The sequence below is a fragment of the Candidatus Pelagibacter sp. HIMB1709 genome, from assembly GCF_052047635.1.
Classification (GTDB): Bacteria; Pseudomonadota; Alphaproteobacteria; order Pelagibacterales; family Pelagibacteraceae; genus Pelagibacter.
Genome location: NZ_JBNAJW010000001.1, coordinates 399,109 through 860,481, shown reverse-complemented (window position 1 = coordinate 860,481; position 461,373 = coordinate 399,109). Strand labels below are relative to the sequence as shown.

Annotated in this window: 477 protein-coding genes, 4 tRNA genes, 1 other RNA gene and 2 riboswitches (2 of these 484 cut by a window edge); of the genes, 275 read left to right on the top strand and 207 right to left on the bottom strand. The window is 29.2% G+C overall.

Annotation, left to right across the window (positions count from 1 at the left end):
* Together sdhA and ACTTAR_RS04655 are read left to right on the top strand one after the other, a co-directional pair.
* Window positions 1–1,744, top strand: partial view of a succinate dehydrogenase flavoprotein subunit gene (gene sdhA, locus ACTTAR_RS04660; protein ID WP_440697844.1) — the 3' portion only. The gene continues 32 nt to the left of window position 1, outside the view; 1,744 of the gene's 1,776 nt are visible here — the last part of the coding sequence; its start codon lies beyond the left edge, outside the window; the stop codon is at window positions 1,742–1,744.
* Window positions 1,744–2,523 (top strand): succinate dehydrogenase iron-sulfur subunit, encoded by a 780-nt coding sequence (locus tag ACTTAR_RS04655; RefSeq protein ID WP_440697843.1) that lies wholly within the window; start codon window positions 1,744–1,746, stop codon window positions 2,521–2,523. The genes sdhA and ACTTAR_RS04655 overlap by 1 nt, the downstream gene beginning before the upstream one ends.
* On the opposite strand, the gene ACTTAR_RS04650 is transcribed toward ACTTAR_RS04655, so the two are convergent.
* Together ACTTAR_RS04650 and ACTTAR_RS04645 are read right to left on the bottom strand one after the other, a co-directional pair.
* Window positions 2,513–3,274, bottom strand: coding sequence for an IclR family transcriptional regulator (locus tag ACTTAR_RS04650; RefSeq protein ID WP_440697842.1), 762 nt, complete (start codon window positions 3,272–3,274; stop codon window positions 2,513–2,515). The two genes, ACTTAR_RS04655 and ACTTAR_RS04650, sit on opposite strands and share 11 nt — an antisense overlap.
* A gap of 24 nt (window positions 3,275–3,298) precedes the next feature.
* Window positions 3,299–4,792, bottom strand: coding sequence for a CoA-acylating methylmalonate-semialdehyde dehydrogenase (locus ACTTAR_RS04645; protein WP_440697841.1), 1,494 nt, complete (start codon window positions 4,790–4,792; stop codon window positions 3,299–3,301).
* A 183-nt stretch (window positions 4,793–4,975) separates the two neighbouring features.
* Here ACTTAR_RS04645 and ACTTAR_RS04640 point away from each other — a divergent pair, with 183 nt between their 5' ends.
* From ACTTAR_RS04640 to atpC, 17 genes are all read left to right on the top strand, one after another.
* Window positions 4,976–6,121 carry an iron-containing alcohol dehydrogenase gene (locus ACTTAR_RS04640; protein WP_440698024.1) on the top strand — a complete coding sequence of 382 codons (1,146 nt, stop codon included), beginning with the start codon at window positions 4,976–4,978 and terminating at the stop codon, window positions 6,119–6,121.
* Window positions 6,122–6,177: 56 nt separating this feature from the next.
* Window positions 6,178–7,242 carry a TRAP transporter substrate-binding protein gene (locus tag ACTTAR_RS04635; protein ID WP_440697840.1) on the top strand — a complete coding sequence of 355 codons (1,065 nt, stop codon included), beginning with the start codon at window positions 6,178–6,180 and terminating at the stop codon, window positions 7,240–7,242.
* Between the two features lie 81 nt (window positions 7,243–7,323).
* Window positions 7,324–7,893 (top strand): TRAP transporter small permease subunit, encoded by a 570-nt coding sequence (locus ACTTAR_RS04630; protein WP_440697839.1) that lies wholly within the window; start codon window positions 7,324–7,326, stop codon window positions 7,891–7,893.
* Window positions 7,890–9,254 (top strand): TRAP transporter large permease, encoded by a 1,365-nt coding sequence (locus ACTTAR_RS04625; protein WP_440697838.1) that lies wholly within the window; start codon window positions 7,890–7,892, stop codon window positions 9,252–9,254. The genes ACTTAR_RS04630 and ACTTAR_RS04625 overlap by 4 nt, the downstream gene beginning before the upstream one ends.
* Window positions 9,244–9,717 (top strand): hypothetical protein, encoded by a 474-nt coding sequence (locus tag ACTTAR_RS04620; RefSeq protein ID WP_440697837.1) that lies wholly within the window; start codon window positions 9,244–9,246, stop codon window positions 9,715–9,717. Before ACTTAR_RS04625 ends, ACTTAR_RS04620 begins: the two co-directional genes overlap by 11 nt.
* A gap of 57 nt (window positions 9,718–9,774) precedes the next feature.
* Window positions 9,775–10,740 carry a malate dehydrogenase gene (gene mdh / locus ACTTAR_RS04615; RefSeq protein WP_440697836.1) on the top strand — a complete coding sequence of 322 codons (966 nt, stop codon included), beginning with the start codon at window positions 9,775–9,777 and terminating at the stop codon, window positions 10,738–10,740.
* A 2-nt stretch (window positions 10,741–10,742) separates the two neighbouring features.
* Window positions 10,743–11,903 (top strand): ADP-forming succinate--CoA ligase subunit beta, encoded by a 1,161-nt coding sequence (gene sucC / locus ACTTAR_RS04610; RefSeq protein ID WP_440697835.1) that lies wholly within the window; start codon window positions 10,743–10,745, stop codon window positions 11,901–11,903.
* Window positions 11,904–12,779: a succinate--CoA ligase subunit alpha gene (gene sucD / locus ACTTAR_RS04605; protein ID WP_440697834.1), complete on the top strand. Its 876-nt coding sequence runs from the start codon at window positions 11,904–11,906 to the stop codon at window positions 12,777–12,779.
* A 38-nt stretch (window positions 12,780–12,817) separates the two neighbouring features.
* Window positions 12,818–15,736, top strand: coding sequence for a 2-oxoglutarate dehydrogenase E1 component (locus tag ACTTAR_RS04600; protein WP_440697833.1), 2,919 nt, complete (start codon window positions 12,818–12,820; stop codon window positions 15,734–15,736).
* A gap of 6 nt (window positions 15,737–15,742) precedes the next feature.
* Window positions 15,743–17,041 carry a 2-oxoglutarate dehydrogenase complex dihydrolipoyllysine-residue succinyltransferase gene (gene odhB, locus ACTTAR_RS04595; protein ID WP_440697832.1) on the top strand — a complete coding sequence of 433 codons (1,299 nt, stop codon included), beginning with the start codon at window positions 15,743–15,745 and terminating at the stop codon, window positions 17,039–17,041.
* Window positions 17,042–18,442, top strand: a complete 1,401-nt coding sequence (lpdA, locus tag ACTTAR_RS04590; RefSeq protein ID WP_440697831.1) for a dihydrolipoyl dehydrogenase — start codon at window positions 17,042–17,044, stop codon at window positions 18,440–18,442.
* 22 nt (window positions 18,443–18,464) lie between these two features.
* Complete coding sequence (gene priA / locus ACTTAR_RS04585) at window positions 18,465–20,420, top strand: replication restart helicase PriA (RefSeq protein ID WP_440697830.1); 1,956 nt, start codon at window positions 18,465–18,467, stop codon at window positions 20,418–20,420.
* A 109-nt stretch (window positions 20,421–20,529) separates the two neighbouring features.
* Window positions 20,530–21,087, top strand: coding sequence for an ATP synthase F1 subunit delta (gene atpH, locus ACTTAR_RS04580; RefSeq protein WP_440697829.1), 558 nt, complete (start codon window positions 20,530–20,532; stop codon window positions 21,085–21,087).
* The gene (gene atpA, locus ACTTAR_RS04575; protein WP_440697828.1) at window positions 21,088–22,623 is read left to right on the top strand and encodes a F0F1 ATP synthase subunit alpha; all 1,536 of its coding nucleotides are present in this window, start codon (window positions 21,088–21,090) and stop codon (window positions 22,621–22,623) included. It begins immediately after the preceding gene.
* Window positions 22,624–22,629: 6 nt separating this feature from the next.
* Window positions 22,630–23,502 (top strand): F0F1 ATP synthase subunit gamma, encoded by an 873-nt coding sequence (locus tag ACTTAR_RS04570; RefSeq protein ID WP_440697827.1) that lies wholly within the window; start codon window positions 22,630–22,632, stop codon window positions 23,500–23,502.
* A gap of 2 nt (window positions 23,503–23,504) precedes the next feature.
* Entirely contained in the window at window positions 23,505–24,923 is a 1,419-nt protein-coding gene (atpD, locus tag ACTTAR_RS04565) for a F0F1 ATP synthase subunit beta (RefSeq protein WP_440681533.1), read from the top strand.
* A complete protein-coding gene (atpC, locus tag ACTTAR_RS04560) occupies window positions 24,923–25,315 on the top strand; it encodes an ATP synthase F1 subunit epsilon (protein ID WP_440681534.1) in 393 nt (130 codons plus the stop codon). Before atpD ends, atpC begins: the two co-directional genes overlap by 1 nt.
* Here atpC and ACTTAR_RS04555 read toward each other — a convergent pair.
* The 12 genes from ACTTAR_RS04555 to metX form a co-directional block, all read right to left on the bottom strand.
* Complete coding sequence (locus ACTTAR_RS04555; protein ID WP_440697826.1) at window positions 25,308–25,784, bottom strand: RNA pyrophosphohydrolase; 477 nt, start codon at window positions 25,782–25,784, stop codon at window positions 25,308–25,310. The two genes, atpC and ACTTAR_RS04555, sit on opposite strands and share 8 nt — an antisense overlap.
* Before the next feature lies 1 nt (window position 25,785).
* Window positions 25,786–26,922, bottom strand: a complete 1,137-nt coding sequence (locus ACTTAR_RS04550; RefSeq protein WP_440697825.1) for a S41 family peptidase — start codon at window positions 26,920–26,922, stop codon at window positions 25,786–25,788.
* Window positions 26,919–27,269 (bottom strand): ribosome silencing factor, encoded by a 351-nt coding sequence (rsfS, locus tag ACTTAR_RS04545; protein ID WP_075506496.1) that lies wholly within the window; start codon window positions 27,267–27,269, stop codon window positions 26,919–26,921. Before rsfS ends, ACTTAR_RS04550 begins: the two co-directional genes overlap by 4 nt.
* Before the next feature lie 17 nt (window positions 27,270–27,286).
* A complete protein-coding gene (gene nadD, locus ACTTAR_RS04540; protein ID WP_440648382.1) occupies window positions 27,287–27,814 on the bottom strand; it encodes a nicotinate (nicotinamide) nucleotide adenylyltransferase in 528 nt (175 codons plus the stop codon).
* Window positions 27,810–29,060 (bottom strand): glutamate-5-semialdehyde dehydrogenase, encoded by a 1,251-nt coding sequence (locus ACTTAR_RS04535; RefSeq protein WP_440697824.1) that lies wholly within the window; start codon window positions 29,058–29,060, stop codon window positions 27,810–27,812. Before ACTTAR_RS04535 ends, nadD begins: the two co-directional genes overlap by 5 nt.
* On the bottom strand, window positions 29,061–30,167 hold the full coding sequence (gene proB / locus ACTTAR_RS04530) for a glutamate 5-kinase (protein WP_440613704.1): 1,107 nt from the start codon (window positions 30,165–30,167) through the stop codon (window positions 29,061–29,063).
* Window positions 30,157–31,140, bottom strand: coding sequence for an Obg family GTPase CgtA (cgtA, locus tag ACTTAR_RS04525; RefSeq protein ID WP_440681542.1), 984 nt, complete (start codon window positions 31,138–31,140; stop codon window positions 30,157–30,159). The genes proB and cgtA overlap by 11 nt, the downstream gene beginning before the upstream one ends.
* A 26-nt stretch (window positions 31,141–31,166) precedes the next feature.
* Window positions 31,167–31,421 carry a 50S ribosomal protein L27 gene (gene rpmA, locus ACTTAR_RS04520; protein ID WP_075506491.1) on the bottom strand — a complete coding sequence of 85 codons (255 nt, stop codon included), beginning with the start codon at window positions 31,419–31,421 and terminating at the stop codon, window positions 31,167–31,169.
* A gap of 14 nt (window positions 31,422–31,435) precedes the next feature.
* Window positions 31,436–31,834 (bottom strand): 50S ribosomal protein L21, encoded by a 399-nt coding sequence (gene rplU, locus ACTTAR_RS04515; RefSeq protein WP_075506490.1) that lies wholly within the window; start codon window positions 31,832–31,834, stop codon window positions 31,436–31,438.
* 66 nt (window positions 31,835–31,900) lie between these two features.
* Window positions 31,901–32,620, bottom strand: a complete 720-nt coding sequence (gloB, locus tag ACTTAR_RS04510) for a hydroxyacylglutathione hydrolase (protein ID WP_440672573.1) — start codon at window positions 32,618–32,620, stop codon at window positions 31,901–31,903.
* On the bottom strand, window positions 32,621–33,217 hold the full coding sequence (gene metW / locus ACTTAR_RS04505) for a methionine biosynthesis protein MetW (protein ID WP_262589873.1): 597 nt from the start codon (window positions 33,215–33,217) through the stop codon (window positions 32,621–32,623).
* The gene (metX, locus tag ACTTAR_RS04500) at window positions 33,207–34,337 is read right to left on the bottom strand and encodes a homoserine O-acetyltransferase MetX (RefSeq protein WP_440697823.1); all 1,131 of its coding nucleotides are present in this window, start codon (window positions 34,335–34,337) and stop codon (window positions 33,207–33,209) included. The genes metW and metX overlap by 11 nt, the downstream gene beginning before the upstream one ends.
* Window positions 34,338–34,529: 192 nt before the next feature.
* Between metX and hisC the strand changes: the two genes are divergently transcribed.
* Complete coding sequence (hisC, locus tag ACTTAR_RS04495; protein WP_440681544.1) at window positions 34,530–35,612, top strand: histidinol-phosphate transaminase; 1,083 nt, start codon at window positions 34,530–34,532, stop codon at window positions 35,610–35,612.
* Window positions 35,613–36,509 carry a prephenate dehydrogenase gene (locus ACTTAR_RS04490; protein WP_440697822.1) on the top strand — a complete coding sequence of 299 codons (897 nt, stop codon included), beginning with the start codon at window positions 35,613–35,615 and terminating at the stop codon, window positions 36,507–36,509.
* Here ACTTAR_RS04490 and ACTTAR_RS04485 read toward each other — a convergent pair.
* Genes ACTTAR_RS04485 through ACTTAR_RS04475 form a run of 3 tightly spaced genes read right to left on the bottom strand, consistent with a single transcriptional unit; the run spans window position 36,506 to window position 40,057 of the window.
* Complete coding sequence (locus tag ACTTAR_RS04485; protein WP_440681546.1) at window positions 36,506–37,249, bottom strand: C40 family peptidase; 744 nt, start codon at window positions 37,247–37,249, stop codon at window positions 36,506–36,508. The genes ACTTAR_RS04490 and ACTTAR_RS04485 overlap by 4 nt on opposite strands.
* Window positions 37,239–38,615: an AmpG family muropeptide MFS transporter gene (locus ACTTAR_RS04480; RefSeq protein ID WP_440681547.1), complete on the bottom strand. Its 1,377-nt coding sequence runs from the start codon at window positions 38,613–38,615 to the stop codon at window positions 37,239–37,241. The genes ACTTAR_RS04485 and ACTTAR_RS04480 overlap by 11 nt, the downstream gene beginning before the upstream one ends.
* 2 nt (window positions 38,616–38,617) lie before the next feature.
* Window positions 38,618–40,057 (bottom strand): TrkH family potassium uptake protein, encoded by a 1,440-nt coding sequence (locus tag ACTTAR_RS04475; protein ID WP_440697821.1) that lies wholly within the window; start codon window positions 40,055–40,057, stop codon window positions 38,618–38,620.
* Window positions 40,058–40,144: 87 nt separating this feature from the next.
* On the opposite strand from ACTTAR_RS04475, the gene ACTTAR_RS04470 reads away from it, so the two are divergent.
* From ACTTAR_RS04470 to ACTTAR_RS04455, 4 genes are read left to right on the top strand one after another with little or no spacing between them, the layout of a single operon-like run.
* On the top strand, window positions 40,145–41,707 hold the full coding sequence (locus tag ACTTAR_RS04470) for a lysine--tRNA ligase (protein ID WP_440697820.1): 1,563 nt from the start codon (window positions 40,145–40,147) through the stop codon (window positions 41,705–41,707).
* Window positions 41,707–42,759: a quinone-dependent dihydroorotate dehydrogenase gene (locus ACTTAR_RS04465; protein WP_440697819.1), complete on the top strand. Its 1,053-nt coding sequence runs from the start codon at window positions 41,707–41,709 to the stop codon at window positions 42,757–42,759. Before ACTTAR_RS04470 ends, ACTTAR_RS04465 begins: the two co-directional genes overlap by 1 nt.
* A gap of 52 nt (window positions 42,760–42,811) precedes the next feature.
* Entirely contained in the window at window positions 42,812–43,123 is a 312-nt protein-coding gene (rpmB, locus tag ACTTAR_RS04460) for a 50S ribosomal protein L28 (RefSeq protein ID WP_075506505.1), read from the top strand.
* Window positions 43,123–43,677, top strand: coding sequence for a queuosine precursor transporter (locus ACTTAR_RS04455; RefSeq protein ID WP_262589863.1), 555 nt, complete (start codon window positions 43,123–43,125; stop codon window positions 43,675–43,677). Before rpmB ends, ACTTAR_RS04455 begins: the two co-directional genes overlap by 1 nt.
* On the opposite strand, the gene speB is transcribed toward ACTTAR_RS04455, so the two are convergent.
* The 3 genes from speB to ACTTAR_RS04440 are packed head-to-tail and all read right to left on the bottom strand — an operon-like array spanning window position 43,674 to window position 46,779.
* Entirely contained in the window at window positions 43,674–44,549 is an 876-nt protein-coding gene (gene speB / locus ACTTAR_RS04450; protein WP_440697818.1) for an agmatinase, read from the bottom strand. The genes ACTTAR_RS04455 and speB overlap by 4 nt on opposite strands.
* 2 nt (window positions 44,550–44,551) lie before the next feature.
* Entirely contained in the window at window positions 44,552–45,595 is a 1,044-nt protein-coding gene (locus ACTTAR_RS04445; protein ID WP_440697817.1) for a 1,9-bis(guanidino)-5-aza-nonane synthase, read from the bottom strand.
* The gene (locus ACTTAR_RS04440; RefSeq protein WP_440634792.1) at window positions 45,595–46,779 is read right to left on the bottom strand and encodes a type III PLP-dependent enzyme; all 1,185 of its coding nucleotides are present in this window, start codon (window positions 46,777–46,779) and stop codon (window positions 45,595–45,597) included. Before ACTTAR_RS04440 ends, ACTTAR_RS04445 begins: the two co-directional genes overlap by 1 nt.
* A 165-nt stretch (window positions 46,780–46,944) precedes the next feature.
* Between ACTTAR_RS04440 and ACTTAR_RS04435 the strand changes: the two genes are divergently transcribed.
* Window positions 46,945–47,508 (top strand): ActR/PrrA/RegA family redox response regulator transcription factor, encoded by a 564-nt coding sequence (locus ACTTAR_RS04435; RefSeq protein ID WP_075506503.1) that lies wholly within the window; start codon window positions 46,945–46,947, stop codon window positions 47,506–47,508.
* On the opposite strand, the gene ACTTAR_RS04430 is transcribed toward ACTTAR_RS04435, so the two are convergent.
* Window positions 47,501–48,052, bottom strand: a complete 552-nt coding sequence (locus ACTTAR_RS04430; protein WP_440697816.1) for a biotin transporter BioY — start codon at window positions 48,050–48,052, stop codon at window positions 47,501–47,503. The genes ACTTAR_RS04435 and ACTTAR_RS04430 overlap by 8 nt on opposite strands.
* 111 nt (window positions 48,053–48,163) lie before the next feature.
* Here ACTTAR_RS04430 and polA point away from each other — a divergent pair, with 111 nt between their 5' ends.
* From polA to ACTTAR_RS04395, 7 genes are read left to right on the top strand one after another with little or no spacing between them, the layout of a single operon-like run.
* Entirely contained in the window at window positions 48,164–50,938 is a 2,775-nt protein-coding gene (gene polA, locus ACTTAR_RS04425; RefSeq protein WP_440697815.1) for a DNA polymerase I, read from the top strand.
* Window positions 50,939–50,993: 55 nt separating this feature from the next.
* Window positions 50,994–51,701 (top strand): response regulator transcription factor, encoded by a 708-nt coding sequence (locus ACTTAR_RS04420; protein WP_440681559.1) that lies wholly within the window; start codon window positions 50,994–50,996, stop codon window positions 51,699–51,701.
* On the top strand, window positions 51,701–53,242 hold the full coding sequence (locus tag ACTTAR_RS04415) for an ATP-binding protein (RefSeq protein WP_440697814.1): 1,542 nt from the start codon (window positions 51,701–51,703) through the stop codon (window positions 53,240–53,242). The genes ACTTAR_RS04420 and ACTTAR_RS04415 overlap by 1 nt, the downstream gene beginning before the upstream one ends.
* Before the next feature lie 42 nt (window positions 53,243–53,284).
* Window positions 53,285–54,571 (top strand): adenosylhomocysteinase, encoded by a 1,287-nt coding sequence (ahcY, locus tag ACTTAR_RS04410; RefSeq protein WP_440697813.1) that lies wholly within the window; start codon window positions 53,285–53,287, stop codon window positions 54,569–54,571.
* Window positions 54,555–55,007 (top strand): tRNA (adenosine(37)-N6)-threonylcarbamoyltransferase complex ATPase subunit type 1 TsaE, encoded by a 453-nt coding sequence (gene tsaE, locus ACTTAR_RS04405; protein WP_440697812.1) that lies wholly within the window; start codon window positions 54,555–54,557, stop codon window positions 55,005–55,007. Before ahcY ends, tsaE begins: the two co-directional genes overlap by 17 nt.
* A 10-nt stretch (window positions 55,008–55,017) precedes the next feature.
* Window positions 55,018–55,959 carry a phosphotransferase gene (locus tag ACTTAR_RS04400; RefSeq protein WP_440697811.1) on the top strand — a complete coding sequence of 314 codons (942 nt, stop codon included), beginning with the start codon at window positions 55,018–55,020 and terminating at the stop codon, window positions 55,957–55,959.
* 3 nt (window positions 55,960–55,962) lie between these two features.
* Window positions 55,963–56,652, top strand: a complete 690-nt coding sequence (locus tag ACTTAR_RS04395; RefSeq protein ID WP_440697810.1) for a sugar phosphate nucleotidyltransferase — start codon at window positions 55,963–55,965, stop codon at window positions 56,650–56,652.
* Here ACTTAR_RS04395 and ACTTAR_RS04390 read toward each other — a convergent pair.
* Complete coding sequence (locus ACTTAR_RS04390) at window positions 56,630–57,340, bottom strand: 2,3-bisphosphoglycerate-dependent phosphoglycerate mutase (protein ID WP_440697809.1); 711 nt, start codon at window positions 57,338–57,340, stop codon at window positions 56,630–56,632. The two genes, ACTTAR_RS04395 and ACTTAR_RS04390, sit on opposite strands and share 23 nt — an antisense overlap.
* A gap of 45 nt (window positions 57,341–57,385) precedes the next feature.
* Here ACTTAR_RS04390 and ACTTAR_RS04385 point away from each other — a divergent pair, with 45 nt between their 5' ends.
* Window positions 57,386–57,766 (top strand): hypothetical protein, encoded by a 381-nt coding sequence (locus ACTTAR_RS04385; protein WP_440697808.1) that lies wholly within the window; start codon window positions 57,386–57,388, stop codon window positions 57,764–57,766.
* Window positions 57,766–58,362: a transglycosylase SLT domain-containing protein gene (locus ACTTAR_RS04380; protein ID WP_440697807.1), complete on the top strand. Its 597-nt coding sequence runs from the start codon at window positions 57,766–57,768 to the stop codon at window positions 58,360–58,362. The genes ACTTAR_RS04385 and ACTTAR_RS04380 overlap by 1 nt, the downstream gene beginning before the upstream one ends.
* Here ACTTAR_RS04380 and ACTTAR_RS04375 read toward each other — a convergent pair.
* From ACTTAR_RS04375 to msrA, 4 genes are read right to left on the bottom strand one after another with little or no spacing between them, the layout of a single operon-like run.
* Window positions 58,359–61,481 carry an efflux RND transporter permease subunit gene (locus ACTTAR_RS04375; protein WP_440697806.1) on the bottom strand — a complete coding sequence of 1,041 codons (3,123 nt, stop codon included), beginning with the start codon at window positions 61,479–61,481 and terminating at the stop codon, window positions 58,359–58,361. The two genes, ACTTAR_RS04380 and ACTTAR_RS04375, sit on opposite strands and share 4 nt — an antisense overlap.
* Window positions 61,482–61,485: 4 nt before the next feature.
* Window positions 61,486–62,481 (bottom strand): efflux RND transporter periplasmic adaptor subunit, encoded by a 996-nt coding sequence (locus ACTTAR_RS04370; RefSeq protein WP_440697805.1) that lies wholly within the window; start codon window positions 62,479–62,481, stop codon window positions 61,486–61,488.
* 3 nt (window positions 62,482–62,484) lie between these two features.
* Entirely contained in the window at window positions 62,485–63,297 is an 813-nt protein-coding gene (locus ACTTAR_RS04365; protein WP_440697804.1) for a rhodanese-like domain-containing protein, read from the bottom strand.
* 1 nt (window position 63,298) lies between these two features.
* Window positions 63,299–63,742 carry a peptide-methionine (S)-S-oxide reductase MsrA gene (gene msrA / locus ACTTAR_RS04360; RefSeq protein WP_440681572.1) on the bottom strand — a complete coding sequence of 148 codons (444 nt, stop codon included), beginning with the start codon at window positions 63,740–63,742 and terminating at the stop codon, window positions 63,299–63,301.
* Between the two features lie 34 nt (window positions 63,743–63,776).
* On the opposite strand from msrA, the gene ACTTAR_RS04355 reads away from it, so the two are divergent.
* Complete coding sequence (locus ACTTAR_RS04355; protein ID WP_440681573.1) at window positions 63,777–64,658, top strand: DMT family transporter; 882 nt, start codon at window positions 63,777–63,779, stop codon at window positions 64,656–64,658.
* Window positions 64,651–65,286, top strand: coding sequence for a DNA-3-methyladenine glycosylase family protein (locus ACTTAR_RS04350; RefSeq protein WP_440697803.1), 636 nt, complete (start codon window positions 64,651–64,653; stop codon window positions 65,284–65,286). Before ACTTAR_RS04355 ends, ACTTAR_RS04350 begins: the two co-directional genes overlap by 8 nt.
* Here the strand turns inward: ACTTAR_RS04350 and ACTTAR_RS04345 are convergent.
* Entirely contained in the window at window positions 65,273–65,569 is a 297-nt protein-coding gene (locus ACTTAR_RS04345) for a DUF1330 domain-containing protein (RefSeq protein ID WP_440698023.1), read from the bottom strand. The two genes, ACTTAR_RS04350 and ACTTAR_RS04345, sit on opposite strands and share 14 nt — an antisense overlap.
* A gap of 43 nt (window positions 65,570–65,612) precedes the next feature.
* Here ACTTAR_RS04345 and ACTTAR_RS04340 point away from each other — a divergent pair, with 43 nt between their 5' ends.
* Complete coding sequence (locus ACTTAR_RS04340) at window positions 65,613–66,131, top strand: phosphoribosyltransferase (protein ID WP_440681575.1); 519 nt, start codon at window positions 65,613–65,615, stop codon at window positions 66,129–66,131.
* A gap of 38 nt (window positions 66,132–66,169) precedes the next feature.
* Here ACTTAR_RS04340 and ACTTAR_RS04335 read toward each other — a convergent pair whose 3' ends face one another.
* Window positions 66,170–67,480, bottom strand: coding sequence for an NCS2 family permease (locus ACTTAR_RS04335; protein WP_440697802.1), 1,311 nt, complete (start codon window positions 67,478–67,480; stop codon window positions 66,170–66,172).
* A gap of 126 nt (window positions 67,481–67,606) precedes the next feature.
* On the opposite strand from ACTTAR_RS04335, the gene ACTTAR_RS04330 reads away from it, so the two are divergent.
* Window positions 67,607–67,912 carry a hypothetical protein gene (locus ACTTAR_RS04330; RefSeq protein ID WP_440697801.1) on the top strand — a complete coding sequence of 102 codons (306 nt, stop codon included), beginning with the start codon at window positions 67,607–67,609 and terminating at the stop codon, window positions 67,910–67,912.
* A 41-nt stretch (window positions 67,913–67,953) separates the two neighbouring features.
* Here the strand turns inward: ACTTAR_RS04330 and ACTTAR_RS04325 are convergent, their stop codons facing one another.
* The gene (locus tag ACTTAR_RS04325; RefSeq protein WP_440653084.1) at window positions 67,954–68,400 is read right to left on the bottom strand and encodes an Hsp20 family protein; all 447 of its coding nucleotides are present in this window, start codon (window positions 68,398–68,400) and stop codon (window positions 67,954–67,956) included.
* A 101-nt stretch (window positions 68,401–68,501) separates the two neighbouring features.
* On the bottom strand, window positions 68,502–70,577 hold the full coding sequence (locus ACTTAR_RS04320) for a S9 family peptidase (RefSeq protein WP_440681578.1): 2,076 nt from the start codon (window positions 70,575–70,577) through the stop codon (window positions 68,502–68,504).
* A 16-nt stretch (window positions 70,578–70,593) separates the two neighbouring features.
* On the opposite strand from ACTTAR_RS04320, the gene ACTTAR_RS04315 reads away from it, so the two are divergent.
* From ACTTAR_RS04315 to ACTTAR_RS04295, 5 genes are read left to right on the top strand one after another with little or no spacing between them, the layout of a single operon-like run.
* On the top strand, window positions 70,594–71,094 hold the full coding sequence (locus ACTTAR_RS04315) for a J domain-containing protein (protein WP_440681579.1): 501 nt from the start codon (window positions 70,594–70,596) through the stop codon (window positions 71,092–71,094).
* A gap of 45 nt (window positions 71,095–71,139) precedes the next feature.
* Window positions 71,140–72,024 carry a dihydrodipicolinate synthase family protein gene (locus ACTTAR_RS04310; RefSeq protein ID WP_440697800.1) on the top strand — a complete coding sequence of 295 codons (885 nt, stop codon included), beginning with the start codon at window positions 71,140–71,142 and terminating at the stop codon, window positions 72,022–72,024.
* Between the two features lies 1 nt (window position 72,025).
* Entirely contained in the window at window positions 72,026–73,216 is a 1,191-nt protein-coding gene (locus ACTTAR_RS04305; RefSeq protein ID WP_440697799.1) for a class I SAM-dependent methyltransferase, read from the top strand.
* A 28-nt stretch (window positions 73,217–73,244) separates the two neighbouring features.
* On the top strand, window positions 73,245–74,441 hold the full coding sequence (locus ACTTAR_RS04300) for a hypothetical protein (RefSeq protein ID WP_440697798.1): 1,197 nt from the start codon (window positions 73,245–73,247) through the stop codon (window positions 74,439–74,441).
* Between the two features lie 30 nt (window positions 74,442–74,471).
* Window positions 74,472–74,765, top strand: a complete 294-nt coding sequence (locus ACTTAR_RS04295) for a hypothetical protein (protein ID WP_440697797.1) — start codon at window positions 74,472–74,474, stop codon at window positions 74,763–74,765.
* Here the strand turns inward: ACTTAR_RS04295 and ACTTAR_RS04290 are convergent.
* Window positions 74,762–75,109 (bottom strand): DCC1-like thiol-disulfide oxidoreductase family protein, encoded by a 348-nt coding sequence (locus ACTTAR_RS04290; RefSeq protein WP_440697796.1) that lies wholly within the window; start codon window positions 75,107–75,109, stop codon window positions 74,762–74,764. The two genes, ACTTAR_RS04295 and ACTTAR_RS04290, sit on opposite strands and share 4 nt — an antisense overlap.
* A gap of 85 nt (window positions 75,110–75,194) precedes the next feature.
* Here ACTTAR_RS04290 and tldD point away from each other — a divergent pair, with 85 nt between their 5' ends.
* The 3 genes from tldD to ACTTAR_RS04275 are packed head-to-tail and all read left to right on the top strand — an operon-like array spanning window position 75,195 to window position 78,895.
* On the top strand, window positions 75,195–76,607 hold the full coding sequence (tldD, locus tag ACTTAR_RS04285; protein WP_440681584.1) for a metalloprotease TldD: 1,413 nt from the start codon (window positions 75,195–75,197) through the stop codon (window positions 76,605–76,607).
* A gap of 3 nt (window positions 76,608–76,610) precedes the next feature.
* A complete protein-coding gene (locus ACTTAR_RS04280) occupies window positions 76,611–77,927 on the top strand; it encodes a TldD/PmbA family protein (protein ID WP_075506449.1) in 1,317 nt (438 codons plus the stop codon).
* Window positions 77,924–78,895, top strand: a complete 972-nt coding sequence (locus tag ACTTAR_RS04275; protein ID WP_440681585.1) for an NAD(P)-binding protein — start codon at window positions 77,924–77,926, stop codon at window positions 78,893–78,895. Before ACTTAR_RS04280 ends, ACTTAR_RS04275 begins: the two co-directional genes overlap by 4 nt.
* Window positions 78,896–78,897: 2 nt before the next feature.
* Here the strand turns inward: ACTTAR_RS04275 and ACTTAR_RS04270 are convergent, their stop codons facing one another.
* The gene (locus ACTTAR_RS04270; RefSeq protein ID WP_440697795.1) at window positions 78,898–79,578 is read right to left on the bottom strand and encodes a DUF6134 family protein; all 681 of its coding nucleotides are present in this window, start codon (window positions 79,576–79,578) and stop codon (window positions 78,898–78,900) included.
* A 44-nt stretch (window positions 79,579–79,622) separates the two neighbouring features.
* Here ACTTAR_RS04270 and yczE point away from each other — a divergent pair, with 44 nt between their 5' ends.
* Window positions 79,623–80,270 (top strand): membrane protein YczE, encoded by a 648-nt coding sequence (gene yczE, locus ACTTAR_RS04265; protein ID WP_440681587.1) that lies wholly within the window; start codon window positions 79,623–79,625, stop codon window positions 80,268–80,270.
* Here the strand turns inward: yczE and typA are convergent.
* Entirely contained in the window at window positions 80,267–82,093 is a 1,827-nt protein-coding gene (gene typA / locus ACTTAR_RS04260) for a translational GTPase TypA (RefSeq protein WP_440697794.1), read from the bottom strand. The genes yczE and typA overlap by 4 nt on opposite strands.
* Before the next feature lie 413 nt (window positions 82,094–82,506).
* Between typA and ACTTAR_RS04255 the strand changes: the two genes are divergently transcribed.
* The gene (locus tag ACTTAR_RS04255) at window positions 82,507–83,277 is read left to right on the top strand and encodes an FkbM family methyltransferase (RefSeq protein WP_440681589.1); all 771 of its coding nucleotides are present in this window, start codon (window positions 82,507–82,509) and stop codon (window positions 83,275–83,277) included.
* A gap of 166 nt (window positions 83,278–83,443) precedes the next feature.
* Here ACTTAR_RS04255 and groL read toward each other — a convergent pair whose 3' ends face one another.
* Window positions 83,444–85,108, bottom strand: coding sequence for a chaperonin GroEL (gene groL, locus ACTTAR_RS04250; protein ID WP_075506444.1), 1,665 nt, complete (start codon window positions 85,106–85,108; stop codon window positions 83,444–83,446).
* 23 nt (window positions 85,109–85,131) lie between these two features.
* Entirely contained in the window at window positions 85,132–85,422 is a 291-nt protein-coding gene (gene groES / locus ACTTAR_RS04245) for a co-chaperone GroES (protein WP_440681615.1), read from the bottom strand.
* 130 nt (window positions 85,423–85,552) lie between these two features.
* On the opposite strand from groES, the gene ACTTAR_RS04240 reads away from it, so the two are divergent.
* Genes ACTTAR_RS04240 through ACTTAR_RS04215 form a run of 6 tightly spaced genes read left to right on the top strand, consistent with a single transcriptional unit; the run spans window position 85,553 to window position 92,000 of the window.
* Entirely contained in the window at window positions 85,553–86,371 is an 819-nt protein-coding gene (locus ACTTAR_RS04240) for a TIGR01459 family HAD-type hydrolase (protein WP_440681617.1), read from the top strand.
* The gene (locus ACTTAR_RS04235; RefSeq protein WP_440697793.1) at window positions 86,365–87,285 is read left to right on the top strand and encodes a bifunctional riboflavin kinase/FAD synthetase; all 921 of its coding nucleotides are present in this window, start codon (window positions 86,365–86,367) and stop codon (window positions 87,283–87,285) included. The genes ACTTAR_RS04240 and ACTTAR_RS04235 overlap by 7 nt, the downstream gene beginning before the upstream one ends.
* Window positions 87,285–90,014, top strand: coding sequence for an isoleucine--tRNA ligase (ileS, locus tag ACTTAR_RS04230; protein ID WP_440697792.1), 2,730 nt, complete (start codon window positions 87,285–87,287; stop codon window positions 90,012–90,014). Before ACTTAR_RS04235 ends, ileS begins: the two co-directional genes overlap by 1 nt.
* A complete protein-coding gene (lspA, locus tag ACTTAR_RS04225; protein WP_440681620.1) occupies window positions 90,014–90,505 on the top strand; it encodes a signal peptidase II in 492 nt (163 codons plus the stop codon). Before ileS ends, lspA begins: the two co-directional genes overlap by 1 nt.
* A complete protein-coding gene (locus ACTTAR_RS04220) occupies window positions 90,505–90,834 on the top strand; it encodes a DUF3035 domain-containing protein (protein ID WP_440697791.1) in 330 nt (109 codons plus the stop codon). The genes lspA and ACTTAR_RS04220 overlap by 1 nt, the downstream gene beginning before the upstream one ends.
* On the top strand, window positions 90,834–92,000 hold the full coding sequence (locus ACTTAR_RS04215; RefSeq protein ID WP_440681622.1) for a glucose-6-phosphate isomerase: 1,167 nt from the start codon (window positions 90,834–90,836) through the stop codon (window positions 91,998–92,000). Before ACTTAR_RS04220 ends, ACTTAR_RS04215 begins: the two co-directional genes overlap by 1 nt.
* On the opposite strand, the gene rsmD is transcribed toward ACTTAR_RS04215, so the two are convergent.
* Together rsmD and purD are read right to left on the bottom strand one after the other, a co-directional pair.
* Window positions 91,997–92,560: a 16S rRNA (guanine(966)-N(2))-methyltransferase RsmD gene (gene rsmD / locus ACTTAR_RS04210; RefSeq protein ID WP_440697790.1), complete on the bottom strand. Its 564-nt coding sequence runs from the start codon at window positions 92,558–92,560 to the stop codon at window positions 91,997–91,999. The two genes, ACTTAR_RS04215 and rsmD, sit on opposite strands and share 4 nt — an antisense overlap.
* Window positions 92,557–93,822 (bottom strand): phosphoribosylamine--glycine ligase, encoded by a 1,266-nt coding sequence (purD, locus tag ACTTAR_RS04205; protein WP_440697789.1) that lies wholly within the window; start codon window positions 93,820–93,822, stop codon window positions 92,557–92,559. The genes rsmD and purD overlap by 4 nt, the downstream gene beginning before the upstream one ends.
* A 23-nt stretch (window positions 93,823–93,845) precedes the next feature.
* On the opposite strand from purD, the gene ACTTAR_RS04200 reads away from it, so the two are divergent.
* Window positions 93,846–94,043 (top strand): DUF2093 domain-containing protein, encoded by a 198-nt coding sequence (locus tag ACTTAR_RS04200; RefSeq protein ID WP_440681625.1) that lies wholly within the window; start codon window positions 93,846–93,848, stop codon window positions 94,041–94,043.
* Between the two features lie 3 nt (window positions 94,044–94,046).
* On the opposite strand, the gene ACTTAR_RS04195 is transcribed toward ACTTAR_RS04200, so the two are convergent.
* Genes ACTTAR_RS04195 through ubiA form a run of 5 tightly spaced genes read right to left on the bottom strand, consistent with a single transcriptional unit; the run spans window position 94,047 to window position 99,665 of the window.
* On the bottom strand, window positions 94,047–94,901 hold the full coding sequence (locus ACTTAR_RS04195; protein ID WP_440681626.1) for a lysophospholipid acyltransferase family protein: 855 nt from the start codon (window positions 94,899–94,901) through the stop codon (window positions 94,047–94,049).
* Complete coding sequence (lpxK, locus tag ACTTAR_RS04190) at window positions 94,888–95,820, bottom strand: tetraacyldisaccharide 4'-kinase (RefSeq protein ID WP_440697788.1); 933 nt, start codon at window positions 95,818–95,820, stop codon at window positions 94,888–94,890. The genes ACTTAR_RS04195 and lpxK overlap by 14 nt, the downstream gene beginning before the upstream one ends.
* On the bottom strand, window positions 95,817–97,055 hold the full coding sequence (locus ACTTAR_RS04185; RefSeq protein ID WP_440681628.1) for a 3-deoxy-D-manno-octulosonic acid transferase: 1,239 nt from the start codon (window positions 97,053–97,055) through the stop codon (window positions 95,817–95,819). Before ACTTAR_RS04185 ends, lpxK begins: the two co-directional genes overlap by 4 nt.
* A gap of 2 nt (window positions 97,056–97,057) precedes the next feature.
* Window positions 97,058–98,797, bottom strand: a complete 1,740-nt coding sequence (locus tag ACTTAR_RS04180) for an ABC transporter ATP-binding protein (protein ID WP_440697787.1) — start codon at window positions 98,795–98,797, stop codon at window positions 97,058–97,060.
* 1 nt (window position 98,798) lies between these two features.
* Complete coding sequence (gene ubiA / locus ACTTAR_RS04175; RefSeq protein ID WP_440681631.1) at window positions 98,799–99,665, bottom strand: 4-hydroxybenzoate octaprenyltransferase; 867 nt, start codon at window positions 99,663–99,665, stop codon at window positions 98,799–98,801.
* A gap of 49 nt (window positions 99,666–99,714) precedes the next feature.
* On the opposite strand from ubiA, the gene ACTTAR_RS04170 reads away from it, so the two are divergent.
* Window positions 99,715–100,119, top strand: coding sequence for a DUF2721 domain-containing protein (locus ACTTAR_RS04170; protein WP_440697786.1), 405 nt, complete (start codon window positions 99,715–99,717; stop codon window positions 100,117–100,119).
* Here ACTTAR_RS04170 and ACTTAR_RS04165 read toward each other — a convergent pair.
* The 5 genes from ACTTAR_RS04165 to ACTTAR_RS04145 form a co-directional block, all read right to left on the bottom strand.
* Window positions 100,116–101,087, bottom strand: coding sequence for a quinone oxidoreductase family protein (locus ACTTAR_RS04165; RefSeq protein WP_440697785.1), 972 nt, complete (start codon window positions 101,085–101,087; stop codon window positions 100,116–100,118). The two genes, ACTTAR_RS04170 and ACTTAR_RS04165, sit on opposite strands and share 4 nt — an antisense overlap.
* A gap of 3 nt (window positions 101,088–101,090) precedes the next feature.
* On the bottom strand, window positions 101,091–101,927 hold the full coding sequence (locus ACTTAR_RS04160; protein WP_440681633.1) for a pirin family protein: 837 nt from the start codon (window positions 101,925–101,927) through the stop codon (window positions 101,091–101,093).
* A gap of 9 nt (window positions 101,928–101,936) precedes the next feature.
* Entirely contained in the window at window positions 101,937–103,475 is a 1,539-nt protein-coding gene (locus tag ACTTAR_RS04155) for a glutamate synthase-related protein (protein WP_440697784.1), read from the bottom strand.
* A 97-nt stretch (window positions 103,476–103,572) separates the two neighbouring features.
* Window positions 103,573–103,983 (bottom strand): DoxX family protein, encoded by a 411-nt coding sequence (locus tag ACTTAR_RS04150; RefSeq protein ID WP_440681635.1) that lies wholly within the window; start codon window positions 103,981–103,983, stop codon window positions 103,573–103,575.
* Window positions 103,983–104,219, bottom strand: coding sequence for a CDGSH iron-sulfur domain-containing protein (locus ACTTAR_RS04145; RefSeq protein ID WP_440681636.1), 237 nt, complete (start codon window positions 104,217–104,219; stop codon window positions 103,983–103,985). Before ACTTAR_RS04145 ends, ACTTAR_RS04150 begins: the two co-directional genes overlap by 1 nt.
* Window positions 104,220–104,348: 129 nt before the next feature.
* On the opposite strand from ACTTAR_RS04145, the gene ACTTAR_RS04140 reads away from it, so the two are divergent.
* A complete protein-coding gene (locus tag ACTTAR_RS04140) occupies window positions 104,349–104,708 on the top strand; it encodes a winged helix-turn-helix transcriptional regulator (protein WP_440681637.1) in 360 nt (119 codons plus the stop codon).
* Here ACTTAR_RS04140 and ACTTAR_RS04135 read toward each other — a convergent pair.
* A complete protein-coding gene (locus ACTTAR_RS04135) occupies window positions 104,701–105,363 on the bottom strand; it encodes a haloacid dehalogenase type II (protein WP_440697783.1) in 663 nt (220 codons plus the stop codon). The genes ACTTAR_RS04140 and ACTTAR_RS04135 overlap by 8 nt on opposite strands.
* A gap of 16 nt (window positions 105,364–105,379) precedes the next feature.
* Between ACTTAR_RS04135 and ACTTAR_RS04130 the strand changes: the two genes are divergently transcribed.
* The 9 genes from ACTTAR_RS04130 to ACTTAR_RS04090 all read left to right on the top strand — a co-directional run bounded on the left by ACTTAR_RS04130 (window position 105,380) and on the right by ACTTAR_RS04090 (window position 113,516).
* Complete coding sequence (locus tag ACTTAR_RS04130; protein ID WP_440697782.1) at window positions 105,380–106,081, top strand: RsmE family RNA methyltransferase; 702 nt, start codon at window positions 105,380–105,382, stop codon at window positions 106,079–106,081.
* 60 nt (window positions 106,082–106,141) lie between these two features.
* Window positions 106,142–106,957 carry a cytochrome c oxidase subunit II gene (gene coxB, locus ACTTAR_RS04125; RefSeq protein ID WP_440681641.1) on the top strand — a complete coding sequence of 272 codons (816 nt, stop codon included), beginning with the start codon at window positions 106,142–106,144 and terminating at the stop codon, window positions 106,955–106,957.
* A 1-nt stretch (window position 106,958) separates the two neighbouring features.
* Complete coding sequence (ctaD, locus tag ACTTAR_RS04120; RefSeq protein ID WP_075506423.1) at window positions 106,959–108,593, top strand: cytochrome c oxidase subunit I; 1,635 nt, start codon at window positions 106,959–106,961, stop codon at window positions 108,591–108,593.
* A gap of 31 nt (window positions 108,594–108,624) precedes the next feature.
* The gene (gene cyoE, locus ACTTAR_RS04115) at window positions 108,625–109,536 is read left to right on the top strand and encodes a heme o synthase (RefSeq protein WP_440697781.1); all 912 of its coding nucleotides are present in this window, start codon (window positions 108,625–108,627) and stop codon (window positions 109,534–109,536) included.
* 118 nt (window positions 109,537–109,654) lie between these two features.
* On the top strand, window positions 109,655–110,188 hold the full coding sequence (locus ACTTAR_RS04110; RefSeq protein ID WP_256998103.1) for a cytochrome c oxidase assembly protein: 534 nt from the start codon (window positions 109,655–109,657) through the stop codon (window positions 110,186–110,188).
* Between the two features lie 10 nt (window positions 110,189–110,198).
* Window positions 110,199–110,987 carry a cytochrome c oxidase subunit 3 gene (locus ACTTAR_RS04105; protein WP_075506420.1) on the top strand — a complete coding sequence of 263 codons (789 nt, stop codon included), beginning with the start codon at window positions 110,199–110,201 and terminating at the stop codon, window positions 110,985–110,987.
* 10 nt (window positions 110,988–110,997) lie between these two features.
* Complete coding sequence (locus ACTTAR_RS04100) at window positions 110,998–111,651, top strand: SURF1 family protein (RefSeq protein ID WP_440697780.1); 654 nt, start codon at window positions 110,998–111,000, stop codon at window positions 111,649–111,651.
* Window positions 111,652–113,034, top strand: a complete 1,383-nt coding sequence (gene thrC / locus ACTTAR_RS04095) for a threonine synthase (protein ID WP_440681643.1) — start codon at window positions 111,652–111,654, stop codon at window positions 113,032–113,034.
* The gene (locus ACTTAR_RS04090; RefSeq protein WP_440681644.1) at window positions 113,031–113,516 is read left to right on the top strand and encodes a peroxiredoxin; all 486 of its coding nucleotides are present in this window, start codon (window positions 113,031–113,033) and stop codon (window positions 113,514–113,516) included. Before thrC ends, ACTTAR_RS04090 begins: the two co-directional genes overlap by 4 nt.
* Here ACTTAR_RS04090 and rnhA read toward each other — a convergent pair.
* The 15 genes from rnhA to ACTTAR_RS04015 are packed head-to-tail and all read right to left on the bottom strand — an operon-like array spanning window position 113,508 to window position 126,177.
* Window positions 113,508–113,933, bottom strand: coding sequence for a ribonuclease HI (gene rnhA / locus ACTTAR_RS04085; protein WP_440697779.1), 426 nt, complete (start codon window positions 113,931–113,933; stop codon window positions 113,508–113,510). The two genes, ACTTAR_RS04090 and rnhA, sit on opposite strands and share 9 nt — an antisense overlap.
* Entirely contained in the window at window positions 113,933–114,898 is a 966-nt protein-coding gene (locus tag ACTTAR_RS04080) for a homoserine kinase (protein WP_440681647.1), read from the bottom strand. Before ACTTAR_RS04080 ends, rnhA begins: the two co-directional genes overlap by 1 nt.
* The gene (gene ispH, locus ACTTAR_RS04075; RefSeq protein WP_440681648.1) at window positions 114,899–115,843 is read right to left on the bottom strand and encodes a 4-hydroxy-3-methylbut-2-enyl diphosphate reductase; all 945 of its coding nucleotides are present in this window, start codon (window positions 115,841–115,843) and stop codon (window positions 114,899–114,901) included. It lies immediately after the preceding gene.
* A complete protein-coding gene (locus ACTTAR_RS04070; RefSeq protein WP_440681650.1) occupies window positions 115,824–116,771 on the bottom strand; it encodes a Brp/Blh family beta-carotene 15,15'-dioxygenase in 948 nt (315 codons plus the stop codon). The genes ispH and ACTTAR_RS04070 overlap by 20 nt, the downstream gene beginning before the upstream one ends.
* Entirely contained in the window at window positions 116,772–117,836 is a 1,065-nt protein-coding gene (locus ACTTAR_RS04065; RefSeq protein WP_440697778.1) for a lycopene cyclase family protein, read from the bottom strand.
* Window positions 117,823–118,674, bottom strand: a complete 852-nt coding sequence (locus ACTTAR_RS04060; protein WP_440681653.1) for a phytoene/squalene synthase family protein — start codon at window positions 118,672–118,674, stop codon at window positions 117,823–117,825. Before ACTTAR_RS04060 ends, ACTTAR_RS04065 begins: the two co-directional genes overlap by 14 nt.
* A 1-nt stretch (window position 118,675) precedes the next feature.
* Window positions 118,676–120,136, bottom strand: coding sequence for a phytoene desaturase family protein (gene crtI, locus ACTTAR_RS04055; RefSeq protein WP_440681654.1), 1,461 nt, complete (start codon window positions 120,134–120,136; stop codon window positions 118,676–118,678).
* Between the two features lie 39 nt (window positions 120,137–120,175).
* Window positions 120,176–120,688 (bottom strand): F0F1 ATP synthase subunit B family protein, encoded by a 513-nt coding sequence (locus ACTTAR_RS04050; RefSeq protein ID WP_440681655.1) that lies wholly within the window; start codon window positions 120,686–120,688, stop codon window positions 120,176–120,178.
* Entirely contained in the window at window positions 120,663–121,253 is a 591-nt protein-coding gene (locus ACTTAR_RS04045) for a F0F1 ATP synthase subunit B family protein (RefSeq protein WP_440681656.1), read from the bottom strand. Before ACTTAR_RS04045 ends, ACTTAR_RS04050 begins: the two co-directional genes overlap by 26 nt.
* Window positions 121,254–121,257: 4 nt before the next feature.
* Entirely contained in the window at window positions 121,258–121,485 is a 228-nt protein-coding gene (locus ACTTAR_RS04040; protein WP_006997791.1) for a F0F1 ATP synthase subunit C, read from the bottom strand.
* A 17-nt stretch (window positions 121,486–121,502) separates the two neighbouring features.
* Window positions 121,503–122,237 (bottom strand): F0F1 ATP synthase subunit A, encoded by a 735-nt coding sequence (locus tag ACTTAR_RS04035; RefSeq protein WP_075506408.1) that lies wholly within the window; start codon window positions 122,235–122,237, stop codon window positions 121,503–121,505.
* 9 nt (window positions 122,238–122,246) lie between these two features.
* Window positions 122,247–122,522 carry an AtpZ/AtpI family protein gene (locus ACTTAR_RS04030; protein WP_075506407.1) on the bottom strand — a complete coding sequence of 92 codons (276 nt, stop codon included), beginning with the start codon at window positions 122,520–122,522 and terminating at the stop codon, window positions 122,247–122,249.
* 9 nt (window positions 122,523–122,531) lie between these two features.
* A complete protein-coding gene (locus ACTTAR_RS04025) occupies window positions 122,532–125,105 on the bottom strand; it encodes a chromosome segregation SMC family protein (protein ID WP_440681657.1) in 2,574 nt (857 codons plus the stop codon).
* 8 nt (window positions 125,106–125,113) lie between these two features.
* Entirely contained in the window at window positions 125,114–125,692 is a 579-nt protein-coding gene (locus tag ACTTAR_RS04020) for a thioredoxin domain-containing protein (protein ID WP_428080944.1), read from the bottom strand.
* Window positions 125,689–126,177 carry a DUF721 domain-containing protein gene (locus tag ACTTAR_RS04015; protein WP_440681659.1) on the bottom strand — a complete coding sequence of 163 codons (489 nt, stop codon included), beginning with the start codon at window positions 126,175–126,177 and terminating at the stop codon, window positions 125,689–125,691. Before ACTTAR_RS04015 ends, ACTTAR_RS04020 begins: the two co-directional genes overlap by 4 nt.
* On the opposite strand from ACTTAR_RS04015, the gene ACTTAR_RS04010 reads away from it, so the two are divergent.
* A complete protein-coding gene (locus ACTTAR_RS04010) occupies window positions 126,178–127,164 on the top strand; it encodes an A/G-specific adenine glycosylase (protein WP_440697777.1) in 987 nt (328 codons plus the stop codon).
* Window positions 127,161–128,306, top strand: a complete 1,146-nt coding sequence (locus ACTTAR_RS04005; RefSeq protein ID WP_440697776.1) for a salicylate 1-monooxygenase — start codon at window positions 127,161–127,163, stop codon at window positions 128,304–128,306. The genes ACTTAR_RS04010 and ACTTAR_RS04005 overlap by 4 nt, the downstream gene beginning before the upstream one ends.
* On the opposite strand, the gene ACTTAR_RS04000 is transcribed toward ACTTAR_RS04005, so the two are convergent.
* The 3 genes from ACTTAR_RS04000 to ACTTAR_RS03990 all read right to left on the bottom strand — a co-directional run bounded on the left by ACTTAR_RS04000 (window position 128,303) and on the right by ACTTAR_RS03990 (window position 130,754).
* Window positions 128,303–129,373, bottom strand: a complete 1,071-nt coding sequence (locus ACTTAR_RS04000) for a site-specific DNA-methyltransferase (RefSeq protein ID WP_428080937.1) — start codon at window positions 129,371–129,373, stop codon at window positions 128,303–128,305. The genes ACTTAR_RS04005 and ACTTAR_RS04000 overlap by 4 nt on opposite strands.
* Before the next feature lie 104 nt (window positions 129,374–129,477).
* Window positions 129,478–130,038 (bottom strand): ribonuclease HII, encoded by a 561-nt coding sequence (locus tag ACTTAR_RS03995; RefSeq protein ID WP_428080935.1) that lies wholly within the window; start codon window positions 130,036–130,038, stop codon window positions 129,478–129,480.
* Window positions 130,038–130,754 carry a uracil-DNA glycosylase gene (locus tag ACTTAR_RS03990; RefSeq protein WP_440697775.1) on the bottom strand — a complete coding sequence of 239 codons (717 nt, stop codon included), beginning with the start codon at window positions 130,752–130,754 and terminating at the stop codon, window positions 130,038–130,040. Before ACTTAR_RS03990 ends, ACTTAR_RS03995 begins: the two co-directional genes overlap by 1 nt.
* A 14-nt stretch (window positions 130,755–130,768) precedes the next feature.
* Between ACTTAR_RS03990 and ACTTAR_RS03985 the strand changes: the two genes are divergently transcribed.
* The 4 genes from ACTTAR_RS03985 to ACTTAR_RS03970 all read left to right on the top strand — a co-directional run bounded on the left by ACTTAR_RS03985 (window position 130,769) and on the right by ACTTAR_RS03970 (window position 134,684).
* The gene (locus ACTTAR_RS03985) at window positions 130,769–132,457 is read left to right on the top strand and encodes a tetratricopeptide repeat protein (protein ID WP_440681663.1); all 1,689 of its coding nucleotides are present in this window, start codon (window positions 130,769–130,771) and stop codon (window positions 132,455–132,457) included.
* The gene (locus ACTTAR_RS03980; protein WP_440697774.1) at window positions 132,454–133,296 is read left to right on the top strand and encodes a 4-(cytidine 5'-diphospho)-2-C-methyl-D-erythritol kinase; all 843 of its coding nucleotides are present in this window, start codon (window positions 132,454–132,456) and stop codon (window positions 133,294–133,296) included. Before ACTTAR_RS03985 ends, ACTTAR_RS03980 begins: the two co-directional genes overlap by 4 nt.
* A gap of 34 nt (window positions 133,297–133,330) precedes the next feature.
* Window positions 133,331–133,404, top strand: a tRNA-Gln gene (locus tag ACTTAR_RS03975).
* A 5-nt stretch (window positions 133,405–133,409) separates the two neighbouring features.
* Window positions 133,410–134,684, top strand: coding sequence for a CCA tRNA nucleotidyltransferase (locus ACTTAR_RS03970; RefSeq protein WP_440681665.1), 1,275 nt, complete (start codon window positions 133,410–133,412; stop codon window positions 134,682–134,684).
* Here ACTTAR_RS03970 and greA read toward each other — a convergent pair.
* Genes greA through ACTTAR_RS03955 form a run of 3 tightly spaced genes read right to left on the bottom strand, consistent with a single transcriptional unit; the run spans window position 134,681 to window position 136,449 of the window.
* Window positions 134,681–135,157 (bottom strand): transcription elongation factor GreA, encoded by a 477-nt coding sequence (gene greA / locus ACTTAR_RS03965; RefSeq protein WP_075506396.1) that lies wholly within the window; start codon window positions 135,155–135,157, stop codon window positions 134,681–134,683. The genes ACTTAR_RS03970 and greA overlap by 4 nt on opposite strands.
* A 4-nt stretch (window positions 135,158–135,161) precedes the next feature.
* A complete protein-coding gene (gene hemF / locus ACTTAR_RS03960) occupies window positions 135,162–135,989 on the bottom strand; it encodes an oxygen-dependent coproporphyrinogen oxidase (protein WP_440681666.1) in 828 nt (275 codons plus the stop codon).
* Window position 135,990: 1 nt separating this feature from the next.
* Window positions 135,991–136,449: a tRNA (cytidine(34)-2'-O)-methyltransferase gene (locus tag ACTTAR_RS03955; RefSeq protein ID WP_440697773.1), complete on the bottom strand. Its 459-nt coding sequence runs from the start codon at window positions 136,447–136,449 to the stop codon at window positions 135,991–135,993.
* 91 nt (window positions 136,450–136,540) lie between these two features.
* Here ACTTAR_RS03955 and petA point away from each other — a divergent pair, with 91 nt between their 5' ends.
* The 3 genes from petA to ACTTAR_RS03940 are packed head-to-tail and all read left to right on the top strand — an operon-like array spanning window position 136,541 to window position 139,107.
* Entirely contained in the window at window positions 136,541–137,053 is a 513-nt protein-coding gene (gene petA, locus ACTTAR_RS03950; RefSeq protein WP_440681667.1) for a ubiquinol-cytochrome c reductase iron-sulfur subunit, read from the top strand.
* 10 nt (window positions 137,054–137,063) lie between these two features.
* Window positions 137,064–138,326 (top strand): cytochrome b, encoded by a 1,263-nt coding sequence (locus ACTTAR_RS03945; RefSeq protein WP_440681668.1) that lies wholly within the window; start codon window positions 137,064–137,066, stop codon window positions 138,324–138,326.
* Window positions 138,327–138,348: 22 nt separating this feature from the next.
* A complete protein-coding gene (locus ACTTAR_RS03940; RefSeq protein WP_440681724.1) occupies window positions 138,349–139,107 on the top strand; it encodes a cytochrome c1 in 759 nt (252 codons plus the stop codon).
* On the opposite strand, the gene ychF is transcribed toward ACTTAR_RS03940, so the two are convergent.
* The 7 genes from ychF to lgt are packed head-to-tail and all read right to left on the bottom strand — an operon-like array spanning window position 139,084 to window position 145,001.
* A complete protein-coding gene (gene ychF / locus ACTTAR_RS03935) occupies window positions 139,084–140,157 on the bottom strand; it encodes a redox-regulated ATPase YchF (RefSeq protein WP_440681669.1) in 1,074 nt (357 codons plus the stop codon). The genes ACTTAR_RS03940 and ychF overlap by 24 nt on opposite strands.
* Window positions 140,157–140,717, bottom strand: a complete 561-nt coding sequence (gene pth / locus ACTTAR_RS03930; RefSeq protein ID WP_440681670.1) for an aminoacyl-tRNA hydrolase — start codon at window positions 140,715–140,717, stop codon at window positions 140,157–140,159. The genes ychF and pth overlap by 1 nt, the downstream gene beginning before the upstream one ends.
* Window positions 140,718–140,757: 40 nt before the next feature.
* Window positions 140,758–141,450, bottom strand: a complete 693-nt coding sequence (locus ACTTAR_RS03925; RefSeq protein ID WP_440681671.1) for a 50S ribosomal protein L25/general stress protein Ctc — start codon at window positions 141,448–141,450, stop codon at window positions 140,758–140,760.
* Between the two features lie 45 nt (window positions 141,451–141,495).
* The gene (locus ACTTAR_RS03920; RefSeq protein ID WP_440618924.1) at window positions 141,496–142,428 is read right to left on the bottom strand and encodes a ribose-phosphate pyrophosphokinase; all 933 of its coding nucleotides are present in this window, start codon (window positions 142,426–142,428) and stop codon (window positions 141,496–141,498) included.
* A 9-nt stretch (window positions 142,429–142,437) separates the two neighbouring features.
* Window positions 142,438–143,196: a peptidoglycan editing factor PgeF gene (gene pgeF, locus ACTTAR_RS03915; RefSeq protein ID WP_440697771.1), complete on the bottom strand. Its 759-nt coding sequence runs from the start codon at window positions 143,194–143,196 to the stop codon at window positions 142,438–142,440.
* Entirely contained in the window at window positions 143,189–144,238 is a 1,050-nt protein-coding gene (locus tag ACTTAR_RS03910; RefSeq protein WP_440681673.1) for an SAM-dependent methyltransferase, read from the bottom strand. The genes pgeF and ACTTAR_RS03910 overlap by 8 nt, the downstream gene beginning before the upstream one ends.
* Entirely contained in the window at window positions 144,222–145,001 is a 780-nt protein-coding gene (lgt, locus tag ACTTAR_RS03905) for a prolipoprotein diacylglyceryl transferase (RefSeq protein WP_440681674.1), read from the bottom strand. Before lgt ends, ACTTAR_RS03910 begins: the two co-directional genes overlap by 17 nt.
* Window positions 145,002–145,033: 32 nt before the next feature.
* On the opposite strand from lgt, the gene ACTTAR_RS03900 reads away from it, so the two are divergent.
* A complete protein-coding gene (locus ACTTAR_RS03900) occupies window positions 145,034–145,285 on the top strand; it encodes a hypothetical protein (RefSeq protein ID WP_075506383.1) in 252 nt (83 codons plus the stop codon).
* Here the strand turns inward: ACTTAR_RS03900 and ACTTAR_RS03895 are convergent.
* Genes ACTTAR_RS03895 through ACTTAR_RS03885 form a run of 3 tightly spaced genes read right to left on the bottom strand, consistent with a single transcriptional unit; the run spans window position 145,263 to window position 147,670 of the window.
* On the bottom strand, window positions 145,263–146,582 hold the full coding sequence (locus tag ACTTAR_RS03895; protein ID WP_440681675.1) for an ATP-binding protein: 1,320 nt from the start codon (window positions 146,580–146,582) through the stop codon (window positions 145,263–145,265). The genes ACTTAR_RS03900 and ACTTAR_RS03895 overlap by 23 nt on opposite strands.
* Window positions 146,563–147,240, bottom strand: a complete 678-nt coding sequence (locus ACTTAR_RS03890; protein WP_440681676.1) for a response regulator — start codon at window positions 147,238–147,240, stop codon at window positions 146,563–146,565. Before ACTTAR_RS03890 ends, ACTTAR_RS03895 begins: the two co-directional genes overlap by 20 nt.
* Complete coding sequence (locus ACTTAR_RS03885; protein ID WP_428080895.1) at window positions 147,233–147,670, bottom strand: MarR family winged helix-turn-helix transcriptional regulator; 438 nt, start codon at window positions 147,668–147,670, stop codon at window positions 147,233–147,235. Before ACTTAR_RS03885 ends, ACTTAR_RS03890 begins: the two co-directional genes overlap by 8 nt.
* A 72-nt stretch (window positions 147,671–147,742) precedes the next feature.
* On the opposite strand from ACTTAR_RS03885, the gene ACTTAR_RS03880 reads away from it, so the two are divergent.
* Entirely contained in the window at window positions 147,743–148,624 is an 882-nt protein-coding gene (locus ACTTAR_RS03880; protein ID WP_440681677.1) for a branched-chain amino acid aminotransferase, read from the top strand.
* Here the strand turns inward: ACTTAR_RS03880 and pgsA are convergent.
* From pgsA to uvrB, 5 genes are read right to left on the bottom strand one after another with little or no spacing between them, the layout of a single operon-like run.
* Entirely contained in the window at window positions 148,621–149,205 is a 585-nt protein-coding gene (gene pgsA / locus ACTTAR_RS03875) for a CDP-diacylglycerol--glycerol-3-phosphate 3-phosphatidyltransferase (protein WP_440613807.1), read from the bottom strand. The genes ACTTAR_RS03880 and pgsA overlap by 4 nt on opposite strands.
* Window positions 149,206–149,207: 2 nt before the next feature.
* Window positions 149,208–151,043, bottom strand: coding sequence for an excinuclease ABC subunit UvrC (uvrC, locus tag ACTTAR_RS03870; protein ID WP_440697769.1), 1,836 nt, complete (start codon window positions 151,041–151,043; stop codon window positions 149,208–149,210).
* The gene (locus ACTTAR_RS03865; RefSeq protein WP_440681680.1) at window positions 151,030–151,455 is read right to left on the bottom strand and encodes a dihydroneopterin aldolase; all 426 of its coding nucleotides are present in this window, start codon (window positions 151,453–151,455) and stop codon (window positions 151,030–151,032) included. The genes uvrC and ACTTAR_RS03865 overlap by 14 nt, the downstream gene beginning before the upstream one ends.
* Window positions 151,452–152,204, bottom strand: a complete 753-nt coding sequence (locus ACTTAR_RS03860) for an SDR family oxidoreductase (protein ID WP_440681681.1) — start codon at window positions 152,202–152,204, stop codon at window positions 151,452–151,454. The genes ACTTAR_RS03865 and ACTTAR_RS03860 overlap by 4 nt, the downstream gene beginning before the upstream one ends.
* Entirely contained in the window at window positions 152,186–154,360 is a 2,175-nt protein-coding gene (gene uvrB, locus ACTTAR_RS03855) for an excinuclease ABC subunit UvrB (protein ID WP_440681682.1), read from the bottom strand. The genes ACTTAR_RS03860 and uvrB overlap by 19 nt, the downstream gene beginning before the upstream one ends.
* Window positions 154,361–154,396: 36 nt before the next feature.
* Here uvrB and ACTTAR_RS03850 point away from each other — a divergent pair, with 36 nt between their 5' ends.
* Both ACTTAR_RS03850 and ACTTAR_RS03845 read left to right on the top strand, forming a co-directional pair.
* Window positions 154,397–155,584, top strand: a complete 1,188-nt coding sequence (locus ACTTAR_RS03850) for a pyridoxal phosphate-dependent aminotransferase (protein WP_440681683.1) — start codon at window positions 154,397–154,399, stop codon at window positions 155,582–155,584.
* Window positions 155,585–155,587: 3 nt separating this feature from the next.
* The gene (locus ACTTAR_RS03845; RefSeq protein ID WP_440681684.1) at window positions 155,588–156,241 is read left to right on the top strand and encodes an NmrA family NAD(P)-binding protein; all 654 of its coding nucleotides are present in this window, start codon (window positions 155,588–155,590) and stop codon (window positions 156,239–156,241) included.
* Window positions 156,242–156,244: 3 nt separating this feature from the next.
* On the opposite strand, the gene ACTTAR_RS03840 is transcribed toward ACTTAR_RS03845, so the two are convergent.
* Both ACTTAR_RS03840 and trxB read right to left on the bottom strand, forming a co-directional pair.
* Complete coding sequence (locus tag ACTTAR_RS03840; RefSeq protein ID WP_440697768.1) at window positions 156,245–157,267, bottom strand: NAD-dependent epimerase/dehydratase family protein; 1,023 nt, start codon at window positions 157,265–157,267, stop codon at window positions 156,245–156,247.
* A 41-nt stretch (window positions 157,268–157,308) separates the two neighbouring features.
* A complete protein-coding gene (trxB, locus tag ACTTAR_RS03835) occupies window positions 157,309–158,253 on the bottom strand; it encodes a thioredoxin-disulfide reductase (RefSeq protein WP_075506369.1) in 945 nt (314 codons plus the stop codon).
* Between the two features lie 21 nt (window positions 158,254–158,274).
* On the opposite strand from trxB, the gene ACTTAR_RS03830 reads away from it, so the two are divergent.
* Together ACTTAR_RS03830 and ACTTAR_RS03825 are read left to right on the top strand one after the other, a co-directional pair.
* Window positions 158,275–159,219, top strand: coding sequence for a mitochondrial fission ELM1 family protein (locus tag ACTTAR_RS03830; protein ID WP_440697767.1), 945 nt, complete (start codon window positions 158,275–158,277; stop codon window positions 159,217–159,219).
* Window positions 159,219–159,884 (top strand): hypothetical protein, encoded by a 666-nt coding sequence (locus ACTTAR_RS03825; protein WP_440697766.1) that lies wholly within the window; start codon window positions 159,219–159,221, stop codon window positions 159,882–159,884. The genes ACTTAR_RS03830 and ACTTAR_RS03825 overlap by 1 nt, the downstream gene beginning before the upstream one ends.
* Here the strand turns inward: ACTTAR_RS03825 and carB are convergent.
* Both carB and carA read right to left on the bottom strand, forming a co-directional pair.
* A complete protein-coding gene (carB, locus tag ACTTAR_RS03820) occupies window positions 159,881–163,105 on the bottom strand; it encodes a carbamoyl-phosphate synthase large subunit (RefSeq protein ID WP_440697765.1) in 3,225 nt (1,074 codons plus the stop codon). The two genes, ACTTAR_RS03825 and carB, sit on opposite strands and share 4 nt — an antisense overlap.
* Complete coding sequence (gene carA, locus ACTTAR_RS03815; RefSeq protein WP_440697764.1) at window positions 163,083–164,279, bottom strand: glutamine-hydrolyzing carbamoyl-phosphate synthase small subunit; 1,197 nt, start codon at window positions 164,277–164,279, stop codon at window positions 163,083–163,085. Before carA ends, carB begins: the two co-directional genes overlap by 23 nt.
* A 126-nt stretch (window positions 164,280–164,405) precedes the next feature.
* Between carA and ACTTAR_RS03810 the strand changes: the two genes are divergently transcribed.
* From ACTTAR_RS03810 to ACTTAR_RS03790, 5 genes are all read left to right on the top strand, one after another.
* A complete protein-coding gene (locus ACTTAR_RS03810; protein WP_440697763.1) occupies window positions 164,406–164,867 on the top strand; it encodes a GatB/YqeY domain-containing protein in 462 nt (153 codons plus the stop codon).
* The gene (gene dnaG, locus ACTTAR_RS03805) at window positions 164,867–166,642 is read left to right on the top strand and encodes a DNA primase (RefSeq protein WP_440697762.1); all 1,776 of its coding nucleotides are present in this window, start codon (window positions 164,867–164,869) and stop codon (window positions 166,640–166,642) included. Before ACTTAR_RS03810 ends, dnaG begins: the two co-directional genes overlap by 1 nt.
* A 67-nt stretch (window positions 166,643–166,709) precedes the next feature.
* Complete coding sequence (rpoD, locus tag ACTTAR_RS03800; protein ID WP_440681692.1) at window positions 166,710–168,533, top strand: RNA polymerase sigma factor RpoD; 1,824 nt, start codon at window positions 166,710–166,712, stop codon at window positions 168,531–168,533.
* A gap of 4 nt (window positions 168,534–168,537) precedes the next feature.
* A tRNA-Val gene (locus ACTTAR_RS03795) sits at window positions 168,538–168,612 on the top strand.
* Between the two features lie 59 nt (window positions 168,613–168,671).
* Window positions 168,672–168,748, top strand: a tRNA-Ile gene (locus ACTTAR_RS03790).
* 5 nt (window positions 168,749–168,753) lie between these two features.
* Here the strand turns inward: ACTTAR_RS03790 and ACTTAR_RS03785 are convergent.
* Together ACTTAR_RS03785 and ACTTAR_RS03780 are read right to left on the bottom strand one after the other, a co-directional pair.
* Window positions 168,754–169,338: an MlaC/ttg2D family ABC transporter substrate-binding protein gene (locus ACTTAR_RS03785; protein ID WP_440681693.1), complete on the bottom strand. Its 585-nt coding sequence runs from the start codon at window positions 169,336–169,338 to the stop codon at window positions 168,754–168,756.
* A gap of 8 nt (window positions 169,339–169,346) precedes the next feature.
* Window positions 169,347–170,147, bottom strand: coding sequence for an MlaA family lipoprotein (locus ACTTAR_RS03780; RefSeq protein ID WP_440681694.1), 801 nt, complete (start codon window positions 170,145–170,147; stop codon window positions 169,347–169,349).
* 106 nt (window positions 170,148–170,253) lie between these two features.
* Here ACTTAR_RS03780 and ACTTAR_RS03775 point away from each other — a divergent pair, with 106 nt between their 5' ends.
* The 20 genes from ACTTAR_RS03775 to ligA all read left to right on the top strand — a co-directional run bounded on the left by ACTTAR_RS03775 (window position 170,254) and on the right by ligA (window position 192,450).
* Window positions 170,254–170,979, top strand: coding sequence for an N-acetylmuramoyl-L-alanine amidase (locus ACTTAR_RS03775; RefSeq protein WP_440697761.1), 726 nt, complete (start codon window positions 170,254–170,256; stop codon window positions 170,977–170,979).
* A gap of 46 nt (window positions 170,980–171,025) precedes the next feature.
* An RNA gene (gene rnpB / locus ACTTAR_RS03770) (RNase P RNA component class A) lies at window positions 171,026–171,382 on the top strand.
* 257 nt (window positions 171,383–171,639) lie between these two features.
* The gene (gene mraZ, locus ACTTAR_RS03765) at window positions 171,640–172,107 is read left to right on the top strand and encodes a division/cell wall cluster transcriptional repressor MraZ (protein WP_440681697.1); all 468 of its coding nucleotides are present in this window, start codon (window positions 171,640–171,642) and stop codon (window positions 172,105–172,107) included.
* A 1-nt stretch (window position 172,108) separates the two neighbouring features.
* Window positions 172,109–173,584 carry a cell division protein FtsZ gene (gene ftsZ, locus ACTTAR_RS03760; RefSeq protein WP_440697759.1) on the top strand — a complete coding sequence of 492 codons (1,476 nt, stop codon included), beginning with the start codon at window positions 172,109–172,111 and terminating at the stop codon, window positions 173,582–173,584.
* A gap of 18 nt (window positions 173,585–173,602) precedes the next feature.
* Complete coding sequence (rsmH, locus tag ACTTAR_RS03755) at window positions 173,603–174,613, top strand: 16S rRNA (cytosine(1402)-N(4))-methyltransferase RsmH (protein WP_440697758.1); 1,011 nt, start codon at window positions 173,603–173,605, stop codon at window positions 174,611–174,613.
* Window positions 174,610–174,921, top strand: coding sequence for a cell division protein FtsL (locus tag ACTTAR_RS03750; protein WP_440697757.1), 312 nt, complete (start codon window positions 174,610–174,612; stop codon window positions 174,919–174,921). The genes rsmH and ACTTAR_RS03750 overlap by 4 nt, the downstream gene beginning before the upstream one ends.
* A complete protein-coding gene (locus tag ACTTAR_RS03745; protein ID WP_440697756.1) occupies window positions 174,914–176,602 on the top strand; it encodes a peptidoglycan D,D-transpeptidase FtsI family protein in 1,689 nt (562 codons plus the stop codon). Before ACTTAR_RS03750 ends, ACTTAR_RS03745 begins: the two co-directional genes overlap by 8 nt.
* 2 nt (window positions 176,603–176,604) lie before the next feature.
* Window positions 176,605–179,448, top strand: a complete 2,844-nt coding sequence (locus ACTTAR_RS03740) for a UDP-N-acetylmuramoyl-L-alanyl-D-glutamate--2,6-diaminopimelate ligase (RefSeq protein WP_440697755.1) — start codon at window positions 176,605–176,607, stop codon at window positions 179,446–179,448.
* The gene (mraY, locus tag ACTTAR_RS03735; RefSeq protein WP_440697754.1) at window positions 179,449–180,534 is read left to right on the top strand and encodes a phospho-N-acetylmuramoyl-pentapeptide-transferase; all 1,086 of its coding nucleotides are present in this window, start codon (window positions 179,449–179,451) and stop codon (window positions 180,532–180,534) included.
* Window positions 180,534–181,817, top strand: coding sequence for a UDP-N-acetylmuramoyl-L-alanine--D-glutamate ligase (murD, locus tag ACTTAR_RS03730; protein WP_440697753.1), 1,284 nt, complete (start codon window positions 180,534–180,536; stop codon window positions 181,815–181,817). Before mraY ends, murD begins: the two co-directional genes overlap by 1 nt.
* Window positions 181,807–182,928, top strand: a complete 1,122-nt coding sequence (locus tag ACTTAR_RS03725) for an FtsW/RodA/SpoVE family cell cycle protein (protein WP_440697752.1) — start codon at window positions 181,807–181,809, stop codon at window positions 182,926–182,928. Before murD ends, ACTTAR_RS03725 begins: the two co-directional genes overlap by 11 nt.
* Window positions 182,929–182,931: 3 nt before the next feature.
* Window positions 182,932–183,999 (top strand): UDP-N-acetylglucosamine--N-acetylmuramyl-(pentapeptide) pyrophosphoryl-undecaprenol N-acetylglucosamine transferase, encoded by a 1,068-nt coding sequence (locus ACTTAR_RS03720; RefSeq protein ID WP_440681711.1) that lies wholly within the window; start codon window positions 182,932–182,934, stop codon window positions 183,997–183,999.
* Window positions 183,989–185,383, top strand: coding sequence for a UDP-N-acetylmuramate--L-alanine ligase (gene murC / locus ACTTAR_RS03715; protein WP_440697751.1), 1,395 nt, complete (start codon window positions 183,989–183,991; stop codon window positions 185,381–185,383). Before ACTTAR_RS03720 ends, murC begins: the two co-directional genes overlap by 11 nt.
* Window positions 185,383–186,288 (top strand): UDP-N-acetylmuramate dehydrogenase, encoded by a 906-nt coding sequence (gene murB / locus ACTTAR_RS03710; protein WP_440681715.1) that lies wholly within the window; start codon window positions 185,383–185,385, stop codon window positions 186,286–186,288. Before murC ends, murB begins: the two co-directional genes overlap by 1 nt.
* 1 nt (window position 186,289) lies before the next feature.
* Window positions 186,290–187,204 carry a D-alanine--D-alanine ligase gene (locus ACTTAR_RS03705; RefSeq protein ID WP_440681716.1) on the top strand — a complete coding sequence of 305 codons (915 nt, stop codon included), beginning with the start codon at window positions 186,290–186,292 and terminating at the stop codon, window positions 187,202–187,204.
* Between the two features lie 130 nt (window positions 187,205–187,334).
* Window positions 187,335–187,853 (top strand): cell division protein FtsQ/DivIB, encoded by a 519-nt coding sequence (locus ACTTAR_RS03700; protein WP_440697750.1) that lies wholly within the window; start codon window positions 187,335–187,337, stop codon window positions 187,851–187,853.
* Window positions 187,850–188,554: a hypothetical protein gene (locus ACTTAR_RS03695; protein WP_440697749.1), complete on the top strand. Its 705-nt coding sequence runs from the start codon at window positions 187,850–187,852 to the stop codon at window positions 188,552–188,554. The genes ACTTAR_RS03700 and ACTTAR_RS03695 overlap by 4 nt, the downstream gene beginning before the upstream one ends.
* A 64-nt stretch (window positions 188,555–188,618) precedes the next feature.
* Window positions 188,619–189,539, top strand: coding sequence for a UDP-3-O-acyl-N-acetylglucosamine deacetylase (gene lpxC / locus ACTTAR_RS03690; RefSeq protein WP_440681850.1), 921 nt, complete (start codon window positions 188,619–188,621; stop codon window positions 189,537–189,539).
* A 54-nt stretch (window positions 189,540–189,593) separates the two neighbouring features.
* Window positions 189,594–190,418 (top strand): outer membrane protein assembly factor BamD, encoded by an 825-nt coding sequence (locus tag ACTTAR_RS03685; RefSeq protein WP_440681849.1) that lies wholly within the window; start codon window positions 189,594–189,596, stop codon window positions 190,416–190,418.
* 1 nt (window position 190,419) lies between these two features.
* Complete coding sequence (gene ligA / locus ACTTAR_RS03680; RefSeq protein ID WP_440681848.1) at window positions 190,420–192,450, top strand: NAD-dependent DNA ligase LigA; 2,031 nt, start codon at window positions 190,420–190,422, stop codon at window positions 192,448–192,450.
* On the opposite strand, the gene ACTTAR_RS03675 is transcribed toward ligA, so the two are convergent.
* Together ACTTAR_RS03675 and ACTTAR_RS03670 are read right to left on the bottom strand one after the other, a co-directional pair.
* Window positions 192,433–194,127 (bottom strand): M24 family metallopeptidase, encoded by a 1,695-nt coding sequence (locus ACTTAR_RS03675; RefSeq protein ID WP_440697748.1) that lies wholly within the window; start codon window positions 194,125–194,127, stop codon window positions 192,433–192,435. The two genes, ligA and ACTTAR_RS03675, sit on opposite strands and share 18 nt — an antisense overlap.
* The gene (locus ACTTAR_RS03670) at window positions 194,124–196,160 is read right to left on the bottom strand and encodes an ATP-dependent helicase (protein ID WP_440697747.1); all 2,037 of its coding nucleotides are present in this window, start codon (window positions 196,158–196,160) and stop codon (window positions 194,124–194,126) included. Before ACTTAR_RS03670 ends, ACTTAR_RS03675 begins: the two co-directional genes overlap by 4 nt.
* 33 nt (window positions 196,161–196,193) lie before the next feature.
* Here ACTTAR_RS03670 and ACTTAR_RS03665 point away from each other — a divergent pair, with 33 nt between their 5' ends.
* Window positions 196,194–197,684 carry a hypothetical protein gene (locus ACTTAR_RS03665; RefSeq protein ID WP_440697746.1) on the top strand — a complete coding sequence of 497 codons (1,491 nt, stop codon included), beginning with the start codon at window positions 196,194–196,196 and terminating at the stop codon, window positions 197,682–197,684.
* Here the strand turns inward: ACTTAR_RS03665 and fumC are convergent.
* On the bottom strand, window positions 197,672–199,060 hold the full coding sequence (fumC, locus tag ACTTAR_RS03660) for a class II fumarate hydratase (protein ID WP_440681844.1): 1,389 nt from the start codon (window positions 199,058–199,060) through the stop codon (window positions 197,672–197,674). The two genes, ACTTAR_RS03665 and fumC, sit on opposite strands and share 13 nt — an antisense overlap.
* Window positions 199,061–199,127: 67 nt before the next feature.
* On the opposite strand from fumC, the gene ACTTAR_RS03655 reads away from it, so the two are divergent.
* Window positions 199,128–199,499, top strand: a complete 372-nt coding sequence (locus ACTTAR_RS03655) for a phosphoribosyl-ATP diphosphatase (RefSeq protein WP_440681843.1) — start codon at window positions 199,128–199,130, stop codon at window positions 199,497–199,499.
* Here the strand turns inward: ACTTAR_RS03655 and nadC are convergent.
* On the bottom strand, window positions 199,496–200,329 hold the full coding sequence (gene nadC, locus ACTTAR_RS03650; RefSeq protein ID WP_440681842.1) for a carboxylating nicotinate-nucleotide diphosphorylase: 834 nt from the start codon (window positions 200,327–200,329) through the stop codon (window positions 199,496–199,498). The genes ACTTAR_RS03655 and nadC overlap by 4 nt on opposite strands.
* 4 nt (window positions 200,330–200,333) lie before the next feature.
* On the bottom strand, window positions 200,334–201,323 hold the full coding sequence (gene nadA, locus ACTTAR_RS03645; RefSeq protein WP_440681841.1) for a quinolinate synthase NadA: 990 nt from the start codon (window positions 201,321–201,323) through the stop codon (window positions 200,334–200,336).
* 56 nt (window positions 201,324–201,379) lie between these two features.
* Here nadA and ACTTAR_RS03640 point away from each other — a divergent pair.
* A tRNA-Leu gene (locus ACTTAR_RS03640) sits at window positions 201,380–201,465 on the top strand.
* Window positions 201,466–201,477: 12 nt separating this feature from the next.
* Here ACTTAR_RS03640 and ygfZ read toward each other — a convergent pair.
* A complete protein-coding gene (ygfZ, locus tag ACTTAR_RS03635) occupies window positions 201,478–202,365 on the bottom strand; it encodes a CAF17-like 4Fe-4S cluster assembly/insertion protein YgfZ (RefSeq protein ID WP_440697745.1) in 888 nt (295 codons plus the stop codon).
* 43 nt (window positions 202,366–202,408) lie between these two features.
* Here ygfZ and ACTTAR_RS03630 point away from each other — a divergent pair, with 43 nt between their 5' ends.
* On the top strand, window positions 202,409–203,716 hold the full coding sequence (locus ACTTAR_RS03630) for a dihydroorotase (RefSeq protein WP_440697744.1): 1,308 nt from the start codon (window positions 202,409–202,411) through the stop codon (window positions 203,714–203,716).
* On the opposite strand, the gene ACTTAR_RS03625 is transcribed toward ACTTAR_RS03630, so the two are convergent.
* Entirely contained in the window at window positions 203,709–204,044 is a 336-nt protein-coding gene (locus tag ACTTAR_RS03625) for a DMT family transporter (RefSeq protein ID WP_440697743.1), read from the bottom strand. The genes ACTTAR_RS03630 and ACTTAR_RS03625 overlap by 8 nt on opposite strands.
* A complete protein-coding gene (locus ACTTAR_RS03620; protein ID WP_440697742.1) occupies window positions 204,044–205,939 on the bottom strand; it encodes a propionyl-CoA synthetase in 1,896 nt (631 codons plus the stop codon). Before ACTTAR_RS03620 ends, ACTTAR_RS03625 begins: the two co-directional genes overlap by 1 nt.
* Window positions 205,940–206,152: 213 nt before the next feature.
* Between ACTTAR_RS03620 and ACTTAR_RS03615 the strand changes: the two genes are divergently transcribed.
* The 5 genes from ACTTAR_RS03615 to ACTTAR_RS03595 all read left to right on the top strand — a co-directional run bounded on the left by ACTTAR_RS03615 (window position 206,153) and on the right by ACTTAR_RS03595 (window position 210,046).
* Entirely contained in the window at window positions 206,153–206,920 is a 768-nt protein-coding gene (locus ACTTAR_RS03615) for a bacteriorhodopsin-like (protein WP_440613895.1), read from the top strand.
* A 103-nt stretch (window positions 206,921–207,023) separates the two neighbouring features.
* Window positions 207,024–208,025, top strand: coding sequence for a fatty acid desaturase (locus ACTTAR_RS03610; protein WP_440697741.1), 1,002 nt, complete (start codon window positions 207,024–207,026; stop codon window positions 208,023–208,025).
* Between the two features lie 60 nt (window positions 208,026–208,085).
* Window positions 208,086–208,406 carry a 2Fe-2S iron-sulfur cluster-binding protein gene (locus tag ACTTAR_RS03605; protein WP_440697740.1) on the top strand — a complete coding sequence of 107 codons (321 nt, stop codon included), beginning with the start codon at window positions 208,086–208,088 and terminating at the stop codon, window positions 208,404–208,406.
* The gene (locus ACTTAR_RS03600) at window positions 208,407–209,423 is read left to right on the top strand and encodes an NAD(P)/FAD-dependent oxidoreductase (protein ID WP_440697739.1); all 1,017 of its coding nucleotides are present in this window, start codon (window positions 208,407–208,409) and stop codon (window positions 209,421–209,423) included.
* Window positions 209,420–210,046, top strand: a complete 627-nt coding sequence (locus tag ACTTAR_RS03595; protein ID WP_440697738.1) for a glutathione S-transferase family protein — start codon at window positions 209,420–209,422, stop codon at window positions 210,044–210,046. The genes ACTTAR_RS03600 and ACTTAR_RS03595 overlap by 4 nt, the downstream gene beginning before the upstream one ends.
* Here the strand turns inward: ACTTAR_RS03595 and ACTTAR_RS03590 are convergent, their stop codons facing one another.
* Complete coding sequence (locus ACTTAR_RS03590) at window positions 210,047–210,562, bottom strand: TraR/DksA family transcriptional regulator (RefSeq protein ID WP_440697737.1); 516 nt, start codon at window positions 210,560–210,562, stop codon at window positions 210,047–210,049.
* Window positions 210,563–210,641: 79 nt separating this feature from the next.
* On the opposite strand from ACTTAR_RS03590, the gene ACTTAR_RS03585 reads away from it, so the two are divergent.
* From ACTTAR_RS03585 to ACTTAR_RS03545, 9 genes are all read left to right on the top strand, one after another.
* Entirely contained in the window at window positions 210,642–211,961 is a 1,320-nt protein-coding gene (locus ACTTAR_RS03585) for a glycosyltransferase family 39 protein (protein WP_440697736.1), read from the top strand.
* A 3-nt stretch (window positions 211,962–211,964) separates the two neighbouring features.
* A complete protein-coding gene (locus ACTTAR_RS03580; RefSeq protein ID WP_440697735.1) occupies window positions 211,965–212,834 on the top strand; it encodes a glycosyltransferase in 870 nt (289 codons plus the stop codon).
* A gap of 94 nt (window positions 212,835–212,928) precedes the next feature.
* Window positions 212,929–214,374, top strand: coding sequence for a DUF1800 family protein (locus ACTTAR_RS03575; RefSeq protein WP_440697734.1), 1,446 nt, complete (start codon window positions 212,929–212,931; stop codon window positions 214,372–214,374).
* A complete protein-coding gene (locus tag ACTTAR_RS03570) occupies window positions 214,371–215,543 on the top strand; it encodes a DUF1501 domain-containing protein (protein ID WP_440697733.1) in 1,173 nt (390 codons plus the stop codon). The genes ACTTAR_RS03575 and ACTTAR_RS03570 overlap by 4 nt, the downstream gene beginning before the upstream one ends.
* Complete coding sequence (locus ACTTAR_RS03565) at window positions 215,543–216,976, top strand: DUF1800 family protein (RefSeq protein WP_440697732.1); 1,434 nt, start codon at window positions 215,543–215,545, stop codon at window positions 216,974–216,976. The genes ACTTAR_RS03570 and ACTTAR_RS03565 overlap by 1 nt, the downstream gene beginning before the upstream one ends.
* Window positions 216,973–218,121: a DUF1501 domain-containing protein gene (locus tag ACTTAR_RS03560; protein WP_440697731.1), complete on the top strand. Its 1,149-nt coding sequence runs from the start codon at window positions 216,973–216,975 to the stop codon at window positions 218,119–218,121. Before ACTTAR_RS03565 ends, ACTTAR_RS03560 begins: the two co-directional genes overlap by 4 nt.
* 127 nt (window positions 218,122–218,248) lie before the next feature.
* Window positions 218,249–219,433, top strand: coding sequence for an alginate lyase family protein (locus ACTTAR_RS03555; protein WP_440697730.1), 1,185 nt, complete (start codon window positions 218,249–218,251; stop codon window positions 219,431–219,433).
* Window positions 219,434–219,449: 16 nt separating this feature from the next.
* Window positions 219,450–220,319: a phytanoyl-CoA dioxygenase family protein gene (locus ACTTAR_RS03550; RefSeq protein WP_440697729.1), complete on the top strand. Its 870-nt coding sequence runs from the start codon at window positions 219,450–219,452 to the stop codon at window positions 220,317–220,319.
* A complete protein-coding gene (locus ACTTAR_RS03545) occupies window positions 220,316–221,326 on the top strand; it encodes a hypothetical protein (RefSeq protein ID WP_440697728.1) in 1,011 nt (336 codons plus the stop codon). Before ACTTAR_RS03550 ends, ACTTAR_RS03545 begins: the two co-directional genes overlap by 4 nt.
* On the opposite strand, the gene ACTTAR_RS03540 is transcribed toward ACTTAR_RS03545, so the two are convergent.
* Window positions 221,323–222,600 carry a Y-family DNA polymerase gene (locus ACTTAR_RS03540; protein ID WP_440697727.1) on the bottom strand — a complete coding sequence of 426 codons (1,278 nt, stop codon included), beginning with the start codon at window positions 222,598–222,600 and terminating at the stop codon, window positions 221,323–221,325. The genes ACTTAR_RS03545 and ACTTAR_RS03540 overlap by 4 nt on opposite strands.
* Window positions 222,578–222,973: a LexA family protein gene (locus ACTTAR_RS03535; RefSeq protein ID WP_075506508.1), complete on the bottom strand. Its 396-nt coding sequence runs from the start codon at window positions 222,971–222,973 to the stop codon at window positions 222,578–222,580. The genes ACTTAR_RS03540 and ACTTAR_RS03535 overlap by 23 nt, the downstream gene beginning before the upstream one ends.
* A 159-nt stretch (window positions 222,974–223,132) precedes the next feature.
* Here ACTTAR_RS03535 and ACTTAR_RS03530 point away from each other — a divergent pair, with 159 nt between their 5' ends.
* From ACTTAR_RS03530 to alaS, 6 genes are all read left to right on the top strand, one after another.
* Window positions 223,133–223,516, top strand: a complete 384-nt coding sequence (locus tag ACTTAR_RS03530; protein ID WP_440697726.1) for a VOC family protein — start codon at window positions 223,133–223,135, stop codon at window positions 223,514–223,516.
* Window positions 223,517–223,529: 13 nt separating this feature from the next.
* Window positions 223,530–223,895 carry a GFA family protein gene (locus tag ACTTAR_RS03525; protein WP_440697725.1) on the top strand — a complete coding sequence of 122 codons (366 nt, stop codon included), beginning with the start codon at window positions 223,530–223,532 and terminating at the stop codon, window positions 223,893–223,895.
* The gene (locus ACTTAR_RS03520; protein ID WP_440697724.1) at window positions 223,861–224,829 is read left to right on the top strand and encodes a uridine kinase; all 969 of its coding nucleotides are present in this window, start codon (window positions 223,861–223,863) and stop codon (window positions 224,827–224,829) included. Before ACTTAR_RS03525 ends, ACTTAR_RS03520 begins: the two co-directional genes overlap by 35 nt.
* Window positions 224,826–226,124, top strand: a complete 1,299-nt coding sequence (locus ACTTAR_RS03515; protein ID WP_440697723.1) for a TolC family protein — start codon at window positions 224,826–224,828, stop codon at window positions 226,122–226,124. Before ACTTAR_RS03520 ends, ACTTAR_RS03515 begins: the two co-directional genes overlap by 4 nt.
* 106 nt (window positions 226,125–226,230) lie before the next feature.
* Window positions 226,231–227,385 carry a recombinase RecA gene (gene recA, locus ACTTAR_RS03510; RefSeq protein WP_440697722.1) on the top strand — a complete coding sequence of 385 codons (1,155 nt, stop codon included), beginning with the start codon at window positions 226,231–226,233 and terminating at the stop codon, window positions 227,383–227,385.
* Between the two features lie 94 nt (window positions 227,386–227,479).
* Window positions 227,480–230,146, top strand: a complete 2,667-nt coding sequence (gene alaS / locus ACTTAR_RS03505; RefSeq protein WP_440697721.1) for an alanine--tRNA ligase — start codon at window positions 227,480–227,482, stop codon at window positions 230,144–230,146.
* Here alaS and ACTTAR_RS03500 read toward each other — a convergent pair.
* Window positions 230,138–231,352: an NADP-dependent isocitrate dehydrogenase gene (locus tag ACTTAR_RS03500; RefSeq protein ID WP_440697720.1), complete on the bottom strand. Its 1,215-nt coding sequence runs from the start codon at window positions 231,350–231,352 to the stop codon at window positions 230,138–230,140. The genes alaS and ACTTAR_RS03500 overlap by 9 nt on opposite strands.
* A 75-nt stretch (window positions 231,353–231,427) precedes the next feature.
* Here ACTTAR_RS03500 and ACTTAR_RS03495 point away from each other — a divergent pair, with 75 nt between their 5' ends.
* The 9 genes from ACTTAR_RS03495 to panB are packed head-to-tail and all read left to right on the top strand — an operon-like array spanning window position 231,428 to window position 238,719.
* Window positions 231,428–232,075 (top strand): phosphatidylserine decarboxylase, encoded by a 648-nt coding sequence (locus ACTTAR_RS03495; protein ID WP_440697719.1) that lies wholly within the window; start codon window positions 231,428–231,430, stop codon window positions 232,073–232,075.
* 2 nt (window positions 232,076–232,077) lie between these two features.
* Window positions 232,078–232,884 carry a CDP-diacylglycerol--serine O-phosphatidyltransferase gene (pssA, locus tag ACTTAR_RS03490; protein WP_440697718.1) on the top strand — a complete coding sequence of 269 codons (807 nt, stop codon included), beginning with the start codon at window positions 232,078–232,080 and terminating at the stop codon, window positions 232,882–232,884.
* On the top strand, window positions 232,884–233,786 hold the full coding sequence (locus ACTTAR_RS03485) for a glycosyltransferase (RefSeq protein ID WP_440697717.1): 903 nt from the start codon (window positions 232,884–232,886) through the stop codon (window positions 233,784–233,786). The genes pssA and ACTTAR_RS03485 overlap by 1 nt, the downstream gene beginning before the upstream one ends.
* On the top strand, window positions 233,783–234,394 hold the full coding sequence (locus ACTTAR_RS03480; RefSeq protein WP_440697716.1) for an RlmE family RNA methyltransferase: 612 nt from the start codon (window positions 233,783–233,785) through the stop codon (window positions 234,392–234,394). Before ACTTAR_RS03485 ends, ACTTAR_RS03480 begins: the two co-directional genes overlap by 4 nt.
* Before the next feature lie 37 nt (window positions 234,395–234,431).
* Complete coding sequence (gene guaB / locus ACTTAR_RS03475) at window positions 234,432–235,508, top strand: IMP dehydrogenase (protein ID WP_440697715.1); 1,077 nt, start codon at window positions 234,432–234,434, stop codon at window positions 235,506–235,508.
* Window positions 235,508–235,945 carry a tetratricopeptide repeat protein gene (locus ACTTAR_RS03470; RefSeq protein WP_440697714.1) on the top strand — a complete coding sequence of 146 codons (438 nt, stop codon included), beginning with the start codon at window positions 235,508–235,510 and terminating at the stop codon, window positions 235,943–235,945. Before guaB ends, ACTTAR_RS03470 begins: the two co-directional genes overlap by 1 nt.
* Complete coding sequence (guaA, locus tag ACTTAR_RS03465; RefSeq protein WP_440697713.1) at window positions 235,935–237,497, top strand: glutamine-hydrolyzing GMP synthase; 1,563 nt, start codon at window positions 235,935–235,937, stop codon at window positions 237,495–237,497. Before ACTTAR_RS03470 ends, guaA begins: the two co-directional genes overlap by 11 nt.
* Before the next feature lie 21 nt (window positions 237,498–237,518).
* Complete coding sequence (locus tag ACTTAR_RS03460; RefSeq protein ID WP_428080744.1) at window positions 237,519–237,938, top strand: VOC family protein; 420 nt, start codon at window positions 237,519–237,521, stop codon at window positions 237,936–237,938.
* 4 nt (window positions 237,939–237,942) lie between these two features.
* Entirely contained in the window at window positions 237,943–238,719 is a 777-nt protein-coding gene (panB, locus tag ACTTAR_RS03455) for a 3-methyl-2-oxobutanoate hydroxymethyltransferase (RefSeq protein WP_440697712.1), read from the top strand.
* Here the strand turns inward: panB and ACTTAR_RS03450 are convergent.
* The gene (locus tag ACTTAR_RS03450; RefSeq protein WP_440697711.1) at window positions 238,716–239,327 is read right to left on the bottom strand and encodes a TerC family protein; all 612 of its coding nucleotides are present in this window, start codon (window positions 239,325–239,327) and stop codon (window positions 238,716–238,718) included. The two genes, panB and ACTTAR_RS03450, sit on opposite strands and share 4 nt — an antisense overlap.
* A gap of 100 nt (window positions 239,328–239,427) precedes the next feature.
* A complete protein-coding gene (locus tag ACTTAR_RS03445; RefSeq protein ID WP_440697710.1) occupies window positions 239,428–240,684 on the bottom strand; it encodes an ABC transporter substrate-binding protein in 1,257 nt (418 codons plus the stop codon).
* A 146-nt stretch (window positions 240,685–240,830) separates the two neighbouring features.
* Between ACTTAR_RS03445 and ACTTAR_RS03440 the strand changes: the two genes are divergently transcribed.
* From ACTTAR_RS03440 to ACTTAR_RS03425, 4 genes are read left to right on the top strand one after another with little or no spacing between them, the layout of a single operon-like run.
* Complete coding sequence (locus ACTTAR_RS03440; RefSeq protein WP_440697709.1) at window positions 240,831–241,697, top strand: branched-chain amino acid ABC transporter permease; 867 nt, start codon at window positions 240,831–240,833, stop codon at window positions 241,695–241,697.
* Window positions 241,697–242,710 carry a branched-chain amino acid ABC transporter permease gene (locus tag ACTTAR_RS03435; RefSeq protein ID WP_440697708.1) on the top strand — a complete coding sequence of 338 codons (1,014 nt, stop codon included), beginning with the start codon at window positions 241,697–241,699 and terminating at the stop codon, window positions 242,708–242,710. Before ACTTAR_RS03440 ends, ACTTAR_RS03435 begins: the two co-directional genes overlap by 1 nt.
* Window positions 242,707–243,429, top strand: a complete 723-nt coding sequence (locus ACTTAR_RS03430; RefSeq protein WP_440697707.1) for an ABC transporter ATP-binding protein — start codon at window positions 242,707–242,709, stop codon at window positions 243,427–243,429. Before ACTTAR_RS03435 ends, ACTTAR_RS03430 begins: the two co-directional genes overlap by 4 nt.
* The gene (locus ACTTAR_RS03425; RefSeq protein WP_440697706.1) at window positions 243,419–244,126 is read left to right on the top strand and encodes an ABC transporter ATP-binding protein; all 708 of its coding nucleotides are present in this window, start codon (window positions 243,419–243,421) and stop codon (window positions 244,124–244,126) included. Before ACTTAR_RS03430 ends, ACTTAR_RS03425 begins: the two co-directional genes overlap by 11 nt.
* Here the strand turns inward: ACTTAR_RS03425 and ACTTAR_RS03420 are convergent, their stop codons facing one another.
* Genes ACTTAR_RS03420 through ACTTAR_RS03410 form a run of 3 tightly spaced genes read right to left on the bottom strand, consistent with a single transcriptional unit; the run spans window position 244,127 to window position 246,178 of the window.
* A complete protein-coding gene (locus ACTTAR_RS03420) occupies window positions 244,127–244,912 on the bottom strand; it encodes a putative hydro-lyase (protein WP_440697705.1) in 786 nt (261 codons plus the stop codon).
* Between the two features lie 4 nt (window positions 244,913–244,916).
* The gene (locus ACTTAR_RS03415; RefSeq protein WP_440697704.1) at window positions 244,917–245,405 is read right to left on the bottom strand and encodes a tetratricopeptide repeat protein; all 489 of its coding nucleotides are present in this window, start codon (window positions 245,403–245,405) and stop codon (window positions 244,917–244,919) included.
* Entirely contained in the window at window positions 245,402–246,178 is a 777-nt protein-coding gene (locus ACTTAR_RS03410; protein ID WP_440697703.1) for a 5-oxoprolinase subunit PxpA, read from the bottom strand. Before ACTTAR_RS03410 ends, ACTTAR_RS03415 begins: the two co-directional genes overlap by 4 nt.
* Before the next feature lie 28 nt (window positions 246,179–246,206).
* Here ACTTAR_RS03410 and ACTTAR_RS03405 point away from each other — a divergent pair, with 28 nt between their 5' ends.
* From ACTTAR_RS03405 to ACTTAR_RS03360, 10 genes are all read left to right on the top strand, one after another.
* Complete coding sequence (locus tag ACTTAR_RS03405) at window positions 246,207–246,884, top strand: allophanate hydrolase subunit 1 (protein ID WP_440697702.1); 678 nt, start codon at window positions 246,207–246,209, stop codon at window positions 246,882–246,884.
* On the top strand, window positions 246,874–247,815 hold the full coding sequence (locus ACTTAR_RS03400) for a biotin-dependent carboxyltransferase family protein (RefSeq protein WP_440697701.1): 942 nt from the start codon (window positions 246,874–246,876) through the stop codon (window positions 247,813–247,815). Before ACTTAR_RS03405 ends, ACTTAR_RS03400 begins: the two co-directional genes overlap by 11 nt.
* Window positions 247,815–248,687 carry a DMT family transporter gene (locus ACTTAR_RS03395; RefSeq protein WP_440697700.1) on the top strand — a complete coding sequence of 291 codons (873 nt, stop codon included), beginning with the start codon at window positions 247,815–247,817 and terminating at the stop codon, window positions 248,685–248,687. Before ACTTAR_RS03400 ends, ACTTAR_RS03395 begins: the two co-directional genes overlap by 1 nt.
* Window positions 248,688–248,718: 31 nt before the next feature.
* Window positions 248,719–248,808, top strand: a riboswitch (glycine riboswitch).
* Between the two features lie 78 nt (window positions 248,809–248,886).
* Complete coding sequence (gcvT, locus tag ACTTAR_RS03390; RefSeq protein WP_440697699.1) at window positions 248,887–249,987, top strand: glycine cleavage system aminomethyltransferase GcvT; 1,101 nt, start codon at window positions 248,887–248,889, stop codon at window positions 249,985–249,987.
* Window positions 249,987–250,367, top strand: coding sequence for a glycine cleavage system protein GcvH (gcvH, locus tag ACTTAR_RS03385; RefSeq protein ID WP_440681797.1), 381 nt, complete (start codon window positions 249,987–249,989; stop codon window positions 250,365–250,367). Before gcvT ends, gcvH begins: the two co-directional genes overlap by 1 nt.
* The gene (gene gcvP, locus ACTTAR_RS03380; protein WP_440697698.1) at window positions 250,367–253,237 is read left to right on the top strand and encodes an aminomethyl-transferring glycine dehydrogenase; all 2,871 of its coding nucleotides are present in this window, start codon (window positions 250,367–250,369) and stop codon (window positions 253,235–253,237) included. The genes gcvH and gcvP overlap by 1 nt, the downstream gene beginning before the upstream one ends.
* Window positions 253,238–253,243: 6 nt before the next feature.
* The gene (locus ACTTAR_RS03375; RefSeq protein ID WP_440697697.1) at window positions 253,244–254,482 is read left to right on the top strand and encodes an NAD(P)/FAD-dependent oxidoreductase; all 1,239 of its coding nucleotides are present in this window, start codon (window positions 253,244–253,246) and stop codon (window positions 254,480–254,482) included.
* Window positions 254,475–255,239: a DUF1365 domain-containing protein gene (locus ACTTAR_RS03370; RefSeq protein WP_440697696.1), complete on the top strand. Its 765-nt coding sequence runs from the start codon at window positions 254,475–254,477 to the stop codon at window positions 255,237–255,239. The genes ACTTAR_RS03375 and ACTTAR_RS03370 overlap by 8 nt, the downstream gene beginning before the upstream one ends.
* Entirely contained in the window at window positions 255,239–256,417 is a 1,179-nt protein-coding gene (locus tag ACTTAR_RS03365; RefSeq protein ID WP_440697694.1) for a class I SAM-dependent methyltransferase, read from the top strand. The genes ACTTAR_RS03370 and ACTTAR_RS03365 overlap by 1 nt, the downstream gene beginning before the upstream one ends.
* 10 nt (window positions 256,418–256,427) lie before the next feature.
* Window positions 256,428–256,967: a DUF3833 domain-containing protein gene (locus ACTTAR_RS03360; RefSeq protein WP_440613940.1), complete on the top strand. Its 540-nt coding sequence runs from the start codon at window positions 256,428–256,430 to the stop codon at window positions 256,965–256,967.
* Here ACTTAR_RS03360 and ACTTAR_RS03355 read toward each other — a convergent pair whose 3' ends face one another.
* On the bottom strand, window positions 256,968–257,726 hold the full coding sequence (locus tag ACTTAR_RS03355) for an SDR family NAD(P)-dependent oxidoreductase (protein WP_440681792.1): 759 nt from the start codon (window positions 257,724–257,726) through the stop codon (window positions 256,968–256,970).
* A 21-nt stretch (window positions 257,727–257,747) separates the two neighbouring features.
* Between ACTTAR_RS03355 and ACTTAR_RS03350 the strand changes: the two genes are divergently transcribed.
* Together ACTTAR_RS03350 and ACTTAR_RS03345 are read left to right on the top strand one after the other, a co-directional pair.
* Window positions 257,748–258,215 carry a TspO/MBR family protein gene (locus ACTTAR_RS03350; RefSeq protein WP_440697693.1) on the top strand — a complete coding sequence of 156 codons (468 nt, stop codon included), beginning with the start codon at window positions 257,748–257,750 and terminating at the stop codon, window positions 258,213–258,215.
* Between the two features lie 2 nt (window positions 258,216–258,217).
* Window positions 258,218–259,321: an NAD(P)/FAD-dependent oxidoreductase gene (locus ACTTAR_RS03345; protein WP_440697692.1), complete on the top strand. Its 1,104-nt coding sequence runs from the start codon at window positions 258,218–258,220 to the stop codon at window positions 259,319–259,321.
* A 1-nt stretch (window position 259,322) separates the two neighbouring features.
* Here the strand turns inward: ACTTAR_RS03345 and ACTTAR_RS03340 are convergent, their stop codons facing one another.
* From ACTTAR_RS03340 to ACTTAR_RS03315, 6 genes are read right to left on the bottom strand one after another with little or no spacing between them, the layout of a single operon-like run.
* Window positions 259,323–260,768, bottom strand: a complete 1,446-nt coding sequence (locus tag ACTTAR_RS03340; protein WP_440697691.1) for a protein adenylyltransferase SelO — start codon at window positions 260,766–260,768, stop codon at window positions 259,323–259,325.
* Window positions 260,769–260,773: 5 nt separating this feature from the next.
* The gene (gene fdhF, locus ACTTAR_RS03335) at window positions 260,774–263,542 is read right to left on the bottom strand and encodes a formate dehydrogenase subunit alpha (protein WP_262589595.1); all 2,769 of its coding nucleotides are present in this window, start codon (window positions 263,540–263,542) and stop codon (window positions 260,774–260,776) included.
* Window positions 263,542–265,197 (bottom strand): NADH-ubiquinone oxidoreductase-F iron-sulfur binding region domain-containing protein, encoded by a 1,656-nt coding sequence (locus ACTTAR_RS03330; protein ID WP_440697689.1) that lies wholly within the window; start codon window positions 265,195–265,197, stop codon window positions 263,542–263,544. The genes fdhF and ACTTAR_RS03330 overlap by 1 nt, the downstream gene beginning before the upstream one ends.
* A 16-nt stretch (window positions 265,198–265,213) precedes the next feature.
* On the bottom strand, window positions 265,214–266,053 hold the full coding sequence (fdhD, locus tag ACTTAR_RS03325; RefSeq protein WP_440697688.1) for a formate dehydrogenase accessory sulfurtransferase FdhD: 840 nt from the start codon (window positions 266,051–266,053) through the stop codon (window positions 265,214–265,216).
* A 3-nt stretch (window positions 266,054–266,056) separates the two neighbouring features.
* Window positions 266,057–266,533: an HPP family protein gene (locus ACTTAR_RS03320; protein ID WP_440681783.1), complete on the bottom strand. Its 477-nt coding sequence runs from the start codon at window positions 266,531–266,533 to the stop codon at window positions 266,057–266,059.
* Window positions 266,534–266,932 carry an iron-sulfur cluster assembly scaffold protein gene (locus ACTTAR_RS03315; protein ID WP_440681782.1) on the bottom strand — a complete coding sequence of 133 codons (399 nt, stop codon included), beginning with the start codon at window positions 266,930–266,932 and terminating at the stop codon, window positions 266,534–266,536.
* A 42-nt stretch (window positions 266,933–266,974) separates the two neighbouring features.
* Here ACTTAR_RS03315 and mobA point away from each other — a divergent pair, with 42 nt between their 5' ends.
* The 7 genes from mobA to ACTTAR_RS03280 are packed head-to-tail and all read left to right on the top strand — an operon-like array spanning window position 266,975 to window position 274,610.
* On the top strand, window positions 266,975–267,583 hold the full coding sequence (gene mobA, locus ACTTAR_RS03310) for a molybdenum cofactor guanylyltransferase (protein ID WP_440697687.1): 609 nt from the start codon (window positions 266,975–266,977) through the stop codon (window positions 267,581–267,583).
* Complete coding sequence (locus ACTTAR_RS03305; protein WP_440697686.1) at window positions 267,576–268,829, top strand: molybdopterin molybdotransferase MoeA; 1,254 nt, start codon at window positions 267,576–267,578, stop codon at window positions 268,827–268,829. Before mobA ends, ACTTAR_RS03305 begins: the two co-directional genes overlap by 8 nt.
* A gap of 49 nt (window positions 268,830–268,878) precedes the next feature.
* Window positions 268,879–269,793, top strand: a complete 915-nt coding sequence (locus tag ACTTAR_RS03300; RefSeq protein ID WP_440681778.1) for a DMT family transporter — start codon at window positions 268,879–268,881, stop codon at window positions 269,791–269,793.
* 3 nt (window positions 269,794–269,796) lie between these two features.
* Window positions 269,797–271,014 carry an aminopeptidase P family protein gene (locus tag ACTTAR_RS03295; protein ID WP_440681777.1) on the top strand — a complete coding sequence of 406 codons (1,218 nt, stop codon included), beginning with the start codon at window positions 269,797–269,799 and terminating at the stop codon, window positions 271,012–271,014.
* A gap of 5 nt (window positions 271,015–271,019) precedes the next feature.
* Complete coding sequence (locus tag ACTTAR_RS03290; RefSeq protein WP_440681776.1) at window positions 271,020–272,135, top strand: serine/threonine protein kinase; 1,116 nt, start codon at window positions 271,020–271,022, stop codon at window positions 272,133–272,135.
* A 2-nt stretch (window positions 272,136–272,137) separates the two neighbouring features.
* Window positions 272,138–273,190, top strand: a complete 1,053-nt coding sequence (locus ACTTAR_RS03285) for a threonine aldolase family protein (protein ID WP_440697685.1) — start codon at window positions 272,138–272,140, stop codon at window positions 273,188–273,190.
* A gap of 49 nt (window positions 273,191–273,239) precedes the next feature.
* Window positions 273,240–274,610 (top strand): aminotransferase, encoded by a 1,371-nt coding sequence (locus tag ACTTAR_RS03280; protein ID WP_440697684.1) that lies wholly within the window; start codon window positions 273,240–273,242, stop codon window positions 274,608–274,610.
* Here ACTTAR_RS03280 and ACTTAR_RS03275 read toward each other — a convergent pair.
* The 5 genes from ACTTAR_RS03275 to ACTTAR_RS03255 are packed head-to-tail and all read right to left on the bottom strand — an operon-like array spanning window position 274,607 to window position 279,689.
* The gene (locus ACTTAR_RS03275) at window positions 274,607–275,602 is read right to left on the bottom strand and encodes a cyclodeaminase (protein WP_440697683.1); all 996 of its coding nucleotides are present in this window, start codon (window positions 275,600–275,602) and stop codon (window positions 274,607–274,609) included. The genes ACTTAR_RS03280 and ACTTAR_RS03275 overlap by 4 nt on opposite strands.
* Window positions 275,592–276,593, bottom strand: a complete 1,002-nt coding sequence (locus ACTTAR_RS03270) for a pyridoxal-phosphate dependent enzyme (protein ID WP_440697682.1) — start codon at window positions 276,591–276,593, stop codon at window positions 275,592–275,594. The genes ACTTAR_RS03275 and ACTTAR_RS03270 overlap by 11 nt, the downstream gene beginning before the upstream one ends.
* 45 nt (window positions 276,594–276,638) lie before the next feature.
* A complete protein-coding gene (locus ACTTAR_RS03265; protein WP_440697681.1) occupies window positions 276,639–276,866 on the bottom strand; it encodes a hypothetical protein in 228 nt (75 codons plus the stop codon).
* A gap of 56 nt (window positions 276,867–276,922) precedes the next feature.
* The gene (locus ACTTAR_RS03260; protein ID WP_440697680.1) at window positions 276,923–279,307 is read right to left on the bottom strand and encodes a DUF3427 domain-containing protein; all 2,385 of its coding nucleotides are present in this window, start codon (window positions 279,305–279,307) and stop codon (window positions 276,923–276,925) included.
* Window positions 279,297–279,689 (bottom strand): (deoxy)nucleoside triphosphate pyrophosphohydrolase, encoded by a 393-nt coding sequence (locus tag ACTTAR_RS03255; protein WP_440697679.1) that lies wholly within the window; start codon window positions 279,687–279,689, stop codon window positions 279,297–279,299. The genes ACTTAR_RS03260 and ACTTAR_RS03255 overlap by 11 nt, the downstream gene beginning before the upstream one ends.
* Window positions 279,690–279,972: 283 nt before the next feature.
* Here ACTTAR_RS03255 and ACTTAR_RS03250 point away from each other — a divergent pair, with 283 nt between their 5' ends.
* Window positions 279,973–280,443 carry a GFA family protein gene (locus ACTTAR_RS03250; protein WP_440697678.1) on the top strand — a complete coding sequence of 157 codons (471 nt, stop codon included), beginning with the start codon at window positions 279,973–279,975 and terminating at the stop codon, window positions 280,441–280,443.
* On the opposite strand, the gene ACTTAR_RS03245 is transcribed toward ACTTAR_RS03250, so the two are convergent.
* The 5 genes from ACTTAR_RS03245 to ACTTAR_RS03225 are packed head-to-tail and all read right to left on the bottom strand — an operon-like array spanning window position 280,436 to window position 284,883.
* On the bottom strand, window positions 280,436–281,263 hold the full coding sequence (locus ACTTAR_RS03245) for a phytanoyl-CoA dioxygenase family protein (protein WP_440697677.1): 828 nt from the start codon (window positions 281,261–281,263) through the stop codon (window positions 280,436–280,438). The two genes, ACTTAR_RS03250 and ACTTAR_RS03245, sit on opposite strands and share 8 nt — an antisense overlap.
* Window positions 281,260–282,339, bottom strand: coding sequence for a Gfo/Idh/MocA family protein (locus ACTTAR_RS03240; protein ID WP_440697676.1), 1,080 nt, complete (start codon window positions 282,337–282,339; stop codon window positions 281,260–281,262). Before ACTTAR_RS03240 ends, ACTTAR_RS03245 begins: the two co-directional genes overlap by 4 nt.
* Complete coding sequence (locus ACTTAR_RS03235) at window positions 282,336–283,346, bottom strand: Gfo/Idh/MocA family protein (protein ID WP_440697675.1); 1,011 nt, start codon at window positions 283,344–283,346, stop codon at window positions 282,336–282,338. Before ACTTAR_RS03235 ends, ACTTAR_RS03240 begins: the two co-directional genes overlap by 4 nt.
* Window positions 283,347–283,373: 27 nt before the next feature.
* Window positions 283,374–284,054, bottom strand: a complete 681-nt coding sequence (locus tag ACTTAR_RS03230; RefSeq protein ID WP_440697674.1) for a formylglycine-generating enzyme family protein — start codon at window positions 284,052–284,054, stop codon at window positions 283,374–283,376.
* A 4-nt stretch (window positions 284,055–284,058) separates the two neighbouring features.
* Window positions 284,059–284,883: a phytanoyl-CoA dioxygenase family protein gene (locus ACTTAR_RS03225; RefSeq protein WP_440681762.1), complete on the bottom strand. Its 825-nt coding sequence runs from the start codon at window positions 284,881–284,883 to the stop codon at window positions 284,059–284,061.
* 11 nt (window positions 284,884–284,894) lie between these two features.
* On the opposite strand from ACTTAR_RS03225, the gene ACTTAR_RS03220 reads away from it, so the two are divergent.
* Window positions 284,895–285,668, top strand: coding sequence for an MOSC domain-containing protein (locus tag ACTTAR_RS03220; protein ID WP_440681761.1), 774 nt, complete (start codon window positions 284,895–284,897; stop codon window positions 285,666–285,668).
* Here the strand turns inward: ACTTAR_RS03220 and ACTTAR_RS03215 are convergent.
* The 12 genes from ACTTAR_RS03215 to rpsF all read right to left on the bottom strand — a co-directional run bounded on the left by ACTTAR_RS03215 (window position 285,665) and on the right by rpsF (window position 297,663).
* The gene (locus ACTTAR_RS03215; RefSeq protein WP_440681760.1) at window positions 285,665–286,993 is read right to left on the bottom strand and encodes an MFS transporter; all 1,329 of its coding nucleotides are present in this window, start codon (window positions 286,991–286,993) and stop codon (window positions 285,665–285,667) included. The genes ACTTAR_RS03220 and ACTTAR_RS03215 overlap by 4 nt on opposite strands.
* 31 nt (window positions 286,994–287,024) lie before the next feature.
* Window positions 287,025–287,900 (bottom strand): DMT family transporter, encoded by an 876-nt coding sequence (locus tag ACTTAR_RS03210; RefSeq protein ID WP_440697673.1) that lies wholly within the window; start codon window positions 287,898–287,900, stop codon window positions 287,025–287,027.
* A complete protein-coding gene (gene gshB, locus ACTTAR_RS03205) occupies window positions 287,897–288,820 on the bottom strand; it encodes a glutathione synthase (protein WP_440697672.1) in 924 nt (307 codons plus the stop codon). Before gshB ends, ACTTAR_RS03210 begins: the two co-directional genes overlap by 4 nt.
* Window positions 288,810–290,105, bottom strand: a complete 1,296-nt coding sequence (locus ACTTAR_RS03200) for a glutamate--cysteine ligase (RefSeq protein WP_440681755.1) — start codon at window positions 290,103–290,105, stop codon at window positions 288,810–288,812. Before ACTTAR_RS03200 ends, gshB begins: the two co-directional genes overlap by 11 nt.
* 29 nt (window positions 290,106–290,134) lie before the next feature.
* Window positions 290,135–290,692, bottom strand: a complete 558-nt coding sequence (locus ACTTAR_RS03195) for an HD domain-containing protein (protein ID WP_440681753.1) — start codon at window positions 290,690–290,692, stop codon at window positions 290,135–290,137.
* A gap of 3 nt (window positions 290,693–290,695) precedes the next feature.
* On the bottom strand, window positions 290,696–292,177 hold the full coding sequence (gene purF, locus ACTTAR_RS03190) for an amidophosphoribosyltransferase (protein ID WP_440681751.1): 1,482 nt from the start codon (window positions 292,175–292,177) through the stop codon (window positions 290,696–290,698).
* Window positions 292,131–292,676: a CvpA family protein gene (locus ACTTAR_RS03185; RefSeq protein ID WP_440697671.1), complete on the bottom strand. Its 546-nt coding sequence runs from the start codon at window positions 292,674–292,676 to the stop codon at window positions 292,131–292,133. Before ACTTAR_RS03185 ends, purF begins: the two co-directional genes overlap by 47 nt.
* Window positions 292,676–295,066 carry an efflux RND transporter permease subunit gene (locus ACTTAR_RS03180; RefSeq protein WP_440697670.1) on the bottom strand — a complete coding sequence of 797 codons (2,391 nt, stop codon included), beginning with the start codon at window positions 295,064–295,066 and terminating at the stop codon, window positions 292,676–292,678. The genes ACTTAR_RS03185 and ACTTAR_RS03180 overlap by 1 nt, the downstream gene beginning before the upstream one ends.
* 24 nt (window positions 295,067–295,090) lie before the next feature.
* On the bottom strand, window positions 295,091–296,509 hold the full coding sequence (locus ACTTAR_RS03175) for a replicative DNA helicase (RefSeq protein WP_440681745.1): 1,419 nt from the start codon (window positions 296,507–296,509) through the stop codon (window positions 295,091–295,093).
* Window positions 296,510–296,577: 68 nt separating this feature from the next.
* The gene (rplI, locus tag ACTTAR_RS03170) at window positions 296,578–297,036 is read right to left on the bottom strand and encodes a 50S ribosomal protein L9 (RefSeq protein ID WP_440681743.1); all 459 of its coding nucleotides are present in this window, start codon (window positions 297,034–297,036) and stop codon (window positions 296,578–296,580) included.
* A 1-nt stretch (window position 297,037) separates the two neighbouring features.
* Window positions 297,038–297,310 carry a 30S ribosomal protein S18 gene (rpsR, locus tag ACTTAR_RS03165; RefSeq protein ID WP_440681741.1) on the bottom strand — a complete coding sequence of 91 codons (273 nt, stop codon included), beginning with the start codon at window positions 297,308–297,310 and terminating at the stop codon, window positions 297,038–297,040.
* On the bottom strand, window positions 297,310–297,663 hold the full coding sequence (gene rpsF / locus ACTTAR_RS03160; protein ID WP_440697669.1) for a 30S ribosomal protein S6: 354 nt from the start codon (window positions 297,661–297,663) through the stop codon (window positions 297,310–297,312). Before rpsF ends, rpsR begins: the two co-directional genes overlap by 1 nt.
* Window positions 297,664–297,750: 87 nt before the next feature.
* Between rpsF and fabD the strand changes: the two genes are divergently transcribed.
* From fabD to gmk, 4 genes are read left to right on the top strand one after another with little or no spacing between them, the layout of a single operon-like run.
* A complete protein-coding gene (gene fabD / locus ACTTAR_RS03155) occupies window positions 297,751–298,677 on the top strand; it encodes an ACP S-malonyltransferase (RefSeq protein ID WP_440681738.1) in 927 nt (308 codons plus the stop codon).
* The gene (fabG, locus tag ACTTAR_RS03150) at window positions 298,674–299,411 is read left to right on the top strand and encodes a 3-oxoacyl-ACP reductase FabG (RefSeq protein WP_440697667.1); all 738 of its coding nucleotides are present in this window, start codon (window positions 298,674–298,676) and stop codon (window positions 299,409–299,411) included. The genes fabD and fabG overlap by 4 nt, the downstream gene beginning before the upstream one ends.
* Before the next feature lie 48 nt (window positions 299,412–299,459).
* Window positions 299,460–299,699 (top strand): acyl carrier protein, encoded by a 240-nt coding sequence (locus tag ACTTAR_RS03145; RefSeq protein ID WP_008544320.1) that lies wholly within the window; start codon window positions 299,460–299,462, stop codon window positions 299,697–299,699.
* A gap of 7 nt (window positions 299,700–299,706) precedes the next feature.
* Window positions 299,707–300,339, top strand: coding sequence for a guanylate kinase (gene gmk, locus ACTTAR_RS03140; RefSeq protein ID WP_440681735.1), 633 nt, complete (start codon window positions 299,707–299,709; stop codon window positions 300,337–300,339).
* Here gmk and rsmA read toward each other — a convergent pair.
* From rsmA to ACTTAR_RS03110, 6 genes are read right to left on the bottom strand one after another with little or no spacing between them, the layout of a single operon-like run.
* Complete coding sequence (rsmA, locus tag ACTTAR_RS03135) at window positions 300,328–301,113, bottom strand: 16S rRNA (adenine(1518)-N(6)/adenine(1519)-N(6))-dimethyltransferase RsmA (protein WP_440697666.1); 786 nt, start codon at window positions 301,111–301,113, stop codon at window positions 300,328–300,330. The genes gmk and rsmA overlap by 12 nt on opposite strands.
* Window positions 301,113–302,075 (bottom strand): 4-hydroxythreonine-4-phosphate dehydrogenase PdxA, encoded by a 963-nt coding sequence (locus ACTTAR_RS03130; RefSeq protein ID WP_440697665.1) that lies wholly within the window; start codon window positions 302,073–302,075, stop codon window positions 301,113–301,115. Before ACTTAR_RS03130 ends, rsmA begins: the two co-directional genes overlap by 1 nt.
* A complete protein-coding gene (locus ACTTAR_RS03125) occupies window positions 302,065–303,003 on the bottom strand; it encodes a peptidylprolyl isomerase (RefSeq protein WP_440681729.1) in 939 nt (312 codons plus the stop codon). Before ACTTAR_RS03125 ends, ACTTAR_RS03130 begins: the two co-directional genes overlap by 11 nt.
* Window positions 302,993–306,157 (bottom strand): LPS-assembly protein LptD, encoded by a 3,165-nt coding sequence (locus tag ACTTAR_RS03120; protein ID WP_440697664.1) that lies wholly within the window; start codon window positions 306,155–306,157, stop codon window positions 302,993–302,995. Before ACTTAR_RS03120 ends, ACTTAR_RS03125 begins: the two co-directional genes overlap by 11 nt.
* On the bottom strand, window positions 306,147–307,223 hold the full coding sequence (locus ACTTAR_RS03115) for an LptF/LptG family permease (RefSeq protein WP_440697663.1): 1,077 nt from the start codon (window positions 307,221–307,223) through the stop codon (window positions 306,147–306,149). Before ACTTAR_RS03115 ends, ACTTAR_RS03120 begins: the two co-directional genes overlap by 11 nt.
* 2 nt (window positions 307,224–307,225) lie before the next feature.
* On the bottom strand, window positions 307,226–308,347 hold the full coding sequence (locus ACTTAR_RS03110) for an LptF/LptG family permease (protein WP_440697662.1): 1,122 nt from the start codon (window positions 308,345–308,347) through the stop codon (window positions 307,226–307,228).
* A 60-nt stretch (window positions 308,348–308,407) separates the two neighbouring features.
* On the opposite strand from ACTTAR_RS03110, the gene ACTTAR_RS03105 reads away from it, so the two are divergent.
* Together ACTTAR_RS03105 and ndk are read left to right on the top strand one after the other, a co-directional pair.
* Window positions 308,408–309,862 carry a leucyl aminopeptidase gene (locus ACTTAR_RS03105; protein WP_440697661.1) on the top strand — a complete coding sequence of 485 codons (1,455 nt, stop codon included), beginning with the start codon at window positions 308,408–308,410 and terminating at the stop codon, window positions 309,860–309,862.
* Window positions 309,855–310,265 (top strand): nucleoside-diphosphate kinase, encoded by a 411-nt coding sequence (gene ndk / locus ACTTAR_RS03100; protein WP_440680618.1) that lies wholly within the window; start codon window positions 309,855–309,857, stop codon window positions 310,263–310,265. Before ACTTAR_RS03105 ends, ndk begins: the two co-directional genes overlap by 8 nt.
* Here the strand turns inward: ndk and purN are convergent.
* The gene (gene purN / locus ACTTAR_RS03095; RefSeq protein WP_440680617.1) at window positions 310,255–310,836 is read right to left on the bottom strand and encodes a phosphoribosylglycinamide formyltransferase; all 582 of its coding nucleotides are present in this window, start codon (window positions 310,834–310,836) and stop codon (window positions 310,255–310,257) included. The genes ndk and purN overlap by 11 nt on opposite strands.
* On the bottom strand, window positions 310,814–311,842 hold the full coding sequence (purM, locus tag ACTTAR_RS03090) for a phosphoribosylformylglycinamidine cyclo-ligase (RefSeq protein ID WP_440680616.1): 1,029 nt from the start codon (window positions 311,840–311,842) through the stop codon (window positions 310,814–310,816). The genes purN and purM overlap by 23 nt, the downstream gene beginning before the upstream one ends.
* A gap of 11 nt (window positions 311,843–311,853) precedes the next feature.
* Between purM and ACTTAR_RS03085 the strand changes: the two genes are divergently transcribed.
* The 3 genes from ACTTAR_RS03085 to aspS are packed head-to-tail and all read left to right on the top strand — an operon-like array spanning window position 311,854 to window position 315,377.
* On the top strand, window positions 311,854–312,933 hold the full coding sequence (locus ACTTAR_RS03085) for a hypothetical protein (RefSeq protein WP_440697660.1): 1,080 nt from the start codon (window positions 311,854–311,856) through the stop codon (window positions 312,931–312,933).
* Complete coding sequence (locus tag ACTTAR_RS03080) at window positions 312,930–313,592, top strand: DNA replication protein (protein ID WP_440680614.1); 663 nt, start codon at window positions 312,930–312,932, stop codon at window positions 313,590–313,592. Before ACTTAR_RS03085 ends, ACTTAR_RS03080 begins: the two co-directional genes overlap by 4 nt.
* Entirely contained in the window at window positions 313,593–315,377 is a 1,785-nt protein-coding gene (aspS, locus tag ACTTAR_RS03075) for an aspartate--tRNA ligase (protein ID WP_440697659.1), read from the top strand. It begins immediately after the preceding gene.
* Window positions 315,378–315,380: 3 nt separating this feature from the next.
* Here the strand turns inward: aspS and ACTTAR_RS03070 are convergent, their stop codons facing one another.
* Window positions 315,381–316,205, bottom strand: a complete 825-nt coding sequence (locus ACTTAR_RS03070; protein WP_440680612.1) for a TSCPD domain-containing protein — start codon at window positions 316,203–316,205, stop codon at window positions 315,381–315,383.
* Between the two features lie 113 nt (window positions 316,206–316,318).
* On the opposite strand from ACTTAR_RS03070, the gene ACTTAR_RS03065 reads away from it, so the two are divergent.
* On the top strand, window positions 316,319–316,678 hold the full coding sequence (locus tag ACTTAR_RS03065) for an NADH-ubiquinone oxidoreductase subunit NDUFA12 family protein (protein WP_440680611.1): 360 nt from the start codon (window positions 316,319–316,321) through the stop codon (window positions 316,676–316,678).
* Complete coding sequence (locus ACTTAR_RS03060) at window positions 316,641–317,048, top strand: DUF2155 domain-containing protein (protein ID WP_440680610.1); 408 nt, start codon at window positions 316,641–316,643, stop codon at window positions 317,046–317,048. The genes ACTTAR_RS03065 and ACTTAR_RS03060 overlap by 38 nt, the downstream gene beginning before the upstream one ends.
* Here ACTTAR_RS03060 and accC read toward each other — a convergent pair.
* From accC to aroQ, 3 genes are read right to left on the bottom strand one after another with little or no spacing between them, the layout of a single operon-like run.
* The gene (gene accC, locus ACTTAR_RS03055; protein WP_440697658.1) at window positions 317,045–318,382 is read right to left on the bottom strand and encodes an acetyl-CoA carboxylase biotin carboxylase subunit; all 1,338 of its coding nucleotides are present in this window, start codon (window positions 318,380–318,382) and stop codon (window positions 317,045–317,047) included. The two genes, ACTTAR_RS03060 and accC, sit on opposite strands and share 4 nt — an antisense overlap.
* A gap of 3 nt (window positions 318,383–318,385) precedes the next feature.
* A complete protein-coding gene (locus ACTTAR_RS03050; protein ID WP_440697657.1) occupies window positions 318,386–318,823 on the bottom strand; it encodes an acetyl-CoA carboxylase biotin carboxyl carrier protein in 438 nt (145 codons plus the stop codon).
* Window positions 318,810–319,259: a type II 3-dehydroquinate dehydratase gene (aroQ, locus tag ACTTAR_RS03045; protein ID WP_440697656.1), complete on the bottom strand. Its 450-nt coding sequence runs from the start codon at window positions 319,257–319,259 to the stop codon at window positions 318,810–318,812. Before aroQ ends, ACTTAR_RS03050 begins: the two co-directional genes overlap by 14 nt.
* A 16-nt stretch (window positions 319,260–319,275) precedes the next feature.
* On the opposite strand from aroQ, the gene thiS reads away from it, so the two are divergent.
* Window positions 319,276–319,494 (top strand): sulfur carrier protein ThiS, encoded by a 219-nt coding sequence (thiS, locus tag ACTTAR_RS03040; RefSeq protein ID WP_440697655.1) that lies wholly within the window; start codon window positions 319,276–319,278, stop codon window positions 319,492–319,494.
* On the top strand, window positions 319,495–320,268 hold the full coding sequence (locus ACTTAR_RS03035) for a thiazole synthase (protein ID WP_440697654.1): 774 nt from the start codon (window positions 319,495–319,497) through the stop codon (window positions 320,266–320,268).
* Here the strand turns inward: ACTTAR_RS03035 and ACTTAR_RS03030 are convergent.
* Window positions 320,265–322,073: an Rne/Rng family ribonuclease gene (locus ACTTAR_RS03030; protein WP_440697653.1), complete on the bottom strand. Its 1,809-nt coding sequence runs from the start codon at window positions 322,071–322,073 to the stop codon at window positions 320,265–320,267. The genes ACTTAR_RS03035 and ACTTAR_RS03030 overlap by 4 nt on opposite strands.
* 102 nt (window positions 322,074–322,175) lie before the next feature.
* On the opposite strand from ACTTAR_RS03030, the gene ACTTAR_RS03025 reads away from it, so the two are divergent.
* The 3 genes from ACTTAR_RS03025 (at window position 322,176) to ACTTAR_RS03015 (ending at window position 328,243) form a co-directional block, all read left to right on the top strand.
* Window positions 322,176–324,512 carry a penicillin-binding protein 1A gene (locus ACTTAR_RS03025; RefSeq protein WP_440680603.1) on the top strand — a complete coding sequence of 779 codons (2,337 nt, stop codon included), beginning with the start codon at window positions 322,176–322,178 and terminating at the stop codon, window positions 324,510–324,512.
* 63 nt (window positions 324,513–324,575) lie between these two features.
* Window positions 324,576–325,607, top strand: a complete 1,032-nt coding sequence (gene prfB, locus ACTTAR_RS03020; RefSeq protein ID WP_440698022.1) for a peptide chain release factor 2 — start codon at window positions 324,576–324,578, stop codon at window positions 325,605–325,607.
* A complete protein-coding gene (locus ACTTAR_RS03015; RefSeq protein ID WP_440680602.1) occupies window positions 325,604–328,243 on the top strand; it encodes a hypothetical protein in 2,640 nt (879 codons plus the stop codon). Before prfB ends, ACTTAR_RS03015 begins: the two co-directional genes overlap by 4 nt.
* On the opposite strand, the gene tyrS is transcribed toward ACTTAR_RS03015, so the two are convergent.
* A complete protein-coding gene (gene tyrS, locus ACTTAR_RS03010) occupies window positions 328,240–329,469 on the bottom strand; it encodes a tyrosine--tRNA ligase (protein ID WP_440680601.1) in 1,230 nt (409 codons plus the stop codon). The genes ACTTAR_RS03015 and tyrS overlap by 4 nt on opposite strands.
* Before the next feature lie 45 nt (window positions 329,470–329,514).
* On the opposite strand from tyrS, the gene ACTTAR_RS03005 reads away from it, so the two are divergent.
* Window positions 329,515–330,660: an anhydro-N-acetylmuramic acid kinase gene (locus tag ACTTAR_RS03005; protein ID WP_440680600.1), complete on the top strand. Its 1,146-nt coding sequence runs from the start codon at window positions 329,515–329,517 to the stop codon at window positions 330,658–330,660.
* Here the strand turns inward: ACTTAR_RS03005 and ACTTAR_RS03000 are convergent.
* A complete protein-coding gene (locus ACTTAR_RS03000; protein ID WP_440680624.1) occupies window positions 330,657–331,301 on the bottom strand; it encodes an alpha/beta hydrolase in 645 nt (214 codons plus the stop codon). The genes ACTTAR_RS03005 and ACTTAR_RS03000 overlap by 4 nt on opposite strands.
* Window positions 331,302–331,449: 148 nt before the next feature.
* Here ACTTAR_RS03000 and ACTTAR_RS02995 point away from each other — a divergent pair, with 148 nt between their 5' ends.
* The 9 genes from ACTTAR_RS02995 to ACTTAR_RS02955 all read left to right on the top strand — a co-directional run bounded on the left by ACTTAR_RS02995 (window position 331,450) and on the right by ACTTAR_RS02955 (window position 337,847).
* On the top strand, window positions 331,450–331,875 hold the full coding sequence (locus ACTTAR_RS02995; protein WP_440680599.1) for an Rrf2 family transcriptional regulator: 426 nt from the start codon (window positions 331,450–331,452) through the stop codon (window positions 331,873–331,875).
* Between the two features lies 1 nt (window position 331,876).
* Complete coding sequence (sufB, locus tag ACTTAR_RS02990; protein ID WP_440680598.1) at window positions 331,877–333,319, top strand: Fe-S cluster assembly protein SufB; 1,443 nt, start codon at window positions 331,877–331,879, stop codon at window positions 333,317–333,319.
* Complete coding sequence (gene sufC / locus ACTTAR_RS02985) at window positions 333,320–334,054, top strand: Fe-S cluster assembly ATPase SufC (protein ID WP_440618646.1); 735 nt, start codon at window positions 333,320–333,322, stop codon at window positions 334,052–334,054. It begins immediately after the preceding gene.
* Entirely contained in the window at window positions 334,054–335,292 is a 1,239-nt protein-coding gene (sufD, locus tag ACTTAR_RS02980; protein ID WP_440680597.1) for a Fe-S cluster assembly protein SufD, read from the top strand. Before sufC ends, sufD begins: the two co-directional genes overlap by 1 nt.
* On the top strand, window positions 335,289–336,509 hold the full coding sequence (locus tag ACTTAR_RS02975; RefSeq protein ID WP_440680596.1) for an aminotransferase class V-fold PLP-dependent enzyme: 1,221 nt from the start codon (window positions 335,289–335,291) through the stop codon (window positions 336,507–336,509). The genes sufD and ACTTAR_RS02975 overlap by 4 nt, the downstream gene beginning before the upstream one ends.
* A complete protein-coding gene (gene sufU / locus ACTTAR_RS02970; protein WP_440647787.1) occupies window positions 336,506–336,970 on the top strand; it encodes a Fe-S cluster assembly sulfur transfer protein SufU in 465 nt (154 codons plus the stop codon). The genes ACTTAR_RS02975 and sufU overlap by 4 nt, the downstream gene beginning before the upstream one ends.
* Before the next feature lie 2 nt (window positions 336,971–336,972).
* Complete coding sequence (locus ACTTAR_RS02965) at window positions 336,973–337,272, top strand: SUF system Fe-S cluster assembly protein (protein WP_075506523.1); 300 nt, start codon at window positions 336,973–336,975, stop codon at window positions 337,270–337,272.
* Window positions 337,272–337,604 (top strand): HesB/IscA family protein, encoded by a 333-nt coding sequence (locus tag ACTTAR_RS02960; RefSeq protein WP_075506524.1) that lies wholly within the window; start codon window positions 337,272–337,274, stop codon window positions 337,602–337,604. Before ACTTAR_RS02965 ends, ACTTAR_RS02960 begins: the two co-directional genes overlap by 1 nt.
* Before the next feature lie 72 nt (window positions 337,605–337,676).
* On the top strand, window positions 337,677–337,847 hold the full coding sequence (locus tag ACTTAR_RS02955; RefSeq protein WP_428080472.1) for a hypothetical protein: 171 nt from the start codon (window positions 337,677–337,679) through the stop codon (window positions 337,845–337,847).
* A 7-nt stretch (window positions 337,848–337,854) separates the two neighbouring features.
* Here the strand turns inward: ACTTAR_RS02955 and glnA are convergent, their stop codons facing one another.
* Window positions 337,855–339,261: a type I glutamate--ammonia ligase gene (gene glnA / locus ACTTAR_RS02950; protein ID WP_440680595.1), complete on the bottom strand. Its 1,407-nt coding sequence runs from the start codon at window positions 339,259–339,261 to the stop codon at window positions 337,855–337,857.
* A gap of 140 nt (window positions 339,262–339,401) precedes the next feature.
* On the opposite strand from glnA, the gene ACTTAR_RS02945 reads away from it, so the two are divergent.
* Complete coding sequence (locus ACTTAR_RS02945; RefSeq protein WP_440680594.1) at window positions 339,402–339,884, top strand: YbaK/EbsC family protein; 483 nt, start codon at window positions 339,402–339,404, stop codon at window positions 339,882–339,884.
* On the top strand, window positions 339,881–340,762 hold the full coding sequence (locus ACTTAR_RS02940; protein WP_440680593.1) for a DMT family transporter: 882 nt from the start codon (window positions 339,881–339,883) through the stop codon (window positions 340,760–340,762). Before ACTTAR_RS02945 ends, ACTTAR_RS02940 begins: the two co-directional genes overlap by 4 nt.
* Here ACTTAR_RS02940 and ACTTAR_RS02935 read toward each other — a convergent pair.
* From ACTTAR_RS02935 to ACTTAR_RS02925, 3 genes are all read right to left on the bottom strand, one after another.
* A complete protein-coding gene (locus ACTTAR_RS02935; protein ID WP_440697652.1) occupies window positions 340,755–341,660 on the bottom strand; it encodes a homocysteine S-methyltransferase family protein in 906 nt (301 codons plus the stop codon). The two genes, ACTTAR_RS02940 and ACTTAR_RS02935, sit on opposite strands and share 8 nt — an antisense overlap.
* Before the next feature lie 7 nt (window positions 341,661–341,667).
* Window positions 341,668–341,730, bottom strand: a riboswitch (SAM riboswitch).
* 91 nt (window positions 341,731–341,821) lie between these two features.
* Window positions 341,822–342,412, bottom strand: coding sequence for a putative 2OG-Fe(II) oxygenase (locus ACTTAR_RS02930; protein ID WP_440680591.1), 591 nt, complete (start codon window positions 342,410–342,412; stop codon window positions 341,822–341,824).
* A 36-nt stretch (window positions 342,413–342,448) separates the two neighbouring features.
* Entirely contained in the window at window positions 342,449–343,195 is a 747-nt protein-coding gene (locus ACTTAR_RS02925) for a sulfite exporter TauE/SafE family protein (RefSeq protein ID WP_440680590.1), read from the bottom strand.
* A 15-nt stretch (window positions 343,196–343,210) separates the two neighbouring features.
* On the opposite strand from ACTTAR_RS02925, the gene ACTTAR_RS02920 reads away from it, so the two are divergent.
* Window positions 343,211–343,711: a molybdenum cofactor synthesis domain-containing protein gene (locus tag ACTTAR_RS02920; RefSeq protein ID WP_440697651.1), complete on the top strand. Its 501-nt coding sequence runs from the start codon at window positions 343,211–343,213 to the stop codon at window positions 343,709–343,711.
* Here ACTTAR_RS02920 and ACTTAR_RS02915 read toward each other — a convergent pair.
* The 8 genes from ACTTAR_RS02915 to moaA are packed head-to-tail and all read right to left on the bottom strand — an operon-like array spanning window position 343,692 to window position 348,110.
* Window positions 343,692–344,108, bottom strand: a complete 417-nt coding sequence (locus ACTTAR_RS02915) for a YqaA family protein (protein WP_440618637.1) — start codon at window positions 344,106–344,108, stop codon at window positions 343,692–343,694. The genes ACTTAR_RS02920 and ACTTAR_RS02915 overlap by 20 nt on opposite strands.
* A 21-nt stretch (window positions 344,109–344,129) precedes the next feature.
* A complete protein-coding gene (locus ACTTAR_RS02910; protein ID WP_440680588.1) occupies window positions 344,130–344,375 on the bottom strand; it encodes a DUF1244 domain-containing protein in 246 nt (81 codons plus the stop codon).
* A complete protein-coding gene (locus tag ACTTAR_RS02905) occupies window positions 344,368–344,952 on the bottom strand; it encodes a sulfite oxidase heme-binding subunit YedZ (protein ID WP_440680587.1) in 585 nt (194 codons plus the stop codon). Before ACTTAR_RS02905 ends, ACTTAR_RS02910 begins: the two co-directional genes overlap by 8 nt.
* A complete protein-coding gene (msrP, locus tag ACTTAR_RS02900) occupies window positions 344,952–345,857 on the bottom strand; it encodes a protein-methionine-sulfoxide reductase catalytic subunit MsrP (protein ID WP_440680586.1) in 906 nt (301 codons plus the stop codon). The genes ACTTAR_RS02905 and msrP overlap by 1 nt, the downstream gene beginning before the upstream one ends.
* Complete coding sequence (locus ACTTAR_RS02895; RefSeq protein ID WP_440618633.1) at window positions 345,844–346,296, bottom strand: molybdopterin synthase catalytic subunit; 453 nt, start codon at window positions 346,294–346,296, stop codon at window positions 345,844–345,846. The genes msrP and ACTTAR_RS02895 overlap by 14 nt, the downstream gene beginning before the upstream one ends.
* Window positions 346,296–346,565, bottom strand: a complete 270-nt coding sequence (locus tag ACTTAR_RS02890) for a molybdopterin biosynthesis protein MoeD (protein ID WP_440654510.1) — start codon at window positions 346,563–346,565, stop codon at window positions 346,296–346,298. Before ACTTAR_RS02890 ends, ACTTAR_RS02895 begins: the two co-directional genes overlap by 1 nt.
* A 5-nt stretch (window positions 346,566–346,570) precedes the next feature.
* Complete coding sequence (gene moaC / locus ACTTAR_RS02885; protein ID WP_440680585.1) at window positions 346,571–347,116, bottom strand: cyclic pyranopterin monophosphate synthase MoaC; 546 nt, start codon at window positions 347,114–347,116, stop codon at window positions 346,571–346,573.
* 1 nt (window position 347,117) lies between these two features.
* On the bottom strand, window positions 347,118–348,110 hold the full coding sequence (moaA, locus tag ACTTAR_RS02880; RefSeq protein ID WP_440680584.1) for a GTP 3',8-cyclase MoaA: 993 nt from the start codon (window positions 348,108–348,110) through the stop codon (window positions 347,118–347,120).
* A gap of 33 nt (window positions 348,111–348,143) precedes the next feature.
* Between moaA and ACTTAR_RS02875 the strand changes: the two genes are divergently transcribed.
* Window positions 348,144–348,983 carry a phytanoyl-CoA dioxygenase family protein gene (locus tag ACTTAR_RS02875; protein ID WP_440680583.1) on the top strand — a complete coding sequence of 280 codons (840 nt, stop codon included), beginning with the start codon at window positions 348,144–348,146 and terminating at the stop codon, window positions 348,981–348,983.
* Window positions 348,984–349,018: 35 nt separating this feature from the next.
* On the opposite strand, the gene ACTTAR_RS02870 is transcribed toward ACTTAR_RS02875, so the two are convergent.
* The 4 genes from ACTTAR_RS02870 to ACTTAR_RS02855 form a co-directional block, all read right to left on the bottom strand.
* Window positions 349,019–349,981, bottom strand: coding sequence for an aldo/keto reductase (locus ACTTAR_RS02870; RefSeq protein ID WP_440697650.1), 963 nt, complete (start codon window positions 349,979–349,981; stop codon window positions 349,019–349,021).
* Window positions 349,982–349,984: 3 nt separating this feature from the next.
* Window positions 349,985–350,827 carry an amidohydrolase family protein gene (locus ACTTAR_RS02865; protein WP_440680581.1) on the bottom strand — a complete coding sequence of 281 codons (843 nt, stop codon included), beginning with the start codon at window positions 350,825–350,827 and terminating at the stop codon, window positions 349,985–349,987.
* 19 nt (window positions 350,828–350,846) lie between these two features.
* Window positions 350,847–351,701, bottom strand: coding sequence for an SDR family oxidoreductase (locus tag ACTTAR_RS02860; protein ID WP_440672262.1), 855 nt, complete (start codon window positions 351,699–351,701; stop codon window positions 350,847–350,849).
* Window positions 351,702–351,775: 74 nt separating this feature from the next.
* Complete coding sequence (locus ACTTAR_RS02855; RefSeq protein WP_440672261.1) at window positions 351,776–352,780, bottom strand: substrate-binding domain-containing protein; 1,005 nt, start codon at window positions 352,778–352,780, stop codon at window positions 351,776–351,778.
* A gap of 142 nt (window positions 352,781–352,922) precedes the next feature.
* On the opposite strand from ACTTAR_RS02855, the gene ACTTAR_RS02850 reads away from it, so the two are divergent.
* Entirely contained in the window at window positions 352,923–353,942 is a 1,020-nt protein-coding gene (locus tag ACTTAR_RS02850) for a LacI family DNA-binding transcriptional regulator (protein ID WP_440680580.1), read from the top strand.
* On the opposite strand, the gene ACTTAR_RS02845 is transcribed toward ACTTAR_RS02850, so the two are convergent.
* The 3 genes from ACTTAR_RS02845 to iolG are packed head-to-tail and all read right to left on the bottom strand — an operon-like array spanning window position 353,943 to window position 356,720.
* A complete protein-coding gene (locus tag ACTTAR_RS02845; protein WP_440680579.1) occupies window positions 353,943–354,980 on the bottom strand; it encodes an ABC transporter permease in 1,038 nt (345 codons plus the stop codon). It abuts the gene before it with no gap.
* Complete coding sequence (locus ACTTAR_RS02840) at window positions 354,977–355,717, bottom strand: ATP-binding cassette domain-containing protein (RefSeq protein WP_440680578.1); 741 nt, start codon at window positions 355,715–355,717, stop codon at window positions 354,977–354,979. Before ACTTAR_RS02840 ends, ACTTAR_RS02845 begins: the two co-directional genes overlap by 4 nt.
* A 1-nt stretch (window position 355,718) precedes the next feature.
* Window positions 355,719–356,720 carry an inositol 2-dehydrogenase gene (iolG, locus tag ACTTAR_RS02835; RefSeq protein WP_440680577.1) on the bottom strand — a complete coding sequence of 334 codons (1,002 nt, stop codon included), beginning with the start codon at window positions 356,718–356,720 and terminating at the stop codon, window positions 355,719–355,721.
* A 137-nt stretch (window positions 356,721–356,857) separates the two neighbouring features.
* Here iolG and iolE point away from each other — a divergent pair, with 137 nt between their 5' ends.
* Entirely contained in the window at window positions 356,858–357,760 is a 903-nt protein-coding gene (gene iolE, locus ACTTAR_RS02830) for a myo-inosose-2 dehydratase (protein WP_440680576.1), read from the top strand.
* A gap of 44 nt (window positions 357,761–357,804) precedes the next feature.
* Here iolE and ACTTAR_RS02825 read toward each other — a convergent pair whose 3' ends face one another.
* On the bottom strand, window positions 357,805–358,770 hold the full coding sequence (locus ACTTAR_RS02825; protein ID WP_440680575.1) for a hydroxyacid dehydrogenase: 966 nt from the start codon (window positions 358,768–358,770) through the stop codon (window positions 357,805–357,807).
* Window positions 358,771–358,883: 113 nt separating this feature from the next.
* Here ACTTAR_RS02825 and ACTTAR_RS02820 point away from each other — a divergent pair, with 113 nt between their 5' ends.
* From ACTTAR_RS02820 to ACTTAR_RS02810, 3 genes are all read left to right on the top strand, one after another.
* Window positions 358,884–359,480 (top strand): TRAP transporter small permease, encoded by a 597-nt coding sequence (locus ACTTAR_RS02820; RefSeq protein WP_440680574.1) that lies wholly within the window; start codon window positions 358,884–358,886, stop codon window positions 359,478–359,480.
* On the top strand, window positions 359,480–360,769 hold the full coding sequence (locus ACTTAR_RS02815) for a TRAP transporter large permease (RefSeq protein ID WP_440618623.1): 1,290 nt from the start codon (window positions 359,480–359,482) through the stop codon (window positions 360,767–360,769). The genes ACTTAR_RS02820 and ACTTAR_RS02815 overlap by 1 nt, the downstream gene beginning before the upstream one ends.
* A gap of 86 nt (window positions 360,770–360,855) precedes the next feature.
* The gene (locus ACTTAR_RS02810; protein WP_440680573.1) at window positions 360,856–361,908 is read left to right on the top strand and encodes a TRAP transporter substrate-binding protein; all 1,053 of its coding nucleotides are present in this window, start codon (window positions 360,856–360,858) and stop codon (window positions 361,906–361,908) included.
* 40 nt (window positions 361,909–361,948) lie between these two features.
* On the opposite strand, the gene ACTTAR_RS02805 is transcribed toward ACTTAR_RS02810, so the two are convergent.
* Window positions 361,949–362,419, bottom strand: coding sequence for a tetratricopeptide repeat protein (locus ACTTAR_RS02805; protein ID WP_440680572.1), 471 nt, complete (start codon window positions 362,417–362,419; stop codon window positions 361,949–361,951).
* A 105-nt stretch (window positions 362,420–362,524) separates the two neighbouring features.
* Between ACTTAR_RS02805 and ACTTAR_RS02800 the strand changes: the two genes are divergently transcribed.
* Both ACTTAR_RS02800 and ACTTAR_RS02795 read left to right on the top strand, forming a co-directional pair.
* Window positions 362,525–363,757, top strand: coding sequence for a cytochrome-c peroxidase (locus ACTTAR_RS02800; RefSeq protein ID WP_440680571.1), 1,233 nt, complete (start codon window positions 362,525–362,527; stop codon window positions 363,755–363,757).
* Window positions 363,758–363,788: 31 nt separating this feature from the next.
* Entirely contained in the window at window positions 363,789–364,871 is a 1,083-nt protein-coding gene (locus ACTTAR_RS02795) for a Gfo/Idh/MocA family protein (protein WP_440680570.1), read from the top strand.
* Here ACTTAR_RS02795 and ACTTAR_RS02790 read toward each other — a convergent pair.
* The 5 genes from ACTTAR_RS02790 to ACTTAR_RS02770 are packed head-to-tail and all read right to left on the bottom strand — an operon-like array spanning window position 364,864 to window position 369,585.
* Window positions 364,864–365,787, bottom strand: a complete 924-nt coding sequence (locus ACTTAR_RS02790; RefSeq protein WP_440680569.1) for a hydroxyacid dehydrogenase — start codon at window positions 365,785–365,787, stop codon at window positions 364,864–364,866. The genes ACTTAR_RS02795 and ACTTAR_RS02790 overlap by 8 nt on opposite strands.
* A gap of 37 nt (window positions 365,788–365,824) precedes the next feature.
* Window positions 365,825–366,745, bottom strand: coding sequence for a DMT family transporter (locus ACTTAR_RS02785; RefSeq protein WP_440680568.1), 921 nt, complete (start codon window positions 366,743–366,745; stop codon window positions 365,825–365,827).
* Window positions 366,746–366,756: 11 nt separating this feature from the next.
* Complete coding sequence (locus ACTTAR_RS02780; RefSeq protein WP_440680567.1) at window positions 366,757–367,740, bottom strand: phytanoyl-CoA dioxygenase family protein; 984 nt, start codon at window positions 367,738–367,740, stop codon at window positions 366,757–366,759.
* A gap of 31 nt (window positions 367,741–367,771) precedes the next feature.
* Window positions 367,772–368,641 carry a 2OG-Fe(II) oxygenase gene (locus ACTTAR_RS02775; protein ID WP_440680566.1) on the bottom strand — a complete coding sequence of 290 codons (870 nt, stop codon included), beginning with the start codon at window positions 368,639–368,641 and terminating at the stop codon, window positions 367,772–367,774.
* A complete protein-coding gene (locus tag ACTTAR_RS02770) occupies window positions 368,641–369,585 on the bottom strand; it encodes a ketopantoate reductase family protein (protein ID WP_440680565.1) in 945 nt (314 codons plus the stop codon). Before ACTTAR_RS02770 ends, ACTTAR_RS02775 begins: the two co-directional genes overlap by 1 nt.
* A gap of 87 nt (window positions 369,586–369,672) precedes the next feature.
* On the opposite strand from ACTTAR_RS02770, the gene ACTTAR_RS02765 reads away from it, so the two are divergent.
* The 3 genes from ACTTAR_RS02765 to ACTTAR_RS02755 are packed head-to-tail and all read left to right on the top strand — an operon-like array spanning window position 369,673 to window position 371,910.
* The gene (locus tag ACTTAR_RS02765; protein ID WP_440680564.1) at window positions 369,673–370,650 is read left to right on the top strand and encodes a DUF1907 domain-containing protein; all 978 of its coding nucleotides are present in this window, start codon (window positions 369,673–369,675) and stop codon (window positions 370,648–370,650) included.
* A 28-nt stretch (window positions 370,651–370,678) separates the two neighbouring features.
* Window positions 370,679–371,095 carry a hypothetical protein gene (locus ACTTAR_RS02760; RefSeq protein WP_440656441.1) on the top strand — a complete coding sequence of 139 codons (417 nt, stop codon included), beginning with the start codon at window positions 370,679–370,681 and terminating at the stop codon, window positions 371,093–371,095.
* Window positions 371,095–371,910, top strand: coding sequence for a 3-methyl-2-oxobutanoate hydroxymethyltransferase (locus ACTTAR_RS02755; RefSeq protein WP_440697649.1), 816 nt, complete (start codon window positions 371,095–371,097; stop codon window positions 371,908–371,910). Before ACTTAR_RS02760 ends, ACTTAR_RS02755 begins: the two co-directional genes overlap by 1 nt.
* Here the strand turns inward: ACTTAR_RS02755 and ACTTAR_RS02750 are convergent.
* Together ACTTAR_RS02750 and ACTTAR_RS02745 are read right to left on the bottom strand one after the other, a co-directional pair.
* Entirely contained in the window at window positions 371,907–372,701 is a 795-nt protein-coding gene (locus ACTTAR_RS02750) for an HpcH/HpaI aldolase family protein (protein ID WP_440697648.1), read from the bottom strand. The two genes, ACTTAR_RS02755 and ACTTAR_RS02750, sit on opposite strands and share 4 nt — an antisense overlap.
* A gap of 2 nt (window positions 372,702–372,703) precedes the next feature.
* A complete protein-coding gene (locus tag ACTTAR_RS02745) occupies window positions 372,704–374,146 on the bottom strand; it encodes an NAD-dependent succinate-semialdehyde dehydrogenase (protein ID WP_440697647.1) in 1,443 nt (480 codons plus the stop codon).
* A 93-nt stretch (window positions 374,147–374,239) separates the two neighbouring features.
* Here ACTTAR_RS02745 and iolD point away from each other — a divergent pair, with 93 nt between their 5' ends.
* Genes iolD through ACTTAR_RS02730 form a run of 3 tightly spaced genes read left to right on the top strand, consistent with a single transcriptional unit; the run spans window position 374,240 to window position 378,026 of the window.
* Entirely contained in the window at window positions 374,240–376,084 is a 1,845-nt protein-coding gene (gene iolD, locus ACTTAR_RS02740; RefSeq protein ID WP_440697646.1) for a 3D-(3,5/4)-trihydroxycyclohexane-1,2-dione acylhydrolase (decyclizing), read from the top strand.
* Between the two features lie 6 nt (window positions 376,085–376,090).
* Entirely contained in the window at window positions 376,091–377,248 is a 1,158-nt protein-coding gene (locus ACTTAR_RS02735; protein ID WP_440680559.1) for a Gfo/Idh/MocA family protein, read from the top strand.
* Between the two features lie 16 nt (window positions 377,249–377,264).
* The gene (locus tag ACTTAR_RS02730) at window positions 377,265–378,026 is read left to right on the top strand and encodes an SDR family NAD(P)-dependent oxidoreductase (protein ID WP_440680558.1); all 762 of its coding nucleotides are present in this window, start codon (window positions 377,265–377,267) and stop codon (window positions 378,024–378,026) included.
* 3 nt (window positions 378,027–378,029) lie between these two features.
* Here the strand turns inward: ACTTAR_RS02730 and ACTTAR_RS02725 are convergent, their stop codons facing one another.
* Window positions 378,030–379,031 carry a 4-hydroxythreonine-4-phosphate dehydrogenase PdxA gene (locus tag ACTTAR_RS02725; protein WP_440680557.1) on the bottom strand — a complete coding sequence of 334 codons (1,002 nt, stop codon included), beginning with the start codon at window positions 379,029–379,031 and terminating at the stop codon, window positions 378,030–378,032.
* Window positions 379,032–379,120: 89 nt separating this feature from the next.
* On the opposite strand from ACTTAR_RS02725, the gene ACTTAR_RS02720 reads away from it, so the two are divergent.
* The 11 genes from ACTTAR_RS02720 (at window position 379,121) to ACTTAR_RS02670 (ending at window position 390,093) form a co-directional block, all read left to right on the top strand.
* Window positions 379,121–380,095, top strand: coding sequence for a Bug family tripartite tricarboxylate transporter substrate binding protein (locus ACTTAR_RS02720; RefSeq protein ID WP_440647715.1), 975 nt, complete (start codon window positions 379,121–379,123; stop codon window positions 380,093–380,095).
* 23 nt (window positions 380,096–380,118) lie between these two features.
* Complete coding sequence (locus ACTTAR_RS02715) at window positions 380,119–380,625, top strand: tripartite tricarboxylate transporter TctB family protein (RefSeq protein ID WP_440697645.1); 507 nt, start codon at window positions 380,119–380,121, stop codon at window positions 380,623–380,625.
* Window positions 380,626–382,098, top strand: coding sequence for a tripartite tricarboxylate transporter permease (locus ACTTAR_RS02710; protein WP_440651199.1), 1,473 nt, complete (start codon window positions 380,626–380,628; stop codon window positions 382,096–382,098).
* A gap of 3 nt (window positions 382,099–382,101) precedes the next feature.
* Window positions 382,102–382,851, top strand: a complete 750-nt coding sequence (locus ACTTAR_RS02705) for an SDR family NAD(P)-dependent oxidoreductase (RefSeq protein ID WP_440697644.1) — start codon at window positions 382,102–382,104, stop codon at window positions 382,849–382,851.
* Window positions 382,829–383,758: an ROK family protein gene (locus tag ACTTAR_RS02700; RefSeq protein WP_440697643.1), complete on the top strand. Its 930-nt coding sequence runs from the start codon at window positions 382,829–382,831 to the stop codon at window positions 383,756–383,758. The genes ACTTAR_RS02705 and ACTTAR_RS02700 overlap by 23 nt, the downstream gene beginning before the upstream one ends.
* A 190-nt stretch (window positions 383,759–383,948) precedes the next feature.
* Window positions 383,949–384,854, top strand: a complete 906-nt coding sequence (locus tag ACTTAR_RS02695; protein ID WP_440680554.1) for a sugar ABC transporter substrate-binding protein — start codon at window positions 383,949–383,951, stop codon at window positions 384,852–384,854.
* A gap of 72 nt (window positions 384,855–384,926) precedes the next feature.
* A complete protein-coding gene (locus tag ACTTAR_RS02690; RefSeq protein WP_440697642.1) occupies window positions 384,927–386,522 on the top strand; it encodes an ABC transporter permease in 1,596 nt (531 codons plus the stop codon).
* Window positions 386,522–387,301: an ATP-binding cassette domain-containing protein gene (locus tag ACTTAR_RS02685; protein WP_440697641.1), complete on the top strand. Its 780-nt coding sequence runs from the start codon at window positions 386,522–386,524 to the stop codon at window positions 387,299–387,301. Before ACTTAR_RS02690 ends, ACTTAR_RS02685 begins: the two co-directional genes overlap by 1 nt.
* Complete coding sequence (locus ACTTAR_RS02680; RefSeq protein WP_428080391.1) at window positions 387,301–388,062, top strand: SDR family NAD(P)-dependent oxidoreductase; 762 nt, start codon at window positions 387,301–387,303, stop codon at window positions 388,060–388,062. The genes ACTTAR_RS02685 and ACTTAR_RS02680 overlap by 1 nt, the downstream gene beginning before the upstream one ends.
* An 8-nt stretch (window positions 388,063–388,070) precedes the next feature.
* A complete protein-coding gene (locus ACTTAR_RS02675) occupies window positions 388,071–389,054 on the top strand; it encodes an aldose epimerase family protein (protein ID WP_440697639.1) in 984 nt (327 codons plus the stop codon).
* Window position 389,055: 1 nt separating this feature from the next.
* Complete coding sequence (locus ACTTAR_RS02670) at window positions 389,056–390,093, top strand: Gfo/Idh/MocA family protein (protein ID WP_440697638.1); 1,038 nt, start codon at window positions 389,056–389,058, stop codon at window positions 390,091–390,093.
* Here the strand turns inward: ACTTAR_RS02670 and ACTTAR_RS02665 are convergent.
* Window positions 390,090–391,154 carry a tartrate dehydrogenase gene (locus ACTTAR_RS02665; protein ID WP_440697637.1) on the bottom strand — a complete coding sequence of 355 codons (1,065 nt, stop codon included), beginning with the start codon at window positions 391,152–391,154 and terminating at the stop codon, window positions 390,090–390,092. The two genes, ACTTAR_RS02670 and ACTTAR_RS02665, sit on opposite strands and share 4 nt — an antisense overlap.
* A gap of 105 nt (window positions 391,155–391,259) precedes the next feature.
* Between ACTTAR_RS02665 and ACTTAR_RS02660 the strand changes: the two genes are divergently transcribed.
* Together ACTTAR_RS02660 and ACTTAR_RS02655 are read left to right on the top strand one after the other, a co-directional pair.
* A complete protein-coding gene (locus ACTTAR_RS02660; protein WP_440697636.1) occupies window positions 391,260–391,769 on the top strand; it encodes a pentapeptide repeat-containing protein in 510 nt (169 codons plus the stop codon).
* Window positions 391,770–391,772: 3 nt separating this feature from the next.
* Entirely contained in the window at window positions 391,773–392,066 is a 294-nt protein-coding gene (locus ACTTAR_RS02655) for a hypothetical protein (RefSeq protein WP_440697635.1), read from the top strand.
* An 85-nt stretch (window positions 392,067–392,151) separates the two neighbouring features.
* Here the strand turns inward: ACTTAR_RS02655 and mgrA are convergent, their stop codons facing one another.
* Window positions 392,152–393,180, bottom strand: a complete 1,029-nt coding sequence (mgrA, locus tag ACTTAR_RS02650) for an L-glyceraldehyde 3-phosphate reductase (RefSeq protein WP_440697634.1) — start codon at window positions 393,178–393,180, stop codon at window positions 392,152–392,154.
* Window positions 393,181–393,307: 127 nt separating this feature from the next.
* On the opposite strand from mgrA, the gene ACTTAR_RS02645 reads away from it, so the two are divergent.
* Window positions 393,308–394,747, top strand: coding sequence for a sodium:solute symporter family transporter (locus ACTTAR_RS02645; protein WP_440697633.1), 1,440 nt, complete (start codon window positions 393,308–393,310; stop codon window positions 394,745–394,747).
* A gap of 1 nt (window position 394,748) precedes the next feature.
* Here ACTTAR_RS02645 and ACTTAR_RS02640 read toward each other — a convergent pair whose 3' ends face one another.
* Window positions 394,749–395,117 carry a thioredoxin family protein gene (locus ACTTAR_RS02640; RefSeq protein ID WP_440680542.1) on the bottom strand — a complete coding sequence of 123 codons (369 nt, stop codon included), beginning with the start codon at window positions 395,115–395,117 and terminating at the stop codon, window positions 394,749–394,751.
* A gap of 69 nt (window positions 395,118–395,186) precedes the next feature.
* Here ACTTAR_RS02640 and ACTTAR_RS02635 point away from each other — a divergent pair, with 69 nt between their 5' ends.
* Both ACTTAR_RS02635 and ACTTAR_RS02630 read left to right on the top strand, forming a co-directional pair.
* Window positions 395,187–396,119: an ABC transporter ATP-binding protein gene (locus ACTTAR_RS02635; RefSeq protein WP_440680541.1), complete on the top strand. Its 933-nt coding sequence runs from the start codon at window positions 395,187–395,189 to the stop codon at window positions 396,117–396,119.
* Window positions 396,109–396,876, top strand: coding sequence for an ABC transporter permease (locus ACTTAR_RS02630; RefSeq protein ID WP_440680540.1), 768 nt, complete (start codon window positions 396,109–396,111; stop codon window positions 396,874–396,876). The genes ACTTAR_RS02635 and ACTTAR_RS02630 overlap by 11 nt, the downstream gene beginning before the upstream one ends.
* Here ACTTAR_RS02630 and ACTTAR_RS02625 read toward each other — a convergent pair.
* The 3 genes from ACTTAR_RS02625 to ACTTAR_RS02615 all read right to left on the bottom strand — a co-directional run bounded on the left by ACTTAR_RS02625 (window position 396,873) and on the right by ACTTAR_RS02615 (window position 399,582).
* Window positions 396,873–398,012 carry a glycine cleavage T C-terminal barrel domain-containing protein gene (locus ACTTAR_RS02625; RefSeq protein WP_440697632.1) on the bottom strand — a complete coding sequence of 380 codons (1,140 nt, stop codon included), beginning with the start codon at window positions 398,010–398,012 and terminating at the stop codon, window positions 396,873–396,875. The genes ACTTAR_RS02630 and ACTTAR_RS02625 overlap by 4 nt on opposite strands.
* A 92-nt stretch (window positions 398,013–398,104) precedes the next feature.
* On the bottom strand, window positions 398,105–399,379 hold the full coding sequence (gene aceA / locus ACTTAR_RS02620; RefSeq protein WP_440680538.1) for an isocitrate lyase: 1,275 nt from the start codon (window positions 399,377–399,379) through the stop codon (window positions 398,105–398,107).
* A gap of 41 nt (window positions 399,380–399,420) precedes the next feature.
* A complete protein-coding gene (locus ACTTAR_RS02615; protein ID WP_440614544.1) occupies window positions 399,421–399,582 on the bottom strand; it encodes a hypothetical protein in 162 nt (53 codons plus the stop codon).
* Window positions 399,583–399,693: 111 nt separating this feature from the next.
* Between ACTTAR_RS02615 and ACTTAR_RS02610 the strand changes: the two genes are divergently transcribed.
* Genes ACTTAR_RS02610 through ACTTAR_RS02580 form a run of 7 tightly spaced genes read left to right on the top strand, consistent with a single transcriptional unit; the run spans window position 399,694 to window position 403,841 of the window.
* Complete coding sequence (locus ACTTAR_RS02610; protein WP_440680537.1) at window positions 399,694–401,127, top strand: helix-turn-helix domain-containing protein; 1,434 nt, start codon at window positions 399,694–399,696, stop codon at window positions 401,125–401,127.
* Window positions 401,128–401,130: 3 nt separating this feature from the next.
* The gene (locus ACTTAR_RS02605; RefSeq protein WP_440697631.1) at window positions 401,131–401,295 is read left to right on the top strand and encodes a hypothetical protein; all 165 of its coding nucleotides are present in this window, start codon (window positions 401,131–401,133) and stop codon (window positions 401,293–401,295) included.
* A gap of 5 nt (window positions 401,296–401,300) precedes the next feature.
* Window positions 401,301–401,570, top strand: coding sequence for a GNAT family N-acetyltransferase (locus ACTTAR_RS02600; protein ID WP_440680536.1), 270 nt, complete (start codon window positions 401,301–401,303; stop codon window positions 401,568–401,570).
* Window positions 401,561–402,307: a sulfite exporter TauE/SafE family protein gene (locus tag ACTTAR_RS02595; protein ID WP_440697630.1), complete on the top strand. Its 747-nt coding sequence runs from the start codon at window positions 401,561–401,563 to the stop codon at window positions 402,305–402,307. The genes ACTTAR_RS02600 and ACTTAR_RS02595 overlap by 10 nt, the downstream gene beginning before the upstream one ends.
* Window positions 402,304–402,858, top strand: a complete 555-nt coding sequence (locus tag ACTTAR_RS02590; protein WP_440680534.1) for a hypothetical protein — start codon at window positions 402,304–402,306, stop codon at window positions 402,856–402,858. Before ACTTAR_RS02595 ends, ACTTAR_RS02590 begins: the two co-directional genes overlap by 4 nt.
* Window positions 402,859–402,861: 3 nt before the next feature.
* Entirely contained in the window at window positions 402,862–403,431 is a 570-nt protein-coding gene (locus ACTTAR_RS02585) for an SOUL family heme-binding protein (protein WP_440680533.1), read from the top strand.
* A complete protein-coding gene (locus ACTTAR_RS02580) occupies window positions 403,428–403,841 on the top strand; it encodes a carbonic anhydrase (protein ID WP_440680532.1) in 414 nt (137 codons plus the stop codon). The genes ACTTAR_RS02585 and ACTTAR_RS02580 overlap by 4 nt, the downstream gene beginning before the upstream one ends.
* On the opposite strand, the gene ACTTAR_RS02575 is transcribed toward ACTTAR_RS02580, so the two are convergent.
* A complete protein-coding gene (locus ACTTAR_RS02575; protein ID WP_440697629.1) occupies window positions 403,842–406,376 on the bottom strand; it encodes an ABC transporter permease in 2,535 nt (844 codons plus the stop codon). It abuts the gene before it with no gap.
* Entirely contained in the window at window positions 406,360–407,025 is a 666-nt protein-coding gene (locus ACTTAR_RS02570) for an ABC transporter ATP-binding protein (RefSeq protein WP_440680530.1), read from the bottom strand. The genes ACTTAR_RS02575 and ACTTAR_RS02570 overlap by 17 nt, the downstream gene beginning before the upstream one ends.
* Between ACTTAR_RS02570 and ACTTAR_RS02565 the strand changes: the two genes are divergently transcribed.
* The 7 genes from ACTTAR_RS02565 to ACTTAR_RS02535 are packed head-to-tail and all read left to right on the top strand — an operon-like array spanning window position 407,024 to window position 414,629.
* On the top strand, window positions 407,024–407,635 hold the full coding sequence (locus tag ACTTAR_RS02565) for an arylesterase (protein ID WP_440680529.1): 612 nt from the start codon (window positions 407,024–407,026) through the stop codon (window positions 407,633–407,635). The two genes, ACTTAR_RS02570 and ACTTAR_RS02565, sit on opposite strands and share 2 nt — an antisense overlap.
* Window positions 407,636–408,325: an ion transporter gene (locus ACTTAR_RS02560; RefSeq protein WP_440680528.1), complete on the top strand. Its 690-nt coding sequence runs from the start codon at window positions 407,636–407,638 to the stop codon at window positions 408,323–408,325.
* 10 nt (window positions 408,326–408,335) lie between these two features.
* Window positions 408,336–408,794, top strand: a complete 459-nt coding sequence (locus ACTTAR_RS02555) for a hypothetical protein (protein ID WP_440697628.1) — start codon at window positions 408,336–408,338, stop codon at window positions 408,792–408,794.
* 57 nt (window positions 408,795–408,851) lie between these two features.
* Complete coding sequence (locus ACTTAR_RS02550) at window positions 408,852–411,284, top strand: GcvT family protein (RefSeq protein WP_440697627.1); 2,433 nt, start codon at window positions 408,852–408,854, stop codon at window positions 411,282–411,284.
* Window positions 411,284–412,033 carry an electron transfer flavoprotein subunit beta/FixA family protein gene (locus ACTTAR_RS02545; protein ID WP_440680525.1) on the top strand — a complete coding sequence of 250 codons (750 nt, stop codon included), beginning with the start codon at window positions 411,284–411,286 and terminating at the stop codon, window positions 412,031–412,033. The genes ACTTAR_RS02550 and ACTTAR_RS02545 overlap by 1 nt, the downstream gene beginning before the upstream one ends.
* On the top strand, window positions 412,033–412,986 hold the full coding sequence (locus ACTTAR_RS02540) for an electron transfer flavoprotein subunit alpha/FixB family protein (protein WP_440680524.1): 954 nt from the start codon (window positions 412,033–412,035) through the stop codon (window positions 412,984–412,986). The genes ACTTAR_RS02545 and ACTTAR_RS02540 overlap by 1 nt, the downstream gene beginning before the upstream one ends.
* A gap of 23 nt (window positions 412,987–413,009) precedes the next feature.
* Window positions 413,010–414,629: an electron transfer flavoprotein-ubiquinone oxidoreductase gene (locus tag ACTTAR_RS02535; RefSeq protein WP_440680523.1), complete on the top strand. Its 1,620-nt coding sequence runs from the start codon at window positions 413,010–413,012 to the stop codon at window positions 414,627–414,629.
* A gap of 1 nt (window position 414,630) precedes the next feature.
* Here the strand turns inward: ACTTAR_RS02535 and ACTTAR_RS02530 are convergent, their stop codons facing one another.
* The gene (locus ACTTAR_RS02530; protein ID WP_440680522.1) at window positions 414,631–415,005 is read right to left on the bottom strand and encodes a DUF2237 family protein; all 375 of its coding nucleotides are present in this window, start codon (window positions 415,003–415,005) and stop codon (window positions 414,631–414,633) included.
* On the bottom strand, window positions 415,006–415,473 hold the full coding sequence (gene hisI / locus ACTTAR_RS02525; RefSeq protein WP_075506137.1) for a phosphoribosyl-AMP cyclohydrolase: 468 nt from the start codon (window positions 415,471–415,473) through the stop codon (window positions 415,006–415,008).
* 77 nt (window positions 415,474–415,550) lie between these two features.
* Between hisI and folE the strand changes: the two genes are divergently transcribed.
* The 12 genes from folE (at window position 415,551) to ACTTAR_RS02465 (ending at window position 425,421) form a co-directional block, all read left to right on the top strand.
* Entirely contained in the window at window positions 415,551–416,171 is a 621-nt protein-coding gene (gene folE, locus ACTTAR_RS02520; RefSeq protein WP_440680521.1) for a GTP cyclohydrolase I FolE, read from the top strand.
* Window position 416,172: 1 nt separating this feature from the next.
* The gene (locus ACTTAR_RS02515) at window positions 416,173–417,174 is read left to right on the top strand and encodes an MDR family oxidoreductase (RefSeq protein ID WP_440697626.1); all 1,002 of its coding nucleotides are present in this window, start codon (window positions 416,173–416,175) and stop codon (window positions 417,172–417,174) included.
* Window positions 417,174–418,061 (top strand): LysR family transcriptional regulator, encoded by an 888-nt coding sequence (locus ACTTAR_RS02510; RefSeq protein WP_075506134.1) that lies wholly within the window; start codon window positions 417,174–417,176, stop codon window positions 418,059–418,061. Before ACTTAR_RS02515 ends, ACTTAR_RS02510 begins: the two co-directional genes overlap by 1 nt.
* Before the next feature lie 126 nt (window positions 418,062–418,187).
* Window positions 418,188–419,207, top strand: a complete 1,020-nt coding sequence (locus ACTTAR_RS02505) for an extracellular solute-binding protein (protein ID WP_440697625.1) — start codon at window positions 418,188–418,190, stop codon at window positions 419,205–419,207.
* 71 nt (window positions 419,208–419,278) lie between these two features.
* Window positions 419,279–420,889, top strand: coding sequence for an ABC transporter permease (locus ACTTAR_RS02500; RefSeq protein WP_440697624.1), 1,611 nt, complete (start codon window positions 419,279–419,281; stop codon window positions 420,887–420,889).
* Between the two features lies 1 nt (window position 420,890).
* The gene (locus ACTTAR_RS02495; RefSeq protein WP_440618220.1) at window positions 420,891–421,949 is read left to right on the top strand and encodes an ABC transporter ATP-binding protein; all 1,059 of its coding nucleotides are present in this window, start codon (window positions 420,891–420,893) and stop codon (window positions 421,947–421,949) included.
* A 14-nt stretch (window positions 421,950–421,963) separates the two neighbouring features.
* Entirely contained in the window at window positions 421,964–422,650 is a 687-nt protein-coding gene (locus ACTTAR_RS02490; protein ID WP_440697623.1) for an AzlC family ABC transporter permease, read from the top strand.
* 1 nt (window position 422,651) lies between these two features.
* The gene (locus ACTTAR_RS02485; protein ID WP_440697622.1) at window positions 422,652–422,960 is read left to right on the top strand and encodes an AzlD domain-containing protein; all 309 of its coding nucleotides are present in this window, start codon (window positions 422,652–422,654) and stop codon (window positions 422,958–422,960) included.
* A 1-nt stretch (window position 422,961) separates the two neighbouring features.
* Window positions 422,962–423,978, top strand: coding sequence for an MBL fold metallo-hydrolase (locus ACTTAR_RS02480; protein ID WP_440697621.1), 1,017 nt, complete (start codon window positions 422,962–422,964; stop codon window positions 423,976–423,978).
* Window positions 423,959–424,423, top strand: coding sequence for a c-type cytochrome (locus ACTTAR_RS02475; protein WP_440697620.1), 465 nt, complete (start codon window positions 423,959–423,961; stop codon window positions 424,421–424,423). The genes ACTTAR_RS02480 and ACTTAR_RS02475 overlap by 20 nt, the downstream gene beginning before the upstream one ends.
* 38 nt (window positions 424,424–424,461) lie before the next feature.
* Window positions 424,462–424,971 carry a cupredoxin domain-containing protein gene (locus ACTTAR_RS02470; RefSeq protein ID WP_440680512.1) on the top strand — a complete coding sequence of 170 codons (510 nt, stop codon included), beginning with the start codon at window positions 424,462–424,464 and terminating at the stop codon, window positions 424,969–424,971.
* Window positions 424,972–424,992: 21 nt separating this feature from the next.
* The gene (locus tag ACTTAR_RS02465) at window positions 424,993–425,421 is read left to right on the top strand and encodes a DUF4396 domain-containing protein (protein ID WP_440680623.1); all 429 of its coding nucleotides are present in this window, start codon (window positions 424,993–424,995) and stop codon (window positions 425,419–425,421) included.
* Here the strand turns inward: ACTTAR_RS02465 and ACTTAR_RS02460 are convergent.
* Entirely contained in the window at window positions 425,408–426,724 is a 1,317-nt protein-coding gene (locus ACTTAR_RS02460; protein ID WP_440680511.1) for an MATE family efflux transporter, read from the bottom strand. The two genes, ACTTAR_RS02465 and ACTTAR_RS02460, sit on opposite strands and share 14 nt — an antisense overlap.
* 16 nt (window positions 426,725–426,740) lie before the next feature.
* Window positions 426,741–427,268, bottom strand: a complete 528-nt coding sequence (locus tag ACTTAR_RS02455) for a cytochrome b (protein ID WP_440680510.1) — start codon at window positions 427,266–427,268, stop codon at window positions 426,741–426,743.
* Between ACTTAR_RS02455 and ACTTAR_RS02450 the strand changes: the two genes are divergently transcribed.
* Window positions 427,263–427,730, top strand: coding sequence for a cytochrome c (locus ACTTAR_RS02450; RefSeq protein WP_440680509.1), 468 nt, complete (start codon window positions 427,263–427,265; stop codon window positions 427,728–427,730). The two genes, ACTTAR_RS02455 and ACTTAR_RS02450, sit on opposite strands and share 6 nt — an antisense overlap.
* 22 nt (window positions 427,731–427,752) lie before the next feature.
* Entirely contained in the window at window positions 427,753–428,274 is a 522-nt protein-coding gene (locus tag ACTTAR_RS02445; protein WP_440680508.1) for a hypothetical protein, read from the top strand.
* A 286-nt stretch (window positions 428,275–428,560) separates the two neighbouring features.
* Here the strand turns inward: ACTTAR_RS02445 and ACTTAR_RS02440 are convergent, their stop codons facing one another.
* The 3 genes from ACTTAR_RS02440 to ACTTAR_RS02430 are packed head-to-tail and all read right to left on the bottom strand — an operon-like array spanning window position 428,561 to window position 431,814.
* Window positions 428,561–429,418 (bottom strand): NAD(P)-dependent oxidoreductase, encoded by an 858-nt coding sequence (locus ACTTAR_RS02440; protein ID WP_440680507.1) that lies wholly within the window; start codon window positions 429,416–429,418, stop codon window positions 428,561–428,563.
* Window positions 429,419–429,431: 13 nt separating this feature from the next.
* Window positions 429,432–430,295, bottom strand: coding sequence for a DMT family transporter (locus ACTTAR_RS02435; RefSeq protein ID WP_440680506.1), 864 nt, complete (start codon window positions 430,293–430,295; stop codon window positions 429,432–429,434).
* A gap of 13 nt (window positions 430,296–430,308) precedes the next feature.
* Window positions 430,309–431,814, bottom strand: a complete 1,506-nt coding sequence (locus ACTTAR_RS02430) for a UxaA family hydrolase (RefSeq protein WP_440680505.1) — start codon at window positions 431,812–431,814, stop codon at window positions 430,309–430,311.
* A gap of 46 nt (window positions 431,815–431,860) precedes the next feature.
* On the opposite strand from ACTTAR_RS02430, the gene ACTTAR_RS02425 reads away from it, so the two are divergent.
* The 13 genes from ACTTAR_RS02425 to ACTTAR_RS02365 all read left to right on the top strand — a co-directional run bounded on the left by ACTTAR_RS02425 (window position 431,861) and on the right by ACTTAR_RS02365 (window position 446,231).
* Entirely contained in the window at window positions 431,861–433,645 is a 1,785-nt protein-coding gene (locus ACTTAR_RS02425; RefSeq protein WP_440680504.1) for an IlvD/Edd family dehydratase, read from the top strand.
* Window positions 433,645–434,613, top strand: coding sequence for a 2-hydroxyacid dehydrogenase (locus ACTTAR_RS02420; protein ID WP_440680503.1), 969 nt, complete (start codon window positions 433,645–433,647; stop codon window positions 434,611–434,613). Before ACTTAR_RS02425 ends, ACTTAR_RS02420 begins: the two co-directional genes overlap by 1 nt.
* 125 nt (window positions 434,614–434,738) lie before the next feature.
* Window positions 434,739–435,755 carry a TRAP transporter substrate-binding protein DctP gene (gene dctP, locus ACTTAR_RS02415; protein WP_440680502.1) on the top strand — a complete coding sequence of 339 codons (1,017 nt, stop codon included), beginning with the start codon at window positions 434,739–434,741 and terminating at the stop codon, window positions 435,753–435,755.
* Window positions 435,756–435,815: 60 nt separating this feature from the next.
* Window positions 435,816–436,385 carry a TRAP transporter small permease subunit gene (locus ACTTAR_RS02410; RefSeq protein ID WP_428079829.1) on the top strand — a complete coding sequence of 190 codons (570 nt, stop codon included), beginning with the start codon at window positions 435,816–435,818 and terminating at the stop codon, window positions 436,383–436,385.
* A 1-nt stretch (window position 436,386) separates the two neighbouring features.
* Window positions 436,387–437,709, top strand: coding sequence for a TRAP transporter large permease (locus ACTTAR_RS02405; RefSeq protein ID WP_428079830.1), 1,323 nt, complete (start codon window positions 436,387–436,389; stop codon window positions 437,707–437,709).
* Entirely contained in the window at window positions 437,706–438,575 is an 870-nt protein-coding gene (locus ACTTAR_RS02400; protein ID WP_440697619.1) for an NAD(P)-dependent oxidoreductase, read from the top strand. Before ACTTAR_RS02405 ends, ACTTAR_RS02400 begins: the two co-directional genes overlap by 4 nt.
* Window positions 438,572–439,315 (top strand): SDR family oxidoreductase, encoded by a 744-nt coding sequence (locus ACTTAR_RS02395; RefSeq protein WP_440697618.1) that lies wholly within the window; start codon window positions 438,572–438,574, stop codon window positions 439,313–439,315. The genes ACTTAR_RS02400 and ACTTAR_RS02395 overlap by 4 nt, the downstream gene beginning before the upstream one ends.
* Window positions 439,316–439,336: 21 nt before the next feature.
* Window positions 439,337–440,179 (top strand): fumarylacetoacetate hydrolase family protein, encoded by an 843-nt coding sequence (locus tag ACTTAR_RS02390; protein WP_440614171.1) that lies wholly within the window; start codon window positions 439,337–439,339, stop codon window positions 440,177–440,179.
* Window positions 440,180–440,185: 6 nt separating this feature from the next.
* Window positions 440,186–441,358 (top strand): mandelate racemase/muconate lactonizing enzyme family protein, encoded by a 1,173-nt coding sequence (locus ACTTAR_RS02385; protein ID WP_440697617.1) that lies wholly within the window; start codon window positions 440,186–440,188, stop codon window positions 441,356–441,358.
* Window positions 441,351–442,262, top strand: a complete 912-nt coding sequence (locus ACTTAR_RS02380; RefSeq protein ID WP_440697616.1) for an SMP-30/gluconolactonase/LRE family protein — start codon at window positions 441,351–441,353, stop codon at window positions 442,260–442,262. The genes ACTTAR_RS02385 and ACTTAR_RS02380 overlap by 8 nt, the downstream gene beginning before the upstream one ends.
* Window positions 442,237–444,927: a phosphoenolpyruvate carboxylase gene (gene ppc, locus ACTTAR_RS02375; RefSeq protein WP_440697615.1), complete on the top strand. Its 2,691-nt coding sequence runs from the start codon at window positions 442,237–442,239 to the stop codon at window positions 444,925–444,927. Before ACTTAR_RS02380 ends, ppc begins: the two co-directional genes overlap by 26 nt.
* Complete coding sequence (locus ACTTAR_RS02370) at window positions 444,928–445,635, top strand: cytochrome c biogenesis CcdA family protein (RefSeq protein WP_440618235.1); 708 nt, start codon at window positions 444,928–444,930, stop codon at window positions 445,633–445,635.
* Between the two features lie 8 nt (window positions 445,636–445,643).
* Window positions 445,644–446,231 carry an FMN-dependent NADH-azoreductase gene (locus ACTTAR_RS02365; protein WP_440697614.1) on the top strand — a complete coding sequence of 196 codons (588 nt, stop codon included), beginning with the start codon at window positions 445,644–445,646 and terminating at the stop codon, window positions 446,229–446,231.
* On the opposite strand, the gene ACTTAR_RS02360 is transcribed toward ACTTAR_RS02365, so the two are convergent.
* Window positions 446,221–447,324 carry a TauD/TfdA family dioxygenase gene (locus ACTTAR_RS02360; RefSeq protein ID WP_440697613.1) on the bottom strand — a complete coding sequence of 368 codons (1,104 nt, stop codon included), beginning with the start codon at window positions 447,322–447,324 and terminating at the stop codon, window positions 446,221–446,223. The genes ACTTAR_RS02365 and ACTTAR_RS02360 overlap by 11 nt on opposite strands.
* A 67-nt stretch (window positions 447,325–447,391) precedes the next feature.
* Here ACTTAR_RS02360 and ACTTAR_RS02355 point away from each other — a divergent pair, with 67 nt between their 5' ends.
* The 3 genes from ACTTAR_RS02355 to ACTTAR_RS02345 are packed head-to-tail and all read left to right on the top strand — an operon-like array spanning window position 447,392 to window position 449,131.
* Window positions 447,392–448,198 (top strand): inositol monophosphatase family protein, encoded by an 807-nt coding sequence (locus ACTTAR_RS02355; RefSeq protein ID WP_440697612.1) that lies wholly within the window; start codon window positions 447,392–447,394, stop codon window positions 448,196–448,198.
* Complete coding sequence (locus ACTTAR_RS02350) at window positions 448,195–448,758, top strand: DUF924 family protein (RefSeq protein ID WP_440697611.1); 564 nt, start codon at window positions 448,195–448,197, stop codon at window positions 448,756–448,758. The genes ACTTAR_RS02355 and ACTTAR_RS02350 overlap by 4 nt, the downstream gene beginning before the upstream one ends.
* A gap of 1 nt (window position 448,759) precedes the next feature.
* Window positions 448,760–449,131, top strand: coding sequence for a DUF952 domain-containing protein (locus tag ACTTAR_RS02345; RefSeq protein WP_428079842.1), 372 nt, complete (start codon window positions 448,760–448,762; stop codon window positions 449,129–449,131).
* Here ACTTAR_RS02345 and ACTTAR_RS02340 read toward each other — a convergent pair.
* From ACTTAR_RS02340 to ACTTAR_RS02315, 6 genes are read right to left on the bottom strand one after another with little or no spacing between them, the layout of a single operon-like run.
* Window positions 449,110–449,445 (bottom strand): DMT family transporter, encoded by a 336-nt coding sequence (locus ACTTAR_RS02340; protein ID WP_440697610.1) that lies wholly within the window; start codon window positions 449,443–449,445, stop codon window positions 449,110–449,112. The two genes, ACTTAR_RS02345 and ACTTAR_RS02340, sit on opposite strands and share 22 nt — an antisense overlap.
* A 1-nt stretch (window position 449,446) precedes the next feature.
* Window positions 449,447–449,779, bottom strand: coding sequence for a DMT family transporter (locus ACTTAR_RS02335; protein ID WP_440697609.1), 333 nt, complete (start codon window positions 449,777–449,779; stop codon window positions 449,447–449,449).
* Between the two features lie 38 nt (window positions 449,780–449,817).
* Entirely contained in the window at window positions 449,818–450,138 is a 321-nt protein-coding gene (locus tag ACTTAR_RS02330; RefSeq protein ID WP_440697607.1) for a nuclear transport factor 2 family protein, read from the bottom strand.
* A 13-nt stretch (window positions 450,139–450,151) separates the two neighbouring features.
* Complete coding sequence (locus ACTTAR_RS02325; RefSeq protein WP_075505873.1) at window positions 450,152–450,475, bottom strand: GYD domain-containing protein; 324 nt, start codon at window positions 450,473–450,475, stop codon at window positions 450,152–450,154.
* Between the two features lie 15 nt (window positions 450,476–450,490).
* On the bottom strand, window positions 450,491–450,865 hold the full coding sequence (locus ACTTAR_RS02320) for a hypothetical protein (RefSeq protein ID WP_440697606.1): 375 nt from the start codon (window positions 450,863–450,865) through the stop codon (window positions 450,491–450,493).
* Between the two features lie 13 nt (window positions 450,866–450,878).
* Window positions 450,879–451,307, bottom strand: a complete 429-nt coding sequence (locus ACTTAR_RS02315) for a hypothetical protein (RefSeq protein ID WP_440697605.1) — start codon at window positions 451,305–451,307, stop codon at window positions 450,879–450,881.
* Between the two features lie 164 nt (window positions 451,308–451,471).
* Between ACTTAR_RS02315 and ACTTAR_RS02310 the strand changes: the two genes are divergently transcribed.
* Window positions 451,472–451,888: a hypothetical protein gene (locus ACTTAR_RS02310; RefSeq protein ID WP_023854072.1), complete on the top strand. Its 417-nt coding sequence runs from the start codon at window positions 451,472–451,474 to the stop codon at window positions 451,886–451,888.
* On the opposite strand, the gene ACTTAR_RS02305 is transcribed toward ACTTAR_RS02310, so the two are convergent.
* Entirely contained in the window at window positions 451,885–452,886 is a 1,002-nt protein-coding gene (locus tag ACTTAR_RS02305; protein WP_440697604.1) for a cysteine synthase A, read from the bottom strand. The two genes, ACTTAR_RS02310 and ACTTAR_RS02305, sit on opposite strands and share 4 nt — an antisense overlap.
* On the bottom strand, window positions 452,879–453,463 hold the full coding sequence (epsC, locus tag ACTTAR_RS02300; protein WP_440697603.1) for a serine O-acetyltransferase EpsC: 585 nt from the start codon (window positions 453,461–453,463) through the stop codon (window positions 452,879–452,881). The genes ACTTAR_RS02305 and epsC overlap by 8 nt, the downstream gene beginning before the upstream one ends.
* Before the next feature lie 78 nt (window positions 453,464–453,541).
* Between epsC and ACTTAR_RS02295 the strand changes: the two genes are divergently transcribed.
* The 6 genes from ACTTAR_RS02295 to ACTTAR_RS02270 all read left to right on the top strand — a co-directional run bounded on the left by ACTTAR_RS02295 (window position 453,542) and on the right by ACTTAR_RS02270 (window position 459,020).
* Window positions 453,542–453,952, top strand: a complete 411-nt coding sequence (locus ACTTAR_RS02295; protein WP_440680487.1) for a VOC family protein — start codon at window positions 453,542–453,544, stop codon at window positions 453,950–453,952.
* Between the two features lie 101 nt (window positions 453,953–454,053).
* Window positions 454,054–455,016 carry a glycine betaine ABC transporter substrate-binding protein gene (locus ACTTAR_RS02290; protein ID WP_428079851.1) on the top strand — a complete coding sequence of 321 codons (963 nt, stop codon included), beginning with the start codon at window positions 454,054–454,056 and terminating at the stop codon, window positions 455,014–455,016.
* 68 nt (window positions 455,017–455,084) lie between these two features.
* A complete protein-coding gene (locus ACTTAR_RS02285; RefSeq protein ID WP_440697602.1) occupies window positions 455,085–456,146 on the top strand; it encodes a quaternary amine ABC transporter ATP-binding protein in 1,062 nt (353 codons plus the stop codon).
* Complete coding sequence (locus ACTTAR_RS02280) at window positions 456,136–457,641, top strand: ABC transporter permease (protein WP_440680485.1); 1,506 nt, start codon at window positions 456,136–456,138, stop codon at window positions 457,639–457,641. Before ACTTAR_RS02285 ends, ACTTAR_RS02280 begins: the two co-directional genes overlap by 11 nt.
* A gap of 9 nt (window positions 457,642–457,650) precedes the next feature.
* Window positions 457,651–458,268, top strand: coding sequence for a LysE/ArgO family amino acid transporter (locus ACTTAR_RS02275; RefSeq protein WP_440680484.1), 618 nt, complete (start codon window positions 457,651–457,653; stop codon window positions 458,266–458,268).
* Window positions 458,265–459,020, top strand: a complete 756-nt coding sequence (locus tag ACTTAR_RS02270; RefSeq protein WP_440697601.1) for an alpha/beta fold hydrolase — start codon at window positions 458,265–458,267, stop codon at window positions 459,018–459,020. The genes ACTTAR_RS02275 and ACTTAR_RS02270 overlap by 4 nt, the downstream gene beginning before the upstream one ends.
* Here ACTTAR_RS02270 and ACTTAR_RS02265 read toward each other — a convergent pair.
* The 3 genes in view from ACTTAR_RS02265 to ACTTAR_RS02255 are tightly spaced (at most 2 nt apart) and all read right to left on the bottom strand, a layout consistent with a single transcriptional unit that may run on beyond the window.
* Complete coding sequence (locus tag ACTTAR_RS02265; protein ID WP_440697600.1) at window positions 459,007–459,672, bottom strand: HAD-IA family hydrolase; 666 nt, start codon at window positions 459,670–459,672, stop codon at window positions 459,007–459,009. The genes ACTTAR_RS02270 and ACTTAR_RS02265 overlap by 14 nt on opposite strands.
* Entirely contained in the window at window positions 459,669–460,550 is an 882-nt protein-coding gene (locus ACTTAR_RS02260) for a carbohydrate ABC transporter permease (protein ID WP_440680481.1), read from the bottom strand. Before ACTTAR_RS02260 ends, ACTTAR_RS02265 begins: the two co-directional genes overlap by 4 nt.
* 2 nt (window positions 460,551–460,552) lie before the next feature.
* Window positions 460,553–461,373 carry the 3' portion of a carbohydrate ABC transporter permease gene (locus tag ACTTAR_RS02255; protein WP_440697599.1) on the bottom strand. The gene runs 208 nt beyond the window's last position, so the window shows 821 of its 1,029 coding nt (coding positions 209–1,029); its start codon lies off the right edge, out of view — the gene reads right to left on this strand; its stop codon occupies window positions 460,553–460,555.

Here is a 461,373-nt window from a genome sequence, read left to right as displayed (position 1 = left end):
TGATGTAGTTGTCTTAGGAGCTGGTGGATCTGGCTTGAGAGCTGCTGTTGGATTAAGTGAAGCTGGATTGAAAACAGCCTGTATTTCAAAAGTATTTCCAACTAGAAGTCACACATCTGCTGCACAAGGAGGTATCTCAGCTGCACTTGGAAACATGGGAGAAGATGACTGGAGATGGCATATGTATGATACGGTCAAAGGCGCTGACTGGTTGGGAGATCAAGACTGTATTGAGTATTTATGTAAAGAAGCTCCAAAAGCAGTTTTAGAATTAGAAAAATATGGAGTTCCATTTAGTAGAACTGAAGAGGGAAAAATTTATCAAAGACCTTTTGGAGGAATGACAAAAAATTATGGAAATGGAATTGTACAAAGAACATGTGCTGCTGCAGATAGAACTGGTCATGCAATTCTTCATACGCTTTATGGACAGGCTCTAAAACATAACACTGAGTTTTTTATAGAATATTTTGCACTAGATCTTTTAATGAAAGATGGAGCATGCAAAGGGTTAATTGCATGGAATTTAAATGATGGAACAATCCATAGATTTAGAGCACACAGTGTAATTATAGCCACAGGTGGATATGGGAAAGTTTATTATTCAGCTACATCTGCGCACACTTGTACTGGAGATGGAAATGCAATGGTATTAAGAGCTGGATTGCCTCTTCAGGACATGGAGTTTGTTCAATTTCATCCAACAGGAATTTATGGTCATGGTACATTGATAACAGAAGGTGCTCGAGGAGAGGGTGGTTATCTAACCAATTCTAAAGGTGAAAGATTTATGGAAAGATATGCTCCAAATGCAAAAGATTTAGCATCTAGAGATGTTGTTAGTAGATCAATGTCTATTGAAATAAATGAAGGAAGAGGTGTTGGAAAAGATCAAGATCATGTTCATTTAAACTTAAGTCATTTAGATAAAGATATTATTGAAAGTAGACTTCCAGGAATTACTGATGCTGCAAGATTATTTGCAAATGTAGATGTAACTAAAGAGCCTATACCTGTTGTACCAACAGTTCATTATAATATGGGAGGAATTCCAACAAATTACAAAGCAGAAGTTTTAACTGTTAATGGTTCAGAAAAAACTGTTCCAGGTCTGATGGCTATAGGAGAAGCAGCATGCGTTTCTGTTCATGGCGCAAATAGACTTGGTTCTAATTCACTAATTGATTTAGTAGTATTTGGAAGAGCAGCAGCAAAGAGAGCTGCAGAATTAGTTAAACCTGGAACTCCTCATGAAGAGATACCTGAGTCTGAGACGCAAAAATGTTTAGATAGATTTGATAAGTTAAGAAATGCAGATGGAAATAATAGTACTGCAGAACTTAGACTTTCAATGCAAAAAACTATGCAATCTAAATGTGCAGTATTTAGAACAGAAAAGAATCTAAAAGAAGGAGTTGATGATATTAGAAAAGCTTATGATGGAATGGACTCAATTTCTGTCAAAGATAGATCTTTGGTTTTTAACACTGATTTAGTAGAAACTTTAGAATTTGATAATTTAATTAGACAGGCAGTAACAACAGTTGAATCTGCATATCACAGAAAAGAAAGCAGAGGAGCGCATGCAAGAGATGATTATCCAAAAAGAAATGACGAAAAATTTATGCAACACACTCTTGCTTGGTGTGATGGAAAAAATACAAAAATTAGTTACAGACCAGTTCATAAGTCAACTTTGACCAATGATGTTCAATATTTCCCACCACAAGAACGGGTATATTAATGGTGCAATTGAATTTACCAAAAAATTCTGAAGTCAAAAAAGGTAAATATTTTAAAGACAAAACAGGTTCTAAAAATCTTAGAAAAGTAAATGTTTATAGATGGGACCCTTCTACTGAAGAAAATCCAAGAATTGATACTTATGAAGTTGATATGGATAACTGTCCTTCAAAAGTTTTGGATATTTTAAATAAAATTAAAAACGAAATTGACCCAACATTAGCTTATAGAAGATCTTGTGCTCATGGTGTTTGTGGTTCTTGTGCTATGAACATGGGTGGCAAAAATGGTTTAGCGTGCACAACTCCACATTCGGAAATTGATGGAGATATAGACATATATCCACTACCGCACTTGAAAGTTAAAAGAGATTTAATTGGTGATTTAGATGGTTTGTATAAACAGTATGAATCTATCGAACCTTGGCTAAAAAATAATTCAAAAAAAGAAACAACAGAAATTTATCAATCTCAAGAAGATAGAGCAAAACTTGATGGTGCTTACGAATGCATTATGTGTGCATGTTGTTCAACATCTTGCCCAAGTTATTGGTGGAATGGAGATAAATATTTAGGTCCAGCAGTGCTTCTACAAGCTTACAGATGGATCGTTGATAGTAGAGATGAAGAAAGAAAAGCAAGATTAAAAAAAGTTGCTGATGAATTGAAACTCTACAGATGTCATACTATTTTAAATTGTACAAATGCTTGTCCCAAAGGCCTAAATCCAGCAAAAGCAATTGCAGAAATTAAAAAAATGTTAGCTACTGCTAATCTTTAAATAAAATTTTACTAAGATTATTGGCAGCACTTTTCATAATAGGGATTATTTTTACTAAATCATTAATATCTTTACGACTTTTAGCTGTATGAGTGGATAGACAAAAACATAGTTGTTTATCTGAGTTAAATATAGGCACTGACATACCGACCATTCCATTGAACCATTCTTCATTGTCAAATGCATATCCTTGTTCATATATTTTTTTTAATTCTTTTTTAAATAAGGAAATATCAGTAATAGTATTTTTTGCAGTTTTAGGAGTTTTAATATTTTTAAAAATTTCAATTGCTTTTCCTTCTTGAATTGTAGAAAGATACAATTTTCCTGATGCAGAAGCATGTAAGGGAAGATGATCTCCAGCTTCAAGATTTAATTGCATTGGCCAATGAAATTCAATTCTATCAAAATATACAAGTTTTGTTCCAAAAGGTACGGATAAACTAACTGTTTCTTCAATATCGTTTGTCAATTTTCTTAAATATGATCTTCTCAAGGTAAAATTAGGTTCAAAAGGTAATGTTTTTAAAATTATATTTCTAATTTTTGGTCCAGGAAGATAATCTTTCTGACCTTGACTAATTAGATATTTTTCATCGCATAAGATTTCTATGTGTCGATAAATTGTTGCTAGAGGAATTTGAAGTTTATGAGAAATTTTTTTTGCAGTAAAGTTGTTAGGATCAACTAAAATTTCTTCTAATATGTTTAGAATTCTTCTAGGAGCAGTTCTGCTATTTATTTCACCCATTATTGAATTAAAATTTAAATTAACCTAGGATAAAACAGGAATTGTAAACTCAGGGCCAATATTGTCTTCACTCCATGTAACTGTTGCAGTTTTCAATTTTGTATAAAATCTAACACCCTCTGGTCCATGCATTGAATGATCTCCAAAAAGAGATCTTTTCCATCCCCCAAAGCTATGATACGCAACAGGTACAGGAATAGGAACATTTACCCCAATCATTCCTATTTTGGCATTTTCTGTAAAATGTTTTGCAATATTTCCACTTTTTGTAAAAACTGCAGCTCCGTTTCCTAATTCATGATCATTTACTAAATTTAAAGCTTCCTCATAAGTTTCAGCAGTCATCATACTTAACACTGGTCCAAAGATTTCTTCTTTGTAGATTTTCATTTCAGGTTTCACATCATCAAAAATAGTTGGTCCAACAAAATATCCATTTTCATATCCTTGTTTTTTAAAATTCCTTCCATCAGTTAATAATTTAGCACCTTCTTTTTCTCCACTATCAATATATCCTATTACTTTTTCAAAGTGTGCTTTATTATTTAGTGGTCCAAAATCACTTTTTTCATCAGTATAAGGACCAACATTGAGTTTTGCAGTTTCCTCTAATAATTTTGTTTTAATTTTTTCTTTTGTTTGCTTTCCAACACATACTGCAACAGAAATCGCCATACATCTTTCTCCAGCAGATCCAAAAGCAGATCCTATTATTGCGTCTGTTGTTTTATTAACATCAGCATCTGGCATGATCACCATATGATTCTTTGCTCCACCCAAAGCTTGTACTCTTTTATTATTTTTTGTACCTGTATGATAAACATATTCAGCAATTGGAGTGGAACCAACAAAACTTATTGCTTGAACTTTTTTGTTTTCCAATAATGTGTCCACTGCTTCTTTGTCACCATTTACAACATTCAAAACTCCTTCAGGTAATCCTGCTTCAATAGCTAACTCAGCTAATCTTATTGGACAACTTGGATCTTTTTCTGATGGCTTTAAAACAAATGTATTTCCACAAGCTATTGCAACTGGATACATCCACATAGGAACCATCGCAGGGAAATTAAATGGAGTTATACCGGCACAAACACCGAGAGGCTGTCTTAATGTATGCGAATCAACATTTGTTCCAACACTAGATGAGTGATCACCTTTTAATGAATTTGTAATTCCAGTTGCAAATTCAACAACCTCTATACCTCTTTGAATAGAACCTTTAGCATCTGCAATTGTTTTTCCGTGTTCCATTGAAACCATTACAGACAATTCTTCCATATTATTTATAAGCAAGTCCTTATATTTGGATAAAATTCTAGCTCTATTAATAGGAGTGGTTTTTGACCATTTTAAAAATGCTTTCGCAGAACTATCAATTGCTTTTTCAACAGTTGTTTTATTTGCTAATTCAACTTCAGCTATTTGTTCTCCAATAGCAGGATTGAATATAGGACCTATTCTTGATTTTTCATCACTATAAGCTTTTCCGTCAATAAAATGACTAATTTTTTTCATGATTTTTTAAATACAACATAAATTTTTTCATTACAAGTACTATTTCTTAAATGAGAAAAATATTATCATTTAAGAATTGACTCTTAATTTCAATTAAGCTTAAAATGAAATCAAAAAAATGAAAATTGAAGAAAGCAAATTTTGATTAAAAGAGATAATGTACGAGTATGCGTGCCAAGGTATATGCAAATTGGCAAAGGCAGCTTAAATGAATTACCAGAAATTTTAAGAATCATTGGTCCAATAAAATCAGTATTAATTGTAACAGATAAACAAATGGTTGAGTTTGGATATGTAAAAAAACTTCAAGGAATACTTTCAAATTCAGGATTAAAATCAAATATTTTTGATGAAACAATCCCCGACCCTACAGACACTGTGGTTTTAAATGGAATAGATTTTTTAGAGAAAAACAAAAATGATGCTGTTATAGGATTTGGTGGAGGAAGCCCAATAGATACAGCTAAAGCAATAGCCGTACTTTCTCAGCATAGTAAAAAAATTCAAGACTACAAACCTCCGTCAACTTTCGATAAAAAAGGTTTACCAATAATTGCAATACCTACAACCGCAGGAACTGGATCTGAAGTAACTCATCATTCAGTAATAATTGACACAAAAAGTAATAATAATGAAAAAATTTCTTGTAGAGGGGAAGGTTTTGTTCCTGTTGTTTCAATTATTGATTTTGAGCTAACATTATCTAAACCAAGAAGATTAACAATTGATAGTGCTATTGACACATTAACTCATGGAATAGAAGCATATGTAAGTAAAAAGGCCACTTTATTTTCTGACAGGATGGCACTGGACACTATTAGACTGGTTCAACAAAATATTTATGAAGTTGATGAAAATCCAAAAAATGTAAAAGCAAGAGAAGGTTTGATGTTAGCAGCAACATTGGGTGGTTTAGCTTTTTCTAATGCTTCTATTTGTTTGGTACATGGAATGAGTAGACCTTTAGGGAGCAATTTCAAAGTTCCTCATGGATTGAGTAATGCAATGTTGTTACCAACTATTACAGAATTCTCAATAGATCATGCAAAAAATAGATATGCTGATTGTAGTAGAGCCGGAAATTTTGCAAATATAGAGGATAATGATGATGTTGCATGTCAAAAATTAATTAAAGGACTTTATAAAATTAATAAAGATTTTGATGTTCCGTCTATGCAGGAATTTGGAATTAATGAAAAAAAATTTGAGGAAGAGTTAGAAAATATGGCGACAGATGCAAAGATTTCAGGTGCGCCAAACCTCAATCCAAAAGTGCCTACTATAAATGAAATGATTGATCTTTATAGAAAGGCCTGGAGGGCATTTTAAATGAGTTGGGAATGTTCTTCAAACTTAAACTCAACTCTTAAACAACGAGGGGTAAAATGAAAAAAATAATAAAGACATCTTTAGGTTTTTTTACTGTATTTACTTTACTTGTAACTTTTTCATTACAGCAAGTAATTGCAGCCGAAAAAATTAGATGGAAAGTACAATCTACTTTTAACACTGGTTGGCCTGCATTGGGAGATCCTGTTGCACGTTTATCGGATACATTGGATAGAGCTACTGATGGTAGAATTAAATTAAAAGTTTATGAGCCTGGAAAAATACTTCCACCATTAGAAATCTCACCTTCAATAAGTAAAGGAGATTTGCCAGCAGCTTATAACTATATGGCATATGATCAAGGTAGAATTCCAGCTGCAGTTTTATTTGCTGCTGTTCCATTTGGAATGGAACCTTGGGAATACGCAGCATGGTGGTTTGAAGGTGAAGGTGCCAAGTTAGCAAATGAAATATACAATAAACAAAATATTCAAGTATTATTGTGTAGTACAATTGGACCTGAAACTGCAGGTTGGTATAGGAATCCAATCACAAGTTTGGATGACTTAAAAGGCCTAAAAATTCGTTTTTCTGGTTTAGGTGGAATGGTCTTAAATGAAATTGGAGCTTCTGCAACGTTAATGGCTGGTGGAGAAATATTTGCAGCTCTAGAAAAAGGAACTTTAGATGCAACTGAATATTCTATGCCTGCTATTGATGAAGTTTTAGGATTTCATAAAATTACTAAGTATAACTTGTTTCCAGGTTGGCACCAAGTATCAACCTCAACTCATTTCATGATAAATCTAGATTTATGGAAGAAAATGGGGGCAGCTGACCAAGCATTATTTGAGATGGCTTGTACAGCAGCGGCAATGAGAGCAATTACTACTGGTGAATTTTTACAAGGAAAACAAATAGGAACTTTTCCTTCTAAAGGGGTGACCGCTGCTAGATTGCCTGATAGCGTTTTGAGAGAACTACAAAAAGTTAGTGCTAAGGTTATGGATGAACAATCTGCCAAAGATGCTGATTTTAAAAAAGTGTGGGAATCTCAACAAGCATTTATGAAAGAGTACGATGTTTGGCAAAAGTGGGGATATTTACCTCGAAACTTTTAGTATTTTAAACTTAAAAAGTTTAATATAATAAAAAAAGCGATCGGTTGAGTAAACCGATCGCTTTTGCTTTTAAAAAAAAATATGTCTAAAAATTTTTCCAAAGTAGAAAGTGTGCTTGATAAAAAACTTCAACTTAGACATTTACCTATAACTAAAGCAGTAGATAAATTTGTATTAAATATAGGGGAAGTTTTTAATTGGCTTTGGGTAATTTTAGTTGCCGTAATTATTCTCAATGTGGTTTTGAGATATGTATTTAAAAATGGCATGATTGAATTGGAAGAACTGCAATGGCATTTATACTGTATTGGTTGGTTAATTGGTTTATCCTCAACATATATAGTTGACTCTCATGTTAGAGTAGATGTTTTAAGCGAAAGATTGAACTATAGAAAAAAATTATGGTTTGAATTATTTGGTATTTTAATTTTGTTTTTACCTTTTGTAATTTTAGTACTTTATTATGCAGTTCCTTTTTTTGAATTATCATGGAATACAAACGAAAGATCAACATCAGCTAATGGTTTACCAGCTAGATGGTTTGTAAAAGGATTTTTAGTAATCAGTTTTTTTCTATTATTAATTTCTGGTCTTTCTAGAATTACAAGAGTAATCGCTACATTAAGATATGGACTGGAAACTAAAAAATGATTGAACTTGTAACAGAATATTTTTTAGCAATAGCTCTTTTTTTTAGTTTTATAACTTTAATTTTTTATGGATTTCCTGTTGCATGGACAATGGGTGGATTAGGTGTAATTTTCATAATCATCTCAATGCTATCAGATAGTCTATTTGACACTTTTTATGGTGTTGATTGGGGCTTTGCCTCAATGGTTGTTTATAGGCTATATGGAGTAATGGCTAATTGGGTTTTGGTTGCACTTCCTATGTTTATTTTCATGGGCATTATGATGGACAAATCTGGAATAGCAGAAGATCTTATGACAGATTTATCAAAATTATTTGGAAAAACGAGAGGTGGTCTTGCAATTTCAATTGTATTTATTGGAGTTTTGTTAGCTGCTTCTACAGGCATTATTGGTGCAGCGGTAGTATTACTAACAATATTAGGCATACCTTTGATGCTTAAAAATAATTATAATCCAGACTTAGCCTGCGGTGTTGTTTGTGCAACAGGTACTTTGGGAATTCTTATCCCCCCAAGCATCATGTTAGTAATAATGGGAGATCAAGTAAGAATTTCAGTGGGAGATTTATTCATGGGAGCAGTATTTCCCGGTCTTTTATTGGGATTATTATATACTATTTATATTTTTGTTTATGCTTACTTAAAACCGAAGGCAGCCCCACTACCAAAAGATGCAGAACCAGTAAACATGATTATAATTTTTAGAGTATTGAAGTCTATCATTCCACCAGCATTATTAATTTTTGCTGTATTAGGAAGTATATTTATGGGTATTGCAACTCCAACAGAAGCATCAGGAGTTGGAGCTTTAGGAGCATCATTACTAGCGATTATAAGAGGAAGATTGTCGTTTTCTGATTTAAAGCATGTAATAAGAAAAACAACACATACCACAGCCTATATTTTTGCTCTATTTGTTGGAGCAACAATGTTTGCTTTAGTTTTGAGAGGCTTAGGTGGAGATGAATTAATTGAAGGGGCTTTAAATGCGCTACCATTTGGAACAAATGGGGTTGTGATTTTTGTTTTGATAGTTGCATTTATATTAGGATTTTTTTTAGATTGGATTGAAATTACATTAATTATTTTGCCTTTTTTAGCACCTGTAATGATGAATTTAGGAGTCGATATGGTTTGGTTTATAGTTATGTTTGCGGTAGTTTTGCAAACATCATTTATTACACCACCAGTTGGTTTTGCTCTTTTTTACATGAAAGGTGTTGCGCCCCAAGGTATTACTATAACAAATATATACAGAGGCATAATTCCATTTGTTATTCTTCAGGTTATTGCTGTCATAATAGTTTTTAATTTTCCAGAGATAGTTACTTGGTTACCAAAAGCAGCTTATGGTCCATAAAATTAAAATATTAAACTTAATAAAAAAAATAAAATATTTAATTTTAATTTCTAATATATTTTTTTTTACTAATTTTGTTAAAGCTGAAACAGATTTATCTTTGCAAAAATATTTAGATAAGAATGATATTGAAAATGGAGAAACTCAAATTTATTTATTAAATAGATGCAGTGCAGTATATGCATATGCATCAGGGATTATTTTAAAAACAGATGCAGTGAGTTCTAAGAAATTTATTGAAATTTCAAATAATCTTTTATTTAAATCTGTTGAACTTATGGTGATTGAAAAAGAACAAAAGTTAGAAGACGCTCAAAAAAAAGCAGAAGAAATTAGAGAAAATTTGTTCAATAATTACACAACAGATGGCAAAAAAAATTGGAAAGAAAATAAATCATATTTTAAAGGGTCATATATTGCGAGTGACATGACGATCTGTTCCAAACTTACACAAGAAAAGTAGATTGGTTTAAATAGCTGTTGAATAATTGTTAATTATCAATAAAAGATAAATTCATTCATGAAAAAAAAAATTTCTTTGATTGGTGCAGGTCAAATTGGTGGAACACTAGCACATTTAATTGGAATAAAGGAGCTTGTTGATGAAGTTGTTTTATTTGATGTTGCAAGTGGAATAGCTAAAGGAAAGGCTTTAGATATAGCTCAATCATCATCAGTTGATGGATTTAATGTAAAATTATCAGGTACAGACGATTATAAAGATATTAAAGATTCTGATGTTATTATAATTACTGCAGGAGTTCCTAGAAAGCCAGGAATGAGTAGAGATGATCTTCTCGGCATAAATTTAAAAATTATTAAACAAGTAGCTCAAGGAGTAAAAGAAAACGCTCCGAATGCCTTTGTAATTTGTATCACTAACCCTTTAGACGTAATGGTTATGGCGTTTCAAAAGTTTTCAGGTTTGCCTGCAAATAAAGTTGTTGGCATGGCAGGAATTTTAGATAGCTCAAGATTTAAACTATTTTTATCCTTAGAGTTTGGTGTGCCTGTGAGAGAGATTGAAGCAATGGTTATGGGTGGTCATGGAGATACCATGGTTCCAATGCCAAGATTTACAAAAGTATCTGGCAAACCTTTATTGGATCTTGTGAAAGAGGGAAAAATTTCTCAAGAGAGAGTTGAAGAAATTAATCAAAGAACTAGAGACGGTGGAGCAGAAATCGTTAAGTATTTAGAAAAAGGTTCTGCTTTTTATGCACCTGCAGCATCAGGAGTTCAAATGGCTGAATCATATTTAAAAGATGAAAAAAAATTACTACCCTGTGCAGTACAATTAAATGGAGAGTATGGAGTAGAAAATGTTTATGCAGGAGTACCAGTTGTAATTGGCAAAGATGGAGTTGAGAAAATTGAAATAGTGGATTTAGATGAAAAAGAAAATAAAGAGTTCATGCACTCTATTGATGCTGTTAAAGCTCTTTGGGAAGCTGCTTCTAAAATAGATCCAGATCTTTCAAAATAATAATGAACATTCACGAGCATCAAGCAAAAGAAATTTTGAAGAAATATGGAGCAATAGTTCCAGCAGGAGTTTTTTCAACAAATGTTGATGACTTGATTGAAAAAGCAAAAAATTTAAAAACTGAAAAATATGTTTTAAAGGCTCAAATTCACGCTGGTGGCAGAGGTAAAGCCGGAGGAGTTAAAATTCTAAATACCCTTGAGGAATTAAAAAATTCGGCGAATGAGTTGCTTGGAAAAAAACTGATAACTCATCAAACTGGACCAGAAGGAAGAGAAGTTAAGCGATTATATGTGGAAGAATCTTCAAATATAGAAAAAGAATTTTATTTATCATGTTTGGTTGATAGAGCGAGTTCAAAGATTGCATTTATTTCGAGTGATCAAGGTGGAATGGATATTGAAGAAGTAGCAAGCTCAAATCCAGAAAAGATTATTACAACTAAAGTTGATATAGCTGAAGAAATATCAGATGCAGATTGTGAGGCAGTAATTAAAATTTTTGATTTAAACAGTGATGCAAAAGAGCAAGCGATTTCATTAATAAAATCAATTTATAAAATGTTTATTAGTACAGATGCAAATATGGTTGAGGTAAATCCTTTAATTTTAACAAAAGAGGGAAAGATTGTTTGTTTAGATGCAAAAGTTAATTTCGACTCTAACGCATTATTTAGACACCCTGAGATTCTAGAATTAAGAGATCTAAATGAAGAAGATCCTACTGAGATTGAAGCGAGCAAACATGATCTAGCTTATATCAAACTTGATGGAAGTATTGGATGTATGGTTAATGGTGCTGGATTAGCAATGGCAACTATGGATATCATTAAACTATATGGCAAAGAGCCAGCTAATTTCTTAGATGTTGGAGGTGGAGCTTCAAAAGAAAAAGTTTCTGCAGCATTTAAAATTATTCTTTCAGACAAAAATGTTAAGGGAATTTTAATAAATATTTTCGGTGGAATAATGAGGTGTGATGTACTTGCACAAGGAGTAGTGGATGCTGCAAAAGAAATTAATATTAGTGTACCTTTAGTGGTTCGTCTTGCAGGGACAAATTTTAAAGAGGGAAAAGAAATTTTAGATAATTCAGGTTTAAAATTAATTTCAGCAGAGAACTTAGATGATGCTGCTAAAAAAATTGTTGAGGCTATTCAATAAATGTCAGTTTTAGTTAATAAAGAAACTAAAGTAATTTGTCAGGGTTTTACAGGTGCACATGGAACTTTCCATTCTGAGCAAGCAATAAAATATGGAACAAATTTAGTAGGAGGTGTCACTCCTAAAAAGGGAGGTCAAAAGCATTTAGATAGACCCGTATTTAATTCTGTAGCCGAAGCCAAAGATGCAGTTGGGGCAGATGCCACTATGATTTATGTGCCTGCAAAATTTGCTGCAGCAGCAATTATAGAAGCTATTGATGCTTCAGTTGAATTAATTGTTTGCATTACTGAAGGTATTCCAATTCAAGATATGCTTAAGGTTAGAAAAAAATTACATGGCTCTAATAGCAGACTTATAGGTCCAAATTGTCCAGGAATTATAACTCCTAATGAATGTAAAATTGGAATTATGCCTGGTAATATTCATAAAAGAGGTTCAGTTGGAATAGTATCTAGATCTGGAACTTTAACTTACGAAGCAGTTGCTCAAACAACTGAAAATGGATTAGGACAATCAACGTGCATCGGAATTGGAGGAGATCCAATAAATGGCACAAATTTCATTGATTGTTTAGATTTATTTTTAAATGATGATGAAACACAATCAATTTTAATGATTGGAGAAATCGGTGGTTCTGCAGAAGAAGAAGCGGCAGAATTTCTGAAAAACCATAAGATTAAAAAACCAACAGTTGGATTTATAGCAGGAATAACTGCGCCACCAGGGAGAAGAATGGGCCATGCAGGTGCAATTATTTCTGGAGGTAAAGGTGGTGCTGAAGATAAAATAAAAAAAATGGAAGAATGTGGAATTACTGTTGCAAAATCTCCATCAATAATTGGCAAAACTTTATTTGATAAACTGTCTAATTGAAAAAATATTTTTAGAGAGATATATTAAATAAATAAAAGATGTCATCATCAAAAAATCTCGACTTCGAAAAAAGCTCGTTTTTGCATAAATCAAATAGTGCATTCATTGAACAAATGTACTTAAAATTTATCAATAAAGATAAAGATCTTCCAGAAAGTTGGTTAAATTATTTCGAGGGAATTGGCGATGAGTTAAAAGTGATTGCCAATGAAATAAATGGACCATCATGGAGTCCAGAGAAAACTAAAGTAAATATTGATGAGCTGCAAAAAAAAATAGAAGAAGATGAAAATAACAGCCTAAATAATGAAAAAATAGACACCTCTGAAAAGTTTAATTTTCAATTACTTTCAGACTCAAACAAAGATTCAATAAGCGCTGTTGCTTTAATTAGAGCATATAGGTTAAGAGGGCACTTATTAGCTGATCTTGATCCTTTAGGAATGAGAGAGTCTGAATATTTAGATGAGCTTCACCCGGAGTTTTATGGTTTTAAAAAAGAACAATACGATAAAAAAATTTTTCTAAATGGAGTAATAAATAAAAAGTATGCAAGTATTAGAGAAATTTTAAAGTTTATGAAAAAAACCTATTGTGGAAAAATAGGTTATGAGTTTATGCATATTTCAAATCCAGAAGAGAGAATGTGGTTTAGAGATAGGATTGAACAAGACGAAAATGCACTTCAATTTACAAAAAATGGAAAAGAAGCGATATTAAATAAATTAGTGCAAGCAGAGGGTTTTGAGAAATTTTTAGCAAAAAAATATGTTGGGACTAAAAGATTTGGTTTAGATGGTGGAGAAAGTTTAATACCTGCACTTGAACAAATAATTAAAATTGGTGGTCAAAAACAAATTAAAGAAGTTAAAATTGGAATGTCTCATAGAGGCCGATTAAATGTTTTAGCTAATGTATTACAAAAATCTTATAAAAGAATATTTAATGAATTTGCTGGAGAATTTAGTGATGAATCTGAAGATAGTGCTGGAGATGTAAAATATCATCTCGGAGCATCTTCTGACAGGCAATTTGATGGTAATTCTGTTCATGTTAGTCTTACGGATAATCCTTCTCACCTTGAAGCAGTAAACCCTGTGGTTCTTGGTCAAACTAGAGCAAAACAATTTTTTCATAAAGACAAAGAGAGAAATAAAGTTATCCCAATATTAATACACGGGGATGCAGCATTCGCTGGTCAAGGAGTAGTTGCAGAATGTTTTGCTATGTCGGGTCTTCCAGGACATAATACTGGTGGAACCATTCATATAATTGTTAATAATCAAATTGGTTTTACAACAAGTCCTAGGTTTGCAAGATCATCACCTTATCCATCTGATGTTGCTAAAATGGTTGAGGCACCAATTTTGCATGTCAATGGAGATGACCCAGAAGCAGTTGTTTATGCGACTAGAATCGCAACAGAGTTCAGATTAAAGTTTAATAGAGATGTTGTTGTAGATTTAATTTGCTACAGAAGATTTGGTCATAATGAGGGAGATGAGCCATCATTCACTCAGCCATTGATGTATCAGAAGATAAAAGCTCACCCAAGTGTTTATAAGATTTATGGAAGTAAACTAGTTAGTGAAAATACAATTACTAAGGAATTATTAGATCAAAATGTTAAATCATTTAAGGATTTATTGGATGATCAGTATAAAAGTGCAAAAGATTATAATCCTAAAATAGAATGGTTTGAGGGAACATGGTCTAGATACAAACCTGAGAAAGGTAAAGATAAAAGAGGAGTTTCAGGTTTCGATGAAGATAATTTAAAATTAATTTCAGAAAAAATTAATTCAGTACCAGTTGAAAAAAATATTCATAAAACTATTTCTAAAATTCTTAATGTTAGAAAAGAGTCAGTTGAAAAAGGGACTGGAATTGATTGGTCATCAGCTGAAGCACTTGCTTTTGGTTCGTTGTTGGTTGAAGGATATCCAGTAAGATTGGTTGGACAAGACTCTGGTAGAGGAACTTTTAGCCAAAGACATTCGGTTTTAAGAAATCAAGTTGATAACTCTAGATATATTCCTTTAAATAATATTTCAAAAGATCAAAAACAATTCGAAGTTGTTGATAGTTTTTTATCTGAGCTCGCAGTTTTAGGATTTGAATATGGATATAGTTTAGTTGAACCAAACACTCTTACAATTTGGGAAGCACAGTTTGGAGACTTTGCTAACGGAGCACAAGTAGTAATTGACCAGTTTATAGCATCTGGTGAGAGAAAGTGGAATAGAGCTTCAGGGATTGTAATGTTGTTACCTCATGGATACGAAGGACAAGGTCCCGAACACTCGTCAGCTAGATTAGAGAGATTTTTACAGTTATGTTCAAATGATAATATGCAAGTCATGAATTGCACGACTCCAGCAAATTATTATCATGCTTTAAGACGTCAAATGCACAGAGATTTTAGAAAACCATTGATAATAATGACGCCAAAATCTTTACTTAGAAACAAATATTGTGTTTCTAATTTAGAAGATTTTAATAAAGAAAATACATTTCATAGAGTTTTATGGGATCATGCGATTGATCCAAAATCAAAAGGATTTATTAAACTTAAACAAAGCTCAGAGATTAAAAAAGTTATTTTGTGTTCAGGAAAAGTTTATTTTGACTTGCTAGATGCAAGAGAAAAATTAAAAAGAGATGATGTTATTATGTTTAGGATAGAACAACTTTATCCTTTTCCAGCAAAAGCTTTAGTAAATGAACTTAAACCTTATGCAGAAAATGCAGAATTTTATTGGTGTCAAGAAGAACCTAAAAATATGGGTGCTTGGTTTTCAGTTAGAGATTATATTCAATGGACATTAGATACTTTAAAGGCTAAATATAATAAAATTTCTTATATAGGAAGAAGCCCTGATGCAACTCCAGCAACTGGATATGCAAAAAGGCATAATTCTCAGCAACAAGAAATAATAAATAAGGTATTCGAATAAATTAAAATGAGCGAAAAAATTGTAGTCCCAGTTCTTGGTGAAAGTATAACAGAAGCAACCGTAGCAAAATGGTTAAAAAAGGCTGGTGATAGGGTAGAAGCTGATGAGCCAGTTGTTGAACTTGAAACTGATAAAGTAAATTTAGAAGTGCCATCACCCACATCTGGTGTTTTAACAGAAATTAATTCAGCAGATGGATCAGTTGTTGAAGTTGGTGCGTTACTAGGCTCTGTATCAGAAAATGGAAATAAAGTTGTTCCTCCAAAAAAGAAAGATGAGCCAAAAAAGTTAGCTGAAGAAACTAGAGAAACAAATGTAATTAAATTAGATACCAACAAAAAAGAACCCAAAGTATTTGAAGAACCAAAAACAGAACAGAAGAAACTTGAGCCATTAATACTAACTGAAGAAGTGGTAGAAAATAAGCCTGTTGTTGAGGAGATAAGAAATGAAACTTTATCACCAGCTGTTAGAAAAATTGTAGCTGAAAACAATATAGATATTGCTTCAGTTCAAGGTTCAGGAAAAGATGGAAGAGTATTAAAAGGTGATCTCATTAGTTTAATGGGAGCAAATCCAAAACCTTCAGAGAGAAAAATTCAATATGGTCAAGAAGAAAGAATTAAAATGACCAGATTGAGACAAACTATTGCCAAAAGACTTAAACAAGCGCAAGAAAATGCTGCTCTATTAACTACTTTTAATGAAGTTGATATGTCTACTATCATGGAGATGAGAAAAGAAAATCAACAAGATTTTCAATCAAGATATGGAATTAAATTAGGTTTTATGTCTTTTTTCGTTAAAGCTTGTGTGGTTGCATTAAAACATTTCCCTGCAGTTAATGCTGAGATTGATGGTGATGAAATAATATATAAAAATTATTACAACATAAGTTTTGCAGTTGGTACAGATAAAGGATTGGTAGTTCCAGTTTTGAGAAATGCAGACGAACTTTCGTTTGCAGATATTGAAAAAAATATCAAAGATATTTCTGAAAAAGCTAGAGATGGAAAATTAACAATAGAAGATCTGCAAGGTGGAACATTTACTATTAGTAATGGTGGAGTATATGGTTCAATGTTATCGACTCCAATTTTAAATTTACCACAATCAGGTGTTCTAGGTATGCATAATATTGTTGAAAGACCTGTGGTAGTAGATGGTGAAATAAAAATAAGACCTATTATGTATTTAGCTCTTTCATATGATCACAGAATTATTGATGGCAAAGAATCTGTTTCTTTTTTAAAAATGATTAAAGAAAATCTAGAAGATCCTAGAAGATTGTTTTTGGATATATAAATGTCAGAAAAATTTCAAGCTGTAGTTATTGGAGGAGGTCCTGGTGGTTATGTTTGTGCAATTAGACTTGCACAATTAGGTTTAAAAACAGCATGTATAGAATCGAGAGGTTCGTTAGGTGGAACTTGCTTAAATGTTGGCTGTATACCCTCAAAAAGTTTATTAAATCTTTCTGAAGAATTTCACAAAGTAAAAAATTTATCAAATAAGGGCATCGAGATAGGCGAGGTGAAACTTAACCTTGAAAAGATGATGAAAAGTAAAGATAAAGCAGTAACAATATTGACCAAAGGTGTTGAATTTCTTTTAAAAAAAAACAAAGTTACTTATTTCAAAGGTCATGGAAGCTTTAAATCAAAAAATCAGATCTCAATTAAAGATGACAAGAATAATGAGACAATTATCGAGACAGAAAAAACAGTTATAGCAACTGGATCTGTGCCAGTTTCATTACCTGGAATTGATATTGATGAAAAAGTAATTGTTTCCTCTACAGGGGCTTTAAAATTAGAAAAAGTACCAAATAAAATGGTTGTAGTTGGAGGTGGCTACATTGGTTTAGAGATGGGTTCAGTTTGGTCAAGATTAGGTTCAGAAGTTCAGGTCGTAGAATTTTTAGATCATATTACACCTGGAATGGATAAAGAAATTTCATCTGAGTTTATGAAAATTTTAAAAAAACAAGGCATTAAATTTAATATGCAAAACAAAGTTGAAACAATTAAGAAAAATAAAAACGGAGCAGTTGTTTCAACAGTAGATAAAGATGGCAATAAAAACAATTTTGAATGTGATGTGGTGTTAATTTCTGTTGGAAGAAAGCCAAATACTGATGGATTAAATTTAGATGCAGTAGGAATTGATTTAGATGAAAGAAAAAGAATAAAAACTGATAAAACTTTTAAAACAAATGTCGAAAATATTTTTGCTATTGGCGATGTAATAGTAGGACCAATGCTTGCTCATAAAGCTGAAGATGAAGGAATTGCAGTTGCCGAAAATATTGCAGGACAATCAGGACATGTGAATTATGATACAATTCCTGGTGTTGTGTACACTACTCCAGAAGTTGCATCTATAGGAAAAACAGAAGAACAATTAAAAGAACTTAATCAAAAGTATAAAGTTGGTAAATTTTCATTTATGGCAAATTCTAGAGCTAAAGCAATTGATGATGCAGAGGGATTTGTAAAGCTATTAGCAGATGAGCAAACAGACAAAGTATTAGGAGCTCATATTATAGGTCCTCATGCAGGAGAGTTAATCGCTGAAATAGGTGTGGCTATGGAATTTGGTGCAAGTTCAGAGGATATAGCAAGAACATGTCATGCACACCCAACTTTTTCAGAAGCAGTTAAAGAAGCTGCATTATCAGTAGATAAAAGAGCAATACACTCTTAATTTTTTTTCATATTATAAAAATATGAAATTTCCGATTCTTTTACCTAATATTTTTGATCATCCATTTACTTATGAAAGTAGTATTGATCTTAAATTAGGTGACTACGTAGAAGTTCCTTTTGGTAAATCAAAAATTACTGGTGTTGTATGGGATGAATTTGAAAAAAATAGCAATAAAACATTTAAAATAAAAAAAGTTTTGAGGAAGTTAGATGTGACTCCTCTAAAAAAAAATACGATTAAATTTTTAAATTGGTTTTCAGAGTACAATATTATTCCAAAAGGAATGGCTCTAAAGCTTATTTTGTTAAGTAGTCATGCGATAGAAAATAAAGAGTTAAGTTCTTATAATAATTTTAAAAGTGAAATCAAAAATACGTCTCTAAAATTAACTAAAGATCAAATAAAAGCTCATGAAGAAATGGTAAGCAGTAACCAAAATTTTAGAGTGCACGTGTTACAAGGAACAACAGGATCAGGTAAAACTCTTGTATATTTTGAAGCTTTAAAAAACCTTATAAAACAGGGTTATCAGGGCTTAATTTTGTTACCTGAGATAGGTTTGACGGGTCAATTTGAAAAAAAATTTTTTGAATATTTTGGTTTTAACGCAGCAGTGTGGCACTCAGGAGTTTCAAAAAAAAAAAAAGAATTAATTTGGAGTGGAATATCAAATGGAGAGGTTAAAGTAATTATAGGGGCAAGATCATCATTATTTTTACCATTTAGAAATCTAGGTATGATAATTGTAGATGAAGAGCATGATCAATCTTTTAAACAAGATGAAGGTGTAACTTATAATGCACGAGATATGGCAATCTCTAGAGCCTCATTTGAAAATATACCAGTTAATTTAGTTACAGCTGTTCCATCAATTGAAACTTTTGAAAATATTCAAAAAGGTAAATATTCTTTATCAAGACTTACTGAGAGATATAAAAATGCTTCATTACCAAATTATGAAATTATAGACCTTAACAAAACCAAACTTGAAAAAAAATCGTGGTTATCAGATAAAATAGTTGAAAAAGTAAATTTTCACCTTGAGAGAAAAGATCAGGTTTTATTTTTTTTAAATAGAAGAGGTTTTTCACCTCATGCCTTGTGTAAAAATTGTTTAACAAGTTATTCTTGTCCAAATTGTACTATCAATCTTGTTTACCATAAGAATAAAAATAATTTATTATGTCATTATTGTGGTTTTAAAACTGATTTAAAAAGAGATTGTTCAAAAGAGGGTGAATGTAATTTTGTATTTAGTGGACCTGGTGTAGAGAGAATATCTGAGGAAGTTAAAAAAAAATTTCCTAATAAGGAAGTTGAAATTTTTTCGAGTGATACAATGAATAAAAAAGACTCATCAAATAAATTAGAAAGAATTATAAACAATCAAACTGAGATATTAGTTGGTACACAATTAATTTCTAAAGGTTTCCATTTTCCAAGTTTAAATTGTATTGTTGTTGTTGATATTGATTTATCAGCGAACGGGAATGATTTAAGAGGTGCAGAAAAAAATTTGCAACTATATCATCAGTTATCAGGACGAGCTGGAAGAACAGGAAAACCTGCAACAGTATATTTTCAAACTTATAACAATAATAAGAATATGATCTTAGAAATTACAAATAAAAATCCTGATATATTTTTAAAAAGAGAATTAGAAATTAGAAAAAAAAATAAACTTCCACCTTATCAAAGATTTATTTCCTTGATCATGACTGGAGAAAATCAAAAAAAATTAGAAAAAGAGGCTTATGATTTTAAAAATTATTTAGAAAATAAAATTGAGGGAAAAATATTGGGTCCAGTAGATGCTCCTATATTTAGATTGAAGAGAAAATTTAGGGTCAGATTTTTAATCAGAGGCTCAAAATCCATGAAACTACAAACTGCTATTGCAAAATCAGTTCCAAAATACAAATTTTCTAAAGGAATAAAACTTTTAGTTGATGTTGATCCAATTAACTTCAATTAGGCCTAAAAAAAGAGGACTTTTTCGTCAATCAGTCACTTGAAGAGGTAAAGGTCATATGTTAATTAGAGCGTGATTTTTAAATAATCTTCAACATTTTAGAGGTATCAAGTTGAGCAAAGACACAGGATTTTCAATTACTTCAGCAGAAAGGTATTCACTTGCGCTTTATGAATTATCTACTGAAAGCAATGTTACATCTCAAATAGAAGATCAGTCACTCTCAGTTCTAAAATTGCTAGAACAAAGCCAAGATTTCTCAAATTTAATAAAAGATCCAACTACCAGCCAAGATGATTTATTAAAAGTAGTTAATACAATCTCAGAAAATTATAAATTTGATCAATTGTTAAAAACTTTCTTAAGTTTTTTAATTGAAAAGAGAAGATTCTTTTTTGTAGAAAGAATTCTTAAAAGTTTTATCGAGATCTGTTCAGAAAAAAGAGGAGAGCTAAAAGCTGAATTAAGATCTGCTAAACAATTATCTGATGAAGAAATTTCAAAAATTACACAAGAATTAACTAAAAACTTTAGTTCAAAAATAAAATTAAACTACAAACATGACGAAAGTTTAATAGGAGGTTTAGTAGTGCAGGTAGGGAGTACTATGGTTGACACCTCAATTAAAAGCAAATTACAACAAATCGAAAATAGAATGATAGAGGCATAAATGGAAATAAATCCTTCAGAAGTTACAAAGATATTAAAAGAACAAATAAAAAATTTTGGAGATAAAGCAGAGGTTACTGAAGTAGGTCAAGTTTTATCAGTTGGTGATGGTATCGCTAGAATTTACGGTCTTGACAATGTTCAGGCAGGAGAGATGGTTGAATTTTCTGATGGCTCTAAAGGTATGGCCCTAAACTTAGAGAGCGAAAATGTTGGTGTTGTAATTTTTGGTGATGACAGAAATGTTAAAGAAGGTGATGTTGTAAAAAGAACTGGAAAAATTGTTGATACGCCAGTTGGAAAAGAATTACTAGGTAGAGTAGTTGATGGTTTGGGAAATCCAATTGACGGTAAAGGTGCATTAGATAAAAATGTACAAAAGAGCAGAGTAGAGGTTAAGGCTCCTGGAATTATTCCTAGACAATCAGTTAATGAACCAATGCAAACAGGTTTAAAATCAATTGATAGTTTGGTTCCAATCGGAAGAGGACAAAGGGAACTGATCATTGGTGATAGACAAACAGGAAAAACTGCTGTTGCAGTTGATGCGATCATAAACCAAAAAAAGATCAATGAATCAGGTGACGAAAAACAAAAATTATATTGTATTTATGTTGCTGTAGGTCAGAAAAGATCAACTGTTAGACAAATTCAAAAAACTTTAGAAGAAGCTGGCGCAATGGAATATACAACAATTGTTGCAGCAACAGCATCAGACTCAGCACCACTTCAGTTTTTAGCTCCATATACTGGTTGTGCTATGGGTGAATATTTCAGAGATAATGGAATGCACGCGTTGATTATTTACGATGATTTATCAAAACAAGCAGTTGCTTACAGACAAATGTCACTTTTACTTAGAAGACCTCCAGGACGTGAGGCTTATCCAGGAGATGTGTTCTATTTACATAGTAGATTATTAGAAAGAGCTGCGAAATTGAGTGATGAACATGGTGGAGGATCTTTAACAGCACTTCCAATTATTGAAACTCAAGGTGGAGATGTATCTGCATTTATTCCAACAAACGTGATTTCAATTACGGATGGTCAGATCTTCTTAGAAACTGAATTATTTAACCAAGGAATAAGACCTGCAATTAACGTTGGTTTGTCCGTTTCAAGGGTAGGTTCATCTGCACAAACTAAAGCGATGAAAAAAGTTTCAGGATCTATGAAACTTGAACTTGCCCAATATAGAGAAATGGCAGCATTTGCTCAATTTGGTTCAGATTTAGATGCTTCTACTCAACAGTTATTGAATAGAGGCTCAAAATTAACTGAGCTTCTAAAACAAAAGCAATATTCTCCAATGACAGTTGCTGAACAAGTAATTTCGGTTTTCTGTGGTGTTAAAGGATATCTTGATGATATCGATTTAAAAGATGTTGCAGGTTTTGAAAGTAAAATCATTGAGAAATGTAAATCAGAAAAACCTGAGATTATTGAGTCAATACAAAGTTCAGGAAAACTTGAAGAGGATAAAGAAAAGTTATTGGTTGAATTGATTACTCAATTAAAAGAAACCCTTAAATCTTAATTTGATATGGCAAGTTTAGACGACCTAAAAAAGAGAATAGCGAGTGTAAAATCTACACAAAAGATCACTAAGGCTATGAAAATGGTTGCAGCTGCAAAATTAAGAAAAGCACAAGAAAGTGCTGAAAAGGGAAGGCCTTATTCAGAAAAAATGAACAATGTAATCTTAAACTTATCTAGTGGAATTTCAGATAAGGAAAATGCACCTAAGTTATTAGCTGGTACTGGAGAGGATAAAGTTCATCTATGCGTCGTGATGACATCTGACAGAGGTCTGTGTGGTGGTTTTAATTCTAATATTATCAAAAAAGCTAAGAACTATTTTTCTAAAATTTTAGATGAAAATAAAGAACTTAAAATAATCACAGTCGGTTCCAAAGGTAATGATCAATTAAAGAGAACATACGGTGATAAAATAATTGAAAACATTTCCTTTAAAGAATCAAAAAATGCTAATTATTTTGATGCAGATAAAGTTGGAAAAATCATTATTGAAAAATTTGAAGCTGGTGAGTTTGATGTGTGTACAATATTTTATAATAAATTTAAAAACGTTATTACTCAAATCCCTCAAGCTCAACAAATAATACCTTTGAACAATGAAGAAAGTGAAAATAGTTCAGAGGAGAGTTATGAATTTGAACCAGACGAAGATGAAATTTTAAGCAATTTGTTGCCAAAAAATATTTCAACCCAAATATTCAAGGCAATGTTAGAGAATTCAGCTAGCGAGCAAGGATCCAGAATGAGCGCAATGGATAATGCAACCCGAAACGCAGGTGAAATGGTTGACAAACTTACTATCGAGTATAATAGAAGTCGTCAGGCAGCAATTACTAAAGAACTAATAGAAATCATATCAGGAGCGGAAAGTTTATAATTATGAGTAAAGGAATAATCACACAAGTTATTGGAGCAGTAGTAGACGTAAAATTTGAGGGAGAATTACCAGAAATTTTAACAGCATTAGAGTGTAAAAATGGAGACAATAGATTAGTTTTAGAGGTTGCTCAGCATTTAGGAGAATCTACTGTTAGAACAATCGCAATGGATGCTACTGAAGGATTAAAAAGAGGAGACGAAGTTGTTAATACAAATGCTCCTATCCAAGTTCCTGTTGGACCTGAAACTCTTGGCAGAATTATAAATGTTATTGGTGAACCAATTGATGAAAGAGGTGAGGTTAAAACAAAAGAAAGTTGGCCCATCCATAGAGCTGCACCAGAATTTAATGATCAATCAACTGAAACAGAAATTCTAGTTACAGGAATAAAAGTAATTGATCTATTAGCACCGTATGCAAAAGGAGGAAAAATTGGTCTTTTTGGTGGTGCAGGAGTTGGTAAAACAGTTTTAATTATGGAATTAATCAATAACGTTGCAAAAGCTCATGGCGGATTTTCGGTTTTTGCAGGTGTTGGAGAAAGAACTAGAGAAGGAAACGATCTTTATCATGAAATGATGGACTCTGGTGTTATAAAAAAAGATGGTCCTGGTTCTAAAGCAGCGTTAGTTTATGGACAAATGAACGAACCTCCAGGAGCAAGAGCTAGGGTTGCTCTTACTGGATTAACAGTTGCTGAGTATTTTAGAGATCAAGAAGGACAGGACGTTTTATTCTTTGTTGATAACATATTTAGATTTACACAAGCAGGTTCAGAGGTATCAGCTCTTTTAGGAAGAATTCCATCAGCTGTAGGTTATCAACCTACTTTGGCAACCGATATGGGTAACCTTCAAGAAAGAATTACAACCACAAACAAAGGATCAATTACTTCTGTTCAAGCAATTTATGTTCCAGCTGATGACTTAACAGATCCTGCCCCAGCAACATCATTTGCTCACTTGGATGCAACCACTGTACTTTCAAGACAGATAGCTGAGATTGGTATTTATCCTGCGGTAGACCCATTAGATTCTACATCAAGAATTTTAGATCCAAGAGTTGTAGGTGATGAACATTATAGAGTAGCAAGAGATGTTCAAAGAATTTTACAATCTTATAAATCTCTTCAAGATATTATTGCTATTCTTGGTATGGATGAATTATCTGAGGAAGATAAATTAGTTGTAGCAAGAGCGAGAAAAATTCAAAGATTTTTATCTCAACCATTCTTTGTCGCAGAAGTATTTACAGGTTCACCTGGAAAATTAGTTGATCTTGAATCTACAATCAAAGGATTTGATGCAATCTGTAAAGGTGAATATGATCACCTGCCAGAAGCAGCTTTCTACATGGTTGGTACAATTGAAGAGGCTATTGAAAAAGCTCAAAAAATGGAAAAAGAAGCTGCAGCTTAATGAGCGAAGAATTTAAAATTGAGATAGTAAATCCTGAAAAATCTTTTTTGGTTAAAGAAGATGTATCAGAAGTAGTAGTACCTGCTTTTGAAGGAGAAATGGGGATATTAAAGGATCACATTTCAATTATCTCATTTTTAAAACCAGGCATCATCAAAGTAAGCTCAAAATCTGGTGATGAAAATTATTATGTTGAGGATGGTATCGTAGAGTTTAAAAATAATAATTTATCTATTCTAACTAGCTCAATTTATAATTTGTCTGATATGGATAAATCTGTTCAACAGGATTTACTGAAAAAAGCTGAAGAAGAGTCAGGAAAGTCAGATATTAATGATCAAGCTAAATATTTAGTTGATCAAAAAATTGAAGTTTTAAAAACTCTTAATTAAGAATCTTTTTTACTTTATCTTTAACTTCTTGGTACACGTGTAGTTTAAAATCAACTACTAAGTCCGTAATTTCATCTAGTTCCACCCATTTCCATTCTAAAAATTCAGGGTGTTTAGTTTTGATATTTATTTCCTTGTCTTCTCCAAGAAATCTCATCAAAAACCATTTTTGTTTTTGACCTCTATACTTTCCCTTCCAAATTAAACCAAGCAATCTATCTGGAAGTTCATAAGTTATAGTTCCATCTAGTTCTTTAACTAATTCGACATTTTTAATACTAGTTTCCTCTTCAAGCTCTCTAAAGGCTGCCTTTAGAAAATCTTCACCTTCATCTACTCCACCTTGGGGCATCTGCCAAAAATTTTTTGGGTTATCAATTCTTTTGGCAACAAAAACTTTATTATCTTTATTTAGCACAACAATTCCTACTCCACTTCTTAGTGGAAGATTATGTAAATCTATTTTCATTTTAGCCGTTGAGTAACTTAATTGCGTAATTTAGTTGATTATCAGTGTCAGTTCTTATTTTAAAATTATCACCTTCTTCATTCACTTCAATGTCTGGACGTACACCAACCTCTGATATAGATTTTCCAGATGGAAGATAATATTTTGCAACAGTTAAACGTATTGCGCCTCTATTTTTAAGAGGAATAATAGATTGAACTGAACCTTTACCATAACTGTTTTCACCTACAATAATTGCTCTTTTGTGGTCTTTTAAAGCTCCTGCAACAATTTCTGATGCTGAAGCTGATCCATAATTTATCAGTACTAATAATGTTTTTCCGTCAGTTATGTCTCCTTTTTTTGCAAACCATTTTCTATTATCAGATTTTTTTCTACTTTTAGTGGAGACAATTTCACCATTTTCTAAAAAGAAATCAGATATTCTTATTGCTTGGTTTAGTAATCCACCTGGATTATTTCTTAAATCCAAAATAAATGAATTAAGATTTTTATTTTTTTTTAATTTGTTTATTTGTTTTTCTATTTGATCACTACTGTTTTCATTAAATGAAGTTAATCTAATATAGCCAATATTTTCTTCTAATAATTCTGACTTAACTGATTGAATTTCAATTATCTCTCTAGTGATATTAAATGTTAGTGCTTTTTTTTCTCCTCTTCGTCTAACTGTTAATTCTATACTTGAACCTACTGGGCCTCGCATTAAATCAACAGCTTCACTTAGAGATTTCCCTTGAACTTGGGTATCATTAATTTTCACAATGTAATCACCAGCTTTTAATCCAGCTTTTGACGCTGGTGTGTCATCAATAGGTGAAATAACTTTAACAACTCCTGCTTCCATACTTACCTCAATTCCAAGGCCGCCAAATTCACCGCTAGTTTCAGTTTGCATTTCCTCTAGAATTTCAGGAGACATATAAGAGGAATAAGGGTCTAAAGATTGAAGTAAGCCATTGATAGCAGAGTCCATGCTTTCAGATTGATTGATCTCATCAATATATTCTCTATTTATTTTTTCTAAAACCTCGCCAAATAAATCTATCTTTTTGTAAATATCTACTTCAGAAGAGTTTGCTGAACTTAAATAAAAAAATGATAAAAAAATAATTGAGTAATATTTAATTATCTTCATATCATTACTTTTTCTTTAGGAATAAATTCTGACCAGATTTTTTCTAATTCATAAAATTTTCTTTTCTCTGGATGAAAAATATGAACGATTAGATCTATACCGTCTACCAATTTCCATTCACCACTTTCTTTACCCTCAATTTTAGAGTCTTTAATTCCATTATCTTTAAGCTTTTCTAACACTTGTTCAGATAAAGATTGTATATGTCTAGATGATGTACCGCTTGCTATTATCATATAATCTGCCATTGAACTTTTATCTTTAAGATCAATAGTTACTATGTCCTCAGCTTTGTTAAGATCTAATGTGGTAATTACAATTTCTTTGAGATCTGAAATTTTATCCATTAATTAAATTTAGACTATCAAATTTTTCTTAATTGAGAAGATGAAATGTTGACTTTATTAAACTCTATAAATTTGAGGGTGGTATTACTGAGAGCCTTAAATGTCTTTGATTTTAATGAGTTTTTTTTATAGCCATGTCTATCGAAAACTAAAATATTACACTTTTGTGAAATAGATTTTGATTTATACCATTTGTGAAAATTTATTAAGTTATCTGCTCCCATTAAAAAATAGATTTCAATATTTTTATTTTTTTTCAAATGATTAATTAAATCGATTGTTTTATTTGAATTAATTTTATTTTCGTAAAATCTCACTTTTATAAATGAATTTTTACCAATAATTTTTTTACAGAATTTTATTCTTTCAGTAACTGAGGTTTTGCTCTGGTTTTTAAATGGATTTTTTTTTGTGATTGCCCAAATAATGTTTTTAAGCTCAAATCTTTTTTTTGCTTCTTTTGAAATTGCTAGATGACCTTTATGAGCAGGATCAAATGATCCTCCTAAAATTCCTATTTTTGTCTTATTTGATTTCAAATTAATTTCTTATTTTACCGTTACTTGTAATTTGATATTTGTATGAAATAAGTTGATTAAGTCCTACAGGTCCTCTTGGTGGTAGTACATTGGTAGAAATTCCAACTTCTCCTCCGAACCCAAATTCACCTCCATCTGCAAATTGAGTTGAAGTGTTATGCATAGCAATAGAGCTTTTGACTTCTTTTAGAAATTGATTAGCTGTTTTTTTGTTTTTTGTAATTATTGAGTCTGTATGCATTGTTCCATACTTATTAATATGACTTATAGCTTCATTGAGGTTGTTTACTATTTTAACAGAAACTGCTGAGCTTAAATATTCTGTAGACCAATCTTTTTCAGTAGCTTTAAAAATTTTACCTTTATAAAATTTAGCCAAAGTCTTTTCTCCATAAATTTTACAACCATTTTTTTCTAAATTACCCAGGATTGTATTGCTAAATTTTTTAACAATATTTTTATGTAGAATAATAGTTTCGGTCGCCCCACATATGCTGGTGTTTCTTAATTTTGCGTTAGTAACAACTCTATTTGCCATCTTTAATTCAGCGTCTTTGTCGACATATGTATGACAAATACCCTCAAGATGACCAATTATAGGAACCTTAGAAAGTTCTTGAACTTTTCTTACAAGATTTTTTCCACCACGTGGGATTATAACATCAATATATTCTTTCATTTTGGAAAGCATTACATCAACCATCTTTCTGTTTTTAGAGTCTATAAATTGTATAAAGTTTTCATCTACTTTATTTTTTTTGAGCGCTTTTCTAAAAAGTTTTGACAAAATTCTATTTGAATTGATTGCCTCAGAACCTCCTCTTAAGATTACTGCATTACCTGATTTGAAACATAAACCCGCAACATCTGATGTAACATTTGGCCTACTTTCATAAATTACACCAATAACTCCTATTGGAATTGATACTCTACTAATATTTAATCCATTAGGTCTTTTCCACTTTTCTAGAACATGATTAATGGGATCTTTAAATTTAATAATACTAATAATAGAATTTCTGATGTCGTTTATTTTTTTTTCATTTAAATGAAGTCTATTAATTAAATTTTCTTTTAATCCTATTTTTTTTGCGTAATTAATATCTTTAGTATTTTCTTTAATTATTAAACCTTTGTTTTCGTTAAGCATTTTGGCATAGGAGGCTAAAACACTATTTTTAACGTTTGTGTCTATTTTATATTTACTTGCTTTTCTTGCTCTTTTACCGATTAAATTCATATAATTATTCATTTATACTTCTACCATATCATCTTTATGAATAACTTCAGATTTTGCAACATACCCAAGTAATTTTTGAATTTCATTCGAATGGTGTCCCATAATTTTTTTTACTTCATCAGAAGAAAAAGAACTTAAACCCCTAGCACATTCATTATTTTTTTTATCTAAAACTTTTATATGATCACCTTTGTTAAATCTTCCTGATACATTTTTAATACCTGCAGCTAGTAAACTTTTTCCAAGCTTTAACGCTTTTTTGGCTCCATCATCAATTACAATATTTCCTTTAGGTGCAATTGAGCTAATTATCCATTTTTTTCTAGCATGAAGTTTAGAGACCTTTGGGCTGAACCATGTACAATTATTTTTTTCAATAATTTTTGAAATAGGATTTGAATACAGTCCGTTTGCAATAATCATACTGCTGCCAGCTAATTGACAAATTTTAGCAGCTTCAATTTTTGTTTGCATTCCTCCACTTCCATATTCATTAATTCCTTTGATATTAATTTCTTTTAAGTCTTTGTTTATATCATTTACTATTTTTATTAGTTTAGCGTCTTTATTTACTTTTGGATTTTTTGTAAAAAGGCCATCTACATCTGAAAGTAAAATTAACGTATCAGCGTTTGTAATTTGAGCTACTCTAGATGCCAATCTATCATTATCTCCATATTTTATTTCAGTTGTTGCAATTGTATCATTCTCATTAACAACTGGGATAAATCCAAGTTCGAATAAATTTTCGAATGTTCTTTTGGCATTTAAGGACCTTCTTCGTTCCTCCGTATCTTCTAGAGTTAACAAAATTTGTGAAATATTTAATTTGAATTTTGAGAAGGTCTGAGAGAATAAATTCATTAGTTCAATTTGGCCAATAGAGGCAATTGCTTGACTTTTATCTAACTTAATATTTTTTTTGTTAAAATTCATTTTTTTACATCCAAGAGCGATGGCACCTGAACTAACAATGACTATTTTTTGATTTTTATCTTTTAGTTTTTTGATGTCCCTCGCAAAGCTTGAAAGCCATTTTTTTCTAATTTTTTTATTTTCATCAACTAATAAAGATGAACCAATTTTAATAACAATAATTTTCGAGTTTTTAAGATACATAGGATAATAATTTTGCCTTAATTTTTGAAACCGACTCTTTATTTAAAGTTGTCATAGTCATTATCTCACAATTTTTATCTTTAGAGAAATCATCAATTACATCTTTGGCTGTGTCTTCATCAATTAAATCTATTTTGTTAAACACAATTAACTCTCTCTTTTCAAGCATTTTAGAACTGTAATTTTTAAGTTCATTTTTAACCTGATCATAAGATTCCTTAAGATCAAGATTAGTAATATCAATTAAATGTAATAAAGATTTGCATCTTTCTATATGTTTTAAAAACTGTATCCCAAGTCCAACACCTTCATGGGCACCTTCTACTAATCCTGGTATATCGGCTATTGTGATTTCTTTATCATCATAGCTAGCAACACCTAAGTTAGGATTAAGTGTTGTAAATTTATAATTAGCAATTTTAGGATTTGCGTTTGTAAGTGCTGCCAACAAACTTGATTTTCCTGCGTTAGGTAATCCGATAATTCCGATATCAGCTATTGTTTTAAGTTGTAACCAAATTGTAAACTCTTCTCCCAAAGTTCCTTTCGTAAATTTTCTTGGAGCTCTGTTTGTAGAACTTTTAAATCTAGTATTTCCCAAACCACCTTTGCCACCATTAGCAGCAATGTACTCTTCTCCTTTTTTATTAAAATCAAATAATAGAGTTTTGTTATCTTCTTCAAATACCTGGGTTCCAAGAGGAACTTTTAAAACCAAATCATCACCACTTTTACCTGTTCGATTTTGACCAGAACCATTCTCTCCACGCTGAGCTTTATGATGTTGTTGATATCTGTAATCAATTAAAGTGTTTAAGTTTTCTTCTGATTTTAAAATGACAGAGCCACCCCTGCCTCCATCGCCTCCATCAGGTCCTCCAAACTCAACATACTTTTCTCTTCTAAAACTTGGTGAACCATCACCGCCGTTTCCAGCCTTAATATAAATTTTAACTTGATCGAGAAATTTCATAATACAACATTTTCTTGGTTGTACTATTAATTGGGTTTTACTGAAACGTAAGTTCTATCTAATTTAGATTTTTTGAATACAACTTTACCTTTGATAACAGAAAAAATTGAATGATCTTTTCCCATTCCAACATTTTCGCCAGGAAAAATTTTTGTTCCTCTTTGTCTAACAATTATATTTCCAGGTATTACAGTTTCTCCACCGTATTTTTTAACACCAAGTCTTCGACCAGCACTATCTCGTCCGTTTCTCGATGATCCACCTGCTTTTTTTGTTGCCATAATTTACCTAATAACTATTTACTTGCAGCTTCCTTAACTTCTTCTTTTTTGGGAGCTGGTTTAATTTTTTCAGCTTCAGATAATACTTTACCATCTTTTGAAAAAATTTTGTTAATTCTTATCAAAGAAAATTGTTGTCTGTGTCCATTTTTTCTTCTTGAATTTTGTCTTCTTCTTTTTTTGAAAATTAGAATTGTTCTATTTTTACTATTTTTAATTAAGTCTGCCTCTACCTTGGCACCTTCAATATTAGGAGTTCCAACCTCAATATTTTTATCATCCCCATATGCTAGGATTTCATTAAATTCTATCTTAGTTTCAGGCTTTGAATCTGGTAATTTTTCAATTTTTAATATTTCACCAGATTTAACTTTGTACTGTTTTCCACCTGTTTTTATTACTGCGTATGACATAGTATGAATATTAATTTTAAGTAACCGCAATATAGTTACCGGAAGCCTATAGTCAAGCTGAATTAGTTAGAAATTATCCTTTAAATCCCTTAATTTTGAAAAGGATTTTAGGTCATTAGCTCTTAAAAAAATATTACAATCAATTTCATCTTGTAAGGTTGATGGAATAGTAGGCAAATTATTATTTCTTTGTTGTTTTATAAATTCTATTTTCTTTAACAAAGAAGAGTTTTCAGAATCATGTTCCAAGCAGAATTTTGAATTATTTAAAGTATATTCATGGCCACAATAGATTTTTGTTTCTTTAGGTAAAGATTTTAATTTATTTAAAGAGTTATACATTTGCTCATATGTACCCTCAAAAATTCTACCACATCCAAGTGAGAAGAGAGTATCTCCAGTGAATAGTAAGTTTTCTTCAAAAAAATAAAAACAAATATGTCCTGTTGTGTGTCCAGGGATATGAATAATTTTAGCTTTAAAATTTCCGCTATTCCAAATTTCATTATCTTTTAACAAGATATCAATCTCTGGTATCCTTTTTGCATCTCCATTAAATCCTAAAACAACAGATCCAAATTTTTTTTTTAATTCAGTATTACCCCCAACATGATCATAATGATGATGAGTATTTAAGATATATTTTAATTTAATATTTTTATCGTTTAAGTAATTGATTATTGGTTTAGCTTCACTTGGATCAACAACACATGCTTCCTGTTTGTCATTATCAATAATTAAATAACTATAATTATCTTGTAGGCAGGGTATAATTTCAACTTTCATTTATTTTTCTATTAAAAATATTCCAAGATCAGCAAATAAATTTTTAGTTCCTAAATTACTATTTGTTATATTTGAAGTGTTGTTACTATTTAAAGCTAAAGTTTTTATCATTTTAATTTCTTTAAATTTTATAAAATTTACAAAATCTTTAATTGTGCACATATGTAAATTAGGTGTACTGTGCCATTGTTCTGGCAAAGATTTTGTTATTGGCATTGTACCTTTAAATAATAGATGCAATCTAACTTGCCAATTACCAAAATTTGGTATCGTTACAATTGCTTTTTTTCCAACTCTTAAAAGTTCATCTAAAACAATTTCAGGGCTTAAAAATGCTTGGAGTGTTTGACTCAATACTACATAGTCAAACGATTTATCAGGAAATTGTTTTAAGTCTTTCTCTGCGTTACCTTCTATTACAGTTAATCCTTTTGCAATACATTCTTGTACTTTTTCCTTAGAAATCTCTAGTCCTCTTACATTTATATTTTTATGTTCTTTTAAAAATTGCATCAAAGTTCCATCTGCACAACCTACATCTAGAACTTTTTTATTATCTTCAATTAAATCTGATATTACTTTAAATTCATTTTTCATTGTTTAACTCTGCATAAGATTTGTCTAAGAAATTCTTCAGTGCGTTTAAAAAATCAGGAACATCTAATAAAAAAGAGTCGTGACCTTTATCAGATACAATTTCTACGAAACCAACATCTGTTCCAATAGAATTTAAAGCTATAACAATATCTTTATTTTCTTGGGTTGGATAAAGCCAATCAGAAGTAAAAGAAATAACAAAAAATTTAGCTTTTGTATTTTTAAATGCATCAGACAAATTTCCATTAAATTGTTTAACTAAATCAAAATAATCCATAGCCCTAGTTATGTAGAGGTAACTGTTTGCATCAAATCTATCTACAAACACAGATCCTTGGTATCTCAAATAACTCTCAATTTGAAAATCTGCATCAAAACCAAATTTCAAATCTTCTCTTTCTTGCAATTTTCTCCCAAACTTTTCCTGCAAACCTTTTTTTGAGAGATAAGTTATATGAGCTGCCATTCTTGCAACAGCAAGCCCTTTACCTGGGTTGGTGTTATTAGCTTCATAATTTCCATCTTTCCAATCGCTGTCAGCAGTGATTGCTTGTCTTCCTAGTTCATTAAAAGCAATATTTTGTGCTGAATGACTTGAGGTTGTAGCAATGGGTATAACAGTTTTAGCTTTATCAGGAAAGTTGGTGATAAATTGAAGAACCTGCATGCCTCCCATGGAACCTCCGGTAATTGCAAATAGTTGATCAATTCCAAAGTGTTCAAGTAAATTATATTGTGCATTCACCATGTCATTAATTGTAATAACTGGAAAATCAGTTCCAAAAGTTTTCTGTGTTTCAGGATCTTTATGGCTTGGTCCATAAGATCCCATACATCCACCAATTACATTTGAACAAATAACAAAATATTTATTGGTATCTATTGCTTTGTTTGGACCTACAGCAAAACTCCACCAACCATCTTTTTTAGTAACAGGATTTAAACCAGTTACAAATTGATCTCCAGTTAGTGCATGAAATACTAATATAGCGTTGTCTTTATTCTCATTTAAAGACCCATAAGTTTCGAATGCAATTGGAAAATTGTTTATAGTTTTACCGCAATCTAATTTAAGAGGTTTTTTTATAATTAATGTCTTAATATTTTTTTCTGTATTCATTTTAAAGCCTTTAGATGAATTGTGAGAAAAAAAACTATTTTAGCGGTTTTTTTTAAGCGCTCGCAATTCAGTTAAATCAGCGCGTAAATTTTGTACAAGAACTTGTAATTTATGTCAATTTTTTAAAATAAGATCATATTCTCTATAAATATTTGTTTTTTTATCTATAAAGAGCTCATAAAAATAAAAAAAATGAGCACACCTAAATTTAAAAAATTTAACATAGAAGCTTATAAGCCTGGCAAATCTAAAATTAACAAAGTTAAAAAGGTCATTAAATTATCAGCTAACGAGTCTGCTCTAGGGATGAGCCCATTAGCAAAAAAAGCAATATCTCAAAAAAATTTAGTATTAGATAAATATCCAGATGGAAAATCTACTAATCTTAAAATGGCAATATCCAAAGCGTACAAATGTAATTTTGATAAGATCATATGTGGAGCAGGCTCTGACGAGGTAATTCAAATGTTATGTCAATTATATCTACATTCAAAGGATGAAGTGATTGTTCCTCAATATAGTTTTTTAATGTACAGGATTTATGCAAAAATTGTTGGTGCAAAAGTTGTATTTGCAAAAGAAAATAATTTTAAAGTTTCAATTGAAGAAATATTGAAAAAAGTATCTAAGAAAACCAAAATAGTCTTTATTGCAAATCCAAACAATCCAACAGGAACATATTTAACTAAAAAAGAGATATTAGAACTTAGAAGAAAGTTGAATAAAAATATTTTATTAGTAATTGATGACGCGTACTCAGAATATATGAAAAATGATGATTACAGCTCTGGTTTAGAATTATTTAAAAATAAAGACAACGTGTTTATATTACGAACATTTTCTAAAATGTTTGGTTTGGCCTCATTAAGAATTGGCTGGGGATATGGATCGAAAAAGATAATTAGAGCGTTAAATGTTATTAAACCACCTTTTAATGTAAATGGTTTGGCTCAAGTTGCGGCCGCAGAGTCTTTGAAGGATAAGCAATTCATTCAAAAGTCAATTAGACATAATTTAAATTATGCAACTAGACTAAAAAAATTTCTCGAAAAATATAATATTTTTTCAAATGCTGTATCAGCAAATTTTTTACTATTAAATTTTGATGACTGTAAATATTCAGCAAATTTTCTTTACCAAAAATTAAAAAATAAAGGAATTATATTAAGATCTACTGAAGATGGTTATCATATTAAAAACAAATTGAGATTAACTATTGGCTCATCTAGAGAAAATTTAATATTCATGAATGCAGTAAGAAAGATTTTTAATTAAATGAAAAATATTTTAATCATAGGTTGTGGTTTACTTGGATCTTCAGTTTTAAGATCTATACATAAAAATAAATTAGCAGATAAGATATACATTTATGAAAAGTCAAAAAAGAATGTATCAAAAATCAAAAATCTTAAACTACCTGGAAAGGTAGTAAGCTCATTAAAAGAAGCTGTAACAAAATCTAATTTTATTATTTTTTGTACACCCATGAGTGAATACAAAAATATAATTATGAAAATAAATAATTATATTTTACCCAACACATTAATTACTGATGTTGGTTCTTCAAAAATCGAATCATCAAAAATAATAAAAAAATTTTTAAAAAAAGGAATTGCATGGACTTCCAGTCATCCAATTGCTGGTTCTGAGGTAAGTGGACCACAGCACGGAAAGAGCAATATGTTTGAGGATAGATGGTGTATTTTAATTAAAGAAAAAAATACAATTAAAAAAAATTTAAATTTTCTAAAAAAATTTTGGGAGAAAATTGGATCAAAAGTAACAATTATGTCACCTGAAAAACATGATAAAATTTTTTCAATAACTAGTCATTTGCCTCACTTAATTGCATATAATTTAGTTAAGTCAGCTCAGGATTTTGAGAAAAAACAAAGCTATGATTTAATTAAATACAGCGCAGGAGGACTAAGAGATTTTTCAAGAATAGCAGCTTCTAATGAAATTATGTGGCGAGATATTTTTTTTAACAACAATAAAAATATTTCAAATGCTATTGATTTGTTTATTAAAAATTTGAAATCATTTAAATCTGATATTAATTCAAAAAATAATAAATCGATTATTAACAAGCTTATTCAAACTAAAAAAGTCAGATCAAAAATTATTAAACTTAAACAAGATATTAATAAGCCAGATTTTGGAAGAAGCTAAATTTTAATTTTAGCTATTTTTTTAACTTTAAGTTTTGCAGTTTTTTCAATTCTTTTAATTGTTTTAAGTATAGGCATAATCAATACTTTTTTTTCAGGTCCATATGCATGTATTAATTGCTTGGGATTTAAACACATTGCTACATGTCCTTTCCAAAAAATGATATCTCCTTTTTGATAATTTCTTTTTATTTTTCCTTTTAAATATTTAATTTGATCCTTCGTATCTCGAGGAAAAAACTTGTTATTATAATAGTAAAATATTTGTAATAAGGCAGAGCAATCTATTCCTCTATAACTTTTTCCACCCCAGATATATTTTATATTCAAAAATTTTTTAAAAATTTTAATGAAGCTTTTTTCTTTATAATTTATATTTTTTATATCTCTTTTTTTGATCCACTTATTTTTATCAATTCTGGCATAATTTTTATTAGTTTCTTTAACCGACAACTTTGATCCAAGAGACAGGAAAATATTTGTTTTTAAATTTGGTTTTTTATAGATATTTGCTTTTAAGCTACTTACTTTATAATTAGCTTTAAATTCTTTTGAATAATCTTTATTTTGAATATAACCAGTATAATTGTCAAAATTAGATTTTATTTTTATCCAATTTTTATTTTTAGATAAAATTTTAAATTTTTCTCCATACAATATTTGTGAAGTTACTTCTGAAAATTTAGAAGGTTTTTTATAAATATTAGAAAAACTACCTATAAAACAAAATTTATTTTGCACCAATTTTAATTTTATTTTTTATCATCCATAAACATATTAATGAAGGAATTACCATAATAGTTGTTAAGACAAAAAATGTTCCCCAATCTCCGTTTAACCAATCTACCAAAGCTCCTGATGATGATGCTAAAGTTGTCCTTCCAGCAGTTCCTATAGAAGCGAGTAATGCGTATTGTGTTGCTGTATATGTTCGATCAACCAGTAAAGATATAAAGGCTACAAATGCAACAGTGGCAAAAGCTGCAGTAATATCGTCAGCAATAACTGCTATTGCAAATAATAGTTCAGATTTACCAGTCCATGCTAATACAGCAAATAACAGATTTGTGATCGCCATTAATCCTCCAGCAAAGAACATAGTTTTTATAGTTCCAGCCCTCATGGCCATTACCCCACCAATTAAAGTAAATACGACAGTTGTGATCCAACCCAGGCCTTTCGAATAGATTGCTATTTGTCCTTTTGAGAAGCCTATTTCTTTATAAAATACAATCGACATTCTACCCATGAACGCTTCTCCAATTTTAAATAAAAAGACAAATCCTAAAATTCCTGCAGCTATGGCAAAACCATTTTTTTTAAAAAAGCTAATAATGGGCCCACCAATTGTTCCAGTTATATAGGCAACAAAAGTTGTAATGATATTGCTAGATCCTAGTTTACCTTTAATTAGATTGTCAGTTTCTTTTTGTTTTGATTGTCTGTCAGTTTCTATTGGTTCATGAACAAACATTAGAGCGATATTCATTAAAATAATTAGAACACCTAAAATTAAAAAAGTTGCTTGCCAGTAATCTTGGATACCAATATTTTCAAAGAACTCTGCAGTAAATAAAGCAACTACACCACCTAATTTGTAACCTGTCCACCAACCAACTACAGCCATAGCAGCACCAGCTGCCATTGATTTTCCCTCATTTTCGTTAATTTGTTCAATTCTTAATGCATCTACCGTTATGTCTTGAGTTGCTGATGCTATAGCAATGATTAATCCAACTGTAATTATCAATGCTAAATTTTCTGTAGGATTTATAATACTCCAAACTAGTAAACTTAATAGAATTACTAATTGCATTAAAACAATCCATCCTCTTCGGTGACCTAATTTTTTAGTTAGGAAAGGAATTTGAATTCTATCTATAATTGGTGCCCAAAGATAATTAAAAGCATAAACTCCAAAAATAAGTCCTGCCCATCCGATAGTAGATCTACTTAATCCTTCTTCTTTTAACCAAAGACTTAAACTACTAGCAATCAATACCCATGGAAATCCACTGATTGCACCAAGTAATAAAATTCTTAGCATTCGGATATCTTTGTAAACTGAGATGGATTCTAACCAAGATGTTTTTTTTATTTCAGACATAATTAATTTTTCCAAAATGATGGTAAAAACAATACTAATATCGCAAACAGCTCAAGTCTACCTAAAATCATACCAACTGTTAAAATCCACTTAGAAAGATCTGGTAATGAAGAAAAATCTCCATTTGGACCAATTATTGGACCAAGACCAGGTCCAACATTTGAAATAGATGTAGCGGCACCTGAGATAGCAGTAATAAAATCTAAACCAGTTAAGGATAATAATGTAGTAAGAATAAAAAATATTACGATATAAAAATAAATAAATGAAATAATTGAAGCTATAAACTTTTCATCAACTGAACTTTGATCATACTTAATTACAAATACTCCTTTAGGATATATTATTTTTTTTAATTGGTTTAGAATAAATAGATAAAGAATTTGAATTCTAAATATTTTTACACCACAAGCTGTAGATCCTGCACATCCACCTATAAACATTAGCGCAAGAAATAAAGTTATAGGAAAACTACCCCATCTATCAAATTCTGCGTTTACATAACCAGTACCACTCATGATTGATATAGTATTAAAAAATATTGATCTTAAATTAAAGTTTTCGTGGTTAGAAAATAATAGATAAATAGATAAAATAATAACAGTGAATATTATTATTTTTAAAAAAGTTTTGATTTGAATATCATTTAAAAAAATTTTTTTGTTTCCACTTATAAATTTAATGTAAGCAATAAAAGGAATACTTCCTAATATAATAAAAAACATTGACGAAATTTCAATTGGTAAACTATTAAAGTATCCAATGGACTCGTTGTAGTTAGAAAAGCCCCCAGTAGCAATTGTAGTCATTGAGTGGGTTAAGCTGTCAAATTTACCCATACCAAATATCCAATAAGTGATTGCACAAACTCCTGTTAATCCTGAGTAAATATAAATAAGTCTAAGTGCTATTTCTTTTGACTTAGGGAGTATTTTTTCTGAAGAGTCATTACTTGAAATTTTAAATAATTGCATACCTCCAACATTCATTATTGGCATTAAAGTAATCGCCATTACAATTATTCCAATTCCACCTAGCCATTGTAAAATAGCTCTCCATAAAAGAAGACTTTTTGGGGCATTCTCTAAATCTGAGATTATAGTAGATCCAGTTGTAGTAATTCCTGACATACTTTCAAAAAAAGAGTCTGTAATTGAAAGTTCAATACTAGAGAATACAAACGGTAAAGACCCAAATATTGCAATACTAATCCAAGATAAGGCGGTTAATAAAAAAGCTTGTTGTAGATTAAGTTTTTTATCATGATCTAAATTTGATAAAAAAAATAAAGTTCCAAAGATTATGGTTACGATAGATGAGCCAAAGAAAGATGAGTCTATCTCAGAGTAAAAGAATTGTACTATAATTGGGATGAACATTGATACACCCAATATTATTTGCAGAATTCCAAGCGTAAAAAAAACAGTTTTGTAATTAGACATTTTGAAAGAACAATATTTTATGGTAAATAAATTTCAACTCTATAAGAATTAATATAATCACTAGTTTAAGGTTAAAAAGAGCAATTCATGATTAAAAAAGATGTCCTAGAAAAGACAAGTGCTTGGCCTTTTGTTGAAGCTAAAAAAATGCTTCGTGAAAGAAAAGCTTTTATTGAAAAAAAAGGTAAGATTACTCTCCAAACTGGATATGGTCCAAGTGGATTACCTCACATAGGAACTTTTGGAGAAGTTGCACGAACTTCAATGATGGTAAATGCACTTAATCAACTCACAGATTTACCAACAGAAATTATTACATTTTCAGATGACATGGATGGCTTAAGAAAAGTTCCAGATAATGTTCCTAACCAAGAATTGTTGCAACAAAACCTTCACAAACCTTTAACGCAAGTACCTGATCCTTTTCAAAAATTTAATAGTTTTGGAGAACATAATAATGAAATGCTGAAGGATTTTTTAAACAGTTTTAATTTTAAATATAATTTTAAAAGTTCCACATCTTTGTACAAGGCAGGATTTTTTAATCCAACTTTGAAAATCATTTTAGAAAATTATGAAGGAATAATGAATATTATTTTACCAACACTTGGGAAAGAAAGACAAAAAACATACAGTCCTTTTTTACCAGTATGTCCTGATACCGGTCATGTTTTGGAAATACCTGTAATAGAAATTGATCAGTCTAATTCTAAAATAATATTCGATAATAAAGGTAAAAAATTAGAGAGTAGTATTTTAGACGGGAATTGTAAATTACAGTGGAAAGTAGATTGGGCAATGAGATGGTTTGCTTTAGATATTGATTTTGAAATGTATGGTAAGGATTTGATTGAAAGTGCAATTTTATCTACAAAAATCATTAATTTATTGGGTAAAAAGAATCCATCAGGGTTTGCATATGAACTTTTTCTAGATGAAAAGGGTGAGAAAATTTCTAAATCTAAAGGTAATGGAATAACTATTGATCAATGGTTGAAGTATGCTTCACCAGAAAGTTTATCTCTATATATGTATCAAAATCCAAAAAGAGCTAAAAAACTTTATAAAGAAATAGTTCCAAAAGCAGTAGATGAATATTTGGATAACATTGAAAAATCTAAAAAACAGACTGAGCAGCAATTAGTAATGAATCCAGTGTGGCATGTCCACAATGGCAGCATTCCAAAAGAAGATATGATTATGAGTTTTTCAATGTTATTGAACTTAGTAGAAACAAGTAATGCAGATAGTAAAGATTTGTTATGGAAATTTGTAAAAAAATACAAACCAAATATTCAAGAAACTAACTTTCCAATTTTTGATGGATTAGTAGGATACGCAATTAAATATTTTAATGATGTAATTAAGTCTCAAAAAAAATACAAAAAACCTTCTGAAGATGAAAAAAAAGCTCTTGAGGCTTTAATTTCAACTTTAGAAAAATGCAATGATCAGATGCCACCAGAGGAAATCCAAACTTTGATTTATTCTACTGGAAAAGAAAATGGTTATGCTGAAAATTTAAGAGATTGGTTTAAACTTATTTATGAGGTGGTTTTTGGTGATGAAAATGGACCAAGAATGGGATTTTTTATAAGTTTTTTTGGTGTTAATGAAACAAAAGACCTTATAATGAGTAAACTCAAATAATGTATTCAAATTTAAGATCTTTAATTTTTAAATTAGATCCAGAAAAAGCCCATACTCTAGCAATTCAATCTTTAAAATTTAATTTAGTATCAAATGTATTTGATGAAAATAAAAATGATCCAATTTTCAAAACACAAATATTTGGTAAAGATTTAAGCAATCCAATAGGAATAGCAGCTGGTTTTGACAAAAATGCAGAAGTTTACAATCCTTTGTTTAAATTGGGATTTGGTTTTGTTGAAGTTGGAACTGTTACTCCTTTAAAACAATATGGTAATGAAAAGCCAAGAGTATTTAGATTAGTTGAAGATCAAGCGTTAATTAATAGATTGGGATTCAACAATCAAGGATCTGAAACTGTTTTAAATAGAATAAAATCAAATAAAAAAATTGGAATACTTGGAGTAAATGTTGGACCAAATAAAGACTCTGATAATCGATTGAATGATTATTTAATTGGATTAGAAAAATTTTATGAAGTTGCTGACTATATTACAATAAATATTTCTTCTCCTAATACTGAAAATTTAAGAAATTTTCATGATGAAAATAAATTAAATGAATTATTAAAATCAATTAAAGATAAGAAAAATGAATTGAAAACTGACATTCCAATTGTAGTTAAAATTTCTCCAGACATTGATTTAAACCAAATTGAATTAATATCAGAAATCCTTTTAGAAAATGAAATATCTGCAATAATTATTTCAAATACATCAGAAAGTACTAGAGATGATTTAAAAAATATTCAACGTCATCAAAAAGGAGGCTTATCAGGAAAGCCGATTGAACAAAAATCAAATTTACTCATTAATCAATTCTTTAAATTGTTAAATGGTAGAATTAAAATAATTGGGGTAGGAGGTATAGACTCAGGAAAGTCTGCATATGATAAATTTTTGTCAGGGGCAGATTATATTCAGTTATATACCGGAATGGTATTTCAAGGACCTAACATTGCTGCAAACATTAAAAAAGAGCTAAAAGAATTATTTCTTAGAGATGGGGTGAAAAATATTTCAGAAATCGTTGGAAATAAAACTCTTTCTTAATTTTAATAAACTTGACGCCCTTAATATCTCCCCTTATATAGGCACTGAAATTATGTCAAAAAAATGTGAACTAACTGGTAAAATTCCTATGAAAGGTCATAATGTTAGTCATGCTAACAATAAGACTAAAAGAAGATTTTTACCTAATTTAAAAAAAGTAAAATTTACAAGTGAGCTTGCTGGAAGAAGTTTGAAACTAACTGTTAGTAATTCAGGAGTAAGATCAGTTGATAAAAAAGGAAGTTTTGACGAGTTCTTAAAAACTGTCAAAAATAAAAATATTTCACCAAGATTAAAAAAACTTAAAAAAGTTATTTTATTAAAATCACCATATAAAAAAAAGCCAGTAGCTAAATCTGCTTAATGAATAAATTTTTTATCAGCCTATCTTTAATGATGGGTGTGGTTGTTTTATCCTCAAACTATCTTGTTCAATTTCCAATAAATTATTATGGATTAAATGAAATTCTTACTTATGGAGCTTTTAGTTATCCTGTAGCTTTTTTGATAACTGATTTAGCAAATAGATCTTATGGAAAAATAATTGCGAGAAAAATAGTTTATTTTGGTTTTTTTATAGGAATTATTTTTACTCTATTTTTCTCAACAAACTTCGAAGATTTAATCTCTATAAGAATTGCAGTTGGATCTGGAATTGCTTTCCTTACAGCCCAATTGCTAGATATTCAAATATTTGATCGTTTAAGAAAAAAACAGTGGTTTGTTGCACCTCTAACTTCATCATTAATTGGTTCAACTATTGATACTTTTTTATTTTTCTCAATATCATTTTATGGAACAGGAGTTCCTTGGGTAACTTTGTCCTTAGGTGATTTAGGTGTTAAGTTATTGGTAGCACTAATAATGTTAATACCATTTAGAATGTTATTAAAAATATTTAAGCCAATTAAAGTCTAATACAAAAATTTATAAGACAAAATTTTATAAGCTAATTTAGCAACAAGAAAATTATAGGAGTTAAATCCTTTAATTGGAGAAAGTTCATTAATGTCAGCTCCAACTATATTTGAATTTTTTGCTGCAATTCTAATTATCTCTAATGTCTCGTCCCATAACAATCCACCTGGTTCAGGTGTTCCGGTAGCAGGCATAATACTTGAATCTAATCCATCTACATCAAACGTTAAGTAAACAGTCTTATTTTTTATTAATTTTTTAAATTTATTTAAATTCCATTTTTTTTTATCTTTTGCCCAGAAGATATCTATTCTATTTGAATTGTTTTTTAAAAATGGAATCTCACTTTCTGATATATTTCTAATTCCAAAAGAAATTAAAGACACATTTTTATAATCTAAACACCTTCTTATTGCCGATGCGTGTGAAAATTTTTCACCATTATAACTTTCACGTAAATCTGCGTGCGCATCAAAATGTAAAAGACAAATATTTTTATATTTCTTTGTAAAAGGAACAATGCATCCTGGTGTAATTGAATGTTCACCACCAAAAGTCATTGGAAATAGTTTTTTATCTAAAATTTCCCCATTGATTTTAGAAATTTTATTTAATGCTACTTTGATATTTTTATTAATTTTAAATGGTTTTAATGTCTTGATACCTATTTTTTTGTAAGGTTCACAATTTAGTTCCTCATCATAAAGTTCAACTTGGTGAGAAGCTTTAATAATTTCTTTTGGTCCATTTTTTGTTCCACCACCATAACTAACTGTTTTTTCAAGTCCAAATGGAACGACTACTACTTTTTCTTTGAAGTTGAATGTATTATCAATTCCTAAGAAACCATGTTTGTTTGATAAATATTTCAATTTTATATAAATAATTTTGAGAAGTTTTTTCGTTCTCTATTTTTCCATTCACCTTTGTGGTAAGCATCGCTAGTTATTAATGGCAATACACTTGTTGCTTCAGCAAATACCATTTGTTCTTTAGTGATATCCACTTTACCCCAAGAACTTGCTTCTTTTAAAGTAGAACTACTACATGCACCATCCCTACTATCAGCAACTGTAATTTGTACAGCATACTTATGCATATCTACATTTTTACCAAGAAGCTCAGCACAAATAACAGTGTCTTGAATAAAATTTTTAGGAACTCCTCCACCAATCATAAATAAACCAGAACCTTTTGATTTGATTTTAATTTCAGTTAGTTCTCTAAATTCTCTAACTGAGTCTATAGTCATATGTTTTTTTGGATTTTTTTCTTGATGCATTACAAGACCAAAACCTGCGCTTGAATCTGTGAAAGCTGGACAAAAAATTGGAACATTATTATCGTAAGCTGTTTCAATTAAAGAGTCTTTCTTTTTTGAATTTTTTTTTAAATATTTTCCCATTTCTAAAATAAACTCTCTCGAAGTATAACTTCTTGGTTCTAAAGTATCTGCAATTTCACAAATAATTTTATCACACATTTGAAGTTCTTCTTCATCGATATACGTGTCGTAAATTCTATCAATATAGTTGTCTCTTAATTCTGTATCATCTTGAAATTGAGATCCCTGATAATGTTTAAATCCAAGAGCTTCAAAAAAATCCATATCTACAATTGATGCCCCTGTTGCTACAATTGCATCAACCATATTGTATTTAACAAGATCTTTATAAATATTCATACATCCTGCTGCAGATGTTGATCCTGCTAAAGTAAGAAAAATTGTACACTCCTTATCTTTAAGCATTTCGTTGTAAATGTTTGCTGCATTTGCAGTCTCTCTAGATACAAATGACATTTTCTCCATTGAAGAAATAATTGTTCTAGAGTCAAACGAAGTAATATCTATATGTTCGACAGGATTTTTTAAAAAATCTCTTTTACTATTATGTCCTGGATTTTTTTGGTCTGACATTAAGCAACCATATGAGCGCTGTTAACGTCTTTTTCATACATTGACATTATTGGTTTATCTTCAACTTCATAAATTTCATCTGAATAGTAACCATTGAATTGTGTTCTAAAAGTTAATCCATATGCTCCAAGTTGACCAAGTTCTATGTAATCATTTTCCTTAATATTATTTGGTAATACAAAAGGTCCTTTCATATAATCCATGCTATCGCAAGTAGGACCAAAGAAATCAAAAGCAGTCATTTTTTTTGAAATTATTTTATTTGAATTTTCTTTAATCATTTTAGATGGATAAACTATGTTAGGTGTCCCTGCATCAAATAAGGTTCCATATGTTCCATCGTTTATATAAAGTTTTTGTTTTTTTCTTAAATTAACTTTAACAATTGTTGAACCACTTTCTGCAACCAATGCTCTTCCTGGTTCACAAATTATCTCTGGCAACTTTTCTAATTTTAAATTAGATAAACTTTTTTTAATTTCATTGAAGTATTCATCTAATGATTGAGGAATTAAATCTGGATAAATTGTTGGAAATCCACCACCAACATTTATTGTATCAGGTATTATTTTTGTTTTTTTAATTATATTCCCAATCTCATTTATACCTTTGGCGTATGAAATTGGGTGCATACACTGTGATCCAACATGGAAACTTAATCCAATTTTTTTTGCATATTGTTTTACTAATCTTAGCAATCCCACAGCTTCAGATGTTAGTGCTCCAAATTTTTTAGATAAATCAATTTCAGCATGCTCATTTGAAACAGCAACTCTTACAAATAATTCTAAATCTTTTGCATTATTTGTGCTTTCAATAATTTTAATTAACTCTTCTTTTGTATCTAATGAGAAAGTTTTTACACCATAATTAAAATAGGCCTCTTTTATACTTTCTCTACTTTTTACTGTATGCATGTAAGAACATTTTGCATTTTGAGTTATTTTTCTTATGGCCTTAATTTCCTCTATCGAGGCAACATCAAATTGGTTTACACCATTATTTAAAATAGTTTGAATAACTTCAGGATGCGGGTTTGTTTTGACTGCATATAATATTTTTCCAGGGAATTTATCTAAGAAAAATTTAACCGAAGACTCTATGGATTTCTTCCTAATACAATAAACAGGCTTTTCAGGTTTCAGCTGATTTATAAGTTCTTCAACTGACTTAAATTTTTGCATTTCATATGCCTCCAAAAAAAAATTTAATAAAAAAAAGTTTTTAATAAAACTTTAATAATTTGAGGCATATAAAGTAAACGTAGGCAATGTAAAGTAAATAATTCAAGCCTGACATGCGTATTTTTCATGTATTGTAATATTTGATTTAGACCCCATATATGGTTCATGAAAAACGAAGCCAAATTACAAAATTTAAGTGATTTTGAAAATAAATCGCTTCTAATTGCAGATGACGATAATCCTTTTAGAGAAAGACTTGCAAGAGCAATGGAAAAAAAGGGCTTTGAAGTTTTTCAAGCTGAGAGTGTAAAAAAAGGTATTGAGTCTGTTAAAAGTAAAAAACCAGGTTTTGCAGTCGTAGACTTAAGGCTTGGAGACGGCAATGGTCTTGAGGTTGTTAAGGAAATTCAATCTTCAAATAATGATAGCCGAATTATAATGCTAACTGGTTATGGAAATATTCCCACAGCAGTTGCAGCAATTAAAGAAGGTGCAATTGATTACTTAGCAAAACCAGCAGATGCAGAAGATGTAGAAAAAGCATTGTTGGCAGATCCAGCTAAAAAAGCAGCACCACCAGAAAATCCAATGTCAGCTGATAGAGTTAAATGGGAACATATCCATAGAGTATTTGAATTATGTAATAGGAATGTTTCCGAAACAGCTCGAAGATTGAAGATGCATAGAAGAACTCTTCAAAGAATTCTATCTAAAAGATCTCCTAGATAATATTTCTAATTTTAATTATTTGTTTAGTAACTAAAGCTAAAATAATAATTTTAAATAATTCTGCTAATAAAAAAGGTTTTGCACCTAGTGAGAATATTGGTTTATCCCAACCAATCAAAGTACCTAGCCATATTAAACCCAAGATATAAATCGTAGAGGTTGCAATAACTAATTTAGTTAAAATATTTATTAAACTATCTTTTGTATTAATTTTTGATGCTAAATAACAAGCAGTTAAAAAACCAATTAAATATCCCATCGTTGGACCAGTAAAATAGACTATACCAACTCCTTTTTCTGGGGAGTTTGAAAATACTGGTAATCCTGCAATACCCTCTAACAAATACAAAGCTACAGAAGCTAAACCAATTTTATAACCTAAGCTTACACCTAAGAATAACACAACAAATGTCTGCATTGTCATTGGAACTGGATAAAATGGAATCTTAATTTTTGCAGAAATAGTTAAAGCAATTGAACCTAGAATTACTGCTAATAAAGATTTTATGATTTTTGTTTGTGTTAAGTTTTTTGTAAGTTCCATATTAAAATAATACTCAAAATATAAAAAATAATCTAGCTATATTAGCCTTAAGATTTAATTTTATTTTTTTATATACAGAAATTGTTAGCAATGTAATATTTGTTAATCCTCATGAATAAAATACAAAAAACAGATCATTTTTATTTAATTGATGGCTCTGGTTATATTTTTAGAGCTTATTATGCCTTACCACCATTAACTAGAAAAAGTGATGGGCTACCTACAGGTGCTGTTAGTGGATTTTGTAGCATGTTGTTTAAATTATTAGAGGATTCAAAATCTGATCAAAATTTACAAAAACCAACTCATTTTGCAGTAATTTTTGACTCAGCCAGAAAGACCTTTAGAAATGAAATTTATAGTGATTATAAAGCAAATCGATCTGAAGCCCCTGATGATTTGGCACCTCAATTTGAATATATTAGAAAATCAGTTTTAGCATTTAATTTACCTTCTGTGGATTTACCAAACTATGAAGCTGACGATTTAATAGCCACATATGTTGATCAAATTCTTAAAAAAGGAGCTAAAGTTACAATCGTTTCATCCGACAAAGATTTAATGCAGCTTTATAAAAAAGGCGTTCGAATTTTTGACCCTATGAAAAATAAATTTATCACAGAGGACGATGTGTTTAAAAAGTTTGGTGTTGATGCTTCAAAAGTTATAGATGTTCAATCTTTAGCAGGCGATAGTAGTGACAACGTACCTGGTGTTCCAGGAATAGGAGTTAAAACAGCCGCAGAATTAATTAATAAATATGGCACTCTAGAAAAATTATTAGACTCTGCCCATGAGATTAAACAGAACAAAAGAAGAGAAACTTTAATAGAGAATAAAGATAAAGCTTTAATTAGTAAAAAACTTGTGACTCTAGACAACAAGTCTCCAGTAAATAAAAACTTAACAGAATTTAAACTCAAAGAGGTTGATAAAGATAAACTGTATAAATTTTTAAGAGAAATGGAATTTAATAGATTGTTAAGTTCTGCAATTTCAGCTTATGGTGAACCAAAGTTATCTGGATCTGAAAATAATTTAAAATCTACTGAAAAACAAAAACCAATAAATAATAAAGACTATCATCTAATTACAGATATTGATGAAATTGATGAGTGGATAGAAGAAGCAGAGGAATTGGGGGAAGTTGCTGTCGATACGGAGACAAGTTCGTTAGACCCTCATCAGGCTGATTTAGTTGGAATTTCACTTTGTTCAAAAATTGGAAAAGCTTGTTATATCCCAGTTGGTCATAAATCTCAGGATTGTTTAAATAAAGATAGTGTTATCAATAAATTAAAAAATTTATTAGAGGATCCAAGTGTTAAAAAAATTGGTCAAAATATTAAATTTGATTTTATAGTTCTCTACAAACTTGGCATTTCACTTTCATCAATGGAAGATACCATGCTTATGTCCTATGTTTTGGATGCTGGAAAGAACAGGCATAACATGGACACCCTTTCAGATATCCATCTTGGACATAAAACAATTTCATTTAAAGAAATTGTTGGTACTGGCAAAAAAGAAATAAATTTTAGTGAAGTAGAATTAGAAACAGCAAAAAATTACGCAGCAGAAGATGCAGATGTTACCTTCAGGTTATATAAAAAATTTGTCAAAAGTTTAAAATCTGAAAAATTATTTAATATCTATGAGATTTTTGAAAAACCACTAATTAAAATACTGGCATTTATGGAAATCGAAGGTGTTGAAGTAGATAGTAAATTTTTAAATTCTCTTTCCTCTAAATTTGATAAGAAAATTAAAAAAATTGAAAAAGAAGTTTTCAAGATTTCAAAGAAAGAATTTAACATTGCTTCACCAAAACAATTAGGAGAAATTATTTATAATGATCTTAAGATTGCAGGGACAAAAAAAACAAAAAAGGGAAGTTTTGCAACAAGCGCAAGTGTTTTAGAAGATTTAGCCTTCAAAGGTCATGAATTTCCAAAATTAGTATTAGATTGGAGACAGGTTTCAAAATTAAAAAATACTTACTCCGATGCTTTGCCAGAGCATATTAATCCCAATACAAAAAGGGTTCACACATCTTTTTTATTGGCAGCAACAACAACAGGTAGATTAGCATCAAGTGATCCAAATTTACAAAATATTCCAATTAAATCTGAAGATGGAAAGGATATAAGAAAGGCATTTAAGGCTAAAAAAGATCATTTGTTAATATCTGCAGATTATAATCAAATTGAAATGAGAATTTTAGCAGATCTCGCTGATGTAAAGGAATTAAAAAAAGCATTTAAAAATGATGAAGATATTCATTCATTAACAGCTAGTCAGATATTTAATATTGATATCAAAAAAGTAAATCAAGATCATAGAAGAAAAGCAAAAGCAATAAACTTTGGAATAATTTATGGTATTTCTCAATATGGATTAGCTAAACAAATAAATGTTTCAAATTATGAAGCTGAAGAATTTCTTAATTCTTATTTTGCTAAATTTCCTGAAATTAAGGTTTACATGGATAGTACAATAAAGTTTTGTAGAAAAAGTGGCTATGTTAACAACATATTTGGAAGAAGATCTCATTTTAATGGAATCAATGATAAAAATTTTAATGTTAGAAATTTTCAAGAAAGGGCAGCAATCAATGCTCCAATTCAGGGATCAGCATCAGAGGTCATGAGATTAGCAATGATTAGATTAGACAAAAAATTAAATGAACAAAAAAATTTGAAATCAAAAATGCTTCTCCAGATTCATGATGAACTTATTTTTGAAGTCCCAAAAAAAGAAGAAAAGGTAATGGTCAAGTTAATTCAGAATGAGATGACTAGTGTTACTCAAAGCGATTATCACTCTTTTTCTACACCTTTAACAGTTGATGTTAATGTTGGTGATAATTGGGGAATGCTTCACTAATTATATTCAATTGCCTAATTTAGAACAATTTAATATTTTTATATAAATTATAAAAATGCAAAAACAAACCATAGCTCTAATTGATGATGACAGAAATATACTCACTAGTCTTAGTATTGCTTTAGAAAAAGAGGGTTTCAAGGTTCAAACATATATTGATGGAGAAAGTGCATTAATCGGTCTTACCAGAATGCCACCTGACTTGGCAGTTGTTGATATCAAAATGCCAAAAATGGATGGAGAAGAATTACTAAAAAAATTAAGAAAAAAAACTTCACTTCCTGTAATATTTTTGACATCCAAAGATGATGAAATTGATGAATTACTAGGATTAAAATTAGGTGCAGATGATTTTGTAAAAAAATCAGGAGGTTTTTCAATTAAAGTTTTAATTGAGAGAATAAGAGTTCAATTAAGAAAAAAAGATTCAAATAATGCTTTAGAAGAAAGTAAAAGTTTAATTTCTCATGGAAGATTAAAATTAGATCCATCCCAACTTGAATGTGAGTGGAATGGAAAACAATTACCAGATAAATTAACAACCACTGAGTTTTTAATTGTAAAAGAACTTGCCAAAAGACCTGGAATAATTAAAGAAAGAGCTCAGTTGATGGATATTGCTTATAGAGAAGATACCGATATTGAGGACCGAACTATTGATAGTCACGTCAAAAGAATAAGAAAGAAATTCAAAAAAGTAGATCCTGATTTTTCAGCTATTGAAACTAGATATGGTAGTGGATATAGATGGAATGTTAGCTGATGTTTAGTAAATACTTAAAAACACTTTCTATACTTAAAAAATTTCTATTTATAAACTTTGTAATATTTACGATTATAGGGTTATTTACACTTATTTATCTTACCAACATTGAACCAAGTTTATTAAAAAAAAAATCTAAAGATCATATTAATATTATTAACAACACGACTGATAACATTCAAAGGTTAAATATAAAATTTCAGGAAAATGATATAAGAAAATTTTTATTTTCGACAAGATTTATTTTTCAAAATTTAGACAGAGTTATCTTTTTTAATAACAAATTAGAATTAATTGGTGATACTGACACCTTAGATCTTGATCCAAGATCTTTTTCAACACGTTTAGATAAAATTGAATTTGAAAGTTTAAATAAAGAAGTTAAAGATGATAAAAATGAGGAAAATAAATCTATTAAAAATAATGAAAAAAAATTTTCATTTAAAACTTTATTAGAAAATTATTCTAATTCAGATAATTATGGAAATTATTATACTTTTACAGAAGATAATCTAAATCAATTTAAAGTTTTAACAGTTAAAAATGTAAAAAGTGATGATAATAATTTAGGTTTTATAGTTGTTTCAGAAAATGCAAATGAAATTAAAACAGCAATAGATGAGAGAAGAGCTTTTGTAATTAGAACAGCCATATCAGTTGGTTTTGTAATATTAGTTTTTTCTTTTGTACTTAGCAGATATTTTATTAAACCAATTCAAAACCTAGTTGGATACACAATAAAAGTTAAAGAAAAAAATCTTGGTAAAACCGGAATTGAAAATTTGAAGAATAGAAATGATGAATTAGGACTACTATCTAACTCAATGGAGGATATGACTAACGAATTACAAAAACGAATTTCTCATGCAGAAAATTTTTCAACAGATTTAGTACATGAAATACGAAATCCACTAGCTTCTTTAAAAAGTGCATCAGAAATTTTAAAAGACACAAAAGATATAAATCAAAGAACTAAACTTTTGGACATTCTTACACATGATGTGCAAAGAATTGAAAGATTAATTACAGATTATTCACAAATGTTGAAAGATGAAGTTGCTTTAAGCAAAGAGCAAATGAAAAAATTAGATATACAACCAATTATCCAATCTGTAGTTGATGATTATAATAATATTTATAAATTTAAAAAAAATGTAAGTATAAACTATCAAAATGATGGAAAGTCAGACTACATGATTAATGGAATAGAAAATAGGATTGAGCAAATCATTGCAAATTTATTAGATAATTCTATTTCATTTAGCAATGAGGGCAGCGAGGTAATTGTAAACGTATCAAATGGATTAGAAAAAAAGGTTATAGTTAAAATTTTAGATGAGGGGCAAGGATTTAAAGAGAAAGATACTTCAAAAATTTTTAATCGTTTTTATAGTAATAGACCAGAAAATTTTGGAGAGCATTCAGGATTAGGTCTGAATATTGTAAAAAATTTAGTCCAACTTCATGATGGAAAAATCGAAGCATCTAATAGGCTAGATAAGCAAGGAGCGTTGATAGAAATACAATTTCCTAGTTTATAATCTTCGGTTGATAAACTAGAACTTAACTGTATAAAGCTCAGTATGGATGATTTTAAAGTAAAAGATATTTCCCAAGCTGAATTTGGAAGAAAAGAAATTTCTATCGCAGAAAGCGAAATGCCTGGTTTAATGGCATTAAGAGAAGAGTATTCTAAAGAAAAACCTTTAAAAGGTGCTAGAATTATTGGATGTCTTCATATGACAATCCAAACAGCAGTATTAATTGAAACATTAGTAGATCTTGGAGCAGAAGTAAGATGGTCATCTTGTAATATATTTTCCACACAAGATCATGCAGCCGCAGCAATAGCAAAAGCTGGTATTCCTGTTTATGCATGGAAAGGTGAAACAGAAGAAGAGTACTTATGGTGTATTAAACAAACGATAGTTGCAAAACCTGATTGGAAACCCAATATGTTATTAGATGATGGGGGAGATTTAACCGCTATCATGCACAATGAATACAAAGATTTAATGAAAGATATAAAAGGTGTTTCTGAGGAGACTACAACTGGAATTAAAGCATTAAATAAAATGGAGAAAGACAATTCTCTTTTAGTTCCTGCAATAAACGTTAATGACTCGGTCACTAAATCTAAATTTGATAACTTATATGGATGTAGAGAAAGTTTAGTTGACGGTATCAGAAGAGCTACCGATGTTATGATGTCGGGTAAAATTGCAATAGTCGCTGGTTTTGGTGATGTTGGAAAAGGAAGTGCCGCATCATTAAGACAAAGTGGTGCTCGAGTTCTGGTTACAGAAGCAGATCCTATTTGTGCACTTCAGGCAGCCATGGAAGGTTATGAAGTAGTTTTAATGGAAGAAGCTATTAGTAGAGCAGACATTGTAGTTACAGCAACAGGTAATAAAGATATTGTTACTGCTGATCACATGAGAGACATGAAAGATAGAGCAATTTTATGTAATATTGGACATTTTGATAATGAAATTCAGGTTGAGGCTTTAAGAAATTATAAATGGACTGAAGTTAAACCCCAGGTTCATGAAATTGAATTACCAAGTGGAAAAAGAATTATTCTATTAGCTGAAGGAAGATTAGTTAATTTAGGTTGTGCAACTGGTCACCCAAGCTTTGTAATGAGCGCATCTTTCACTAACCAGGTAATTGCCCAAATAGAACTTTGGCATAACCATAAGAATTATGAAAATAAAGTATATGTTTTACCAAAACATTTAGATGAAAAAGTAGCAACATTACATTTGAAAAAAGTTGGAGCAAAATTAACAAAATTATCAAAAGAACAAGCTGATTATATAAGTGTTGGAACAGAAGGCCCATTTAAACCAGATGCCTATCGCTATTAAAAATAGCAAGATTGATATAAGTTCAGAAGAAACAACAAAAGTTTTAGCAGAAAGTTTTCAAAACTTTTTACAAGGTGGAGAAATAATATTTTTATATGGTGAAATGGGTGTAGGTAAAACTACATTTATAAAATATTTGATTAATCAATTTCAAAGAAATTCAAGTCTTCCAATTTCAGAAGTAGCAAGCCCTACATTTAATTTATTAAATGAATACGAAGTGGGTTCTAAAAAAATAAAACATTACGATTTATTTAGAATTAAAAATAAAGTTGATACAAACAATTTAAACATATTTGAAAAAGATAATAATTTGATTACTCTTGTTGAATGGCCACAATTAATAGAAGATTATCAGGAAAAGGTTATTGAATTAAGATTTAATTATGAAAATGAGTTAAATAATAGAAGTGTTGAAATCACGGGTATTGATTAAAATATTCTAAATGAAAAATTCAAAAAATTTGACGAAAATTAAAGGTGATGCATCAATTAGAACATTTTATCGAAACAAGAAAAATAACTCTATCTTTGTTTATGCAAAAGAAGAGAAAAATAAACATTTACTAGCTTATGATGCGGTTAACAAAATCTTAATAAAAAATAAAATTTTAGCACCTAATCTAATTAGTCATAATTATAAAAAAAACTTTATTGAAATTGAGGATTTTGGGAATGTTTCACTATTTAAAGTTTTAAAAAACAAAAAAAATAAAAAATATTTTTTTTTTAAAAAAATTATTAATCTACTCAATAGTATACAAAGTATTAAAACTAAAGAGATAAAAAACTTTTTAGATAAAAATTACAAACTTGAAACATATAAAAATAAAATCTTATATGATGAAGCTAAACTTTTTAGCGACTGGTATGTTGAAAAAAAATTAAATAAAAAAAAATCTTTATTTAAAAAAGAATTTCGAAATGAGATAAATAAATTATTATCTAAATTAAATAATAAAAATATTACTTTTGTGCATAGAGATTTTCATGTTTCAAATTTAATGTATTTTAATAATCAAATTGCTTTGATTGATAATCAAGATGCTTTGATTGGCAACAAAGCTTATGATTTAGCATCATTAATTGATGATGTCAGATTGAGAACTAGCAACATATTAAAAGATAAGATTTTTACTTATTATATAAAAACAAATAAAAAAATTAATTTAATTCACTTTAAAAAAGATTTTGAAATTCTATCAATATTAAGAAATTTGAAAATTATTGGAATTTTCACAAGGCTTGCTTACAGAGAAAATAAAAAAAAATATGCTAAACTAATTCCTTATGCGTGGGAAATGATAGATTACAGATTAAAACAGAATAAGATTTTTAAAGATTTAAAATTGTTATTAAAAAATAATTTTCCAGAATTCATTAATTAAATTATGAAAATAAATACAGCATTAATTTTATGTGCAGGATATGGAAAAAGACTTAATCCATTAACATTAGATGCACCCAAACCCTTGCTTGAAATTAATAATGTAACAATGTTGGAAAAATGTATCCAATTAATAAAAAATTTGGGAATTAAGAAAATTTTAATAAATACGTTTTATTTAAAAGATCATTTTCCAAAATTTTTAAAAAATAAAAATTTTGATATTGATATTGAAATATTAGAGGATGGAAAAGAAATTTTAGATACTGGTGGTGGTATCTTGAATCTAATTAATCATTCGAATGAAAATGATTTTATTATTTTTAATCCTGATACTTTATGGGCAAAAGAACACCTTACTGAAATAGAAGAAATGGAAGAATTTTATTTTAGTAAAAATTTAAATAATATTCTTCTATTAGTTAACAAAAACTTAAGTTTTGATAAAAATTTAAAAGGTGATTTCAATTTAGAAAATAATTTAATTGATAAAGAATTAGATAAAAATTATGTTTTCACTGGATGTCAAATACTAAGTAAAAAGCTCTTTTTAAATCAAACTATTAAAAAATTTTCAATTTCTAAAATATGGTACGAATTAATTGATACTAGAAACTTATATGGTTACGAAAGTAAACAAAATTTTTATCATTTAACTAATTTAGAAATTTTTAAAAAACTAAAAGGTCTTTAGCTCTATTAGAATCTAAATATTTAGCTCCTAAAATTTTTTTCTCATTATTCATTTCAATTACTAAAGGATTACCTGTTGGTATTTCTAATTTTGAGATTTCATTATTATTTAAGTTAAATAAATATTTGCAAAGAGCTCTAATAGAATTTCCATGTGCAGATATTAAAATATTTTTATCGTTTATGATTTCAATTTTCTGTTTGTAAAAATCTATAACCCTCTCATAGGTGTCTTTGAGAGACTCTGTACTTGGTATTTTGTCTTGAGGTATATTTTTATAAATATCTATATTTGAAGGGTGGTATGGATTTTCTTTCTTTAAAGGATCAGGTCTCAAATCCCATGATCTTCTAAATTGGTGAACTTTATCTTCACCTAGTTTTATCTTCATTTCATCCTTGTTAAGTCCAGTAAGTGCTCCATAATGTCTCTCATTTAATTGCCATGCTTCACTAGGTAATTTGTTTCCTTTCAATTCTTCCTGAATGATCTTTAATGTATTTTTAGCTCTTAATTGAACAGAGGAGAAATAAAGATCTATAACAAGGTTTTCTTTGTTAATCAATTCAGCCGATTTTTTTGCCTCTGATTTTCCCTTTTCAGATAAATCAACATCAACCCAACCAGTAAATCTATTTTCAAGATTCCACACACTTTGTCCATGTCTCACTAAAATTAAATAACTCATCCCTTTATCTTTATATTCAATTTGATAAATAAAACTATAATATTAATGGTAAATTTCTTTTCTAAATATAAATTTATTTTTTATTTATCAAATTTATTTTTAATTATTTTATATTTATTTCCAGGAAGTATTTTAGGTTGTTTTTTATATGATGATTGTAATTTACAGCCTCAAATTACTCCAGACTACATAGTTTCTACAAATCATTTATATGCATTTTTATTACTTTCTATTATTGGTTTTTTTACATTTAAGAAATGGAATCAATTTTTCCCTTTGAGTATTTACTTAATTTTATTATCAATTTCACTTGAACTAGCGCACTTCATTATTCCAATAAGAAGTTTTGAGTTTTCAGATTTATTTGGCAATCTTATAGGTGTTATTATAGTAATTATTATAAGTTATATTTTGAAAAAAACTTAATGAGTTCAAATATAAAATATTTTCTTATACTTTTATTTGTCCTTTCTGGATGCTCATCAATTCCTAAAAATACATCAGACAGTTGCTCAATATTTAATGAAAGATATTTATGGTACAAGCATGCTAAAAAAACTGAGCAAAAGTGGGGTACTCCAGTTTATTTACAACTTGCAATAATCAAAATGGAGTCGAGTTTTGATTGGTTGGCAAAACCTCCGAGACAAAAAATATTTAAAGTTATTCCTTACAAAAGACCCTCTAGTTCTTTTGGCTACTCCCAAGCAGTCAAAGGTACATGGAAACAATATAAAGATGAAACTGGTAATAAATTTGCTACAAGAACGAGATTTAAAGATAGTGTAGATTTTATTGGTTGGTACACAAACAAAACTGAAAAAATTTTAAAAGTTTCAAAGAAAGATTCTTTTAGACAATACATTGCATACCATGAGGGTTGGGGGAATTATAAAAATTACAAAAAAAATAAAAAGGTTATTAACTTAGCTAAAAGAGTTGAGAAACAGTCTAATATTTATAAAAAACAATTATTAGATTGTAAAAATAAATTAACTACAAGTAAGTATATTATTTTTTAATTTAATTGTTTTTTCAGCTCTATATCTACAGCATCAATCCGCTTAGTATTTTTCGCTAATGCTAAATACATTGTAGGAGTTACATATAGAGTAAAGAATGTTGATATAATCATTCCACCTAAAATAGTTGCACCAACTGCTAATCTTGACCCTTCTCCAGCACCAGGACCTATATTTCCAACAACCAAAGGTATCATTGCAATCATAGTACTTAATGATGTCATTATAATAGGTCTAATTCTTAGCTGGCAGGCTTTCAACACTGCCTCTTGAATCTTAACACCCGTCGTTCTTATTTGATTAGCATAATCAACAATTAAAATACTATTCTTTGTTGAAATACCAATAAGAATAATCAAGGCAATTTGTGAGAATATATTTACTGAACTATTTAAAAATAAAATAAATACTAAACCACCAAACACAGCCAAAGGAACTGTCAAAATAATTATAAAAGGGTGTACAAAAGAGTTAAATGTTGCTGCCATTACTAAATAAGCAGTCAACAAAGCTAAAGCAAAAATTAAATAAATTTCATTTGTAGTTTCTTTCAATTCTTCTGATTTTCCTTTCCAAGTAATTTGATTTTGAGGTGCAACCTTTATCATTGTCTCTTCTAAATATTTAACAGCTTCAGTTAGAGTATAATTTTCTGATAGTGCAGCTGAAATTGTAACAGCTCTTTGTCTATTGTATCTTGGTAATGCCTCTGCAGTCCCTTTTTCCTCAAATTCAACAAGACTAGCTATTGAAACTAATTTACCAGTTGTTTCAGATCTAACGAATATTTTTGATAACCCATCTTGATCACGTCTATCAGCCAAATATTGTTGTAAAATTATTGGGTATTCTCTTCCTTCTTTGCTAAAAGAAGTAACTCTTTTGCCTCCATAAAGTGTTTCAAGAGTTCTACCTATATTTTCTGTAGATACACCTAGGTCATTAGCTCGATTTTTGTTTGTGATTAATTTTACTTCAGGTTTGTTTTTTGTGTAATCACTTTCAACTCTGAACATATTTCTATTTCTTCTCAATTCTCTTAGAACACTATTTTGAATATCTTCCAATTCTTCATAGCTTGTCCCATAAATAACCATCTGTACTGGTTTGTTATAGTTTGAAACTCTTATTCCTTGTGGGGATATTGGAAAAGCAAAAGTTTCTGGAACTGAAACAACTTGTCCAATAGCTTCTCTTAATACAGTTTGACTATTTTTTTCTCTGTTTTTCCATTCATCAAGTAAAGCAATGATTATAAAAGTGTTATAAGATGTTGCAGATCTTCCAAATCCAGGAACTCTCATAATTAGTCTTTCATATGGGCTATCTTCTGCTTGCAATAATCTTAATATTCTCCCTTCGATTATCTGAGCCTTTTCTTGAGTATATTCAAATGAGCTACCTTCATCTGTTGAACCTATTATTAAATAAGAACCTCTATCCTCCATAGGCAGCAATTCTTTTTTTGAAAAATTAAAAAGATAAGCAGATGCTGCAATGATAAAAATTATAAATATCGAAATAGTTTTTTGTCTATTTATCCAGTACTTAAGTGAAACAATATAAAATTCAGTAAAAGATTTAAATTTATTATTAAATTTTTTAACTAAGAAATTAACTTTTTCTTTTTTATTTAAAAACTTACTTCCAAGCATTGGAGATAGAGTTAATGCAACAAAGGATGATACTACAATTGAAAATGATAGCGCTATTGCAGTCTCTTTAAATAAAGTTCCAGATATCCCTTTAATAAATATAAGCGGCAAGAACACTGCAATTAAAATTAAAGTAGTTGCAATAATAGCAAAAGTAATTTGCTTAGAACCTTTATAAGCAGCAACTAGTGGTGTTTCACCATTTTCTATTCTAGTATAAATAGCATCTGTCATAATTACAGAGTCATCAGTAATTATTCCTATTGCTAAAATAAAACTTAATAATACAAAAATATTTATTGAGAGATCAAAAATGTACAATCCAAGAAATGAACCAATTAAACTAACTGGAAGAGCTACAGCTGGTACAATTACCGCTTTAAGATTTCCAAGAAAAAGATAAATGATTAAAACCACTAAAACAAAAGCAATAATTAAACTTTTATAAACTTCTTCGATTGCAGCCCCAATATAGGTTGCTCTATTAAATGCTATCTCTAAACTTAGTCCATCTGGAAGTGATTTATTTAGTTCTTTTATTTTGGCTTTAATTTGGTTTGATAATTCTACTGTTGAAGCACCACTTTTAGCGTATATGCCAATTCCTACAGTTTTTAGGTTGAGTGCATTTTTACTTTGTGCTTTGAATAAAGTTTTCTCTGAAACTGGTCCAAATTCAATATTTGCTACATCAGAAAGTATTACTACTTTGTCTTTATTTTTTCTAAGAGGCAGTTGCTTTATAGTATCTATGTTTGAATAAGACTTATCTATATTTAAAGTTAAATCTTTATTATTTGCCTCTAATGTACCAGCAGGAATATTAAGATTTTCATTTCTTAAAGCTCTTTCAACCTCTTGAATTGTAAGGTTATTGGCTGCTAATTTGATTGGGTCTATCCAAACTCTTACACTAAGCTCTCTCAGTCCACCAACTAAAATTCTTCCAACATTTGGGACACTTGAAAAAGCATCTATCAAATATCTCTCAGCATAATCTCCAAGATCAAGATCATCCCATGTAGGAGATGTCAGTGCTACCCACATTGTAGTTGTGAAACCTGCTGCTTGTTTTAGAATTTGGGGTGGATTAGACTCGCTAGGTAAATTGTCAACAACACGAGCAACTCTCTCTCTAATATCATTCGCTGCATCATCTAAATCAATATCTGTATTAAATTGTATATTAATCCTACTTCGTCCATTCAAAGAACTAGAGTCGATGTTTTTAATACCCTCTGCACCACCTATCACATCTTCAAGTTTTTGAGTTATTTCTTCATCAACAATCTCTGCTGATGCTGATTTATAATCTGTTTGAACCTGGACTACAGGTGGTTGTATTCCATCTGGAAGTTCTCGAACAGGTAGCTCTGCAAAAACAAATATTCCAAAAATGATTAGGATTAAAGACATTACCCAAGCAACAACAGGTCGTTTAATACTAACTTCGGTTATATACATTTAATTATTTTTTTTCTTTTTCAGATTTTTTAAAAATATTTTTTAACCAATCAAATTTACCTTTTTTTTCTTCAGTTTTTTTAGATTCCTTTTTTTTCCCCCAGCCAGAATTTCCTTGTTTTTTCTTTGCACCTTTTTCTATAGGTCTAATCGTTAAATTTGGTCTAACTTTTTTTGTTCCCTCAGCTACAATTTTATCACCTTTGTTTAATCCATCTAAAATTTCTACAAAACCTAAATATCTATCACCCACAGTAACATTTGTTTTCATTACTTTATTTTTCTCATCCACTTTATATATAAAAATATTTTCACCTTCGACTATTGTGCTTGTATCAGGTGCACTTAAACCATCTCTAACATTGTATTTAATTGAAATTTCTAAAAATGAACCTGGTAATATTTCTCCAGATTTATTATCCATCTTTATTCTTGTAGCTAAAGACCTTGTATCTTGACTTATTCTGCTTGCAAAAGAGTCAACTTCACCTTTATAAATTTTATTTTTGTATCCAGAAAACTTTATATCAACTGGTAAACCAACTTTTATAAATGGAACAAAAATTTCTGGAATATCTACGTCGCAATATAGTGAGCTAGTATCCTCTAAATTAATTAATAAAGAAGATTTTGATACTTCTAAATCCTCAGAAAATTCTCTTTTTCCAATAACTCCATCAAATTGAGCAATAATTTTTCTATTCTTAAGATTAGCAACAACATCGCCTTTTTTAACTTTTTTATTAAAATCTATCGGTTTAAGTATCTCATACTTTTCAACCTTAAATGACTGAGTTTTAATTGGAGCTGCTGTTCCGTATGTACTTATGACATTTTCAAAAGTTCTTTCTTGTGTTGTGGTTACTATTATTCCAGGAGGAGGTCTTTTACTAAATTTTTTTTTGAAATGATTTCCAATCATTGTCCTGCCAATAATAACTATGGCAATAATTAGGAAGAAGATAACTATTATACTTGTTATTTTAGTTGATGTTTTCATAATTTAAATTTTTCCGTACTCCGACCAAGATCCATCATAAATGGTCGGAAGATATTTAGTATTAACTAGAGAATATGCAAGCGCTAAAACACAAGCTGTAACACCAGATCCACAAGAAAAAACTAAATTTTCTTTATAATTTTTGGATATTTCTTGAAATAATTTATTTAAATCCTCTTTATTTTTGAAAGTCTTATTTTCATTTATTACTTCTACAAAAGGTAAGCAAATTGAATTTGGTATAGAGCCACTTCTTACATTTTTTCTTGGGTCGGGAGCTTTACCTTCAAATCTTTCTCTACTTCGCGCATCTACTACTGTGAATTCTCTTTGAGAAATGTTTTGATCAATTAAGACTTTATTTTTTACAAGTTTTGATAATTCATGTCCCTCATAAACAGATTTATTGAAACTTGACGAAGCATTTGATGTCTTTTTATTTTCACTTTTCCATTTTTTAAAACCACCATCAAGTACACAGACCAATTTTGGATCATGACCAAAATAAATGAAATTATACCAACCTCTGCATGAACTTATGACATTTGAATCATCATAAATTACGACATGATCATCATTTGAGATTCCTAAGTTTGAGATTATTTCGTTCCAAGCCCCTAAGGTTGGAAGCATATGAGGAAGGTCAGTATCTTGTCTTGAGTTTTTATCTAAATCAAAAAAAATAGCATTTGGAATATGTTCTTTATCAAATTCTTCTTTAGCATTTCTATTTTCAGCAGGCATATGCCAAGAACAATCAATTATCTTTACTTTGTCGAGATTTTTCTCTAACCAATCTGTATCAACTAATGACATGCTATCTTTTTTCTAAATACTTTTGGTGATACTCTTCTGCTGTACAATAGTTTTTAGTTAATGAGATTTTTGTTACCACCTTGCCAGATAGTTTGATATTTTCTTTTTCTACCATCTTTTGTGCAATAGTTTTTTGATTATCGTTTGTATAAAAAATTTCACTTCTATACTGAGTTCCAAAGTCAGGTCCTTGAGAATTTAATGTAGTAGGGTCATGAAATTTAAAAAAATGTTCAAGAATATTTTCGTAAGAAATTATACTTGGATCAAATTCTAACTTAACTACTTCAGCATGATTTGTTGTACCTGTGCATACTTCTTTGTAATTTGTTTCAGCATTGTTACCTCCACAATAACCCACTTCTGTTTTTATAACTCCATCAAGTTTACTAAACTTAATTTCAGGTCCCCAAAAACATCCTAATCCTAAAATTGCTATTTCCATTGATTATTAACTTAATTAATCTAGAGTTAATCATATGCTATCAAAAAATCAATTAGGCTTTTTTTACATGTTCATATCTGTATGTGCATTTTCACTTATGGATGTGATTGTTAAATGGTCTGATGATTATCCTGTTGGACAAGTATTATTCTTTAGAGGATTTTGTGGAATAATTCCTATTTTATTTCTCATTCCTAATGACAGATATTTAGATTTTTATAAAACAACTAGACCATTTCTTCATTTTAAAAGATGTTTAGCAGGATTAATTGCTTTGGTTTCTATATTTGTGGCATTAAGAAATTTACCTTTAGCAACAGTTGTAAGTATTTCTTTTGCAGCACCAATATTTATAACAATATTTTCAATTTTCTTATTAAAAGAAAAAGTTGGTTTATACAGATGGATGGCAGTGTTAGTTGGATTTATTGGTATAATTTTTATAACTGAACCAGGTTTTAGCTCTTTAAATTTATTTTATATTTACCCAATTATTTTTTGCTTAGGTCTATCTTATGTTGCTATTGCTATAAGGAAATTATCATCAACTGAGCCTGCTTGGTTAATTAGTTTTTTCTTTTCATTCTCGATTATGCTTCTAAGTTTTTTATCGTTTTATCAGGGATGGATCTTGCCAAGTTTACTTGATTTATTTTTGTTATCAATGGTTGGTATATTAGGTGGTCTTGCAAATTTATGGCTATCACAATCTTATAAATATTCAGAAGTTAGTTTGGTTTCTCCCTTAAAATATCTTGGATTAGTTTTTGCAATAATATTTGGATATTTTATTTGGAATGAAATACCAACTTCTAAAACCTTATTAGGTGCTTTATTAGTTATTGTTTCATCTATAATTATATTTAGAAGAGAAATGTATTTGAAAAAAAAACTATCTGTTTCACGTCATGAGTAAAACCCCATCATATTGGAATAAAGCAAAAAAGTATTTATCAAAAAAAGATAAAACTATGTCTTCTTTGATTAAAAAATATAAGTCACCATCAGAAACTGTTCTTACATCAAGGCGAGATGTTTTCTTTTCTCTTTGTAAAAGTATAATTGGTCAACAAATTAGTGTAGCTGCCGCTAACTCAGTTTTTTTAAAGTTTAAAAAAAAGTGTAAAAACAAAATTAATGCAAATACAGTGAGTAAATTATCTAGTTCTCAATTAAAGAGTTGTGGATTAAGCAGACAAAAAGTGAAGGGTATAAAAAGTTTGGCAGAACAAGTATTAAATAAAACTTTTAATCCAAAGATAATTCCAAATATGTCTGATGAGGAAGCAATCATTTATTTATCTCAGCTTAGACAGATTGGAAGATGGTCTGCAGAAATGATATTATTATTTACTTATAATCGTCCCAATATATGGCCTATTCAGGATATAGGGTTATTAAGAGCTATTTCAAAAAATTATAAAAAAAAATATCTTCCTCCAGAAAGTTATGTAAGTTTATTGCAAAAAAGATTTACTCCTTATTGTTCAGTGGCAACTTGGTATTTATGGAGAAGTATAGATCCTGAGCCTATTCAATATTAAATGCTTCTACTATTTGTAAATTTCTCTCAGTGGTGTCTTTAGCAAGTGCCCAACCATCCTGATATTCTTTAGAGTCATGACAGGCTATAGCTTTTTCATAACTTGGAAACTCCCAAATAACTGTCCTTGGGTATGTTTCACCTTCTAGCGTATTGTATTTTCCACCTCTAACTATAGGTATGCCCCCATAATTTTTAATAACATCAGTAACTTTAGCTCCATAATTTTTAATATTTTCTTGGCTATCTATTTTTTTATATAAAGCTATCCAGTAAACTTTCATCATTTCTCCTTTTTAAATTTTTTTACTTATGATACTAAGCTTCATGGCCGATAAACTTATAATCACTTTCGATCAATATACAAAAATAGTTGAGAAACTAGCAATACAAATTCATAAAGAATACAAGCCTACAGTTCTTATTGGAATAATGAGAGGTGCTGCACCTATTCTTGATATTTTATCTAGAATTTTAAAATTACCTATAGCTTATATTGTAATTCAAAGTTATTCAGGCGAAGGAATGGAGGATAAACAAGGAGAACTTATGTTTGCTAGAGAGATAAGTTCTTTAGCAAATAACGAGGATTTTAGTAAAGTTCTACTTATTGATGATCTTTCAGATACTGGCTTAACTTTAAACAAAAGTATTGAATGGCTTAAAAATTATCCTCAAACAAAAAATTTTATTAAAGAGGTGAAAACAGCTTGTCTTTGGAAGAAAAAATCTTCAACATTCGAACCAGATTTCTGTCCAGTAAGATTAGATTCAGACCCATGGATTGTTCAGCCAACTGAACATTATGAAGAATTATCAATTAAAGAATTAGAGAAGAGAAATTAATCAACAGGGCTAGTTTAACTAGCCCTGTTTAATTTTATTTAACTTACAGCAAAACTTATAACACTTAGAATTGCAATTACCCATATTGCTGGAGAAGTGCTTGAAAACTTTCCAGTAAATATTTTAATTAATGCATAAGAGACGAACGCTAGGGCGATTCCATTACTAATACTATAAGTTAATGGCATTGCTATCATTGCTAGAATTGCAGGAGCAGACTCTGAAATATCGTTCCATTCGATATCTGTAATATTTCTTATAAATAAAACAGATACAAAAAGTAGAGCCGCACCATCAATTTGTTTAGGCAAACTAGTCGCTAATGGAGCAAAAAAGATACATGCTAAAAATAATATTCCTATAACTAATGAAGTCATACCAGTTTTACCACCGGCTTTTACACCCGCACCAGACTCAACATAACTAGTTACAGTTGTTGTTCCCATCATTGCACCTGCAACAGTCCCAACACTGTCTGATAACATTGCTTTATTGATATCCTGAACTTTTCCATCTTTACCTACTTTACCTGCTACGTTTGCCACTGAAGTTAAAGTTCCTGCAGTGTCAAAAAAGTCTATAAATAATAAAGTAAAAATTACTGTAGACATACCAGCAGTCATCGCCGCAGACAGATCGAATTCAAATAAATATGTCATTGGTGGTGGCGAACTTGCTAAGCCATTGAATTTAGCTAACCCAGTAACCCATGCAATTATACTAAAAACTAAAATACCAATAATTATATTTCCTTTAACATTCATTTTTTCTAAAACAATTATAGCAATGAAAGTTGCACAGCCTAAAAGAACTAATGGATCACTCAAGTTTCCAAGCTGCACTAATGTTACAGGATTATCAACAACAACTTCCATAATTTGTAAACCTATAATCGCTAAAAATAATCCAATACCAGCTCCTATTCCTAATTTAAGACTTTTTGGAATTGAATTGATTAACCATGCTCTAATTGGTGTTAAGGAAATTATTAAGAATAATACCCCAGCAACTAATACTGCACCTAGTGCTTCTTGAGGTGAATATCCCATTCCTGCACATACCCCAAAAGCCACGAATGCGTTTATACCCATACCTGGTGCTAGTCCAATTGGCCAAGTTTTTCCATAAAAAGCCATTATGAAACATGCGAGAGCTGTTGCTAATATTGTAGCTGTATAGACTGCGCCGAAATCAAAGAAACCTTTTTCGGGTCCGGCAAATTCTCCCGATAAGATAAATGGATTTAAAAACATTATGTAGGCCATTGTCAGGAAAGTTGTAGTTCCTGCTATGACTTCTGTTTTAAAATCTGTTTTGTGTTTTTTATAATTAAAATAATTATTAAGCATTTGTCCTCCTAATTAGTGATAATTATGCGATTCTTTCTTAAATTTCTTATAATAACTGTGTTTTATTCACATTATTCAACCCATAAGTTTATATTTATGCCATATTTCTGATGATAAAATAATTCTATGAAAATTTTTAAAACTATATTTGCAATACTTGTAATGTTTTCATTAATCACCGGTTGTCAAACAGTTAAACAAAAAACTGATGCAATCATTGAAAAAGAGAATAATAAGTTAAGTGAGTATATAGGTGAATCTGCAACTAAGTTGCAAATGGAATTAGGAAAACCAGATGAGGATTTCGAAAATGAAAAAGGAAACTTCGTGATGATATACAATACAAAAAAATATGGTTTTCCTTGTGAAAGAAGATTTGAAATAAATCCAGAGAGAATAGTAGTTGGTTTTGCTTCTAATGGATGTTTTTAATGTTAACCTGCGAGGATTTCTCCTCGCAAGTAAGGTTTAACTTATTTTATTTCAATAAGTTTTTTCTTTTTATGTTCAGGTATAATTCTTTCACAAGATATTGTTAAAAGACCATCCTTAAGTTCAGCACCATTAACTTTTACATCATCAGCAATGGTAAATGATCTAGCAAATTGTCTTTGAGAAATACCTTTGTGAATTATTTCTCCATTAACATCGTTGTTCTCAGATTTATCAACTTGTTTTGTTCTTACCGTTAATAAATTATCTTCAAACTCTACCTCAACATCATTTTTATTAAAACCAGCCAATGCAACTTCAATTGCATAATTATCCTTACCAGTTTTTCTGATGTTGTATGGAGGGTAGTTTGATTGCATAGTCAAACTTCCGTTACCCAACATGTTTTCAAATTGGTCAAACATATCGTCAAAACCAATTGAAAAAGGTCTTAGTGAGTTAAATATAGATAGATCCTTACTTGTCATAATATCCTCCTTTTTTAAGCAAGTTTATTTAATGCAAGCCCCATAAGGCGACTTACATTTTATATTTAGGTATGATTAAAAAAATTTCAATATCTGAAAACTTAAATTTTTTCTGAAATTTTTAATGCAAATGCGTAGTCGAGAGCAATTTCTTCTATTGCTCCATCTCTACCAGATTTACCTCCATGACCTGCATTCATTTCTGTTTTGAGAAGTAATAAATTATTATCAGTTTTATAGTCTCTAAGTTTAGCTGTAAATTTTGCAGGTTCATCAAACAAAACCCTATTATCACTTAAACTAGTTGTTATTAGCATATGAGGATAATCCATTTTTTTTATATTATTATATGGAGCATAGGAGAAAATATAATTAAAGTGCTCTTTGTTTTCTTTAGCATTACCAAATTCATCAAATTCACCAACTGTAAGTGGTAAAGAGTGATCGAGATTTGTTGTTAATGAGTCCACAAAAGGGACAGCCATAATTATACCTAAAAATAATTCAGGCGCTTGATTAACAACAGCGCCCATTAATAAACCTCCTGCAGATCCACCCATTCCAATAATTTTTCCCTTTGAGGTGTAGTTATTTTCAATCAAATATTTTGCAGCATAAATATAATCTTCAAATGTATTTTTTTTATTTGTTAGTTTTCCTTCTTTCCACCATTTCATTCCTTTTTCCATTCCACCTCTAATGTGTGCAGTAGCCCAAATAATATTTCTATTTATTAAGCTAAGTCTTGTTGAGGAAAAACTTGGACTCATCGAACTACCATACGATCCATATCCATATAATAATAAATTCGCTGTTCCGTCTATTTTTGTATTTTTATGTCTTGTAATTGTAAGCGGAACCATTCTTCCGTCATGGGATTTAAACTCTATTCTTTCAACTATATAATCATCTGTATTGTGGCCTGATGGTATTTCTTGTTCTTTTACAAGTGTTTTGGATTTGGTTTTTAAATTGTATTTGTAAACTCTTGATGGTGTTTTAGGAGAAGAATATGAAACATAAACCTCATCTGTATTTCTATCTCTTTGTGTTAATGAAATACCAGGAACACATACTTTTTCGTCAGAAAAAATTAATTCCTCTTCATTATATGTTGAAGCATCAATAACAAACAGCTTGTCCAAAGCTTCTGATGTTTCGGATCTAATTATCCAGTTATTTAAAAATGAAAGTCCGCCAATTAACACTTCTTTTTTAGGAGGAATAAATGTTTCCCAATTCTGATTTTCTAAAGTTTCTGAAATATCTATTTTAAAATCCTCCGCATCTTTATTTGTATGATTATAAAATTTTCCATTCCATGAATTTACAGAATAAAGAATTCCCTTTTCTCGTTTAATTATTAATTTTGGATTTGGTTTTACTTCGTTCACATGAAAGTAATATTGCTCCGAAGTATTGTGATCAGAAGTGTTTATGAAATAATATTTCTCATCAGAACTTAATCCAATACTAACAGTGAAAGCCTTACTTTTTTCATCAAAGATTAGTTCATCTTCACTTTCAAAGTCTCCGATTTTATGTCTATAAATTTTTCTAGCTCTATGATTTTCATCTAACTTTGAATAAAAAAGATACTTATCATCTAAGCTGAAAATTATACTTCCTGATGTTTCTTTGATTTCTTTTGAAATTATTTTATTATTTTTAATATTTCTTATATAAATTGTATAATATTCAGAACCTTTGGTATCTAGTGAGTACCCAAGATATTGATCATTGTTACTAACCTCTAAATCTCCAACACCGAAATATTCAACATTTAATTTTTCTTTTTCTTTATCTCCATTCCAAATTTCTTCAATTTCAGATGAACCAATTTTTTTTCTTAATTTTATAGAGTAATTTCCTTTGGCAGTAGTCTTTGTCCAATATTCATATGAATGATCTTTAAAAGGTAAGCTTTCATCATCTAATTTTATTCTACCTTTAATTTCATCAAATAATATTTTTTGAGCATTTTTCGTATTTTTTAGATGATACTCAGTATATTCATTTTCATCCTCTAAATATTTTTTTACTTCTGGAAGAAGCTTAGTTTTGTCTTGCAAGACTTCTAAAATATTTTCTTGATGTATCCAGCTATAGTTATCTTCCCACTCTATATTGTGACAAGATTTTAGCTCTGGTTTTTTTTTTAGATATGGTACTTTCATTTTTAACTGGAAATATATGAATTTTATAATTTATACATTATTAATTGTAGTTGGTTTATATTTTTTATTAAGACTTTTTACTCAAGTTGCGTCAAAAAAAATATCCAAAGGTTTGAGATTATTCTTGTTCATAGTTTTAATCATCTTTGCAGTTTTGTTTGCAATAGGAGGTAAATTTTTACTTACTTTACCTTTTACTCTTGCAAGTCTTGCTCTTTTAAAACTGAAAGGTATGTCTATTTTTCAATTAATTTCATTGTACAGATTAATACAAACTTTAAGAAATTCAGGGAGATTTTCATTTAATAACACTGCATCAAATTTAAACACAATGTCTACTGAAGAAGCTTATCGTATTCTTAATTTAAATCCTTCTAAAAATTTAACTAAAGAGGATGTAAATAAAGCCTATATTAAAATACAAAAAAAAATTCATCCAGATATTTCACCTGAAACTTCTAGGCTATCTACATTAGTAAATGAAGCTAAAGAAATAGTTTTGAAAGATTTAGCTTAGATAATTTAAACTTTACTATATTTTTTTTTTATATAAATTTTATTTATGAGTAATATCAATGGAATATATGCAGCATCATTATCTATCTTGAATAAAGATTTAACTTTAAACATAGATAAAACCATTACACATGCGGAGATGGTGATTGAGAACGGTTGTCACGGTGTTGCAATATTTGGGAGCACTGGCCAAGCTCAATTAATTCCTGTTGCAGAAAAAATTAAATTGCTAAATAAAATATCAACTAGCAAATACAAAGATAAATTTATTATTGGAACAGGATTAAATTCTTTAGGAGAAACAATAAATTTAATGAGAGTTGCAATGTCATTAAATTTAGAAAAATTTTTAATAATGCCACCTGCATTTTATAAATATACCGATGATGATGTTATTAATTTTTATACTAAATTAGTAGAAGCAGCACCAAAAGCTAAAATTATTTTATATAATTTTGAAAAGCTTTGTGGATACAAATTTAGTGTAGAGTGTGTTGAAAAATTGGTAAAAAATTTTCCAGAACAAATAGTCGGTGTAAAAGATAGCTCATATAATCTTTTTGAAAATTTAAAATTAGATAATTTTTCTGTTATGCCAGGATCTGAATCAAAATTATTGAAGGGACTTGAATTAGGTTGTTCAGGAATAATTACAGCAACATGCAATGCAACATCTAAACTTGCTAGAAAAGTATATGATGACTTTAAAGATGGAAGAGAGCAAGAAGTTAATACCCAATTATGTGATGTAAGAGGGACATTTGAAAAATATAACCTAATTTCTGGCTTACACACTTTTTATAAGAATAAAGATAGTTTTTATGAAAATTTACTACCACCTTTAAGAATTCTGAATAAAGAAGAAGAGATTGATCTTTTAAATAATTTAGAAAAATTTAGTTTTTCACTAAAATCATCAATGGCAGCATAAAATGCAGTTAGCAAGGTTCTTAAATAGTGTTTTTAAGAAAGATGGATTTATATTGGTCGATGCAAATTCTAAAAGTTATATTATTGGAAATCCAGAGAAGGAAAATCCCATTAAAGTTAAAATATTAAATAAAAAACTTAATTATAAACTTTTATTTCATCCTGATCTTTACTTTGGGGAAGCTTACACGGATGGAGAGTTAGTAATTGAGAACGGAAGTCTTACAGATTTTTTAGATTTATCTTTAATGAATTTTGGAAGAGGAGAATTAAATTTTTTTAGTTATTTAATTAATAGACTGAGGGGTTCATATAGATATCTAACAAATTTCAATTTTATCAAAAAATCCAAAATGAATGTCTCACATCACTATGATATCAAAGATGAACTTTATGATTTATTTTTAGACCCTAAAAGACAATACTCATGTGCTTATTTCAAAAATGAAAATGATACTTTAGAGGATGCCCAAAATAATAAAATTCAACACATAATTAAGAAATTAAATATAAAGCCAAATCAAAAAGTCCTTGATATAGGATGTGGTTGGGGATCTTTGGCAGTTGATATTGCGAAATCAGCTAATTGTGAAGTAACTGGGATCACATTATCAGAAAATCAATTAAAATATTGTAAACAAAAAGCTAAAGAACTTAATTTAGAAAATCAATTAAGATTTAGGTTAATGGATTACAGAGAACTCGATGAAAAATTTGACAGGATTGTAAGTGTTGGAATGTTTGAACACGTGGGAAGAAAATTTTATAAAAAATTTTTCTCGCAGGTTGAAAAACTTCTTAAAGATGATGGAGTTTCTTTAATTCATACAATTGGATCAGTAAATCCTCCAAGAGACCCTCATCCATGGATAACAAAATATATATTTCCTGGCGGTTATACACCCAGCTTAAGTGAAGTAACTACTCCAATTGAAAAAGCTGGATTAATCGTTGCTGATATTGAGGTATTAAGAATGCATTATTCTCATACATTAAGACATTGGAAAGAAAATTGCCTTAAAAATAAAGATAAAATTATTAGCATATTTGATGAGCGTTTTTTTAGAATGTGGGAATTTTATTTAGCAGGTTGTGAAATGGCTTTTAAATGGGGAGATCAAGTTGTATATCAGTTTCAGCTTACTAAAAACTATACTTCCACACCGGTTACAAGAGACTATATTTATCAATAATTTATTGGTAAATAATAAATTCCCTTAAATGAAAAAAATAAAAAAAAAACAAAAAAAATCTATTAAAAAAAGTAAAAAAAAAACTCACTTAAAATCAAAAAAATCTAAAATAATTTCTAGAGTAAAAAAAACAAAAACTAAAATTAACAAAAGAAATAAAATTAAAACTAAAAAAAAAAATAATTTAAGAGTTAAAACAAATAAAATAATTATAAAAAAACCTAAAGAAAAAAGTTTTCTTTTAAAAATAATTAATTTTCAAAATTCATTGAAACCTGAATTTAAATTTAAAATAAATATAAATATAGAAAAATATATTCAGGCATTTTTTGATAAAATATCTGAAACAATCAGTAATTATAAAACTCTTAAAAAAGATGAGCAGAAAAGAATAAAACTTGAGCAACAAGAAAAAGAAAGACAAGAAAAACTAGCTTTACAGCAAGAGAAACAGAAAGAACAAGAACTAAAATTAAAGCTTAATGAACAAGTATTAAAGGAAGAGATTAGATTAGAAAAACAAAGAACAAAAGAAATTAAATTATTCTTACGAAAAGAACAGGCGTTATTAAGAATTGAACAAGCTGAAAAGCAAAAAAAATTTTTACAGCAATTAAAATTAGAAAAGCAGATTGAAAAATTTAGAGTAAGAGAAGTTAAAGAATTAGAAAAACTAGAAAAAATATCATTAAAAGAAAAAAGAGAGGATTACTCAGGACTTCAACAGAGAATTGAGAAGTTAAAAGAAAAATATCGAATAATAAGAGATCAAAAAATAAGAGAAAGAGTAGAGGCCTTAGGAGTTAAAATTCAAGGGGATGAAGATAGGGAAACATTATTAAGGAAAGAAAAAGAATATACTTTAGCAAGACAAAAAATAGAATTTGCTCTTGAAAGTTTTTATAGGAGTGCCAGTAGTTTAGTTTTCCAATTAAACAAAAGACACATTACAAGACATATGTCTATTTTTCGATGTATCGATAGAAGATTTGAAACAGGTGAGATATTTGTTAAGTGGGATGAAGCTCCTGACGAAGAATGGTTATTATTAATTTATATTAAAAATAATTCTCCTGATGAAGGTATAGTTATTGAAGACAAAACTAATCCTGAGAAAAACATCTCTCATGAATTTAAAAATAATGAAATATTTAAAGCTTCAGACACGATGGTGGATTCTTTAACTCAATTAATTGCAAGAAAAAGAGCCAAAAATAACAATTAATTATTACGTTTAATTTAAGTATTATTAGTTATGTTTTATGGAATAATTGCGATGGCAGTTTTATATGCCCTGTTAAGTTATATTCTTGCTTGGATCAGATATTTTAATAGTCAAGACGAAAGGTTAGGACAATCAACTTGGAGATGGAGTTACGATTATGAAGTTGATGGAGAAAGAGACATATCGGATTTGGATGACAAAAATTTTGTAAGATTAAGAAGAAAAAGAAATAAAATTATCACTCTCATGTATTCAGTAGTTTTAATTATGTTTATTCTCTCAATGTCTTTATTGAGTCAAATTTTGATATTTTTTCTTAATTAATTTTTTAATTGTTTTTTATTTTTCAAATACAAAAAATACGCAACTATTTCATATCCATATTTAAAAATTGTAAAGATGATAGGAAGTTTGAAAAAACTATATAAAAATTTATATTTTGGTATTCTCTTCCAAACATAAAGGAAAGCTTCTGCACCTTCAATTACTTGGTTGTTTTCTTTTATGTGCAATCTTCTTAAAAGTTCTTTGTCATTTTTGGAAGTTTCTTTTTCTGCTTCTTTGTTATTCGTAATATCTATCCAATCAATATCTTCAATATTTTCTTTTTTATACATATTGATTTCTGATCTACAAATTTTGCAAGAATTATTAAAATAAACTTTCATAAAAATTATATTAACTTTAAAATTAGGCATGTAAATGCGCCAAATGATTAGTTGAAAATTAATAATAAAGCACTATCTAAAGTGAGTGAGTAATTTTTTTGACAAATCTGATTTAACAAGAAAAGATGCTGATGCAATAGTATCCGATACATTACAAAATTGTGATGATGGTGAGCTATATTTGGAGGATACTAAATCTGAATCTATTTTATTAGATGATAATAAAATTAAAAGCTCAAGCTATAGTTCAGATTTAGGTTTTGGATTTAGAGCAATTACGGGAGAGGTTGTTGCATATTCTCACTCTAATGAAATATCAAAAGATTCATTAAAAAAATCTTCTGAAAATTTAAAATCTACACTGAAGTCTATGAAAGGTACTTATAATCAAGATATTTCAAGATCTAATAAAAAATTTTATCAGGATATTAATCCCATAGAGCAAAAAACATTAAATTCGAAATTAGAAGTACTAAATAAAGTAAATGAGTATCTAAGAAAAAAAGATCAATCTGTAAAACAAGTTACCACAAGTTTTGCAGGTGAACAAAAATCTATCGAGATTATACGATCAGGTGGTGAGGTATTAACTGATGTCAGACCATTAATTAGATTTAATGTATCTGTAATGTTAGAAAAAAATGGAAGAAAAGAAACTGGCGTTTATGGAATAGGTGGAAGACAATCTTATGATGAATATCTCAAAAATGACAATTGGAAAACTGTATGTGAGGAAGCATTTAGAATTGCGTCAGTAAATTTAGAAAGTAAACCTGCTCCAGCAGGAGAAATGAAAGTTGTTTTAGGACCTGGATGGCCAGCAATTTTAATACATGAAGCTATTGGACATGGTTTAGAGGGAGACTTTAATAGAAAAAAAACTTCTGCATTTCATGATCTTATGGGCCAAAAAGTTGCCAGTGAGGGAGTTACGATTGTTGATGATGGAACAATTGATAATAGAAGAGGTAGCTTAACTATTGATGATGAAGGTACACCAACAGAAAAAACAGTATTGATTGAAAATGGGATATTAAAGAATTTTATGCAAGATAGATTAAATGCAAGACTGATGAATACCAAATCTACTGGCTCAGGAAGAAGAGAAAATTATAGACACGTTGTTTTGCCAAGAATGAGAAATACAATGATGTTGAGTGGAAACCAAACTCAAGAAGAAATGATCAAATCAGTAGACAAAGGAATTTTTGCAGTAAGTTTTGGAGGAGGACAAGTTGACATTACATCTGGAAAATTTGTATTTAATTGTACTGAGGCATATGAAATTAATAACGGAAAGATTGGTTCACCGATAAAGGGAGCGACACTAATCGGAGATGGTCCTTCAATTTTAAAAGAAGTTTCTATGGTTGGAAACGATATGATGTTAGATCCTGGTATAGGAACTTGTGGTAAAGCTGGACAAGGTGTACCTGTTGGAGTTGCCCAACCTTCAATTCTAATCGATAAAATGACAGTTGGTGGAACAAAACTTTAAATTATGGTTAAGGATCAAGAATATTTAAGATCAAAAGCATCATTTTGCTTAGATTTAGCTAAAAAATTAGGTGCAACTGGATCAAGTGTAACAGTAGGTCATTCAATTTCTGAAACTGTAAATTTTAGAAATAATACTTTAGACGAGTCTAATAGATCAGATGGATTAGCAATAAGTATAGAGACTTATTTGGGAAAAAAAAGATCTTCAATTTCTTCATCAAACTTATTAGATGATAACATTAAAACCCTAATAGAAAAATGTTTTGAAACAACTAAAAATACCCCTGAAGATGAATTTAATTCTTTACCAGATAAAGATCTTTTAGCTAAAGAAATTAAAAATTTAAATTTATATGATGAAACACACTTTGATAATGAAAAAAAAATTGAATATTTAAAAGAACTTGAGAGCGTTGCATCTTCAGAAGAAAAAATCATAAATACAGAGTCTAGTTTTACTGAAAATAAATCTAACTTTATTTTAGCAAATAGTGATGGATTTTGTGATGGATATAAATCATCTTCATTTAGTGCATCTTGTGTTACTGTTGCTAAAGATGAAAATAGTATGGAAAGAGACTATGAATTTACAAGCAAACGTCATTTATCTGACATTAAGGGCGCAAAAGAACTTGGTCAAAAAGCTTCTGAACAAACTATAAAAAAATTAAGCCCAAATAAAATTGGAAGTGAAAAAATAAGCATTATATTCGATAAAAGAATTGCAAAAGGCATGTTGGGAGCTTTTGCTGGAGCCATATCGTCATCTGCGATTTCTAGAGGAACATCTTTTCTTAAGGATAAAATCAATGAACAAATATTTACAGAAACAATAAACGTCATTGATAAACCAGATATAAATAAAGGTGTTGGGTCTCAAATTTTTGATTCAGAGGGAGTAAAATCAGATACTTTAAATCTTGTACAAAATGGTGTTTTAAAAAATTATTTAGTCGATACTTACAATGGAAAAAAACTTAACTTAAAATCAAATGGAAGATCTGGTGGTACAACAAATTTATATTTCGATAATGGAAATATTAGTTTTGAAGATTTATTAAAAAGTAATTCAAAACATATTTATGTAACCGAAACAATAGGCCATGGAAGTAATTTGGTTACAGGAGATTATTCAGTGGGTGCAACAGGCTTCCTAATTGAAAATGGCGAATTTAAATTTCCAGTAAATGAGATAACAATTGCAGGAAATTTCAAAGATATGTTTAAAAATATAACTTTAGCCAGTGATTTAGATTTTGAATATTCCATTAACTCACCAACTATGATGATAGAAGGAATGACAGTTGCAGGTAAATGAGCACTTACTGTGTAATTGGATCTGGAATATCTGGTGCTACAATTTCAAATCTATTAAATAAAAAACACTCTGTAGACCTCTATGACAAAGCAAGAGGTCCAGGTGGGAGATCGTCATTTAAAAGGTTAGATAAAAAAATAGGCTTTGATCATGGCGTTCAATATATTTCCCCTAAGACTAGTGAATTTAAAAAATTCACAAAAAAACTCATAGCAAAAAAAATATTAAAAAATTGGAAGGGTCAGCATATTTTTCAAAATAAAAAAATAAAAGAAAATAAAAATCATCAAAAAATAATTGGCAGGCAAGGTAATAACGATATTAGCAAGTATTTATTAAAAAAAATTAATTGTAATTTTCAAAAAGAATTAAAAAAAATTGATTATAATAAAAACAAATGGAAACTTACTTTTGCTGATGGTGACAATAAAATTTATGATAATCTTATTTTAACGTGCCCACATCCTCAATTACTTAAATTAGCAAAAAAATTTATTAATCATTCATTTATTAAAAAAAAATTGAAAATGGATGCAAATATTACAGTCATGATAAAAATAAAAAAAACAAATAAAAAAATAAGTAGTTTTTTGTTTGATGATCAAATTTTAGGTTGGGCTGCTAGAGAAAATAGCAAGTTAAGATTTAAAAGTATTTATGAATTTTGGACACTTCAAAGTACGGCAACGTGGGCAAATAAAAAAATTTTGAAAAATAAAGAAAATAAAGATTTGAATTCAAAAATATTAATTAATAAATTTTTTGATCTTACTGGTATTAAAAAAAGCAACGTTCTTTTTTCTTTAAATCATGGATGGATGTATTCATTTAATTCAAAACCTTTAAAAATTAAAAGTTATTGGAATTCAAAAAATAATTTAGGAGTTTGTGCTGATTGGTTTGTTGGACCCAGATTAGAGGCAGGATGGATAAGTGCTAATGATCTTTTTTATAAAATAAACAGATAAAATTATTCAATATTTTTAATTCTATATTCCCAACTTCCCATTCTCTCATAGGTAACTTTAACTATCACTGAAGTTTTTTTATCAAGCCATATATCAAAATTTAATCTTTTATCTTCTGGGAGCGTCATATCTTTAGAAGTGAGTTTAAAATGATCAGTTTCAAATTTCTTCCCATTGATTGTGATTTTTTCTTTATCGATAAATGTAACCAGTTGTTCTTTTATACTTCCAGAGATAGGGCTAATTTGGCTCTCTGCCTGTAACAATTTATGGCTCCACCAATTTCCAATTGTATTTTTTAAAGAAGCTTCACCAGAAAAAGAAGATCCTTGAATATCAAATTTATTAGTTTGATTATTTAATATTAAATTTACAAATTTTTCTTTTTTATTTTGACGTGTTTTAGATTTAAAGGAAATTAAATTATCTCCTAAATACTTTTCTTCTCCAAAACCTTCTACTTCAAAAATAGTTGCTCCAAGTAGTTTTACTGTAAATTTATATTCATTATTTACAGTTGTTTGATTGTCTCTCCTAGAAAAAGAGTAATTGTTGTATCCTATAACTTCATTATTTCTTAAGATTTCAAGTTCAATTTTTTTGAAGTTATTATAATGACCAACATGTGCGTTTGAGTTAAAAGTAAATAAAAAAAATATAATAATGGTGTAAATTTTTTTCATGACAATAATATAAATAAAAATTAATTTAAAAGTATCAATATTTAATGTTCCTATCTATAAAAAATATTCCAAAAGTAAATTGGAGCTCAAACAAAAGTTTGAACTTCAAGCCAAAATTTTCAACATCATTTTTTTTAATTTTTGGTTTAACAATTTTTGGTTTGGGAGAAGGTTTGTTAATTTTGTCAACAACTGGAAACTCACCCTGGTCAGTATTAGCTGAAGGAATTTCACTCAACTCCAATTTATCCATTGGCGCAGCAACTTTTTTTGTAAGTGTAGGAGTACTTTTTTTATGGATTTTTTTAAAACAAAAACCAGGTCTTGGAACAATATTTAATATCATCGTGATAGCTGCAATGATTGATTTCACTCTAAATTATTTTCAACCACCTTCATCTCTTTTTACAAAATACTTATTAGCAGTTCTTTCAGTAATTTTAGTAGGACTTGGTAGTGGTATTTATTTAGTAGCTAATCTTGGTCCAGGTCCACGAGATGGTTTAATGACAGGACTAACAAAAACAACAAATTTACCTATAGCATTGGTAAGAGCTTTTTTAGAAATTACTGTTGTAATTATTGGCTGGTATTTAGGTGGGACTGTTGGAGTAGGTACATTAATTTTTGCTTTTGGAATTGGACCCTGTGTAGCTTTAGGATTATTTTTAGTTGGAAAAATATTTAACTAAGCAGCTGCGCTAGTTTTTTCACTTCTTTTTCTTTCATGGGGATCAAGAATTGCTTTTCTCAATCTACAAGACTCAGGTGTAATTTCTAATGCTTCATCACTGTTAAGCATACTTAGTTGTTCAGCTATTGACATTTTTCTAACAGGAGTAAGAACGACGTTCTCATCTGTTCCTTGTGTTCTCATATTTGTTAATTTTTTTCCTTTCATGACATTTATAATCATGTCCCCTGGTTTTGGTGATAATCCAACAATCATACCTGGATAAACAGGATCATTATGAGTAACAAACATTTCTCCTCTTGCTTGAAGGTTAAAGATTGCAAATGCAACTGCTTTTCCTTGTTCCATAGCAATCAATGCACCATTTCTTCTACCTTCCATTTCACCTTCAAAAGGACCGTAGTCATGGAAAATTCTATTAATTACACCTTCACCTTTGGTGAGAGTTAGAAATCTACTTGTATATCCCATCAAACCTCTCGTAGGTGCGTGGAATATTAATCGTTTCTTGTTTGTACCTGTATCTTTTAGTTCAATTAATTTACCTTTTCTTCTATTCATCGAGTCGATTACTTTCGAAGAGTGTTCTTCATCTAAATCCATAGTAATTTCTTCAATTGGTTCAAGTTTGTTTCCTTGATCATCAGTTTTATATAAAACTTTTGGTGGACTTACCGTCATTTCAAAACCTTCTCTTCTCATTTGAGTAAGAAGTATTTCCAGCATCAATTCACCTCGTCCACTTACAACGAAAGAGTCTTTACCATCATTTTCTGAAAAAGTAATTCCAACATTGTTTTGTGCTTCTTGAACTAATCTTTCTCTAATTTGTGTACTTGTAAGTTTTTTACCTTCTGTTCCTGCTAATGGAGAAGTATTAACAGTTATTGTAATCGACATTGTCGGAGGATCAATCGGAGTTGCTGGTATAGGATCATTAACTTCCAAATTACAGATTGTATCAGCAACATTTGCCTTTTCTAATCCAGCTACAACGACAATATCTCCTGCCTCCCCAACATCAATTGGAACTTTTTTAGTTCCTTCATATCTAAAAATCTTTGTTAATTTACCTTCATCAACTTTTTCACCATTTAAATTAATAGCTTTGATTGGCTGATTTGCTCTTGCTGTCCCCTGTGTAATTCTACCTACCAAGCTTCTTCCTAAAAAACTGTCTGAATAAAGCAATGTAGATAACATTGCAAAAGGTTTAGTCTTATCTAATTCAGCTGGTTTAACGTGCTCGACTATTAAGTCTAATAAGGGATTTAAATTTTTTCTTGGTCCATCTACCTCATGATCTGCCCATCCAGATCTTCCACTTGCATATAAAACAGGAAAATCTAATTGTTCTTCATTAGCATCTAAACTTACAAATAGATCAAACGTTTCGTCCAAGACATCATTAGCTCTTTGATCTGCTTTATCTAATTTATTGATTACTACAATCGGTTTTAAACCTTGTTTTAATGCTTTCGATAAAACAAATTTTGTTTGAGGCATTACTCCTTCTGCAGAGTCAATTAATAAAAGAGCCCCATCAGCCATACTTAAAACTCTTTCAACTTCTGCTGCAAAATCTCTGTGGCCGGGTGTATCAATGATATTTATTCTTGAATTATTCCAATTTATAGATGCTGGTTTTGCAAGAATTGTAATTCCTCTTTCTTTCTCAAGTTCTCCAGAGTCCATTAGTCTCTCATCAACAACCTCATTTTCTCTAAATGATCCACTTTGTTTCATTAAATTATCAATCAAAGTAGTTTTGCCATGGTCTACATGGGCTATGATTGTGATGTTTCTTATATTGTTGCTCATAAATTGTGGCTCTTATACATATTTAATTTGATATTAAAACTTAAAAAAACTCATGACTGGCTTGATTAATTTAAATAACCTATGATTAATTAAGCTTTTTTTGTTTATCTTTTTTAAGTTTTCTTTTTTCTTTAAAACTTAATTTAGGTTTCTTTTTTACACTAGAGTCTTTAAATGACTTTCCACTGTATCTTTTTGACATGATTTAAATTTACATAAAAAAAAGGCCATCATGTGATGGCCTTTTAAATTTTAGTTTAAAAGTAGTGGGATCACATTTACCTATAAATTGCGCCAATACTGACTTATTTAACTTTTCTTAAAATTGTTCATCACTATTCATCATTTTTAAGGTCAAATTTCAAAGGAACTCAAAAGATGATTTAATTTTAAATTTAATTTAATATTTTTTAATGAAAAAATTTATTCTTAACCTTAGACCTGCTATTTTGCAAAGTATTCTGGCCAATTTTTTTTATGGAAATTCTATAGAAAGAAGAAAATTTTATTTTTTAAATAAGTATGATTTTTATATGTTCCTAGACCCTTTAAGTCATTTAGGAAATATATTAACAAATAATGAGTTATACGAAAAAGATACATGCTATTTAATTAATAAATATATTGAAAAGGACTCGATTTTTTTTGATATAGGTGCAAATGAGGGTTTTTTCTCTGTACTTGCATCAAAAAAAATTATCACCGGTAAAATTTATTGTTTTGAACCTCAAAAAAATCTTTTAAAAATTATAGAAAAAAATTTACTAAAAAATAATTTTAAAAATTTTTTTTTACTTGATTTTGGAATAGGAGAAAGTGAGTATTTTATAAATTTAAATGTATTTCAAGATACAAATACTGGTTCATCATCTATTTTAAAAAAACATTTTTTTAATACCAAGAAAACAAAGATTAAAGTAAAATCCTTAGACCAGTTTGTGTTTGAAGAAAAATTATATGATCAAATAGATTTAGTTAAGATTGACATCGAAGGATATGAAATTAACGCAATCAAGGGCATGAAAAATTTATTAAAAGAAAAAAAAATTAATACATTATTAATTGATTATCATATGCATATTGTTACTAATGAAGATAGATTAGAACATGAGAAATTAATTCTATCTTTTGGATATAAAAAAATAAAAACAAATGACCGAAATTATATTTGTTATCAAATATAAGAAGTTATATGAATTTATAATTTTTAAGAATACTCTTTACCAAAACATAAATTCTAAATTTGTTATAAAGTTTTATTCACAAAAACTTCATAACAAAATTTTGTTCAGTGTAAAAAAAAGGGCAGTAAAAACTGCCCTTTTTGAATTTTGATTTGGGTTGGAACGATTACATTCCCATTCCACCCATTCCACCCATGCCGCCCATACCACCAGGCATACCACCAGGCATTCCACCACCAGCAGCATCTTTTTCCTCAGGTTTGTCAGCAATCATCGCTTCTGTAGTTACTAATAATCCAGATATTGAAGCAGCATCTTGTAGAGCAGTTCTTACAACTTTAACAGGATCTATAATTCCTTTAGCGAACATATCGCAATATTCCTCGCTTTGTGCATCATATCCATGTGTTTTTTTATTTTGCTCTAACAATTTACCAACAACTACTGAACCATCTACACCAGCATTTTTAGTAATTTGTCTGATTGGAGCTTCAAGTGCTTTTCTAACAAGCTCTACCCCGGCTTTTTGATCATCACCTTTTGCTTTAACCTTATTAAGGTCTTGAGCAGCATAAAGTAATGCACAACCACCACCAGTTACAATACCTTCTTCAACTGCGGCTCTAGTTGCGTTCAAAGCATCTTCAACTCTATCTTTTCTTTCTTTAACTTCAACTTCAGTTGCACCACCAACTTTAATTACAGCAACTCCGCCAGCTAGTTTTGCAAGTCTTTCTTGAAGTTTCTCTCTGTCATAGTCAGAAGTTGTTTCATCAATTTGTTGTTTAATTGAAGCACATCTTCCTTCGATATCAGATTTTTTTCCACTTCCATTAACAATGGTACTGTTATCTTTATCTACTTTAACTTTCTTACAAGAACCTAGATCATCAAGTTTAACATTCTCAAGTTTAATTCCTAAATCTTCAGAAATAACCTGACCTCCAGTTAAGATAGCAATGTCCTCAAGCATTGCTTTTCTTCTATCACCAAAACCAGGTGCTTTTACAGCAACAACTTTTAAACCACCTCTTAATTTGTTTACAACTAAAGTTGCTAAAGCTTCTCCTTCAACATCTTCAGAAATAATCATTAATGGTCTACCTGCTTGAACAACAGCTTCTAAAAGAGGAACCATTGGTTGTAGGTTTGTTAATTTTTTTTCATGTAAAAGAATGAATGGGTTATCTAACTCAGTAGTCATTTTATCACTATTAGTAATAAAGTAAGGTGATAAATATCCTCTGTCGAACTGCATACCTTCAACAACATCTAGTTCAGTTTCAATCCCTTTATTTTCTTCAACTGTGATAACACCTTCGTTTCCAACTTTTTGCATTGCTTTTGCAATCATTGTACCAATTTCTTTATCACCATTTGCAGAAATAGTTCCAACTTGTGCTATTTCATCACTATCTTTCACTTTTTTAGCAGATGCTACTAAGTTTTCTTTTACAACTTCAACTGCTGCATCAATTCCTCTTTTAACATCCATAGGATTCATTCCAGCAGTCACATATTTTACACCTTCTCTAACAATAGCTTGAGCTAATATAGTTGCAGTAGTTGTACCGTCACCAGCTTCATCATTCGTTTTGCTAGCTACTTCTTTAACCATCTGCGCACCCATGTTTTCGAACTTATCTTCAAGATCAATTTCTTTAGCAACAGAAACACCATCTTTAGTAATTCTAGGTGCACCATAAGATTTATCCATTACTACGTTTCTTCCTTTTGGACCTAAAGTTACTTTAACAGTGTCAGCCAAGATATTTACTCCTCTAATCATAGCTGCTCTTGCTTCAGCATCAAATTTAACAACTTTTGCCATTTTGTTTTCTCCTTTAAATTAAATTACTTACTTGAAATACCCATAATGTCAGACTCTTTCATTATGCTATATTCTTTGCCATCTATTTTGACTTCAGTTCCTGACCATTTGCCAAATAAAACTTTGTCACCAACTTTAACATCCATTGGGATCACTTTTCCATCCTCAGTTTTTGCTCCACCACCAACGGCAACAACTTTTCCTTCTTGAGGTTTTTCTTGTGCTGTATCAGGTATAATTATTCCACCAGCAGTTTTTTCGCTGCTGTCTAATACTTCGATTAAAACTCTGTCATGTAACGGTTTAAATTTCATAAATCTCCTTAAAATTTCTATATAAATATGACCCTCATATAGATATTTCATAAACTATTTCAAGATAGGAGAATTCATTAATGCTAATTAAGCTAGGAAAATCTAAATATTATGGTTTATAGGTACAATAATGACTAAAAATTTAGACTTAGAGGGCCTAAAATCTATCGTAGATAATTATGAGCTTTTTTACATAGATTTGTGGGGCGTCATTCACAATGGAATCTCATTACATAAAGAGGCGATTGAAGTTTTGTACGAATTAAAGAAAAAGAGTAAAGATTTTGTACTTTTAACTAACGCTCCTAGACCCAATGATACAGTAAATAAATTCTTGGAAAAAATGGGAATGAAAGAAGATTTAACAGAGCATGTTTTTACTTCAGGAGAGGCTGCGCTAAACTTTTTAAAGAAATCATTTAAGTCAAAGAATTTTTATCACATAGGACCACCTCGAGATTTTGATTTATTTAATGAGTTTAAAAACAACAAATCCACTGAACTGAAAGAAAGTGAATATTTACTCTGTACTGGGCTATTTGAAGAAAATGAAAATGATTTAAATTACTACAAAAACTTATTTGAAGAACATATTGATAAAAAAATGATTTGTACCAATCCTGATTTAATTGTTGATCGTGGAAATATTAGAGAATTATGCGCTGGGTCAGTTGCTATGGTTTTTGAAAAAATGGGAGGAGAGGTAATTTATTTTGGAAAGCCTCACCCTGAAGTATATAATCAATCTATTAATAATGTCGGTAAGAAAGTTTTGGCAATTGGTGATAATTTAAATACTGACATTAGAGGCGCCAACTTATTAAATTACGACTCTCTATTAATCTGTAATGGCATACACAGAGAAGAAATAAGAAATAGTGGAATAGCAGAAGTTTCAAGAGAATATGAGAGTATTGTGAATTTTACTCAATCTGAATTAAAATGGTAAAAATATATAAAAATTTTAACATAAAAAATCTACATAGAAAATCTATTATTTTAATTGGTAACTTTGATGGTGTTCATTTGGGACACCAGAAATTATTTAAATTAGCACAATCATATAAAAAAAAATATAAATTAAAAATTGGTGTAATTAATTTTAATCCGATGCCTAAGATGTATTTCAATAAATCTCTAAAAAATTTTAAAATAACTTCTGTAGATCAAAAATTAAAATTACTAAAAGACTTAAAAGTAGATTTTATTATAACTAAAAAATTTAATAAGAATTTTTCTAAAGTTAAATCAATTAATTTTATTAAAGAAATTTTATTTAAAAAACTTAATTGTAAATTTATATTTGTAAGCAATAACTTTAGATTTGGTTTTAAAAGAGAGGGAGATGTTAATTTATTAATCAATAATGAAAAAAATTATGATTATAAAGTTATTAAACCCACACCTCTTATAAAAAATAAAAAAACTGTATCATCAACATTGATTAGAACTTTTTTAGAGAACGGAAACTTAGATAAAGCAAATAATTTTTTAGGAAGATCATGGACAGTTGATGGAATAGTTCAAAAGGGGAGGCAAATTGGAAAAAAAATTGGTTTTCCGACATGTAATATAGATATTAAAGACTACGTTTTAGCTCAACCGGGTGTTTATGCTGTAAGAGTTTTAAGAAAAAATAATAACAAACAATTAAAAGGGATAGCAAATTTAGGTTACAGACCTACATTTAATCAAAGAAAGATCTTATTAGAGGTGCATTTATTTAATTTTTCTGGAAATCTATATAATAAGCACTTATCAGTGCAATTTTTAAAGTTTATAAGAAAAGAGAAAAAATTTAAAAATGTTATTCAACTTAGAAACCAAATTAAATCTGATCTAAAAATTGCAAAAGAAACATAATGAGTAAAACCGAAATTAATCTTCCAAAAACAGCATTTTCGATGAAGGCAAATCTCCCAATAAGAGAGCCAGAAATCTTAGATTATTGGAACAAAATTCAACTATATGATGAATTAAGAAAATCTAGCAAAGGTAATGAAAAATTTATTCTGCATGATGGTCCACCATATGCGAATGGAAATATTCATATGGGAACTGCTCTTAATAAGATTTTAAAAGACATAATTGTAAAATTTCACCAAATGGATGGAAAAGACTCAATTTATGTGCCTGGATGGGATTGTCATGGTTTACCAATTGAATGGAAAATTGAGGAGCAATACAAAAAAAATAAAAAAAATAAAAATGAAGTTCCAATAGTAGAATTTAGAAAAGAGTGCAGGTCATTTGCTGAAAAATGGATTGAAATACACAAAAGTCAATTTAGGCGATTAGGTGTTGTTGGTGATTGGGAAAATTATTATTCAACAATGAGTTTTGATGCTGAGGCACAAATTGTTAGAGAACTAGGTAAGTTTTTAAAAGAGGGAAGTTTATATAAAGGATTTAAACCTGTTCTTTGGTCAACAGTTGAAAAAACTGCTCTAGCAGATGCAGAGGTTGAATATCAAGATCACAAATCTGATACAATTTATACATCATTTCAAGTTAAACATTCAGAGATAGAAGATTTAATTGGATCAGATGTTGTCATTTGGACAACAACCCCTTGGACAATTCCTGCCAATAAAGCTTTAGCTTATAATGAGTCGTTAGATTATGTTTTAATTGAAATTAATGATGATGGTGATTTTCAAAATAGAAAAATAGTAATAGCTGATGCTTTATTAGAAAATGTAATTAAAGAATGTGAAATAAAAAATTACAAAAAAATTAAATCATTTAAAGGAAAAGAATTTAAAAACACTATCTGTAATCATCCATTTATTCAACTTGGATATGATTATGATATTCCAATGTTGGAGGCAAGATTTGTTACTACAGAGCAAGGTACAGGTATTGTTCACTGCGCACCTAGTCATGGACCTGATGATTTTAATTTATGTTTAAATAATGGAATGAAAGCAATAGAGACAGTTGATGGTGATGGAAAATATACTGATAATGTAAAATTATTTGAGGGAATTCATATTTTTAAGGCAAATCCAATTGTAATAGAAAAATTAAAAGAGCAAAAAAATCTTTTAGCTAATGGAGAATTAGTTCATTCTTATCCTCATTCGTGGAGATCAAAAGCACCTTTAGTTCATAGAGCCACCCCACAATGGTTTATATCTATGGAAAGTCATAATCTAAGAGAAAAGGCATTAAAAGCTATTGATGAAACAAATTTTTATCCAAGCAAAGGTAAAGAAAGATTAAAATCAATGATAGAAACTAGGCCTGACTGGTGTGTGTCGAGACAAAGGGTTTGGGGTGTTCCGCTTCCAATTTTTATTCATAAAAAAACAAATGAAATTCTAATAGATGATGAGGTAAATGAGAATATTGCCTCTATTTATGAAAAAGAGGGTTCTGATTGTTGGTTTTCAGACGATCCTCAAAGATTTTTAGGAAATAAATATAAAGCAGAAGATTATAAAAAATTAAGTGATATTGTAGAAGTCTGGTTTGATAGTGGTTCAACGCATTCCTTTGTTTTAGAAAAAAGAGAAGATTTAAAATGGCCAGCATCAATGTACCTTGAAGGTTCTGATCAGCATCGAGGATGGTTTCATTCATCTTTACTAGAATCTTGTGGGACAAGAGGTAGAGCTCCTTTCGAATCTATTTTATCTCATGGTTTTGTCGTAGATGGTAAAGGTTTAAAAATGTCAAAATCTTTGGGGAATGTAATAGCTCCAGAAGATATTCTAAAAAAATATGGTGCTGATATTTTAAGAATTTGGGTAGCTTCATCTAATTATTCTGAAGATTTACGAATTGACTACTCAATTCTTGATCAACACGCTGATTCTTACAGAAAAATTCGAAATACATTTAGATATTTATTAGGAAATATAAATGACAATTTTGAAACAATTGATTTTGAAAAAATAGATTTGAATGCTTTGCCAGAATTAGAAAAATACATGCTTCATAAAATTTATAATTTAAACTTAAAATTTAAAAAATATTTTCAAAATTATGATTTCCATAATTTATACAAAGAACTTTTAAATTTTTGTACAGTTGACCTTTCTGCATTTTATTTTGATATTAGAAAAGACACTTTGTATTGTGATAATAAGGATTCAGCTAAAAGAAGATCTACAATTTTGCTATTAAACATAATCTTAAATTCACTTTTAAGATGGTTTGCTCCTATATTATCTTTTACTACAGAAGAAATTTACAGACTTTTGTTTAAAGATAAAAAAAGTATTCATTTAGAAAAATTTTTAACTTTTCCTGATCACTTCCAAAATGAGGAATTAGAGAAAAAATGGAATGAATTAATAAATATCAGAAATATCTGTAACATCAGTATTGAAGAAAAAAGAGCCAGTAAAGAAATTGGGTCTAGTTTAGAAGCAGATCTTAAAATTCAATTAGATCAAAAATTAAAAAATGTAACCAATGATATTGATTTTTCTGAAATATGTATAACATCAAATGCTGAGATTTCTTTTAAGGAGAATTCAGAGATAATTGTTGAAACCTTTAAAGCTAAAGGTACCAAGTGTTCAATTTGCTGGAAAATAAATGAAACTGGTTGTGGCAGATCTGTTTGTCCCCAAAGTTCTTGATGAAATTAATACAAAACAACAAAAAGTTTTACTTAAATTTATCAATTGTTTTCTTTGTTTATATCTTAGATCGCATTACAAAGATTTATATACTTCATTTGACTCAAAATAATTTTGGAAGTGAGATATTTTCATCTAAATATCTGAACATTTTTCCAATTTGGAACAGAGGTATATCATTTGGCCTATTATCTTTTGATAAGATGAATTTGTATCATTTTTTAAGTTTTTTTATCTCAGTTATAATTTTAATCTTGATAATCATGGCGATCAAAAATCAAGGATTTAAAAGGTTGTTACTATTGATAATTATAGGAGGTGCTCTTGGAAATTTATACGATCGTATACGATATAATGGAGTATTAGATTTTATAGATTTTCATGTAGGAAATTTTCATTGGTTTATTTTTAATGTATCAGATATATTTATAACTGTGGGTGTAATTGGAATGATTCTTTTAGAACTAGCTACAAATAAAAAACAAAATTGATGAAAAAAATTAAAATTTATCTTTTCCTTATACTTGCTACGATAATTTTAAATAATTGTGGATCTGTTAAAGATGCAATGGATCCCCAAAGAAAAAATAATACTGATGAATTTTTAGTAGAAAAAAAATCACCACTTTCAATGCCACCTGATTTTGAAAAGTTACCAATACCCAAAAGTGAAAAGGTAGTTGAAAACGAAAATGAAGAAAATAATTTAAAAAAATTAATTGTTAACAATCAAACCAATAATTCTGATATTTCTAGCGACAGTGAGGAAAGTGTTGGAAATTTTGAAAAATCATTAATAGAGAAAATTAAAAACAATTAATGTTAAGTAGAAATATTAATTTTATTAATTTTAAAATTAAAAAAATTAATAAAAAAAATAATAAAAAAATTCATTTAAAATTAAAATCAATTTTAAAAAATAATGATGGAGTAATTCAATCCTTAAGAAAAACTTATAAAGACAATTATAGTTTTAAAAATCTTAGATCTTTAAAAAAAAACTTTGATTATAGAATCATAGGTATGGGCGGATCTACTTTAGGTGCTCAGGCAATATACGATTTTTTAAGACAAAAAATTAATAAAAAATTTTTTTTTGTTGATAATCTTCAATCAAAACCAAAAACATTATCAAATAAACCATTTAATAATTTAGTAATATCTAAATCAGGTAACACAATTGAAACTATTGTTAATTTTAATACTCTAATAAAAAAAAAAGACAAAAATCTAATAATTACAGAAAATAAAAATAGTTATTTGAAACAACTTGCTAATCAGCTCAAATGTGAAGTGGTTAATCATAATAATTATATTGGTGGAAGATATTCGGTATTATCAGAGGTAGGGATGCTTCCATCAGAATTGATGGGTTTAAAGCCAGAAAAGTTTAGACAATTAAATAATTTAATAAAAAATAAAAAGTTTATAGATGCTTTAATAACTAATGTATCCAGTGTTATTTTTTATTTAAAAATTAAGAAATTTAACTCCGTGATAATAAATTATGACGAGTCTTCTACTAATCTATTTAACTGGTACCAACAATTAGTGGCTGAGAGTTTAGGTAAAAAAAAGCTAGGTATTTTGCCAATAGTATCAAATATGCCTAAAGATAATCATAGTGTTATGCAGCTTTATTTAGACGGATTTCAAAACAATTTTTTTACATTTTTTTTTGTGAAAGAAAAAAATTCTATAAAAATAAGAAATAATACAATTTTATCAGATTACGAATATTTAAAAAATAAAGATTTAAATAAAATTATGTATGCCCAAAAGAATGCAACAGAAAATGTATTTAGAAAAAAAAATATTCCTTTTAGAAGTTTTGAAATCAATAAACGAGATGAAATAAGTTTAGGAGAGCTTTTTTGTTTCTTTATTCTTGAAACAATTTTAATTGGCAAATGTTTAAATATAAATCCTTTTGATCAACCAGCAGTTGAGCTTATTAAAAAAGAAACAAAAAAAATTTTAATTTAAGAAATATTACAAAATAATATTTTTGAAATCCCATATTTTTTTTCTTCTAAAATATTAATTTGATTTGGTAAACTATCTATCTGTTTTTTATGTCTGTGAATTATAATTATTCCATTTTGTTTTAAAATTTTTTCATTTATTAAAAATGACAATAACTCATTTAATTCTTTTTCTTTATAAGGTGGATCTAAAAAAATAATATCAAATTGTTTCTTTAATTCTTTTAGATTTAAATTATTAAAAATATTTTTTTCACTTATAAAATAATTTGAAACCGATTTTAAGTTTGCTAGATTTTTTTTTAATATGGGTAATATTCCATCATAATTTTCTACAAAAGTTACAAATTTTGCTCCTCTTGATATGCACTCGATGCCAAAAGAACCTGTGCCTGAAAAAAGATCTAGTATCTCTGAATTTTCAAGATTTATTGTAAATTTATTTGAGTGTTTAATGATGTTAAAAATTGATTCTTTGGTTAAATCTTTTAAGGGTCGAGTATTTAAATCATTTGGCTCTAAAATTTTTTTTCCTTTAAATTTTCCTGAGATAATTCTCATTTATCAATTACTTTAAATGCAATATCTTTTCTATAAAAACCTTTATTCCAATCAAGTTTTTTCAAGTTTTCATGTATATTTTTTCTTGCGTCTGTTAAATCATCTGAAAGTGAAATAAAATTCAATACCCTTCCTCCTACAGCTAAAATATTGTTTTCTTTTTTTTCAGTTCCAGCATGAAATAAATAATTATTTTCATTTAAAATTAGTTTCTCAAAATTATTAATTTTAATATTTTTTTCATAATTATCTGGATACCCTTTAGAGCACAAAACTACGCATAAGCTTTGTTTTTTTTTCCAATCAATTATTGTTTGCTCTAATTTTTGTTCAACACATGCCTCAACGATATCTAATAAATCTGCGTTCAACATAGGTAGTATTGTCTGACACTCTGGATCACCCATTCTTACATTGTATTCGATAAGATATGGTTCGTTATTTACAATCATCAGCCCAGCATATAAAAAACCTTTATAATTTGTGCCTAATTCATCAAGACCTCTTAAAGTAGGTTTAATAATTTTGTTTAATATTTTATTCTCCAATTCCTTATTTATTAATCTTGATGGAGAATATGCCCCCATACCCCCTGTATTTTTGCCAGTATCACCTTCACCTACACGTTTATGATCTTGAGCTGTACCAAAGTTTTTTATAGTTTTTCCATCACTTATAATGAAGTAGCTCATCTCTTCACCATCTAAAAACTCCTCAATTAATATATTTTTAGCTTTACCAAATTTTCCATCAAATATTTCATCAACAGCAATATTTGCTTCTTTTAAATTTTTGGATATGTAAACACCTTTTCCAGCAGCAAGATTGTCAGCCTTAATAACAATAGGAAAATTAACATTTTTTAGGAAATTTTTTGCATCCTCAATATTTTCAAAAACTCCAAAATTTGCAGTAGGTATATTAAATTTTTTACAAAGATTTTTTGTAAATATTTTTGATCCTTCTAATTGTGAAGCAATTTTATTTGGACCAAATACTTTTATAAAACGCTCCTCTAAAAAATCTACTATACCATCTACTAAGGGTTGTTCAGGACCAACTATTACTAAATTGATGCCTTCTTGTTTTATAAATTCATAAACTTGCTGAAAATTATTTATGTTTATACTTAAATTTTTTGCAAAATCTGAGGTACCAGCATTTCCAGGTAAACAATAAATTTTTTTAATTTTTTTTGATTTAGATATCGAATGCGCTATTGCATGTTCTCTTCCACCACTTCCTAAAATTGCAATTTTCATATATTTATTTATATATCTTATAAATGAAAAATAAATTAGCTAAATTAAAATATTTACCAAATAATTTTAGTATAATTGAGGAAGGTGATCATGTTATTTGCGCTATCTCAGGAAAAAAAATTTTACTAGAAAATTTAAATTATTGGAATGTTGATGCTCAAGAGCCATACTTTTCTTATAAAGAAGCTTCTATTAAAAGAGAAAGAGACAATACAAAATAACTATTATTCTTTCCATCTGTCATGCGACCATATCCACTGATCTACATTTTTAAGAATCATTTTTTCTAAAACAACATTTAAAAATAAAGTTATTTCTTTAATTGATTTAGTTTTTTTAATTTTAATTGGCTGAGACACATACATCTTAAAATAGTTATTTTTATTTCTTTCAATATAAATGGGCACAACATCACAATTATATTTTTTAATTAATTGAGCGGGTATTGTAGTTGTTGTAGCTAAATTATTAAAAAAATTTATCTTTTCTCCTTCTCTTACTCTTTGATCAATCATTAGGGCAATTGATTTTCCTTGTTTTAAGTTTTTAATTATCTCTCTTGTTCCAGCTCTTCCCTTTTTAATTTGAGTTTTGCAAATATCCCTAGTTCTGATTTTTTCCATTAACTTATTTAAAAATGGATTATTTAAAGGTCTATATAAAGCGGCACATTCAATACCAGAATTTTCAATTTGCATTGCCATAAGTTCAAAATTATTGAAATGACCAGACACAAAGACTACTGTTTTCTTATTTTTTTTAATGTTTTCAAGATGTTCAGCACCTTCAATAGAAATATATTTTTTTAATTTATTATTTTTAAAGTCTTTAAGATGAACATATTCTGCAAGTATTCTTCCATAATTACCAAGAACATTAGAAGCTATTTTATTTTGATTTTTATTAATACCAGCTTTTTCTAGATTACTGATTATTAATTTTTTAGATCTAAAAACAGGACCTAAATACTTGCCAATAATATTTCCTAAATCTGAAGACTTTTTAAATCCTAAAATTTTGAAAATGAAAAAAAAAATACTAATAAAGAAATATTGAAGGAAATGATTAAATTTTTTCATCTATATTAAGTAAAATTTTCTTTAATTTATTTAAGTTATTTATTTTAAGTCTTGTTTTTAAAAAAGTAATATTTTTTTTCTGCTTTTTATGTAACCTTAAATAATCTTTTTCAGTTGTAATAATACTTAATCCTTCCTTTTTTGCTAATTTTTTCATTTCATTAATGTCTTTATCTAATATTTGATAATGATCAGGATAGATAAATTTTCTTTTAACAATGAACTTAAGTTTAGACAAAGTGCTTTCAAATTCATGTGGGTTTCCAATACCACAAAAAATAAGAAAATTTTTTTTTGTATTAATTTTTTTTAAATTTGTTGGAAAGTATTTTCCTTCAAAAATATTTATATTTTTATTTATAAATTTTAATTTTTTAATTAGCTTATTGTTCTTATTTTCTCCATTAATAAATATTAAATCACAATTATTAATTTCATTAAAACTCTCTCTTAAGGGACCGGATGGTAGAACCATTCCATTTCCAATTCCCTTTTTTGAATTAAAGCATAATATTTTTAAGTCATAATAAATATTTTTTTGCTGAAAACCATCATCTAGTATCGCTATTTCAAATCTTTTTTTTTCAGCAATATTTAAAGAATTTGATCTACTATCAGTTGAAATTATTTTGCCTGAATTTTCTAAAAGTTTTATTTCATCTTTTTGATCTAAATAATTTTTTTTAATAAAAACTGTTTTATATTTTTTTTTTAAAATATTGTGTATTTCAATTGCCAAAGAAGTTTTTCCTGTTCCACCAACATATATATTTCCAATACAAATAGTTTTAATTTTGAATTTTTTTTTTGGAAGAATTTTTTTTAAAAAGTTAAAAAAATAAACAACTAAAGATAAGGGTGAAAGAAGAAAGGAAATAAAATTTTTATCCTGCCAAAATTTTGGTTCATTTAATTTCATTTTATATATTTATTTATGTAAATCATATTTCCATTTAGTATTTTTTCACCAATTTTAATTATTTTAGTTTTATTTAGATTTGAAATTTTTTTGTTTAATTTTTTTTCAATAATTTTTTGGATTTTACTAATATTTGATGTGGTAGTAGACATATTATTTTTAGACAAAAATTCGTATATTTCTTTAAAATTTCTAATATTTGGACCATTTATAATGTAGTTTCCTAATCTTGATGGTTCTAATGGGTTTTGTCCTCCATGATTAATAATCGAACCACCCATAAAGCAGACGTTGCTTAAATTATAAAATTTCGATGCTTCTCCATAAGTATCCACTATATAGATATCTGTATTTTTTTTTATATCTGTATTTGAGGAATGTTTAATAATCTTTAGTTCATCAGTTTTTATTTGTTCTATTATTTTTGTGACTCTATTTATATGTCGAGGAATTATTACAGTAAGTAAATTTTTTTGTTTTCTTTTAATATTTTTATGCAATTTAGAAATTATAATTTCTTCTCCTTCATGTGTACTTGCAGCACACCAAACTTTAAAATTTTTAAATTTATTTTTTAAAAATTTTTTATCTTTGTTTTTAACTTTGCTTAAACCATAATATTTTAAGTTTCCAATAAATTTAATTTTATTTACACCAAGTTTTTTGAGGAAATTTTTTGTTTCTAAATTGGAGGGAAGGGCAAGTGATATATTTTTAAAAACTGATTTAGAAAAGTTTTTAACTAAGGACCATCTTTTGAAACTTCTATTTGTAATTCTACCATTTAATAATATGACTGGAATGTTGTTTTTTTTTAGATTTTTAAACATATTTGGCCATATTTCAGAATCTACAAAAAAAGTAGCTTTAGGTTTCCAATATTTAATAAACTTTTTATTGAGAAAATTAGTATCTATTGGAAAATATTTATGAACTATTTTTTTAAATTTATATTTTTCGAATATTGTTGCTGAACTTATTGTAGAAGTTGTAACAATAATTTGATCAATTTTTTTATCTTTTTCTAAAATTTTTAGTACAGGTATGATGCTCATTAGTTCACCAACACTGACCGCATGAAACCAAATAGATTTTAAATTATTTTTTTTAGAGTAAATGCATAACTTTTCTTTAAATCTTTTTGGATCTTCTTTACCTTTTAAGATTCTTACTAATAAGATAATGGGGGAGAGTAAAAAGACTATATATAAAAAAAAATTATAAACAAAATACATTATTATTTTTTTATCTGTCTTTCATAAAAATTTTTATAAGCATTTGAGTTTATTAATAAATTTTCATGATTACCAGAGTCTGTAATTTTACCATCATCAACTACGTAAATATTATCAGAATTAAGAATTGTAGATAATCTATGAGCTATAACTATAGTTGTTTTATTATTTGTTAGTTCATTTAGAGCTTTTTGAATTTTATCTTCTGTTTCAGAGTCTAAAGAAGCTGTTGCTTCATCGAGGAGTATTATTTTGCTTTTTTTTAAGAAAGCTCTAGCAATAGAAAGTCTTTGTTTTTCACCTCCAGATAATTTTACTCCATTTTCTCCTATCATGGTATTATATCCCTCATCTAGATTATCTATAAACTCTTTACACATAGCTAGATCAGCAGCTTTAAAAACTTCTTCATCTGTAGCTTCTGGTTTTGCGTACTTAATATTGTTCATTACAGTATCATCAAAGAGAGTGGTATTTTGATCTACTATAGAAATTTCTTTTCTTAAAGATGCCAAATTAATTTCAGAAATATCGTGTCCATCTATCTTTATATTTCCATCATCTGGAAGATATATTCTTGGTATCATATTTAAAATGGTTGATTTTCCTGAACCACTATGACCAACCAATGCAGTCATTTTTCCTCCTGAAAACTTTAAAGAAATATTTTTAAGTACCTGATTGTCTGCATTTGATTTGTAAGAAAAATTAACCTTTTCAAATACGATATTCCCATCCGAAAAAACTAAATTTTTACCATCAGCATTTTCATTAATTAAGTTTTTTGAGTCTATAATTGGCAAAATTCTTCTAGCAGCTGCTAGACCTTGTTCAATTGCAACATTTACTTTTGTAAGAGTTTTTACTGGTTGGTAGGCTAACATCATAGCAGCTAAAAAAGAGAAAAAGTTATTAATTCCAATTTCTTCACTTAAAATCAATTTACCTGAATAAAAAATTAAAATAGCAATCATTATACCAGTTAGTATCTCCATAATTGGCGCTGATCTGATATAAACGGCTGCAATTTTTTCAGATTTTTCTTTAAGATTGTTTACAAATTTTTCTGATCTATTTTTTTCATAATCTTCTCTTTGAAAAATTTTAATAATTTTATGATTTTTAAATAAATCAATAAGATATCTATTTAGATCTCCTGATTTTTCTTGTGCCTCAGTTGAAACTTTATTCATTCTTTTCCCAAGAATTTTTGCAGTTATTGATGCAAGAGGAATCATGATAATTGCAATTAAAGATAATTTCCAATTTTGCACAAACATAACTATTAATAAGCCTAGTAAAGTAAGACCATCTTTAAAAATACTTAAAAATGCCTCAGACAACATCCTAGTGATTTGATTAACATCAAAATTAAGGTTTGATATATAATTTCCAGAATGTTTGGTCTCTATAATTTCAGTGTCAGCTTTGATAAATGATTTAAGCATATCAATTTGAATTAATTTCTTAACCTCTTCAGATACATTTATCATTAAAAGTTTTGCAATATACAGAGATATGCCTTTAACACTAAAAGCTATAATAATAGCTAAAGGTATTAATAATATCAAAGTTTGATCTTTATTTATGAATATTTTGTCAATTGCTGGATCTAACAACCAAGCGGTTGCAGAAGTGCTTGATGCAACTAAAACTGAAAAAATTCCTGCTAAAATAATTTTACTGATATATTTTTTGGTATAATCTTTAAAAAGTCTTTCAAAAGTTAATTTCTTATTCATTTTAAATTAATTTACCGATTAGGACATTGATTAGGATAATTGACCCTAAAAAATTATTGCTTTTAAATTTTTTTAAACAATCATTTGTGTCATTTATTTTTAAATTTTTTACCTGGAATATAAAAAGTTGAAATATTGGTACTATCAAAAACATAAAATAAAAATTTTTAAAATTCATTAGTATTCCAATTAAAATCAATGCAATTATAAAAATTAAATATGAAACCAATAAAAATATTTTTGGACTATTTTTGAATTTTATTGAGGTTGATTTTACTCCTATAATTTCATCATCTTTAATATCTTGGTATCCATAAATTGTGTCGTACCCTAGTGTCCAAAATATGGCTCCCAAGTAAAAAATTATTGGTATTATTGAAATTTGATCAGAAATTGAAATCCATGCAAGTACCAACCCATAGTTAAATGTAATTCCAAGGAATAGTTGTGGCCAATAAGTAATTCTTTTCATTAGTGGATAAGTAAATGCTAAAGGCATTGAAAGCATTGCCATTATTATTGTAAAATTATTAAAATTTATAAGAACAAGAAAAGCAATTACGCATAGACTTGATGCATAAATTGATGCAAGCTTTACTGATATTTTTCCTGAAGCAATTGGTCTATTTTTAGTTCTCTCAACTTTTTTATCAAAATTTCTATCAACAATATCATTTACGATGCAACCAGCAGACCTCATTAAAATTGCACCTGCTAAAAAAAGAAAACTATAAAAAAAATATTTATTTAAATCGCCACTAAAGTCATAAACTAATGTTAAACCCCAAATACATGGCCAAAACAAAAGCATAAAACCAATTGGTTTTTTTAATCTTGTTAATTCTATAAATAAGTTTAATTGGCTCATAATTTACTTGTAAATAACAAAGGCTAGTTTCATAATCAAATTGATTCGCATGAATATAGATTACACCGTTACAGCATTAATGTTTCCAGCTATTCCATTGCTAATGAGTGTGTACAGCAACAGATTTCATTCTCTTAGTATCTTAATTCGCCAACTTCATGATGAGCATGTTTATGAAAAGCATATACCACCTGAATGGAAGAAGCAGTTTATTAATTTAAGTGGCAGGATAACACTTCTTAGATGGACAATTTTATTTGCCTCATTTGGCTTCCTATTTAATATGCTTACTGTTTTTGCACTTTACTTAAATGAAGTATTTGCAGCGAGGGTAATATTTGGTTCTTGCTGTTTATCCATGATTATATCAATTATTTTTTTTATTAGAGAAATTCAAATTTCAACAAATGCACTAAAACTCCATATGTCTGATATGGATGTAGATGTAAACTAGGGAAGTATTACTGCTGGTCCAGTTAGAACCCTAGACTCTAAATCTTTATGTGCTTGTGCAATATCTTTAAGAGAATATTTTTTTGAAATTTTTACTTTTATTTTTCCACTTGAAGCCATTTCAAAAACTTTATTAGCTGCTTCATCAAGCTCTTCTCTTGTGGTTGTGTACTGCATAATACTAGGTCTAGTTAAATAAAGTCCCTTTGGTTGAATTGATTTTGCAACATTAACTGGATCTAAAGGGCCTGATGCATTTCCAAAAGAAACTAACATTCCTCTTAATTTTAAACATTCAATTGAACCATCAAAAGTATTTTTTCCAACACCATCATAAACAACTGATAATCCTTTACCATCTGTGATCTCTTTTACTTTCTCAGCAAAATTATCTTTATTGTAATTTATTACATGATCGTAACCATTTTGTTTTGCATTTTCTATTTTTTCATCTGAACCGACAGTACCAATAACATTGCATCCTAGACTTTTAGCCCATTGTCCAAAAATTTGACCAACACCACCAGCTGCTGCATGGAATAAAATATCTTCTCCTGATTTTACAGGATAAGTTTTATGTAAAAGATAAAAAGTAGTTATTCCTTTTGTCATTAATGTTGCTGCAGTTTCTAGATCAACACTGTCAGGAACTTTTACTAAGTTTTTAGTCGGATAATTTCTATGAGTTGAATAAGCACCAAGGGGAGCTGCACAGTATGCAACTTTATCTCCAACTTTAAAATCTTTTACATCTGAACCAACTTTAGTTATTTCTCCAGCTCCCTCAAGACCAATTGGAGAGGGTAGAGTTAATGGATAAAGTCCTGATCTGTGATAAGTATCAATATAATTTAAACCAATTGCATGATTTTTAATCGTTATTTCATCAGCTTTTGGATCTTCAAGTTTAAGTTCTTTATATTCTAAAACTTCTGGTCCACCTGCTTTTGATATTATAACTAAATTCATAATTTATTTTACAAATGTACCATTATGATAATCTTGAACTGCTTGCAAGATTTCTGCTTTAGTATTCATCACAAAAGGACCACCTCTTGCAATTTCTTCATTTATCGGTTTTCCAGATATTACAAGAAATTTAGCATTTGTTTTTGCTTTTACTTTAAGCTCTTCACCTTTTGTTAATAATATTAAAGTACTATCTTTAACATTATCATGTTTCTCACTACCAATTTCTATTTCACCATTTATTAGATAAATAAATGTATTGTGAGTTGATGGAATATTAAAATTAAACTCTTTATCTTTCTTTAATTCTACATCAAAGTAAACTGGTTCTACATTATGACCTTTTACAGGTCCTTCAGCGTTTTCAAATTTACCAGCAATAACTTTTACTTGTTTCTCATCATCTTTATGAATACTCATTTTATCTGCATCAATATAAATATATTCAGGCTTACTCATTTTTAATTTAGCAGGCATGTTAATCCATAGTTGAAAGCCATGAAGTCTTCCTTCTTTCATAGCTGGCATTTCTGAATGAATAATTCCACTTCCTGTTTTCATCCACTGAACATCACCTGTGGTCATTCTTCCTTCACCACCAGTGCTATCTTTATGTTCAAAATCTCCTGCCAACATATATGTAACGGTTTCAATGCCTCGATGTGGGTGAGGGGGGAAACCAGCAATATAATCCTCGCTATTTTCAGATCCAAATTCGTCTAGCATTAAGAAAGGATCAAAGTAATTTGGCTCAACACCAATACTTCTTTTTAATTTCACTCCTGCACCATCCGATGCTGGAATAGGGTCAATAATTTTACTTACTTCAATATTTTTCATTTCTGTCCTTTATTTATTGTTTTGCTTATTATTTATAACTCCACCAAATGACACACCAGATAGCTCGCTCATTTCCTTTTTCCACGTTGTTAAGTCATTTATAGAAAGTTTATTAAGATGATCATGTCCGCACGCTCTTGCTAATATCTTCATTAGATCTACAGATGCATTAAAAAATCTAGTTAATCTTGCAGAGGATTCTTCAATATTTAATTTTTTTCTAAGTTCTGGTTTTTGAGTGGCAATACCAGCGGGGCAATTATTTGTATTACACATTCTAGCACCAACACATCCTATTGCTTGCATAGCTGAGTTGGAGATTGCAATACCGTCTGCTCCAAGAGCAAGTGCTTTTACAAAATCTGCAGAAGTTCTTAATCCACCTGTTACAATTAATGATACATGGTCATAACCTTTTTTATCTAAATAATTTCTAGCTCTTGCTAAGGCTGGAATCGTAGGAATAGAAATATTATTTCTAAATATTAAAGGAGCAGCCCCAGTTCCACCACCACGCCCATCAAGAATAATATAATCAGCACTAGCACTTACTGCAAATTCAATGTCATCTTCTATATGTTGAGCAGACAACTTAAATCCTATCGGAATACCACCAGTTAACTCTCTAACTCTGTTTGAGAAATTTAAAAAATCATCAACAGTTGTTAGATCTTTGAAAGTAGAAGGGGAGATAGCATCTTCACCTTCTGGAATTTGTCTTACCTCAGATATTTTACCTTTAACTTTGTTCCCTGGTAAATGCCCACCTATCCCAGTTTTTGCAGCTTGACCACCTTTAAAATGAAATGCTTGAATATTTTTTAATTTATCTTCTGAATAACCAAATTTAGCTGAGGCAAGCTCATAAAAATACTTTGAATTATTTTTTTGCTCTTCTAAAAGCATTCCACCCTCTCCCGAACAAATTCCTGTACCAGCTCTCTCTGCACCTTTTGCTAAAGCAATTTTTGCCTCTTCTGATAGCGCACCAAAACTCATATCTGATACAAAAATTGGAATATTTAAAGTTAGAGGTTTTTTTGAGTTTTTACCTATAATTATATCTGTTCCAACTTTATCGTTATCTAGGAGAGGTTTTTTTGCTAGTTGAGCAGTAAGTATTTGAATATCTTCCCACTTTGGCAAGTCTCTCGAGGGAACACCCATAGCTCCCATTTCTCCATGATGACCAAGTTTTGTTAAGCCATTTTTTGCAAGCTCATGGATGTATGCAAGATGTGGCTCTTCTTCTGTACTCGTTATTTCATTAGTGTTTGAAACTTCTTCTGATTTATTAATTTGATCAGAGGTAAAATTTTTATGTGTACCGTCACAATAAGGTTTGTTGCTACTATGTTTACACATACAAAGATAAGCACTACCAGTTTTTTCTGCTTTAAAATTTATAGGCTTAAACGAAGTACCAGCATGAGACCAATCACAAAATGGTTGGTTTTTAGATTTTCCACAAGTACAAAACATGTATTCTTCATTTTGTACTAGTTCTACTTTTTTAGGTTTGTTATCTGCTATAGTTGGCTTGTCCATTAATACTCTTAATCTAATAAATTAAATCTTAAAATAATATGTAATTTTTTATAAGTGTCTTAATTTAAAGCATTAAGACACTTATTTATTTAGTTAATTAACGACTATTTAGTTTTTTATCTAGACTGAAATCTTTTGTTTCATTAACAACTAAGAATAAAAAACCCCCAGCAAGAGCAATATTTTTCATAAAAGATATAAACTGCATTTGATCAGAAAAATTATTATGAAAAATAACTGCTGTAGCGATGCAAAATATACTTAATAAAGCTGCTGAAACTTTTACTTTATATCCAATCATAATTAATATTGGTGCACCTATCTCAAGTATGATTGCTGGTATTAAAAAAATGCCAGGCACACCTAAAGACTCCATCCAGCCAACTGTTCCTTCATAGTTTCCAATTTTGTTAATTCCACTTAACAAAAAAATTAGAGAAATAAGCACTCTACCAGTTAGATCTAAGATGTTGTTCATATTTTTAGTTCTTTTACTTGCTTTAATCATTACTTACTGTGTGAACCATCGCAAAGTGGTTGGTTGTTAGTTTGTTTACAAGCACAAAAAAATACTTTTTTTGTTTCTTCAGCTTTGTATGCAACTGGAGTAAATTTTGAACCTTGATGAGATCCATCACAAAATGGTTGTTTTGAACTCTTCCCACATCTACACCAATAATAAGATTTATCTTTCTCAACCTCTACTGCTATTGGTCCATCTCCAGCTCTTTGTCCTTTAGTCATAATTACCCTTTCAATTAGTTTAGAGCATAACTAATAGTTTGTTATGAAGTATGCAAGAACGCAATATTTTCATACTAGTATACAAAATCATACCTTGATAATTAAAATAAAATAGTTATTTAATTATTCATGAAAAATTTAATTAATTGTCCAGCTGAAAGAGCTATTTATTTTTTAGGTGGCAAATGGAAAATAAGAATTCTTTTTACATTGTTTAATAATAAGAAAATAAGATTTAACGAACTAAAAAAGGCATTAAAAACTATAACTCAACAAATGTTATCTAAACAACTTAGAGAGTTAGAAACTGATGGTATTGTGAACCGAAAAGTTTATCAAGTAGTACCTCCAAAAGTAGAGTATTCACTTACGGAATTTGGCTTATCAGTAATTCCTATTTTAAAATCTTTTTCTGATTGGAATAGAAAAAACACAAGAACTATTTCATTAAAATTAAATAAAAACTTTGAAGAAAATAGAATTAGATAATATTCAGTAACTCTTTTAGATTTTTAATTTCATGTTGTGGTGAATAATCAAGTTTATCAAATGTATTATTATTTCTATTTACCCATATAGAATTATATCCATAGTTTCCTCCTCCAGATACATCCCAAGTATTTGCACTTAAAAAAGCAACTTCATTTTTTTCAATTTTATATTTTTTTATTGGCATATCATAAACTTTAGAGTCAGGCTTAAAAATACCAACTTCTTCGATAGAAAAAATATCATCAAATAAATTGTCTAATTTATTACTTTGCACCAATTCATTTAACAAAGAAGGTGTACCGTTAGAAAGTATTGCTAGTTTAAAATTTTTTTCTTTTAAAGATTTTAATACTTTTGGAACTTCTTCAAAAGGTGAGAGAATTTTATAGAGGTCTAATAATTCATCTCTCGTTGAATTATCTATTTCAAATACACTCATTGATTTATCCAAACTGTCTTCAGTGATTTGCCAAAAATCTTTATGCCTTTTCATTAAACTTCTAAGCCAAGTGTATTCTAATTGTGTGGTTCTCCAATAATTTGCAAAAGCCTCCCACTTATCACCAATTTTATCTTTGCATTTTTCTGCTGCTGAATTTACATCGAATAAAGTGCCGTAAGCGTCAAAAATTATTGCTTTAATATTTTTCATAAACTAATTTAATAATATGAGTAACATTAGATTATATTTTTCTAAAAGTTTATCTAATAATTTAACTGGTACACTTGATAAATCTCAATCGCATTACGTAAACAAAGTAATGAGAGTTAAAGAAAATGAAACTTTCTCATTATTTAACAGCAGTGGTGAATGGGAAGCAAAAATTTTAAATATCTCAAAAGGTATTGTTGAATTTAATGTTATAAAACAATTAAGACAGAAAGAAAATCCAAAAGAATTGTGGTTGGCATTTTCTCCAATTAAATCAAATTATTTTAACTTTATGATTCAAAAAGCAACTGAGTTAGGAGTTACAAAATTTATTCCAATAATATTTGATAGAACGATTGTTCGTAAAATTAATAAAGAGCGATTAGAGAAAGTAATTATTGAAGCAGCAGAGCAATCGAATAGAATTAATGTTCCAGATATTGAAGACCCAAAATCATTAGATGATTTTTTAAATAACAATAAAGTTGATTTAATTTTTACTGATCTAAATTCTGAAAATACCAAAGTAGATTTAAAGAAGGTTACAGATAAACCTACATGTGTAATTATAGGTCCAGAAGGAGATTTTTCTGAAGAGGAAAGAGCTAAGATTCTAAAATTTAGCGGTGTTCAACCATTGAAAATTAATGAGAATATATTGAGATCTGAAACAGCTGTAATTTCAGCTATATCGATCATAAAATACGCCATAAATTGATATTTTGTCGCGAAAACTAAAGTGTAATTTTTTTGAAGACGTTCTATATAGGATAAAAAAATGAAAAAAATTTTAATAACAATTCTTTCAATTTTAACTCCTGCAGTTGCGTTTGCTAACCAGCCAAAAGATTGGCAATTAGGTTTTCAAAAAGCAGCATCAGAGTCTATGCGAGATATAGTTAATTTTCATGACAAATTGTTGCTACCAATCATAATCGCGATAAGTGTCTTCGTTTTATTTTTGATGGTCTATGCATGTATCAGATTTAGAGCATCAGCGAATCCAGTTCCTTCTAAAAGAACCCACAATGTTGCTGTAGAAGTTTTATGGACATTAATTCCATGTTTGATTTTAATCGTCATGGCGGTTCCATCATTCAAAATTTTATATAAACAAGATTCAATACCAAAAGCAGATGTAACAGTTAAGGCAATTGGTTATCAGTGGTACTGGGGATACGAGTATCCAGACGAAAATATTATTTTCGACTCTTATATGATTGAAGACAAAGACTTAAAAGAAAATCAGCCAAGATTATTAGCCGTAGATAATGAATTAGTTGTTCCAGTTAACAAAGTAGTAAAAGTTTTAATTACTGCAAATGATGTTTTGCACGCTTGGGCATTACCATCTTTTGGAGTTAAAAGAGATGCGGTTCCTGGAAGAATAAATGAAACATGGTTTAAAGCAGAAGAAGTTGGAACTTATTATGGACAATGCTCTGAGCTTTGTGGAATTAAACATGCTTTTATGCCGATTACAGTAAGAGTAGTTTCTGAACAAGAATATCAAGAGTGGCTTACTGGGGCTAAAATAAAATTTGCAAAAGAAATTAATGAAGAAGATCAATTTAAAAAACTAGCGAGTAAATAATATGTATACACAAACTGCATCACACGACGATCATCATACACCAACTGGTTGGAAACGTTGGGCGTATTCAACCAATCACAAAGATATAGGTACAATGTACCTTATATTTGCAATTGTTGCAGGTGTAATCGGAACTGCATTCTCAGTTTTAATGAGAATGGAATTGATGCATCCAGGTGATGGAATTTTAGGTGGAAACTATCATTTATACAACGTCTTAGTAACAGGTCATGGTTTAATCATGATCTTCTTTATGGTTATGCCAGCAATGATTGGTGGTTTTGGAAATTGGTTTGTACCAATTATGATTGGTGCGCCTGACATGGCATTCCCAAGAATGAATAACATTTCATTTTGGTTGTTACCAACTTCATTCATTTTATTAATTATGTCTATATTTATGGATGGCCCTCCAGGTCAAACTGGTGTTGGTGGTGGATGGACAATCTATCCTCCTTTATCATCTACAGCGGGACAGCCTGGTCCAGCAATGGACTTTGCAATTTTAAGTTTACACTTAGCAGGAGCGTCTTCAATTTTAGGAGCAGTAAACTTTATCACTACAATTTTAAATATGAGAACTCCAGGCATGACACTGCATAAAATGCCTTTATTTGCTTGGTCAATTTTAGTTACAGCGTTCTTATTACTTTTATCACTTCCGGTATTAGCAGGTGCAATCACAATGCTATTAACGGATAGAAATTTTGGAACTGCATTCTTTGATGCTCAAACAGGTGGAGACCCAGTATTATTTCAACACCTATTCTGGTTCTTTGGTCATCCTGAAGTATACATTTTAATTTTACCAGGTTTTGGAATGATTAGTCATATTGTTTCAACATTCTCTAGAAAACCAGTATTCGGATATTTAGGAATGGCATATGCAATGGTAGCAATTGGAATAGTTGGTTTCGTTGTATGGGCTCACCACATGTATACAGTTGGTTTAAGTACAGATACCAAAGCTTATTTCTTAGCAGCGACGATGATCATTGCTGTTCCGACAGGAATTAAAATATTTTCTTGGATAGCAACTATGTGGGGTGGTTCAATATCATTTAAGACACCTATGGTCTGGGCTTTAGGGTTTATATTTTTATTTACAGTAGGTGGAGTTACAGGTGTTGTTCTTGCAAATGCAGGTGTAGATACAGCAATGCATGATACTTACTATGTAGTAGCTCATTTCCACTATGTGTTATCTCTAGGTGCGGTGTTCGCAATCTTTGCAGGCTTTTATTACTGGTTTGGAAAAATGAGTGGTTACGAGTATTCAGAATGGTTAGGTCAATTACACTTCTGGTTAACATTTATTGGAGTAAACTTAATTTTCTTCCCTCAACACTTCTTAGGTTTAGCGGGGATGCCTAGAAGATATGCAGATTATCCAGATGCATTTGCTGGTTGGAATTATATATCTTCAATTGGATCATATATTTCTGTAATTGGTTTAGGAGTATTTTTCGCAAATCTAATTTATGCATTTTATAAGAAAAAAGCTGCTGCACAAAACCCTTGGGGTGAGGGGGCAACAACTTTAGAGTGGACAGTACCGTCTCCTCCAAATTTTCATACTTTTGATGAATTACCAAAGTTTGAAGATGAAGAGAGTGCAGAAAAATCTACTACCTAAAAAAGTATTTAGGTTTTCTGTCTAAAATTAAATGATTAAGTCTAAATTAAAAAATAGAAATTTAAATCAAGAAGACGTATTCAATTTCTCTGAGTTATTTAAACTCATGAAGCCAAGAGTAATGTCTCTTGTAATTTTTACATGTGCGGTTGGATTGTTAATGGCGCCAAATATTATTCCAACAAAAGATGCAATAATTGGAATTATTTTAGTTTCTATTGGAGCTGGTGCCGCTGGAGCTTTAAACATGTGGTACGAGTCTGATTTAGATGCATTAATGACAAGGACTTGTTTAAGACCTATACCAACTGGGAAGGTTAATAAAAATCAAGCTTTGATTTTTGGTATTGCTTTATCAATATTTTCTGTTGTTGCTTTGGATTATTTTGCAAATACAATTTCAGCAGCTTTATTGTTATTTACAATTTTGTTTTATGTGCTGGTTTATACTGTTTGGCTTAAAAGAAAAACGCCTCAAAATATTGTTATTGGAGGCGCTGCAGGAGCATTACCTCCTGTAATTGGTTGGACTATAGCTACTAACTCGCTTTCACTTGAGCCATTAACTTTCTTTTTAATTATCTTTTTTTGGACACCATCACATTTCTGGGCGTTAAGTTTGTATAAATCTGATGATTATAAAAAAGCAAATATTCCAATGCTTCCATTGACTAATGGTGTTGAAAGCACAAAATTAAATATATTTGTTTATTCGTTAATAATGTTGCCAGTTATTGTTTTCCCATATGCAATTAGTTTTGTTGGTCTAGTATTTTTAATTCCATCATTAATTTTGACAATTTATTATAATTACTTATGTTTTGAACTTTACAAATTTAAGAAGAACAAGTTTGATGCAAAAAAAGCAAAAACAATTTTTGGATACTCGATATTATATTTGTTTTTAGTTTTTGTATTTTTCTTAATAGATAAAATTTTATGATAACACCCGATAAAAAAACAAAGAAAAAAAATATTATTACCGCTTTAGCAATTTTAGCTTTTATGGTTTTTTTGTTTGTTTTTACATTATATAACGTTGGCGTATTTGATAGGCAGATATGATTAAGAGCAAAACATTAACTCCATTACTTCTAGCAGGTATTTTTTGTTTAATGTTAGGTTTATCTTTTGCGGCAGTGCCCTTATATGATCTTTTTTGTCGAGTAACTGGCTTTGGTGGAACAACCCAAGTATCTAAAGAAGCCCCGAAAATAGTTTTAGATAAAGTTGTAAGTGTAAGATTTGATACGAATGTAAACAATCTCACTTGGGATTTTAAGGCAAAATCAAATGTCATTGATGTTAAGGTTGGTCAGGTAAATAGAATTGAGTTTGAGGTTGAGAACTATGGAGACGAAACAACCTATGGAGTTGCTAGTTTCAATGTTTCGCCCGCAAGTTTTGGAAAATATTATAGTAAATTAGGCTGTTTTTGCTTTGAAAAACAGGAACTTAAGGCAGGTGAGAAGGCAACTTATATTATGACTTTTTATTTGGACCCAGAACTGGTAAATGATCCAACAGTTAAAAACTTACAGGATGTAACTATGTCGTATACTTTTTTCTCGACAGATTATTATAAACAATCATAATTAAAAAAATATGTCAGCTGAAAAAAAACATGATTATCACTTAGTAGACCCAAGTCCTTGGCCTATATTTACATCTTTTGCATGCTTGGTGCTAGCTATTGGAGCAATTTTTTATATGCACAATGATGTATCTTGGGGAATGTATTTAGGATTAGCACTTGTAATTTATGCAGCCTATATGTGGTTCAGAGATGTTGTGATTGAAGCTGAACATCAAGGTCACCATACTCCAGTTGTTCAAATCCATCACAGATATGGAATGACGTTATTTATTGCTTCTGAAGTTATGTTTTTTGTTGCATGGTTTTGGGCTTATTTTGATATAAGTTTATTCCCAAATGAGTTTGTTGGAAATGTTTGGCCTCCACAAGACATAGAAACTTTTGATCCATGGGACATTCCATTAATCAATACATTAGTTTTATTATTATCAGGAACTACAGTAACTTGGGCTCACCACTCTTTATTAGAAGACGATAGAAAGGGATTTATTCAAGGATTAACAGCAACTGTTGCACTAGGCTTCTTTTTTACTTTATTACAGGCTTACGAATATCATCATGCTACATTTGATTATTCGGGACATATTTATGGTGCAGTATTTTATATGGCAACAGGTTTTCATGGTTTCCACGTAATTGTTGGAACAATCTTTCTTGCTGTTTGTTTATGGAGAGGAAGATTGGGTCACTTTACGAAAGAACACCACTTTGGTTTTGAGGCAGCTGCTTGGTACTGGCACTTTGTTGATGTTGTTTGGTTATTCTTGTTTGCAGCTATATACGTTTGGGGAAGTTAGTATTTAATCCTTGAAGAATAAGCTTCTATTTTCAGTTTTTGTTTATTTTATAATTTTAGTTTTGTTGTCATTAGGCTTTTGGCAATTGTATAGATTGAGTTGGAAATTAGATCTAATCAATCAAATTGAAAATTCTTTAAAGATTGATCCTGTTGAACTTCAAAATGTAGAAAAAAAAAATTATTTAAGAATAAAAACATCAGGACAAATTGATTTTGAAAAACAAATTTATCTCTATAATCTTAACGAAACTGGTAAACCTGGATTTGAAGTTATTAACCCAATTAAAATAGGAAATGAAGATTATTTAATTAATAGAGGCTGGATATCTTTTGACCAAAAAAACAAACGAGAGATTAATATTGTTGATCAAAAAAATATTATTGGTACTTTAATGCTTCAATCAAAATCAAGCTCATTCAAACCCAAGAATGATGTAGATAAAAATTATTGGTTTACACTAGATCGGGAAGATATTTTAAAATTTACAGGAAAAAACTTTTCAAAATATATTATTTATTTAAACGGTAACTACGAAAACCCAAGACCAAGAGTGATCACTGCTAAAATTTCAAACAATCACAAAAAGTACGCAATTACTTGGTTTTCGATGGCGATTTCAATCCTTTTAATATATCTATATTTTAGAAAAAAAAATTATTAAATGAGATACGTCAGCACTAGAAATACTTCTAAAACTTACGAATTTAAAGATGTTTTTATCAAAGGTCTTGCTGATGATGGGGGATTGTTCATTCCCAGCTCACTTCCAAACTATAGTGAAAAAGAAATTCAAGAATTGAGATCACTTAATTATTCAGATTTAGCAAAAAAAATTATTTTTCCTTTTATAGGAAATTTTATGGATAAAGATGAATTGTCTAATATAATTGATAAATCTTATTCTGTTTTTAGGAGAGAAAATGTAATTGATTTCATAAAAATAGGAGATCGATCAGTCTTAGAGTTATTTCATGGCCCAACACTAGCCTTTAAGGATGTTGCTATGCAACTTCTTGGAAATTTTTATGAATTTTATTTAAGCAAGCAAAAAGAAAAAATTAATATTGTAGTTGCCACATCTGGAGATACAGGAGCAGCAGCTATAGATGCAATAAAAGGAAAAGAAAATTTAAATATTTTTGTACTACATCCTGATAATCGAGTTTCTTCTGTTCAGCGAAAAATCATGACCACTGGAAAACATGAAAATGTATTTAATATCGCTATTAAAGGAAATTTTGATGACTGCCAGAACTTAGTTAAATCAATGTTTTCTGATACAAAATTTTCTCAAGATATTAATATGTCAGGTGTAAATTCAATCAACTGGGCAAGAATTATTGCTCAATGTGTTTATTACTTTTACAGCTATTATCTCATTGAAGATCACACTAAACCCACTAATTTTTCTGTTCCCACAGGGAATTTTGGAGATGTATACGCAGGTTATTTAGCCAAAAAAATGGGTTTGCCTATTAATAAATTGATTGTTGCAACAAATCAAAATGACATTCTCCATAGAGCTATTTCAAACGGTAATTACGAGGCTGAAACTGTTTCCGAAACTATTTCTCCTAGTATGGATATACAGATTGCAAGTAACTTTGAGAGACTTATTTTTGACTTGAATGATAAGAATTCAGAACAAACATCAAAAGACATGATGAAAATTAAAGAAGAAGGAAAATATTCAATTGATAAAGAAAAGTTAAATTTAATTAATCAAGATTTCTTATCAGCAAGAATGAGCGAGACTGAAACACTTGATATTATTAAGTCTGTTTATCAAGAATTTAATATTGTTTTAGACCCTCATACTGCAATTGGTTATGGAGCTTTTGATAAACACAATCTCAATGGTAATAATATTGTGCTGGCAACAGCACATCCATGTAAGTTTCCTGATGCAATTCAAAGTGCTATAAATATTAAAGCTGAGTTACCAAATGAACTTCAATTTATATTAAATGAGAAAGAAAATTATGTTATTCTTGAAAATGATATTGAAAAAGTAAAAGAACATATTAAAGATAGATCCAAATGAAAATAAAAGAAAACGATAACCTACCAAATTCAGAAATTTTTGTTCTTCAAGATGGAGAGCCTGTAAAAAAAAATATAGAAGATTTTTTTAAAGACAAAAAAGTTGTAATATTTGGACTACCTGGGGCATATACTTCTGTATGTTCTGCTAAACATTTGCCAGGATATATTAAGATGCATGATCAATTTAAAGAAAAAGGTATTGATCATATAATTTGTATTTCAGTAAATGATCCCTTTGTGATGAATGCTTGGGGTAAACAAAATGATGTAGGTGAAAAAATTGTTATGATGGGTGACCCATTTCTTAATTTTACAAAAGAAATTGGTGCAGATGTTGATAAAAGTGGCAGAGGTTTAGGAATTAGATCTAATAGATACACGATGTTTGTTGATAACATGAAGGTTATTAAACTTCAGGAAGAAGCAGATACAGGATCTTGTGAAATCTCAGCAGCAGAAAATTTCTTAAAATTAATCTAGACTTGCAGCTTTTTTAGCTAATAAATCAACTTCTTCATTTAGTGGATTTCCAGTATGAGCTTTAACCCAGTTCCACTTAATTTTAGAATTATTATTCAAATCATGCAATTGAACCCATAAATCTTTATTTTTAACATCCTCTTTATTAGATGTTTTCCAATTATTTTTAATCCAATTGTGGATCCAATCAGTAATTCCATTTTTAACATATTTAGAATCTGTGTAGATTTCTATCAAATCTTCAGAATTTACTTCTTTTAATGCATTGATTGTCGCCATTAATTCCATTCTATTATTTGTTGTATCTTTTTCATTTCCACTTATTTTTTTCACTTCATTATCAGTGCATATTATTGCTGCCCATCCACCATTTCCTGGATTTTTTAAACATGAGCCATCAGTATAAATTTTAATCATTAAATCAGATAATCTTTAAAACTATTCAAATTGTTATGGGTAATAAGTTTTTGATAATATTCGTTTGGATCCTTAATTTTGATTAATGCTGTTTTTGGAGTATTTGTATAATCATATAGTCTAGTTAACAGATATCTAAGAGCAGCACCTCTACACAAGATATTTAAATTATTTTTTTCATTTAATTTAATTTTTTTAATGCTGTTGTATCCCTTGATCAATTTATCAACTTTCTTTTTATTAATTATAAATTTTTTATTTTTTTCATCAAAACATAGAGCATTAATGCAGATTGCTATTTCATACATATAGTAATCGTTAGCAGCAAAGTAAAAGTCTATAATTCCTGACAGCTTATTTTTATTAAAAAAAATATTATCTACAAATAAATCACCATGTATTATTCCAGAAGGAAGTTTTTTTGGCCAATTTTTTTTAATATCATTAAAATTATTAAATAAAAATTTTTTCAAATTTGATCCTTTATTTGATTTAAATTTAATACTCTGGAGCAAAGGTTTTAAATATTTTACACCCATTGAATTTTTTCTAGTAAATTTTATCTTCTTAGTAACCATATGCATTTTAGCTATTGCTTTTCCAATAGCATAGCAGTCACTTTCATTAACTTTCTTTTTATCTTTTCCACTTAAGAAAGTGACAATACAGGCTGTTTTATTTTTTAGTTTAATTAAATAATTTTTGTCTTTAGTTTTAAGTGGTCTTGGGCAATTAATTTTTGAATCATTTAAATGATCCATTAATTTCATAAAAAAAGGTATCTCTTTTGGAAGAACTCTCTTCTCAAAAATTGTGAGAATAAACTTTTTATTTTTGGATTTTAAAATGTAATTTGTATTTTCAATTCCTTTAGCAATTCCCTGGAAACTTAAAATTTTTTCAATATTAAACTTGTTGTTTATTATATCGATATCACTCTGATTTATTTTTGTATATACAGCCATTTAATTTAATTTATTAGGAACTTTAAAGACTACATTTTCTTTTATAATTTCTACTTCCTCAACATTTATAGAAAATTTTTTTTTTAATTCATTAATAAAATCTTCTACAAGAATTTCGGGCGCTGATGCTCCTGATGATATACCAATAGTATTTGAATTCTGTATTTGATCAAAAGGAATTTCACTTTCAGAATGAAAAAGTTGTGAATTTTGACAACCTGATTTTTTTGCTACTTCAACAAGTCTAACTGAATTTGAAGAGTTTCTACTACCTATTACAAAAAACATATCACACTTTTTTGCAATATTTTTTACTGCCATTTGTCTATTAGTTGTTGCGTAACAAATATCCTCTTTTGCTGGCTCTTTAATGTTTGTATATCTATCTTTCAAAATTTTTATTATTTCTTTAGTGTCGTCAACAGATAGTGTTGTTTGAGTTATATAAGCCAATTTTTTTTTATAATTGGTTTTATACTCCATTGCTTCAGCTTCATTTTGAACCAAATCAATAGATCCTTTAGGTAATTGGCCCATAGTGCCTATTACTTCTGGATGGTTCTCGTGTCCAATCAAAATAATATGATAACCAGCTTTATTTAAGTTTTCCGCTTCTCTATGAACTTTAGAAACTAGTGGACAAGTAGCATCTACATAAGTCATTTTATAATTTTCAGCATCTTCTGGTATTTTTTTCGGAACACCGTGCGCAGAAAAAATAACAGGTCTAGATTTGTCATTAATTTCCTCTAATTCTTCAACAAAGATAGCACCTTTATTTTTTAAATTATCAACAACATGCTTGTTGTGAACAATTTCGTGTCTAACATAAACTGGCGATCCATATTTTTGAATAGATTTTTCTACAATCTCTATAGCTCTCTCAACACCAGCACAAAAACCTCTTGGAGCAGAAAGTAAAATTTTAATTTGTTTGTTTTTCATTTTTCTCTAAAAAATATTCCAGCAATATATGTGGAAAGGTTAAAGACGCCAAACCAATAAAAATTAGTTTTAAGATTGCATCATCTAAATAATTAACGTCATTTAATAAAAATAATACAATTATTGAAATAAAGATTGTTAAAAGAGTAAGTGGTAAAGCCTTTAAAATAAATAATTTTAGTCCATTTTGGAGATTGTTTTCATCCAGGTCTATCGCAAGTGAAATAGAGTGCCTCACAGAATGTAAAAAACAAAAATAAATTGTAAAAGCTGTTAAAGGAGTAAAGTAGTAATTTAAAATTATAATTGAGAAATAATCAAAAAAAATAGTGAATTTTTTTAATTCAAACTTATCAATAAATAAAAATATACTTGATAATGAACTCAAAATAATTGATATCTCGATTATCTTATTTTCTTCTAAAAATTCTAAGAATAAATAAAAATTTTCATTAACAACAAGTAATGATTTAAATATTTTCACAGTATCATCAAAATGAAAAAAAAGCGGGGCAAGAATTATGAGCGATCCTTTTAAAAGGTATAATAATTGAATTAAGTACGATTTTTTGTTTATTAAAAATTGTGTATCTTCTTTACCAAAATGAAATGCTGCCACTATAAGAAAAACTAACAGTGTGGTTGCTGGTAAGAGTGACCAAATAATAATGATGCAAACTGCTATAAAAATATAAAAGATATAGAAAATATATATTCTTTCAAAATTAAATAATTTAAGAAGTTTTTTACCTTTAATATTATCTAATGCACCGTGTGAAACTCCAATAGTTAAAATTAAAAATAAGCATATTGATGATGAAATATCTAAATAATTTAATCTAAACATCACGACAGAAAATAGATTAATTAGTAAAAAAAATATAAATGAATGATTAAGGTTAATTTTTTTAATTAATTGATTAGTCATTTAAAATAATTCTTTTAAAAATTTCCATTTAGGCATTTTTAAAATTATTTCTAAATCTTCAAAAAAATTACTTTTATTAGATAAGAAATTAATAGCAGTCTTAGGTGAACTATTGAACATTTTAAAGAAAATTTCCCCCATATCTGAAGAGTTATTTCTTAAAACTTTCAAAAAAATATTATCCAAAAAATCATATTTTTTTTTAATTTTAAACAATTTAGCTTTAGAAATATTATCAATGTTTTCCGCTATATATTTGCTGTGTTCTTGAATATTTAAAAAGGTATAACCCGTGCTTAATCTCGTCATATCGCCGGCTGATCCAATATATATTTCGTTTAATTTTTTTAGATTTTTATTTCTAAATAAAGGTATAGAGCCTTCTTCTTTAAAATTGATTTTATAATTTCTGATATTTAAATGGTTTTTTAAATATTGATCTATTTGATTATCATAATCTTTTATATTTTCATTACTTAAATTTGATATCCAGGTAGTTTCTACAAGTGCACTTTTTTTTGAAAAAGGCAGAGTGTAAAAAAAATGAACCTCATTTTTTTGATCACACGCAAAGTCCATTAAGTTAAATATTTGGTCATCAAAAAAATCTTTTTCAGTTTCTATTTCCACACCACAAAAATGTTGCCACAAATTATTTGGCTTATTTTCAAAGTTTGGAATGCTATTAAAAATTATTGAATTTGATAATTCAACATCATTAATATTTTTAAAAAATTTTATATTTTCATTTAATTTAAGTTTTGAAAGAATTTTGTCATAAAATTTTCCACTATCTATAGATTGATAAGGTGTTAGCTTACAATCAATAAACTTTGTATCATTAGAAATGTTTATGGAAAAATTATCCCAACTTTTTTTGACACAATCATCATAATTGTGTGGAAATACTTTCCAAAATGACCAAGTTTTGTCTCTTTTATATTCCTCTCTAGGCTCAATTATAGCTAAAGATTTATTTTTTAATTTATCAGAAATTTCAAGTTCATAAGCCAAAGACAAACCTGCACAACCACCACCGATAATTATGTAATCAAAATCTTTCATTTAAATTTATCTCTTCATTAATTAATGAATGATCATGTTCAATGTTATTATCATTTTTATTTGTAAATGTTAAAATTATTAAATCAAAAATTGATAAAAAAGTTTCAATGATTTTTTCAATTTTTGTTACATAAATTTTTCCAGAATTTTTATAATTTTCTAAATTATTTTTATTAATTATTTTGTGTCCAATTTTTCTGTAGACTCGTCTTGCAACTAAAATAGAGAATCTGAAACTTAAAGGTATTTCTTTAATTGAGTAAAAAGAATTTTCATAAAATTTTTCAGACAAAGAAATGGTAGATACGATGTCGTTGAAATTTTCATTGATATAAATTCTTTTATTATTTTTATCTTCAATTACGTCTCTTGAAATATTGGTAAGCTGCATTGCTATTCCAAGATCGATAGCTGATTTTAAAGAATTTGTCTTATTAACTTTTAAAATTTTTGCCATCATTAAACCAACTGTACCTGCTACTCTATAAGAGTATATTAATAATTCTTTTTTTGATTTTAATTCTACTCTTTCTTTAATATCTGAATTAATCCCATCAAATAAATCATTAATTACTTTTGTTGAAATGTTAAATTCATCTATAAGTTCCCAAATATTTTTAATGACAATGTTTTGAAAGTTTTTATTTAAAAAATCTTTCTTAAAGTTTTCAAATTTAATTATTTTGTCTTCTAATTTTCCTGGATCGTCTGCAATATTATCTGCTTCTCTACAAAAATCATAAAGCGCAGAACATTTATCATAAGTTTTTTTTGGCAAAAAAAAACCAGCCCAATTAAATGATTTTGCATAGGTTGCTAAATAATTTTTAGTTAACATTCTAAATCAATTTATCTAATACTTTTGCAGATGAAAGTACTCCTGGTACACCCGCACCCGGGTGAGTTCCGGCACCAACAAAATATAAACCGTCATAAATTTCTGATTTATTATGAAATCTAAAATAAGCTGATTGAGTGAATTTAGGCTGAATTGAAAAACCCGATCCATATTTTGTATTTAGTTCTTTCTCAAAATAATCAGGTGTAAGATAAAAATCAGATACAATATTATTTCTAAGATTTGGCATTAAATCATTTTCCATTTTATCAACCACAAGATTTTTCATTTTTTCTCCTTCTATTTGCCAATCTATATTTGATTGATTGTTTGGAACTGGCACTAATACATAAAAACAATCACTTCCCTCAGGAGCCATACTCTTATCTGTTGCAGAGGGTCTATGGAGATAATAGCTAATATCGTTATTTAATTTTTTATAATCAAAAATATCATCTAGATGTTCTTTATATTTGTTTCCAAATTTAATTGTGTGATGCTCAACGTTTTCATAGACTTTTTTGGTTCCAAAATAATAAACAAATAAACCCATTGAGTAATCCATCCTCTTTTGTTTCCAATCAAACAGCATTGAATTTTTTAAGTTTTTACTAGTCATCTTTTCATAAAAAGCAGGAGGGTCAGCATTACAAATGACATTATCAGCTTCGATAATCTCTTCATTGTCAACTACAACACCGGTAATTTTATTATTCTTAGTAATAATTTCTTTTACCTCAGTATTTTTTATTATTTTGATTTCTATTTCCTCCATTAACTTTTCAAATCCTTTAATTATATTTCCCGTACCACCCATTGAATAATGAATGCCCCATTTTTTTTCTAAATAAAGAATTAGCCCATAAATTGAGGTAGTTGTGAACGGATTACCACCAACCAAAAGTGGATGCATACTAAGCATCCTTCTTAATTTTTCATTTTTTACATAAGACGATACTAATGAATAAACTGATTTATAACTCTTAAGTTTTAATAATGCTGGCAGCTGTTTCATCATAAAAAAGGGTTTATCAAATGGAACATCTGCAAGTTCTAAAAATCCCTTCTCAAAAATTTTTTTGGTAAAATTTACTAAATCTTCATACCCCTTAACATCTTCTTGATTTAAATTTTCAATTTGTTTTTTCATTTCTATTTCATCACCTGAGTAATTAAATTTAGTTTGGTCCTCAAAAACAAATTGATACCAAATTTTAAGTGGTGTTAGTTTTATGTAGTCCTCAGGATTTTTATTAAATAAACTGAATAGTTCGTTAATTAAATATGGAGCTGTTATTACTGTTGGCCCAGCATCATAGGTAAAACCATCTTTTTTGAAAACTCTAGCTCTTCCACCTAGGTCTGAATGTTTTTCTATTAATTTTACTTTATGTCCTTTGGCTCTTAGTCTTATTGCTGCAGCAATACCACCAAATCCAGATCCAATAACTATAGAATTCATTGCTGTAACTTATAGTTTTTTCAGGAAATTGTAACCGTATTATGAGTTTATTTTTTTTAGCTGTTCTTTAGTTTCTTCTAAATTTTTTTGAAATACAGCATCTAGTTTAGATTTATCAACTGATGTAGTTATGATTTTTTTTACTGAGTCTACTGCTATTTTGATTGAAGCATCTTTTATTTCTTTCAATGCAGCCTCTTTCATTTGGCTAATTTTATTTTCTGCTAAACTTTTTTTAATTTCTGATGATTTATGAAATTTATCATTTAAGTCTATTATTAATTTATCCGACTCTTTTTTTGCATTTTCCAAAATTTCATTACTTACAGAACTAGCTGTATCTAATTTTTTTTGAGCATTATCGAGTAAAGTTTTTGCCTCTGTTCTCAATTTTTCACTTTCATCTATCTCATTTTTGATATCAGAAATCATACCATCAAGCATTTGAGAAACTTTTTGTGGAATTTTAAAGTAAACTAAAACCCCGATGAAGATTACAAATGAAATTGCTACCCAGAAAGTTGCATCAATTGCCATAGTATTTATCTCCATTTCTTCTAGATAGGTCGTCAACAATTGCTGATATACTGCTATTATTTACTTCAGCACCAATAAGTTTTTGAAGTAACTCGGATGACGTTTCGATAGCAATTTTATTTATTTTATCAGGCGCATTATCTCTTAAAGCTTGTATTTCTTTTTCCGCTTTAGCTATTTCGTCATCTATTTGTTTATCAAGAACGTCTCTTTTAGCATTTATATCTTTAACTGCCTTTTCTCTTGCTTGATTAAACATAGCATTAGCATCAGTTTTGCTTTTTAAAATTATTTGATCATATTCTTTAAGTTTGGTCTCACTATCTTCTCTTTGTTTTTCAGCTGCCTCAATGTTTTCTAGAATTTGAGATTTTCTAGACTCTAAGTTGTTACTAATTTTTGGAAGAATTAATTTAGATAAAACCAAATACATTATCCCAAAAGTAAGTACCAACCAGAAAATCTGAGAAACCCAAAACTCTGGATTTAATTGAGGCATACCTCCACTTTCAGCGGCAAAAGCTTCTTTAATAAAAAAGAAGCTTAAAAATATTAGATGAAGATATATTTTTTTGACCATTAACTTAAAATGCAAATAAAATAATCAATGCAACAACTAATCCAAATAATCCTGTTGCTTCTGCAAGTGCAAAACCTAAAAGTAGGTTAGGAAATTGTTTCTGAGCTGCTGATGGGTTTCTCATAGCACCTGATAAATAATTTCCAAAAATTATTCCAATACCAACACCGGCACCAGCTAAAGCTATTGCTGCTAAACCTGCTCCGATCATTTTTGCTGCTTCTAATTCCATTATATCCTCCTCTGTTATTAATGGTGTAAATTTAATGCATCATTTAAATAGATGCAGGTTAAAATTGCAAAAACATATGCTTGAAGAAAAGCAACTAATATCTCCAAACCAGTTAATGCAACCGAAAAACTTAGTGGAAGCCATCCACCAACTATTCCAAGACTAATTACAAAGCCTCCGAAAACTTTCATCATTGTATGACCAGCCATCATATTTGCAAATAATCTAACTGATAGACTTATTGGTCTACTTAAATAAGAAATAATTTCAATAACTACTATTAAAGGAAGTAATACCGCTGGTACTCCACTTGGTACAAACAATTTTAAATATCCAAAACCATGTTTAATAAATCCAATTACTGTTACGCCAATAAAGATAAATGCAGCAAGAACAAATGTAACGATAATATGACTAGTTACAGTGAATGTGTACGGGATCATTCCAAACATGTTGCAAAATAAAACAAACATGAACAATGAAAAAATAAATGCAAAATATGGTTTTGCTTTAGAACCAGCTGTATCACTAATCATTTTAGCAACAAAGGTGTAGCTAAGTTCCGCTAATAATTGAATTTTATTTGGTAAGATTGAATTTTTCTTAGATCCTAAATTAAAAATTAATAAAATAGAAACTGTACTTATAATCATAAACAAACTTGCGTTTGTAAAAGATATATCAAATGCTCCAACTTTTATTTCAGGTCCAATTCTATAAACATCGAATTGGGACATCGGGTTTGCTGCCATAGTACTAACTTATTTTTGCATTTTTTTTGCTGATCTAATCACGTTTGTTATTCCAGCGATCACCCCAACAAAAAAAAATATTAATATAAACCAGGGTTTAGTACCAAAGGTCTTGTCAAAAATAAACCCAATAATTGTCCCGACGGCCACTGCAGAAACAAGTTCTGTGCTCAATTTGAATGCAGTTCCAATAGGCGAGGGATTATCCTTCTTGTTATAAAGATTTTTCTTAGAAATCTTGCTTTTTGCAATCTCTAAGCGAGTTTTAAAAGGGTCTTTTGCCATTTATTTTGGTTAAGCAACCATACTTTCTGCTTTTTGAAGGTCTACAGCTACCAGTTGGCTTATCCCTTTTTGTGGCATTGTTACTCCATATAGCCTGTTCATTTTAGACATTGTTAAGGCGTGGTGAGTAACAATTATAAATTTAGTGTTAGTAATTTTAATTAACTCCTCTAGCAAGTTACAAAATCTTGTTACGTTAGCATCATCAAGGGGAGCGTCTACCTCATCCAAAACACAAATTGGAGAAGGGTTTGTTAAAAATACTGCAAATATTAAAGATAGGGCGGTTAAGGCCTGTTCACCTCCAGATAATAAAGTTATAGATTGAAGTCGTTTTCCTGGAGGACTGACTAACATTTCTAAACCAGCTTCTAATGGATCGTCAGAATCTACTAATTCAAGTTTTGCATTTCCTCCATTAAAAAGTTTTGTGTAAACCTCATTAAATTTTCTGTTAACTTTTTCAAATGCTTCAACCAGTCTTTCTCTTCCTTTTTGATTTAGTTCATCAATACTATCTTTAAGTTTAACAATTGCGGTAACTATGTCACTACGATCTTGTTCCATTTTTTTAATTTCTTCTTCATACTTACTAGTTTCTTCATCTGCTTTTAAATTAACTGAACCTAATTGATCTCTTTGTTGTTTCTTTTTATCTAAAGCATCTTCTTGATCAATATGATTTGGAAGCTCTTCAATTCCAAATAAATTTGAATTTTCTAATATATTATCTTCAGTTAAATTTAATTCTGTATTAATTCTATCAAGCAAATCATTTTTTCTTTTTTGTAAACCTTCAACAGTTGCACCTGAGCTTGCTTTTCTTTCTCTAATTTGAATAGATTGTTCTTGGATTTCATTTAATTGTGCTCTTAGCGTTTCAATTTTTTTATCAGTTTCTTCTATAATTTTTTCATTATCAATTTTTTCTTCATCAGAAATTCTTAAATTTTCAGAAATTTGACCTTTTCTTTCTGCTTGTACTCTTGGTTGATTTTCTAAATCATTTAATTGTTTAGACAATTTATTTTTTCTTTCAGTTAATTCATTAACCATTTTTTCTGAATTAGATAAAAGATTTTTCCAGCTTGATATTTCGGTCTCTATAGTTTTTATTCTTTCATTTCTTTTGACTGATTCATTTTTTATTGATTGATTTTTACTATATGCATCAGCATATTTTTCTTGAAGAACTTTTATTGTCTTTGATTTTTCATTGACATTTAATAGTTCAGTTCTTGATTTTTCATTTTTTAAATCACTAATAAAATTGTCTAATTCCATTGAACATCTATCTAAAAGAGCAAATGCTTGGTTGATTTCATTCGCATCTATTAATTCTTTAACTCTAGAAATAGAGTTTTTTACATTTTTTATGGGGCCAATACTTATTTTAATTGTATCTTCTGCTAAATTATTAACAACTTCATCAACTGCATTTTGTTCTCTTTCGAGTTCATTCTTAGCATTTTCTAAATCTTCGTTAGACATTTTTTCAGTTTCAAAATATTTTGAATCTACTTCAATTAAATCGGATTTTTCCTCTTTTAACCTTTTCTCATTAGAGTTAGCATCAATAATAATTCCTTTTTCTCTTGCTATGTCCTCATCCAAAGTTTGGATTGATTTTTTAATACCTTCAATTTCGTCCTGAATTCTAGTATTTTCCTCATCTAGGCTTTGAAGTTCTAAATTTAGCCTTTGTATCCTAGATAAATTCTCAATATTTTTTTCTCTTAGTGGAGCAACTTTGTCTGTTGAGATCTTTATTAAGTTTTCAAGCTCAGATATCTGGTTATTAAAACCTTCTACTTCACCTTCTGCTTCAGCATTAATTTCGTTCTCAATTTTAATTTCCTTTTCAATTTCCAATAATCTCAAATAATATAATCCTGCTTCTATTTTTTTTATTTCTTCTGAAATTAATTTATATTTGGTGGCTTCTTCAGCTTGCTTTTGAAGATTTGCTAATTGCTTTTCCTGTTGACGTCGCAACTCATCAGCTCTTTTTAAATTATTTTCTGCTGCACCAAGTCTAAGTTCAGCCTCATGTCTTCTTACATGTAAACCAGAAATTCCAGCAGCCTCCTCAAGTATTGCTCTTCTGTCAGTAGGCTTTGCTGTCACTAAGGCTCCAATTCTTCCCTGACTAATCATAGAAGGAGAATGTGCGCCTGTTGAAAGATCTGCAAAAAACATTTGTGCATCTCTTGCTCTTACCTCTTTGTCATTAATATAAAATTTAGAACCCTTATCTTTTTCAATTTTTCTTCTAACTTGTATATTTTCTAATTCACGATATTGAATAGGACCTTCTTTTTCTTTGTTCTCTACTTCTATGGAAACTTCAGCAATATTTTTTGATGCCTTATTAGATGTCCCTGAAAAAATTACATCTTCCATTCCTGAACCTCTCATACTTTTTGCAGAGGTCTCTCCCATTACCCATCTTAAAGATTCTACTATGTTTGATTTTCCACAGCCGTTAGGACCAACTATTCCAGTAAGACCTTCTTCTATTAAGAAATTTGTTTTTTCAGCAAATGATTTAAATCCATTTAATTGGATTTTTTTAAACTCCATGCACTAACTTATATCATTTTTTCTAGTGCTTTTTTCAAATTTTTATAATTAAGTTTTTTCTCGAATTTTTTGTTGTTGATTATTATCGTAGGGGTTGCGTTTACTTTGAAATTTTTTGCACCCTCTATTCGGTCATTTAACACAAAATCCTCAATATTTTTGTTGTTCACACAAGATTCAAAATCTATAGAGAAACCCTCGTTTTTTAAAAATATTTGAAGATTTTTATTTGCTTCCTCAATAGAGCTTCCCTTCACCCATTTTTGCTGGTTAGCATATAAACTTTCCAAAATATCAGCATTCCCATCATTTTTACACTGAGCAACTTTTGCAGCATTGAAGGCGGCAATATCTAAAGGAAAGTTTCTAAACTCTATTTTAGCAATCCCTGTATCCAAATATTCTTTTTTAAGTTCTGGATAAACGTTTTTATGAAAATTAGCACAATAGCTACAAGTTAATGATTCAAACGCAATTATAGTTATTTTTGCGTCTTTATTTCCAACGATAATTCTTTTTATTTCTTCAGCATTTAAATTTGAAAAGCTTCCCAAAATAATTATAGCAAGTAATATAATTTTTCTCATTTTTCTTTATAAACTTTTGTTAATTCTGTTAATGATTTTTTAATTTTTTCGTTTTTAACATCTTTAATTTTATCTTGATATTTACTAATTGCCACATTATTTGATTTAGCTTCATTCAAACTGCTGTTTTTTTGTTCGTCATCAAAGCTAATAAATTTGAGCTTTTCAACAACATCGTAGCCGAAAAAATTATTCATTTTATCTAAAATATTTTTTTTTGAATATTCTACATCCACTTCATGGCCTCTTTTAACCATTACAACTAAAGTACTCACACCAAATCGATTTGAGTTTTTGAATGTTTTTGGAAAACAGACTTTAAACAATTCATTCCCTACTAAATATTTCCAATTACTGAGTGTTTCTGAATATATATGACCTTTTTTATGAATAATTTTTTTTAAATTTTTTGGCAAAGTGTCTTTAAAAGATCTTAACCCTTGAATGCTAGTATTTCTCTGCTTAGTATTATTTTTAAATTGCATATGAAAGATCTAATAATAACAAATAAAATTCTCAATTGGTACGATATAAATAAGAGATCTTTACCTTGGAGAAATAAGGTTTCACAAGAAAAGAAACAATATTTTACATTGGTTAGCGAGTTCATGTTGCAACAGACGCAGGTTGCTACTGTGATACCATATTTTAATAGATTTATTAATAATATTCCTAATATTGAAAAGTTATCAAAATACAATGATAAAAAATTAATCAAACTTTGGGAAGGTCTTGGATATTATTCAAGAGTTAGAAATTTAAAAAAAACTGCTCAAATAATTGTTAAAAAATTTAACAAAAAAATACCTGAAGATTTTTATGAATTAAAATCATTACCAGGCATTGGCGATTATACAGCAAGTGCAATTTCAGCAATTGCATTTAATAAACCAATAATTCCTTTGGATGGAAACATTGAGAGAGTATTAAAAAGATACTTATATTTAAAAAAACAAAGTCAAATTAAAAAAGAATTCTTACAAGATCAAAAAAAAATTTTTGGTATATCAACAAAAAGATCAAGCGATTATGCGCAAGCTTTGATGGAACTGGGTGCATTAATTTGCAAACCTACAAATCCTACTTGTAACAAATGTCCATTATCTAATAATTGCAAAGCATTTAAAAATAAAAATTTTGATTTAGTGAAATTCAAGAAAATTAACAAGGAAACATATTATAAATTGAATGTTTATAAAAAAAATAATCAATATTTATTAATCAAAAATAATAAATTTAATTTTTTGAAAAATTTAAATATTTTTCCAATGGATCAATTAAATAATCCTAAAAATTTTAGTAAAGATTTAAATTTTAAAATATCTAATATGAATATGAATATCAAAATTGAATATAAGAAGAGGCACAACTTTGAGAAAAATATTAATTGGATAAATCCTACAAAACTTCAAAATTATGTACTCCCGACATTTACCAAAAAGATAATAAAATTTTTAGAAAGTCAAAAATGAAAAAAATAGCAATTATTGGCGCAGGGATTTCGGGTCTGTTTATAGCTAATTTATTTAAAGGAAATAAAGATTATCAGGTCACAATTTATGAAAAAAAAACTTCATTAGAAATAGAGGAAGGTTATGGTATTCAATTATCTGTAAATAGCGTAAAGCTATTAAACAAATTAGGCTTCTCTTCCTTGTCGGACAAAGAGAAATTTAATCCAAAAAAAATTGATTTTTATGAAATTAAAAATTCAAAGAAAATTTGTGATTTAAATATTTCAAAATTTAATTCTGATGATTGTAAGTACACAACGTTGAAAAGATCAAAATTACTTCACTTTTTAATAAATGGATTAGATAAAAATTCAATCAAGTTTAACTGCAGTTTAGATAAGATAGCATACAGTAATGACTCAATAAATTTAAATTTTGATCAAGATAAAATAACTTGTGATCATTTAATTATTTCAGATGGTGTATTTTCAAAAGGAAAGTCATTAATTTCGAATAATAATTCAGAACCAATTTATAATAACACTATCGCTGTTAGAGCCAGTGTATCCAAAGAACTTCTTGATAATATAAATGAGGAAAATATTTCTTTATTTTTAGGATCAGATTTTCATTATGTATTATATCCACTTAATAATGATAAAAAATTTAATTTTATTGGGATATTGAAGAATAAGTTAAATTCTGAACAGCAAAAAAATCACAATCTTTGTAATGAAAGTACATTTATTGAGAGCATTAAACAAAAATTATCCAAAAAAATTTCATCAAAAGTATTTCAGAGTCTTGAAGATATTAAATTGTTTCCAGTATTTGTAAGTAAAAATCCATTTATTCCTCCCAAAAATATTTATTTAGTTGGAGATGCTTTTTTTGCATTCTCACCTTCTTTTGCTCAGGGAGCCTCACAATCAATAGAAGGAGCCAATCAATTATATGAAATTATAATAAACCAAAAAAATGATTTTTATAATTCTAGATTAGAGAGAGTAAAAATGATTAATAGAAGATCTAATTTTAATCAATTTGCTTTTCATTTATCAAATCCGATTATGATCTTTTTTAGAAATATTTTTTTAAAGCTTTTGACTAAAAATAAAAAATTTCTGGAAAGTTATTTAGGTAAAATTTATAAAAATTAATTTTTAGAAATTAATCTTTGTCTCAAGTAATCGATTGGGTAGGTTCGGCCATTAATATCACAATGCCAAAATGTCCAACCATTGCAGCTTTCAGCTCCTAAAATAGTAGCTGCAACTTTATGAATAGAACCTTCTGCTTGGTTGTGTTTGATACTACCATCAGCCATTATTCTTGCGGTTATTTTTTTCTTATTATCAAAAATATTAGTTCCAGGCTTAATTATTCCAAGTTCTACCAATGATCCAAACGGAATTCTTGGTTTTGATCTATTATTTTTAAGTGTATCTAACAAATCATCTTCAATTGGTTTGGTGGTCTTTATACGTTCCTCAGCAGCTTTAAAATAATTCTTTTCTTTTTCTATACCAAAATAATTTCTCCCTAGTTTTTTTGCAACTGCAGCAGAAGTTCCAGAACCTAAAAAAGGATCAAGAATTAGATCATTTTTATTTGATGTAGCTAGTAAAATTCTGTGTAAAAGTGATTCTGGTTTTTGAGTAGAGTGAATTTTTTTTCCATTTTTTTTAAGTCTTTCAGAACCATTGCAAATAGGAAGATTCCAATTAGATCTCATCTGAAGATCATCATTTAAACATTTTAAAGACTGATAATTAAATGTGTATTTTGATTTTTCACTCTTAGAAGCCCATATTAAAGTCTCATGAGCATTTGTGAACCTTGTACCTCTAAAGTTAGGCATTGGATTATTTTTATTCCAGATGACATCATTTAGTATCCAGAAACCTAGATTTTGTATTGCAGTTCCTACTCTAAAAATATTATGGTAACTACCTATAACCCAAATAGCTCCATCTTTTTTCAAAATCCTTTTGCATTCATTAAGCCATTCATAAGTAAACTCATCATATTTTTTAAAATTTTTAAATTGATCCCACTTGTCGTTTACAGCGCTGACTTTTGATCTATCGGGTCTAATCAATTCACCTTTTAATTGTAAATTATATGGAGGGTCAGCAAAAATTAAATCAAAGGTTTCACTTGGAATTTTTTTTAATTCTTCGAGACTGTCTCCGTTAATTATTTTATTTTTAAAATCAGATTTCATTTGTAAAAATTAATTAGACTCCAAATGGATTCTTCGGTCAACCTGTGATTGAAAAAATTGGATTCGATTTGTGTATCGAATTTTAATGATAACTAGATGTAGTATTAAGTTAACCTAGATATAGGAGAGAAAGTTTTTCTATGATGTTTAGTTATGCCTAGTTTCTTTAATGCTTGTAAGTGTTGTTTGGTGCCATAACCAAAATTTTTATCCCAATGATAACCTTTGTTTTTTTTTGATAAAGTAGCAACAAATCTATCTCTTGATACCTTAGCTATTATAGAGGCTGCTGAAATTGAAGGAATTTTTTTATCGCCCTTTATGATTGATTTCAATTTATAATTTTTTAATTGTGGAATTTTGTTTCCATCTATTAATACAAGAGTTGGTTTTTTTGTTAATTTTAATATAGCTCTTTTCATAGCTAGTAAACTTGCATTTAGTATGTTGAGTTTTTCAATCTCACTAACAGAGGCTTTACCTAATGACCAAATTGAATTTTTTTTAATATAATTAAAAAGGTATTCTCTCTTTTTTTTACTCAACAGTTTTGAATCTTTTAAAATTTTTGGATCCACAGATTTCTTTAGAATGACAGCAGCAGCATAAACAGGACCTATTAAACTACCTCTGCCGACCTCATCAACACCAGCTATTAATTTCATTAAATTGTTAATTTTAACTCTTTAACTTTTTCTCTTATTTTTTTTAAATCTTCCCATGAATGTTTTTTATTATCTGGATATCTAATTAAATAAGAAGGGTTAAAAGTTATCATTAAAGGATAAGTATTATTATTTAAAATTATTTCCTTCCATTTACCTCTTTCTGAAGATATTTTTTCATTAATCCCAGTAACAGCTTCCATAGCTGTGCTACCCATTAAAATTATAATTTTGGGATCAATAATAGCTATATGTTCTTTTAAAAAGTTTGAGTAACGTTTAATTTCAGGCGAAGTCGGTTTTCTATCTTCTGGTGGTCTAAAATTTATTGCATAAGTTGTATAAATATTTTTTCTCTTAATATTTATTGCTAACAACATTTTGTCTAAAAGCTCTCCACCTTCTCCTTTAAAAGGGTTCCCAACTTTGTCTTCAATTTCACCTGGAGCTTCTCCGATTAACATTATAGGACTGTCAATATTTCCTTCTCCAAGAACAATATTTTTGGAATTATTTCTTAGTTTACAATTTTCAATTGAATTTAATTGTTTTTTTAGATTTTCTAATAAATCTTGTTTATTTCTTTGATTGATATCACTTTCTTTTTTTACCTCAGAAAACCTATTAATAGGTTTTTTATCAAATACAAAATTGGCTTCTATTGTATTTATCAATTCTTCGTTTAATTTGTCGTTTTGATTTATCAATTTTTTCACCTTACAAGGATTAAATGATATCTAAAATATTTAAAATCATATTATTATTAGCGTTATCCTATCAGACACCTGTTTATTCTAAAAGTACAAGTTTTAATGATTTCAACTCAAGAGATTTATCTAATTATTTTTCAGGTATTATAGCTTATGAAAATAGAGACAATTCAGAAGCTTTAAAATATTTCAACTTAAGCAAAGTTTTACTGAATAACCACGACAGTTATTTAAAAAGATATGTTAATTCTCTTGTATTGGAAAACAAAGTAGCGCAAGCAATAAATGTTGTAAAAAATAACTCAAAAAAAAGTAACACAGATTTTTTTGATGCATATATTTTACTAATAATTGATAGTTTAAAAAAAAATGATTTTGATAAAGCTAATATTTACTTAGATCAAAGTTTGAGATTTCAGGAAGAAAATAGAATTAATTTAGTAATTTTTGAAACTTTAAAGCAGTATATTTACACTTTTAAAAATAAAAAACTTTTACCTAATAAGAAAAATTTTGGAAACTTATCATTAATAGCTGAGGCATTTCAAAGATGTTATTATAATGATCAAAGAACCAGCTCTTTCTTTTTAAATTTAATAAATAGTCAACAAGGTGATTATTCAAGATATATATTTTTTTATATAAATTATCTTATTCAGAATAAAGAGTTTGATCAGGCAAAGTCAGTAATTGATCAAATTGATTATATTGGTTCAACACTTTTGCTAACACAAACAAAAAGCTGGATAGATAATAATAAGTTTAAAAGTTTTGAAAAAATTTTCTCATGTAGAAATCACAATGATATAATTAGTGAATTTTTATTTTTGATATCAAACCTTTATTCGTCACAAGATAATTTTGAAAAATCAAATTTTTATTTAAATTTATCAATATATTTAAATCCTAAATTTGAATTTAATTTATCACTCGTTGCTGAAAATTTCTTTGCAGATGGTGAATACAACAAGGTAAAAAAAATAGTAAGAAAATTTAAAGAGACTGATGAGTTTTATTATTGGTTTAGAGTTAAAAAAGAAGCACAAATAATAGTGAAAGAAAAAAATTATGAAAAGGCAACAAGCTATATTGAGTCTAAGTTTAAAAATATTGAAAAACCTAACCCAAAGATGATTTTTGATTTAGCGAATTTTTACAAAAACTCTAAAAATTATGAACTTGCAATTGATTATTATTCAAAATTAATCTCCTCTCTAGAGGATAGTTCTGTAATTAAATCAGATATTTTATATCGAAGAGGTGGGAGTTACGAAAGATTAGGTAATTATGAGAAGTCAGATGAAGATTTACTTCATGCACTAAGGATAAGACCTGATGATGCATATGTCCTAAATTATCTTGCTTATTCTTGGTTAGAACGTGATTACAAAATAGATGAAGCGATGGAAATGTTAAAAATAGCATATAATTCAAAAAGTAATGATCCTTATATCATTGACTCAATTGGTTGGGCATATTTCTTGATAGATGAATATGGGGAAGCAGAAAAATATTTAAAAAGAGCTGTAGAATTAATGCCTGATGACCCAATAGTAAATGATCATTACGGAGATATATTGTGGAAGCTAAACCAAAAAATTCAGGCAAGATATTTTTGGAATAGCGTGTTGAGTTTTGATGATACTGACGATGATATGAGAGAAAATATAAACAAAAAGTTGATTACTGGCTTAAAATCTATTCAATGAAATTAAATTTAAAATCTCATGCCAAAATCAATTTAGCACTCAATGTAACAGGAAAAAATAATTCATTACATAAAATTGAAAGTATCATTAGTTTTATTGATTTGAATGATGTTATTTCAATAAAAAAAACAGGAGGTGAAAAACATAATATTTCTTTTCAAGGGAAATTTGCAAAAGGTATTGGAAAAAAAAATACTGTTCAAAAACTCTTTGAAATTCTAGATCGAGAAAGGTTGCTACTAAATCAAAAATATAGAGTTTCTATAACAAAGAATATTCCTCAAAAAGCAGGACTTGGTGGAGGTTCATTAAATGCTGCGAGTATTTTAAATTTTTTAAATAAAAAAAAGCTAATTAAAATCAGTAAAAAAAAAATTTTGGAGGTTTGTTCTGAAATAGGTTCCGATGTTATTTTGGGTATAGACCCATCTAGCTCAGTTTTACTTTCAAACAATAAAATTAAAAAATTTTTTAATTGTCCAATTTTAAATATGCTTTTAATAAAACCTAATTTTGGTTGTGCGACAAAAAAAATTTATTCTAATGTTAGAAATTTTACAAAACCAAAATTTAATAATCCCAAAAAGAATATGTTTGGTTATAAATTTTTAAAAAATCAAACTAATGCCTTAGAAGATATTGCTATTTCAAAATACCCACAAATAAAAAAGATTAAGTTATTTTTAGAAAAGACTAATAATCCTGAATTTGTAAGAATGACTGGGTCTGGATCTACAGTTATTGCATTCTATCAATCAGTCAAAGACTGTAATTTGGCAAAAGCACAATTTAAGAGGAAATTTAATAATTGTTGGTTGAATGTATCAAAAACTATATAAATTTATTTTTTTTGTGTTATAGGAACTATAATATTGGGGCGTAGCCAAGCGGTAAGGCACGGGTTTTTGGTACCTGCATCCTAGGTTCGAATCCTAGCGCCCCAGCCATATATATGGATAAATTTTTAGATAAAATTTTTTTAAGGTCCAAAAATCTTAATTATATAAGTAAAAATATAAAAAACATATCCCAGAACACTCCTGCAAAAAAAATTTTTGAAGCAATTAACAATTATTCTGAAAATAGTGAATTAAGATTTGTTGGAGGATGTATTAGAAAAATTATAAATCGAGAAGAAGTAGATGACATTGATTTAGCAACTAACATTACACCAGATGAAGTTTGTGATGCACTAAATAAACATCAAATTAAATTTTTTGAGTCAGGTAAAGAACACGGCACGATAACTGCAGTAATAAATGAAAAAAACTATGAAATTACTTCACTTAGAAAAGACGTTGCTACAGACGGAAGACATGCAAAAGTTGAATTTACTTCTGATTGGAAAGAAGATTCAAAAAGAAGAGATTTTACAATTAATGCTATTTACTCTGATAGTTTAGGAAATTTATTTGATCCACAAAATGGTAAGCTAGATTTAAATAAAGGCGTTTTAAAATTTATTGGAGATCCAGAAAAAAGAATTCAAGAGGATTATTTAAGAATATTAAGATATTTCCGTTTTCATATTAATTACTCAACTGAAAATCATAAAACAGAGATAATTAAAATATTTAAAAAAAATATCAAAGGTATTTCGAACTTATCTGCTGAAAGATTATTAGATGAATTTAAAAAGACAGTTAAATCAAAAAATTTTCTCAAATTATTTGAAGATCAACAAAGTTTAGAAATATTAGAAATAGTATTTCCACAATTTAAAAATATTAATCATTTTAAGAAGCTGAATTCATTTAGTTCCAAAGTTATTAGCAACTTTGACTTTATTTTTGTAATTGCATTGTTGATTATTGATGAAACAGACAATACTGACTATTTCATTTATAAATTTAAAATCTCAAAAAAAGATCAAAAGAGGCTTAAATTAATTCATTATTTTTTCAAAGAAAAGGTGAGTATTAAAAGTTTTACAGAAAAAAACTTTAATAAAATATTTTACTATAATGGTAGACAAACTGTAATTGATATAATTAATTTTAAATTGTTCTATTCAAGTAAGGTAGAGAATAAATTATTAAAACTACTTAAAATTTACGAAAATAAAACATTGCCTGAATTAAAAATTGGAGCAAATATTTTAATGTCTAAGTATAAAATTCCTGAAGGTAAAATTTTAGGTAATAAGTTAAAACTTATAGAAGAAACCTGGGTTCAAAATGGATTTCAAATTTCAGATAAACAGGTTGAAAAAATTGCAAAGAGTTAAATATATTTAACGTCTTTAATTTCAAAATTCTTTATCCCAGAAGGGGTACTTATTTCTACAAGATCACTTTTATTTTTACCTATTAATCCTTTTCCAATTGGGGACTGAAAGAAAATTAATTTTTGTTTTAAGTCAGCTTCATCTTTTCCAACAATTTTATAATTTATTTTTTCCCCACTATCTAAGTCTTCTAGATATACAGTTGATCCAAAAATTACTTTACCCTCATTATTTAATTTAGTTACATCAATTACATTAGCTCTGGCTATTATGTCGTTTATTTCAGTAATCCTACCCTCATTATGAGATTGTTCTTCCTTTGCAGCATGATATTCGGCATTTTCTTTTAGATCTCCATGCGATCTTGCTTCAGCAATTGCGGCAACTATCTCAGGTCTTTTCTTTTCTTTTAAAAAAATAAGTTCTTCCTCTAATTTTTTTAAACCATTTAAAGTAATAGGTTCTTTTTCCATTTTTTTATTTCCACTTAGCTAAAGGAGGTAAAGACATTAAAATTCCTTCTACATTACCACCAGTTTGTAATCCAAATTTAGTTCCCCTGTCATACAGTAAATTAAATTCTGCGTAACGACCTCTTTTAATATACTGCTTCTCTTTTTCTTTTAAAGACCATTTTTTCTTAATTTTTTTTCTAATAATTTCATTAAAGATCATTTGAAAAGTAATACCAACATCTCTTACAAATTTAAAATCTTTTTCGAAATTATCATCTTTATAATCAAAAAAAATTCCCCCAATTCCTCTAGCTTCTTTTCTGTGGGGTAAATAAAAATATTCATCGCACCATTTTTTATATTTTTTATAATAATTTTTATTATGTTGATCACACATTAACTTTAAAGTTTTATGAAATTTATTTTTTTCATTATCATCTTTGATGGTCGGGGTTACATCCATTCCCCCTCCAAACCAATTTTTTTGAGTGCTGATATATCTTGTATTAAAATGCATAGCTGGAATGTGTGGATTTTGCATATGCATAACTATTGAAATTCCTGAAGCCCAAAATCTAGGATCTTTCTCAGCTCCTGGTATATTTTTTTGAAATTTTTTAGGAAATTTTCCATATACTTTTGAAAAATTTACTCCAACTTTTTCAAAAATTTTCCCATTTTTTAAAATTCTATATTCACCACCACCCTCATCTTTTTTAGAGTTTCTTTTCCAAGAAGTTGATACAAATTTAATTTTCTTATTTTCCAATTCAAGTATGTCATTACAAATTGCATTTTGTAATAATTTGAACCAATTGCTAGCTAGGTCTTTTTTAATTGAATTGTCCATATTACATTAAATTATTTTGCCTTAAACTTTCAGCCAAAACTATTGCAACTGAGGATGCTATATTTAGAGATCTCGCATTTTCATTCATTGGAATTTTTAGACGATCACCAATCAGCTTATGAACCTTCTCTGGAACACCAGCGCTCTCTCTTCCAAATAATATTGTATCATCAGCTTTAAAATTAAATTTAGTATAATTTATAGAACCCTTTGTTGTCATTAAAACAATTCTTTGATTCTTTTTTTCTTCAAAAAAATGTTCCGCACTTTGGTAGAATTTAATTTTACTATAGTCCATGTAGTCCATGACAACTCTTTTAAACCTTTTGTCAGATAATAAAAATCCACAAGGCTCAATAATTTCTAATTTCGCCCCTAAACAGGCACACGTTCGTATAATTGCAGCTGTATTCTGTGGAATATCTGGCTCGTATAGTGAAATTTTAGGTCTAGGTTTCATCCGTAATGTGTCATTCTTTCAGTAGAAAAATTACTGTTATCTTATAAGAAATCGTATATTAAATTAATTTTTTAACAAAAAACTATTTAAAATGTCAGATAAAAAGCCAAAAAAAAGAAGAGATTTTTTATTTACGGCGACTACAGCTGTAGGTGCCGTTGGAGCAGCAGCAGTAGTGTGGCCAATGGTAGATCAAATGAACCCAGATGCTTCAGTTAAAGCATTAGCAAGTACTGAGGTAGATATAAGTTCAGTCCAACCTGGAAATACAATTACAGTTCTATGGAGAGGAAAACCAGTTTTCATCAGAAGAAGAACACAAGAAGAGATCGACGAAGCAAGATCTGTTAAAATGGAAGAATTAATTCATCCAGAAAAAGATGAGGATAGAGCAAAAAATCCTGAATGGTTAGTCATGATTGGAGTTTGTACTCATTTAGGATGTGTGCCTTTGAATGACAAAGGTGATTATAATGGATGGTTTTGTCCTTGTCACGGTTCTCACTATGATACGTCTGGAAGAATTAGAAAAGGACCAGCTCCTTGGAATATGGAAGTTCCAAAATATGAATTCGTAAACGCAAACACAATTAAAATAGGATAGTACAGTTGTTATGAGTGATCACGATTATCAACCTAAATCAAAAGTTGGTCAATGGTTTAATGATAGATTACCGTTACTAACTCTTGCAAATCATTTAACGGATTATCCTACTCCAAAAAATTTAAATTACTGGTGGACATTTGGAGGAATTTTAACTTTTTGCTTAATCACACAAATTATAACAGGATTAACTTTGGCAATGCATTACATTGCTCATGCTGACATGGCATTCGAAAGTGTTGAGCATATAATGAGAGATGTTAACTACGGATGGTTAATTAGATACATACATGCAAATGGTGCATCGATGTTTTTTCTTGCTGTGTATATTCATATCTTTAGATCGTTATTTTATGGTTCTTACAAAGCACCAAGAGAAATAATTTGGATTATTGGTATAGTAATTTACTTGTTAATGATGGCAGCTGCATTTATGGGCTACGTCTTACCTTGGGGACAAATGAGTTTCTGGGGAGCAACTGTTATTACAAATTTATTTAGTGCAATCCCATTAGTAGGTGAGGGAATTGTAACATGGTTATGGGGTGGATACTCAGTTGATAATCCAACATTGACAAGATTTTTCACTCTACATTACTTGATTCCATTTTTAATTTTAGGTCTAGTAGTTTTACATATTTGGGCTCTGCATGTACCTGGTAATAACAATCCAGTTGGTATTGATATTAAAAAACCTTCAAAGGATACTGTCCCATTCCATCCATACATTGTTATTAAAGATGGTTTTGCATTATTAATGTTTATGATTGTTTTTGCATTTTTTGTTTTCTATACGCCTAATATTTTAGGACACGCAGATAATTACATAGAGGCAAATCCAATGGTAACCCCAGCTCATATAGTTCCAGAATGGTACCTGTTACCTTTTTATGCAATATTAAGATCGGTACCAGATAAACTACTTGGAGTAGTTGCAATGCTATCTGCAATTTTAATACTTGCAGCTTTACCTTGGTTAGATACTTCAAAAATTAGATCAGCAGTATTTAGACCATTGTACAAACAATTTTACTGGATTTTAGTAGCAGACGTTTTAATCCTCGGTTACGTGGGAGCAATGCCTGCAGAAGGTCTCTATTTATTAATCGCAAGAGTAGCCACTGCTTATTATTTCTTACATTTCTTGGTTATTCTCCCAGTACTCGGGTTTAAAGAAAGAACATTACCTGTCCCACTAAGTATAACAGAACCTATTTTAGGTGGATCACCGAACTTAGCAGCCGCAAAACACAGAGAAAGTAAAATAAAATAAAGTGAAAAAGTTATTTAAATTAATTTTAATACTTTCATTTTTCTCTCTAAATAGCGTTCAAACATTTGCTGCAGAAAAAGTAGATTATCTTAAAACAGACTGGAGTTTTAAGGGTCTTTTTGGAAAATTTGATAGGGCAGCTCTTCAAAGAGGGTATCAAGTTTATACGGAAGTTTGTGCTTCTTGTCATTCAATGAAATATTTGAGCTATAGAAATTTATCAGAAGAGGGTGGACCAGAGTTTTCAGAGGCAGCTGCAAAAGCAATCGCTGCTTCTTTTGAGGTTACAGATGGACCAAACGCTGATGGTGAAATGTTTACTAGACCTGGAAAACTTTCAGATAAATTTGTAATGCCTTACGAAAATGTAAAAGCTGCGCAAGCCGCTAACGGAGGAGCGTATCCACCAGACATGTCTGTTTTAGTTAAAGCTAGAGGTGGTGGAGTTGATTATATTTATTCTTTACTTCAAGGTTATGAAGATCCACCAAGTGGAGTAACTTTGGATGATGGAGTTTATTATAATAAATATATGTATGGTAATAAGATTAGAATGGCAGCACCATTATCAGATGGAATAGTAGAGTACGGGGATGGAACTAATGCATCAGTTGAACAGATGTCAAAAGATGTAACAACATTTTTAATGTGGGCTGCGGAGCCTCACTTAGAAGCAAGACACCAAATGGGTTTTAAAGCTATAGTATATTTGATTATTTTAACTATTTTAGTTTACTTTAGTATGAAGAAAATTTGGTCACGTGTTGAATCTGAAGTTTAATACATCTCCATCTTTAACAATATAATCTTTTCCTTCTAATCTCATTTTCCCATTTGCTTTAGAATTTACCCAGCCATCATTTGCTATAAAATCTTCATAGGAAATAGTTTCAGCTCGAATAAAGCCTTTTTCAAAATCAGTATGTATTTCACCTGCTGCTTTAGGAGCTGTACAATTTTTTTTAATTGTCCATGCTCTTGTTTCTTCAGGACCTGATGTAAAATAAGTATCCAGCTCTAGTATATTGTAACCTTTTTGAATTAACATATTTAATCCGGTCTCTTTTAAACCTATCATTTCCATATAGTTTTTTTTCTCTTCAGCAGGCAGTTCATTAATTTGATTTTCAATATCAGCAGATACAATTAGTGCATTTTCATTTCCAAATTTTTCTATAAAATCATTTGTATATTTATTACCGTTCTGAACACTTTGTTCATCAACATTGCAAACATATATTTTTGGCTTAATTGATAACAAACCACTTTGATTTAATTGTTTGGTATCAAATTGTGTTTTTAGAACCGAAATATCTTTGTCATTATTTATGCAATCAAGAGCAATTTCTAAAATTTTAAGTTGTTCCTCATCTACATTTTTCTTGTTATTTTTTTCCAATCTTTTTTGAATACTTTCAAGATCTGCAAGCATCATTTCAGTTTCAATAATTTCCAAATCTCTCACTGGGTTTACGTCAGGATTAACATTTTGGATATCATCTGAGTCAAAACATCTAATCATATGAATTACTGCATCAACTTCCCTGATATGAGAAAGAAATTTATTTCCTAATCCTTCTCCTTTTGAAGCTCCTTTTACAAGACCAGCAATATCAACGAATGAAATTGTAGTGTTAATTACCTTTTTAGAGTTAGAGACTTTTGATAATTTGGACAATCTTTCATCTGGTACGGGAACTACACCAACATTTGGATCAATTGTACAAAATGGAAAATTAGCTGCTTGTGCTTTACTAGAATTTGTTAGTGCATTAAAAAGTGTAGACTTACCAACATTTGGTAAACCAACAATTCCACATTTAAAACTCATTATTTATTATTAACTGTACTTGAAAATAGATCTAATTTTTTATCAATTAATATTGAAATTGATTCAGTAATATTATTTGTAATTTTTTCTAATCCGACCATTTCATCATCATCAAAATTTTGAAGTACAAAATCACTAACTTCCATATTATCTTTTGGTTTTCCAATACCTATTCTAACTCTAGAATAATCTTTACCAATAAATTTATCTATTGATGCTATACCGTTATGACCTGCGCTAGATCCACCAAACTTAGCTTTTATTTTTCCAAATTCTACATCTAAATCATCATGAAAAACTATGACATCCTCGGCATCAATTTTAAAATATTCTATTAATTCTCTTATACAAATTCCTGAATTATTCATGAAAGTTAAAGGTTTAATTGCATATATTTTTTTGTCTCCAACATTTCCTGTTGTAAGCAAACCTTTAAATTTAGGTTTTTGTTTTGATAGACCAAATTTTTTATTTATCGAGTCTATAATTTTAAAACCTACATTATGTCTATTATTTTCACTATCGGGCGTTGGGTTACCTAGTCCTACAAATAAAAGCATAAAAATTTTTTAATGGAAAACAAACTTCAGTCTAAATAATTTATTTTTTTTCTTCAGCAGGCTTCTCTTCGCCTTCAGCAGCTGTTTTATCGCCTTCAGCTGGTGCAGCAGCATCGGCACCACCTGCTTCACCCTCTGCAGCTTCAGCTTCAGCTGGTTTTTCTGGCTCTTTCATTACAGTTGGAGCCGCAAGTGTTGCAATAACGAAATCCCTACCTTGAATAGTTGGTACAACTTCAGGATCTAGATTAATTGATGAAATTTTAAAACTTACTCCAATATCAACACCATCTAAATCAATTAAAAGATTGTCAGGTATTTTTTCACTTGGACATTTTAATTCAACTTTTCTTCTTACAATATTTAATACTCCACCTTTTTTTAATCCAGGTGATTTTTCGTGATTAATAAATTTAACTGGAACCTCAATTCTAATTTTTAGACCAGGCACAACTCTTAAAAAATCAACATGTATAGGTTCGTCTGACAAGATGTGATATTTTACTTCTCTTGGAAGTACATTTTGTGGTTTACCGTTTACATTTAATGTAAGAATTGTAGATAAAAAATTTGAGTCTTCTAACATCGACTTTAGCAGTTTCTTAGATATAGAAACTTTTTCATTTTGAGCTTCACCGCCGTAAATTATAGCCGGAACTTCTCCATTATCTCTTAGTGAGTTAAGCTCGCCTTTTGTTTTAGTATCTCTGATGTTAGCTTCTAAAGTATTCATAAAAACAAGGGTTTTTAGCTCAAGATCCTTAATAACACAAGGTAATTATTTAAATAAATCAGATACAGAAGTAGAATTTGATATTCTTTTTATCGCTTCACCCATTAGCCCTGAAATAGATAAAACTTCAATGTTTTTTGCACCTTTTATTTTGTCACTATTATCAATTGTGTCTGTAATTACTAAATTTTTGATAACAGAATTTTTAATTTTTTTGACCGCTTCGCCACTAAGTACACCGTGAGTAATATAAACGTAAACTTCTTTTGCACCTCTATCTTTTAGAGCTTTAGCTGCATTTACAATTGTTCCACCTGAGTCGATGATATCGTCTACAATTATACATGTCTTACCTTTTACATCCCCAATTACATTCATAACCTGAGATTGTCCTGGCTTAGGTCTTCTTTTATCTACTATAGCTAGACCAACATTTAAAAGTTTTCCAAGAGATCTTGCTCTTTCAGTGCCACCCACATCTGGAGCAACACAAATCATATTTTTACTTTTAATTTTTTTCTTAACGTGTCTTGCAAAAATAGGAGTAGCAAACAAGTTATCTACTGGAATATCAAAAAATCCTTGAATTTGTCCTGCATGCAAATCTACTGTTACAACACGATCTGCTCCTGCTTTTGTAATTAAGTTTGATACTAGTTTTGCTGAAATTGAAGTTCTTGGGACAACTTTTCTATCTTGTCTTGCATAACCAAAATATGGAATTACAGCAGTTATATTTTTGGCAGATGATCTTTTTAAAGCATCTATGCATAATAAAAGTTCCATTAAATTATCATTAGCTGGTGAAGAAACAGATTGAATAATAAAAATACTGTTTCCTCTTATGTTTTCATTAATCTCAACATAAATCTCACCATCAGAAAAATTTCTAATACTTGAATTGACTAATTTAGATTTTAAATATTTAGCAATATTCTTACTAAGAGGTTTATTGCTATTTCCTGATAATAATTTCATGAAAAAAACCTAATTAAGCATAATTATTGAAATATTTCTACCATAATCAGCATGATTTAAACTTTTTGATCTTCTAGCACTAAAAAATTTATTTTTAGCATCGAATGTATCAACGTCAATTTTTTCTATTTTTTTCACACCAGACTTAAGAAGTAATGATTTAACATAACTAGATAAGTTAAAATATAACTTTTCTTTACCCATTTTAAAAAATTTATGATTAGTTTTGTCTTTTCTTATTAATTTTTTATAAAAATCTTTTTGAACTTCATAATTTTTAACTGATATTGATGGACCTATAACTGCTGTAATATTTTTTGTTTTAGACCCTCTCTTAACCATAAATTTAATCACTTTTGATATAATTCCCTTAAAGGCACCTTTCCATCCTGAATGAATTGCAGCTATCATTTTTCTCTGATTGTCAAAAATAAGTATTGGTACACAATCTGCAGTCAAAACCGCAATAGGTAAATTTATTTGGTCAGTAATAATTGCATCAGCCTTGGGTTTTATTTTTGATTTATACTTTTTGTCAATAAACACGAATTTATTACTATGAATTTGATTAACTAAAAAAATATTTTTTGAGTTCTTAGAAATTTTTTTCCTGACAATATTTAAATTTTTTTTTACACTTGCACTATTATCATTTGAACCTGGACCACAATTTAAACTTTTATAAATATTTTTTGATACACCACCGATGCTATTAAAAAAACTATGTTTAATAGCTTTATATTTTGAAAGTTTTTTAGATTTAATCAATTTGAAAACCTGTTTTAAATTTATTGTTTTTAACTTTTATCAACATTACCTTAAACAACTCTCCCATTTGTTTCTCATCAATTAAACGTCTGATTCTATAAAATAGATCTGTTTTCTTTGAGAAGGCTATATTATTGCTTACGATCTCTGCTCTCTGCAAAATTCCCATACTTGTTAAGAATTTTTTTTGATTAGTAATTAGATGATCTAGTTTTTCAAACTGATTAATATAATTGGCATATAAATTAAAATTTAAATTGTATGTAATATCAGAGTCGCCGATATCTTCTAATATGTTTGAAAATTTATGATCTTTTATTGCTTGAATAGTATTTTTTATTTTCAGATCTAAATATCCATAATCAATTATTAAAAGTCCACCATTTCTGTTCTCAATAATTTTACAAATTTTCTCTAGATATTTAAACGCTTCCGGAGAGTATTCAATAACATCTTGGTCCTTAGATATTTCAAATTTAAGTTCTTGCTCTATTGTTTTAATATTAACTTCTTTATCATTGAACTCAGCCTTTTTGTAAGTTTTTAAATTAACATACCTTTCAAACCAATTATTCTCCTTTTTAAAAAATTGCTTTATTGGAAGTGCATCAAAAAATTCGTTTGCAAGATAAATGCAAGGAAATGTGTTATCGATTTCAACTTCATTTACCCAGATTATTTTTTCAGAATTTAAATTTTTTTTTTGTTCATTGATTAAATATGAGCTTTTTTCATGAATCATTAAATTACAGGAGTTAAAACAATCTGGAAAATTCTTTAATGTTTCAGATACAACTTTCATCATCTCTCCATTACCAGCGCCAAGTTCAATTAAGTTAAATTTTTTAGGTGAACCAATGCTTTTCCAAAAAGTTATTACCCAAATCGTAATTATTTCTGAAAATAGTCTTGTGATGTTGGGAGACGTAATAAAATCACCTTCCTTTCCAAAGGGATTTTTTTTCATATAATAACCATTTTCTTTATCGTAAAGAGCGTGATTTATAAATTGATCTAGAGGTAAATTAGTCGACTTGTTCATTTTTTTTCAAAAAGAAAATAATTAATCCAATTATCAAAAAGATAAAACTTATTAACTGACCCATAGTTAAATTGAATATTAGGTATCCCAATTGATCATCTGGAACTCTAAAAAATTCAACAATAAATCTAAAGATTGAATAGAAAATTAAAAATAATCCAGAAATCAATCCAGCTATAGCAAAATTTCCTCTATTTCTAAAATAAAGTAAAATTAAAAATAGAATTAAACCTTCTAATAATGCCTCATAAATTTGTGAGGGATGTCTTGATTGATTATCTATTTGTATGAATGTAACTGCCCAAGGTAAATTAGTTATAGTTCCATAAAGTTCAGAATTTATAAAATTTGCAATTCTTCCAAAAAATATTCCAATAGGTGCAACTAGAGCGACGACGTCTAAATATAAAAACGCATCTTGATTATTTTTTTTTGCAAACAATATAGTTGCGATAACAATACCAATTACTCCTCCATGAAAAGACATGCCACCTTCCCATACTTTTAAAATATCTAATAGATTATTGATATAGAATTCAAAATTATAAAATAATACATATCCAATTCTTCCACCTAAAATAATTCCAATGATTAAGTAGGTTATATAATCATCAAAATTTTTATTTATTTCAGAATTCTTTAAGAATAGTTTTTTTGCTATTAACCATCCAAATAAAATACCAGCTATATAAGCTAGAGAATACCATCTAATTTCTAAAGAAAATATTTCTATTGCAACTGGGTCAAAATTATTGATGAACATTTTAAATTATATCTATATTGTATATCTCAAATATGAAAAATTCTAAATTTATAATTGATAAATTTGCAAAACTACTAGAGCAGGGATTAATAACTTCGAAAGATTTATCATCTGAAATCTTAAATATATTTAAGTCAAAGAGAGACGAATTTGTTTTTAAAATGAAACTTACAAGCAAGGATGAATTTGAGATTCTTTCAAAGAGAGTAGAAAATTTAGAAAATAAAATTTCAAAATTAGAAACAAAAAAAAAGAAGAAAACTAGACCGGCAAAAAGATCTTAACTCTTAGACCATTAAATTTTGATTTTTCCAGCATAATGTTACCACCATGGGATTTGATAATATCAGAAGCAATTGACAGTCCTAGACCAACACTAGATTTTGAATCGTTTCTCCCTTTGTCCATCTTATAAAAAGGTTTAAATACGTTTTCATGTTCTTTTTTAGGTATCCCTGGACCGTCATCATCGATAATTATAAATAGGTTTGTATTTTTTTTGGTTAGGCTTATTTCAACTTTGTTTGCATATTTTAATCCGTTATCAATCAAGTTATTTAAAGATCTATTGATAAGGTTCTTTCTGCCATTAATGTAAATTCTAGGAATTAAATTATGAGAAATGTTTTTATTATTATATTTTTTTATAATTTCCTCTATTAGTTCTGAAAGATTAAACATTTCGTCTTTTTCAACATATGACGAGCTTGTAAATTGCAGGTATTCATTAAGCATTTTTTCCATTTCGTTGATATCATCTGTTAACTTATCAACTGCATCTTTATCTTTAAGAAAAGCTAATTGTAGCTTCATTCTTGTTAAAGGAGTTCTTAAATCATGACTAATACCTGACAACATTTCAGTTCTCTGATTAAGATGTCTTTCAATTCTCTTTCTCATTTTGTCAAATTCATGACCTGCTTGACGTATCTCGAGTGCTCCTGAGGGTTTAAATTCTTCTATGTCTTCTCCTTTTCCAAATCTTTCAGCAGCGCGAGCTAAATTTGTAATTGGTCTTGTTTGGTTTTTTAAAAATATTAGTGAAATAATAACCATTATAATTGCAGGAACTGTAATCCATAGTGCAAATATTCTTGCAGAGGTACTAGTGACTCGATCTTTTGGAACTAAAAATTTAAAATATCCATCTTCATACTTTATTCTTAAATCAACTAGTTCTTTATAGTTTGTAGTATTAAACCAGAAGATCTCAGGAGAAAATTTAGACTTCAATTCTCTTCTTAAAGTTCGATCAATTGGACTAAACCATCTTTCTTTATTTTGATCACTTAATTTTTCATCAACAACTAATTCAATATTTAAATCTAGAAATAATGAAAATAGGTTTGTCACTTCTTGTTTATCATTTTCCTCATTTTGATAAGCTTCTACAAAAGCACTAATTTCATTAACCAGGGTTCTGGTCATACCTTTATTAGTTTTAATCCACAAACTATCAAAAAAAACAATGGTTATTATTAATTGGATAGTAATTACAGGGACAGCAACTATTAAAAGTGCTCTATAAAATAATCTTTTTGGTAAAACTTTTTTTAAATAATTACTCAATCCAGAGAACATATCCTGCACCTCTAATTGTTTGCAAAAACTTAGGACTTTTTTGATCTATTTCAATTTTTTTTCTCAATCTAGTAATAATAACATCGATAGATCTTTCTTTATCTAGACTAATCAATTTTCCTATATCTTCTCTTGAAAATGTTTTTCCAGGACTATTAATCATTTTTTCTAAAATTGTCTTTTCAGTATTGTTAATTTTAAATTCTTTTTGATCTCTAATAATTAAAAGTTTATTTAAGTCGATTTTGACATTTTCAAATTCAATAATTCTTTTTTGCTCAGTTTTTTGTGTCTTATCTAAAATGTTTTTTATTCTTAGAATTAATTCTTTAGGTTCAAATGGTTTGGGCAAATAATCATCTGCACCAACTTCAAGACCTTCTATTCTTTCCTTAGCTTCTCCTTTAGCAGTAAGAAGTATTATTGGAGTATCTAGATTTTTTTTATTTTCTTCTATAAATTCTAATCCACTCTTTCCAGGCATCATTATATCTAGTACAATTAAATCAAACTTTATTATTTTTATTTTCTCTGAGGCATCTTCAGCACTGTCAGCTGTAGTTACTAAATAATCATTTTCGTTTAAAAATTTCTTTACTAATGATCTAATACCATCGTCGTCATCAACTACTAAAATATGAGCTAAAAAATTATCCATTAATTATTTTATTTAATACATTGTCAAAATTAACAACTTCTTCTGAAGTTGAATTTAAAAGAGCAGAATAAATTCTTTTTTTTTGTAAATTAAAAATTTCTTCAAATATTTTCTTCCCTTTTTCGTTTAAAAACACATGTTTAACCCTTGTATCCTGATCATTTTTCTTAAATATGACGATATCTAACTTTATTAAATCTTTTAAAACTCTGTTGAGGCTCTGCTTAGTTACTTTTAATTTTTTTAGAAGATCTGAAATAGAGATACCTTCATAAGATGAAATTAGGTGAATAACTTTATGGTGGGCTACACCAATTGAATATTTATCTAAAATTTTTTTAGAGTCAGAAAATGTCTCTCTGTAACTAACAAATAATTTTTCAATTAAACCCTTAAGTTGATCGTCTTTAAGATATAAAAGTTCTTTCATAATGGGTAAGTTATATTGACATATCAAAGATACAAAGATATTTTTCACTGATATTTTAAAATATTTTCACTAATGATACCGTACGATAAAAGATCTGGAAAAATTTGGTACAACGATGAACTTGTTGATTGGGGAGATGTAAAACTACATGTGTTAAGTCATGGTTTGCATTATGCGAGCTGTGTATTTGAAGGTGAAAGAGTTTATGATGGCTCTATTTTTAAATTAGAGGAACATACATCTAGATTTTTTCATTCTGCTAGAAGAATGGGTTTTGAAATTCCTTATACTGAAGAGCAAATAAATACTGCTTCAAATAAAATAATTGCAACTCAGAATGTAGAAAATGGGTATGTAAGACCAGTAGCTTGGAGAGGTACTGAAATGATGGCTATCTCAGCACAACAAACAAAAATTCATGTTGCAATAGCAACTTGGGAATGGGGATCTTACTTTGATCCAAAACTAAAAGTCGAAGGCATTAAATTAAATATTTCAAACTGGAGAAGACCAGCTCCTAATACTATACCTTGGGATACTAAAGCATCAGGTTTGTATATGATCTGCACATTATCAAAACATGAAGCTGAAAAACAAGGTTACACTGATTCTTTAATGTTGGATCACGAAGGAAATATTGCTGAGGCAACAGGGGCCAATGTATTTTTTAAAGATAAAGATGGAGAAATTCACACACCAATTCCAGATTCATTCTTAGATGGAATTACTAGAAGAACTGTAATTGGAATTGCAAAATCAAAAAATATCAAAGTAAATGAAAGAAAAATTAGTCCAACAGAACTTCCTAACTTTGTAGGATGCTTTTTAACAGGAACTGCTGCTGAAGTTACACCTGTATCTTGTATTGCAGAAAATCAATTCAAAGTTTGTGATACCATCATCGATCTTAATGAAAGCTATCAAGCGCTGGTGAGAAAGAAAAAAGCAGCTTAATCTTTGTTATCTTCTGATATTGCGTGATCAATACCCTTTCGTAAATAATCATAACCTGTAAATAAAGTAAGCGCAGCTGATAACCATAAAAGAATAATCCCAATAGTTTGAGCATTATAATTTTCAAAGTTGATTATTTTATTTCCAGTATCTCCTGAAAGCAGAAGACCGATAGCAACCATTTGCAAAACTGTTTTGAGTTTAGCAAGATTTGAAACTGGAAGTTTAATCTGACCTTTTGCTAAAAATTCCCGTAATCCTGAAATTAAAATTTCTCTAGTTAAAATAATTATAGCTGCAATAACCTCATAATTTCTGATTGTTCCATCCATCACCAGTAAAATTAGAGCTGTAGCAACTATAATTTTATCTGCAATTGGATCTAATAGTTCTCCTAATTTAGATTCTTGACCTAACATTCTAGCTAACATGCCATCTAAAAAATCTGTAAATGAAGCAATTATAAATAAAATCAAAGCAGTTAAATCACCATAAAAACCTGGAAGATAAAATGCTAAAACAAAGAAGGGTACAATTATTATTCTCCCTATTGTTAGAATATTTGGAATTTTTTTTAACATAATTATTCGTGAAAGAAGTTATATATCTTTTTTGCTACTTTTTCTTCAACACCTTCAACAGATTTAATTTCATCTAAACTAGCAGACTCAACAGATCTTGCTGACCCAAAATGGTTTAGTAGCGCTCTTTTTCTAATTGCCCCAATACCTTCAATTTGGTCCAGTAAAGATTTACTAATTCCTTTTTTTCTCTTTGCTCTGTGGGCACTGATTGCAAATCTGTGCGATTCATCTCTTATCCTTTGAAGGAAAAATAGAGTAGGGTCATTTTTTGAGAATTTATATTCTTTGCCATTGTGAAAAAATGTTTCATTTCCACTATTACGAAATTTACCTTTTGCTATTGCAATAATTGGAATGTCGTGAAGTCCCAATTCATTTAAACTTTCTCTAGCTACTGAATATTGTCCTTTTCCTCCATCAACTAATACTAAATCAGGAAAAGTGAGATAATTATCTTTTTCTTGAACAGCACGTTTAAATCTTCTGTTTAATACTTCTCTCATCATTCCATAATCATCTTGCTCATTTTTTTTGTGCTTGATATTGAACTTTCGATATCTTTTTTTAATAAATCCCTCATCACCATAAGCAATTAAAGCTCCAACACTATTGGTACCCTGGATATGGCTGTTATCATAAACCTCAATTAAATTTACATTTGTTTCAAGATTGAATTTTTTTGCAACTTCATCAAAAAGTTCTCGATTATTCTGACTTTCATAAAGTTTTCTATTCAAACTGTCTTTTGCATTTTTTATTGCCTGATTAACTACTTTTAATTTTGAGCCTTTTTTAGCAACACTAATGTTAATTTGTTTTCCCTCTTTTTGAGTTAAAGTTTTTTCAATTAAAACTTTTTCTTTTATTTCCTCAGATAAAATTATTGCAGAAGGCACACTTTTATTTTCATAAAATTGTGAAACAAATGAATTTAAAATATCTCCTAATTTTTCATCTGGGTCATGTTTTGGAAAAAAAGCTTGGTTACCCCAATTTTGTTTTGATCGATAAAAAAATACTTGAATACAAGTTTTGCCAGATTCTTTGTATCCAGCTATAACATCCGCCTCTACTAAGTTCGCTTCGTTAATTCTTTGAGAAGATTGAATAATATTTAAAGCTTTAATTCTGTCCCTTAAAATTACTGCTTTTTCAAAATCTAATTCTTCACTTGCCTTTTCCATTTGGCTTGAGAGATTTTTTTGAATTTTTCTTGATTTACCTGATACAAATTCAATAGCATCATCAACTGTTTGTTGATAATCATTTTTTTCAACATAACCAACACATGGTCCGGAACATCTTTTTATTTGATAAAGGATACAAGGTCTTTCTCTATTTTTAAAAACAGTATCATCACAAACTCTTAGATGAAAAATTTTTTGGATCATCTTTATAGTCCAGTTAGCTGAACCTGCTGATGCAAAAGGTCCAAAATAAAATCCTTCTTTTGTCTTTTTTCCTCTATGTCTTTTAATTTGTGGCCATTTATCTTTGTTGCCAATAAAGATGAATGGAAATGACTTATCATCTCTTAATAAAATATTAAATTTTGGTTTAAATTTTTTAATTAGGTTTGCTTCTAGAAGTAGAGCTTCACTTTCATTTGAAGTAGTTGTTATCTCTAATTTTCTAGTTTGAGACAACATTCTCTCTGTTCTAATTATATGGTTTTTTTCAGATACATAACTTTTAAGTCTGTTAGGAAGATTTTTTGCTTTTCCTACATAAAGGATTTCATTTTTTTCATTTAGCATCCTGTAGACACCAGGAAGTTTAGGGACTAGCGAGAGCTCTTTTTTAATTAATTCTTTTCCTATTTCAGAGCTTATCATGACTTCTTTTTTTGGTAATTTGAATACCAACAGAGGAACATTGCTTAAGAATTTCTAATTTTTCAATTTTCAACATTATTTTAGCAATCCTTTGATCTTTGAATAATTCATCAAATACAGCCTCAGCCAATGTTTCAAGAAAGTTGTAATGTTTTTTTTTAACTAGTTTTGTGATCAATTTTACAATTGTTCCATAATTAACAATCGATTTTATATCTTTATCATTTGATGGCTTTTTATCCTCGTAATCAATTTCTAGGCTAAATTTAACTTTTTGAGGCTTTTTCTTTTCAAAGTCATAATAGCCAAGTTTTAAATTTAAAATTAGTTCATTAATTAGAATTTTCTTTTCGTAATTAAAAAGATTTTTGTTTTTATTTATTCTTACAATCTTAAAACTACTTCTTTTCATTCTTTGCCCATTATATCTGGTGTTTGCCAGTTTAAATTCTGCCCACTATCTATTGCTAAAACTTGTCCTGTAATAGATATATTTTTTATAAAAAAGTCAACAGCATTACATATTTGTTCAACATCTACTTGTCTTTTCAAAGGAGTTGCTAGGTATTGTTTTCTAAAATGTTTTTCAGATTGTCTTTGATTTTTAATAGTAGGCCCAGGTGCAATGCCGTTTACTCTAATCTTTGGAGCTAAACTCATAGCACTAGTTTTAGTCAAAGTATACAGTCCAGTTTTACTAATTGTGTACGAAAAAAAATATGGGGTTAGTTTAAATACTCTTTGATCAATAATATTAATTATATTGTTATTTGTTCCTTTGACATTTTTTGCAAATTCTTTTGATAACAATGCAGGTGTTCTTAGATTTGTTCTTAAATGTTGCCCCCAACTATCTGTTGTAAAGTTTTCCAATTTATCATTTTCAAATAAAGAAGCGTTATTAATTAGACAATCAAAATATTTAAGTTTTGATTTTGCATATTTTACAATTTTATTTACATCATTTTCTTTACTTAAATCACCTTTAACCAAGTAAACTCTAGTACCATTATTTGATAGTTCTTTTTTTAAATTCTCAGCTTTTGATTTTGATTTATTAAAATGAATTAAAATTTCTTTATTAGAACCAGATAATTTTTTTGCAATTGCAGCACCAATTCTTGTTGCTCCACCTGTTATAATTATTTTCCGTGCTTCCATTTTTTATCTCTTTTCTTTGTAACTTTTGTTCCGGGCATGCCCATTGTTGACCGACCTTTTGGATAAAGTTTATTTTTTACATCATACTGCCTTATTTTTGGATTTAATGTAATTTCTAATTCACTGCTTTCCAACTTTCTTATTTCATCTCTAATTTTAGCGGCTTCTTCAAATTCAAGATTAGAAGCAGCTTCCTTCATCTTTTTATCTAGTGCTTTAAGGTGTTTTTTTAAGTTTCCACCAACATTAGAGCCTTCACTTATTTTCACATAGTCTTTTTCATAAACACTTTCTAAAACATCGCTTATTTCTTTTTTAACTGATGTAGCGCTAATTTTATGTTTTTTATTATAAGCTAATTGAATATTCCTTCTTCTGTCAGTTTCAGCAATTGCTTTTTTTATACTTTTAGTTTCTTTGTCAGCATACAAAATAACTTTTCCGTCCACGTTTCTTGCAGCTCTTCCTATTGTTTGAATAAGTGATGTTTCTGATCTTAAAAAACCTTCTTTATCTGCATCTAAAATTCCAACTAATGCACATTCAGGTATATCAAGACCTTCTCTTAATAAGTTAATACCAACTAAAACATCAAATACACCCATCCGCAAATCTCTCATTATTTCAATTCTCTCCAAAGTATCGATGTCTGAGTGAAGATATCTAACTTTAATTCCATTTTCGTGAAGGTATTCAGTTAAATCTTCTGCCATTTTCTTCGTAAGAGTTGTGACCAAAACTCGATAATTATTTTCAACTACTCTTTTGCACTCATGCATCAAATCATCTACCTGGTTTTTTGCAGGTCTAATTTCAACTACAGGATCAATTAGACCGGTTGGTCTTATAACCTGATCAATATATTTCCCTTTTGTTTGCTCTAGTTCCCACGGTCCTGGTGTTGCAGATACAAATACAGTTTGAGTTCTCATTAAATCCCACTCTTCAAACTTTAATGGTCTATTATCCATACATGATGGCAGTCTAAAACCATATTCTGCAAGAGTACTTTTTCTTGATCTATCTCCTTTGTACATTCCATTAAGTTGTGGAACAGTTACATGACATTCATCAACAAATATCAAAGTGTTATCTGGAAAATATTCAAATAGAGTAGGAGGAGGTTCTCCTGGTTTTCTTCCAGATAAAAATCTTGAATAGTTTTCAATTCCTGCACAAGAACCAGTTGCTTCAATCATTTCTAAATCAAACTTAGTTCTTTCCTCTAATCTTTGAGCCTCTAATAATTTATTTTCTGCTCTGTGTTTTTTTAAAGTTATTTCTAATTCTTTTTTAATATTAATAACTGCCTGCTCGATTGTAGGCTTAGGAGTTATGTAATGACTATTCGCATAGACTTTTACTAAACTTAGCTCTCTAACTTTATCCCCTGTCAAAGGATCAAACTCTTCAATTTGCTCTAATTTATCTCCAAATAGACAAAGCCTCCAAGCTCTATCTTCTAGATGTGAGGGAAATATTTCTAAATATTCTCCTCTTGCTCTAAATGTTCCTCTATAAAAATTTTGATCATTTCTTTTGTATTGTAAAGCAACTAAAGATTTAATTATTTCTTCTCTGTTGTAATCATAATTTTTTTGAAGAGTTAGCGTCATCTTACTGTACGCCTCAACGGAACCTAATCCATAAATACATGAAACACTTGCTACAATTAAAACATCATCTCTTTCTAAAAGAGATCTGGTGGCCGAGTGTCTCATTCGATCAATCTGTTCATTAATCGATGCCTCTTTTTCTATGTAAGTGTCAGATCTTGGAACGTAAGCTTCTGGAGTGTAATAGTCATAATAAGAAACAAAGTATTCAACTGCATTATCTGGGAAAAATGTTTTCATTTCTCCATAGAGTTGTGCTGCTAGCGTTTTGTTTGGAGCAAGTATCAATGCTGGTCTATTAGTGGCCTCGATTACCTTTGCCATTGTAAAAGTTTTTCCAGATCCTGTAACTCCAAGTAATACTTGATTAAATTGATCTTTATTTGCACCATTTACTAATTTCTTAATAGCTTCTGGTTGATCACCTGCAGGTTTAAAATCAGATTTAATTTTGAATTTTTTTCCACCTTCGAGTTTTCCACCAATTTTAGGATTTTTACTCTGAATATCTGTAATTAAATCTTGATAAGTATTTTCCATATATTAAACAGCGTATTAGAATTTATTTATATTTCAATGAGCATAATATCAGACAGTTTAAAACGAATTAAACCATCACCAACTATTGCAGTTACTCAAAAAGCAAGAGAACTTAGAGCAGCAGGAAAAGATGTAATTGGACTTGGGGCTGGAGAACCAGATTTCGATACACCAGATAATATTAAAAATGCTGCAATTAAAGCTATCAAAAGTGGAGAAACCAAATACACAGCTGTAGATGGAACACCTGCTTTAAAAAAAGCAATCGTAGATAAGTTTAAAAGAGAAAACAAAATTAATTACACTACTGATCAAATCACTGTTGGAACAGGTGGAAAACAAGTTCTTTATAATGCGTTCATGGCAACTTTAAATAAAGGTGATGAAGTAATTATTCCTGCACCTTTCTGGGTTTCTTATCCTGATATGGTTTTATTAGCGGGCGGCAAACCAAAGATAGTAAAGTGTACAGAAGAAGAAGGATTTAAACTTACTGCAAGTAAATTAAAAAAAGCTATTACTAAAAAAACAAAATGGGTGATTTTAAATTCACCTTCCAATCCAACTGGGGCAGGTTATTCAAAAAAAGAAATTGAAGATTTAGCAAAAGTTTTAATTAGAAATAAAAAAGTTCATATTTTGAGTGATGATATATATGAACATATAGCATATGATAATTTTAATTTTTATACGATTGCTCAAAATTCAAAGTTAAAAGATAGAACTTTGACAATGAATGGGGTTAGTAAATCGTATGCAATGACAGGTTGGAGAATAGGGTATGCCGCTGGACCAAAAGATATCATTAAAGCAATTGGTAAAATTCAATCTCAATCTACATCAAACCCATCATCTATCAGTCAAGCTGCTGCAGTTGAAGCTTTAAATGGAAACCAAGGTTTCATAAAAAAGAGATCTAAAGCTTTTAAAGAAAGAAGAGATTTTGTAGTTAAAAGTTTAAACAGCATTAAAGGTATAAATTGTTTAACCCCTAATGGGGCATTTTATGTATTTCCAAGTTGTAAGGGATTGTTAAATAAAAAAACTAAATTGAAAACTGACACCGAGTTTGTTCAAAAACTACTTGAGCAATCTAATGTTGCAGTTGTTCAAGGATCTGCATTTGGTTTAGATGGATACTTTAGAATTTCTTATGCTACTTCAATGCAAAATTTGAAGAAAGCAATGGATAGAATAAAATCCTTTTGCGAAAGCCTTTCTTAAGAAGTGAAAACAGCACTAGTATTTGGCTCAACTGGATTGGTTGGAGGTCATGTTTTAAATCAACTTATTCAGAATGATAATTACTCTAAAATTAAAATATTTGTGCGTTCTTCAATTCAAATAAACAACTCAAAAATTGAAGTAATTCAAACTGATTTTAATAATTTAGAAAAACACAAAGAAGAAATTGAAGGAGATGAATGTTTTTTTTGTATTGGCACAACAAAAAAAAATTCTCCTGATAAAAATGAATATCAAAGAATTGAATTAGATATCCCAAAACAAGTAGCCCAAATTGCAAAATCTAATGATATTAAATCTTATTTTTTTGTATCTTCAGGATATGCTAATTCTAAAAGTTCAGGAGATTATTTAAAATATAAGGGTTTGGTAGAGGAAGAGATCCTTAGTTTAGGTTTTTCTAAAATAGGAATTATGAGACCCTCATTTATATTGGGTAACAGAAAAGAATTTAGATTGGGTGAGAAAATAGGAATAATAATTTTTAAGCTTCTAAACCCTTTATTTGTTGGACCATTAAAGAAAATGAGATCAATTCATTCAGAAACAATTGCAAAAGCTATGATTAAACTTGCGAATAATAATATTGATCAAAAAATCTTTGAGTCAGATCAAATTTCAGATTTGGTAAAATAAACTTTATACTAAACCTAATCTAACTACAGATTTTCCTGCATCAACCAAAGCACCACTTGCTGGTTTAAACTCAAAACCAATTAATTCTTCAGCATATTTTGTCTCTGGTTTCATCTCTAGTTCAAGATCGGGTATCATAGTTTTTGCGCTCGAGTCCAACATGCTAATAATCTTAACCATAAAATTTGGTAAAGTTTTTTTAGGTAGTTTTTTTGCATACTCTGGTAATGCTTCAGCTAAAATTTTTGATGTTTCAAGTAGTGTTTTAACTTCTTTACCAATAATTAATCTTCTGCCACCAACTTTTGAGTTTCCCAAGCATGCCACATGAGATTTTGCAACATCTTTAATATCGGATATTAATATTCCCCATTTAGGAGTTGCTGGAAACTTACCTTTTAAAAATTGTTTTACATATTCAATCGAGGTTCCACCTTTAGTATCCAAAGCATCTCCAAATACACCACCAGGATTTATACAAGTTAGTTTATTTTTAATTCCATTACTTTCCATTAATTCCCAGGCTGCTTTTTCAGCAACTGTTTTTGATAGAAAATAATCATTAACTCCTTCAACCCAATTTTCATCAGTCCAATCATTTTCACTAAATGAATAAGGATTTGATCTATTTGGCTTTCTAAACATTGCTGCTATCGAAGATGTAACCACAAATTGCTCTGCATTTGCTTTTATGCCAGCTTTTAAAACTCTTAAAGTTCCATCTTTTGCAACTGGGATTAAATTTTCTCTATTTTTTGAAACCTTCATAGGAAAAGGGGAAGCCATATGAATTATATATTTACATCCCTCTGCAGCTTCTTCCCAACCTTCGTCACTTAAAAGATCAAGTTTAATAAAAGATAACTTATCTATCGAAGCATATTTGCTAATGGTTTCTTTTGTCTGAGAAATTACATCATCACTTCTAACAGTACCCAAAACTTCGTAACCTGAATTTAATAATTCTATTGCAGTATGTTTTGCTATCCATCCACTTATTCCAGTTAATAGCACTTTATCAGTCATAACATTTCTCCATTTAACTTGTTATTAATTGTAATCTCAAACTAATGAGATAAGAATTTTTCTGCTTCTAATGCAGCCATACATCCCATACCAGCTGCTGTAACTGCTTGTCGAAAAGTTTTATCTTTAACATCACCTGCAGCATAAACTCCAGGAATATTTGTTTCAGTCGAATCTGGTTTTGTAATTAAGTAACCTTCTTTATCCATTTCTAATTGATCTTTGAAAAGCTGAGTTGCTGGATCGTGACCAATAGCAATAAATAAACCATCTAATTTTACTTCTTCTGTTTTTTCAGTTTTCAAATTTTTAATTTTTATACCTTTAACATTTTTGGGTTCACTATCACCCAAAACATCCTCAACAACAGAGTCCCAAACTATTTCAATTTTTTTATTTTCCATCAATTTCTTTTGAAGCATCTTTTCTGCTCTCAAACTATCTCTTCTGTGTATTAATTTTACTTTTGATGCAAATTTCGTAAGAAACATGGCTTCTTCTACTGCAGCATTACCACCCCCAACTACAGCAACTTCTTTATCTTTAAAAAAGAAACCATCACATGTAGCACATGCTGAAACTCCAAATCCTCTAAATTCTTGTTCAGATTTAATGTTTAACCATCTTGCTTGTGCGCCTGTTGAAATAATTATGCTATCTGCAGTATATTTTTGTCCACTATCACCGACAGCTTCAAAAGGTGTAGATTTTAAATTTACAGAACCAATATGATCTTCTATCATTTCTGTTCCAACAGCTTTTGCTTGATCTCTCATTTGATCCATTAACCAAGGTCCTTGAATTACTTCTGCAAATCCTGGAAAATTTTCTACATCAGTTGTAGTTGTTAATTGTCCACCTGGCTGAGCGCCGTGAACAAGAATAGGATTTAACATTGCTCGTGCAGCATAAACAGCAGCTGTGTATCCGGCAGGACCAGATCCAATTATTAACACTTTTGTGTGTTTAGTTGGATTTTGACTCATATGAAAGCTATATAGTGATTAATGTCTAAATTAAAAGGTTTATTATTAACTCAAGGAATGCATGGAATGATTAGTCAAGTCGAGGGACTTGCAAAAGCACTTGATATTGATTTTATACACCACAAGGTTGAACTAAAAAATATTTGGAAACTTGTTCCACCTAAATTTACTCCAATTTCTCAAAACGTTTATAAAAAGATTGAAAATAATGATTTTGATTTAATAATCTCATGTGGAAGAAAGAGCGTAATTCCATCTATTCACTTAAAAAGTATTTCTAAAAAAAAGGCTTTTAATATTCATATCCAAGATCCAAAAATAGACTTTAAATATTTTGATTTTGTTGTTGCACCAGAACATGACGGAATTAATGGTGAAAATGTTATTAGCACTAAAGGAGCTATTCATTATCTTTCGGAGAAAGAAATTGAAGAAAATAAAGATTATTTAAAATCTTTTATCAAACAAGATGAAAGAAAAATTTGGTGCTTTATTATGGGTGGACCAACAAAATACTATGATTATTCAACTAAGAATATGAAACATATTTTCTCAATGTTTTATAAATTAATGAAAAAACATGATTTTCAATTAGTAGTAATCCCATCAATGAGAACCCCAATAAATACAATTCATTATGCTAAAGAGTTTTTTGGAGAAAATCATACAGTGATTATGAATGTAGATAAAAAGGCATATTTATCTGCATTAGCTTTATCTGAAAATATCATTGTTACATGTGACTCTAGCTCTATGATCTCAGAAGCTGCTTTGACAGGGAAACCAATCTATGTTGCTAATATTTTACCAAAAAAAAATGACAAAAGATTCCAAAGATTTAGAAATTTATTTAGAGAACTAAACATCACTAGAAACTTAGGTGAAGAAATAGAAAATTGGAACTATGAAAAGCTAGATGAAACGAATAGAGTAGCAAAAATAATAAAAGAAAAAATTAAATCTTAATGTCATTTTTAAATTCTATAAAAAATAATTCAAAAAAATATGAAACACCATTTGATCATTGGGAATATAGCAGTGCTTTATCCAAAGGTGCTATTGAAGAAATTGTCAAAGCGGATATTCCTGATTTAAGTCAGCACAACTTAAATTATGATGGAACAAGAGCAATAGATGGAGGTGCAGCTGAGTTTAGAGAAGGTATTTCCTCTGGTGGTAAAGCAATTAAATTTAGATGTTTTGTTACTAAAGAAAATAGTTCACAATTTCCAAATCTTGTAAAATTTATTAATGAGTTACAATCTAAAGAAACACACGAAACAATATCTAAAATGATCAATAAAGATTTGTCTAATTCATACGTTAGAGTTGAAGTAATTTGTGATAGGGAAGGATTTTGGCTTAAACCACACTGTGATATCAAAGAAAAATTAATGTCAGGATTAATATTTGTTAATAAAACAAACGAGTCTGAAGATTTAGGGACTGATTTTTATAATGAAAAATTAGAGAAAGTTAAAACACTGCCTTACAGAAATAACTATGGATATCTTTTTACTAGTGGACCAAATACTTGGCATGGCATGGAAAAAAAGAGCATTCTAAAAGAAAGGCGGTGCTTACAAGTAAACTATGTGACTTTCGAAACTGATTGGAAAGTATATTCCTAAATATCTTGTAAAGATTTAACTTCTAGTTTCTTTGTCTTAAGCGATTTAATAGCATTTAAACATGCAAGAGCAGTAGACATGTTGGTGCAATAAGGAACCTTATTTTTAAGAGTTGCTCTTCGAAGTGCAATTGCATCATTTAATCTGTGCTCACTATTTCCACCACCTGTATTAATTACAAGTGCAATTTTTTTAGAGTCTAAAATATCAACAATGTGAGGACTACCACTACTTACTTTATTAATAATTCTACATTTCATTCCATGCTTTTGTATGTATTCAGCAGTACCTTTGGTTGCACATAATTTAAAATTATTTTTAATTAGCTCTCTTGCAAGATCAATACCTTCATCTTTATGAGAGTCTTTTAAAGATATAAATGCAAGACCTTCTTTTGGAAGTGAATTAGCTGCAGCAATCTGACTTTTAGCAAAAGCCATTCCAAAATCTTTATCAAAGCCCATTACTTCACCTGTAGATTTCATCTCAGGTCCTAAAAGTAAATCACTATTAGGAAACTTATTAAAAGGAAATACAGCTTCTTTAACTGCATACATTCCTTTTGATTTATCTTTAAGATTAAATTTAGAAAGCTTTTCCCCAGCCATTATTCTTGATGCAATCTTTGCAAGTGGAATTCCTTTTGCTTTTGATACAAAAGGTACAGTTCGACTAGCACGAGGATTTACTTCAATAATATAAATTTCATCTTTCTTGATTGCATATTGAATATTCATAAAACCTTTTACTTTAAGTGCTAAGGCAAGTTTTTTTGTTTGATTTTCAATTTCTTTAATTAGATATGGTTTAATAGATACCGGTGGCAAACTACATGCTGAGTCCCCAGAATGAATTCCTGCTTCTTCAATATGTTGCATGATACCTGCTACATAAACATCTTTACCATCAGAAATAGCATCCACATCAACTTCCATTGCATGATCTAGAAATTTATCAATTAGAATTGGATTTTCTTCAGCAGCTTTAAATGCTTCTTCCACAAAGTTTTTCAGTTGACTTTTTTCATGAACAATTTCCATTGCTCTTCCACCCAAAACATATGAAGGCCTAACTACTAGTGGTAAACCAATTTTCTCTGATATTTTGATTGCTTCTTTAAATGTCTTCGCAATCCCACTATCAGCTTGTTTTAAATTTAATTTAATTAATAAATTTCTAAATTGATCTCTATCTTCTGCTAAATCTATTGAGTTATATTGTGTCCCTAAAATTGGAAGTTTGTTATCATTTAAAAATTTAGCAAGCTTTATTGGAGTTTGTCCTCCAAACTGAGCAATAACACCTATTAGATTTCCTTTTTCTTGCTCCTTTTTAATAATGTTAAATACATACTCTTCTTTCAAGGGTTCAAAATATAACCGATCACTTGTGTCATAATCTGTAGATACAGTTTCAGGGTTACAATTAACCATGATGGTCTCAAAACCTGCGTCTTTCAAAGAAAAACTTGCCTGACAACAACAATAATCAAACTCAATCCCTTGGCCTATTCTGTTAGGTCCACCACCTAAAATTATTATTTTTTTTCTATTTGATGGATCTGCCTCACACTCGGAATTTATTGAAAAATTTCTTTGATAAGTAGAATACATGTAAGGTGTAAATGATTTAAATTCTGCAGCACACGTATCAACTTTTTTGTATACAGGTAGTACTTTTAAAGCTGTTCTTTTTCTTCTTATTATATCTTCTGATGAATTAGTAAGTTCAGCTAATTTTTTGTCTGAAAAACCAATAGATTTAATTCTATTAAATTCATTATAATTTTTCGGAAGACCTCTTTTTTTAATAACTAACTCGTTATCAACAATTTCTTTAATTTGTCCTAAGAACCAAGGATCAATTTTAGATAAACTATATATTCTTTTTAAGCTAATTTTTTTTCTTAAAGCCTCCGCAACAAGAAGCATTTTGTTTGGAATATGATCTTTAAGTTTTTTTTCGATTTGTTTTTTATTTAAATTGAATATTTGGTCAAAACCAGAAAAACCAGTTTCTAGAGAAACCAATGCTTTTTGAACAGACTCTTTAAAGTTTCTTCCAATAGCCATTGCTTCACCAACAGATTTCATTGAAGTGCCTAAAGTTGCTGGCGAGGTAGAAAATTTTTCAAAAGTAAACCTTGGTATTTTAGTTACCACATAATCAATACTTGGTTCAAAAGAAGCAGGTGTTACTTTTGTTATCTCATTTTTAAGTTCGTCTAAAGTATAGCCAACCGCGAGCTTAGCCGCTACTTTTGCAATTGGAAACCCAGTTGCTTTAGATGCAAGTGCTGATGATCTAGATACTCTTGGATTCATTTCAATAACAACCATTCTTCCATTTTTTGGATTGATTGCAAATTGAACATTGGATCCACCTGTCTCAACTCCAATTTTTCTTAAACATGCAATAGATGCATTTCTCATAACTTGGTATTCTTTATCTGTTAGAGTTAAAGCTGGAGCAACAGTTACAGAGTCTCCTGTGTGAATTCCCATCGGATCAATATTTTCTATTGAACAGATAATTATACAGTTATCTTTTTTATCTCTTACAACTTCCATCTCAAATTCTTTCCAACCTTCTAAGCACTCTTCCACAAGAACTTGGCTAACTGGCGACTCGTGTAATCCATTTTTTATAATTTTAAGAAATTCTTTTTTATTCTTTGCTATTCCGCCACCTAGACCACCTAGAGTAAATGCAGGTCTGATGATTGCAGGTAAACCAATTTTATTAAGAACTTTAGAAGCTTGATTAATGTTATTTACAATTTTAGACTTTGGTAAATCTAAACCAATATCAATCATATTTTTTCTAAATTTCTTTCGATCTTCAGCATTAGAAATTGCTTTAGAATTTGCGCCAATAAGTTCTATTTTGTATTTTTTTAGAATTCCTTTTTTTTCTGCTTCCATTGCAAGATTAAGAGCAGTCTGACCTCCCATCGTTGGAAGAATTGCATCTGGTTTTTCTTTTATAAGAATTTTCTCTAAAACCTCTAATGTGATTGGTTCTATGTACGTTTTATCCGCAACATCTGGATCAGTCATAATTGTTGCAGGGTTAGAATTAATTAAAACAACTTTATAACCTTCATCTTTTAAAGCTTTACAAGCTTGTGTTCCTGAATAATCAAATTCACACGCTTGACCAATAATAATTGGACCAGCACCTACTACTAATATTTTTTTAAGATCTTTTCTTTTTGGCATTTTTTTTCATATTATTAATAAATTCTTTAAACAAATAGACACTGTCCTGAGGTCCAGGGTTAGACTCGGGGTGATATTGAACTGAAAATACAGGTTTATTTTTTAACTTAATACCTTCAACACTATTATCAAAAAGAGATTGATGAGTTACCTGAATATTTTTTGGCAAAGTTTCTTCAACTACTTCAAAACCATGATTTTGACTTGTAATTTCTACATTACCATGAACTAAATTTTTCACAGGATGATTAGCACCTCTATGACCCAGTTTCATTTTTTTTGTTTTACCACCTAGGGTTAAAGCTAAAATTTGGTGTCCTAAACAAATTCCAAATATTGGTAAATTTTTTTTAATTAGTTCTCCGATAATATTTATTGCATATTTTCCAGTTGCAGCAGGATCACCAGGTCCATTTGATAAAAATATTCCATTAGGCTTTAATTTAATTATATTTTCTGCAGAAGTGGCACATGATACTATTGTTACTTTGCAATTAAAATCAGAAAAATATCTTAAAATATTTTTTTTAATTCCATAATCTATTGCAACAACATGAAATTTATTTTTTTTATTTTTTACAAATCCATCTTTCTTTTTCCAAGTTTTAAAACCCTTCCAAATATAATTTTTTGGAGTTGATACTTCTTTAGCGAGATCTAGATTTTTTAACCCACTCCATTTTAAAGTAGTGTTTGTTAGTTTACTTATATTGAATTTTTGTTTTTTTGAGAAAGTAATGGTTCCTTTTGGTGCTCCCTTATCTCTAATAAAATTAGTTAAACTTCTAGTATCTAGGCCAGTGAGACCAACAATTTTGTTTTTCTTAAGCCATGCATCTAGATGTGTAAAAGCTCTATAGTTTGATGGATCTGTTATTTCTGAATTAAAAATAACTCCTTTGGTCCATATCTTATCTGACTCTATATCTTCTTTATTAGTTCCAACGTTTCCAATATGTGGAAAGGTAAAATTAATAATTTGCCCTGCATAAGAAGGATCTGAGATTATTTCCTGGTAACCAGTTAGAGAAGTGTTAAAACATACTTCTCCAGTAGCTTCCCCTTCATAGCCAATACCAATTCCTTTAAAAACTTTCTTGTTTTCAAGGACTAAAACGCCCGTATTAATTTGATGATTATTTTTTGAGTTAATTTTTTTTGAATTTTTGATCAATTACAACTCATGAGTTAAAGGTTAATACAATAATTGCTTTATTATCGCAACAGAGATGTATTATAAAATTGTAAAAAAACAATTTTTCTTTTGAAGAATTTTTTCTTTGAAGTAGATTAAAAAATTATGTCATTAAAGAATACAATTGAAAACGAATACAAAAATGCTCTAAAATCAAAAGATAAAAATAAAATATCAACCTACAGGTTAATTTTATCTTCTATTAAAGATTTAGACATCGCTAATCGATCAGGACCAAATAAAAAAGACACAGATGATGAAGATATCAAGAAGCTTTTAAAAAAAATGGTTAAACAAAGAGCCGAATCTATTGAGATCTACAAAAAAAACAACAGAACAGATCTATTAGAAATTGAGCAGAATGAATATGATGTTTTAACAAGTTTTTTACCTAAGCAAATAAGCGAAGAAGACACCAAAAAATTATGTGCCGAATTAATCTCTAAATTAGGTGCGAGTTCAATAAAAGATATGGGCAAAATAATGGGTGAGTTAAAAAAATCTCATTCTGATGAAATTGATTTTTCTAAAGCTGGGTCAATAATCAAGGAATTATTGAATAGTTAATGAAATATCCCAAAGAGTATTTAGATGAAATTAAGACACGGTTGAAAGTATCAACGGTTATTTCAAAAACAGTCTCATTAAAAAAAAGAGGTAAAGAATTTGTGGGATTGTCTCCATTTAAAAACGAAAAGACACCTTCATTTACAGTTAACGACGAAAAAGAATTTTATCATTGTTTTGCAACATCTGAGCATGGAAATATTTTTGATTTTGTAATGAAAACTCAAAATTTAAAGTTTGGAGAAGCTGTAAAATATTTGGCGCAACTAGCAGGCATGCAACCTTATTTATTTTCAAAAAAAGATGAAGAAAGAGAAAAAAAATGGAATGAATATAAATCAATCTATTATGAATATGTTGATTTTTACCATAATGAGCTGATCAAAAACGAACAACATTCAAATGCTAGAGAGTATTTGAAAAATCGATCTTTGAGTAAAGAGGACGTAAAAAAATTTAAAATAGGATATATTGAAAAAAATCCGAATATTTTTGAAAATTTAAAAAATAAATATAGTGAACAAACCTTAGTTGAAACTGGATTGTTTTATTTAGATGAAAAAAAGAACACTTATTTAGAAAGATTTAGAGGAAGATTAATTTTTCCAATTAACAACATAACTGGTCAACCGATTGCTTTAGGTGGAAGAATAATAGAAAACCTAGATTATCTTGCAAAGTATATCAACTCACCTGAAACTTTATTTTTTAAAAAAGGATCAAATTTATATAATCTAGATATAGCTAGAAAATTATCAAACAAAGTTGATCATATTTATTTGGTTGAAGGTTATATGGATGTTGTTGGATTAAGTAAAAATGGAATTGATAATGCTGTTGCAAATCTTGGCACATCACTATCTGAAAAACAGATTTTGATACTTAATCAATTTTTTGATGATATCATTATTTGCTTTGATGGTGATGAAAGTGGTTATAAAGCAGCATTAAGAGCTGCAGAAAATTCAATCAAAGAATTAAAACCTGAAAAACAAATTTCTTTTTTATTTTTACCAGATAAAGAAGATCCTGACAGTTTCGTTAATAAAAATGGTAAGGCTAATTTTATAGATTTTACAAAACAAAGTAAGATTTCAATACATCAATTTATTTTTAGCCATTACAAAAAACAGACTGAAAATAACCCTTCTTCTTTAGCAATATTTGAAAAAAAACTTAGAAATATTGTGAACACAATTAAAGATGATTTTATTAAAAAGTATGTTTTAGAATATTTTTTAGAAAAAATTGCAGAATTAACACCGCATTCAAATCAAAATAAAAAAAGAGCTTATGTTAAAAAAACCAAATCTTTAGACAGTACAAAAAAATATATAAACGAAAGTCAATCACTCACTGGGGTTGAACTTAAAGAATATTCTTTATTATATTTGTTAATGAATAATCTTAATTTATTACAAGCAAATATTCATTTAGTTGAAAATATAAAATTATTTACTGAGGTTAATAAAAAATTATTTGATCATATGATTGAAAAACTAAAATCAAGTCAGCAAATTGAAATGCAAGACTTAAATTTAGACAATCAACTGTTAGATAAAATAAATAAATTTGCTCCAATAAAACATATTTTAAAAAATCATCTTAATGATGAACAAAAGATCATTGAATTATTAGAAGATATTTCAAGAGATCTAATGAACTACGATCTTGAGTTTAGAATTCAGGAATTAGAATCAAAATTTTCAATTGATATGAGCGAGTCTACTTTCAATGAGCTGAAAGAGTTGAAAAAAAAGCAGAATCTTAATTAATCAGACTAAATTAACAATGGATTTTTGCAGATTTGACATTATATAAGACTTCCAAACTTAAATTGCTGTGGAAAGAATTATAACAAAATCATTTGCTAGATTAATGGGTCGTGGAACCCATAGAGGTTTCATAACTTATGAGGAACTAAGTAAATCTTTAGGAAAGAGGAATTTATCTGATGAAAATCTAGCTCAAGCATTTATTCATATTTTAGATGAAAATATTACTTTAGTTGAAAAAAAATCAGATTTTAAAGTACTAAGAAAAAAAGAAAATTTAAATAAAGAAGAAGGCAAAACAATTGAGAAGAGTGATGACCCTATAAGAATGTATTTAAGAGAAATGGGTGGGGTAGAACTCTTATCTCGTGAAGGTGAAATTGCAATTGCAAAAAGAATAGAAGCTGGGAAAGATGTAATGTTAATTGCACTTTCACAAAGTCCAATTACTGCTCAGCAGTTTTTTGAATGGAACGAAAAATTACAAAAAGACGAAATATTAGTTAGAGAAATTATTGATATCGATACTAACTATATGGAAGATGAAACTACTGGCCCAAGTGCAAAACAAAAAAATGCAGGAGAAACAGATAAGGATGAGGGATCCTCGGATGATGAAGATGATTTTAATCCGACTCTTGCGGCCATGGAAACAGAGATTAAACCTAAAGTTTTAAAAACAGTTAATACTTTAACAAAAGAATATACAAAACTAATTAAATATCAAAATGAAAAATTAGAATGTGTTTTAAATTCAAGTAATTTTTCTCCAGCAAAAGAAAAAGGATATCAAAAAATTGTTAATGATATTTTGGAAAATATAAAATCATTACAGTTATCTCCATCAGTGCTAGAAGAATTGGTACAGAAACATTACGCAGAAAACAAAAAAATTATATCCTTAGAAGGAAATCTTCTTCGACTTGCAATGGATCACCAAATCCCAAGAAATGAGTTTATTAAATTTTATGTTGGTAATGAAATTAATCCAAATCTTAAAAAATTTTTAGATACTAATAATGTTTGGAAACAATTCTTTACAAAAAATAAAGAAGAATTCAAAAATATAAGAGAAAGACTCATAGAAATTAGTCATAAACTTGGAATATCAGTAACTGATTTTAAAAAACTTGTAAGCAGAGTTCAAAAAGGTGAAAAAGAGTCACGAATAGCAAAAAAAGAAATGGTTGAAGCTAATTTAAGATTAGTTATTTCAATTGCTAAAAAATATACAAACAGAGGTCTTCAGTTTTTAGATTTAATTCAAGAAGGAAATATAGGATTGATGAAAGCAGTTGATAAATTTGAATATCGTAGAGGTTATAAATTTTCAACATATGCAACTTGGTGGATAAGACAAGCAATCACCAGATCAATCGCTGACCAAGCAAGAACCATTCGTATTCCAGTGCACATGATTGAAACAATTAATAAAATAGTGAGAACTCAAAGATTGATACTTAGTGAGTTTGGTAGAGAAGCTACTCCAGAAGAATTAGCTCAAAAATTAAGAATGCCCTTAGATAAAGTTAGAAAAGTACTAAAAATCTCAAAAGAACCTGTTTCATTAGAAAAACCGGTTGGAGATGAAGAGGACAGTAGTTTGGGTGATTTTATTGAAGACACTAAAGCATTGGCACCATTAGAGCAGGCAATTAAGTCAAATCTTGGAGAAGCAACTACAAAAATTCTATCAACATTAACACCAAGAGAAGAAAGGGTTTTGAGGATGAGATTTGGTGTTGGAATGAACACAGATCACACACTTGAAGAAGTTGGTTTACAGTTTTCAGTTACTCGAGAGAGAATTCGACAGATTGAAGCTAAAGCACTTAGAAAATTAAAACATCCAAGTCGTTCAAAACAGCTAAAAAGTTTCTTAGAAAGTTAATACTGGGCCGTTAGCTCAATAGTAGAGTACTGCATTGACATTGCAGGGGTAGTTGGAGCGTAACCAACACGGCCCACCATTATTGAATTATCTTTAATTGATAACTTTAAAAAAATGATATAACTAATTATGAGTTTTGGGCCTGTAGCTCAGTTGGTTAGAGCAGTACACTCATAATGTATTGGTCCCAGGTTCGAGTCCTGGCGGGCCCACCAAAAATTTAGTTCTGTGAAAACTTTTCTAAAGCAAGATATAAAGAATTTATATCACCATCATTTGAATTTAAAATTGACGCAAACTCTTCTTTTTGAGTTCTTGCCAAACTAAGTCCTTCAATAATTAAATCTCTAATGAGAGGGTTCTCGGGATTTTTTGTATAAACTCTCCAATCAATTTTTATTTCAGGCCTTTCAGAGGTAGCAACTAATATACTATTAACAATTGTATAATTCTTATTTAAAACTTCTTTATCTTTTACTTCGATTTCAGGATTAGTATATTCTGAAAGTCTACTTGAAAAACTTTTCAAAAAATATCCTTCAAATAAATCTAAATACTTTTTCTTTTGATTGTCATCTAAATTTTTTCTTGCAGAACCTAATGAATAAAAACCCACCCCTTCAATATCAACAGTTTCTTTAGCTATAGCTTTTAATTCTTCTATTTTTTTTTCTTTAGAAATATTTTTTGAGAGTATATTGGATGCTCTATTTACAGTAGACTGAACAAAAACATCTGCAGCCATTGAAAATGCATTTCCAAGATTAAAATTAAATAAAAATAATATAAAAAGAATTTTTTTCATTTTAATGACTATTTGTTTTCTATTTCTTCCCAGTCCTCTTCGTCTTTGTATATGACGTCTATATTTCCTCTTTGATTATTATTAATTTTATTTTCTCTATCTTGTAAATATAAACTTCTAACAGATGCATAAAAATCTATTGAATTTTTTTCAAGATTGTCAAAAGACTCGATATTGTTTGCCCTAAAATCAATGCCTTCAACAGCTCTTGACGTTATATAAAGTCCTTCACTTAAAAACTCATTGTTACCATGAACAGATGCGTTATACCAAGGGTCTCCACCTAAAATATTAACAAACGATCCAGACGTATCTCTAATTGTTGAAGGTCCAAGGACAGGTAAAACCAAATAACAACCTGGACCAAAGCCCCATTTGCCTAACGTTTGTCCATAATCCTCTTTTACATATTTAGGAAAACCCATTTTATTTGCAACGTCCACTGTGCCTAATAATCCAATAGTTGTATTTAATGCTAATCGTCCAGTATTTATAATTGCTGTTTTTACATCACCTTGTAAAATATTATTTGGTATAGTCACTAAAGTGGATATATTTTTTACAGCATTGCTTGTTCCTTTTTGAATTGGATCAGGCAATTTCCTATACCCTTTTGCAATAGGTTTTATGATTACTCTATCTAAACCTTGGTTGAAAGAAAATGTTGCTCTATTAAGTGGTTCAAAGCAGTCTTTAATCTTTTTTGTTTCACTTTCTTTTTCTTTTAATACCAATTCTCCATCAGAACCAGCATTTGCATTTAAAGATAGAAGAAAAATTGAAAATAGTACTATTAAAATTTTTTTCATTATTTTGAATTGTATAACATATAATTTAAATAAGTAAGATAGCATTTAATTTGAAAAAATGTCCACAAAGTGTTTATAACTAGCCTAAATTTGAACCTACATGAATATGAAAATAAACTTAAATTATTCTCCAAATTTTGATCCCAATAAAAGAAAGTTAAATCAAATTAAATTTATCATTTTTCACTATACTGGAATGAAGATAGAAAAAAAAGCAATTGAGAAATTAACCAATATAAAATCTAAAGTAAGTTGCCACTATCTAATTAAACTTAATGGAGATGTAGTTAAATTGGTTCCTGAGCCATATATTTCTTGGCATGCAGGAATATCTGGGTGGTCAAATTATAAAAACTTAAATAAAAATTCACTTGGAATTGAAATTAGTAATCCTGGTCATAAACATAATTATAAAAATTTTTCAAAAAAACAAATAATATCATTAGTAAAATTATCTAATTATCTTATTAAAAAATTTAAAATTAAATCTAATTTCATTTTAGGTCATTCTGATATTGCGCCTGATAGAAAACGAGACCCAGGTGAAAAATTTCCCTGGAAATTATTATCAAAAAAAAAAATTGGAATTTGGCATAATTTAAATTCAAAAATACTTGCTAAGGAAAGAAATAATAAAACCAATTATATTGATAAAAAAAAATTTATATCTAATCTTTACAAGATTGGTTATCCAGTAAACAAAAAAATTGAAAAAACAAAATATAAAAAATTTTTAATCAAAGCTTTTCAAAGAAGATTTAGGCAAGAATTAATTAATGGTATTATTGATAAGGAATGTTTAATTATTAGCGAAAACCTTTTAAAAAAATAGATTTAATTTTCTTGTAATTTTTAAGTTTAGTAATATGTTTAGTTTGCCAGATAAATGACTTATCGCTTTAAAATTTTTTAAAGAGGAAAGTCCGGGCTCCACAAGGACACAGTGCCAGGTAATTCCTGGCGGGGGAGACCCTAGGGATAGTGCCACAGAAAATATACCGCCATAACATGGCAAGGGTGAAAAGGTGTGGTAAGAGCACACCGGTTCTATTGGTAACAATGAACGCTGGAAAACCCCACTGGGAGCAAGACTAAGTAGAGATGACATTGTTACAAAACTAAAAGCCGTCCTTGGCTAGTCATCAGGGTTAGTTGCTTGAGCTTAAGAGTGATCTTAAGCCTAGACAAATGATAGGTTTAAATGACAGAACCCGGCTTATAGTTTATCTGGCGCTCCAAGAATAATTAAAATATAGCAATAAACGAAATATTGTTTCATTTAAAATTGTAAATTTTAATAGTGCACAAAACTGTTTCTAATTATTTAGGCGAATAAATAAAACATCATGAGCTAGTCTTTATGCAAGAATACTGTCAAATTTCACTTAAAAATTGAATTGAAAAAAGCTTAGAATCAATATTTGACTATCAATTTAAATACCCATATATTCCCATATATTCCCATTTATGGAATTTAGAAATTTAAAATTGTATGTTTTTATCTACCTTCGAGAACAAGCTGGACAAAAAAGGAAGAGTATCTGTGCCTGCTAGTTTCAGGTCTCATTTATCAAATTTAGGTTACAATGGTGTTATTTGTTATCCATCTTTCAATAATTTATCCATAGAAGCATGTTCTCAGGATAGAATTGAAAAAATTTCATCTGCGATAGATTCTTTAAACCCTTTTGAAGAAAAAAGGGATTATTTTGCAACATCAATATTAGCAGAAAGTATTAATTTACAATTTGATAGTGAAGGTAGAATTTCACTTTCATCAAAATTATTAAAACATGCAAAAATAAAAAATAGCATGTTGTTTGTTGGTCAAGGTCAAACGTTTCAAATATGGGAACCAACAGCATTTGAAAAATTTAAGATAACTGCAAGAAAAAAAGCCAATTTAAATCGAGCAAGTCTTAAATGGGAAAAACATTTAAACAACAACGAGGGGAAATAAGATGACAATTAACTTTAAAGCACCAGAGATAAAAGAACTTCAGCCACGACTTTTAGTATTAGGAGTTGGAGGAGCTGGAGGTAATGCAATAAATGAAATGATTGATAACAAACTTCAGGGTGTAGAATTTATTGCAGTAAATACAGATGCTCAAGATTTAAAGTTAAGTAAAGCAAAAACAAGAATTCAAATTGGTTTAAATTTAACAAAAGGTTTAGGTGCAGGTGCAAAATTAGATATAGGTCAAGCTGCAGCTGACGAATCTTTAAACGAAATAGTAAATACTTTACAAGGTGCAAACATGGTTTTTATCGCAGCTGGTATGGGTGGTGGAACAGGTACTGGTGCTGCTCATGTGATTGCAAGAGCTGCTAAAGAATTAAATATTTTAACTGTAGGCGTTGTGACTCTTCCTTTTTTATATGAAGGCCCCTCTAGAATGAGAAGAGCACAACAAGGATTAGAAGAATTAAGAAAACATGTTGACACTATAATTGTTATTCCAAATCAAAACTTATTTAAAATTGCTAATGAACAAACTACATTTGAGGAGTCATTCAATCTTTCTAATAATGTTTTAATGCATGGTGTTCAGAGTATTACTGATTTAATGGTAAGACCTGGTTTAATTAATTTAGACTTTGCTGATGTTGAGACTGTAATGGCTTCAATGGGTAAAGCGATGATGGGAACAGGAGAAGCTGAGGGCGAAGGAAGAGCGCTTAAAGCTGCGGAGATGGCAGTTAGCAATCCATTAATTGATGACTATACTTTGAAGGGAGCTAAAGGATTATTGGTAAATATAACTGGTGGCAAAGATTTAAAACTTTTTGAAGTAGATGAAGCGGTAAATAAAGTAAGAGCAGAAGTAGATCCAGAAGCAGAGCTAATTATTGGAGCAATCACAGATGCAGATTTAGATGGTAAAATGAGAGTTTCAATTGTTGCAACATCGTTAGATGGACAGCAGCCTGAGTCAAAATCAGTAGTAAACATGGTTCATCGTATTCAGAATCGAAATCCTGGTTACTCTGATTTTTCAAACATGGGATCTCCAGCTTTTAATTTTTCTAATACTTCAAGTCCAATCTCCCATGGTGCAAATGCTCTAAAAATTGAAAATGAAATGATCCAAGAACAAGAGCAAATGAATGTGGAAAATAATATGACGAGTGAACAAGTGTCTTCAGAAAATGAGGTTCAAACAGAGAGTGTTGTCGAAGATACTGCAGTAAATGAAATAGAAAAATCTTTTACTCAAGAAGCCATAGAAACTTTTGAAGAAAATAATGAAATTGAAAATACTCAAGAAGAAGCCCCAAATGATTTGAAGGAATTTGGTGTTGAATCAGACTCTCCAGATTTGTTTAGCTCAGATAATGAAAATTCTTCTCCTGAAGATTTAATCTCATCAAGTGATCAAGAGGAAGAGGACGATCTTGAGATTCCTGCATTTTTAAGAAGACAAAAAAATTAATGGTCTTCAAAGAAATAAATGGAAGCCACCATAGTACCGGAAGTACAAAAGCATTATCCAGTACTGCTAAAAGAAATTATTAGCGTTATCACCCCTCAACATGGTGGCACATTTATTGATTGTACCTTTGGTCAAGGCGGATATTCAAAAAAAATTTTAGAATTTAAAAATACAAAAGTTGTAGGACTTGATAGAGATATTGAAAGCAAAAAAATTGCCAATTCATTATTAGAAAATTTTGAAGATAGATTTATTTTTAAAAATTTAAAGTTTAGTCAATTAACAAATTTAAAGCTTAAAAATGAAAATATTAAAGGTGTAATTTTTGATCTTGGTTGTTCTTTAACACAGATAAAAGATCAAAAAAAGGGATTATCATTTAATTCTAAAAGCAATTTAAATATGCAATTAGGCTTAAATAATTTTTCCGCAGAAGACGCAATTAATAAACTTAGTGCAATTGAATTAGAAAAAATTTTTAAATTTTTTGGAGATGAAAAAGAAGCAAAATTTATTGCAAAAAATATTGTTAAAGAAAGATCGAAAGTAAAAATCAATACACAAAGTCTTGTAAAAATTATTGATAAATCAAAGATTAGGAAAAATTTTAAAGTCCATAATTCGACTAAAGTTTTTCAGGCACTTAGAATATTTGTAAATAAGGAAATAAGTGAATTAATTTTTGGACTTATAAATGCTACTAAAGTCTTAAAAAAAGGAGGTGTTTTAGCTGTTGTTACCTTTCATTCTTTAGAAGATAAAATTGTTAAATATTTTTTTAAGAGTCTTTCCGAGAATAAAAGCGTATCAAGATATGAACCTATTACAACACAAAATGAAACCTTGTTTAATCTAATTCAAAAAAAACCAATTTTGCCATCTGATGTGGAGATAAAAGAAAATCCACCCTCTAGATCTGCAAAATTAAGATATGCAATTAAGAAAAGTGATTTTTATGATTTTGAGACAGATATTGAAGGTAAGTTTAAAAAATTTTTAGAAATAGAAAATTTTGGAGTCAAACTTTGAAGAAAATATTTCTAGCAGTTATAATTTTTGCTTTAGTTTTAACAACAGCAATTATTAAAAATACTACAAAAAAAATTGAAGACCAAATATTTGTTGTGAAAGAAAATTTAAGAGTACAGAATTCTGAATTTGAAAATATTTTGTTAGAACATGATTACCTAACTTCAGCAGAAAAATTACTAGAATATCAATCTTTATATTTTGAGGATCAATTAATTCAAAAAAAAATTGATGAAATAAAATTTTATAACATATCAAAAGATTTTGAAAAAATTGAAGATTTTAAAATAATTAAAAATAATGAATAAACCTAAATCAAAATTTACAATAGATGATAATAAAAGTAATTTTGTATTTAAAAAAAGCAATACAGGATTAAATATTCAATTTAATAGAGTTGCTTTCATTTTCTTTGTGTTTTTTATTATTTATCTTATTTATACAATTCATTTAATTCATTTAGGGTCTCGAGAGACAAAGTTTGAAGATACAAACGATCCGTTTCATTTCAATAATGATCTTTATAGAGCAGATATTTTAGATATTAATGGAAATTATTTAGCAAAAACGGTTAAATCTATTGATATTGGTCTCAAAACTTCAGATATAATTAGTAAAGAAAAATTACTGTTAAGTCTAAGAATTATTTTCCCAGAAAAAGATTTTAATGAAATTGAAAAAAAAATAGAAAACAAAAATTTTTTTTATTTAGAGAAAAAAATTTCAGAGGAAAAATATGAGCAAATTATGAAATTGGGAGATAAATCTCTTATCCCTGAAGAAAGAGTTCTAAGGATATATCCACAGAAAAATCTTTTTAGTCATATTTTGGGACAAATAGACAATGACAACAATGGTATTTCTGGATTAGAAAAATCATTAAATGAAGAATTGCAAACAACAAGAGCCCCTATTAAATTAACTGTTGATAAAGACATCCAATTCTTAATTAGAAAAGAATTGTTGAAATATCAGCAAATTTTTAAAAGCAAAGGTAGTGCTGCTATCTTAATGGATGTTAATAACGGCAATATACTCTCTTTAGTTTCATTGCCTGATTTTAATCCAAATGAAAGAAAAAATATAAAAGATGTAAATTACATAAATAGAGTTACTAAAGGTACTTATGAATTGGGATCTGTATTTAAAATATTTACATATGCGAATGCATTAAATGAAAATTTAATTGAACCAGAAACTGAATTTTTAGACCTACCAAAATCTATATCTTGTGATAAATTTAGGATAGGTGAATACGATAACGATATACCTTCGAATTTAACCGCAGAACAAATTATCATTAGGTCAGGAAATATTGGTTCAGTTAGAATTGCACAGAAAATTGGACCAGAAAAATTTAAGGATTTTTTAGAAAAAATAGGAGTTTTAAAAAAAATTAATTTTGACATAGAAGAAATAGCTCCTCAAAATAGTTACGAATTTAAAAAATGTAAATTAGCTACGGCATCTTATGGCCATGGAATAGCAACAACTATTCTTCAATTAGCTAAAGGATATTCAATTTTATCTAACGGTGGGTTTGAAATTTCACCAACTTTAATCAGCAGAAAAGATGGATCGATAAAAAGAAAAAGATTAATTAGAAGAGAAGTTTCAGATCAAGTAGTAACAACTCTTAGAAAAATTGTTAATACAGATGAGGGTACAGCTAAATTTGCTAATGTACCAAATTATGAAATTGGTGGAAAAACAGGTACTGCAGATAAAGTTCTAAATGGTAGATATTCTGATGGAAAAGTGAATACTTTTGCATCAGTATTTCCAACTTCAAAACCTAAATTTGTATTTATTGTTATGTTCGATGAACCTCAAAAATCAAAAGACTATTATTACAAATACAGACATAGAGATGGGGGATGGAGAGGAACTTTAAAAAATAGTGCTGGCTGGACTTCGGTGGAAGTGGTAGGTAAAATTATAGATAAAATTGGGCCTATTTTAGCCACAAAATATATACAAGTTTACTAATAATGTTACTTGGAGATTATTTTAATGGTATCAATAAAAAATATAAAAAATTATTTTTTTCAGGTATCTCTTTTAATACTAGATCGTTAAAAAAAAATAATATTTTCTTTGCAATTAAAGGAAATAATATTGATGGAAATAAATTTATTTCTAGAGCTATAGAAAAAGGTTCTAAAATAATTGTAACAGAACAAAAAATAAAAGATTTTAGTAATAGGATATTGTTTATAAGGACAAAAAATATAAGAAAATTATTAGCTGAAGTCTCATTTAAAATTTACAATAAAATACCAAAAAATTTAGTAGCCGTTACAGGAACCAATGGAAAATCCTCAGTTGCAGAATTTTATCTTCAAATTATGAAATTAAATAAAAAAAAGGTTGCTTCAATTGGAACATTAGGGGTTAAATCAAAAAATATTAATTTAAATTTATTTAATACAACAATTGATCCAATTAAATTAGGACAGATCTTACAAAAATTAAAAAAAGAAAAAATTGAAAATGTTATCATGGAAGCTTCCAGTCATGGATTAGAGCAAAATAGATTAGATGGGTTAAATTTTAAATCTGGAATCTTTACAAATTTATCACAAGATCATCTTGATTATCATAAAAATTTTAAAAATTATTTAAAAGCAAAACTTTATTTATTTGAGAATTTAATAGGAAAAAAGGGAAATGTAATTACAGATAAAGATATACCTCAATATAAAACAATCAAAAAAATTTCTTTGAGGAAAAATTTCAAATTATTAGCAATAAATGAAAAACAAAATAATTTTGAAATATTATCTCATAGATATAATAATGAAAATCAATTAATTAAATTAAAATATAAAAATTTAATTAAGGAAATTAATCTAAATTTAATAGGTAAAATTCAAATAAAGAATATTTTGATGGCTGTGATTGCAGCAAAAAAAAGTAATCTAAATTTTGAAAATATTTTTAAAGTCTTACCAAATTTAAAACCAGTTGAAGGTAGATTAGAAAAAATTAGTAAAATTAAAAATAATTCAGTTGTTATTCTTGATTATGCACACACCCCTGATGCTTTAAAAATTTGTCTTTTAAATATTAAGGAGCAATTTCCTGATAAAAAGTTAAATCTTTTGTTTGGTTGTGGAGGCAATAGAGACCAAAACAAAAGAATTAAAATGGGTAAAATAGCAAGCATTTATGCAGATAATATTTATCTTACAGATGATAATCCTCGTTTAGAAAACCCAGAAAAAATTAGAAAAGATATCAAAAAAGGAATTAAAGCTAAGAAAATTATAGAAATTCCCAACAGAGCAATAGCAATATCGGAAGCCATTAAAAATTTAAAATGTGGTGATATTTTATTAGTTGCAGGAAAAGGACACGAAAAAATTCAGGAAATTGGTAATAAGAAAATTAAATTTTCTGATAGGAAAAAAATTCTAACAGAAATAAAAAATAAGAACAAACAGTTATCTAATGAATTAAAGATAAATATAATTAAAGAACTTTCCAAAAATCAAAAATCATCAAAGTTTATTTCCATGAAGGATGCGAGAATCAATTCTAAAGAAGTGAAAAAGAACGATATATTTTTTGCTATCAAAGGAAAAGTAAATGATGGAAATAATTTTGTTTCACAATCATTTAAGAAAAAAGCATCATTAGCAATTGTGAACAAAATTCAAAATAATCTTGATATTAAACGGCAGATAAAAGTCAAAAATACTTTAAAATTTTTAACAAATGTTTCAAAAGTTTATAGAAGAAATATAAACACTAACATAATAGCTATTACAGGTAGCTGTGGCAAAACTACTCTTAAAGAATTACTAGGCAGTGTTTTAGGAAAAATTTCAAAAGTAAGTATATCACCAAAATCATATAATAATAAATTTGGAGTTCCATTAAGTCTTCTAAACATCAAAGAGGATGATCGTTATGGAATTTTAGAAGTTGGTATGGATAAAAAGGGTGAGATTGATTATCTCTCAGAAATAATTGAGCCAAATGTAGGAGTTATAACAAATATAAATTATGCCCATGCAAAAAATTTTAAAAATATTAAACAAATTGCTTTAGCAAAATCTGAGATTATTAAAAATATAAGAACAAATGGCTCTGTTATTTTAAATGCAGATGATAAATTTTTTAAATTTCATAAAAAAATATCTCAGAAAGAAAATCTCAAAGTGATTTCTTTTGGTATTAAAAATAGCAAAGCAGATGTTAAGCTATTAAATATAAAAAAATTTGGAAAAAAATATAAAATAAAAATTAATTCAAAAAAAAAAAATAAATATTTTATAATCTCAAATGATTATCAAAATAATATTTATAATATTCTTTCGGCTTTAGCTGTAATGAGTATTTATTTAAACATATTTAATCTAAATAAAAATATTTTCTTAGATTTTAAGATACCAGAAGGTAGGGGTGATCATACACTGGTTAAGATAAACAACAAAAGAATTAATTTGATCGATCAAAGTTATAATTCAAATCCACTATCATTGAATTCAGCTATTAAAAATTTTGACAAAATAGATTCAAAAAAAAATAAAAAATATTTATTGCTTGGTGATATGTTAGAGCTAGGAAATCATTCAAAAAAACTTCATGAATCTATTGCTCCACTAATAAATCAAACAAAAATTGACAGGGTATTTGTAAAAGGAAAAATGGCTTCATTTATTTATAAAAAAATATCAGATTCTAAAAAGGGTAGAATATTACAAAACAAATCACAAATTATTGAATTGATTAAAAAAGATATAAAAAATAATGATTATTTGATGGTTAAGGCCTCATTAGCGACAGGTTTCAATAAGATAGTAAATGATATTAAGGGTTTAAATTAAATGCTCTATCAGTTTCTATTAAATTTTGTTGACACTTTTGGCTATTTAAATGTCTTTAAATATTTGACATTTAGAACAGGTTTATCTTTTTTCACTTCTTTAATCATTGTTTTGTTTATCGGGGGTCCATTTATAAAATTTTTTTCAAATCAAAAAATTTTTAACCCAATACGAGATGATGGCCCAAAAGATCATATAGTAAAAAAAATTGGCACACCAACAATGGGAGGGCTAATTATTTTATTAGGATTATTAATTTCAGTAATTTTATGGGCAGATTTATCAAATTATAATATATTATTTTGTATTTATATTGCAGTCTCATTTGGATTGCTTGGTGCTTTAGATGATTATAAAAAAATTAAATTTAGTAATTCTTCAGGTATTTCATCTAAGTTTAAAATAATTACTCAAATTTTATTAGCACTTGTTGGTGTAAGTTTATTTGTTTATTTAAATGACTATCAAGATTTAAATAATTTATATTTTCCATTTTTTAAAAATTTGATAATTAATCTTGGATGGTTTTTTATTCCTTTTGCTATATTTGTTATAATAGGTTCGTCAAATGCTGTTAATCTTACAGATGGATTAGATGGATTAGCTACTGTACCAGTAATTTTAGTTGCAGCTTGTTTCGCTTTTATAAGTTATGTAACTGGAAATGTTGTATTTTCAAATTATTTACAAATTCCCTATATTGAAGGAACTGGAGAAGTTGCAATTTTTTGTGGCGCAATTATTGGCTCGTGTTTAGGTTTTTTATGGTTTAATGCACCACCAGCAAAAATTTTCATGGGAGATACAGGATCATTATCTTTAGGTGGATCTTTAGGAGCAGTAGGAATTATAACTAAACATGAAATTGTTTTAGCTATAACAGGAGGTCTTTTTGTTTTAGAGGCTGTGTCTGTGATGGTTCAAGTCATTTCATTTAAACTTACAGGTAAAAGAATTTTTAGAATGGCACCGATTCATCATCATTTCGAAAAAAAAGGCTGGCCCGAGTCAACTGTAGTTATTAGATTTTGGATTATTTCAATAATATTAGCGATGATAGGTTTGGCTACTCTAAAATTAAGATAATGAATAGATCAAAAAATATTTTTTTAGGAAAAAAAATATTAATTTATGGACTAGGCAAGAGCGGTATTTCTTCTTACAACTTCTTAAAAAAAAAATGTGATGTTTATTTATTTGATGATAATCCAAAGATTAATAAAAAAATAATTAATATAAATAAAGTTTTAAAAATTAATTTTGATAAAATTATTATCAGTCCTGGAATAGATATTTCAGAATGTAAATTATCAAAATTTTTGAAATTAAATTTTTCAAAAATTTATACCGATCTTGATGTTTTCTTTTCCTTTTATAAGAATGATAGTATAACAATCACTGGAACTAATGGGAAATCAACAACTGCTAAAATTTTGCACAATGTTTTAGTGGATCAGAAAAGAGATTCTAGACTTGTTGGAAATATTGGTAATCCAGTCTTATCTGAAAAAAAAATTACAGAAAAAACAGTCTTTGTTATTGAAGCTTCATCCTATCAACTAGATTATAGTAAAATTTTTAGCACAAAATTTGCAATTATTTTGAATATTTCAGGAGATCATTTGGAAAGACACAATACTCTGAATAATTATGTAAAAGCAAAATTTAAATTATTAAGATTTCAAAAACAAGGTAGTTTTGCCTATGTAAAAAGAAAAGATAAGCTTATTTCAAATAATTTAAGAAAGAATAATTATAAATCAAAAATATTTAAGGTAGATACAAATAATCTGAAATCTATCACAAAAAAAATTAAGAATAAATATTTTGCTACAGATGGAAATAAAGAGAATTTATCTTTTATATTAGAGATTTCTAATAAACTTAAACTTTCAAAAAAAAATTTAATTAAAACAATTAATAATTTTAAGGGTCTAAATTTTAGACAACAAATTATTTTTGATAAAAAAAATCTTACTATAATTAATGATTCAAAATCAACCAGCTTCGCTTCATCAGAAAGTATTTTAAAAAATTTAAATCATGTTTATTGGCTTGTAGGAGGAATTCCTAAAAAAGGTGATAAATTTAAATTATCAAAAATGAAGTCTCAAAATTTAAAAGTATTTGTTTTTGGAAAACACAGAAAACATTTTTATAAAATTTTAAAAAATAAATTAAAAGTTAAAAGTTTTAAAAATTTATATGATGCACTTAATAAAATTTTTTTAAATATTAAAAATAAAAAATTGTCAAAAAATATAATATTTTTTAGTCCTGCAGGTGCATCGTTTGATAATTTTAAAAATTTTGAAGACAGGGGAAGATATTTTAATAATTTAGTTAAGAGGTTTATTAATGCAAAATAAAAATTTAATTTATAAATTTTATTACAGCTGGTGGAAAAATATTGATAAATCTTTATTCACATTAATCAGCTTACTATTTGCTATAGGTTTATTTTTTTCTTTAGTTTCTACTTCTTTAATTGCTTCAGACAAATTGAATACCAATAGTTATTTCTTTTTTTTTAAACATTTCATTTATGTTTTGATTGGAATTTTTCTTATTTTTATTTTCTCTGCGTTAAATAAGGATCAATTGTATAAGTATTCAATAATTTTATTCATTATTTCATTAATATGTCTATTTTTAGTACCCTTAGTAGGAATTGAAGTAAAAGGCTCAAGAAGATGGATCGATCTTTTCTTTCTTCCACGGTTTCAACCTGTAGAAGTTTTGAAACCTTTCTTAATTATTACTTTAGTAATTGTTTTATGTAATGAAAAAGCAAATATTTTATTAAAATATATAATTACAACAATTTTAATTGTGACAATTTCTTTACTTTTGATAATTCAACCTGATATTGGTCAGACTTTGTTGGTTGTTTTTTCTTGGGCTGTTTTAATTTTTTGTTCAGGAATTAATATTTATTTTCTTACTAGTATATTTGTAGCTGGTGCTACTCTAATGGTTTACCTAGTTATCTATATCCCTAAGTTTAGCTATATAAAGGCCCGTATCTTCTCGTTTTTTAACCAAGAAGTAGGAACTCACAATTTCCAATCTGATAAAGCTATCGAATCTATAACCAGCGGAGGATTTTTTGGAAAAGGAATTGGTGAAGGAACTCTTAAAAATAGAGTGCCAGAAGCTCACACTGATTATATAATTTCTGTAATTTCGGAAGAGTTTGGAGTAGTTGCCATAATTTTAATTATATTAATGTTTTTAATATTTTTACACATGGTGTTTAAAAAAATCCGTTTTGAGCAAAATGACAGGATTAAACTTATCTTAATTGGTTCTGTTAGTTTAATATTGATGCAGGCAACAATCCACATTGGAGTGAATATAAGATTATTTCCAACTACTGGAATGACTTTACCTTTTTTAAGTTATGGAGGATCCTCAATAATAAGCACATCTATTCTAGCTGGAATAATTCTTAATTTGACTAAAAGAAAATTAACTTAATTTATGAAAAAAAAAGTTTTGATTTCAACGGGTGGATCTGGGGGACATGTTTTGCCTGCAGTAATAGTTCATGATCATTTAAAATCTAGTCATGAAATAATAATATCAACTGATCTAAGAGGATTAAAATTTTTACAAAAAGAAAATTATAACACAATTATTATTAACACACCAAAATTAAGTAATTTATATTTTTTTCCTATCTCAATAATAAAAATTTTTATCTTAACACTTAAGTCTTACAAAATATTAAAAAAAGAAAACATATCAATCTTAGTTTCCACAGGTGGTTATATGTCATTACCACTTTGTTTGGCTGCAAAATTATTAAGCATTAAGATTTTTTCAATTGAACCAAACATGGTCCTTGGAAGAGCAAATAAATTTTTTTTAAATTTTTCAAAAAAAATAATTTGTTATTCAAAAAATTTAAAAAATTTTCCTAAAAAGTTCGAGCACAAAATAACTTTATCCAAACCATTAATTAGAAAAAAATATTATGAAAATTTTTTTAATAAAAAAGATAATAATTTATTCACAATTTTAATTATTGGTGGTAGTCAGGGAGCAAATATATTTGATACTCTATTTAATAATACACTTGTTAATATATCTAAAATTTGCTCTTTAAAAATTATTCATCAAACTAACAAAAAAAATATTGATGTATTAAAACAATTCTATAAAAAAAATAATATATTAAGTAAAGTTTTCACATTTGATCAAAACCTAAATAACCTCATGATTGAGTCTGATTTATGTATCACTAGAGGTGGAGCATCAAGTTTAGCAGAACTATCTCTGATAAATCTTCCATTTATAGTTATACCTTTACCTAATTCAAAAGATAATCATCAGTATGAAAATGCTTTATACTATGAGAGTAAAAATGCATGTTGGATATTTGATCAAAATAACTTTGATGAAAAAAAGTTTGAGGAATTATTGTCAGTTATTTGTAGAAAAAATAATGAATTTATTGCTAAAAAAATTAATTTAAAAAAATTAAATTATCAAAATACTTGGAATAGTGTTAATCAAAAATTATTAGAAACTTTTAATGAATATTAAATTAGCAAAGTCAGAACTTATACATTTTGTTGGTATTGGTGGAATAGGTATGAGCGGTCTATCTTTAATAATGAAGAGTAAAGGATTTAAAGTTCAAGGAAGTGATATTTCAATAAATAAAAATATAGAAAGATTAAAAAAAGAAAAAATTAAAATTTCAATTGGTCACAAAAAACAAAATATTAACAAAGCTACAATTTTAGTTATATCTTCGGCAATAAAGAAAAATAACCCAGAGCTATTAGAGGCTAAAAAAAGACAATTACCTATTTATAAACGTGGAGAAATGTTAGCAAACATAGTTTCTTTAACTAAAAACATAGTAGTAGCTGGTTCACATGGTAAAACAACAACCACATCGTTAATCGCTTCAATATTCCAAGAAACTAAAATAGATCCAACAATAATAAATGGAGGAGTAATTAATTCAATTAATCATTCTGCTAAACTTGGTAAAAGTGATTGGTCTATTTTAGAGGCTGATGAATCTGATGGAAGTTTTATACATATATCTCCAACGTATTCTATAATTACAAATATTGATCGGGAACATATGGATTACTATCGTTCAATGAAAGATTTAAATAAATATTTTATCAATTTTGTAAATAAAGTTCCTTCATTTGGAAAATCATTCATTTGCTTAGATGATAAGAACAACAAAGGTATGATAAAAAATCTCAAAAATAAAAATTTTTATACTTATGGATTAGATTCAAGGTCAAATTTTTGTGTGCAAAATATCAAACAAACTAAAGAATACTCAGAATTTAATTTAAATATAAGTCTACCAAATAAAAAAAAAAGAATTATTAAAAATATTAAAATCCCTTTATTGGGAATTCATAATATTAAAAATTCAGTTGCAGCTTTAGCATTAGGTTTGACTGTTGGTCTGCCTATTTTAAATATAAAAAAAGGTTTAAAGAATTTTTCAGGAGTTCAAAGAAGATTTAATAAAATTTTTTCTTACAATAATGTGGATTTTTTTGATGATTATGCTCATCATCCTACTGAAATAAAAGAAGTTCTACGGGGTGTAAATCAAGTTTATCGAGACTACGAAAAAATATGCATTTTTCAACCACATAGAATATCGAGAACTAAAGATTTAAAAAAAGAATTTACTTTTGCTTTTAAGAATGCTGATAAAGTTCTTCTGTTTCCAATTTATGCGGCTGGTGAAAAAATTAGACTTGGATTTAATTATATTAATTTTGCAAAACAAATTATAAAAAATTCTAAAGTTCAACTATTTCTTGTCGAAGATAGATTTCAATTAGCAAAATTTATTAAAAGTAACATATACGGTAAAAAAATAGTAATAGGGATGGGTGCAGGAACTATTTCCGGTTGGATGAGAGAGCTACCAAAATATTTATAATGAGTATTGATAAACAAGATTTTTTTTTGGAATTTAAAAATAACATAAAATTAGATTATGACTTAAAAAATAAAAATTGGTTCAATATAGGTGGAAAAACAAAAATTTATTTTAAAGCAGATGATTTAAAAGAATTAATAAAATTTTTAAAAAAAATCCAAAATAAAGAAAAAGTATTTATCCTGGGTGGAGGTTCTAATACTTTAATATCTGATCAAACATATAATGGAATAGTAATAAAACTCTCAAAAAATTTTAATAATATTTCAAAATTGTCTGAAGAAATTTTAATAGCAGGTAGTGCGGTTACTGATAAATCTTTATCAGAATTTGCGATGGAAAATGAGATAGGTGGTTTTGAATTTTTATCCTGTATTCCAGGAACAGTTGGAGGTGGAATTAAAATGAATGCTGGTTGTTTTAATAGAGAATTTAAAGATATTCTAATATCAATACAGGCGGTAAATAAATCAGGGCAAGTATTAACAATACCAGCAAAAGACATTAATTTTAAATATAGAGATAGTAGATTACCAGATGATCTGATTTTTTTAAGTGCATCTTTGAAAGGATATAAAAAGGAAAAAACTTTAATAAAAAAAGAAATGGAAATCTTAAAAGTTAAAAAAGAAAAAGCTCAACCTACTAGAATAAAAACAAGTGGGAGCACTTTTAAAAATCCTATAGATCAAACTGATAAAAAAGTTTGGCAATTAATTAAAGAATCAGTTCCAATAAACAAATCATTTGGTGATGCATCTATTTCAGAAAAACATTGTAATTTTTTTGTAAATAATGGAAATGCAAAATTTGAAGATATGAAAAAACTAATTGAATATGTATCAAATAGTGTTTTTGAGAAAACAGGTATTAAGTTAGAAAAAGAAATAAAAATATTAGAGTAAATTGAAAAAAAAAATACTTATAATTTCTGGAGGGGTTTCAAAAGAAAGATTAATAAGTCTTGATACAGGATTACAAGTTTATAAAGAACTAAAAAGATATGGGTATAAAGCTAAAATCTCTGAACCCAACATTGATTTGGTAAAAAATATTAAAAACTTTGAACCTAATATAATTTTCAATGCATTACACGGTCAGTTTGGAGAAGATGGCTACATTCAAACGATTCTTGAAAAATTTAAAATTCCATACACTCACTCAGGTCCAGTTTCTTCATCTATTGCAATGGATAAAGATTTGTCAAAAAAAATATTCATTAAATATAAAATTAAGACACCTAAATATTTTATTTATTCTTATGATTTACATAAATTTGAATTAATAAAAAAAATAAAAAAAAAATTAAAATTTCCTATTGTTATCAAACCTTTAAATGAAGGTTCGAGTGTAAATGTTTATATTTGTAATGAAAAAAATATTATTAAAAACTTAGATTTACTTAGAGAATATAAAAAGATAATGATTGAAGAATTTATAGGTGGCAGGGAAATTCAAGCTGCAATTTTGGGAAATAAAAAATTAGGAGCGATTGAACTTAAACCAAAAAGAAAATTTTACGATTATCAGGCAAAGTATAATTCAAAAGCAAAAACAGAACATATAATTCCAGTGAAACTTCCAGATAAAAAATTTAGAGAATTGATGGATATAGCATTTAAAGCTCACAAGTTGATTGGATGTCGTGGTGTGACTAGATCAGATTTTAAATTTTATAGAGGAAAATTTTATTTACTTGAAATTAATACTCAGCCTGGAATGACTAAATTGTCTCTAGTTCCAGAAATTGCAGCTTATAAAGGAATTAATTTTATAAAATTAATTGAATGGATTTTAAAAGATGCATCAACGAATAAGTAGAAAAATTGTAATTTATCTTTTAATTTTTTTTTTAGTAAGTTCTATAGGTAATTATCATTTAATTAGTTTTAATTCTTTCAAAAAAGTCCAATTTACTATTGTAGGGTTGGATAACTCAAATATTTTAAACATGACTAAAAACTTAAATAATTTAAAAATTAAAAATATTTTTTTTTTAAATAAATCAAAAATTTCTGAAGTAATTGAGTCAGACACTTTAGTAGAAAATTATAGTGTATTTAAAAAATATCCCTCTAATCTTACAATTCAAATTAAAGATACAAACTTTTTGGCAAAGATAAACGTAAATAATAAAATTTATATAGTTGGCTCAAATGGAAAACTAATAAATAATAATTATAAAAATGATAATTTACCATTCATATTTGGCAAACCAGAAATTGATGAATTTCTTAAATTTAAAAAATTAATTGATGAATCAAAATTTTCCTATGATCAAATTAAAAATTTATATTTCTTTCCCTCCAAAAGATGGGATGTGGAGCTAAATAACAAGGTACTTCTAAAGCTATCAAAAAAAAATATTAAAGAGTCTTTAAATCAAGCATTCGAATTTTTTAATAATACTAATTTTAAAGAAATTAAATTAATTGATGCAAGAATTAAAAATCAGATAACTATAAAATGATTGATGTTTCAGAAGTACAAACTTATTTAATAATATCAAAAAAAAATTTTGTTATTTATTTATTTGATAAAAAAAAATTGAAAACTTTATATTATGAAAAGTTAGACTTAGAAAATAAAATTAATGATTTAGATTTAGAAAGCTTAAATAATTTCCTAAATGAAAATATTTTTAAAATTGAAAAATTAATTGGTAATTTTATAAAAAATATTTTTATTTATTTAGAAACTGAAGATATTTTTAATATTAATATAAGTTTAAAAAAGAAAAGTTATGAAAAAAAATTACAAGTAAATTTTTTAGAAAATTTACTTGTTGAAGCTAAAGATTTGATTCAAGAAAATTATGATAAATATAAAATTACTCACATGGTGATAAATAAATATATTATAAATGGCAAAATTTACACAAACTTCATAAATAATCAGGACACTGACAATCTTGGCTTAGAAATTAATTTTAAGTGTTTTCATAAAAATCTTTTGTTACAAATTACTCATATATTAGACAAATATCATATTGAGATTGATAGATTTCTTGATTTAAAATATGTAAATAGTTCTTTTCCAGATGAAAATATTGATCCGGTAATAAGATGCTATAAAGTTTTAGATGGTTTCAATCAAAATGAAATTAATTTAGAACCAAAAAATATTAAAAAAATTGGTTTTTTTGAGAAGTTTTTTCAACTTTTCAGCTAAAATTGTTTTTTCTTGTAACATTAGTTGTTTTTTAATCTTACAAATTTCAAAATAGACGTATGGTATGTCTTATTTAACTCAAAAAACTTTAAAAAATAATGTTTCATTTAGTGGGGTAGCACTTCATAGTGGCCTAGATGTAAATGTAAGCATTAAACCTGCTGAACCTAACTTTGGTATAGTATTTAAAAGGATGGACATCGCAAATGATAATTTAGTATATCCAAATTTTATGAATGTTTCTAATACCTCTTTAAACACAACTATAGAGAATGAATTTGGTGCAAAAGTATCAACAATAGAACATTTGATGGGCGCTTTGTTTGGTCTTGGTATAGATAATGCTTTGATAGAGATAGATAATGAGGAAGTTCCTATTTTAGATGGATCAGCAAAAATATTTATTGAAAAAATAATTAATGCAGGAATTGAGATAAGTGATGTGCCAATTAAAATAATTAAAATTAATAAAGAAATAAATTTTTCAGATGGGGAAAGGTTTATATCAATTAAGCCATCTACATTGAGTTTGGATATAGATTTTGAATTAAAATATAAAAATGAAATTATTGGAAACCAGAGAAATAATTTTAAAGTTTATGAAGATGATTTAACAGATGTATATAATTCTAGAACTTATTGTCTTTACGAAGATATAGAGATGATAAAGAAAAATGGTCTTGCTAAAGGTGGTAGCTTAGAAAATGCTGTAGTAGTTAAGGGAAAAGAAATTTTAAACCCCGAAGGATTGAGAAATGACAAAGAATTTGTAAATCATAAAATTTTAGATTGTATTGGAGATCTTTACACCTCGGGCTATAGAATTGTAGCATCTGTAAAATGTTCTCAAGGAGGACATTATTTAACAAATCAATTGTTAAGAAAAGTTTTTCAAAATAGAGAAAATTTTTCGATTATAGAAATTAAAGAAAAAAACCTTCCTCATTCACTAATAAATAGAAATATATTAAAATCTATTGCTTAAATATTAATAAATATTTATTAAAATATCATATTTAAGAGTATAAGTTTATCAATTGTGAAAAATATAGCACATCTTTTTGTAATATTGATTTTTTGTTTATCCTGCTCAAAGCAGACTGTTGAGAAATCGGTAATTAAAGAAACAAATCTAGAGCTCCAAATGATAGAAGCATACAAAGAAGGATTAGAACAATTAAAAAAAGGTGATGTTTTATTTGCTGCGAAAAAATTTAATGAAGCTGAAATTCTTTTTCCTCAATCTGAAGTGGCTCCAAGGTCAGCATTGATGGCTGCATATTCTTATTATTCACAAAATTATTATGGTGATGCTATAGCTGAATTAAATAGATTTCTTAGAGTTTACCCAAATCACAAAAATATAGCTTATGCTGAATATTTATTAGGTTTATCTTACTATGAACAAATTGTTGATGAAACAAAGGATTTAAATTCAATACAGAGTTCAAAAAAAATATTCTTAGATGTTGTGAAAAAATATCCCAATACAGATTTTGCAATTGATGCTGAATATAAAATTAGTCTAATTAATACAATATTGGCCGCAAAAGAGATGTATCTAGGAAGGTATTATTTTGATAGAAAAAAATGGATAGCATCTATAAATAGATTTAAATTTGTTGTTGATAATTACGAAACATCAATTTATGTGGAGGAAGCCCTTCATAGACTGGTTGAAATTTATTATATTATTGGATTAGAGCAAGAGTCAAAAAAATATGCTAGTTTATTAGGTTACAATTATAAGTCATCTAAATGGTACGAAAATTCGTATAATATTTTTGATAAAAATTACCAAAAAATTAAAATTCGAAAAGAAGAGAATAGTATTTTAAAAAGCTTTAAATCTCTATTTAATTGAGATGAATAAAAAAGTAATTCAAAAAAAATATAATAATAAAATTCGATTAATTAGCAAATATAATAGTTATTATTATGATAAGAGTGAGCCTATTGTTAATGATGAAGTATACGATAATTTAAAAAAGGAGATTTTACAACTTGAAATAGATTATGAATTTTTAAATTCAGAAAAATCTCCTAGTAAAATTGTTGGATATAAACCTTCAAAAAACTTTAAAAAATCATCACATAAAGTACCTATGCTATCTTTAGGAAATGCTTTTTCCGAAGAAGATTTGAACAACTTTGAAAAAAAAATTAAAAATTTTTTATCTATTAAAGAAAATATTAATATTTATTATAGTGCAGAACCTAAAATTGATGGAATATCTGCTTCTTTAACTTATATAAAAGGAAAGTTTCATAAAGGTCTTTCGAGGGGCGATGGGAAAGAAGGAGAAGATATAACTTTAAATTTAGAAACAATTGATGATATTCCAAAAGTTGTCTTATCTGAGGATTTTCCTGAGGAAATAGATATTAGAGGAGAAGTATTTATTCAAAATAGTGATTTTAAAAATTTAAATAACAAATTTGCTAATCCTAGAAATGCGGCATCAGGATCTTTAAGACAAAAAAACCCAAATGATACAAAAAAAATACCTTTAAAATTTATTGCATATACTTTTGGATATGAAAAAGGTTTGTTAGTAGAAAACCAATCTGATTTTATAAAAAAATTAAGCAAATGGGGTTTTAAAACAAATCCATTAAACAAATTAATTTCTGGAGTTAAAAATTTAATTGAAAACTATAATGAAATAGAAAAAAAAAGAGCAAATCTAGATTTTGATATAGATGGAATTGTTTACAAGATTAATGATTTTGCTATGCAAAAAAGATTAGGAAATGTGGCTAATGCTCCAAGGTGGGCAATAGCTCATAAGTTTTCATCTAATAAAGCTATTTCCCAAATATTAGATATTGAAATTCAAGTTGGTAGAACTGGAGCTTTAACCCCAGTGGCAAAAATTAAACCTATTAATATTGGTGGAGTAGTTGTGTCAAATGCAACACTGCATAATGAAGATGAAATAAATAGAAAAGATATCAGAATTGGTGATACAGCTGTTGTTGAAAGAGCAGGTGATGTAATACCTCATATACTATCTGTTGATTTAAAAAAAAGATCAAAAAATAGTTTAAAATTTGTATTTCCAAAAAAATGTCCTTCATGTGGGTCGGTAACAATTAAGGATTTTAATTCAGTTACAAAAAAAATTGATGCAGTTAGAAGATGTTCCAGTGAAGGTTATTATTGCGAAAAAATTTCAATTGAAAAATTAAAGCATTTTGTTTCTAAAGAGGCGTTCAATATAGATGGATTGGGAAAAAAGATAGTTGAAGGTTTTTGGAAACAAAAATTTATAAAATATCCTCAAGATATATTTAAACTAAACTATGATAAAATTGAAAAACTGGAAGGTTGGGGAAAATTATCTGTAGAAAACTTAAAATATTCTATTAATCAAAGAAAAAATATATCCCTAGAAAGATTTATTTATTCATTAGGCATAAGACATATAGGATTAGAAAACGCAAAATTGTTATCAAAATATTTTGTATCATTTTTAAAGTTTAAAAACTTATCTACAACAAAGAACTATGAAGATTTGTTAAATATTGATGGAATAGGTGATACTCAAATAAAATCTATTAAAAGTTTTTTTATAAATAAAGAAAATATTCAAGTTTTAAATGAATTAGAAAAAGTTTTGATAATTAAAAATGCAACTTCAACAAAAAAAGATGGAATTTTAAAAAATAAAACATTTTTAGTAACAGGAAAACTAAATAATATTAGTAGAGCAGAAGTTAAATCATTAATTGAAGAAAATTCAGGCACAACGGTAAGCACTGTTTCAAAAAAACTAGATTATTTAATTACAGGTGAAAAACCAACAAAAAAGAAAATAGATAATGCTAAGCAGTTAAAAATAAAAATTATAGATCAAGGCGAATTTTTGAAAATGTTAAATAAAACTAGCTAACCATTTTTTCTCATTTGAATTTAAATAGCCTGATATTTTTGAATAAACTTCCAAATGATATTTGAAAAGATAATTTTTTTCGTTTTTGGTTAACAAGTTATAATTTATTAAATCTTTTTCAATCGGCGCCAACGTCAAATTTTCAAAAAATAAATTTTTTTTTGATTTTTTTACATAAACTAAATTTTCAATTCGAATTCCATATTCATTAGTTTTATAATATCCAGGCTCATTACTTAAAATCATACCTTCTTTTATTTTCACTGTGTTTATTTTTGTAATTGACTGTGGTCCCTCATGTACATTAAGAAAAAAACCAACACCATGACCAGTGCCATGTGCATAATCTAAATTACTTTTGTTTAAAAATTTTCTAGCTCTTTTGTCAATTTTTTTACCAACATTATCTTTATTAATGTCAGTTGTAGCCACTGCAATATGACCTTTTAGAACTTTGGTAAAAATATTTTTAATATTTTTTTTTTGTTTTGAAAAACAAATTGTTCTAGTAACATCTGTTGTACCATATTTGTATTGCCCTCCAGAATCACAAAGAAAAATGTCTTTTTTATCTATAATTCTGCAATCATTTTTTTTTGCTCGATAATGAACAATTGCACCATTCTTCCCAGCACCAGCAATTGTATCAAAGCTTGGATATAAAAAATTTTTATTTCTTTTTCGAAAATTTTCTAATTTTATTGCTGCGTCAACCTCTGTAATTTTCTTTTTATTAACTTTTTTTATCCAATATAGAAATTTTGTTAAGGCTACCCCATCTGAAATATGAGCATTAATCATATTTTTAATTTCAGTTTTATTTTTAATTGCCTTTAAATGATAAGTAGGATCTTCTCTGTTTATAATATTAAATTTCGACTTGATTAAATTTTCATAGAATATCGAGCAAGATTTATCATCTATTATAAAGTTTTTTCCTTTTAGATTTAAGATTTTTTTTGGTAAATCTTCAATATCTAAAAATTCATTTTTTTTTAAAATTTTATTTTTAAATAGTTTTTTACATTTTTGGATTTTGCTAATTAACAAAATTTTATTTGTTTTACTTATTATTAGTCTTGAATTTGGTACAGGACTGTTAGGACCATCCCCACCTCTTATGTTTAAAATCCACGCAACATTTTCTGGCGCGCTTATAAAAATGTAGTCTGATTTATTTTTTTTTAAATATTTTGATATTTTATTAATTTTAGATTTAGTACCTTCACCAGTAATTGTTTTGTTTAACGAGAAAAAAGGTATAGCTAAATTTTCTCTTTCTTTTTTTATTTCGTCAATTAGATTTTCATTGATAAATTTAATTTTATTATATTTTAAAAAAAAGTTTTTAATTTGTGTATTTGTAAATAATTTTGGATCAATACCAAGTTTTAGATTTTTAAATAAATTAAAATTTATTAATTTTTCAAATCCAAGAATTTTAAAATTTTTACCACACTCAATTTGACTTTGGATAGTATATCTACCATCAGTAAATAAATAATTTTTATTTTTTAATATTATAGCTAATCCAGCAGATCCACTAAAATTTGAAATAATTTTTAGTCGATTAATTTTAGAGTATTCAGTAAAATAATCATCATTTTTAGGAACGATATATCCATCAATTCCATTTTTTTTAAACTTTGTTCTCAATAATTTAATATAATTTTTCACTTAATTCTCTTTTGATATCTTATCCAACCTGGACTTCTAGTTCCTTCTTCAATTTCAAAATCTTGGTTAAATTCAAAATCATCATCACTGTTAATTTCCTCTTCAAAGAAAGAATTTTTCTCTAAATGTTTTTCTGGTAGCTCGTCAATAAATCTTGAAGCCATACTGTCGATCCAGTCTCCTTGATAAAATCTGTTCATTGAAAAAGATATTATAGCTTTTTTCTTTGCTCTAGTAATCCCCACATAAGCTAATCGTCTTTCCTCTTCTAAGCCGTTTTGACCTTTTTCTTCAATTGATTTTTGATGAGGAAATAACCCTTCCTCCCAGCCAGGTAAAAAAACCACGTCAAATTCTAGTCCTTTTGCAGCATGCATCGTCATCATATTTATTTTTTCACCATCCCATTCTTGGTCTATTGACGTTGCTAATGAAACGTGTTCAAGAAAACTTTCTAAATTATCAAACTCTTTCATAGCACTTAATAATTCTTTGATATTTTCAAGTCTATTTTCATTATCAAGATCCTTCTTATTTTTTAACATGGCAGAGTATCCTGACTCATCTAATACTATTTGTAATAGTTTGATATGATTTGAATTTTTTATGATTAATTCATTTCTCCATTTATTTATAGAATTTAAAAATAAATTTAGTCCAATTTTTGCTTTCGGTTTTATTAGATTTTGTTCAAGCATAAGCTTTGATGCTTTTTCTAAATTTAAATTTTCTTTTTTTGCAAATTCATGGATATTTTTTAAAGTACCATCTCCTATTGATCTTTTTGGATTATTAACAATTCTCTCAAAAGCAAGATCATCTTTTTCTTGATGAATCAACCTCAAATAAGCTACACAATCTTTTATTTCAGCTCGTTCATAAAATTTCGTTCCTCCTAATATTCTGTATGGCATACCAATTTTGAGAAATCGCTCTTCAAATTCACGCGTTTGAAAAATAGCTCTAACAAGAATAGCTATATTATTGTAAGAAAATTTTTTTTTAATTTTTTTTTCTATTTCATCTGAAACTCCTATTGCTTCATCTTTTCCATTTTTAAAACAATTCAATTGAACCAAGTCACCTTCTTCCATAGTTGTAATTAAAGTTTTACCAACTCTATTTTGATTGTTAGAAATTAGATTAGACGCTACAGACAAAATATTTTGTGACGATCTATAATTTTGTTCTAATCTTATTACTTTAGTGTTTTTATATACTTGATCAAATTCTAAAAAATTTTTTATTTCTGCACCTCTCCAGCTATAAATTGATTGGTCGTCATCCCCAACACAACAAATGTTGTTATTTTTTTCTGATAATAGATTTAGCCATTTGCTTTGTATAAAATTTGTATCTTGATACTCATCGACAAGTATATATTTGAAATTTTTTGAATAAATTTCTCTAATATCAGAATTGAACTCTAAAATTTTTACTGTATGTAAAATCAAATCTCCAAAGTCACATGAATTTAGATCAGTTAATTTTTGTTGATAAATTTTGTATAATGGTAAAATATTTTTCTCGTAAATATCTTTTTTATTTATGATTACTTCATTTGGGTAATAGCCTTTATTTTTCCATCTATCAATTATTGCAAGTATAAATCTTGGCGATAGTTGTTTGATATCAATATTTTCAGCTTTACAGATATTTTTGATAAGTCGAGTTTGGTCATCTGTATCTATTATTGTAAAGTTGGAGTTCAAATTTGCTGCAGATGCATGTTTTCTTAATAATTTTGCACAAATTGAATGAAATGTTCCAAGCCAAGACAGTCCTATAGCTGTAGAACCAAGAATTTTACCAACTCTATTTTGCATTTCTTTTGCAGCTTTATTAGTGAATGTGACTGCAAGAATTTGATTTGGATAAGCTTTTTTTTCTTTAATAATGTTAGCTATTCTTGATGTTAATACTTTTGTTTTTCCAGACCCAGCTCCAGCCACAATTAATAAAGGCCCATCTAAGTGCATCACAGCTTCTTTTTGAGCCTCGTTTAAATTATTTAAATATTCTCTATTTATCATTCAAAATAATGTTTTATAAGTTTCTTGTTCAAAATGAATACTTCAAACTTTTTTGCTAAATTTCTTAAAAACCTTAGTAAATCAATTAATAGTCTATTAGAAAAATATTTAAACAAGTTAAATATTAATAATTTTAAAAGACTGTTATTAAACAATAAAATTTTCTTTACTATTGTCGCAGCAATTATTTTATTTTTTTCATATATTTCTTTACCTAATATTTATAACCAAGATAAAATTTCAAATGAAATACAAAGTAATCTATTTAACAAATTAAACCTAGAGTTTCATTTTTCAAATGAATTAGAATATAAATTTTTACCAAGACCTCATTTTGTAACTAAGGAATCATCAATAATTAATGATGAAAGTAAAATTTCTGAAATTAAAACAACAAAGATTTATGTTTCATTAGAAAACTTGTTTTCTTTAAGAAATATGAAGGTAACAGATGTTGTCTTAGAAGAAGCAAATTTCAATTTAAATAAAAATAATTACAATTTTTTTTTCAAACTTTTGAATGCTAATTTCAAAGAGAGTAAATTACAAATTATTAATAGTAATATTTTTTATAGAAATTATGAAAATGATGTATTGTTAATTAATAATATTTTAAATTCAAAATATTATTATGATCCAAATGAGCTAAAAAATATTTTTTATTCAGAGAATGAAATTTTTAACGTTCCTTATTCCCTTGAAATATTTACTGATGAGAATGATAAAATTATTTATTCAAAAATAAACTTAGAATCTTTTAGATTAAAGTTAGATAACAAATTATCTCTCGGAAAAGATTTTAATTTAGGTTTAACTGAGTTTAGTTTTTTAAATCAAAAAAGTATTGCAAAATACAAAACAAATAAGAATTTTTTTGAATTTAGTTTGAATGATAAATCACAAGCATTAAAATTTTTACTTAATGGCAAATTTAATTTTAAACCTTTTTATTCTTATTTAGAGGGTAAAGTAAATGAAATAAATTTTACATCTTTTTTTTCTTCAAATGCTATAATCAAAGACTTACTTAAAACAGAAATACTAAATAACAAAAATATTGATTTCAAACTTGATATTAAGGCTGAAGAAATAAAAAATTTTGATAGTTTTAAAAATATTTTTTTAAAATCAAAAATTCATGAGGGATTAATTGACTTTGATCAAACTAAATTTAGTTGGAAAAATAATGTTAATTTTGAACTTAAAGATAGCTTAGTTTATGTAAGAGATGGTCAACTGATTTTAGATGGAAGCACTGAGTTAGCTGTAATTAACTCAAATGAAGTTTATAAATTCTTATTGACTCCAAAAAAATTAAGAAAACAAATTAATAAAATTAATATTAACTTTACTTATTTTTTTGATGAAAAAATAATAAAAATTAAAAATATTCTTGTAGATGGTAAATTAAATAAAAAATTGAATGACAATTTGAGAATTATCTATTTAAAAGATGATAACTTGCAAAATAAAATATACTTTAAAAATTTATTAAATGATGCAATTAAAAATTATGCAGGATAAATCATTTTTCTTGGATCAACTATTTTTTCATAATCTTTTTCGCTAATTAATCCTGTTTTTAATGCTTCTTGTTTTAAAGTAGTATTGTTTTTTAGCGCAGTTTTTGCAATTTTGGCTGCATTATCATAACCAATATGAGGAGCTAAAGCTGTGACTAGCATTAGTGAATTATCTAAGTGTTCTTTAATTTTCTTCTTGTTAGCTTTAATCCCTTTCACACAATATACAGCAAAATTTTTTGTACTATCAGCAATTAAGTCAATCGATTGTAAAATGTTATGAGCAATTAATGGTTTGAAAACGTTTAATTCAAAATGTCCGTGGGATCCAGCCATTGTAATACCGTTGTGATTTCCAATTACTTTTACACAAACCATCGTAACTGCTTCACACTGGGTTGGATTTACTTTCCCTGGCATTATTGATGAGCCTGGTTCATTTTCAGGTAATATTAATTCTCCATATCCAGCTCTTGGACCAGAACCTAAGAACCTAATATCATTTGAAATTTTCATCAACGCAACTGCACAAGTATTTAAAGTTCCAGAAAAGTTAACAATTGCATCATGAGCAGCAAGTTCTGCAAATTTGTTTGATGAAGGTTTAAATTTTATTTTAGTGAATTTAGCAATTTCTTTAACAATTTTTTTATCAAAGTTTTTTTTTGAATTTATTCCAGTTCCAACAGCTGTACCACCTTGAGCCAAAAATAGAATTTCTCTTAATGCGTATTCAATCCGTTCAATACATTTTTTTAGTTGAGCATGATAACCTGAAAATTCTTGACCAAGAGATAGTGGTGTTGCATCTTGAAGGTGAGTTCTTCCAATTTTAACTATGTTTTTAAATTCTTTTGTTTTATTCTTTAGCTCTTTTTCTAAGATTTTTAAACTTGGCAACATTTTAGCTAAAGTTTCTGTTGCTATAGAAATATGCATTGCAGTCGGAAAAACATCATTGGTGGACTGTGATTTGTTAACATGATCATTTGGATGTACTGGTTTTTTTGTGCCTTTTTTTCCACCAAGTATTTCAATAGCTCTGTTAGCAATTACTTCATTAACATTCATATTTGTCTGTGTTCCAGAACCTGTTTGCCAAACTTTTAAAGGAAAATTTTCATCTAACTTTCCTTTAATAACCTCATCTGAAGCTTTGATTATTGCTTTAGAAATTTTACTATTAATTAATTTATCTTTAGCATGAACTATTGCTGCTGATCTTTTGATAATAGCAATAGATTTAATTATAGAAATGTTAACTAAAATTTTCCCAATATTAAAAAATTTATTAGATCTTTGTGTTGAGGCACCCCAGTACTTATTATTAGGTACATTTATGCTTCCAAGACTGTCAAATTCTTTTCTTAATTTCATTGATTAATTTTTAAGTAATAAATATTTATATTCATACAATAAATTTTAAAAAACTTACAGGAGCAATATGTCGAATTTTAGCAAAGTTGGAACTTTTATGAAAACTTTTGGTCAAGATGTTAAAACTAAACCATCTTTTAGTACCGATAAAATAAACAAACTAAGAATAGATCTAATTAAAGAAGAGTTAGATGAGCTTACAGAAGCTATGAATAATAAAGATTTATTAGAAGTTGCAGATGCTTTAACTGATATTTTATATGTTACTTATGGTGCAGGCCATGCATTTGGAATTGATTTAGATAAATGTTTTGAAGAGGTTCAAAATTCAAATATGAGTAAATTAGATGAAAATGGAAAACCAATTTATAATGAAGCTGGAAAAGTTATGAAAGGTCCTAATTATTTTAAACCAGATTTATCAAAGTTTGTGAATTAAATTTCTAATTTAAAGTCAACCGCAGGAGCGCTGTGAGTAATGCTGCCCACAGATATTCTATCAACACCAGTGGAAGCAATAGCTTTGACAGTTTTTAAATTAACATTACCAGATGCTTCTGTTTCATAATACTTTTTAGCAATTTTAACACTATTTCTTAAACTTTTAATATTCATATTATCAAGCAAAACAGTATTAAATTTTAGACCTATAATTGATTTAAGTTGTCCAACTGTATCAACTTCAACTGTAATTTTTTTCCCCTGTTTATTTTTTATGGCTTTTACAACTAAAGTTTTTAAATCCGAACTTGCTACGTGGTTATCTTTAATTAAATATTCATCACTTAAATTAAATCTATGATTTGTACCACCTCCAAGCTTAACAGCATATTTTTGTATAACTCTTAGATTTGGAATTGTTTTTCTTGTACAACAAATTTTAGTTTTCTTTCCAGCTAATTTAACAAATTTGTTTGTTTTAGTTGCTATTCCTGAAATGTGAGATAAAAAATTTAGAGCAACTCTTTCCGCAATCAAAATATTTTTTGCTTTGCCTTTTATTACTGCAACTAAGGATCCTTTTTTAATATTTGAACCATCTTTTTCTTTAATTAAAAACTTAATTTTACTATCAATTAATTTAAAAGTTTGTTTTGCAAATAATAAACCTCCTACTATTGCATTTTGATTCGATATCAATTTAACTGTTATGATCTTATCGTTTTCAATTAAGCTTGAAGTAATGTCTCCTGAAGGATATAGATCTTCGTTCAGAGCAAGTTTGACTGTGCTTTTGATAAATTCTTTACTTAATTTAATTTTTGACACTTAATTATCTGCCAATGGCTGCCATTCTTTCAACAGATATTCTAGCTTTTTCGATTGTTTCTTTATCCATTATTATTTCACCAGTTTCATTTTCTAAACAATCCAATATTTTTGGAAGCGTAATTTTTTTCATGTGCGGACACATATTGCATGGTTTAATAAAATCTACATTTGGATTTTCTACTTGTATGTTGTCACTCATAGAGCACTCAGTTACCATCATTACTTTTTTTGGCTGATTATCTTTTACATATTTGATCATTCCAGATGTAGATCCTGCAAAATCACTTGCTCCAATTACGTCTGGTGGACACTCTGGATGAGCAATAATTTTAATACCTGGATTGTTTTTTCTTATATCTTCTATTTCTTTCTTATTAAATTGGTCGTGTACTATGCAAATTCCTTTCCAAGATATAATTTCCACATCAGTCTGAGACGCAACATACTTTGCAAGGTAATCATCAGGTAAAAATATAACTTTTTTTACTCCAAGAGATTTAACAATTTTGACAGCATTAGCAGATGTACAACAAACATCTGTTTCAGCTTTTACTTCAGCTGAGGTATTTACGTATGATACTACCGGAACACCTGGGTACTTCTCTTTTAGTAATCTCACATCTTTACCAGTAATTGAGGATGATAAAGAACAACCCGCTTCCATATCTGGTAAAATTACTTTCTTATTAGGGCTCATTAGTTTTGCAGTTTCAGCCATAAAGTGAACTCCTGCCATTAGAATTATATCTGCTGAAGTTTTTGAAGCTTCTATAGCTAGCGCGAGTGAGTCTGCAGAGAAATCAGCAACACCATGATAAATTTCTGGTGTTTGATAGTTGTGAGCTAAAATTACTGCATTTTTCTCTTTTTTTAATTTATTAATTTTATGTATGTATGGTGCGTGTACTGACCATTCTATCTCAGGCATTACCTTTGAAATTTTTTGATAAATTGGATCTGTTGCTTTACGTACTTCTTGTGTAAATTCCATAAGGATTTTTTACCAATTTGAAACAAACTTGTCATTCATTAATTATGAGACATATCGCGGTCGTGCTGAAATTGGTAGACAGGCACGGTTGAGGGCCGTGTGGACTTAGTCCATGAGAGTTCGAGTCTCTCCGACCGCACCAAAATTATTTATTTTAATTGATCCAATAAGGTTTTTTAACAGTTATTGTTGCTTCTTTAGTTTTAAAATTTACTTTTTCATCAAAGTTTTCATCTAAATATTTTATTAAAGCAAAAGGGTAATCATTATCTATCAACACTTTTCCTATTTCATTTTCATTATTAAAGATACCTTCCCCTTTATTTAATTTTCCTTCAATAATTTTAATAGGCATCAATCTTTTTGAAAGTTTATTTTTTAATTTAATTCTAGCTGTATTTTCTTGGCCTACATAACAACCTTTTTTAAAATCAATTCCATTTAGTTCTTCAAAATTACATTCAATACCAAATAATTTATTTTGTAATTTATTCAAATCTTTCGGAACTATTCCTAGCTTATGACTTAGAGAATAGTATTCGTTTACATTTGAATCATGAAGATCAAGTTTTTTTAAAGATAAATAAAGTTTTTCTAAATTAATAATTAATCTTGCTCCCAATTGTTTATTTCTTGGGTCTAAAAGAATAGGATCTTCTCTATATTTAATTGTAAATCCTGCTTGATCTTTTGCATCATCAAATTTTAAAAATTTTTCATTAGAAAAAGCTGCCACAACAAATTCATTACTTAAATTAAGTATTTCAACTTTTGATCTTAGCTTATATAGAGACAACTGGTTGAATAATCCATCTGCTTGATACTTTTCACAATCTAAGAGATAACCTGATTTATGTTTTATAATAATAAATTCATATAAAAATTTTCCTTGTGGAGTTAGCAAAGATGCAAAACAACTATCAACCTCGCTTACTTTATTTATGTCGTTGCTTATAAGATTTTGCAGAAAATCTTTTGCGTCATCTCCGTTTATATAAAGAATTGATCTATCTTCTAAAATGTAAACGTTTTTGATATTCATATTTGATTAATTGTTATTTTTAATATAATAACTTTTTCTTCAAATGTTAGATCTTATAATCAAAAATGGACAATGTTACATCAATGGTGAATTAAAAAATGTTGATGTTGCAATAAAAGATGGAAAAATTCATCAGATCGGTCAAATTTCTGATGAAGCAAAAGAGACAATTAATTCAGAAGGCCAAACTGTTTTGCCAGGTTGTATAGACACACAAACACACTTTAGAGAACCCGGATCAACAGATACTGAAGATCTTCACTCAGGAAGTAGAGCAGCAATTGCTGGAGGGATTACAAGTGTTTTTGAGATGCCAAATACAAATCCACCAACTTCAAATCTGAAAGAATTTCAAAGAAAACTAGATCTTGCTAAAAATAGAATGTATTGCAATTACGCTTTTTACTTTGGTGCTACTGCTGATAATGCAGATGATTTAGCTAGTTTAAAAAATTTAGAGGGATGTTGTGGAATTAAACTTTTTGCTGGATCTTCCACAGGTAATTTACTTGTTGCCGAAGAAGATGATATAGATAAAGTTTTTCGAAATGCTTCAAAAGTTGTTGCAGTCCATTCAGAAGACGAAGCAATATTAAAAATTAATAAAAAATTAATTAAAGAGGGAGATGTTCATACTCATCCAGTATGGCGAAGTGCTGAGTGTGCAATAGCATCAACTAGAAGAATAGTTAGAATTGCCGAAAAACATAAAAAAAAAGCTCATGTTCTTCATATTACAACAAAAGATGAAATAGATTTTCTTTCTCAGCATAAAGGCAACATTACCTTTGAGATAACACCTCAACATTTAACACTTTATGCACCAGATTGTTATGACAAGCTTGGAACTTATGCTCAAATGAACCCACCATTAAGAGATAAGTCTCATTATGATAGATTATGGTACGGAGTTAGAAACAATTTTAACGATACTATTGGATCAGACCATGCTCCTCATTTAAAAGAAAATAAAGATAAAGAATATCCTAATACTCCTTCGGGAATGCCAGGTGTTCAAACTTTAATGCCTGTAATGTTAAATCATATTAATGATGGAAAATTAACTTTAAATCAGTTGATGAATTTTGTTTGTGAAAATCCTGTAAAAATATTTGGAATTAAAAACAAAGGGTTTATCAAAGAGGGTTATGATGCTGATTTTACAATTGTAGACATGAATAAAACAATTGAAATTAAAAATGAAAATATTGAGAGTAAATGTAAATGGTCACCATTTAATGGATTTAAATTTAAAGGAACACCAACGCATACTATCATTGCAGGAAAAATTAAAATGCAAGATGGTAAAATTTTAGGAGATCCTGAAGGAACTCCTTTGCAGTTTAGTTAATTGTTTTAGAAGAATAAAGATTTACAAGCGTTAAACCCAATACAATTAAGAACATCCCCAAGATAACTTGCCAGCTTAAAGACTGTCCATAAAAAATATATCCTAGTATAGCAATTGTAAAAATTCCTAAGCCACACCAGGTTGCATAAACTACCGCTAGTGGAAGTTTAGTTACTACAATTGATAGACAAAAAAATGCACAAACATAAAAAAATATTAAAGCTCCTGTTGGTAATGGCTTTGTAAAACCTTTTGTAACAGGCAAAAGCATTGTTCCTGAAACTTCAAATATTGTAGCGGCAATTAAAATTAAATATGTTTTTAACATTATTTTATTATTCCATTTTGAACTAAGTTTTCTTTAATTTCATCTAAAATTACTGGATCATCTATTGTTGGAGGAACTTTATATTCAACATTATCAGCAATTTTTCTAATTGTTCCTCTTAAAATTTTTCCTGATCTAGTTTTGGGTAATCTTTTAATTACTATTACAGTTTTAAATGCTGCAACAGGACCAATTTTATCTCTAACCATTTGCACACACTCTTTTGAAATAGTTTTATTATCTTTTTCAACACCAGACTTTAAAACTACTAAACCAATTGGTAATTGACCTTTAAGTTTATCTGCAATTCCTAAAACAGCACACTCAGCAACAGATTGATTTTCAGACAAAACTTCTTCAATTGCGCCAGTTGATAATCTGTGACCTGCAACATTAATAATGTCATCAGTTCTAGACATTATCCAGATATAACCATCATCATCTATGTGACCTGCATCATAAGTTTGATAATAACCTTCATAATTAGTCATATAGTTTTCTTTATATCTTTGATCTGCATTCCAAAGAGTAGGGAATGTTCCAGGAGGCAAAGGTAGTTTTACTACAATATCTCCCATTTCATTTGGCTTAGCTAATGATTGATCAGGTTTAATGATTTTTACATCATATCCAGGAACAGCTTTGCAAGCAGAACCATATTTCGTTTTCATCATTTCAATTCCTGTGCAATTTGAGCTAATTGCCCAACTGGTTTCAGTTTGCCACCAATGATCAATAACTGGGACTTTCAATAAATTTTCAGCCCACTTGATAGTATCTGGATCTGCTCTTTCCCCAGCAAGAAAGAGGCTTTCAAAACTAGATAAGTCGTATTTTGAGAAAAATTTACCATCAGGATCTTCTTTCTTTATAGCTCTGAATGCAGTTGGTGCAGTGAACAATGATTTTACTTTATAATCTGAGATGATTTTCCAAAAAGCACCAGCATCTGGAGTTCCAACTGGTTTACCTTCAAATAAAACTGTAGTGCATCCCTTAAATAATGGAGCATAAACAATATAAGAGTGACCAACAATCCAACCAATATCACTTGCAGACCACCAAATATCATCAGTATCAATATTGTAAATATTTTTCATAGTCCATTTGAGGGCAACGATATGGCCCCCAGTATCTCTAACTATACCCTTTGGAGTTCCAGTTGTTCCTGAAGTATAAAGAATATATGCAAAATCATTTGAATTCATCTCAACACAATCAGCATCAGATGCATTTGATATAGCTTCATCCCAACTAATTTCTGTTGGTTCATTTAAATTTACTTCATTTCCTGATCTTTGAAACAAAATCATCTTTTCAATTTTATGATTTGCTATTTTTATCGCTTCATCTACCAAAGGTTTGTATTCAACTGTCCTTCCAGGTTCAAAACCACATGAAGCAGTGACTAGCAGTTTTGCTTTACTGTCGTCTATTCTGCTTGCAAGTTCATTTGAAGCAAATCCACCAAACACTACTGAGTGTATTGCTCCAATTCTTGCACAAGCAAGCATTGCAATTACTGCTTCTGGTATCATTGGCATATAAATGATTACTCTGTCGCCCTTGATTACACCTTGTTGTTTTAAAGCTCCTGCAAACTTTGATACTTTTGCTCTAAGTTCCTCATAAGTGAACTTAGCTTTATTACCTGTAATAGGACTAGCATAGATTAAAGCAGTTTTTTGCCCTCTTCCTTGATCAATATGAATGTCTAAAGCATTGTAACATGTATTAGTTACTCCATCTTCAAACCATTTGTAGAAGGGAGGGTTAGATTTGTTTAAAATTTTTGTTGGTTTTTTAAACCAAAAAATGTTTTCACTTGCTTCTTGCCAAAATTTTTCAGGATTATTTATAGAATTTTCATAAATATTTTGAAATTTTTCTGACATTCTAATTTGATTCGATTTTTAATATATTTTTGGTTTTTAACTTATAAATTGTATTTAATTTTAAAAATTAAGTAAAATCAATGCAAATTAATCACAATTAAGTCTTCATTAATCTAATTTAATTTGCTATTAGACCCCCAACTTTGGCTTAGGGTTACTTAAGTCTAGTTTATATAAACTAAAAAATAAAAACTAACGAAGAGGGAGTTTTTTATGAAAAAACTTAAATTGTTTGCTCTTACAGTTGTTGCTCTTATGGGTGTAACTGGTGTTGCAAACGCTGAAACAGCTATGCTGGCTCAAGACGATTTCGTAGGTATTTCGTTTTGGTTAGTATCTATGGCTTGTTTAGCTGCTACTGTATTCTTTTTCCTAGAGAGAAGCTCAGTTCCAGCTGGATGGAGAGTTTCAATGACTGTTGCTGGTCTAGTAACTGGTATTGCATTCGTACACTACATGTACATGAGAGATGTATGGATTGCTACAGGTGACTCACCAACAGTTTACAGATACATTGACTGGTTAATTACAGTGCCATTATTGATGTTAGAATTCTATTTTGTTCTATCAGCAGTAAACAAATCAGACTCTGGAATTTTCTGGAGACTAATGATTGGTACATTAGTAATGCTAGTAGGTGGATACTTAGGAGAAGCTGGATACATCAACGCTACACTTGGTTTCATAATCGGTATGGCTGGTTGGGTATACATCTTATATGAAGTATTCTCTGGTGAAGCAGGTAAGAGAGCAGCGAAAAGTGGTAACAAAGCACTTGTAACTGCTTTTGGTGCAATGAGAATGATCGTTACAGTAGGTTGGGCGATTTACCCATTAGGTTACATTTTTGGTTACCTAACAGGTGGTGTAGATGCTAACTCACTAAACGTGATTTACAACGCAGCTGACTTCTTGAACAAGATCGCTTTCGGTCTGATCATTTGGGCAGCAGCTATGCAACAACCTGGTAGAGCCAAGTAATAGTTTTACTTAAAATTTTAAAAAGGGCAGGTACAAATTTGTACTTGCCCTTTTTTTTTGCCTTTTGTAAAATTATGTATAATTATTATACATAATTTTTGTAATGGACGTAAAATTAGAAAAATGGCATCGATGTAAAGTTGATATAGAGGTTCTTAAAGAGCTTTCAAAAAAATCAGACATCAAAGGTCTTCAACATGTTTCAGTTTTTTTTGGATTGTTATTAATAACAGGAACCTTGGCATATATAACTTGGGGTACTTGGTGGTCTGCTTTTTGGTTTTTGGTTTATGGAAACATTTATGGTTTTTCAAATCCATTGTGGCATGAGACAGGTCATAAAACTGCCTTTCAATCAAAATCTTTAAATGAATTTTTTTACTATATCTCTTCTTACCTTTCTAATTTTGAACCATTAAGATGGAGATACACACACTTCGTTCATCATGGAAATACATATTCAACAGAAAATCCATTTGATCATGAAATTGAATATGGAAATAATTTAAAAGAAACTCCAAAAAATTTATTAATGAATTTAATTCCTTTTATGGAACTTATTTATTTTAAAAAAAGCATAGCTTACGAAATTATTCAACATGCATTGGGAGTAAAAACAAAAGTAATGCAAGAATGCATTCCTGAAAACGCTCAATCAAAAGTTATTTTTAATTCTAGAATTTTTGTTGCAATTTGGATTGCAATTATTTTGTGGTCTTTAATTACATTGTCTTGGTTACCAGTTTTGTTTTTTTTATTACCAAAATTTTATGGAAGAACTTTACACAAACTTGTTTCTTTTACTCAACATGCGGGTTTAGCAAGAAATATTAAAGATCATAGGTACACAACAAGAGAAATGTATTTAAATCCTATTTTAAGCTTTTTATATTGGAAAATGGAATATCATGTATCACATCATATGTTTCCAACTGTTCCATCTTATAACTTAGATAAACTTCATCACCATATTAAAGATCAATTACCAAAAACGAATGATGGTTTGATTGATGCCTACAAAGAAATTTTACCAGCTATAATGAAACAAACAGAAGACTCTAGCTATTTTTTTAAAAAGGAAGTACCAGAGCCACAAAATGCATAAAACTGACCAAGTATGTTTTTACTTACTTGCTCAATTTAGATAAGAACCTATATATAACGCATGGCAAAAATTACTTACCACACACACGATAATAAAACTCACACCATTGATGTTCAAAACGGATTAACAGTGATGGAAGGTGCTGTTCAAAACGATATTCCAGGTATTGATGCTGATTGTGGAGGTGGGATGGCATGTGCTACTTGTCATGTGTATGTCAAAGAAGATTGGTTGGATAAACTTCCAACTAAAGAAGATGGCGAAGAAGATATGTTGGATATGGCATATGAGCCTAGTAAAAATAGTAGATTAAGTTGCCAATTGATTGTTTCAGATGAATTGGATGGATTGGAAGTGACCATTCCAGAAAAGCAAGCTTAAATGAATAAAACAGATGTACTAATTATTGGAGCTGGTCCTACAGGTTTATTTTGTGCTCATCAACTTGGGATTATTGGACTTCAATGTGAAATCGTAGACAATCTTGATAAAGCAGGTGGACAGTGTATCGAACTTTATCCAGATAAACCAATTTATGATATTCCAGCTATTCCAGAATGTACTGGCGAAGAGTTAACAAATAATCTCTTACAACAAATTAAACCTTTTAATGTAAAATTTCATTTAAATGAAAGAGTAGAGGAACTTAAAAAAGTTGAAAATCGTTGGCATGTCAAAACTAGTAATGGTCAAGAATTTGATGTAGCAGCAATTATTATTGCTGGAGGCGTTGGATCATTCGAACCTAGAAAGTTTCCAGTAAAAGAATGTGAAAAATTTGAAGGATCTTCTTTATTTTACTCAATAAAAGACAAAACAATTTTTAAAGACAAAACCATTTCAATTTTTGGTGGAGGAGACTCAGCTTTAGATTGGGCTATAGAATTATCAAACACATCAAAAGTAAATTTAATTCATAGACGTGATGGATTTAGTGGAGCTGAGTCTAGTGTTCAAAAAGTAAAAAAATTAAATGACCAAGGAAAATTAAATTTGTACACCAAATATCAAATGGATGCTGTAAGTGGGGATAATCAAATTAATTCTGTTAAAATAAAACATGATGATGGAAAAATAAAAGAATTACAATCTGATTTTGTACTTGGTTTCTTTGGTTTAATTATGCAACTAGGTCCTATTTTAAATTGGGGATTAAATATCAATAAAAAAACAGTCGAAGTAAACACTGAAAACTTTGAGACAAATGTTGAGGGTATATTTGCAATCGGAGACATTTGTTCTTACCCAGGTAAATTAAAATTAATTCTGTCTGGCTTTCATGAAGGGGCATTAGCTGCAAGAGGTTGTTTTAAATATGCAAGACCTGATGAAAAATTAAGATTTGAGTTCACTACCACTTCAAAAGCTGCACAAGAGCGACTTGGTGTAAAAAAATGATCGAACTTTTTTCTGCCAATACTCCTAATGGATGGAAAATAGGTATTATGCTGGAAGAGATTGGTTATGAGTATAAAGTAACTAAAATTGATTTAGGAAAAGACGAACAATTTAATCCTGATTTTATAAAGTTAAGCCCATTTGGAAAAATTCCTGTAATCACAGACCATGAAAATAATAAAAGTATCTTCGAGTCTGGTGCAATATTGATGTACTTAGGTGAAAAAAGTGGAAAATTTTATGATGAAAAAGATCGATTAGTGATTAATCAATGGTTGATGGCTCAAATGGGAACTATCGGCCCAATGATTGGTCAGCATCACCAGTTTCATCATTATAATCCTGGAAAAAGTGAATTTGGAGAGGAAAGATATTTTAAAATTGTAAAAAGAATTTATGGAGAATTAGAAGCAAGATTAAAAGTTTCTAAATTTTTAGCTGGAGATAATTATACAATTGCTGATATTGCAACTTGGCCATGGCTTGCAAGGCATGAATGGCATGATATTGGCTTAAAAAATTATGAAAATTTATCTAGATGGTATTTAGAAATTGCAAACCGTGAGGCAGTAGTAAAAGGATACGCGTTTATGGATAAAGAGGCTAAAATTCCAAAAATTTAATTAATCATCTGCATGAACTTTTTCATCTTTTTCATGCTTTTCTTGTGCAGCAATTGTGTATTTAGCAACAGGTCTTGCCATTAATCTTTTTAATCCAATTGGTTCCGCTGTATCCAAGCAATAACCATAAGTATCATCCATTATTCTTCTTAAAGCTTTATCAATTTCAGAAATTAATTTTATTTGTCTATTAATTGCTTTCATTTCTACATTGCTATCAATATATGAGTTTGCTTGGTCTACAATATCTGCAGAAATATTATTATCATCCATAGCACCATTATAAAGAGCTTCATTATTTGCTTTAATTAATTCTTTTTTCCATTCATTTAATTTCATTCTGAAATAGACTTTATGTTTTTCACACATATATTTTTCAGTTTCTTTTGGAACGTAAGTTTTTGAAATTTTTATAGTAGTTTTTTTAGCCGTTGAAGCTTGAGTTTTCTTTGGCTTACTTGCAACTTTAGTTTTTGGTTTAGAAACTTTTTTCTTTGCTTTAGTAGTTTTAGGCATTGCTTAATTTTGAATTGCCGGAGTATATTCAGCAAAATAGTGGTGTCAAGCAAGCTGAATTGTTATAAATATTTATATAATGAGCATTAATAACAAAAATATAGATAATCTTTTTTATATTTTTGTTACATCCCATCTAATTTTCTGGACTTTGATTCCAACTGTTACAAATCATAATTTGCCTTTAGATACAATAGAGGCTTTAGCTTGGGGAAGTAATTTAGACTGGGGTTTCAATAAGCATCCTCCAATGAGTGCTTTTTTTTCAGAAGTATTTTTTCAAATTTTTGGTCCACAAGACTGGGCTTATTATTTACTTAGCCAAATTTTTGTAATTATTTCATTTTATTATGTATTCAAGTTTTCCCAAGAGCTACTAAAGAGTAGATTGCTTGGTTTAATTTCAGTTTTATTAATTGAAACTATTTATTTTTATAATTTTACCACACCTGAGTTTAACGTAAATGTATGCCAATTACCCTTTTGGTCTTTAACAGCTTATTATTCTTGGAGAATTTACATTGGAAAAAATATTAAGTTTTGGGATTGTTTTTTAGTTGGTCTGTTTGGAGCTTTAGGTTTTTTATCAAAATATTTATTTCTGTATTTATTAGTTTCCATTACATTTTTATTCATTTATTTAATTATTAAAAAAGAGAGAAAGTTTGATTTTAAGTATTTAATTTCAATTGAGGTATTTTTAGTTGCTTTAGTTCCCCATTTAATTTGGTTAAGTAACAATGAATTCATAACTATAACTTATGGATTAGCAAGAACAGGTTTAGAACAATCAAGTTTAATTGATCATATTAAATATCCACTTTTATTTACAGGAAAACAAATAGTAATATTAATTCCATTTATAATTTTAACATTTTTATTAGTTAAAAAACTTAAATTTAAAATTAATTTTAAAGACAAAAATCTATTATTTTTGTTAGCAGTTAATATTTTACCAATTGCTCTAATGTTTTTAACCTCATTGATAACAGGATCAAAAATCAGAACAATGTGGATGACCCCGTTTTATTTATTTCTTGGAACATTGGTTGTTTATTTATTTCAATCACAAATAAATTTAAAAAAATTAAAACCATTTATTGTTGGATTTTTATTCTTTTTCTTTTTATCACCTATTTTTTACGCTTATGTTTCAGTTTCAAAAGATGACAAGAGAACAGATTATCCAGGAAAAGAAATTGCAATCAAAACTCAATATGCTTGGGATCAACAGTTTAATTCAACAATCAATGTTGTTTTAGGAGATGAATGGAATGCTGGAAATTTATCTTATCATCTCAAATCTAGACCAAAATGGGCAGGTAAAACAGAAAGAATTAAGCTTGATGAATTGAAAGATTATATGTGTCTTGATAGTGTATGTGTTGGATCAAGATAATTTATGAAATATGTAATTTTAATTCCAATTTACAATGACCGCGAGTCATTAAAGTTATTAATTGAAAACATAAATCAAGAAATAAAAGATTTAAATTCTGAAATATCTATAGTTGTTATTAATGATGCCTCTTCGCAACAAATCATTGATGAATATCCTAATATTGAAAACATTCATTCAATTGAAATAATAAATATGAAACAAAATAGAGGACATGCAAGGTGTATTGCTTCAGGTTTAAAATATATTCATGAGAAGAAAGAATATGATTTTATAATTCCAATGGATGGTGATGGTGAAGATAGACCGGTAGAAATTAAAAAATTTGTAGAACTATCAAAACAAGCTGGAGATAGATCAATTGTTGGAGAAAGAATAAAAAGAGAAGAAGGTATTTTTTTTAAAATTTGCTACCAATTTCACAAATTCTTAACTTTAGCATTTACTGGGAAATCAATTAAATTTGGAAATTTTACCTGTCTTTCAAAAGCAACTGTAAAAAAAATGTTAGATGAAAAAGCAACCTGGAATAGTTTTTCTGGATCATTAAAAAAAATTGAAAAAGATTTAATTTCTTCTCCATCAATTAGGGGTAAAAGATATTTCGGCCCATCTCAAATGAGTTTCTTTAAACTATTAAAACACTCATTATCAATAATCAGTGTTTTTAGAAAAACAGTCTTAATTCGTTCAGCTTTATTTATTGTTTTTTATATTTTATTAATCAAAAGTAATGCGTCAATTGCAACCTCATTACCTTTAGTTTTGTTATTAATCATGATTTATTCAATTTCCAGTTTAGCATTAAGAGAGAATAAGAGTGAATTTGATTCATCTTTATTAAACATTCACGATATAGAAAGAATAAAGTAATTTAATTTCTTAATTTAATATTAAAATTTGATAGCATATCTGTCTAATAATCATTTGCTTTATTAAAATTAAATTCATAAAGTATTTTGTATACATGAAAAATTTTTTTAGAAAAGTTGCATTTGGTTTAAAACCAGATGAGAAAGAGCCATCAGATCCACTCGTTTGGGCTCAAAAACAAGTTGAAACAATCCCTGAATTTAGCTGGAAAGGAAAGCATATCTATTCTGAAAAAGAAATGAGAAAGTATTGGATTAAAATGAGAATAGGCGAGGATAGAAAATTAAGAAAAAAATTTAAAAATGATCCTCAAGGTTTTGAAAGAGCTAGAAGACAACTTTTTAATGATGTTGGAATGGATTATTGGCCAGCTAACGAATTATGTATTAGGCACTCTGAGGCATTAAGAGGAACTAATCCAGTTCTTGCTAAGCTTTGGTATTTTTGGACAAATCATTTTACAATTAGCGACACACAAAGTTTGGCACATTTTTCTAATGGACCTTATCAAAGAGATTTCATAAGAGCTAACATGGATAAAAATTTTGAAACCATGGCAACAGAAGCAACTATAGCTTGGCCAATGATCATGCATTTAGATAATAAAGACAATATTGGTCCTAAGTCAGAAAGTGGAAGGGAAGAATGGAGAAGAAGAGAAAAAAAACCTGCAACAATTAATGAAAATCATGCAAGAGAATTAATGGAGCTTCATACAATTTCTCCAAAAGCAGGTTATTCACAAGAAGATGTAATTGAGCTTGCAAAAATAATGACCGGTTGGCGACCTAAGTGGAGTCAAACTAAAGATAATGGAGCCGATATAAGATTTGACCGTAAAAGACATGAGCCTGGTAAAAAAAATGTTTTGGGTAAAGAATATAAATCTGGAAAAAAAGGTTTGCTTATTGCAATAAAAGATTTGGTAAATCATCCTTCATGTAGAGAATTTATAGCTACAAAACTTTGCAGATATTTAATTACAGATGAACCTACACCAGAAATGATTGCACCAGTTATAAAAGCTTGGGAACAATCAGATGGATTTTTGCCTGAAGTTCATAAAGCTGCAATAAAAGTTGCATTTGAATATAACGATAAATATAGAAAATTTCAAAATCCTGAAAATTGGTGGCTAACCACCATTAATATGTCAGGATCCACTTACTCATATCCAACTAAAGAAAAATTAATTGACAATCATCCATTAGGTATGAAACCATTTGGGGCAATTAGCTGGCAGCGTTGGTTTTTAGAAGATTTAGGATGTCATCCTTATAGACAAAAACAACCTAATGGATACTCAGATTTAGAAAAAGACTGGATGTCTACTGAAATGATTATTAGAAGATTAATGTATGCCAAAACTGCATTTCATAAATATAATGTTGATGATCAAATAAGCGATGATATTCATGAAAAAATAATTAGTAATAATTTTGATAATCCAGAAGAAATATTAAAAATTGTGTCTAAAGCTAAAACAAATGAGGAAAAACATATTATATTATTTAATTTACCGGAGGTATTAAAAGCATGAAAATATCAAGAAGAGATTTTTTAAAAGGAACTGCAACTTCTTTATTTTTAGCTGGATTTAATTTTCCAGTTTTAGCCTCTACTTCTAGAAAGAAAAATTTAGTTGTTATAATGTTACGAGGAGGAATGGATGGTCTTACAGCTGTTCCAGTTATCGGAGATAAAAATTTTGAAAAAAGAAGAAAAAAAATTTTAATAGAAAATCCTATAAAACTTAATTCAGATTTTGCATTACATCCACGATTAGATGGTTTTCACGATTGTTGGAAAGAAAATACAGGATCTATTATTCACGCTACAAGCATACCTTATACAGCTCGATCACATTTTGAAGGTCAAAATTTAATGGAGTCTGGAGGAAGAGTTCCATATCAAGAAAAAACAGGATGGCTTGGAAGAGGAATGAAACTTGCTAATTTAAAAGGAGACGGTTTGGCTTTGTCTTTACCTATGCCACTCTTACTAAGAGGTGTTCCTAAAAATGATAACTTTTATCCAGCTGATGGAAGATTGCCTAGAGAAGAAACTCTTGAACTTCTAAGATCAATTTATGCTGATAGATCTGAAGAAGAATTATTAGATATGATGAATTTTATAAAAGTTCGTAAAAATGAACAAACGATGGGTGTTGGTGGAAGTTTTGGTTCTAATGTAAGAAAAAATAGAAATCTTGCAGTTCAAGCAGGAAAGTATTTATCAAAACCTAATGGTCCAAGAGTTGCAGTATTTGAAGTAAATGGTTTTGACACTCATGCTGCCCAAGGTGGAGTAAATGGAACTCATACAAAATGTCTTGAAGAAATGGATTCTATTATTCGATATTTGAAAGCTTATCTTGAGGACTCTTACAAAGATACAGTAATTTTAACAGTTACGGAATTTGGAAGAACTATAGCTCAAAATGGAGGAAATGGTACAGAACATGGATATGGTACAGCTTTGTTTATGGCTGGTGGATTGTTAAAGAAAAGCCAAGTTTATTCTGATTGGCCTGGGTTAAAGAGAAAAGAGCTTTATCAAGGAAGAGATTTAAATGCTACTATTGATGCAAGATCAGTTTATGCATCTGCTATGTCTGCAGTATTTGATCTTGATTTTAACCGAATTGAAAAAGAAGTTTTCTTTGGAGATAAATTGCAAAACTTGTCTGATAAGCTTTTTAAAGTTTAATGAAAAATTTTTTTAGAAAAGTTGCTTTTGGAATAGGACCCAATGAAGAAGTTCCTTCAGACCCGCTTAATTGGGCTCTAAAACAACTAGATGATGTCCCAGACTTAGCATGGAAAGGTAGAATTCATTCTGAAAAAGAAATGAGAGAAAAATATTCACGTGAATGGCGTGTTGAGGAGATGAAACTCAGAAAAAAATTTAAGGATAACAAAAATCTTTATAAAGCTAATAAAAATTTACTAAGATATAAAACTGGCCAAAGATTTTGGGAGTCACTTGAAATAAGTATTAGACATACAGAGGCATTACAAAGTCAATCCCCAGTGCTTGCAAAATTATGGTTTTTTTGGGCAAATCATTTTGCAATTGTTGATAAAGATTTTTTACCAAACTATCATACTGGACCTTACCAAAGAGAAAGCATCAGGTTGAACTTAAATCAATCTTTTGAAAAGTTGGTTTATGATGCAACTACATCATGGGCAATGATAAGAAATTTAGATAATAGTGACAATGAAGGTCCTAAAAGTAAAGATGCAAAATCAGAGTGGAGAAGAAAAAAAAAGAGACCAGCAACAATTAATGAAAATCATGCAAGAGAATTATTAGAACTTCATACTGTTTCACCAGCAGCTGGTTATACTCAAGAAGATATAACTCAATTAGCTTACATCATGACTGGCTGGAGACTTGGTTGGAGTAAATCTACTGATGATACTAAAAAAGTTGAATTTGAAAGAGAAGTTCATCAACCCGGAAAAAAAACTGTATTTGGCAAAACTTATAAAAGTGGAAAAAAAGGATTAGCGGCAGTAATCAAAGATTTGGTTCATCATCCAAACTGTAGAGATTTTATTGCTACAAAATTATGTAGACATTTAATCACTGATGAACCTACTGAGGAAATGAAAAAACCAATCATCAAAGCTTTTAAAGACTCTGGTGGTTTTTTACCTGAAGTTCATAAAGCGGCAATCAAAGTTGCTTTTGAATATAATGATCAATACAAAAAATTTCAAAATCCAGAAAATTGGTTTATTCAAATGTCTAAATTGTCAGATTTTAAATGGCCACCATCACCAAAAGTCATGGATTTATATGAATTAGGTAGTAAACCTCTAGGCACATATAGACAGCCAGAGTGGAAACTTAATGATTTAGGACACAATCCTTATAGAGCAGCACAACCAAATGGATTTTCTGATTTAGCAATTGATTGGATCTCTCCAGAACTTTTAATTAGGAGATTAGTATATGCAAAAGATACTTATGAGTTAACAAAATCAGAAAACAATAATTTAGAGTTTTATGAAAAAATAGTTAACAAAAATTTTGATAACCCTGAAAAAATATTAAAATACCTTGAAAAAACTAATAAACTTTATGAAAAACAAATATTGTTATTTAACCATCCGGAGTTTTTAAGAGCATGAAAATAAATAGAAGAGATTTTTTAAAAACTACAGCAATGACATCTTTGTATTTTGCTGGGTTCGGACTACCATCCTTTGCTAGTCAAAATAAGAAAAATTTGGTTGTCATTATGCTACAAGGTGGAATGGATGGGCTTTGTGCTGTTCCTGTAAAAGATGATAAAAATTTTCAAAAATTAAGAAGTAAAATAAATTTAGATAAAACTTTAGCATTAACTTCTGATTTTGATTTACATCCAGCATTAGAAAATTTTAAATCTTTATGGGATCAAAATAATGCATCAGTGTTTCATGCAACCAGTATACCTTATAAGGAGAGATCTCACTTTGAAGGCCAAAACTTAATGATGACTGGTGGAAGAGTTCCATATAAGGACAAAACAGGTTGGCTTGGAAGAGGGATGAAGCTTGCAGGCTTAACTGGAAATGGTTTAGCACTTTCACTTCCAATGCCATTACTAATAAGAGGTGTCCCACTCAATGACAATTATTATCCAATTAGATCCTCTTTACCTAATAAAGGAATTTTAAATATTATTGAGGGAGAGTTTGAGCAATATTCAGAGAGTGATTTGAGCGCAACATTATCTATGGTTAGAAAAAGAAAGTTTAATTCTTACACTGGAAATAATAATAGTTCTTTAGCAAGAGAGGCAGGTAAGCAACTTTCTGATCCTAATGGACCTAGAGTTGCAGTTTTTCAAGTTGAAGAGTTTGATACACATGCTGCTCAAGGAGGAGTTCATGGAACTCACGCAGATTGTTTAAGAGAGTATGATCAAATATTAAGAGGCTTAAAAGCATCTATGGGATCTGCTTTTAAAGATACTTTAATATTAACATTAACTGAATTTGGAAGAACTATTAAGCAAAATGGTGGAAATGGAACAGAACATGGATACGGAACTGCAGTTTTAATGGCAGGAGGTTTAATTAAAAAATCAGAAGTTCATGCAGATTGGCCAGGTTTAAAGAAAAAAGAATTATTCCAGGGTAGAGATCTAAATGCAACAGTAGATGCAAGATCCATATATGCTTCGGCAATGTCCACTGTCTTTGATCTAGATTTCAAACGTATACAAAAAGATGTCTTCTGGGATGATAAATTAGACAACTTATCCGATAAGCTTTTTAAAACAGTTTGATAGAGCTTCATAAAAGATACATAAATTGGTGGAAAAAAAAACTTAATCTTTCAGATTATGCAATTATTTGGATTTCTTTTATTAAAGGTTTAATATTAGGCTTATTAATTTATCATTTTTTAATTTTATGATAAAAAAAATATTAATAATTATTTTATTTTTTGCATTTTTTTCAACAAATGTATTTGCAAATTTTAAAGACATTAAAAAAAAGGCAGAAGTAAAAAATTCAGTTATAATTTTTCCTATCAAAGATGAAAGTAATTATAAATCTTGCTCAAAAAGAGCTTTAAGAAATCCAAAATATCATAAAATTGAACCTTTGTTTAAGGTAGGTGCTCCAAAAAACTATGGATTAGATGATAGATACAATGAAGTTAGGGGAATTTTTGAAAAATTTAGCATGCCATGTGGTTCAGGAAATGTGGAAGCTTGTGAAAAAGTAAAAGAGGTCCTTCTCAATTGGTCAAAACAAGGTGCAATTAAATCTTTGAAGGGACCCTCTAGAATGAATGACACATTAAGTATAAATCTTCATATCAATAATCCTTTTATTGCAGCTTATTCTTTTGCAAAACAAGTCATAAGTTTTACTGAAGAAGAAGATGAAATAATAAAAAATTGGTTCAAAAAAACAGTAAAAAAAACTGGTAATCTTATGTACAATAAAAAAGTAGGTGAAGGTAAAGCTAAAGGCAAACCTAGTAGTGCACATAATCATGCTTTAACGTCTGCAATTTCTTATATGGAACTCGGAATTATCTTAAATGATCACAAAATATTTAGAAGAGCTTTTAAAAACTTTGAAGCTGCAATGAAATCTCAAAGAAAAGATGGAAGTTTGCCAATTGAAGTTAGAAGAGGTGGTAGAGCAATGTTTTATCAAGGAAGGGCAATGAATGCTCTTGCGGTAATTGCAATCATAGCTGAAAACCAAGGTTATAATATTTGGGATGTAGACTTTAAGGGAAAAAATTATCATAACCTTGTTAAGTTTTTCTTAGATTTTGCTGAAAATAATGAAATTGTATTTAAGTATGCAAAAGAGATGCACGCACCAGGACCTGCAACGGATTACAAGAGACAAGATTTAGTAATTAATAACGCTAATAATTGGGGATGGCTATATGCTTATGCATCACGATATCCAGATCACGAAAATATAAAGAGAATAGAAGAATGGTCTAAAAATATTTCTTCTTTGAATACCTATCAAAAAGGATTTATTTCAAATTATCAGAATATTGGCCATATGCCATTTGGAGATGCATCTTGGACTGTTGTTCAAGCCAACTGCCATTTTTTAAAATAATTATGAAAAAAATATTATGCACTTAACAGAAGAACAACTAAATAAATTTGACCAAGAAGGTTATCTTTTTTTTCCAAACTTATTTTCTAAAGAAGAAGTTGGTTACCTAAATTCAGCTGTTCCAGATCTATATAAAATTAGAGCTGAGTATAATTTTAGAGAAAAAGGAACTGATGTAGTAAGAACAAATTTTGCAGCTCATATGTATAGTGAGCCTTTTGCAAAACTTGCAAGACATCCTCGAATGATCCAACCTGTCGAAGATCTTTTAAAAGAAAAACTTTATATGCATCAATTTAAAATTAATGGAAAAATGGCTTTTGAAGGAGATGTTTGGCAATGGCATCAGGATTATGGAACATGGTTTAACGATGATTTAATGCCAACCTCAAGAGCAATGAATGTTGCTATATTTTTAAATGATGTCACAGAATTTAATGGACCTTTGATCTTTATTCCTGGTAGCCACAAAAAAGGTGTTATTGATGCTGGTCACGATACATCAACAACTAGTTATCCTTTGTGGACTATCAATAATGAAATCATAACTAAGTTAGTAGACCGAGCTGGTGGTTTAAATGGAGGAATAGTAAGCCCTAAAGGACCTGCAGGATCTATGATCTTATTTCATAGTTGTTTAGTACATGCATCTAGTAACAATCTATCTCCATTTAATAGAATAAGTGTTTATTTAAGTTTATGTGCTGTAAGTAATCATATTAGAAGATACAAAAGAAAAGAATACATTGCTCATAGAGATTTCACGCCAATTGAATGTTTACCTGACGATTGTTTAATTAATGATTATAATGTTGATCTTCCTTGGAAAGATGGAATACCACAATCTGCTTATGAAACATCTATGAAAGAAATATCGAATAAATGAAAAAAATTTTAATAATAATTTTATTATTTTTAAATTTTCATAATTTTTCTTTAGCAGAGTCTAGGTTTGGTGAATTAACAGAAATGCGTGATGAAAAGATGAGAGGTAAAGATGGTCAATGGGTTAGACCTCATCCTGGTCCATTTATTTGGAATCATATTGAAAGCGAAAAAGGAAATTTCTTTTGGGTGGATGCAGATCAATATGTTATCTATGCACAAGAACATAATCAAACAATTTTAGCAACGATTTGGCCTCATGCAAACTGGGATCAAAAATCTTGCAAAAGAAAAAAAGCTAAAAGTCCTTTTGGTAAACGTTTTACAAAATATTTAAGTAAACCTTGCTCGATGGATGATTATAAAAATTTTCTTACAAAATTAGTTGATCGTTATGATGGTGATGGTTCAAATGATATGCCTGGATTAACTAAACCTATTAAATATTGGGATGTGATGAATGAACCAGAATTTAAAATGTTCTTTAAAGGAAGTAAGGAAGATTTTATTGAAATCTTTAACTTTTCATCAAAAGTAATAAAAGAAAAACAACCAGATGCAGTAATTGTTATGGCTGGAGCCGCAGGTATGTTTCGTGAAAATAAAAAATACTGGAAATCAGTTTTACCAGAAATCAAAGATCATTTTGATATAGCAAATATCCATCACATAAGTGGTCCAGATGGACAGTGCGATAAAGAACTTTGGGTAGATGAATTTGCAGAACTATTAAAAAGTGTGGATGTTGATAAACCTATTTGGTTAACAGAAGCAATGACTTGTGGTCCTCCCGTAAAAGCTTGGGTAAATGCGTTTTTAAATGGAGCAGAAATAATCATTGATGTGGGTGTAAATGCTCCAGGTGCAAAAATGAGTAAGAAAAGTCGAAAAAAATTAAATGAGTTTATTGCTGAATATGATGGTTTTACATTGATTAAGTCTCTTTCAAAAGATCAAGTAGAGTTCTCTTATAGTGACGGATCTAAAAAGACTCTTAATTTAAATTAAGCTCTAATCGTTGGTAAACAAAAGAAATCAGCTGTATCGATTTTAGAAGAATACTGCCTTCTCATATTCCACTTTTTATGAACGCCTGCACTTGCAACACTTAAAGTAGATCTTCCATATCGATGATTAGTATTATCTATTGATCGCATTAAGCTATTTATCTTTTCATCTTTTTCAGAAGTAAATAAATTTGTTTTATCACTGGCATTGGATAAACCTGTAAGCATTACACCTGCTTTTTGATAACGGTAACCATTTTTGAAAATACTTTCTAATATTGAAACTGCAGTTTTAACTGTTTCAATACTGTTGTTTGTTGCAATAGGAAAATCAACTGTCTTTGAATTTGAATAATAACCAAAGTTTCTTTGAAAAGGACTTGTTCTCACAAATACTGTGATTGCTTTTGCAACCAAAGACTCTGATCTAATTTTTTCAGAAGCATTTAAGCAATAGTTTGCAACCGCTTCTTTTAATTCTTGAAAAGTTTCAATTCTTTTTCCAAATGATCTTGAAACAACACAGCTCTTTCTTTTTGTTGTGGTTGTTTCTAAGTCAATACAAGGAATTCCTCTAAGTTCCATTGCAGTTCTTGAGCTTAAAACATTGGAACTTTTTTTTATCCATGTGTTAGATTTATTTTTAAGTTGTTTAGCATTATAAATTCCATGCTTTTGATAAAATTTAGTAAGTTGTCTTCCAACTCCCCAGATATCATTGATTTCAACTTTTTCTAAAATAGGATCTAGATTATCTATTCCAATTAAACTTGTCACCCCAGATTGTTTTTTCTTTGCAATATGATTTGCAACTTTACTTAATGTTTTTGTTTTTGCGATCCCAATACTTGTTGGAATTCCAGTCCATTGCAAAACAGTTTCTCTAATTTCTTTTCCAACTTTTTCTACATCCTGATCTTTAAAGTTCGATAAATCCAAAAACGCCTCATCAATTGAATAAACTTCTATTTCAGAATTAAATCTTTTAAGAGTTCGCATTACTCTCCTAGATAAATCTCCATATAAAGAATAGTTTGATGAAAAAACTTCAACTTTGTTTTTAAGAATAATATCTTTTGCTTTGAAATAAGGTTCACCCATTTTAATTCCTAAAGCTTTTGCTTCATTAGATCTTGAGATTATACAGCCATCATTATTAGATAAAACGACAACAGGTTTTTTTCTTATTTTAGGATTGAATAATCTTTCACAAGAAACATAAAAAGAATTACAGTCAACGAGTGCTATTTTTTTAGTATACTGAGTGGATGACATAAGTAACTACTCCCCAAATAAAAACATCTTGTTCTTCGTTAATTAAAATTCTGTCAGAAAATTCTTTAGAGCCAGAGGTTAAAAACTTTTTATCTCTTTCTTGAACTAAAGTTTTAACCACAAGCTCATCATGAACATTTGCAATCACGGTTGAAAAGTTTTTTGGTTTTAAACTTTTATCAACGACCAATAAATCTCCATCGTTAATCCCAACATCGACCATTGATTTACCTTGAACTCTGATGATGAAAGTTGCTGGAACATTTCTTATTAAATGCATGTTCAGATCGATATCTTCTTCGATATAATCTGTTGCAGGAGAAGGAAAACCAGCACCTGCTTTATGTAGATAATATGGGATTGTTAGTTTCATGTTCTTGTTTTGTTCTAATTTATAGACCATTTATGGAATACACTCAAGAGGTTGTATTTTGAGTCTGTAACTGAATCAAAAGTGAATCAAAACGTGAACATCCAATCCACATATTGTGGACTTGTGGATAACTTCAACCAGAGATAGTTTAATTGGACTATGAATATTTTAGATTTTGTGATGGTGGGTTCTAATGATCATGAAAAATCAGGTGATTTTTATGATGCAGTGCTTGAGCCTTTAAAATTAAAGAGAGTTTTGAAAACAGAAAAATACCTTGGTTACGCTCATTCAAGTGATTTAGAAAAAGTTCAATTTTATGTAACGCATCCTGTAAACGGTGAGCCAGCAACATTTGGCAATGGAACACAAATAACTTTATTAGCGGATACAAAAGATGCAGTAGAAAAATTTTATGAAGTTGCAATTTCAAAAGGAGCAACTGATGAAGGAGCACCAGGAGTTAGGAAAGATGGAAATTATTATGCATATATTCGTGACTTAGAAGGGAATAAGATTGCAGCAAAAAGTATTTTAACATAAATTAGGGAGATATATGAAATTAAGTTGTCATTGCGGATCTGTTGAAGCTGAAATTAATTCTACAGTGAATGAATTAGCAAAAATAGTCAGATGTAATTGTTCTATTTGCAAAAGAAAAAATGCAACTATGGGAATGGTTAAAAATGAAGATTTTAAAGTTACTAAGGGAGAGGATAAATTAAAACTTTATCAATATCATACTAAAGTCGCCAATCACTATTTTTGCACTGAGTGTGGAATTTATACTCATCACAACCCAAGAAGTAATCCTGCAATGACAGGATTTAATTTAGGCTGTGTTGATGAAGTAAAAGTTGAAGAGTTAAAAGATGTAGCTCAATTTGATGGTCTCAACCATCCTATGGATCAAGAAAAATAAAAGTTCAATGCAATCTACTGCTGAGTGTCTTAAAAAAGTTAAAAGTGATTGTCTAAAATTTATTAAATCACAAGAAACCTCAACTGAAAAATTTAGCAATAAAGATAAGATGTTAAAATCTTTTTTAATACCAGTATGTTTTTGGATTGCAGAAAAAGCAGATAAGAAAAAACCTTATTTTGTAGGTCTAGCTGGTGGACAAGGAACTGGCAAAACAACAATAAGTTCAATTTTAAAAATTGTATTAGAAAAATATTTTAAATTGAATGTTTTTAAAGTTTCAATTGATGACTTTTATAAAACGAGAAGAGAAAGATATAATTTATCAAAAACAATTCATCCATTATTAATGACGAGAGGAGTTCCTGGAACTCATGATATTAATATGATGTTAGATTTTTTTAAAAAATCTAAAAGCAAGAATTTTAAAAAAATTAAAATACCTAATTTTAATAAAGCTATAGACGATCGATTTCCTAAAAAAAATTGGTACAATATTAATCAAAGACCTGATGTGATTATATTTGAAGGTTGGTGCGTAGGAGCAAAAGCAGAGGCTGATAAAACTTTAAAAAAACCAATTAATTCTCTCGAAAAAGCAAATGATCAAAAGCTCATATGGAGAAAATATGTAAATCAGAACCTCAAAACCAAATATAAAAAATTATACTCACAGTTAAATTGTTTAATTTACTTAAAAGCTAAAAACTTCAGTTTGCTCCAAAAATGGAGATTAAAACAAGAGCAAAAACTATGGCTAAAAACTAAGAATAAATCTAGGCACAAAATAATGAGCAAAGGAGATGTGATTAATTTTATGCAAACCTATCAAAGAATTACGCAGAACATGTTTAAATTTACTCCAAAATATTCTACAATCTTAATGAATTTAAATAGCAATCATCAAATTAAGACAATAAAATATAATCAATGAAAAAAATTTTATTAATAGCTGTTTGTGTAGGTCTTTTTCCTTTAAGTGTTTTTTCAGCTACATTGAAGGATGCACTAAAACAAACTTTCGAAAATAATTTAGAGCTTCAAGCAGAAAGAAAGAATTTAGAAATTCAAAGAGAAGTAATCAACATATCTAAAAGTGATTTATTTCCAACATTAACTTTAACTGGTAAGAAAAACTTTGAGCAAACAAATGAAATTACTACTCAAGCAGGTGTTGATACATCCATAACTGATGTTGATACGGCATCAGCTTCTATAAAGCTTGAACAAACTTTGTTAGATGGTAGCGGAAGAAGAACTGAGTATGAGAAAAGTAAATTAGGTCTAGATTTAACTGAAGCAAAACTTGTACTAAAAGAACAAGAAATATTTTTAAGGGCAATTGAAGCGTATACAGGATTAATTTTAGCTTATGAAAAATTAAGTATTAATGAAGAAAATGTAAATTTGCTTCAAAGACAATTTGAATTAGATAATGCAAGATTAAGCAGAGGACAAATTACAGCTTCTGACTTAGCTCAATCTCAATCTTCTCTTGCAGGTGCTCAAGCAAGATATATTGAAGCTCAAAATAATATTGTCACTAGTAAATTAAATTATGAAAATATTATTGGAGTAATTTCTGCTGATGAAAAATTACAAAAAATTTATAGTACTAAACTAACAATGCCTTCAAGTTTAGATGAAGCTAAGAAAATATCTTTACAAAAAAGTCCTGAGCTTACAATTGCTGAAATAGAATATGGACAATCAGAGCTTGATGTAAAAATTGCAAGATCTGATCTTTCACCAACTGCAAAAATTTCATTGGAAAGAACTTATACAGAAGATTTGAGTTCAACATATGATGAAAGAGAAAAAGATGTTTTGCAAGCAACAGTTTCTTGGCCTTTTCAATTTGGAGGAAAAGATAGATCAACAGTTAGTAAAAATTTACAAGCAAAAGGAATGAAGAAGTTATTACTGGAAAATGCGCAAAGAAATAATACTCAATCAGTAACTTCAGCATGGTCAACGTTACAATCTTCACGAAGTTTTTTACAAGCAGTCCAATCTCAAGTTAAAGCTGCAGAAATTGCAACTGAGGGAATTAGTTTTGAGTATGAAAGTGGCTCTGGAAGATCCACTTTTGATGTTCTTCAATCAAGATCCAGTTTAATCAATGCAAAGATTAATTTAGCCGAAGCTGAAAGAGGTTACTTATTATCTCAATATAGAGTTTTAAAATCAGTAGGCTTACTAAATAGCGATTACTTAAACCTTAATTAATTAAAGCTTTTTTACTTATTTTAATAAATATATTGCCAATGAGAACAAAATGTGTACATTTAAATCATGATTCGACTGTTAAAAAACGCAAAAAAAGAGGCAAAAAATGACGAAAAGTAACCTAAAAGTAGTTAAATCTACTAAAGATCAAGAAATGGATGTTAAAGAAAAAAATAAAGCATTAGATGCTGCAATAGCACAAATTACAGATAACTTTGGAAAAGGCTCTGTAATGAAGCTAGGTGAAAAGAGAGCAATGGATATCGAGTCTGTTTCTACAGGTTCTTTAAGTCTTGATTTAGCTTTAGGTATAGGTGGATTGCCAAAAGGAAGAATTATTGAAGTTTACGGACCAGAGTCATCTGGAAAAACAACATTAGCATTACAAGTTGTTGCTGAAGCTCAAAAAGCTGGTGGAATTTGTGCATTCGTAGATGCAGAACATGCTTTAGATCCAGTTTATGCAAAAAAATTAGGTGTAAATACTGAAGAACTTTTAATCTCACAACCAGATACTGGTGAACAAGCATTAGAAATCGCTGATACACTAGTAAAATCAGGCTCTATTTCTGTTATTGTTATCGACTCTGTTGCTGCTTTAACGCCAAAAGCTGAAATCGAAGGCGAGATGGGAGATCATCATGTTGGTCTTCAATCAAGATTAATGAGTCAGGCATTAAGAAAATTAACAGGTTCAATTTCAAACACAAATACAATGATGATTTTCATTAACCAAATTAGAATGAAAATTGGAGTAATGTTTGGAAGTCCAGAAACTACATCAGGTGGAAATGCACTTAAATTTTATTCATCAGTAAGAATGGATATTAGAAGAATAGGCGCTATCAAAGATAAAGATGAAATTATTGGTAACTCTACAAGAGTAAAAGTAGTTAAAAATAAAGTAGCGCCACCATTTAAAGTAGTTGAATTTGATTTGATGTATGGAAGAGGAATTAGCAAGATGGGAGAACTAGTCGATCTTGGTTCTAAAGCAGATATAATTGAAAAATCAGGTGCATGGTATGCTTACAAAGGTGAGAAGATTGGTCAAGGTAGAGAAAATGCTAAGACCTATCTGGCTCAAAATCCTAAAGTTGCTGCAGAAATTGAAATGGCAATTAGAGAAAAAGCTGGTGTGATTTCTAAAAAAATAGAAGGAAACCCAATAGATCCTGAAAAATTAGAAAAAGAAAAGAAAGTAGCTGAAAAAGAAGAAGAAGCAAAAGCTGAAGCTACTCCTTCATCTAAAAAGAATTAATAGGTCATCTTTATTAATAAAAGGCGCTTAATTTAAGCGCCTTTTTTCCCTTACTGTATCTAGACATAGAATAAAAAAGCTGTATTTTAAAAATATGGCAGACAAATCTTTAAATGAAATACGAAATACTTTCTTAAAGTATTTTGAAGGTAATGATCATAAAATTGTGGAGTCTAGTAATTTGGTTCCAAATAATGATCCAACTTTGATGTTTGCAAATTCTGGGATGGTTCAATTTAAGAATGTATTTACTGGATTAGAAAAACGAGATTATGTAAGAGCTACAACTTCACAAAAATGTGTAAGAGCCGGAGGTAAACATAATGATTTAGAAAATGTTGGTTACACTCCTCGTCACCATACTTTCTTTGAAATGTTAGGAAACTTTTCATTTGGTGATTACTTTAAAGAGCAAGCAATTCATTATGCTTGGAATTTAATAACAAAAGACTTTGGAATAGATAAAAACAGACTATATGTAACAGTATTTCATGAAGATGATGAAGCCTTCAATTTTTGGAAGAAAATAGCAGGTTTTAGTGATGATAGAATAATAAAAATAGCAACCTCAGATAATTTTTGGTCAATGGGTGAGACAGGGCCATGCGGACCTTGTTCTGAAATCTTTTTTGATCACGGTGATCATTTATTTGGGGGTTTGCCCGGAACAAAAGATGAGGATGGAGATAGGTTTATTGAAATTTGGAACTTAGTTTTCATGCAGTTTGAGCAAGTTACAAAAGATAAGAGAATAAATCTTCCAAAACCTTCCGTTGATACCGGTATGGGTCTGGAGCGAATAGCTGCTTTATTACAAGGCACACATGATAATTATGAAACTGATCATTTTAAAAAAATTATTAATGCTGCCTCTGAAATTGTAAAAGTAAAATCAGATAAAACAAATCTTTCAAGTTTTAGAGTAATAGCAGATCACTTGCGAGCTAGTTCATTTTTAATTGCTGAAGGAGTTCTACCTTCGAATGAGGGAAGAGGATATGTTCTTAGAAGAATTATGAGAAGAGGGATGAGACATTCTCATTTACTTGGATCTAAAGAACCAGTTTTTTATAATTTATTTGATACTCTTAAAGATGAAATGTCTGGAAATTATCCAGAGTTAATTAGAGCAGAATCTTTAATTAAAGAAACTTTAAAAATGGAAGAAGAGAAATTTTTGGTTCTTCTTGATAGAGGAATAAAAATTTTAAATGATGAAATATCCAAAATAGATAAAGTGTTGCCTGGTGAAGTTGCATTTAAATTATATGACACTTATGGTTTTCCTTTAGATCTTACAGAAGATATTCTAAAAAATAAATCAATGTCAATTGATACTGAAAAGTTTCAATCATTGATGAAAGAAAGTAGAGAACTTGCCAAGAAAAATTGGAAAGGTTCTGGGGATGCTGCTGTAGAAGATGTTTGGTTTGGAATTAAAGACAAATTAGAAGCAACAGAATTTTTAGGTTACGAAACTAATCAAGCAGAAGGTGTTGTCTTGTCTTTACTTAAAGACAACAAAGAAGTTGATCAACTAAATGAAAATGATGAAGGTATGATTATTGTTAATCAAACACCTTTTTATGGAGAATCTGGGGGACAGGTAGGAGATACTGGTGAAATTGTATCAAATGATTTTAAATTTGAGGTAACTGACGTTCAAAAAAAATTAGGTGATTTATTTGTTCATTATGGAAAAGTAGTAAGTGGATCTGTAAAATTACAAGATAGTGTTGAATTAAAAATTAATGTAGAGAGAAGAGACAATACTAGAGCTTATCACTCAGCAACTCATCTTCTACATGAATCATTAAGAAGAGTGCTTGGTGATCATGTAACCCAAAAAGGCTCTTTAGTTGAACCAAGTAGATTGAGATTTGATTTTAGTCACATGAAGCCTATTCAGAATGAGGAGATTGATAAAATAGAAGAGTTTGTTAACAGCATGGTTTCAAAGAAATCTGAGGTAAAAACAAGATTAATGACACCTGGTGAAGCTGTAGAAAATGGGGCTTTAGCTTTATTTGGTGAAAAATATGGAGATGAAGTGAGAGTTTTATCGATGGGAGATGAGGACGGTAAATATTTCTCAACAGAATTATGTGGAGGAACGCACGTTAAAAATACTGGTGACATCGGTAAATTTAAAATTATCAGCCAGTCATCTATTGCAGCAGGAGTTAGAAGAATTGAGGCTTTAAGAGATAAGCAATTAGAGGATTATTTAAAAAATAAAGAAAAGTTATCAAATATTTCTGCAGAAAAAGATGAGGAAACTATTAAAGATCTAAGTCAGCAAATTATTAATTTAGGTGGAAAACCAACTCTAGATCAATCTGAACAAAAAACTTTAATAAAAAACTTAACTAAACAATTAGAAACTTTATCAGTTAATTTAATTTTACAAGATACCTCAAAAAACATTATCAAAGATGAAGAGATCAATGGAGTTAAGTTAAGACTTCAAAAAATTGATGGTCTTCCACCAAAAGAATTAAGAAAACTTGTCGATAAAGGAAAAAAAGAATTAAATGAAGGTATTGTGGTCGTCTTTGCTAGTAAGGATGACAAAGTTGGAATTGCCGTAGGTGTCACAGATAGTATGATTAGTAAATATGATGCAGTTAAATTTGTTAAAGTTGGATCTGAAATTATTGGTGGTAAAGGTGGTGGAGGAAGAAAAGACTTTGCCCAAGCTGGAGGACAAGATCAATCTAAAATTGAAGAAGCTTTTGAAAAAATTAAAAGTTTAGTTTAATTTTTTTTTCAAATTACCATCAATTTCGTCTAAAAACTGATTAGTAGTTAAAAACTTACTGTTTGGACCAACTAGGATTGCCAAATCTTTTGTCATAGAACCATTTTCAACACATTCAATGCACACAGCTTCTAAAGTTTGAGCAAAATTAATTAATTCTTGGTTGTTATCTAATTTTCCTCTATGCGCTAATCCTCTAGTCCAAGCAAAGATTGATGCAATAGGGTTAGTTGAAGTTTCTTTTCCTTTTTGATGCATTCTATAATGTCGAGTTACTGTTCCATGAGCAGCCTCTGCCTCCATTACTTTTCCATCAGGAGTTAACAGTGTACTTGTCATTAAACCTAATGATCCATAACCTTGAGCCATAGTGTCTGATTGAACATCTCCATCATAATTTTTACATGCCCAAATGTATTTTCCACTCCACTTCATTGCACATGCAACCATGTCATCAATTAATCTGTGCTCGTAAGTTAAATTATGTTTTTCGAATTCTTGCTTATATTCCTTATCAAAAACTTCTTGGAAAATGTCTTTAAATCTACCATCGTATTGTTTTAAAATTGTATTTTTTGTCGACATGTACACTGGCCATTTTTTAATAAGGCCATAGCTAAAACAAGATCTTGCAAAGTCTTCTATAGATTTATCTAAATTATACATTGATAATGCTACTCCTGGACCTGTGAAATTAAACACTTCATATTTGATTTCATCTTTTCCATCCTCTGAAGTCCATTTAACTTCCATTTTTCCTTTTCCAGGTACTTTAAAATCAGTTGCTCTATACTGATCACCAAAAGCATGTCTTCCAATGATGACAGGATCAGTCCAAGAAGGAACTAGTTTTGGTATATTTTTACAAATAATTGGTTCTCTAAATACTGTGCCTCCAATAATATTTCTGATTGTACCATTTGGAGATCTCCACATTTTTTTTAGATCAAATTCTTCTACTCTTGCTTCATCAGGAGTAATTGTTGCACATTTTATTCCTACACCAATTTTTTTAATTGCATTTGCAGAGTCTATCGTGATTTGATCATCAGTATTATCTCTGCTTTTCATTCCTAAATCGTAGTATTCAATACCTAGATCTAGATATGGAAGAATTAGTTTGTTTTTAATAAACTCCCATATAATACGAGTCATTTCATCACCATCAAGCTCGACTACTTGATTATTTACCTTGATTTTACTCATTAAAAAAAAATATCTTATTAATTGAATTTGAAGTTTTTATATACATATTAATCAAAAATTAGCAAATAGAAGATTATGTTTAGCAAGATATTTCCAAAAATTCATACCGAAGGGTACAAGTTTATAGTTATAGCTGCATTCATAACTATAATTTTTTTAATCATTAATAATTTTTTAGGATTAATTGGATTATTGTTAACTGTTTGGGTTTATTATTTTTTTAGAGATCCTGAGAGAACAGTCATTGGTGATGATAATTATCTTGTAAGCCCTGCAGATGGTGAAGTTATCAAAGTTGAAGAGGTTGAGGGGCCAAAAGAATTAAATTTAGAAAATAAAAAATTTAAAAAGATTAGCATTTTTATGAATGTTTTTGATTGTCATGTAAACAGAACACCTTGTTCAGGGAAGGTTGAGGACATTTTGTATAAACCAGGAAAATTTTTAAACGCGTCTTTAGATAAAGCAAGTGAAGATAATGAAAGAAATTATTACAAATTAAAAGATAATCATGGGAATGACATTGTAATAGTTCAAATAGCAGGTCTGGTTGCAAGAAGAATTGTATGTGAGACAAATAAAGATCAAACACTTAATCAAGGCGATAGAATTGGTATGATTAGGTTTGGAAGTCGAGCTGATGTTTACTATGAAAATTACGAGCCATTAGTGAAAATTGGTCAAACAGCAATATCAGGGGAGACTCTTCTAGCTAAAAGATAGTTATGCAACCACCAAAAAACAATTTTAAAATTGTACCAGAAAAAAAATCTGCAAGAGTAATACTTCCTAATATGCTTACACTAATAGGAGTATGTATAGGGTTAACCTCAATTAGATTTGCTTTAGATGGAAGATATGAATTTGCTATTATAGCTATAATTATTGCAGCTGTTATTGATGGTTTGGATGGAAGAATTGCAAGATTAATTAAAGGAACTTCAAAAGTTGGAAAAGAACTCGATTCATTAACTGATATGATAAGTTTTGGAGTTGCTCCAGCATTTATAATGTATTTTTGGAAATTGAATGAACTAGGGAGACTAGGTTGGTTAATATGTTTAATTTATGTCATTTGTGTAGCACTTAGATTAGCACGTTTTAACGTAAACACAGGACAAGAGCCATCGTGGAGAGATAATTTTTTTGAAGGTGTTCCTTCTCCTGCAGGAGGAGTTCTTGTTTTGACGCCACTGATTTTTAGCATGACAAGTTTTGAAATAATTCAGATTAATTATAATATTATTGTGCCTATATTTTTTATTATAACTTCCTTACTTTTGATAAGTAAATTTCCGAGTTATTCATTTAAAAAAATAGTTATTCAAAGAAGTACGACTATTTTTTTATTATTTGGAATTGTTTTATTTTTTGGATTACTTTTGATCTATCCATTTAATGTAATTTCTATCAGTGCAATTATTTACTTAGGAGTTCTTCCTATAAGTTTTTTTCATTATCAAAAATTAAAAAAACAGTATGAGGATCATAATTTTAAAAATGAACAAGATGATCTCGAAGATATCTTGTAATGAAAGAAAATGTAATAATCTCCCTAGCTGACTCAAACTATTTTGAATTGTTAGATGAATTGGTAGAATCCATAAAAATCTTTAAAGAGAGTGAAAAAACAGCAATTTGTATTTTAGATGCTGGATTAACTGAGGATCAAAAGAGAATCCTATCAAAAAAGGTCGATGAAATTAAATCTGCTGAATGGGATATTGAAGTTCCTGATTTTAAAATTAAAGGAAAAGAATGGCTAAAAAGTCAAGTCTCTAGAGCTTTTCTCCCAAAGTATTTTCCAAATTATAAAAAATATTTATGGATCGATGCAGACGCTTGGGTAAATTCATGGGAAGCTATTGAACTTTATTTTAAAGGTTGTGAAAATAAAAAACTATCAATATCAACAACAGCCGATAGAGCTTACGGAAGAGTGTTGAGAGCGGAATGGTTTTTTGGAAGTTTTGCTAGAATAAAATCTCAAAACTACAAACATGCAAAGTCCTCTGGATTTTCAGAAAAAATTGCAAGAAAAGTTGCTTTAAAACCACACTTAAATATTGGAGCATTTGCGTTAGAGGCCGAAGCTCCTCATTGGAATATTTGGCAAAAAAATTTAAAAACTGCTCTTAAATCAGGTAAAATTTGGGGATCAGAACAAATAGCCATGAATATTACAATCTATAACGATGAGCTTGATGTTGAAATTTTACCAGCTTATTGTAATTGGACATTAATTGAGGCATTAAAATTTGATAAAAATAAAAATACTTTAGTGGAACCTTATCTTCCAAATCATCAAATAGGAATAGTTCACTTTGCTGGAAAAAATAACGATCAAATAAGGAATAATAAAAATTTTATTTCCAAAGTTAAAACTGTTGATGGAGATGAAATTGAGATGAAGTTAAGATTTAATAAAAATTGAAAAAAAATAAAATTTCTAAAAATTGGGTAAATAAACAACGTAGAGATATCTATGTTAGGCAATCAAAGGTTGATGGATACAGGGCAAGATCAGCTTATAAGCTAATGGAAATAGATGAAAAATTTAAAATTTTTAAGGGAGGTTTGTCTGTAGTTGATATCGGAGCAGCACCTGGGAGTTGGTCTCAATACGCTATTAAGACTGCTAAAAGTGGAAAATTAATATCTATAGATCTTAAAAAAATGGAACCAATTGGAAATAGTGTTCAAATTCAAGGAGATTTTACTGAAGCAAATGTACAAGATGAAGTCACAAAAAGTCTGAATGGCAAAGCAGATGTGATTATGTCGGACATGGCTATTGATACAACTGGTATTAAAAATATAGACTCAATTCAAACAGGCGAACTTTGTAAAGAAGCAATGGTTTTTGCTAAAGATTTGTTGAATGAAAATGGTTATTTTATTTCTAAAATCTTTATGGGTGGAACTTTCAACGAAATAGTCGCAGAAGGTAAAAAATATTTTAAAGAAGTTAAGGTTTTTAAACCTAAATCGAGTAGAAAAGATTCTAAAGAAAGTTTTATAATCTGTAAAAAACTTAGATAGAGACTTTAAAATTAAAAGGAATCGTATATAAAAGATCATGGTTCCTATAAAAGAAGCACTTACCTTTGATGATGTTACTTTAGCTCCTAAGTATTCAGAAATATTACCATCTGAAGTAAATACATCAGTAAATTTAACAACAAATTTAAAGCTTAAAATTCCACTTTTATCATCTGCTATGGATACTGTTACAGAAAGCAATATGGCTATAGCAATTGGTAAAGCTGGAGGAATAGGGGTCATTCACAGAAATTTAGATATCAAAAAACAAATCTTAGAAATTAAAAAAGTAAAAAAATATAAATTATTAGTTGGTGCAGCAGTTGGAGCATCAATTGCCGAATTCGATAGAGCAAAAGCAATACTTAGAGAAGGTGTTGATTTAATTGTAGTAGATACTGCTCATGGTCATACAAAAAAAGTAGGAGAAATAGTTAAATATATAAAAAAAATTAAAAATAAAAATATTGCATTATGTGCCGGAAATATTGCAACACCAGAAGCAGCAAAATTTTTGATTAAATTAGGGGTTGATATTATTAAAGTTGGGATTGGACCAGGATCAATTTGCACAACAAGGTTAGTAGCAGGAATAGGTGTTCCTCAATTAAGTGCAATTTTATCTGTAAGGAATGGTCTTAAAAATAAAAATGTAAAAATAATTTCTGATGGCGGTATAAAATATTCTGGTGATTTGGCAAAAGCTTTTGCAGCAGGTGCAGATGCTGTAATGATAGGTTCATTATTTGCAGGTACTGATGAAACACCTGGTAAACTAATCAAGAAAAATGGAAAATTATTTAAAAGTTTTAGAGGGATGGGATCAGTAGGCGCTATGAACAAAGGTTCAGCAGATAGGTATTTTCAAACAAAGCAAAAAGATACATCAAAATATGTTCCAGAAGGAGTCGAAGGTTTTGTTAAATACAAAGGAGATGTTAGCAGTATTATATTTAAATTAATTGGTGGTCTTAAATCATCCATGGGTTATCTTGGTTCAAAAGAAATTGTAAAATTGAGAAATAAACCACAATTTGTTAAAATTACTAAAGCTGGATTTTACGAAAGTATGGTTCATAATGTAGATGTAATCAAAAATGACAGTAAATATTAATGAATAAAATTTTGAAATTGATTTCACTGGTTGTTTTATTTGTTTCATTTCAATCAAATTTATTTTCAAAAGAAAATTTTTTTAATGAAGCAATTAAATTGTATGAAAAAGAAAAATATGAGGATGCGAGATTTCTATTTGAGCGAAATATCGTGTTTAATCCAAAGGATGCAAATTCATATTTGTACTTAGCAAAAATTTATAATCACGAAGAAGATAAAAGAAAAGAGGAATATAATTTAGAAACCACTTTATTAATTGATCCTCAAAATGAAGATGCAATTTTAATGCTAATGAAAATTGCATTAGAAAAATCTAATTATGATAAAGTTAAAGAATTGTCTGATACATTTGTTCAAGTATGTAAGTCATTATGTGATGAAAATAATGAAATTTTAGAGTCTTTAAAAAATCTAGAACCAAGTAATGAGTCTTGATAATAACCTTAACAAAATCTTAATTGTAGATTTTGGTTCACAATTTACTCAATTAATAGCTAGAAGAATAAGAGAACTGGGTGTTTTCTCAGATATTGTAAGTCATAAAAAAATTAAACTTAATCAAATTGACAACAGTGTAAAAGGTATAATTTTATCAGGAGGTCCTCTAAATGTTTATCAAATCAACAAGTATTCATTTGATAAGAAGATTTTAGATTTAAATATACCAGTTCTTGGAATTTGTTTTGGACATCAAATATTATCTAAACTTAATGGGGGTAGAGTTAAGCAATCAAAACATCGTGAATTTGGATTAGCAAAAGTAATTAAAAAAAATAATAGCCTCTTAACAAATAATTTTTTTGGTGCAAAAAAATCTAAAGTAGTTTGGATGAGTCATGCAGATCAAGTATCCAAATTACCAAAAAATTTTAAAGTAATTGCATCAAGCTCAAATTCAAAATTTGCTATTGTAGAAGATAAAATCAAAAATTATTATGGTGTCCAGTTTCATCCAGAGGTAACTCATACAGAAAATGGAAAAAAACTGATTAGTAATTTTATTTTTATTATTTGTAAAATTAAGAAAAATTGGTCCTCAAAAGATCAAAAGAGAAAATTAATCAAAGATGTCAGAGATCAAGTTGGAGATAATAAAGTAATTTGTGCTTTATCTGGGGGAGTGGACAGTAGCGTGGTTGCTCAGTTATTGAATAAAGCAATAGGTAAAAAATTATATTGTATTTTTGTAAACACTGGATTGTTACGAAAAAATGAGGAAGTTCAGGTCGTTCAAACTTTTAAAAAACGATTAAAAATGAACTTAATCTATGTGAATGCTGAGAAGGAATTTTTAAGTAAATTAAAAAATGTATCTGATCCAGAGAAAAAAAGAAAAATAATAGGAAATCTATTCATTAAAATTTTTGAAAGGTATGCGAAGAAAATAAAAAATGTAAAATTTTTGGCACAAGGTACTTTGTATCCAGATTTAATTGAAAGTAAGTCTGTTACTGGAAGTCAAACTTCTAAAATAAAATCACATCATAATGTAGGTGGTTTGCCAAAAAAAATGAATTTAAAGCTAGTAGAGCCATTAAAATTTTTATTTAAAGATGAAGTTAGAAAATTAGGTTTAGAATTAAATTTGAGTCATGAAATAATTTCAAGACATCCATTTCCTGGTCCTGGTTTAGCAATCAGAATGCCAGGTATTATTACTAATGAAAAAATAAAAATTTTAAAAGAAGCTGATCATTATTTTATTCAAGCTTTAAGAGATTATGGTCTTTACCACAAGATTTGGCAAGCTTATGCAGCATTACTTCCAGTAAAAACAGTTGGAGTTATGGGTGATAACCGAACATATGAATATCTATGCTTATTAAGAGCAATTACCTCTGAAGATGGAATGACTGCTGATTTTTATGAATTTAAAAAATCATTTATGCAAACTATCTCTAACAAAATTGTTAATAGCATAAGAGGAATTAATAGAGTGGTTTATGATATTACCTCTAAGCCCCCAAGTACTATTGAATTAGAGTAATTTTAATTATAAAAACATCTTATGAAATATTTACATACAATGATCAGAATTAAAGACGTAGATGAGTCATTAAGATTCTTTTGCGAAGGTCTTGGCCTAAAAGAAACAAGAAGAATGGAGAATGAAAAAGGAAGATTCACTTTAATTTTTCTTGCAGCCCCTAATGATGAAAAGGCAGAAATTGAGTTAACTTATAATTGGGATGGAGATGAGCTAGGGGAAGGTTCTAGAAATTTTGGTCATCTTGCATATAGAGTAGATAATATTTATGAAACATGCCAAAGATTAATGGACATGGGTTACACTATAAATAGACCACCAAGAGATGGTCATATGGCATTTGTTAGATCACCTGATAAAATTTCAATAGAAATACTACAGGAAGGAAACTTAGAGCCTAAAGAGCCTTGGGCTTCGATGGAAAATACCGGCTCTTGGTAAGTCGATGAATAAAAAGATTTTAGATTTTATTAAGAAAAAAAATAAAACTAAATTAGTAACCTTAACCGCCTATTCTAAAAATATTGCTTCAGTTTTAGATAATTATTGTGATCTAATTTTAGTAGGGGATTCACTTGGATCAGTTTTATATAATTACAAGTCTACTAGAGAAGTAACTTTGAATACAATGATTGAACATTCCAAGAGTGTTCGTATGGGCATCAAAAAAAGTTTAATGATTGTTGATATGCCTCATAACACTTATCGCAATCCTAAAGAGGCATTGAAAAACGCAAAATTAATAATGAAAAAAACTAAATGTGATGGGGTTAAATTAGAGGGTGGAGAGAAAATTATAACCATTATTAAAACTTTAGTAAAAAATAATATACCTGTAATGGGTCATATAGGAGTTTTACCACAGTCAGATAAAACATTTAAATTTAAAGGTAAGAAACAAAGTGAAAAAGAAAATATTATGAAAGACGCAAAGTTAGTTGAAGAAGCTGGTTCATTTTGTATGGTTTTAGAGTGTGTTCAAACATCATTAGCAAAACAAGTAACTAAAAGTGTTAGTGTTCCAACAATTGGGATAGGCGCATCTAATAATTGTGATGGTCAGATTTTGGTATTCGATGATTTAATAGGTTTAAATCCAATCAAATTTAGATTTGTTAAGAAATATTTGAATATTAAGAGGGATATATCAAAAGCAGTTTCTAAATATGCAAATGAGGTTAAAACAAGAAAATTCCCCTCAAAAAAATACTCTTTTAATTAAAAGTATTTTTTAAATTGTTCATTAATATTTAATATCTCAAGATCTACCAAACCACCTATAATTAATTGTAGACCAACAACTAAAATAAATATTAAACCAATGTATGCTATCCAGATATGTTTTTGAATATAATTAGCCATGTAAGTGGCTAATGCTCCAGTAAGAACGACTGATAAGACAAGCCCAAAAATCATATAACCAAAATACCCTTGAGCAGCAGCAACAACTCCAATTACGTTATCAAAACTGATCATCAGATCAGCAAATAATACTTTACCTATACTATTTATGTATGATGGTTGTTTTATTTTTTTAACTGAAGGTTTTATATTCTTGATATCAACTAGATCTTTTCTTAAATCATTAACTATCCATACCAATAATAACCCACCTAAAATTTTTATAAAATAAAACTCAAATAAAAAAGTAGCAAAGATTGCAAAAAATATTTTAAAAACAAATGCTCCAATTACACCCCACAAGATTATTTGTTTTCTATTTTTAGGTACAAAATTTGAGGCGATAGAACCAACTATCACAGCATTATCTGCAGTTAAGATAATAGTAATAAAAATAATTTGAGTTAGAATTATGAGCTCTTCAATCAAGATGTTTAATTATTATTTTAATTTAAGAAGATTGCAATCAAAAGAATAAAAATAAGGCGGTCAAAACTTTGACCGCCTTAATAATTGTGTTTCAATTAAATTATCTTTCAGACCAAGTAGGCATAGGATATTTTAACTCACAAGCTGCTAATTCAAATGGATATACTGTGCAGTATTTTCCATTTTGAACTTGCATTAAAATACCTCTAGTCTTCTCGTTTTGACCATCTGCACCAAATTTAATTCCTCTGTAAGGAACAATTAAAGACTCAGATGACATATCTAGATTAACTAGAGCTTGTCTGATCTTCTCAGGATCTGTTGATCCAGCATTGTTAATTGCATTAGCCAAAGCCATAAAACCTGTAAATGCTCTTGCAGGTACATCTGATAAATCTCTTCCACCAGAATGTGTCTTAAAGATATCATTCACAGTTCCAATCATAGGAATAGTTTTTGCTAAGTCAGTATTGAAAGGTGATCTTGTAATTACACCTTCTGCTTTGCTTCCCATTGTGTCTATGAATTTAGGATCTGTATAACCAGCATTTTGAGCAACTAAAAGTTTAGGATTATAATCAAGTTCTTTTGCAGTATTTAAAAATAAATATGCATCAGCTGTATAAGATGAAGGCAATAAAACATCGGGATTTTTTGCTTTCAATCTTTGTACTTCAGAACTTAAAGTTGTTGTTTTAGCTTTGTAGCTGATTTTTTCTACAACATCATAACCTTGTTCTTTAGCCATTTTGTCTTGAGTTCCACCACTATCAGAACCCCACAATGTATCTTCATGAATAATACCCAGAGTCTTTAACTTGTTACTATTCTTTTTGTTAAAGTCATTCATGAATTCAAACATAAGCTGAGTAAACTCCCCATCATGTGGAGTAACTCTAAAGAAGTATTTAAATCCTCTTGTTGTTAATTTTGGAGAAGTAGATTCACCATTTACCCAAGGTATTCCTGCTCTCTCAGAAACTTGACTAGCAGCACCAGTTACTGACGAGTAGTAAGCTCCAAACATTGCATGAACTTTATCAGAATTTAACATTTTTTCAGTTTCACCAACACCAATATCTGGTTTCCCACCATGATCTCCAACAACGATTGATATTTTACCTCCACCTAATCCTTTTAATCCTGCATCTTTTGCAAGTGGCATACCTGGAATGTTGTGGCTGTTATTGATGATATCTAGTGCAGTCTTAACTGCTGCTACAGCATCTTTACCAACCTGAGCAACAGGTCCAGTAAGTGGATATAGTACTCCAATTTTTACATCTTCTGCGTAACTAATCGCTGGCGCAGATACTAATGAAAAAAAAGTGAATACTGTAAGAATTAATTTTCTCATTTTTTTCCCTCTTGTTTAATTTTTAAATAATTAATTTAATACTATTCAATTGATCAATTCAATGATTTAGTTTTTTATTTTATAAATGCTTAAGAAGTATTTGTTTAATATATACATTCTTTATATATACTTTAATAATAAACCAAATGACTTCTGAAATTATAATTCAAGCTATAGTCACAGGCTTAATGATGGGATTAATCTATGCATTAATCGCAGCAGGTTTGAGTTTAATTTTTGGTTTGATGGAGATTGTAAATTTTGCTCACGGAGAGCATTTAATGTTATCAATGTTCTCGTCATTTTGGCTTTGGTCTTTGTTTGGTTTGGATCCATTGTTTTCAATACCAATAACAATTCTTTTATTGGCATTTTGTGGAATTGCTACTCATTATTTTTTAATTAGATACATCTTAAAAGCAAAAATGCTTATCCAAATTTGCGCAACATTTGGATTATCTATTTTTATTAGATCAATTGCTCAATTACTATGGACTCCAGACTTTAGAAATGTTGATAAGCCTTTATTGGAAGGACGTATTGAGATTGGATCTGTATTTATTGGTCAACCACAACTTTATGCAAGTCTTGTCTGTTTAGTTGCTTTTTTTGGTTTGTATTGGTTTGTAACAAAGACAGAAACAGGATTAGCTCTTCAAGCAACAGCACAAGATAGACATGCTGCAGAAATTCTAGGAATACCATCAAATAAAATGTTTGCAATAGGTTGGGCGATTGGACTTGGTTGTGTAGGAGTAGCTGGTGGAATGATGGCTAATTATTTTTTTATTTTTACAGATGTTGGTATAAATTTTGCTTTATTTGCTTTCGTTGCAGTAGCATTAGGAGGTTTTGGAAGTATCATTGGGTGTTTGTATGCGGGTATAATTATAGGTCTTGTAGAATCTCTAGGTGGATTATTGATCGATCCATCATTTAAACTTTTATATGTTTTTGCAATTTATCTTTTGGTTGTGATTTATAAACCTCAAGGTCTTTTTGGCAGGTATTGATGGATAGTAAGTTATTAATTGCAAAATCAGAACCAATTTGGAATACAAATAATAGAGTAATTTCTATTATTGTTGGCTTAATTATACTTTTGTTTACACTTCCATTGTTTGGAATGAATTCGTTTTATCTGCATTTATTTATTATGATTTTTATGCATGCAGTGATGGCACAATCTTGGAATGTAATTGCAGGTTTTTCTGGTCAAATAAGTTTAGGTCATGGAGCATTTTTTGGAATCGGTGCTTATGCAACCTCATTTTTTTATATGGAATACGGAATAACACCATGGATCAGTATATTTTTTGGTATGTTTGTTTCAGCAATTTTTGCTGTCTTAATCGGTATACCAATGCTCAGATTAAGCGGTCACTATTTTGCTATTGCTACTTTGTTAATTGGGATAAGTTTCCAAGTAGTTTTTCAAAGATGGGACTTAGTAGGAGCCGCATCAGGTTTATGGGTAACTATGACACCAGAAGATTCTTGGTCTGCATTACAATTTCATAGTAGCAAAGTTCCTTATTATTATGTCTTTTTAATATTTTTTTTAATAACTTTCTTTTTAGTTTGGTTGTTGAGTAGATCTAAATTGGGTTATAGGTTGAGAGCAGTTAGAGATGATCCACAAGCAGCCTTAAGTTTATGCATCAATGTTTCTAATTATAAAATCATAGCTTATGTTATTTCAGCAATGATCATGGCACCCATGGGCAGTTTGTTTGCTCAATATATTCTAATTATCGATCCTGATAGAGTTTTTAATATTGAGATATCAATTATAGTTTTATTAATCACAGTGCTAGGTGGAATTGGAAATGTTTGGGGCCCAATTATTGGAGCGGCAATTCTTATACCAATTTCAGAATATTCTAGAATTTACTTAGGAGGAACAGGCGGTGCTATTGATTTAATTTTTTATGGATTAATTTTAATGATTATTTGTATTTTTAGGCCAAACGGTCTTATTTCATTTGTCCCAAAAGATATTTTAGAAAGAAAGAAACAACGATGAAAATATTAACAGTTGAAAATCTAAGCAAATCTTTTGGCGGTATTCATGCAAATAGAGATATTTCTTTTGACGTTGAAGAGGGTTCAATATTAGGAGTGATTGGACCTAATGGTGCAGGTAAATCTACTTTATTTGATTTGATAACTGGTTTTACAAAACCTGACACTGGAAAAGTTAAATTTTTTGACAAAGATATATTTGGAATTAGTCCTGATAAAATTAGTAACCTTGGAGTAGGGAGAACCTTTCAAAAACTAAAACCATTTGCAGATCAAACATTGCTTGAAAATGTCATGATTGGAGCATTTGTAAAAGAGAAAGATATTAAAAGAGCAAGAGATAGAGCATTAGAAATTATTGATTTTGTAGATTTGATTGAGAAAAGACATCACTTTGCAAAAGAACTATCAACTGGACAAAGGAAAAGATTAGAGATGGCTAGAGCAATGGCTATTGATCCTAAGCTTCTTTTGATGGATGAAGTAACTGGAGGTGTAGATCAAAAAACTATTCCTGGACTTGTAGAACTTGTTAAAAAATTAAAAAAGACAGGAGTAACGATTATTACAATTGAACATAACATTAATATTATAATGGAGATTTCTGATAATGTATTGGCTTTAGATCAGGGAAAACGAATTGCGTTTGGAGAACCAAAGGATATTCAAAACAATAGACAAGTTATTGATGCTTACTTAGGAACATTTGATGCTGCTTGATGTAAAAAATATTGATGTTTTGTATGATGATTTTCAGGTCATCTGGGATGTTTCAATTAATGTTAATAAAGCTGAAATGGTTGCACTTTTAGGACCGAATGGATCTGGAAAAAGTACAGTTTTAAATACTATAAGTAATTTAGTTGAGCATAAAAAAGGATCTATCACTTTTGATAAAACCTTAATTTCAAATATTCCAACTCATAGAAGAACTGAATTAGGAATTTCACATGTGCTTGAAAGAAGAAGAGTATTTCCTCATCTTACAGTTAAACAAAATCTTTTGTTGGGTGCTTGGCACCCAAAAGCAAAAGAAGAATTGTCAAATTCATTGAGTAAGGTTTATAAAATCTTTCCAAAGTTAGAAACTAGATCAGATCAGTTAGCAAAAACAATGTCTGGCGGTGAGCAACAAATGTTAGCTATTGCAAGAGGCATGATGGGATTACCAAAACTTTTAATGGTTGATGAACCTTTTTTAGGTTTATCGCCAATGGTTATGAAAGATCTTATAAAAATTTTTAAAAACATTGTAGCTGAAGGAATTTCAATTTTATTTGTAGAACAAAATGTAAGATTGGCATTAAGTATGGCTGATAGAGGATACGTTTTAGAAAGTGGAAGATTAGTTATCGATGGCAAATCAGAGGATTTAATTGATAATGAAAAAGTTACTAAAGTTTTTTTAGGAAATTAATTAAAAAGCAGCAAGATCGTTATTTAATTTATCAGTAATAAGCATTTTACCTGGACTATGAGTAATACAAAAATCAGGCTTTGAATTCTCCAAAACTGATTGAGGAGTAACTCCACATGCCCAAAATACAGGAATTTCATTGTTCTTTATTGCTTTAGGTGGATCACCATATTCAGGTTTCATTATATCTTTAATTCCAATTTCATCAGGATTACCAACATGTATAGGTGCACCATGTACAGCAGGAAATCTAGAGCTAATTTGAATTGATCTAATCGTATCCTTTGAATTTAATGGTCTCATAGACACAACTAGTTTTCCTGAAAACTGCCCCGCAGGTTCACAATCTATTGAAGTCTTATACATTGGAACAATAGTATTGTTTTCTATATGCTGAATTGGAATTCCAGCCTCCAGCAAAGGCAGTTCAAAAGACATTGAGCATCCAAGAACAAAAGTTGTTAAATCTTCATTCCAATATTTTTTAATATCATATGGTTCATCAATTAATTTTCCTTTTTCCCATACTCTATATTGAGGAACATCAGTTCTAATATCAATATCACCAAGATCTTTTAATGAAGGATCTCCTTTTGTACCAAATCCAATTAATGGACAAGGTTTTGGATTTTTTTGACAGAAAGAAGCAAAGTCCATTGCATATTTACTTGGCAAGATACAAAGATTTCCTTGAACATACTTGTTAGCAGCACCAGCAGTTTGTTCTTTGTAGTTATTTTCTCTTATAACTTTTCTTGCTTCTAATGGATCTTGAATATCTAGCATTAAATTAGTATTTAGATTTCTTTGTTCCTTCTATTATTTCTTTTAACTCGTTATATTCTTCACAGTTACAAGTTTCTAACACTTTAAGTCTTTCTTTGGCTAAATCCATTCTATTTGTAACAACATAAAGTTCACCAAGGTATTCGTTAATACCTTTATGATATGGATCAATTTCTAAACCTAAAAGATAATATTTTTCTCCATTCTCGTAATCTCCAAGCTTTCTAGTCGTAAAACCAAGATAATTTAATGTATCTGCTTGAAGAGGTTTTTTTTTATTTGATTTAAGAAGAAGCTTTTGAGCTTTTTGATATCTCTGTTTAGCTTTTTCTAGTTTACCTTTTTTTTCATATTTCTTAGCCCACTTAACTGCTTCAACTGCTTTATCATAATTTGATTTTACTTTTTTTGGTTTTGAGTTGTCAGATCCTGCAGAAAAAGAATTTGTTGTTATTAAAATTAAAAAAAATGTAATTAATATATGCTTTATCATTTTGAAAATTTCTCCATTTTATTTAAAGGTTTTAAGTTAAGCCCATTTTCAATTAAATTTTCTCTAATTGATCTTGCTGTAGCAAGTGAACTTTCATTATCTCCATGTATGCACACGGAATCGATTTCACAAGGTATTTGCTTTCCACTGTAACAATTCAGTGCCTGGTTTTTTACCATGCTTAACACATGTTTTTTAGCTTCTTCAGGGTCAGTAATTAATGCATGTGGTTTCTTTCTAGAAACTAAATTTCCATCATCTTCATAAGTTCTATCTGCAAAAATTTCACAGGCAATTTTCATATCTAATTTTTTAGCTGCTTGTTCCATTTTAGAACCAGTAGGAACTAAATAAATTAAATCTTTACTTATTTCATTGATCGCTTTTGCTAATGTAGTTGCTAAATCAATATCCTCACACGCCATATTGTTTAATGCTCCATGTGGTTTTATATGAGTAACATTTTCTCCATGATCTTGAGCAATCTTTTGTAAAATTTCATATTGATCAATAATTAATTTTCTAACCTCTTCAGGCGCAAGGTTCATTCTTTGTCTTCCAAAGTTTTCTGGATCATTAAATGATGGATGAGCACCAATGCTTACACCGTTTTTTTTTGATATTTGAACTACTTGGTTCATAGATTCTTCATCACCAGCATGGAATCCACATGCAACGTTAGCAGAATTTACTATATCAAGTAAATCTGGATCATATTTATTTGAATGGTGTTTTGATTTTTCACCTAAATCACAATTTATATTAATTTCCATAGTCTTAATTGTTGAAGTATAACATGCCATGATTAAAAATATATCAAATCTTGGTGACGCAGCTGTTTATTGTGATTTTGGTGTAGAGGTAAATAAATCAGTTAACTCTGAAGTAATAAAATATTTTAAAACTTTAAAAAAAGAAAATATTGAAAGTATTAATAATCTTACTCCTTCTTATAATAAATTAATAGTTTCTTATGACCTCAAGAAAACAAACTTTAAAGAAGTTAAAAAATTAATTGAAAATTTAAATGTTAATGAAACTCAAGATAACAATAATGCTAAAATAGAAATTCCAGTTTGTTGTGATGATCAATTTTCTCTAGATATAAAAAGATTAGAAGAAAAATTAAATATCAAGCGAGATAAAATTTTAGAAAATTTTTTTAGTAAGGAATATTTTTGTTATATGACAGGATTTATTGCTGGTATGCCTTTCTTAGGTGATTTAGATGAAAATATGAGAGTACCAAGATTAGAAACACCAAGAGTAAAAGTTCCAAAAGGATCTGTTGCTTTAACTGAACAATTTGCAAACATTTATACGTTTGAAAGTCCTGGAGGATGGAACATACTTGGCAATACACCTGTAGATGTTTTTGATAATTCAAAAGAAGTTGAACCTAATTTAATAAATCCTGGTGATATAGTAGTTTTTAAACAAATAAATCTTGAAGATTATAATAGTTATAATGACAAATAATTTCGAAATTATAAGGGCTGGAGTAAACACAACTTTTCAAGACCAAGGAAGAAACAATCTATATCACATTGGAATTCCATTTAGTGGAGCAATGGATAATAGAAATTATAGTTTAGTTAATAAGCTGGTAGGTAATAAATTAAATTCACCAGTGATAGAATTTGCATATCAAGGACCACATTTAAAATATTCAGGGGAAAATGTTAATATAGCAGTCACTGGTGACGTGGTTTTTAAAATTATTAAAAGTGGTACGGAAATTGATGGCAATTGTTATGAGAGTTATCAAATTGAAAGTGGAGATGAAATTAATCTAATCTCAACAAATAAATCAGTTTATGGATATTTAGCAGTTGGTGGAGAATTAGATTTAAAATTTCAATGGAATAGCTGTTCTATAAATACAAAAGCAAATATTGGATCAAATAATGGAAAAAAATTAGAGAACGGTCAAAAAATAAATATCTTAAATATTAATTCAGACCAAAGTATAAAAAAGACTAATTATATAAATTCTAAAGTTGAAAATATTAGAGTAATAAAAGGACCAAACTTCGATTATTTTTCAGAGGAAGGAAAAAAGATATTTTTTGAAAAAGAATTTTCTGTATCAAAACTTTCAGATAGAATGGGGATGCGTTTAGAAGGTCCAAACATTGAAAATATTATAAATACCAATATTAAATCAGAAGGTTTGTTAAAAGGAGTCATCCAGGTACCTGCGGATGGAAATCCAATTATTATGCTTTCAGATCATGGTACTATTGGTGGGTATCCAAAAATTGGTGTAGTAGCTAGTGTTGATTATGATCGTTTAGTACAAATATCACCTGGTTCAAAAATAAAATTTAAAGAGATAAATTTATCTGATGCTGAAACTTTGTTTAAATTATACGAGATGGATACTCAGAACTTACTTAATCAAATATAATGAATATAATTAGAAAACTTCCAGGACCATTTTTAATTTTTTTAGGTGCTTGTAGTCTTAGTTTTGGAGGATTGATTGTTAAGTCTTTTGAAGGAGCAACCCTTTGGCAAATATTATTTTGGAGAACGGTATTCTTCTTAATTGTTATTAGCTTGTACTTAGCTTTAACTTATAAAAAACAAGTATTTAGATCTTTTTATAATTTAGGATTTCCTGGTTTCTTTGGTGGATTTATTTTATCACTCGGTTTTAGTGGTTATGTATTTGCGATGTATAACACAACAGTTGCTAATGCTAATTTTATTATTCAAACACAAACAATCTTCCTAGCAATATTTGGTTATTTTTTTTTAAAAGAAAAAATTTCAGCAATTACTCTTACTTCAATAATTCTTGCAATTTCAGGAATACTTCTAATGGTTGGAAGCTCTTTATCTCCAGGTCAAATGTCTGGAAATATTGCAGCTTTCATAATGCCAATATCTTTTGCTACATTAATTTTAGTTGTAAGAAAATATCCAACAGTTGATATGGTTCCTGCTCAATTTGTTGCAGGTATTTTTGCATTGTTAATAGGTTACTTAATGTCAGAAAAAATAATGATATCTCCTAATGATATTTTTTTAGGATTTTTAGCTGGGTTTTTACAATTAGGATTAGGTTTTATCTTTATTACTATCGGAGCTCAACGAACACCATCAGCAATGGTTGGAATCATAATGTTAACAGAAGCAGTACTAGGTCCTTTATGGGCATGGTTGTTTATAAATGAACAACCGCCTTTCATAGTAATAATTGGAGGATCAATAGTTATTTTTGCAGTTTTACTTCAATTTTACAATTTATATACCTCAGAAAAAAAAGCGATCTAATAACATTTGACATTAAACAGTATTTATTAGAGTATTTGTTAACGGGAGAGATCACAAACTTTGTGACACCGAAGGAGCAACCGCCCAGGAAACTCTCAGGTAAAAGGACCGTATTATATTAACTCTGGAAAGAGATTGAGTTCTCGCCGAAGGAGTAAAACTCTCAGGCAAAAATACAGATGGGTACGACAGAGTTAGTATGGGAAAAAAAACATCATTAAATAAACTTCATCAAGATAACCAAGCTAAATTTGTAGAATTTGCTGGATACGAAATGCCCATACAATACAGCAAAGGAATTGTTGAAGAGCATAAATTCACAAGATCAAATGCAGGAATTTTTGACGTGTCCCATATGGGCCAATTATTTATTCATGGTAGAGAAGATTTAACTACTGATCTTGAAAAAATTTTTCCACTTGATTTAAAAAATTTGAAACAAAATTGTTCTAAATATAGTTTTTTAATGAATGATAATGCAGGAATTCATGATGATTTGATAATCACTAAAATTGAAAAAGGGTATTTAATTATTTTAAATGCAGCCTGCAAAGAAAATGATTTTAAAATTTTATCAGATTTGCTTAAAGATAAATATGAAATGGTTCTTGATGATCAAAGAGCATTAATTGCAATTCAAGGTCCAAAGTCAGTTGAGATTTTAAACAATACAATAGAGGGTGTTGAAAAACTCAATTTTATGACAGGGAACTGGTTTGATTATAAAGATCAGAAAGTTTTTGTAACAAGGTCAGGTTACACAGGAGAGGATGGTTTTGAAGTATCTATAAATAATGATCTTGCTGAAGAATTTACTCATAATTTGATGGAAAAAGGAGCTCAACTTATAGGACTTGGGGCAAGAGATACCTTGAGATTAGAGGCTGGATTGTGCTTATATGGTCACGAACTTGATATAGAAAAAACACCAATTGAAGCAAACTTAAAGTGGGCGATTTCTAAACAGAGAATTTCAAATGGTGGATTTGTTGGTTTTGATAAAATTATGAAAGAAATACAAGAAGGTACCCCTAAAATTAGAGTTGGTATCAAGCCAGAAGGTAGACTAATTGCCAGAGAAAAAACTAAAATATTTGATGAGTCAGAAAAACTTATTGGCGAAGTTACCAGTGGAACTTTTGGCCCAAGTGTAAATGGTCCAATAGCAATGGGCTATATTGATAAAGGATTTTCTAAAGTTGATACAAAAATTTTACTTGAAGTAAGAGGAAAAAAGCATCCCGCAAGTATTTGTGGGTTACCATTTTATAAAAAAAGTTACGTGAAAGGAGTAAACTAATGAGTGAAGTTAAATTTTCAAAAGAGCACGAGTGGATTACAGTGGAAGGCGATGTTGCTACCGTTGGAATTACAAAACATGCAACGGAAATGTTGGGAGATATTGTTTTTGCTGAACTACCTGAAAAAGGTTCTAATGTTGAAAAAGATGGTACAGCAGGAGTAGTTGAGTCAACTAAAGCAGCAAGTGATGTTTATACTCCAGTAAGTGGTGAAGTAGTAGATACTAACCAAACTATTGTAGATGATCCTGCTAAGATTAACGAAGACCCTGAGGGATCAGCTTGGTTTTTTAAACTTAAATTAAAAGATAGTTCAGAAATGGACAATTTAATGAATAAAGAAGAATACGATAAATTTGCAAAGGAGAGTGCTAGCTAATGTTACATAACTCACAAAAAGACTTTTTAAAAAGACACATTGGACCTTCAGAAGAAGATCAAAATAAAATGCTGAAGGAGCTTAATTATAATTCATTAGACGATTTAATAAAAAGTACAGTTCCAGAAAAAATACAATTGAAAGATGGATTAAACATAGGCGAGTCTAATTCTGAGTATGAAGCATTAAGAAAATTGAAAGCAATTTCAAAAAAAAATCAAATTTATTCAAATTTTATTGGTATGGGATACTATGGAACTTATACTCCATATGTAATTTTAAGAAATATTTTAGAAAATCCAGGTTGGTACACTTCTTACACTCCTTATCAGCCTGAAGTAGCACAAGGACGATTAGAAATGCTTCTAAACTTTCAACAAATGATTGTTGATTTCACAGGTATGGATATTGCAAACGCATCTTTACTTGATGAAGGAACTGCAGCTGCAGAGGCAATGGGGCTAGCTCATCGTCTTAACAAAAAAGATAGTAATTTAGTTTTTGTTTCAGAAAATTGTCATCCACAAACAATTGATGTAATTCAAACAAGAGCAGAACCAATGGGATTAAAAGTACTGGTTGGTAATGAAGATAAAGTATTAGACCAATTAAAAGAGGATTTAGTTTGTGGAATTCTTCAATACCCTGGAACTTTAGGAGACATCAAAGATCCAAGCGAAGCAATTAGCAAAATCCATAAAAAAAATGGAAAAGCAGTATTAGTCTCTGATTTATTAGCTTTAGCACTACTTAAAACGCCAAGAGAATTAGGTGCTGATATTGCAGTTGGAAGCTCTCAAAGATTTGGAATTCCAATGGGTTATGGCGGACCTCATGCAGCTTTCTTTGCAACCAAAGACGAGTTTAAAAGATCTATGCCAGGAAGAATTATTGGTGTGTCAGTAGACAGACATGGGAATAAAGCTTACAGATTATCACTTCAAACAAGAGAACAACATATTAGAAGAGATAAAGCGACAAGTAACATTTGTACTGCTCAAGCATTGTTAGCAATTGTTTCAGCTGCATATGCTATTTATCACGGGCCAGATGGAATAAAAACTATTGCAGAAAGAGTTTCTCAATTAGCTAAAAATTTTGCAGATAAATTAAAACAATCTGGATATGAAATTTATTCAGATCATTTCTTTGATACAGTTACAATTGTAACAAAAGATAAAACTGATCAAATCTATAAAAATGCTTTAGATCAAAAAGTAAACATTAGAAGAGTAAATTCTGAAATGTTGGCTGTTTCTTTTGATGAAAAGAAAAATGTTTATAGAGTAAATCAATTGTTGAAAATTTTTAATGCAGCTGAGTCGATTAAAAAAGAAGACCCAACAGTAAGTTTACCAAATTTACCAAAAAATTTATTAAGAACTTCAAAATATTTAGAACATCCTGTTTTCAATTCATATCATTCAGAAACTGAGATGCTTAGATATTTAAAAAAATTAGAAGATAAAGATATAGCTCTTAACAGAACTATGATTGCACTTGGATCATGTACTATGAAATTAAATGCTACTGCAGAAATGATACCTATTTCATGGAGAGAGTTAGCTGAACCTCATCCGTTTGTGCCAGTAGAGCAGATGGAAGGTTATAGAGCATTATTCACTGATCTTAAAAATTGGCTAAGATCAATAACTGGTTTTAGTGGTGTTTCACTTCAACCAAATGCAGGTGCCCAAGGAGAATATGCAGGGTTAATGGTAATTCGAAAATATCATTTAGATAGAGGAGAAGAAAATAGAAATATATGTTTAATACCAAGCTCAGCACATGGAACAAATCCTGCTAGTGCACAAATGGTTGGTATGAAAGTTGTAGTTGTTGATTGTGATAAAGAAGGGAATGTTGATTTTGAAGATTTAAAGAAAAAAGCAGAAATGCATTCTGAAAATCTTGGAGCATTAATGGTTACATATCCTTCTACCCACGGAGTATTTGAAGAAAAAATTACAGATATCTGTGAATTAATTCATAATCATGGTGGTCAAGTTTATATGGATGGTGCAAACTTAAATGCACTTGTTGGTATTGCAAGACCTGGAAATTTTGGTCCAGATGTTTGCCACATAAACTTACACAAAACATTCTGTATTCCGCATGGCGGTGGAGGACCGGGAATGGGACCAATTGCATGTAAAAGACATTTACAAGTTTATTTACCTAATCACCCAGTTGTTAAAGATTGTGGACCCGCTACAGGAATAGGAGCAGTTTCAGCAGCCCCTTGGGGAAGCTCAAGTATTTTATCAATTTCTTGGATGTATATTAAAATGATGGGATCTGAAGGTTTAAAACTAGCTACGCAAGTCGCTATATTAAACGCAAATTATGTAGCTCATAGACTTAAAGATCATTTCCCAATTCTGTACAAAGGCTCAAATGGAAATGTTGCTCATGAATGTATCATTGATATTCGATCAATTAAAAGTGAGACAGGTATCACCGAGGAGGATATTGCTAAAAGATTGATCGATTATGGTTTCCATGCACCTACAATGTCATGGCCAGTTGCAGGAACTATGATGATTGAGCCAACAGAGAGCGAGAGTTTATCTGAGCTTGATAGATTTTGTGATACATTAATTAATATTAAATCTGAAATAGATAAAATTAAGTCTGGCGATTTTGATAAAGTAGACAATCCTATTAAGAATGCTCCTCATACGGATATAGAACTTACATCAGATGTATGGGATCATAAATATTCAAGAGAGCAGGCTGCTTATCCTGCTAAGTTCTTAAAAACTAATAAATTTTGGCCACCAGTTGCAAGAGTGGACAATGTTTATGGAGATAAGAATATCTTTTGTACTTGTCCAAGTATGGATGAGTTTAAAGAAGACGCGGCATAATCATTAATGAAAATTGCCGTAGTTGGTTCTGGGATATCAGGCTTAAGTGCTGCATATTATTTATCAAAAAAACATCATGTAGATCTTTTTGAGAAAGAAGATCATTTTGGTGGTCACTCTCATACAATAGATTTAATTTTTGATGAAAAGAAAGTATCTGTAGATATTGGTTTTATTGTATTTAATTTTCAAACCTATCCAAATTTAATTAATTTCTTTAAAGAAAACGATGTTCAGATTGAAAAAAGTGATATGTCATTTTCGGTATCAGTAGAAAATACAAACTTCGAATATTGTGGAAAAGGTTTGAATGGAATTTTTTCCAATAGATCTAATTTGTTTAATCCTAATTTTTTAAAAATGTTTTTTGATATTATTAAATTTTATAAAAATAGTGATCAAATAAATGTTACAGATCAAAAATTAACTTTAGGTGAATATTTAAAAAACAACAAACTTTCAAAAACCTTTATTGATTACCATATCATCCCAATGGTATCTGCAATCTGGTCTATGCCACCTTATGAAGCAAGTAAAATGCCGATAACATTCTTTTTAAAATTTTTTCAAAATCATGGGCTCTTTAAACTAAAAAATAGACCTCAGTGGTATACCGTAAACAATAGAAGTAGAACTTATGTAAATAAAGTTATTTCAAAAATAAGTGGTGAATACTTTAAAAATTATAAAATTAAAAAAATTATAAGAAAGTCAAAAGGGTTAGATTTATATTATGGAGGTGAAAGTGAATTTTTTGATTATGACAAAGTTGTAATAGCAGCACACGCTGATGAAGCTTTGAAGTTGATCGATAATCCTACTAATGAAGAGACAAAAATTTTATCTAATTTTAGTTATAAAGAAAATATTGCATATATTCATACAGACAAAAGAGTAATGCCAAAAAATAAAAAGGCATGGTCTTCATGGAATTCATCAATCAATGACAAAGATTTAGAAAAAAACTCTATTACTTATTGGTTAAATTTGTTGCAAAACCTTAAATGTGATCAGGATATTTTTTTAACTCTTAATCCTTATTTTGAAATTGATGAGAGCAAAATACTTAAAATAGTTAAATTTACTCATCCTTATTATGATCAACAAGCACTAGATGCCCAATCAGAACTGTCTAGTTTGCAAAATAAAAAAGATTTACTTTTTTGTGGGAGTTATTTTGGTTACGGTTTTCATGAAGATGGAATAAAATCATCTATTGAAATGCTAAAATACCTAAATGACTAACTCATGTATATACATCGGAAAAGTAATCCATAAACGATTCAAACCTAAAGAGCATTATTTTAAATATAGCGTTTTCTCACTTTTAATTGATTTATCTGAGTTAAGAAAAATAGATCAGGATATAAGCTTCTTTTCATTGAATAAATTTAATTTAATTAGTTTTCATGAAAAAGATCACGGTGAACGTGATGGATCATCTCTTGAAGATTGGGTAAGGAAAAATTTAGAACAAAATAAAATAGAAACTACAAATATAAAAATTAAGCTTCTCTGTTATCCAAGAATTTTTAATTATGTATTCAACCCTTTAAGTATCTTTTTTGTTTACAATCAAAATGATAAATTAATATCAATATTATATGAGGTGAAAAATACATTTGGTGAACAACATACTTATGTATTTAGGGTAGATAGTGAAAATAAATTAATTCAGAATAATTGTTCTAAAAAATTTCATGTTTCACCTTTTATAGAAATGAATTGCAAGTATTTCTTTAGAATTCTTAACCCTGATGAAAAACTTTCTGTAATCATTGATCAATATGATCAAGATGGAAAAATTTTATTTGCATCTCAGGATGGAAAAAGAACAAACTTAAATAGTAGTCAATTATTAAAATCATATTTAAAGCACCCTCTGATGACTATAAAAATAATATCAGCAATCCATTTTGAGGCCTTTAAATTATGGATGAAAGGAATTAAAATTATTAAAAAAAAAATAAAAATAAGAAACAATATAACAGTAGAAAATTAATGTTATTAAATAGAGCTGCAGATAAATTAGTTTTTAAATTTTTAAGTAAAATTAAAAATGGATACCTTGAAATAACTACCCATGAAGGTGAGATATTAAAATTTGGTAACCCTGATCAATCATTAAAGGCAAATATTAAAATAAAAAATCCAAATTTTAATTATAATTTAATCTGGGGTGGAAGCATCGGTTTTGCCGAAAGTTATATGAGAGGTGAATTTGAAACAGATAATCTTTCAGATTTAATTGAGTTAACAGCTAGAAATATTCAAGTGATTTATAAATTTTCAGGCTTGCTTGATCTACCTGTAATTAATTTTATAAAAAATAAAATAATCAAAAATACAAAAAGTCGAAGTAAGGAAAATATTGCAAAACATTATGATCTTGGAAATGATTTCTTTTCATTGTGGTTAGATGATACTTTAACTTACTCAAGTGCGATCTTTGATGATAGTTCAAAAAATTTAAGTGTTGCACAAAATAATAAATACCAAAAATTAATTGATCTAATCAAACCTAGTTCTGGGGATAAAGTTTTAGAAATTGGTTGTGGTTGGGGTGGTTTTGCAGAATATTTAGGTAAGAAATACGATGTAAAATTAGATTGTATTACTATTTCAAAAAAACAATTCGAATACGCAAAAGAGAGAATTCATAAATGTGGTCTGAATGAAAAAGTAAATATTGAGATTAAAGATTACCGAGATCTTCAAGGAAAATATAATTCAATCGCTTCAATTGAAATGATTGAAGCAGTTGGGCAAAATTATTTAGAGAGTTATTTTAAAACTATTAAGCATAATTTATCGAATGGGGGAAAGGCTGCAATTCAAGCAATAACAATTGATGATAGTTTGTTTGATAGATACAAAAATAAACAAGATTTTATTCAAAAATATATTTTTCCAGGAGGATTTCTTCCCAATAAAAATAGTATTAATAGGTATGTTTCAGATAATGGCTTAACAATTAATTCATACATCTCATATGCAGATCACTATGCAGAAACCTTGGCTATATGGAGAAAAGAGTTTTTAAGAAAGTGGGATCAAATTAAAAATCAAGGTTTTGATCTAACATTTAAAAGAATGTGGGAATTTTACCTATCTTATTGTGAAGCTGGATTTAAATCTAAAAATATTGATTTGATTCAATTTTCAATGCAGAATAAATAACAACAATAATATGAAAATAATTAAATCAATTTCGTTGATAATTTTGGCATTCTTAATTACAAGTTGTTCAAATAATAGTGCAATGAAACCAGAAGATTTTAAAAATAAGGAACCTAGATTAATTATTGAAGAATATCTAACAGGAAACGTTAAAGCCTGGGGTGTCTTACAAAATAGATCAGGAAAAGTTACAAGACAATTCTCAGCTGATTTAGATGGAACGTGGGATGGTAAACAATTAATTTTAAAAGAAAAATTTAATTGGGACGATGGTGAAGTTCAAGACCGTGAATGGACAATTACCAAAATAGATGAACATAATTACGAAGGTACAGCAGGTGACGTTGTTGGAAAAGCAATTGGATATTCTTATGGACCTGCATTTAAATTTGAGTATGTTTTGTTAGTTCCAGTTAAAGGCAAAGAATTAAAAATTACCTTTGATGACTGGATCTTTAAACAGGATGAAAGAGTTGCAATCAATAGAGCTACAATGACAAAATTTGGATTTAAAGTAGCAGAGCTAACAGTTGTATTTGTTAAAGATTGATTATTTTTTTTGATGCTTAGTCATCTTCCCCACTAATTTAAAATAAAGTTTACTTGGAAGAAAACTAAACAACTTTAAAGTTAAAGTAAGTGCTTTTGGGAAATGTACCTCAAAAACATTTTTATTAATTAATCCATCATAAATTTGATCAGCCGCAAATTCAGGTGTTTTCAAAAATGGCATTTTAAAATCATTTTTATCTGTCATTGGTGTTTTAATAAAACCAGGGGAAACCAAACAAACTCGGACGTTATATCTTTGGAAATCAAAATATAAACTTTCTGCTAAATTATTTAGTGCAGATTTTGAAGGTCCATAACCGGTTGAATTAGGCAATCCTCTATAACCAGCGATGGATGAAACTATAGTAATTATACCATTTTTTCTTTCTCTGTAATATTGCTCCACTGCTTTAATAGAGTTTACTGTTCCAAAAAAATTTACTTTAAAAACATCTTCTATTTGTTCAACATCGATTTCTTTTTCTTTTTTTGGATTCCATGTACCAGTTGAAAAAAAACATATATCAATATTTTCAAACTTAGTTTTGATCTGATTAAAAACTTCTATACATTTTGCTTTGTCAGTAACATCTAATGGGAATGATGAAATATTTTCATAATTTTTTGAAAGCTCATCCAAAAGTTCAACTCTTCTTGCAGATACAGCAACATTCCAACCTTTGTTTGCAAATTTAATTGCTAAAGCTTTGCCTATTCCTGTGCTGCCACCAGTTATCCAAATAGTTTTTTTGCTCATTTTTTGTTATGTATAAACATTATGTTAAAAAATAAAATTGTAACATTTATATTATTTCTTATCATCACATTTTCAGCTTCATTAATTGGAGGATTAGCTACAATTACTTTCAAGGAGCCTTGGTATTCTTTATTAAATAAACCTGTCTTTAATCCACCAGACTGGGTGTTTGGTCCAGTATGGACAATTTTATATTTATTGATGACAATTTCTATTTGGATGTATTGGCATTCCAAAAATAAAGAGATGAATACAGTTTACATTTATTTTATTCATTTAGTTTTCAATGCAACTTGGAGTATAGTTTTCTTTGTATTTCATAAAATGCTTTTAGCTTTGTTAGTATTAGTCGTGCTAATTGCATTCATTATCAATCTAATCGTAAGATATAGACGCGTCACAATGATAAGTTCGTATTTAATGATTCCATATTTACTTTGGTGTTGCTTTGCTCTAGTTTTAAATACAAGCTTAATAATATTAAATTAATTATGGATGATGTTGTTGTAGTTGGTGGTGGAATAATTGGAGCAGCAACTGCTTATTTTCTTTCAAAAGAAGGAAGAAAAGTAAAAGTCATAGAAAGAGATCCAACTTACAAAACAGCTTCATTTCCTTTATCTTTAGGAGGCTTTAGAAGACAATTTTTTCAAAAAGAAAATATCTTACTAGGTAAATTTGCAAGAGAATTTATTTTTCAAATACCAGAATTATTGAAAACCGAAAAAAACCCTAATCCAACAGCAAGTATGGTGACCAATGGTTACCTCTTGATGTTTGGTCCTGAACATGCTGAAGAACAATATAAAGCTTTAGAAAATCATAAAGAGTGTGATGCAGGCACAAAAAATATTAAAGGCTCAGAGCTATCTAAAGTATTTCCATATATAAATGATGAAGGTGTTGAGACTGCTACTTACACAGATAATCAAAGTGAAGGTTGGATTGATCCTTTTATGTTTCATAGTGCACTTAAAAGTAAGGCAATAGAACTTGGAGCAGAATTTATAAAAGGAGAAGTTAAAAGTCTTTCAGAGATAAATGCTAAAACAATTGTTTCTGCAGCAGGGTGTTGGACTAAAGAATTATTAGAAGACATTCCTGTTGAGCCTCAAAAACACACTGTATTTAGAGTAAAATGTCCAACATACATAAAAGAAATGCCTTTAACTGGTGATTTAACTACTGGTGTTTATTGGAGACCTGAGGGAGGAGAATATTTAGCAGGATCACCATTGTCAGTGTTTGATGCAGAAGATCTAGAGCCAGCATGGAATGATTTTGAAGAATTAGTTTGGCCAGCTTTAGCAAAAAGAATACCAGCATTTGAGGAATTGAAATTAACAGGAGGATGGGCAGGTTATTACGATTGTAACAGGTTAGATAATAATGCGGTTGTTGGTAAACATCCTAAGTACGATAATGTTTATATGGCTACTGGTTTTACAGGAAGAGGATTAATGCAAGCCCCAGGTATTGGACGAGCATTAACAGAATTGATTACTACCGGCTCGTATCAGACAATTGATATTAGTGATTTTTCAGTTGAAAGAGTATTGGGAAAAAGTGCAAGGCCTGAGCCATACGTATTATAAATTAGGTTCCACAAAAAGTTTGATACTTTTCATTTCCAATTGTTGCAGGTTTTTGAAATTCAATAATATTTTCTTGATCAGAGTAAGTATTACTTAAAACTTTTAAAAGTTTATTCATTGTTTCTAGATTGCCTTTGTCTGCATCAGCTAGAGCCTCTTCTACTTTTTGATTTCTTGGTATAACAATAGGATTAGTTTTTTTCATCAGTTCTAAATGTTTGTCAGATGAATTATTTAGTTTTACTCTTTTTTCCCATTCATTAATCCAACTTTTAAATTCCTTATTTTTGTAGATCTCATCATCAAACTCAACACCCATTAAATAACAGAAGGTGTTTGTGTAATCTGCATTATTATTTTTCATCCAATCTAAAAGTTTGTTAATTAATGTTAGATCGTTTTTATCTTCACCAAATAAACCAAGTTTATCTCTCATCATATTTAACCATTTTTCTTCATAAATATTTTGAAAGTTATCAACTAACTCTGTTGCAATTTTAATTGCTGTACCTTCATCTTTATCAATAAGTGGTATCAGACATTCTGCAAATCTTGCTAAATTCCATTTAGTAATTGGTGGTTGATTTGAAAAAGCATATCTTCCAAATTTATCTATAGAGCTAAATACAGTTTTTGGATCGTATTGATCCATGAAAGCACATGGTCCGTAATCAATTGTTTCGCCAGAAATAGCCATATTATCAGTGTTCATCACCCCATGAATAAATCCAACCCTCATCCAATTAATGACTAATTGACATTGTCTTTCCATTACAAGACTTAATAAATCTAAAGCTTTATTTTTTGAGGACTTAATTTCTGGATAGTGTCTATCAATTGTGTAATCAACTAATGTATTTAAATCCTCAAGATTTTGAGTGGCTGCAATATATTGAAAAGTTCCAACTCGAATATGACTTGATGCAACTCTAGTTAAAATTGCTCCATTTAATAAATTTTCTCTAACAACTTTTTCTCCAGTTTTAACAACAGCAAGACTTCTAGTTGTTGGAATATTTAAAGCGTTAATAGCTTCACTAATTATGTATTCTCTCAGCATTGGACCCAAGGCAGCTCTTCCATCACCACCTCTAGAAAAAGAAGTTCTCCCTGAACCTTTAAATTGTATATCGAAACGTTGATTTTTATTATCTATATGCTCTCCTAATAAAACTGCTCTTCCATCTCCAAGCATCGTGAAATGACCAAATTGATGACCAGCATATGCTTGTGCAATTGAATTAGTTCCATCAGGCAAACTATTTCCTGAAAATATTTCAGCTAATTTTTTTTTATCTATTCCTGAAAAGTTTAAATTTAAATTTTTAGCAAGTTCTTCGTTTAAAATAACAAGCTCAGGCTCATGAACTGGAGTAGGCTTGATGTCTTCTTTAAATGTTTTTGATAGTTTTGAATATGAATTATCAAAATGCCAACCGATGGTCATTTTAATTAACTAACTTCAGCTTGATGTTCTTTTGGCTTAACTTCTGTTTTAAATTGATTAGAAATTTTTTGAACCTCAACTGATGAAACTTTGTATTCTGCACACATAGTTTCTTCATCTTTTCCATGACCAGTTACCATATTAACCATATGTTCTGGGAAGTGGAATGTTGTAAATACAATTCCTTCTTTAACTTTATCTGTTACTTCAACTTTTAAAGCAACTTCTCCTCTTCCAGAATATAGTCTTCCAATATCACCTGTATTTAAATCTCTATGAGCTGCATCTTTTGGATGAATTAGTAATACATCCTCATCAACAATGTTTATATTTTTTGTTCTTCTTGTCATTGTCGCTGCATTGTAGTGTTGTAGAACCCTACTTGTAGTTAAAATTAATGGATAATCTTTTTGATTAGCTTCTATCTCACTAGACTCTTTCCAATCAAAGTTTTTCAATCTTCCCTTTCCAAGTTTAAATGTTTCTGTGTGTAGAATTTGTGTATCTGTACCATCTTCTTTTACAGGCCATTGTAATCCTAATTTACCAAGTCTCTCTCTTGTTACTCCTTTAAAGAATGGCACCACATCAGCAATTTCAGCTAACACTTGATCTGCATCATAAGATGGTTGATCAAAGCCTAATTTTTGCATCATCTCAGTTACTATTAGTCCATCTGGTTTTGTACCTGGTAATGGAGGAACTGCTCTATTAACTCTTTGAATTCTTCTTTCAGTATTTGTAAATGTTCCATCTTTTTCTAAGAAAGTTGTTCCAGGTAAAACTACAGTTGCAAGTTTTGCAGTTTCACTCATAAATATTTCTTGAACCACTAATAGCTCTAATGAGTTCATTGCTTCAATAACATGTGCACTATTTGGATCTGTTTGAACTATATCTTCACCAATAATCCATAAACCTTTTAGTTCTTTACTGATTGCAGCCTCAAACATTTGAGGTATTTTTAAACCTGGTTTAGTTGGGTGAGTTACACCATATTTTTCAGTATAAAATTTTTGATTGTTTTCATCTGCTACCTCAAAATAACCTGCACCTTGGTGAGGCTGACATCCCATATCCGCAGCGCCTTGTACATTATTTTGGCCTCTAAGTGGATTTACACCAACACCTTTTCTTCCAATATTTCCTGTAATCATTGCTAAATCAGCAATTAACATCACTGTTTTAGAACCTTGTTCGTGTTCAGTAACTCCCAATCCATGGAACTCCATTGAATTTCTTGCTGTTGCATAAGCAATTGCAGCTTCTTTAACTAGTTGTTTATCAACACCAGCAACTTTTGCTAACTGATCAACATCTTGTCTTTCAATTTCTTTTAAGAAATTATCAAAACCTTCTGTTCTATCTCTTACAAAGTCAGCATTATAAAGTTTAGATTTAATAATAAAGTGTAACATCATGTTTAAAACTGCAACGTTAGTTCCGGGTCTAAGTTTGATGTGATAATCTGCAAGCTTAGCTAATTCAGTTGTTACTGGATCAAGGACAATTAATTTTTTACCTTTCATCACTTGCTGTTTAATTTTTGCTCCTGTTACCGGGTGAGCATTAGTTGGGTTTGCACCAATAACTAAAAATAAATCTGCATGATAAATATCTTCTGTTGAATTAGTTGCAGCACCTGTTCCAAATGTTTGCTGCATACCCCAAGCTGTAGGTGAATGACAAATTCTTGCACAACAATCTACACTGTTAGTTCCAACAGCTGCTCTAATCATTTTTTGGAAAACATAGTTTTCTTCGTTTGTACATCTTGCAGAAGAAATTCCAGCAAAAGCATCTGGTCCGTTTTCTTTTGTAATTCTATTCATTTCTTTTTTGATAAAGTCATACGCTTCATCCCAACTCGCTTCTTCAAACTTTCCATTTCTTTTAATTAACGGTGTTTTTAATCTGTCAGGGTGTTCATAAAAACTAAATGCGTATCTTCCTTTGATACATGTATGACCAGCGTTTACTTCAGTTTGTTTAGGTGTATCTATTGCAACTACTTTATCATCTTTGATTGATGCTTCTAAGTTACAACCAACACCACAGTACGAGCAAGTTGTTCTAACTTTTTTGTCTACAGCTGCAGATTTAGATTGAAACACATCTGAAATTGCATCCGTTGGACACGTATGAGCACAAGCTCCACATGACACACAAGAACTATCTCCAAACATCATATCGTTGTCTGTTGTAATTCTAGACTCAAATCCTCTTCCACTCATTGTTAAAACAAATGATCCTTGAATTTCATCACATGCTCTGACACATCTTCCACAGTTAATACAGTTATCTAAATTCATTCTCATGTAGTCATGAGAAGTATCTCTTGGAATTCCTTTATGTTGCTTAGGACTATTGTATCTATGATCAGCAACGCCTAAGTCATTTGCAACTGTTTGAAGTTCACAGTTATTATTTACTTCGCAAGTATCACATTCCATAGGGTGGTCAGTTAAAACTAACTCAACAATATTTTTTCTAAGACTTGTTAGTGCTTCGTTTGAAGTAAATATGTGTTGGTTTTCAGCAACTGGCGTATGACAAGATGCAACTACTCTAGTTGGACCATCTTTTTCTAAAGCAACTTCAACAGAACAAACTCTGCAAGCTCCATATGGCGCTAAGTTAGGGTCATCACATAAAGTTGGCACCTTTTTTTCACCAACATAGCTTTTAACAAATTTTAAAATAGATGTATGGTTAGGACCTATTTCATAAGGTTTTCCATCAATATAAGCAATTTTTCTTTTCTCTGAGCTCATTAATTATCTTTCACCATATCATTTTTCATTTCATCACCAAAGTATTTTAGGATGTTCTGAATAGGTGTTGGGATTGCTCCACATAAAGCACATAAGCAGCCTTTTTGCATAGTAACCAACAACTCTTCTAGTAATTTTAATGGAATTTTAGCTGTTTTCTTCTTAGCTTGGTCAAACATTTCTTTTCCTCTGTAAGATCCAAGTCTTCCAGGAAAACATTTTCCACAAGATTCTTCTGCAGAAAACTCAAACAAATGATGAATGTATTCAGCCATTGGAAAATCTTTTGGGATACTAACTACACTTGCGTGACCTAACATAAAACCTTTTGCAGTAAACTCTTGAAAATCTAAATTTAAATTTTCTATTTCACTTAAAGGAACAACCCCACCTAAAGGACCACCTATTTGAAAAGCTTTGACAGGTTCTTTGTATCCACCACCAATTTCATTAAATATTTTTTTCATTGGTGTTCCCATATCAATTTCATAAACACCTGGATTATTAAAGAAACTATCTAAGCAAACTAATTTTGTTCCAGCTGATTTTTTATTTCCAACTGAAGAAAATTTTTCTGATCCATTTAATAAAATTCCAGTTGCAGCTGCTAAAGTTTCAACATTGTTAACCACTGTTGGTTTTTTATATAACCCTTCTGTTACAGGGAAGGGAGGTCTTACATCTACTTCAGCTCTTCTTCCTTCAATAGAAGCTATCAAAGCTGTTTCTTCTCCACAAATATATGCACCTTGACCAATGCAAATTCCAAGATCAAAAGAAAAATCTGTTCCTAAAATATTTTCACCTAGTAAATTTAATTTTTTAAGTTCATTAATACATCCATTGATTGCTTCAATAGATTTTGGATACTCGCCTCTGATGTATAAAACTCCTTCATCACTTCCAATTACAAATCCACAAAGCACCATTCCAAAAATAACTTTTAACGGCTGATCTTCTAATAGGTATCTATCTGAAAAAGCTCCTGAGTCACCCTCATCTGCATTACAGATAACATATTTCTTATCACCTTTTGCTTTACTACAGAAATCCCATTTCATTCCTGTTGGAAAACCTGCTCCACCTCTTCCTGTAAGGTTTGAATCTAATAATGATTTTACTATTTCTTTTTTATCTGTTTTTAAAAATTTAGTTAGTTGTTCTTTAAATTGATCTGTTGATGATAATTTATCATCCATTAAAAAACTTGTTGTTGCATAGCTCTTAGAGAAAAATTTTTCTTGTTTAATTTCTTCACCTTTTAAAATTTGATCAATCTTTTCAATATCTTTTCCAGCATAATTTTCACCATCATAGTGAAATGCATGATTTTCATAACAATGACCTAGACAAAACATCTCTCCAACTTTGTCATCACCTAATTTTTCTTTTAATTTATCTTTTAATTTGTCCTGTGTACCCGCACACATGCATGCACTTCCGTTACATACGAAAGCTTTTTTTTCTCTATGTGAAGGTCTTAAAAATTCATAAAAAGATTCAGCGCCGTGAAGTGTTGAAACTCCAAGGTTATGTTTTTTTGCAATTTCTTTAATATCTTGAGGGTTTTCACTTAAAGTATTCTCTGAAATTTGCTTAAATAGGTTGTCTTTTAAGCCTATTCTTCCAGATAAATTACTTATGTTTTTTGACACAATTTCCCTTTTTTAATTATTCCACCTTAACTTTTTTGTTATTTGTGTAAATATTAAAACTGTCTCTCTTTACGAAACCTACGAGGGTAATGTCAAACTTATTAGCTAAATCGATAGCAAGACTTGTTGGCGCACCAACTCCGATCATAATACCAATATCAGTCATCAAAACCTTCTGAACTAGTTCAAAATTAAGTCTTCCAGAACAGGTAATAAATTGGTCTTTTGGATCAAATTGCTGCTTTTCTAAAGCAGAACCAATTAGCTTGTCTAAAGCGTTATGTCTTCCAACATCCTCTCTGAGAGCTATTAATTTTCCTTCACTATTAAATAGACCACTTGCGTGGATACCTCCAGTTTTGCTGAATTCAGACTGACCTTCTCTTAAAATATCAGGTGATTGGATAATTACATTTTTTGAAATTTTAGGTTCAGAAGCATTTGTTTTGTTTACTTTAATTATTTCAAGTGCGTCCAATGAAGATTTACCGCAAACACCACAAGAAGAATTAGTTAAAAAATCTCGCTTAATTTTTGATATATTTACATTATCAGAATTATTAAGAGTAGCTAATATTTTATTTTGAATTTTATATTGACCTACTTTATCCCCATAACTTTCAATACTATCAATATCATTTATACTTTTTACAATTTGTTCATTAAATAAAAATCCTCTTACAAGATCTTCATCATTACCAGGTGTTCTCATAGTAATAGACAAAGTTTGTTCAACCCATTTATTTTCCTCTTTGTATTTTAAAGAAATTTCTAGTGGTTCTTCAATTGAAATTAAATCTTCAACATTTTTAAAATTATTAGATGAAAATTTTAAAACTTTATATTTTGAGTTCATAAATTATTTTAGAGGATAGTTTTTTTGTAATAAATATTTATTGATTATGATGGCCAATAACAAAATTATGATGCATCCAAAAATAATTGGATTAATTAAATAATCATAAGAAGCACTTCCAATAATTACAATAATTGGATTACCTCCTGCCGGAGGATGAACAACATTTAATAAAATCATTAAGAACACTCCAATACCTACTGCAAATGCAATACTTATATAAATTGGAAGTGGAATAAAATTTACAAACATTACACCTACTAATGCAGTTAATAAATGTCCAAAGAAAACATTTTTCGGTTGAGCAAAAGGACTTTCGGGAAAACCAAATAATAAAACCATGGATGAGCCAAATGATGCTGCAATAAAATATCCAAGTGTACTTTTATAAGTTAAAACTGTAAGCACACCTATTGTGATTGTTGAAAAAAAACCTGCAATTAATGCTTTTTGTAATAATGGTTTTGTGATTTTGATCATTTAAATTTTTAATGCTTTTACAATAGTTCTTAAAGGTAAAAGCAAACATTCTTTCCTTGAAAGATTTTTTTTGTCTAAAATTTCTTTAAAATCTTTCCAGTGTTTCTCTAGACTAACTTTAACATCTTCAAACAATTTTTCACTAGCTGTAACAAAATCTTTTATTTCTTTTAAGTTTTTATCCTTAATTTTTCTAGATAATAAGCTGACAGAGGCTTGGCAATAAATACAAGATTTACACTGATAACCCATATCTTTTACTACATCATCTTTGACAATTAAGGCTATTTCCATTTCATCTCCACAAATTGGATTTTTGTTTTTTGATTTGTGAGTAAAGTTTTCTAAAACTTTATTATTTTCTGTGTGAGACGCGATTTCTAAAATTCTTAAATCCATTTAATTTCTTTAATTCAACTTTGAATGTTTTATATTTTATTAATGGAACATAACAATATTTTAGCAACAGTGCTAGCAGGCGGGAAGTCACAAAGGTTTGGCGAAGATAAATCTCAGATATTGTTAGCTGATAAAATATTAATTGATTACATCTTGGAAGAAATAATTGATCAATTTAAGGAAGTATTAATTGTATCTAATAATTCAATTAAATTTATCAATTCAGATAAAATTTCTTTAATTGGAGACATTAAAAAAGATCTTGGTCCTCTAGGTGGAGTTCTTTCAGCAATGAAATGGGTCAAAGATCATAATAAAAATTATAAATGGATTGCAACTTTTCCAGTAGATACTCCTTTTTTTAAAAAGGAAATTTTAGAGGAATTTATTAAACAAATTGATGAAAATGAAAGTCGCTTGTTTTTTATAAAATCAAATAATACTAGGCATAATATCTTTGGCTTGTGGTCCATGAGTTTATTAGATCAATTAGAAAAAGACCTAGAAAAAGGAGCGCGCAAAGTCGAATTGTGGGCTAATAGTATTGGAGTTAAAACAATTAATATGGAGTTTCCAAATCAAGATCCTTTCTTTAATATCAATACAAAAGAAGATTTAGAGCAAGCTAAAGAATTATTAAAAAATGATTAGTTACGATCAATCTAGGAAAATTTTAAAAAAAGCAAAAATTAAAATTAAAGAAGAAACAATATTAAGTGAAAACTCTCTTAATAGAGTGATATCAGATAATATTTATTCAAAGATAAATTATCCAGCAGGAGATAATGCTGCATTTGATGGATACGCAGTTAACTCAAGAGATACTAGTGAAATTAAGAAAAATTCACCAAAACAGTTTAAAATAATTGGATCTATTGCAGCAGGAACAAAATCATTAAATAAAAAAATTAAAAAATATGATGCTGTTGAAATAATGACAGGTGGAATAATTCCTAAAGGTTTTGATACAATTATTCCAATAGAACAGATTAATTTTTATCCAAACAATAGTAAAAAAAAATACATTTTAGTTAATCAAAAGATTAAAAAGTTTAATCATGTGAGATTTGCAGGTTCAGACTTTAAAAAAGGTGAGATCGTTGTCAAAAAAAATACAATTATTCAACCAAATCATATTTTAGCTTTTAAAACTTTAGGAATTAAAAAAATTAAAGTAAAAAAAAAGATTAATATTTTATTTTTTTCAACAGGAAACGAAATTACAGATCAAAACAATATCCCAAATTGGAAAGTTAGAAACTCTAATAGTCATTACATTAAAAACCTTAAAGAAAACTTTTTATTTAATTTTAAAAATGGCGGAATACTCAGAGACAACCATCAAAATATTTATAAATCACAAATTAAAAAACTTATAAATAGTGATACTGATATTTTGATAACTTCAGGAGCTGTGTCTGCTGGAAAATATGACTATATTCCAAGTGTCGTAAAGACATTTAAATTATCCAATTATTTTAAAAGCGTAGCAATCCGACCGGGAAAACCAATTTTATTTGCTAAAATTAAAGGAAAACAAAAAGCAATCTTTGGACTTCCAGGTAATCCCATGTCATCATCTGCTTGCTTTAGATTTTTTGTTATTCCTTTTATGGAAAACATCTTGGGATTACGTGAAGAACAGCCTATCAGAGCAACTTTAAAAAATAGTTTTTCTAAAAAACAGAATTTTACAAGATTTGCAAAAAGTAAAGTAACCACAACTAAAAATGGAAAAATAGAAGTTGAAATTTTACAAGGACAAGAGTCTTTTAGAGTTAAATCTTTTGTTAAATCAAATATTTGGTCTTTGTTACCAGCTGGTAAATCAAAATTTAAAAAAGGGGATATCTTAGATTGTTTTTTCCCCAACCATTCTAATCAAACTTTGATTTAGAAACGTATTTTTGTTGTAGAAAGATCTTTTTAGAATTAGATTTCCTCAAATGCTAGAGCTTAAAAACCACAGATTAGCTATCCCAATAGTTCTTTTCGCAGGTCTATTATGGTCTTTTGGACCTTTAGTGGTTAGGTACATGGACAATCCTCAACAAGTACCTTGGCAATATATATTTGGTAGAGGCTTAACGATATTTATTTTGCTAAATCTTTATTTATTTTTTGAAGAAGGAAAAAGTTTTTATAAAAATTATTTTAAAATAGGTATTTCAGGCATAGTTGGAGGATCTGGATTGGGAATTGCTATGATTACTTTTATTTATGCAATCACAAATACTAGTGCAGCAGTTACTTTATTGTGTTTAGCTGCTATGCCTTTCTTCACAGCTTTATTAGCTTTTTTATTTTTAAAAGAGAAAATTTCAATCAGTGTTTGGATAGCAATTTTTATAGCTACCATCGGAATTGTAATAATGGCGATTGGCAATTCTGGTCAAAACTCTTTAGTGGGCTTTGTTTTTGGATTAACTTCATCAATTGGATTTTCAGTTTTTTCAGTTTCTTTGCGTTGGAGAAAAGAAACTCCTAAATTTACGACTGTTGCGTTTGCTGGTTTTTTCTGTTTCGTATTTGCATCAATTATGATCCTTAGTAAAGATCAAGTATTTTTTGCAACAAGTTATAATGGAGCTTTATTTTCTTTGCATGGAACCTTGGTTTGTTTTGGACTAATTTTATATTCCATAGGATCAAAAGCTATACCAGCTGCTGAATTAACTTTATTATCATTAACAGAAGTAGTTGGAGGCATTTTTTGGGTATGGCTTCCAATTTTAGGAATAAACGAAGTTCCCTCTACTAATACAATTATTGGTGGGTTTTTTATTTTTATGTCTTTGATTTATTATAGTTTGATCATACGATGGAATAGATGGAACAAGAGACACATAGCATTAAATTAGATTATGGAAAGACCAGATTTTTTTGAACTTAAAAATGGTGAAAAAGTAAAATTACCATTTACAGATAAAGAGTATAACGATCGAGTAAGCAAACTTAGATCAGTGATGGATAAAAATAATTTAGATATGGTTATTTTAACATCCATGCACAACGTTGCATATTATACAGGTTTTATTTATTGTTCGTTTGGTAGACCATATGGATGTGTGATTACTCAAAATAAAATTTCAACAATTTCAGCCAATATTGATGCAAGTCAACCATGGCGTAGATCGCATTGCGATAATGTTATTTATACTGATTGGAAGAGAGATAATTTTTTAAGAGCAATTGTATCAATTATTGGAAGAGATGAGCCTCCAAAAAATATTGGAATTGAAAATGATCATGTCACTTTAGATATGAGAGACAAAATTGGATCTATTTTTACTTTTTCTGTGTTTAGTGATGTTTCAAAAGATCTTATGAAACTTAGAATGATTAAGTCTGATGAAGAAATTGAGATCATTCGTAATGGCGCAAGAATTGCAGACATTGGGGGTGAAGAAATAGCTAAAAATATTAGAGAAGATAACACGGAGATCGAAGTAGCAATAGCAGCAAGAGATAGAATGGAAAGGGAGATTGTTAAAAGTTATCCGGGTGCAGAGTACATGGACACATGGGTATGGTTTCAATCGGGTATCAATACAGATGGAGCTCACAATCCAAAAACTAATAGAAAATTAGTTAAAGGAGATATTTTATCTTTAAATACTTTCCCAATGATTTCAGGTTACTACACTGCGTTGGAGCGAACTTTGTTTTTGGACCATGCAGATGATGCCTCTCTTAAAGCTTGGGAAGCAAATGTTAAAGTACACAAGCGTGGATTAGAATTAATCAAACCAGGTGTTAAATGTTCAGACATTTGTCATGAGCTAAATGAATTATTTGCCGAACTTGGTTACCTTCAGTACCGAACATTTGGTTATGGTCATTCGTTTGGTATGCTTTCACACTTTTATGGAAGAGAGGCTGGTTTAGAATTAAGAGAAGATATTGATACTGTTCTTGAGGAAAATATGGTGGTTTCTATGGAGCCAATGATCATGATCCCAGAAGGTAATCCTGGTGCTGGTGGATATAGAGAACACGATATATTAGTGATTGGTAAAGATGGAGCAGAAAATATTACAAAATTTCCTTTCGGGCCTGAGCATAATATTATAAAAAACTAATCTTTATGAGCGAGAACAAAACTATTGTTAATAGTTGGAATGAATGGGATCCGTTAAAACATGTAATTGTTGGAAGAGCGGATGGTACTTGCATACCCGCACCAGAGCCAGCATTAGATGCAAAAGTTCCTGAAGATAGTGATATGCGAGGTCAATTTGGTCCAAGAACCAAAGACACTGTCGATAAAGCAAATGAATTATTAGACAACTTTTCAAACATGCTTCAAAAAAGAGGCATTAAAGTTGATCGACCAACACCAATTGATTTTAATCAAAAGACATCAACACCTGATTGGGAAGCAGAAACTATGTTTGGTTGTATGCCCCCAAGAGATGTATTGTTAACTGTTGGTAATGAAATTTTAGAAGCAACAATGAGTTATAGATGTCGTTGGTTTGAATATCTATGTTACCGACCATTACTAAAAGATTATTACAATCAAGATCCAAATATGAGACACGAGTCTGCTCCAAAACCAAGACTAACAGATGCAGATTACAGAAAAGATTATCTATCAGATAAAATTGGTGTTCAAAAAAGATTAGAGTGGACTGAAAAAAAATATTTTGTAACTACTGAAGAAGAGCCATTGTTTGATGCAGCAGATGTATTGAGATTTGGAAAAGATTTGGTTGTTCAGCATGGATTTACAACTAATTTAAAAGGAATTGATTGGCTAAAGAGACATTATAAAGATCATAGAGTACATGCTGTAAATTTCCCAGGAGATCCATATCCTATTCACATTGATGCAACCTTTACTCCAATAAAAGAAGGTTTAATTATCAATAATCCTCAAAGAAGACTTCCTAAGGAACAAAGAAAACTTTTTGAAGACAATGGTTGGGAAATTGTTGATAGTGCTCAACCAGCACATAATGAACCACCACCATTATGTTATTCTTCAACATGGTTATCAATGAATGTATTGGTTTTAGATCCTAAAACAGTTTGTGTTGAGAAAAGTGAAATCTATCAAGCTGAGCAATTAGACAAATTAGGAATGGAAGTAGTGCCAGTAGAACTTAGAGATGCTTATGCATTTGGTGGAGGACTTCATTGTTGTACAGCAGATGTATACCGTGAGGGTGAACTAAAAGATTATTTTCCAAAACAATAGAAATGGCCAATATTAAAACTAAACGAAAGCGAGTAAAATTCGCTTCTGATAATGTTGCTGGTGCTTGTCCTGAAGTATTGGAAGCAATTATAAAAGCAAACGAAGGTGATAGTACGCCTTATGGAAATGATCCCATATCAAAAGATTTGCAAGACAAATTTTCAGAAATATTTGAAAAAGAAGTTATTGTTTTTCCAACCGCATCTGGAACAGCTGCTAATGCTTTAGCATTATCAACGATGACACCATCTTTTGGAAATATTTATTGTCATAGATTATCTCATATAAATTTAGACGAATGTGGTGCACCTGAATTTTATACAGGGGGAGGAAAACTTGTTACTTTAAATGGGATTATGGGAAAAATAACACCTGAGGAATTAGATCAATCTATAGTAGGAAAGGGGATAGTTCACCATACCCAACCATCTTCAGTAAGCATTACTCAAGTGTGTGAAACAGGAGAAGTGTATCAATTAGATGAGATTAAAAAAATTGCAGAAATTACTCATAAACACAATCTAAATTTACATATGGATGGTGCAAGATTTGCGAATGCATTAGTTTCTCTTAATGCATCTCCAGCAGAAATGACATGGAAGTCAGGGGTTGATGTATTATCTTTTGGAGCAACGAAAAACGGATGTTTTGCAGCAGAAGCAATTGTGTTTTTTAAAAAAGAGTTAGTAGGTAATACAGCTTTTTTAATGAAAAGAGCAGGACACTTGTTATCTAAAATGCGTTTTGTTTCAGCGCAATTAGATGGTTATTTAGAAAACAATGTTTGGTTAAAAAATGCAAAACATGCAAATGACATGGGGAAAAAATTAAGTGAAAGTCTAAATCAACACAAAGATATAGAATTAGTTTATCCAACAGAAGCAAACGAAGTATTTGTAAAATTTCCAAGACATATGATTGAAAATTTAAATTCAAATGGTTATGAAATGAATGATGAAGATTTTGAAGGAAAGACTGTAAGATTAGTAACTGCTTGGAATACTCAACAAAAAGATATTGATCATCTATTAGAGACCATAGAAAAAACTAATTAAAATTAATTTTTTTCTATATTTTTTGATTAATAAGGTCTAAACACAAATTATGTTAAAAAATGATCAACTTGCTGAATGGGATAGAAAAAATTTCTTTCATCCATCAACACACCTAGCACAACACGCAAGAGGAGATGCTCCTAGTAGAATTATTACCGAAGGCGAAGGGGTTTATATTATTGATCGGGATGGCAAAAAATATTTAGATGGGTTTGCTGGATTATATTGTGTGAATGTTGGTTATGGACGAAAAGAAATTTCTGAGGCAATTTCAAAGCAAGCACATCAATTGTCTTATTATCATGCATATGTAGGGCATGGTACAGAGGCATCCATTAAACTTTCAAAAATGATTTTAGATCGAGCACCCAAAAATATGTCTAAAGTTTATTTTGGTTTAAGTGGATCTGATGCAAATGAAACGAATATTAAAATTGTCTGGTATTACAATAATATTTTAGGAAGACCTAATAAGAAAAAAATTATCTCAAGATGGAGAGGGTACCATGGGTCAGGGCTTGCAACTGGATCTTTAACTGGATTAGATATATTTCATAAGAAATTTGATCTTCCAATTGATAATATCATTCATACAGAAGCCCCTTATTATTTTAGAAGAAAGAATTTAGAGCAAACTGAAGAACAATTTTCAGAACATTGCGCTGAAGAATTAAAATCTTTAATTCAAAAGGAAGGTGCTGAAAATATTGCAGCTTTTATTGCAGAACCAATGTTAGGAACAGGTGGAATTGTTCCTCCTCCAAAAGGATATTGGGAAAAAATTCAGCCTATCTTAAAGGAAAATGACATTTTAATTATCGCTGATGAGGTTGTAACTGGCTTTGGAAGATTAGGTAAAATGTTTGGTTCTGATTTTTATCAAATAGACTCAGATATTATAACAATTGCTAAAGGATTAACCTCTGCTTATGCACCATTATCTGGATCTATTTTTTCAGAAAAAATTTGGGAAGTTTTAGAAAAAGGAACAGATGAGTTTGGTCCAATTGGTCATGGCTGGACTTATTCGGCTCACCCGATTTGTGCAGCCGCAGGAGTTGCTAACTTAGAATTAATTGATCAAATGAATATTTTAGACAACGTTAATGAGGTTGGACCTTATTTTAATGCTCAATTAAAAGATAAAATTGCAGATCTTCCACATGTAGGAGAAGTTAGAAGTGAGGGTTTATTAGGAGCTATAGAATTAGTTGAAGATAAAAAAGCTCATAAATTTTTTGATCCAAGTAAAAAATTTGGACCAACACTTGCAGGACAACTATTAAGTAATGGCGTCATAGCAAGAGCAATGCCTCAAGGAGACATTTTAGGTTTAGCGCCACCACTATGTATTAATAAGTCTGAAATAGATATTTTAATTAGTTCAATTGCAAAAGTAATAGAAGAAACTAAGGCTTAATTTTCTATAATTTTTCCTATATTTTTTTCTTTAGCCAATTTATCAGTTAAAGTTGCAATAGCCGTATCTTGAACCCCAGTTCCAGTCAAATCACATAAAGTAATTTGATTTTCATCAGATCTTCCTAAATTTGGATCAACAATAATCTTACCAAGTTCAGGAAAGCTTTCATTTTCTTTAACAATATTTTCTTTTAGAGCTGTTCTTAGTTCTCCTAATTTTTTGGACTGTGAATTTCGATCTGGCACAAATAGATCTATTGATTTAAAAATATTTGGATCAATTTCATTTTTTTCAGAATTATCTGATCCCATGGCTGTAATGTGTTGACCTTGTTGTAACCAACTTTGTTTTATTAAATATTCTTTACTAGGGGTAGTCGTTATTAATATTTCATTTTCTTTAACTACTTTTTCAATATTTAATTCTACCTTACAATTTATGTTAGTATTGCTTTTGATATCTTCAGCACATTTTTCAGCTTTTAACTGATCTCGTCCCCAAACAGTAATGGTATCAAACTTTCGAACCAAGCATGCAGCTTGTGCTTGAAGTCTTGCCTGTAATCCTGATCCAATAATTCCTAAACTTTTACTATTTTTATTGGACAAATATTTTATTGATATAGCTCCTGCTGCTGCAGTTCTAATATCTGTTAAGTAACCATTGTCTAATAACAAGGATTGAACCAAACCGGTTTTAGAAGAAAACAAAACCATTAATCCATTTAAACTTGGAAGACCTAAAGATGGGTTATTAAAAAAACCAGGACTTATTTTTACAGCAAACCCATCAAAATTCTTGATATAAGCTGTTTTTACATCTACTTCACCTCGTTGATCTTTCATTTCCATTGATAGAATTGGAGGCATTTCTACCTCTCCCTTTGCGAGTGCTATAAACGCTTTTTCTATTTCAGCAATTAAATTTAAGTCAAGATGAATTAAACTTTTTATTTCCTTTTCAGATAATATAAAAATTTCATTGGACATAAGATGAACCACTAATTGTTAAGTCTCCCATTTTTATATCTTTACCTTCTATAATTTTTTTATGCAGATCAAGATCTATATTTTTACCAGTAATAATCGTCGAGGTTAAGCCATTTAAATTTTTGATTTTGTTATTCATCAATGCAGCAACCCCAACTACACAAGCTCCCTCACAGACAATATTATCTACATAATAAACTTCTTGTAGTGCTTTATAAATTTCTTGCTCACTGACCAAAATAATATCATCTAGATATTTTTGACAAAGGTTAAAACTATATTTATTCGATAAGCCAATTCCACCTTGTAACGAGTCTGCAAGGCTAATAAATTCTTTCACTAATGATGGCTCATTTTTCTTAATTGATTGATACATAGCAGCACCATTTTCCATTGATATTCCATAAACTTTTATATTAGGATTTAATTGTTTCAAAACAGCTGCAATTCCTCCAGCTAACCCACCACCTGAAAGAGGAATTAATACATTTTTAATATCTGGGTCTTGTTCAAATAATTCTAAACCAATTGTTGCTTGTCCGTTTACAACATCTAAGTCATCAAAAGGAGATATATATTTTAAACTATTAGATTTTGCTAAATTTAAACTTATTTCTTCAGCCTCATCTTGAGATGAACCTTGTATTTTAACCTCAGCGCCTAGTTTTTTAATCCCTTCAATTTTATTAGTTGGGACATTTTCAGACATACAAATTACTGCTTTTTTATTTTGTTTTTGAGCAGCATAAGCAACTCCTTTTCCATGATTACCAGTTGAACAACAAGTTACCCCTTTATATTGATCAGATAGATTTAGAACTGCATTCATGGCTCCTCTAATCTTAAAAGCACCAATTGGCTGATTTAATTCTAATTTTAATTTTAAATCTATCCCGAGTTTTTTAGATAGGTTTGAATTTATTAATTCTGTCTCATTAACAAATGAAGAAATTTTTTTTTTAGTATTTTTTACTTCTTCAATTTTTATCATTTAAAATCTTAACTTATTTTAATTGTGACTTGAATTGTAAATCAATTAATTTGGATTTTCTTTTAAAAACTCAATATACTTTATAACTTCATCAAATTGTTCATCAGGAATGTCTTTGTAACTTGCATTGAATTTGCTTTTCACACAAATAGCAACATGAGCATAGGGGTTTCTTCCTTTAGGGTGATTTGGGTGGTCAGGTAATTGCCCCACCAAATAATCGCCAGCTTCCTGAATAATTTTCCAGAGTTTACTTGCGTTTTCTTTGTTCATATTGTTCCAAAACTTGATTTATCTAAATCTGGCATAGTCTGTGGCATAGTTTACATCTAATTAGATATAAGATTAGATATTCTTAAAAATTCTTCCTTAATATCTCCTTGTAATGGTGTCTCTAATTCGAAATCTGCACTAAAAGGTTTTAAATCTTCAACTTTTTTGCCGTCTTTAACATGTTTTAAATAATCAATTGTAGATGTTCCACCACCTCCTGATAAAAAATTTATTTTTCCGCAATATACAAAATATTTCTGCAAGTAGTGTGCTTTAACAAATAAGTGAATATTATTACCATTTCTCTTATGGTTCATTATTGCTTTTCCATTTTTTTCATTTTCACTAGTACCTTTTATTGCTTCCCAGCTAAACAATTTTTCATTTTTAAAACGATCTTTATATTTTAATTTTTCATCTATATTTTCTTTTTTCTTCAATGTAACAAATATAAATTGTTCATTTGAATACCCATTGTTTTCATTATATTGGTCAAGAAGAGACCAAGGTCGTATATGACCAGCCATGTAATCCCAACTATAATTTTTATATTTTCCTTGGTTTACCAAAGAACCAACTTTTGATTTGATAAAACTTTTATGTATTTGAGAGGTTAAATTATCATCATAATTTCCTAAAACAGGTTTTACAAATTCTTCCTTTTTAATTTTTAAAGAATATTCAGTAAAAAAATCTATTGTTTCAGGATCATAAAAGACTCTGCTTTCATCAGGTATATTTAGTTTATTTTCTTTATAATTTTGAACAAATTTCCCAATTGAATTTGCATCAGTGTTAAAATCAAAAAGAGCAGCTGGTTTTTCTAAAAAACTTTTATGGTTTCCAATAAAATCTATAACATTTACAATTTTTTTACCATCTGCTTTTCTAAGACCTCTTCCAAATTGTTGTATAAAAACAATTTTTGACTCTGTTGGCCTTAGCATCATTATTGTATCTACTACAGGAATATCTACTCCTTCATTAAATAAATCGATACTAAAAATGATGTCTATTTGTCTTTCAATAAGCATTTTAATGGCTTCAGCTCTATTAGTTTCAGATTTGCTGTGAACAGAAACAGCTTTTATCCCTTTTGCCACAAAAAAATCTCTCATAAAATTACAATGTTTAATTGATGCACAAAAACCAAGTGTTCTAGTTAACTTATGTTTTTTCCAATTTTCAAAAATATAGTTTGCTCTTTTTGAAGTATTAAGATTTCTATCTAAATCTAATTCATCAAATTTTTTTCCTCTCCATGTGATTTTGGTATAATCAACGTACTTATCTATAATTCCTTGATAATTAAAGTTTGAGAGTAATTTTAAGTTAACCCCATCAATTAAATCTTTTCTATAAAGAAGGTTGCCACCACAAAATTGAAGAATATCTATATTATCTGTTCTATTTGGAGTAGCTGTTAATCCTAAAAAAAATTTTGGTTCGAAATATTCTACAAGATTTTTATAACTTTTCGCTCCAACGTGATGAAATTCATCTATAATAATATAATCAAATTCGTTTTTCTTAAATTTTTCTAATTGACTTTTTTTTCCTAAAGTTTGTATGCTTGCGAATATATACTCGTTGTTCAAATCTTTGTTTTTACCTTTGTAAAATCCATATTTTTTATTAGGTATAAAGTTTTTAAATGAATTTTTAGACTGATTTAATATCTCTTCTCTATGAGCAACAAATAGTATCTTATTTGGTTTTACTTCTGCAACATCAAGAGCTGCTAAAATAGTTTTGCCTAGTCCAGTAGCCATAACTACAAGACCTTTATTTTGACCTGACATCCTTGAATTTTTTAATACTTCTAGAGCTTCTTTTTGAACTAAGTTAGGTTCTTTGTAAGGAATAACTTTAATATCGTCTGCAATATTGCTTTCAGCTTCTTTAAAAAAATTATTATTTTCGTCATATATTTTTTCATAATCAATTATGACCTCATTACTTAATTCTAATAAGTTTGGATGAGAAAATAAATTCAACATTTTTAACTTATGTTCTTTACAAATTTTTTTATCTTTTATTTCTATATTTAATTCATGACTTAATTTAAATGCTGAAAATGACATATTGCTTGAACCTATAATACAACTAAAAAAATTTTTATTTTCATTTTCAAAATAATAACTTTTGATATGAAAGTTTTCTTTAGATGTTAAGGAGTCGAATAAGTAAATTTTTGATCCAATTGATTTTAATTCTAACAATTTTCTTAACGCTTTAGGCTCTGTACTTTTTAGATAATTACTGGTTATTATGATAATATTTTCTGGATTATCTATATTTTTTAATTTTTCTATTATTAAATCTAGTCCCTTTTCAAAAATAAAAGAAACAACAATTATAATTTTTTCTGATTGATTAATGTTTTCAATTATTATTTCATCTAATTCATAGTTAGGAATGTCTATTAGTTTATAATCCATGTTTAATTAAGTAGTTATTAATTGGAATGTCAGCAGGTGCAAAATCATATTTTTCAATATCTTCAATCTTTATCCAATCAATTTTATCATGATCTTTCAAATTAAAATTACCAGAAAAATTCTCAACAAGATATGCCCTTAAGTTTATATTTATATTCTCATATTCATAAAATGATTCTGTCAAATATTTTGAAATTTCAGTATCAATACTAAATTCTTCTTTTAACTCTCTTTTAAGCGCAGCTATTTCATCCTCGTATTTTTCTAGTTTTCCTCCTGGATACTCCCATTTTAATTCAAGATGTTTACCTTTTTTTCGCCTTGCAATGAGAATTTTATCTTTTTGCTTAATTACAGCCGCAACAACTTTTAAATATTTCATAACAATCATCACTATATAATTTAAGACAAAAATTATAAGTTTGATTTATCTAAATCTGGCATAGTCTGTGGCATAGTTTTTTGGTTAAATTGATGAGTCTTTATACGAACTTTTTTAAATCAATTTTAAATTATTCAAGTAACTAGTGTGAAGTAGTGTGAGGTAGTGTGAAGTAGGTTGTCCCACTAGCACCCCAAATAATCGCCAGCTTCCTGAATAATTTTCCAGAGTTTACTTGCGTTTTCTTTGTTCATATTATTTTAAAATATTATAGTCTTTAATTATGTCAGATAAAGAAATTCATCAAGGTGGCTGTGCCTGTGGAGAAAATAGATATGAAACATCTGGTAATCCAGAACGAGCTAGAGTTTGTCACTGTAGATATTGCCAACTAAGATCAGGTAGTCCTTTTGGTGTTGGGGCTTGGTTTAAAGAAGAAAATGTAAAACACCATTCACAAAATTATAATCAATATAAATTTGTAACAGAGAGTGGAAATACTTTTGAAACAAATTTTTGTAAAAAATGTGGAACCAGTGTTTATTGGACCATATCAGCACCTGCTTTAAAAGGTTTAACAGCTATTGCAGCTGCAACATTTGATCCACCAAGTTTTTGGTTTGGGGTATCAGGTGAGATTTTTACAAGATCAAAAGCACCTTATATTGATATTAAATGTGAAGAACAATTTGAAACATCACCTACTTATAATCCAACTAAACAGGATGAAGATAGGTTTGATGGATCTAAATAGAATCATTTTCCCACAATAAAGGAAAATACTCTTCATCTAATAAATCACTATTTTCTTTTTTATATTTTTTATAAGTTTTAGCTGTTCCACCTTCATTTGTCGGATGAAACTTAGCATTACTTGGAACACAATGAGAAACGATTGCTCTTCGGTTATTGCTTGAAGTATTTATTCCTGATCCATGCCAGGTAAAGCCATGGTGAAACGAAACTCCACCAGCTGGCACTTCTACATAAGCAACTTCTATTTGTTTATTATTTTTTTCAGCAAAAATATTTAATTCTTTTTTATAATCTTCTGGAGAGTGAAATTCTCCCTTAGGTGGTTGAATACCCCATTTATGAGAGCCTTTTATATATTCTAAGGTTCCAGTTTCTTTTGATGTATCATCTAGTGATATCCAACAAGTCATCATTGTTTGTGGAATAAGCCAATCATCATAAGCAGCATCCTGATGAAATCCTAAGGTTTTTCCTCCAGGTGGTTTCCATAAAACATTATCCTGAACTAATCTTGCACCTTGCCAGTTCATTAAACAAGAACACACTTCACCAATTATTTTATGACAAACTACTTTTTTTATTAAATGATCTGCTTTCCAAGCATTACAGATTTGACGAGTAACATCCTCAGGATCTTTACCAAATTTCCAGTTCCACTCATCTGGCTCAATTCCTGTTTCAAAATTACCTTTAAATAAAGGCTCAAATTTATTTCTAAGATCTTCAATATAATTTAAATCTAAAAAGTTATCTAAAATCAGAAAACCATTATTATTAAACTCTTCAATTAAACTCTCATTGAGCTCAAAGTTTATCATGAATTATTTGGTAACCACGAATGATAAAGTGGATTATCTTTATCTATTGGAAGTTTAATGTTTTTATTTTGTCTGGAAGAATCGTAGACAGCAGTAACAAACTCTAAGGATTTTCTAGCATCTGATAATGTTACTTCATCAGTAGTAGATCCATCTAATTTATTTGCAATTTCATCAAACATACCTGCATACCAAGATTTTGGTTCTTCTACTTTTTCCAACACTTCATCAATTTGAGCTTGAGTAACTGGTGATCTTGGTAAGAAATACCACTCATCATCAGCTGGACTGTATGGTTTATCTGGGGATGCTCCAGATTCAGCTGTTAATCCTTCAAAACAAAATCGAAGTCTGCTTGTATCGTTTGCAGCACCAAGTGTAATTGAGCTTGTAACCAAAGTTCCATTTTTCATTTCAATTGATAAAGCTGCACAATCCTCAACTTCAATATCATTTACTCTAGTTGATAATTTAGCAAATACATTTGAAACAGGACCTAAGATCATACTGACTAAGTCATGAATGTGTATCGAATGACTTAATATAGCTCCACCTTGTTCACCTTCCCAAGTTCCTCTCCATGGTTTTGAATAATAATCTTTTCCTCTATTCCAATGAGTTTCTAAAGAAGCAACCAATGGTTTTCCAGTTAAACCAGATTTCATTAGTGCTTTTAACTTTGAAAATCCTAGACCATATCGATATTGGAAAACTGGAAATATGATTTTACCTGTTTCTTTACTTATCTTTTCTAATTCATCGACTTCTTTAAGACTTGATACTAATGGCTTTTCACAAATTACATGCTTTCCAGCTTCCATAGCTTTTTTACAAGCTGAAAAATGTAAGTGGGGTGGAAGACATATATCAATGATATCTATTTCTTTTACTTTTAGCACTTCATCAAAGTTTAGTGATAACTTTGTTTCAGTGTCACTTGATAAAATATTGTCAATTGCTTCTCTTGTAAGACCACACAATGTGTGAACATTAAATCTTTCTTTAACTTTTTGAAAATCTTCATAGTGCTTAGCACCTATGTTTGTTCCAATAATTGCTACTTGATATTTGCTCATTTTGTTTCAGCTTTTAATTGTGCTTTTATTGCAAGTTCCATTGAAAGATAAGATAATTCCTGTGGGCAAGCAGTTTCAGTTCTATTGATTACATCATTAATTAAATTTCTAAAGTAGGGAAGCTTAACATTAGAGCAATCGATGTATTTAACTTCTTTATTATTAGCTAAATATAAATGATTTCCTTTTTCAGATTTCGCTAAATCTGTATATTTCCTTATCTCTATATAACCTTTATCCCCAAGGATTAATAATCTTCCATCTCCCCATGTTGGAAGTGCATCTGGAGTAAACCAATCTAATCTAACGTAACCGTGTCCACCATTACCAGTTAGATTAACCTCTCCAAAATCTTGAAAACCAGGCTTTTCAGTCTTTGTAGTGTTTTCTACAAGAGCATGATTAATTTTTGCTTCATTTGAATTTGTAAATACTAAAAATTGGTGAATTTGATGTGAGCCTATATCAGTAATTATTCCACCATAACTTTCTCGATCATAAAACCAATCAGGTCTTTCATAGTTACCTTGTCTATGAGGACCAGTACCAATTGTTTGCTTTACTTTACCAATTTTTCCTTCGTTAACTAATTCTTCAGCTTTAGCAACAGCTGCAACATGAAATCTCTCTGAAAAATTAACTGACCATATTTTACCAGTTTCTTTTACCGTTTGTTTAAGCTCTTTCAATTGATCTAAGGTAGTGCAACCAGGTTTATCGACCATCACATCTTTTCCAGCTTTTAAAGCATCTATTGAATTATAAGCTCTATCTTTTGGAACTGAAGATATTAAAATCAAATCAATAGATGGATCATTTAATATTTCTTCCTTATTTCTTTTTCTTTTAATGTTTGGGTATTTTGAATTAAACTCTTTCAAGGTTAATGCATCACCCTCTGTCCAAAAATGATCACACGTACATCCTTCTTTTAACATTTCATCCAACATGTCAAAGATATGACCATGATCGATACCTATAACTCCTAATTTTAAATTATTTTTCATTTGAAGATTTAATTTTAAAGTAAAATTCTAATCAAAAGCACATCTAAAACCAACATAAATTGCATAGAAATTAGATGGCTTGTATTGTGCTCCACTTTTAGAAGTCTTGGAACCTCCATACCACCAAGAAGCACCGGCTGTTAATGAATTATCATTTTTTTGATCGTCTATCCATTCCCAAACATTTCCTCCCATTGCAACTAAACCATTAATTCCGTCTGGTAGTTTAGTTACATCAATATGTTTGTCATAATTTAGCAGTCCTTGAGAATTCATATTTTTAGCTTCATCCCCACTTGGGTATTTATAGACTTTGCCTTTTTCAAACTCTGAAGAATTAAATACTTGCTGATATGCAGCATAAGACCATTCATCAAAAGAGGGCAGTCTACCATCTATTGATTTACAGTAATCTTCAGCTTCATATCTACTAATATGGACTGCTGGTTCTAATTCACTATCTGGATTTTCACCATATGGAGTTTTATACGTCCAACCAGCTCTTTTTTCCCAACCTGCACCCCATTCATATCCACCACCAGTTTTCTCTGCTTCAGTTATTAAATTATTTTTTTTGGCATAATTTTTAAATTCTTGAATAGTAATTTCATATTTATTTAAAGAAAAGTTTCTAAAATCAATTTTGGGATTTTCAAAAGCAAATGTTTTAGAAAACAAAAATAAACTCAAAATAATTAATTTCTTCATTTAATTAGTAGTTTCCTTTTTTATCTGAACCTTTATAAAAAATATCTTGTAGATTTTGATTTTCTCTTTTTTTAATCAACAAATCTTCTTTATTCATCAATGATTTTGGTCTTTGAATTATCTCATGGTGATGAAATTCATCAACTCCTCTTGCTAATTGAACACTATTTTTGCCTAATACTTGTTTAACATTGGTGCCAATATAACTTTGGATTACAAAGCCAATTCTTCTGTCATTACTTTTGTTTATGCCCGAACCATGAACTATTCTTGGATGGTGCAATGACATTTGGCCTGCAACAAGCTCAACAGACTTAACATCATCATCTGGAACATCATTAACTGTTTGACCTCTCGTTAATAAATTTCCTTCATTAAATTTTTCATCATGATCTCTAATTTCTATATGTGATTTAGGCCACATTTTCATACAACCATTTTCTTCATTTGAATCTGTTAAAGCTACCCAAGCGGTAACCCAATTATGAGGTTCTAAACCAATATATTTTGCATCCTGATGATAACTTACAAAACCTTCTTGATTAGGATTTTTTATAAATAAAGTTGTTCCACATACTAAAATATTTTTTCCAATAATACTTTCTACAGCATCTAATAGTTTTGAATTATGAACTATGGCATCTAGTTTTGGAGAAATTAAATGAGCATTGTATCTTTCAGATTTATCAATTTCATCAGGCATTTCTTTTTCTATTAATTCAATTTCATCCCTAGCTTCTTTAGCTTCTTCTTTTGATAGAATATCAATTGGGGCTATGTAACCTTGATCTTGGTATTCTTTAAGTTGATTTGAATTTAAATTAGCCATATGTTTTTGGAATGAATATTAGCATATCCTCTATTTATTTTTCACCAGTAAAATCAATCTCGTTTCAAAAAATTAATAAATGTGAGATTAAAAAAAATATAGGAATTATTAATGATCGTTTGTTTGCATTCTCAAGATTGTTAAATAGCGGAAAGGCTCAAAAGATGGAACAGGAGCCAAGTGAAAGAAAATTAATCAATTTTCTTACTTTAAAAAATACACCTACGCTTAACAAATATTCATTTGAATTTAATGAGGGAAATCTCGAATTATTTGATAATCAAAAGAAATTAATTTCAATTAATCCTAATAATCCAGAAGAAGTGAGTTTAATAGAACAAGAAGTATTAAATTTAGATGACCAAGTTAAAGGACCAGTATTTTTATTAAAGAATAACCAAAATCCTTTTTTTGATACTAATAGTGGGGGAGAAGTAATGAACTCAATATCTTTGATAAATCACAATAGTATTAAAGACTTTGAAAAGAATATGGGTAAAGAAGTTCAGCATCAAAGGTTTAGAGGAAACTTCTATATTGACGGATTGGACGCTTGGGAAGAGAGAAATTGGATAGGAAAAACTATCAACATTAATAATGTGCCTTTTAAAGTTGATGACCATATTCCAAGATGCTCAGCTACTAATTTGAAACCTAAATCAGGTGAAATAACTTTTAATCTTCCTCAGAAACTTAAAGAATTTTATCAACACATGGATCTTGGAGTTTATTTAATTCCTCTAGAGGATGGTGAAGTATCTATTGAAGATGAAATTATGATTTAATTTGTTGAATTAGGTTCTTCAAATACAGTTTTTGTTTCATTTACAGCGGTATTATCTAATGTTGCTGGAGTATCTGGGTCTAATTCTAATCCAGCAGGTGTAATGGTTGCAGGAACAGGTGTAAATGTAGAGTCTGGATTGTCCACAGTCTCTCTTACTCTCATTCTGTACAAGCCAAATGCACCAATTAAAGCATGAGCTAAAATTAAGAATAGAAAAAATCCATTTAGTTCAAACCATTCCATAAACAACGAACACAATATTGGACCAGTAATTGCACCAACACCAAAGATTAATTGAAGTCCTCCACCGGCAGCAACGAATTTAGATTTTGGAACAAAGTCATTAGTGTGCGCAAGATTTAAAGAAAACAATGGAAGGCATAAACTTGAATAAAGACCAACCGCGATAAAGAAAACTATTTTTTTAAACGCAAATTCATCCATATAATAAATATTTTGGATAGGATCATTAGAAGTTAATATTGATAGCAATGCTAAAGCAGAACTTCCAAATGTTGTTATAATAATTACTCTTCTTCTATCGAACTGATCTGAAAAATATCCAATTGGTCCTTGACCAAATACACCTGCAATCGTTGCAATAAATAATAAAATTGAAGTTTCAAATAAAGTAAGTTGTGCAAGAGTTGCATAAACTGAAATTAAAGAAAAAAATGCAGCATGAATTACTCCAGTGAAAAAAGAACTAAAAGTTCCAAGAGGAGAGATTTGATAAAGTTCTTTAATACTAATTGTTTCAATTTTTTTAAATTTTGGAGCTGGTCTTTTTGTTAATAATATTGGAACAAGCGCTAAAGATAAAAGTACAGATACTAAAATAAAAGGCTCATATGCTTTTGGTTCACTCAAGTTAAGTAACAACATTCCAACTGCAAGACCAAAATAAATTATCATCATGTATGCAGATAATAATTGACCTCTATTCTTATTTGTTGCCCTATCATTTAACCAACTTTCAGTAACAACATAACAGCTAACTAAACTGATACCTGTTATAAATCTACTAACTGTCCACATAAATGGATTTACATAAACTACAGCAAGTAATGCACTAAGTGATGCAAGGGATGCAAATGCTGCAAACACTCTAATGTGTCCTACCTTAGATACAAAATTTGGAGTTGTTCTAGAACCTATAAAGTAACCAACATAATATCCTGACATGAAAATTCCTGTAGTAAAAACACTAAAGTCTTCAAGTACAGACCTAATACCCATTATCTGCATCTGCAGTCCATGAGCTATCATCATGGTTCCAATACCTATAAATAGGGCCCAGGATTTTTTTACTTCTTTTTGCATTTCTAAATTTTAAGTACTAATAAATTGCGGGCTAAGTAGTTTTGGTTTGTGTTTTTTTTATGGCCAGGAATGAGTGAACAGCGATAGTTAAAATGATCACCACTCCTCCTTGAATTGTCTCCATCGAAGGTTGCTCTTTAACAACCATCCACACCCAAATAGGTCCTAAAACTGTCTCCATTAGAAAAAATAGATTTACTTCAGCTCCCGTTATGTATCTTGGAGCTAGTGTTACCAACACAAAAGGAATAGCTACACACAAAATACCCATTGCTGGAATGATATAAATATCATTGTCTTTTAGCTCAAATGTATCAATAAAGAATAAAGCAACTAATGCTACGACCAGTTTACCTATCACAGCTGAAGGAACCAGATTAAGCCTTTTTCCAGCTCTGATAATAGTAGCTCCTGCAGCAAGACCACATGCTGTAATAAATCCTAAAACATCACCAAAAATATTTCCTAATTTGACCGAGTCGTAAAATATATAAAGAACACTTAAAAACGTAATTGCTATAGCAACCAAAGTATTTCTATCTGGTTTTTCTTTTAAAAATATTGCCCCAAAAATAGCTGACAACATTGGAGCAAGTGCGATCATAACAAGCGTGTTTGCAACGTTTGTATTTTGAATTGATAATACAAAAGTAATATTGGTTATAGAAAATGTAATAATGTAAGCAACACCATAAATTGAATTTCCATAAAGTAATTTAAAAAAACTTGATTTATAAATAAACAACATTCCAACAAACACTGTTATAAATGGAATAATGCCTCTATAAAAAACTAATCCCCAAGTATCTACATTTGAAAGTCTAATAAATAAACTATCAGGAGTGAGAAACATCACTGCAACAAAAGCCATTAACGAACCTTTTTGCTGATCAGTTAAATTGTTCATGCTTTTAATTTTTTCCAAAAAGTTTTTGCTAAGTTTATTCCTGATAAATCAAAAAAAGTTTTAAGCCCTGTAGGGGAGGTAACGTTGATATCACCATTTAATTTTTGATCTATAAAATCAATCCCTGCAAAATAAATATTTTCTTTTTTCAAATCTCTTGCAATTAATTTTGAAATTTTGTTTTCTAATTTTGTTAAATTGATATTAATAGGTTTAGCACCTTTACTCATATTGCTTAAATAAGATCCTTTTTTAGGAACTCTAGAAATTGCACCACAAACTTTTCCATTAATAATAAAAACTCTTTTGTCTCCTTTATTGATCTTAGGTAAAAATTTTTGACACATAATATGATCATGTTTTTTAATAAATTTATTTATAAGTTTTGAATTAAATTTATTTAATAAATGAATATCATTGCCACTGTAACTATGGATAGGTTTGATAATTACTTTCTTATGTTTTTTAATAAAATTTTTGATTTCATTTATATCCTGAGAAAACAGTGTATCAGGCATATATTTTAAATATTTTGCTGAATATAACTTTTCAGAAATATTTCTTATAGATGTTGGGTTATTGATTATTTTAACCTTGTTCTTGATAAAATCTAATATGTAAGTAGTTGAAATATATTCTAAATTAAATGGGGGATCTTGACGGATTAAAATAAACTTACACTTTGTAAGGTCTAAAGTTTGTTTTTTAATGATTTTATAAAATTTTTTGTTTTGATAATTGAACTTAATGAAGAAGCCTTTAGCTAAAACTTTTTTGTTAATTATTGATAGATCTTTTGGATCGTAATAAAAAATTTTATATTTGTTTTGAATTTCGTTAGCTAAAAAAACACTAGTATCTGTTATAGGGTTTAAGGTAGAGGGATGATTTCCTTGAACAGCTACAATTCTATTTGTCATATAATTCTTCTAAATTTTCATCTTTAGAAAATTTACTAATCATATGATCTGCATTTGTAGTCTTATTATCAACTACATTTTGCAAGTGATTTAAGAAGATAGTTTCGTTATTTCCTTTTTTGCTAATGATATCTCTATTCTCTAATCCTTTTCTAGAAATGTTCAGAAGAGCAGAAGTCCAATACAATAAGTCTTTACCCATTAATTGAGTATTAAATCCTTTTTGGGGAGCTTCTAAATAAGCATTGATTATTTTATCTGTTTCCCATGAAGAGACTAATTCGTATGCTTCATCTAAATTTCCATACAACATCCCAATATTAAAAGCTGGTCCAGCACATAGGCAATCCCAACCACAGGTATCCATTGATCTAAGCTCAATATATTTCTTCAATCTATTTTCTGTAAAGATTGTACTTAAGTGCGTTGTAAGATCAGATTCAGTTGGAAGTCTATTTCCTATTTCTTCAATCTTCCCATCCATAAAATCTTTAAATGTATATTTTCTACCTGAAATATACAGATCATTATGTTGGATGAATAAAATTGGAAAGTTCATGACAAATTCTGCGTATTTCTCAAAATCTAAATTTTCAAAAAATAATTTAGGCAAACCTCCTCTTGAAGTGCTTTGCCAAACTTTAGATCTGTAAGATAAATAATTACTATTCTTTTTTTCAACTATTGATGAATTTGCAAATAGTGCAATTGAAATTGGAACAATAGAATTAGCTAATTTAAATTTTTTATTAAAATCTTTTTCTGAATTGTAATCAATATTTAATTGTGTTCCACAAGTTCGATACATCATATCTAAGCTAAGCTCTCCACCTAGTGGCATATCTTTTGTCATCAGTTCATAACGTTGCTTAGGATTGTTTGGGATATCTTCTAATTTTGAAATAGGATCAAAGCCAGCACTAACTATTTTGATACCTAATTTTTTTGTGACTTGTTTTAATTCAAATAAATAATCTTGAGACTCTGCACATGCTTCATGCATATGGTTTAACTTGTCACCTGATAATTCAATTTGATTACCAGGTTCCAATGTAATATTTTTGCCACCTTTATTAAGACCAATAATATTTTCTTTTTCAAATACAGGGTTCCAGCCAAACTCAGTTAAGGCTGTAAACATTTCTTTTACTTTTGGATAATCAATTCTTTTGTTTTCTTTGGTGTCGAACAAAAATTTTTCATGTTCAATTCCAATTTTAAAATATTTTGTTTCTTTAATACCTGACTGAAAATATTCTATAATTTGCTCTTTAGTTTTAATCATGGGCTTTAATTAGTGATTTATAAATGAATTTAAAGGTAATAATAAGGTTCTTTTGAGAATATTTTTCTTATTAATGGCGTAAAATCCTCTAAAGACATACTTTTATACTCAGGATCAAATGAACACTGATCATATTTTTCGCAAAAATCTATCGTGTCCTGGTAGTATTTGTGATCTTTAAATTTGTCTCTTGCATTTCTGTCACCACCTAAATGATGAGCACTATAATAAGTTTGAAAAAGACCATGATGAAGAATGATCCAATAAGTTCTTTCAGAAACGTAAGGTCTTAAAATAGAAGCAGCATATTGTGAATGATTCATCGGCGCAAGGTCATCTCCTATGTCATGTAATAAAGTTGCAACAACCATCTCATCATTTTCATTATTTTTAAATGCTCTTGTTGCAGCTTGTAAAGAATGTTCTAATCTTGTGATTTTATATCCTTCTAGCGTTGTAGTTTGCTTCGATAAATAATTAATAATTCTATCTGCTGTCTGTCTTTCAAAATTTTTTTCAAATTTTTCTAGTAGCTCATAATCCTCTTTGGAGCCATTTTTCATTTCAGTAAAATTTACTGTTTTCATATTTTAATTATTAGATGCTGTACTTAATAATGAAAGTTGAGTTATTTTATTATCTCCCAATTCATCAACAGGTTTAACTGGGTAATCACCAGTAAAATAATGGTCAGTTAATTGAGGATAAGCCTCATTTCTTTTGTCAAAACCAATTGCTCTATACAATCCATTAATAGATAAAAATTTAAGTGATTTTGCTCCAATATATTCACAAATTTCCTCATTAGTTTTATTTGCTGCTAATAACTCTTTTTTAGTTGGAGTATCTACACCATAAAAATCTGGATATCTGATTTCAGGACAAGCAATTCTGACATGAACTTCTTTTGCACCGGCATCATATAACATTTTAACAATCTTATAAGAGGTAGTTCCTCTAACTAACGAGTCATCAATTAGGATAATTTTTTTATCTTTAATTGTGCTTTGGTTTGCATTTAATTTTAATTTTACACCTAAACTTCTAATTTGCTGACTTGGTTCAATAAAAGTTCTTCCAACATAGTGATTTCTAATTAGACCATGTTCAAAATTCATTTTTAAGTGTTGCGCAAAACCAAGTGCTGCAGCGTTACCAGAGTCTGGTACAGGCACCACTATATCTGCATCAACATCATTTTCTTTTGCAAGTTCTTTTCCTAGATTTTTTCTATGTTCATAAGCTGTTTTGTTATCAAGTAAACTGTCTGGTCTTGAAAAATAAATATACTCAAACACACATGGTCTTACTTTTTTAGGAGGGAAGGGTTTGATGCTAGTTAGTTCATCATTTTCTATTAGCACTATTTCACCATTTTCTACTTCTCTAATAAATTTAGCTCCAATGATATCTAATGCACAAGTTTCAGAAGCTAACACATAGCTACTTCCTAATTTTCCAATCATCAATGGTCTAATTCCATATGGATCTCTTACACCTATTAAAGATTTTTGGGTCATCATTACTAATGCATATCCTCCTTGGATTTGGAATATGGCATCAATAACTTTATCAATAGTTTTTGATCTCTTAGATTTAGCAATTAACTGAACTATGGTTTCTGTATCAGAGGTAGTATAAAAAATTGCTCCTTCTTCTACGAGTTTATTTCTTAAAGAGATTGAATTTGTTAAGTTTCCGTTATGTGATACCCCAATTCCACCTGCATTAGTATCTGCAAAAAAAGGCTGGATATTTCTTAAAATATTATTGCCAGTAGTACTGTATCGGTTATGTCCAATAGCATAATTACCCTTTAGATTTTTTAAAACTTTTTCTTTATTAAAATTATCTCCAACTAAACCAAATCTTTTTTCTGAATAATATTTTTCACCATCAAAAGTAACAATTCCACAACCTTCCTGGCCTCTATGTTGTAGTGCGTGCAAACCTAAAGCTGTTAATGCAGAAGCGTCTTTTGCATTGCTTATACCAAATACTCCACATTCTTCTTTTAATTTTGGATCAAATATCTTCAATTTTTTCTTTAGATTCTTGATATGTTTTTTCATTAGGGAATTCTTTTATCAGATAATTACTACCTTTTTCTAAATATGGAAAGGTGTATGATTTATCTAAATTTATTGGCCATTTATCGTAGTTATAAACAATATGTACACCTGAAAATATACAAACAGAAATAATATATGCTTTTACAAACCCAAAAAAGAATCCAAAGGTAGTGTCTAAGCCTCCTATACCAGTATATTTTACAGCTTTACTGATACCTTTGTTAACTAATAAGACTAAAAAGATAACAATTATAAATATTGCAATTCCAAGACCTATATCGAGAACATATTCATTGTCGATTATATCTTCAAAATAAGGTTTTATACGTGGAAATAAAATTAGAGTAATAACATAGGCTAGGAGCCATTTTGCCATTGAAAGGATGCTTAAGACAAACCCTTTTCTGTAACAACTTGTTAAAGACCATACGGTTATTACGATATAGATTAAATCAATAATAGAGGATGCTTGATAAAAATCTTTAAGAGCATCTACCATTAGGCATTTTTACCAAAGGGTTTAGCTACCAATATCAATGCTGGCAGCAAAGTTAATACTGATATCATTGCAAGTAACATTGCAAGACCTGTAAACATTCCAAAATAAATTGTTGGTATAAATTTAGATAATACCAAAATTGAAAAACCAAAAACAATGGTGATTGAGGTATTTAAAATTGCAACCCCAACTGTTGAGTGACATGTTTTTAAAGTTTTGTTGTAATCTTTTAGTTTGCTAAATTCTTCCTTGAACCTGTAAATATAGTGAATGCTGTTATCTACAGCTATACCGATTGTAATTGCAGCGATTGTGATAGTCATCATATCCAATGGAATTCCTAACAAACCAATAATTCCTAAAATAAAGAATGCAGCTATAAAATTTGGTACAACTCCAATTAATGAAAGTTTTATATTTCTAAATAAAATAATGAACATTGAAAAAATACCAATCATAACTAAACCAAGTGTTAAAATTTGTGACTTAAATAAACTTTGTAACAAATTATTAAACAATATTAATACTCCTGCTAATTTGTAATCATCTTTTTCTAAACCTAATTCATTTTCTAGATCAAAATTAATTTTATTAATTAAGTCATTTCTTCTTAAATTTTCTTGCGAGTCTATAATTCTAAGACTAACTCGAGCTTCATTATTTTCTATTGATAGATATGGATCAATTATTTCTGTTTTAATACTTTCAGGTATTTTTGAATATAATACTCCCATCTCTAAAGTACCAAGTGGATTATTGTTATTCAGTTGGGTTGCAACATCTATGATTGATGAAAAAGATAAAACTTTACCAACTTGTGGAAGACTATCTAAATAATTGTGAACAGATGTAATTCTATCTATTTTATCTTTAGTAAACCAATACTTTTCATCATTAGCATTTTCTTCATCTCCCCAATCTTCAAACTCATCATCATCTTCTAATTTGTTTTCTTCTTTTTTAGGAAACTTTAAAATAACTTCTAAAGGAGTAGTTCCACCTAGCTGCTCATCAATTAGTTTCATCCCTTTATAGATTTCAGTATTTTTATCAAAATAATTTATAAAACTGTTTTCAACTTCTAACTTACTTATACCAATTACACTCAAGACAATAACAATCCCAGTTGCAGAAAAAATTGTAAATTTATTATTTAAAGAAATCGAACCTAGTATTGATGTAATTTTAGAATCTTGTTCTTTTTTTAAGGCCACATTTCTATTTGAAGTAAAATTTAAAAGAGTAGGGAGTAAAGTAAAAGTAATTATAAAAGATGTAATCAAACCAAAAGTCATCATCCATCCAAAATCTATAATAGGTTTAATTTCACTAAAGATTAAAGATAAGAAAGCCAAAATTGTTGTTAAAACTGTATACAATATAGGCCAAAACATTTTGCTTGTTGTTAGAGAAATGATTTCAAAGTTATTTTTTGATGGAAAATTTTTTTTAAGCTGAAGAAATCTTGTGCTCATATGAATATTCATCGCCATTGTAAGAATAAGCATTAAAGCAATAAAGTTTGATGATATAACAGTTACTTTCCATCCAAGTAATCCTAGTAGACCCATCATGATAATAACGGAGAAAAAACAACTACTAATAGGAACAATAATCCAAATTAGATTTCTAAATACAAACCAAAGAGTTGCAATAATAAATAGTAAAACTCCAATACCAAATACAATGATATCACTTTTTATAAAAGTCATCATATCGTCTGCAATCATTGGAATTCCACCTAAGTAAATTTTTCCAACGTCTACATAACTTTGAATTACTTGTCTTATCTCTAAAATATTTTGATGATTTTGTTTTTTGATTTGATCTTTATAATTTTCAATTTCATTTTTTGATTTGTTATCAATATCCTCTAATTTATTATTTTCCTTAATATTAACTATAATACCACTCGTTTTACCATTTTCGCTTACAACAAAGTTTCTAAATACAGGACTGTTTAAGATTTCTTCAAAACCTCTTTTTCTATCAACATCTTCATCTTTTAAAGTTTTAAAACTTTCCAATCTTTCTTGAAGAGGAGCGTCTGAATTATCTAATAAAGGAATATCTAACAGAGTGATAACGCTATGAACCCAATCTAAACTCTGAATTTTATATTTTAAACTTAATAGGTTGTTGATGGAGGAGTCGGTTATCATTCCCTCTTTAGGTGTATAAGTAAGGATTAAAAACTCTTTCGAACCATATCTTTTTGAAACCTCTTGTAAATATGCAAGATCTGGATCACCATCTATTAGCAGGGTCTCTGATGAGGCATCTAGCCTAAAATCTTTTGTATAATTACCAAAACTTAAAATAGCAAATAACAGTATAATAAATATTGCCTTAGGATTTTTTAAAATTAAGTTTTGATACAGTTGAGCCATCTTTCAAGCTCTTTATATTGGAAATTAACTTAATTGAGTATCCTTAAATTTTGTAAATCTTTCCTCAAATTCAAGAGTTACATTACCAATTGGACCATGTCTTTGTTTTCCAATTATAATTTGTGCTAAATGAGCAACTTCATTCATTTTTGCCTGCCATTCAGCGTGTTCGACTGTAGCTTCTCTTGGTTCTTTTCTTTGTAAATAATACCCTTCTCTGTAAACAAACATAACTACATCAGCATCTTGCTCGATAGATCCAGATTCTCTCAAATCTGCAAGTTGAGGTTTGTGATCATCTCTTTGTTCAACTTGTCTGGATAATTGAGATAAAGCAACAACTGGTACAGAAAGTTCTTTTGCAATTGCTTTAAGTCCTTGTGTTATTTGAGATATTTCTTGAACTCTTCCATCTTTATTAAAAGTTGTACCTCTCATTAATTGAATATAATCAACAACAATCATATCAAGACCAAATAGTCTTTTTATACGTCGAGCTCTATTGCTTAACGCGGCTATACTTATTGCAGGTGTTTCGTCAATATAAAGAGGAAGTTCTGATATATTTTTTGATGTTTCTAAAAATTTATCAAATTGATCGTCAGAAATTCTCCCTCTTCTAATATCATTTGAACTTATTCTAGCTTGTTCAGAAATAATTCTTGTAGATAATTGTTCAGATGACATTTCTAAAGAGAAGAAAGCTATAGAGGATTTTTTTCCACTATCTTGTAATTTTTGTGCAGCATTGAAAGCAATGTTAGTTGCTAAAGAAGTTTTACCCATTGAAGGTCTTCCTGCAATAATAATTAAATCTGATTGATGTAAGCCACCAAGTTTATCATCTAAATCTCGTAATCCAGTTGGTACACCTACTATTCCTTCTTCATTTTTATAAGCTGCTGAGGCCATTTCAATTGTTTGCTTCATAGCCTCATCAAATTTTACTAATGAGGAATTAAATGAACCTTTTTCTGCTAAATCAAAAAGTAATCTTTCTGAATTTTCAATAATTGTTTGTCCATTGCTATCTAAATCATTTAATTTTGCACTATCAATAGTTTGTTCAGAAATTTTAATTAATTCTCTTCTCACAAACATATCGTAAATAATTTTTGAGTACTCTAAGGCTTGCCTAACTGATGTGGAAAATTTTGTAATCTTAACTAAATATTCAGGTACATTTATTTCATCTTTTTCATCTTCAAAATAATTTTTAAGAGTAATAGGATTTGCAAGCATTCCCTTATAAATAAGACTCTCAATTGCTTCAAAAATTTTTTGATGCATTGGGTCATAAAAATTAATACTTGAAATAATTGTATTTACTTCATCAAAAATATCATTGTTCACAAGAATAGAGCCAATTACAGCTTGCTCAGCCTCTATATTATTAGGCAGTTCTTTAAACTGATCTTTAACAATGCTTAAGTTATTTTCCATAAATAAAATTTACAAAAAAAATTTTTAAATTAACAATGGAAATTATTGTTGGGGAAAAGAGTGTATAATTATTGAATTGAGTCTGCAGAAGAAACATTAATAACTATTTCTGCATCAACTTCAGAGTGTAAAGAAATTTTTACTTTAAATTTCCCTAATGCTTTTATTTCTTCAACTGGTTGTATCATTGAAGGTTTAATTTCAATTTTATTTTCATTCTGAATAAGTTTTGATATTTCAGTTGGCTTAACTGATCCGTATAATTCATTATTTTCAGTACTTAGTTTTTTTACAGAGTACTCTTTATTATTAATTTGTTCAGAAATTTGAATAGCTTCTTTTTTCTTTTCATCATCTTTTTTAGATAATTCTGATTTTATTTTCTCAACTTCTTTTATGTTTTCTTTTGATGCATATAGGGCTTTTTTATTTGCTATTAAAAAATTTCTAGCAAAACCTCTTTTTACATCTATAACTTCACCAATAGATCCAATTCTTTTTACGTTTTCTAATAAGATAACTTTCATTTTATAATAATGCTAGGTTTCTAGCTCTTTTAATTGAAAGAGATAACTCTCTTTGTTTTTTTTGTGAAACATTTGTAATTCTTGAAGGTAAAATTTTACCATTCTCAGATACATATTTTTTTAATAATTTAATATTTTTGTAATCTACAACAGGCGCACCTTTCACTGATAAAGGACAAGTTTTTTTAAATTTATATTTGTTCGGTTGAAAAATACTTAATTTTGCAAAGTTACTTTGTTTACCTTTTTTATTTCCACTTTGTCTCTTTGGCATTAGTTTTTAGCGCTCACTTTTTTTTCACTATCTTCTTTTTTCCCAAAATAGTTTGTTTCTAAATCAAATTTTTTTACTCTAACTGTTAGATATCTTAATAATTTTTTATCGATAGATTCGTTTTTTTCCAATTCATCAATTACATTCCCTTTACCTTTAATTTTAAAATGAATGTAGCTACCTTTTCTGTTTTTTTTAATCAAATAAGATAAGTTAAGAAGTCCCCAGTTCTCTGTTTTAACAACTTCGCCATCATTTTTTTCCACAATTTTTGAATACTTTTCAGTTAATTGCTTTAATTCACTTGGTGAAGTATCTTGTCTAGCTATAATAGTATGTTCGTATAAATTCATTTAAGTTCTTTAATAAAAAGTGAGGATATACTATTATAAAAGTTCAATTACAATAGTTAAAAAGGCAAAATAATTAGTTTTTTTTATATGTTTTCTGTAATTTTTCCAGGTCAAGGATCTCAAATAGTAGGGATGGGAAAAGAATTTCATGACAAGTTTGATCTTGTTAAAAAACTATTTAAAGAGGCTGATGAAACGCTTAATTTTTCAATATCCAAGCTTATTTTTGAAGGCCCAAAAGAAGATTTAGATCTAACTATCAACACTCAGCCAGCTATTTTTTTAATAAGTTATTCAATTTTCAATGTTATTAAAACTGAATTTAATATTGATTTAAATAAAGCAAAATATTTTGCTGGTCATTCATTAGGAGAATATTCAGCTTTATCTTGTGCTGGGTATTTAAAATTTTCAGATACTTTAAAAATATTAAGAGTTAGAGGGGATGCAATGCAAAATGCAGTTCCTAAAGGACAGGGAGGAATGGTCGCTGTGCTAGGCTCTACTGTTGAAACAATAGAAAAAATTCTTCTAGAAAATGAAAATAATTTTAAAGCTCAAATTGCAAATGATAATTCTGAAGGTCAAATTGTTTTAAGTGGTAAAACAGATGATTTAGAAAAGTTAATGAAGGTGCTAAAAGATAATAATGTTAAAAATATTAAACTACCAGTAAGCGCACCATTTCATTGTAGTTTGATGAATAACGCTACAAAGATAATGACTGAGGAATTAAATAAATTAAATTTTGGAAATTCAGAAAACAAATTGATTTCAAATGTAACTGCTGAAGAAATTAAAAATTCTGAAGATTTAAAAGAATTATTAATAAAACAAATAGAAAATAGAGTAAGATGGAGAGAAAGTGTAATTAATATGATTAATAATAAAGTAAATCATTTTATAGAAATTGGGCCTGGAAAAGTATTGTCAGGTCTTGTAAAGCGAATTAATCGAGAAGTAAAAATTGACACAATTAATAATACAGAAGATATTGAAAGTCTAAAAATATGAATGATTTAAAAGATAAAAATATTATAGTTACTGGAGCATCTGGTGGTATTGGAAATTCAATTATTGAAAAATTTATTGAAACCGGCGCGAATATACTAGCTACAGGTACTAGAATTGAAAAATTAGAGGAATTAAAAAGTAAATATAGCCAAATTAAAATATTAAAATTTGATATTTCACAAAGTGATAAAATTGAAGAATTTATAGATAATGCAATTACCGAATTAGGTGGAAGTTTAGACTGCTTAATTAACAATGCTGGGGTCACTCAAGATAATTTAGCCATAAGAATGAGTCTTGATGAATGGAAAAAGGTTATTGATATAAATTTGACCTCTACTTTTTTACTTAGCAAAGCAGCAATAAAAAAAATGTTAAAAAATAAATCAGGAAAAATTGTAAATATTACTTCTGTAGTAGGACATACAGGCAATCTTGGTCAAGCAAACTATACAGCATCTAAAGCTGGGATTGTTGCAATGTCCAAAAGCTTAGCGATTGAATACGCAAAAAAAAATATAAATATTAACTGCATTTCCCCAGGTTTTATTCAAACAGCGATGACAGATAAACTGGATGATAAATTCAAAGAAGCAATTATATCTAAAATTCCATCAGCACGTTTAGGAGAGCCAGCAGATATAGCTAATGCTGTTGTATTTTTGTGCTCAAACAAAGCAAGTTATATCAATGGAGAGACATTACATATCAATGGTGGAATGTATATGGCTTGACAAAATAGCTTTTTGAACTATTAAGAATTTATAACAAAAAGGATCAATATGTCAGAAGACGTTTCAAGCAAAGTAAAAAAAATTGTAGCAGATCACCTAGGTATTGATGAAGCTAAAGTAACCGAAGAATCAAGTTTTATTGATGATTTAGGCGCTGATAGTTTAGATACTGTTGAATTAGTGATGGCTTTCGAAGAAGAATTTGGATCTGAAATTTCAGATAGTGAAGCAGAGAAAATTTTAACTGTAGGAGACGCGGTTAAATTCATCGAAGGAAAAGCAAACTAATTTACTAATGCCCTCGCAAAACGATGGGGTAATGATAATTTTATCATCTCCTTCGGGAGCTGGTAAAACCACGTTAGTAAAAAAATTATCAAAATTAGATAATTACGAAATCTCTATATCTCATACCACAAGACAACCAAGAGCAAATGAAACTCAAGATGAGGATTATTTTTTTGTTAATGAGGAAGAATTTAAGAGACTGATTAAAAATGAAGAATTTCTTGAGTACGCAAAAGTTTTTAAAAATTATTATGGCACTACAAGAACACCAGTTATTGATAAGTTAAATAAAAGTAAAAATGTTTTATTTGATATTGATTGGCAAGGAGCAGATCAAATTAAAAATAAAAAATTAGATTATAAATTAATTACTTTTTTTATATTACCCCCTAGTAAAGAAATTTTATTTGAAAGATTGTCAAACAGACATATGAAAGATAAATTAATTGCTGAAGAGAGAATTAAGCAATTTGAACGAGATGTACTGCATTGGATAAATTATGATTATGTAGTTATCAATGATGATTTAGACAGTTGTTTTTCAAAAATTAAAAATTTAATTGAGGCTGAAATAAATAATGGATCAAAAGATTATGATGCTAATTTTATTAGAAATCATGTTGAGAAATTAACACATTAAATTTTCATATTCTTTTGTTAGTTGATAATAAGTTTCATAATCTAAATTTTGTGGCCTTAAGTTTAGATTAATTTTTAATTTTTTTAATATATTTTGATTTCCATTAAAAATTTGGTTGTAAGGTTTTTTAAGCATTTTTCTTCTATGATTAAAAAATGTTCTTGTAATTAATTCTAGATTATTTGAATTTAACTTGTGAAATTTACTTTTGGGTGTGAAAAGTAATAAAGAACTATCAACCTTTGGTTTAGGAAAAAATGAACCTGGTTTAATATCACATATTTTTTCTATTTTAAGTTTCCAGTTGCTCATAATAGATAATCTTCCATAATTCGATGAATTATATTTAGCTATAATTCTATCCGCTACTTCTTTTTGAAACATAAGTATTAGATAATCAAACCAGCAATTATAACTATCAAATCCAACAATCCACTTAATTAGAATTTCTGTAGAAATATTGTAGGGAAGATTCCCAAATACAATTATTTTTTCTTCTGATAAAGATTTTTCATCAAATTTTAAAATATCCTTATTAAATATAGTTATATTTTCTTTAAAATTATTATTTAGCTGTAGTGCTAATTCATTATCTTTTTCTACAACAAAAATTTTTTTTGGATTTTTTTTTAAAATAGATGAGGTTAAGTTTCCTGTTCCCGGACCTACTTCTAAAATTATTCTATCTTGGATGTCTATTATATTTGCAATTTTTTCAATAATATTTTTATCAATTAAAAAATTTTGACCTAAGCTTTTTTTTGCTTTAATCACTAAAAATCTAGAAACTGAATTGAGTTTAGCAAGCTAGTATAATCTGATTTTTTTTTGCCTAACATCTTTTCATTTGGACCATGATCAGGTGAAACTCTTATAAAAGGCAAACCTACCGTTAAATTAATTGCATCATATTCATATAAAGTTTTAATTGGGGCTAAAACTTGATCATGATACATGCCAATAATTAAGTCATATTTTTCTCTATTTGATTTTATGAAAATAGTGTCTGCCGATAAAGGTCCGTTAATATCAATTTTTAATTTTTTTAAAATTTTAACTGTTGGCAAAACAATTTTTTTATCTTCATTAAATTTATCACTACTTTCACAATGTGGATTTAGTCCTGTAATGGCAATTTTAGCTTTTTTATTAAAGTAATTTTTCCAAAACTTATCAATAATTTTTATTTTTGATAATATTGTTGACTTATTTATTTTTTTCGAGACAAACTTTAACGGTTCATGAGTAATTATAGGGCTTACAGATAATTTTTTATTGAAAATTACCATAGCAAAATTTTTGGTATTTGTTTTGTGGGCCAAGTACTCTGTTATTCCAATAAATTTATTTTTTAAAAAATTTTCTTTCGAAATAGGACCATTGATAAATTTATTAGTCACATTGGTTTTCATTAAATTTAAACCAATTTTGAAGCAATTTTCTATATATTTATTTGATTTATCTGAAATTTTATCAAAGGCTTTTGGTTGGTTAAATTCTACATCTATTAAATTTAATTTTTTATACTTATATTTATTATTTAGGATATTCTCTATTTTTATTTCGTTAAATTCAATTTTAAGCCTTAATGCTAAAGCTTGTTTTAACAATATTTTTTTTGAACATATTAATATAATTGAACTTTTAAAATTATGTTTGTTCAACGTTCTTATAAAAATTTCTGAAAAAATACTATTAGGCTCACCAGCAACAATGACTATTGGTTTAAATTTCATTAATTTCAATGTCTGATTTTATTTTATTAAAATAAATGATCGAAAATTGATTTAGTTGATTATTTTTTGTTATATTAATTAAATTTTCTAATTCTTTTTCCTCATTTTTGATAATACCTTCAATTTTTTTTACATCATTTAGCTGAAGAACCACAAAACCACCTGAAACCATTATAGGCTCAGAATACTCATTAATTTCCATTTTTTTAACTACATCTTTGATTTTTTGGTTTAATGAATTTGAATCAATCCAATCAAGCTTCCCACCCATACTTGATGTGCTGGATGAACTGTATTTTAGTGCTGCACTTTCAAAACCTTTTTCTAATATTATTTTTTCAATTTCTTTATACTTTTGATTTATGTCCTTAGTTTGTTTAACTTCATAAAATATCTCTGATAACAAATATGATTTATTTGTTTCATTTATATTTTTTCTTATTTTTTCTCTTAATTTTATTTCATCAATTTTAACTTTATCTGAAAATTTTATATAAATTAATTCATTCCAAAGAGCTTCAATTTCTATTTTTTTTAAAACATCAGAGTGCTTAATCTCTTTACTCTTTAAGTAGTTTTTAAATTCTACTTCGTCTAAAATACCTAATTTAGAATATATATTTTTTGTAAGTTTTTTTAAGTATTCTAATGGTAATTCAGCTTTTTGAAAGTTTTTTGAAATTTCAATTTTTTTTATTTTTTCTTGTATCACTGATTTTTTTGATATTTCATACAATTCATTATTATTTAAATTTTCTATGCCTGGGTTTAAAGCTTTAAGGTAATTTAGCTCATTTTCTAAATCATAACTTGTGATAATTTTATTATCTACTTTTAAAATTATTTTGTTCTCGAAAGTAAAAGCTAAAGAGTAATTGCAAATAAGTGCAATTAATAAAATTAAAAATTTTATTCTTTTAATTTTCATACAACCTTCTCTCATAAGTAGTAAGAGGAATTAGTGTTACAGTTAAAAATAAATTTTCAGATGGTTTTAAATCATTATCTTGATAGAAAGTTTTGTTATATTTGATACCAGCAGTTAAGCAATCATTTTTATATTCATAACTTAAATCATAATATTCTGTTAGCGATAATTTTTTATTTCTTCTTGTTGAAAACGAAAATGAATTATTTTCATCTAACATGTAAGAAGTTTTATTATTTATTAGATGATTTGACCCGATCAAGTTTCTTTCTTCTAGAAAATTAAATTCTGTAACAAAATTATTAACTTTTATTTCAGTATTGATTGAATGTGATTCAAATGTTTTAAAATTGTTGTCTATTGAAAAGTCATATCCAAAATTAATGTTTTTGTTCAAATTAGTGTTGATTGATCCAAATAAATTTGAATTCTTGTGATTAAGCGTACTGCTTGAGGGAATGTTTTTTTCAAATTTATCTCTTATTACTGTGGCTAACTTAAGTTCTACAAATTTATTTTCTGTGTCATTTTCATTTATACTTTCTAGTTTATAATCCACACCTAGTGTAAGAGATTTTCCTGTTTCCAGCGTATCACTTAAACCCAATCTATTAAGTTCAAATATATTACTTGTTGTGATTGATTTTTTTGAAGTGCTATAATTCTTCATATTTTTATTGGGATTTAATCTAAGAGATAACTTCGGAGTTAATATTTCTTTTGAATTTTCCTTTTTTTTAATTAGTGGCAAGCTTGAGGCTATTTCAAAAATATTCATTGCCTCAATTCTTGGTGAAGATTTGTAATTTGGATCATTTTTTCCAACTGAATTTAGATTTTTAAAATATAAATTAAAATTATTTTTAATCCCATTATTTGAAATAAAATTAATTGAACTATATCGCACATCATTTGTTACAGAAGTCCTTAAATTATTAGTATTTTTTAAACGATTGTCACCAGATGAAGAAAAATTAATTGATCCATTAAAACTATTTAAATCAAAACTTCTATTGAAATTATAAGAAGGCAGAACATATTGATATCTGTCACTATGCTTTTGTCCTAAATTTTCATAGATTTTAAAACCGGTTGTTAAATTATAATCCTTATGGTCAAAGTTGTAATCCACTCTTGTTTGCATAATATTTTTGTCATTAGGCATCACCGGACTAGGGAATAAATTATTTTGAAATACTTTGAGGTATGTATCGTTATTCACTCTTTCAATCTGTAAGTCTAGTTCACTATTTATGAAATCTGGAAAATTTAAATCTTTCTTAAAATCGACAAATAAATGATTAATATTTTTCTTCTTATTGTCAGCAGAGGACTTGTAACCTTTAGTTAGACTAAAATCAGTTATTAGAGATGAATATTTTGTTTTTTTTCTAAATTCATTTTGAAAAATAACTTTATCGTCAAAAATTGTTGGTTTGAATGTGTAGTCTTGGTCAGTTCCTATGGTTTTAAAGTAAGGAATATAAACTGATGAACCCAAAGTTTTTGATCTATTAAATTGTGGTTGTAAAAATCCAGTTCTTCTATCTACTGTAGGATCAGGATGAAAAAATTTTGGAAAATACATAACAGGAATATCATAAATCTTAAGTACAGCATTTTTATAAATTAAATCTCTTTTAATTTTATCGTGTGTTATTTTTTCTGATTTTATACTCCAAGGGGGACAATTATCGTTTAATTTACAGCTTGTGAAAATGCCTTTATTAACTATTGTAACTTCATCATTTCCAATTGATGATGATCCGTAAAGTCTAGGATCTTGATTTTCATTATTGAAAATACTTTTATGTATTTTGATTTTAGTATCTTTTGATTTAAAACTATTATCTTCAAAATCAAAAAAACCCTCTGCAAAAAAATAATTATCTTTTTTATTATTATCAACTTTTGTGATTAAATTAATATTAATTGCTTTTAAAAGTTTATTGTCTAAATGATATAGAAAGTTATTGGCTATATATTTATTCTCATTGTCATCGATAATTGTAGATTTATTTTTTGATGATATTTCTTTATTTTTTTTATCATATAAAACATTTTTAGATATAAAATCATACTTATTTTCTATTTTAGCTGAGGATTTTCCTTCAGTAAAAATTATTTCTTCATTTTTTAGGTAAGTTGCTTTGTCTGAAATTATTATTGTATTTTTTTCTTTATCTACAAATTTCACATTATTATCTGCACTTAAGATGTTTTTGTTTCTCTCGAATTTGAAATTTTTAGCTACAATAGTGTTATTTAAATTAACAGCTTTAGAATTCCCGTATGTTGTTACAATATCTTCATTTTTTAGGTAAGTTGCTTTGTCTGAAAAGATAGTAAACTGATCTTTTTTATCTACAAATTTCACATTATTATCTGCACTTAAGATGTTTTTGTTTCTCTCGAATTTGAAATTAGAAGCGGTTATTGTGTTTTCTTTATTTACACCCCTTGAGTTTCCTTCAGTAAAAATTATTTCTTCATTTTTTAGGTAAGTTGCTTTGTCTGAAAAGATAGTAAACTGATCTTTTTTATCTACAAATTTCACATTATTATCTGCACTTAAGATGTTTTTGTTTCTCTCGAATTTGAAATTAGAAGCGGTTATTGTGTTTTCTTTATTTACACCCCTTGAGTTTCCTTCAGTAAAAATTATTTCTTCATTTTTTAGGTAAGTTGCTTTGTCTGAAAAGATAGTAAACTGATCTTTTTTATCTAAATATTTTACCTTACTATCAGCGATTAATATATTTTGTTTAATATCTAAATTAAAATTTTTGGAAGTAATTATATTGTTTTGACTTACAGCTTTAGAATTACCATTTGCAAAAATTATTTCTTCATTTTTTAGGTAAGTTGCTTTGTCTGAAAAGATAGTAAGATTGATATTTTTATCAAAAAATTTAACATTTCCTGAAACGTTGAGAATATTTTGTGATTTATTATACACAAAGTTTTCTGCAGTTATTTCATGTCCATTATAAGTTTCAGCTTTACCATTTTTGGAACCAATTATTAAATTTCCATCATCTGAAATTTCAATTTCAGTAATATTAAATTTGAATTGTTCCTCTGCATTTGAAATATTATCAGAAATTATCTGCAAAAATAAAATTAAAACTATAATTAAAAAATTACTTTTCATTTATATTGATTAACATTAAAGAATTAATAATACATAAAATTATTATGGGAGAAAAAATAGCAATAATAAGTGGTATTTTTTCAGTCACACCTAAAACACTAAAAAAGTTACTTATATAGTATACAATCACTGATAAAAATAATCCTATAACAATTTTTAAAGAGTTACCTTTAAAACTCTTTGTATTAAACATTATTATTGATGAAAGTATTGTCATTAGCATCAAATATAATGGATATACAAGTATTTTATTTATTTGCAGATCAACATCCACCAATGAATAACTAAGTGATTTATAATTTTTTCTTAAATCAAATAGTTTTAAAATTGATAAAGAAGATAAATTTGAAAACAAAGATTCAATTTTTTTTTGATTAAAATTTGTATCAAATTCTATTAATTGAATTTTTTTATTAGTGTTGTTTTCATATATAGATGCATCATAAATAAGCCACTTATTTTTTTTTATATCTACCTTGTTACTTCTTATATTTTTTATAAGTTTATAATCTTTATCGAAAGTTGATATAAAGGTTTCTGATAAAATATTATTATTTATTTTTGAGGCGTTAATTATACTTATCTGATCATCAACAATATCTTTAATCCAAAGACCATTTTTATTTATGACAGCTAAATAATCAGATTTGTCAGCAGAATATTGATTTTTTATCTCTAAATAATAGCTCTGTAAAGTTGACGATAAATTATAAAATATAACAATTGCTATAATACCCATTGAAAAACTTAGAACACTCAAAATATAAATTATCTTTATATTTTTTAATCCAGAATATTTAAAAATATTAATTTCATCATTATTGAAAAGTTTTATAAAAAAAAACTGAGCAGCAATTAAAAAAATAAAAGGAAACATTTCAAATATTATTGATGGTGTGTTCATTAATGACAAATAAATTGGGTAAAATGATCCAACATTTTTGTTACTAAAAAATTCTATTTCTTGGAGAATATTTAGAATAAATACAAGACTAAGCATCACTAAAAAAACGTTTAAAAATGATTTTAAAAAACTGATTATTATAAATTGTATATGTGTTTTCATAATTAAATTCTTATTTTATTAAACTTAAATTTATAAATTAAAATAAAGTAAAGAATTAAAATGGAAATGATCGGTAGCAGCATAAAAAATATATTTTTCAAAAAAAGATTTCCAACAAATCCTAGGGCACTTTCAGAAACTACTATCGTAAATGTACCTAATAAAAAAATCGAATATCTAAATTTTAAATAGTTAATATTTTCTTTAGTTATAATTAAGTTTATAGATGCAATTAATATTAACAAAGGTAGATAGAACGGTATAACAAGTCTTTTGAATAATTCTTTATAAACATTTTTCGGTTTATTTTGATTGCAATTAAGAAGATTAATTTTTTGATTTAAATATATACTTTTTATGCAATTTATCAGTTCCAAGGTCGATTGTTCTTGAAGTTTTCTATGTTTTATAAAATGTGACTCCATTTCACCTAATCTAAAATCAGATTTAGCAAAACTAAAATTTGTGACCTTGTTATTATTATTATTTACACTTTCTCCATCATATAAAACTAGTACTTTACTTTCTCCTCTATCTTCAAATATTCCTTTTTTAGCAAATGTAACTTGAAATTTATTTTTATTTGTTCTTTTTTTTATATAAATATTTATAAACTCATCATTATCATTCTTATCTTCTGCAAATATTGTAAGTCCTTTAATATTATCATTAAATTTTTTTGGTTTTATAAGTCCTTCAAAATAATCAACATCTGAAGTTCTCAATAATCCTCTAGCAATTTCTTGTGATTTTGGTGTTATGTACGTGAGTAATAAAATTTGCAAAACTAATATCAGAATTGAAAAAAGAAAAAAAAAATTGATTAGAGAAATTTTTTCTATTCCATGATTCCAATAAATAATTAACTCATTTCTTAATTCATATTTTATAAAAACATATGAAAAGCCAAAGAAAATACAAAAAGGTAACACTTTGCTAATAATTTTTGGAAAATTTAAAAGAGTATAAAGAAGATATATTTTGTGATTTCTCCCGTCTTCAATCATTATATCTAAAAAATTTACAGCCTGAAATACCCAGATTATTGAACTAATCCCCAGCAAAGCAATTAAAGAAAAAACTAAACAATCAGATAAAAGTTTCCTAAATATTATTTTTTTCATTGAAATAAGCTATATTTATTCATATATAGCATCCATCTTTAGCATATTGAATTTAAATTTATGAGTGTTCAGATCAATTATAATAAAACCTTATCACCCAATAGTTCAGTAAATAAAGTCTTATTTGTAGACGATAAATATAAAACTTTAGGCCTAAAAAAACATTTGTCTAATAAAGAATATAATTGTGTTTTGGATTTGTTAAAATCAAAAGATATTAAAAAAAAAATCTTAAGTTTTGAAGTAAGTTCCAAAGTTAAAATAGTTTTAGTATCTATTAAGAAAGAAATATCGAGTTCAGAATTGGAGAATTTAGGAGCAAAATTTTATGATAATTTTAAAAAATCTCAAATAAAAAACTTTAATATTAATTCGGATACGTCACCAAAAAATATAAATAATATAGTTGGTTATTTTTTGCATGGCTTGAAGTTAAAATCTTATAGATTTGAAAAATATAAATCTAATAAAAGCAAAGAACATTTAATTGTTACAGTTAGTGGTAAAAATAAACCATCTTTAAAAGAACAGATAAAATTCAAAGCTATTGAGGAAGGTACTTTTTATACTAGAGATCTAGTTTCTGAACCAGGCAATGTTTTACATCCAGATGAATATGCAAGAAGAATAAACTCTTTAAAAAAAGATGGTCTAAAAATAAATATATACGATGAAAAAAAATTAAAAAAATTAGGAATGAATGCTCTTCTTGGAGTTGGACAAGGAAGTATTAGAGGATCTTATTTAGCTGTAATGGAGTGGAATGGTTTGAAAAATAACTCTAAACCTTTAGCTTTTGTAGGTAAAGGAGTGTGTTTTGATACTGGAGGTATTTCATTAAAACCTGCTAAATTCATGGAAGATATGACATATGATATGGCCGGTTCTGCCGTAGTTGTAGGATTGATGAAAAGTTTAGCCAAAAGAAAAGCAAAAATAAATGCTGTTGGAATAGTAGGCCTGGTTGAAAATATGCCAGGAGGTAATGCTCAAAGACCAGGGGATATTGTTAAATCTTACAGTGGAAAAACTATAGAAATTTTAAATACTGACGCTGAAGGAAGATTGGTTTTAGCAGATGCATTAACCTACACAGAAGAAAAATATAAACCACAGTTTATAGTTGATTTAGCTACACTAACTGGAGCAATAATAGTTTCATTGGGATCTGAATATGCAGGACTTTTTTCTAATGATGATAAACTATCAAAACATTTAATTGATACCGGGGAAAAAGTTGAAGAGAAAGTTTGGCGTATGCCATTAAATAAAAATTTTGATAAATTAATCGACTCAAAAAATGCAGATATGCAAAATATTAATTATGTCGGAGGAGCAGGATCAACCACTGCAGCACAGTTTTTGCAAAGATTTATTTTAAAGAAAACACCTTGGGCACATTTAGATATTGCAGGGATGGCTTTTTCAAAATATGGAGGTGCTTTAAATTCAGGAGGTGCTACGGGTTATGGAGTTAGATTATTAAACAAACTAATAGAGGATAACTATGAGTAATACAGAACAGACATTATCAATCATTAAACCAGATGCAGTTGAAAGAAATCTTGAAAACGAAATAAAGGAAATGTTTAAAAACAAAGGTTTTTCCATTGTTAAAGAAAAAAAAATCCAAATAGAAAAATCAGAGGCTGAAAATTTTTATAAAGTTCATGAAACAAAGCCATTTTATAATGATTTGTGCGAATATCTTTCATCTGGTCCAATAGTTGTTATGGTGCTTGAAAAAGACAATGCTGTATTGGCTAACAGAGAATTAATGGGAGCCACAAACCCAGAAGACGCTAGCGATGGAACTATTAGAAAAAAATATGGAATCTCTATAGATAAGAACTCTGTTCATGGTTCAGATAGCGTTGAAAATGCAAAAATTGAAATAGATTTCTTTTTTAAAGATTAAATATTTTTAAAATAGACTTCGGATACAGTTTATGTTCTTCCTTAAGAACTTTTTTAGCAAGTGAAGTTGCGGTATCATTTTTACTAACTCTTACTTTAGCTTGCAAAATAATTTTTCCAGAATCTAATTTAGAATTTACATGGTGAACAGTACATCCAGAATATTTTTCTTTTTTATCTATTGCTCTTTGGTGAGTATTCAAACCTTTGAATTTTGGAAGTAATGATGGGTGAATATTTAGTATTTTCCCCTCAAATTTTTTAATAAAATTACTCGATAAAATTTTCATAAAGCCAGCAAGGCAAATTAATTCTATTTGATTTTTTTTTAAGAGATAAAGAATTTTTTTTTCAGCTAGTGAAAAATTTGAAAAACTAACAACTTTTTTTTTAATTTTATAAAGTTTGGAAAAATTAAGTCCCTTAGCTTTAGATGTATTAGAAATAATAAAATTAATAGATATAGGTGATTTTTTTGTTTTAGAAAATTTTATTAATGATTTTAAGTTACTTCCATTGCCAGAAATAAATACTGCAGTTTTTACTTTTTTAGACCCAATTAATTGAACCATTTAATTTAACTTTATTTTTTCCTTTTACGATTTTTCCTATCACGTAGGGCTTATATTCATTTGAAAAAAATTTTTTAACTTTTTCAAGATTATTAGGTTTTACAATTAAACAAAATCCAACTCCACAATTAAAAGTTTTTAACATTTCTTTTTCTGACACTCCATTTTCTTTAAGCCATTTAAATATTTTTAAAGTTTTAATGTTTTTCAAGTTAATTTCAGCTGTAAGATTTTTAGGAATTACTCTTTTAATGTTGTCTGACAATCCACCACCTGTAATATTCGCACAACTATTTATTAAATTTTTATTAATTAAACTAATTATTTCTTTAACATATATTTTTGTAGGTTTTAATAATTCTGATTTTAAAAATTTATTTTTTTTAATATTAATTTTTTTTTGTTGTAGCAAGTATCTAACAAGAGAGTAGCCATTTGAGTGTAAGCCACTTGAGGGCACAGCCAAAATAAGATCATTATTTTTTATTTTTTCTTTATATAAAATCTTATTTCCATCAACTATACCAACTGCAAATCCAGCTATATCAAATTTACCTTTTTCATATGTTCCTGGCATTTCAGCTGTTTCACCACCTACAAGATTACATCCAGATTGGTCGCAACCATTAACTATACCTTTAATAATTGACTTCAATTTAGGTAAGTCAATTTTATTTATTGAAATATAATCTAAAAAAAATAATGGCTTTGCTCCTTGGACAATTAAATCATTCACACTCATTGCAACCAAATCAATTCCTATGGTATCAAATTTATTTAAAATATTTGCTATTTCTATTTTTGTTCCAACTCCGTCGGTACAAGCTACAATTTTAGGATCTTTAAAATTTTTTGGGATTTCACTAATAGAGCCAAAACCTCCAATATTTGAAAACTTTTTTTTGCCTTTTTTATTTGATGAAACTTTAGCTATGAAATCTACAAAATTGTCAGCTTTATCAATACTAACCCCACTTTTTTTATAGGTAAAATTTTTTTTATTCATTAAAATAATTTATGAAATTTATTTCTCAGTTTGTTAAATCATTTCACTTATATAAGTATTTTTTAGTTCTTGCTTTACTAAATGTTTTTTTTTCCACAGACAAAATTGAAGCTAAAACATTTTTAATTAATGATATTGAGATATCAACACCGTTTGAGATTAATTTTGATAAGAATCAAATAATAGAAGAAGGATTTATTCAAGCATTTAATCAATTAATGTTAAAAATTTCAAAAAGTAATGATTACACTAAATTAAATAAAACTTCTTTAAATAAAATTAAGAGCATGGTTGAAACTTTTTCAATTGATGATGAAAAATTTATAAATGAAATATATTATTTAAAATTAAATGTATCTTTTAATAAAAAAAGTATTTTTAATCATTTAGAAAATCTAAATATATTTCCTTCTATACCACAAAAAAAAGAACTTATTTTTATTCCTATTATAATCGACCAAACAACAAATGAAATTAAAATTTTTTCAGATAATATTTTTTATAATAATTGGAACCTAAACAAAAAAAATTATAATTTGCTGAGTTATATTTTACCTTCAGAAGATCTAGAGGATTATAATTTAATTAGAAATAATATTGGTCAAATAGAAAATTTTAATTTTTATGAAATTATCAATAAATACAATCTTAATGATTATATAATCAGTATTTTTTTTATAGAGAATAAGCAAGTTAAAATTTTGAACAAAATTTATTTAGATAATGAAAAAAAAATTAAAAATTTAATGTTAAAAAATATTAATTTAAATAATCAAGATGAAATCAATAAAGCAATTGCAAAATTAAAAGCAATTTACGAAGATCATTGGAAACAGCAAAATGAAATAAATACTTCTATGAAATTAGAATTAACTATATCTATTGATAATAGCAACAATATTAAAATAAAAAAACTCGAAGAAAATTTGTTAGAGACAGATTTAATTTATAATTTTTATATTTATAAATTTGATAACAAAAATAATTATTACAATATTATATTTAATGGTACGCCTGATAAATTTTTAAAAACAATGAAAAATTTTGATTATGAAATAGAAACAAAAAATAAAATTTGGGTTGTTAAATGAGTACGCTTAATCAACAAATATTAAACTTTGATTTTGATCAAAATTTTAAAGATCAAGATTTCTATGTTTCTAAAAGTAATGAACATTCCTTCATTCTTTTGAACAAATGGCCCAAATGGGAAAAAAACTTTATTAATTTAGTGGGTGAAAATTTTTCAGGTAAAACTCATTTATCAAATATTTTTCTTGAAAAATTTAATGGGATAAAAATTAGTTTTAAAAATATTGATAATAATTTTTTAAAAAAAATAAAAATATTTGAAAATATAGTTTTGGAAGATTTAAATGAAGATATAGATGAAAAGTTACTTTACACTTTGATCAATATTATTGACCAAGATAACAAATATTTATTAATCACTTCAACAAAACCCATTGTTGACTATGATTTCAAACTTACAGATTTAAATTCTAGATCTAAAAATTTTCTTATATCTCAAATTGAAAAACCTGGAGATGATCTTCTTTACGCACTTATTTTAAAAAATTTATCTGATCGTCAAATACTAATAGAAAAAAAACTAATTGATTATATCATTAATAGAATTGACAGATCCTATGGTAAAATATCTGATTTCATATATAAGATCGACGAAATTAGTTTAAAAAGAAAAAAATCTATAGACTTTAAAATTATAAAAGAGGCTTTAGGGGATTAGTTGACAAAATACAGAACACATAAATGCAACCAGTTAAGAATTGCAGATGTAGATAAAGAGGTGCTGCTCTCTGGCTGGATTAATAAAAAAAGAGATCATGGTAATTTATTATTTGTTGATCTAAGAGATAATTATGGAATTACACAATGTATTATAGATAAAGATAATCAATTTTTTTCAGACTTGGAAAAAATTCAACTAGAAACTGTTATCAAAATTGAGGGAAAAGTAGTCAATAGATCTAATGAAACAATAAATAAAGAGATAGAAACTGGTGAAATAGAAGTAGCTATAAAAAAATATGAAATTTTGGGAACTTGCAAAGAATTACCTATGCCGGTTTTTAGTGACCAAGAATATTCTGAAGAAATAAGGCTAAAATATAGATTTTTAGATTTAAGAAGAAAAAAAATTCATGAAAATATAATTTTAAGATCAAAAGTTATTTCTCACATTAGAAGTGAAATGACAAAGCTAGGTTTTCTTGAATTTCAAACACCTATATTAACATCTTCAAGTCCAGAAGGGGCAAGGGACTTTTTAGTGCCAAGCCGTCTGAACCCAGGAAAATTTTATGCTCTGCCTCAAGCTCCTCAACAATTTAAACAATTAATAATGGTCTCAGGATTTGATAAATATTTTCAAATAGCTCCATGCTTTAGAGACGAAGATGCAAGGGCCGATAGAAGCCCTGGTGAATTTTATCAATTAGATTTAGAAATGTCTTTTGTAGAACAACAAGATATATTTGATGTTGTTGAAACGCTTTTAGTGAATACTTTCAAAAAATTTTCTATGAAAAAACTTATGTTCGATAAGTTTCCTAAAATTTCCTACAAAGAAGCAATGCTTAAATATGGAAGCGATAAACCTGATTTAAGAAACCCACTCATTATAAACGATATTACAGATATATTTATTAGAGAAGATGTATCGTTTGAAATTTTTAAAAAATTAGTAAAATCTGGTTCAAATGTTAGATGTATTGTAACCAAAAATACAAAAGATAAACCTAGAAGTTTTTTTGATAATATTGATAAATGGGCAAAGGGAGAAGGTGCTTCTGGTCTAGCTTATTTCACTTTAGAAAAAGACAAGGAAATTTCAGCAAAGGGTCCTATTGGAAAATTTTTTTCTAATGATGCTTTGGTAGAAATTATGAAAAAAACTAATTGTGAAGTAGGGGATAGTATATTTATGGCCTGTGGAAAGCAGAATGAGTTAGAGAAAATTACTGCTCTTGCACGAGACAAAATTGCAAAAGATTTAGAATTAATTGACCCTAATGTTTTTGCATTTTGCTGGGTTGTAGATTACCCAATGTTCGAAAGAGATGAAGTGACAAATGATATAAAATTTAGTCATAATCCTTTTTCAATGCCGCAAGGAGATCTCACTGAGGAAAATTTTAAAAATCCATTAGATATTTTAGCGTATCAATATGATATTGTATGTAATGGAATTGAGCTTTCTTCTGGGGCTATTAGAAATCACAAGCCAGAATTAATGTATAAACTATTCTCTATAGCTGGTTATGATAAAAAACAAGTGGATGAAGACTTCAGTGGAATGATTAATGCATTAAGTTATGGAGCACCTCCGCATGGGGGAATTGCTCCAGGAATAGACAGAATAGTAATGTTATTGGCAAATGAAAAAAATATTAGGGAGGTGACTATGTTTCCTATGAATCAAAATGCACAAGATTTAATGATGAATGCACCTTCTGAAGTAAATCCAAATCAATTAAAAGAACTTAATATTTCTATAAAAAATAAGAATTAATTTTTATTTTTTTCCTTTAAGACTAATTTTAACATCTGAAAGATCTACCAGATTTTTTTTATAGTTGTTTCTCACAAAACCTTTGCTGGTAATATCTTTAACAATTTTCAATAATTGGTTTTGATCATCAGTATTTTGATCTTCAGTTATATTTTCATTACCACCAATTGCTGGAGTATGAGCAAGGTCTTCTCTATTTTGATATGAAATTGCTAGCTCTCTAAAAATATAATCCAAAATAGACGTCGCGCTTAAAATTCTGTCATTTCCATAAACTTTTCCAGACGGTTCAAATTTTGTGCCTACAAATGCACTTATAAATTCATCAAGAGGAACTCCGTACTGTAGTCCAAGAGAAACTGCAATTGCAAAGTTATTCATCAATGCTTTTACAAGCTCTCCCTCTTTGCTTGTATCTATAAATATCTCTCCTATTTTACCATCTTCATATTCTCCGGTATGTAAGTAAACTTTATGGTCACCAATAGTTGCTTTTTGAATATAGCCCTTTCTTCTATCGGGCATGCTGAATCTTTTTCCTGATTTTTCAATAGACTTGTTAAGATTCGTTACAACACTATCTTTGGATATTGAATTTGAGTTATTTGTTTCTGAAACAATTTCAACTTTTTTCGTTTCTACAATTTTACTGTTATTATTAGGATCTAAGCTTTTTGTTTTTCTATTGTCTAGCTTTACATCAAGAACTTCAAATTTACCGTCATCTCTTTTTTCTAAATTTTTTAACTCTGTTTCATTTATATCATCTAAATAATGATTTACTTTAAAAGTGCAGGTATAATATGTTTCAACTAGATACTTCGCCATTTGTCCTCTTTATAATTTTAATTTGAATATTGAATCAATTGATTTATATACTTATTCATATTTTAGTCTAATTTAAATTTTACAATTTTTAATTGAATAAATAAAAAAAAATAATGTTGACACTTTTTAAAAAAATTTTCATTTGGTGGAATCAAGATACATTTGGAACAAGATTAAAAACAATTTTTTTTGGAAAACTAGTTGGCACAGATGAGTTCGGCAATAAGTACTATGAAAGTAAAAATGGAAAAAGATGGATTGTGTATTTTGATAATGTTGATGCGTCTAAAATTCCTGTAGAATGGTATTCATGGATACATTTTACTCCTAATAAAATTGAAAAAACTCATAATTTAGAAAAATATGATTGGCAAAAACCTCACCAGTCAAACCTAACTGGCACTGATAAGGCTTATTATCCAAACAAGAATAAAAATGCAGTTGAGAAAAAATATTCTAGCTGGAAAGAGTAATTTTAAATTTATTATATTAGTTTGCTTTTTCTATTTTAGTTTTACCATCAATTCATATTCTAAAAGTAATTTAGAGGGTTCATTTGTTAATATAAAAGTTTTAGATAAAATTAGTTCAAAAAATACCTTGCTTACTTTAAAAAATGGAGAGTTAAAACAATTTAATGATTTATCAATTAAAAGTTTAAAATGTAAAAATTCTGAGTTTGATGATAATCCAGAAATAACAGCATATTTACAAGTTAAAGATTTAAATGAAAAAAATAAAAATGAAGTCTTTGTTTTTAATGGATGGATTTTTTCCTCTAGTCCTTCAATAACTCCATTTGATCATCCAGTTTATGATATTTGGTTGGTTAGTTGTTTTTAAACAATACTATCTTTATCTAGCCAGCTTACGTTAAAATCTGAATTAATAAATTTTTTGTGATTTAATAATTTTTTATGCAGTGGGATCGTAGTTGTAATTCCCTCAATTACAAATTCATCTAATGATCTATTCATTCTTTGAATTGCCTCTGTTCTATTTCTTCCATGGCAAATTAATTTGCAAACCATACTGTCATAGTAAGGAGTTACTTTGTAACCTTGAAATATAGCTCCATCTACTCTTGTTCTAAAACCTGAAGGCTGATGACACATAGTAATTACACCAGGAGATGGTTGAAAATTTTTACTTGCATCTTCAGCGTTTATTCTACATTCTATAGCGTGTCCTCTGGGGTTAATATCAGTTTGGTTTAGTGCTGTTTCACCAGAAAATGCAATCCAAATTTGCTCTTTAATAATATCAATACCTGTAACCATTTCAGTTACCGGGTGTTCTACTTGAACTCTTGTGTTCATTTCTAGAAAATAAAATTTACCATCTTCATAAATGAATTCGACAGTACCAGCACCCATATATCCAATTTTTTCGACCATATTTACTGTTTTTTTAAAAAGATCTTTTCTTATTTCTTCATTTAAAACTGGGCTAGGTGTTTCCTCAATTAATTTTTGATGTCTTCTTTGCACTGAACAATCTCTTTCATGAAGGTGTACTGCTCTGTTTTTTCCAGCCAATATTTGAACTTCTATATGTCTTGGATTTTGAAAAAACTTCTCAATATAGACTTCATCATTTCCAAAATATTTTTGAGCTTCTGATTTTGCAGTAGAAAATAAAGTTTCAAAGTCTTCCTCTTTATGAACTATTTTCATGCCTTTTCCACCTCCACCACCTGATGCTTTTATTAAGACAGGAAAACCAATTTTTTTACATAAATTTTTAGCTTCAGATATATCTTTAACACCACCCTCAGATCCCTCAATTACTGGCAAACCATTTTCTTTTGCTATTCTTTTGGCTTGAATTTTATCTCCCATCATTTCGATGTGCTTAGAAGATGCTCCAATAAAGTTAATTTTATTTTCCTCCAGAATTTTTGCAAAGTTTGCATTCTCAGATAAAAATCCATATCCTGGGTGTACAGCATCAGCATTAGTAAGTTCAATTGCAGACATTAAAGCAGGTATATTTAAATAACTATTTGCTGGTTGGTGAGAGCCAATACATACACTTTCGTCAGCCATTCTTACATGCATGCTTTCCCTATCTACATCTGAATGAACAGCTACAGTAGGAATTCCCCATTCCTTACATGCTCGTATAATTCTAACTGCAATTTCCCCACGGTTTGCAATTAAAATTTTTTTAAACATTATTTATTCTAAAATAATAATAGTTTGGCCAAATTCTACTGGCTGACCATCTTCTACACAAATTTCTTTAACAATCCCATCTTCTGTTGAAGGAACATGATTCATAGTTTTCATGGCTTCAACAATCATAATTGTGTCACCTTTTTTAATTTTTTTTCCAACCTCAACAAACTTTTTAGCTCCAGGTTCAGGCGCATGATAAGCTGTACCAATAATAGGTGAGGTAATTTCTTTACTTGTCTTCAAACTTGATACGTTAGGAACAGCATCATTATTTGACGTTACACTTGACGGTGAAATTATTTGTGGTTGAGAATTTATAGAAACATTATTTTTTGAGACTTTTATCTTTGTGTCTTTTTCAGTTATTTCTATTTCTGTTAGATTGAATTCATCTAAATAATCACTTAGTTCTTGGATTATTTTTTTATCTATTTTCATTTTGCAAAGTCTTTTGTAATGAAATTATGGCCAAAATATATCCTTCTACACCCAATCCAAAAATTCCACCTGTTACAACACCACTTATAAGTGATTTATGTCTAAATTCCTCTCTTTTATATATGTTAGAAATATGTAACTCAATTATTGGTTTTTTAAAAATATCAAGCGCATCTCTGATCGCAACCGACGTATGAGTAAAACCTGCAGCATTTATAATAATACCGTCATATTTATTTCTCGCATCTTGGATTATGTTTACAAGCTCACCTTCAACATTTGATTGAGCAAAATCCACCTCAATTCCGATTTCATTCCCTTTTTTTAGGCAATTGTCTTTTAATTGCTCAAAAGTTGTTGCCCCATATTGTGATTGTTCTCTTTCACCTAATAGATTAAGATTTGGACCATTAATAATAATTATTTTATTATCCATTCAGCTTTTATATACGATGAAAAAAATAAAAAAAATAAAAATTAAATTAAATGGTAAAAGTAAATCACTGCCAGATTCAACTTATTTACCTGATCTGTTAAAAAAACTAAATATCCCAATAAATAAAGTAGCTATTGAGCTAAATGAAGAAATAATAGATAAAAAAAAAATAAATAAAATTAGATTAAATGAAAATGATAAAATCGAGATAGTTCATTTTATTGGAGGAGGTTAATTGAAAAAAGATAATTTTGTAATTGCAAAGAAAAAATTTAATTCAAGACTTATTGTTGGAACTGGAAAGTACAAAAGCATGTCTGAATGTGCAAAGGCAATCAAATTATCAGGAGCTGATATTGTAACTGTTGCAGTTAGAAGAGTAAATATTACAGATAGAAATAAACCATTATTAATGGATTATATTGATCCAAAAAAAATTACATACCTTCCAAACACAGCAGGTTGTTTCACTGCAAAAGACGCATTAAGAACTTTGAGACTTGCAAGAGAAATTGGCGGATGGAAATTAGTAAAATTAGAAGTTTTAGGAGATAAAAAAAATCTTTTTCCAGATATGATTGAAACTTTAAAATCTACTGAGGTGCTTGCAAAAGAAGGTTTTAAAGTGATGGTTTATTGTAATGATGATCCGTTAATGGCTAAAAGATTAGAAAATGCAGGAGCTGATGCAATTATGCCTTTAGCTGCTCCTATAGGCTCAGGATTAGGAATTTTAAACAAAATAAACATACAAATTATCCGTAAGCAAACTAAACTTCCTTTAATTATTGACGCTGGATTAGGACAAGCATCAGATGCCACTATTGCTATGGAACTAGGATGTGATGGAGTATTAGTAAATACTGCCATAGCTAATGCAAAAAAACCTTTTGAAATGGCAATAGCATTCAAACATGCAGTGATTGCAGGAAGACAATCTTTTAAATCAGGAAGGATAAATAAAACATTGATGGGAAATCCATCCTCACCTACCAAAGGTATAATTTAGTTTTTTTTATAAAATTTCTTTTTTTTGAATTTTTTTTTGTATTTTTTATTATTTTCTTTTTTTTCATTAACTTGAGTCTCTAATTTCTGAACCTCTAAATTCTTCAGTTTTTCAAAATTTTCAATTAATTCTAATGTTTTTTTTGATTTATTTTGTACATTAATTACATATTCAGGAATTATCAAAGAGTTGTCACTTATAATATCAATTGTCATTTTATTTTTTTTTTCAAAATAGGTGAGGTCATCAACAAAATTTTCTTTTAAAAAATCAGAAATTTTTTCACAAACTCTCAGTTCTACAAACTTTGCTTTATTAATAACTGCTTTTAATTCTACAGTTTTAAGTAATTTTTGTGCGAAAGATTCATCAGTTAATGTTACTTTCCATTTTATTGCACTTTCTCTTAATCTTTGTCTGGACATTTCTAGTAGGCCAAAATTACTTATTCTTCCGATTTGAATTCTAGCTCTGTCAGTTCTACATTTTTCTTTTAGTTTTCTCTCAACCAATCTTCTATTTCCATAGCTAAGCATATCTATAAAATCGATTATAATTAAGCCAGATAAGTCTCTTATCTTTATTTGTCTTGCGATTTCTTCAGCTGCTTCAATATTTGTATCCAAAGCTGTGCTCTCAACATTTTTGCCCTTAATCGAACTGCCTGAGTTAATATCTATAGATACTAATGCCTCTGTTGGATTAATAACTAAATATCCACCAGATTTAAGTTTTATTTCAGATTCAAATATTTGATTTAATTTTTGCTCAATATTTTCTTGAATAAATAATGGAACTTTACCTCTATATTTTTTTACTTTTTTAACATTTGATGGCATCATTGTTTTCATGAATGATTGTGCTTTTTTGTAACCATCATTTCCTTCTACGACAATATTTTGAGTATTTTCATCAAACATATCTCTTAAAGTTCTTTTAATAATTTCACTTTCTTGATGAATTAACGAAGGAGCAATAGAATTAATTGCATTTTCTTTTATTTGATTCCAAGTTTTTATTAAGGATGATAAATCATTATTAATCTCGTTCTTTGTTTTATTGCTACCAGCCGTTCTAACTATTAAACCCATCTCCCTAGGAATTTCAATTTCATTTAAAATAGTTCTAATTTTTTTTCTATCAGTAGGGTTAAAAATTTTTCTAGAAATTCCTCCTCCTTTCGGGGTATTAGGCATTAGAACGATATATTTACCTGCAATAGAAATAAATGTACTAAGAGCCGCACCTTTTTGACCTCGTTCATCTTTAATTACTTGAACTAAAATTACTTGGTTTGGTTTTATTACCTCTTGAATTTTATATCTTTTAAATCTGAATTTATTTTCTTTCTTTTTTTCAGTTTGTTTTTCATTTTCTAAATTGTTTGTGGCTTCATTATTTTCTGTATTTTCAATTTCTTCATTATTTTCTTTTTCAATTGGGTCATCAATTTCTAATTTTCCTTCTGCAATATTTTCTTCCTCTTTAGCTTCAACCTGTTTGGATAATTCTTCTCTAGCTTTTTCTTCCTCTTCTTTGATTTTTTCTAAATCAGCTTTAGGTATTTGATAGTAATCTGATTGTATATCATTAAATGATAAAAAACCGTGTCTTTCTCTACCAAAGTCAACAAACGCTGCTTGTAAAGATGGCTCTATCCTACTTACTTTTCCTAAATAGATATTGTTTTTAATTAAATTATTTTTTAAACCTTCGTACTCGTAATCTTCAATATTGTCACCGGATTTAAGTACAACTCTAGTTTCGTTAGGATGCGAAGCATCAATATATAAATTTTTTTCCATAATATTTTGATTTTTAATTTCATTAATTTTTAAATTTTAAATAAATTTTGTTAATTCTAATGCCTTATCTTTAACAAATTCCTGCATATAATGGAAACTAAAATGGACAAGTATATAAAGAATATTCTCATTGTTTTTATATCTTTTGTTCTTCTATCTATTGTTTTTGTTGTTGGTATTTTGTGGAATTATTCTAATCAATTACCAGACTATAAATTTCTTAAAAATTATAAACCACCAGTTTCAAGCAAAGTTTATTCAGGTAATGGTGAATTAGTTGCAGATTTTTCTCAGGAAAAAAGAATTTTCGTACCTTACAATACTATTCCTAAAAATGTTATAAATGCATTTTTATCTGCAGAAGATAAAAATTTTTTCTCACACCCAGGTGTAGATGCAAAAGGTGTTTTAAGGGCAATAATAAACAATATTTCTAATGTTATTTCTTCAAGAAGATTGGAAGGTGCTTCTACAATAACACAGCAGGTTGCAAAAAATTTTCTTTTATCTAATGAGGTAAGCATAAACAGAAAAATTAAAGAAGCCATACTGGCTTTTAGGATTGAGAGAGCTTTAACTAAGGAAAGAATTCTAGAACTTTATCTGAACCAAATCTATTTAGGAAGCGGTGCTTATGGAGTTGCTGCTGCAAGTTTGGAATATTTTGATAAATCAATTAGAGATTTAAACCATATAGAGGCTGCATTATTAGCAGCTCTACCCAAAGCTCCAAGTAGATATAATCCTTATAAAGATATTGAAATTGCAAAGTTTAGAAGAAATCTAGTTTTGAAAAACATGCTAGATAATAATTATATAAATTTAGCATCTTACAATAAATTTAAAAATCAGGAAATAAATCTAAACAAAAACAAAAAAATATATTTAGAAGACGCTCAATATTATATCGAAGATGTAAGAAAAAATGTAATTGAAACATTTAGTTATGATCAAATTTACAAAAAAGGTTTTAACATAAATACACCTATAAATATAAAATTTCAAAACAATGCTACAAAATCATTAAGAGATGGTTTGTTAGCTTATGATAAACGAAAAGGTTGGAGAGGACCAATAACAAATAAAAAGTTTGATCAAAATTGGAATAAAAATCTAGAGAAGTATAAATTAGAAAAATCCTTAAATTGGTATCTAGCGATTGTTAAAAAAGTTAATAAATTTTCAGCTGTAATTGAAACAGAAGATAATCTTGAGGGGATAATTGAATACAAAGAAATTTCATGGACAAAAAAAGAATTTAGAGATTTATTAAAACCTGGCGATATCATTTATGCAGAATACATAAAAAAAAATAAATATAGTTTGCAGCAATTACCTAAAATTAACGGTGCAATAGTTGTTATGGATCCTTACACTGGCAGAGTTTTAGCATTAAGTGGTGGTTTTAGTTTCAAAAAAAGTGAATTCAATAGAGCCACACAAGCAATGAGGCAACCTGGATCAGCTTTTAAACCGTTTGTTTATGCATTAGCTTTAGAAAATAATTACACTCCGACTTCTTTAGTTTTAGATGCTCCATTAGTTTTAGATCAAGGAGAAGATCTTAAAATGTGGAAACCTGAAAATTATGGAAAAAAATTTTATGGCCCCTCGACACTTAGAACAGGATTAGAAAAATCAAGAAATTTAATGACTGTAAGAATTGCTCAAGACTTAGGACTCCAAAAAATTATAAGTTTTTCTAAAAATCTAAAAATTTATGAAAATCCAAAAGAACTTTTATCTATATCCTTAGGATCAGAAGAAACCACATTGCTTAAACTTACATCAGCTTACTCTGCTTTTGTGAATGGAGGAAAATTAGTAAATCCTATTTTAATAGATAGGATCCAAGATAGTGAGGGCAATACTTTGTATAAGAATGATAAAAGAGAATGTGTAGATTGTGATCAAATTTCTTATATGAGTAATGACTATCCTAAAATTAAAAATAATTATAAACAAATATTTTCTCCTCAAACTGCTTATCAAATGACCTCAATATTAGAGGGAGTAGTAAAAAGAGGAACAGGAAAAAAACTTAGAGACTTAAATTTAAACATAGCTGGAAAAACAGGAACAACAAATAAAAATACAGATACTTGGTTTATTGGATTTACATCAAATTTATTAGTAGGAGTTTATGTAGGAACAGATAATCCTCAACCTTTAGGTAAATTTGAAACTGGTTCTAAAACAGCACTTCCAATTTTTAAAGATTTTATTAAAAGTGTTGTCACGAAATCAGAGGCAAGACCTTTTAAGGCTGCAAAGGATACATTTATGATGGTAGTTGATGCAAACACAGGTCAAAAAGCAAATTTTTCATCAAAAAATACTATTTTAGAGGTATTTAAAAAAGAGGATAAAAAAAATAAAATAAATTTTAATACAAATTCTAATAGGTTCAGTTCAAATAATATACTAAAGTTTTATTAATGGATAATAATTTTCAAAATTATAAAGAAGAAATAGATAAAATTAATTTAAGAATTAAGGAGTATCTTTGAAACAAATCAAATTTATTCTAAGCTTGATAAACTAAATTCTCAAATGTTAGAAGCCAATTTTTGGCAGGACAAAAAAAAATCTCAAAAAGTAATTAAAGAAAAAAAGTTATTTGAAGAATTAATTAATTCTTACAATAGTTCTATTGAAAATATTAAAGATTTAATTGATTTAAATGAATTAGCTTATGAGGAGCAAAACACAATTGTTCAAAAAGAAATTTTACAAAATATTAAAGATTTAAGAAAAGAAGTAAAAAAAAATGAAATTAAATGTTTTTTATCTAATGAGGCGGACTCATTAGATTGTTATATAGAAATACATGCTGGCGCAGGAGGAACTGAAAGTCAAGATTGGGCAGATATGCTTAGAAGAATGTATTTAAAATGGTCTGATAAAAAAAATTTTAAATCAAATTTAATAAGCGAACACAGGGGAGAAGAGGCAGGAATAAAATCAGCTACTATTAAAATTGAGGGCGATTATGTTTTCGGTTGGTTAAAAAAGGAATCTGGTATTCATCGCTTAGTTAGAATTTCTCCTTTTGATTCAGGTGCTAGGAGACACACTAGTTTTGCGAGTGTTTGGATCTATCCTGTTGTGGATGAAAATATTAATATAGAAATATTAGAAAAAGATTTAAGAATTGACACCTATAGATCCAGTGGAGCAGGTGGTCAGCATGTTAACACTACAGATAGTGCAGTCAGAATAACACATTTGCCATCAAAAATAGTTGTTCAGTGTCAAAATGAAAGATCACAACACAAAAATAAAGAGACGTGCATGAATATGTTAAAAGCCAGATTATATGATTATGAAATTAAAAAAAGAGAAGAAGAAAATCAGAATACAGAAAGTAACAAAGCTGAAATTGGGTGGGGACACCAAATTAGATCTTATGTGTTGCAACCATATCAACTAGTAAAAGACAACAGAACAAATTATGAAAACACAAGCCCTGATAAAGTGCTTGATGGTGAGTTAGATGATTTTTTAGAGCAATCTTTATATAAAATTCAATGAAAGTAAAATTTATAAAATTAATTACAATTGGTTTTAGTATTATCTTTTTAATTTTATTTTATTTAAGTTTTATTGGTATTGAAACAGATAATTTTAATGATCAGATCATCAAAAAAATTAATGAAAAGGATAAAAGGTTAAATTTATCTTTACAAAGAATAAAATTAACTCTGGATCCTTTGAATTTAAAATTGGATGCCAAAACAATTGGAGCAATAATTTATTATGATAATAAACCAATTGAATTAGAATATATTAAAACTAAAGTTTCATTAAATTCTTTAATAACAAATAAATTAGTATCTTCTCAAATTGAAATAGCAACAAAATCTGTATTTTTAAAAAATTTGGTAGAATTTATTAGGGCAACAAGCAATAGACCAGAATTATTTATTTTAGAGACTTTTATTAGAAAAGGTAATGTAATTTTAGATTTAAATTTAAATTTTGATGAAAAAGGAAATATCAAAAATGATTATGAGTTAAGAGGAATATTAAAAGATGGTAAAATTAAATTTTTAAAAAACAACGAAATAGAAAATATAAATTTTATTTTTAATATTAAAAAAAACAATTATCTAATTGAAGATTTAAAATTAACTACTGATGATGTTAATTTTTATTTAAATTTATTGAAGATAAATAAAAAAAATGACAATTATTTATTTGATGGAAAGATAAAGAATAAAGACTCAGTATTATCAAGTAAATTATTAAAAATGTTAAATTATAATTTTAAAGAATTTAACATTAAAGATACAACATTCAGCTCAATTAATGACTTTAAGTTTGAATTAACAAATAAGTTTAAAGTTAAAAATTTATCAATAAAATCCGATATTGAGTTTGATCAAATAGAATATAAAAATAACTTTGGTCTTTCTGATTATTTTAATGATATTCCAGAGACAGTTTCCCTAAAAAATCAGAATTTAAAATTAAAATATCAAAATGATTTATTATCAGTTGAGGGCCAAGGACAAATTCAAATTGGTAAAAATTATGAAAAAATTAACTACGAATTAAATAAAAAAGGCAAAAAATATGATTTTAATACTAATTTTAATGTAAAAAATATAGATTTAAAAAATCAAGATTTTATAAAAAATTATTTTCCACTTTTAAAAGACCAATTTAATTTAAAAAATCACAAAATAAATATCAAATATAAAAATGAAAAATTAGTACTTAATGGCGAAGGTGGTATTAAGATTGATAGAGGTTATGACAAACTTAATTATTCTTTAACTAAAAATAATAATGATTATGAATTTAAATCAGGCTTAAATTTAAAAAGTATTCATTTAAAAAATGAAGCATATTTAAAAAACTTTTTTCCAGAAATTAAAAATTTTTCAAAACTAAAAGATCATAAAATTAATTTAAAATTAAAAAAAAACTTACTATCAATTTCTGGTGGAGGAAAAATTAAAATTCATAAAGTTTTTGAAGATATTGATTATTTTATTTTAAACAAAGATGGGGATACCAATTTTGATTTAAATATTGCCCTTACTAATACTAATTTTAATATTAATGAAATTAAATTCAAAAAAAATAAAAAAAAAATTACTAAATTATTTACTTCAGGAAACTTAAATAAAAAACAAACTTTAAATTTATATAAAATTAGTCTTAAAGAAGAAGATCAAAACATACAAATAAATAATTTAGTTCTTGGAAAAAATTATTTAATTAATAAATTTGACAAGGCAACTTTTGATTACTCAGATATAGAAAATAAAGAAAATCAATTTGTTATTCAAAGAGATGAAAAAAATAATTATAGACTGAATGGATTATTTTTTAATGCTAATTCTTTAATTGAAAGTTTACTAAAAGATAAACAAAGTAATAATAAAATCAAAATTTTTAATAATGATATAACACTAAATATAAATCTAAATGAAGTTAACTTGGATGAAGTTTATATTTTAAAGAATTTACAAGGTTTAGTAATTATTAAAGACAATAAAGTATTCAATGCAAATCTAGATGCTAATTTTGGTAATAATAAAAATATAACATTTTCAATAAATACTAATAATGGTCAAAAAATTACAAAACTTTATTCATCAAAAGCCAAACCTTTTGTAAATAAGTATAAATTTATTAAGGGATTCGAAGAAGGTGATCTTGAGTTAAATTCAATTAAACAGAATAGTAAATCAATTACAAATCTAAAAATAAATAATTTTAAATTAAAAGAAGTTCCAACTCTAACTAAGCTATTAACTTTAGCTTCTTTGCAAGGTATAGCCGATATCCTTACTGGTGAAGGAATTAGATTTGATGAGTTTGAAATGAAATTTAACAGTGAGAAAGATATGATGCTTATAGATGAGATTTATGCCATTGGACCAGCTATATCAATTTTAATGAGTGGATATATAGAGCAAGATAAATTAATTAGTTTAAGAGGTACATTGGTACCCGCTACTACAATTAATAATACAATAAGCAAAATCCCTCTTTTAGGTAAAATTTTAGTTGGAGATAAAACTGGCGAAGGTGTTTTTGGAGTTAGTTTTAAAATAAAAGGTCCTCCAAAGGATCTAAAAACTACAGTAAATCCTATAAAAACTCTTACGCCGAGATTTATTACGAGAACTTTGGATAAATTAAAAAAGAATTAATTTAGCACAATTTTTAAATGTCTTTTTTTTCCAATAGAGAGTTTAATATAATTTTCATTAAATAAACTCTTATTAACAATGTATTTTTCATCCTCAATTATTTTATCATTAATTTTAATAGCTTTTCCTTTAATTAATCTTCTAATTTCACTTCTTGAATTTTCTAATTTTGACAAAACTATCAAATCTAAAACACTTAAATTTTTATCAACTAGATCAGAATTGATTTGAACACTTGGTAAATTTGATCCTAAAGAGTTTCCAGAAAAAGCTTCTTTTGCAGCTTGCTCTGATTTTTTGGCAGAATTTTCTCCATGCAACATCGAAGTAGCTTTATTTGCTAATAATATTTTTAATTCATTAATATCTGTTTCTTTAACTGATTCTATTTCAGCAAGACTTAAATCTGTAAACATCTTTAAAAATTTAATTACATCTCTATCATCAACATTTCTCCAGAATTGCCAGTAATCATAAGCAGATAGAAACTTTTCATCTAACCATATTGCACCATTTTCAGTCTTACCCATCTTAGCACCAGTTGCTAATGTGATTAAGGGAGTTGTTAATCCAAAACTTTGATTATTGGAATATCTTTTTATCAATTCTACTCCATTAACTATATTTCCCCATTGATCTGAACCACCAATTTGCAAAATACATTGTTCTTTTTTATTTAATTCTAGAAAATCATATGCTTGCAATATCATGTAATTAAATTCCATATAACTTAATGACTGCTCTCTATCTAATCTTAGTTTAACACTATCAAAAGTTAACATTCTGTTAATTGTAAAATGTTTTCCAATGTCTCTTAAAAAAGAAATATAATTTAAATCTTTTAACCATGAATAATTGTTAACAAAGATAGGTTTAATTTTTGGATCGTCTACCTCTAGAAATTTTTTTAAGATACTTTGAATATTTTTGATATTTTTTTCAATTTCATCTTCAGCAAGAATTTTTCTTGTCTTATCTTTTCCTGAAGGATCACCAATTCTAGTTGTTCCACCCCCAAGCAAAACAATTGGTTGGTGGCCATTTTTCTGAAGTAATCTTAAGCACATAATTTGCAAAAGACTACCAACATGTAAACTTTCAGCTGTACAATCAAAACCTATGTAAGCTTTTATTTTTTGGTTATCTAATAAATTGGATAACTCTTGTTCATTAGTGCATTGGTAAAAATAACCTCTATCTTTAAATTCTTTTAAAAATTTATTCATATGACTATAGTTATAATATACAAATTTTTTTTAAATATAATATCAATGAAAAATAAAATATTTACTGCTTTGGGGTTAATGAGCGGTACTTCAATGGATGGTGTTGATCTTTCTGTTATAAAAACAGATGGATATAATCAACTTTCATTCTTGTTGGATAAATATTATCCATATGACACTCATTTACATAAGAAATTAATTGATTTGAGAAATTTAGTATTAAACGAGAAAGATTTGTTAATTTATTCTGGTGAAATAGATGAATTAGAGAGAAAAATTACATTATTTCATGCAGAAAAAATTAATGAAATTTTATCAGCTTCAAAAAATGAATTAGATTTAGTTGGTTTTCATGGGCAAACAATTTTTCATAACCCCTTAAAAAAAATCACGAAACAATTGGGGGATGGAAATTTATTATCTCAATTAGTCAACAAACCAGTAGTTTATGATTTTAGACAAGCAGATATGCAAAATAATGGACAGGGAGCTCCTCTATCTCCAATATTTCATGGAGTGTTAACAAGTAAAATTACAGAAAAATATGATCTGGAATTTCCTGTAAGTTTTTTGAATATAGGTGGTATTTCAAATGTCACAAAAGTAGACAACTTTAATAATTTAGAAGGTAGTAATTTGTATGCATGTGATATTGCACCAGGAAATTGTTTGATTGATGAATGGATTAGAAAAAATTCAACAATGGATTATGATAAAAATGGGAATATTGCAAAATCAGGAAAAGTAGATCAACTAATTCTTAATCAAGTTATTGATAATTTTAAAATGGAGTCATATTCAAAATCTTTAGATATTAAAGATTTTGATGTTTCTTTTGCAAGAGGCTTATCTTTTGAAGATGGATGTGCAACTATAACTGAGTTTACAGCTTTTTTAATTTCTGAAGGAATAAAATTTTTAAATAAAGAAAATATTCCAAATAAATATTTATTGTGTGGTGGTGGAAGAAAAAATGATTATTTAATAGAGAGAATAAGTAGAAATTTAAAAAATTACCAAAATATTCACATTGAAAAAATAGATAATTATAATTTAAATGGTGATTTTATTGAGTCACAGGCTTTTGGTTATCTTGCTATAAGAAAGTTTTTAAATTTACCTATTTCCTATCCAAGTACAACTGGTTGTGATAATCCAGTAGTTGGAGGAAAATTAGTAAATAATTTTTAATATAAAGCAGTTTCTTTTTTAATATATTTATCCAAACTTTTAACTAAGACATCACCTGTTTTAGAAAAGAAATGGTTTGCTTCAGAAATTAAATCAAACTCAACTTTAATTCCTTTTTGAGCACTTAGTCTTGTGTCTAATTCTTTTATATATTCAATAGGGACTAATTCATCTTTTTTACCATAAATAACCATACCAGAAGTTGGACATGGGGATAAAAAAGAAAAATCATAAACATTTGGCTGTGGTGAAATTGCAATAAATCTATTTATTTCAGGTCTTCTCATTAAAAGTTGCATTGCAATTAAAGAACCAAATGAAAAACCAGAAACCCAGCATTGTGAGTTATCAAAGTTTTCTCTTTCCAACCAATCTAATGCAGCCGCTGCATCAGCAAGTTCACCTTGACCATTATCAAATTCACCATCACTTTTTCCTACACCCCTAAAGTTTACCCGACAAACAGAAAAGTCATTTTCCATAAATGTATGAAATGTATCTACAACCACCTTATTATTCATTGTTCCACCATATTGAGGATGGGGCTGTAATACTAAAGCTATTGGTGATGTATTCTTTTTACTTTTATAATATTTTGCTTCTAGTCTACCCGCTGGACCAGGTATAAAAATTTCTAAAATTTTGTTATCCATTTATGCAATTGATTATTGTTCTCAAAAAAAATGTACATCTATCACAACTGAGCGACAAAATGGTAGTCTTTTTTTACTTTATAAACTTGACCATTTTAGTCGGGTATGTATAAAAAGCCCCAATTTAAAGGTAAAAATGAAACTTACATCAAAAGGAAGATACGCTGTAATGGCATTAGTTGATCTAGCAAGGTTTGATAATATCAATCCAGTATCTCTAAGAGATATTTCTTTAAGACAAGGAATTTCATTAGATTTTTTAGAGCAAATATTTTCAAAACTTAAAAAAAATCAAATTGTTAAAAGTATAAGAGGTAATCAAGGAGGTTACATTTTATCAAAAGACCCAAGTGAAATTAAACTTACAAATATTTTTAATGCTGTAGATGAGAAAGTTAAAACTGTTCAGTGTAAAAAAGAATCTAGAAAAGGTTGTAATGGCAAAGCTACAAAATGTATTACCCACAATCTATGGGATGAACTTGAGATTCATATTAATACTTTCTTTGAAAATAAAAGTTTAAATGATTTATTAAAAAATAATAAAGAGAACAGAGTATAGAATGGATAGTAGGCAGAAAGAAATAGATAGTTTGAAAGATTATAAATATGGTTTTTCAACGGATATAGAGAATACGAAAGCTCCCAAGGGTTTAAATGAGGATGTAATAAAATTTATCTCTAATATTAAAAAAGAGCCTCAATGGATGTTAGATTTTAGATTAAAAGCTTTTGAAAGATTTAAACTATTAAAAGAACCTGATTGGCAGAAACCAAAATATCCTAAAATAGATTATCAGGATCTTTACTACTACTCAGCTCCTAAAAGCATGAAAGATAAACCAAAAAGTTTAGATGATCTTGATCCTAAATTATTAGAAACATATAAAAAATTAGGAATTCCTCTTCAAGAGCAAGCAAGATTAAATGGTATTGCTGTGGATGCGGTTTTCGACTCTGTTTCTGTTGCAACTACTTTTAAAGAAGAACTTACTAAGCAAGGAATTATATTTTGCTCGATGTCTGAAGCTATTCAAAAACATCCTGAATTAGTTAAAAAGTATCTTGGATCAGTTATTCCTACAACTGATCATTTTTTTGCAACTCTTAATTCTGCAGTTTTTACTGATGGCTCGTTTGTATACATTCCAGAAAATGTCAAATGTCCTATGGAACTATCGACTTACTTTAGGATCAATGCATCAGAAACAGGTCAATTTGAAAGAACATTAATCATAGCTGATAAGGGAAGTTATGTAAGTTACTTAGAAGGTTGTACAGCTCCAATGAGAGATGAAAATCAATTGCATGCAGCTAATGTTGAATTAATTGCTCTTGATGATGCAGAAATAAAATATTCAACAGTTCAAAATTGGTATCCAGGAGATAAGGATGGAAAAGGCGGTATTTATAATTTTGTTACTAAAAGAGGATTGTGCAAAGGTAAAAATTCTAAAATTTCTTGGACTCAAGTAGAAACTGGCTCAGCAATTACTTGGAAATATCCAAGTTGTATTTTGAAAGGTGATAATTCAGTAGGTGAGTTTTATTCTATAGCGATTACAAACAATCATCAAAAAGCTGACACAGGTACTAAAATGATACACTTAGGAAAAAATACAAAAAGCAAAATAATTTCAAAAGGAATTTCAGCAGGTAAATCAGATATGATGTACAGAGGATTGGTAGATATATCATCAAAAGCCGATAATTCTAGAAACTTTACCCAATGTGACTCTTTACTAATGGGTAACAAATGTGGAGCTCATACAATTCCTTATATCAAGAACAAAAATCTTAAATCAAATATAGAACATGAAGCAACAACATCAAAAATTAGCGATGAACAACTATATTACTGTAATCAAAGAGGATTAAATCAAGAAGAAGCAGTTAGTTTAATTGTAAACGGTTTTTGCAAAGAAGTTCTGCAGCAGTTACCAATGGAATTTGCAGTAGAAGCACAAAAACTTGTAGGTATTAGTTTAGAGGGGAGTGTTGGATAGATGTTATCAATAGAAAATCTTAAAGCAAAGATTGATGAAAAAGAAATATTAAAAGGTTTAAATTTAGATATTAAACCAGGAGAAGTTCATGCAATTATGGGTCCAAATGGATCTGGAAAAAGCACATTATCAAATATTTTGTCAGGCAAAAAAGGTTACGAAATAAATGGTAAAGTTACATTTGATGGAGAAAACTTATTAGAATTAGAAACAGAAGAAAGAGCTCATAAAGGAATTTTTTTAGCGTTTCAATATCCAATGGAAATACCAGGTGTTAATACAAATACTTTTTTAAAAACTTCAATAAATGCAATTAAAAAAGCTAGAGGCGAAAAAGAACTAGATGCAATTGAGTTTTTAAAATTAATAAAAGAAAAATCTGCAGAGCTTAAATTTGATGAAAAAATTTTAAACCGACAACTTAATGTTGGATTTTCAGGTGGAGAAAAGAAAAAAAATGAAATTTTACAAATGTCTATCTTAAATCCAAAATTATCAATTCTAGATGAAACAGATTCAGGATTAGATATAGATGCTTTAAGGATAGTTTCAGAAGGAGTTAATTCACTAAGAAATAAAAACAATTCTTTTTTAATAATAACTCACTATCAAAGATTATTAGATTATATCAAACCTGATTTTGTTCATGTTCTTAAAAATGGACAAATTATAAAATCAGGTGATTTTGAGTTAGCAAAAGAATTAGAAAAAGTAGGTTATGAGGATTTTAATTAATGCAAAATGAACTTAAATTAAATTTTGATAAAATTATTAGTCTAAATAATTTTTCTGATAGTCAGAAAAAAATTAAACAAGAAAATTTTAATAATTATTTTGAAAAAGGTTTACCAAATAAAAGAAATGAGGATTGGAAATTTTCAGATATAAATCAAATTATTTCAAAAAATTTTGACAATTTAAACTTTATTGTTGATCAAAAAAAAGTTTTTGAAGAAAAAGATTTTCCACTAGATTTTGAACATAATAAAATAAGTTTTGTTGATGGAAAATTATATGATTTTGATTTTAAACATGAAGACAAAGATAAAATCTTAGTTGATCAAAATTTAGACTTAGATGATACTATTTATCAAAATACTCTTTTAAATTTGAATTCAGCCTTTCTTACTAGTGTTTCGAATATTACTATTAAAAAAGGTTACAATGTTAAAAAACCATTGATTTTATTTAATTATTTGAGTGATGGTTTAAAATCTTCTGCAATTAATTCTAGAGTAGATATTAATTTAGAAGATGACAGTTCATTATGTGTAGTTAATTTTTTAAATGAAAATTCTGAAAAAAATTTCATTAATTTTAGACAAAAAATTAAGATTGGAGTGAATTCAATTTTAAAAAATTATAGTCTAGATTCAAATACTTCGGAAAATATAAAGTATTTCAACAAAGATATTAATTTATCTAAAAATAGTCATTTAGAATATTTTATCTTGTCAGAAGGTTCTAAATTTATAAAACAAGATATCAATTGCACTTTAGATGATGAATATGGTTCTATTGCATTAAATGGAATTATCAATTTAGAAAATGAAAAACATCATGAAATAAAAACTGTAATTAATCATAAAAAAGAAAATTGTAAAAGTTATCAATTAATTAAAAGTGTATTGAATGATAAATCAAAAGGTATTTATCAAGGTAAAATTTTTGTAAGTCCTGAAGCACAAAAAACAGATGGATACCAATTAAGTAGAGCTTTATTGTTAAATGAAAGTGTCGAATTTAATGCGAAACCAGAATTAGAAATATATGCAGACGATGTTAAATGTTCACATGGATCTACATCAGGAAATATTGATGAAAATTCAATTTTTTATTTAATGTCTAGAGGCCTCAGTTATTCAGAATCAAAAAAATTATTAACAAATGGTTTTCTTAACGAAGTAATTGAAAAAATTTCTAATGAAGATGTAAAAAAATTAGTTAAAAAATTATCAGGTATAAATGTATGAACATAGATCAAGTTAAAAAAGAATTTCCAATATTTGATGAGAAAATCCAAAATAATGATTTGGTTTATTTAGATAGTGCAAATTCATCACAAAAACCAAAAGTAGTGGTAGATAGAATTAATGAATTTTATACCAAACAATTTTCTAATGTTGGTAGAAGTGTTCACTATCTTGCGGTTGCTGCAACAAATTTATATGAAAATACTAGAACATCAGTTCAAAAATATATTAATGCTAAAGATAAAAATGAAATAGTATTTACTAAAGGTGCTACCGAAGCATTAAACCTTGTTGCTAATACATTGGGTCAAAATCATTTAAACGAAGGTGATGAAATATTAATTACCGAATTAGAACATCATTCAAATTATGTACCTTGGCATTTTTTAAGAAAATCTAAAAATATAAAAATTAATTTTGCAGAAATAAATGAAGAAGGAGAAATTACACTAGAAGAAATTGAAAAGAAAATTACTCCTAATACAAAAGTTATTTCAATTACTCATTTATCAAATGTGACTGGAGCAATATTACCAGTAAAAGAAATTACTGATTTAGCACATTCAAAAGGAATAATAGTTGTCGTAGATGGTTGCCAAGGAGCTCCTCATTTGAAGTTAGATATGCAAGACTTAGATTGTGATTTTTATGCAATTTCTTGTCATAAAATGTACGGCCCTACAGGATTAGGGGTTCTTTATGGTAAGAAAAAGTGGTTGGATGAACTTCCTCCTTACCAAGGCGGTGGCGGAATGATTAGAGAGGTTAAAAAAGATAGAATTACCTATGGTGATTTACCTAATAAATATGAAGCTGGAACTATGGCTACAGCGCAAGTTATTGCTTTTGATCAATCAATTAAATTTCTGGAGAGCGTAGGTATTGAAAATGTTATGAAACATGAATCAGAATTAGTTGAGTATGGCCAAGAATTATTAAAAAAAAATAATTCGGTAAAATTAATTGGAAATCCAAAAAATAAAGGTGGAGTTTTGTCTTTCACTTTAGAAGGTGTACATCCTCATGACATCGCAACAATTTTAGATGAAGACGGAGTTGCAATAAGAGCAGGTCATCATTGCTGTCAAATTTTACATGACAAACTTAATATACCAGCGAGCGCACGAGCTTCCGTTGGAATATATAATACCAAAGAAGATTTAGATAAACTTAATGATGCAATAAATAACTGTAAGAAGATATTTAACTTAAAATGAATTTAAAAGAATTATACCAAGAAATAATTTTAGAGCATGGAAAAAATCCAAGAAATCTTCGTAAGACAGAAGATTTTAATAAAGATGCCAAAGGCAACAATCCACTGTGTGGTGATAACGTTCATGTCTATTTAAAATTAAATGGTCAAAGAATTGTAGAAGATATTTCATTTGAAGGTAGTGGTTGTGCCATTTCTATGGCTTCTGCATCAATAATGACTGATTTAATTAAAGGCAAAAATGAAAATGAAGCAAAAGAGATTGTTGAAGATTTTTTGGGGATGATTAAAGAAAATCCTGAGCTTAAATCAGAAAATCTTGAAGAAGATGAAAAAACAAAACTAATGTGCTTATCTGGAGTAAAACAATATCCAATGAGAGTAAAGTGTGCCACACTATCTTGGCATACGCTAGTCTCAGCTTTTGATAATAAAACTGATGAGGTTAAAACAGAAAATTAATTATGTCGAAAAAAGATCAAATTATTGAAGAAATTAGAAAAATTTATGATCCTGAGTTACCAGTGAATATTTATGAACTAGGTTTGATTTATGATATTAAAGTTGAGGATGATAAATTTGCAAAAATTAAAATGACTTTGACTACTCCTAATTGTCCAGTTGCTGAAAGTTTACCTAAAGAAGTTAAAGATGGCGCAATGCAAGTTGAGGGTATTGAGGACGTTGATCTTGAATTAGTTTGGGACCCACCTTGGAATAAGGACATGATGTCAGAAGCTGCAAAACTGGAGTTAAATTTATAATGAATCCAATTATTAAATTAAGTGATAATGCTGCGGAAAGAATTAAAGAAATTATGTCTAATGCAGAAAAAGACTCTTTAGGTGTAAGAGTTTCAGTAAAATCAGGAGGTTGTGCTGGCATGTCTTACGTCATGGAGTATACCAAAGAAGTAAATCCAAATGATGAAGTCATTGAGGAAAAAGGTGTGAAAGTATTTGTCGATTCTGCAGCCATTATGTATTTGCTTGGAACAGAAATGGATTACAAAAAAGAAGAGCTATCATCTTCGTTTGTATTCAATAATCCCAACGAAACAGAAAGATGTGGATGCGGGGAATCCTTTAAAATCTAGCAAAAGTTGAATATTCCCATTTAACGCATATCAGTATTGCATCATACGCATACCTAGTATATATATTTAGGTATGAACAAATTTGAATTTAAAAATCTTGTTAAAAACCTAAAAGATACAATTAAAGAAAGAACTTTCTTTAAAGATTTACGTAAAGAAGTTGAGACCGGTGCAAACGGTACTCAAGATTACGTTGTTAAAAAAGGTATTAACAAAGATACAATTGCAACAACCAGACAGTAATTAAATATTAACTACTGTAATACATCTCAAACTCTACAGGATGAGGTGCGTGTTCAAATTTATGAATTTCCTCAAACTTAAGAGCTATATAAGCATCGATTTGGTCGTCAGTAAATACACCACCTTGAGTTAAAAACTCTCTATCCTTATCTAAACTTTCCATTGCTTCTCTTAAAGATCCACAAACGGTTGGTATAGCTTTTACTTCTTCTGGTGGCAATTCATATAAATCTTTATCAAAAGACTCACCTGGGTGTATTTTATTTTTAATTCCATCAATACCAGCCATTAACATTGCTGCAAACGTTAGGTAAGGATTACCTGCTGCATCTGGAAATCTAATTTCACATCTTGCACCTTTTTTACTTAAAGTAATAGGAATTCTACATGATGCTGATCTGTTTCTTGCAGAGTAGGCTAATAATACCGGAGCTTCAAAACCAGGGATTAATCTTTTGTAACTATTTGTTGTAGAGTTAGCAAAAGCATTAATCGCTTTAGCATGTTTTAAAATTCCACCAATATAGTGTAATGCAGTTTCTGAAAGTCCTGCATATGCTTCACCTGAAAATACAGGAGTATCACCTTTCCAAATAGATTGGTGAATATGCATACCTGAACCATTATCACCTGCAACTGGTTTTGGCATGAAGGTTGCAGTTTTCCCAAATGAATGTGTTACCATTTGAACTACATACTTATAAAGTTGAACATTATCTGCTTGGTCAACCAAAGTTCCAAAATACATACCAAGTTCATGTTGACTTGGAGCAACTTCATGGTGGTGTTTTTCAACTTTGATACCAACTTCTTTTAAGTTTTTTAAATATTCACCACGCATATCTTGTTCACTATCTACAGGAGGCACAGGAAAATAACCTCCTTTTACCGGTGGTCTATGTCCCATGTTTCCATTTTCATATTCTTTACCTGAATTGTAAGGACCTTCTTTACTATCTAAAATAAATCCAGTGTTATTTGGATCGTTATTTATTCTCACATCATCGAAAACAAAAAATTCTGGCTCAGGTCCAAAAAATGCTTTATCACCAATTCCAGAGTCTTTTAAATATGCCTCAGCCTTTTTTGCAACTCCTCTTGGATCTCTTTCGTAAGGATCTTTTTTGATTGCATCTAAAATATCACAGAACAAAACTACAGTATTATGAGACGTGAAAGGATCCATGAACATTCTTGCAGTATCAGGTTTTAAAATCATGTCAGATTCGTTGATTGCTTTCCATCCAGCAATAGATGAACCATCAAAAAACACTCCCTCATTAAGCATGTCGGCATCCACTATTGATGCATCCATAGTTAAATGTTGAAGTTTTCCTCTTGGATCAGTAAATCTTAGATCTACGAATTCTGCTTCTTTTTCTTTTATAAATTTTAAAACGTTTTCTGCACTCATTTTGTCTCCTATGTAATTTTGATGGAGCCTAATTAGCAAAAAAAAGTTAAAAAATAATGCTTATTTAATAAATAACACCTATGCATTTTTTACATAAGTAGTGTATCTACTCAATCAAATTAAGGAATTTAATAAATTCAATGGAATCAATACTAAATAAAGAACCGGTAAAAAGGGCAGAAAAAGCTCTAAAAACATTCGATCAAAATTTAAATGTTATCGTCTTAGAAAAAACAGCAAGAACTGCCAATGATGCTGCTACAGCTTTAGGTTGCAACGTTGGTGCTATTGTTAAAAGTTTACTTTTTAGGGCAGGAGACAACTATATATTAAGCTTGGTATCTGGAGACAAGCGTTGCTCATTAAATAAGTTAAAAAAAATTATTAATGAAAAAGACGTGTCCATGGCATCTCCTGAAGCCGTTAAAGAAAATACTGGATATACAATTGGTGGAGTGTCACCAGTAGGTCACTTAAAGCAATGTAAAATCTTTATTGATAAAAGTCTTGAAAGATTCCCAGATATATTTGGTGCAGCTGGACATCCAAATGCTGTATTCAAGATAAATTATAATAAGTTAATTGAAATAACAAACGGAACACCAGAAGATATTATTGAATGAGAGAACCAAAACTAATTGATTATAGTTTATTAACATTGTTAGCATTGATTTGGGCATCTGCTTTTTTTAATATTAAAATAGCAACCTATTCGTTTGGACCTGTTACGATTGCATTTCTAAGAGTTTTTTTTGGTTCAATTCCAGTTTTGTTACTTTGCTTTTATAAGCAGATTAAAATTGAGGCATTTTCAAAAGATTGGCATTGGTTTGCGATGATTGGATTTATAAATTTAGTTGCTCCATTTTTTTTAATAGCATATGGCGTTAAATCTGTTCAAAGTAACTTGGCAGCAATTTTAATGTCAACGACTACATTAAGCTCAACTGTTCTAGGACATTTTTTTACTAAAAATGAAAAATTTAATTTAACTAGGACAATTGGAATTTTAATAGGATTTTCAGGAATAGTTTTTTTATTTTCAGATAATTTATTAATTAATGAAAATAACTTTACTTCAGCATTATTAATTTTGTTAGGATCTACCTGTTATGTGATTGGAGGTCTTTTAACACTAAAAATTAGCAAGAAAAAAAATGAAAATGTTACCAGTTCAATTTTGATTTGGGCTACTATTATATTATTACCTTTAGTATGTTTGATTGAACAACCTTGGAAAACTGTTCCAAGATTAGATTCTACTATTTCAGTTATTTATCTTGGTTTGGTATCTACTGGAATTGCCTGGTTATTGAGATTTAAAATTTTAATTAACAATGGTTTAATTTTTCAATCTCAAGTATCTTATCTAATTCCAATATTTGGTACTATTTTAAGTTATATCTTTTTAAAAGAATTGGTTACTACTAAAGTTATAATTTCGTTGATAGCAGTTGTTATAGGTATCTATTTTGTAAAAAAAGGTACAAAAGTTAAATAGTATTTTTTATTGCCTCTATATGAGAAGGACGAGTTTCACAGCATCCTCCAAGAATAGTGGCTCCATTTTCTTTAAATTTTTTTGCAAAAATTGATATTTTTTCAGGATCTAAATCTTTTCTTTGACCTAAAAAACTATTGGGGTTAGATCCATCATTTTCTTTATACTGAGAAGTATAACCACCTTTTGGTTTAGTTGTGATAAATCCGTTTAATTTGAAACCAAATGGAACTTTAAGTTTTTGAATTTCATCTAAATTATTCTCATAATTTTCAGGCGAAACACATGCTAGAATTACTCCTAGGCAATTTTCAGTAATTATTGAATTAATTTCAGAAATTTTTTCTCCACTTGGTAAAGAGTTTCCTTCAGAAATATGAACCCCAACTAAGTATGGTTTATTAAATTTCTTAATAGCTTCTATTCCACATCTAATTTCTTTGATACTGCTCCAGACATCAAAATAGAAAAAATCTACTGAAGGGTTTAGTATTTCTGCTAATTCCGAATGATCCTTTGTGATTTCTTTTTCACTTCTCTTGTCTTCTTCATATGTCAAATCTTGAGGTGGGAGTCCTCCTGCAATCTTAATATGTGGATTATTTAATTTAGCTTTTTGTGCAATTTCACAGGCTTTCTGATTTAAGAATTTAAATTGATCTTCTATTCCATTTTCTCTCAATCTTTTTCTTCTCGTTGTAAAAGTTGTAGTTACAATTACATCAGCTCCCGATTTAATAAAATCATTATGAATATTAAGTATTAAGTCGTGGTATTTTTCGTCAATTAAAGCATTTGCACTCCACAAAGTTCCTTTAGATTCCATACCTCTGGCCAATAATTCTTGACCCATTCCACCATCTAAAATTTTTGTTGTTTTAAAAAAATCCTTATTCATTTTATCCTCACTTTTTTAGTGCTTAAGCTAAATGCAGGTGCACAATATAGTTCAACTACCTTGCTAATTAGATCTATTGGGAATTTCCTTTTTAGCAGTTTATGCCCGCAATAGGATCAAATCGGCAAATGGATTTATATAATATTATTAAAATTTGTAAATTATTTATTAAAAATTATTTTAGCATTGAAAGAAAATGATCTTCTTTCTTCCTCAATATTAAATGGGTAGGCTGTATGCATTAAATAATTGGGAAATATTATAAGATCACCTGTTTTAGGTATCAAATTAAAAATACTTTTTGAAAGAAAAGCTTTTTGCCCATTAATAAAATCAATTGTGCCATTGGTTTTTATTTTTTTATTTTTAACATTTTTATTTTTTGTCATATGTTTTGGAATTTTTAAATAACCAACACCCGATAAGTCTCCTTCATGATAATGTATAGGATTATACTCATTTTTATATTGGCTAACGACCCACAGGTTTAAAATTCTAATTTCTTTAATTTTTTTAATATGTTCTTTAGTTAGAAAAATTTTAATATTTTTTATTAATTCTTTTTCCAAATTTTTTTTTATAAAACTTTTAGAAATTTGAACTTCTTTTCTAATTTGACTTGCTAATTTTGAACTATAATCATTTGATTTTGAGAAGATTTTTGTATCAACTTCCTTGTTAATTTTTTCTAAAAATTTTTTAGAAATTTTAGATTTTCCTATTGAAGGCCCAAATGGTTTAAAATTTTTCATGAGAGATTAAATATATCAAAAAATAATTAATTCAACTTATGCTATAAGTGTTATGCCCATCCTTATAGCAACAAAAATTACTAAGAATGCAGTCATCAGGGCTAATATTTTGTTAGATAGGAATTTTATATTTAAAAAACTTCCAATTTGACCACCAATTAAGACAGCAATAAATAGTGGCCAGTAATTTAAAAATTCATTAAAAACTATTTCCTTTGTTAATTGTCCACCTATACCAAAAATTGAATTTACTAAAATAAACAAGGATGCAGTACTTGTTATATGTTTTGGAAGCCCTGCTTTCATCAAAAATAATATAGGACTTAAAAATATCCCACCACCAATTCCAACTAAACCAGATATAAAACCAATTATTGATCCTATTAATATTGATAAAACTAGGGGTATTTTTTTAATAACAATTTCTTGTTTGTTAAAAGATTTGCTTTCAATAAGTAAAAAAATTCCAGCTAATATTAAAATGAAGAAAAGTAAAATCTCAAATAAATTTTTGTCAATTGAGATAGATGCTCCGATAAAAGCAAAAGGTATAGAACCAATTAAATAAGGGTAAAGTAAATTAAAATTAATATTCTTAGATTTTAAAAAATTTATAGAATTTCCAGAAACTACAATAATATTACAAATCAAAGCTAAAATTGGAAAAATATAGTAAGGGACATCCCAAATTAAAAGTAATGCAAGATAAGTGGAGCCACCACCAAATCCTATACTTGAATATAATATTGCAGTTATAAAAAAAAATATTGTAAGTATAATCATTAAAAAAATTTATTTATGATTGTAAATATAGCTTTACTAACTGTAACAGATACAAGAACAATTGATAACGATAAATCTGGTGCGATCTTGGTTGAAAAAATTAAAGAGGCCAATCATCAATTAATTGACAGAAAAATTTGTAAAGACAATAAAGGAGATATAGTTAAAATTCTAAAAGACTGGACTAATCATAAAGATATTGATGTTATCATTACAACTGGTGGCACAGGTTTAACTGGAAGAGATATTACACCCGAAGCTGTTAATGAAATAGCAGATAAACATATTCCAGGATTTGGCGAAGTTTTTAGGACTATTAGTTTAAAAACAGTTGGTACGTCTTCAATTCAATCTAGAGCTTGTGCAGTTCTATCAAATGGTAAATACATATTTGCCTTACCAGGATCCTCAGGAGGAGTAACAGATGCTTGGGACGGTATCCTTAAACATCAATTAGATATTAATCATAAACCTTGTAATTTTGTCGAATTATTTCCTAGACTAAAAGAGAAATAAAAAAATATCTCATTATTTTTCCAAAACTCACAAGCAATAAAAAAATTAAAAATTTAATTCTCATCGTTCCAGCAATGAAAGTAATTGGATCACCAATAATTGGTACCCACGCAAATAACAAAGACCATTTACCATACTTTTTAAACCACCTGGATGATCTATCAATTTGTGTGTTAGTAAAAGGAAACCATTTTTTATCTTGAAATTTCAAGAAATAAATTCCTAGAAACCAATTGAAGATAGATCCTAAAATATTTCCAAAGCTTGCAAAAAATATTAACAAAAATTTGTTATAAGTTTCTGATAACAGATAAGTTGCTAATATAGCCTCAGATGAAAAAGGAAGTATTGTTGCAGCTAAAAATGAAACAATAAATAGACTTAAATAAGCAAACATTAACTTGAATAGAATAGAAAGTTACTTTTGGTGTTTTTCTTTCCATTCAGAGTAGGGCATTCCATAAATATGTTGCCTTGCATCAGGATCTGATATTTCTACTCCTTTTTTTTCAGCTTCTTCTCTATACCATCTAGACAAACAATTTCTGCAAAATCCAGCTAAATTCATTAAATCAATGTTTTGAACATCTTTTCTTTCATCTAAATGTCTCATTAATCTTTCAAGTGTAGCTGATTGAATTTCTTTTTTTAGATTATCATCCATAATTTACGTTCCTATTTTTAATTTTAATTCTTAAAGCAAGTAAAACAAGTATTATTACCAAATATACTAGTGGTCTAAAAAAAATTGTTTTAGATAACCATATATAATGAAGAGCTCCAAATATCGCTATTACGTAAATTAATCTGTGTAATTTTTTCCAATTGTTTTTAAGCAACTTTATCATAATTTGAGAAGATGTAATTACCAATGGAAGTAGTAATACCCATGCTGCAAATCCAATAAAGATGTATTTTTTTTTCAGAACATCATCAATTATCGGCTGTAAATTAAATCTATAATCTATACCTACGTAAGTAAGGAGATGAAGAGATGCATAAAAAAAAACAAACAATCCCAACATTCTTCTAAAACTTATCCAAATATTTAAATTAGTTAGCCTTTTAAGTGGTGTCATACTTAATGTTAGACAGATAAATATTAGAGTCCACTCTCCAGTAAAATGAGTAATTTCTTTTACAGGTTCTGGTCCGAGTTTGTTGAAGTATATTTTGTAAAAAATTAATAAAAATGGAATTGTACTTAAAATAAATACACCTGGTTTAAAATATTTTCTCATTAAAAATATTTTTTTAGATCCATCCCTGTATATAAATTTGCAACTTCATCTCCGTAACCATTAAACATAAGCGTTTTTACTCTTGGCACCCAAATATCTTTACCAATTATTCTTTCTGTTGCTTGAGACCATCTAGGATGATCTACATTAGGATTAACATTAGAGTAAAATCCATATTCTCGCGGAGATGCCCACATCCATGATGAAGTCGGCATTTTTTCAACAAATTTTATCTTAACAATTGCTTTTGCACTCTTGAAACCATACTTCCAAGGGATAAATATTCTCAATGGTGCACCGTTTTGATTTGGAAGCTTTTTACCATACAAACCTGTCACAACTGTAGTTAAAGGGTGCATTGCTTCATCAATTCTTAATCCTTCTTTATAAGGCCAGTTCAAAACCGGATATCTTTGACCTTTCATTTGTTCAGGATCATAAACACTTTCAAATTCAACATACTTAGCTTTGTTAGTTGGATTTACTTTTGACAATAATTTACTTAGCGAAAAACCCATCCATGGAATAACCATTGACCATCCTTCTACACATCTTAATCTGTATATTCTTTCCTCAGAGACAAATGTCTCAGTTATTTCTTCCATAGAAATTTTGATAGGTTTTTCAACTTCACCTTCAAGACTTATTGTCCATGGGGATGTTTTAAAATTTTGTGAATTAACATAAGGATCACTCTTTGAAGTACCGAACTCATAATAATTATTATAAGTTGTTATATCTTTAAAACTTGTAAGTTCATTCCTATCATCTGCTTGAGCTTTACTTGCAAAAGGAATTGCGGCTACTGCTAAAGAACTTGCACCACACCCAAGAGATTTAATAAATGATCTTCTATTCTTATAAATTTTCTCTGGTGTAATTTCTGAATATTTAATTTTTTTCATGAATAATAGGATTACCTTTTAACCAATCGCTTTGATTATTTGTGTAATGTTCTTTTTTCCATATTGGAGACCTTTTTTTAATTTCTTCGATTATATATCTTGATAATACATAAGCCTCATCTCTATGCTTGCATGCAACTGCTATAATAATACTAATTTCACCTAAATTTAAGTAACCTTTAGCATGTTCAATAAAAACACTCTTATTCTTTATATTTAGTTTTTCTTCAGCCTCACTATAAATTTCCTCAAAACTTTTTATTACCAAAGCATCATGACTGTCATATGTAATACCTAAAACACTTTTATTATTATTTTGATTACGAACTGTCCCACTAAAAATTAATGAAGCTCCAAAATCATTCGATGCTATAAATTTTTCAGCATCAATTAATGATAATTTTTTAACTTTACTATCTACAATGTCAGTATGAAGCATTAACCTCCTCCAATTGGAGGAATAATACCAATTTTTTCGTTATTTGTGATTTTATAATTGTCGCTAACAATATTATTTTTTTCTGAACAAAAAGCTGAAGAGTTAATGATTTTTATATAATTTTCATTTCCATTAAATTTCTGCTCTACATATTGAATTATTTTATTCCTTATATCCTTGATTGTTGTCTTTTGACCTAGATCTAGTTCTAACAAATTTTGGTTGCTAAAATCTCTAGCAGCTCCAAACAACTCAATTTTAACTTTCATAAAGTTTAGAAAAAATCTTTTAAAAAGTTCGGAAGTCCATCTGGATTTTTCCATAATCCAGTTTTTCCTCCTTCTTTAATTAATAATTTTACATTATCTATTTTTAAATGAGGATTTACAATTTTGCTTAAATCGTAAATTGTAATCAGAGCTGCATTTACACCCATTATCGCTTCCATCTCTACACCTGTTTTGGCATTGGTGGAAACCACACAGTATACTTCTAGTGAACTATCTTCTTCATTCATTATGATTTTAGTAGCCGTATGATCTATTGGAAGAGGATGACACAAAGGTATTAATTCACTTGTTTTTTTAACACCTAATACTGCTGAAACTTCTGCTAAAGTGATTGGATCACCCTTAGGCATCTCTTTATTTTTAATAAGTTCAAATACCTCTTTGCCAACATAAATTTTTCCTGATGCCAAAGCTCTACGGAATGTTTCTTTTTTTTCAGAAACATCAATCATTTTAAATGAATTTTTTTCAAAAATTTCTTTCGCCCAGTTTTTTAAATCGTTGTTAGTTACAATCTTTAAATTTTTCATCTTATCCACCTGTTGTTGATAGATTTTTTGTTAATCCTGTTTCTCCTATTTCTAAATAGTGAGATTCTTTTTTATAATTTAATTGTTTCAAAATTAAATCTTTCAGTTCTTCAGTTTGGTCATCTCTTTGCATCAAGTGTCTAATATTTATTCCAGTATTTCCAAATAAACACAATCTTAAATCACCCTTGGCAGTTATTCTTAGTCTATTACAACTCTTACAAAAATCTTTTGAGTAGGGTGCAATAACACCAAATTTTCCTTTGTATTCAGGATTTATATAATTCTTTGAAGGACCAGCATCTTTACCAAATGTTTGAATCACCCAATTATTATTATTTAAATAATCTGTAAATTTATTTGCAGACACATGATACTGATTAAAATAATCTAAATTATCTCCAGTTTGCATTAATTCTATATATCTAAAATCAATTTGATTATTTTTTATAAAATTAGCCCAACTTTTAAAATCTTCTTCTTTATCATTAACGTCTTTAAGAAGGACTGCATTAACTTTAATATTTTTAAAATTTAGTTTTTGTAATTTTTTAATTCCTTCTAAAATTTCATTTAATCTATCATGTCCAGTAATTTTTCTAAAAGTCTTTGGATCAAGACTATCAATACTTATATTTATACCATCAAGACCACTCTTATTTAAATCATCTGCAATTCTATTTAAGTGATATCCATTAGTAGTAATTACAGTTTTTTTAATACCTGAATTTTTTTTAATTATTTTAATTATATCCAAAAAATCTTTTCTAACTGTAGGTTCTCCTCCAGTTAATCTTATTTTAGATACACCTAATTCTGATAAAGCTTTTGCAAGTCTTCCAATTTCTTCTTTAGTGATAAAGGTTCTGTTATCACTTTTATCTATCTTATAACCATCAGGTAAACAGTAGCCACATTTAAAATTACACACATCAGATATTGACAATCTTATGTATGGAAACCTCCGCCCAAAACTATCTTTGAGAATATTCATATGATATATTGAGTATTATTTCTTAAATAATCTATGAGTCAAATTTTAAATGATAATGAGATCAAACTATTTAAAAGAGATGGAGCGGTATTTTTAAGAAATAAATTTGATATCAAATGGATTGAGCTTTTAAGATCTGGAATAAATAAAGCAAAAAATAATCCAAGCCCCAGGTTTACTAATCATACCACAGATCCAAATTTACCTTGTTATTTAGAGGATTTTTGGACATGGAACTTACATAAAGAATTTGAGAATTTTGTTTTTAATTCACCTACAGCTAAAATTGCCTCTGAATTATTAGATGCTAAGCAGATTAATTTAGTAATGGATAATTGGTTTTTTAGAGAAGCTGGCTCTACATCTAAACCACCATTTCATCATGATATTTCTTATTTTGATTTTGAAGGTTCAATGTGTGTTTTGTGGATACCTCTTGAACCAGTAAGAAAAGAAGATTCTATAGCTTGGATAAAAGGCTCTCATTTGTGGGATAAATTATTCCTAAGAACTCGTTTTAAAGACGGTCATAAAGTTGATGGAGCAGAAGGAGTTGTTAATGGTGTTAAGTATGAATTAACCCCAGATATAATTTCTAATAAAGAAAATTATGAATTTTTAGAATGGGATTTAGAACTAGGAGATTGTGTATATTTTGATATTAGGACTTTGCATGGAGCTTTACACGAAACTACTCCAAAATCAGATATAAATAGATTTACACTTAGAATGGCGAAAGAAAATTCAAAAATAATTTATAGAGGTGATTGGGCTAGAGAAGAAAGATCAATTATGGAGGCTAATGGATATAAAAACGGTGATGATTTAAATGGTAAAATGTTTCCAACACTTTATGAAATTAATTCAAATTAATTATAAAATCTATTTGTCTTAAATTTTTTTAAAATTTAGCCTGGAGTATATGTTCTCTCAGCCTCTGGATCTTTTGTTGAGTAAGGTAATTTTAAAACTTCATTCCAAAATTCTTCTGGAATATCTGTTTCAGCCCATGAAATATTTTTCTCAATACTCTGAACGCTAGTAACACCACAAATAGTAGATGTTATTCTTTTATCTTTTATAGAAAATTGTAAAGCTGCAGCACCCATTTCAACATTATATTTTTTACAAACTTTTTCTAATTCTCTAGCTGGCGCAAGTTTTTCTTCAGTAGCATCCTGGTAAGTTATTTTTTTAAAATTACTTGGACCTTTTGCCAAAACACCACCTGCGTAAGGGGCAGCGTTAAAAATAGATATATTTTTACTATGAGCATAACTGTACATTTCATCTGCTTCTCTGTTTAACAAAGTGTATCTGTTGTGATTTATTATGACATCAAAGTCCCACTTTCTTAAGATAGGGAACATAATATCTATTCTTCCCATAGCTAAACCAACAGCTTTTGCCAAACCTTCTTCTTTAATTTTAAACAATTCATCCAATGCACCATCTTTTTTGGTTACATCATTTATATCTTTTACGTATTCTGGATCATGAAGAAACAAAACATCTACAGAATTAACGTTTAAAGCTTCTAAACTTTCTTCAACAGACTCTCTTGTTCTTTTTTTATCAAGAACTAATGTATCCATATTTCTATCGATTTTAGTTGATAAGACAAAGTTTTCTGGCCATCCACCATTTTCTTTTATTGCTATACCAATTCTTTTTTCACTTTCTCCCATTGCATAATTTCTTGAAGTATCAAGCAAATTTACTGGACCTTGAAAAAATCTTTTTAGCGTTTCCTGAGCTCTTTGTTCAGGTACTTCATAACCGTAAGTATCTGGCATACTCCCTAAAGAGGAGGTTCCAAAACTCAATTCAGTGACTTCAACGCCAGTATCTTTGATTTTATTTTTTTTCATAAATTATGTTTTGAGTTTATAAAACTTTTTTGCATTATTATAAAAGATGTTTTGCTTTTCATCTATACTTAATTCTTTAAGTAAATTTGTTGCTGCATTATACCATCCTAAATAATTTGTTCTCAAGTTACAGACAGGCCAATCAGATCCCCATAAAATTTTTTTATCAGTAAATAGATTTAATATTTCATCTACATATGGCCTTAGATCTTGCTCGGTCCAATTTTCGCAGGCTTCTGTGACCATTCCAGAAAATTTACAATATACATTTTCTAGCTTAGATAATTTGTTCATACCTTTTTGCCAATTAATAAATTCTTCTTGTTTATTATTACAGATTTTTGGTTTCATTAGATGATCAATGATAAATCTTAGAGAAGGATATTTTGTAGCAATTTTGTAAAAATTTTCTAGGTGCACTGGAAATCCTAGTGCATCAAAGCTTAATTCTAAATTAATTATATTTTTAAAAAAAATATCAAAATTTTTATTTAAAACCCAATTTTCATCTGGAATATCTTGTATCATAGGTCTTACACCAAGAAATTTAGGATGTTTTGAGAAAATTTTTAATTGTTCTAATTGTTTTTGGTCTTCAAAATTTACCCAACCAATAACTCCACAAACTAAATCAGAACCTTCAGCAATATTTAACATATATTCAGTTTCTGCATTAGTTGCTGCAGCTTGAACTAAAACAGTTTTGTGTAAATCGATTGACTCAGAAACTTGAATTAAATCTTTAACTTCATATTTTCGATTTAAAATTGGATTATCTTTTGGCATCCAATGATAATCACCCCTTGAAGGATCCCAAAAATGTTGATGTGAATCAATAACTTTCATAAGTTATTATAAATTAGGTTTACTCTCCCAAAATGCTTTCATCTAAAATCTTAGTGTCATATGCTGAATAAGAATGCCATCCTGCAACTGTTTGATCAAAATCAACAATGCTCCCAGTCATAATACCCGACTCATCCGAGCACAAGAAAGCTAAGATCTTAGCAACATCTAAAGGTTTGTTTAATCTTTTAAATGGAACCTTGGCTTCAGCTTTTTTTAACCAGTCATCATCTGCATTATGAAATTTTTTTTGAATTACTGTTTCTGCTGGTGTATCTGTCCAACCTAAATTTACACCATTCACTCTTATTTGGTGCCCAGATACTGAATTTGCAACATTTTTAATCATTATAGCTAATGCTGCTTTAGAAGAGCTGTAAGCAGTTAAGAAAGGCATACCACTATATCCGGCCATTGATAAAATATGAGCAATAGTTCCTTTTTTTTTATCTCTAATCATTATTTTTATAACGTCTTGCATCATAAAAAGTGGAGCTTTTACATTTACATTAAAATTTTTGTCATAATTCTCCTCTGTTGTGCTTAAGATCGTTCCTCTTTCTGTAAAAGCAGCAACATTAATAAAACTATCTACAGTATTGAATTTTTTATCAGTCTCAGAAACTATTTTTTTACAATCTTCAAGTTTTTCTAAATCTGCTTGAACGTATAAGCATTCCGCGCCTATACTTTCTATTTCAGATTTTACTTTATTTCCTTTATCACTATTCCTACCACAGATAGTTACTCCTTTGGCACCTCTACTTGCAAGTAATTTTGCTGTCTCAGCTCCACTACCTTGAGTACTTCCTGTTACAATTATTATTTTATTTTTAAACTGGTTAGCTTGATCAGATATATATTTATTAGTCATAAAATTTTAATTTGTACAGATAACTAAGCCCAATATAAAATTGGGCTTAGAAACTTTTAAGAAGAATAATGATTTTATCCTGCAATACAAGATCCAATGTTTGGCTTCATACAAACATCAAGACCTGTATAGATTGCTTTTAGTGATGGGTTGTCAAATTTTAATGCTTTACCATCTACTATGTCTTTAAGAACATACATAGCTTTGTAGCCCATCATATATGGCTGTTGACCTACTTGACCATGAGTTCTTCCAGCATCTAAATCTTCCATTTGCATAGGAAGAGTATCTGCAATTACTACTGCAGTTTTCATAGAACTAATTCTATCTGCATGCTTTTCAGTAACTCTTCTAAAAGCTTTAGATACGAATTGAGGAAAACCTCCAGTTGGTACAAATGCAGTTAGGTTTGGATGTTTCGCAAAGATATCTTCCATCTGCTGTACAGAAAGAGGGAAATCGTCATTCGTGTACAAAGGACATCCGCTAGCTTCAGTCCATCCATTTTCACCTTTAAGAGCCGCACTAGGATAAGTTCCTGAATCTGCTCTTCCAGCAATAGTATCTCTTATACCTGACATTCTTTCATTGTGGTTTGCAGCTGCAGCACCACCAGATTGTATACAAATTTCACCACCGTTAGGTTTTAACATCATAACGATTTGTGCAAGGTATACACCAATGTCATAGTTTTTTGTTCCAACATAAGCTGCTCTTAAACCAGCATCTTTAGTTAAAAGATCTGAGTCCCAAGTAATGATTGGAATATCTGTTCCTTTAACAGCTTTTGCCATTGCAGCTGCGTTAGAAGATGCAACAGCAATTCCATCAACACCTTTAGCTATTAAATCTTGAACAATTTGAACTTGTTCTTGCTCAGTATGCTCTCCAGGTCCAATGTATAAACATTCTATCCCACCAATTTCTTTCTCAGCAACTTTACAACCATCTCTCGCCAAATCAAAAAACGGGTTGTTCATAGCTTTTGGAACTAATGCAAAAACTTTATCAGCTGCATATGAAATTCCAGAAATTGATACAAAAATAAATGCTAACATTGCAATTATTGTTTTTCTCATATTTCTCTCTCTCTTAGTTAGTTAATTTATTTAACAAATACTATTTAGAATGAGTCTACGATTCAAGTAAAATGATGTGATTCAACTAAAAAGTGATACATCAAATGATTGATTTTACATCAGTTTATGATACGATGTTTATATGAAAAATCATTGGAAAAATGTTTCTATAAAGAAAATTTCTGATGAATCAGGATATGGTACAGCTACAGTAGATAGAGTTTTGAATAACAGAAAAGGGGTGAGTAAAAAAACTAAAGATAAAATCTTAAATATTTTAAATAACCTTCAAAACGGAAATAATAAAAATCAAACTAAAAATATTTTAATTTGTTGTCAATCAGGACCTTCGTACAACAAGACTCTTGAGGAGAGTTTAGATAATATTAATAATGAAATTTATAAATTTAATTTGATAAAACATTTTATTCCTGCAAAAGAATTTAAAACTAGTCAATTTGTTAAAATTTTAAGAGAAACTTCAAGTTTTGATGCAGTGATTATAGTTTCACAGGAGGATCAAAATATAAATAACGAGCTAAGTAAAATTGCAAGTGAAGGAAAACCTGTGATTACATTAACCACTGATTTTCCAAATTTGAGCAGAACAGCTTATATAGGTAATAATCAGTCTAATGCTGGATCTACTGCTGCAAATATAATTGGAAAAAATGTTGGGAAACGATCAGGCTCAATATTGATGGTCATGAGTATGCCATACAGGTGCCAACAGGAAAGAGAACTGGGTTTTAGAAAAGTATTGAGATCAGAATTTCCAAATCTTAAAATCAAAGAAAGTGTTTTTAATTTAGATACATCGGAACAAAGTTACAAATATGTTAAAAAATATATTAAAGAAAATGGACCACCGTTAGGAATTTATAATATTGCTGGAGGAAATTTAGGTGTCGCTAAAGCAATTAGTGAAATGAATGTAAAAGATCATATTGTATTTGTAGGTCATGAACTAAATAAAAATTCTAGAAATCTTTTAGAAAATAATAAAATGGATTTTGTTATAGGCCACGATGTTGAATTAGAAATCAAAGTTGCATTTGATAAAATTTTAGATTTTGAAAAAAATCCAGGTAATCAAAATTCTTTTTTTTCAGATATATTAATTTTCAATAAATATAATTGTATGGATAAGAAAGTTTATTAATTAATTCTTTTTATTTTTAACTTTTTCTAACCAAACTGCACCTACGATAAATATTCCTAAAAATGTTCCTTGCCAGTAAGGGTCAATTCCAGCCATTAGAAGACTGTTTCTAATTGTTTCCATTAATGCAGCACCAATAAATGCTCCAAAAGTACCACCAACACCACCCATTAAGTTAGCACCACCTATCACTGTTGCAGCAATTACTCTTAACTCATAAGTGTAACCTAAGGCATTGGTTACTGATCCCATCCATCCAACTATCATTACAGCAGAAATTGCAGCAAATAATCCACTGATCATGTATACTGACATTTCAATCCATCTAGTATTAATTCCAGATAATTCAGCCGCTTTTTTATTACTGCCAACTGCAAAAACATGTTTGCCGTATGAGGTATATTTCAATACTAAACCCATAACTATTGTTAGAAATATTAATAACCAAGTTGCATTAGCAAGACCCAGCATTGAACCTCCTCCAATTTCATAAAACATTTCATCTTTAGGTCCAAACTCATAAAACATTTTATTGTTTGAAACTACTAAAGCTAAACTTCTTGCTGCAGCCATCATTCCTAAAGTAACCACAAATGGAGAAAGTTTAAGATAAGCAATTAAATATCCATTTACTGCACCAATTAAAGTACCTGCAAGTAAAGCTAAAATTATTGATACCCAAACGTACACTCCATCAAAATATGAAGCTTTGGAATACCATTCAGGTAAAAATTGAGCATCCAAAAATAAACCACATATAACTCCTGTGACACCCATAATTGACCCAACCGACAAGTCTATCCCAGCTGTAATAATCACAAATGTCATTCCAATTGCCATTATTCCGATGAAAGAAAAGTTTCGTGTAATATTAAAAAGATTATCTTTGCTAGAAAAAGCATCTTCTACAAAAAACATAATAAAACAAATCCCAAATAAAGCTATTGTTACCCAAAAAGATTGTTCAGAAACAAGTTTTTGAAATAAATTTTTTTCTGTCTTAGAGATTATTTCCTGATTAAATTTTACTGAACTCATACTTTGTCTATTGCCCCTGTAATTAAGCCTGTTGCTTCTTCTGTAGAAGAATCTTTTATATTTTTTTCACAAACTTTTTCACCTCGTCTTAATACTACTAGCTTGTCACATACTTCAAATATATCTGGCATTCTGTGACTAATTAACATTACAGCTATTCCTTGATCTTTTAATCTTTTTATAAGATCTAATACTTCAGCAACCTGTCTAACACTAATTGCTGCAGTTGGTTCATCCATTAAAACTAATTTAGGATTTGTAAGCCTTGTTCTTGCAATAGCCACAGCCTGTCTTTGTCCTCCAGACATCTGCATAACTAAATCCTTTGGTCGAGTTTCAGATTTAAGTTCCTCGAATAACTCTGCAGATTTTTTAAACATGGCCGGATAATCCAAATATTTAAATGGCCAAATACCTTTTTGAATTTCTCTACCTAAAAAAACATTTGAAGCTGCAGTCAAATGATTACAAAGAGCTAAGTCTTGATAAACCACCTCAATACCAGATTTTCTTGCATCAACAGGCTTCTCAAATTCTACTGGAGCATTATTAAACATTATTTCTCCAGATGTGGGTTTAAAATTACCAGCTATAATTTTTAATAGTGTAGATTTACCCGCTCCATTATCACCCATTAACCCGACGGTTTCGGCTTCTTTAATATCAAAACTAACTCCCGTTAAAGCCTGTATAGCTCCAAAATTTTTTTCAATATTATTTAGAGAAAGAATACTCATTTTAGAATTTTACATCTATTACTTTGCCACTTTCAAACGATTCATAGGCAGCATTGGCAATTATTAAAGCATTTCTACCATCCTCAAATCCAACTAATGGTTTTGTTTTATCTTCAACACATTTTACAAACTCGTTAAATTGATCTCTGTAAGCTTGCTCGTATCTTTCAATAAAAAAGAAATGTATGGGCTCTTTTTCATTTGTTGAAGTGCTTGTGTATCTTTCTAAAGAAGTGGGTGTTTGATTGTTTGAAATTACCATACCTTTACTTCCAAATACTTCTACTCTTTGATCGTATCCATAAACTGCTCTTCGGGAGTTATTAATATGTATTAAAACACCTTTTTTTGATTTTAAAATAAACATAGCGGTATCTAGATCTTTTTCCTGCTGTGCATTTTTATCAAACAATGCATCTCCAAATGCAGATATTTGAACCACAGGATCATCCCCTAAAATAAATCTAGTCAAATCGAAATCATGGATAGTAGTATCTCTAAAAAATCCTCCTGCAGCTTTTAAATAGTCAATCCCTGGAGGTTCAGGGTCTCTACTTGTAATTACAACCATTTCCAACTCACCAATTTCTTTTTTTACTCTTGCTTGTTGAGCTTTTGCATGACTTGCATCAAATCTTCTATTAAAGCCGATTTGAATAGGAACGTTTGTTCCCTTTATATTTTCCATGCATTCATTTACTTTATTGATATCTAAATCAATTGGCTTTTCACAGAAAATTGCCTTTCCTGCTTTTGCTGCCATTGTAATAAATTGTGTATGAGTTGGTGTTGCAGAAGCTATAAGAACTGCATCTACATCATCTGAATTTATTGCTTCCTCTGGTGAAGATGCAATTGAGCATCCTGTTGATTTTGCTACTTCTTCAGCAAATTGAGAATTAACGTCATATATGTATTTTAATTTTGCTTTGGGATGAGCTGCTATAAATTTAGCATGCATTTTTCCAATTCTTCCCGCACCCATCAAAGAAAAATTAAGCATAAGAATATAGAACAGAATTAAAAAATAAAATCAAGAAACATTTTTTAATGATGAATTAAACATCAAATTAAAATAAAATTTTCTTGATGCACAAAACATCATAATTTAAAAATGCTTTCAACTTTTAAATAATTAGTATGTCAGTAAAATTAGGAATAGCACCAATTGCATGGAGCAATGATGATATGCCAGAATTGGGTGGTGATACTCCTTTAGAACAATGTTTGTCTGAAGCTAGTCAAGCAGGGTTTATTGGAATTGAGTCTGGTGGTAAATTTCCAAAAAAATCAGAGGAATTAATTCCTAAACTTAACGAATTTAATCTAAATCTTTGCTCAGGATGGTATGGAGCTAATTTAAGAACAAATAGTGTTGACGAAGAAAAAAAAGTTATTCAAGATCAGTTGAAACTTTTTAAAGACTGTAATTCACCTTGTATGGTTTTTGCTGAAGTGTCTGGCTCAATTCAAGGAGATCCAAATCGAAAATTGTCTACAAGACCCCAAATGGATCTTGAAGAATCTAAAAAATATTATGAAAAAATTTCAGAAATGGGAAAATATCTTGAGGATAAAGGTATGCCACTTGCTTATCATCATCATATGGGAACTGTAATAGAGACAGAAGAGGATACAGTAAGATTGCTTGAGAACACTCATGATAGCGTAAAACTTACATTAGATACCGGTCATATGTTATTTGCTCAGGGAAACTCGTTAAAAATATTAAAAGACTTTAGCGAAAGATTAATTCATATACATTGCAAGGATATTAGAAAAAGCGTTTTAGAAAAATCTTTAAAAGAAGACTTAAGTTTTAGAGGAGCGTTTCTAGAGGGTGCATTTACAGTTCCAGGTGATGGATGTATTGATTACAAGCCTTTATTTGATGTGTTGAAAGAAAAAAATTATTCTGGATGGTTAGTAGTAGAGGCTGAACAAGATCCAGCAAAAGCAAATCCATTTGAATATGCAAAAATAGGTTACAAGTATTTAACTGAAACTTTAAATCTTAGTGGTATCGAGATTTATAAAGACTAACTCCCAAAAAAAATAGAAGCTAAATTTTTAGATTAAATCTACTACTACAGTCTTACAATTTTTGATTTTTCTAATGTATCATCAAAATAATCAATTATATTTTGAATTGTTTCCACACCCATTCTTGTCATACATTCATCAGTAAAAGCTGCGGTATGTGGGCTTAAATAAACTTTTTCATTTTTTAAAAGAGGATTATCATTTTCGGGTGGTTCTTGTTTGAATACATCAATTCCTGCTCCAAAAATTAAATCTTCATTTAAAGCCTTATCAAGATCTTCCTCATGAATAATTCCACCTCTAGCTGCATTAATGATTATACAATTTTTCTTCATTGTTTTAAGCAAATCATAATTAATTAGATTTTCTGTTTTTTCTGTTAACGGCATATGTAATGATATTACATCCATTGTTTTTACTGCCTCTTCAAGATTATCAACTTTTTTTCCTCCAAGCTTCTCTATTGTGTCTTTATCTACAAACGGATCGTAGACAAAAACATTCATTTCAAATCCCAAACATCTTTTAATAAGTGCTTTACCTATTCTACCAAACCCCATTATTAGGAAATTTTTTTTCCATACCTCAATAGTCTTGGGTAATTTATTTCTATCCTTAAAATTACCTTCTTTAACCGTTGTATGATAAAGCTCTCTTCTTTTTGCAATATTTAGCAAGACAAACATAACATGCTCTGCAACTGTAACTGCATTTGCATTGGCCGTAATAGCAATTTTGATATCTCTTTCTTTAGCTGTTTTTAAATCAATATTATCGTAGCCTACTCCATGTCTAGATATTATTTTAAGATTTTTTGCTTCGTTAATTACCTCACCTGGTAGTTTTGCTATTCTAATTGAAGCACCATCACAATCTTTTATTTTAGCCTTTAAGTTTTCTACTGAAACATCGTCAGTAACTTCCACATCAAAATCGGGGTGATTATTAATTAACTCCATACCTTTTTCATGAACTTTTTGGATAACTAGAATTTTCTTTTTATTACTCATAATTTTTATTTAAGCTTTTCTGTTGAAGGCTTTTCTAATACGAAAAATATCTAACAATGTAAAATAGTTTTTTAAAAAGTTGTAATTATTTTCTTATTAAAATAAATTTAGTTGTGAATTTAACTATAAAAACTCTACTTTACATTTTTAACTTTCTAGAAAAGATAAATACTTTTTTTCTAAGAATTGGAAGACAATTTGCATGGATCGCAATTTTTTTAATGGTTGTCGTAATTATGATCCAGGTTTTCTTTAGATATGTTCTCAACAACGCATTACCTTGGCCTGATGAAGTTGCAAGATTTTTAATGCTATGGATGACAGGGTTAATTGCTCCCTCAGCGTATAGATGGGGTGGTTTTGTCTCTATTGATATGCTGGAAAGATTTTTACCTAAAATTATATCAACTTTTTTAACCTTATTTTTATTGATCATATCTTTATTTGTTTTGATCATTGGACTTGAATTAGGTTTAAAACATATTAACGCTGGTTGGATATTCAGTTCTGCTTCAATCAAAATTCCATTTAATTTAATTGGTGGCAAAGCAGAGCCAATAAAATTAGCTTGGATGTATATGTCCTTACCAGTTGGAATTGTTTTTTTGATTTCAGTAAACATAGAGTTAATTTTAAGAAACTTTTTAAGTAATTTTGCAAAATTAGAATTACCTGAAGATTTCGATAAACAAAAATTGGAGACACAGTAATGTTAATTTGGTTTCTCCCTTTATTTTTATTATTTTTGCTAATTGGATTACCAGTATTTTTTGGATTGTTGGCTGCTCCTGGAATTTTACTTTGGTTGAATGATCAATCTAGAGATGGAGCAATGCTTTATAGAAATATTTACAATGGTATTGATAGCTTTCCTTTAATGGCAATTCCTTTTTTTATGTTAGCTGGTGAGCTAATGAATAGGGGGGGAATTACTCAAAGATTAGTAGAATTTAGCCAGGCGATGATGGGGCATTTAAAAGGTGGTTTGGCACATGTTAACGTCTTAACTTCAATGCTTTTTGCTGGCCTATCTGGATCTGCAGTTGCAGATACTTCTGCAATTGGTTCAATGTTAATTCCTGCAATGGAGAAGCAAGGTTATACAAAAAAATTTTCAGCAGCAATTACCGCAGCGAGTTCAGTAATTGGTCCAATCATTCCACCTTCAGGAATAATGATTATTTATGCATACGTTATGGGAGAGAGCGTAGCTGCTTTATTCCTAGCAGGTATTATTCCTGGAATTTTAGTTGGTGTTAGTTTGATGGTTACAATCAAGTTTATGGCTAAAAGATATAATTTTCCTGCCGTAACAAAAAAGACAACATGGAGACAAAGAGGAAAAGCTTCTTTGAAAGCTTTTTTCCCATTGATGACTCCAGTTATAATTCTAGGAGGTATACTTGGAGGAATTTTTACTCCAACTGAAGCATCTGCAGTTGCAGCTGCTTATGCAATGTTTATTGGTTTGTTTGTTTTAAAATCTTTAGAGTGGAAAGACGTACCAAAGGTTATGACAAAAGCCGCAATGGTTTCATCTGTAGTATTACTTTTGGTTGGTGCTGCAATGGCTTTTAAAACAGTTGTTAGTTTATCTCATGCACCAGAATATCTTGCTGAGTTTGTTTTGGGATTAACTGATAATCCTTATATTTTATTATTTCTGATTAATATTTTACTATTTATTGTTGGAATGTTTTTAGATGCAGGTCCCGCAATAATTATTTTAGGACCAATACTTGGACCAGTGTTTGTAGAATTAGGTGTACATCCAGTTCATTTTGCAATTATTATGTCAGTTAACTTAACTGTTGGTTTAGCAACACCACCAATGGGTTTAGTTTTATTTGTTGCATCCTCAGTTTCTGGTGAAAGAGTTGAAACTATATCAAAAGCTATATTGCCGTTTTTAGCAGTAGAGGCAATTGTGATATTTTTAATTACTTACTTTCCATCAATCTCAATGACTATTCCTTTACTTACAGGTTTTGCAAAATAATTTTAGTTTTTAGATAATAGACACAGAGGTTCAATTTAGGTATATTTTTTATACTTAAATAAATATTTAAAGAGAGGGAAATAATAATGAGTAAATTAATTAAATCATTCTTTTCATTATTATTCTTAATTAGTTTTACAGCTTCTGTTTCAGCTGCTGATTACAATTTAAGAATGACAATGAATTCTAATGATCAAGATGAGGACTATGATGGTGCAGTAGTATTTAAAAACTACGTAGAAGCAGCATCAAATGGAAAAATATCTGTAGAACTTTTTGTAGGTACTCAGTTATGTTCTAAGGGAGCAGAATGTTTACAAGGTGTTTCCGATGGAAGCATCGACGTTTACATTTCTACTTCTGGAGGAGCAGCTGGTGTATTCCCATATGTTCAAGTTTTAGATTTACCATATCTAATGGCAGACGACAGAATTGCTGAAGATGTTATGCAAGGTGATTTTGTAAGAACTATGAGACAAATGGCTCTTAAAGATTCAGGCGATACAATAAGATTAATGACTATCGGAAACACTGGTGGATGGAGAAATTTTGCTAACACTAAAAGAAGAGTTGCAGAACCATCAGACATGAAAGGTCTAAAAATCAGAACTGTTGTAGCTGACTTACCTCAAGAGCTTGTAAGAGCTTTAGGTGCATCACCAACTCCTATTCCATGGCCAGAATTATTTACATCTTTTCAAACAGGTGTAGTTGAAGGTTCTAAAAATGGAATAACTGACATTATGAATATGAAGTTTCCAGATGCAGGTCTAAAATATGTTACTTTAGACGGTCATGCATACATGGGAGCACTTTGGTGGATGAACAATGCAAAATATCAATCTATGCCAAAAGAACTTAAGAAAGTTATTACGGATGGATTTTATGCATTGCAACAAGCTACATTTGCATCTCCAAAAAGAAAATCAATCAAAGCGTATGAAGACTTTGTAGCAGGCGGTGGAGATTTATATGTTCCAACTCCAGCACAAAAAGCTAGTTTCAAAAAAGCTGCTAGTCCAGTTTATGATTGGTTTAAGTCAAACGTTAAAGGTGGAGGACAAATCTTTGACGCTTTAACAAGTGCAGTTGCTGATGCTGAGAAAAGAGCATCAAGTGCATACGATAAAGACTTATAATCTTAATTAAATAATGGGGCGGATTTAATTATTCGCCTCATTACCTAAACGGATAAATCCAAGCTTTGTAATCTTTAATAAGTATATGCGCTTTTTCAATTTGTTCAGGAGTCATTTTTTTAATTACTTCCTCTTGAGAAATCGCAGCATCGGGATCACCTCCAATAGCGGACAAACCATACCACATGTAAGCTCTAACAAGATCAGGAGCAGGAAGTCCTCTACCGATTTCATAATACCACCCAACACCCGATTGAGCACCGGGATGACCTTTCATCGAAGATCTAAGATACCATTCAAAAGCTCTAACATCGTCTTGCTTAACTCCAAGACCCATTGCATACATTATTCCAATAAGCTCTTCAGCATCAGCGTTCCCAGACCTAGCAGCTGGTATCAGTTCTTCCATAGCCTCTTGAAATTTTCCAGCTTCCATCAAATCTCTAGCATTTTCAATTTCTGCAAAAACTATAGATGGAATAAAAAAAATTATAAAAAAGTATCTCAACATATAAAAATATTAATATTTATAATTCCATTTTTAATTTCAGCAAACAAAACATATTCGATTGAATTACCAAAACCTTTAACAAGTAATGATTTTCATAAAGTTGATATGGAAAAGGTTAAAATAGGAAGACTTTTATTTCATGATAAAATTTTATCAGCTAATCGTAATATTGCTTGTGCAACTTGTCATAGCCAAGATTTAGGAGGATCTGATGGCCTTTCATTAGGAATTGGTGAAGGTGGACACGGTATTGGATTAGAAAGAACAGCTGGATCAGGGGATGATAAAATTAAAAAACGTATTCCAAGAAATGCTTTAGCATTATGGAATTTAGGATTTAAAGATATTACAACATTACTTCATGATGGAAGAGTGACTAAATCTGATATATTTGGAAATGGTTTTAATACCCCAGCACAAGAACTGCTTCCAAAAGGTCTGGATAATATAGTTGCGGTACAAGCTTTATTTCCAATGACAAGACAATTTGAAATGGCTGGAAATCCAGGTGAAAATGAAATTATAGGACTTGTTTCAAAAGTTGGTAAAGACAGTATGAGAATTGATAGAGTTTGGCCGGTAATTGCTCATAGAATAAGAGGAGTTCCTGAATATGTTGAAATGTTTAAACATGCTTTCGATGATGTGGATAATGCTTTAGATATAAATATTACACATATAGTAAATTCAATTGCAGCTTTTGAAATTCATGAATGGACATCTTTTGACTCTCCATTTGATGAATATTTAAACGGAAATAAATCAGCTTTAAATTCAAATCAGATTGCAGGTATGAATTTATTCTATGGCAAAGCTAATTGCAGCTCATGTCATTCTGGGTCTTTATTATCTGATCAAAAATTTCATTCAATAGGTATCCCACAATTCGGACCAGGCAGAACCAGACCTTTTGATCCTTATGCACGTGATGTTGGAAGAATGGTTGAAACAGATGATGTGGATGACATGTATAAATTTAAAACACCCGCTCTAAGAAATGTTTCTTTAACGGCACCTTATGGTCATAATGGTGCTTATCCAACACTTAAGGGCATAATTAAACATCATTTAAATCCAGTAGCTATGAATAAAAATTGGAAACCTCAATATGCAAATTTACCAAAGGCTCCATGGCTAGAACAAATTGATTTTGTAATTTTTTCTGACAAAAGAGAACAGGATAGAATTATTTCAAGTATAGACATCAAACCAATAGATTTAAGTGAAAAAGAAATTGATCAATTAGTTTCTTTTTTACAATCTCTAACTGGAAAAAGTGGAAATCAAAGACCACTCGGTAAACCAGAAAAAGTACCAAGTGGATTAACAATTGATTAAACTTATTTAATTAAACTGATAGATAATAAATATGGAAAAAATTAAATATGGAATAATTGGAGCTGGCACAATGGCTCGAGAACATATTTTAAATTTATCTTTAATCGATGAAGCTGAAGTAGTTGCTCTTTCAGACCCTCACGAAGAATCTTTGAAACAGTGTCAAGAACTACTAAATAAGGAAGTTGTTTGCTTTGATAATCATCAAGATCTGATCAAAGAAAATTTAGTTGATGTTTATATAATCTCATCTCCTAATTTTACCCATGTAGAAATTTTAAAAGATGTAATTAAAACTAATAAACATATATTGGTTGAAAAACCTTTGTGCACTAATACAAAAGATTGTTTAGAAATTGAAAAACTTACTAAAGATTACCCATCAGTATTTTGGACTGCAATGGAATATAGGTACATGCCTCCTGTTTCAAAATTTATCAAAGAAATTCACAACAAAACAATTGGTGACCTAAAAACATTAACAATAAGAGAACACAGATTTCCTTTTTTAAAAAAAGTAAATGACTGGAACAGATTTGAAAAAAATACCGGAGGAACTTTAGTTGAAAAGTGTTGTCATTTTTTTGATTTGATGCGGTTTATTGTTAAGAGTGAGCCCGTAAGTGTTTATGCGAGTGGAGGACAAGATGTAAATCATTTAGATGAGGAATATGATGGGAAAAAACCAGATATTATTGATAATGCTTACGTAATTGTTAATTTTGAGAATGGTTCGAGAAGTATGCTTGAGCTTTGTATGTTTGCTGAAAATTCTGAAATGCAAGAAGAGTTAACCGCGACAGGAAATATTGGTAAAATTGAAACTTCAGTTCCTTCAAACGAGTCTGGGAAAACTACTTCAGATGTAAGAATTGGTATGAGAGATGGAAAAACAAAACAAGAAAGTGTTAGTGTAGATCCAAAAATACTTGAAGCAGGACATCATCATGGGTCAACTTATTATGAACATTTAGCCTTTATAAATGCAGTAAAAAATAAATTAAAGCCAGAGGTATCTTTGATTGATGGATTAATTGCAGTTGCTGTTGGAGAGGCTGCTGAGACATCAATTAAACTTGGAAGAGTAGTAAAGCTAAACGAGATAATTACTTAAAAAAATCTATCGCCTTTTTAACTATAAAATTACTAACTCTAATATTTGACTCTGTTGTGACACCTGAAATATGAGGAGTTAAAATACAATTCATTTCAGATGTTATTCTTTCGTATAAATTTTTCTTAATAGGTTCATTTTCAAACACATCTAATGCAAATCCTGAAATTATATTTTGATTATAAGCGTCTATAAGATCATTCTCATTTACAACACCACCTCTAGAAGTATTAATTATTATTGGCTGTTTTTGCATTTTAGAGAATGAAGACTTGTTGATTAAATTTTTAGTCTCTTCTGTCAGAGGTAAGTGCAAAGAAACAATATCTGCATTTTTAAATAAATCTTCTAATGAAGATAATTTATAATTTTTTTCATTATCATCTAATTTTTTAATGTAAGGATCATAAGCCAAAACATTTAGGCCATTTTTCAAACTATAGTCAGCAACCTTTCTGCCAATAGTACCAAAACCTACTATTCCAATACACTTTCCATTTATTTCAGCAGATTTAATAGTTGTTCTAGGCCAATCACCTTTGATCGTTCCATGATGAAACATAGGAATTTTTTTTATTAAAGACATAGAAGATGAAATTACATATTCAGCTACAGAGTCTGCATTCATACCAGTTGCAGGTTGGACATGAATACTTTTGGTTCTACAAAATTCAGTATCAATATTATCTAAACCAACACCCAGTCTTCCTATAAATTTTAATTTACTAGCGTTAGATAAAATATCTTTATTTACTTGAGTTTTATTTCTGACAATTAAACCATCATAATCTTTAATAATTTCTTTAAGTTCTTCTTTTTTTTCCCAAAGCTTTTCATCAAATTTGATTTCAAAAGTATTATTTAGATCATCTAAACTGTCTTGATTAATAAACTCTGCTATTAATATTTTAGCCATACTTACTTATATATATTTTTAACTTAAATTGAATAACTTACTTTTTTATTGAAATCGTTGTTGGCCTTATTGAATTTGAAACAATATTTCTAGAAAGTTTTATCTCTCTTAAAACAATATAAATTCCAGCACCAATTATAAAAACATTTCCTAAATAAATATTCCAACTAGGGATTTCATTAAAAATATAAAAACCGATCAATGCACCAATTAATAATTGAACATATTGTGTATTTGCAAATATTGAAGTTGGAAGATGACGAGCCGAGTTTATAATAAAAATCATTCCCATTCCTCTTAATAAACCTGCATTAAAATTTAAAAAAAAATCTGTTTTAGTCATTGGAATATAAAGCTCAAAGGTAATCACACCTGAAATAACAATTAAAATTAACTTTCCAATTATTAAAAATGAATACACACTCTCTGATTGACCATATTTTTTAACCAACAAATGACCTACTGAAGAAAAAACAGGTATTAATAAAGCCAATAACACATAGTTATTTATTTCTTTCCCAAAAGGATCAATTGCAATTATTGTTCCAATAAAACCTACTAATATTGCCGTATATCTTCTCCAGCTTACTTTTTCTTTTAGAAAGATTACTGAACCAATTGTTAATACAAAGGGTGTAAAGAAGACAATACTATACATAGTTGTAAGTGGAAGTTTATTTATACAAAGAAAAAATAATCCCATTGAAATTATTAAAGTTATTGCTCTAACTAAATGTACAAAAAAGTTTTTTGTTTTAATTTTTTTCCAGGAATTTCTAACTTGCGTGTAAAGTAAAATTGGCAGTAAGGCCGATAAAGAATTAATAAATATTATTTGTGTTACATGATAATAATTTGTCAATTCTTTTGCTATAGAGTCCATGATAACAAATAAGGAATAGCCAAGAATTGCTAAAAAAAAGTCTACCGAGTAGACACGGGTAGTTACTGAATTCATTTATTAATTTTTTATAATAATTTTGAAAGATCTCTTTTACTATTCTTAAACGTTGGTAAAGGATATTTAAAGGCATATTTACGTGGAATGCATTTTTCTTTTGCTTTTTCCCAAAGAGCTAACCATTGTTTAAAATTCTGAATTTTAAGATTTTTTTTGTTTTTACTTCTTACATAGAAATTTGGAAGTGGATCTCTTCCAGAAGGTTGGCCGGCTACGTTATATCTAAGGTCTGCACTTATTCTAAAATCATTTGATCTGTTAGGCAGAGAACAATGAATTGAATGTTTGTGTAAAAGAATTACATCTCCAACATCTGCCTCTAAGTGAATATGTTCCATTTTATCTAGTAATTTGCTGTCTTTAATTTCTACTTGGCCCCTATAACCAGCAATATGATTTAATAATCCCATTTTATTAATTTTCTTAACAGTAATCATGCACCCATTTTTTTTTGTAGTTTTTGTAAAAGGTATCCATACAGTAACCATATCTGTTAATTTTTGTCCTTTAGTATTAAGAACAGCAGCATCCTGATGCCAAGGTGTTCTTCCACTTAAACCATCTAAAATTGATCCTTTTGGTAATTTTTTTTCAGGTTGTTTAATTCTAGTATTTTGCACTGGATTAGACATGATTTCTTTGCCTAAAATTTTTTCAACAACATCTAAAATGTTTTTATTTGTGATTAAATTCCATAAAGATTGAGTAGCAAAATAATCACTGTCTTTCTTAACGTGATCTCTTGGTAATCTAGTGTTAAAATATTGATCTAAATCATCAATTTTTAATTTTGATATATGTGAATATTTTTTTTTAAAATCTAAATTAAGAACTTTTTTTACATCCTTTTTTTTCGCAAATTTTTGGATTAAGCAATCCATTACAAATTCCATGTCATTAAGGATTGGCTTTAAATCTCTTTGATAGTTAAGAACATTTTTTACTCTCAAATATCCTTGTTCAAATAATTTTTTTTGTAGATTATTTGCCATTAATAGAACCTAGTAGAATTTATTAACAATATCAATTCTTAGGAGCAGTTGTTAAATAATTTGCATCATGGAAAGAAGTTAACATTTTTTTCTTAGTACTGATGATATGTGGATAGTAAGCTGTTCCTTTAAAATTCCAAATAACAGGTTTATTGAGCGCATAACTTCCATAAATAAAAAATCTTTTTGGACAGTTTTTTTCTATAAAACGCTTAACTCCATGATAAGAATTTGGTGTTGATTGAAAAAATACCACAGTTCCTTTCTTTGGTGTGAAAGCTTTAACTATTTCTAGTTCACTCATTTTTGGAAATCTTCTGAAACTTTTTCTTAAATTTTTCTTAGATTTTTTTCTATAGATTGTAAGCGATCCTCCATTTTTTTTTGGGATATCTGTTAGATAAATTAAGAAATTATACAATCTGGTTATATCATCTCTATGGGGACGCAATCTGTATCCTCCTTTAGAAACCGAAAAATCAATATCTAAATTAACTTTTGGGTTAGTGTAATTGTTTCCTAATAGTTTTTTTAACTCGCTCGAATTTAATTTCTTTTTAATAGTAAATTTCTTTTGATTAAATATTTTTGGTTTGTGAGTATTTGTCCAAGATCCATCCTTAAAATTTTTAGAAAAAAGAGTTTCAATTTTTTTATAAAATGCTTTGCTATTAAAAAGTTGGAAGAGTTTTGCAGAATTATTTGAAGATTTAATGTAGTTATTAAAATTTTTTGAGCCTTTGTTAATTCTGCTTCGACCACCCATAATCATGTCATCAAAAGCTTTAGATTTACTAATTTCATCAATTAATAAATTACAAGTTTTTTTCTCAACAACTTTGTCTCCAACTAGTACAGGAAAATTACTTTTAATTTTTTTTAATCGATTAATTTTAAGCATTAACTATACATACCTTCTTTCACCTTAATCATTTTATACATCAGGTCATTTAAAGGTGTTTTTACTCCATGTTTTTTTCCAATTTTAGAAACAGCACCACTTATAAAATCAATTTCTGTTTTTCTTTTGTATTGAACATCAAAAGCCATTGAAGATTTGTTAGTTTGCATAGAATCTACAATTTTATTGAACATAAATAGACACTCATCTTCAGAAACATTAACTCCATCAGCAAGTGCTACTTCTCTTGTCTCTAAAATGATTTCTTTACCAAGCCCTCTTGAAACATCATTAGCCTTATTATTTATGTAAAGATCGGTGTGATGTAGATCAAATATAGCTGAAAGAGGACCAATTGCTGTTAGAGCAAAAAGCTTCATCCATTTTCTTTTTTTAACATCTTCAGCTGCAATCATTTCTAAATTATGTGCAGTAAAAGTATCAGCTATTTCTGTAATTCTTTCTGTTATTCCTCCTTCATATTCACCAATCCATGAAGGCAATGCGCCATGGTTCATTATATGACCTGGTCCTAAAATATTAGAAGCTTGTGTTGTTGTTCCACCGATTACTTTTTCATTACCAACAATACTTTGAATTATTGCTTCATGACCAATTCCATTTTGAAAAGACATGAATACTGTTTTTTCACCAATAATATTTTTAATGCTATTTAAAGCTGGTTCTAATGCAGTTGCTTTACACATAACAATCACTGCATCCATTTTATCTAACGATGAAGGATCTGAAGTAGCATTAACTTTAATTATACGATCACCACCGTGACCATCCATTTTTAAACCATCTTTATTAATTGTATCTACGTGCTCTTTCCAAACGTCAATTAAAGTTACATTTAAACCTTTTTCAGCTAGCAATCCTCCAAACAGGCAGCCCATAGCACCTGCACCTAATACGGCTACTTTCAAATCTTTATTTATCATCGTTACCTTTTTAAAATTATTTATGTATAGAAATTATATATATTATCTATAGACAATATGCAAAATAAATTATAGCTTATTATCATCATGCAATTAAAAATAGAAAAAGGAACTTTCTCAAATCATTCACTTGAAGATATAGCGAGTGCATTAAAAAAAGGACTTTCAGAAAATTTTAAAAATGTTGAAGTAGAAGTTGTAGATTGTCCTAATCTTCGTGAATGGGATTGCCCATCTGAAGGAATTAGCGGTAACCAAAAAATCATAGATGTTGGTGGTGAGCCATACATGCATGATCCTAATTTTATTGGTGCTGAATTTGATTATCAAGAAATTTCTAAAATGATTGGATCAGAAAAATCTTATGCTTTAGGTGCTGGATCTGGTGCAATGTCGTGTTTGGATGGTCACTGCGGAGAATTAGTAATTAATGAAAATTTAATTACTGACGAGTCTAGATCTATTATTGCAAGAGTAAGTCCTGATAAAAAATGTATTGTTGAAAAATATAGCGCACGAAAACACGGTGGACTTGGAAACATTTATTATACAGATGGTAAACAAGGAAAAGTAATTAAAATAAAAATCAAAGGAAGATCAGGTGATCAAGGTTCGCTTCCACAAGCAATGAGATCTTCTTTGTCCAATAATTTAAATCTCAAAGAAAATGAGCATATTGCTATTGCAGGTGTGTTTAGAATTTTAGAAGGAAAAGTAAGATCTCATGTTCAACCAGATTATAAAGATATTAAACATGAATACTATGATCCAAAACAAATGAAGTGTGTAAAAGATTTTCTTCAATTTTATGAACCTGTTGGTCCAAAATTGCAGTGTTATACAGTACTTTGGACTGGAGACCCTACTGGAGGAGAATTGAATTTAAGAGAGTCTGGTGAACATACGCATTTTCATTCTTATGAAGATGATAAAGATGCTGGTCATTATCATTTCGATGTAACACCAGATGAAATAGAATATGAAGGATATTTTAATACAGCTTCAGAAGTGCATAGAGTAAATAATATTTATAAAGAACTGCTAAGCAAAAATAGTATTGAATAGAAAACTTATTAAGTTTAAGTTTATTTAAATGAAAAGACAGTTTAAGTATCCAAAACATTTTGAAGAAGATAAAAAAATTCCAAAACTTACACAAAAAAGAATTAAATTAGCTGAAATTTCACTTGGAGATTTTGAGGGAAGGTTAGCAAATGAGTTATTAAATTGGTTTTCTTTAACACCTCAACACTGGATTATGTTGCATATGGTGATGCTTGCTTATTATAAAAATAAATCCATTACTAAAAATGAACTGTTAAGAGTTATAGAGAAATCTTATTTAACATCGAATGTCTATATTGATACGGCTATAAAGAAAGGATACTTTAGAATTATCAGAAACGAAAAAGATAAAAGATCAATTTTTATTTTACCATCAGTTGTTACTATTAAAACATTCGAAGGATTTATAGATAGAAGAGATATTCTCTATAAAGATGTTAAATAATGAAGAATGTCTATACATGGGCTGCAAAACCAGCCAAAAGATCAACCACAGTAGGTGATTTAAAAGCAGCCAAAGGTAAAAGAAAATTTACTCAAGTTACTGCAAATACTGTTGATGAAGCATCAGCTGCAGAAAAAGCTGGTTTTGACATGATTATTGCTAATGCTAAAAATGTTATTCCAGTTAGGGAAGGGTCAAAAAATCTTTTTTTAACCGCAGCTTTAGTTTTGAACGAATTTGTTACAGCAGATGATATTATGCGTGGAGCATTTAAAGCTTTAGAAAATGGTGCTGATGCAGTGATGACACCAAGAAGTATGGACATAGTAGAAATGCTAGCAAAAGAAGATGTGCCTGTTATGGGTCACTTAGGATTAGTTCCAAGAAAATCAACTTGGATAGGTGGACTTCGAGCAGTTGGTAAAACTGCAAATGAGGCTTATGAGTTATTCCAAAAATTTAAAAGATTGGAAGATGCAGGAGCTTTTTCTGCTGAGTGTGAAGTAATACCTGAAAATGTAATGGGAGAAATTTCTAAACGAACAGATATTGTCACAGTCTCTTTAGGATCTGGAAGAAATGCAGATGTGATGTATTTATTTATGGAAGATATTTGTGGTGATACCGAAAATCCGCCAAGACATTCTAAAGCTTATGGAAACTTATTAAAACTTAGAAATGAAATTAAGGTTGAAAGAGTTAAAGCACTTAAAGCATTTAAAAAAGATTCTATGTCTGGAAAGTTTCCAGGCAAGAAGCAATCTTCTAATTTAGATAAAAATCAGTTTGAAGAATTTTTAAATCAACTTGATTAATAAGTAGCGTTGTCGTCTTTTTTAGACAAAGAACCTTTCATCTTATCTACAGTTGCTTTTGCCCCAGCACTTAAAGCTCTTAAATCAGATGCTATTGTTACAAAATCGAAACCTTTTTCAATCATCTTCGTTGCGTATTCTGTTGTGCCATTATGAATTCCTGCAAAAATATTATTTTTCTTTGCATGTTCTAGAATTCTCAAAATTTCAGAATAAGCTTTTGTAGTTTCAGCTCGATCAAACCCAGGTTTTTCACCAATTGCTAAACTTAAGTCTGCTGGTCCAATATAAATACCATCAACACCTGGTGTAGACATTATCTCATCTAAATTTTCTAAAGATTCTTTTGTTTCTATCATTGCTAATTTAAGAATTTCTTCATTAGCGTGATCTGCATAATCTGCACCACCATAAATTAATCCTCTAACAGGACCAAAACTTCTGTAGCCATCAGGTGGGTACATACAAGCTTGAACAAAATTTTCAGCTTCTTTTCTATTACTTACCATTGGACAGACAATTCCATAACAACCAGCATCTAAAATTTTCATTATTTGACCTGGCTCATTCCAATTAACTCTAGCAAGTGGAGTGACATCTGTTGTCGAAATTGTTTGAAGCATTGGAAGGGCATTACTGTAATCAACTAAACCATGTTGCATATCTATAGTTAAAGAATCCCAACCCTGATGTGCCATTGCTTCTGCAGATGCAGTACTTGGAATTGCGCACCAACCATTAATGACGGGTTTACCGTCTTTCATCATTTGTTTAATTTTATTTTTTCTCATTTTTATACCTTTAATGCCATGTGCGTGTATTTAACGTTTAGATAATCTTTAATCGCCATTGATCCACCTTCACGTCCATAACCAGTTTGTTTGATACCACCAAAAGGAGCTTCTGCTACAGCAACTGCCCCAGTATTAACAGCAACACAACCAGACTCTAACATTTCAGAGCCTCTATTCGCTTGATCCATATTGTTTGTATACAAATAACTACATAAACCAAGATCATTATTGTTTGCTCTTTCAATAACTTCATCAAATGTTTTAAAAGTAAGAACAGGCACTAAAGGACCAAATGGTTCTTCTCTCATAATTGTAAAATCATCTTTTACATTATCAAAAACAGTTGGCTCATAAAAATAACCTTTGTTAAAACCAGAAGGTCTTTTTCCTCCCATTAAAACATCAGCTCCTTCATTTTTTGTTGTCTCAACTAGTTTTTCAATTTCTTCTAATCTTTTTGCAGTTGTAAGAGGACCAAGCTCTACACCTTCATCCATACCATTTCCGATTTTTAATTTCTTTGCTCTATCCATAAAAGTACCTAGAAATTCATCTTTTCTGCTTTCTTGGATATAAAATCTATTTGGAGATATACAAACTTGCCCGTTGTTTCGAAATTTTGCAGTAATCGCAATGTCTGCAACTTTATTCATATCAACATCATCACAAACTATGAAAGGTGAATGACCACTAAGTTCCATCGTTACTCTTTGAACTTTGTCTGCAGCTTTCTTTAATATTAACTTACCTACTCTTGTTGAGCCTGTGATTGATACTTTTTTAATAATATCAGATTCTAATAGTTCATTTGAAATTTCTGCAGGATCACCAGATAACAAATTTACCACCCCATCAGGAACACCTGCTTCCTTACAAATATTAACTAATTCCATAACTGCACCAGGTGTAATTACATCTGGTTTACAAATTACAGAGCAACCAGCTGCTAATGCTGTTGAAATTTTTCTTGCAGCCAAAATAATTGGAAAGTTCCATGGTATTAAAGCAGCTACAACACCTACTGGCTGATAATAAACATGAACTCTTGTATCAGGAAATCTACTTTGAACTGTTTGACCATAAATTCTTTTTGTTTCTTCTGCATTCCACTCAAATATATCCGCTCCTCCACCAACTTCCCCAACTCCTTCAGCAAGAGGTTTACCAACTTCAAGTGTTAACCATTTAGCAAGAACATCTTTTTTTTCTCTCATTAGATCTGCAATTTTTCTAATTACATATGATCTTTGCCAGGGAGTAGTGTTACTCCAAACTTTAAGACCTTTCTCAGCTGACTTTAGTGCTTTATGTACATCTGGTGAAGACGCTTTTGATGCTTTTCCAATCACTTCCTCAGTTGCAGGATTGATTACATCATATGTCTCTTTTTTTTCTGCTTCTTGCCATTTTCCATCAATGAATTGTCCAAATTTGCTATACATAATTTTTATTTTTTAAGGTTTACTAAGTTGGGTTTTTTAATTTATAAATATAAATATATATAAACATTATACATAAAAAAAATAAACCCAATTATGAAAAAAATCACTCTTACTTGTGCACATGCAATCGTTAAATATTTAATTGCTCAAAAAATATTAATTAATGGCAAAAAAGAAGCACTCTTTCCTGGTGTCTTTGGAATTTTTGGACATGGAAACGTAGCTTGTTTGGGTCAAGCACTTGAAGAAAATCAAAAAGAATTACCAACCTATAGAGGCCATCATGAACAAAATATGGCTTTAACTGGAATAGGTTATGCTAGAGCTAAAAGAAGACAACAAATTTTTGTTGCTACTTCATCTGTTGGTCCTGGAGCAACCAACATGGTTACTGCAGCAGCAGTTGCAATGAGTAACAGATTACCAATTTTATTTTTACCTGGTGATACTTATGCAAATAGAATGCCAGATCCAGTATTGCAACAAGTTGAACATTTTAACAATCCAAGCATAACTGCAAACGATGCTTTCAAACCAGTTACAAGATATTTTGATCGTATCACTAGACCTGAACAAATAATTCAATCATTTCCTATAGCAGTTCAAACAATGTTAGATCCTGCTGATTGTGGTCCTGCTTGTATTGCGTTAAGTCAAGATATCCAAGGTCAAACTTTTGATTATCCAGAAGAATTTTTCCAAGAAAAAGTTCATACAATTAGAAGACCAAGACCAGATGAATTTCAAATTAAAGAGGCAGCTGAGAAAATTAAATCTTCAAAAAATCCAATTATAATATCTGGAGGGGGAGTTTTTTATTCAGATGCAATGGAAGAATTAAGTCAGTTTGCTATCAAACACAATATTCCAGTTACACAAACTGTAATGGGTTATTCAACAATGAAGAGAGATCATTCTCATTTTGCAGGTCAAATTGGAGGACTTGGAGGGAAAAATACAAACACATTAGCTAAACAAACTGATCTTGCTATTGCAATAGGGACAAAACTAGCTGATTTTACAACAGGATCATGGGCAAACTTTGAAAACGAAAATTTCAAATTAGTTTCAATCAATGTATCAAGATATGATGCAAACAAACACTTAGCACAAGCAGTTGTTGGAGATGCAAAAGTTTCATTAACTGAACTTTCCCAAGCTTTAGGTGATTGGAAAGCAGGGGAAGATTGGAATAATAAATCTCAAACAGAACTTAAGTCATGGAATGAACATATAGATAAAGAGAGCGCTCCAACTAATCAGGAAGTTCCAAGTTATGTTCAGGTAATTGGTGCAATTTACAGAAATTCTGATCCAACAGATATTGCAGTTACAGCTGCAGGAGGTTTGGTAGGTGAAGTAATTCAAGTATGGAGACCAAGAGAACTTAATACTCATGAAACAGAGTGGGGTTTTAGTTGTATGAGTTACGAAATATCTGGAGCATTAGGAATTAAAATGGCTAATCCAGATAAAGAAGTAATCTCATTTGTAGGTGATGGGTCTTATCTATTAAATAACACTGATATTTATTCTTCAGTAATTACAAAAAATAAATTGATTATAGTTGTTTGTGATAATGGAGGCTTTGCAGTTATAAACCGACTTCAATTATTCAAAGGTGGAAAAGAGTATAACAACTTATTAAAGAGTTCTAACACTCCTGGTCTAGTAGATGTAGATTTTGCAAAACATGCAGAAAGTATGGGTGCGAAATCTGAACACGTTACTTCGATTTCAGATCTTGAAGCTGCATTTAAAAGAGCTAAAGCATCCGATGTAACTTATGTTATTTCAATTAAAACTCATGCTTATAAATGGGTAGAAGGATCATCTTTTTGGGATAGTCCAACTTTAGAAATTCCAACTACTAAAGAAAATGAAGAAGCTTTAAAACTTTACAAAGAAGGAAGAAGCAAGCAAAGACAAGGTATTTAATCCTCTATGAACAAAGTATTTAAAGTTGGCCTTATAGGTTGTGGTCATATTTCAGAAACTTATTTTAGAGCTGAAAAATATTTTAATAATATAAAGATAGTTAAATGTGCTGATATCAATCATGCTAATGCACTTAAATGTGCAAAGACTTACAAAATTAAAGCATTATCAGTAAAAGATTTATTAAAAGATCAAGAAGTAGAAATCATATTAAATCTAACTATTCCAAAAGCTCATTATCAAGTTGCTAAGCAATCCTTGTTGAATGGTAAACATGTTTATTCTGAAAAACCTTTGGCCATTAATTTTAAAGATGGTTTAGACCTTGTTAAAATCGCAAAGAGAAAAAAACTTTATATAGGAAATGCACCTGATACTTTTTTAGGCGGCGGAATTCAAAAATCAAAAGAATTAGTAGAGAAAAATATATTAGGTAAAATTTCATTAGGAAATGCAATTTTTGCATTTCCAGGTGTTCAATCCTATCATCCAAATCCAGAACCTTGGTTTGCTAAAAAAGAAGGTGGTCCAGTTATTGATATGGGACCTTACTATCTAACTGCTTTAGTAAATTTATTGGGACCAGCTAAAAAAGTAACTGGTAGCATAATGGAAGGAGTAAAGAGACGAACAATTGGAATTGGACCTAAAAAAAATAAAACTTTTAAAGTTGAATGCCCAACAACATATTTATCAACAATTCAGTTTGAGAATGGCACAATTATAAGATTAACTTTATCATTTGATGTTATTGCACATCAAAGAAATCACATTGAATTATATGGAAGCAAAGGTTCCATGATTGTACCAGATCCAAATATGTTTGGTGGATCTGTTTATGTTTGTAATAAATTAGGAGACCCTTGGAAAGAGTATAAAACAAACAAAATGCATCTTGGTAAAATCAACATAAGATCACAGAGTTCTAGAGCAAACGAGTCTCCTACAAATGCAAATTACCGTGGAGCAGGACTAGCAGAAATGGCTTATTCAATTGAAAATAAAAAAATAAACAAATGTAATGGAGATCTATCTCTTCATGTTTTAGATATTATTCAATCAACAATGAAAGCATGTAAGACAAATAAACCACAAGTAATTAAAACTACATGCAAAAAACCAAGTTTATTTCAAACAAAAGATATAAAGAAAATATTGAAATAATATTTATAATCAAAATATGAAAGTTCAATATTTTGACCTAAAAGACAAACGTGCTTTAGTTTCAGGTGGGGCATCTGGTATTGGTGCATCAATTGTTGAACATCTTTGTGAACAAGGTGTCGAGGTTTATTTTTTTGATATAGATAAAAAAGAAGCTCAAAAGTTAATTTCGAAAATTAAAAAGAAAAAACAAAAAATTCCTTCTTTTCATTTCTGCAACATTAAAAATATAAAAAAATACAAAACTTTAATTCAGAGTATTATTAAAAAAAAAGGTCCAATTGATATTTTAGTAAATAATGCATCCAATGATCAAAGGCACACAATTGAAGAAATTACCGAAAAATACTGGGATGACAGAATGGCTATAAATTTGAAGCACTATTTGTTTGCTATTCAAGCAGTAAAAAAAAGTATGATTAAAAATAAAGGTGGTTCAATAATAAACTTAGGTTCTGTTAGTTGGATTAGGGGAGCCGTGATGTTTCCAGCATACAGTACTGCAAAAGCTGCAATTTATGGTTTAACCAAATCTTTAGCTAGAGATTTAGGGCAACACAATATTAGAATAAACTCTATTGCCCCTGGGTCCGTTGCAACTAAAAGACAGTCAAAAGTGTGGTTAAATCCAAAATTTAAAAAAGAAATTTTAGACAAACAGTGTCTTAAAAAACAAGTTTTGCCTGAGGATGTCTCAAGGATGGTTTTATATTTAGCATCAGATGTTTCATCTGGATGTACTAAACAAAATTTTACGGTAGATGCTGGTTTAATTTAGAGCTTAGCTTAACTTCTTTTTATTTTCAGCCATTGATAATGCAATTTTAAATGAATTTAAAATTGGAGCTAAGTTGGCTTCATTTTTGCCTGCAATTGCAAATGCAGATCCATGTGCAGTTGTTGTTACAGGAACAGTTAGTCCACCTTGAACAGTAACACCTCTATCAAAACCAAATGCTTTAAGTCCAGACTGAAGTGCATCATGATACATGCCAACCATACAATCATGGTTTTTATTTTTATAAGCAACTACAAAAGAAGTATCACATGGTAACGGGCCATCCGTATTAAATCCAAGTTTTTTTGCCTCTTCTATTGCTGGAATAATTTCATCTTTTTCTTCAGTACCAAATTCTGCATGTGGGTTAAGTGCTTGAACTGCTATCCTAGGATTTTTCACTCCGTTCAATTCCATAACTTCATTTATTAATTTAATAGGTTTTAAGATATTTTCTTTTGTGATGTGCTGAGCCACTTCTTTAATAGGAATGTGAGAGGTTACTCTTGCAGTCCAAAAGTTATCAATAACATTAAACTCACAACAAAAACTTTTCACATCTAATTTTTCAGCCATTAATTGCAATTCATCTGAGTGGGTATTTCCTCCAAGTTTTAAACTTGTTTTGTTCATTGGCGCAAAATTAATAGCATCAATTTTTTTTTCTTTAGCAAGCGTTAGTGCTAAATCTAAAGCTTCTAAAACACTTTCACCTGATTCTTTTGAAGGTTCTGCTATTTTATATTTATGATTTTTTCCTTTTGAAATATCTAATAAAAATCTGTTTGATTTATTAAAATCAATTTGATCAAAATCTTCAACGATTTCAAGTTGATGAGGGATGCCGGTTACATTATATCCACTCTCAAGTATTTGTTTTTCACCAATTACAACAATATTTGCTTTATTTGTAATTTCTTCTTTTAATAGTTTTGAAATAAGCTCAGGTCCTATCCCCGCAGGATCCCCAAGTAGTAGAGCAATGTTAGCTTTTGTTTGTGTCATTTTTTACTTTACGTCTTATATCTGAGTATGATTAAATATTTATATATAAGTTGTATATATATAAACTAAATAAACTAAAGAGGGAAATAATGAAAAAAAGCTTTAAACTATTTTTAGCAGCTGCTTTTTTAGTAACTGAATTTTTTGTTGTAGCTCTTCCATTAATGATCACTTCAGCAAAAGCTGATGGACATCCAATACAAGCAATTACTCACGCTGGTTTTGGTGGTGGAACTGACGTTACTACTAGAATGATGTTATTAAGAGCAAGAAGAGTTCTTAAACAAGATATGCAGTTAGTGAACAAAAAAGGTGGTGGTGGAGCAGCATCTATGGATTACATGATGTCTTTACCTGCAGACGGTAACCACACTTTAACTTGGACTACTGGTCACGCAGTATCAATGGCTTTAGGAAAAACTAAAGTAAAATTAAGTGATATGCAGCCTTTAGCAAGAGGTACAGACGATCCTCAATTATTTGTTGTTAACTGTAACAATGAAATTAAAGATGCTAAAAAATTCATTAGCGCGCAAAAATCAAAATCACTAAAATATGGAACAACACATACAGGTGGTATTGATGACGTTAGTGCAATTGCATTTACTAAAAAAGGTGGATTAACAGATCCAACTATTGTTGCTTACAAAGGTGTAGCGCCAATTAAAACTAACCTAATCAAAGGTGATATCGATGTAGGTGTTTTAAACTTAGGTGAAGCATTAACTGAAATCAACGAAGGTAAACTTTGTGTATCAGTTGTTTTAGCAAACAATAGAATGGCTAAAATTGGTGACTCTCCAACAGCTAAAGAATTAGGAATTCCTGTTTCTTTATCTACTGTTAGAGGTTTCGTAACTAAAAAAGGTGCTCCAGCAGACAGAGTTAAACAATTAGAAGCTGGAATGATGAAAGCTATGAGCCACAACTATTACAAAAATTTCTTAACAGAAATTGGTCTTGATGACACTAGTGTAGTTGGTGCTGACGAGTGGGGTAAGCAAATGGAAGAAATGCTTGCTGAAATGACTGCTCAGCTAAAAGCTTTAGGTTACATTAACTAATCTAATTAAAAGTACATTTGCATATGAAAAATGTACAAAAACAAAAAAGGGCAAACAAAAGTTTGCCCTTTTTTTTTAGAGACGAATTTAAAGTCTCTTTTGTAATTATTTTTATATCTGTAGCATTATTAATCACTACTTTTACTTTTGATATTGTTCCTCCTATTTTGAATAGAGGAATACAGCCCGCAACATTTCCAAAAGCACTTTTAGTATTAATAATATTAATGACTTTATTAATTTATTATTTAGCAACTAAAAACCCTTGGAAGGTTCAAAAAGAATTACCAAAGTCATTTTTTTTAACACTTTCTAGTTTTGTGATTTTTTTAATCATTTCAAAGACTTTAGATTTCTTTTTAGCAATTTCAGTTTTATCTATTTTTGTTTCTTATTGTTGGGGAGAGAAAAGAATATTTTATTTATTGCTTGTTGGAATTATTTTTCCTGTGATTGTCTTTATTTTTTTTGAAACAATTTTAGGTTTAAGATTTCCACCTGGAATTATAACTAACATTTATTATAGCTAGATGGATAATTTATTATTAATGATGGCTCCTTTATTTAGCTCAAAGCTATTATTGGTTTTATTTTTTGGAACATTGTTTGGATTAATTTTAGGAGTGTTACCTGGTTTAGGTCCAACAACCGGTGGTGCATTAATTTTACCTTTTACAATGACACTTGATCCATTGTCAGCAATTGTATTGTTAACTTCTATTTATTGTGCCGGTACTTATGGTGGCGCGATAACAGCAGTTCTAATTAATACACCAGGAACACCAGCTGCTGCAGCAACTTGTTTAGATGGTTATCCTTTGGCACAAAAAGGAGAGGCAGGAAGAGCCCTAGGAATGGCTACTGTTTCAAGTACAGTTGGAGGTATTTTTAGTGTTGTAATACTTGTCTTTTTTGCACCTATATTAGCTCAGCTTGCATATGAATTTGGTCAGCCAGAATATTTTGCATTAGCTATTTTCGGTTTAACAATGCTTGCATCAATTGGAGAAGGTAGTCCTATTAAAAATTTGATTGCAGGCGCATTTGGAATTTTAATTTCAACAGTTGGTAAAGATTTTATGACATCAATTGATCGTTTTACTTTTGGAATTAACGAGTTAACTGAAGGGATTGGTTTTATTCCTGTTGTTGTTGGGTTGTTTGCAATGAGTGAGATGTTAACTCAGTCAACTTTAATTAATCAAGTATTTAACAGAATAGCCTTAAAAGCAATCAAGCTTCCAAGCAAAGATGATTACAAAAAAACTTGGAAAACAATTTTAAGATCTAGTGGTATTGGTTCATTTATTGGAGTGCTGCCTGCAGAAGGTGGAACAGTTGCTTCCTTAATTGGATACTCAGAAGCAAAAAGATTTTCAAAAAAACCAGAGGAATTTGGAAAAGGATCTATTGAAGGTATTGCAGGTGCAGAAGCTGCAAACAATGCAGCAACAGGAGGTGCGATGGTACCAACCCTTGCACTTGGAATTCCTGGTAGTGCAACAACAGCTGTTATCTTAACTGGATTAATTATACATGGGGTTAGACCTGGTCCAGATTTATTTAAAGAACAACCTGATTTTTTATATGGAATATTTGGAGCAATGCTTATTGCTAATGTTTTGTTCTTTATATTTGGTTTTTTTGGTGCAAAAATTTTTGCAAGAATAACATTGGTGCCTAATAAAATATTATGGCCAATGATTTTTGCAGTTTCAGTTTGTGGAACTTATTCATTAAATCAATCTATAATTGATGTTTGGATAATGTTATTTTTTGGTGTGCTTGGTTTTTTTATGAGAAGATATGGTTTCTCAGTTGTCCCTGTTATTATTGGATTAATTTTAGGTGAGTTGGTTGAAGGTACGTTAAGACAATCTCTGGTTATATTTGATGGAAATTGGTTAATGTTTTTTACAAGACCAATAGCTTTAACATTCTTTATTTTATCTTTAATTGCTTTAGCTTTTCCTTTAATAAGATCTAGAAAAATTAAAAAATAAGCTATGATTAAGTTTGATTTAAATAACAGAGTAGCAATTGTAACAGGTGGTGCTCAAGGGTTTGGATTGGCTATTACTGAAAGATTTATCGAGTCTGGAGCTAAAGTAATAATTTGGGATATCGATGAGGGGGAAGCTAAAAAAGCTTTAGAAAAAGTAAATTCTGAAAATTTAACTTATCAAATAGTTGATGTAAGCAACTATGAGACAATTAATTCAAAATTATCAGAAGTTGAAAAATCACATGGGAAGATTGATATCTTTATAAACAATGCAGGTGTAGCAGGCATGAACACTACTGTTGCAGAATATCCAATAGAAGAGTGGAACAAAGTTATTAACCTTAACTTAAATGCAGTCTTTTATTGTTGTAAAGCAGTTGTTCCATTTATGGTTAAGAATGATTATGGAAGGATTGTAAATATTGCATCTATCGCAGGTAAAGAAGGAAATCCAAATGCAAGTGCTTACAGTACTTCAAAAGCAGGAGTTATAGGTTTAACTAAATCTTTAGGTAAAGAACTTGCTCAAAAAAATATTGCAGTAAATTGTGTTACTCCAGCCGCAGCAAAAACTAGAATTTTTGATCAAATGACTGAGGAACATATAAATTATATGCTTTCAAAAATACCAAGAAATAAATTTGCTAAGGTTGAGGAATTAGCTTCTTTAGTTGCTTGGTTATCAAGTGAAGAAAATTCTTTTTCAACAGCTGCAGTATTTGATCTAAGTGGCGGTAGAGCAACTTACTAAAAATATGCAAGTAGGTATAGATGTTGGTGCAACAAAGATAGAGAGTGTTGTTCTTGAAAAAGATGGACAAGAAAAACATAGATCTAGAATATCATGCCCAAAAAATTATACTCAAATTATTACTGCAATAAGAGATATTCATAAAAAATTAGAACAAGAGTTTAAACAAGAACTTCCAATTGGTGTTTGTCATCCAGGAGTTCACTCTCCTCAAACAGGATTAGTTAAAAATGCACCTAATATAACTTGGTTAGAAAAAAAACCTTTTCAAAATGATTTACGTAAAGCACTTGGGAAAGAAGTGTTTTGTGAAAATGATGCAAATTGTTTTGCCTTGTCAGAGGCTATAGATGGATCAGGCAAACATTATAAAATTGTTTATGGAATAATTTTAGGATCTGGAGTTGGAGGTGGTTTAGTAATAGATAAAAAAATTGTAAGTGGTCCTAATGGTGTTGCTGGAGAGTGGGGTCATAATCAAATTCCTTATTTCGCTGCAAAGAAAGAAAATTTCGACTCAAGTAATCCAAGAGAAGCAGAGATTGAGAGTTTTTTATCTGGTTTAGGGCTAGCTAAAAGATTTAAAAAACTTTACGGAAAAAATTTAAAAACAAATGAAATTTTTGAATTAAATAGAAAACATGATTTAGATGCAGAAAGATTTATAGATGATTTTAAAGTCAATTTAGCAATGTCACTTTCAAGTATAATAAATATTTTAGATCCTGATGCTTTTATTTTTGGAGGAGGAGTTTCAAATGAAATTGATTTTTTACATGAAATAGATTCACTGGTGCGAAAATTTGTGATTGGAAGAGAATACGAAGGTGTTTTTTTAAAACCAAGATATGGTGATGCTAGTGGCGTTCGTGGTGCTGCAAGATTAGGAAGAAGCGCGACATATTAGTTATAAATTTCTTGTTAAAATTTAAATTAGAAAAATTCTAATTTAATAAAAATAAGTAATGTCGGGAAAAAAATCTTAAAAAAAAATTTCAATTATTAGTTGTGCTTACATTTTTTGTTATGAACTCTTTTCAAATTAGTTATATTTCGTTTTTTAAATTAATTTAAAAACACAAAAAAAGGGAGAAATAATGAAAAAACTTATACTTTCGATTGCAGCTCTTGCATTATTTGCAACTTCTGCGTTCGCTGAAAGATATGTCATGATTACTCATGGTGAAGGAAAAGATCCTTTTTGGCCTGTAGTTCAAAAAGGTGGTGAAGATGCAGCTAGAGCAATCGGTGCTGACTTCGAATACATCTACAACCCTTCTGCTGACATGGCTGATATGGCAAGCTCAATTCAAGCTGCTGCAGCTACTCAACCAGATGGAATGGTGATTTCTTTACCAGATCCAGATGCATTAGGCCCAGCTATTAAAGCTGCTGTTGCTGCTGGTGTTCCAGTAATTACAATGAACTCTGGTTTAGAGTCATCTGCTAGCCTAGGTGCTTTAATGCACGTTGGTCAGCCTGAATTACTTGCTGGACAAAAAGCTGGTGAAAGAGCAAAAGCTGAAGGTGCTTCTAAAGCACTTTGTATGATTCAAGAAGCATACAACACAGCTCTTGTAGACAGATGTGAAGGTTACGGTTCTGCTGTTCCTATGCAAATGACTGATACTACATCTGACCCTGCAACTATTCAAACTAGAGCAACTGCTGCTTTACAAGCTAACAGCGATATCGATGCGATCCTTTCAGTAGGACCACACGTTTGTGAAGCTGTTGATAAAGCTTTAGTTGATCTAGGTATGACAGTACACCACTCTTGCTTCGACTTAAGTCCTGCAGTTATGGATTTAATTGGATCTGGAAGAGTTGCTTTCACTATTGATCAACAACAAAGATTACAAGGTTATATGCCAGTTATCGTATTACACTTGTACAACAACAGTGCTGGACTTTTACCAGGAGCTAACATCCCATCAGGACCTGGCTTCGTTGACAAGTCTAACGCTTCTTCAGTTGCTGCTTTAGCAGGTATTGATAGATAGTCTGTAATAATTTAAAGGGTCGATTATTCAATCGGCCCTTTTTTTTTAACAAAATTAATAAGTCTTTTATAAATGAACACATCAACAACAAAAAAACCAAGACAAGAGTCTGACCGACAAGGTGAAAAAAAATGGTACTCTGCATTTATGTCTCGACCAGAAGTTGGACCTTTTGGAGTTATGGTTTTACTTTTTTGTATGTTGGGATATTTCTCTATTCCAGAAGGACAATTTTCTCTTAACCCATTCACAGGTGAAGGCTTTAACGCATTAGGAATTAGAAATAATTTTAGGGTAATTGCTCAATTAGGGATCGTTGCACTTGCAGCTGGAATGTTAATCATTGCAGGTGAATTTGATCTTTCCGTTGGATCAATGATTGGATTTGCTGGTGGTTGTATGGCAATGATACTAAAATGGGGTTTTGCTGTTGTTATTCCTTACATATCTTTTGAAGGTGGTTTTCATTTTGAAGGATTTACATTATTTAAAATTCAAGATGTATCTCCATTATTAGCTATATTAATTACATTATGTATGACGCTATCTTTTGGATGGATACAAGGATTGATAGTTGTTAAGAGCGGAATATCTTCTTTCATTGTTACATTAGGTGGACTTTTCTTTTTAAGAGGTTTAACTGAAGTATCATACAGAGCATTTAACAGAGCTCCTGATCAAACTGCTGGATCAACAACTGTTACAGATTTACCAGATATCAAAAACATTATAAATGTACCAGGTCATGGAGAAATGGAAAGAGATGCTGCTAAATCTTTACCAAATGATCAATTATTAGAAATTCTAAGCACTGTGCCAGCTAGCACGGTTGCAAAATTAACTGAACGATTAACATATGTTAACGAAAAAGTTGCAGCCTACAAAACTGCCATGAATGCTGAAAAAATGATTGCAACTTTAGAAAAATCATTAGCTGGAGCAAAAAAATCTGGCAATGACTCAATGGTTGAAATTTTAACAAAGAAAATTGAAGCTGGTGTTAATGTACCTGATGTTGCGGCAAAAGCTGTTACAGATATTGATATAGCAAAAGCTTATATCGACACAATAGTTACAGCAAGACCAGTCGCTAATTTCTTTGGAGGCGATATTATGGAACCAGTATTTAACTGGCTATATTACACAGTAGATTGGAACGTAAATAACTTTGGAAATATTTTTGCTAAAGGAATGTATTCTGCATTAATGATCTGGGGACTGATTGCATTTATTTGTTATTTAATTTTAAGTAAAACTCAAGCAGGTAACTGGATTTATTCAACGGGTGGAAATCTTAATGCTGCAAAAGCTAATGGTGTGCCAACAAATAAAGTTAAGATTTCATTATTTATGTTTACTGCTTTTTGCGCAACTATGTTTGCAGCTTGTCAGGTATTTGAAGTTAACACAGCAGATACAGCTAAAGGTAATTTAAAAGAATTAGAAGCAATTGCTGCAGCGGTTATTGGTGGTGTTGTATTAACCGGAGGATTTGGAACAATTGGTGGAATAATTCTAGGAACAATTATTTTTGGAATTGCAAAAGAAGCTTTCTTTTATATTCCTGGAATTGATGGATCATTCTATAGAGTGTTCCTTGGAGCAGTGCTTGTTACTGCTGCCTTTACTAACGAGAATATAAGAAAACGAATTATGGGAAATATCTAATGGATAAAAAACCATTAATTGAAATAAAAAATTTAGTAAAAAAATTTGGAGCATTTACTGCTTTAAATGGCGTTTCATTAGATGTTTATCCAGGTGAAGTTCACGCATTGTTAGGTGATAATGGTGCTGGAAAATCAACTTTGATCAAAGTGTTATCCGGTGTTCATCCTATGACAAGTGGAGAAATAAAAGTAGATGGAGAAAATGTTAACTTTACTTCACCACGTCAAGCATCTGATGCAGGTATTGGTACAGTTTATCAAGATCTAGCACTTAATGCTTTAACGTCAGTAACAAGAAATTTTTTTCTTGGACGTGAATTAATAAAAGGTCCCGCCGGATTTGGTTTAATGCAAATGGATGAGATGGATAGAATTACAATAGAGGAAATGTCTAAAATTGGAATTAATATTGCAAACCCTAATCAACCAGTTGGAACAATGTCAGGTGGACAAAGACAAACATTGGCTATTGCAAGAGCAATTTACTTTGGTGCAAAGATATTAATATTAGATGAACCTACATCAGCATTAGGTCAGAAGCAGCAAATGGAAGTTTTAAAAACAATTAAAAAAGTTCAAAGTTTAGGAAATATTGCAATTATACTTATTACTCATAATGAAATTCATGCTCGTCTTATAGCTGATCGATTTACTTTTTTAAGTTTAGGAGAAGTAATTGGTTCAGGATTGTCTTCTGAACTAGGTAATGAAGATGTGAAAAGATTGATGGCAGGTGGTGCTAAAATTGGCGATCTAGCTAAAGAACTGGAGATATAATGAAAGTAAAATATTACGATTTAGAAAATAAAAGAGTATTTATAACGGGTGGTGGATCTGGAATTGGTGCTTCAATTGTTGAACATTTTTGTGAACAAGGTTCTGAGGTTTACTTTATTGATATTAATGTATCAGAGTCTGAAAAATTAATTGAAGATATAAAAAATAAAAAATATTCAATACCAACTTTTATTGAGTGTGATTTGTTAAATATTAAACAACTTCAAAAAACAATTGCAGATATCATTGATCAAAAAGGCCCAATTGATATTTTAATCAATAATGCTGCTAACGATACAAGGCATAAAATTGATGATGTTACAGAAGAGTATTGGAATGAGAGAATGAATGTAAACCTAAGACATTATTTTTTCACAGTTCAATCAGTTAAAAAATCAATGATTGAAAACAAGGGTGGTGTAATTGTTAATATGGGTTCAGCATCTTGGATGGTTGGACAAGGTGGTATGGCAGCTTATACAGCTGCAAAATCTGGCGTAGTTGGCTTAACAAGATCCTTTGCTAGAGATTTAGGAGAATTTAATATTAGAGTTAACTCAGTAGTACCAGGTTGGGTCTTAACACAAAGACAAATTGATATGTGGTTAAACGAAGAATCCGAAAAAGATTTGATGAAAAACCAATGTTTAAAGGAGAAATTGATGCCTCACGAACTAGCACAAACTGTATTATTTTTTTCATCGGAACAATCATCTGGTTGCACAAATCAATCTTACATCGTTGATAAAGGCTGGCTATAAGAGACTTTGTGAAAGTACAAAGTTCAACGATACAAAATAAGTATTTAAGAGTTAAGTCAATTAATATTGGTGCTTGTTTATATGAAGTTTATGACAAGCGAAGGAAAATTAATTTAATCTTAAATCTAGGCCCTACAAAAAATTATAGTAATAAGAATTTTTATGTGGGTGCTACTTGTGGCAGGTATGCGGGCAGAATTTCAAATTCAAGATTTAAGATTAAAAATAAGATTTATAAACTTAATGGCAATGAAGGAAGAAACACGTTACATGGAGGAAAAATAGGATTTGATAGATTAGAGTGGAAAATAAAACATTATTCAAAAAATAAAATTATCTATCAATTGTTATCTAAAAATTTAGACCAAGGTTTTCCAGGAGATCTAAATTCAGAGTGTATTTTTGAAATCAAAAACAAAAGCTTATTTATAAAATATCAATATAAATCAAGCGAATTAACTCATGTGAGTTTAACCAATCATAGTTATTGGAACTTGAATAAGATTAAAAAAGAGACAATTTTTAATCATGATTTAAAAATTAACTCTGAAAAATATCTTGAAGTAACTAATAAATTAATCCCAACTGGTAAAATTAAAAAAGTTAAAAATACTATTAATGATTTTAATAAGTTTCAAAATATTGGAAAAAAAATAGACATTATTAAAAACAAAAAAATAAAGAGAGTATCTAATACAATCAATCAATTGGGATTTGATTTAACATATTGTATTAAAAAAAATTCTAAAAATTATTTAGCCTCTCTAAAAAATAAAAAAACTAATATTCAATTAGACTTTTATTCAAATCTTCCTGGTGTACAGCTCTATACCAGTCAAGGTTTGAGGTATAAAAATAAACTTGCTCCTTACCAGGGGGTTTGTTTAGAAACACAACACTACCCAGATGCACCAAACAATAAAAATTTCCCAAGTTCTTTAATTAAACCTAATAAACTTTATAAGTACTTTACAAAAATAAATATTTCATAAAATGAATAGAAAAATAAACATATCCATTGTTGGAACTGGTTTAATGGGATTGCAACACATTAAGGCAATTTCAAAATCTAAAAAAGCCAATCTTCATTCGATAGTAGACATTAGTAATAATGCTAAAAATTTATCAAAAAAATATAAAATCCCATTATATTCAAATGTAGACGAACTTTTAAATTCAAAGAATTTAGATGCAGTAATTGTAGCTACTCCAAATCAACTTCATGAAAAGCATACAGTCAGTTTTTTAAAGAAAAAAATTCCGGTATTATTAGAAAAACCTATTTCAGATAACATTAATTCAGCTAAAAAAATTATTAGTAGTGCTAATAAAAATAAAACACCGTTATTAATTGGGTATCACAGAAGACATAATTCAATAGTATCAAAGGTAAAAGAGTTAATCGATAAAGGTAAATTAGGAAACATCGTTTCAGCAAATGTATTGTGTTGGCTTTATAAACACAAAGCTTATTACAAAGAAAAATGGAGAGTTAGTAAAGGAGGCGGACCTTTAGGAATTAATTTAGTCCATGATATCGATATGATTTGTTATTTGCTTGGTTCTATTAAATACGTTCAAGCATTTACAACTAATAAAACCAGAAAATTTGCAGTTGAAGATACAGCTACAATTAGCTTAATTTTTAATTCAGGCACACTTTGTACTTTAAATTTATCAGATACAATTGTTGCTCCATGGAGTTATGAGTTAACTGCAGGAGAAAATCCAGCTTATCCAATAACCAATCAATCTGCATACATGATCGGTGGTACCAAAGGATCATTGCAATTTCCTAATTTAAAATATTGGTTCTATAAAAATGAGCGAAGTTGGTGGAATAAGATCTTTGTTAATGAAGATAAAAATAAAAAAGACGACAGTACTTTAGTAAATCAAATTGATCATTTTGCAGATGTAGTATCTAAAAAGGTTAAACCAAAAGTAAATGGTAATGATGGTTTGATCTCTCTTAAGATTTTTGCTGCAATAACAAAAAGTGCAAAAACTGGTAAGAAGGTTAAGATTTAAAGATTAGATAATATTGAATTAGAACATTTTAAGGTATCAGCATCTCCACCTAAGTCTTTAGTTCTATTTTCTTTTTTAATTAAAGATTTTTCAATAGCTTCAACAATTGAATTGGAAGCTTCTTTTTCTCCTAAATAATCTAACATCATTGCACCAGACCAAATTTGTCCTACAGGATTAGCAATACCTTTTCCTGCAATATCAGGTGCTGAACCATGAACTGGTTCAAATAAAGATGGAAATTTATTTTCAGGATTAATATTACCAGATGGAGCAATTCCAATAGTTCCAGTGCAAGCTGGTCCTAAATCAGAAAGAATGTCTCCAAATAAATTAGATGCAACAACAACATCAAACCATTCAGGATTTAGTACAAATCTAGCAACCAAAATATCAATATGATATTGATCTGTTTCAATATCAGGATAATTTTCTTTCATTGCATTAAAACGTTCATCCCAAAACGGCATTGTAATTGAAATACCATTTGATTTTGTTGCATTTGTTAATTTTTTTCTTTTTCTTTGTTTTGCTAATTCAAAAGCAAATTTTTGAACTCTATCTATTCCATGTGCAGACATGATAGTTTCCTGAATAGCTATTTCTCTATCAGTATTTTTAAACATTCTTCCACCAACAGAAGAATATTCACCTTCAGTATTTTCTCTTACAATTAGCATATCAATGTCACCTGGTTTTTTATTTGCTAACGGAGGATTAATTCCAGGAAATAATTTTACTGGTCTAAGATTGATATATTGGTCAAACTCTCTTCTAAACTGAAGTAAGGATCCCCATAAAGATATATGATCTGGAACTTGATCTGGCATGCCAACTGCGCCGAAAAATATTGCATCATGTTTTTCTAATTTTTTCTTCCAATCATTTGGAAGCATTTTTCCATGTTTTTCATAATAATCACATGAAGCAAAATCATATTCCGTAAAATTTATTTTAAATTGATGTTTTTCAGCAGCGTCTTTTAATACTTTTAAGCCTTCAGGAACTACTTCTTTCCCTATTCCATCTCCTGCTATTGATGCAATATTATATTCTTTCATCAGTTGAGTTTTATACTTCAAAAACACTTTAATTTATAATGTTAAATTATTTTTAAAGTCTTAATCCTTCATTGTTTTGACATATTTTGTTTGTTAAATTTAGTTATGAAAAAAATACTTCTTTTAATATTCTTTAGCTTCTTTTTTGTTTCAAATTCAAATGCAGCGTGCGACGATCCATTAACAGATGGGGTTGATTATTCTAATTGTAGATTTTCTGATGCTCAAGATCTTCAAGGAAGTTATTTACCAAATTCAAATTTATCTTTTGCAAGTTTTATTCAGGTAAATTTAGATAAAAGTATCATGATGAATTCAAATTTATCTTTTGGAACTTTTCCAGAATCAACATTTGTAAGAGCTAATCTTTATGAGACTGTTAGTATTGGTGCAAATTTTGAAAAAACGAATTTTACTAGTGCTAATCTAACTAGGGTTGATTTTATGGGCGCAACTTTAATAGAAGCTAATTTTCAAAATGCTAATTTAATGGAAGCTAACTTTACATCATCTAATATAACTAATGCTAATTTTGATGGTGCAAATTTAATTGGTGCTACTTGGACGAATGGTCAAACTTGTGGTCCAGACTCTATTGGAACCTGCAAACAGTAAAACATGAACACTTCAGTTAAAACTGATGATGTTATATTTAATTTTTTTAAACAAATATGTGATGAAAAAGATGATCAAAAATGCATTGAACTTGGTAAAGAGTGGATTAAGGCAATGGAAACCAACCTTTCTTCTATGGAAGCAAATCTGAATGGTGCTGATTATCTAAAACATAAAGACGATATTAAAAGTAACCGAGATCATTTAAATAGTTTAAAAAACAAGAATTCTACAGAGTGGAGAGAGTACGCTACTCAGTGTATGATTGAAATAATGAATCATAAAGGCCAACAATAATGAGTAATCAAGAAAGAGTATTTCTAATTATTTGTGCTTCTTTAATTATTTTTACTCTTCATTATTTAATTGAAAAACACTTCTTTTAATAAGAGCTAGATCTCGCCCACTTATTAATATTTCCGTCTTTAGCTTTTTTATTTATTTCTTTAAGTTCTGAATTAGAAAAATTTAAATTATTTAAACTTTCAATATTTTCTTTAATTTGTTTTACACTACTCGCACCAATTAAAGCCGTAGTGACCGCTTTGTTATTTAACACCCAAGCTAAAGCCATTTGCGATAATGTTTGACCTCTTTTTTTAGCAATCTGATTCAAATCTGAAATTATCTTTATATTTCTTTTAGTTATAAAACTTTTGTCTAAGGCAGATTTTGGGTCACTTGCTCTTGATGCTTTTGGTATTCCTTTTAAATATTTATCTGACAGCATCCCTTGTGCTAATGGAGAAAAAGCTATAGTTCCAATTCCTAATTTAATTAAATTTTTATCTAAATCATTTTCAAACCATCTATTTATCAAAGAGTAAGAGGGTTGATGGATAAATATTTTAATGTTTCTTTTCTTTAAAATATTAAACATCTCAATTGTTTTCTTTGAAGAATAGGAAGAAATACCAATGTAAAGAGCTTTACCAGATCTATAAATAAGTTCTAAAGCTTCTGCAGTTTCCTCTAATGGTGTATTTGGGTCAAACCTATGAGAATAAAATATATCTACATAATCTAAACCCATTCTTTTCAAACTTTGATCGCAACTTGCAATAATATATTTTTTCGAACCCCATTCTCCGTAAGGTCCTTCCCACATATCATAACCAGCTTTAGATGAGATAATTAATTCATCTCTATATCTTTTAAATTCTTTACTTAAAATTTTTCCAAAATTAGCTTCAGCACTTCCTGCTGGCGGACCATAATTATTTGCTAAATCAAAATGAGTAATCCCTGAATCAAAAGAATAAAACAACATTTTCTTTGCTTCAGATGAAAGTTTTTTACCACCAAAATTATGCCAAAGACCAAGGCTTATTAAAGGTAGATCAACACCACTTTTTCCACATCTTCTATATTTCATATTGGAATATCTTTTTGGTGATGCTTTGTAGTTCATAACTTCCAATATAACTTAATTTATTAGTTTAAAAACTTAAAATTAATTATATAGTTAAATAAAGGGGTGTCTTAACAGACTGAGATTAAACCCTAAGAACCTGTCCGGTAATTCAGAAAGGGATAAAATGAACAACACATACTTTTTAAGTCAATCATCATCATTAACATTAGTAATTATAATTAGTTTGATATTTGCTGCTTTAGGAATTTATCATTCTAAAAAATTCCAAGGAATAAGTAACTATTTAACAGCCAATAGAAATATAGAATTGTTTTCATTAACGACCAGTCTTATTGCATCTGCTTTAGGAGCTTGGATTTTATTTGGCCCTGTTGCTGCTGCTACGTGGGGTGGAATAGGAGCAGTTATTGGGTATGCACTTGGTACAGCTTTTCCTATGATTTTCTTAATTTATTTTGGAAGAAAAATTAGATCTGAGTTTCCAAAAGGTTCTTCTCTAATTGAGTTTATGAGAAAAAAATTTGGAAAAAGTTTATTTAAACTGATTTTGTTAATGACAATTTTTTACATGTTTATTTTTCTTTGTGCAGAGGTGACAGCTGTTGCAGTTTTAATCAATTATCTATCAGGTACAGATCTTTGGATCACAGCATTAATAGTGCTTTTAGCTACTTTAACTTATACGCTTTATGGCGGTCTAAGAGCTTCTATTTTTACTGATAATATTCAAATGATTGTAATTGGCTTTCTTTTATTAATTCTAATTTTAATTATCAGTTCATCAACGGGAGATAATTTTTCATTTGAATTGATTAAAGAAAAAAATCCACAACTATTAAGCCCATCTTATATTCCAAGTTATACAGCTGGATTAACTTTTTTTATTGCAGTTGCAGCTACCAATTTATTCCACCAAGGAAATTGGCAAAGGGTTTATGCTGCTAAAGATTACGGAACTTTAAAATCAGCATTGATCATTTCTTTTTTTGTAATTGTACCGATAGTTTTTTTAATGGGTTTTATTGGAATGGTGTCATTTTCTATTGATCCATCAGTAAGAGCTGATTTAGGATTTTTCACTTTATTGTTAAAAGAACAAACTGAAATTTTATCCTTAATTATAATTATCCTTGGATTAGCTTTAACAATTTCAACAGTTGATACATTGGTTAATGCGATATCAAGTTTGTTTGTTGTTGATGGAAAAGCGACTTTTAATTTAGATAAAAAAACAGATTATCTAAAAATTTCTAAATACTTTATTATATTTTTATCATTAATAGCATTTGGTGTTGCTTCAAAAGGATTTGATATTTTATATTTATTTTTGCTTGCAGATTTATTTTGTTGTGCGTTTGTATTCACAGTCTTTTATAGTTTTTATAATAAGGTAAATGAGAAAACTGCTTATGTTTCGATTATAATTGGTTTGATTGGTGGATTTTTAATGTTTCCGTATCCAGATTTTTCTAAGAGTTTATTGGTTGGAGGATTGATGTCTAAAGATTTATTTTCACCTTTCATAGCTCAATCTTTATTATTTTTATCCTTTGTTATTGCAACTTTTTTACCAGCAATAATTTTGAAATTAAAGAATAGTTGATTTAGACCACAGAATTTAAAGCTTCATAAATAAGTTCTTTGGTTGTCTCACCAATGCTTCTGTAAACTTCTTTATTATCTTTAAAAATTAAAAGGGTTGTTTGATATTGAACATTAAAAAATTTAGCGATTTCTTTATTGGTTACATCAAATGTAAAATATTCAATATTATCAAAATCATTTTTTGCTTTATCGAGAACTTTCATTTGACTAGCGCAAGACGTGCAATATTTAATCCATGAACTAACCACGACAACTTTCCCGTCCGATAAAGCTTTATCAAACAACTCTTTAGTATAAGTTGTTTCTTTAGCTATCCCATTAGTCGTAAATGCTAATATAAAACAAATAAATATAAAAAATTTTTTCATTTAAGTTAGTTTGTAAACAAATTTTAAATTATTGTAATACTATAAATTGTCTCTATATATGCCTAGTTCATGTCAGATCAAATAAGCATAAATAATCTATCAAAAGTCTACGATAATGGCTTTCAAGCCTTAAAGAAAATAAATTTAAATATCAAAAAAGGTGAAATTTTTGCAATGCTTGGACCAAATGGTGCGGGCAAAACTACACTTATAAGTATAATCTGCGGAATCGTTAGGCCATCTTCAGGAAAAGTTACTGTAGATGATTTTGACATCATAGATGATTATAGAGAAACAAGATCTAGAATTGGATTAGTTCCTCAAGAATTAACCTTAGAACAATTTGAAACAGTATTTAACAATGTTTCTTATTCAAGAGGTTTGTATGGAAAAAAACCAGATCCGAAACATATTGAAAAAATTTTAAAAGACCTAAGCCTATGGGATAAAAAAGATTTAAGATTAAGACAATTGTCTGGTGGAATGAAGAGACGTGTATTGATTGCAAAAGCATTGTCTCATGAACCAACTATATTATTTTTAGATGAGCCAACAGCTGGAGTTGATGTTGAATTACGTCAAGACATGTGGAAGGTAGTAGAAACTTTAAGAAAAACTGGTGTAACAATTATTCTAACCACTCATTATATTGAAGAGGCAGAAGCAATTGCAGATAGAGTAGGGGTAATCAATCAAGGAGAAATTATTGTTGTTGATGAAACCAAAGAACTTTTAAAAAAAATGGGACATAAAAAACTTACAGTAGATCTTCAAGAAGAGATTACTGAAATCCCTAATAGTTTAGATAAATATAATCTAGAACTTGGAGAAGATAAAAAATCAATTAATTATACTTATAATGTTAGAGCTAAAAGCACTGGAATAACTAACTTGCTTCAAGATTTAAAAGATGCAAACTTAAAATTACAGGATTTAAAAACTGAACAAACGACTTTAGAAAAAATATTTGTGACATTAGTAAAGGAGAACAATGAAGTTTAATTATTACGCATTTAGAGCAATGTATTTGCATGAAATGGATCGATTTAAGAGAACATTGATGCAATCATTGTTTTCACCTGTTTTATCTACTTCATTATATTTTATTGTTTTTGGATCTGTAATTGGTGGTTATGTAGAAAAAATTGATGGAATTAGTTATGGATCTTTTATTGTTCCAGGTCTTTTAATGTTAACATTGTTAACTCAATCAATCAGTAACACTTCGTTTGGAATATTTTTTCCTAAATTTAATGGAACTATTTATGAAATTTTAGCTGCACCAATTTCAACTTTTGAAATTGTTTTAGCTTTTGTGGGTGCTGGTGCTACTAAAACTCTTATAGTTGGAGTGGTTATATTTTTAACATCAACGTTCTTTGTTGAGGTTCAAGTAATGTATCCATTATTAATGATATTTTTATTAGTGTTAGTGGCATTTACATTTGCTTTATTTGGTTTTTTAATTGGTTTAATGAGTTCTAATTTTGAGCAAATGTCAATTATTCCAACTTTAGTTATTACGCCAATGGTATTTTTAGGTGGTAGTTTATATTCTCTAGATATGTTGCCTGAGTTTTGGCAAACTGTTACTTATTTTAACCCAGTTGTTTACTTAATTAATGGTCTAAGATTTGCCTTTTATGGAGTTTCAGATTTCAATATTTGGGTGAGTGTTATTTCAATGGTAGTATTTTTGATGTCTTGTGTAACTGTGGTTACAGTCCTATTAAAAAAAGGATATAATATTAAATCTTAGCTGCTAGCTATTTTCTTTTTTGGATCGTAAAAAGGTTTTTCTACAATTGTAGATGAATATTTTCCTTCATGTGTTTTAACATCTAATTGATTGCCTAATTCCGAATGATTAATTTCAATCATTGCAAGTGCAATATTTTTTTTTAATCTTGGGGAATATACAGCTGATGTTACTTTGCCAACTATCTTACCATCTTTTTCAACTGGCCAAAAAGTTGTATTAGGTCCTGTTAAAGGATCACAATCAATTATTAATCCGACTTGTTTTCTTTTTATTCCTTCTTGTTTTATTTTCTTTAATGCTTCTTTACCTATAAAATTAATTTCACTATCTAAATTAACTAATCGATCAAAGCCTAATTCAAATGGATTTGTGTGAATATCGGCATCTGCATGATAAGAAAGCATACCGCCTTCAATTCTTCTAATAGACGATGTATGACCAGGTTGAAGATGATATTCTTTACCAGCTTCCATTATTTTTTCATAAAGCTCATTACCTCTTGAACCATCTCTTAAATATATTTCATAACCAAGTTCACTTGACCAACCTGTTCTTGAAACAATTAATGGAATACCATCAAGTTGATATTCTTTTAACCAATAATATTTAAGATCTCTGATACCTTCACCAAATAGTTTGACCATTATTTCTTGTGAGGTAGGGCCTTGTAACTGTAGAGGGGATACATCTGGTTCAGATATTTTTACATCTAAACCTGAATTAATAGCAACACCTTGTGCCCATAACAAAACATCACTATCTGCTAAAGATAACCAAAAATGGTTTTCAGCTAATCTTAATAAAACTGGATCATTTAAGATACCACCATCATTGTTTACGATTAAAACATATTTACATTGTCCAACAGATAACTTTGAAAGATCTCTAGGAGTTAAAAGCTGAGTAAATTTATATGCGTCAGGACCAGTGATCTCAACCTGTCTTTCGACTGCAACATCGCATAAAATTGATTTTTCAATTAAGTTCCAAAAGTTTTGCTCAGGACTTCCAAAATCTCTTGGAATATACATGTGATTATATACAGAAAAACCTGTTGCCCCCCATTTTACAGTAGCATCAAAATACGGAGACTTTCTTATTTGTGTTCCAAAACCAAAGTTTTTATTAGACATTTGTGACCCTTAACAGTCTGAGTATTAATTACAAATAAAAAAATAGCCCAATTAAGGGCTACTAAAAAAAATGGAGAGGGAAAGTATTTTTTTTAAAATTGTTCAGATTCAGTAGATCCAGCCATAGCTGTTGTTGAGCTTTGGCCGCTACTAATAGTATTTGAGACTGCATCAAAATAAGATGTGCCAACTTCTCTTTGGTGCTTAACACTAGTATAACCGTCTTTTTCTCTAGCAAATTCCTGTTGTTGAATTCTAGAATATGCAGCCATACCTTCTTTTCTATATTTCTCAGCAAGTTCAAAAATTGCAATGTTTTGAGTATGAAATCCAGCAAGAGTAATGAACTGGAATTTGTAACCCATTTTAGCGATTTCTTGTTGGAATGAGGCAATCTCGTCATCACTTAAATGTTTTTTCCAATTGAATGATGGAGAACAATTGTAAGCTAATAGTTTTCCAGGAAATTTCTCATGAATTGCATCTGCAAATCTTTTGGCTTCAGCTAAATTAGGAGTTGCAGTTTCACACCAAATTAAATCAGCATATGGTGCATAAGCTAAACCTCTAGAGATAGCTTGTTCAATTCCATCTTTAACATAATGAAATCCTTCTGGAGATCTTTCACCAGTTAAAAATGGTTTATCATTTTCATCAAAATCATTTGTAATAAGTTTTGCAGCATTAGCATCTGTTCTTGCTAATATAATCAAAGGAACCTCAGCAATATCAGCAGCCAACCTTGCAGCTTTTAAGTTTTTGACCATGGTACCAGTTGGAACAAGAACTTTTCCACCCATATGACCACATTTTTTTTCACTAGCTAATTGGTCTTCAAAATGAACACCTGCAGCACCAGCTCTTATAAATTTTTTAGTTAATTCAAATACATTTAATGGTCCACCAAAACCCGCTTCACCATCAGCAATAATTGGAAGCATGTAATCTACTTTTTCCTCTCTTTTCATGTCCCCATCTTGCATTTCCATATGTTGAATTTGATCAGCTCTAATTAAAGAGTTATTCATTGACTCAACTAATTTAGGAGCACTATCATAAGGGTATAGAGATTGATCTGGATACATCTCTCCAGCAGTATTAGCATCAGCTGCAACCTGCCAACCACTTAAATAAATTGCTTTTAAACCAGCTTTTGCATGTTGAACAGCTTGGTTACCTGACAAAGAACCAAGGGTATTAACATAAGCTTCTGTATTTAATAATTTCCAAAGTTTTTCTGATTGATTTTTGCAAAGTGAGTATTCAATTTTAATTGAACCTCTTAATCTCTCCACTTCTTCATCAGTGTAGTCTCGTTTGATACCTGCGAATCTTTTTAACTCATAAGAGATTTTCTCTGCGCTCATTATTTATAATCCTGTGTTGAAGAAAATTGAAAAAAGTTGAATTAGTTACTATCGTTTAAAGCTTCGATTAGTTCACTCATTCCACTTGAGCCCCAATCACAATGATCATCTCTCATGTAAATTCCTTTACTATGATGGTGGTCTAAATCCTCTTTTTTGATGATTTGAGCTTCATTTTCTGTGTTTTTTAAGTTTTTATCCATGTAAATTATATATTTTACAAAATTTACAAAATCTACAAAAAACGTTAAAAAGCTTTGTAAATTGGGAAAAAATATTGTAAAAATAAATTTACAAAATTTACAAATAGAAAAATGAGTCAAATTAATCTTAAAATAGGGCCAAAAATAAGAGCTTTTAGAAGACAGCTTGGACTGCAAGCCAACAAATTAGCTGAAGATTTAAACATTTCTCCTAGTTATTTAAACTTAATTGAAAGTGGAAAGAGAAAAATAGATGGCGATTTACTTTTAAATGTATGTGAAAAACTAAACATCCAATTATCGGATCTTACATCAAAGACAGATATTAATCTTCAAAATACCATTTCTGAAATTTTAGATGACAGTTTGTTTGAAGACTTAGATATTTTAGGTCCTGAAGTAAAAGATTTAGTAAGCACTAATCCAAAGATTGGAAAAGCAATTGTAAGACTAGGTGATATTCTTAAAAAAAAAGATCATGAGTTAATAAATAAAATTGAAAAAATTTCAGGTAAAATTGTTGATAATAGAAAAAATTCTTTTCCAGGTGAAGTCATTTCAGATTTTCTCCAAGAGCATAAAAACTATTTTCCAAAATTAGAAGAGTTTGCAAATAAAGTTTTTGATAAAATTCAAAAAAATAATCGAACAAGATATATTGCTTTGTGTGAATATTTAAATTCAGAATATTCAATAACAGTCAAAGATGTTATTCCAGATGAAAATAAACCATTTTCAAAAATTTATAATAAAAATAAAAAAGAACTTTTATTAAGTGATTACAGTTCTCTTGAAACAAAAAAATTACACGCAGCAGCTCAAATAGCTCAAGAGGGAGCTAATAAAGAAATTGATAATTATTTATCGAAATTTAGTTTCCCTTCAGAAGAATCTAAAAAGCTCACTAAAGTTGCATTGTTAAATTACTGTGGTGCTGCAATTTTGATGCCATATAAATTATTCCACTCTGAATGTAAAAAATTGAAATATGATTTAGAGTTACTGCAAAATACTTTTGCAACTTCATTTGAACAAGTAGCTCATAGGGTTACATGTTTACAGGACCCAAAACTACCTGGTATTCCTTTCCATTTTTTAAGAGTTGATATGGCTGGAAATATTTCAAAAAGGTTTTCGTTATCTGGAATTGATATACCAAGATATGGGGGAGCGTGTCCAAGATGGAATGTTTATTCTGCTTTTACAAGACCTGGTGTGATTCAAGCTGCAGTAAGTAAAATGAACAATGGTGAAAAATATGTTTGTATTGCAAGAACTGTTGAAAAAGGAATAGGAAGATTTGGACAAGCAAAAAGTGTTCTCTCTATTGGACTTGGATGTGATGCGAAATATGCAAAAGACTTTGTTTACACTGAAAATGTTAATATTAATGATAAATCTACAGAAATACCAATTGGTGTTTCATGTAGAACCTGTGACAGATTAGATTGTTCACAAAGAGCATTTCCGCCACTACATAAAAAGTTCGATGTTGACTTAAATACAAGAGGTGTTTCAGTTTATGTCAGTGACAACAAATCTTAAAATATGATTAAATATATAATTCCAGCTATCATTGTTTTCTTAATTGTATTATTTTGGGAAAAAATTACTGATTTTGTTGAGAAAAATTTCAATATTAAGCTTAATTATATTGTTGTTAGTTCTATTATTGCAGCCATAGCAATTATCCTTTTGCTTCTTAATTACTAGGATTTATGAACAGCATTGATTTTTCAAATTATCAATTAGATGAAGCTGATGGTGTATTTACTTATAAAAATGAATATACAACGCTAGGGTTCGTTAGATTTAATGAAAAGGGAGAAGTTGAATACATTTTCGTTAATCCAATTTTTAGAAAAAAAGGAATAGCAACAAAATTATTGCAGTTAGTTAAACAAAAAACAGGAAAAGAAATAATTCTTCAAGAACCAATTAGTCCTTTAGGATCAAAACTATTAAATTCATTGAAAAAATGGAAATAAACTTATTATTTTTCTTCACAGTAGTTCCAGCAATAATTTTATATGGTATTGCAAAATCCGGTTTGGGTGGGTCGATGACTTTAATATCTATTCCATTAATGACTATTGTAATGCCTTTAAACCAAGCATTAGGAATAATTTTGCCAATTTTAATATTTTCCGATTTTATTGCGGTTTATAAATATAGAAAGGAATATGACTTAGGCACCCTAAAGTTAATGGTTCCATTTGCTGCTGTTGGAATATTAATTGCTTCTTTCACGTTCACATATTTTTCAGAAGAATTATTAAAATTTATGATTGGTTTAATGGGATTTATTTTTGCAGGTCATTATTTTTTTTTTAAAAAAGATAAAGAAGCTAAGTCACAAAAAAATTCAATTAAAGGAGGAATTTGTTCAGTAATAGCTGGATTTACAAGTTTCTGCGTCCATGCAGGAGGAACACCGGTAAGTGTTTATATGCTTCCATTAAGAATGAAGAAAGAAATTTATGTTGGAACAAGAATTATATTTTTTACTTTTGTTAATCTAATAAAACTTCCTCTATATATTAACCTCTCAATGACAAATTTAGTAACTTTTAAACAATCAGTATTTTTATTTCCACTTGCTTTTATAGGAATATTGATTGGTTACCGATTAATTAAAATTATAAATGAAAAATTATTTTATAATATTTTGTATATTTTAATTTTTATAAGTAGTTCAAAACTTTTATATGATTATTTAATATGAAAAAAAAATTTAATCCTAGAATAAAAGCTCGTATAAGAAAAAATAAACAAGTTCTTAATAAACAAATTGATAATTTTTTTGGTTGGGTAAAAGGTGCTAAACTTGTTGAACTTAAAGAATGTAATGTAGAGGAAGATCCAGTTCGACCAGAATTAGATAATGAATTTAGAACAGGATTTGGAAGAAAAATTTATGGTGTTGAGTATCAAGGCGAAATTCATGCTGTTATGTGTTTTGCTTACACCAATGAAATTCCCAAAAGTGTTGATGAACTTGAAAAATTAAGCACTGATGCTTTTTTGCAAAGTGCAATGAGAGATCAAAAAGGTGGACAAATCGCTATTGCTTATACTGTTTGGTCAAAGAAAAAAGGAGGTGGAAAGTTAATTGTAAAAGAAGTGTTTAAAAAGATTAAAAAATCTAATCATTTAAACAGATTAGTAACCCTTTCACCTTTAACAGAAATGGCAAAGAATTTTCACGAAAGAAATGGAGCTAAATTAATTCAAATTAATGAAACAACACAAAATTTTGAATATAAAGTCATTTAATCCATGAACCTAAAAAAACAATTAATTCTTCTATTTTGTACTTTCTTTGTTTTACCGTATTCTATTGTTATGGCCAATGAAGAAGCAAAGTATGAAGTAGTTGATAAAAATGAAATTTATGAGATTAGAAAGTATTCTGATCGTTTAGCAGTTGAAACCTCTAGAGCTGGAATAGATAGTAATTTTAGAAAATTATTTAATTATATTTCTGGAAGAAATGATGCTCAGGAAAAAATAGCAATGACTACTCCAGTTACTCAAGTAGAAAAAAATGGTAATATGACCATGCAGTTTTATTTACCTTCAAAGTTTAATTCAGATAACGTACCCAATCCTAGTAGAGAAGATGTAAGTATAGTAAATATTGAAGGGGGATATTATGCTGTACTTAGATATTCTGGTCGAGCTTCTGATGGAAATTTCATAAAACATAAAGAAATCCTAGAAAAAGAGTTAAACAAAAATAATATTTCAATTATAAGTCCACCTATTAGAGCTACATATGATAGTCCATTTACCCTTCCAATGAATAGAAGGAATGAAGCAATGTATAAAGTAGAGTTTAATTCATGAAATCAAAGTTTAAAGCAATGGTGTTATCTTGTATGGACCCAAGATTTCAACATTTAGTTCATAATCATTTAAAGAAAAAAAAATTAACTGGAAAATATAGTGCTTTTACAATTGCTGGTGCCGCAGTAGGGGTCACACATAATAAATTTAAAAAATGGCATAATACTTTTTATGATAATCTTGCAACTTCAATCCAACTTCACAAAATAGAAAAACTTATTGTTATTAATCATAAAGATTGTGGTGCTGCAAAAATTGCTAATGGAAAAAAAGAATTTAGTCCAGCAAATGAAAAAAAAATACACCAAGAATCATTTAATAAACTTAAAAAAGAAATTAAAAAAAGATTTCCAAAACTAAAAGTGGAATTAAATGTAATTGCTTTAGATAGTAAAATTACAAAATTTTAATTATTGATTTCTAATTAAAGGATAAACTTTTGGATTTAGATATTTTAAGTTTGTTAACATAATCAATAACAATGTTACAAATCCAATTGAAAAACCTAAGTAAATTAAAACTTTAAAATCAAACATCCACACAAGTTCAAAGATATTTTCCATAATAAATTTTGAACCAATTACAGCAAAGAATATTGCAATTAGTATGACTGATTTAAAGATAATGATGAATTCTATTAATGATGAGAGGATTATTTCTTTTTTTGAAAACCCTAGAATTTTAAACACTAAGTTTTGATATTCTTTAACTTTACCTTGAACTATAATTGCACTCGAAATAACAATTAAACCAATCACAATAGTTACAGCTGATATTAAAGTAACTGCAATGAATACTTTATTTAGCACAGCTGTTACTTTTGTCAGATAATCTGCAATTTTAATCATAGATAAACTAGGCATAACTTCTAGCATTTCAGTTTCATCAAATTTATCAGAATTAAATTTTGCTGTTGCTAAATATTCATGAGGAATATTTTGAGCGAATTGAGGGTTAAATAGCATTGCAAAGTTAATACTTAAATCTCGATAATCAACTTCTCTAAAATTAACCACTTCACCATCTATTTCTCTTCCATATATATTTAAAGTAAAAATATCTCCTAATTGAATGTTAAAATCTCTTGCAACTTTAGCATCTAAAGATATTTGAAGTTGATTAGGTTTATTTAAATCCCACCATTTTCCAGCAACTAATGGATTATCTTCAGGAACATCTTCAACCCATGAAGATCTTCTCTCACTACCAATTACCCAATAACTATCATTATCAGGTTTAATATAAGTATTTGGATTAATACCATTAATTTTTGCAATGCCAGATGAAACCATTGGAACAACTTCAATGTTTGCATCAGGATCCATCTTTAATATTCCTTGCTCAAACTTTTGACGCTCTCCTTTTTGAATACCCACAAAGAAATAATCAGGAGCGATATCAGGAATTGATTTAGCAATTTCCCTTTGAAAATTTGTTCCAACTAACGCTAACGTTAAAAGTAAAGTAACTCCTAATCCTAAAGACATAATAGTAATTGGAGTAATACTTTTAGTTTGAGTGATATTCTTAATTGATACCTTTAATGAAATATTGGAGCTTGATTTAAATTTTTTAAGAAAAAATATAATTATTCTTGAAAGAAAGAAAAATACAATCAAACAAACAAAAAATGCCGCAAAGTATCCAAGACTGTAAGTTGGTTGCTCTGAACCAACTGTAAATAATAAAACTAAAATAGAGAGCAAAATAAAACTTAAAACAACAGACTTTTTTGAATAATAAAATTGCAAGTTTTGAAAAACGTTTCTAAATAAATTAGAAGCTTTTACTTGATCAATTGAACTTATTGTTGGGATAGAAAATATTACAAGTACTAATAAACCAACTAAAAATATTTTAATAAAATTAACTATAGAAAATACTGGATAAACATTTAATCCAAGTCCATCTGATAAGTACTTATCAGCGATAGGTACTATTAAAAAACTAGAGCCATAAGAAACAACTGTGATTACAAATAATAATATTAGCAACTGAAGATAATAAAGTGTCTTTATATTTCCTGAATAAAATCCAACTGCTTTTCTAACTGCAATTGACATGTTGTTTTGATTAATAAAAGAAAGGAGAGTATTTGCAATCCCAATACCCGCAATCAACATCGCACTTATTGAAACAAGAGATAAAAATTGTGAAAAATTGTTGATTATTCTCTTTATTCCACTTGCTGAATTTTCAGGATAACGAAGTTTTACTTTTTGATCATCTTTAAAGATATTTTCAATTCGTTGTTCTAACTCTTCAGAGCTATCTCCTTCGTTAAATTTTACTTTATATTCGTAGTTTAAAAAGCTTCCAATACCATTTAGTTTTAATATCTCTAAGGTTTGCTTTCCTGCAAGCGCCCAATCACCAAAAGCAACAAATCCACTAACATCAGGAACTGATTTTATAATTCCAATAACGGTAAAGTTTTGGTTTTGAACTTTAACTTGTTCATTAAGTTTTATGTTCAGTGTCTTTGATAAGCTTTCATTTATTAAAATAGTATTTGGTTCTTTTTGCATTCGCTCATATGCACCTTCGGGTTCAAATACTACTTCGCCATATAACGGATATTTTTCATCAACTGTTTTAATTCTAGTGAATAAAGATTTGTTTTTTTCTCTTCCAGTTGTTGAAAGCATTGTACTGAACTCAATCATTTGAGATACAGTTGCAAACTCTCTAACTTGATTAACTAGTTCTATATTTCCTTGATTACGATTGTAATCAATTTCTAAATCACCACCCAATAAAGCTTTTGCATTATCGTTCAGTTCTTTTTTAAGACTATCTTCAATTGTAAAAATAGCACTTAATATAAAGAGACTGATAAATAGAGTAACAATAATACTTGAGATTTTGTGATAGTTTCTGCTTAAATCCTTTAAAGCATATTTAAAAATCAAACTAAATTCAGATCGATTATTTAATTTTTCCATCTTTTATTTTGATTTTTCTTTTTGCTTTATTGGCTAGTTTTGGATCATGTGTTACCATGATTAAGGAAGATCCTTCCTCTTTTACATATTTAAACAAAATATCTGATATCATTAGTGAGTTTTCAGTATCCAAGTTTCCAGTAGGCTCATCAGCAAGGATTAATTCAGGTTTCATAGCTATAGCTCTTGCAATTGCAACTCTTTGCTGTTCACCACCTGATAACTGACTTGGTAAATTATTAAATCGGTGCTTTAAACCAAATCTATCTAATAAACTTTTTGCTTCACTCTCAGGATTTTTAAAATTATTTAACTCTAGAGTTAATGCAACGTTTTCAACTGCAGAATAATTTGGAATTAAGTAGAAGGATTGAAATATAATGCCAATATTCTTCTTTCTAATTTCTGAAACTTCATCTTCATTAAGTCCTGTAATTTCTTGATCTTGAAAAATAATTTTTCCAGAAGTTGGTTTTTCTAAACCTCCAACCAACATGATTAAACTAGTTTTACCAGATCCACTTTCACCAACGACAGAAACTGTCTCTTTTTTCTTAATAGTTAGATCAATATTCTTTAAAACACTGATACTTTCTTTACCAGTTTGGTATTTGAGATTTATTTTTTTTAATTTAAGAAGATCACTCATGAATAAAAGTTTATTTATAAAAATTTTGATAATCTTTCTAGTGCACATAAATGCATTCGCAATAGAAAAGGTTGTATTATTTGGCGACAGTTTGATGGCTGGGTATGGTTTACCTAAAGAGCATCACTTATCCGTAGTATTAGAAGATAATTTTAAAAAAGATGGTTTAAATATAAAGATAATTAATGGCAGTGTTTCTGGGAGCACATCTTCAGGAGGATTAAACATTGCTGAATGGAGTTTATCTGAACCTGGTATCGACTTAATCATTTTAGGCTTAGGCGCCAATGATATGCTTAGAGGAATAAAACCAGAGGAAACTGAGAAAAATTTAGAAGAAATCATAAAGATAGCTAACAATAAAAAAATTAAAATTATTATTGCAGGTATGGTTGCTCCAACCACGCATGGAGCTGAATACAAAAAAAAGTTTGATGCAATCTATCCAAAACTATCAAAAAAATATAATTTACCCCTGATCCCATTTTTACTTGATGGAGTTGCACTTGATTCAAGTTTAAATCAGCAAGATGGAATTCATCCTAATAAAGAAGGAACAATTAAAGTAAGTGAAACTATTAAAAAAAGTATTATTAGTGTTTTAAATTAAATGAATAAATTTTTATACAATCTGAAAGAAAGTAGAATTTTTCAGTTTGTTGTTATTTCAATTATTATTTTAAATGCAATTACAATTGGCGTTAACACTTATGATCTAAGTGAATTAACTAAACAGGCAATTAATTATTTAGATTATTCAATTACTATTTTCTTTGTAATTGAAATTGTAATTAGGTTTGTAGGAGAACCTAAAAAACTATATTTTTTTAAAAGTGGTTGGAATGTATTTGATACTTTAATTGTCTTAATTTCATTAATACCAATTCCTAACAATTCTAGCTTCTTACTTTTAAGGTTACTAAGAGTATTTAGAGTATTGAGAATTATCTCAGTAGTCCCAGAATTAAAAAAAATAATTGAAGCTCTTCTTGCGTCTGTCAGAAGAGTATTTTACGTTGGATTATTATTGTTCATAATTCTTTATATATACGCAACTATAGGCTCTATTTTATTTAGCACAGATATTCCTGAGAGATGGAATGATGTTGGAGTTTCAATGATTACATTGTTTCAGGTTTTAACATTATCAAGCTGGGAACAAGTAATGCTGCCATTACAAGATATTTATTGGTGGGCTTGGATTTATTTTTTTAGCTTTATAATTATCTGTGGCATTACAATGCTTAATTTGCTGATTGCGATATTAGTAGACGTGGTAATCAATCAGAAAAAGTTATAAAATTTCCTTAATGAAAAAAATAATATCACTTTTAATTTTATTAATTTTAACTAACTATTCTTATGCAGAATTAAAAAATCCAAACAAAAATATTTCACCAAAGGAAGTTGTTAAAATTCAACTTAGTGGGTTACAAAAAAATGATTTAAATTACAAAGATAGAGGTATAGAGCAAACTTGGATTTTTGCTCACCCTAACAATAAAAGAATGACTGGACCCTTAAATAATTTTAAAAGAATGATTAAAGGAGCCTCTTATCAAATGATGATTAATCACCTAAGCCATACAATTACAGAGCTTGGCAGTAGTGACAAATGGGCTCAATTTGAAGTCATCATTTTAGATAAAGATAAAATTTATCATAAGTTTAATTGGCAAGTCGAAAAATATACTGAGGACGGAGATTTAAATGATTGCTGGTTGACTACGATGGTCTCAAGCCCAATCCCTCTCGGCAGTTCAATTTGATTATCCACAGATACATTTTTGTTTCGTTAATAATAAAAATTTAGTAGAAATCACAAAATGAAAACAAAAACTAAAGTTGTCGTAGTTGGTGGAGGAGTTGTAGGTGTCAGTGCTCTTTATCATTTAGCAAAAAAAGGTTGGTCAGATGTAGTGCTTGTTGAGAGAAAAGAATTAACTTCAGGCTCAACCTGGCATGCTGCAGGTTTATTGCCTTTGTTCAATATGAGTTACTCGGTGGGACAGTTACATAAGTATGCGGTGAATCTTTACAAAACTCTAGAGGAAGAAACTGGAAAAAATGTAGGCTTTAGTGTTGTTTCAAATATTCGTTTAGCAAGTACAAAAGATAGAATGGATGAGTACCATCAGTACGCAGGTGTCGCTCGAACAATTGGAGTCGATGTAAAATTTTTAACTCCACAACAAGTAAAAGAAATTTGGCCTTTATGTCATACAGATGATTTAGTTGGAGCTATTCAACACCCAGAAGATGGATACATCCAACCAGCAGATTTAACACAAGCCTTAGCTACTGGTGCAAGAAATAGGGGAGCTGAGATTTATAGAAACACAACTGTTCTATCAATGAGACAAACAAAAGATGGATGGATTGTTGAAACTGATAAAGGATCAATAGAGTGTGAACACGTAATTTCTTGTTCTGGAAATTTTGCAAGACAAACTGGTGAAATGGTTGGATTAGATATTCCAGTTATTCCTGTTGAACATCAATATATCGTGACTGAACCTCATCCTTTAATTCAACAAAGAAAAAAAGATGGTTTACCAGAAATGGGCGTTTTAAGAGATAGCGATAGCAGATGGTACATGAGAGAAGAAGCGGGTGGATTAATTTTAGGACCTTATGAAGATGGTGCACCAGCATGTTATGTAGAAGGACCGTCAAAGAATTCTGAATACGAATTATTTCAAGAAGATTTAGATAGATTAGCTCCACATATTGAAGGAGCAATACATAGAGTTCCGGCCTTCGGAGAAGTTGGAGTTAAGAAAGTTTATAATGGAGCAATTTGTTATACACCTGATGGAAATCCAATTGTTGGACCTGCTTGGGGACTTAAGAATTTTTGGATTAATGAAGGTCATAGTTTTGGAATAACTGCAGCAGGTGGTGCAGGTTGGCAACTTGCTGAATGGATTGTAGATGGTGAACCAACAATTGATATGTTGGGAGTTGAGCCAAGACGATATGGTAACTATGCAACAAAATCTTATTTAAAAGCTAAAAATGAAGAAGCTTATAGTCATGTTTTTATAGTTCACTATCCAGATGAGGAAAGACCTGCAGCAAGACCTTTAAGAACAGCTCCATGCTACGAAAGAATGAAAAATTTAGGAGCAGTTTTTGGTCAAAAATTTGGATGGGAAAGACCTAACTTTTTTGCAACAGATGGAATGGAACAAAAAGATGATTGGTCGTTTAGAAGATCAAAATGGTTTGAAGCAATTAAAAAGGAATGTCAAAACGTAAAAGAAAATGTTGGTCTTTTAGATATGACTGCTTTTGCAAAATGCAGAATAAGAGGACCTAAAGCAGAAGAGTTTTTAGACTATTTAGTTGCCAACAAACTTCCAAAAAATATTGGAAGAATAAATTTATGTCATGCATTAAACACTAAAGGTGGTGTGCATTCAGAATTTACAATCATGAAAGAAGCTGAGAATAGCTATTATTTAGTATCAGCTGGAGCAAATTTAAGATTAGACCATGATTGGATCCAAAAATGGATGCCAGATGATGGTTCTGTAATTTTTGAAGATTTAACAAATAGCACAGGTGTATTGGTAGTAGCTGGCCCTAAAGCGAGACAACTAATGCAGAAAGTTTCAACAGATGATTTTTCAAATGAAAACTTTAAATGGCTCACTGCAAAAAATGTCAATGTAGGATACGCACCAGTTAATGCTATGAGAGTAAATTTTGTTGGTGAACTTGGATGGGAACTTCATCATCCAATCGAGTATCAAAATCATATTTTTGATAAATTAATGGATGCTGGTAAAGATTTAGGAATTAAACCATTTGGTATTAGAGCAATGAATAGCTTAAGGGTAGAAAAATCTTACAAACTAGTTGGAACAGAATTATCTATTGAATATTCTCCATATGAATCTGGACTAGATAGATTTATTCATCCAAATAAAGGAAACTTTATCGGTTTAGAGGCGCTCAATAAATGGAGAGAAAAAGGTTTTGATAACAAATTAGTAACTTTAGAAGTTCACAATACTAAAGATGCAGATGTTTTGGGAAATAATCCTATATTTAAAGACGGTAAAGTGGTTGGAAGAGCAACAGGCGGTGAGTTTGGATTTAGATTAGATAAATCAATCGCTCTTGCAATGGTAAAACCTGATTGTTCTAATGTGGGTGAAAAATTACAAGTTGATATATTGGGTGAAATGTATGACGCTACAGTTTTAGATGAAAGTCCATACGATTCAGAAAATAATTTGTTGAGAGCTTAATGAAAATCTTGGTAGCAGTAAAAAGAGTTATTGATTACAACGTTCAAATCAGAGTTAAAGAAGATGGCACTGGGGTTGTTACTGACAACGTAAAAATGTCAACCAATCCACCAGATGATAATGCTATCGAAGAAGCAGTAAAAATTAAAGAAACAGGAAAGGCAACCGAAGTGGTTGCAATTACTGTAGGAGAGGAAAAAGCTCAAGAAACTGTCAGAAAGGCTTTAGCAGTTGGAGCGGATAGAGGAATTCATGTTAAAGCAAATGGAATACTAGAGCCATTAGCTGTTTCAAAACTTTTACAAAAAGTTGTTGAAAAAGAAAAACCAGATTTAGTTTTTATGGGAAAACAAGCAATTGATGATGATTGTAATCAAACAGGTCAAATGTTGAGTGCATTATTAAATTGGCCACAAGCAACTTTTGCATCAAAGATTGATGTCAAAGATAATAAATTAGAAGTTACTAGAGAAATTGATGAGGGACTTGAAACGATTGAAATAAATGTTCCAGCTATAGTAACTTGCGATCTAAGATTAAATGAACCACGATACGCTTCTCTTCCTAACATTATGAAGGCGAAGAAAAAACCAATTGAAGAAATTTCTGCATCTGATCTAGGTGTTGATACTTCTCCAAGAGTAGAGCAAATTAAAGTAGAAGAGCCACCAAAAAGAAAAGCAGGTATTAAAGTGGCTAATGTAGCAGAATTAGTTCAAAAATTAAAAAATGAAGCAAAGGTAATATAATGGCAGTTTTACTCATAGCAGAACACAATAATAAAGAGTTAAGACCATTTACATTAAATGCGGCTACAGCTGCTTCACAAATTGATAGCGAAGTTCACGCTGTGATAATTGGAAATAATAGCGCGGAAGCATCAAAACAACTATCAGAACTTCCAGTGATAAAAAAAGTGTTAAGTGTTGAGGCATCACACTATGAAAACTTTACTGCAGAAAATTTTGCTCCAGTTGTTGTAAAGTTAGCAGAAAATTATTCTCATATTATTTGTTCAGCAAATACATTTGGTAAAAATTTAATGCCAAGAATTGCTGCTCATCTTGATACTTCGCAAGTTAGCGACATTATTAAAGTAGTTTCACCTGATACTTTTGTCAGACCAATTTATGCTGGAAATGCTTTTGCAACAGTTAAAAGTAATGATGCTAAAAAATGTATTACTATTAGACCAACTTCTTTCGAGCCTTGTGAAAGTTCTGGAGGTTCTGCACCAATTGAAAAAATTGAAGCTAGTGAAGAATTTTCAAATACTAAATTTATAAAGAGAGAGGAAATTAAATCTGATAGACCAGAACTTGGAACTGCTAGAATAGTTGTTTCAGGTGGAAGAGGAATGCAAAGTGGAGATAACTTTAAATTAATTACTGAAATTGCTGATAAACTTGGAGCAGCTATCGGAGCATCAAGAGCAGCAGTAGATGCAGGTTATATAAGTAATGATCACCAGGTTGGTCAAACAGGAAAAGTTGTTGTGCCAGATTTATATATTGCAGTTGGAATTTCAGGAGCAATTCAGCATCTTGCAGGAATGAAAGAAAGTAAAGTTATAGTTGCAATTAATAAAGACGGTGAAGCCCCAATTTTTAGTGTGGCTGATTATGGTCTTGAGGCAGATCTCTTCGAAGCCTTACCTCAATTCATGGAAGAGTTGAACAAATTAAACACTATACAAAAATAATCCTTACAGTTAAAAACTAGAGTATGTCTAGAGAATCGATGGAATATGATGTTGTAATCATAGGTGGAGGGCCATCGGGATTATCAACTGCTATTAAATTAAAACAATTAGATCCAAACTTAAATGTTTGTTTGTTAGAAAAAGCTTCAGAAATTGGAGCTCACATTTTAAGTGGAAATGTTTTTGAAACAAGAGCGCTAGATGAACTGTTACCTAATTGGAGAGAATTAAATTCACCCATAAAAACAAAAGTTACTAAAGAAAAATTTTTATTTTTAGGAAAAACTAAATCTTTAAGTTGGCCAACTTGGCTGCTACCAGCAGTTCAGCAAAATCATAAAAATTATATTATTAGTTTAGCTAATTTATGCAGATGGTTAGCTGAGCAAGCAGAAGCTTTGGGTGTAGAAATTTTTCCAGGTTTTCCAGCAAGTGAAATTTTATATAATGATGATGGTTCTGTTAAGGGAGTAGCTACTCAAGATATGGGTATAGACAAAGAGGGTAACAAAAAAGATAGTTTTGAACCAGGTATTGAGCTTTTAGGAAAAGTTACAGTTTTTGCTGAAGGTTGCAGAGGTCATTTAGGAAAACAATTAATTCAAAAATTTGAACTGAGTAAAGGAAAAGATCCTCAACAATATGGAATTGGTTTTAAAGAAATTTGGGAAATAGAAGAAAAAAATCATGAAGAAGGACTAGTTATGCATACAGCTGGGTGGCCACTTGATAACAATACTTATGGTGGAAGCTTTATGTATCACGCTGAAAATAAACAAGTATTTTTAGGCTATGTAATTGGTTTGGATTATAAAAATCCACATTTATCTCCTTATGATGAATTTCAAAGATTTAAAACTCATCCAGCGATAAAAAAAATAATAGAGGGAGGAAAAAGAATTTCTTATGGTGCAAGAGCATTGATTGAAGGAGGATTTCAAAGTTTACCTAGAATGTTTATGCCTGGCGCATTATTAGTAGGTTGTGATGCTGGTACATTAAATATGCCTAAAATTAAAGGCTCTCATACTGCAATGAAAAGTGGAATGATTGCAGCTGAAACTATTCATGAACACTTAAAAGAAAATAAAGAATTATCTATTTATGAAAATAAATTTAAAAATAGCTGGTTATTTAAAGAATTATATGAAGCCCGAAATGTAAAACCTAGCTTTAGTTGGGGGCTAATTTTAGGGATAATCTTTACAGGTATTGATCAAATTTTATTTAGAGGAAAACTTCCTTTTACTCTTAAACATAAACATGCTGATCATGAAACATTAAAACCTGCAAATCAAATGCCTAAAATAGATTATCCAAAATATGATAATGTTATAACTTTCGATAAAACTAGCTCAGTATATCTTACAGGAACTAATCATGCTGATAATCAGCCAGTGCATTTGCAACTTAAAGATCCTGCTTTACCAATTAATTATACTCTGGAAAAATTTGATGAACCTGCACAAAGATATTGTCCTGCTGGAGTTTATGAAGTTCAAAAAGAAAATGATATTAACAAATTTGTAATTAATTCACAAAATTGCATTCACTGTAAAACTTGTGATATTAAAGAACCTTCTCAAAACATAACTTGGGTAACTCCTGAAGGCGGTGGTGGACCAAGATATGGAAATATGTAGATTAAGATAAATCTATCGCAAATTTTTTTAGAGTTTCAATAGGTAAATGTTTTAAAGTATTTTTATGAGTTCTTTTTAAAAATACAGGACATCCTTTTCCAGCCTCAACTGCTCTTGCATACCAACTTGCACATACACACCATCCGTCTCCATCTTTTAATCCAGGAAATCCAAATTCAGGATGAGGAGTAATTAAATCATTTCCCGCTTCCTTTAACCATTCTAAAAATTCAGTAGTAACTTTTGCACACACAGTATGTACACCGTGGTCATTTTCATCTGTATTACAGCACCCGTCTCTAAACCAACCTGTTAATGGATCATTAGAACATTCTTCTAGATCCTCACCTAGAACATTTTTCTGTTTTTCATTCATTTAGATTTTTGTAGGATTTGGTTGTCCTTTATAAACTTCTTCAGGATCAAATTTTTTTTCTTTTTCAAGAAATTCCATTTCTACTTTACGTCCATTATCAATTGGTCCCATAGGAATAGATCTGTAAAAGCAAGATCTGTATCCAACATGACAACTAGCACCATCTCCTATATCAACTGTTAACCAAATAGAGTCTTGATCATCATCAATTCTGATCTCAGTTACTTTTTGAGTAAAGCCACTTGTTTTACCTTTGTGCCAGATTGCTTTTCTAGATCTACTAAAGTAGTGAGCTTCTTTAGTTTCAATTGTTTTTTTTAATGCTTCAACATTCATATACCCATGCATTAAAATATCTTTGGTTTTAGAACACATTGTAATGACAGGAATTAAACCATCATTATCAAATTTTGGTGAAAGAAGATTTCCTTCTTCAATATCGTAGATATTTTCTCTTTTTTTGAACATAAAGGGTGATTATGTAGCACATATATAGATATAATAAATATTTTTAAAATAAAGCATTTACTGTATAAAAAGGCGCTATGAAATTAGTAAAAGACACCGACGATAAACCAATTGAAAATAAACAAGTTTCTGACAAAGATGCAGAAGAAGCTTTTAAGACAATTTTAACATGGATGGGAGAAGACCCAAATAGAGAAGGTCTTTTAGAAACTCCGAAAAGAGTAGTTAAAGCATTCAAAGAATATTTTAAAGGATACAAAGAGGATCCAAATAAAATTTTGGATAAAACTTTTGGCGATGTGGAAGGATACGATGATATGGTTGTGCAGAAAAATATTTCTGTTCAAAGTCACTGCGAACACCACATGGCTCCAATTATTGGAAAAGCTCATGTTGCATATATTCCTAAAGAAAGAGTTGTAGGTTTAAGTAAACTTGCAAGAGTAGTTGAAGTATTTTCTAAAAGACTTCAAACTCAAGAACGACTTACAATGCAAATTGCTAACACATTAATGGAATCATTAGATGCCAAAGGAGTTGCCGTAACAATAGATTCAACCCATCAGTGTATGACTATGCGAGGTATTAAAAAAGAACAAGCAACTACAGTAACAAATTATTATTTAGGTCAATTTAAAGAAGATTTAAGTTTTCAAAATAGATATTTACGATTTATTAGCACTACGCTAAAAGATTAAAGTGTCTGATCAATTCAAAGCAATAGTTCTTAATCAAGAAGGTGAAAATTTTTCTAAAGAAGTAAAATCTTTAGATAGAAGTTTTTTAAAACATGGAGATGTAACTGTTCAGGTAGAATATTCAGATTTAAATTTTAAAGATGGAATGATTCTAAAGAATGGTGGAAGACTAGTAAAAGAGTATCCGCACATACCAGGAATAGATTTTTCAGGAAAAGTAATAGAAAGTAAAAATTCAAAATTTAAATCAGGTGACGAAGTAATACTAACTGGTTTTAGAGTCGGAGAAGTATTTTTTGGTGGTTATTCTCAGATAGCAAAAGTCAATGCAGATTTCCTAGTAAAAAAACCTGATAACTTAAGCAGCAAGCAGGCAATGATTCTAGGGACAGCAGGCTTAACTTCTTTAATGAGTGCTTTTGCAATTCAAGCAAGAGAAAGTATTTTGCTTGGAGAAAAAGTTAATGATGTTTTGGTAACAGGGGCGACTGGAGGAGTTGGCAGTGTTGCAATAATGGCTTTAACAAAATTAGGTTACAATGTAACTGCAGTATCTGGAAAAGAAAGTAAGTCAGATTATTTAAAATCTTTAGGTGCAAAAAACATTATAAATAGAGCTGAATTTGATAAAGACCCAAGACCAATAGATAAAGGTTTATGGGATGGAGTAGTAGATACCGTTGGAGGAAAAATTTTAGCAAACGCAATTGCACAAACAAAGCCTAATGGAATTATAGCTGTATGTGGAAATGCAAATAGTAATGAACTTAACACCAATTTACTTCCTTTTATGTTACGAGGTATTAAGGTTTGGGGAATGGATTCTGCAAATTGCAGTATAAAAAGAAGAGAATTTATGTGGGGTGAAGCTTCAAAATTAATTGATTTTGAATTGCTTGAAAAATCAGTTTTAACAGTAGGTTTAGAGGAGTTAATTGAAACCTATCCTAAAATTTTAAAAGGTGAAATTTCTGGAAGAGTATTAGTGGATGTAAATAAATAATGGATTGGGATAAATTAAAAATTTTTCATGCAGTTGCAGAAGCTGGAAGTTTTACAAATGCTACTGTAAATTTAAACCTTAGCCAATCTGCAATCAGTAGACAGATACAGTCCCTAGAACAAGATTTGAAAGTACAACTATTTGAAAGACATGCAAGAGGATTAACACTTACAGAAAACGGTGAATATGTTTTTAAAACTGCACATGAAGTAATAAGCAAGTTAAAAGAAGTCGAAACATCTCTAGGTGATCAGAAGAATAAACCAACAGGAAAATTAACTATAACAACAGTAAGAAGTTTTGGTACTCACTGGTTAACGCCTAGAATTCAAGAATTTATGAGACTTAATCCAGAGATTGAGATTGAATTAGTCTTTGATGATAAAGAATTAGATTTAAGTACAAGACAGGCTGATATTGGAATTTTCATGAGAAGGCCAAAACAGCTTAATTATATTCAAAAAAAGCTAGTTGATATTAAATATTATATTTATGGATCAAATAAGTACTTAGAAAAAAATGGAATGCCGAAGACAATAAATGATTTAAATAAACATAAATTTATTTCATTTGGAAAAGGAGCACCTTCTCCAGTTTATAATCCAGATTGGGCACTAAAAATTGGAATGCATGATGGTAAAAAAAGAAAATCGATTATGAAGGTAAATAGTGTAATGGGATTATTGTTAGCAGTAGAGTCAGGGGTAGGATTAGCAGCACTTCCTGAATATTTAGTTACAAATTCAAACAATGTAATTAAAGTACTTCCAAAAGTCGAAGGTCCAATAACTGAGGCACATTTTGTTTATCCCCAATCTTTAAAGAATACAGCTAGAGTTCAAGCGTTTAGAAATTTCTTATTTAGCAAAATCGGCGACTGGAAATAAAAATTCTCTATATTTAGCAATTTTAAATAAAGTATTGATATATGCGTCAATATATGCGATTGATAATCATTCGCATTGAGAATAATTCTCATTCGCAAATAAACTAGGGTAAAGAAAAGGATACGAATGAAAAATATAACATTATTAGCATTAATTTTATTTTTCTTTACCAAAATGAGTATGGCAGGTGAAGTAAATGTTTTTAGTGCAAGACATTACGACTCTGACATTCAGCTGTATGAAAAGTTTACTAACAAAACAGGTATAAAAGTTAACGTAGTTTCTGGTAAAGACAAAGCTTTGCAAAAAAGAATTACTGAAGAAGGAAAAGACTCCAAAGCTGATTTATATATAACAGCAGATGCTGGAAGATTAGGTTCATTTGATGCAAAAGGTATGTTTCAGAACTCTATGACGACACTTATAGAAGCTTCTGTACCATCAAACTTTAGATCTGATAATTGGACAGGTATCGCTAAAAGAGCAAGAATTATTTATTATTCACCAGAAAGAGTAAGTTCAGAAGATTTAAAAGGGATAACTTATGAAAGTTTGTCAGATTCAAAATGGAAAGGGAAAATTGTAATTAGAAAATCTAATAATATTTACAATCAATCTCTTGTTGCATCATTAATTAAAAATAATGGTAAAGAACAAACTTTAGAATGGGCAAAAAAACTAGTTTCAAATTTTGCAAGAAATCCTAAAGGAAATGATAGAGCTCAAATTTTAGCTGTTGCTGCTGGTGAAGCTGATTTAGCTATAGCCAACACTTACTACTATGCTTTGATGTTATCTGGTCAAAAAGGAGAAGATCAAAAAGAAGCTGCTCAGAAAGTCTTACCTTATTTCCCAAATCAAAATGATAGAGGGACACATATGAATATAAGTGGTGGAGGTATTTTAAAAAATTCTCCTAATCCTGAAAATGCAAAAAAATTACTAGAGTTTTTTTTAACAAAAGAAGCACAACAACATATAGTAAACAATACATTTGAATACCCAATGATAGAAGGTGTTGAACCACACCCTCTTATAAAAAAAATGGGTGAAAATTTTAAACAGGATTTAAAAACAAAAGTTGGAGACTATAAAAAAAATCAGGCTGATGCGTTAGAGGTAATGTTGATGTCTGGTTGGAAATAAAAGAGGTTAACACTAAGTACTTTTGGTATAAAGTTTATTACCCTACTTTAAACCATTAGTACTTCGTTAAAATGGGTAATAAAATTAATATTTGGTTTTTGAGCTCTTTGCTCATTTCTATTATAGTTGCAATACCAATTGTAACTGTATTTAGTAGTTTTTTTGAACCAACAGGTGAGTATTTATCAATTGTAAAAAATACATTTTTGTATGAGTATATTTCAAATTCAATAATTCTTGTAATTGGAGTTTTAATTACAACTTTTGTAATTGGTGTAGGATCTGCTTATTTAGTTTCATTTTATAAATTTCCTGGAGTTAATTTTTTTAAATGGGTTTTAATTTTATCTTTTGCAGTTCCAGCCTATATCTATGCATATTCACTAACTGCTTTTTTTGAAAACTATGGAACAGCTTTTTCAATTATGAAAAGCTTATTCGGTGATGGAAATTACAATACTGTTTTACCTAAATTTGATGGAATGCTAGGAGCTATAATTTCAATTTCATTTTCACTATTTGGTTATGTTTATGTGTTAACAAGAACCTCATTTCATTATCAATCTCAAAATTTGCTAGAACTTGGTAAAAACCTTGGTTTTTCAACAAAAAAAACATTTTTTAATATTATTTTACCTTCAGCGAGACCCGCAATTATCGCGGGTTTATCTTTAGTTGCTATGGAGACTTTATCAGATTTTGGTGCAGTATCTTTTTTTGGAATATCGACTTTAACCACTGGAATTTATGATGCGTGGATATCTTTTGATGATTTGGCTTTAGCAAATAGAATATCTTTTTTTCTTCTAATTTTTATATTTGGATTATTTTTTTTAGAAAACTTATCTAGAAAAAAGGCACGGTACCATTCACCTGCTAAAGGAAATTTCAAGACCAAGACTTTGAAGCAATTAAGTGGTTATAAATCTTTAATAGCAATAATTTTTTGTTCATTTGTATTTTTTGCAAGCTTTATATTCCCAGTTTTGCAAATGCTTTATTGGACAATTAAGTTTCCAAAACATTTTATAGATTTAAATATTATTGAATTATTATCAAACACATTGATATTAGTTTTCTTATCAGGTTTTCTTTTAATTTTTTTATCTTTTGTATCAAATTATGGAAATAGAATTAGTAAAAATAAATTTTTAAATATTTTAACAACTTTTTCAATTACTGGTTACGCGATACCAGGAATAATATTAGCTGTAGCCTTCATCACTTTTATTTCTTGGTTTGATGAAAATGTATTTTATTTTTTTAATTTAAAACAAATTTTTATTGGATCTATACTTGGTTTAGTAGTTGTTTATTTTGTAAGATTTTATTCTTTGGCTAACAACGGTATTAAATCTGGATATTTAAAAATTAATTACTCAATTGATGAAAGTGCATATCTTTTAGGTTACTCAAAATTAAAAACTTTTTTAAATATTCATATTCCTTATCTTAAAAACTCAGTACTATTAATTGCTATATTGTTATCAATCGAAATAATCAAAGAATTGCCAATTACATTAATTATGCGTCCTTTTAATTTTGAAACATTTGCCACCCAGGCCTATATATTTGCTTCACAAGATTTACTGGAGGCTGCCGCTGCACCTTCATTAATACTTATTATGATTGCAAGTATTTTTATTTTAATTACATCTAAGTATATGTTTAAAGATAAATAAAATGAGAAATAACTTTTTAGAAATTGAGAATGTTACTTTTGCTGCAAGCTCTAAAAATAAAGTAACCAATGTTTCATTTAATATTGAAAATGAAGGAGATATAGTTTGTTTGCTAGGCCCTTCTGGTATTGGAAAAACTACAATTTTAAGAACAATAGCTGGCCTTGAAAAAATTCAGTCTGGTAAAATTATTTTAAAAAATAAAATTATTTCATCTAAAGAAAGCCATGTTGAACCCGAGGATAGAAATATATCTTTAGCTTTTCAAGATAACTCTCTATTTCCTCATTACAATGTTTTGGAAAATATTAATTTTGGAGCTGAGAGAAATAAAAAAAAGAAGAAAGGTTTAAATTTTAAAGAAATAGTGAAATTTCTTCATTTAGAAAAAATCTTAGAAAAATATCCTCATGAAATTAGTTCTGGAGAAGCTCAAAGAGCTTCTTTAGCTAGATCTTTGTTATCAAATCCTGATTTGTTACTGTTAGATGAACCTTTGTCTAATATAGATCAAAGTTTCAAAGAGGAAATACAAGTAAAGTTAAAGCAAATCTTAAAAGACTTAAAAATTACGACAATAATTGTTACCCACGACTCTTATGAAGCATTCTATTTAGGTAACAAATGTGGAATTATTTTAGACGGAGAACTTAAACAATTTGATGATCCTTATAATGTTTATCACTTCCCAAATTCTGTAGATGTAGTTAATTTTTTAAACAGAGGAATATTAATTCCAGCAAAAGTTACAGATGAAAATACTTTAGAAAATGATGATTTAGGTACAATCAAAGGTAATTTTACAAAACATTATCCAAAAGGATCTAAAGTACAGTTATTGTTACAGCCAGAAGATTTAGAACATGATGATAAAAGCAATTTGAAATTAGAAGTGGTAGATAGAAAGTTTAGAGGAACAAATTTTATATATACTCTAAAAACTAGTAGTGATTTATTAATTCCTGTTTTTGTTCATTCTCATCACGTTCATCAACATGAAATTGATGAAAAATTTGGAATTAAACGACCGATAAATATTGATCACATAGTTTGTTTTTAATAGAACCCAATTAAATGCTCACAAAAAAACAATTATTTACTAGAGGTATGCTGGATATTTCTCCTCATATGTTGTCAGTAATACCATTTGGAATAATTTGTGGGGCTATTGGTGTTGAATTGGGTTTTGATCCTCTATTAGTTTATGCGATGTCTATTATTATTTTTGGTGGTGCATCACAAATTGTTTTTTTACAATTATTATCAGGTGGTGCATCTGGATTGATAGCAGCAACATCTGTAGGAGTTATTAATTCAAGACATCTTTTATATGGTGCGGTCTTATCAGAGTACTTAGAAAAACTATCATTAATAAAAAAATTATTAATTTCTTATATTATTGTCGATCAAGGTTTTGCAGAATCTAATAAATTTTTTAAAAAAAATAAATCAGAGCAATACTTACATTATCATTTGATTGGCACAGGTTGTACAATGTGGGTTTGTTGGCAAATTTCTACATTATCAGGAATAATTTTAGGTTCATTTGTTCCAGAAGAACTTGGATTAAAATTTGCAATACCACTTACGTTTATAGCTATTGTAATACAAGATTTAAAAAAAATTGATCACTTAATTGTAATGATTGTATGTGGATTGAGTTCATTATTATTTTATGATGCTCCATTTAGATCTTATATAATTATTTCACCTATACTTGCCTTGTTTGTTGCAGCTTTAATATTGAGATTAAAAAAATAAAATGACTTGGTTATCAATTATTGTTGCAGGAATATTAACTTACTTTACTAGAATGACGATGGTAGCTCTAGTGAGTAGAGATATGTTGGGAGATAAAATAAAAGCTGTGTTAGCTTATGTTCCATCAGCAGTATTTCCTGCAATAATATTTCCAGGAATTTTTATAAATGATTATGGCAAATTCATTGAGATGGATGATCCTAAAATATTTGCTGCAATTGTTGCTGTAATTGTTGGTTATTTTTCAAGAAATATAATCGCAACTATTTTGTCTGGTTTAATTTCCTATTGGTTTTTGATATTTATCTAAAATGATTTTTAGACAAATATTCGATAGTGTTTCTAGCACTTATACTTATTTAATTGCATCTGGAAGGGGACGTGAAGCTTTAATAATTGACCCAGTCCTAGAAAAAGTAGATCAGTATATCAATTTGTTAAATCAATTAGATTTAAAATTAGTAAAGGTGATAGATACCCATATTCATGCAGATCATATTTCTGGAATTGCTGAACTAAGAGATAAAACTAATTGTGTAACTGTTATGGGCAATAAAACTCCTGCCGATGTAGTTGCAATGAGAGTATCTGATGAAGAGATAATTAAAATAGATGGAATTGATCTACAAGCTTTATACACTCCTGGTCATACTTCTGAGAGCTTTAGTTTTTTGATGGGTGATAGAGTTTTTACAGGAGACACATTATTAATTAGAGGTACTGGTAGAACAGATTTTCAAAACGGTGATCCTAAAGACTCATATAATTCAATATTTAACAAATTATTAAAACTACCTGATCAAACTCTAGTTTATCCAGCACATGATTATAAAGGAGAAATGGTAAGTACCATCATAGAAGAAAGACAATTTAATCCAAGGTTACAGGTAAAATCAGTTGAGGAGTACGTGGATATTATGAACAATTTAAATTTACCAGATCCTAAAATGATGGATGTTGCAGTTCCTAGTAATCTTAAATTGGGCATTGATTTAAATCGTCAAAAAGTTAATAATGGAATTGAGCCAGAGGAATTTAACAAGATTAAAAAAGAAGTAAACACAGTTTTAATAGATTTAAGAGAGCAAAACGAAATAGATAAAGAAGGCAAAATAGATAACAGCACTATAGTTCCTTTTCCCTCTATGCATGATTATATAGAAAAAAATAAAAATAGTTTAAAAGATAAAAAAATTCTTTTTTACTGTGCTCACGGACACAGATCTACATTAGCAGTTCAGATTTCTAAATCATATAATTTTGGTAACTGCTTTCACTTAATTGGTGGTTTAGAAAAATGGAAAAAACATGGACTTAATATTAATTAATTTAATCAGAATGATAAAATTTATAAATATTTTTAAAATTTTTATAGTTCTATTATTTTTATCAAATACTACTTTTGCAAATAATCATTTTCCGATTACTACAGATTCTAAAATGATGATTAAAAGAGGTAAATTATTATTTGAACAGAATTGTGCTTCATGTCATATGATTAATTTATCAGGAGCAAAGAATTGGAAAGGGGTAGACGAAGATGGTCACAGAAAAGCTCCACCTTTAAATGGTACAGGTCACACCTGGCACCATGATGACAAAACACTGCATGCTATTATAAAATATGGACTTGCAAAATTAGTTAAAAATTATGAAGGAAAAATGATGGGCTTTGGCGACAAATTGTCTGATAAAGAAATTGATAGTGTTTTGGCTTATATCAAATCTTTTTGGTCAAAAGAAAATTACGAATACCAATTAAAACTGAATTAACATATTGAATTTTTATATAAATTACCTAAATTTAATACATGATTAAAAACTTATTTATTACTACAATTTCTACAATTCTATTAATCTCAACTGCTTTTGCTGATAAGAGTATGATGATAGGTAAAAAAGGTAAACAAGAGGATGTTACAAGAGTTATCAAAGTATTGATGTATGATAATTATTTTGAACCAAGTTCCTTTCAAGTTCAGTCAGGTGAAACTATAAAGTTCGAAGTAGAAAATGTTGGTGAACTAGTTCATGAATTTAATATTGCAAACCCGAAGATGCATATTCAACATCAATCTGAAATGCAAAAAATGGTTGAAATGGAAATTTTATTAGCTGACAGCATTGATAAAAATAAAATGAAAAAAATGTCAAAGATGGACAAATCAATGGCACATAGTCATGCCAATAGTGTTTTATTGGAACCTAAAGGTAGTAAAGATTTGATATGGAAATTTGAAAATGCTTCCAATATAGAAATTGCCTGCAATGTACCGGGTCATTATGATGTCGGTATGATAGCTAAGGTAGCTATAAATTAAAATTTAAAGTTGGAAAAAACTATATCATTTAATTGGTCTTGTAATCACACTTGGAAAAGAAGTGCTAAGAACACCGCATGGTGCTTGTTAGGTTGTGCAATTGGAGACTTTGGAACTATTTTATATTTTCAAATAACAGGTATTCCATGGCCAGTTTTAGCTATTATGACTTTAGCAATTATTAATGGTTTAATTACAAGTATTATTTTAGAAACTATAATTTTAATCAAACAAAATTTTAAATTTAAAGATGCTTTAAAAACTGCCTTAGGAATGAGTTTTATCTCAATGGTTAGCATGGAAATTGCAATGAATTTGACAGATTATCTTTTAACTGGTGGCGCTATGTTAACATGGTGGGTGGTACCAATAATGCTAACAGTGGGTTTTTTAACTCCATGGCCTTATAATTATTGGAGATTAAAGAAATTTGGTATTAGTTGCCATTAAACCTTAAATAAATCTTGTTTAAATAATAATATAAAGACAACGCTCTCAAGATCATAAATATAGTTAGCGATATCCAAACCCCATCATTTGAAATGTAATTTGTGAGAACTAATGAAATTAATAAATATAAAGAAACAGAGAAAAACATAGCATTTCTAATTTCTTTTGTTTGAGAGGCTCCAATGAAAATACCGTCAAATTGATAACAAAAAGATGCAAAAAAAGGCAAGATAATCATCCAAATTGAATAATCTAAACTTAAAGATCTTATTTGATCAATATCAGACATCATATAAATCACATTCTTGTGAACAAAATAATACACAATAGAAATACCTAATCCTGTAACTGAACTTAAAATAAAAGAATTTTTAACAATAGTACTGAATAAATTTTTATCTTTCTTTCCCAAAGAATAACCAATAATTCCCTCAGTTGAAAATGCATAAGCATCTAAAATAAATGCAGATAGAAAAACAAGATTAATTAATATTGCGTTTGCAGCGATATACTCTTCTCCAATTTTTGATCCAAGGTACGTAAACCATAAAAAGGAAAAAGTTAGCAAAATAGTTCGAATAAAAATATTAAAATTTATATTAAAAATATTTTTTAATTTATTTAAATCGACTATCTCTCTTATTTGAAAATTAATCTTAGTAAGCTTATTTAAATAAAAAAAAGTATAAATTAAAAATACAGTAGACGTAATTATCCCAGAAAAAAGAGTTCCATATGCAACACCTTTAATATTTAAATTGTATTGAGTTACGAGAATTATACTCAGTATAATATTTAATATTGAGAAAAATCCTACTGCAAAACTTGAAATTTTTGTTTTTTGTAATCCAACAAAGAGACCCGTTATAATATAAAGAGTAAGTTCACCTGGAGCTGAATAAATTCTAATTTTAAAATATTCCTTATAAAAAGTAGTAGTTTGTGAATTTAGATCAAATATTTGTAGACTTATCTTAAGAATTAAATTTTGAGCAAAAAATAAGACAATAGAAAGTATAATTACAAATAACAAATTTCTTAATATAATATTTAAAATTTCCTTATAATTTTTAGCTCCATTTGCTTGTGAGACCATACCAACAGTTCCCATTCTTAAAAACCCAAAACTCCAAAAAATCATTGAAAATAAATTTGCAGCAACAGAAGTTGCAGATAAATAAGAAACATTACCCAAGTTCCCCATTAAAGAAGTATCAATTATAGCTACTAGTGGAATAGCTAAATTAGCAAAAAAAATTGGAATAGATAATTTTAAAATATATCCAATAGAAGATTTTTCCATATGTATCAGGAATTATTTACAATATTTTCTTTAATAAATTTTCTTTAAAGAATAATTTGTGAATTATAACTGCACTTATATGTAGAGCAACTAGACCTATCATAGCATAGTTTGATAAGATATGAATATTGTAAAATTGATCAGCAAGTTCAAAATTATCTTCTATTTTAATTTTTTTAAAAAAAATCACTAAGGACTCACCATTAAATAGTTTTTTTAATATTCCAGATATACTTATTGATAAGATAGCTATGTATAAAAACAAATGATTTAGTTTAGCAATAAACCTCTGTCCTAAAAAAGTGGCAGGACCTAATTTTGGTACAGGATTAATTAAATTATTTAGTAATCTAAAAATTACAACATAAAATATTCCAAGCCCAACCAACACATGAATATATTCAATAGTTATTCTTTCTTCTCCAAAATCTAAATCAACTAAATAAAATCCAAGAGGAATTTGAATTAAAATTAAAATTGCGCTCAGCCAGTGCAATAACTTTGATATTATTCCATATTCTGTTAAGGTGTTCTTAACATGCATATCATATTAAAACATACAAAGAAGATCTTTGGTACAACAATATTGTTTTTTATAATGATGTTTTCTGGCTCTTTAGCTAATGCAGAGTTGTCAGTAGAAGATATTATAAAAGGTAGAAAAGCACTATTTAGTAAGAATTATAGCACCGCTAAGAGGGTTCAGTCTTTTTCCTCAAATGGAGATTTTGACGAAGCGATAGAACTAATGAAAGAAATGAATGAAAATTACATTACTTTATTAGATCTATTTCCAGAAAATTCTAAAGAAGGATTTAAAACAGAAGCACTACCTATAATTTGGGAAGAAAAAGATGCTTTTAACGCATTAATGCAAAAATCTGCTGATGATATGATTAAACTTACTTCTATTATAGAAGATGCAGATGACATTAGAGGAACTCTAGGAAAATTGATGTGGGCAAACTGTAAGGCATGTCACTCAAAATATAGAGCACCACAATAGACTTTAGTCTTAAAAATAGACAATGATTCCAGTAACTGTAACAGATCATATAGAGGAATACGTTTCTCAAGAAATATATGTTCAAGTTGCAATAATTAAAGGTAAAGAAAAAATTTCCACAGAATTGGCAATAAAAAAATATTTTGTTAGCAATCATTTTAAAGATTTAAGTTTAGGAAAACCTTACGACCATTTTATCGATGGTTTGAAAGACAAATGTTTAGGTAAATTAAAAAATTCACCTATGAGAAACACAGAAACAGATGATGAAACAATTATAATGTTACAAAAAAAATTAAATGAATTAAGTGAAGTAGAATTAGAGGATACTTACTGGGAAATAGAAACTGGAGAATTTTTTTCAGGCGAACAAATTAAAGAGTTAGAAAAAGATCGAGATAAACTAATTACAAAATTGAACTCAAGAGACGAAAATGAAGTTGTAAAAACAATTTTTAACTTTTGTGAAATTTATGAGAAGTTGTGTGATAAAAAATATCCAGAAGCACCACTTCCGCTTGAAATATTGAAGTCTAAAAATTGATTTTTTTTAAGGGTTCGCTCTTTAGTTGATACCTAAAGAGCTCCCTTTTTATAGCCTCTTTGGCATTAAATCCAAACGGATTTTATTACTTTTAAGTTTTTTGATATCTAAAGATCTTCAGCTAAGTATCAGGTGGTAGTAATTTTAACATAAACCTCCTTCATCTAAAAAGTTAATTATATTAAAACTATTTTCAATAAATTTATTTACATTTTATGCAAATAAATATGTTGAATACAACCTACTGCTTTAGTAGATTCCCGATATCTTATTTAGTTTACTTCAATTACTTTTTATTTATTAATTCACTAATAAAATTTTCTCCATAACCATCATCAACAGCTTTTTGAAAATAATTTTTATTTAGTTCAGCAACTTTTTCAGCTTCAGGAAAATCTTTTAAAAGATCCTGAATGTAAGTTAAATCTTTGACAGAGTTACTTGCAGTAAATTTAAATCCTGTGTAATCACCTTTAAGCAAATTATCAAAAACTCTGTTCAGAGCTGCAGAGTTTCCAGATCCCAGCTTTGCAACATCAAATACTTTTTTTAGATCTAATCCTAATCCAGTAGCACATTTTGCTAAATGATTTACTAATGCTCCATTTCCTAAAGATAAAAAGTTATTTAAAAGTTTTGATTTTGCACCCATACCTACTGGACCAAAATGAAAATAATCTTTACAAAATATATTAAAATAAGGCTCTGCTATTTTAAAATTCTCATCTGATGCTCCGACAATACCGCCTAAAACACCTTGTTCTGCTTGAACAGGTCCCCCCATTACTGGGCATTCAACGTAGTTAATATTATTTGATTTAAAAATTTCCTCAGTTTCAATAGAGCCAGTTTTATTGTGAGTGGTAATATCAATTACAATTGTTTTATCACTTAAGATATTTGATAATTTTTCTGAAATAGATTTTGCAATAGGTGTGTTGGTAACACACATAAATAAAGCATCTAAATTTTTAGACGCAAAATCTTCGAATGACTTAACTTCTTCAGCTCCCTCACTTACTATCCTTTCAATAGGTTTGCGATTTTTGTTAGCAATTACAAAAAGATTATTTTTGTGCTTAATGATGTTTTTAGCAATTCCATAACCCATATAACCAACACCAATAAAACCAATATTTTTCATCTAACCTCCTAATTTAACTTTTTTTACCTTCAGTTCTTATAAATAATAAACCAAAAATTATTACCCCCACAACACCTACAATCTTATTTACATCAAAAGGTACACCAAAAATGAAAAAATTAAATACTGTAGACCAAACTAATTGAGAATATTGAAAATTTGTTACAAAAGATAAATTTGATAATTGAATTGCATATATAATTAAAGAGTGACTCACAAAGCCTGCGATACCAAGCAGCGCTAAGTATAACCAAAAAATATTATTACTTAATGGTTCCCAGTTAAAAAAAATATAAACACTAAATATTATTGCTCCCAAAATAGAAGTATAAAATATTGCTGCAAATGGATCGTTATCACTAGATACAACTTTTGTAAAAAATTGGTAAAGTGCCCAACATATAGGTGGAACGATTGGAAAAATTAAATCTACACTAAATATTTTCATGCTAGGACTTAATGAATAAACAATTGAACTGAAGCTAAGGAGCATCAAAAGAATTCCTTTAAAAGTCAAAATATCCTTTAAAAAATACGCAGAAAGCAAAGCAACAATTAATGGGGCTGTAAAGAAAACTACATAAATATCTACTAAGTCAAACTTTTGAAGAGAAAAAAACATAAACGATGTAGCTGTCACCATTAATGTTGATCTAATTATTTGAACTTTAAAATTTTTTTTTAAGTTTACTTTTGGCTTAAATATTAAAAAAAATACAATTAAAGATACTAAATGAAAAAAAAATCTTCCCCAAATTGCTTGTGTAACAGGCATTACTGTTCCCAGGTATTTTGCTGTAGAGTCCATACAAACAAACATAAAGAAACCACCTGCAGCTAATAAAATTACATTTAATAAAGATGTTTGATTTTGCACTTTAGGAAAATTTTTACATTACAACGCCTACTTGCCAAGGATTAAACTCCTCGTCACCGTAGCCATTGATTTCACTCTTAGATTTATTTCCTGATGCAGTATTTACTACTAATTCAAATATTTTTTGACCAACTTCTTCAACTTTTTCTTTTCCTTCAGCTATTGTTCCACAATTAATATCCATATCTTCTGACATTCTTTCAAACATTGCTGAATTAGTTGAGAGTTTTAAACTTGGAACTGGTTTACATCCAAAACAAGATCCTCTTCCAGTTGTAAAACAAATTACATTTGCTCCTGATGCAACTTGCCCTGTAACAGATACTGGATCATATCCAGGTGAATCCATAAAATTGAAACCTTTATTTTTTAAAGGTTCAGCATAATTCAATACATCTTGTAAAATTGAGTTTCCACCTTTAGCAACTGCTCCTAAAGATTTTTCTAAAATAGTTGTAAGTCCACCTTTTTTATTTCCTGGTGCAGGGTTATTATCCATAGAACTATTATTTATCGATGTATAATGTCTCCACCATTCAATTCTTTTAATTAATTTATCTGCAGTTTGTTGTGAATTAGCTCTATTAATTAATAAATGTTCTGCACCATAAATTTCTGGTGTTTCAGATAATATTGAGCTTCCACCTTTTTTAACTAAAAGATCTGCAGCAACTCCCAATGCAGGATTAGCTGTAATTCCAGAATAGCCATCTGATCCCCCACATTGTAAGGCTAAAGTTAAATGACTAACAGGTTGCGATGTTCTTTGAACATTATTTGCTTCAGATAAAAGGTTTTTTATTTGAGATAATACTTTATCAACAATTTTTTTAGTTCCACCTTCATCTTGGATAGTTAGAAAATGAATTCGGTTATGTTTCTTTAACGATCCATCAAACAAACTGACTTGCGCACATTCACATCCTAAACCTATAACAAAAACATGAGAAAAATTAGGGTGATTTTTAAATCCATCTATAGTTCTTTGAAAAATTTGCATTCCTTCACTTTCAGTATTCATTCCACATCCTGTTGAGTGAGTAATGGGCACAATCCCATCTATATTTGGATAATCTTTTAAAATTTCAGAATATTTTATTTTTTCAACAATCATTTTAGTAACTGTTGCAGAGCAATTAACGGTACTAACTATTCCAATATAATTTCTTGTAGCTACTTGGCCGTTATCTCTTAAAATTCCATTGAAAAAAGTATCTGCTTTTTCGTCAACATTGTGTGATTTATTTGTTACTTTGAAATCTCTTTTAAATTCTCTAAATTCTAAATTATGAGAGTGAACATGCTCTCCTGGTTTAATATCATTTAAAGCAAATCCAATAATTTGATCATATTTGATAATAGGATCACCTTTTTTAATCTCTTTTAAACATACTTTGTGACCAAAAGGGATTGGATCTAACGTACTTATGTCATGTCCTTCAATTTTAGTTTTTTCTGGTATGATAAATTGACTTACGCCAACATTGTCATTGCCATTTAAAACTATTAGATTATTCATAAATTTATTATATAACCAATAACTTAAACAAACCATTATATTAATTATGCCTAAAAAAAGAAAAAAAACCTTTAGAAGTCAACAGTGGTTCAATAATCCAAAAAACCCTGACATGACGGCTTTATATTTAGAAAGGTATTTAAATTATGGTCTTACAAGAAAAGAATTACAATCTGGAAATCCAATTATAGGAATAGCACAATCTGGCAGCGATCTTTCTCCATGTAACAGGCATTTCATGTCTTTGAGTAAAAGAATAAAAGATGGAATTAGAAGAGCAGGTGGTATACCAATGGAATTTCCTACTCATCCTATTCAAGAAACTGGAAAAAGACCAACAGCAATGTTGGATAGAAATTTATCTTATTTATCTTTGGTAGAAGTTTTATATGGATACCCAATTGATGGAGTTATCTTAACAACAGGATGTGATAAAACTACTCCTGCAGCCTTAATGGCAGCAGCCACAGTTAATATTCCTGCAATAGTACTTTCAGGTGGCCCAATGTTAGATGGAGTTTACAAAGGAAAATTAGCTGGTTCAGGAATGGTAGTTTGGGAAGCAAGAAAAATGTTAGCTAAAGGAGAAATAAAATACGAAGAATTTATGGATATGGTTGCATCTTCCGCTCCAAGTGCTGGACATTGTAATACCATGGGAACAGCATCCTCAATGAACTCTGTTGCTGAAGCATTGGGTATGTCTTTACCAGGGGGTGCAGTTATTCCAGCTCCGTATAGAGAAAGAGAGCAAATCTCTTATGAAACAGGAAAAAGAATTGTTGGAATGGTTCATGAAGATTTAACTCCATCAAAAATTATGACACGTAAAGCTTTTGAAAACGCAGTAGTGGTTGCAAGTGCTATTGGTGGCTCAAGCAACTGTACAGCTCATCTAAGTGCTATTGCGAAGCATATGGGAATTAAATTTGATCTTTCTGATTGGCAAAAACTTGGGCACAACATTCCGTTATTAGTGAATTGCCAACCTGCAGGAGAATACTTAATGGAGAGTTTTCACAGAGCTGGAGCAATACCTGCGGTAATGAAAGAATTAATTAAAAACAAAAAAATTCATACAAAAATAAAGACAGTAACAGGAAAAACTGTAGGAGAAAACTTAAGAAAGAAAGTTGATGTAGATAATGAAGTAATCAAAACATTTAAGAATGCGTTAACCGAAAAAGCTGGATTTTTAGTTATGAAAAGCAACTTTTTCTCATCTGCTATTATGAAAACATCTGTAATCAGTAAAGAATTTAGAGATCAATATTTGTCAAATCCTAAGCACCCAAATGTTTTTGAATGTAAAGCAATAGTTTTTGAAGGTCCTGAGGATTATCATAAAAGACTTAATGATAAGAAGTTAAAAATAGATGAAAACTCTCTATTAATTATAAGAGGTTGTGGTCCAGTAGGCTACCCAGGTTCTGCAGAAGTAGTTAATATGCAACCACCAGACAGATTGTTAAAAAAAGGAATAAGACATTTACCAACTCTTGGAGATGGAAGACAGAGCGGAACATCAGAAAGCCCATCAATACTTCATGTATCACCTGAGTCTGCAGTAGGTGGAGATCTAGGTATTGTTAAAACATACGATAAAATAAAAATAGACTTAAATAAAAGAAGAGTTGATTTGTTAATTTCTCAAGCTGAATTTAAAAAACGAAGAAAAAACAAAAAAGTATTTAAACCAAATAATCAAACTCCATGGCAAGAAATTTTTAGAAATACAGTGGGTCAATTAGACGATGGTGCATGTATAAATTCTAGAGGAAAATACTTGGACGTATCTCATACAAAAGGTTTACCTAGAGACTCACATTAATGAAACCTAAGATATTAGTTTCTAGAAAAATTTCAGATTTAGCAGAGGAAAAACTTAGTAAAGAATTTGATGCAACATTAAATCCAAAAGATGAACCAATCCCAGAAAGTGAGTTAATTAAAATTATCAACGACTATGATGGGATGATTTCTACAGGGTTTGATAAAATTGGAGAAAATTTTTTCAATAATCTAAATGGTAAATTAAAAATCATTGCTCAGGTGGGAGTGGGGTATGATAATATCTCTGTTAAATCTGCTTTAGAAAAAAAAATAAAAGTTACCAATACACCTAACGTGTTAAATGAAGCTGTTGCAGAGCTTACTATTCTTTTAATTTTAGCTACCTCAAGAAGAATTGGTGAAGCTTATAATTTAGTTAGAACTGATAATTGGAAAAATCAAAAACCTGACTTAACTAAATTTATGATTGGTAATTCAGTTACTGGCAAAACTTTAGGTATTATTGGTATGGGACGAATAGGAAGAATGGCTGCTAAAAGCGCAAAAGCATTTGGAATGAAAATAATTTATTATAATAGAAATAAGTTGTCTGAAGATTTAGAGGATGGTGCAAAATATTATTCAGATTTAAATTCAATGTTACCAAATTGTGATTTTGTAAGCATACACACACCAGCTACCGCAGAAACAAAATACATTCTTAATAAAGATACAATTGGTTTGTTACCAAAGCATGCGGTTGTTATAAACACATCAAGAGGATCAACAATTGATGATGATGCATTGATTGATGCACTAGAAAATAAAAAAATTTATGCAGCTGGTTTAGATGTTTTTAACAATGAACCAAATTTAGATAATAGATATTTAAAATTAGATAACTGTTTTGTTCTTCCTCATGTAGGTAGTGCGACACATGAAACACGTCTTGCAATGAGCATGATGGCGGTAGACAATATCTATTGTTTTTTTAATGAAAAACCTTTGATTTCAGAAGTAGTTTAGAACAATTCTAGTCTCTGTGTTTATAAAATATATATAATTTCTATATATAATAATTAAACCGATTTAATTGAAATAGAAAATCATTTATGATTAACTTTCGAAAAAACATAAACGAGAGGAAGATAATGTTTAAATTAATATCTAAAACTTTAGCAGCGGTGGCTATGGTTTCAGTTGCTTTATTTGGCTCTGCAAATGCAAAGACTTTAAAGATTGAAACTCACTTTACTGCTAGCTCGCCAAATGGTGAAGTTGCGGCTCAGTTCGCAAAAAATGTAGAAAAGTTTTCTGGTGGAAGCTTGAAAGTTGAAATGTTCTACTCATCTTCAGTAACAGGTAAATCTGCTGAGGTGTTTAACTCTGCACAAACTGGAATTATCGATTGTGATATGACTGGTGCTGGTTACCAAACTGGTAAAAATGCAGCGTTCCAATTTGCAGGTGATGTAATGGGTGGATATGATAACCCATACCAACAATATGAATTCTTGAATTTTCCAGGAGCTCAAGAAGCTGTTGATGCATTATACAACAAATATGGAATGACTTTAATTGGTTGGTGGATACCAGGACATGAGTCTTTAATATCTAGCAGACCAATTCCAGATGTTGCTTCATTGAAAGACTTTAAATTTAGATCACCTCCAGGAATGGAAAGTATGATCTTTACAACTTTAGGTGCGAAGCCAATCGTTATGGACTTTGGTGAAGTTCCTACAGCTTTACAAACTGGTCTAATCGATGGTGCTGACTATTCATCTTTAGCAACTAACTATGCTGGTGGACACTATGAGCAAAACAAATATGCTACATACCCAGGTTTCCACTCTATGCCGGCTGACCATTTAGCTTGTAACACAAAAGTATGGAACAAGTTAAAGCCACATGAGCAAGGTGCTATGAAAGCTGCAATAGAAATCGCTGGAAGAACTATTACTAGCTTAGTTGAGAGAAAAAACGCTGAAGCTGTTAAAGCTTTAAATGAAATGGGCGTTACTCTTCATGACTGGTCTAGAGAAGATAGACTTAAATTCAGAACAGCTGCACTTGCTGCTTGGGAAGAATGGAAGACTAAATCTCCAGAAGCTGAGGCTTTAATCGAAATACATAAAGCTTACATGAAAGCTAATGGTATTATGTAATAAATAAATTTTGAAGGGCCTGAAAAAGGCCCTTCGAATAAAATCTAAAATTTTTACTCAATGATAGATAAAGAGTTACAAGAACAAAACGAAAAAGTAGCGAGTAAAGATGATTTTCCAATAAATTGGATTGATAGAATTTCCTTATTTTTAAGCCACACAATAAAATATCTAATTCCAGTTATCGTAATTGTAATGATGTACGAGATATTTATGAGGTACGTTTTATTTAAGCCTACTTTGTGGGCAAATGAATTATGTTTGTGGCTTGCTGGTGTTTGTTATTTGGTTGGTGGAATTTACGCAACAAGATTAAGAAGCCATATTAGAATAGTTTTACTTTACGATTGGGTGGGAAGACCTACACAAAGAATTTTTGACTTAATTAGTACTATTATTATTGTACTTTTTGCTACAGCAGTAATTTATGGTGGATGGGAAGATGCGCACAGATCTTTCACGACTTGGGAGAGATTTGCAACTTATTGGGATCCTCCAATTCCAGCTACAATGAAACCACTTACACTTTTATGTGTATTCCTTATAGCTCTTCAATCAGTAAATAACCTAATTATTGATTGGAGAAATCCAAAAGAGAAACAATACGACCCATCAAAAGAATTAAAGTAAGATGGAATTTGAAATAGGAACACTCTCGATAATATTAATAGTCGGATTATTAGCGCTAATATCTATTGGTGTTCCGATGGGATTTGCATCAGGTTTCATGGGTGCAGTACTAGTATTTTTATATATAGGAGAACACGCATTAGGAATATTGCTTTCAAGGTATTATTCACTGGTTGTTACTTATTCATTTTTATCAGTACCTTTGTTTATTTTTATGGCCTCCTTGCTCGAACGCTCGAACATTGCAAGAGATCTTTATGATGCTTTAAACGCTTGGTTAAGAAAAACTAGAGGTGGAGTAGGTGTAGTTACTGCAATCATGGCAACTATTATGGCTGCAATGAGTGGAATTATTGGAGGAGAAATAGTTTTGTTAGGATTAATTGCATTACCTCAAATGTTAAGACTTAAATATGATCAAGACATGTCTATTGGTATTATTTGTGCATCTGGATCTTTAGGAACAATGATACCTCCATCAATTGTTTTAATTATTTATGGATTAACAACAGAGACTTCTATTACGATGTTATTCCAAGAAGCAATTGTTCCGGGTTTAATGATCTCAGGTTTAATTATTACATACATTCTTATTAGAACAAGATTACAACCTCATTTAGCTCCAATAAGTGATGAGCCAGCTTTAACTTTAAAAGAAAAAATGTCTTACCTACCAGGTCTACTTCCGCCAATTGGAATTGTAATTATTGTATTAGGTTCAATTTATTCTGGAATGACTGGTATTACTGAAGCTGCGGGGATGGGGGTTGTTGCGACATTAATTATTATTTTTGCAAGAAAAGAACTGACATGGTTTTTATTTAAAGATGCATTAACAAGAACTTTCAAAGCATCTGGAACAATTTTGACAATTACTTTTGGTGCAACAGTTTTAGCAGGAGCTTATTCTCTTGCTGGTGGCCCGAAATATGTTGCAGAAACAATTTTAGCGTATGATTTAAAACCAATGTATTTAATTTTTATGATGCAGATTATGTTTTTAATCATGGGAGCATTTATGGATTGGGTTGGAATTGTATTGTTAGCTATGCCAGTATTTTTACCAATTGTACTAGCACTTGGTTTTGATCCGATTTGGTTTGGAATATTGTTTTGTGTAAATATGCAGGTTTCATTTTTAAGTCCACCATTTGGGCCCGCCGCTTTCTATTTAAAATCGGTTGCTCCTCCACATATATCTTTAACAGATATCTTTAGAGGTTTTGCTCCATTTATAGTTATTCAGCTAATTGTATTAGCATGTGTTATGTTCTTCCCTGAAGCAATGACACAAAATTTCCACGAGTTTAAACCTAAACCATGATAACAATTGGATTTATTGGAACAGGCTTGATGGGCCTTCCAATGGCTAAAAATATATTAAAATCTGGATTTAAATTAAAAGCGTTCAATCGATCAATAGAAAAAGCAGAACCATTAAAAGAGTTTGGTGCAGAAATTTCAAAAACTATAGGTGATGTAGTTAAAGACAGCGATTTTATTATTACTATGTTAACTGACGATAGTGCGGTAGATGCAATAACTTCTAGTATAGATTTTTTGAACAACTTAAAATCAGGTTCAACAGTTATAGATATGAGTTCTGTAAAACCTACCACAGCAACAAAACATGGAACAAATTTAAAATCAAAAAATGTAAATTATTTAGACGCACCAGTTTCAGGAGGAACAATTGGAGCAGAAGAAGCTTCACTAGCCATTATGGTTGGAGGTGAACAAAATGTATTTGAAAATTCTGAAAAAATTTTAAAAGCAATGGGAAACCCAACATTAGTTGGACCCATTGGAAGTGGACAAGTATCAAAACTAGCAAATCAAATTGTTGTTGGAGTTACAATAGGAGCGGTTGCAGAAGCCATAACACTATGTGAAAAAGCTGGAGCAGATCCAAACAAATTAATCAAAGCTCTTTCAGGTGGATGGGCAGATAGCAAAATACTTCAAACACATGGAAAAAGAATGATTGATAAAGATTTTACCCCTAAGGGTAAGACTTATACTCATTTGAAAGATATGAATAATATTTTAGAATGTGCAAATTCTTATAATACTCATTTACCTATTTCAAATTTAGTTAAAGAAATGTATAAGACTTTAGTTGATAATGGTCATGGTAACACTGATCACAGTTCACTTTATAACGAGATTGAAAGGATAAATAAGAAATGAGTGGAAGACTTAATGGGAAACAAATTGTTGTAACAGCAGCAGGACAAGGAATTGGAAAAGCAACAGCAATTGCATTTCATAAAGAAGGAGCTCACGTAACAGCTACAGATTTAAACGATAAAACATTAGCAGAATTAAATAAAGAATATCCAGATATCAAAGTTACCAAATTAGACTCAACTGATAACAACGCTATCTTAGAATTTACCAAAACTCTTGATAAAGTAGATGTGTTATTTAATGCAGTTGGATTTGTTCATCATGGAACAATTCTTGAATGTGATGAAAAAGATTGGGATTTCTCATCAAATGTAAATGTTAAATCAATGTATTTTATGTGTAAGGCGATACTACCACTAATGATAAAACAAAATGGTGGAAGTATTATTAATGTGTCTTCATGTGCTTCAAGTTTAAAAGGTTTTCCAAACAGATTTGTTTATGGGACAACAAAAGGTGCTGTAATAGGTTTAACTAAAGCAATTGCAGCTGACTTTGTAAAACAAAATATCAGATGTAATTCAATTGCTCCTGGAACAGTTTATTCACCATCATGGCAAGATAGAGTAAACCAGAGCCCAGATCCAGTTCAGGCAAAAAAAGATTTTATTGCAAGACAACCAATGGGAAGATTAGGAACTGCAGAAGAGATTGCTGCAGTTGCAGTTTATCTAGCAAGTGATGATGCAACATTTACAACAGGAACTACAATTTCTGTTGATGGTGGAATTTCAATATAATTTAATAACAAAAGGATAATTATGAAATTATTAAGAGTAGGTCAAAAAGGACAAGAAAAACCAGCAGCTTTAGACAAGGATGGTAAAATTAGAGATATCAGTTCACATATTTCAGATTTAAATCCTGATCATTTAAATTTTGAAACTATTTCAAAATTACAAAGCGCTGATTTATCATCTCTTCCAGAAATATCTTCAAGTGAAAGAATTGGTTCATGTATTACAAAACCAGGAAAATTTATTGCAATAGGTTTAAACTTTTCAGATCACGCTGCTGAAACAGGAGCAGAAGTTCCATCTGAGCCAATTACTTTTATGAAAGCAACAAGTTGTATCAATGGTCCTAACGATGATATCGAAATTGTGTCTGGTTCAAAAAAATTAGACTGGGAAGTAGAATTAGGAATTGTAATTGGAAAACATACAAAACATATTTCAGAAGCTCAGTCACAAGATCACATCTTAGGATATTGTTTAGTAAACGATATTAGTGAAAGAGAATGGCAAATAGAAAAAATGGGTCAATGGGTTAAAGGAAAATCTCATGACACGTATGGACCAATTGGACCTTACTTAGTAACTAAAGATGAAATTGCTGACATTAATAATTTAAAAATGAGTTTAGATGTTAATGGTCAAAGAATGCAAACTGGAAACACTAATACTATGATTTTTAATGTTAACGTTATTGTATCTTATTTAAGTAAATTCATGTCATTACAGCCAGGAGATATAATTACAACTGGTACACCTCCAGGAGTTGGTATGGGAATGAAACCACAACAATTCTTAAAAGCTGGTGATACAATGAGATTATCAATTGAAAATTTAGGAGAGCAAAACTCTAAAGTAGTTGCTTTATAATCTTTTGTGAAAATAACTTCTATTAAAAGTCATGTACTTAAATATGAGTTAGAGAAAGAATTAGGTTATTCACAACAATATTATAAGCACAGAACAGCTCATTTAGTCGAAGTACAAACTGACGAAGGTATTACTGGATGGGGCGAATGTTTTGGTCCAGGTAATATTGCTTTAGCCAATAAGTTCATTGTTGAAAAGGTAATTCAGCCTTTAATAATAGGTGAAAACCCTTTGAATAAAGAACATATCTGGCAAAAAGTTTACAATCTTTTAAGAGATAGTGGTCAAAAAGGAATGCCAATACAAGCTTTGTCAGGAGTTGACATAGCTCTTTGGGATATCTTAGGAAAAAAAACAAACTCTCCTCTTTACCAACTTGTTGGTGGAAAATGTAATAATAAAGTTCCTGTGTATGGATATGGAATGATGTTGCAAAAAAAATCAGTTGATGAGCTAATTCCATTGTTTGAAGAAGAAGCAAAACAAATTAAATCAAAAAACTTTAAAGCGATGAAAATGAAGGTTGGATTAGGTCCAAAAGAAGATTTGAAGTTAGTTCAAGCAGTTAGAAATTCTATAGGTAAAGATTTTAAATTAATGGTGGATGCTAACCATGCTTATAATCTGAAAGATGCTCTTTATGTTGGAAAAGGACTTGATGAACTAGATGTTTATTGGTTTGAAGAACCTGTTGCTCCTGAAGATTACAATGGTTATAGGGAATTAAAAAAAAATATATCAACTAGTGTTGCTGGAGGTGAAGCAGAATTTACAAAGTATGGTTGGAATAAATTAATTAACAATGATTGCATTGATATAGCTCAACCAGAGGTATGTGGATTAGGAGGTATTACAGAATATTTGAAAGTTGCAGCTTTAGCGCAAGCAAACTTTGTTCCTGTTATTAATCATGTTTGGGGATCTGCTGTAAGTATAGCGGTAAATCTCCATTTATTGACTGCACAACCAGATATGCCAGGGGGATTATACCCAACAAAATCTATGCTCGAATTTGACACAACAGAGAAAAATATCTTTATTACAGGTCTACCAAAAGAAAATTTTTCAATTTTAGATCAAGTTAAAAATAATAATGGATTTGCATCAGTGACAGACAATGTAGGTATTGGTATAAATCCAAATGAGGACTTTATTAAAGAGTTTGAAGTAAATGAATAAAATTAAAACTACAGAGCCTAAACCAATTTGGAAAATAAGATGTACCTTAGGTGAGGGAACACTTTGGGTTAAAGAACACAACTCAATTTATTTTGTTGATATAAAGAAAAAGAAAATTTGTTCTTTAAATATAAAAAATAAAAAAAAGAAAATATTTAAAGTAAATAAGGAAGTAGGTTTCATTGCTCACATAAGAGATCATATATTTATTTTAGGATTGCAAGGTGAAATAAGAATTCAAAATTTAAAATCAAAAAAAGTTTTAAAATCGATACCTATAGAACCTAAATTAAAATTGAATAGAATAAACGATGGTAAAACAGATCCTGCTGGAAATCTTTGGTTTGGTACCATGGATAATTTAGAGAGAAAAATTGAAAAAGGATCTTTGTATAAATTAGATAAAAATCTTAAATTAACTAAAGTTGATAAAAATTATAGAATTACAAATGGCCCAGCATTTATCGATCAATATAATTTTTACCACACTGATAGTCCTAAAAAAACTATCTATAAAATTAAGATAAATAAAAATAATAAAATAATTAGTAAAAAAATATTCAAAAAGTTAACTCCTGAAGAAGGAGTTCCAGATGGAATGACTGTAGATAAAAATAAAAATTTATGGGTTGCCCATTTTCGAGGGGCATGTGTCTCAGTATTTAATAGTAGAGCAAAATTAATTCATAGAATTCAGTTTCCAGCAAAAAATATTACAAATTGTGCGTTTGGTGGTAAGAATAATCAAGAACTGTACGTTTCAACAGCTACAAAAGGAATGGACAAGGCTGATTTGCGAAAATTTAGATATTCAGGATTCTTTTTTGGTGTAAAAACAAACACAAAAGGAGTTTTGCAAAAAAAATTTATTTTAAGTAATGAAGCAGAGAGATCTTTACTATGAACGAATACCCACTAAGCTTTTAAGAGAAGATATAAGATTATTAGGAACTTTTCTTGGAAGAGTAATCAAAGATCAAGAAGGCATAAAATTTTTCAATATAGTTGAGCGATTAAGATTATTATCTAAAAATACCTTATTAGATAAAAATAAAAGAAAAGTATTTTCCAAAATTTCAAAAGATATCAGAAAGCTTTCACCTGAAATTACTTTTAAGGTCACTCGAGCTTTTTCACATATTTTAAATTTAATGAATTTAGCAGAGTCGTTAGATGCTTCTAGAAAACTTAATGAATACGATAATCCATATTTTAAGAGCAAAAAACAAAATCTATTTATTGAGGATATAATTAACAACCTATTTAAAAATAGAAAAATTTCTGACAAAAAAATTTATGATCAGGCAACAAAACTTGATATTGGAATAGTTCTCACAGCACATCCAACAGAAGTAAAAAGAAGAACACTAATTCAAAAATATGCAAATTTAACTACTTTGATGGAGCAACGTCATCTTTATAAAAAATACCCCGCAAAGATTATTGAAATAGATCGAAAACTGTATTCTGAGATAGCCATTATTTGGAAAACTGATGATTTAAAAAGAACCAAACCATCACCACTAGATGAAGCTAGATGGGGTTTGGCTGTAATAGAGGATAGTTTATGGGACACAATTCCAAGAGTTTATAAAAGATTGAATGATATTTTCAGAAAAAATTTAAATAAAGATCTTCCTAGAAACTTTAATCCAATTCAATTTGGTTCATGGATGGGTGGAGATAGAGATGGAAATCCAAATGTTACATCTGAAGTAACAAAAAAAGTAATTTTGTTTTCAAGATGGCAAGCTGCAAAGTTATACGAAAGAGAACTTACAAAATTAATTCAAGATTTATCAATGGAAGAATGTTCTAATAAAATTAAAAAAGTTACTGGAAATAGTTTTGAACCTTATAGAGTTTATTTAAGACCTTTAAGAGACAAAGTAAGAAGAACACATCAGTTAATTGAAGCACATATAAATTATAATAAACCATTAGATGAAAATAAATTACTAAAAGATAAGTATGAAATTATAAATCCATTAAGAGAAGTAAGAACATCCTTAAACATGAACAAAGGCCAACATATTGCAAATGCAGATTTGTTGGATTTGATAAGAAGAGTTAGATGTTTTGGAATAAATTTAGCAAGATTAGATATCAGACAGGAGTCTGATAGACATGAAAAAATTTTAAATGAAATATTTAAAAAGAAAAATAAAATAAATTATTCACAATTACCTGAAGAAAAGAAAATTGAATTACTTAATAAATCAATAAAACAAAAAAAATATTTTGTTAATAAAATTAATTTAAGAGACAAAGAGAATTTAGAGGTTTGGAAAACATTTAAACAAATATCTAAAGAGCCAGAGCAATGTATGGGTGCTTATGTAATTTCAATGACTTCAAAAGCATCTGATATTTTATCTGTTTATTTATTGCAATTGCAAGCTGAAACAAAGAATTTGTTAAGAGTAGTACCACTTTTTGAAACTTTAGATGATTTAAAGAATGCAAAAGGTGTTATGCAAAATTTATTTAAACTTCCTTGGTATAGAAAAATGATCAACTCAAAACAAGAAGTAATGATTGGATATTCAGACTCTAGTAAAGATGCAGGAAAACTATCTGCAAGTTGGCATCAATATAAACTTCAAGAAGAACTTAGAAATTTAGCTAAAAAATATAAAATAGATCTTGTATTTTTCCATGGAAGAGGAGGATCTCCAGGAAGAGGAGGAGGACCAATTCAGGCAACTCTGAAATCTCAACCATCTGGAACAGTAAATGGAAAAATTAGAATTACTGATCAAGGAGAAGTGATACAACAAAAATATGGATATAAACCTTTAGCTGAATACAACCTATGTAGTTATATCGGTGCAGTAATGGAGGCTACTTTAAATCCACCTCCTAGATCTAAACCAAATTGGCGAGAGCTTATTCAAAAAATGTCTGAGATTTCTACATCTGCTTACCGGAAGTATTTAAATCAAAGCGAAGATTTTATTAGATATTTTAAAACTGTTACTCCACATAAATCTCTTGGAAAACTCGCAATTGGTTCAAGACCTACCAAAAGAAAAAATGTTGATAATATTCAAAGTTTAAGAGCAATCCCCTGGGTATTTGCTTGGACACAAATTAGATTAATGCTACCTGCATGGCTTGGTACAACTGAGGCTTTGAGATATGGATCAATAAAAAAATTTAAAAAAACTATGACAGACATGGAGAGGAACTGGCCTTATTTTGTATCAACAATGGATATTTTGGACATGGTGATTTCAAAGGTTGATCCTGAAATATCAGTGATTTATGAAAATAATTTGGCCGATCAATCTTTAATAAGAATTGGAAAAAGATTGAGGTTTCAATTTGATGCATTGGTCAAATTGCACAATAAAATTACTCCAAAAGAAGTTATAAAAGAGAGAAAAGAGTTTAGAAAAGCTTTATTTATCAGAAACAACTATACTGAGATGCTAAACATTCTTCAGGCAAATATAATGAATAAATTAACAAACAAAAAATATAAAAATTTAGATAAGAAATTTTTAGACGATGCTTTAATGACATCTATTGCAGGAATTTCTGCAGCAATGAAAAACACTGGATAGATGATTGAATATTTAATTGCTTTTGGGGCAGGGTTAATAAGTTTTTTATCTCCTTGTGTTTTACCCTTAATCCCTGGATACATTTCTTATATCTCAGGTCAGTCACTACAAGAAATTTTAAATAAAAAACAAACAAATATTTTCCCATTGATTTTATTTTGTCTAGGGTTTTCAACTGTATTTGTTATCTTAGGAGCATCTGCATCTTTTTTAGGACAAGCACTTTTACAAAATTCAGAAATATTAAGAATTTTAGCTGGAATTATAATTGTAATTTTTTCTCTTCAATTAATTGGAATTATTAATATTTCGTATTTAAACTTTGAAAAAAGATTTGATGCAAAAGAATCAAGAAATATTCTTTTCCCATATGTGATTGGTGTTGCTTTTGGTTTTGGTTGGACACCATGTATTGGTCCAATTTTAGGATCAATTTTAGCTTTAGCATCTATTGAAGAAACTTTATCAAAAGCAGTTATAATGTTAATTTTTTATTCTCTAGGTTTGGCTATACCTTTTGTTTTATCAGGATATTTAATTCAAAGATTTTTATTATTTTCTAAAAACTTTAAGAAGAATATTAATTTAATATCAAAAATAGGTGGAATAACTTTATTAATAACTGGAATTTTGATTTTAACTAATCAATTGCAAGCAGTTGGTTTTTATATAATTAAAATCTTTCCTTTTATGCAAAATTTTGGTTAGTGTGTTTTATGAAAATTTATCAAATAGATTCAAGTGCTAGAAAAAAAGGCTCAACTTCGAGGGCATTAGCAAAAAAACTTTTAGAAAAAATCAAAAAACCAGAGGATGAAGTAATTTATAGAGATTTAGATGATGAAATGCTTTTTGTAAGCGGCCTGACAGAGTCTGGAATGAATATTGATGAAAAAGATCAAACAGAAGAGCATAAGAAAATGTTTGAACTATCTGATAAGCTTGTAAAAGAATTAAAAGAGAGTGATATTATTATAATTTCAGCTCCAATATACAATTACGGACCACCTGCAACCCTTAAAGCTTGGTCAGATTTAGCTGCAAGAATAGGGGAAACCTTTAAATTTAAACCTAATGGTAGAAGAGAGGGGTTATTAAAAAATAAAAAAGCTTATCTTGTGATTACTTCTGGAGGAACAAAGCTGAATAGCTCTGAGGATTTTTTAACGCCATGGTTAAAATTTATTTTAAACTTTTTTGGAATTGAAAAAGTTGAAGTTATAAGCGCTGATCAAATGGCCTTAGATTATGAAAAATCAATTAGAGATGCCGAAGCCCAAATAGAAAATATTTCTACAGATTAAACTTTCTTTTTAAGTGTCTTAATTTTCCTTCGGTACTATCGTAGTCTATATAGCAACCTTGTAAAAATCTTTCACCTTGATTTGCATCATAAACTGTTCGCCCATGAAGCAATCTATGATTATCCATCATCATTAAATCTTTTGGAGCAAGTTTAAATTCAATTCTATATTTATCTGAATTGTACATCTCAGATAGTTTTTTTCTTGCTTGATAGTATAAATCTAATTCTTCTTTATCTAAAATTGGAACAAAATCTAATCTTGGGCTAAATCTTACTTGTTTAAAATTTTTATTCTCATCTAGTTCAATTAAAGGACAAAAAGATTCTAAAACAACTTCTTTATCAATAAATTTAAATCTTACTTTTACTTCTGTTAAGATTTTATAATAATCAGGATAACTTTTCTTTAAATCTTCAGTAACGGTATATCCATCAACCAATGTAGAATATCCTCCTGAAACTTTACTCTCTATACAATGTAAAAGTTGGATACATGGAACAGGGTTTCGATATGGATTATCTGTGTGTGGTGCAAGAGCTAAAGAAGTATATGCAAGATCATTAGGATCAGGTTTTGATTTAACATCAAAATATTCTCCAAAGTTAGTTCGTCTTACACTGCCAATTGAGTTTGCAAATTCAACAATATAATTTTTAATTGTTGGTATATTTTTAATTACAACAAATCCAAACTTATAGAAAGAAACGAGTAAGTCATGCATTTCTTTACTTTCGTAAAAATTATTTTGGTATTCAAAATTTTTGATATTACTTAAACTAGAATCCCATTTAGTTTTTTCTATAGATTTTATAACTGTATCTACTTTTGAGAATTCTAAAGCAATTTTATTAAGATTAAGCTTAGAACTAATCCCATCATTAAAGTTAACTTCTAAAAATTCCTCATTAATAGACGCTTTATTAATTATTATATCATTACTCAAGCTTGTTGGGTCAAAAAGTCTTTGCTGAGTTCCTTTATCAACAAATTCTTCACCATCTACTCTTTCTCTTAACCAAAAAGGATGTATTTCTTTTTTCTCAGTACCATTATTGAAGTAAACTTTATTTTCGTGAAGCTCGATTTTCATAAATAATACTTGAGCATTATTTAAAATTTAACTTTAATCAATATAAATTAAATAGTAAGAGTTCTTTGTGAATAATTTTGATACAAAAAAATATCCAGCATTTTCAAGTTTTTTAAACCAGTTAGCAAAAGATCTAACAAAATTTTATTATGCTAAGTTAGATAAACCATTCAAGATAACCAATAAAATGAAAGGTAAAGGTTATGACCCTGTAACTACATCTGACAAAGCTTTTGAAAAGTTTATAAGGTCCAAGATTTCTAAAAGATTTCCAGATCACCAAATTATAGGTGAGGAGTATGGTCACAAAAATACCAAAAGTGAATTTTCATGGGTAATTGACCCAATTGATGGAACTAGATCATATGTTGTTGGTAATCCTAGTTGGAGTAATCTGATTTCATTAAATTATAATGGAGAGCCAATTTTAGGATTAGCAAATTTTCCTAAAATGAAAAAATATTATTTAAATGTAAATAAAAACACGGCATATGTTTTTGAAAATAACAAAAAAAGAAAATTAAAAGTTAATTCCAAATTAAATTTTGCAAATTCAAAGTTAGCTGCAGCTTTTCATAATCAATTAACCTTAAAACAACAATCCAAAATTCAAAAATTTATTAAAAGAATGCAATTTCCATGTTTTGATGCTTTAACATATTGTCAACTAGCTGAAGGTAGATTGGAAATGGTTGCACAGTGTGCAAACAAGATTTGGGACATTCATCCAATAATGCCAATAGTTAGAGCAAGTGGGGCCATAGTAACTACGTGGGGTAATAGAAATCCTGTGGTAGGAGGAAATATTATTGTCTCAAATAATAAAGCAAATCATAAACAAATATTAAAATTATTAAAACCTTTAGCTGAATGATACCAGAACGAGCGCAATCAATTTTAGATTTCTGGTTTAAAGAAACTCCTTTTGAGATGAGATTTAAGAAGGATGATAAATTTGATCAAAAGATAAAAGATAATTTTTTAAATGATTACGAACTTGCTTGTCAAAATGAATATGATGATTGGCAGGATAATCCTATGAGCTGTTTAGCTTTGGTAATTTTGTTTGATCAATTTTCAAGAAATATGTTTAGAGATGATAAAAAAGCATTTGCTCAAGATCAAAAAACTAGATTGATAGTAAATGATGCAGTTTATTCTGGATATTTAGAAGCTATGAATGTTGACCAAAGATTTTTTATGCTTTTACCTTTAATTCACAGTGAAGAAATTAGTGATCATGAAATGGCTTATTACTTATTAAATAAATATTTAAGGGAACATGAAGGATACAATAAGATTAAAAAATTTTGGCAAGACCACACTAAAGCAATTAGACAGTTTCATAGATATCCACATAGAAATGAAATTTTAGGAAGAGAGTCTACTGAAGAAGAACTAGAATTTTTAAAAGGACCAAACTCTTCCTGGTAAAATGAATTTAGAATTTATTTTTAAAGTCATAGATAAAGAAGAATGGCAAAAAGCTAAGCAATCAGGAACTTATGGTGGATCTGAAAAAGATATTAAAGATGGCTATATTCATTTCTCAGAAGAAGATCAGGTAGAGGAAACCTTAAAAAAACATTTTCCAAATAAAGAAAACCTAGTTTTATTAAGAGTAAATGCTTTTAAACTTGAACACTTACTTTGGGAACAAGCATCAAATGGTGATATGTACCCACATTTATATTCTCCATTAGACACAAGCACTGTTGTTAATGAATATGAACTATCTTTAAATGAAGATGGAAGTTATCAACTTCCAGACATTTTAAAAAAATATCAATTTAATCGACCTAAGTAATTAACCATTACTACGCCAATAATAATTAAAGCAATTCCAATTATCCCATAAACATTAGGAACTTGGTTAAATTTTAATACAGCGAAAAGAACAACTCCTGTTACTGTCAAACCACTATAAATTGAATAAGCAAATCCAACAGGTATTGCATGCATAGCTTTTGCAATTGAAAACATTGTAATACACATAAACAGGATACATAAAATTGAAGGAGTTAGCTTTGTAAAACCTTCAGAAATTTTAGCAAAACTGTTTGAAGCTATTCCAAAAATTATACCGTTAGATAAAAACAAATATCCTATAAGAGGTTTCATATTATTTACTTCCTAACAAATTAACCATTAAAACTCCAATAATTATAAATGCTAGTCCGATCATGGAGTAAAGATTTGGAACTTGATTATATTTAATTACACCTACTATAACCGTTGCAATGATTGTTAATCCCGCAAATGAAGCGTAAGTGATACCCATTGGTATATTCTTCATCACCAATGAAAGCGCATACATGCACAATACAATTGTAATTGCGGTAATTATACTTGGAAAGAGAAGAGTAAAACCTTCAGCACTTTTGGCAAAACTGTTTGAGGTAACTCCTAAGAATACAGCAACACCTAGGAACAAGTATGAAGTAGTGAGACTCATTTAATAATATTAAATGAAATCCCGCTAAATATATATAATTATTTAGGCATTGGAGTAGCACCAGTTTCTAAACTAACAATTTTTCCATTGTCATATTTATAAACCGCCATTACAGCCTCAACATTTCCATCGTTAAATGTAACAAAAGCATGATGAATTCCAACTTCATCATTCTCGTAAACAATTCTAACTTTATCTTGATTGATGTCACCACTCATTGCCCATTTGATAACATCACCTTTTGTTAAAACAGTTCCTGATTTATGCATTGTAAATTTAAAATCATCATGCAAAAGCTCATTCATTGTTGCTTCGTCTTTATTTTTTAATGCAGCACTATATTTTTCTAAGATAGACATTTATCCCTTTCTTTTATTCACCTGGTTTTTTAAAGTTTTTTCCAGCATCTGCAGCTTTGTTGAAAGTTTTATTATAATCAAATACTTCATGAATCATAATATCTTCCATTAATCCTGCATTCATAATTGCAACTTTCATTCCAAGAACACTTTCATAATCTCCTTCAATAACATTGATTACATCAAATCTTCCTCGAACCCATTCATAACTATGAAACTTAACTCCAACAGTATCACAAATAGCTTTGATCGCTGCTCCTCTATCTGCATTAGGATCGCTCTGCATTCTTAAAGCAAGATCACGACTAATCTTTCCAATAATATAAAATTTAGACATATTTTTTACTCCTTTCTAATATAGAGTTTGTACTACTTTTTTAACTCTATCTTCTCCATTAGGTACCGTTGAGTTTACAAATTCGTGACAGGCATTAGTTTTATCCTCGTCAAATTTAGATCCATAAAACTTATCAACAGCTTTGTTTACTCCTTCATCCCATTGCTTTTCAGGGACTCCAACTTCTAAGGCATAAGCTTTTAAAACTTTAACTGATGCCATAGATTTTTCTTTCATACTATATTCAAATGTTTCACCAAGTGGCAAGAAATAGTTAGCCATATAAATACCACTACATTCCCAAGCTCTATTTTTGTCACTATCAGACATATCCGAGTGTGCAGATGTTAGATATAGAACACTGAATAAAGTTATTATTATTTTTCTCACAATTATCTTCTTTCTATTCTATTGTGACAACAGTTGTTCCAGGAAATGTATATCCCACAACATAACTGAATAGCATTTGTTGAAATTCTTGTATCATTGGCCATTTGCTTCCAAGCTCTTGATGATTTTGAAAACCAGCAGGATTTTCATAATACTCAGTTAAAATAAAATACATATTTCCAGTCATACCTTGTGAAGGATCTGCAGGATTATTCCATTCAGGTCCTTTGATAACTGAATATGAATTTAATTTTTTTTCACCGGTCATTGGATGAGTTTCTTTCATCCATTTATGGTGTGTTTTCAACATTTCTTCAACTTTAGCAACATCACTAGCTGGAACTTTCAAAGTAATAGCAAACGCATTTGCTTTTGCATGGCCGTCAGCGTTAGCAATTGTAGTAAATAAACTAAGCATCAAAATTATTATTATTTTTTTCATTTTATCTTTCTTTTTTAATTATTAATTATAAGTAATCGAAGACTGTTACATATTCATGACAATGTCTCTCGTGTTTATAACGCGCATCAGTTATGCAATTAAGGAGCACAAAAATTGCTGATTATGTTGTTTTATCTGATGGTAAAATTTGATAGGGTTTTGTCATGATCGAAAAGTTTAATGGAATTTTTTATTTAATTATATTTTTAGTACATTTTATTGTTTTTGCTGTTTATGCATATCAAACCGTTTTTGCTACTAAGAAATTTTTAGATAAATTTGGTATCGATGATACTGGTGCCGGAATGACCAGATTTTTTGGTTCTTTGTTTATAGGTGCTGTTGTAATGGCGATATGGGTTGGCTTTATTAGACCTGATGGTCTCCAAGGAACATGGGCATTTTTTAATTTAGTGTTTTTACAAAACCTTTCAGCTTTTATCGTTGGTATTTATAATATTAAAATCAATAAGCTTGGTCACACACCACAAACATCTAATGAAGGAATTATTGCACCAGGTATTCTAACTTTGCTAAGTGCAATACTTTGTTACGGATTAGCAGATAAGATTTATATTTAAAACCAATTAGGTATTGGTAGACCTTTTTCTTCTAAGAATTTTTTATTAAACATCTTAGTTGCATATTTATCGCTTCTATCACAAAGAATGGTTACTATAGTTTTACCAGGTCCTAATTCTTTTCCCATTCTAATAGCTCCAGCAATATTTATTCCACAACTTGTACCTAAACTTAAGCCTTCGTTTTGAATTAAATCATAAAGAATGGGTAGAGCTTCATGATCATCAATAGAGTAGGCATCATCAATTTTGGCCTCACCAAAGTTAGCTGTCACTCTACTTGAACCAATTCCCTCTGTTATAGATCCTCCTTCAGATTTTAGCTCTCCATTCTTTATATAATTATAAAGAGCAGAACCTTTAGGATCTGAAAGGTAAATTTTAATATCTTTATTCTTTTCTTTTAACGCATTACTTACACCTGAAATGGTGCCCCCAGTTCCAGATGAACATACAAAACCATCTACCTTACCATCTGTCTGCTCCCAGATCTCTTGGCCTGTTCCTTCATAATGACCTCTAGCATTTGCAGTATTATCAAATTGATTAGCCCAAATAACTCCATTGTTATTTGATGGTCTTAATTCATCCGCAAGTCTTGCAGCAACTTTAACAAAGTTGTTGTCATCTTTATAAGGCTTCGGTTCAACTAATCTTAACTCAGCGCCTAGGTTTCTTAGTAAATCTTTTTTCTCCTGAGTTTGATTATCGTTCATCACAATAATAGTTTTATAACCTAAAGAATTTCCTAAAAGACCCAAACCAATTCCAGTGTTGCCAGCGGTACCCTCAACTACGGTTCCACCTTTAGAAATTAATTTTTTTTCTTGTGCATCTTTTATTAATGCAAGTGCAGCTCTATCCTTTACAGATCCACCTGGATTTAAAAATTCTGCCTTACCATAAATATTGCACCCAGTAATCTCTGATGCAGCTCTAAGTTTTATAAGTGGAGTATTTCCAATCCCAGAAATAAAATCGTTTTGTGTATTATTCATTTTCTGATTTTTTATCACTATCAGGAGTAATTCCGTAAGGTTTAAATTCACTATCAGCTATTCCAACATTCTTAGCAGGAATTCCAACCATCACTGCATTTTCAGATACATCTTTTGTAATTACAGCGTTTGCTCCAATTTTTGCACATCGTCCAACAGTTACAGGACCTAACACTTGTGCCCCTGATCCAATTACTACTTCATCTTTAATTGTTGGATGTCTCTTCATGTTTCTTTGATCATTTGAATTTATACTTGGTGCAATTCCACCCAGTGTAACCATATGGTAGATAGTAACATTATCACCAATATCTGAAGTCTCACCAATTACAACTCCCATACCATGATCTATAAATAAATTTTTTCCAATTTTTGCATTAGGATGAATTTCAATTCCAGTTAAGAATCTTGAAAATTGAGAAATGATTCTTGCAATCAAATGAAATTTTGCAGTACTAAAAAAGTTTGCTAGTCTATGAAAGAAAACTGCCTTAACACCTGGATAAGTAAGAACTAAACTTAGTTTTGACTTTGCTGCAGGGTCTCTATCAATTATCGATTGTAAAAAATCACTCATTTTAAATTTTGTCGCGGTTGATTATAAAAATTACATGCTTTATATAGTTATTAATTAAGCAATTAAAAGAGATTATATATGTATAAGAATACTAACTGTTTTCATTTAGCTATACCTTGTGGCGATCTAGAGGTCGCAAAAAAATTTTACAGCGAAACATTAGGATGTAGACTAGATAATTCTGCCCAAGAGTGGGCCGATGTTGACTTTTGGGGTAATGAATTAACACTTCATAAAAGTGCTCATAAGTTAGACAATGAAAGACATGATGTTGATATGGGGAATGTGTCAGTACCCCATTTTGGTGTTCATTTATCTAGAAAAGATTTTGATGCTTTAAAACAAAGATTAAAAGATAGTGGTACTAAATATTACGATGAGCCATATTTAAGATTTAAAGGTACTAAGTATGAACAAGAAACATTCTTTGTAAAAGATCCAAACGAAAATATTTTAGAAATAAAGACACTAACGTCTAATCCAGAATAAATTATATTTAATAATTATACTTATCTTTTATATCTTTATTTTCTTTGACACATTATCTCAATTCGCGTTAGACTTTATTTATAAATAATTAAGGAGAGATAATGAAAATAATCAAATCTACACTTGTAGCTGGATTAATTTCAATTTTATCAATTTTCTCTGCAAACGCAGAAAAAGTTAAAATTGGAGATCCAGGTTGGACAGGTGCAACTGCAATTGCAAATTTACTTGCTGCAGTAGTTATAGACAAAATGGGTGGGGAAGCAGAACTAGTTCCTGGAAACAATACTGCAATTTATGCAGCGATTGATAGAGGAAAAGGTGAAATCGATGTTCACCCTGATATCTGGTTACCAAACCAAGAAGCTTACACTAATGATTTAGTTCCAAAAGGAACTTTAAAATTAAGTAGCAAACCATATGAAGGAAACCAAGGTTACTGTGTTTCTCAACAGTTTGCAAAAAAAATGAATATTACAGCAATTGAAGACTTAGCAAGACCAGAAGTTGTTAAAGCAATGGACAGCGATGGAAATGGTAAAGGTGAGTTTTGGATTGGTGCTGATGGTTGGGCTTCTGCAAATGTTAACCAAGTTAAATTAAGAGACTATGGTTTATATGATGCTGGTATCGAAGCAGTTAGAGCTGCTGAAGCAGTGAAAAATGCAAGAGTACTAGACTCAATCAAAAAAGGTGAAGGTTATGCATTCTATTGTTACAAACCTCATGCAATTTGGGGAATGGCTGACGTAGTGATGTTAACAGAACCAAAATATGATCCTGCAAAATATAAAATGATTCAACCCAAAGCAGATGCTGACTGGTACAAGAAATCTTATGTTGCATCAAAAGATGCTCTTAAGCAAATCCAAATCGGTTGGGCTACTTCTTTAGAGAGTCAATCACCAGCAATTGTAGAATTCTTTAAGAATTTTCAATTAACAGCTGATGATGTTTCTGCAATGGCTTATTCAGTTTCAGTTGAGAAAAAAGATCCAGCTGATGTCGCAAGAGCTTGGATGGAAGCAAATAAATCAACTGTAGACGGTTGGTTAGGACTATAATCTAAATCAAAATCTATACTCGGCAATTTAAGATTGCCGAGTATATTTTCCTATAATAAAAGACAAAAATGGATTCATCGGGTTCAGCAATACAAATTCAAAATGTTTGGAAAGTATTTGGAAATACTTCTAAAGAAGCATTAGATGCAATCCAAAATAAAAAAATTTCAAAAACAGAAGCTTTAGAAAATTACAACTCAGTTATTGGAGTTTCAGATGTTTCGTTTGATGTTAAACAAGGTGAAATATTCTGTGTTATGGGGCTTTCTGGAAGTGGAAAGTCTACATTAGTAAGACATATTAATAGACTTTTAGAACCAACATCAGGAAAAATTTTAATTAATGGTCAGGATGTAATGACCTTAGATAGAGAAAACCTTCAAGAATTAAGAAATAAAAAAATAGGGATGGTTTTTCAAAACTTTGCGCTTATGCCTCATAGATCAGTTGTAGATAATATTGCAATGCCGCTTGAGATAAGAGGTGTAAGTAAAAATGACAGATTAGATGCTGCAAATAAAATTTTAGAAATTGTAGAATTACAAGGTTGGGGCAATAAGTTTGCTCACGAACTATCTGGAGGAATGCAACAAAGGGTAGGTCTTGCAAGAGCACTAGCAGCTGATCCTGAATTTCTATTAATGGACGAGCCTTTTAGTGCATTAGATCCACTGATTAGAAGACAGCTTCAAGCTGAATTCATCAAACTTTCAAAACAAATGAAAAAAACCACAGTATTTATTACTCATGATTTAGATGAAGCAGTAAGAGTAGGACACAGAATTGCAATTATGAGAGATGGAAAAGTAATCCAAATAGGTACACCTGAAGAAATAGTTGTAAGTCCTGCAGATGAGTATGTTGCTGACTTTGTAAAAGGAATTTCAAGACTTAAAGTTGTTCAAGCAAAAACAATTATGCAATCTATTGAGAGTTATGAGAATGCTAATGGAAAATTAAATGAAAGTACGCAAAGTGTTGGAGAAAATGAATTATTAAGTAAGCTTATTGAATTGTCAAAATCTAACGATGGGCCACTAATTGTTCTAGACAACAATAAAAATAAAGTAGGTGTTTTAACACAATCAGATCTTTTAAAAGCAGTCGTTGAGGGTGGGGATGGAGAATAAACAAATACATAATCCTTCTAGGTCTGAATTAATTACAGATTTTGTAAAATCTAATCCTGAATATTATATTAAAGAATTTCAAAAAATTGGTAGCAAACCTTCATTTTCATTTTCATTTAATTTGTATGCTGGAATTCTAGGACCAATTTGGTTTGGAATGAGAAATATTTGGAATTGGGCTTTGGCCTTTTTAATTATTGAAACTTTTTCTGTTGTTCAAATAATAAGAGGTTTGTTTGGTAATATTACTAAAGAAGCTGTAGAAAAAATCAAACAAGTTGAGTCAACAATCGCTTTTAGAAATAAACAGTTAGAAGCAGCTATAACAAATAATCCAGATAAAGTTGATGTATATAAAAGAAATATCAAATCACTAGAAGATGCTATGCAAGGCTACATAGATGAAGTAGCAAGAATTGAAGCTTCAGCTATTTGGATTACAATTTTTGGTATTGGATTATTAATAGTAATTAAAATTGTTCAAGGAATACTAGCAAACTCAATATTAGAAAAAAGATATTCAGAATGGTTATCAGACAAAACTCTAAAACCTGGAATGCAAGTGAAGAACTTTGTTTCCAGCACAATGTTTGCTGCAGTTATTATGTTTTTTTCTGTAGTGCATTATAGTTTTCCTGGTGTCATTACATTAATGGATGACTTTCCAACCCATCCAGATATTAGGTTAACATCAATAAAATGGGTAGAAACGATCTTCGATTATGCAGTACTAAAAGGAGATGCTTTATTTACAGCTATAACCATAGGTATTAGATCAGTACTAGATTTCTTAGAGTTACTTTTTGTAAAAACTCCTTGGATAGTAATTATTACAACCATTGTAACCTTAACTGGATTAGCGGCAGGACCTAGAGCCGCAATATATTCAGCAGGATTTTTATGTTACATGGGATTTTTAGGTTTCTGGGTTAAAGCTATGACAACACTAGCTCTTTTAGGAACAGCAGCTGTATTAAGTATTGTAATTGGTATTCCACTTGGAATTTTTTGTGCAAGGCGTCAAAGATTTTATTCAATGATCAGACCAATTATGGATTTTATGCAAACAATGCCTGCTTTCGTATTTATGATTCCTGTTATAGCATTTTTTGGAACAGGAAAGGTTGCTGCAGTTATTATTACAATGATATTTGGTGGAACACCTGTGGTTAGATTAACTGTTCTTGGTTTAAGAGGAGTGCCTGAAACAATTAGAGAGGCTGCAATCGCTTATGGTGCTTCTAAATGGTATTTGCTTAGAAAAGTAGATTTACCATTAGCAACTCCTTCTATATTAGCAGGAGTTAACCAAACAGTAATGTTAAGTTTAGCGATGGTAGTTGTAGCTTCATTAATTGGCGCTAAAGGATTAGGCCAAGATGTACTCGAGGCACTTCAATACGCTAATGTAGGTCAAGGTATTTTAGCGGGTGTTGCGATATTATTTGTAGCTCTTATTCTTGATAGAGTTGTTCAAGGTAGAAAAAGAGTTTAAGCAAAATCAATGGAATACGCACTGTTAGGTTTTTTTACTGGCCTAAGTTTAATTTTAGCAATTGGTGCTCAAAATATTTTCGTAATTGAACAAGGTTTAAAAAAACAGCATGTATTTCTAGTTTGTTTAGTTTGCTCTGTTTCAGATTTGATATTAATTTTTGTTGGAATTTTTTTATTTCATTTTTTTAACCAATTTTTTAATTCATTAGTAGAATTTATTTTCAATCTTGTTTTGGTGGTTTTTTTAATTCATTTTATATATTCAAAAATAAAAACTCATTATAAAGAAGTTAATTTTCAAAGTAATATTAATGCAATATCAAAGATAAATATTTTCTTAAAAACTTTAGGGTTCACATATTTAAATCCACATGTTTACTCTGATACAGTTTTTATTCTTGGAAATTTCTCTAAGAATTACTTGTTAAACCAAAAATTGGCTTTTGGGATAGGAGCGTCTTTTGCTTCATTTTTGTTTTTCTTTACTTTGGGATATTTATCAAATTATTTATCTAAGTATGCCAATGACAAAAAAATATGGCAGGTAATAAATATTTTCATCGTAGCTTTTATGAGTTTTTTAGTTTTGTTTATTTTAAAGGAAATGATAATTAAGCTTTTATGAGTAATATTTTTGTAGATGATAAAGGTGAGGGTTTTCCATTTGTTTTAGTCCATGGATATCTCGGTTCTTCAGAGATGTGGTGCTTTCAAAAAGATTACTTTTCAAAAAATTTTAGAGTTATTGCTCCAGCACTTCCTGGTTTTGGTGAAAGTCATAATGCACAATCATTAAATTCAATTAATGCGATGGCTTTAAAAATAATTCAAATTTTAGATGAGAAAAAAATTGATAAATTTAATTTGATTGGACATTCAATGGGTGGAATGATTGTTCAAGAAATAACAAAATTAATTGGTGATAGAGTTAATAAATTAATCTGTTTTGCAACAGGATCTATTGGAGATATTCCAGGTAGATTTGAAACTATGGATCAAACAAGAGAGAAACTTAAGAAAGAAGGTGCTGAAGTATCATTTTCAAGAGTTCCTCCTAAATGGTTTGTTAAAGGAGATAAAGATAAAAATTATTATTTATGTGCTAATGCTGTAAAAAATGTTTCATTAGAAACTGCTGACAATGCTTTACTCGCAATGAAAAATTGGAGAGGTATTGATAATTTAAAAAATATTAAAAATGACACTCTAATTATATGGGGTGATAAAGATATCTCCTATAATTTTGAACAGGTCGATACGTTAAATAAAAATATTAAGAATAGTCGACTAGAAATATTTGAAAATTGCAGTCACAATGTTCATTTAGAAGAACCAGATAGATTTAATAATCTGGTAAATGATTTTATTTCAGAATAATATTTTTATTTAATTTCTCTAATTTTTTAAAAGCGTTCTTAAATTTTTTATTTAAATGAAACTTTCCTGGAAAAATTATACATTTAATTTTTGCATTAACTGCAGAATTTAAACTTTCTTGAGAGTCTTCAATAGCTAAACAGTCCTTAGGTTTTAAATTAAGTTTTTTTAATGCAAGGAGATATATATCTGGATTTGGTTTTAAATTTTTTACCAACTCTGAATTTCCAATAAAACTTAAATTTTTTTGACTAATTGATTTTCTTAATGAGAAAAGAATAGAATTAATATTATTTTTTGAGGTAGAGGTTACAAAAGCTAATTTTATTTTTTCTTTATTACAAAGTCTAATTAAATTTTTAACACCTGGTCTTAATTTTAAATGATTTTTCTTTAAGTAATTGTTGAACAGTTTAGTTTTTAAATCTCTTAATTGCTTCGCATTAACTTTAATGCCTTTTGATTTTGCATATTCTGATATTCTATCGCTACCTCCTGATTTGTTTAGTAGTTTGATATATTCCTTTTTAGCCCAATACCAATCCAATTGTTTTTTTTTAAAAGCTTCATTAAAGGATTTTCTCTGAATTTCAGATGTTTCAACAAGTGTTCCAATGGAACCGAATAGCAAACCTTTGTAATATTTCTTCAACCTTTTACAGCTCCAGTAGTTAAACCACTGATAACTTGTCTTTGGAAGAACATTACCAACATAAACAATGGTGCCGTTGCAGAAACTACTGCTGAAACTGCCCACATTAGATTACCCTCATGTTGGTTAGTCCCTAAATAACTTTGTATCTTAGGAACCATCGTATGATTTTCTTGATTTAGAAGTAAAGCCGTTACTGTGAAATCATTGTAAGCAAGCATTAAACTAAATAATCCAGCAGTAATAACTCCAGGCCACATCACTGGCATTATAATATGTCTAAATGCTTGAAAATATGAACATCCATCAATCAACGCACTTTCATCAAGTTCTTTTGGAATTGTTTTAAAGAATGAATACAGTAACCATAAAGTAAATGGTTGATTAATAGCTACCAAAACGACAATAGTTGTTGGCAGTATTCCCCATATTTGTAATTCAAAAAATGGAAATAGATAACCGGATACTAAAGTTATATGTGGCATAGCTCTAAAGATTAAAGCTGCCATCAAAATCCAAAATGCATATTTCTCAGTTGATCTAGAAAGGGCGTAAGCTCCTAAAGTTCCTAAAAATAAAGAAATACTAACCACAAACACAGTAACGATAATGGTATTTTTGGAAGCTTTCCAAAATTCTCCCTCAAACCATGCCTCATGATAAGCATTTGTTGTAAATTTTGCTCCAGTTTCAATTAAGGTATTGAAAGCTGAAACAGCATACCACCAGTCTGACCTTGAGAAAAAGTCTGCTCTTACTTTAAATGATCCCCAAAAAGTCCAGATGAATGGAAAGCACGCAACTAACAGCCAAGAAATAATAAATATGGTATTAAATGTTTTTAAAGTATTTGATTTTTTATCTAAACCGTAATCCATATTTATCTCGCAGTTTTAAATTCTTTCCATGTTCTAACTAATACAGGGGCAAGCAAAATAGCTATTCCGATGATTGTCATCATCGATGTTGCTGCTGCTGAACCAAATAAAATTACTTCTTCATTAACTAAGTTGTCGTAAATTAACCATGAAAGAGATTGAGCGCTTCCTTCAGCACTAAAACCTATAATCGGTTCAAATACTCTAAAATTGTCCATCAATGATATTAAGGCAACAAATGTTACTACCGGGTAAATATGAGGGAGCACTATATGTTTAATTCTCTGAAATCTAGAAGCACCATCAATAATTGCAGCTTCAATTGGTTCTTGAGGAACTGTTTGAAGCGCAGCATAGAAAACTACAAATGCAAAAGGGGAGTGATGCCAAATTCCATATATAATAATTGTTATCCAAGTTAGAGTTTTAGAGGATTTCAAAGACAAATATGGATCATTCATTAAATTTTGAATATTAGCACCAATTATTCCTTGAGAGTCTATCATCCAAAATAATACTAAAGATCCAACTAGTGGAGTTACAATCATTGGTAAAATAGTACCAAAAATTAAAGGACCTCTAATTTTTCTTGAGATTGCGTTTAAGCTCAAAGCTATAATAAAACCTAACAACAAGACATTTGGAGTTACAAATATACAATAAGTTAATGTAAATATTAGTGCTTTGTAAAATGGTAGATTGGTTACTTGATCAACAAATTCACCAAAAGTTTCTGTTTCATTCCAAAATTTTTTTATTTCTTCTGTTGCTAAATGGTTTCTATCTATATACGTCCCAAAACCATTAAATTTTCCAAGAGGTT

What these genes read in the sequence shown, in the direction of transcription:
- ACTTAR_RS04655 (WP_440697843.1), top strand. Translation starts at nt 1,744, where the DNA reads ATGGTGCAATTGAATTTACCAAAAAATTCTGAAGTCAAAAAAGGTAAA.
- ACTTAR_RS04650 (WP_440697842.1), bottom strand. Translation starts at nt 3,274, where the DNA reads ATGGGTGAAATAAATAGCAGAACTGCTCCTAGAAGAATTCTAAACATA.
- ACTTAR_RS04645 (WP_440697841.1), bottom strand. Translation starts at nt 4,792, where the DNA reads ATGAAAAAAATTAGTCATTTTATTGACGGAAAAGCTTATAGTGATGAA.
- ACTTAR_RS04640 (WP_440698024.1), top strand. Translation starts at nt 4,976, where the DNA reads ATGCAAATTGGCAAAGGCAGCTTAAATGAATTACCAGAAATTTTAAGA.
- ACTTAR_RS04635 (WP_440697840.1), top strand. Translation starts at nt 6,178, where the DNA reads ATGAAAAAAATAATAAAGACATCTTTAGGTTTTTTTACTGTATTTACT.
- ACTTAR_RS04630 (WP_440697839.1), top strand. Translation starts at nt 7,324, where the DNA reads ATGTCTAAAAATTTTTCCAAAGTAGAAAGTGTGCTTGATAAAAAACTT.
- ACTTAR_RS04625 (WP_440697838.1), top strand. Translation starts at nt 7,890, where the DNA reads ATGATTGAACTTGTAACAGAATATTTTTTAGCAATAGCTCTTTTTTTT.
- ACTTAR_RS04620 (WP_440697837.1), top strand. Translation starts at nt 9,244, where the DNA reads ATGGTCCATAAAATTAAAATATTAAACTTAATAAAAAAAATAAAATAT.
- mdh (WP_440697836.1), top strand. Translation starts at nt 9,775, where the DNA reads ATGAAAAAAAAAATTTCTTTGATTGGTGCAGGTCAAATTGGTGGAACA.
- sucC (WP_440697835.1), top strand. Translation starts at nt 10,743, where the DNA reads ATGAACATTCACGAGCATCAAGCAAAAGAAATTTTGAAGAAATATGGA.
- sucD (WP_440697834.1), top strand. Translation starts at nt 11,904, where the DNA reads ATGTCAGTTTTAGTTAATAAAGAAACTAAAGTAATTTGTCAGGGTTTT.
- ACTTAR_RS04600 (WP_440697833.1), top strand. Translation starts at nt 12,818, where the DNA reads ATGTCATCATCAAAAAATCTCGACTTCGAAAAAAGCTCGTTTTTGCAT.
- odhB (WP_440697832.1), top strand. Translation starts at nt 15,743, where the DNA reads ATGAGCGAAAAAATTGTAGTCCCAGTTCTTGGTGAAAGTATAACAGAA.
- lpdA (WP_440697831.1), top strand. Translation starts at nt 17,042, where the DNA reads ATGTCAGAAAAATTTCAAGCTGTAGTTATTGGAGGAGGTCCTGGTGGT.
- priA (WP_440697830.1), top strand. Translation starts at nt 18,465, where the DNA reads ATGAAATTTCCGATTCTTTTACCTAATATTTTTGATCATCCATTTACT.
- atpA (WP_440697828.1), top strand. Translation starts at nt 21,088, where the DNA reads ATGGAAATAAATCCTTCAGAAGTTACAAAGATATTAAAAGAACAAATA.
- ACTTAR_RS04570 (WP_440697827.1), top strand. Translation starts at nt 22,630, where the DNA reads ATGGCAAGTTTAGACGACCTAAAAAAGAGAATAGCGAGTGTAAAATCT.
- atpD (WP_440681533.1), top strand. Translation starts at nt 23,505, where the DNA reads ATGAGTAAAGGAATAATCACACAAGTTATTGGAGCAGTAGTAGACGTA.
- atpC (WP_440681534.1), top strand. Translation starts at nt 24,923, where the DNA reads ATGAGCGAAGAATTTAAAATTGAGATAGTAAATCCTGAAAAATCTTTT.
- ACTTAR_RS04555 (WP_440697826.1), bottom strand. Translation starts at nt 25,784, where the DNA reads ATGAAAATAGATTTACATAATCTTCCACTAAGAAGTGGAGTAGGAATT.
- ACTTAR_RS04550 (WP_440697825.1), bottom strand. Translation starts at nt 26,922, where the DNA reads ATGAAGATAATTAAATATTACTCAATTATTTTTTTATCATTTTTTTAT.
- rsfS (WP_075506496.1), bottom strand. Translation starts at nt 27,269, where the DNA reads ATGGATAAAATTTCAGATCTCAAAGAAATTGTAATTACCACATTAGAT.
- ACTTAR_RS04535 (WP_440697824.1), bottom strand. Translation starts at nt 29,060, where the DNA reads ATGAATAATTATATGAATTTAATCGGTAAAAGAGCAAGAAAAGCAAGT.
- proB (WP_440613704.1), bottom strand. Translation starts at nt 30,167, where the DNA reads ATGTATCTTAAAAACTCGAAAATTATTGTTATTAAAATTGGTTCATCT.
- cgtA (WP_440681542.1), bottom strand. Translation starts at nt 31,140, where the DNA reads ATGAAATTTCTCGATCAAGTTAAAATTTATATTAAGGCTGGAAACGGC.
- rpmA (WP_075506491.1), bottom strand. Translation starts at nt 31,421, where the DNA reads ATGGCAACAAAAAAAGCAGGTGGATCATCGAGAAACGGACGAGATAGT.
- rplU (WP_075506490.1), bottom strand. Translation starts at nt 31,834, where the DNA reads ATGTCATACGCAGTAATAAAAACAGGTGGAAAACAGTACAAAGTTAAA.
- gloB (WP_440672573.1), bottom strand. Translation starts at nt 32,620, where the DNA reads ATGAAAGTTGAAATTATACCCTGCCTACAAGATAATTATAGTTATTTA.
- metW (WP_262589873.1), bottom strand. Translation starts at nt 33,217, where the DNA reads ATGAAAAATGAATTTAAAGTAATATCAGATTTAATTGAAGATAATAAA.
- metX (WP_440697823.1), bottom strand. Translation starts at nt 34,337, where the DNA reads ATGAATACAGAAAAAAATATTAAGACATTAATTATAAAAAAACCTCTT.
- hisC (WP_440681544.1), top strand. Translation starts at nt 34,530, where the DNA reads ATGAGCACACCTAAATTTAAAAAATTTAACATAGAAGCTTATAAGCCT.
- ACTTAR_RS04490 (WP_440697822.1), top strand. Translation starts at nt 35,613, where the DNA reads ATGAAAAATATTTTAATCATAGGTTGTGGTTTACTTGGATCTTCAGTT.
- ACTTAR_RS04480 (WP_440681547.1), bottom strand. Translation starts at nt 38,615, where the DNA reads ATGTCTGAAATAAAAAAAACATCTTGGTTAGAATCCATCTCAGTTTAC.
- ACTTAR_RS04475 (WP_440697821.1), bottom strand. Translation starts at nt 40,057, where the DNA reads ATGTCTAATTACAAAACTGTTTTTTTTACGCTTGGAATTCTGCAAATA.
- ACTTAR_RS04470 (WP_440697820.1), top strand. Translation starts at nt 40,145, where the DNA reads ATGATTAAAAAAGATGTCCTAGAAAAGACAAGTGCTTGGCCTTTTGTT.
- ACTTAR_RS04465 (WP_440697819.1), top strand. Translation starts at nt 41,707, where the DNA reads ATGTATTCAAATTTAAGATCTTTAATTTTTAAATTAGATCCAGAAAAA.
- rpmB (WP_075506505.1), top strand. Translation starts at nt 42,812, where the DNA reads ATGTCAAAAAAATGTGAACTAACTGGTAAAATTCCTATGAAAGGTCAT.
- ACTTAR_RS04455 (WP_262589863.1), top strand. Translation starts at nt 43,123, where the DNA reads ATGAATAAATTTTTTATCAGCCTATCTTTAATGATGGGTGTGGTTGTT.
- ACTTAR_RS04445 (WP_440697817.1), bottom strand. Translation starts at nt 45,595, where the DNA reads ATGTCAGACCAAAAAAATCCAGGACATAATAGTAAAAGAGATTTTTTA.
- ACTTAR_RS04440 (WP_440634792.1), bottom strand. Translation starts at nt 46,779, where the DNA reads ATGCAAAAATTTAAGTCAGTTGAAGAACTTATAAATCAGCTGAAACCT.
- ACTTAR_RS04435 (WP_075506503.1), top strand. Translation starts at nt 46,945, where the DNA reads ATGAAAAACGAAGCCAAATTACAAAATTTAAGTGATTTTGAAAATAAA.
- ACTTAR_RS04430 (WP_440697816.1), bottom strand. Translation starts at nt 48,052, where the DNA reads ATGGAACTTACAAAAAACTTAACACAAACAAAAATCATAAAATCTTTA.
- polA (WP_440697815.1), top strand. Translation starts at nt 48,164, where the DNA reads ATGAATAAAATACAAAAAACAGATCATTTTTATTTAATTGATGGCTCT.
- ACTTAR_RS04420 (WP_440681559.1), top strand. Translation starts at nt 50,994, where the DNA reads ATGCAAAAACAAACCATAGCTCTAATTGATGATGACAGAAATATACTC.
- ACTTAR_RS04415 (WP_440697814.1), top strand. Translation starts at nt 51,701, where the DNA reads ATGTTTAGTAAATACTTAAAAACACTTTCTATACTTAAAAAATTTCTA.
- ahcY (WP_440697813.1), top strand. Translation starts at nt 53,285, where the DNA reads ATGGATGATTTTAAAGTAAAAGATATTTCCCAAGCTGAATTTGGAAGA.
- tsaE (WP_440697812.1), top strand. Translation starts at nt 54,555, where the DNA reads ATGCCTATCGCTATTAAAAATAGCAAGATTGATATAAGTTCAGAAGAA.
- ACTTAR_RS04400 (WP_440697811.1), top strand. Translation starts at nt 55,018, where the DNA reads ATGAAAAATTCAAAAAATTTGACGAAAATTAAAGGTGATGCATCAATT.
- ACTTAR_RS04395 (WP_440697810.1), top strand. Translation starts at nt 55,963, where the DNA reads ATGAAAATAAATACAGCATTAATTTTATGTGCAGGATATGGAAAAAGA.
- ACTTAR_RS04390 (WP_440697809.1), bottom strand. Translation starts at nt 57,340, where the DNA reads ATGAGTTATTTAATTTTAGTGAGACATGGACAAAGTGTGTGGAATCTT.
- ACTTAR_RS04385 (WP_440697808.1), top strand. Translation starts at nt 57,386, where the DNA reads ATGGTAAATTTCTTTTCTAAATATAAATTTATTTTTTATTTATCAAAT.
- ACTTAR_RS04380 (WP_440697807.1), top strand. Translation starts at nt 57,766, where the DNA reads ATGAGTTCAAATATAAAATATTTTCTTATACTTTTATTTGTCCTTTCT.
- ACTTAR_RS04375 (WP_440697806.1), bottom strand. Translation starts at nt 61,481, where the DNA reads ATGTATATAACCGAAGTTAGTATTAAACGACCTGTTGTTGCTTGGGTA.
- ACTTAR_RS04370 (WP_440697805.1), bottom strand. Translation starts at nt 62,481, where the DNA reads ATGAAAACATCAACTAAAATAACAAGTATAATAGTTATCTTCTTCCTA.
- ACTTAR_RS04365 (WP_440697804.1), bottom strand. Translation starts at nt 63,297, where the DNA reads ATGTCATTAGTTGATACAGATTGGTTAGAGAAAAATCTCGACAAAGTA.
- msrA (WP_440681572.1), bottom strand. Translation starts at nt 63,742, where the DNA reads ATGGAAATAGCAATTTTAGGATTAGGATGTTTTTGGGGACCTGAAATT.
- ACTTAR_RS04355 (WP_440681573.1), top strand. Translation starts at nt 63,777, where the DNA reads ATGCTATCAAAAAATCAATTAGGCTTTTTTTACATGTTCATATCTGTA.
- ACTTAR_RS04350 (WP_440697803.1), top strand. Translation starts at nt 64,651, where the DNA reads ATGAGTAAAACCCCATCATATTGGAATAAAGCAAAAAAGTATTTATCA.
- ACTTAR_RS04345 (WP_440698023.1), bottom strand. Translation starts at nt 65,569, where the DNA reads ATGAAAGTTTACTGGATAGCTTTATATAAAAAAATAGATAGCCAAGAA.
- ACTTAR_RS04340 (WP_440681575.1), top strand. Translation starts at nt 65,613, where the DNA reads ATGGCCGATAAACTTATAATCACTTTCGATCAATATACAAAAATAGTT.
- ACTTAR_RS04335 (WP_440697802.1), bottom strand. Translation starts at nt 67,480, where the DNA reads ATGCTTAATAATTATTTTAATTATAAAAAACACAAAACAGATTTTAAA.
- ACTTAR_RS04330 (WP_440697801.1), top strand. Translation starts at nt 67,607, where the DNA reads ATGAAAATTTTTAAAACTATATTTGCAATACTTGTAATGTTTTCATTA.
- ACTTAR_RS04325 (WP_440653084.1), bottom strand. Translation starts at nt 68,400, where the DNA reads ATGACAAGTAAGGATCTATCTATATTTAACTCACTAAGACCTTTTTCA.
- ACTTAR_RS04320 (WP_440681578.1), bottom strand. Translation starts at nt 70,577, where the DNA reads ATGAAAGTACCATATCTAAAAAAAAAACCAGAGCTAAAATCTTGTCAC.
- ACTTAR_RS04315 (WP_440681579.1), top strand. Translation starts at nt 70,594, where the DNA reads ATGAATTTTATAATTTATACATTATTAATTGTAGTTGGTTTATATTTT.
- ACTTAR_RS04310 (WP_440697800.1), top strand. Translation starts at nt 71,140, where the DNA reads ATGAGTAATATCAATGGAATATATGCAGCATCATTATCTATCTTGAAT.
- ACTTAR_RS04305 (WP_440697799.1), top strand. Translation starts at nt 72,026, where the DNA reads ATGCAGTTAGCAAGGTTCTTAAATAGTGTTTTTAAGAAAGATGGATTT.
- ACTTAR_RS04300 (WP_440697798.1), top strand. Translation starts at nt 73,245, where the DNA reads ATGAAAAAAATAAAAAAAAAACAAAAAAAATCTATTAAAAAAAGTAAA.
- ACTTAR_RS04295 (WP_440697797.1), top strand. Translation starts at nt 74,472, where the DNA reads ATGTTTTATGGAATAATTGCGATGGCAGTTTTATATGCCCTGTTAAGT.
- ACTTAR_RS04290 (WP_440697796.1), bottom strand. Translation starts at nt 75,109, where the DNA reads ATGAAAGTTTATTTTAATAATTCTTGCAAAATTTGTAGATCAGAAATC.
- ACTTAR_RS04280 (WP_075506449.1), top strand. Translation starts at nt 76,611, where the DNA reads ATGGTTAAGGATCAAGAATATTTAAGATCAAAAGCATCATTTTGCTTA.
- ACTTAR_RS04275 (WP_440681585.1), top strand. Translation starts at nt 77,924, where the DNA reads ATGAGCACTTACTGTGTAATTGGATCTGGAATATCTGGTGCTACAATT.
- ACTTAR_RS04270 (WP_440697795.1), bottom strand. Translation starts at nt 79,578, where the DNA reads ATGAAAAAAATTTACACCATTATTATATTTTTTTTATTTACTTTTAAC.
- yczE (WP_440681587.1), top strand. Translation starts at nt 79,623, where the DNA reads ATGTTCCTATCTATAAAAAATATTCCAAAAGTAAATTGGAGCTCAAAC.
- typA (WP_440697794.1), bottom strand. Translation starts at nt 82,093, where the DNA reads ATGAGCAACAATATAAGAAACATCACAATCATAGCCCATGTAGACCAT.
- ACTTAR_RS04255 (WP_440681589.1), top strand. Translation starts at nt 82,507, where the DNA reads ATGAAAAAATTTATTCTTAACCTTAGACCTGCTATTTTGCAAAGTATT.
- groL (WP_075506444.1), bottom strand. Translation starts at nt 85,108, where the DNA reads ATGGCAAAAGTTGTTAAATTTGATGCTGAAGCAAGAGCAGCTATGATT.
- groES (WP_440681615.1), bottom strand. Translation starts at nt 85,422, where the DNA reads ATGAAATTTAAACCGTTACATGACAGAGTTTTAATCGAAGTATTAGAC.
- ACTTAR_RS04240 (WP_440681617.1), top strand. Translation starts at nt 85,553, where the DNA reads ATGACTAAAAATTTAGACTTAGAGGGCCTAAAATCTATCGTAGATAAT.
- ACTTAR_RS04235 (WP_440697793.1), top strand. Translation starts at nt 86,365, where the DNA reads ATGGTAAAAATATATAAAAATTTTAACATAAAAAATCTACATAGAAAA.
- ileS (WP_440697792.1), top strand. Translation starts at nt 87,285, where the DNA reads ATGAGTAAAACCGAAATTAATCTTCCAAAAACAGCATTTTCGATGAAG.
- lspA (WP_440681620.1), top strand. Translation starts at nt 90,014, where the DNA reads ATGAAATTAATACAAAACAACAAAAAGTTTTACTTAAATTTATCAATT.
- ACTTAR_RS04220 (WP_440697791.1), top strand. Translation starts at nt 90,505, where the DNA reads ATGAAAAAAATTAAAATTTATCTTTTCCTTATACTTGCTACGATAATT.
- ACTTAR_RS04215 (WP_440681622.1), top strand. Translation starts at nt 90,834, where the DNA reads ATGTTAAGTAGAAATATTAATTTTATTAATTTTAAAATTAAAAAAATT.
- rsmD (WP_440697790.1), bottom strand. Translation starts at nt 92,560, where the DNA reads ATGAGAATTATCTCAGGAAAATTTAAAGGAAAAAAAATTTTAGAGCCA.
- purD (WP_440697789.1), bottom strand. Translation starts at nt 93,822, where the DNA reads ATGAAAATTGCAATTTTAGGAAGTGGTGGAAGAGAACATGCAATAGCG.
- ACTTAR_RS04200 (WP_440681625.1), top strand. Translation starts at nt 93,846, where the DNA reads ATGAAAAATAAATTAGCTAAATTAAAATATTTACCAAATAATTTTAGT.
- ACTTAR_RS04195 (WP_440681626.1), bottom strand. Translation starts at nt 94,901, where the DNA reads ATGAAAAAATTTAATCATTTCCTTCAATATTTCTTTATTAGTATTTTT.
- lpxK (WP_440697788.1), bottom strand. Translation starts at nt 95,820, where the DNA reads ATGAAATTAAATGAACCAAAATTTTGGCAGGATAAAAATTTTATTTCC.
- ACTTAR_RS04185 (WP_440681628.1), bottom strand. Translation starts at nt 97,055, where the DNA reads ATGTATTTTGTTTATAATTTTTTTTTATATATAGTCTTTTTACTCTCC.
- ACTTAR_RS04180 (WP_440697787.1), bottom strand. Translation starts at nt 98,797, where the DNA reads ATGAATAAGAAATTAACTTTTGAAAGACTTTTTAAAGATTATACCAAA.
- ubiA (WP_440681631.1), bottom strand. Translation starts at nt 99,665, where the DNA reads ATGAGCCAATTAAACTTATTTATAGAATTAACAAGATTAAAAAAACCA.
- ACTTAR_RS04170 (WP_440697786.1), top strand. Translation starts at nt 99,715, where the DNA reads ATGAATATAGATTACACCGTTACAGCATTAATGTTTCCAGCTATTCCA.
- ACTTAR_RS04165 (WP_440697785.1), bottom strand. Translation starts at nt 101,087, where the DNA reads ATGAATTTAGTTATAATATCAAAAGCAGGTGGACCAGAAGTTTTAGAA.
- ACTTAR_RS04160 (WP_440681633.1), bottom strand. Translation starts at nt 101,927, where the DNA reads ATGAAAAATATTGAAGTAAGTAAAATTATTGACCCTATTCCAGCATCG.
- ACTTAR_RS04155 (WP_440697784.1), bottom strand. Translation starts at nt 103,475, where the DNA reads ATGGACAAGCCAACTATAGCAGATAACAAACCTAAAAAAGTAGAACTA.
- ACTTAR_RS04150 (WP_440681635.1), bottom strand. Translation starts at nt 103,983, where the DNA reads ATGATTAAAGCAAGTAAAAGAACTAAAAATATGAACAACATCTTAGAT.
- ACTTAR_RS04145 (WP_440681636.1), bottom strand. Translation starts at nt 104,219, where the DNA reads ATGACTAAAGGACAAAGAGCTGGAGATGGACCAATAGCAGTAGAGGTT.
- ACTTAR_RS04140 (WP_440681637.1), top strand. Translation starts at nt 104,349, where the DNA reads ATGAAAAATTTAATTAATTGTCCAGCTGAAAGAGCTATTTATTTTTTA.
- ACTTAR_RS04135 (WP_440697783.1), bottom strand. Translation starts at nt 105,363, where the DNA reads ATGAAAAATATTAAAGCAATAATTTTTGACGCTTACGGCACTTTATTC.
- ACTTAR_RS04130 (WP_440697782.1), top strand. Translation starts at nt 105,380, where the DNA reads ATGAGTAACATTAGATTATATTTTTCTAAAAGTTTATCTAATAATTTA.
- coxB (WP_440681641.1), top strand. Translation starts at nt 106,142, where the DNA reads ATGAAAAAAATTTTAATAACAATTCTTTCAATTTTAACTCCTGCAGTT.
- ctaD (WP_075506423.1), top strand. Translation starts at nt 106,959, where the DNA reads ATGTATACACAAACTGCATCACACGACGATCATCATACACCAACTGGT.
- cyoE (WP_440697781.1), top strand. Translation starts at nt 108,625, where the DNA reads ATGATTAAGTCTAAATTAAAAAATAGAAATTTAAATCAAGAAGACGTA.
- ACTTAR_RS04110 (WP_256998103.1), top strand. Translation starts at nt 109,655, where the DNA reads ATGATTAAGAGCAAAACATTAACTCCATTACTTCTAGCAGGTATTTTT.
- ACTTAR_RS04105 (WP_075506420.1), top strand. Translation starts at nt 110,199, where the DNA reads ATGTCAGCTGAAAAAAAACATGATTATCACTTAGTAGACCCAAGTCCT.
- thrC (WP_440681643.1), top strand. Translation starts at nt 111,652, where the DNA reads ATGAGATACGTCAGCACTAGAAATACTTCTAAAACTTACGAATTTAAA.
- ACTTAR_RS04090 (WP_440681644.1), top strand. Translation starts at nt 113,031, where the DNA reads ATGAAAATAAAAGAAAACGATAACCTACCAAATTCAGAAATTTTTGTT.
- rnhA (WP_440697779.1), bottom strand. Translation starts at nt 113,933, where the DNA reads ATGATTAAAATTTATACTGATGGCTCATGTTTAAAAAATCCAGGAAAT.
- ACTTAR_RS04080 (WP_440681647.1), bottom strand. Translation starts at nt 114,898, where the DNA reads ATGGCTGTATATACAAAAATAAATCAGAGTGATATCGATATAATAAAC.
- ispH (WP_440681648.1), bottom strand. Translation starts at nt 115,843, where the DNA reads ATGAAAAACAAACAAATTAAAATTTTACTTTCTGCTCCAAGAGGTTTT.
- ACTTAR_RS04070 (WP_440681650.1), bottom strand. Translation starts at nt 116,771, where the DNA reads ATGACTAATCAATTAATTAAAAAAATTAACCTTAATCATTCATTTATA.
- ACTTAR_RS04065 (WP_440697778.1), bottom strand. Translation starts at nt 117,836, where the DNA reads ATGAAAGATTTTGATTACATAATTATCGGTGGTGGTTGTGCAGGTTTG.
- ACTTAR_RS04060 (WP_440681653.1), bottom strand. Translation starts at nt 118,674, where the DNA reads ATGTTAACTAAAAATTATTTAGCAACCTATGCAAAATCATTTAATTGG.
- crtI (WP_440681654.1), bottom strand. Translation starts at nt 120,136, where the DNA reads ATGAATTCTATAGTTATTGGATCTGGATTTGGTGGTATTGCTGCAGCA.
- ACTTAR_RS04050 (WP_440681655.1), bottom strand. Translation starts at nt 120,688, where the DNA reads ATGGAGATAAATACTATGGCAATTGATGCAACTTTCTGGGTAGCAATT.
- ACTTAR_RS04045 (WP_440681656.1), bottom strand. Translation starts at nt 121,253, where the DNA reads ATGGTCAAAAAAATATATCTTCATCTAATATTTTTAAGCTTCTTTTTT.
- ACTTAR_RS04040 (WP_006997791.1), bottom strand. Translation starts at nt 121,485, where the DNA reads ATGGAATTAGAAGCAGCAAAAATGATCGGAGCAGGTTTAGCAGCAATA.
- ACTTAR_RS04035 (WP_075506408.1), bottom strand. Translation starts at nt 122,237, where the DNA reads ATGGCAGCAAACCCGATGTCCCAATTCGATGTTTATAGAATTGGACCT.
- ACTTAR_RS04030 (WP_075506407.1), bottom strand. Translation starts at nt 122,522, where the DNA reads ATGGCAAAAGACCCTTTTAAAACTCGCTTAGAGATTGCAAAAAGCAAG.
- ACTTAR_RS04025 (WP_440681657.1), bottom strand. Translation starts at nt 125,105, where the DNA reads ATGGAGTTTAAAAAAATCCAATTAAATGGATTTAAATCATTTGCTGAA.
- ACTTAR_RS04020 (WP_428080944.1), bottom strand. Translation starts at nt 125,692, where the DNA reads ATGAGAAAAATTATATTACTTGCTATAATTATTTTGGGAAGCTTTTCA.
- ACTTAR_RS04015 (WP_440681659.1), bottom strand. Translation starts at nt 126,177, where the DNA reads ATGCAATTTAAAAATAATACTAAGCAGAGAAATACTAGCATTCAAGGG.
- ACTTAR_RS04010 (WP_440697777.1), top strand. Translation starts at nt 126,178, where the DNA reads ATGAAAGATCTAATAATAACAAATAAAATTCTCAATTGGTACGATATA.
- ACTTAR_RS04005 (WP_440697776.1), top strand. Translation starts at nt 127,161, where the DNA reads ATGAAAAAAATAGCAATTATTGGCGCAGGGATTTCGGGTCTGTTTATA.
- ACTTAR_RS04000 (WP_428080937.1), bottom strand. Translation starts at nt 129,373, where the DNA reads ATGAAATCTGATTTTAAAAATAAAATAATTAACGGAGACAGTCTCGAA.
- ACTTAR_RS03995 (WP_428080935.1), bottom strand. Translation starts at nt 130,038, where the DNA reads ATGAAATTAATAGCTGGTGTTGATGAGGTCGGCAGAGGTAGTTTAATA.
- ACTTAR_RS03985 (WP_440681663.1), top strand. Translation starts at nt 130,769, where the DNA reads ATGATATCTAAAATATTTAAAATCATATTATTATTAGCGTTATCCTAT.
- ACTTAR_RS03980 (WP_440697774.1), top strand. Translation starts at nt 132,454, where the DNA reads ATGAAATTAAATTTAAAATCTCATGCCAAAATCAATTTAGCACTCAAT.
- ACTTAR_RS03970 (WP_440681665.1), top strand. Translation starts at nt 133,410, where the DNA reads ATGGATAAATTTTTAGATAAAATTTTTTTAAGGTCCAAAAATCTTAAT.
- greA (WP_075506396.1), bottom strand. Translation starts at nt 135,157, where the DNA reads ATGGAAAAAGAACCTATTACTTTAAATGGTTTAAAAAAATTAGAGGAA.
- hemF (WP_440681666.1), bottom strand. Translation starts at nt 135,989, where the DNA reads ATGGACAATTCAATTAAAAAAGACCTAGCTAGCAATTGGTTCAAATTA.
- ACTTAR_RS03955 (WP_440697773.1), bottom strand. Translation starts at nt 136,449, where the DNA reads ATGAAACCTAGACCTAAAATTTCACTATACGAGCCAGATATTCCACAG.
- petA (WP_440681667.1), top strand. Translation starts at nt 136,541, where the DNA reads ATGTCAGATAAAAAGCCAAAAAAAAGAAGAGATTTTTTATTTACGGCG.
- ACTTAR_RS03945 (WP_440681668.1), top strand. Translation starts at nt 137,064, where the DNA reads ATGAGTGATCACGATTATCAACCTAAATCAAAAGTTGGTCAATGGTTT.
- ychF (WP_440681669.1), bottom strand. Translation starts at nt 140,157, where the DNA reads ATGAGTTTTAAATGTGGAATTGTTGGTTTACCAAATGTTGGTAAGTCT.
- pth (WP_440681670.1), bottom strand. Translation starts at nt 140,717, where the DNA reads ATGCTTTTATTTGTAGGACTAGGTAACCCAACGCCCGATAGTGAAAAT.
- ACTTAR_RS03925 (WP_440681671.1), bottom strand. Translation starts at nt 141,450, where the DNA reads ATGAATACTTTAGAAGCTAACATCAGAGATACTAAAACAAAAGGCGAG.
- ACTTAR_RS03920 (WP_440618924.1), bottom strand. Translation starts at nt 142,428, where the DNA reads ATGAAATTATTATCAGGAAATAGCAATAAACCTCTTAGTAAGAATATT.
- ACTTAR_RS03910 (WP_440681673.1), bottom strand. Translation starts at nt 144,238, where the DNA reads ATGAACAAGTCGACTAATTTACCTCTAGATCAATTTATAAATCACGCT.
- lgt (WP_440681674.1), bottom strand. Translation starts at nt 145,001, where the DNA reads ATGTTCATCAATAATTTTGACCCAGTTGCAATAGAAATATTTTCTTTA.
- ACTTAR_RS03900 (WP_075506383.1), top strand. Translation starts at nt 145,034, where the DNA reads ATGAAAAATTCTAAATTTATAATTGATAAATTTGCAAAACTACTAGAG.
- ACTTAR_RS03895 (WP_440681675.1), bottom strand. Translation starts at nt 146,582, where the DNA reads ATGTTCTCTGGATTGAGTAATTATTTAAAAAAAGTTTTACCAAAAAGA.
- ACTTAR_RS03890 (WP_440681676.1), bottom strand. Translation starts at nt 147,240, where the DNA reads ATGGATAATTTTTTAGCTCATATTTTAGTAGTTGATGACGACGATGGT.
- ACTTAR_RS03885 (WP_428080895.1), bottom strand. Translation starts at nt 147,670, where the DNA reads ATGAAAGAACTTTTATATCTTAAAGACGATCAACTTAAGGGTTTAATT.
- ACTTAR_RS03880 (WP_440681677.1), top strand. Translation starts at nt 147,743, where the DNA reads ATGATACCGTACGATAAAAGATCTGGAAAAATTTGGTACAACGATGAA.
- pgsA (WP_440613807.1), bottom strand. Translation starts at nt 149,205, where the DNA reads ATGTTAAAAAAAATTCCAAATATTCTAACAATAGGGAGAATAATAATT.
- uvrC (WP_440697769.1), bottom strand. Translation starts at nt 151,043, where the DNA reads ATGATAAGCTCTGAAATAGGAAAAGAATTAATTAAAAAAGAGCTCTCG.
- ACTTAR_RS03865 (WP_440681680.1), bottom strand. Translation starts at nt 151,455, where the DNA reads ATGAAAAGAAGTAGTTTTAAGATTGTAAGAATAAATAAAAACAAAAAT.
- ACTTAR_RS03860 (WP_440681681.1), bottom strand. Translation starts at nt 152,204, where the DNA reads ATGGAAGCACGGAAAATAATTATAACAGGTGGAGCAACAAGAATTGGT.
- uvrB (WP_440681682.1), bottom strand. Translation starts at nt 154,360, where the DNA reads ATGGAAAATACTTATCAAGATTTAATTACAGATATTCAGAGTAAAAAT.
- ACTTAR_RS03850 (WP_440681683.1), top strand. Translation starts at nt 154,397, where the DNA reads ATGAGCATAATATCAGACAGTTTAAAACGAATTAAACCATCACCAACT.
- ACTTAR_RS03840 (WP_440697768.1), bottom strand. Translation starts at nt 157,267, where the DNA reads ATGACTGATAAAGTGCTATTAACTGGAATAAGTGGATGGATAGCAAAA.
- trxB (WP_075506369.1), bottom strand. Translation starts at nt 158,253, where the DNA reads ATGAGTCAAAATCCAACTAAACACACAAAAGTGTTAATAATTGGATCT.
- ACTTAR_RS03830 (WP_440697767.1), top strand. Translation starts at nt 158,275, where the DNA reads ATGTCTAAATTAAAAGGTTTATTATTAACTCAAGGAATGCATGGAATG.
- ACTTAR_RS03825 (WP_440697766.1), top strand. Translation starts at nt 159,219, where the DNA reads ATGTCATTTTTAAATTCTATAAAAAATAATTCAAAAAAATATGAAACA.
- carB (WP_440697765.1), bottom strand. Translation starts at nt 163,105, where the DNA reads ATGCCAAAAAGAAAAGATCTTAAAAAAATATTAGTAGTAGGTGCTGGT.
- ACTTAR_RS03810 (WP_440697763.1), top strand. Translation starts at nt 164,406, where the DNA reads ATGTCATTAAAGAATACAATTGAAAACGAATACAAAAATGCTCTAAAA.
- dnaG (WP_440697762.1), top strand. Translation starts at nt 164,867, where the DNA reads ATGAAATATCCCAAAGAGTATTTAGATGAAATTAAGACACGGTTGAAA.
- ACTTAR_RS03785 (WP_440681693.1), bottom strand. Translation starts at nt 169,338, where the DNA reads ATGAAAAAAATTCTTTTTATATTATTTTTATTTAATTTTAATCTTGGA.
- ACTTAR_RS03780 (WP_440681694.1), bottom strand. Translation starts at nt 170,147, where the DNA reads ATGAAAAAAATTTTAATAGTACTATTTTCAATTTTTCTTCTATCTTTA.
- ACTTAR_RS03775 (WP_440697761.1), top strand. Translation starts at nt 170,254, where the DNA reads ATGAAAATAAACTTAAATTATTCTCCAAATTTTGATCCCAATAAAAGA.
- mraZ (WP_440681697.1), top strand. Translation starts at nt 171,640, where the DNA reads ATGTTTTTATCTACCTTCGAGAACAAGCTGGACAAAAAAGGAAGAGTA.
- ftsZ (WP_440697759.1), top strand. Translation starts at nt 172,109, where the DNA reads ATGACAATTAACTTTAAAGCACCAGAGATAAAAGAACTTCAGCCACGA.
- rsmH (WP_440697758.1), top strand. Translation starts at nt 173,603, where the DNA reads ATGGAAGCCACCATAGTACCGGAAGTACAAAAGCATTATCCAGTACTG.
- ACTTAR_RS03745 (WP_440697756.1), top strand. Translation starts at nt 174,914, where the DNA reads ATGAATAAACCTAAATCAAAATTTACAATAGATGATAATAAAAGTAAT.
- ACTTAR_RS03740 (WP_440697755.1), top strand. Translation starts at nt 176,605, where the DNA reads ATGTTACTTGGAGATTATTTTAATGGTATCAATAAAAAATATAAAAAA.
- mraY (WP_440697754.1), top strand. Translation starts at nt 179,449, where the DNA reads ATGCTCTATCAGTTTCTATTAAATTTTGTTGACACTTTTGGCTATTTA.
- murD (WP_440697753.1), top strand. Translation starts at nt 180,534, where the DNA reads ATGAATAGATCAAAAAATATTTTTTTAGGAAAAAAAATATTAATTTAT.
- ACTTAR_RS03725 (WP_440697752.1), top strand. Translation starts at nt 181,807, where the DNA reads ATGCAAAATAAAAATTTAATTTATAAATTTTATTACAGCTGGTGGAAA.
- ACTTAR_RS03720 (WP_440681711.1), top strand. Translation starts at nt 182,932, where the DNA reads ATGAAAAAAAAAGTTTTGATTTCAACGGGTGGATCTGGGGGACATGTT.
- murC (WP_440697751.1), top strand. Translation starts at nt 183,989, where the DNA reads ATGAATATTAAATTAGCAAAGTCAGAACTTATACATTTTGTTGGTATT.
- murB (WP_440681715.1), top strand. Translation starts at nt 185,383, where the DNA reads ATGAGTATTGATAAACAAGATTTTTTTTTGGAATTTAAAAATAACATA.
- ACTTAR_RS03700 (WP_440697750.1), top strand. Translation starts at nt 187,335, where the DNA reads ATGACTAAAAACTTAAATAATTTAAAAATTAAAAATATTTTTTTTTTA.
- ACTTAR_RS03695 (WP_440697749.1), top strand. Translation starts at nt 187,850, where the DNA reads ATGATTGATGTTTCAGAAGTACAAACTTATTTAATAATATCAAAAAAA.
- lpxC (WP_440681850.1), top strand. Translation starts at nt 188,619, where the DNA reads ATGTCTTATTTAACTCAAAAAACTTTAAAAAATAATGTTTCATTTAGT.
- ligA (WP_440681848.1), top strand. Translation starts at nt 190,420, where the DNA reads ATGAATAAAAAAGTAATTCAAAAAAAATATAATAATAAAATTCGATTA.
- ACTTAR_RS03670 (WP_440697747.1), bottom strand. Translation starts at nt 196,160, where the DNA reads ATGATAAATAGAGAATATTTAAATAATTTAAACGAGGCTCAAAAAGAA.
- ACTTAR_RS03665 (WP_440697746.1), top strand. Translation starts at nt 196,194, where the DNA reads ATGAATACTTCAAACTTTTTTGCTAAATTTCTTAAAAACCTTAGTAAA.
- fumC (WP_440681844.1), bottom strand. Translation starts at nt 199,060, where the DNA reads ATGAAATTAAGAAAAGAATTTGACAGTCTTGGAAGCATAAATGTACCT.
- ACTTAR_RS03655 (WP_440681843.1), top strand. Translation starts at nt 199,128, where the DNA reads ATGTCGAATTTTAGCAAAGTTGGAACTTTTATGAAAACTTTTGGTCAA.
- nadA (WP_440681841.1), bottom strand. Translation starts at nt 201,323, where the DNA reads ATGGAATTTACACAAGAAGTACGTAAAGCAACAGATCCAATTTATCAA.
- ygfZ (WP_440697745.1), bottom strand. Translation starts at nt 202,365, where the DNA reads ATGAATATCAAAAACGTTTACATTTTAGAAGATAGATCAATTCTTTAT.
- ACTTAR_RS03630 (WP_440697744.1), top strand. Translation starts at nt 202,409, where the DNA reads ATGTTAGATCTTATAATCAAAAATGGACAATGTTACATCAATGGTGAA.
- ACTTAR_RS03625 (WP_440697743.1), bottom strand. Translation starts at nt 204,044, where the DNA reads ATGTTAAAAACATATTTAATTTTAATTGCCGCTACAATATTTGAAGTT.
- ACTTAR_RS03620 (WP_440697742.1), bottom strand. Translation starts at nt 205,939, where the DNA reads ATGTCAGAAAAATTTCAAAATATTTATGAAAATTCTATAAATAATCCT.
- ACTTAR_RS03615 (WP_440613895.1), top strand. Translation starts at nt 206,153, where the DNA reads ATGAAAAAACTTAAATTGTTTGCTCTTACAGTTGTTGCTCTTATGGGT.
- ACTTAR_RS03610 (WP_440697741.1), top strand. Translation starts at nt 207,024, where the DNA reads ATGGACGTAAAATTAGAAAAATGGCATCGATGTAAAGTTGATATAGAG.
- ACTTAR_RS03605 (WP_440697740.1), top strand. Translation starts at nt 208,086, where the DNA reads ATGGCAAAAATTACTTACCACACACACGATAATAAAACTCACACCATT.
- ACTTAR_RS03600 (WP_440697739.1), top strand. Translation starts at nt 208,407, where the DNA reads ATGAATAAAACAGATGTACTAATTATTGGAGCTGGTCCTACAGGTTTA.
- ACTTAR_RS03595 (WP_440697738.1), top strand. Translation starts at nt 209,420, where the DNA reads ATGATCGAACTTTTTTCTGCCAATACTCCTAATGGATGGAAAATAGGT.
- ACTTAR_RS03590 (WP_440697737.1), bottom strand. Translation starts at nt 210,562, where the DNA reads ATGCCTAAAACTACTAAAGCAAAGAAAAAAGTTTCTAAACCAAAAACT.
- ACTTAR_RS03585 (WP_440697736.1), top strand. Translation starts at nt 210,642, where the DNA reads ATGAGCATTAATAACAAAAATATAGATAATCTTTTTTATATTTTTGTT.
- ACTTAR_RS03580 (WP_440697735.1), top strand. Translation starts at nt 211,965, where the DNA reads ATGAAATATGTAATTTTAATTCCAATTTACAATGACCGCGAGTCATTA.
- ACTTAR_RS03575 (WP_440697734.1), top strand. Translation starts at nt 212,929, where the DNA reads ATGAAAAATTTTTTTAGAAAAGTTGCATTTGGTTTAAAACCAGATGAG.
- ACTTAR_RS03570 (WP_440697733.1), top strand. Translation starts at nt 214,371, where the DNA reads ATGAAAATATCAAGAAGAGATTTTTTAAAAGGAACTGCAACTTCTTTA.
- ACTTAR_RS03565 (WP_440697732.1), top strand. Translation starts at nt 215,543, where the DNA reads ATGAAAAATTTTTTTAGAAAAGTTGCTTTTGGAATAGGACCCAATGAA.
- ACTTAR_RS03560 (WP_440697731.1), top strand. Translation starts at nt 216,973, where the DNA reads ATGAAAATAAATAGAAGAGATTTTTTAAAAACTACAGCAATGACATCT.
- ACTTAR_RS03555 (WP_440697730.1), top strand. Translation starts at nt 218,249, where the DNA reads ATGATAAAAAAAATATTAATAATTATTTTATTTTTTGCATTTTTTTCA.
- ACTTAR_RS03550 (WP_440697729.1), top strand. Translation starts at nt 219,450, where the DNA reads ATGCACTTAACAGAAGAACAACTAAATAAATTTGACCAAGAAGGTTAT.
- ACTTAR_RS03545 (WP_440697728.1), top strand. Translation starts at nt 220,316, where the DNA reads ATGAAAAAAATTTTAATAATAATTTTATTATTTTTAAATTTTCATAAT.
- ACTTAR_RS03540 (WP_440697727.1), bottom strand. Translation starts at nt 222,600, where the DNA reads ATGTCATCCACTCAGTATACTAAAAAAATAGCACTCGTTGACTGTAAT.
- ACTTAR_RS03535 (WP_075506508.1), bottom strand. Translation starts at nt 222,973, where the DNA reads ATGAAACTAACAATCCCATATTATCTACATAAAGCAGGTGCTGGTTTT.
- ACTTAR_RS03530 (WP_440697726.1), top strand. Translation starts at nt 223,133, where the DNA reads ATGAATATTTTAGATTTTGTGATGGTGGGTTCTAATGATCATGAAAAA.
- ACTTAR_RS03525 (WP_440697725.1), top strand. Translation starts at nt 223,530, where the DNA reads ATGAAATTAAGTTGTCATTGCGGATCTGTTGAAGCTGAAATTAATTCT.
- ACTTAR_RS03520 (WP_440697724.1), top strand. Translation starts at nt 223,861, where the DNA reads ATGGTCTCAACCATCCTATGGATCAAGAAAAATAAAAGTTCAATGCAA.
- ACTTAR_RS03515 (WP_440697723.1), top strand. Translation starts at nt 224,826, where the DNA reads ATGAAAAAAATTTTATTAATAGCTGTTTGTGTAGGTCTTTTTCCTTTA.
- recA (WP_440697722.1), top strand. Translation starts at nt 226,231, where the DNA reads ATGACGAAAAGTAACCTAAAAGTAGTTAAATCTACTAAAGATCAAGAA.
- alaS (WP_440697721.1), top strand. Translation starts at nt 227,480, where the DNA reads ATGGCAGACAAATCTTTAAATGAAATACGAAATACTTTCTTAAAGTAT.
- ACTTAR_RS03500 (WP_440697720.1), bottom strand. Translation starts at nt 231,352, where the DNA reads ATGAGTAAAATCAAGGTAAATAATCAAGTAGTCGAGCTTGATGGTGAT.
- ACTTAR_RS03495 (WP_440697719.1), top strand. Translation starts at nt 231,428, where the DNA reads ATGTTTAGCAAGATATTTCCAAAAATTCATACCGAAGGGTACAAGTTT.
- pssA (WP_440697718.1), top strand. Translation starts at nt 232,078, where the DNA reads ATGCAACCACCAAAAAACAATTTTAAAATTGTACCAGAAAAAAAATCT.
- ACTTAR_RS03485 (WP_440697717.1), top strand. Translation starts at nt 232,884, where the DNA reads ATGAAAGAAAATGTAATAATCTCCCTAGCTGACTCAAACTATTTTGAA.
- guaB (WP_440697715.1), top strand. Translation starts at nt 234,432, where the DNA reads ATGGTTCCTATAAAAGAAGCACTTACCTTTGATGATGTTACTTTAGCT.
- ACTTAR_RS03470 (WP_440697714.1), top strand. Translation starts at nt 235,508, where the DNA reads ATGAATAAAATTTTGAAATTGATTTCACTGGTTGTTTTATTTGTTTCA.
- guaA (WP_440697713.1), top strand. Translation starts at nt 235,935, where the DNA reads ATGAGTCTTGATAATAACCTTAACAAAATCTTAATTGTAGATTTTGGT.
- ACTTAR_RS03460 (WP_428080744.1), top strand. Translation starts at nt 237,519, where the DNA reads ATGAAATATTTACATACAATGATCAGAATTAAAGACGTAGATGAGTCA.
- panB (WP_440697712.1), top strand. Translation starts at nt 237,943, where the DNA reads ATGAATAAAAAGATTTTAGATTTTATTAAGAAAAAAAATAAAACTAAA.
- ACTTAR_RS03445 (WP_440697710.1), bottom strand. Translation starts at nt 240,684, where the DNA reads ATGAGAAAATTAATTCTTACAGTATTCACTTTTTTTTCATTAGTATCT.
- ACTTAR_RS03440 (WP_440697709.1), top strand. Translation starts at nt 240,831, where the DNA reads ATGACTTCTGAAATTATAATTCAAGCTATAGTCACAGGCTTAATGATG.
- ACTTAR_RS03435 (WP_440697708.1), top strand. Translation starts at nt 241,697, where the DNA reads ATGGATAGTAAGTTATTAATTGCAAAATCAGAACCAATTTGGAATACA.
- ACTTAR_RS03430 (WP_440697707.1), top strand. Translation starts at nt 242,707, where the DNA reads ATGAAAATATTAACAGTTGAAAATCTAAGCAAATCTTTTGGCGGTATT.
- ACTTAR_RS03425 (WP_440697706.1), top strand. Translation starts at nt 243,419, where the DNA reads ATGCTGCTTGATGTAAAAAATATTGATGTTTTGTATGATGATTTTCAG.
- ACTTAR_RS03420 (WP_440697705.1), bottom strand. Translation starts at nt 244,912, where the DNA reads ATGCTAGATATTCAAGATCCATTAGAAGCAAGAAAAGTTATAAGAGAA.
- ACTTAR_RS03415 (WP_440697704.1), bottom strand. Translation starts at nt 245,405, where the DNA reads ATGATAAAGCATATATTAATTACATTTTTTTTAATTTTAATAACAACA.
- ACTTAR_RS03410 (WP_440697703.1), bottom strand. Translation starts at nt 246,178, where the DNA reads ATGGAAATTAATATAAATTGTGATTTAGGTGAAAAATCAAAACACCAT.
- ACTTAR_RS03405 (WP_440697702.1), top strand. Translation starts at nt 246,207, where the DNA reads ATGATTAAAAATATATCAAATCTTGGTGACGCAGCTGTTTATTGTGAT.
- ACTTAR_RS03400 (WP_440697701.1), top strand. Translation starts at nt 246,874, where the DNA reads ATGACAAATAATTTCGAAATTATAAGGGCTGGAGTAAACACAACTTTT.
- ACTTAR_RS03395 (WP_440697700.1), top strand. Translation starts at nt 247,815, where the DNA reads ATGAATATAATTAGAAAACTTCCAGGACCATTTTTAATTTTTTTAGGT.
- gcvT (WP_440697699.1), top strand. Translation starts at nt 248,887, where the DNA reads ATGGGAAAAAAAACATCATTAAATAAACTTCATCAAGATAACCAAGCT.
- gcvH (WP_440681797.1), top strand. Translation starts at nt 249,987, where the DNA reads ATGAGTGAAGTTAAATTTTCAAAAGAGCACGAGTGGATTACAGTGGAA.
- gcvP (WP_440697698.1), top strand. Translation starts at nt 250,367, where the DNA reads ATGTTACATAACTCACAAAAAGACTTTTTAAAAAGACACATTGGACCT.
- ACTTAR_RS03375 (WP_440697697.1), top strand. Translation starts at nt 253,244, where the DNA reads ATGAAAATTGCCGTAGTTGGTTCTGGGATATCAGGCTTAAGTGCTGCA.
- ACTTAR_RS03370 (WP_440697696.1), top strand. Translation starts at nt 254,475, where the DNA reads ATGACTAACTCATGTATATACATCGGAAAAGTAATCCATAAACGATTC.
- ACTTAR_RS03365 (WP_440697694.1), top strand. Translation starts at nt 255,239, where the DNA reads ATGTTATTAAATAGAGCTGCAGATAAATTAGTTTTTAAATTTTTAAGT.
- ACTTAR_RS03360 (WP_440613940.1), top strand. Translation starts at nt 256,428, where the DNA reads ATGAAAATAATTAAATCAATTTCGTTGATAATTTTGGCATTCTTAATT.
- ACTTAR_RS03355 (WP_440681792.1), bottom strand. Translation starts at nt 257,726, where the DNA reads ATGAGCAAAAAAACTATTTGGATAACTGGTGGCAGCACAGGAATAGGC.
- ACTTAR_RS03350 (WP_440697693.1), top strand. Translation starts at nt 257,748, where the DNA reads ATGTTAAAAAATAAAATTGTAACATTTATATTATTTCTTATCATCACA.
- ACTTAR_RS03345 (WP_440697692.1), top strand. Translation starts at nt 258,218, where the DNA reads ATGGATGATGTTGTTGTAGTTGGTGGTGGAATAATTGGAGCAGCAACT.
- ACTTAR_RS03340 (WP_440697691.1), bottom strand. Translation starts at nt 260,768, where the DNA reads ATGACCATCGGTTGGCATTTTGATAATTCATATTCAAAACTATCAAAA.
- fdhF (WP_262589595.1), bottom strand. Translation starts at nt 263,542, where the DNA reads ATGAGCTCAGAGAAAAGAAAAATTGCTTATATTGATGGAAAACCTTAT.
- fdhD (WP_440697688.1), bottom strand. Translation starts at nt 266,053, where the DNA reads ATGAACTCAAAATATAAAGTTTTAAAATTTTCATCTAATAATTTTAAA.
- ACTTAR_RS03320 (WP_440681783.1), bottom strand. Translation starts at nt 266,533, where the DNA reads ATGATCAAAATCACAAAACCATTATTACAAAAAGCATTAATTGCAGGT.
- ACTTAR_RS03315 (WP_440681782.1), bottom strand. Translation starts at nt 266,932, where the DNA reads ATGGATTTAAGAATTTTAGAAATCGCGTCTCACACAGAAAATAATAAA.
- mobA (WP_440697687.1), top strand. Translation starts at nt 266,975, where the DNA reads ATGGAACATAACAATATTTTAGCAACAGTGCTAGCAGGCGGGAAGTCA.
- ACTTAR_RS03305 (WP_440697686.1), top strand. Translation starts at nt 267,576, where the DNA reads ATGATTAGTTACGATCAATCTAGGAAAATTTTAAAAAAAGCAAAAATT.
- ACTTAR_RS03300 (WP_440681778.1), top strand. Translation starts at nt 268,879, where the DNA reads ATGCTAGAGCTTAAAAACCACAGATTAGCTATCCCAATAGTTCTTTTC.
- ACTTAR_RS03295 (WP_440681777.1), top strand. Translation starts at nt 269,797, where the DNA reads ATGGAAAGACCAGATTTTTTTGAACTTAAAAATGGTGAAAAAGTAAAA.
- ACTTAR_RS03290 (WP_440681776.1), top strand. Translation starts at nt 271,020, where the DNA reads ATGAGCGAGAACAAAACTATTGTTAATAGTTGGAATGAATGGGATCCG.
- ACTTAR_RS03285 (WP_440697685.1), top strand. Translation starts at nt 272,138, where the DNA reads ATGGCCAATATTAAAACTAAACGAAAGCGAGTAAAATTCGCTTCTGAT.
- ACTTAR_RS03280 (WP_440697684.1), top strand. Translation starts at nt 273,240, where the DNA reads ATGTTAAAAAATGATCAACTTGCTGAATGGGATAGAAAAAATTTCTTT.
- ACTTAR_RS03275 (WP_440697683.1), bottom strand. Translation starts at nt 275,602, where the DNA reads ATGTCCAATGAAATTTTTATATTATCTGAAAAGGAAATAAAAAGTTTA.
- ACTTAR_RS03270 (WP_440697682.1), bottom strand. Translation starts at nt 276,593, where the DNA reads ATGATAAAAATTGAAGAAGTAAAAAATACTAAAAAAAAAATTTCTTCA.
- ACTTAR_RS03265 (WP_440697681.1), bottom strand. Translation starts at nt 276,866, where the DNA reads ATGAACAAAGAAAACGCAAGTAAACTCTGGAAAATTATTCAGGAAGCT.
- ACTTAR_RS03260 (WP_440697680.1), bottom strand. Translation starts at nt 279,307, where the DNA reads ATGGATTATAAACTAATAGACATTCCTAACTATGAATTAGATGAAATA.
- ACTTAR_RS03255 (WP_440697679.1), bottom strand. Translation starts at nt 279,689, where the DNA reads ATGAAATATTTAAAAGTTGTTGCGGCTGTAATTAAGCAAAAAGATAAA.
- ACTTAR_RS03250 (WP_440697678.1), top strand. Translation starts at nt 279,973, where the DNA reads ATGTCAGATAAAGAAATTCATCAAGGTGGCTGTGCCTGTGGAGAAAAT.
- ACTTAR_RS03245 (WP_440697677.1), bottom strand. Translation starts at nt 281,263, where the DNA reads ATGATAAACTTTGAGCTCAATGAGAGTTTAATTGAAGAGTTTAATAAT.
- ACTTAR_RS03240 (WP_440697676.1), bottom strand. Translation starts at nt 282,339, where the DNA reads ATGAGCAAATATCAAGTAGCAATTATTGGAACAAACATAGGTGCTAAG.
- ACTTAR_RS03235 (WP_440697675.1), bottom strand. Translation starts at nt 283,346, where the DNA reads ATGAAAAATAATTTAAAATTAGGAGTTATAGGTATCGATCATGGTCAT.
- ACTTAR_RS03230 (WP_440697674.1), bottom strand. Translation starts at nt 284,054, where the DNA reads ATGAAGAAATTAATTATTTTGAGTTTATTTTTGTTTTCTAAAACATTT.
- ACTTAR_RS03225 (WP_440681762.1), bottom strand. Translation starts at nt 284,883, where the DNA reads ATGGCTAATTTAAATTCAAATCAACTTAAAGAATACCAAGATCAAGGT.
- ACTTAR_RS03220 (WP_440681761.1), top strand. Translation starts at nt 284,895, where the DNA reads ATGAATATTAGCATATCCTCTATTTATTTTTCACCAGTAAAATCAATC.
- ACTTAR_RS03215 (WP_440681760.1), bottom strand. Translation starts at nt 286,993, where the DNA reads ATGCAAAAAGAAGTAAAAAAATCCTGGGCCCTATTTATAGGTATTGGA.
- ACTTAR_RS03210 (WP_440697673.1), bottom strand. Translation starts at nt 287,900, where the DNA reads ATGAACAATTTAACTGATCAGCAAAAAGGTTCGTTAATGGCTTTTGTT.
- gshB (WP_440697672.1), bottom strand. Translation starts at nt 288,820, where the DNA reads ATGACAAATAGAATTGTAGCTGTTCAAGGAAATCATCCCTCTACCTTA.
- ACTTAR_RS03200 (WP_440681755.1), bottom strand. Translation starts at nt 290,105, where the DNA reads ATGATTAAAACTAAAGAGCAAATTATAGAATATTTTCAGTCAGGTATT.
- ACTTAR_RS03195 (WP_440681753.1), bottom strand. Translation starts at nt 290,692, where the DNA reads ATGAAAACAGTAAATTTTACTGAAATGAAAAATGGCTCCAAAGAGGAT.
- purF (WP_440681751.1), bottom strand. Translation starts at nt 292,177, where the DNA reads ATGAAAAAACATATCAAGAATCTAAAGAAAAAATTGAAGATATTTGAT.
- ACTTAR_RS03185 (WP_440697671.1), bottom strand. Translation starts at nt 292,676, where the DNA reads ATGGTAGATGCTCTTAAAGATTTTTATCAAGCATCCTCTATTATTGAT.
- ACTTAR_RS03180 (WP_440697670.1), bottom strand. Translation starts at nt 295,066, where the DNA reads ATGGCTCAACTGTATCAAAACTTAATTTTAAAAAATCCTAAGGCAATA.
- ACTTAR_RS03175 (WP_440681745.1), bottom strand. Translation starts at nt 296,509, where the DNA reads ATGGAAAATAACTTAAGCATTGTTAAAGATCAGTTTAAAGAACTGCCT.
- rplI (WP_440681743.1), bottom strand. Translation starts at nt 297,036, where the DNA reads ATGAAAGTTATCTTATTAGAAAACGTAAAAAGAATTGGATCTATTGGT.
- rpsR (WP_440681741.1), bottom strand. Translation starts at nt 297,310, where the DNA reads ATGCCAAAGAGACAAAGTGGAAATAAAAAAGGTAAACAAAGTAACTTT.
- rpsF (WP_440697669.1), bottom strand. Translation starts at nt 297,663, where the DNA reads ATGAATTTATACGAACATACTATTATAGCTAGACAAGATACTTCACCA.
- fabD (WP_440681738.1), top strand. Translation starts at nt 297,751, where the DNA reads ATGTTTTCTGTAATTTTTCCAGGTCAAGGATCTCAAATAGTAGGGATG.
- fabG (WP_440697667.1), top strand. Translation starts at nt 298,674, where the DNA reads ATGAATGATTTAAAAGATAAAAATATTATAGTTACTGGAGCATCTGGT.
- ACTTAR_RS03145 (WP_008544320.1), top strand. Translation starts at nt 299,460, where the DNA reads ATGTCAGAAGACGTTTCAAGCAAAGTAAAAAAAATTGTAGCAGATCAC.
- gmk (WP_440681735.1), top strand. Translation starts at nt 299,707, where the DNA reads ATGCCCTCGCAAAACGATGGGGTAATGATAATTTTATCATCTCCTTCG.
- ACTTAR_RS03130 (WP_440697665.1), bottom strand. Translation starts at nt 302,075, where the DNA reads ATGAAATTTAAACCAATAGTCATTGTTGCTGGTGAGCCTAATAGTATT.
- ACTTAR_RS03125 (WP_440681729.1), bottom strand. Translation starts at nt 303,003, where the DNA reads ATGAAAATTAAAAGAATAAAATTTTTAATTTTATTAATTGCACTTATT.
- ACTTAR_RS03120 (WP_440697664.1), bottom strand. Translation starts at nt 306,157, where the DNA reads ATGAAAAGTAATTTTTTAATTATAGTTTTAATTTTATTTTTGCAGATA.
- ACTTAR_RS03115 (WP_440697663.1), bottom strand. Translation starts at nt 307,223, where the DNA reads ATGAAAACACATATACAATTTATAATAATCAGTTTTTTAAAATCATTT.
- ACTTAR_RS03110 (WP_440697662.1), bottom strand. Translation starts at nt 308,347, where the DNA reads ATGAAAAAAATAATATTTAGGAAACTTTTATCTGATTGTTTAGTTTTT.
- ACTTAR_RS03105 (WP_440697661.1), top strand. Translation starts at nt 308,408, where the DNA reads ATGAGTGTTCAGATCAATTATAATAAAACCTTATCACCCAATAGTTCA.
- ndk (WP_440680618.1), top strand. Translation starts at nt 309,855, where the DNA reads ATGAGTAATACAGAACAGACATTATCAATCATTAAACCAGATGCAGTT.
- purN (WP_440680617.1), bottom strand. Translation starts at nt 310,836, where the DNA reads ATGGTTCAATTAATTGGGTCTAAAAAAGTAAAAACTGCAGTATTTATT.
- purM (WP_440680616.1), bottom strand. Translation starts at nt 311,842, where the DNA reads ATGAATAAAAAAAATTTTACCTATAAAAAAAGTGGGGTTAGTATTGAT.
- ACTTAR_RS03085 (WP_440697660.1), top strand. Translation starts at nt 311,854, where the DNA reads ATGAAATTTATTTCTCAGTTTGTTAAATCATTTCACTTATATAAGTAT.
- ACTTAR_RS03080 (WP_440680614.1), top strand. Translation starts at nt 312,930, where the DNA reads ATGAGTACGCTTAATCAACAAATATTAAACTTTGATTTTGATCAAAAT.
- ACTTAR_RS03070 (WP_440680612.1), bottom strand. Translation starts at nt 316,205, where the DNA reads ATGGCGAAGTATCTAGTTGAAACATATTATACCTGCACTTTTAAAGTA.
- ACTTAR_RS03065 (WP_440680611.1), top strand. Translation starts at nt 316,319, where the DNA reads ATGTTGACACTTTTTAAAAAAATTTTCATTTGGTGGAATCAAGATACA.
- ACTTAR_RS03060 (WP_440680610.1), top strand. Translation starts at nt 316,641, where the DNA reads ATGCAGTTGAGAAAAAATATTCTAGCTGGAAAGAGTAATTTTAAATTT.
- accC (WP_440697658.1), bottom strand. Translation starts at nt 318,382, where the DNA reads ATGTTTAAAAAAATTTTAATTGCAAACCGTGGGGAAATTGCAGTTAGA.
- ACTTAR_RS03050 (WP_440697657.1), bottom strand. Translation starts at nt 318,823, where the DNA reads ATGAAAATAGATAAAAAAATAATCCAAGAACTAAGTGATTATTTAGAT.
- aroQ (WP_440697656.1), bottom strand. Translation starts at nt 319,259, where the DNA reads ATGGATAATAAAATAATTATTATTAATGGTCCAAATCTTAATCTATTA.
- thiS (WP_440697655.1), top strand. Translation starts at nt 319,276, where the DNA reads ATGAAAAAAATAAAAAAAATAAAAATTAAATTAAATGGTAAAAGTAAA.
- ACTTAR_RS03030 (WP_440697653.1), bottom strand. Translation starts at nt 322,073, where the DNA reads ATGGAAAAAAATTTATATATTGATGCTTCGCATCCTAACGAAACTAGA.
- ACTTAR_RS03025 (WP_440680603.1), top strand. Translation starts at nt 322,176, where the DNA reads ATGGACAAGTATATAAAGAATATTCTCATTGTTTTTATATCTTTTGTT.
- ACTTAR_RS03015 (WP_440680602.1), top strand. Translation starts at nt 325,604, where the DNA reads ATGAAAGTAAAATTTATAAAATTAATTACAATTGGTTTTAGTATTATC.
- tyrS (WP_440680601.1), bottom strand. Translation starts at nt 329,469, where the DNA reads ATGAATAAATTTTTAAAAGAATTTAAAGATAGAGGTTATTTTTACCAA.
- ACTTAR_RS03005 (WP_440680600.1), top strand. Translation starts at nt 329,515, where the DNA reads ATGAAAAATAAAATATTTACTGCTTTGGGGTTAATGAGCGGTACTTCA.
- ACTTAR_RS02995 (WP_440680599.1), top strand. Translation starts at nt 331,450, where the DNA reads ATGAAACTTACATCAAAAGGAAGATACGCTGTAATGGCATTAGTTGAT.
- sufB (WP_440680598.1), top strand. Translation starts at nt 331,877, where the DNA reads ATGGATAGTAGGCAGAAAGAAATAGATAGTTTGAAAGATTATAAATAT.
- sufC (WP_440618646.1), top strand. Translation starts at nt 333,320, where the DNA reads ATGTTATCAATAGAAAATCTTAAAGCAAAGATTGATGAAAAAGAAATA.
- sufD (WP_440680597.1), top strand. Translation starts at nt 334,054, where the DNA reads ATGCAAAATGAACTTAAATTAAATTTTGATAAAATTATTAGTCTAAAT.
- ACTTAR_RS02975 (WP_440680596.1), top strand. Translation starts at nt 335,289, where the DNA reads ATGAACATAGATCAAGTTAAAAAAGAATTTCCAATATTTGATGAGAAA.
- sufU (WP_440647787.1), top strand. Translation starts at nt 336,506, where the DNA reads ATGAATTTAAAAGAATTATACCAAGAAATAATTTTAGAGCATGGAAAA.
- ACTTAR_RS02965 (WP_075506523.1), top strand. Translation starts at nt 336,973, where the DNA reads ATGTCGAAAAAAGATCAAATTATTGAAGAAATTAGAAAAATTTATGAT.
- ACTTAR_RS02960 (WP_075506524.1), top strand. Translation starts at nt 337,272, where the DNA reads ATGAATCCAATTATTAAATTAAGTGATAATGCTGCGGAAAGAATTAAA.
- ACTTAR_RS02955 (WP_428080472.1), top strand. Translation starts at nt 337,677, where the DNA reads ATGAACAAATTTGAATTTAAAAATCTTGTTAAAAACCTAAAAGATACA.
- glnA (WP_440680595.1), bottom strand. Translation starts at nt 339,261, where the DNA reads ATGAGTGCAGAAAACGTTTTAAAATTTATAAAAGAAAAAGAAGCAGAA.
- ACTTAR_RS02945 (WP_440680594.1), top strand. Translation starts at nt 339,402, where the DNA reads ATGGAATCAATACTAAATAAAGAACCGGTAAAAAGGGCAGAAAAAGCT.
- ACTTAR_RS02940 (WP_440680593.1), top strand. Translation starts at nt 339,881, where the DNA reads ATGAGAGAACCAAAACTAATTGATTATAGTTTATTAACATTGTTAGCA.
- ACTTAR_RS02935 (WP_440697652.1), bottom strand. Translation starts at nt 341,660, where the DNA reads ATGAATAAGGATTTTTTTAAAACAACAAAAATTTTAGATGGTGGAATG.
- ACTTAR_RS02930 (WP_440680591.1), bottom strand. Translation starts at nt 342,412, where the DNA reads ATGAAAAATTTTAAACCATTTGGGCCTTCAATAGGAAAATCTAAAATT.
- ACTTAR_RS02925 (WP_440680590.1), bottom strand. Translation starts at nt 343,195, where the DNA reads ATGATTATACTTACAATATTTTTTTTTATAACTGCAATATTATATTCA.
- ACTTAR_RS02920 (WP_440697651.1), top strand. Translation starts at nt 343,211, where the DNA reads ATGATTGTAAATATAGCTTTACTAACTGTAACAGATACAAGAACAATT.
- ACTTAR_RS02915 (WP_440618637.1), bottom strand. Translation starts at nt 344,108, where the DNA reads ATGTTTGCTTATTTAAGTCTATTTATTGTTTCATTTTTAGCTGCAACA.
- ACTTAR_RS02910 (WP_440680588.1), bottom strand. Translation starts at nt 344,375, where the DNA reads ATGGATGATAATCTAAAAAAAGAAATTCAATCAGCTACACTTGAAAGA.
- ACTTAR_RS02905 (WP_440680587.1), bottom strand. Translation starts at nt 344,952, where the DNA reads ATGAGAAAATATTTTAAACCAGGTGTATTTATTTTAAGTACAATTCCA.
- msrP (WP_440680586.1), bottom strand. Translation starts at nt 345,857, where the DNA reads ATGAAAAAAATTAAATATTCAGAAATTACACCAGAGAAAATTTATAAG.
- ACTTAR_RS02895 (WP_440618633.1), bottom strand. Translation starts at nt 346,296, where the DNA reads ATGCTTCATACTGACATTGTAGATAGTAAAGTTAAAAAATTATCATTA.
- ACTTAR_RS02890 (WP_440654510.1), bottom strand. Translation starts at nt 346,565, where the DNA reads ATGAAAGTTAAAATTGAGTTGTTTGGAGCTGCTAGAGATTTTAGCAAC.
- moaC (WP_440680585.1), bottom strand. Translation starts at nt 347,116, where the DNA reads ATGAAAAATTTAAAGATTGTAACTAACAACGATTTAAAAAACTGGGCG.
- moaA (WP_440680584.1), bottom strand. Translation starts at nt 348,110, where the DNA reads ATGAATATTCTCAAAGATAGTTTTGGGCGGAGGTTTCCATACATAAGA.
- ACTTAR_RS02875 (WP_440680583.1), top strand. Translation starts at nt 348,144, where the DNA reads ATGAGTCAAATTTTAAATGATAATGAGATCAAACTATTTAAAAGAGAT.
- ACTTAR_RS02870 (WP_440697650.1), bottom strand. Translation starts at nt 349,981, where the DNA reads ATGAAAAAAAATAAAATCAAAGATACTGGCGTTGAAGTCACTGAATTG.
- ACTTAR_RS02865 (WP_440680581.1), bottom strand. Translation starts at nt 350,827, where the DNA reads ATGAAAGTTATTGATTCACATCAACATTTTTGGGATCCTTCAAGGGGT.
- ACTTAR_RS02860 (WP_440672262.1), bottom strand. Translation starts at nt 351,701, where the DNA reads ATGACTAATAAATATATATCTGATCAAGCTAACCAGTTTAAAAATAAA.
- ACTTAR_RS02855 (WP_440672261.1), bottom strand. Translation starts at nt 352,780, where the DNA reads ATGAGAAAAACAATAATTGCAATGTTAGCATTTATTTTTGTATCAATT.
- ACTTAR_RS02850 (WP_440680580.1), top strand. Translation starts at nt 352,923, where the DNA reads ATGAAAAATCATTGGAAAAATGTTTCTATAAAGAAAATTTCTGATGAA.
- ACTTAR_RS02845 (WP_440680579.1), bottom strand. Translation starts at nt 354,980, where the DNA reads ATGAGTTCAGTAAAATTTAATCAGGAAATAATCTCTAAGACAGAAAAA.
- ACTTAR_RS02840 (WP_440680578.1), bottom strand. Translation starts at nt 355,717, where the DNA reads ATGAGTATTCTTTCTCTAAATAATATTGAAAAAAATTTTGGAGCTATA.
- iolG (WP_440680577.1), bottom strand. Translation starts at nt 356,720, where the DNA reads ATGCTTAATTTTTCTTTGATGGGTGCGGGAAGAATTGGAAAAATGCAT.
- iolE (WP_440680576.1), top strand. Translation starts at nt 356,858, where the DNA reads ATGTCAGTAAAATTAGGAATAGCACCAATTGCATGGAGCAATGATGAT.
- ACTTAR_RS02825 (WP_440680575.1), bottom strand. Translation starts at nt 358,770, where the DNA reads ATGAGTAATAAAAAGAAAATTCTAGTTATCCAAAAAGTTCATGAAAAA.
- ACTTAR_RS02815 (WP_440618623.1), top strand. Translation starts at nt 359,480, where the DNA reads ATGTTAATTTGGTTTCTCCCTTTATTTTTATTATTTTTGCTAATTGGA.
- ACTTAR_RS02810 (WP_440680573.1), top strand. Translation starts at nt 360,856, where the DNA reads ATGAGTAAATTAATTAAATCATTCTTTTCATTATTATTCTTAATTAGT.
- ACTTAR_RS02805 (WP_440680572.1), bottom strand. Translation starts at nt 362,419, where the DNA reads ATGTTGAGATACTTTTTTATAATTTTTTTTATTCCATCTATAGTTTTT.
- ACTTAR_RS02800 (WP_440680571.1), top strand. Translation starts at nt 362,525, where the DNA reads ATGGAAAAGGTTAAAATAGGAAGACTTTTATTTCATGATAAAATTTTA.
- ACTTAR_RS02795 (WP_440680570.1), top strand. Translation starts at nt 363,789, where the DNA reads ATGGAAAAAATTAAATATGGAATAATTGGAGCTGGCACAATGGCTCGA.
- ACTTAR_RS02790 (WP_440680569.1), bottom strand. Translation starts at nt 365,787, where the DNA reads ATGGCTAAAATATTAATAGCAGAGTTTATTAATCAAGACAGTTTAGAT.
- ACTTAR_RS02785 (WP_440680568.1), bottom strand. Translation starts at nt 366,745, where the DNA reads ATGAATTCAGTAACTACCCGTGTCTACTCGGTAGACTTTTTTTTAGCA.
- ACTTAR_RS02780 (WP_440680567.1), bottom strand. Translation starts at nt 367,740, where the DNA reads ATGGCAAATAATCTACAAAAAAAATTATTTGAACAAGGATATTTGAGA.
- ACTTAR_RS02775 (WP_440680566.1), bottom strand. Translation starts at nt 368,641, where the DNA reads ATGCTTAAAATTAATCGATTAAAAAAAATTAAAAGTAATTTTCCTGTA.
- ACTTAR_RS02770 (WP_440680565.1), bottom strand. Translation starts at nt 369,585, where the DNA reads ATGATAAATAAAGATTTGAAAGTAGCCGTATTAGGTGCAGGTGCTATG.
- ACTTAR_RS02765 (WP_440680564.1), top strand. Translation starts at nt 369,673, where the DNA reads ATGCAATTAAAAATAGAAAAAGGAACTTTCTCAAATCATTCACTTGAA.
- ACTTAR_RS02760 (WP_440656441.1), top strand. Translation starts at nt 370,679, where the DNA reads ATGAAAAGACAGTTTAAGTATCCAAAACATTTTGAAGAAGATAAAAAA.
- ACTTAR_RS02755 (WP_440697649.1), top strand. Translation starts at nt 371,095, where the DNA reads ATGAAGAATGTCTATACATGGGCTGCAAAACCAGCCAAAAGATCAACC.
- ACTTAR_RS02750 (WP_440697648.1), bottom strand. Translation starts at nt 372,701, where the DNA reads ATGAGAAAAAATAAAATTAAACAAATGATGAAAGACGGTAAACCCGTC.
- ACTTAR_RS02745 (WP_440697647.1), bottom strand. Translation starts at nt 374,146, where the DNA reads ATGTATAGCAAATTTGGACAATTCATTGATGGAAAATGGCAAGAAGCA.
- iolD (WP_440697646.1), top strand. Translation starts at nt 374,240, where the DNA reads ATGAAAAAAATCACTCTTACTTGTGCACATGCAATCGTTAAATATTTA.
- ACTTAR_RS02735 (WP_440680559.1), top strand. Translation starts at nt 376,091, where the DNA reads ATGAACAAAGTATTTAAAGTTGGCCTTATAGGTTGTGGTCATATTTCA.
- ACTTAR_RS02730 (WP_440680558.1), top strand. Translation starts at nt 377,265, where the DNA reads ATGAAAGTTCAATATTTTGACCTAAAAGACAAACGTGCTTTAGTTTCA.
- ACTTAR_RS02725 (WP_440680557.1), bottom strand. Translation starts at nt 379,031, where the DNA reads ATGACACAAACAAAAGCTAACATTGCTCTACTACTTGGGGATCCTGCG.
- ACTTAR_RS02720 (WP_440647715.1), top strand. Translation starts at nt 379,121, where the DNA reads ATGAAAAAAAGCTTTAAACTATTTTTAGCAGCTGCTTTTTTAGTAACT.
- ACTTAR_RS02715 (WP_440697645.1), top strand. Translation starts at nt 380,119, where the DNA reads ATGAAAAATGTACAAAAACAAAAAAGGGCAAACAAAAGTTTGCCCTTT.
- ACTTAR_RS02710 (WP_440651199.1), top strand. Translation starts at nt 380,626, where the DNA reads ATGGATAATTTATTATTAATGATGGCTCCTTTATTTAGCTCAAAGCTA.
- ACTTAR_RS02705 (WP_440697644.1), top strand. Translation starts at nt 382,102, where the DNA reads ATGATTAAGTTTGATTTAAATAACAGAGTAGCAATTGTAACAGGTGGT.
- ACTTAR_RS02695 (WP_440680554.1), top strand. Translation starts at nt 383,949, where the DNA reads ATGAAAAAACTTATACTTTCGATTGCAGCTCTTGCATTATTTGCAACT.
- ACTTAR_RS02690 (WP_440697642.1), top strand. Translation starts at nt 384,927, where the DNA reads ATGAACACATCAACAACAAAAAAACCAAGACAAGAGTCTGACCGACAA.
- ACTTAR_RS02685 (WP_440697641.1), top strand. Translation starts at nt 386,522, where the DNA reads ATGGATAAAAAACCATTAATTGAAATAAAAAATTTAGTAAAAAAATTT.
- ACTTAR_RS02680 (WP_428080391.1), top strand. Translation starts at nt 387,301, where the DNA reads ATGAAAGTAAAATATTACGATTTAGAAAATAAAAGAGTATTTATAACG.
- ACTTAR_RS02670 (WP_440697638.1), top strand. Translation starts at nt 389,056, where the DNA reads ATGAATAGAAAAATAAACATATCCATTGTTGGAACTGGTTTAATGGGA.
- ACTTAR_RS02665 (WP_440697637.1), bottom strand. Translation starts at nt 391,154, where the DNA reads ATGAAAGAATATAATATTGCATCAATAGCAGGAGATGGAATAGGGAAA.
- ACTTAR_RS02660 (WP_440697636.1), top strand. Translation starts at nt 391,260, where the DNA reads ATGAAAAAAATACTTCTTTTAATATTCTTTAGCTTCTTTTTTGTTTCA.
- ACTTAR_RS02655 (WP_440697635.1), top strand. Translation starts at nt 391,773, where the DNA reads ATGAACACTTCAGTTAAAACTGATGATGTTATATTTAATTTTTTTAAA.
- mgrA (WP_440697634.1), bottom strand. Translation starts at nt 393,180, where the DNA reads ATGAACTACAAAGCATCACCAAAAAGATATTCCAATATGAAATATAGA.
- ACTTAR_RS02645 (WP_440697633.1), top strand. Translation starts at nt 393,308, where the DNA reads ATGAACAACACATACTTTTTAAGTCAATCATCATCATTAACATTAGTA.
- ACTTAR_RS02640 (WP_440680542.1), bottom strand. Translation starts at nt 395,117, where the DNA reads ATGAAAAAATTTTTTATATTTATTTGTTTTATATTAGCATTTACGACT.
- ACTTAR_RS02635 (WP_440680541.1), top strand. Translation starts at nt 395,187, where the DNA reads ATGTCAGATCAAATAAGCATAAATAATCTATCAAAAGTCTACGATAAT.
- ACTTAR_RS02630 (WP_440680540.1), top strand. Translation starts at nt 396,109, where the DNA reads ATGAAGTTTAATTATTACGCATTTAGAGCAATGTATTTGCATGAAATG.
- ACTTAR_RS02625 (WP_440697632.1), bottom strand. Translation starts at nt 398,012, where the DNA reads ATGTCTAATAAAAACTTTGGTTTTGGAACACAAATAAGAAAGTCTCCG.
- aceA (WP_440680538.1), bottom strand. Translation starts at nt 399,379, where the DNA reads ATGAGCGCAGAGAAAATCTCTTATGAGTTAAAAAGATTCGCAGGTATC.
- ACTTAR_RS02615 (WP_440614544.1), bottom strand. Translation starts at nt 399,582, where the DNA reads ATGGATAAAAACTTAAAAAACACAGAAAATGAAGCTCAAATCATCAAA.
- ACTTAR_RS02610 (WP_440680537.1), top strand. Translation starts at nt 399,694, where the DNA reads ATGAGTCAAATTAATCTTAAAATAGGGCCAAAAATAAGAGCTTTTAGA.
- ACTTAR_RS02605 (WP_440697631.1), top strand. Translation starts at nt 401,131, where the DNA reads ATGATTAAATATATAATTCCAGCTATCATTGTTTTCTTAATTGTATTA.
- ACTTAR_RS02600 (WP_440680536.1), top strand. Translation starts at nt 401,301, where the DNA reads ATGAACAGCATTGATTTTTCAAATTATCAATTAGATGAAGCTGATGGT.
- ACTTAR_RS02595 (WP_440697630.1), top strand. Translation starts at nt 401,561, where the DNA reads ATGGAAATAAACTTATTATTTTTCTTCACAGTAGTTCCAGCAATAATT.
- ACTTAR_RS02590 (WP_440680534.1), top strand. Translation starts at nt 402,304, where the DNA reads ATGAAAAAAAAATTTAATCCTAGAATAAAAGCTCGTATAAGAAAAAAT.
- ACTTAR_RS02585 (WP_440680533.1), top strand. Translation starts at nt 402,862, where the DNA reads ATGAACCTAAAAAAACAATTAATTCTTCTATTTTGTACTTTCTTTGTT.
- ACTTAR_RS02580 (WP_440680532.1), top strand. Translation starts at nt 403,428, where the DNA reads ATGAAATCAAAGTTTAAAGCAATGGTGTTATCTTGTATGGACCCAAGA.
- ACTTAR_RS02575 (WP_440697629.1), bottom strand. Translation starts at nt 406,376, where the DNA reads ATGGAAAAATTAAATAATCGATCTGAATTTAGTTTGATTTTTAAATAT.
- ACTTAR_RS02565 (WP_440680529.1), top strand. Translation starts at nt 407,024, where the DNA reads ATGAATAAAAGTTTATTTATAAAAATTTTGATAATCTTTCTAGTGCAC.
- ACTTAR_RS02570 (WP_440680530.1), bottom strand. Translation starts at nt 407,025, where the DNA reads ATGAGTGATCTTCTTAAATTAAAAAAAATAAATCTCAAATACCAAACT.
- ACTTAR_RS02560 (WP_440680528.1), top strand. Translation starts at nt 407,636, where the DNA reads ATGAATAAATTTTTATACAATCTGAAAGAAAGTAGAATTTTTCAGTTT.
- ACTTAR_RS02555 (WP_440697628.1), top strand. Translation starts at nt 408,336, where the DNA reads ATGAAAAAAATAATATCACTTTTAATTTTATTAATTTTAACTAACTAT.
- ACTTAR_RS02550 (WP_440697627.1), top strand. Translation starts at nt 408,852, where the DNA reads ATGAAAACAAAAACTAAAGTTGTCGTAGTTGGTGGAGGAGTTGTAGGT.
- ACTTAR_RS02545 (WP_440680525.1), top strand. Translation starts at nt 411,284, where the DNA reads ATGAAAATCTTGGTAGCAGTAAAAAGAGTTATTGATTACAACGTTCAA.
- ACTTAR_RS02540 (WP_440680524.1), top strand. Translation starts at nt 412,033, where the DNA reads ATGGCAGTTTTACTCATAGCAGAACACAATAATAAAGAGTTAAGACCA.
- ACTTAR_RS02535 (WP_440680523.1), top strand. Translation starts at nt 413,010, where the DNA reads ATGTCTAGAGAATCGATGGAATATGATGTTGTAATCATAGGTGGAGGG.
- ACTTAR_RS02530 (WP_440680522.1), bottom strand. Translation starts at nt 415,005, where the DNA reads ATGAATGAAAAACAGAAAAATGTTCTAGGTGAGGATCTAGAAGAATGT.
- hisI (WP_075506137.1), bottom strand. Translation starts at nt 415,473, where the DNA reads ATGTTCAAAAAAAGAGAAAATATCTACGATATTGAAGAAGGAAATCTT.
- folE (WP_440680521.1), top strand. Translation starts at nt 415,551, where the DNA reads ATGAAATTAGTAAAAGACACCGACGATAAACCAATTGAAAATAAACAA.
- ACTTAR_RS02510 (WP_075506134.1), top strand. Translation starts at nt 417,174, where the DNA reads ATGGATTGGGATAAATTAAAAATTTTTCATGCAGTTGCAGAAGCTGGA.
- ACTTAR_RS02505 (WP_440697625.1), top strand. Translation starts at nt 418,188, where the DNA reads ATGAAAAATATAACATTATTAGCATTAATTTTATTTTTCTTTACCAAA.
- ACTTAR_RS02500 (WP_440697624.1), top strand. Translation starts at nt 419,279, where the DNA reads ATGGGTAATAAAATTAATATTTGGTTTTTGAGCTCTTTGCTCATTTCT.
- ACTTAR_RS02495 (WP_440618220.1), top strand. Translation starts at nt 420,891, where the DNA reads ATGAGAAATAACTTTTTAGAAATTGAGAATGTTACTTTTGCTGCAAGC.
- ACTTAR_RS02490 (WP_440697623.1), top strand. Translation starts at nt 421,964, where the DNA reads ATGCTCACAAAAAAACAATTATTTACTAGAGGTATGCTGGATATTTCT.
- ACTTAR_RS02485 (WP_440697622.1), top strand. Translation starts at nt 422,652, where the DNA reads ATGACTTGGTTATCAATTATTGTTGCAGGAATATTAACTTACTTTACT.
- ACTTAR_RS02480 (WP_440697621.1), top strand. Translation starts at nt 422,962, where the DNA reads ATGATTTTTAGACAAATATTCGATAGTGTTTCTAGCACTTATACTTAT.
- ACTTAR_RS02475 (WP_440697620.1), top strand. Translation starts at nt 423,959, where the DNA reads ATGGACTTAATATTAATTAATTTAATCAGAATGATAAAATTTATAAAT.
- ACTTAR_RS02470 (WP_440680512.1), top strand. Translation starts at nt 424,462, where the DNA reads ATGATTAAAAACTTATTTATTACTACAATTTCTACAATTCTATTAATC.
- ACTTAR_RS02460 (WP_440680511.1), bottom strand. Translation starts at nt 426,724, where the DNA reads ATGGAAAAATCTTCTATTGGATATATTTTAAAATTATCTATTCCAATT.
- ACTTAR_RS02450 (WP_440680509.1), top strand. Translation starts at nt 427,263, where the DNA reads ATGCATATCATATTAAAACATACAAAGAAGATCTTTGGTACAACAATA.
- ACTTAR_RS02455 (WP_440680510.1), bottom strand. Translation starts at nt 427,268, where the DNA reads ATGCATGTTAAGAACACCTTAACAGAATATGGAATAATATCAAAGTTA.
- ACTTAR_RS02445 (WP_440680508.1), top strand. Translation starts at nt 427,753, where the DNA reads ATGATTCCAGTAACTGTAACAGATCATATAGAGGAATACGTTTCTCAA.
- ACTTAR_RS02440 (WP_440680507.1), bottom strand. Translation starts at nt 429,418, where the DNA reads ATGAAAAATATTGGTTTTATTGGTGTTGGTTATATGGGTTATGGAATT.
- ACTTAR_RS02430 (WP_440680505.1), bottom strand. Translation starts at nt 431,814, where the DNA reads ATGAATAATCTAATAGTTTTAAATGGCAATGACAATGTTGGCGTAAGT.
- ACTTAR_RS02425 (WP_440680504.1), top strand. Translation starts at nt 431,861, where the DNA reads ATGCCTAAAAAAAGAAAAAAAACCTTTAGAAGTCAACAGTGGTTCAAT.
- ACTTAR_RS02420 (WP_440680503.1), top strand. Translation starts at nt 433,645, where the DNA reads ATGAAACCTAAGATATTAGTTTCTAGAAAAATTTCAGATTTAGCAGAG.
- dctP (WP_440680502.1), top strand. Translation starts at nt 434,739, where the DNA reads ATGTTTAAATTAATATCTAAAACTTTAGCAGCGGTGGCTATGGTTTCA.
- ACTTAR_RS02410 (WP_428079829.1), top strand. Translation starts at nt 435,816, where the DNA reads ATGATAGATAAAGAGTTACAAGAACAAAACGAAAAAGTAGCGAGTAAA.
- ACTTAR_RS02405 (WP_428079830.1), top strand. Translation starts at nt 436,387, where the DNA reads ATGGAATTTGAAATAGGAACACTCTCGATAATATTAATAGTCGGATTA.
- ACTTAR_RS02400 (WP_440697619.1), top strand. Translation starts at nt 437,706, where the DNA reads ATGATAACAATTGGATTTATTGGAACAGGCTTGATGGGCCTTCCAATG.
- ACTTAR_RS02395 (WP_440697618.1), top strand. Translation starts at nt 438,572, where the DNA reads ATGAGTGGAAGACTTAATGGGAAACAAATTGTTGTAACAGCAGCAGGA.
- ACTTAR_RS02390 (WP_440614171.1), top strand. Translation starts at nt 439,337, where the DNA reads ATGAAATTATTAAGAGTAGGTCAAAAAGGACAAGAAAAACCAGCAGCT.
- ACTTAR_RS02380 (WP_440697616.1), top strand. Translation starts at nt 441,351, where the DNA reads ATGAATAAAATTAAAACTACAGAGCCTAAACCAATTTGGAAAATAAGA.
- ppc (WP_440697615.1), top strand. Translation starts at nt 442,237, where the DNA reads ATGAAGCAGAGAGATCTTTACTATGAACGAATACCCACTAAGCTTTTA.
- ACTTAR_RS02370 (WP_440618235.1), top strand. Translation starts at nt 444,928, where the DNA reads ATGATTGAATATTTAATTGCTTTTGGGGCAGGGTTAATAAGTTTTTTA.
- ACTTAR_RS02365 (WP_440697614.1), top strand. Translation starts at nt 445,644, where the DNA reads ATGAAAATTTATCAAATAGATTCAAGTGCTAGAAAAAAAGGCTCAACT.
- ACTTAR_RS02360 (WP_440697613.1), bottom strand. Translation starts at nt 447,324, where the DNA reads ATGAAAATCGAGCTTCACGAAAATAAAGTTTACTTCAATAATGGTACT.
- ACTTAR_RS02350 (WP_440697611.1), top strand. Translation starts at nt 448,195, where the DNA reads ATGATACCAGAACGAGCGCAATCAATTTTAGATTTCTGGTTTAAAGAA.
- ACTTAR_RS02345 (WP_428079842.1), top strand. Translation starts at nt 448,760, where the DNA reads ATGAATTTAGAATTTATTTTTAAAGTCATAGATAAAGAAGAATGGCAA.
- ACTTAR_RS02340 (WP_440697610.1), bottom strand. Translation starts at nt 449,445, where the DNA reads ATGAAACCTCTTATAGGATATTTGTTTTTATCTAACGGTATAATTTTT.
- ACTTAR_RS02335 (WP_440697609.1), bottom strand. Translation starts at nt 449,779, where the DNA reads ATGAGTCTCACTACTTCATACTTGTTCCTAGGTGTTGCTGTATTCTTA.
- ACTTAR_RS02330 (WP_440697607.1), bottom strand. Translation starts at nt 450,138, where the DNA reads ATGTCTATCTTAGAAAAATATAGTGCTGCATTAAAAAATAAAGACGAA.
- ACTTAR_RS02325 (WP_075505873.1), bottom strand. Translation starts at nt 450,475, where the DNA reads ATGTCTAAATTTTATATTATTGGAAAGATTAGTCGTGATCTTGCTTTA.
- ACTTAR_RS02315 (WP_440697605.1), bottom strand. Translation starts at nt 451,307, where the DNA reads ATGAAAAAAATAATAATAATTTTGATGCTTAGTTTATTTACTACAATT.
- ACTTAR_RS02310 (WP_023854072.1), top strand. Translation starts at nt 451,472, where the DNA reads ATGATCGAAAAGTTTAATGGAATTTTTTATTTAATTATATTTTTAGTA.
- ACTTAR_RS02305 (WP_440697604.1), bottom strand. Translation starts at nt 452,886, where the DNA reads ATGAATAATACACAAAACGATTTTATTTCTGGGATTGGAAATACTCCA.
- epsC (WP_440697603.1), bottom strand. Translation starts at nt 453,463, where the DNA reads ATGAGTGATTTTTTACAATCGATAATTGATAGAGACCCTGCAGCAAAG.
- ACTTAR_RS02295 (WP_440680487.1), top strand. Translation starts at nt 453,542, where the DNA reads ATGTATAAGAATACTAACTGTTTTCATTTAGCTATACCTTGTGGCGAT.
- ACTTAR_RS02290 (WP_428079851.1), top strand. Translation starts at nt 454,054, where the DNA reads ATGAAAATAATCAAATCTACACTTGTAGCTGGATTAATTTCAATTTTA.
- ACTTAR_RS02285 (WP_440697602.1), top strand. Translation starts at nt 455,085, where the DNA reads ATGGATTCATCGGGTTCAGCAATACAAATTCAAAATGTTTGGAAAGTA.
- ACTTAR_RS02280 (WP_440680485.1), top strand. Translation starts at nt 456,136, where the DNA reads ATGGAGAATAAACAAATACATAATCCTTCTAGGTCTGAATTAATTACA.
- ACTTAR_RS02275 (WP_440680484.1), top strand. Translation starts at nt 457,651, where the DNA reads ATGGAATACGCACTGTTAGGTTTTTTTACTGGCCTAAGTTTAATTTTA.
- ACTTAR_RS02270 (WP_440697601.1), top strand. Translation starts at nt 458,265, where the DNA reads ATGAGTAATATTTTTGTAGATGATAAAGGTGAGGGTTTTCCATTTGTT.
- ACTTAR_RS02260 (WP_440680481.1), bottom strand. Translation starts at nt 460,550, where the DNA reads ATGGATTACGGTTTAGATAAAAAATCAAATACTTTAAAAACATTTAAT.